Source organism: Xanthomonas sp. LF02-5, assembly GCF_034105325.1.
Classification (GTDB): Bacteria; Pseudomonadota; Gammaproteobacteria; order Xanthomonadales; family Xanthomonadaceae; genus Xanthomonas_A; species Xanthomonas_A sontii.
Map to the genome: position 1 here is coordinate 1 of NZ_JAXGGF010000006.1, position 330,402 is coordinate 330,402.

General features: G+C 68.5%; 305 protein-coding genes, 3 tRNA genes, 2 pseudogenes and 2 riboswitches. Of the genes and pseudogenes, 114 read left to right on the forward strand and 196 right to left on the reverse strand.

All coding sequences use genetic code 11. The features are described from left to right. Positions 1-455: 455 nt before the first annotated feature. From SLW52_RS15530 to SLW52_RS15555, 6 genes are all read right to left on the reverse strand, one after another. Complete coding sequence (locus SLW52_RS15530; protein ID WP_267100571.1) at positions 456-851, reverse strand: hypothetical protein; 396 nt, start codon at positions 849-851, stop codon at positions 456-458. A gap of 44 nt (positions 852-895) precedes the next feature. After that, positions 896-1,663: a LytTR family DNA-binding domain-containing protein gene (locus SLW52_RS15535; RefSeq protein ID WP_017916878.1), complete on the reverse strand. Its 768-nt coding sequence runs from the start codon at positions 1,661-1,663 to the stop codon at positions 896-898. Then, the gene (locus tag SLW52_RS15540) at positions 1,656-2,951 is read right to left on the reverse strand and encodes a histidine kinase (protein WP_267100570.1); all 1,296 of its coding nucleotides are present in this window, start codon (positions 2,949-2,951) and stop codon (positions 1,656-1,658) included. Before SLW52_RS15540 ends, SLW52_RS15535 begins: the two co-directional genes overlap by 8 nt. Positions 2,952-3,119: 168 nt before the next feature. Further along, a complete protein-coding gene (locus tag SLW52_RS15545) occupies positions 3,120-3,338 on the reverse strand; it encodes a hypothetical protein (protein WP_267087372.1) in 219 nt (72 codons plus the stop codon). Next, on the reverse strand, positions 3,319-3,768 hold the full coding sequence (locus tag SLW52_RS15550) for a type II 3-dehydroquinate dehydratase (protein ID WP_152182479.1): 450 nt from the start codon (positions 3,766-3,768) through the stop codon (positions 3,319-3,321). Before SLW52_RS15550 ends, SLW52_RS15545 begins: the two co-directional genes overlap by 20 nt. Positions 3,769-3,778: 10 nt before the next feature. Further along, positions 3,779-4,201: a hypothetical protein gene (locus SLW52_RS15555; protein WP_017913863.1), complete on the reverse strand. Its 423-nt coding sequence runs from the start codon at positions 4,199-4,201 to the stop codon at positions 3,779-3,781. A 248-nt stretch (positions 4,202-4,449) separates the two neighbouring features. On the opposite strand from SLW52_RS15555, the gene SLW52_RS15560 reads away from it, so the two are divergent. Beyond that, positions 4,450-6,042, forward strand: a complete 1,593-nt coding sequence (locus SLW52_RS15560; RefSeq protein ID WP_017908520.1) for an APC family permease — start codon at positions 4,450-4,452, stop codon at positions 6,040-6,042. A 13-nt stretch (positions 6,043-6,055) separates the two neighbouring features. Here the strand turns inward: SLW52_RS15560 and SLW52_RS15565 are convergent, their stop codons facing one another. The 3 genes from SLW52_RS15565 to SLW52_RS15575 all read right to left on the reverse strand — a co-directional run bounded on the left by SLW52_RS15565 (position 6,056) and on the right by SLW52_RS15575 (position 9,058). Further along, positions 6,056-6,604, reverse strand: a complete 549-nt coding sequence (locus tag SLW52_RS15565; protein ID WP_244149931.1) for a hypothetical protein — start codon at positions 6,602-6,604, stop codon at positions 6,056-6,058. Then, positions 6,601-8,274 carry a M28 family metallopeptidase gene (locus tag SLW52_RS15570; RefSeq protein WP_026143885.1) on the reverse strand — a complete coding sequence of 558 codons (1,674 nt, stop codon included), beginning with the start codon at positions 8,272-8,274 and terminating at the stop codon, positions 6,601-6,603. The genes SLW52_RS15565 and SLW52_RS15570 overlap by 4 nt, the downstream gene beginning before the upstream one ends. A 265-nt stretch (positions 8,275-8,539) precedes the next feature. Then, on the reverse strand, positions 8,540-9,058 hold the full coding sequence (locus SLW52_RS15575; protein ID WP_267114702.1) for a hypothetical protein: 519 nt from the start codon (positions 9,056-9,058) through the stop codon (positions 8,540-8,542). A gap of 479 nt (positions 9,059-9,537) precedes the next feature. On the opposite strand from SLW52_RS15575, the gene SLW52_RS15580 reads away from it, so the two are divergent. The 6 genes from SLW52_RS15580 to treA all read left to right on the forward strand — a co-directional run bounded on the left by SLW52_RS15580 (position 9,538) and on the right by treA (position 19,903). After that, complete coding sequence (locus tag SLW52_RS15580) at positions 9,538-11,007, forward strand: cellulase family glycosylhydrolase (protein ID WP_267112731.1); 1,470 nt, start codon at positions 9,538-9,540, stop codon at positions 11,005-11,007. 254 nt (positions 11,008-11,261) lie between these two features. Then, the gene (locus SLW52_RS15585) at positions 11,262-12,728 is read left to right on the forward strand and encodes a cellulase family glycosylhydrolase (RefSeq protein ID WP_267100567.1); all 1,467 of its coding nucleotides are present in this window, start codon (positions 11,262-11,264) and stop codon (positions 12,726-12,728) included. 164 nt (positions 12,729-12,892) lie between these two features. After that, on the forward strand, positions 12,893-15,778 hold the full coding sequence (locus tag SLW52_RS15590; protein WP_026143887.1) for a pitrilysin family protein: 2,886 nt from the start codon (positions 12,893-12,895) through the stop codon (positions 15,776-15,778). Positions 15,779-16,083: 305 nt separating this feature from the next. Then, a complete protein-coding gene (locus SLW52_RS15595; protein ID WP_295912711.1) occupies positions 16,084-16,860 on the forward strand; it encodes a DUF72 domain-containing protein in 777 nt (258 codons plus the stop codon). Between the two features lie 128 nt (positions 16,861-16,988). Beyond that, a complete protein-coding gene (locus tag SLW52_RS15600) occupies positions 16,989-17,912 on the forward strand; it encodes a GAF domain-containing protein (RefSeq protein WP_320740653.1) in 924 nt (307 codons plus the stop codon). Positions 17,913-18,208: 296 nt separating this feature from the next. Next, the gene (gene treA, locus SLW52_RS15605; protein ID WP_148829875.1) at positions 18,209-19,903 is read left to right on the forward strand and encodes an alpha,alpha-trehalase TreA; all 1,695 of its coding nucleotides are present in this window, start codon (positions 18,209-18,211) and stop codon (positions 19,901-19,903) included. Between the two features lie 72 nt (positions 19,904-19,975). Here treA and SLW52_RS15610 read toward each other — a convergent pair whose 3' ends face one another. Together SLW52_RS15610 and SLW52_RS15615 are read right to left on the reverse strand one after the other, a co-directional pair. Continuing rightward, positions 19,976-20,749 carry a lytic transglycosylase domain-containing protein gene (locus tag SLW52_RS15610; RefSeq protein ID WP_267085684.1) on the reverse strand — a complete coding sequence of 258 codons (774 nt, stop codon included), beginning with the start codon at positions 20,747-20,749 and terminating at the stop codon, positions 19,976-19,978. A gap of 438 nt (positions 20,750-21,187) precedes the next feature. Continuing rightward, a complete protein-coding gene (locus tag SLW52_RS15615) occupies positions 21,188-22,180 on the reverse strand; it encodes a hypothetical protein (protein ID WP_320740654.1) in 993 nt (330 codons plus the stop codon). 270 nt (positions 22,181-22,450) lie between these two features. On the opposite strand from SLW52_RS15615, the gene SLW52_RS15620 reads away from it, so the two are divergent. Beyond that, entirely contained in the window at positions 22,451-23,236 is a 786-nt protein-coding gene (locus tag SLW52_RS15620; protein WP_320740655.1) for a transporter substrate-binding domain-containing protein, read from the forward strand. A gap of 84 nt (positions 23,237-23,320) precedes the next feature. Next, entirely contained in the window at positions 23,321-23,794 is a 474-nt protein-coding gene (locus tag SLW52_RS15625) for a DUF4410 domain-containing protein (RefSeq protein ID WP_043093464.1), read from the forward strand. A 394-nt stretch (positions 23,795-24,188) separates the two neighbouring features. Here SLW52_RS15625 and SLW52_RS15630 read toward each other — a convergent pair whose 3' ends face one another. After that, on the reverse strand, positions 24,189-25,088 hold the full coding sequence (locus SLW52_RS15630) for an AraC family transcriptional regulator (protein WP_017908446.1): 900 nt from the start codon (positions 25,086-25,088) through the stop codon (positions 24,189-24,191). Between the two features lie 302 nt (positions 25,089-25,390). Here SLW52_RS15630 and SLW52_RS15635 point away from each other — a divergent pair, with 302 nt between their 5' ends. Beyond that, the gene (locus tag SLW52_RS15635; protein ID WP_267083810.1) at positions 25,391-25,750 is read left to right on the forward strand and encodes a hypothetical protein; all 360 of its coding nucleotides are present in this window, start codon (positions 25,391-25,393) and stop codon (positions 25,748-25,750) included. Between the two features lie 30 nt (positions 25,751-25,780). Here SLW52_RS15635 and SLW52_RS15640 read toward each other — a convergent pair whose 3' ends face one another. From SLW52_RS15640 to SLW52_RS15655, 4 genes are all read right to left on the reverse strand, one after another. Then, entirely contained in the window at positions 25,781-26,701 is a 921-nt protein-coding gene (locus SLW52_RS15640; RefSeq protein ID WP_152237326.1) for a CorA family divalent cation transporter, read from the reverse strand. A 78-nt stretch (positions 26,702-26,779) separates the two neighbouring features. Next, on the reverse strand, positions 26,780-28,150 hold the full coding sequence (gene cycA / locus SLW52_RS15645) for a D-serine/D-alanine/glycine transporter (RefSeq protein WP_010340292.1): 1,371 nt from the start codon (positions 28,148-28,150) through the stop codon (positions 26,780-26,782). Between the two features lie 139 nt (positions 28,151-28,289). Beyond that, on the reverse strand, positions 28,290-28,646 hold the full coding sequence (locus tag SLW52_RS15650) for a hypothetical protein (protein WP_295927428.1): 357 nt from the start codon (positions 28,644-28,646) through the stop codon (positions 28,290-28,292). Positions 28,647-28,828: 182 nt separating this feature from the next. After that, entirely contained in the window at positions 28,829-29,704 is an 876-nt protein-coding gene (locus tag SLW52_RS15655) for a DMT family transporter (protein ID WP_026143535.1), read from the reverse strand. Between the two features lie 266 nt (positions 29,705-29,970). Between SLW52_RS15655 and SLW52_RS15660 the strand changes: the two genes are divergently transcribed. Further along, entirely contained in the window at positions 29,971-30,807 is an 837-nt protein-coding gene (locus SLW52_RS15660) for an SAM-dependent methyltransferase (protein ID WP_320740656.1), read from the forward strand. Between the two features lie 19 nt (positions 30,808-30,826). Here SLW52_RS15660 and SLW52_RS15665 read toward each other — a convergent pair whose 3' ends face one another. Then, complete coding sequence (locus SLW52_RS15665; protein WP_267083815.1) at positions 30,827-31,720, reverse strand: LysR family transcriptional regulator; 894 nt, start codon at positions 31,718-31,720, stop codon at positions 30,827-30,829. Between the two features lie 84 nt (positions 31,721-31,804). Between SLW52_RS15665 and SLW52_RS15670 the strand changes: the two genes are divergently transcribed. Continuing rightward, positions 31,805-32,638, forward strand: a complete 834-nt coding sequence (locus tag SLW52_RS15670) for an NAD(P)H-dependent oxidoreductase (RefSeq protein ID WP_320740657.1) — start codon at positions 31,805-31,807, stop codon at positions 32,636-32,638. Between the two features lie 63 nt (positions 32,639-32,701). Next, a complete protein-coding gene (locus SLW52_RS15675; protein ID WP_320740658.1) occupies positions 32,702-33,793 on the forward strand; it encodes a DUF1615 domain-containing protein in 1,092 nt (363 codons plus the stop codon). A gap of 27 nt (positions 33,794-33,820) precedes the next feature. Here SLW52_RS15675 and SLW52_RS15680 read toward each other — a convergent pair whose 3' ends face one another. From SLW52_RS15680 to SLW52_RS15690, 3 genes are all read right to left on the reverse strand, one after another. After that, complete coding sequence (locus SLW52_RS15680; protein WP_320740659.1) at positions 33,821-34,153, reverse strand: hypothetical protein; 333 nt, start codon at positions 34,151-34,153, stop codon at positions 33,821-33,823. A 122-nt stretch (positions 34,154-34,275) separates the two neighbouring features. Continuing rightward, positions 34,276-34,596 carry a DUF3817 domain-containing protein gene (locus SLW52_RS15685; RefSeq protein ID WP_017911534.1) on the reverse strand — a complete coding sequence of 107 codons (321 nt, stop codon included), beginning with the start codon at positions 34,594-34,596 and terminating at the stop codon, positions 34,276-34,278. A 219-nt stretch (positions 34,597-34,815) separates the two neighbouring features. Beyond that, on the reverse strand, positions 34,816-36,903 hold the full coding sequence (locus SLW52_RS15690; protein ID WP_267119364.1) for a beta-galactosidase: 2,088 nt from the start codon (positions 36,901-36,903) through the stop codon (positions 34,816-34,818). A gap of 332 nt (positions 36,904-37,235) precedes the next feature. Here SLW52_RS15690 and SLW52_RS15695 point away from each other — a divergent pair, with 332 nt between their 5' ends. Continuing rightward, positions 37,236-38,453, forward strand: coding sequence for a glycoside hydrolase family 30 beta sandwich domain-containing protein (locus SLW52_RS15695; protein ID WP_320740660.1), 1,218 nt, complete (start codon positions 37,236-37,238; stop codon positions 38,451-38,453). Between the two features lie 135 nt (positions 38,454-38,588). On the opposite strand, the gene SLW52_RS15700 is transcribed toward SLW52_RS15695, so the two are convergent. The 35 genes from SLW52_RS15700 to SLW52_RS15870 form a co-directional block, all read right to left on the reverse strand. Further along, positions 38,589-39,413 carry an alpha/beta hydrolase gene (locus SLW52_RS15700; protein WP_320740661.1) on the reverse strand — a complete coding sequence of 275 codons (825 nt, stop codon included), beginning with the start codon at positions 39,411-39,413 and terminating at the stop codon, positions 38,589-38,591. Between the two features lie 566 nt (positions 39,414-39,979). Further along, a complete protein-coding gene (locus tag SLW52_RS15705) occupies positions 39,980-40,615 on the reverse strand; it encodes a DUF2076 family protein (RefSeq protein WP_320740662.1) in 636 nt (211 codons plus the stop codon). A gap of 621 nt (positions 40,616-41,236) precedes the next feature. After that, on the reverse strand, positions 41,237-41,437 hold the full coding sequence (locus SLW52_RS15710) for a hypothetical protein (RefSeq protein ID WP_267123491.1): 201 nt from the start codon (positions 41,435-41,437) through the stop codon (positions 41,237-41,239). Positions 41,438-41,577: 140 nt separating this feature from the next. After that, on the reverse strand, positions 41,578-42,252 hold the full coding sequence (locus tag SLW52_RS15715) for a sigma-70 family RNA polymerase sigma factor (RefSeq protein WP_267123490.1): 675 nt from the start codon (positions 42,250-42,252) through the stop codon (positions 41,578-41,580). Between the two features lie 6 nt (positions 42,253-42,258). Then, positions 42,259-43,017 (reverse strand): flagellar type III secretion system pore protein FliP, encoded by a 759-nt coding sequence (gene fliP / locus SLW52_RS15720; RefSeq protein ID WP_267123489.1) that lies wholly within the window; start codon positions 43,015-43,017, stop codon positions 42,259-42,261. Then, complete coding sequence (locus tag SLW52_RS15725; RefSeq protein ID WP_267123488.1) at positions 43,001-43,345, reverse strand: flagellar biosynthetic protein FliO; 345 nt, start codon at positions 43,343-43,345, stop codon at positions 43,001-43,003. The genes fliP and SLW52_RS15725 overlap by 17 nt, the downstream gene beginning before the upstream one ends. After that, complete coding sequence (locus SLW52_RS15730) at positions 43,342-43,596, reverse strand: FliM/FliN family flagellar motor switch protein (RefSeq protein WP_267123487.1); 255 nt, start codon at positions 43,594-43,596, stop codon at positions 43,342-43,344. Before SLW52_RS15730 ends, SLW52_RS15725 begins: the two co-directional genes overlap by 4 nt. A 17-nt stretch (positions 43,597-43,613) precedes the next feature. After that, positions 43,614-44,360, reverse strand: coding sequence for a FliM/FliN family flagellar motor C-terminal domain-containing protein (locus SLW52_RS15735; protein WP_267123486.1), 747 nt, complete (start codon positions 44,358-44,360; stop codon positions 43,614-43,616). Next, complete coding sequence (gene flgF / locus SLW52_RS15740; RefSeq protein WP_267123485.1) at positions 44,360-45,535, reverse strand: flagellar basal-body rod protein FlgF; 1,176 nt, start codon at positions 45,533-45,535, stop codon at positions 44,360-44,362. The genes SLW52_RS15735 and flgF overlap by 1 nt, the downstream gene beginning before the upstream one ends. A gap of 9 nt (positions 45,536-45,544) precedes the next feature. Then, positions 45,545-46,060, reverse strand: coding sequence for a flagellar hook capping FlgD N-terminal domain-containing protein (locus tag SLW52_RS15745; RefSeq protein WP_319019498.1), 516 nt, complete (start codon positions 46,058-46,060; stop codon positions 45,545-45,547). Then, positions 45,972-46,694, reverse strand: coding sequence for a hypothetical protein (locus tag SLW52_RS15750; protein WP_267123484.1), 723 nt, complete (start codon positions 46,692-46,694; stop codon positions 45,972-45,974). The genes SLW52_RS15745 and SLW52_RS15750 overlap by 89 nt, the downstream gene beginning before the upstream one ends. Then, positions 46,691-47,113: a hypothetical protein gene (locus SLW52_RS15755; RefSeq protein ID WP_267123483.1), complete on the reverse strand. Its 423-nt coding sequence runs from the start codon at positions 47,111-47,113 to the stop codon at positions 46,691-46,693. Before SLW52_RS15755 ends, SLW52_RS15750 begins: the two co-directional genes overlap by 4 nt. 13 nt (positions 47,114-47,126) lie before the next feature. Beyond that, on the reverse strand, positions 47,127-48,470 hold the full coding sequence (locus SLW52_RS15760; protein ID WP_320740665.1) for a FliI/YscN family ATPase: 1,344 nt from the start codon (positions 48,468-48,470) through the stop codon (positions 47,127-47,129). After that, complete coding sequence (locus SLW52_RS15765; protein ID WP_320740666.1) at positions 48,467-49,126, reverse strand: hypothetical protein; 660 nt, start codon at positions 49,124-49,126, stop codon at positions 48,467-48,469. The genes SLW52_RS15760 and SLW52_RS15765 overlap by 4 nt, the downstream gene beginning before the upstream one ends. Next, a complete protein-coding gene (locus SLW52_RS15770) occupies positions 49,123-49,572 on the reverse strand; it encodes a hypothetical protein (RefSeq protein ID WP_320740667.1) in 450 nt (149 codons plus the stop codon). The genes SLW52_RS15765 and SLW52_RS15770 overlap by 4 nt, the downstream gene beginning before the upstream one ends. Beyond that, positions 49,569-50,924: a flagellar basal-body MS-ring/collar protein FliF gene (gene fliF, locus SLW52_RS15775; RefSeq protein WP_320740668.1), complete on the reverse strand. Its 1,356-nt coding sequence runs from the start codon at positions 50,922-50,924 to the stop codon at positions 49,569-49,571. The genes SLW52_RS15770 and fliF overlap by 4 nt, the downstream gene beginning before the upstream one ends. 12 nt (positions 50,925-50,936) lie before the next feature. Then, a complete protein-coding gene (locus tag SLW52_RS15780; RefSeq protein WP_320740669.1) occupies positions 50,937-51,242 on the reverse strand; it encodes a flagellar hook-basal body complex protein FliE in 306 nt (101 codons plus the stop codon). Continuing rightward, positions 51,239-51,619: a flagellar basal body rod C-terminal domain-containing protein gene (locus SLW52_RS15785; protein WP_267123477.1), complete on the reverse strand. Its 381-nt coding sequence runs from the start codon at positions 51,617-51,619 to the stop codon at positions 51,239-51,241. Before SLW52_RS15785 ends, SLW52_RS15780 begins: the two co-directional genes overlap by 4 nt. A gap of 1 nt (position 51,620) precedes the next feature. After that, positions 51,621-51,992, reverse strand: a complete 372-nt coding sequence (locus SLW52_RS15790; RefSeq protein ID WP_320740670.1) for a hypothetical protein — start codon at positions 51,990-51,992, stop codon at positions 51,621-51,623. A gap of 8 nt (positions 51,993-52,000) precedes the next feature. Next, on the reverse strand, positions 52,001-53,119 hold the full coding sequence (locus SLW52_RS15795; protein ID WP_320740671.1) for a flagellar basal body P-ring protein FlgI: 1,119 nt from the start codon (positions 53,117-53,119) through the stop codon (positions 52,001-52,003). Continuing rightward, complete coding sequence (locus SLW52_RS15800; protein WP_295946598.1) at positions 53,116-53,706, reverse strand: flagellar basal body L-ring protein FlgH; 591 nt, start codon at positions 53,704-53,706, stop codon at positions 53,116-53,118. Before SLW52_RS15800 ends, SLW52_RS15795 begins: the two co-directional genes overlap by 4 nt. Then, the gene (locus SLW52_RS15805; protein ID WP_320740672.1) at positions 53,696-54,406 is read right to left on the reverse strand and encodes a flagella basal body P-ring formation protein FlgA; all 711 of its coding nucleotides are present in this window, start codon (positions 54,404-54,406) and stop codon (positions 53,696-53,698) included. The genes SLW52_RS15800 and SLW52_RS15805 overlap by 11 nt, the downstream gene beginning before the upstream one ends. After that, on the reverse strand, positions 54,403-55,170 hold the full coding sequence (locus tag SLW52_RS15810) for a flagellar hook-basal body complex protein (protein WP_295946593.1): 768 nt from the start codon (positions 55,168-55,170) through the stop codon (positions 54,403-54,405). Before SLW52_RS15810 ends, SLW52_RS15805 begins: the two co-directional genes overlap by 4 nt. 12 nt (positions 55,171-55,182) lie before the next feature. Continuing rightward, positions 55,183-55,851 (reverse strand): flagellar hook basal-body protein, encoded by a 669-nt coding sequence (locus SLW52_RS15815; RefSeq protein ID WP_267126384.1) that lies wholly within the window; start codon positions 55,849-55,851, stop codon positions 55,183-55,185. Beyond that, positions 55,848-57,830 carry a flagellar biosynthesis protein FlhA gene (locus SLW52_RS15820; protein ID WP_320740673.1) on the reverse strand — a complete coding sequence of 661 codons (1,983 nt, stop codon included), beginning with the start codon at positions 57,828-57,830 and terminating at the stop codon, positions 55,848-55,850. Before SLW52_RS15820 ends, SLW52_RS15815 begins: the two co-directional genes overlap by 4 nt. A 71-nt stretch (positions 57,831-57,901) precedes the next feature. Next, entirely contained in the window at positions 57,902-58,969 is a 1,068-nt protein-coding gene (locus tag SLW52_RS15825) for an EscU/YscU/HrcU family type III secretion system export apparatus switch protein (RefSeq protein ID WP_320740674.1), read from the reverse strand. Then, positions 58,969-59,739 (reverse strand): flagellar biosynthetic protein FliR, encoded by a 771-nt coding sequence (locus tag SLW52_RS15830; RefSeq protein WP_267123469.1) that lies wholly within the window; start codon positions 59,737-59,739, stop codon positions 58,969-58,971. The genes SLW52_RS15825 and SLW52_RS15830 overlap by 1 nt, the downstream gene beginning before the upstream one ends. Positions 59,740-59,741: 2 nt before the next feature. Then, the gene (locus tag SLW52_RS15835) at positions 59,742-60,005 is read right to left on the reverse strand and encodes a flagellar biosynthetic protein FliQ (protein ID WP_267123468.1); all 264 of its coding nucleotides are present in this window, start codon (positions 60,003-60,005) and stop codon (positions 59,742-59,744) included. A 9-nt stretch (positions 60,006-60,014) separates the two neighbouring features. Then, positions 60,015-61,166: a tetratricopeptide repeat protein gene (locus SLW52_RS15840; protein ID WP_320740675.1), complete on the reverse strand. Its 1,152-nt coding sequence runs from the start codon at positions 61,164-61,166 to the stop codon at positions 60,015-60,017. Positions 61,167-61,890: 724 nt separating this feature from the next. Beyond that, a complete protein-coding gene (locus SLW52_RS15845) occupies positions 61,891-62,292 on the reverse strand; it encodes a hypothetical protein (RefSeq protein WP_320740677.1) in 402 nt (133 codons plus the stop codon). Continuing rightward, complete coding sequence (locus SLW52_RS15850; RefSeq protein ID WP_320740678.1) at positions 62,285-74,977, reverse strand: DUF6531 domain-containing protein; 12,693 nt, start codon at positions 74,975-74,977, stop codon at positions 62,285-62,287. Before SLW52_RS15850 ends, SLW52_RS15845 begins: the two co-directional genes overlap by 8 nt. Positions 74,978-75,242: 265 nt before the next feature. Continuing rightward, complete coding sequence (locus SLW52_RS15855) at positions 75,243-75,647, reverse strand: hypothetical protein (RefSeq protein ID WP_320740679.1); 405 nt, start codon at positions 75,645-75,647, stop codon at positions 75,243-75,245. Positions 75,648-75,652: 5 nt separating this feature from the next. Next, on the reverse strand, positions 75,653-76,219 hold the full coding sequence (locus SLW52_RS15860; RefSeq protein WP_320740680.1) for a hypothetical protein: 567 nt from the start codon (positions 76,217-76,219) through the stop codon (positions 75,653-75,655). A gap of 201 nt (positions 76,220-76,420) precedes the next feature. Further along, positions 76,421-77,389 (reverse strand): polysaccharide deacetylase family protein, encoded by a 969-nt coding sequence (locus SLW52_RS15865; protein ID WP_320740681.1) that lies wholly within the window; start codon positions 77,387-77,389, stop codon positions 76,421-76,423. Between the two features lie 124 nt (positions 77,390-77,513). Continuing rightward, positions 77,514-78,323, reverse strand: coding sequence for a hypothetical protein (locus SLW52_RS15870; protein WP_320740682.1), 810 nt, complete (start codon positions 78,321-78,323; stop codon positions 77,514-77,516). A gap of 222 nt (positions 78,324-78,545) precedes the next feature. On the opposite strand from SLW52_RS15870, the gene SLW52_RS15875 reads away from it, so the two are divergent. Further along, positions 78,546-79,514, forward strand: coding sequence for an alpha/beta hydrolase-fold protein (locus SLW52_RS15875; protein WP_320740683.1), 969 nt, complete (start codon positions 78,546-78,548; stop codon positions 79,512-79,514). Positions 79,515-79,688: 174 nt separating this feature from the next. On the opposite strand, the gene SLW52_RS15880 is transcribed toward SLW52_RS15875, so the two are convergent. The 5 genes from SLW52_RS15880 to SLW52_RS15900 all read right to left on the reverse strand — a co-directional run bounded on the left by SLW52_RS15880 (position 79,689) and on the right by SLW52_RS15900 (position 84,533). After that, positions 79,689-80,588 (reverse strand): hypothetical protein, encoded by a 900-nt coding sequence (locus SLW52_RS15880; protein ID WP_320740684.1) that lies wholly within the window; start codon positions 80,586-80,588, stop codon positions 79,689-79,691. Between the two features lie 169 nt (positions 80,589-80,757). Then, complete coding sequence (locus SLW52_RS15885) at positions 80,758-81,537, reverse strand: SPFH domain-containing protein (protein ID WP_320740801.1); 780 nt, start codon at positions 81,535-81,537, stop codon at positions 80,758-80,760. Between the two features lie 144 nt (positions 81,538-81,681). After that, a complete protein-coding gene (locus SLW52_RS15890; protein ID WP_320740686.1) occupies positions 81,682-83,325 on the reverse strand; it encodes an XVIPCD domain-containing protein in 1,644 nt (547 codons plus the stop codon). Then, the gene (locus SLW52_RS15895) at positions 83,322-83,810 is read right to left on the reverse strand and encodes a hypothetical protein (RefSeq protein WP_320740806.1); all 489 of its coding nucleotides are present in this window, start codon (positions 83,808-83,810) and stop codon (positions 83,322-83,324) included. The genes SLW52_RS15890 and SLW52_RS15895 overlap by 4 nt, the downstream gene beginning before the upstream one ends. 123 nt (positions 83,811-83,933) lie before the next feature. Continuing rightward, positions 83,934-84,533: a hypothetical protein gene (locus SLW52_RS15900; RefSeq protein ID WP_320740687.1), complete on the reverse strand. Its 600-nt coding sequence runs from the start codon at positions 84,531-84,533 to the stop codon at positions 83,934-83,936. Positions 84,534-84,930: 397 nt separating this feature from the next. Between SLW52_RS15900 and SLW52_RS15905 the strand changes: the two genes are divergently transcribed. Continuing rightward, on the forward strand, positions 84,931-86,652 hold the full coding sequence (locus SLW52_RS15905; RefSeq protein ID WP_320740688.1) for an Eco57I restriction-modification methylase domain-containing protein: 1,722 nt from the start codon (positions 84,931-84,933) through the stop codon (positions 86,650-86,652). A gap of 8 nt (positions 86,653-86,660) precedes the next feature. Beyond that, positions 86,661-87,392, forward strand: a complete 732-nt coding sequence (locus SLW52_RS15910) for a PaeR7I family type II restriction endonuclease (protein ID WP_320740689.1) — start codon at positions 86,661-86,663, stop codon at positions 87,390-87,392. Positions 87,393-87,457: 65 nt separating this feature from the next. Here the strand turns inward: SLW52_RS15910 and SLW52_RS15915 are convergent, their stop codons facing one another. Then, positions 87,458-89,194 carry an AIPR family protein gene (locus SLW52_RS15915; RefSeq protein WP_320740690.1) on the reverse strand — a complete coding sequence of 579 codons (1,737 nt, stop codon included), beginning with the start codon at positions 89,192-89,194 and terminating at the stop codon, positions 87,458-87,460. 121 nt (positions 89,195-89,315) lie between these two features. Further along, positions 89,316-92,006 carry a pyruvate dehydrogenase (acetyl-transferring), homodimeric type gene (aceE, locus tag SLW52_RS15920; protein WP_320740691.1) on the reverse strand — a complete coding sequence of 897 codons (2,691 nt, stop codon included), beginning with the start codon at positions 92,004-92,006 and terminating at the stop codon, positions 89,316-89,318. 216 nt (positions 92,007-92,222) lie between these two features. Between aceE and SLW52_RS15925 the strand changes: the two genes are divergently transcribed. The 5 genes from SLW52_RS15925 (at position 92,223) to SLW52_RS15945 (ending at position 96,997) form a co-directional block, all read left to right on the forward strand. Continuing rightward, a complete protein-coding gene (locus tag SLW52_RS15925; RefSeq protein ID WP_320740802.1) occupies positions 92,223-94,199 on the forward strand; it encodes a SpoIIE family protein phosphatase in 1,977 nt (658 codons plus the stop codon). After that, positions 94,196-94,636: an ATP-binding protein gene (locus tag SLW52_RS15930; protein ID WP_267121489.1), complete on the forward strand. Its 441-nt coding sequence runs from the start codon at positions 94,196-94,198 to the stop codon at positions 94,634-94,636. The genes SLW52_RS15925 and SLW52_RS15930 overlap by 4 nt, the downstream gene beginning before the upstream one ends. Beyond that, positions 94,633-95,025, forward strand: coding sequence for an STAS domain-containing protein (locus SLW52_RS15935; RefSeq protein ID WP_267098737.1), 393 nt, complete (start codon positions 94,633-94,635; stop codon positions 95,023-95,025). The genes SLW52_RS15930 and SLW52_RS15935 overlap by 4 nt, the downstream gene beginning before the upstream one ends. Before the next feature lie 546 nt (positions 95,026-95,571). After that, entirely contained in the window at positions 95,572-96,117 is a 546-nt protein-coding gene (locus tag SLW52_RS15940; protein WP_320740693.1) for a PadR family transcriptional regulator, read from the forward strand. Positions 96,118-96,202: 85 nt separating this feature from the next. Beyond that, positions 96,203-96,997, forward strand: coding sequence for a siderophore-interacting protein (locus SLW52_RS15945; RefSeq protein ID WP_320740694.1), 795 nt, complete (start codon positions 96,203-96,205; stop codon positions 96,995-96,997). A gap of 331 nt (positions 96,998-97,328) precedes the next feature. Here the strand turns inward: SLW52_RS15945 and SLW52_RS15950 are convergent, their stop codons facing one another. Then, on the reverse strand, positions 97,329-97,967 hold the full coding sequence (locus SLW52_RS15950) for a YceI family protein (protein WP_017910034.1): 639 nt from the start codon (positions 97,965-97,967) through the stop codon (positions 97,329-97,331). An 83-nt stretch (positions 97,968-98,050) separates the two neighbouring features. Continuing rightward, entirely contained in the window at positions 98,051-98,641 is a 591-nt protein-coding gene (locus tag SLW52_RS15955) for a malonic semialdehyde reductase (protein WP_010343089.1), read from the reverse strand. A 126-nt stretch (positions 98,642-98,767) separates the two neighbouring features. Between SLW52_RS15955 and SLW52_RS15960 the strand changes: the two genes are divergently transcribed. After that, positions 98,768-99,739, forward strand: coding sequence for a mitochondrial fission ELM1 family protein (locus tag SLW52_RS15960; RefSeq protein ID WP_320740695.1), 972 nt, complete (start codon positions 98,768-98,770; stop codon positions 99,737-99,739). Between the two features lie 73 nt (positions 99,740-99,812). Here the strand turns inward: SLW52_RS15960 and SLW52_RS15965 are convergent, their stop codons facing one another. Continuing rightward, entirely contained in the window at positions 99,813-101,687 is a 1,875-nt protein-coding gene (locus SLW52_RS15965) for a S53 family peptidase (RefSeq protein ID WP_320740696.1), read from the reverse strand. Between the two features lie 1,147 nt (positions 101,688-102,834). On the opposite strand from SLW52_RS15965, the gene SLW52_RS15970 reads away from it, so the two are divergent. The 4 genes from SLW52_RS15970 (at position 102,835) to SLW52_RS15985 (ending at position 108,141) form a co-directional block, all read left to right on the forward strand. Then, complete coding sequence (locus SLW52_RS15970; protein ID WP_267112700.1) at positions 102,835-105,132, forward strand: TonB-dependent receptor; 2,298 nt, start codon at positions 102,835-102,837, stop codon at positions 105,130-105,132. 80 nt (positions 105,133-105,212) lie between these two features. Beyond that, positions 105,213-106,286, forward strand: coding sequence for a glycerophosphodiester phosphodiesterase (locus SLW52_RS15975; RefSeq protein WP_320740803.1), 1,074 nt, complete (start codon positions 105,213-105,215; stop codon positions 106,284-106,286). Between the two features lie 657 nt (positions 106,287-106,943). Next, the gene (locus SLW52_RS15980; RefSeq protein WP_010343084.1) at positions 106,944-107,501 is read left to right on the forward strand and encodes a queuosine precursor transporter; all 558 of its coding nucleotides are present in this window, start codon (positions 106,944-106,946) and stop codon (positions 107,499-107,501) included. A 112-nt stretch (positions 107,502-107,613) separates the two neighbouring features. Continuing rightward, the gene (locus tag SLW52_RS15985; protein WP_267098742.1) at positions 107,614-108,141 is read left to right on the forward strand and encodes a hypothetical protein; all 528 of its coding nucleotides are present in this window, start codon (positions 107,614-107,616) and stop codon (positions 108,139-108,141) included. A gap of 224 nt (positions 108,142-108,365) precedes the next feature. Here the strand turns inward: SLW52_RS15985 and glnE are convergent, their stop codons facing one another. After that, positions 108,366-111,206: a bifunctional [glutamate--ammonia ligase]-adenylyl-L-tyrosine phosphorylase/[glutamate--ammonia-ligase] adenylyltransferase gene (gene glnE, locus SLW52_RS15990; RefSeq protein ID WP_320740697.1), complete on the reverse strand. Its 2,841-nt coding sequence runs from the start codon at positions 111,204-111,206 to the stop codon at positions 108,366-108,368. A gap of 657 nt (positions 111,207-111,863) precedes the next feature. On the opposite strand from glnE, the gene proP reads away from it, so the two are divergent. Next, positions 111,864-113,345 carry a glycine betaine/L-proline transporter ProP gene (proP, locus tag SLW52_RS15995; protein WP_267102865.1) on the forward strand — a complete coding sequence of 494 codons (1,482 nt, stop codon included), beginning with the start codon at positions 111,864-111,866 and terminating at the stop codon, positions 113,343-113,345. Positions 113,346-113,545: 200 nt separating this feature from the next. Here the strand turns inward: proP and SLW52_RS16000 are convergent, their stop codons facing one another. Continuing rightward, entirely contained in the window at positions 113,546-115,090 is a 1,545-nt protein-coding gene (locus SLW52_RS16000; RefSeq protein WP_320740698.1) for an MFS transporter, read from the reverse strand. 164 nt (positions 115,091-115,254) lie between these two features. On the opposite strand from SLW52_RS16000, the gene SLW52_RS16005 reads away from it, so the two are divergent. Continuing rightward, the gene (locus SLW52_RS16005) at positions 115,255-116,133 is read left to right on the forward strand and encodes a LysR substrate-binding domain-containing protein (RefSeq protein ID WP_267093011.1); all 879 of its coding nucleotides are present in this window, start codon (positions 115,255-115,257) and stop codon (positions 116,131-116,133) included. Positions 116,134-116,411: 278 nt separating this feature from the next. On the opposite strand, the gene SLW52_RS16010 is transcribed toward SLW52_RS16005, so the two are convergent. Further along, positions 116,412-118,625, reverse strand: coding sequence for a hypothetical protein (locus SLW52_RS16010; protein ID WP_320740699.1), 2,214 nt, complete (start codon positions 118,623-118,625; stop codon positions 116,412-116,414). Between the two features lie 330 nt (positions 118,626-118,955). On the opposite strand from SLW52_RS16010, the gene SLW52_RS16015 reads away from it, so the two are divergent. After that, positions 118,956-120,476, forward strand: a complete 1,521-nt coding sequence (locus tag SLW52_RS16015) for an acetyl-CoA hydrolase/transferase family protein (RefSeq protein WP_152236712.1) — start codon at positions 118,956-118,958, stop codon at positions 120,474-120,476. Positions 120,477-120,801: 325 nt separating this feature from the next. On the opposite strand, the gene SLW52_RS16020 is transcribed toward SLW52_RS16015, so the two are convergent. The 6 genes and pseudogenes from SLW52_RS16020 to SLW52_RS16045 form a co-directional block, all read right to left on the reverse strand. Then, the gene (locus tag SLW52_RS16020) at positions 120,802-121,116 is read right to left on the reverse strand and encodes a GIY-YIG nuclease family protein (protein ID WP_295946691.1); all 315 of its coding nucleotides are present in this window, start codon (positions 121,114-121,116) and stop codon (positions 120,802-120,804) included. 92 nt (positions 121,117-121,208) lie between these two features. Further along, positions 121,209-121,316 (reverse strand): annotated as a pseudogene (locus SLW52_RS16025) (LysR family transcriptional regulator); the annotation flags it as partial. Positions 121,317-121,635: 319 nt separating this feature from the next. Further along, positions 121,636-122,709 carry a 3-deoxy-7-phosphoheptulonate synthase gene (locus tag SLW52_RS16030; protein ID WP_150409731.1) on the reverse strand — a complete coding sequence of 358 codons (1,074 nt, stop codon included), beginning with the start codon at positions 122,707-122,709 and terminating at the stop codon, positions 121,636-121,638. A 602-nt stretch (positions 122,710-123,311) separates the two neighbouring features. Beyond that, entirely contained in the window at positions 123,312-126,224 is a 2,913-nt protein-coding gene (locus SLW52_RS16035; protein ID WP_320740804.1) for a TonB-dependent receptor, read from the reverse strand. 870 nt (positions 126,225-127,094) lie between these two features. Further along, the gene (groL, locus tag SLW52_RS16040) at positions 127,095-128,741 is read right to left on the reverse strand and encodes a chaperonin GroEL (RefSeq protein ID WP_010340980.1); all 1,647 of its coding nucleotides are present in this window, start codon (positions 128,739-128,741) and stop codon (positions 127,095-127,097) included. Positions 128,742-128,870: 129 nt separating this feature from the next. Next, positions 128,871-129,158, reverse strand: a complete 288-nt coding sequence (locus tag SLW52_RS16045; protein WP_010340979.1) for a co-chaperone GroES — start codon at positions 129,156-129,158, stop codon at positions 128,871-128,873. 280 nt (positions 129,159-129,438) lie between these two features. Between SLW52_RS16045 and SLW52_RS16050 the strand changes: the two genes are divergently transcribed. From SLW52_RS16050 to SLW52_RS16065, 4 genes are all read left to right on the forward strand, one after another. After that, positions 129,439-131,217, forward strand: coding sequence for an endonuclease (locus SLW52_RS16050; RefSeq protein ID WP_320740700.1), 1,779 nt, complete (start codon positions 129,439-129,441; stop codon positions 131,215-131,217). 122 nt (positions 131,218-131,339) lie between these two features. After that, positions 131,340-131,672 (forward strand): divalent-cation tolerance protein CutA, encoded by a 333-nt coding sequence (gene cutA, locus SLW52_RS16055; protein WP_320740701.1) that lies wholly within the window; start codon positions 131,340-131,342, stop codon positions 131,670-131,672. Positions 131,673-131,676: 4 nt separating this feature from the next. Next, positions 131,677-133,974: a protein-disulfide reductase DsbD gene (locus SLW52_RS16060; RefSeq protein WP_320740702.1), complete on the forward strand. Its 2,298-nt coding sequence runs from the start codon at positions 131,677-131,679 to the stop codon at positions 133,972-133,974. After that, on the forward strand, positions 133,971-134,564 hold the full coding sequence (locus SLW52_RS16065) for a TlpA disulfide reductase family protein (protein ID WP_320740704.1): 594 nt from the start codon (positions 133,971-133,973) through the stop codon (positions 134,562-134,564). Before SLW52_RS16060 ends, SLW52_RS16065 begins: the two co-directional genes overlap by 4 nt. A gap of 234 nt (positions 134,565-134,798) precedes the next feature. Here the strand turns inward: SLW52_RS16065 and SLW52_RS16070 are convergent, their stop codons facing one another. Together SLW52_RS16070 and SLW52_RS16075 are read right to left on the reverse strand one after the other, a co-directional pair. Next, on the reverse strand, positions 134,799-136,196 hold the full coding sequence (locus tag SLW52_RS16070; protein ID WP_320740705.1) for an FAD/NAD(P)-binding protein: 1,398 nt from the start codon (positions 136,194-136,196) through the stop codon (positions 134,799-134,801). 421 nt (positions 136,197-136,617) lie between these two features. Beyond that, positions 136,618-138,573: a beta-N-acetylglucosaminidase domain-containing protein gene (locus SLW52_RS16075; RefSeq protein ID WP_320740706.1), complete on the reverse strand. Its 1,956-nt coding sequence runs from the start codon at positions 138,571-138,573 to the stop codon at positions 136,618-136,620. Positions 138,574-138,884: 311 nt separating this feature from the next. Between SLW52_RS16075 and aroQ the strand changes: the two genes are divergently transcribed. The 3 genes from aroQ to accC all read left to right on the forward strand — a co-directional run bounded on the left by aroQ (position 138,885) and on the right by accC (position 141,411). Continuing rightward, positions 138,885-139,331 carry a type II 3-dehydroquinate dehydratase gene (aroQ, locus tag SLW52_RS16080; RefSeq protein WP_019801847.1) on the forward strand — a complete coding sequence of 149 codons (447 nt, stop codon included), beginning with the start codon at positions 138,885-138,887 and terminating at the stop codon, positions 139,329-139,331. A gap of 92 nt (positions 139,332-139,423) precedes the next feature. Continuing rightward, positions 139,424-139,906 (forward strand): acetyl-CoA carboxylase biotin carboxyl carrier protein, encoded by a 483-nt coding sequence (accB, locus tag SLW52_RS16085; RefSeq protein ID WP_148827977.1) that lies wholly within the window; start codon positions 139,424-139,426, stop codon positions 139,904-139,906. Positions 139,907-140,043: 137 nt separating this feature from the next. After that, on the forward strand, positions 140,044-141,411 hold the full coding sequence (gene accC / locus SLW52_RS16090) for an acetyl-CoA carboxylase biotin carboxylase subunit (RefSeq protein WP_017911501.1): 1,368 nt from the start codon (positions 140,044-140,046) through the stop codon (positions 141,409-141,411). A gap of 258 nt (positions 141,412-141,669) precedes the next feature. Here accC and SLW52_RS16095 read toward each other — a convergent pair whose 3' ends face one another. Both SLW52_RS16095 and SLW52_RS16100 read right to left on the reverse strand, forming a co-directional pair. Continuing rightward, positions 141,670-142,026, reverse strand: coding sequence for a hypothetical protein (locus SLW52_RS16095; RefSeq protein WP_017911500.1), 357 nt, complete (start codon positions 142,024-142,026; stop codon positions 141,670-141,672). Then, positions 142,023-142,949 carry a hypothetical protein gene (locus SLW52_RS16100; protein ID WP_295940059.1) on the reverse strand — a complete coding sequence of 309 codons (927 nt, stop codon included), beginning with the start codon at positions 142,947-142,949 and terminating at the stop codon, positions 142,023-142,025. Before SLW52_RS16100 ends, SLW52_RS16095 begins: the two co-directional genes overlap by 4 nt. Before the next feature lie 126 nt (positions 142,950-143,075). On the opposite strand from SLW52_RS16100, the gene SLW52_RS16105 reads away from it, so the two are divergent. From SLW52_RS16105 to fis, 5 genes are all read left to right on the forward strand, one after another. Continuing rightward, entirely contained in the window at positions 143,076-143,201 is a 126-nt protein-coding gene (locus SLW52_RS16105) for a hypothetical protein (RefSeq protein ID WP_320744252.1), read from the forward strand. A 165-nt stretch (positions 143,202-143,366) separates the two neighbouring features. Then, positions 143,367-144,287, forward strand: coding sequence for a 50S ribosomal protein L11 methyltransferase (prmA, locus tag SLW52_RS16110; protein ID WP_295940061.1), 921 nt, complete (start codon positions 143,367-143,369; stop codon positions 144,285-144,287). Positions 144,288-144,371: 84 nt separating this feature from the next. Continuing rightward, complete coding sequence (locus SLW52_RS16115; protein ID WP_153752431.1) at positions 144,372-144,818, forward strand: helix-turn-helix domain-containing protein; 447 nt, start codon at positions 144,372-144,374, stop codon at positions 144,816-144,818. Between the two features lie 462 nt (positions 144,819-145,280). Beyond that, the gene (locus SLW52_RS16120; protein WP_226978552.1) at positions 145,281-145,805 is read left to right on the forward strand and encodes a DUF3426 domain-containing protein; all 525 of its coding nucleotides are present in this window, start codon (positions 145,281-145,283) and stop codon (positions 145,803-145,805) included. Positions 145,806-145,921: 116 nt separating this feature from the next. Then, positions 145,922-146,194, forward strand: a complete 273-nt coding sequence (gene fis, locus SLW52_RS16125; protein WP_010343856.1) for a DNA-binding transcriptional regulator Fis — start codon at positions 145,922-145,924, stop codon at positions 146,192-146,194. A gap of 457 nt (positions 146,195-146,651) precedes the next feature. On the opposite strand, the gene SLW52_RS16130 is transcribed toward fis, so the two are convergent. The 8 genes from SLW52_RS16130 to SLW52_RS16165 form a co-directional block, all read right to left on the reverse strand. After that, positions 146,652-147,626, reverse strand: a complete 975-nt coding sequence (locus SLW52_RS16130; protein ID WP_295959840.1) for a phosphatidate cytidylyltransferase — start codon at positions 147,624-147,626, stop codon at positions 146,652-146,654. Next, entirely contained in the window at positions 147,623-148,255 is a 633-nt protein-coding gene (locus SLW52_RS16135) for a lysophospholipid acyltransferase family protein (RefSeq protein ID WP_017909397.1), read from the reverse strand. The genes SLW52_RS16130 and SLW52_RS16135 overlap by 4 nt, the downstream gene beginning before the upstream one ends. Then, positions 148,252-148,905 (reverse strand): CDP-alcohol phosphatidyltransferase family protein, encoded by a 654-nt coding sequence (locus SLW52_RS16140; RefSeq protein ID WP_320740709.1) that lies wholly within the window; start codon positions 148,903-148,905, stop codon positions 148,252-148,254. Before SLW52_RS16140 ends, SLW52_RS16135 begins: the two co-directional genes overlap by 4 nt. Continuing rightward, complete coding sequence (locus SLW52_RS16145) at positions 148,905-150,374, reverse strand: TIGR04222 domain-containing membrane protein (protein WP_320740710.1); 1,470 nt, start codon at positions 150,372-150,374, stop codon at positions 148,905-148,907. Before SLW52_RS16145 ends, SLW52_RS16140 begins: the two co-directional genes overlap by 1 nt. Before the next feature lie 13 nt (positions 150,375-150,387). Continuing rightward, entirely contained in the window at positions 150,388-150,822 is a 435-nt protein-coding gene (locus SLW52_RS16150) for a hypothetical protein (RefSeq protein ID WP_267098758.1), read from the reverse strand. Further along, a complete protein-coding gene (locus SLW52_RS16155) occupies positions 150,819-152,156 on the reverse strand; it encodes a phosphatase PAP2/dual specificity phosphatase family protein (RefSeq protein WP_267098759.1) in 1,338 nt (445 codons plus the stop codon). The genes SLW52_RS16150 and SLW52_RS16155 overlap by 4 nt, the downstream gene beginning before the upstream one ends. After that, positions 152,153-153,907, reverse strand: a complete 1,755-nt coding sequence (locus tag SLW52_RS16160) for a bifunctional alpha/beta hydrolase/class I SAM-dependent methyltransferase (RefSeq protein ID WP_320740712.1) — start codon at positions 153,905-153,907, stop codon at positions 152,153-152,155. Before SLW52_RS16160 ends, SLW52_RS16155 begins: the two co-directional genes overlap by 4 nt. A gap of 62 nt (positions 153,908-153,969) precedes the next feature. Next, a complete protein-coding gene (locus tag SLW52_RS16165) occupies positions 153,970-154,584 on the reverse strand; it encodes a CDP-alcohol phosphatidyltransferase family protein (protein ID WP_017911013.1) in 615 nt (204 codons plus the stop codon). Positions 154,585-154,840: 256 nt separating this feature from the next. Between SLW52_RS16165 and purH the strand changes: the two genes are divergently transcribed. The 5 genes from purH to yccS all read left to right on the forward strand — a co-directional run bounded on the left by purH (position 154,841) and on the right by yccS (position 161,854). Then, positions 154,841-156,424: a bifunctional phosphoribosylaminoimidazolecarboxamide formyltransferase/IMP cyclohydrolase gene (purH, locus tag SLW52_RS16170; protein WP_320740713.1), complete on the forward strand. Its 1,584-nt coding sequence runs from the start codon at positions 154,841-154,843 to the stop codon at positions 156,422-156,424. 11 nt (positions 156,425-156,435) lie between these two features. Continuing rightward, positions 156,436-157,299 carry a hypothetical protein gene (locus SLW52_RS16175; protein WP_267124656.1) on the forward strand — a complete coding sequence of 288 codons (864 nt, stop codon included), beginning with the start codon at positions 156,436-156,438 and terminating at the stop codon, positions 157,297-157,299. 55 nt (positions 157,300-157,354) lie between these two features. After that, on the forward strand, positions 157,355-158,644 hold the full coding sequence (gene purD, locus SLW52_RS16180; protein WP_267104187.1) for a phosphoribosylamine--glycine ligase: 1,290 nt from the start codon (positions 157,355-157,357) through the stop codon (positions 158,642-158,644). Positions 158,645-158,895: 251 nt separating this feature from the next. After that, positions 158,896-159,573: a uracil-DNA glycosylase family protein gene (locus tag SLW52_RS16185; protein WP_267104070.1), complete on the forward strand. Its 678-nt coding sequence runs from the start codon at positions 158,896-158,898 to the stop codon at positions 159,571-159,573. 52 nt (positions 159,574-159,625) lie between these two features. Then, the gene (yccS, locus tag SLW52_RS16190) at positions 159,626-161,854 is read left to right on the forward strand and encodes a YccS family putative transporter (RefSeq protein WP_267083872.1); all 2,229 of its coding nucleotides are present in this window, start codon (positions 159,626-159,628) and stop codon (positions 161,852-161,854) included. Here yccS and SLW52_RS16195 read toward each other — a convergent pair. Continuing rightward, the gene (locus SLW52_RS16195; protein WP_148829495.1) at positions 161,793-163,010 is read right to left on the reverse strand and encodes an MFS transporter; all 1,218 of its coding nucleotides are present in this window, start codon (positions 163,008-163,010) and stop codon (positions 161,793-161,795) included. The genes yccS and SLW52_RS16195 overlap by 62 nt on opposite strands. A gap of 214 nt (positions 163,011-163,224) precedes the next feature. Between SLW52_RS16195 and SLW52_RS16200 the strand changes: the two genes are divergently transcribed. The 8 genes from SLW52_RS16200 to SLW52_RS16235 all read left to right on the forward strand — a co-directional run bounded on the left by SLW52_RS16200 (position 163,225) and on the right by SLW52_RS16235 (position 169,150). Further along, a complete protein-coding gene (locus SLW52_RS16200) occupies positions 163,225-164,151 on the forward strand; it encodes a hypothetical protein (protein WP_267083873.1) in 927 nt (308 codons plus the stop codon). 88 nt (positions 164,152-164,239) lie between these two features. Further along, complete coding sequence (locus tag SLW52_RS16205) at positions 164,240-165,184, forward strand: LysR family transcriptional regulator (protein WP_152244009.1); 945 nt, start codon at positions 164,240-164,242, stop codon at positions 165,182-165,184. 27 nt (positions 165,185-165,211) lie between these two features. Then, entirely contained in the window at positions 165,212-167,134 is a 1,923-nt protein-coding gene (locus SLW52_RS16210; RefSeq protein WP_320740715.1) for an MFS transporter, read from the forward strand. Between the two features lie 153 nt (positions 167,135-167,287). Continuing rightward, on the forward strand, positions 167,288-167,515 hold the full coding sequence (locus SLW52_RS16215) for a CD225/dispanin family protein (RefSeq protein ID WP_017915514.1): 228 nt from the start codon (positions 167,288-167,290) through the stop codon (positions 167,513-167,515). 46 nt (positions 167,516-167,561) lie between these two features. Next, a complete protein-coding gene (locus SLW52_RS16220; protein ID WP_148829499.1) occupies positions 167,562-167,843 on the forward strand; it encodes a CD225/dispanin family protein in 282 nt (93 codons plus the stop codon). Between the two features lie 56 nt (positions 167,844-167,899). After that, a complete protein-coding gene (locus SLW52_RS16225; RefSeq protein ID WP_017908845.1) occupies positions 167,900-168,322 on the forward strand; it encodes a DUF2752 domain-containing protein in 423 nt (140 codons plus the stop codon). Positions 168,323-168,398: 76 nt separating this feature from the next. Beyond that, complete coding sequence (locus SLW52_RS16230; protein WP_026144348.1) at positions 168,399-168,737, forward strand: CD225/dispanin family protein; 339 nt, start codon at positions 168,399-168,401, stop codon at positions 168,735-168,737. A 5-nt stretch (positions 168,738-168,742) separates the two neighbouring features. After that, positions 168,743-169,150 (forward strand): DUF2752 domain-containing protein, encoded by a 408-nt coding sequence (locus SLW52_RS16235; RefSeq protein WP_017908847.1) that lies wholly within the window; start codon positions 168,743-168,745, stop codon positions 169,148-169,150. 73 nt (positions 169,151-169,223) lie between these two features. Here the strand turns inward: SLW52_RS16235 and SLW52_RS16240 are convergent, their stop codons facing one another. From SLW52_RS16240 to SLW52_RS16260, 5 genes are read right to left on the reverse strand one after another with little or no spacing between them, the layout of a single operon-like run. Next, on the reverse strand, positions 169,224-170,120 hold the full coding sequence (locus tag SLW52_RS16240) for a membrane protein (RefSeq protein ID WP_017909100.1): 897 nt from the start codon (positions 170,118-170,120) through the stop codon (positions 169,224-169,226). 52 nt (positions 170,121-170,172) lie between these two features. Further along, positions 170,173-171,102, reverse strand: coding sequence for an NAD(+) diphosphatase (gene nudC / locus SLW52_RS16245; protein ID WP_295948192.1), 930 nt, complete (start codon positions 171,100-171,102; stop codon positions 170,173-170,175). A gap of 48 nt (positions 171,103-171,150) precedes the next feature. Further along, the gene (gene erpA / locus SLW52_RS16250; RefSeq protein WP_017908990.1) at positions 171,151-171,537 is read right to left on the reverse strand and encodes an iron-sulfur cluster insertion protein ErpA; all 387 of its coding nucleotides are present in this window, start codon (positions 171,535-171,537) and stop codon (positions 171,151-171,153) included. A gap of 31 nt (positions 171,538-171,568) precedes the next feature. Next, a complete protein-coding gene (locus SLW52_RS16255; RefSeq protein WP_017908989.1) occupies positions 171,569-172,018 on the reverse strand; it encodes a polymer-forming cytoskeletal protein in 450 nt (149 codons plus the stop codon). Between the two features lie 7 nt (positions 172,019-172,025). After that, entirely contained in the window at positions 172,026-172,760 is a 735-nt protein-coding gene (locus tag SLW52_RS16260) for a DUF6776 family protein (RefSeq protein WP_017912460.1), read from the reverse strand. A 185-nt stretch (positions 172,761-172,945) separates the two neighbouring features. On the opposite strand from SLW52_RS16260, the gene SLW52_RS16265 reads away from it, so the two are divergent. Genes SLW52_RS16265 through SLW52_RS16275 form a run of 3 tightly spaced genes read left to right on the forward strand, consistent with a single transcriptional unit; the run spans position 172,946 to position 178,238 of the window. After that, the gene (locus tag SLW52_RS16265; RefSeq protein WP_267098768.1) at positions 172,946-173,575 is read left to right on the forward strand and encodes a DUF4126 domain-containing protein; all 630 of its coding nucleotides are present in this window, start codon (positions 172,946-172,948) and stop codon (positions 173,573-173,575) included. Between the two features lie 41 nt (positions 173,576-173,616). Continuing rightward, positions 173,617-175,551: an EAL domain-containing protein gene (locus SLW52_RS16270; protein WP_320740720.1), complete on the forward strand. Its 1,935-nt coding sequence runs from the start codon at positions 173,617-173,619 to the stop codon at positions 175,549-175,551. A 2-nt stretch (positions 175,552-175,553) separates the two neighbouring features. Continuing rightward, positions 175,554-178,238 (forward strand): ATP-binding protein, encoded by a 2,685-nt coding sequence (locus SLW52_RS16275; RefSeq protein ID WP_295940104.1) that lies wholly within the window; start codon positions 175,554-175,556, stop codon positions 178,236-178,238. Between the two features lie 243 nt (positions 178,239-178,481). Here SLW52_RS16275 and SLW52_RS16280 read toward each other — a convergent pair whose 3' ends face one another. The 4 genes from SLW52_RS16280 to SLW52_RS16295 form a co-directional block, all read right to left on the reverse strand. Further along, on the reverse strand, positions 178,482-178,817 hold the full coding sequence (locus SLW52_RS16280; protein WP_295940107.1) for a hypothetical protein: 336 nt from the start codon (positions 178,815-178,817) through the stop codon (positions 178,482-178,484). Between the two features lie 197 nt (positions 178,818-179,014). Then, a complete protein-coding gene (gene bfr, locus SLW52_RS16285; RefSeq protein WP_017910327.1) occupies positions 179,015-179,485 on the reverse strand; it encodes a bacterioferritin in 471 nt (156 codons plus the stop codon). A gap of 103 nt (positions 179,486-179,588) precedes the next feature. Next, positions 179,589-179,798, reverse strand: coding sequence for a (2Fe-2S)-binding protein (locus SLW52_RS16290; RefSeq protein ID WP_017912292.1), 210 nt, complete (start codon positions 179,796-179,798; stop codon positions 179,589-179,591). 80 nt (positions 179,799-179,878) lie between these two features. Beyond that, positions 179,879-180,490 (reverse strand): RNA pyrophosphohydrolase, encoded by a 612-nt coding sequence (locus SLW52_RS16295; RefSeq protein ID WP_010341422.1) that lies wholly within the window; start codon positions 180,488-180,490, stop codon positions 179,879-179,881. Between the two features lie 120 nt (positions 180,491-180,610). Between SLW52_RS16295 and SLW52_RS16300 the strand changes: the two genes are divergently transcribed. Both SLW52_RS16300 and SLW52_RS16305 read left to right on the forward strand, forming a co-directional pair. Beyond that, a tRNA-Met gene (locus SLW52_RS16300) sits at positions 180,611-180,687 on the forward strand. A 41-nt stretch (positions 180,688-180,728) separates the two neighbouring features. After that, a tRNA-Gln gene (locus tag SLW52_RS16305) sits at positions 180,729-180,803 on the forward strand. A gap of 479 nt (positions 180,804-181,282) precedes the next feature. On the opposite strand, the gene rpsI is transcribed toward SLW52_RS16305, so the two are convergent. Continuing rightward, a complete protein-coding gene (rpsI, locus tag SLW52_RS16310) occupies positions 181,283-181,675 on the reverse strand; it encodes a 30S ribosomal protein S9 (RefSeq protein ID WP_010341421.1) in 393 nt (130 codons plus the stop codon). Positions 181,676-181,677: 2 nt separating this feature from the next. Next, entirely contained in the window at positions 181,678-182,106 is a 429-nt protein-coding gene (gene rplM, locus SLW52_RS16315) for a 50S ribosomal protein L13 (RefSeq protein WP_010341420.1), read from the reverse strand. Positions 182,107-182,319: 213 nt separating this feature from the next. Between rplM and coq7 the strand changes: the two genes are divergently transcribed. Together coq7 and SLW52_RS16325 are read left to right on the forward strand one after the other, a co-directional pair. Then, positions 182,320-182,964: a 2-polyprenyl-3-methyl-6-methoxy-1,4-benzoquinone monooxygenase gene (gene coq7 / locus SLW52_RS16320; RefSeq protein ID WP_017913963.1), complete on the forward strand. Its 645-nt coding sequence runs from the start codon at positions 182,320-182,322 to the stop codon at positions 182,962-182,964. A 228-nt stretch (positions 182,965-183,192) separates the two neighbouring features. Next, on the forward strand, positions 183,193-183,657 hold the full coding sequence (locus SLW52_RS16325) for a hypothetical protein (protein WP_017910330.1): 465 nt from the start codon (positions 183,193-183,195) through the stop codon (positions 183,655-183,657). Between the two features lie 24 nt (positions 183,658-183,681). On the opposite strand, the gene SLW52_RS16330 is transcribed toward SLW52_RS16325, so the two are convergent. Both SLW52_RS16330 and speD read right to left on the reverse strand, forming a co-directional pair. After that, positions 183,682-183,999 (reverse strand): multidrug efflux SMR transporter, encoded by a 318-nt coding sequence (locus tag SLW52_RS16330; RefSeq protein WP_017910331.1) that lies wholly within the window; start codon positions 183,997-183,999, stop codon positions 183,682-183,684. A gap of 116 nt (positions 184,000-184,115) precedes the next feature. After that, positions 184,116-184,910, reverse strand: a complete 795-nt coding sequence (speD, locus tag SLW52_RS16335) for an adenosylmethionine decarboxylase (RefSeq protein ID WP_017910332.1) — start codon at positions 184,908-184,910, stop codon at positions 184,116-184,118. A gap of 147 nt (positions 184,911-185,057) precedes the next feature. Here speD and crp point away from each other — a divergent pair, with 147 nt between their 5' ends. The 3 genes from crp to SLW52_RS16350 all read left to right on the forward strand — a co-directional run bounded on the left by crp (position 185,058) and on the right by SLW52_RS16350 (position 187,746). After that, on the forward strand, positions 185,058-185,747 hold the full coding sequence (crp, locus tag SLW52_RS16340; protein ID WP_010341415.1) for a cAMP-activated global transcriptional regulator CRP: 690 nt from the start codon (positions 185,058-185,060) through the stop codon (positions 185,745-185,747). A 27-nt stretch (positions 185,748-185,774) separates the two neighbouring features. After that, positions 185,775-186,533 (forward strand): sulfite exporter TauE/SafE family protein, encoded by a 759-nt coding sequence (locus SLW52_RS16345; protein ID WP_017913961.1) that lies wholly within the window; start codon positions 185,775-185,777, stop codon positions 186,531-186,533. Between the two features lie 193 nt (positions 186,534-186,726). Then, positions 186,727-187,746: a glycoside hydrolase family 5 protein gene (locus tag SLW52_RS16350; RefSeq protein ID WP_320740722.1), complete on the forward strand. Its 1,020-nt coding sequence runs from the start codon at positions 186,727-186,729 to the stop codon at positions 187,744-187,746. 27 nt (positions 187,747-187,773) lie between these two features. Here the strand turns inward: SLW52_RS16350 and SLW52_RS16355 are convergent, their stop codons facing one another. From SLW52_RS16355 to SLW52_RS16415, 13 genes are all read right to left on the reverse strand, one after another. Next, positions 187,774-188,511, reverse strand: a complete 738-nt coding sequence (locus SLW52_RS16355; RefSeq protein ID WP_295931159.1) for a haloacid dehalogenase-like hydrolase — start codon at positions 188,509-188,511, stop codon at positions 187,774-187,776. After that, positions 188,508-189,305, reverse strand: coding sequence for an indole-3-glycerol phosphate synthase TrpC (gene trpC, locus SLW52_RS16360; protein WP_295931161.1), 798 nt, complete (start codon positions 189,303-189,305; stop codon positions 188,508-188,510). Before trpC ends, SLW52_RS16355 begins: the two co-directional genes overlap by 4 nt. Positions 189,306-189,465: 160 nt before the next feature. Beyond that, complete coding sequence (gene trpD / locus SLW52_RS16365) at positions 189,466-190,524, reverse strand: anthranilate phosphoribosyltransferase (RefSeq protein WP_295931165.1); 1,059 nt, start codon at positions 190,522-190,524, stop codon at positions 189,466-189,468. Beyond that, complete coding sequence (locus tag SLW52_RS16370) at positions 190,521-191,039, reverse strand: DUF3304 domain-containing protein (RefSeq protein WP_152246495.1); 519 nt, start codon at positions 191,037-191,039, stop codon at positions 190,521-190,523. The genes trpD and SLW52_RS16370 overlap by 4 nt, the downstream gene beginning before the upstream one ends. A 9-nt stretch (positions 191,040-191,048) precedes the next feature. Continuing rightward, positions 191,049-191,687, reverse strand: a complete 639-nt coding sequence (locus SLW52_RS16375) for a flavin reductase family protein (protein WP_295931167.1) — start codon at positions 191,685-191,687, stop codon at positions 191,049-191,051. Between the two features lie 49 nt (positions 191,688-191,736). After that, positions 191,737-192,315: an aminodeoxychorismate/anthranilate synthase component II gene (locus tag SLW52_RS16380; protein ID WP_295931169.1), complete on the reverse strand. Its 579-nt coding sequence runs from the start codon at positions 192,313-192,315 to the stop codon at positions 191,737-191,739. A 10-nt stretch (positions 192,316-192,325) separates the two neighbouring features. Then, complete coding sequence (locus tag SLW52_RS16385; RefSeq protein ID WP_318526839.1) at positions 192,326-193,099, reverse strand: SIMPL domain-containing protein; 774 nt, start codon at positions 193,097-193,099, stop codon at positions 192,326-192,328. A 27-nt stretch (positions 193,100-193,126) separates the two neighbouring features. Continuing rightward, positions 193,127-194,197 carry an aminotransferase class I/II-fold pyridoxal phosphate-dependent enzyme gene (locus SLW52_RS16390; RefSeq protein ID WP_320740727.1) on the reverse strand — a complete coding sequence of 357 codons (1,071 nt, stop codon included), beginning with the start codon at positions 194,195-194,197 and terminating at the stop codon, positions 193,127-193,129. Then, complete coding sequence (gene trpE / locus SLW52_RS16395) at positions 194,194-195,669, reverse strand: anthranilate synthase component I (protein WP_150410978.1); 1,476 nt, start codon at positions 195,667-195,669, stop codon at positions 194,194-194,196. The genes SLW52_RS16390 and trpE overlap by 4 nt, the downstream gene beginning before the upstream one ends. A 406-nt stretch (positions 195,670-196,075) precedes the next feature. After that, positions 196,076-197,014, reverse strand: coding sequence for a lipid kinase YegS (yegS, locus tag SLW52_RS16400; protein ID WP_320740728.1), 939 nt, complete (start codon positions 197,012-197,014; stop codon positions 196,076-196,078). Positions 197,015-197,231: 217 nt separating this feature from the next. Next, positions 197,232-197,714: a GNAT family N-acetyltransferase gene (locus SLW52_RS16405; protein ID WP_017913951.1), complete on the reverse strand. Its 483-nt coding sequence runs from the start codon at positions 197,712-197,714 to the stop codon at positions 197,232-197,234. Between the two features lies 1 nt (position 197,715). Then, on the reverse strand, positions 197,716-198,384 hold the full coding sequence (rpe, locus tag SLW52_RS16410) for a ribulose-phosphate 3-epimerase (RefSeq protein WP_017910179.1): 669 nt from the start codon (positions 198,382-198,384) through the stop codon (positions 197,716-197,718). Between the two features lie 9 nt (positions 198,385-198,393). Continuing rightward, positions 198,394-198,726 (reverse strand): DnaJ domain-containing protein, encoded by a 333-nt coding sequence (locus tag SLW52_RS16415; RefSeq protein WP_010341396.1) that lies wholly within the window; start codon positions 198,724-198,726, stop codon positions 198,394-198,396. Positions 198,727-198,868: 142 nt separating this feature from the next. Between SLW52_RS16415 and SLW52_RS16420 the strand changes: the two genes are divergently transcribed. The 5 genes from SLW52_RS16420 to SLW52_RS16440 all read left to right on the forward strand — a co-directional run bounded on the left by SLW52_RS16420 (position 198,869) and on the right by SLW52_RS16440 (position 204,060). Next, on the forward strand, positions 198,869-199,795 hold the full coding sequence (locus tag SLW52_RS16420; protein WP_017910178.1) for a phosphoribosylaminoimidazolesuccinocarboxamide synthase: 927 nt from the start codon (positions 198,869-198,871) through the stop codon (positions 199,793-199,795). A gap of 329 nt (positions 199,796-200,124) precedes the next feature. Then, a complete protein-coding gene (locus SLW52_RS16425; protein WP_150410974.1) occupies positions 200,125-200,592 on the forward strand; it encodes a hypothetical protein in 468 nt (155 codons plus the stop codon). A gap of 112 nt (positions 200,593-200,704) precedes the next feature. Continuing rightward, positions 200,705-201,388 (forward strand): hypothetical protein, encoded by a 684-nt coding sequence (locus tag SLW52_RS16430; protein WP_267093047.1) that lies wholly within the window; start codon positions 200,705-200,707, stop codon positions 201,386-201,388. Between the two features lie 51 nt (positions 201,389-201,439). Continuing rightward, a complete protein-coding gene (locus SLW52_RS16435; RefSeq protein WP_191091471.1) occupies positions 201,440-203,317 on the forward strand; it encodes a peptidoglycan-binding protein in 1,878 nt (625 codons plus the stop codon). A gap of 260 nt (positions 203,318-203,577) precedes the next feature. Next, on the forward strand, positions 203,578-204,060 hold the full coding sequence (locus SLW52_RS16440; RefSeq protein WP_152236627.1) for an Mpo1-like protein: 483 nt from the start codon (positions 203,578-203,580) through the stop codon (positions 204,058-204,060). A 93-nt stretch (positions 204,061-204,153) separates the two neighbouring features. Here the strand turns inward: SLW52_RS16440 and SLW52_RS16445 are convergent, their stop codons facing one another. After that, positions 204,154-205,089: an NAD-dependent epimerase/dehydratase family protein gene (locus SLW52_RS16445; RefSeq protein WP_279362234.1), complete on the reverse strand. Its 936-nt coding sequence runs from the start codon at positions 205,087-205,089 to the stop codon at positions 204,154-204,156. A gap of 445 nt (positions 205,090-205,534) precedes the next feature. Here SLW52_RS16445 and SLW52_RS16450 point away from each other — a divergent pair, with 445 nt between their 5' ends. Genes SLW52_RS16450 through SLW52_RS16475 form a run of 6 tightly spaced genes read left to right on the forward strand, consistent with a single transcriptional unit; the run spans position 205,535 to position 211,444 of the window. Beyond that, the gene (locus SLW52_RS16450) at positions 205,535-208,366 is read left to right on the forward strand and encodes a monovalent cation/H+ antiporter subunit A (protein WP_320740729.1); all 2,832 of its coding nucleotides are present in this window, start codon (positions 205,535-205,537) and stop codon (positions 208,364-208,366) included. Next, complete coding sequence (locus tag SLW52_RS16455) at positions 208,366-208,731, forward strand: Na+/H+ antiporter subunit C (protein ID WP_152236631.1); 366 nt, start codon at positions 208,366-208,368, stop codon at positions 208,729-208,731. The genes SLW52_RS16450 and SLW52_RS16455 overlap by 1 nt, the downstream gene beginning before the upstream one ends. Further along, positions 208,728-210,290, forward strand: a complete 1,563-nt coding sequence (locus SLW52_RS16460) for a monovalent cation/H+ antiporter subunit D (RefSeq protein ID WP_267086111.1) — start codon at positions 208,728-208,730, stop codon at positions 210,288-210,290. Before SLW52_RS16455 ends, SLW52_RS16460 begins: the two co-directional genes overlap by 4 nt. A 1-nt stretch (position 210,291) precedes the next feature. Then, complete coding sequence (locus SLW52_RS16465) at positions 210,292-210,795, forward strand: Na+/H+ antiporter subunit E (RefSeq protein ID WP_010341382.1); 504 nt, start codon at positions 210,292-210,294, stop codon at positions 210,793-210,795. After that, complete coding sequence (locus tag SLW52_RS16470; protein WP_017908201.1) at positions 210,792-211,076, forward strand: K+/H+ antiporter subunit F; 285 nt, start codon at positions 210,792-210,794, stop codon at positions 211,074-211,076. Before SLW52_RS16465 ends, SLW52_RS16470 begins: the two co-directional genes overlap by 4 nt. Continuing rightward, positions 211,073-211,444, forward strand: a complete 372-nt coding sequence (locus SLW52_RS16475; protein WP_017908202.1) for a Na+/H+ antiporter subunit G — start codon at positions 211,073-211,075, stop codon at positions 211,442-211,444. The genes SLW52_RS16470 and SLW52_RS16475 overlap by 4 nt, the downstream gene beginning before the upstream one ends. Positions 211,445-211,501: 57 nt before the next feature. On the opposite strand, the gene SLW52_RS16480 is transcribed toward SLW52_RS16475, so the two are convergent. Further along, positions 211,502-212,452 carry a calcium/sodium antiporter gene (locus SLW52_RS16480; RefSeq protein WP_320740730.1) on the reverse strand — a complete coding sequence of 317 codons (951 nt, stop codon included), beginning with the start codon at positions 212,450-212,452 and terminating at the stop codon, positions 211,502-211,504. 208 nt (positions 212,453-212,660) lie between these two features. Here SLW52_RS16480 and SLW52_RS16485 point away from each other — a divergent pair, with 208 nt between their 5' ends. The 3 genes from SLW52_RS16485 to fhuE all read left to right on the forward strand — a co-directional run bounded on the left by SLW52_RS16485 (position 212,661) and on the right by fhuE (position 216,871). After that, positions 212,661-213,758 (forward strand): catalase family peroxidase, encoded by a 1,098-nt coding sequence (locus tag SLW52_RS16485; protein WP_320740731.1) that lies wholly within the window; start codon positions 212,661-212,663, stop codon positions 213,756-213,758. Then, on the forward strand, positions 213,755-214,324 hold the full coding sequence (locus SLW52_RS16490; protein WP_320740732.1) for a cytochrome b: 570 nt from the start codon (positions 213,755-213,757) through the stop codon (positions 214,322-214,324). Before SLW52_RS16485 ends, SLW52_RS16490 begins: the two co-directional genes overlap by 4 nt. Positions 214,325-214,705: 381 nt before the next feature. Further along, on the forward strand, positions 214,706-216,871 hold the full coding sequence (fhuE, locus tag SLW52_RS16495) for a ferric-rhodotorulic acid/ferric-coprogen receptor FhuE (protein WP_320740733.1): 2,166 nt from the start codon (positions 214,706-214,708) through the stop codon (positions 216,869-216,871). 88 nt (positions 216,872-216,959) lie between these two features. Here fhuE and SLW52_RS16500 read toward each other — a convergent pair whose 3' ends face one another. From SLW52_RS16500 to SLW52_RS16520, 5 genes are all read right to left on the reverse strand, one after another. Further along, positions 216,960-218,651 carry a diguanylate cyclase gene (locus SLW52_RS16500; RefSeq protein ID WP_320740734.1) on the reverse strand — a complete coding sequence of 564 codons (1,692 nt, stop codon included), beginning with the start codon at positions 218,649-218,651 and terminating at the stop codon, positions 216,960-216,962. A 103-nt stretch (positions 218,652-218,754) separates the two neighbouring features. Continuing rightward, positions 218,755-219,357, reverse strand: coding sequence for a response regulator transcription factor (locus SLW52_RS16505; RefSeq protein ID WP_026143841.1), 603 nt, complete (start codon positions 219,355-219,357; stop codon positions 218,755-218,757). 52 nt (positions 219,358-219,409) lie between these two features. Further along, positions 219,410-220,609, reverse strand: a complete 1,200-nt coding sequence (locus SLW52_RS16510; protein WP_295910031.1) for a sensor histidine kinase — start codon at positions 220,607-220,609, stop codon at positions 219,410-219,412. 100 nt (positions 220,610-220,709) lie between these two features. Continuing rightward, positions 220,710-221,495, reverse strand: coding sequence for an ABC transporter permease (locus tag SLW52_RS16515; protein ID WP_295910028.1), 786 nt, complete (start codon positions 221,493-221,495; stop codon positions 220,710-220,712). Next, positions 221,492-222,394 (reverse strand): ABC transporter ATP-binding protein, encoded by a 903-nt coding sequence (locus SLW52_RS16520; RefSeq protein ID WP_267098789.1) that lies wholly within the window; start codon positions 222,392-222,394, stop codon positions 221,492-221,494. Before SLW52_RS16520 ends, SLW52_RS16515 begins: the two co-directional genes overlap by 4 nt. A gap of 250 nt (positions 222,395-222,644) precedes the next feature. Between SLW52_RS16520 and SLW52_RS16525 the strand changes: the two genes are divergently transcribed. The 6 genes from SLW52_RS16525 (at position 222,645) to SLW52_RS16550 (ending at position 229,357) form a co-directional block, all read left to right on the forward strand. After that, the gene (locus tag SLW52_RS16525; protein WP_320740735.1) at positions 222,645-223,892 is read left to right on the forward strand and encodes an efflux RND transporter periplasmic adaptor subunit; all 1,248 of its coding nucleotides are present in this window, start codon (positions 222,645-222,647) and stop codon (positions 223,890-223,892) included. 704 nt (positions 223,893-224,596) lie between these two features. Further along, entirely contained in the window at positions 224,597-224,767 is a 171-nt protein-coding gene (locus SLW52_RS16530; protein ID WP_153752516.1) for a hypothetical protein, read from the forward strand. 61 nt (positions 224,768-224,828) lie between these two features. Further along, positions 224,829-225,518, forward strand: coding sequence for an ABC transporter ATP-binding protein (locus tag SLW52_RS16535; RefSeq protein ID WP_017908954.1), 690 nt, complete (start codon positions 224,829-224,831; stop codon positions 225,516-225,518). Positions 225,519-225,531: 13 nt separating this feature from the next. Beyond that, the gene (locus SLW52_RS16540; RefSeq protein WP_152246529.1) at positions 225,532-226,689 is read left to right on the forward strand and encodes an FtsX-like permease family protein; all 1,158 of its coding nucleotides are present in this window, start codon (positions 225,532-225,534) and stop codon (positions 226,687-226,689) included. A gap of 64 nt (positions 226,690-226,753) precedes the next feature. Beyond that, entirely contained in the window at positions 226,754-228,064 is a 1,311-nt protein-coding gene (locus SLW52_RS16545) for an ABC transporter permease (RefSeq protein ID WP_320740736.1), read from the forward strand. A gap of 150 nt (positions 228,065-228,214) precedes the next feature. Further along, a complete protein-coding gene (locus SLW52_RS16550; protein ID WP_320740737.1) occupies positions 228,215-229,357 on the forward strand; it encodes an alpha/beta fold hydrolase in 1,143 nt (380 codons plus the stop codon). Between the two features lie 99 nt (positions 229,358-229,456). On the opposite strand, the gene rarD is transcribed toward SLW52_RS16550, so the two are convergent. Next, a complete protein-coding gene (rarD, locus tag SLW52_RS16555; RefSeq protein WP_320740738.1) occupies positions 229,457-230,374 on the reverse strand; it encodes an EamA family transporter RarD in 918 nt (305 codons plus the stop codon). Next, entirely contained in the window at positions 230,371-231,267 is an 897-nt protein-coding gene (yedA, locus tag SLW52_RS16560; RefSeq protein WP_148829938.1) for a drug/metabolite exporter YedA, read from the reverse strand. Before yedA ends, rarD begins: the two co-directional genes overlap by 4 nt. A gap of 122 nt (positions 231,268-231,389) precedes the next feature. Between yedA and SLW52_RS16565 the strand changes: the two genes are divergently transcribed. Next, the gene (locus SLW52_RS16565; RefSeq protein ID WP_267083913.1) at positions 231,390-231,803 is read left to right on the forward strand and encodes a Rap1a/Tai family immunity protein; all 414 of its coding nucleotides are present in this window, start codon (positions 231,390-231,392) and stop codon (positions 231,801-231,803) included. 472 nt (positions 231,804-232,275) lie between these two features. Further along, positions 232,276-232,857, forward strand: a complete 582-nt coding sequence (locus SLW52_RS16570; protein ID WP_267083914.1) for a hypothetical protein — start codon at positions 232,276-232,278, stop codon at positions 232,855-232,857. A gap of 381 nt (positions 232,858-233,238) precedes the next feature. On the opposite strand, the pseudogene SLW52_RS16575 reads toward SLW52_RS16570, so the two are convergent. The 3 genes and pseudogenes from SLW52_RS16575 to SLW52_RS16585 all read right to left on the reverse strand — a co-directional run. Continuing rightward, positions 233,239-233,349, reverse strand: a pseudogene (locus tag SLW52_RS16575) (peptidase); the annotation flags it as partial. A 107-nt stretch (positions 233,350-233,456) separates the two neighbouring features. Then, entirely contained in the window at positions 233,457-234,389 is a 933-nt protein-coding gene (locus SLW52_RS16580; protein WP_267083915.1) for an MBL fold metallo-hydrolase, read from the reverse strand. A gap of 426 nt (positions 234,390-234,815) precedes the next feature. Further along, the gene (locus SLW52_RS16585; RefSeq protein ID WP_267083916.1) at positions 234,816-236,108 is read right to left on the reverse strand and encodes a tryptophan--tRNA ligase; all 1,293 of its coding nucleotides are present in this window, start codon (positions 236,106-236,108) and stop codon (positions 234,816-234,818) included. A gap of 156 nt (positions 236,109-236,264) precedes the next feature. Between SLW52_RS16585 and SLW52_RS16590 the strand changes: the two genes are divergently transcribed. Next, entirely contained in the window at positions 236,265-237,179 is a 915-nt protein-coding gene (locus SLW52_RS16590; RefSeq protein ID WP_267083917.1) for a hypothetical protein, read from the forward strand. A gap of 70 nt (positions 237,180-237,249) precedes the next feature. Here SLW52_RS16590 and SLW52_RS16595 read toward each other — a convergent pair whose 3' ends face one another. The 5 genes from SLW52_RS16595 to SLW52_RS16615 all read right to left on the reverse strand — a co-directional run bounded on the left by SLW52_RS16595 (position 237,250) and on the right by SLW52_RS16615 (position 239,913). Next, the gene (locus SLW52_RS16595) at positions 237,250-237,465 is read right to left on the reverse strand and encodes a CsbD family protein (protein WP_010341025.1); all 216 of its coding nucleotides are present in this window, start codon (positions 237,463-237,465) and stop codon (positions 237,250-237,252) included. 185 nt (positions 237,466-237,650) lie between these two features. Next, positions 237,651-237,785 (reverse strand): entericidin A/B family lipoprotein, encoded by a 135-nt coding sequence (locus SLW52_RS16600; protein ID WP_026143575.1) that lies wholly within the window; start codon positions 237,783-237,785, stop codon positions 237,651-237,653. 55 nt (positions 237,786-237,840) lie between these two features. Next, positions 237,841-237,993 (reverse strand): entericidin A/B family lipoprotein, encoded by a 153-nt coding sequence (locus SLW52_RS16605; protein ID WP_017908941.1) that lies wholly within the window; start codon positions 237,991-237,993, stop codon positions 237,841-237,843. 142 nt (positions 237,994-238,135) lie between these two features. After that, positions 238,136-239,059 carry an arginase gene (gene rocF, locus SLW52_RS16610; protein WP_026144365.1) on the reverse strand — a complete coding sequence of 308 codons (924 nt, stop codon included), beginning with the start codon at positions 239,057-239,059 and terminating at the stop codon, positions 238,136-238,138. A 311-nt stretch (positions 239,060-239,370) separates the two neighbouring features. Further along, on the reverse strand, positions 239,371-239,913 hold the full coding sequence (locus SLW52_RS16615) for a DUF6680 family protein (RefSeq protein ID WP_267083918.1): 543 nt from the start codon (positions 239,911-239,913) through the stop codon (positions 239,371-239,373). Positions 239,914-240,451: 538 nt separating this feature from the next. On the opposite strand from SLW52_RS16615, the gene SLW52_RS16620 reads away from it, so the two are divergent. Beyond that, a complete protein-coding gene (locus SLW52_RS16620; RefSeq protein WP_320740739.1) occupies positions 240,452-240,658 on the forward strand; it encodes a DUF4224 domain-containing protein in 207 nt (68 codons plus the stop codon). 50 nt (positions 240,659-240,708) lie between these two features. Here the strand turns inward: SLW52_RS16620 and SLW52_RS16625 are convergent, their stop codons facing one another. Beyond that, positions 240,709-241,533, reverse strand: a complete 825-nt coding sequence (locus SLW52_RS16625) for a hypothetical protein (RefSeq protein ID WP_320740740.1) — start codon at positions 241,531-241,533, stop codon at positions 240,709-240,711. 726 nt (positions 241,534-242,259) lie between these two features. On the opposite strand from SLW52_RS16625, the gene SLW52_RS16630 reads away from it, so the two are divergent. Then, positions 242,260-242,670 (forward strand): hypothetical protein, encoded by a 411-nt coding sequence (locus SLW52_RS16630; protein WP_320740741.1) that lies wholly within the window; start codon positions 242,260-242,262, stop codon positions 242,668-242,670. Positions 242,671-242,674: 4 nt separating this feature from the next. Here the strand turns inward: SLW52_RS16630 and SLW52_RS16635 are convergent, their stop codons facing one another. From SLW52_RS16635 to SLW52_RS16795, 33 genes are all read right to left on the reverse strand, one after another. Beyond that, positions 242,675-243,247, reverse strand: a complete 573-nt coding sequence (locus tag SLW52_RS16635; RefSeq protein ID WP_320740742.1) for a hypothetical protein — start codon at positions 243,245-243,247, stop codon at positions 242,675-242,677. Next, complete coding sequence (locus SLW52_RS16640) at positions 243,244-244,227, reverse strand: hypothetical protein (RefSeq protein WP_320740743.1); 984 nt, start codon at positions 244,225-244,227, stop codon at positions 243,244-243,246. The genes SLW52_RS16635 and SLW52_RS16640 overlap by 4 nt, the downstream gene beginning before the upstream one ends. Next, the gene (locus SLW52_RS16645; RefSeq protein ID WP_320740744.1) at positions 244,224-245,468 is read right to left on the reverse strand and encodes a hypothetical protein; all 1,245 of its coding nucleotides are present in this window, start codon (positions 245,466-245,468) and stop codon (positions 244,224-244,226) included. The genes SLW52_RS16640 and SLW52_RS16645 overlap by 4 nt, the downstream gene beginning before the upstream one ends. Beyond that, positions 245,468-247,006, reverse strand: a complete 1,539-nt coding sequence (locus SLW52_RS16650; RefSeq protein WP_320740745.1) for a hypothetical protein — start codon at positions 247,004-247,006, stop codon at positions 245,468-245,470. The genes SLW52_RS16645 and SLW52_RS16650 overlap by 1 nt, the downstream gene beginning before the upstream one ends. A gap of 58 nt (positions 247,007-247,064) precedes the next feature. Next, positions 247,065-254,018 (reverse strand): zeta toxin family protein, encoded by a 6,954-nt coding sequence (locus SLW52_RS16655; protein ID WP_320740746.1) that lies wholly within the window; start codon positions 254,016-254,018, stop codon positions 247,065-247,067. Then, positions 254,015-256,228, reverse strand: coding sequence for a transglycosylase SLT domain-containing protein (locus SLW52_RS16660; protein ID WP_320740747.1), 2,214 nt, complete (start codon positions 256,226-256,228; stop codon positions 254,015-254,017). Before SLW52_RS16660 ends, SLW52_RS16655 begins: the two co-directional genes overlap by 4 nt. After that, complete coding sequence (locus SLW52_RS16665) at positions 256,228-256,806, reverse strand: hypothetical protein (RefSeq protein WP_320740748.1); 579 nt, start codon at positions 256,804-256,806, stop codon at positions 256,228-256,230. Before SLW52_RS16665 ends, SLW52_RS16660 begins: the two co-directional genes overlap by 1 nt. Beyond that, positions 256,799-257,278: a hypothetical protein gene (locus tag SLW52_RS16670; RefSeq protein WP_320740749.1), complete on the reverse strand. Its 480-nt coding sequence runs from the start codon at positions 257,276-257,278 to the stop codon at positions 256,799-256,801. Before SLW52_RS16670 ends, SLW52_RS16665 begins: the two co-directional genes overlap by 8 nt. Continuing rightward, complete coding sequence (locus tag SLW52_RS16675) at positions 257,278-258,924, reverse strand: hypothetical protein (RefSeq protein WP_320740750.1); 1,647 nt, start codon at positions 258,922-258,924, stop codon at positions 257,278-257,280. Before SLW52_RS16675 ends, SLW52_RS16670 begins: the two co-directional genes overlap by 1 nt. Next, positions 258,924-260,087: a hypothetical protein gene (locus SLW52_RS16680; RefSeq protein WP_320740751.1), complete on the reverse strand. Its 1,164-nt coding sequence runs from the start codon at positions 260,085-260,087 to the stop codon at positions 258,924-258,926. Before SLW52_RS16680 ends, SLW52_RS16675 begins: the two co-directional genes overlap by 1 nt. 2 nt (positions 260,088-260,089) lie before the next feature. Beyond that, entirely contained in the window at positions 260,090-260,731 is a 642-nt protein-coding gene (locus tag SLW52_RS16685) for a hypothetical protein (RefSeq protein WP_320740752.1), read from the reverse strand. A 3-nt stretch (positions 260,732-260,734) separates the two neighbouring features. Further along, positions 260,735-261,064, reverse strand: coding sequence for a capsid staple protein (gene gp10 / locus SLW52_RS16690; RefSeq protein ID WP_320740753.1), 330 nt, complete (start codon positions 261,062-261,064; stop codon positions 260,735-260,737). Between the two features lie 68 nt (positions 261,065-261,132). Continuing rightward, on the reverse strand, positions 261,133-261,453 hold the full coding sequence (locus tag SLW52_RS16695; protein ID WP_320740754.1) for a hypothetical protein: 321 nt from the start codon (positions 261,451-261,453) through the stop codon (positions 261,133-261,135). A gap of 14 nt (positions 261,454-261,467) precedes the next feature. Continuing rightward, positions 261,468-261,890: a Bbp16 family capsid cement protein gene (locus SLW52_RS16700; protein WP_320740755.1), complete on the reverse strand. Its 423-nt coding sequence runs from the start codon at positions 261,888-261,890 to the stop codon at positions 261,468-261,470. Between the two features lie 71 nt (positions 261,891-261,961). Further along, on the reverse strand, positions 261,962-262,960 hold the full coding sequence (locus SLW52_RS16705; RefSeq protein WP_320740756.1) for a major capsid protein: 999 nt from the start codon (positions 262,958-262,960) through the stop codon (positions 261,962-261,964). Positions 262,961-263,021: 61 nt separating this feature from the next. Then, positions 263,022-263,702, reverse strand: a complete 681-nt coding sequence (locus tag SLW52_RS16710; protein WP_320740757.1) for a hypothetical protein — start codon at positions 263,700-263,702, stop codon at positions 263,022-263,024. Further along, positions 263,692-264,045 (reverse strand): hypothetical protein, encoded by a 354-nt coding sequence (locus tag SLW52_RS16715; RefSeq protein ID WP_320740758.1) that lies wholly within the window; start codon positions 264,043-264,045, stop codon positions 263,692-263,694. Before SLW52_RS16715 ends, SLW52_RS16710 begins: the two co-directional genes overlap by 11 nt. After that, positions 264,042-265,757 carry a portal protein gene (locus SLW52_RS16720; RefSeq protein ID WP_320740759.1) on the reverse strand — a complete coding sequence of 572 codons (1,716 nt, stop codon included), beginning with the start codon at positions 265,755-265,757 and terminating at the stop codon, positions 264,042-264,044. The genes SLW52_RS16715 and SLW52_RS16720 overlap by 4 nt, the downstream gene beginning before the upstream one ends. Further along, entirely contained in the window at positions 265,757-266,050 is a 294-nt protein-coding gene (locus SLW52_RS16725) for a hypothetical protein (RefSeq protein WP_320740760.1), read from the reverse strand. Before SLW52_RS16725 ends, SLW52_RS16720 begins: the two co-directional genes overlap by 1 nt. A gap of 45 nt (positions 266,051-266,095) precedes the next feature. Continuing rightward, positions 266,096-267,397, reverse strand: coding sequence for an SGNH/GDSL hydrolase family protein (locus tag SLW52_RS16730; protein ID WP_320740761.1), 1,302 nt, complete (start codon positions 267,395-267,397; stop codon positions 266,096-266,098). Between the two features lie 49 nt (positions 267,398-267,446). After that, positions 267,447-267,650: a hypothetical protein gene (locus SLW52_RS16735; RefSeq protein ID WP_320740762.1), complete on the reverse strand. Its 204-nt coding sequence runs from the start codon at positions 267,648-267,650 to the stop codon at positions 267,447-267,449. A gap of 7 nt (positions 267,651-267,657) precedes the next feature. After that, on the reverse strand, positions 267,658-269,166 hold the full coding sequence (locus tag SLW52_RS16740; protein WP_320740763.1) for a terminase: 1,509 nt from the start codon (positions 269,164-269,166) through the stop codon (positions 267,658-267,660). Beyond that, a complete protein-coding gene (locus SLW52_RS16745; RefSeq protein WP_320740764.1) occupies positions 269,144-269,704 on the reverse strand; it encodes a hypothetical protein in 561 nt (186 codons plus the stop codon). Before SLW52_RS16745 ends, SLW52_RS16740 begins: the two co-directional genes overlap by 23 nt. Then, positions 269,704-270,183, reverse strand: a complete 480-nt coding sequence (locus SLW52_RS16750) for a hypothetical protein (RefSeq protein ID WP_320740765.1) — start codon at positions 270,181-270,183, stop codon at positions 269,704-269,706. Before SLW52_RS16750 ends, SLW52_RS16745 begins: the two co-directional genes overlap by 1 nt. Positions 270,184-270,204: 21 nt before the next feature. Beyond that, positions 270,205-270,522 (reverse strand): hypothetical protein, encoded by a 318-nt coding sequence (locus SLW52_RS16755; protein ID WP_320740766.1) that lies wholly within the window; start codon positions 270,520-270,522, stop codon positions 270,205-270,207. After that, a complete protein-coding gene (locus tag SLW52_RS16760; protein WP_320740767.1) occupies positions 270,506-270,964 on the reverse strand; it encodes a hypothetical protein in 459 nt (152 codons plus the stop codon). Before SLW52_RS16760 ends, SLW52_RS16755 begins: the two co-directional genes overlap by 17 nt. Positions 270,965-270,980: 16 nt before the next feature. Beyond that, the gene (locus tag SLW52_RS16765) at positions 270,981-271,481 is read right to left on the reverse strand and encodes a hypothetical protein (RefSeq protein WP_320740768.1); all 501 of its coding nucleotides are present in this window, start codon (positions 271,479-271,481) and stop codon (positions 270,981-270,983) included. Positions 271,482-271,995: 514 nt separating this feature from the next. Further along, on the reverse strand, positions 271,996-272,517 hold the full coding sequence (locus SLW52_RS16770; protein ID WP_320740769.1) for a hypothetical protein: 522 nt from the start codon (positions 272,515-272,517) through the stop codon (positions 271,996-271,998). Next, positions 272,510-272,764, reverse strand: coding sequence for a hypothetical protein (locus SLW52_RS16775; RefSeq protein ID WP_320740770.1), 255 nt, complete (start codon positions 272,762-272,764; stop codon positions 272,510-272,512). Before SLW52_RS16775 ends, SLW52_RS16770 begins: the two co-directional genes overlap by 8 nt. Then, the gene (locus tag SLW52_RS16780) at positions 272,754-274,250 is read right to left on the reverse strand and encodes a DnaB-like helicase C-terminal domain-containing protein (RefSeq protein WP_320740771.1); all 1,497 of its coding nucleotides are present in this window, start codon (positions 274,248-274,250) and stop codon (positions 272,754-272,756) included. Before SLW52_RS16780 ends, SLW52_RS16775 begins: the two co-directional genes overlap by 11 nt. Next, entirely contained in the window at positions 274,247-275,230 is a 984-nt protein-coding gene (locus SLW52_RS16785) for a hypothetical protein (RefSeq protein ID WP_320740772.1), read from the reverse strand. Before SLW52_RS16785 ends, SLW52_RS16780 begins: the two co-directional genes overlap by 4 nt. Further along, positions 275,223-275,477, reverse strand: coding sequence for a hypothetical protein (locus SLW52_RS16790; RefSeq protein ID WP_320740773.1), 255 nt, complete (start codon positions 275,475-275,477; stop codon positions 275,223-275,225). Before SLW52_RS16790 ends, SLW52_RS16785 begins: the two co-directional genes overlap by 8 nt. A gap of 192 nt (positions 275,478-275,669) precedes the next feature. Continuing rightward, positions 275,670-275,966, reverse strand: a complete 297-nt coding sequence (locus tag SLW52_RS16795; RefSeq protein ID WP_320740774.1) for a YdaS family helix-turn-helix protein — start codon at positions 275,964-275,966, stop codon at positions 275,670-275,672. 91 nt (positions 275,967-276,057) lie between these two features. Here SLW52_RS16795 and SLW52_RS16800 point away from each other — a divergent pair, with 91 nt between their 5' ends. Together SLW52_RS16800 and SLW52_RS16805 are read left to right on the forward strand one after the other, a co-directional pair. Beyond that, a complete protein-coding gene (locus SLW52_RS16800; RefSeq protein WP_320740775.1) occupies positions 276,058-276,780 on the forward strand; it encodes a S24 family peptidase in 723 nt (240 codons plus the stop codon). Positions 276,781-276,887: 107 nt separating this feature from the next. After that, complete coding sequence (locus SLW52_RS16805) at positions 276,888-277,130, forward strand: hypothetical protein (protein WP_320740776.1); 243 nt, start codon at positions 276,888-276,890, stop codon at positions 277,128-277,130. Between the two features lie 98 nt (positions 277,131-277,228). On the opposite strand, the gene SLW52_RS16810 is transcribed toward SLW52_RS16805, so the two are convergent. After that, complete coding sequence (locus SLW52_RS16810; protein WP_320740777.1) at positions 277,229-277,720, reverse strand: Arc family DNA-binding protein; 492 nt, start codon at positions 277,718-277,720, stop codon at positions 277,229-277,231. 90 nt (positions 277,721-277,810) lie between these two features. On the opposite strand from SLW52_RS16810, the gene SLW52_RS16815 reads away from it, so the two are divergent. The 8 genes from SLW52_RS16815 (at position 277,811) to SLW52_RS16850 (ending at position 280,775) form a co-directional block, all read left to right on the forward strand. Beyond that, the gene (locus SLW52_RS16815) at positions 277,811-278,050 is read left to right on the forward strand and encodes a hypothetical protein (RefSeq protein ID WP_320740778.1); all 240 of its coding nucleotides are present in this window, start codon (positions 277,811-277,813) and stop codon (positions 278,048-278,050) included. Then, positions 278,047-278,706: a Rha family transcriptional regulator gene (locus SLW52_RS16820; protein ID WP_320740779.1), complete on the forward strand. Its 660-nt coding sequence runs from the start codon at positions 278,047-278,049 to the stop codon at positions 278,704-278,706. Before SLW52_RS16815 ends, SLW52_RS16820 begins: the two co-directional genes overlap by 4 nt. A gap of 244 nt (positions 278,707-278,950) precedes the next feature. Then, positions 278,951-279,121, forward strand: coding sequence for a hypothetical protein (locus tag SLW52_RS16825; RefSeq protein ID WP_320740780.1), 171 nt, complete (start codon positions 278,951-278,953; stop codon positions 279,119-279,121). A gap of 32 nt (positions 279,122-279,153) precedes the next feature. Then, positions 279,154-279,393, forward strand: coding sequence for a hypothetical protein (locus SLW52_RS16830; protein ID WP_320740781.1), 240 nt, complete (start codon positions 279,154-279,156; stop codon positions 279,391-279,393). Beyond that, positions 279,390-280,076 (forward strand): hypothetical protein, encoded by a 687-nt coding sequence (locus tag SLW52_RS16835; RefSeq protein WP_320740782.1) that lies wholly within the window; start codon positions 279,390-279,392, stop codon positions 280,074-280,076. Before SLW52_RS16830 ends, SLW52_RS16835 begins: the two co-directional genes overlap by 4 nt. Beyond that, positions 280,076-280,342 (forward strand): hypothetical protein, encoded by a 267-nt coding sequence (locus SLW52_RS16840; protein ID WP_320740783.1) that lies wholly within the window; start codon positions 280,076-280,078, stop codon positions 280,340-280,342. Before SLW52_RS16835 ends, SLW52_RS16840 begins: the two co-directional genes overlap by 1 nt. Beyond that, positions 280,342-280,518 carry a hypothetical protein gene (locus tag SLW52_RS16845; RefSeq protein WP_320740784.1) on the forward strand — a complete coding sequence of 59 codons (177 nt, stop codon included), beginning with the start codon at positions 280,342-280,344 and terminating at the stop codon, positions 280,516-280,518. Before SLW52_RS16840 ends, SLW52_RS16845 begins: the two co-directional genes overlap by 1 nt. After that, on the forward strand, positions 280,515-280,775 hold the full coding sequence (locus tag SLW52_RS16850; protein WP_320740785.1) for a hypothetical protein: 261 nt from the start codon (positions 280,515-280,517) through the stop codon (positions 280,773-280,775). Before SLW52_RS16845 ends, SLW52_RS16850 begins: the two co-directional genes overlap by 4 nt. Here the strand turns inward: SLW52_RS16850 and SLW52_RS16855 are convergent. The 5 genes from SLW52_RS16855 to birA form a co-directional block, all read right to left on the reverse strand. Further along, on the reverse strand, positions 280,759-281,736 hold the full coding sequence (locus SLW52_RS16855) for a site-specific integrase (RefSeq protein WP_320740786.1): 978 nt from the start codon (positions 281,734-281,736) through the stop codon (positions 280,759-280,761). The two genes, SLW52_RS16850 and SLW52_RS16855, sit on opposite strands and share 17 nt — an antisense overlap. A gap of 151 nt (positions 281,737-281,887) precedes the next feature. Further along, positions 281,888-281,963 (reverse strand) — tRNA-Thr (locus tag SLW52_RS16860). Between the two features lie 98 nt (positions 281,964-282,061). After that, positions 282,062-282,910: an SPOR domain-containing protein gene (locus tag SLW52_RS16865; RefSeq protein WP_267083932.1), complete on the reverse strand. Its 849-nt coding sequence runs from the start codon at positions 282,908-282,910 to the stop codon at positions 282,062-282,064. A 122-nt stretch (positions 282,911-283,032) separates the two neighbouring features. Beyond that, positions 283,033-283,776, reverse strand: a complete 744-nt coding sequence (locus tag SLW52_RS16870) for a type III pantothenate kinase (RefSeq protein ID WP_152236652.1) — start codon at positions 283,774-283,776, stop codon at positions 283,033-283,035. Beyond that, positions 283,773-284,738, reverse strand: coding sequence for a bifunctional biotin--[acetyl-CoA-carboxylase] ligase/biotin operon repressor BirA (gene birA / locus SLW52_RS16875; RefSeq protein WP_267084042.1), 966 nt, complete (start codon positions 284,736-284,738; stop codon positions 283,773-283,775). Before birA ends, SLW52_RS16870 begins: the two co-directional genes overlap by 4 nt. A 155-nt stretch (positions 284,739-284,893) precedes the next feature. Here birA and SLW52_RS16880 point away from each other — a divergent pair, with 155 nt between their 5' ends. Both SLW52_RS16880 and SLW52_RS16885 read left to right on the forward strand, forming a co-directional pair. Next, positions 284,894-285,178 carry a hypothetical protein gene (locus SLW52_RS16880; protein ID WP_017917075.1) on the forward strand — a complete coding sequence of 95 codons (285 nt, stop codon included), beginning with the start codon at positions 284,894-284,896 and terminating at the stop codon, positions 285,176-285,178. Beyond that, positions 285,145-285,933 carry a M90 family metallopeptidase gene (locus SLW52_RS16885; protein WP_320740787.1) on the forward strand — a complete coding sequence of 263 codons (789 nt, stop codon included), beginning with the start codon at positions 285,145-285,147 and terminating at the stop codon, positions 285,931-285,933. Before SLW52_RS16880 ends, SLW52_RS16885 begins: the two co-directional genes overlap by 34 nt. A 181-nt stretch (positions 285,934-286,114) precedes the next feature. Here SLW52_RS16885 and SLW52_RS16890 read toward each other — a convergent pair whose 3' ends face one another. From SLW52_RS16890 to SLW52_RS16920, 7 genes are all read right to left on the reverse strand, one after another. Further along, positions 286,115-287,305, reverse strand: a complete 1,191-nt coding sequence (locus SLW52_RS16890) for a DUF1501 domain-containing protein (protein WP_152247146.1) — start codon at positions 287,303-287,305, stop codon at positions 286,115-286,117. Positions 287,306-287,334: 29 nt separating this feature from the next. Continuing rightward, positions 287,335-288,918 (reverse strand): DUF1800 domain-containing protein, encoded by a 1,584-nt coding sequence (locus SLW52_RS16895; protein ID WP_267121541.1) that lies wholly within the window; start codon positions 288,916-288,918, stop codon positions 287,335-287,337. 215 nt (positions 288,919-289,133) lie between these two features. Continuing rightward, positions 289,134-290,504, reverse strand: coding sequence for a sensor histidine kinase (locus SLW52_RS16900; protein WP_320740805.1), 1,371 nt, complete (start codon positions 290,502-290,504; stop codon positions 289,134-289,136). Positions 290,505-290,586: 82 nt separating this feature from the next. After that, positions 290,587-291,270, reverse strand: coding sequence for a response regulator transcription factor (locus SLW52_RS16905; protein WP_003469280.1), 684 nt, complete (start codon positions 291,268-291,270; stop codon positions 290,587-290,589). A gap of 73 nt (positions 291,271-291,343) precedes the next feature. Continuing rightward, positions 291,344-291,727: a hypothetical protein gene (locus SLW52_RS16910; RefSeq protein WP_039726258.1), complete on the reverse strand. Its 384-nt coding sequence runs from the start codon at positions 291,725-291,727 to the stop codon at positions 291,344-291,346. Between the two features lie 415 nt (positions 291,728-292,142). Then, on the reverse strand, positions 292,143-293,177 hold the full coding sequence (gene dusA / locus SLW52_RS16915) for a tRNA dihydrouridine(20/20a) synthase DusA (RefSeq protein WP_295935383.1): 1,035 nt from the start codon (positions 293,175-293,177) through the stop codon (positions 292,143-292,145). Positions 293,178-293,320: 143 nt separating this feature from the next. Further along, on the reverse strand, positions 293,321-293,815 hold the full coding sequence (locus SLW52_RS16920) for a hypothetical protein (protein WP_320740788.1): 495 nt from the start codon (positions 293,813-293,815) through the stop codon (positions 293,321-293,323). Positions 293,816-293,999: 184 nt separating this feature from the next. Continuing rightward, a riboswitch (cobalamin riboswitch) is annotated at positions 294,000-294,253 on the forward strand. A gap of 210 nt (positions 294,254-294,463) precedes the next feature. Between SLW52_RS16920 and metE the strand changes: the two genes are divergently transcribed. Together metE and SLW52_RS16930 are read left to right on the forward strand one after the other, a co-directional pair. Continuing rightward, positions 294,464-296,755, forward strand: coding sequence for a 5-methyltetrahydropteroyltriglutamate--homocysteine S-methyltransferase (gene metE, locus SLW52_RS16925; protein ID WP_267093073.1), 2,292 nt, complete (start codon positions 294,464-294,466; stop codon positions 296,753-296,755). Between the two features lie 238 nt (positions 296,756-296,993). Further along, positions 296,994-298,991 (forward strand): choice-of-anchor X domain-containing protein, encoded by a 1,998-nt coding sequence (locus tag SLW52_RS16930; protein WP_320740789.1) that lies wholly within the window; start codon positions 296,994-296,996, stop codon positions 298,989-298,991. Between the two features lie 261 nt (positions 298,992-299,252). Here the strand turns inward: SLW52_RS16930 and purU are convergent, their stop codons facing one another. The 5 genes from purU to SLW52_RS16955 all read right to left on the reverse strand — a co-directional run bounded on the left by purU (position 299,253) and on the right by SLW52_RS16955 (position 304,134). Further along, positions 299,253-300,104: a formyltetrahydrofolate deformylase gene (purU, locus tag SLW52_RS16935; protein ID WP_152236662.1), complete on the reverse strand. Its 852-nt coding sequence runs from the start codon at positions 300,102-300,104 to the stop codon at positions 299,253-299,255. A gap of 464 nt (positions 300,105-300,568) precedes the next feature. Then, positions 300,569-301,009: an XVIPCD domain-containing protein gene (locus SLW52_RS16940; protein ID WP_017908683.1), complete on the reverse strand. Its 441-nt coding sequence runs from the start codon at positions 301,007-301,009 to the stop codon at positions 300,569-300,571. Between the two features lie 121 nt (positions 301,010-301,130). Then, positions 301,131-302,009 (reverse strand): NAD(P)-dependent oxidoreductase, encoded by an 879-nt coding sequence (locus tag SLW52_RS16945; RefSeq protein ID WP_081613553.1) that lies wholly within the window; start codon positions 302,007-302,009, stop codon positions 301,131-301,133. Positions 302,010-302,067: 58 nt separating this feature from the next. Further along, positions 302,068-303,225, reverse strand: coding sequence for an NADH:flavin oxidoreductase/NADH oxidase (locus tag SLW52_RS16950; protein ID WP_320740790.1), 1,158 nt, complete (start codon positions 303,223-303,225; stop codon positions 302,068-302,070). 27 nt (positions 303,226-303,252) lie between these two features. Further along, positions 303,253-304,134: an NAD-dependent protein deacetylase gene (locus SLW52_RS16955; protein WP_267098808.1), complete on the reverse strand. Its 882-nt coding sequence runs from the start codon at positions 304,132-304,134 to the stop codon at positions 303,253-303,255. Between the two features lie 243 nt (positions 304,135-304,377). On the opposite strand from SLW52_RS16955, the gene SLW52_RS16960 reads away from it, so the two are divergent. Further along, on the forward strand, positions 304,378-305,118 hold the full coding sequence (locus SLW52_RS16960; protein WP_152236666.1) for a response regulator transcription factor: 741 nt from the start codon (positions 304,378-304,380) through the stop codon (positions 305,116-305,118). On the opposite strand, the gene SLW52_RS16965 is transcribed toward SLW52_RS16960, so the two are convergent. Beyond that, positions 305,099-306,499: an ATP-binding protein gene (locus tag SLW52_RS16965; protein ID WP_053069678.1), complete on the reverse strand. Its 1,401-nt coding sequence runs from the start codon at positions 306,497-306,499 to the stop codon at positions 305,099-305,101. The two genes, SLW52_RS16960 and SLW52_RS16965, sit on opposite strands and share 20 nt — an antisense overlap. A 135-nt stretch (positions 306,500-306,634) precedes the next feature. On the opposite strand from SLW52_RS16965, the gene SLW52_RS16970 reads away from it, so the two are divergent. Next, positions 306,635-308,989 (forward strand): YadA-like family protein, encoded by a 2,355-nt coding sequence (locus SLW52_RS16970; RefSeq protein ID WP_267093079.1) that lies wholly within the window; start codon positions 306,635-306,637, stop codon positions 308,987-308,989. A gap of 65 nt (positions 308,990-309,054) precedes the next feature. Beyond that, on the forward strand, positions 309,055-311,010 hold the full coding sequence (locus SLW52_RS16975; RefSeq protein ID WP_267103875.1) for a S8 family peptidase: 1,956 nt from the start codon (positions 309,055-309,057) through the stop codon (positions 311,008-311,010). Positions 311,011-311,047: 37 nt separating this feature from the next. Here the strand turns inward: SLW52_RS16975 and SLW52_RS16980 are convergent, their stop codons facing one another. Beyond that, positions 311,048-311,428 carry a VOC family protein gene (locus tag SLW52_RS16980; protein WP_048489193.1) on the reverse strand — a complete coding sequence of 127 codons (381 nt, stop codon included), beginning with the start codon at positions 311,426-311,428 and terminating at the stop codon, positions 311,048-311,050. A 25-nt stretch (positions 311,429-311,453) separates the two neighbouring features. Then, positions 311,454-312,707, reverse strand: a complete 1,254-nt coding sequence (locus SLW52_RS16985) for an MFS transporter (RefSeq protein ID WP_320740791.1) — start codon at positions 312,705-312,707, stop codon at positions 311,454-311,456. 99 nt (positions 312,708-312,806) lie between these two features. On the opposite strand from SLW52_RS16985, the gene SLW52_RS16990 reads away from it, so the two are divergent. Beyond that, entirely contained in the window at positions 312,807-313,712 is a 906-nt protein-coding gene (locus tag SLW52_RS16990; protein WP_320740792.1) for a LysR family transcriptional regulator, read from the forward strand. A 106-nt stretch (positions 313,713-313,818) separates the two neighbouring features. On the opposite strand, the gene SLW52_RS16995 is transcribed toward SLW52_RS16990, so the two are convergent. The 5 genes from SLW52_RS16995 to SLW52_RS17015 all read right to left on the reverse strand — a co-directional run bounded on the left by SLW52_RS16995 (position 313,819) and on the right by SLW52_RS17015 (position 319,606). Continuing rightward, positions 313,819-314,151: a thioredoxin family protein gene (locus SLW52_RS16995; RefSeq protein ID WP_148827238.1), complete on the reverse strand. Its 333-nt coding sequence runs from the start codon at positions 314,149-314,151 to the stop codon at positions 313,819-313,821. Between the two features lie 88 nt (positions 314,152-314,239). Then, complete coding sequence (locus SLW52_RS17000; protein WP_152236672.1) at positions 314,240-314,800, reverse strand: flavodoxin; 561 nt, start codon at positions 314,798-314,800, stop codon at positions 314,240-314,242. Positions 314,801-314,927: 127 nt separating this feature from the next. Continuing rightward, entirely contained in the window at positions 314,928-315,968 is a 1,041-nt protein-coding gene (locus SLW52_RS17005; RefSeq protein ID WP_010340146.1) for a ribonucleotide-diphosphate reductase subunit beta, read from the reverse strand. A gap of 108 nt (positions 315,969-316,076) precedes the next feature. Then, the gene (locus tag SLW52_RS17010) at positions 316,077-318,491 is read right to left on the reverse strand and encodes a ribonucleoside-diphosphate reductase subunit alpha (protein WP_017911177.1); all 2,415 of its coding nucleotides are present in this window, start codon (positions 318,489-318,491) and stop codon (positions 316,077-316,079) included. A 180-nt stretch (positions 318,492-318,671) separates the two neighbouring features. Continuing rightward, a riboswitch (cobalamin riboswitch) is annotated at positions 318,672-318,891 on the reverse strand. Positions 318,892-319,078: 187 nt separating this feature from the next. After that, the gene (locus SLW52_RS17015; protein WP_320740793.1) at positions 319,079-319,606 is read right to left on the reverse strand and encodes a hypothetical protein; all 528 of its coding nucleotides are present in this window, start codon (positions 319,604-319,606) and stop codon (positions 319,079-319,081) included. A 178-nt stretch (positions 319,607-319,784) separates the two neighbouring features. On the opposite strand from SLW52_RS17015, the gene ompR reads away from it, so the two are divergent. From ompR to SLW52_RS17030, 3 genes are all read left to right on the forward strand, one after another. Beyond that, positions 319,785-320,513 (forward strand): two-component system response regulator OmpR, encoded by a 729-nt coding sequence (gene ompR / locus SLW52_RS17020; protein ID WP_267124979.1) that lies wholly within the window; start codon positions 319,785-319,787, stop codon positions 320,511-320,513. After that, a complete protein-coding gene (locus SLW52_RS17025) occupies positions 320,510-321,778 on the forward strand; it encodes an ATP-binding protein (RefSeq protein WP_320740794.1) in 1,269 nt (422 codons plus the stop codon). Before ompR ends, SLW52_RS17025 begins: the two co-directional genes overlap by 4 nt. A gap of 77 nt (positions 321,779-321,855) precedes the next feature. After that, positions 321,856-322,776 (forward strand): alpha/beta hydrolase, encoded by a 921-nt coding sequence (locus SLW52_RS17030; protein ID WP_320740795.1) that lies wholly within the window; start codon positions 321,856-321,858, stop codon positions 322,774-322,776. An 18-nt stretch (positions 322,777-322,794) separates the two neighbouring features. Here the strand turns inward: SLW52_RS17030 and SLW52_RS17035 are convergent, their stop codons facing one another. From SLW52_RS17035 to SLW52_RS17045, 3 genes are all read right to left on the reverse strand, one after another. Then, positions 322,795-323,565, reverse strand: a complete 771-nt coding sequence (locus tag SLW52_RS17035) for an NAD-dependent deacylase (protein ID WP_010342072.1) — start codon at positions 323,563-323,565, stop codon at positions 322,795-322,797. Positions 323,566-323,730: 165 nt separating this feature from the next. Then, positions 323,731-324,162, reverse strand: a complete 432-nt coding sequence (locus SLW52_RS17040; RefSeq protein WP_010342071.1) for an organic hydroperoxide resistance protein — start codon at positions 324,160-324,162, stop codon at positions 323,731-323,733. A gap of 84 nt (positions 324,163-324,246) precedes the next feature. Next, on the reverse strand, positions 324,247-324,705 hold the full coding sequence (locus SLW52_RS17045; protein ID WP_320740796.1) for a MarR family transcriptional regulator: 459 nt from the start codon (positions 324,703-324,705) through the stop codon (positions 324,247-324,249). Between the two features lie 141 nt (positions 324,706-324,846). On the opposite strand from SLW52_RS17045, the gene SLW52_RS17050 reads away from it, so the two are divergent. Beyond that, positions 324,847-325,245, forward strand: coding sequence for a hypothetical protein (locus SLW52_RS17050; RefSeq protein ID WP_320740797.1), 399 nt, complete (start codon positions 324,847-324,849; stop codon positions 325,243-325,245). 22 nt (positions 325,246-325,267) lie between these two features. Here SLW52_RS17050 and zapE read toward each other — a convergent pair whose 3' ends face one another. Both zapE and SLW52_RS17060 read right to left on the reverse strand, forming a co-directional pair. Beyond that, positions 325,268-326,365 (reverse strand): cell division protein ZapE, encoded by a 1,098-nt coding sequence (gene zapE / locus SLW52_RS17055; RefSeq protein WP_029561968.1) that lies wholly within the window; start codon positions 326,363-326,365, stop codon positions 325,268-325,270. Then, the gene (locus tag SLW52_RS17060) at positions 326,362-327,027 is read right to left on the reverse strand and encodes an alpha/beta family hydrolase (RefSeq protein WP_320740798.1); all 666 of its coding nucleotides are present in this window, start codon (positions 327,025-327,027) and stop codon (positions 326,362-326,364) included. The genes zapE and SLW52_RS17060 overlap by 4 nt, the downstream gene beginning before the upstream one ends. Before the next feature lie 85 nt (positions 327,028-327,112). Between SLW52_RS17060 and SLW52_RS17065 the strand changes: the two genes are divergently transcribed. Then, complete coding sequence (locus SLW52_RS17065; protein WP_320740799.1) at positions 327,113-327,976, forward strand: EamA/RhaT family transporter; 864 nt, start codon at positions 327,113-327,115, stop codon at positions 327,974-327,976. A 61-nt stretch (positions 327,977-328,037) separates the two neighbouring features. On the opposite strand, the gene SLW52_RS17070 is transcribed toward SLW52_RS17065, so the two are convergent. Next, complete coding sequence (locus tag SLW52_RS17070; protein WP_320740800.1) at positions 328,038-329,363, reverse strand: GTP-binding protein; 1,326 nt, start codon at positions 329,361-329,363, stop codon at positions 328,038-328,040. Between the two features lie 75 nt (positions 329,364-329,438). On the opposite strand from SLW52_RS17070, the gene SLW52_RS17075 reads away from it, so the two are divergent. Continuing rightward, entirely contained in the window at positions 329,439-329,822 is a 384-nt protein-coding gene (locus SLW52_RS17075) for a MerC domain-containing protein (protein WP_017911918.1), read from the forward strand. Positions 329,823-330,402: the final 580 nt, after the last annotated feature.

Sequence of the window (330,402 nt, forward strand, 5' to 3'; positions counted from 1 at the left end):
CGAGAGGCTATCCGGCGGCTCCGTTGCAGAGGCGTCGGGACTGAAGTCCCTCCCACAACGGCAGCGATCCGATTGCGACAGTCGGATGCAAGGCGGATACGGCGACGAGATGCGTCGGTCGACCTCGCATCCGGGTCGCGGCTGAAGCCGCTCCGACGGTGCCGATCTTCGGACCGCAACGAGGCATCGCGCAAGAACGGCTTCAGCCGCGACGCATGACGTCGTCCGACGGCTCTGCGGCAGTGCCTCTCAACGGCTTCAGCCGCGACGCGCGACGTCCGACAGCTCCGCGGTAATGCCCGCGTGGGGGCGACTTCGGTCGCGACGCAAGACGCCATCCGGCAGCTCCATTGCAGACGCGTCGGGACTGAAGTCCCTCCCACAACAGCCGCGGCCATCGTGACATCGCTGGATGTCTCGAAAGATCGTATCGACCAGCCGTTCGCTATCGCCTCTCACTCGCGCCCGCAGGCCGACGCCGGTGCATCCGACACCACGCACTGGCGGAAGTCGCGTGGCAGCCCGGCGATCTCGCGGCGCTGACCGATCGCCAGATCGAAGGCCTGCAGCACGCGCGGATTGCAGGCAGCGCCATCGCCGCCGCTGGCCTGCGGCGATGCCGTGCAGGCGGCGTAGACCCGGTAGTGGCAGCGCCCGCTGCGGCTGTCGATGCAACGGAACGTGGCCAGGCCACCGCGATACGTGGTGCGGCTGAAGAGCAGCGGCACGCCGCGTTCGCTGGCCTGCACCACGGTCTCGCGGCGGGCGCCCATGGACAGGTCGAGATCGGCATGTCCCTGGCAGCCGAACAGGCCGAGCAGGCACGACCACAGCACGGAGAGCAGACGCATGGCGGAGATTCCTTGTTCCAGTGCGAAGCGGGGGTAATGCGCGGCTACATGCCGCGGAACAGGCTCATGTACGGCTGGCTGACGGTCAGGACCTCGTCGCGGTGGCGCAGCTTCAGCCGGCCCTTGCCGGTGTCGTCGCGCACCACCGAGGCCACCGCCTTGAGGTTGACGATGGTGGAGCGGTGAATCTGCCGGAACGCCGCCGGATCGAGCACGTCCAGCAGCTCGCGCAAGGAGGTGCGCAGCACCGCCTCGCCATCCCGGGTGAGCACCGTGGTGTACTTGCTGTCGGCCTGGAAATACAGCACGTCGTCGAGCAGGATCAGCCGCGTCTCGCGGCCGCTGCTGGCGGTGACCCAGGCCAGCGGTGGCGGCGCCGACGGCGCGGCCGGGCGCTGCTGCAGACGCTGCAGCAGCGCGTCGAGCACCGCCGGATCCGGCCCCTGCGCCGCCCGTGCCTGCAGCCGCTGCACCGTGGCCTGCAGGCGCTCGCGCACGATCGGCTTGAGCAGGTAGTCCACCGCGCCATGCTCGAACGCGTCGATGGCGTACTGGTCGTAGGCAGTGACGAACACCACCTGCGTGTGCGGGCTCAGTTCGCCCAGCGCACGCGCCACCTCGATGCCGCTCAGCCCGGGCATGCGGATGTCCAGGAACGCCACCTGCGGGCGCAGCTCGGCCAGCCGTTCCAGCGCGCTGGCGCCGTCCTCGCACTCGGCGACGATGCGCAACTCCGGCCACACCTCGCCCAGCAGCGCGACCAGCGCATCGCGCAACAGGGTTTCGTCCTCGGCGACGATCGCGTCAGTCATGGTGCGCTCCCGTGTGCATCGCCACCGGTGGCGGCGGTGGCGGCGTCGTCCCCGCCGGCCACGGCAGGGTGATGGTGGCGGCCACGCCGCTGGGGAAGTTGGAGACGATGGCGAAGCTCGCCGCGCCGGCATAGGTGAGGCGCAAGCGCTCGCGCAGATTCTTCAGACCGATGCCGGTGCCGCTGGACTGGGTGTTGAAGCCCAGGCCGTCGTCGGCCACGGTCAGGGTGACGTGGTCGTCGACCGCGCGCGCAAGGATCCAGATGGTGCCGCCGCCGGGCTTGGGTTCCAGACCGTGCTTGATCGCGTTCTCCACCAGCGTCTGCAGCATCATCGACGGCAGCGGCAGCGTCTTCATCGTCTCCGGCACCTGCACCTGCAGTTGCAGGCGCGCGCCCATACGGATGCGCAGGATTTCCAGGTAGGCCTGGGTCCGCTCGAGTTCGTCGCCGAGCGAGCTCATCGCGTCCTCGGTGCTGGGCAGCGAACGCCGCAGGTACTGGATCAGATAGCCCAGCATCAGGTCGGCGCGCGGCGGATCGGTCCGCGCCAGCACCTGTGCGCTGGCCAGCGTGTTGTAGAGAAAATGCGGCTCGACCTGCGCGTGCAGCAGGTTCAGCCGCGCCACGGTCAGCTCCTGCTCGGTGGCGGCCTGTGTGGCGGCGGCCTGCTCGTCGCGGCGCAGCTCGGCCACGCGCCGCGCCAGCGCACGACCCAGGGCTTCGGCGTTCTCGTAGTTGCTGCCCTCGTCGACCGCGAACAGGTCGATCCAGGCGCTGGCATCCGGCTCCAGCAGCAGGGTCAGGCTGCTGGTGCCGGTGCCCGGGGTCACCGTCGCCACCACCTGGTTGCGCTTGACCGCGAAGCGCGCGGCCAGGTTCCAGCGCGACGGCGGGCGGCCGTTGTAGGGATCGATGCGGCGCACCTTGGCGCGCACCTGCAGGCTGTCCAGCGTGCTTTCCACCTCCTCCACCCGCGGCAGCTCGCGCACCGCCGCATCCAGCAGTGCGAACGCCTCATGGGTGTCCAGCGGGATCTCGATCTGGCGCCGCTGGCGGCTGGCCAGGGTGCCCCAGTCCAGGCGCCCGGCGATCAGCCAGACCTTGCGCAGGTGGGTGATGCCGGCGATCAGCGCCGACAGCATCAGCAGCATCGCCATCAGGCCGAACAGCCAGCCCGGCCCGGAATTCATGCCGTAGAACAAGCCGGCCCAGACGAAGGCGGCGACAACCACCGCCACTGCCCAGGCGCACAACAGGCGAACGAGGAAGAACAGGCTGGCGAGCATGGCGGCCGGGGACTGGGAAGTTCCGGCGAGGATAGCCGCGGCGTCGCACGGCGCCAGCGGCGTGCGACGAAACCGCCGCTGGCGAGGATGGGACCGGGCCTTGGCAGGACGAAACCGCAGCCCAGCCGCACGCCGAGGCGGCGGCGCCATTCCAGGCGACAGCGCGCCCTACAGCCGGCTCACGCTGCGGATGCGGATCTCCGCGCTGTCCACGCCATGACGTTGCGCCGCCTGCGCGCGCAGGCGGCACAGCAGCCGCTCCGGATCCAGCGGCGCGGGCTCGGCCCAGGTGTGCGCCAGGGTGCCCCAGGCCACGCGCTGGCCGAAGCTGTAGGCCTCGTAGTCGGCCAGATAGTGGCGCGCGCGCTCAGGTGCCGACGTGGACATCGCCTTCGTAGCCGTTGCAGCCAAGATGTTCGAGCGCGATCGACAGCGCCAGTGCGTAGCCCTGCGCGCAGTAGCCGCCGACCTGGCCCAGGCGCTGCCCCGACGCCGCACACAGGCAGGCTTCGCGGCGATCGCTGGCATCGTCGTGCACTTCCACGTAGGGCCGGCGCAGGTGCGCGACCGCGTCGGCGGTGATGGCGCTGTCCGAGCACGCGCCCGGATCCAGCAGCAGCATCTCCACCCCGGCCTGATCGGCCTGGGCCAGCGCCTGCAGCAGTTCGCGCTCGCTGGCACAGCCGCGTACTGCCAGGGTCTTGCCGGCGCGGCCGGCATGGGCCAGCAATTGCCGCATCACCGGTGGGGCGATGCGGGCCGGGCGGCCGCGATGGCCGGCCACGCAGTCCGGGCCACGGAGCAACAGGATCGACATGGCGGCGCCCTCAGTTGGCCAGCGCCGCGCGCGCGCCGAGCCGGCGCTGCGCCACGCCCAGGGCGATCGCGTAGCTGTCGGCGAGCGCACCGTTGGCGATCACCGTCAGCAACGGCATGTGCCGCGGATGCAGCAGCGGTTCCAGCGCCTGCGCGCTGGCATCGTGCACCTCGATGTACGGATGGCCCAGCGCATCCAGCGCCGCGCACAACTGCGCGCCATGGTCGGCCAGCTCTGATGCCGGCAACTCGCCGGAATCCAGCAGCACCAGCTCGGTGTCGTCGCACGCGCCCTGCCGCAGCCGCGCCACGATCTGCGCGGCATCGGCACAGGCCACCGGCACCACCTGCGCGGCATGGGAAGCGGCCAGACACTGCGCCGCGGCGATGGCCGACGCATCGCGATGCGGGCCCTGGATCAGCAGAATCGACATGGAACACATCCAACGGAAAGGACGTGGCGCAGTCTGCGCGCGCGCCGCGTAAGCGTTCCATGCCGATGGAGGGCGTGGGGCGTAAAGCTTGCGTAAGCCGGGAATCGGGATTGGAGAATGGAGAATCGTTGAGCGCAAGCCGGGAACGTTCAGCCAACGACATGCCGCTTTTCCGATTCCCCATTCCCCAATCCCCATTCCCGGCTTTATGCGATCATCCCCCGCTTCCCGCCGCCGCCGGACCCGCCATGACCCAAACCGCCCTGCGCCGCGATGTCGGCCCGTTCGCCCTGATGCTGACCGGCCTCGGTTCGATCATCGGTTCCGGTTGGCTGTTCGGCGCCTGGCGCGCCGCCGGGCTGGCCGGCCCCGGTGCGATCTGGGCCTGGGTGCTGGGCGCGGCGATCGTCACCACCATCGCCCTGGCCTATGCCGAACTCGGCGCGATGTTCCCCGAGTCCGGCGGCATGGTCCGCTACAGTCACTATTCGCACGGTTCGCTGGTTGGCTTCATCGCCGGCTGGGCCAACTGGATCGCGATCGTGTCGGTGATCCCGGTGGAGGCCGAGGCCTCGGTGCAGTACATGGCCTCCTGGCCCTGGCAGTGGGCGCAGGATCTGTACGTGCAGCAGCCCGGCGGCGCCGGCGAGCTGTCGGTGCCCGGCCTGTGCATCGCCGCGGTGCTGGTGCTGGTGTATTTCCTGCTGAACTTCTGGAGCGTCAAGCTGTTCGCGCGCTCCAACAGCCTGATCACCGTGTTCAAGCTGGTGGTGCCGGCGCTGACCGGCGTGGCGTTGATCGCCAGCGGCTTCCACAGCGAGAACTTCAGCGTCGGCCTGCACGGCGGCAGCCACACCATCGACTTCGCCGCGGTGCTCACCGCGGTGGCCACCGCCGGCATCGTGTTCAGCTTCAACGGCTTCCAGAGCCCGGTGAACCTGGCCGGCGAGGCGCGCAATCCCGGGCGCAGCATCCCGTTCGCCGTGCTCGGCTCGATCGCGCTGGCCACGGTGGTCTACGTGCTGCTGCAGGTCGCCTATCTGGGCGCGGTGCCGCCGGACCTGCTGGCCAAGGCCGGCTGGCACGGCATCGACTTCCGCTCGCCGTTCGCGCAGCTGGCGATCATCGTCAACCTGCACTGGCTGGCGATGCTGCTGTACGTGGACGCCTTCGTCAGCCCCAGCGGCACCGGCATCACCTACACCGCCACCACCGCGCGGATGATCTACGGCATGGAGCGCAATGGCACCATGCCCAAGGTGCTGGGCCGGATCCATCCGACCTGGGGCGTGCCGCGCCCGGCGATGTTCTTCAACCTGCTGGTGTCCTACCTGTTCCTGTTCTTCTTCCGCGGCTGGGGCACGCTGGCGGCGGTGATCTCGGTGGCGACGATCATTTCCTATCTGACCGGCCCGATCAGCGCGATGGCGCTGCGCAAGCACGCGCCGGAGATGCACCGCCCGCTGCGCATCGCCGGCCTGCCGGTGCTGGCCGCCGCCGCCTTCGTGCTGGCCACCGAACTGCTGTACTGGGCGCGCTGGCCGCTGACCGGCGAGATCATCCTGCTGATGTTGGTGGCCCTGCCGGTGTACGCCTACTACCAGCAGCGCGACGGCTGGAAGGATTTCCGCCGGCACCTGCGCGGCGCCAGCTGGCTGATCGCCTATCTGCCGACCATCGCCCTGCTATCGTGGGCCGGCAGCACCACCTTCGGCGGCCACGGTTACCTGTCCTACGGGCCGGACCTGGTGGTGGTCGGCGTGGTCGCGCTGGGCTTCTACTTCTGGGGCGTGCGCGCCGGCTGGCGCACGCCGTCGCTGCAGCAGGCCAGCGGCGGCTGAGCCGCGGCGGCGCTCAGCCGCCGCGCAAAGTTTGCAGCGCGCGCGACAGCAACGTGGCGCCGCTGAAGCCGGCCAGCGCGCACAGCCCTGCCGCGGCGGCCAGCGCACCGATCTCGGCGTGATCGCCGAACAGCGCGATCGCCGAGCCGATGCACGCTGCCGAGAACCCGGCGCCGACCAGACCGATGCGCAGATGCGCGCGCCAGCCGCGCAGATGCGGCCAGGCGCGTACTGCGACCAGGCCGGTCAGCAAGGCCGGCAAGACGCCGAACAGGTAGGAATACAGCGCGATCCCCAGCAGCATCAGCAGCCCGCCGCCGATGTCACCGAGGTGAGCGCCGCCCCAGAGCCACGCGACCGCCATCATCGGCAGCAAGACCGCCGCAGTCCCCAGCGGCGGCCCTACCAATGGGAACGCCATGGCCACGCCGAGGTAGACCAGCCAGCGCGGCAGCGGATCGCTCCCCGCGTCGGCGCCCATCGGATCGGCGCCTTCCGCGCGCGCGCCCGGCGGCGGATCCGCAGCCGCCTGCGGCGCAGGCGGCACTGGGGCGTGACTCACTTGGCGGGCGCGGCTTGGCGCTGTGCGGCGCTGGCGTCGCGGGTGGCGCGGAACTCGGAGTCGCGGCTCCAATTCGGCCACTGCGTCGAATTGGCCAGTTCCTCGCCCAGCGTGTACAGCACCTGCATGTCGCGCGCGGCGCCGGCGAAGGTCCAGTTCGGCTGCCATTCGTCGCCGGGCTGGTGGTAGCGCTTGGCGGTGTAGTCGTCCGAGGCGGCCTTGCCGGCCGCCACGCCGCCGTCCACCCAGTCCTGGCCGGCGGCGAAGGACAGCGCCGGCACGCCGCGCTTGGCGAAGGAGAAGTGATCCGAGCGGAAGAAGTAGCCGGCTTCCGGCTTCGGATCGGGCGTGTAGCGCAGGTCCCAGCCCTTGGCCACGCGCTTGAGGTCGTCGAGCAGTTCCAGCTTGGCGGTGCCGTAGATGCCGAAATCGCGCGAGGGCCCGAACGGGCTCATGCCGTCCATGTTGATCACCGCCACCGTGCGCGCCAGCGGATACAGCGGCTTGGAGGCGTAGTACTCCGAGCCGAGCAGGCCCTTTTCCTCGGCGGTGACCGCCATGAACACCACCGAGCGCTGCGGCGCCGGGCCCTTGGCGAAGGCGCGGGCCAGTTCCAGCAGCGCGGCGACGCCGCTGGCGTTGTCCAGCGCGCCGTTGAAGATGCGATCGCCCTTGGCGTCGGGCGCGCCCACGCCCAGGTGATCCCAGTGCGCGGTGTAGATGAGGGTGTCGTCCGGCCGGGTCTTGCCGGGCAGGCGCGCGACCACGTTGTGCGAGGTGATCACCTCCGACTTCACCGCGTAGTCGGCGTACAGGCGCTCGCCCTTCAGCTCCACCGGCTTGAAGTCGCGCGATTGCGCCTGCTTCTTCAGCGCATCGAAATCCAGCCCGGCGCGCTTGAACAGGTCCACCGCCAGGTCGCGCTGGATCCAGCCCTCCAGCTCCGGGTGCACCGACTTGGGATCGTCGCGGACCACGTCGAACATGCTGTTGGTATTGGAGTTGGCGACGGTGGCCCAGCCGTAGGACGCCGGTGCGGTCTCGTGCACGATCAGCACGCCGGCCGCGCCCTGCCGCGCGCCTTCCTCGAACTTGTAGGTCCAGCGGCCGTAGTAGGTCATGCCCTTGCCGTCGAACGCGCCCTTGCCGGTCTCGAAATCGGGGTCGTTGATCAGCACCACCGCGATCTTGCCCTTCAGGTCCACGCCCTTGAAGTCGTCCCAGCCGCGCTCGGGCGCCTTGACGCCGTAGCCGACGAACACCAGCGGCGCGCCGTCCAGGGTCACCTGGCTGCTGCCGTCGAGCGCGGCGCGCACGGCGATCTGCTGGCCCTGGGTCAGGGCCTGGCGCTGGTCGCCGCTGGCGATGGCCAGCTGCGGCGTACCGACGATGTCGGCGCGGCGCAGCGGCACCGCCTGGGTCCACAGGCGCTTGCCGTCGCGCAGGTCGCCGCCGGGCTGCAGGCCGGCCGCCTGGAACTGCGCGCTCAGATAGGCCACGGTCTTCTCCTCGCCCGCCGAGCCCGGGGCGCGGCCCTCGTAGGCATCGGAGGCCAGTGTCTTGACGTCGGCGGACAAGCGCTTGGTGTCGAAGGTCGGTGCGGGCGGCGGTGCCGCCAGGCTGGCGCCGGACAGCGCAAGCGCCAGCAGGCTCACGATCGGTCGTTTCACGGAGTTCCCTCGGCAGACACAAAGAACCTTGAGTGTAGCGGCGCGGCCAGGCGATCGGCAGGGGCCGGGGTCCTTCGGGCGCGCGGTCCTTCGAGCACTGATGTCCTGGGACGCACCATCATCCGCGCGCACGCCGCCTGCGGCTGCGCGTGCGGCAGGGACGCGCGGGGAAATGGACGCTCGCCCGGGACTTCCGTGGCTGGAGCCCGCGGACCGGCTGGCGCCCTGCGGCCGCAGGCCAGCACCGGCCGGGCCGCGGCAGCGCTCAGCGTCCGCGCAGCCGATCCAGCGCCAGCGAGAGCAGCATGGCGCCGACGCCCCCGGCAAGCACGCAAGATCCCAGCCAGCTGCCGGGCTCGCGGAACGCGTCGCGATGGCTGTTGATCCAGGCGATGAGCGCACCGACGCAGACGGCCGACATGGCGGCACCGATCACCCCCACCAGCAGATGCGCGCGCCAGCCACGCAGGCGGGGCCAGGCATAGGCGGCGAACAGGCCGGTCAACAGCCCCGGCAACGCGCCGAAGATGCAGGACACCAACGCCATGAGCAGGAGAAGCGGCAGCGCATCGCCGAAGCCGCCGGGCTGCCCCCACGTCCAGGAAAACGCCAACGGCAGACCGACGACCAGCGTGCCCAGGAGCGGCCCGACGATCGCGAACGCCAGCACCACGCCGCTGCGGACCAGCCAGCGCGGCGCCCCATTGCCCGGGGGCACGCCATCGGGCTGTGCGCGCGCAGCGGCCGCGGTGTCCGCCGGGGCGACCGCCGCAGCTTCGCCCATCCGTGCCGCCGCGGCCCCGGCGGCAACCGCCGGGGCAGGCGCCGGCGCTGCGGACGGCGGTAGCGGATCCCGACTCACGCGCGCCGCACTGCGCCGGCGCCGCGGCGCGCGCGGATGGCGGAATCGGGGCGCCAATGCGGCCACTGCACCGCGAAGGACAGGTTTGGACGTTGCACGAAGATCCCTCTCGGCAGGCATGAGCGGACGAGTGTAGCGAGGCGGCCGCGGGACCGGCGAGGGCCGGGCACCCGCCAGACGTGCGCTGTCGCAAAAATTTATTGTGATAAACCGCTCAAATACGAACCTGAACATGCTCTAATGCCGCGCTCGCGCATCACGGGGCCGCGCCGATCCGGTGGCCACGCCGATCCGCGTGCCCCTCCCGGCTTCCACCCGAGCCGGGCGCGGCGTCCGTTGCCCCTACCCTCACCTGGGCCGCTCCGACTGCGGGGCCGGCCCGCTTCCGGAGACCTGCAGAGATGTCGATGTCCCCTCTCACCCGCATCACCCGTTGCGTGCTGGCCGCCGCGCTGCTGGCCGCCAGCGGTTCGGCCTGGAGTTACGCCGTCAGCAAAGGCACGGTGGTGGACGACCGCGGCAACGCGGTGCAGCTGCGTGGCGTCAACTGGTTCGGCTTCGAAGGCAGCGCGCACACCGTGCATGGCCTGTGGGCGCGCAACTGGAAGGACATGATCACGCAGATGCAGGGCCTGGGCTTCAACGCCGTGCGCCTGCCGTTCTGCCCGCAGACCCTGCGCGGCGTCGCGCCGACCAGCATCGACTACGGCCGCAACCCGGACCTGCAGGGCCTGAATTCGCTGCAGGTGCTGGACAAGGTGGTCAACGAGTTGAGCAGCCGCGGCATGTACGTGCTGCTGGACCACCACTCGCCCGATTGCCAGGGCATCTCCGAGCTCTGGTACACCGACTCCTACAGCGAGCAGCAGTGGCTCAGCGATCTGACGTTCGTGGCCAAGCGCTACGCGTCGGTGCCGGGCGTGATCGGCATCGACCTGAAGAACGAGCCGAACGGCCGCAACACCTGGGGCACCGGCAACCTCAAGACCGACTGGAACAAGGCGGTCGAGCGCGCCTCGGCGGCGGTGCTGAAGGTGGCGCCGAAGTGGCTGATCGTGGTCGAGGGCATCACCGACAACCCGACCTGCTCCAGCAGCTACGGCTACTGGTGGGGCGGCAACCTGGAACCGCTGACCTGCACCAAGCTCAACGTGCCGGCCAACCGCCTGCTGCTGTCGCCGCACGTGTATGGCCCGGACGTGAACTGGCAGCCCTACTTCGGCGACAGCAGCTTCCCGGCCAACATGCCGGCGATCTGGGAGCGCCAGTTCGGCCAGCTGACCCAGCTCGGTTACACCATGATGATCGGTGAGTTCGGCGGCAACGAAGGCCGCAACCAGGCGCAGGACCCGATCCTGCAGAAGGCGCTGATCGACTACCTGATCAAGAAGAACATCCGCAGCGGCTTCTACTGGGCCTGGAACCCGAACAGCCGCGACACCGGCGGCGTGCTCGACGACGACTGGACCACCGTGCGCACCGAGAAGATGACCGGGCTCAAGCGGCTGTGGGGCGACACCAGCGGCACCACGCCGACACCCACTCCGACGCCCACGCCCACCCCGGAGCCGACCCCGACCCCGACGCCGACCCCCACGCCGACCCCGGCCCCGGGCAGCGCCAGCTTCAGCACCAAGGTCATCGTCGACAGCGACTGGAACGCCGGCTACTGCGAACGCGTGCAGGTGACCAACAGCGGCAGCGCCACCGGCAACTGGGCGGTCACCCTGTCCATCAGCGGCACCGTCAACAACCTGTGGAACGCCACCTGGAAGCAGTCGGGCACCACCCTCAGCGCCAGCGGCGTGGACTGGAACAAGACCCTGGCCCCCGGCGCCACCGCCGAGTTCGGGTTCTGCGCCGCCCGCTGAAGACGGCGCCATCGCCCCGCGCAGCGCGCGGGGCGCAACCTCAACGGCAGCGTCCCACGACGCTGCCGTTGGCGTTTTCACCACGCGACGGCGCGGCCGTGGACATCACCACAGCACCTGCGCGCAATCCGTGGACAAGCCCGTCTTCTGCAACGGTAGTCACGGCCGCCATGGCGAACACTGCCGATCATCGCCGCCAAGTATCCGCCCCCTTGGCCGGCGCACTCCGCACCGGCCACCCTCGGAGCATCGCGATGAACCGATCCCTGCATTCCCGCATTACCCGCTGCCTGCTGGCCGCGGCGCTCGTGGTCGCCAGCGGCTCGGCCTGGAGCTATGCCATCAACCAGGGCAAGGTGGTGGACGACGCCGGCAACGCCGTGCAATTGCGCGGCGTCAACTGGTTCGGTTTCGAGACCTCGCAGCACACCGTGCACGGCCTGTGGGCGCGCAACTGGAAGGACATGATCACGCAGATGCAGGGCCTGGGCTTCAACGCCGTGCGCCTGCCGTTCTGCCCGCAGACGCTGCAGGCGGTCTCGCCCGGCAGCATCGACTACAGCCGCAATCCGGACCTGCAGGGCCTGAACTCGCTGCAGCTGCTCGACAAGGTGATCAACGAACTCAGCAGCCGCGGCATGTACGTGCTGCTCGACCACCACACCCCGGACTGCAACGCGATCTCCGAACTCTGGTACACCGGCAGCTACAGCGAGCAGCAATGGCTGAATGATCTGAGCTTCGTCGCCAAGCGCTACGCGTCGGTGCCGGGGGTGATCGGCCTGGATCTGAAGAACGAGCCGCACGGCGCCGCCACCTGGGGCAGCGGCAATGCCGCCACCGACTGGAACAAGGCCGCCGAACGCGCGTCGGCGGTGGTGCTGAACGCGGCGCCGAACTGGCTGATCGTGGTCGAAGGCATTTCCAACACGTCCACCTGCTCCAGCGACACCGCGCACTTCTGGGGCGAGAACCTGGAACCGCTGGCCTGCACCCCGCTGGCCATCCCGGCCAACCGCCTGCTGCTCGCCCCGCACGTGTACGGACCGGACGTCTACATGCAGCCGTACTTCAGCGCGTCCAACTTCCCGGCCAACATGCCGGCGATCTGGGAGCAACACTTCGGCCAGTTCGCCCAGGCCGGCCACGCGCTGCTGCTGGGCGAGTTCGGCGGCAAGTACGGCCAGGGCAATCCGCTGGACATGCAGTGGCAGAACGCGCTGGTCGACTACCTGATCGGCAAGGGCATCCACAGCGGCTTCTACTGGTCGTGGAACCCGAACAGCGGCGACACCGGCGGCATCCTCAACGACGACTGGAGCACGGTGCGCACCGACAAGGTGACCCTGCTGAAGAAGCTGTGGGACAGTGACGGCAGCAGCACGGGCGGTGGCGGTGGTGGCAACGGTGGCGGTGGCAACGGTGGTGGCAATGGCGGCGGCACCACGCCCACGCCGCCGCCGTCCGGCAGCAGCTTCAGCACCAAGGTGCTGGTCGACAGCGACTGGAACGCCGGCTACTGCAACCGCGTGCAGGTGACCAACACCGGCGGCAGCAGCGGCGACTGGAGCGTCACCCTGTCGATCAGCGGCACCGTCAACAACCTGTGGAACGCCAGTTGGACGCAGTCGGGCACCACGCTCAGCGCCAGCGGCGTGGACTGGAACAAGACCCTGGCCCCCGGCGCCACTGCCGAGTTCGGCTTCTGCGCCGCACGCTGAGCGCGCCGCTGCGTCCCTGACGCCACCCGCACGGCCCTTCTCCCGCGCGGGCCGTGCGCGAGGCGGGCCGCCCACGCGGCGCCGCGCGGTGTGCCATCAGTCACGTTCCCGCGGCCGCCGCCGGCCCTCTATGCTGGCGCACTGTCCACACTCAGGCCCGGCCCATGCTCCGTCCCTTGTCGCTGTTGATCTCCAGCATCCTCACCCTCGGCACCGGCGCCGCCCTGGTGGCCGCGCCGTCGGCCCTGGCCGCGGCCACGCCGGGCCAGGCGACCGCGCCGGAGATCGCCTACACCCGCTTCACCCTGCCCAACGGCCTGACCGTGGTGGTGCACGAGGACCACAAGGCGCCGGTGGTGGCGGTGAGCATCTGGTACCACATCGGCTCGGGCGACGAGCCGGCCGGCAAGACCGGCTTCGCGCACCTGTTCGAGCACCTGATGTTCTCCGGCTCGGAGAACCACAAGGGCACCTACTTCCAGCCGTTCGAGAAGGTCGGCGCCACCGACATGAACGGCACCACCTGGTTCGACCGCACCAACTACTTCGAGACCGTGCCGACCACCGCGCTGGACACCGCGCTGTGGATGGAATCGGACCGCATGGGCCACCTGCTCGGCGCGATCGGCCAGAAGGAACTGGACACCCAGCGCGGCGTGGTCCAGAACGAGAAGCGCCAGGGCCAGAACCGCCCCTACGGCCGCGTCGACGAGAACATCCTGGCCAACATCTTCCCGGCCAACCATCCGTACCAGCACGACACCATCGGCTCGATGGCCGACCTCGACGCGGCCTCGCTGGACGACGTCAAACAGTGGTTCCACGACAACTACGGCGCCGCCAACACCACCCTGGTGCTGGCCGGCGACATCACCGTGGCGCAGGCCAAGGCCAAGGCCGAGCAGTACTTCGGCGACATCCCCGCCGGCCGCCCGGTGCCGCGCCAGCAGCCGTGGATCACCCCGCTGGCCAAGCAGACCCGCGGCGTGCAGCACGACCACGTCGCGCAGCCGCGCATCTACCGAACCTGGGTGGCGCCGCAACTGGGCACCGACGACGCGGTGCTGCTGGACCTGGCCACCACCGTGCTCGGCGGCGGCAAGACCAGCCGCCTGTACCAGCGCCTGGTCTACCGCGACAAGCTGGCCGACGACGTCTCCGCCGGCCTGCAGTCGTTCGCGCTGGCCAGCCAGCTGCAGATCACCGCCGACGTGAAGGAAGGCGTGGACCCGGCCAAGGTCGAGGCCGCCATCGCCGACGAACTGCAGAAGTTCCTGGCCGAAGGCCCCACCGCCGACGAACTGCAGCGCGCGCAGGTCGGCTACCGCGCCGGCTTCGTGCGCGGCCTGGAGAAGGTCGGCGGCTTCGGCGGCAAGGCCACGGTGCTGGCCGAGGGCCAGGTCTACCGCAACGATCCGGGCGCCTACAAGAAGGACCTGCAGCGCGCACAGGACGCCACCGTCGCCAGCGTGCGCAAGGCCGCCGACACCTGGTTCGGCAAGGGCGACTACCTGCTGACCGTGCTGCCGGCGCCGGAAGGCTTCGATCCGGCGGCCGAGGACAAGGCGGTCAAGCCGCTGCCGGCGGCCCCGGGCAAGCCCGCGCCGAAGGTGCCGGCCAAGGGCAACTACAGCGTCGGCAAGTCGCAGGTGGACCGCGCGGCCGGCGTGCCGGAGACCAGCCAGTTCCCGAGCCTGAGCTTCCCGCAGCTGCAGCGCGGCAAGCTCAAGAACGGCATCGAGGTGGTGCTGGCCGAGCGCCACACCATCCCGGTCACGCAGATCCAGATGCTGTTCGATGCCGGTTACGCGACCGACCGCGGCAGCAAGCTCGGCACCGCCAACTTCACCGCGGCGCTGATGAACGAGAGCACCCGCAACCTGGATTCGGTGGACGTGGCGCAGCGCCGCCAGCGCCTGGGCGCGATGACCAGCGTGTCCTGCGAACTGGACAGCTGCGACGCCTCGCTCAACGCACTCAACGACCAGTTGGCGCCGTCGCTGGAGCTGTTCGCCGACATCGTGCGCAACCCGGCGTTCAAGGCCGACGACATCGAGCGCATCCGCGGCCAGTGGCTGGCCTCGATCGCGCAGGAGAAGACCCAGCCGCAGGGCCTGGCGCTGCGCACCCTGCCGCCGCTGCTGTACGGCCCCACCCATCCGTACGGCGTGCCGCTCACCGGCACCGGCACCGAGGCGGCGATCAAGAGCCTGACCGCGGGCGATCTGAGCGCGTTCCAGAACAACTGGCTGCGTCCGGACAACGTGCGCATCCTGGTCGCCGGCGACACCACCCTGGCCAAGATCATCCCGCAGCTGGATGCCGCGTTCGGCGACTGGCAGGCCCCGGCCGGCAAGCGCCCGACCAAGAGCCTGCCGCAGGTGGCCGCGCAGCCCAAGCCGCGCGTGTTCCTGATCAACCGCGACGACGCCCCGCAGTCGCTGATCCTGGCCGGCCTGCTGGCGCCCTCGACCAAGGCGCCGAACAACCTGGCGATCGGCGTGGCCAACGGCGCCTTCGGCGGCACCTTCACCTCGCGACTGAACATGAACCTGCGCGAGGACAAGCGCTGGGCCTACGGCGCCAACAGCTTCATGATCGACGCGATCGGCCAGCGCCCGTTCCTGTTCTTCGCCCCGGTGCAGACCGACAAGACCGCCGAATCGGCCGCCGAGATCCTCAAGGAAGCCAAGGCCGTGGTCGGCGACAAGCCGCTGACCGCCGCCGAGATCGCCAAGATCAAGGAACAGCGCGTGCGCGCCCTGCCGGGCAGCTTCGAGACCACCGGTGCGGTGCTCGGCGCGATGGAAGGCATCGTCCAGTACGGCCGCCCGGACGACTACGTGCAGACGCTGAAGACGCGCCTGGAAGCGGTCGACCAGCCGGCGGCGGAAGCGGCGATCAAGGAGATCGTGGCGCCGCAGGCGATGACCTGGGTGATCGTCGGCGACCTCAAGCAGATCGAAGCGCCGGTGCGTGCGCTGAAGCTGGGCGAGGTGCAGGTGCTGGACAGCGACGGCCAGCCGGTCAAGGCGAAGGCCAAGCCGTAACGCCGCACACGCATGGCGGGGCTGCCCCGCCATGCGCCACGCGCCGGCGCCAGCATGGGCGCCGGCGCCAACGCAACGCAACGCATCGCCATCGCCATCGCCATCGCCATCGCGACATGCGACATGCGACATGCGACGACAGTGAACGCGCAGGCTGCGCTCCGGCGCAGCCTGCAGGCATCGATCTTCCCTCGCATGCGTGGGTCGCGGATGGGTCGCCAAGGCGGCGCGCCGTGCCTGTCCTTCACGGCGCCTGGCCGCAACGCTTGGTATCCGCAAGGCCCTGTCCTGGCCTGCCACCGCCGATGCCGACCGCTTCTCCCCGCTGCGTCGTCGCTCCCCGCATCCGCGTCGGCTGCGCCGGCTGGTCGATCGCCAGCACGCAACGCGCCCTGGTCGGTGACGGCGCAAGCCAGTTGGCGCGCTATGCCACCCGCTTCGACGCGGTCGAGATCAACTCCACGTTCTACCGCGCCCACCGCGCCAGCACCTACCAGCGCTGGGCCGACAGCGTGCCGGCGGGGTTCCGCTTTTCGGCCAAACTGCCACGCACCATCACCCACGACGCGCGCCTGTCCCGCGTCGGGCCGCTGCTGCAGACCTTCCTCGACGAGGTCGGCCATCTCGGCGACAGGCTCGGCTGCCTGCTGGTGCAGCTGCCGCCGAGCCTGGCCTTCGATGCACGCACCGCCGCCACCTTCTTCGCCATGCTGCGGCGCCGCTGGCACGGCGGCATCGCCTGCGAACCGCGCCACGTCAGCTGGTTCAGCGCGCGCGCCGAAGCGCTGTGGCAGCGCCACCGCATCGCGCGCGTGGCCGCCGACCCGGCCCTGACTGCCGCCGCCGCGCAGCCAGCAGGGGCGGCGCCGGCCTACTGGCGCTGGCACGGCGCGCCGCGCCTCTACTACAGCGCCTACGCCGACGACACGCTGCGTGGCCTGGCCGAGCGCGTCGTCGCCGCCACGCCACGCACGGGCGAAGCCTGGGTGATCTTCGACAACACCGCGCTCGGCCACGCCCTCGACAACGCCGCCACGCTGCAGACGCAGCTGCGCGCGCTCGGCGTCGGCGCTGCGGGCTGATCGCCAACGTACGGCAATCGGGCACTTGGCGTGCACCACGTCACGCTTGTGCGCTTGTCCACGCGACGTCGCCACGCCCTGCGGTATGGTGCTGCGCCTCGCGATCCGCGCCAGACACGACGCCGCCCATGACCGATGAAGCCCAGCGCCAGCGTGTCCTCGACAGCTACCACATCGTCGACAGCCTGCCCGAGGACGCCTACCAGGACATCGTGCAGATCGCCGCCGCCCTGTGCGACACCCCGATCGCGCTGCTGTCGCTGGTGGATCGCGACCGGCAATGGTTCAAGGCACGGATGGGCCTGGAGGTGCCGCAGACCGAGCGCAGCCAGGCGGTGTGCGACCACGCGATCCGTGAGCCCAAGCAACTGATGGAAGTGCCCGACCTCGCCGACGACCCGCGGTTCGCCGACATCTCCGTGGTCCGCGGCGACATCGGCGCGCGCTTCTATGCCGGCATGCCGCTGGTGACCGACGAGGGCATCGCCTTGGGCACCGTGTGCGTGCTGGACACCACGCCGCGCGAACTCAAGGACACACAGCGCGACGGCCTGCGCGCGCTGGCGCGCACGGCCATGCGCCTGCTCGACGCGCGCCGGGATGCGCTGCAGCGTCAACGCGAGGCGCTCCTGCAAGCGCACCCGGTTGGCGACAACACGGACTCCGGCACCGGCGGCCGCTACCGTGTGGTGATCCTGGAAGTGCAGGAACTGGCCGCGCTGGCCGAGCGGCAGAGCGAACGCCTGCTGGGCAGCAGCCTGCAGCAACTCGACCGCACCCTGGCCAGCTACGTGCAGGACGACGGCGCCGCCGACAGTGTGGACCGGGCGACCGACAGCGCGGAATTCATCGTCATGCTGCACGGCGCCGACGCCGAGCAGAAGCTGCGCGGCCTGCGCGAGATCGCCGCGCGGCAGCAGGCGCTCGGGCTGACCGTGCTGGTCGGCGACGCCCAGGCCACGCGGGCGGACGAGCCGATCGGGCAGGTGTTCCTGCGCGCCGAAGCCGCGCTCAGCGCCGAGAAGGACCGCAAGCGGCCGCAGACGCCCTGACCTGCGCGCTGCGTGCCGCCGCGCGCTGGACGGCAGCTCCCCCGCCCTGACACGGGTGGGCGCCGAGTCGGCCCCAAGGCGGGCAGTCCCCAATCTGCCCCGCCGACTGGGAACCAAGCCCGACAGCGGCCCCGTTCTTGCATGCCCCCAGGCGTTGCGGTCCCTCACCGGTACGAGCCGGGCGGCGCGCGGCCGCCAGGGCAGGATCGGGTGGGCCACGCACCGGATCCGGCCGCGCGCCCCCGTCTCCGCTTCGGTCGTTTACCATGCCGCACGCATCCTGCTCTGGACCCGACATGAGCCATGCCGCTCCTCCCTGTTGCACCCCGCTGCTGAGCCTGTCGCTCGGCCTGTTGCTGGGCACCGCCGACACCGCCATGGCGGAGGCCGCGCCCGCGACCACGCTGACCGCGCCGGCACCGCCGCCGCAGACGCCCGACCTGGCCTACCCGGAACTGTTCCAGGCGGTGCAGCAGCAGGAGTTGTTCGACGACCAGAAGCACTTCGTCGACGCGTTGCCGCTGCGCGACCCGGCGCTGATCAACGCCGACTATCTGGCGCAGCGCCAGCAGCCGGGCTTCGACCTGCGCCGTTTCGTCGCCGCCAACTTCGAGGAATCCGGCCCGGTGCAGACCGAGGCGATCCGTCAGGACACCGGCCTGCGCGAGCACATCGACGCGCTGTGGCCACTGCTGGTGCGCCGCCAGGTCGACGTGCCGCCCTACAGCAGCCTGCTGTCGCTGCCGCACCCCTACGTGGTGCCGGGCGGGCGCTTCCGCGAGGTCTACTACTGGGATTCCTACTTCACCATGCTCGGCCTGGTGGAGAGCGGCGAGCACGAACGCAGCCGGCAGATGCTGGACAACTTCGCCTACCTGATCGACACCTACGGGCACATCCCCAACGGCAACCGCACCTACTACCTTAGCCGCTCGCAGCCGCCGTTCTTCTCGCACATGGTGCAGTTGCAGGCCAAGGTGGAGGGCGATGCCGCCTACGCGCGCTACCTGCCGCAGTTGCAGAAGGAATACGCGTACTGGATGGAAGGCGCGCAGACCCTGGCCCCGGGCAGCGCGCATGCGCACGTGGTGCGGCTGGCCGACGGCAGCCTGCTCAACCGCTATTGGGACGCCCGCGACACGCCGCGCCCGGAAGCCTGGCTACACGACGTGCGCACCGCCGCCGAGGCCAAGGACCGCCCCGCCGCCGAGGTCTACCGCGACCTGCGCGCCGGCGCCGAGAGCGGCTGGGACTATTCCAGCCGCTGGCTCGGCGACCGCAAGACCCTGGCCAGCATCCGTACCACCGCCATCGTCCCGGTCGACCTGAACAGCCTGCTCTACCACCTGGAGAGCACCCTGGCCCTGGCCTGCGCCAAGAACCCCGGCGCGGCCGGCTGCGATACCGACTACGCGGCCCTGGCCAGCGCGCGCAAGACCGCGATCGACAAGCACCTGTGGAGCGATGCCGGCTACTACGCCGACTACGACTGGCAGCAGCGCCGGCTGCGCGACCAGGTCACCGCCGCGGCGCTTTACCCGCTGTTCGTCGGGGTCGCCTCGCCGGCACGGGCCAAGCGCAGCGCCGACACCGTGCAGGCGCAGTTGCTGCGCCCCGGCGGCGTGGCGACCACGCGCCTGCACACCGGCCAGCAGTGGGACGAACCCAACGGCTGGGCGCCGCTGCAGTGGATCGCCGTGGACGGCCTGCGCCGCTACGGCCAGGACGCGCTGGCGCAGCGCATCGGCAGCCGCTTCCTGGCGCGGGTGCAGGCGCTGTTCGCGCAGCAGCACAAGCTGGTGGAGAAGTACGGCGTGGACGCGCAGGCCAAGGGCGGCGGCGGCGGCGAGTACGCGCTGCAGGACGGCTTCGGCTGGACCAATGGCGTGACCCTGTTGCTGCTGGATCTGTACGCGGCGCCGGCGGCGGCGCCGACAGCGCCGCACGCGCAAGCGACGACCGAAGCCGAGGCGGAGGCCGTCGCGCTCTGAGCCGCCGCGGGCGGCACCGCGGCCACGCCGCGTCCGCCTGCCCCCCGTCGACGCCGGCGATGGGCGCCGCCGCTATTGCGCGGGCGTCTCCACGGCCATCCCCATCGCGAGGCGGTAGCGCTGGTACAGCGCCATCACCTTGTCGATGTACGCGCGGGTCTCCGCGTACGGCGGCACGCCGCCGTAGCGCGCCACCGCGCCGATGCCGGCGTTGTAGGCCGCCGCGGCCAGCACCCGATCGCCGGCGTAGCGGCGCAGCAACGCGCGCATGTAGCGGGCGCCGCCGTCGATGGACTGGTCGGCCGCGAACGGATCGCGCACGCCGTACTCCCTGGCGACCTCGGGCAACAGTTGCATCACCCCCTGCGCGCCCTTGGGCGAGACCGCGGCGGCGTCGAAGCCGCTCTCGGCATGCGCGATCGCGCGCAGCCACGGCTCGTCGACCCCGGTGGCGCGCGCCGCGGCGCGGAACTGTTTGGCATGCGCCTGCAGTTGCGGCGCCCCGAGCTTGCCCAGTCCGGGATGCGCCACCTCTCCCGGCGGCGTGACCGCAGTGAAGCGCAGATACGGCCGCGAGCCCGGCAGATTGCGCGTGGAGTAGACCAGTTGCCCGTCCTGCTCGCGCTCGTACAGGGTGCCGCTGAACACGCCGAGGTTGCCCCACAGATTGGGCGTGGCGATCGCCGCATCGTCCAGTTCCCTGGGGGTGCAGCGCGAACCCGGTTCCGGCGCGGTAGCCAGGCTGACCGTGCCGTCGCGCACGCAGCGGTACACCGTGCGTGCTGCCGCGTCGGCGACGACGCCACAGCACAGCAGCAGGCACAGCACGGCACGGGCAAGCGGCATCGGCGACACGCTCGGATGGGGCGGGCGCGCATCATCGCGCAGCGCGCGTGGACGCAGGTGACGGCCTGTCGCCCGGCGCTGTTTCCGACACGGGTCTCAGTAGGAGCTGCTTCAGCCGCGACCAGGCTCCTGCACACCACGATGGCACCAGACTCCACGCGTCGGGACTGAAGTCCCTGCCACAGGGGCATGCGGTACGCTGGCTGGAACATCGTGGGCGGGTCGTTGGTCCCGATTGCTTCAGCGGCCGGATAGCGCACCGCCTTCGCTCGTCGCGCCTGAAGCCGTTCCTACAAGAACGTGCAGCACACGGCCTGGGCGCACTGTGGGAGGGACTTCAGTCCCGACTGCTGCCAAGGTCGAATCGCTCGCGGCCTCCGCTCTTCGCGCTTCAAGCAGCGACGACCATTGCATGCGTCCTCCGACCTGCACGCCCGCCTACGGCGCACACGCCGCCAGCTTCTGATCGGCGTACCACAGCGCGCGCCGCGCCAGGTCGTAGGCGCTGTCGGCCTCGCGCGGCAGCAGTTGCTGCGCGCGGATCGGGTCGGCGCCCTTGGCCATGGCGGTTTCCACCTGCAGCAGCGCATCCAGGTGCTGCTGCACCGGCGCCAGCAGGCGCGCGCGCTGCGCCGCCGGGCAGGCGCCGCGGCGTTGCTGCAGGTCGGCCAGGGCCTGGCGAATCCGCCGACTGGCTTCGCCATCCAACCCGGGCGCCTTTTCGAAGGCGATCGGCGCGGCCTTGTAGGCATCGCCGGTGGCCTCGCTGCCGAGGTCGCTGGCGCGCTCGTGCAGCGCCGGATTGAACCGCACGTCCGGCGGCGGCCGCGCCACCGCCGACTGATGGGTGTTCTTGGGCAACAGCTGCTTGATCGCCCGGTCGATGCCCTGCACAGCGACGTCGCCGAGGGTGCCGTCGCTGGCCCAGTCCTTGTCGAAACGGGTCGACCGGTAGTCGATCGGGTTGGGCCGTTCGAGCAGGCGCCTGGACTTGGCCACGTCGCGCGGATTGAGCGTCCCCGGCGGCGTGCCCTGCGCCTGCGCGAACGGGTCCACCGCCACCCCGTCCGGCAGGCGCGGATGGCCATCGCCGGTATAGAGCGTCGCCGCCATGCCGGTCGCGGCCGCGGCGGGCGCGCTCGGCGTCTGCGAGGGCGAAGACGGCGGCGCGGCGGCGCCGCGCGGCGGCCGTGCCCCGGCCGGCATGCGCGCGTCCACGGCCGGCGCGCGCGCGGACACCCGCGGCGGGTCCGGAACGCGCTGCGCGGGCTGCCGCGGCAGGAACACCAGGCGCAGCGCATCCTCGGCCACGGCACGCGGCGGGACCGACGGCGTGCCCCACAGCAGGCGTCCCAGCAAGGCCAGAATCATCGCCGTCGCCAGTGCCGCCCACAGCTGCAGCCATCGGTCTTGCGCAGGAAGGGGGGTCACGACGGTCGAGGATCCATGGGCAAGCGGCGAGGACGAATGTGGGGGACGGACCGGTACAGCGTGCCGCGAGTTCCGTTGCCGGCGCGTGCCGCCGCGCGCGGCAAGCGGCAACATGGCGTCACCGGCGCCCGCCCGGTGCACGCAAGGCCTTGTCGCGTCAGGGATTGCGTCGGCGCATGCGCAAAACGGCTAAGGTGACGCGCACCGTCGGCGCGACAGCCGGCGTACAGCCAACGGGCACCGACGCCCACCCTGCTGCAGGAGAACCGCATGATCCGACGCCTGGCCGCCGGCCTGCTCGGCGCCGCGCTGGCGCTGCCCGCACACGCCGCGCCCTCGCACCTGGACAGCGTCCTTCGCGATGGCGTGCTGCGCGTGTGCACCACCGGCGACTACGCGCCCTACAGCCGCCTGCGCCGCGACGGCACCTACGACGGCATCGACATCGCCCTGGCGCAATCGCTGGCCGAGAGCCTGGAAGTCAAGCTGCAATGGGTGCCCACGCGCTGGCCGACCCTGCTGCCGGACCTGCGCGCCGACCGCTGCGACATCGCCGTCGGCGGCATCTCGGTATCGCTGCCGCGGCAGCGCCAGGCCTGGTTCAGTGCCGTGCTGGAGGTCGACGGCAAGATCCCGCTGGTGCGCTGCGCCGACCGCACGCGCTACCGCACCATCGCCCAGATCGACCGGCCCGAAGTGCGGGTGATCGAACCGCGCGGCGGCACCAACGAGGCGTTCGCCCGCCGCGAACTGCCGCATGCGCAACTGATCCTGTCCGACGACAACCCCACCATCTTCCGCGACCTGCGCGAGGGCCGCGCCGACGTCATGATCACCGATGCCTCCGAAGCGCGCTTCCAGCAGCGCCAGGTACCCGGCCTGTGCGCGGTGGCGCCGGAGCGGCCGCTGCAGTACAGCGAGAAAGCGTTCCTGCTGCCGCGCGACGACATGGTCTGGAAGGCCTACGTCGACCAGTGGCTGCACCTGAGCAAGGCCAGCGGCGCCTATGCGCGGATCGTGGCCGCGTGGCTGGGCGATCCGGAGACAACGCGCTAGGCCTCCCGCCTGCCCGCGCGCAGCCGCTATGCTGCCGCGGCCGGCGGCGTTCGCCCCGGCATGGGGATTCAACAAGGAGAGAGCATGAAACTGCAATGGAAAACGCTCGCGCTGGTGAGCGTGATGTTGCTGGCCACCGGCTGCGCGACCAACAGCGTGGTGCACCAGAGCTACAAGGCGACCACCGCCGAAACCTACTGGTATCAACTCACCGGCAACGACGACACCGACGCCGAGAGCCTGGCCATGTTCCGCCGCCAGCTCGACACGCAACTGGACGCGGCGCACCTGCACGGCACGCAGGGCCAGGCCAATGCACGCAAGATGACCATCGTCATCGATCACTACTACATGCGCAGCAACGGTGCGCGCTTCTGGGCCGGCATCATGGCCGGGCGCGACAAGATCAAGAGCCGCGTCACCGTCGCCGATGCCAACGGCAAGACCGCCGCGCAGTTCGACGTGGAATCGACCAACAGCACCGCCTGGGGCACCTCCGAAGGCCTGATCGAGCGCCACGCGCAGGAGATCGTCGCGCGGCTCAAGCAATTGCAGTAGTGCGTGCCGCCCGTGCAGGACCGCAGCGGTCCTGCACGGGCGCCGAAGCACACCGACGCGCTGCCTGCAGCACCTCGAATCGCTCGATCCGGCGACACACAAGCCGGATGCGGCTTGCTCTGTAGGAGTCAGCTGTCATGCAGCCGCGACGCGCGATGTGGTGTGCGTTCCGATGGCGCAATGCGTCGGGACTGAAGTCCCTCCCACAGTGCACCCGGCGGGCTCGCCGCAAGCCCCTGTGGGAGCGACTTCGGTCGGGACGAAGCTTTCCCGGTAACGCGCGTCGCGGCTGACGCCGCCCCTACGGGACGTGCCTCGGAGTGATGAGAGAGGCCCTTGGTCGATCAAGCAGCACGTCAAATGCGCAAGAGGACCCGCGCAGTGCCGGTACCGCTCAGCCGGCCAGGCCCAGCTGCTCGGCCAGGTCGCTGCGCGGCGACCGCCCGTACAGCCGGCTGTATTCGCGACTGAACTGCGACGGGCTCTGGTAGCCGACGCGGTAGCCGGCCGCGCCCACGTCCATGCGTTCGACCACCATCAGCCGCCGCGCCTCGCGCAGGCGCAATTGCTTCTGGTACTGCAGCGGCGTCATTGCCGCGACCGCGCTGAAATGGTGGTGCAGCGAGGACACGCTCATGTTGACCTGGCGCGCCAGATCCTCGATCCGCAGCGGTTCGGCGTAGTGCTGGCGCAGCCAGGCGATGGCCTTGGCGATGCGGTTGCTGGGGCTGTCCTCCTGGGCGATGCGCAGCAGATTCGGCCCGCACGGCCCGACCAGCAGGCGATACAGGATCTCCTGCTCGATCAGCGGCGCCATCGCCGCGATGTCGGCCGGGCGTTCCAGCAACCGCAGCATGCGCAGCGTCGCGTCCAGCAGGTCCGGGCAGGCGGTGTTGACCGAGACCCCGCGCGGGCGCTCGGCGCCCACCTGCGGCGGCAACGGAATGCGCTCGAGCAGTTCGCGCAGCCGGTCCGGCCGGATCGACATGCCCACGCCCAGCAGCGGCTGTTCCGGGCTGGCCTGGGTGATGCGCGAGACCACCGGCAGATCCAGCGTCACCAGCAGAAAGGTGCCCACGCCGTAGTGGTACTCCTCGTTGCCCAGGGTCAGGCATTTCTCGCCCTGCAGCACCAGCGCGAAGACCGGCCATTGCGCGGTATGCGTCTTCGGCGACGGCGCGGAGCGGTAGGAACAGAAGAAGCCGTCGATGGCGGTGTCGTGGTCGCCATCGGGGACGGCCAATCGGGCAACCAGGGCGGCCATTTCCTGGTAACGGTGAGCGAGCGCGGTCATCGGCAAGGGCGCCGTAGCGTGCGGAGGAGGAAGGCAAGCTTGCACGATGCTGCGCCGGCACGGACCACGGCGCGACGCGGCTTGCAGGATCGTACAAGAATTCCGTTGGATCGCGCTAACGCGCCCGCGGCGCGGGCCAGCATCCTGTGTCGGCCGGTTCCCGCACCGGCGCCGTCCCGGAACGCCCGCCCCCGCCCGCCTGTTCCGGCCGTTCGGCCCTGTCCCTTCCCCCATGCCCCTCGTCGCGCTGCCGCGTCGCCGCCAGCGTGCCATGCGGGCGATGCAGACCGCAGGAGAGACCGATGCATCCCCATACCGAAGCCCTGGAAATCGCCACGTTCCGCCTGCTGGACTGCACCTGGCGCACCTTCCTGCGCGCCAATGCCGAGGTCGATGCCTGGCTGCAGCGCCAGCCCGGCTTCCGCTCGCGGCGCATCGCCCGCCGCCGCGACGGCAGCGTGGTCGACATGGTGCTGTGGGACAGCGTCGCGCACGGCACCGCCTCGGCACGACGGCTGATGCGCGAACTGCAGGGCGCGGCGATCCACGCCCTGATCGATCCGGACACGGTGTCGTGGGACATCGCCGCGGTACAGCACGTCAGCGGCGAGGAAAGCGACACCGCGGAAGACGCCGCCGAGGCCGACAGCCTGGCGGCGTGACCTGCGCGGCCGGCGCCGCGCGCGGCTGGCTCAGACCCAGCCGCGCCGGCGGAACCAGGCCAGCGGCAACAGCATGCTCAGCGCGATCACGCCCAGCGCCCAGTAGTAGGCGTCGTGCCATTTCAGCTCGGGCATGTGCGCGAAGTTCATGCCCCAGATGCCGACCAGCACCGTCGGCGGGATGCCCACCACCGAGGCCACCGCCATCACCTTCATCACGTTGTTCTGGTCGACGTTGATCATGCCCAGCACGCTGTCGAGCAGGAACTCGATGCGGTCGTTCAACTGCTGCTCGAACTCGCTCAGCGTGACCAGGTCCTTGTGCAGCAGGCCGATGCGCTTGGCCGCGTCCTCGCCGAACCAGTCCGGCGCGGCATCGTCCAGATAGGTGGCCAGGCGCAGCAGGCCGTGGCCGGCGTTGTGCATGCCGCCCAGGCGCCGGCCCATGTCGCCGACGTCGTGCAGCATCCGCTCCAGGTGCCGCGACTTGTGCCGCGCATGCGGCCGGTCGAACGCCACCCGCGTGGTCTCGGTGATCTGCGCCTCCAGCGCTTCCAGGCGGTCGGCCAGGCGCCCGACCAGTTCGTCGAGCAGGCGCAGCAGCAGGTCGTCGCTGCTGCGGCAGGGGCTGTGCTGCAGCTGCGCGGCCACCGCATCCAGCGAGGCCATCGGCTGCTCGCGCTGGGTCACCAGCACCCGCGGCGACACCGCGAAACCGAGCGGCGCGGTCGGACCGTCCTCGTCCTGGAAGCGCGGCACGTTGAGGAACAGCACATCGCCTTCCACCCGCACCCGGCTGCTGAACTCGATCTCGCCGATGGCCGCGCGCGTCGGCACCGCGAAACCGACCTTCTCGTCGACCTCGGCCAGCTCCGCCTCGCTCGGCCGGCACAGGTCCACCCAGCACACCGGCGTGTCGGAGGTGCCGCCGAGGCGGTGGATGGTGATCATCGGGACTGGCTCGCGCAGGAAAGGCCGCGAGCATCCGTCAGCGCGCGCGGAGCGTCAACGCCCGCCGCGCGCACCGGTTCAGGCGCTGCGGCGCTTCAACGCATAGCCCACGCCCAGCAGCAGGAACCATACCGGGCTGGCGAACAGCGCCTGGCGGGTGTCGGCCTGCAGAGTCAGCAGCGCCAGCACGAAGGCGAAGAACGCCAGGCACACATAGCACATGACCACCCCGCCGGGCATCTTGAACGCGGAGGCCGCGTGCAGTTGCGGGCGCTTGCGCCGGTAGGCGATGTAGGCGCACAGGATCAGCGACCAGACGAACATGAACAGCACCGCGGCCAGCGTGGTGACCAGGGTGAAGGCGGTGACCAGGTTCGGAATCAGGTACATCAGCACGGTGCCGCCGAGCAGGCAGGCGCAGGAGAACAGCAGCCCGCGCGCCGGCACCGCCGCGCGCGAGAGCCGGGCGAAGCCGCGCGGCGCGTGGCGCTCCTCGGCCAGGCCGTAGAGCATGCGGCTGGTGGAGAAGATGCCGCTGTTGGCCGAGGACGTGGCCGAGGTCAGCACCACGAAGTTGATCAGGCTGGCCGCGGCCGGCACGCCGGCCAGCACGAACAGCTCCACGAACGGGCTCTTGCCCGGCACCACCTCGCGCCACGGCGTCACCGCCATGATCGCCACCAGCGCCAGCACGTAGAACACCAGGATGCGCACCGGAATCGAGTTGATCGCCTTGGGCAGGTTGCGGCGCGGGTCGGCGGTCTCGGCGGCGGTGGTGCCGACCAGTTCAATGCCCACGAAGGCGAACACCGCGATCTGGAAGCCGGCGAAGAACCCGCCCAGCCCCATCGGGAACATGCCGCCGTCGTTCCACAGGTTGGCCAGCGAGGCCACGTGCCCGGACGGCGACTGGAAGCCCCAGGCGACCAGCCCGGCGCCGGTGAGGATCAGCGCGCAGATCGCCACGATCTTGATCAGCGCGAACCAGAATTCCATCTCGCCGAACAGCTTCACCGTCACCAGGTTCAGCCCCAGCAGCAACAGCACGCACAGCATCGCCGGGATCCACGGCGCCAGCGTCGGGAACCAGAACTGCGCGTAGGCGGCGATCGCGATCACGTCGGCGATGGCGGTGATGATCCAGCAGAACCAGTAGGTCCAGCCGCAGAAGAACCCGGCCCAGGGCCCCAGCAGGTCGGTGGAGAAGTCGATGAACGACTTGTACTCCAGGTTCGACAGCAGCAGCTCGCCCATCGCGCGCATCACGAAGAACAGCATCACGCCGATGATCAGGTACACGAACAGGATCGACGGCCCAGCCAGGCTGATGGTCTTGCCCGAGCCCATGAACAGGCCGGTGCCGATCGCTCCGCCGATCGCGATCAACTGCAGGTGGCGGTTGGACAGGCTGCGCTGCAGGTGGTCGGGCTGGGCGGACGGATCGGTCATGGGCGCAGGCCATCGCGAGGGATTAGCCTGCAAACATAGAAGATGGCGGCAGCGCGCGCCAGCCGCGCGTGCGCCGGGTGGCGCCCGCGGCGGCACGGACGGCGCCGCATGCCGTCCGCGCCGCCGCGGGTGCCGTCGCTCAGGCCAGCGCGCCGCCCTGCCCGATCGCGACGAAGCTGAAATCGCGGTCGGACTGGTTGCCGCCGCCGTCGCCGGTCTTCAGCAGCACCTGGCCCGCGTCCAGGCGGATGATCACCGCGTTGTCGCAGGTACTGCCGTCGCCCGGATAGATCTGGGTGACCGAGACGCCATCCAGCGCCTGGAACGGCGGCTGGAAGCTCACCAGGTAATGCCCGGTGCTGACGTGCGCCACCGCGTACCCCGCGCCGTTGCGAACCGCACCGTCCGCGCCGACCACGCCTGCCACCACCCGCACACCCGCCGCGCCCGTATGGGCGGCGGCGTCGAGCAACTGCCCCATCGCATTGTTCGTCATGCCGTTCTCCGATCTTGATAAGGAAAGTCCGATGGCGCGGCGACCGCAGCATCCTCGCGGCCACGGCGCCTGCATTGCCTCGTCCGTGAACGGGCAGCATCGCCGCGCTGCGTGCGCGGCCGTATCGGCGATTTCCTGATCGGCGCCGGTGCGGCGACCGAGATCGGCTCAGGCGGCCGCGCTCACACCAGCTTGGTGCGCCGCCACCACCGCGTGACCTTCTCCTCGCGCACCAGGGTGAACAGCCCGGCGCCCAGGATCAGCGCGATGCCCACCGCCATCGGCCAGTCCAGGTGATCGTGGAACAGCCAGTAGCCGAAGCCGATCGCCCACAGCATCTGGCTGTACTGGGTCGGCGCCACCGCGCTGATCGGCGCCGACCGCGAGGCGTACATCATGAAGATCGCGGCCAGGCCGGCGAGCAGGCCGTAGCCGGCCAGCAGGATCCATTGCTGCCAGGTGGGCCAGACGAAGGTCGGCAGCATCAACAGGCCGCCCATCAGCAGCGGTCCGAGCACGCCGGCGCCGTACAGGGTCAGGCGCTTCTCGCCGGGCCCGGCCATGCGCAGGCTGATCACCGACACCGCGCCCACCAGGCCGCAGACGATCGCCGCGACATGGCCCTGGCCAAGGTGCCGGAAGCCCGGCCGCAGCACCACCAGCACCCCGATGAAGCCGACGATCACCGCCAACCAGCGCCGCCAGCGCACCTCCTCCTTGAGCAGCAGCACCGACAGCACGGTGACGAAGATCGGCATCAGAAAGATCAGCGCGAACGCCTCGGCCATCGGCAACAGGGTGAAGGCGGTGACCGCGGACAGATTGCCGGCTGCGCCGGTGAACGCGCGCAGCAGCCAGATGCTGGGCCGCTGCGCCACCACCACTTCGCGCCAGCGATCGCCCGGTTTCTTCAGGAACGGCAGCGCGGCGAGCATCAGCAGCGCCCCGAAGAACACCACCTCGTAGGCCGGCAGCGACCCCTCCAGCCCCTTCACAAAGGCGTCGCTGATCGAATAGGCGGCGTAACAGGCGAAACCGAGCAGCACACCCTTGAGCATGGACGATCCTGGCCGGCAGCGGCGCTGCGACGGCGTACGTGGGGGGGATGGTCAGTATCCCTCTTTTGTCGTGGCGCTGCCGCCGCGCTGGCAATGAAAATGACGAACTTTCGATCGCTGCAGCTTGCCGCCACGCGGCACGTACTTTCCTTCGGGAACAGGCACGCGGCAATGCGCGCCGGCGATGCGGGTGCATGGAGCCATCGGTTACGATGCGCTCCCGCATCCGAGCCCCGTGCCGCGCCGTGGCGCCGGCAGATCCCCCCGTGACCCGCTATTCCGGCCCCCTGCTCACCCGTCCGCTCGCCGTCGCGCTGCTCGCCGCGCGCGATGCCGGCGCCACCACCTGGTCCGGCTCGCTCGACCTGGAGCGCAGTCGGAGCCAGGCCCTGCTTGGCACCGAACGCTGGCAGTGGCAGGGACACGACTATCCCTATCCGGGCAAGCTCAAGGACCGCACGCTGTACTACTGGGACGGCGACGAGTTCGCCGCGGTGTCGCGCTTCGGCGGTGCGTTGATCAAGCTGGTGCCGACCGAGTGGGGCGCGCCGACCTTCGAGATCGACGGCATCAAGATGCTGCCCAGCGCGCAGCTGTCGCCGTTCGAGGACGCGCGGCGCAAGGTGGCGCTGGTGGAACCGCGCGGCAAGCAGGTGCTGGATACCTGCGGCGGCCTGGGCTATTTCGCCGCGTGCGCACTGGAAGCCGGCGTGGCGCAGTTGCACTCGTTCGAGAAGAACGCCGACGTGCTGTGGCTGCGCACGCTCAATCCGTGGTCGCCGGATCCGGCCGCCAGCGACGGCCGCCTGCAGCTGACCCATGGCGATGTCGGCGCCGCCATCGGCGGCATCGCCGACGCATCGATGGACGCGATCCTGCACGACCCGCCGCGCTTCGGCATCGCCGGCGAACTCTACGCGCAAACCTTCTACGACCAACTCGCACGGGTGCTGCGCCGCGGCGGCCGGCTGTTCCACTACACCGGCAGTCCGAACAAGCTCACCAGCGGCCGCGACGTGCCGCGCGAGGTGGCCAAACGCCTGGAGAAGGCCGGCTTCACCACGCAGCTGGCCCTGGACGGGGTACTGGGCACGCGCCGCTGAGGCGATCGCCTCCGCCGCGTCAGATCGACGCGAGAATGTGCTCGCGCAACCAGCGATGCGCCGGATCGCGGTGAACGCGCTCGTGCCAGAGCATGGCCATTTCGTAGCCGGGCAGCTCCAGCGGTGGCGCGCACACCCGTAGACCGGGCTGGTCGCGCACCAGGCGCTCGGGCAGCATCGCCACCAGGTCGCTGCGCTGTAGCGCGGCAACGACGAACTGGAAGTGCGGCACCGACAGCACCACCCGGCGCTGCAGGCCGCGCGTCCGCAACGCCGCATCGGTAGCGCCGCTGAAGCCGCCGCCGTCGGGCGAGACGATGACATGCTCGAGCGCGCAGAACTGCGCCAGGCTCGGTCGACGTCGCAACCGCGGATGGCCGGCCCGACCGACCAGCACGTAGTGTTCGGCGAACAGCGTGCGCCGGCGCAGGCCCGGCGGCGCGTCGGCGACGGTGTGCAGGGCCATGTCGATCTGGCCCTGTTCGGCCTGCTGCGCGATCGTCGGCGGCGCCAACTGCAGCACCGCCAACGTTGTACCCGGCGCCACCCGGCGCAAGGCGTCGATCGCCGGCAGCAGCACGGTGGAAGCACCGTAGTCGCTGGCCGCCACCCGCCACAGCGTCTGCGCGCGCGCCGGATCGAACGGCGCATCCGGCGCCACCGCCTGCTGCAGCGCCTGCAGGGCCTCGCGCAACGGGGCGCGCAGCGCTTCGGCGCGTGCGGTGGGGCGCATGCCGCGCGGCCCCGGCAGCAGCAACGGATCGCCCAGCGCCTCGCGCAGCTTGGCCAGGTGCACGCTGACCGACGGCTGCGACAGATGCAGCCGCGCCGCCGCGCGGGTCACGTTGTGCGTGTCGAGCAGCGTGTCCAGGGTCAGCAGCAGATTGAGATCCAGGCGGCGCAGATCAACCATGGCAATAGCGACTATCAAGGCAATTCATTTCCACTATAGCGAAGCGCGGCCTAGCGTGGAGGCCTTCCCTCACCGAGAACCCGCATGAACGTGCTGCTGGTCTATGCCCATCCCGAACCCGCCTCGCTCAATGGCGCCCTCAAGCAGGTCGCGGTCCAACGCCTGCAGGCCGCCGGCCATCGCGTGCAGGTGTCGGACCTGTATGCAATGGACTGGAAAACCACCGTCGACGCGCAGGACAGCCTGGATGGCGCGGCAGACGCGCGCTTCGATCCCTCGCGCGACTCGCAGCGCGCCTTCGCCAGCGGCCGTCAGTGCGCGGACATCGCCACCGAGCAGGACAAGCTGCGCTGGGCCGATGCGCTGCTGCTGCAGTTCCCGCTGTGGTGGTTCTCGATGCCGGCCATCCTCAAGGGCTGGGTGGACCGGGTGTATGCCTGCGGCTTCGCCTACGGCGTCGGCGAACACTCCGACACGCACTGGGGCGACCGCTACGGCGAAGGCACGCTGGCCGGCAAGCGCGCGATGCTGATCGTCACCGCCGGCGGCTGGGAATCGCACTACGCGCCGCGCGGTACCAATGGGCCGATCGACGACCTGCTGTTCCCGATCCAGCACGGCATCCTGCATTACCCCGGCTTCGAGGTGCTGCCGCCGTTCGTGGTGTACCGCAGCGGACGCATGGATGCGGCGCGTTTCGCACAGACCAGCGCGGCGCTGGGCGAACGGCTGGACACGCTGTTCAGTACCGCGCCGATCGCGTTCCGCAAGCAGAATGCAGGCGACTACGCGATTCCGGCGCTGACCCTGCGAGATGAGTTCGCACCCGGCCGCAGCGGCTTCGGCATCCATGTGCTCGACGCGGACACGCAAGCGGCGGCGACCTCCGACCGCACAGCGTCGACGCCGACGACGTAGGCGCGGTGCCGACAGCGCACCTGTAGGATGCAGCGACGCTATCCCGTTGGAGCCGCCGCGCCGATGTCCACCGCCGTCTTCGTCCGCCTGCTCGCCGTGTGCAGCGCCGCCTTGCTCGGCGCCTGCGCCACGCAGGCGCCACGCATGCCCGAGCGCACGCCCAGCGAGGTCAAGGCCGACATCGCCCGGCGTATCCCGGCCACGGTACCCGATCGCCGCGGCTGGGCCGACGACGTCTACGTAGCCCTGGCCTCGCAGAGTCTGGGCACCAATGCCGAGAACATCTGTGCGGTCCTGGCGGTGATCGAACAGGAATCGACCTACCAGACCAATCCGCCGGTGCCGGGGCTGGGCGAGATCGCGCGGGCGGAACTGCAACGGCGCGCGGCGGCGGTGCATGTGCCGGCGTTCGCGCTGGATGCGGCGCTCAAACTGCGCGGGCCCGATGGGCGCAGCTATGCCGAGCGTCTGGCCGCCGCGCGCACCGAGCAGGATCTCAGCAGCATCTTCGAGGACATCGCCGGCAGTGTGCCGCTGGGCCAGCGCCTGTTCGGCGACCTCAACCCGGTGCACACCGCCGGGCCGATGCAGGTGAGCATCGCCTTCGCACAGGCGCACACCGACGGCTATCCGTATCCGCTGAGCGACGGCGTGCGCCACGCGGTGTTCACTCGCCGAGGCGGCATCTGGTTCGGCACCCGCCACCTGCTCGGCTACCCGAACGCGGCGGCGATGCTGTACCGCTTCGCCGACTTCAATGCCGGCTGGTACGCCAGCCGCAATGCCGCATTCCAGGCCGCGCTGGCGCGGGCCAGCGGCATTGCCCTGGCACTGGACGGCGATCTGCTGACGCCCGGCGCCGAGCTCGACGCCCCCGGCGCCACCGAGCGCGCCGCACGCAGCCTGGGCACGCAACTGGGCATGGACGCGCGCACCATCCGCCGCGCACTGCAGCGCGGCAGCGAGGCGGATTTCGCCGACAGCGCGCTGTATCGCCAGGTGTTCGCCCTGGCCGACCGCGATGCCGGCAAGCCGCTGCCACGCGCGGTACTGCCGGGCATCGCCCTGGAAAGCCCGAAGATCACCCGCAAGCTCACCACCGCCTGGTTCGCGCAGCGCGTGGCCGAGCGCTGGCAGCGTTGCCTGGCCAAGTGATCGCCGCGACACGCCGATGGCAGCGCGCTACTTCGGCTTGCGCAACGCCATCAGCGCCCAGCCCGTGGCGATGGCCAGCGCAAGCAACACGAGGCAGAGCACGCCGTCCCACGCGATCGAGAACCAATAGTGGCCTGGATCGGTCGCCAGCAGATAGATCCGCTTCGGCCCGGCTCTCGGTACACCGATGTACACGCCGCTCTGCAGCGCTTTCGCCAGCAGGTACAGCTTCATCGCGGCGCACGCCACCATGACCGCGGCCATCAGCATCAACACCGGCCGTTCCAGACGCGCGACCAGCCGTTGCAGGCGCGTGGGTGTCGGCATTGGCAGGGGCGGTCGTCGTTTGCGTTTGCCCATGGCCTCCTCGCCTGCACTGGGGACAGCATTCTAGAGCGCTGCCGGAGAATGCAGTCACAACGCACTACCGATGCAGCGCATCGCACAGGTCAAGATGTCTCGCCTGCGCCGCAGCGCCTGCACTATTCCACGGCACGCTGCCCTGGCGCGCCGAGCAGGCCGATCCGGCGGAACCACAGTTCCAGCGGCACCGTGACCAGCGGCGGCAGCGCCGCCAGCAGGCTCAGCGCCCACGCCCACCAGGGCCAGCGCAACCGCAGCGCGGCGAGCAGGCTGGCGACCACGTACAGCAGGAATGCAGCCCCATGCAGACGGCCGAACAGCCACACGCCCAGCTCGGTGGTCTGGGTGCCGTACTTGAGCAGCATGCCGAGCAACAGGCCGGCCCAGGTCAGGCCTTCGAACACGGCGGCAGCGGCGAACAGCCGGCCCACCGGCGACAACGGACGGGAAGAAGACAAGGACACACGCAACTCCAGTGAGGAAACGAGGCCGCGACGCGATGGCGGCGGCGACGCCCGCTGGCACCTGCATTGTAGAGCGTGTCCTTGCGCGTGGCGCACGGACGCGACGCGGCCACGGCAAGCGCGGCACAGCTGCACCCACCGCACCGATCCGTCATCGCGTGGCCGGCAATGCGCCGTAGCGCACCGCGACAGTCCTCAGCGACGCTGTTCCAGCACCGCCACGTCGTCGGGCGCCAGCTGCACTGTGTCGCCGCTCGGCGTCGGCCCCAGCAGCGCGCGCATCGACGCCGGCAGCCGCACGGTGTGCGCGGTGGCGCCATGGTTGATCAACACCACGATGCGCCGCGCGCCATCGCTGCGCACACCCACTTCCACATCTTCCGGCACGTCGGCCAGCGGCCCCTGCACCCCGGCGTCGCGCAACCAGTCACCGGTGAGGCGATCCAGCGTGGCGTCGTCGAACCAGCCACCGACATAGCTGATGCGGCCCTTGCCGACGCGCCGGGTCAGCAGCGCCGGTGCGCCATCCAGCCAGCCGTTGGCCGCGCCGTAGCGCAGCGGCACGGTGGTGTCGGCGGCAGTGGCCTGCAACTGTTCGGCCCAGATTTTGGCGCTGCCGTCGGCGCCCGCACCGACCAGCGAGATCGGCTTGTCCAGCGCATAGAACTGCTCCACGCGTCCACCGAGCAACGCCGCCAGCGGACCCGGCTGGCGCTGCGGATGCAGGCCGTTGTCGATGTTCTTCATGCCGCTGCGCGGCCCCAGCACCAGATGCCCGCCGTGTTCGACATAGGCCTTCAGCCGCTGCGCCTGCGCCTCGGTCAGCACGTTCAGCGCCGGCGCCACCACCAGCTTGTAGCGCTCCAGTGGCGCCATCGCCGAGATCACGTCGACCACCTGCGCCTGCTGCCGCAGCGGCCGGTAAAAGCTCTTCATCTGCACGACCGGATCGAAGTCGGCCGCATGCTTCTGGAAGCCGATCGCCCAGCGGCTGTCGAAGTCGTTGATCAGCGCCACCTGCGCCTGCGGCGTGGTGCCGGCCAGGGCCGGACCGGCCTTGGCGAACTCCGCGCCGACCTGCTGGATCTCCGCGTAGACCGGCACCGGCGTGCCGTCGGCGCCGACCAGGGTGCCGTGGTATTCCTCCTGCCCGTTGGGCGCGGCGCGCCACTGCCAGTACGAGACCGCATCGGCGCCATGCGCCACTGCCTGCCACGCCATCGCCCGCACCTGGCCCTTGCGCAGCGCCACGTTGGTCGCGCGCCAGTTGACGAAGCCCGGCTGGGTTTCCATCACCCAGTAGTTGCGCTGCTTGTAGCCGCGGGTCAGATCGTGGCGGGCGGCGTTGTCGACCCAGTCGTAGCGCTCGCCGGCGACGTAGTCGTCCCAGGCGGCGATGTCGAGCACGTCGTGCACGGTGTAGGCGTCGAAACCAGCGAACCAGCCCATGGTGTTGGTGGTGATGAACTGGCGCGGATCGGCATGCGGGCGGATCGCGTCGATCTGGTTGCGCGAATAGTCGGCCCAGGTGTCGCTGACGAAGCGCTTCCACTCCAGCAACAGCGCCGGATTTTCCTCGTCCTCGCGCACCGGGATCTGCGCGAAGTCGTTGTAGGTCTGGCTCCAGTAGGCGGTGGCCCAACGCTGGTTGAGCGCGTCGATGCTGCCGTACTTGCGCTGCAGCCAGGCGTGGAACTGCGCCTTGGCCTCGGGATCGAACGAGGACTGCGCGTACTCGTTGTCCAGTTGCCAGCCGACCACGTGCGGGTTGTGCCCGTAGCGCTGCGCCATCTGCTCGGCGATGGCATGCGCGAAGCGCCGGTAGCGTGTACTGGCGAAGGAGAACTGCTGGCGGTTGCCGTGCTCGTCGCGCACGCCGTCCTGGCTGACCCGCAAGGTGTCCGGATAGGTCTGGGTCAACCAGGCCGGTGGCGCCGCGGTCGGCGTGCCCAGCACCACCACCATGCCGTGCCGCGCGGCCGCGGCGATGGCGCGGTCCATCCAGTCGAAGTCGTACTGCCCCTCGCGCGGCTCCATCCGGCTCCAGGCGAACTCGCCGATCCGCACCACGCGCACGTGCGCCGCCTGCATCAGCGCCAGGTCGCGCTCCCATTGCGCCTCCGGCCACTGCTCCGGATACCAGGCCACGCCCAGCAACAGCGGCGCGACGTCGCGATAACGGGTGGCCTGCGCCTGCGCCAGCATCGGCAGGCAGAGCAGGATCGACAGCATCGCAGCGAACAGGGCAACGCCGCAGCGTTGCGGAACACGGAACAATGGCATGCGCAACACCTTCGCAAGAGGAAACGCCAGCACGCCCCCTGCGCTGTGCCAGCGCCTGCATTGTGCGCAGTTTTGCCATGCGCGCACTTGTGCATCTTGCGGCGTTTGCGCGCGCAACTGCGCACAATCCGCATGCGTCTCCTCGCTGCACAGCAACGCAAGCACCCACGCTGCATCGCGCCATCCAGCGCGGCATCCGCGCCATGCGGACTGAGGACACGGTTGCGCTCGCCTTGCGCCTCCGGTCTCACTTGCCCGCTTTGGACGACCGCGACATTGAAATGGTCATCTGCGCTGGCTAGCGTCACGCCTCCCCCACTGCTGGACAAGCCATGAAGACCCCTCGTTTGCTCGGCACCTTGCTCGCCGCAGCCGCCACGTTGTTCTCAGCCGGCACCGCCCTGGCACAGACCGTCACCGTGACCCCGAGCGAGGTCCACCAGACCATCCAGGGCTTCGGCGGCATGAACGGCGCCGGCTGGGTCGCCGACCTCACCCCGGCCCAGGTCGACCTGGCGTTCGGCAGCGACACCGGGCAGATCGGCCTGTCGATCATGCGCATGCGCATCGATCCGTCCAGCTCCGGCTGGAGCCAGCAGGTGCCGTCGGCGGTGCGGGCCCGCGCGCACGGCGCAGTGCTGCTGGCCACGCCGTGGTCGGCGCCGGCCTACATGAAGTCCAACAACAGCCTTAACAACGGCGGCAAGCTGCTGCCGCAGTACTACGACGCGTACGCCAAGCACCTGCTGGATTCCACCGCCTACATGGACAGCAAAGGCGCGCCGATCTACGCCCTGTCGCTGCAGAACGAGCCAGACTGGCATCCGGACTACGAGTCGGGCGACTGGAACGGCACCGACTTCCTCAACTTCATCAGCGCGCAGGGCGCGAAGTTCGGCAAGTTCAAGCTGCTCGCCGCCGAGTCGCTGGGCTTCAACCCCGCGCTGACCGACCCGGTGCTCAACAGCAGCGCCGCCCAGTACCTGTCCATCGTCGGCGGGCACCTGTATGGCGTGCAGCCCAAGGACTACCCGCTGGCGCGCAGCAAGGGCAAGCAGCTGTGGATGACCGAGCACTACACCGACAACACCGACGGCAACGCCTGGCCGTCCGCGCTCGGCGTGGGCAGCGAACTGCACAACAGCATGCTGGCCAACTACAGCGGCTACATCTGGTGGTACATCCGCCGCAGCTACGGGCTGATTGCCGAGAACGGCACGGTGAGCAAGCGCGGCTACGTGATGTCGCAATACGCACGCTTCGTGCGTCCGGGGTCCGTGCGCATCGGCGCCACCGCCGCGCCGTATAACGACGTCGCCGTCAGCGCTTACAAGACCCCGAGCGGCAAACTGGTCCTGGTGGCGGTCAACACCGGCACCCAGCATCGGCAGATCACCGTGCGCGTGCCCGCCGGCAGCGCCACCGCGTTCACCAAGTACAGCACCTCGTCCAGCCTCAACGTCGGCTACGGCGGCAAGTACAGCGTCGCCTCGGGCCAGACCGTGGTCTATGTCGACCCGCAGAGCGTGGCGACGCTGGTCGGCGAGTGATCTGCGCGATGGCTTGAGTCGGCCGGATCGACCCGCGGCAGCCAAGCGCTGTCGCGGGTTGGTTTCTACCTGCTGCCTAGTCGCGTCGTCGCGGTGCCACGCCGTGAGCGTCGGCACCGAGACACGCGCCAGCGATCAGCCCAGCTTGGCCAGGAACCCCAGCAGCGCCTGATTGAACTCCTCGGCATGACTGGTGTTGCAGCCATGCGGCGCATCCCTCAGCAACACCACGTCGCTGCCGGCGATGGCGCGATGGGTGCGCTGGCCCGAGCCCTCGTACGGCACCGTGGCGTCGGCATCGCCGTGCAGCACCAGGGTCGGCACGTCGACCTTCTTGATGTCCTCGCGGAAATCGGTGGTGCCGAACGCCTGCATGCAGCCCAGCGCCGCGGTCTGGTCGCTCTGCAGGCACAGCGCGATCGCTTCCTGGCGCTGCGCCTCGCTGACCTTCAGCGTGCCGTGGGCGCTGAAGAAGCCGCGGGTGAAGTCGTCGAAGAAGGTCTCGCGCGAGGCCTTCAGCCCCTGCTCCATCTCCTGCGCCTGTTCCTTGCTCAGCGGCCCTTCCGGGTTGTCCTCGGTCTTGAGCATGTACGGCGGCACCGCGGAGGCGAACACCACGCCGGCGAGCTTCCCGGTGCCATGCCGCGCCACGTAGCGCGCCACCTCGCCACCGCCCATCGAGAAGCCGACCAGCACCGCGTCGCGCAGCTGCTTGTCCTCGATGATGCCGGCCAGGTCGTCGGCCAGGGTGTCGTACTCGTAGCCGTCGGCCGGCTTCTCCGAACGGCCGAAGCCGCGGCGGTCGTAGGCGATGACCCGGTAGCCCGCCTGCTGCAGCGGCCCGACCTGGTCCTTCCACGCCTCGGCCGACAGCGGCCAGCCATGGATCAGGATCACCGGACGACCGGCACCGCCGGTATCTTCGACATGCAGACGGACACGTGTGCTTGTGGCAGCCATGGGCAGGACCTCGTGGTGGGGAGTCACGGCAGCTTCTCCCGCTCCATGTCCTGCCCGCGTGAGCGCCGTGTGTCGGGTCGTTTAACGCGGTGCGAAAGCGCTCAACCGATCCGCGGCAGGGCGCGGATCAACTTCGCCAGCGCGCCCCGCGCAATGCTGTGGAATGCCGCGGACACATGCACGTCCTCGATGACTCGCTCCCAGAACGCGGCCATACCGGCCATTGCGTGGCAACTACGGCGCGAACAGTCACCAGTCAATGCACCAGGCCGCATCCACCCCGGAACACGACACCGAGCGGCGCCAACGCATATGTCGGGCGTCGCGCATACCTGCGATCGAATAGATGCATGAATAGATAATCGAATGGCGCACGGCGAGGTCTCGCCTGTTTTTCTGGGTCTTTTTGCATCCATGCGCCAATCCAGAGCGCCATCCGTGAATAGATTGACGAATAGATACTCGCGCCGACCGATCGCTTCGATGCCTCCAAGCGACCGGTCGCGAGCGCCGGCTGACGCTCGCTCGATCAATCGATCAGCGCGGTAACGCAAGCGCGCCGGACATCACGTCCAGTTGTCGTTGCCGAAGTCGCCGTCGTCCTGGAAGTCCTGGCCCATGTCCTGCTGCGGCGTGTCGTCGTAGTAGTTGTTGGTGATGTTCTCGACCACCGTCTCCTGCGGCGCGCCGCCGCCGAACAGGCCGCCGCCGTGGTGGCCGCCCAGCAGGCTTTCCACGCCCTCGAACAGGAACATGCCGCCGGCCACGCCGGCCGCGGTGGTGGCCGCGGTGCTCAGGAAGCTGGGGCCACGCGTAGCGGCCGGTGCCGGCGTCGGCTCCGCGGCCGCAGCCCCACCACCGAACCAGCGCTCGCGCCAGCCGGGCGCACCGGCCCCCGCGACGCCTGCGGCGGCGGGCGCCGGGGGCAACGGCGGCGGCGCCGCATTGAAGCCCTGGCCCAGGAAGCTGGCCGGCGGCGGCGGGGGCGTGGCCGCCTGCTGCAACTGCGCGATCTGCGCCTTGGCGGCTTCCAGCGCGTGCTCCAGCAGCAAGGTGCGCTGCACCAGCAGATACGCGGCATCGGGTTGATCGGCCAGGCGCGCGTGGATCAGCGCGTCGGCCTGCGGATCTTTGGCCACCCCGCCGGCGCTGCGCAGGCGCGCCAGGAAGTCTTCGAGAAGCTGCTGTTCTTGCGGAGTCATACCCGTACCTGGATGCGATGACCGGCCCAGTGCCGGCACGGCACGGTATGGGCATGACCGGGGCGGCGCCAAGGGCATGCGCTGTGCACCAGTGCGCCCGCGTTCATCCGTCGGCGGCGCAACATGGACTTCAACGCGGTGGTGGCGGGCAGCACGGTGTACCTGCCGGTGCAGCAGCCCGGTGCATTACTTGTACTTGGGCGATGGCCATGCGACCCAGGGCGATGACGAGACCACCAATTGGGCGCTGGAAACCTCGCTGGACCTCGAGTTCGGCGTCGAACCGGTGAAGCGCCATCCGATCGCGATGCCACGCGTGGAATCGCCCGAGCAGGTCGCGGTGCTGGGCCAGGGGCGGTTCCAGCGACGACGCACTGCGCCTGGTCACCTCCGGTCTGCTGCGCTGGCTACAGCAGGACTACGGCCTGTCGCTCGGCAGGCCAAGCAAGTACTGGGTCGCTGCCCGCTACCGCGTGGCCAACCTGGCCGGACACAGCGTCGGCTTGGCCGCCAGCATCGAGAAGGCGGTGCTGCGTACCCTACAGCCGCCCGCGCCTCCAGCGTCAGACAAGGTCGAACAGCTGCCGGCGAGGCAGCGCCGAACGCGCACGCCGATCCACACTACTTCGACTTCGCCGCGTCGGCTCCCGATGCATCGCGCGGCAGGCGCGCCGCCCACATGTTGTCGACCAGGTTCGGATAGGTGCGACCGTTCTCCTCGGCGCGCTGTTTCGCCGCTTCCTTCTGCGACGGCGACAGCGGCTGGCTGCGCTGGCCGCGCGGATTCGGCTTCTTCCACGGAGGCGTCTTGGACGAGGGCATGGGCGTCAGGATGAGCGGAGAGGCGCCATCGTGATCCTGTTGCGCGTGCGTGCGCAGTGAAGGCCACCCGGCTCGCCGAACAGCGGCAACGCCACCCCACTCGGCCGCTTTTATGGCATCTCGAGCTTTCATGGCATCCGCTAGATGAAATCGCTCTTCGCGTATCCGTGATCGGCAAGGTAAGACTTGAACATCCCGAGACCTTTCGAATGCAGCTGCGATATCCGGCCTTTGCTCAAGCACAGATCCTCCGCAATCCTGACGAAAGGCTGATGCAGGTAATAGTGCGAAACGAAGATCGCCCGAATATTATCCGGCATGCCGAGCAGCACGTTCTTGATGAGTTTTCCATTCTGCGCCTGCTGCAACGACTCGCCTTCGCAGCGGGCATCGGCTGCCTGTTCGACCATCTCATCGAGTGCGATCCCGACGACTGCGGAAATGAACTCGGAAAAGGCGTCCTCTTCGTCGCGATCTGCAACCTCGAGCAGCACCAGATCCTTCGGGTAGCGCTGTGACTTGGCGCTCGCGCGGATGCCGTTGAAGACAGCGCCGCGCACTCTAGCTTTGGCATACAGCTGGAACGGAACGCCTTTCTGTGGCTGGTAGCGATTCATCGCCTCGAGCAAACCCAAATGCCCGTTCTGCATGTGATCGGACCAGTCCAGATCGCGGCTGCCGGCTCTGCGCAAGACCGTCATCACCACGGAGGCGACCCATGGCGAGTATTCGGTGAGCAGGTAATCGCGCGCGACGAGATCGTTGTCGACCTTGAACCGCCTCCACAGCTCGACTTCAATCTCCAGGGAATCCATGCGGAGCTACGTCCACAGGCTGCCCAGCAGGGTCTTCGACACCAGCACCCACCCATCGATCAGAATGAACAGCAGGATCTTGAGCGGCAAGCTGACCGTCGAAGGCGGCAGCATGATCATGCCCAGGGCCATCAGCACCGCCGAGACCACCAGATCGATCATTAAGAACGGCAAGAAAATAACGAACCCCATCTGGAATGCCGTCTTAAGCTCGCTGAGCATGAAGGCGGCAGCCAAATGGGTGAAGCGAATGTCCTCCACCTTCTTCGGTGGTGCGACGCGCGCCATCTCCGTGACCGCAAGAAGATCCGATTCGCGCGTCTGCCTGATCATGAAATCCCGCAGAACCGGCGTAGCCCGCGACACCGCTTCTTCTGCGCCGATCCGGTCCTGAAGGTAGGGAGTGATCGCCTGGGTGTTCATCCGGTCCAGGACCGGCCCCATGGAAAACAACGTCAACAGCATCGCCAGGGCGATCAGAACGCTGTTCGGAGGCGTTTGCGGAATCCCCAACGCATGCCGCAACAATGCCAGGACCACGATGATCCGGGTGAACGACGTCATTCCGATCACGATCACCGGGATGAACGAAAGCACCGTCATCAGCACCGCGATGCGCAGTGTCGAGGTGAACTCGGGAGATCCGGTGCTCTTGAGCGCATCGCCGAGCGTGTCGGCATGCGCCTGGAACCCGAGCAGCAGCAGGCCGATGCCCAGCGCCACTGCACCCACGTTGGCGATCGATGGATTAGAGATTCGGATCATGCGATTCCACGGCGTCCGAGGGCAGCATGCGGATATGCGACTTCGACTCGACCACGACCAGGCGACGCCCAGTCACCTCGATAAGGTGGACCACCGTGCCGCGGCTCAGGCGCGTCTGTGCGATGCGCCTGATGGCAGGCGCCTGATCCGCTGTCGCGGACTCGCCCAACCATCGTCCCAGCCATCCCTTGCGCTTGAGAGCGACCAGTGCCACCACGGCGATGGCAAGCAACAGCAACGTACACAGGATCACCTGACCCACATCGGACATGGCGACGACACCTGTGCGGCGATAGGGAATCGCAGCGAATGTGACGGCGAGGCTCATAGGATCTCGACGATGCGCACGCCCAAGGTATCGCCGACGGCCAGCAATTCTCCGCGCGCCAACGCCTTTCCGTTGAGAAGCAGGGTCACGATCGCCTCGCTCGGCTCATTCAGCGCAACGATGTTGTCGGTCTTCAGCGACAGCACCTCGTCGATCGTCATTTCCGCCTTCCCGACCTCGGCCACCAAGGTGACTTTCACGTGGCCGAACATCTCATAGTCGCGCGCGACCGGATTACTCTCAGCAACCATCTCGAAATTTCCCACGTCTAGACAATGGACACGGAACGGGTTCCGTGCTCGTCGCGCAGCACACCCTGCGCAAGCATCCGGCCATCGGTCACCAGCCTCACAGCGGCTTCAAGCGAGGCATCACCCACAAGCACCTCACCCACGCGTAGGCCGTTGACTTCGCCCAGCGCGATCTCGCCGAGATCCAATTCGGCACGCACCGTCACGCGCTGCGCGCCCAGCAACGAGGCGCGCGGGCTCAAGCCAGGACGATGTGCGGACACTGCACGCGCCTTGGCATTCGCATCGCACCATGCGCGGTCCGCCCAGAACCATAGCGGTACCGGAAGTCCGGCTACCGTACCGGCCAATCCACCCGCCCTGCCGATGTCCTGCCATGGTGGGATTCCGTCGGCGTCCTGCACGACCTCGCCTGGCAGCGCACCGAGTTCGCCCGTCAGCGCGGACAGCGCCGACAGGGCGACGTCCACCGCCAGCATGGGCGCTGCCTGATGCGGCAACTGCAGCACCGCGGCGCCGAGGACGCTTAATGCGGGCCTTTGCAAGCCCAACACGAACCGCCGCGACCCGGCAGCACCGAGCGACAACCAATGCAGCGAGCGGTCACGCATCGCGGCCGCATCTCCGGCACATGGTACGATTGCACAGGACGAAACTGTCTGCGGAAGCCACGCGGTCTGCCAGCGGGTCAATCGCTCCGCCAGCGCTCCATTCAATTCGGCAAGCGTAGCAGCCGCTTGCCAACCAATACGGTACGTTTCCATCAGCCGCCGCGTGTACTGTTGTAGAGCTGCTCGATCATCTCGTTGCTGACCGTCATCACCCTGGAACTCGCCTGGTAGCCACGCTGGATGATCAGCATGTCGGCGAATTCGCGGGTCAGATCGATGTTCGACATCTCCAGGCTGCCACCCTGAATCTTGCCGAAGACGCTGGTGCCCGCACGACCCAGCTCGCTGCGCTGACTTTCCGCGTCGGACAGCAGCCGTCCACTGGAAAGCTTAAGCGTGCTCTCGCTCTTGAAGGCCGCAAGTGCCAGCTGCTGACCCTGCTGCTTCTCGGTCGAGCTGTAGGTGATCTGCAGCACTCCCTTCTCGTCAAAAGCCAGTGCCGTGATGCCCAGCACCGGTCTGCCATCGTCGACCGTGGCGCTGACGTTATCGGTCAATCCCGAAAGACTGGTGGTGCCCTGGAAGGTGCCAGGCGTCCCGAAGTTGAAGGTGATCTTCTGGTTCCCACCCGGCAGCGCGAGCGTGGCGTCCACGGTGCCATATCCGGCCTCAAGCGAGCCGGCGGTGCTGAATCGCAGTTCGCCACTGCCGACCTGCGCACCGGATTCATCGGTGATGGTGACGGTAAATCGGCGCGAACTGCCCGTGTTCGTTCCCGTGCCGCCGTTGGCAACGGCAAACGCTGCCTTTAGCGTGTGCGTGGCGCCGGCGGCATCGTAGACCGAGATGTTCTTGACTTCGCTGCCGCTGGAGGTAGGCGACAAATTGCCGCTCAGTGTCACGCCAGTCGTCGGCTTGGCGGCCAGCGTCCGGTGCCCTTCTAGCGTCACCGGGGACAAGCGCCCATCCGTGTCGATTGCCATGACCTCGAATTTGCTGATGCCGTCGATCAGGATGCCACGGTCATCGAAAGCGAACTGTCCGGCACGCGTGTAATGCAGCGCACCAGCACTATCGCGCAGGACGAAGTAGCCCGCGCCCTCCACGGCGACATCGGTCGCATTGCCGGTCTGCCTGAGATCGCCTGCCGTGGTACGCAACCCCTGACCGGCGATACGCGTCCCGTGCTCGCCGCTCAGGTTTTCCAGAAATGCATCGCTGCCGCGAAAGCCAGGAGTGTTCATGTTGGCAACATTGTTGCTCACGGTGTCCAGGCTCTTGGAAAAACTGAAGAGACCGGAAAGGCTGTTGTACAACGCCTGAAACATGACGGCTCCTTAGGGTCGCACGAGGGAGATTTGTGGCAGGCGGATGCCGGTCAGGACAGCGCCGGTCGTCTGGACGGTCAACTCCGGACCAGATGCAGTGAATTGCACGGCCTTGATCGACCCCGTCGCCGTGGTGCCGTCCGCCTTGGAGACTTCCACCGCATGATTCAACAAGCTCAAGGCCTGACTGGAGGACGTCATGGTCAGCATGCTTTCCATGTTCAGGCTCAGCTGGCGCGATTGCTCCAGGTTGCTGAACTGCGCCAGCTGCGCCAGGAATTCGCGGTTGTCGACGGGCTCCAGCGGATCCTGGAACTGCAACTGCGACAGGAACAGCTTGATGAAGCCCTCCTGGTCGATGGTCTTGCTGGTCTGCGCACTGGCGCTGCCATTGTTGACAACGCCACCGATTGCATCAATTGCCATTGCCGTCTCCCTATCGCGTCGTGGGGCGGCGCCAGATTTCGGCGCCATTGAACATGATCCGTTGGGCCGCGCTGTTCGCGGTGTCGGACAGCAAGGCATCGACAAGGACGCCGGTATCGCTGCCGCTCATGCGGTAGTCGCGTACCCAAATCGTCATCGTCCCCTCGGTATCCAGCACGCGCTTGACGGAGCGATCGCTCCAGCGTTCGGTTGCCGAGGCCACGGCCGCACGATCAGCCGACGCGGAAACCGGTGAAGCGTCTGCCGGATGCGCGGCACGCACCGGGCACGCTCCAACCACGGCTGCCGAAAGCGCAGCCGCTTCCCGCAGCGCGCCGGCCGCTGCGGGCAATGATTCTGGCGTGCGGAATGGTGTCAATTCAGCCCGCGCGGCAATCTGTTGTGCTGCCTGCAGTGACACAGGCATCGGGGCAAGTCCCCGCAGCCGAGACAACTGGGACAATGCGTAACCAGGATTGGCCTGCCATTCGTAGAGCACACTGATTTCCACCGCGTGGTCGGCGACTGCACGAAATGGGGCATATGCCGCGGGCGCCTTCAGCGTTTCCTCCACTTGCGGATGGACCAGCTTGGGATCCGGCAGATGGACATCCTTTTCCACCCAATCGCGAAAATCCTTCCGGTCCTGGTCGCCATGCGCGCGCGCCCGCGCAGGCGTCCGTTCCGCGTCCTGCGGCGTGCGGGCGGCAGGCAGTACGTCGTGGACGCTCATGCGATCCCTCTTGCGCTCAACCAGAGGGCAACGCTTTCCTCGTGCGCGGCCCGCTCGCGCGCAAGCAACGCACTTCGCCGTGCGGCATCGACGCGACGCTGCACGGCTTCATGCGCAGCTGCCGCACGCTGGTACTTCTGCTGACCAAGCGTCATCTCCGATTGCGCAGCCAGCAACGCCTCCGCTGCCGCGTCGCAATGTGACTGGGCAAGCGATTCGGCCACGATGGCCTCCGCATACAAAGCCAAGTGCAATGCGCCCGCTGCGTCAGTCTTCCGCTTCCACTCGGCGATGGACGCGATGGAGTTCTCTGCATCGACTTTTCGCAAGCGCGCACCATGCTCGTTCGCAGCAGCCAAACGCAAGGCGTCCGCCTGCTTCCGCTTGCCCAGCGCCTGCAGCCTGGCGAGCGATTGCAAGGACCGCAACCGTCTATCTTGCATGACCGGCCTCCGCGCGCGAGGATGCGGGACGCAGCGCAGCAGCGAAATGCTCAAGAGCCTCCGGACGCGACGATACCGTCTGTGCCGGCTGCCGCAGCACGCGCTCGAGCATGGCCCAGACATCCACGGCTTGATCGAGCTCGGCATTGACCCCGCGCTGGTGCGCCCCGAGCTCGATCATGTCGCGCGACGCTTCATAGAGAGCAAGCGAGCGCCGGACCTGGGCAGCCAGAGAGAGTTCGTCCTCGGACGCCAGTCGACCGATCAGGCGACTGACGCTGCCGAGCACGTTGATGGCGGGGTAGTGCCCACGCGCGGCCAGCTCGCGGTCCAGCACGATGTGCCCATCAAGGATCGCGCGCATATGGTCGGTCACCGGCTCGTTGAAGTCGTCGCCTTCCACCAGCACGCTGTAGATCGCGGTGATCGAGCCGCGGCCGTGGTTGCCGCAGCGTTCGGCGATCTTGGGCAGCCAGGAAAAAACCGACGGCGTATAGCCGCGGAACGTCGGAGGCTCACCGACCGCAAGTCCGATTTCCCGCTGCGCCATCGCAAAGCGCGTGATCGAATCCACGACGAGCAACACCGACTTGCCCTGATCGCGGAAGAACTCGGCGATCGCGTGCGCGGCATGGACGGCATGGGTGCGTACCAACGCCGGCTGATCGGCGGTGGCCGCAACCACCACGCTGCGCTTGAGTCCCTCTGCGCCCAGCGATTGCCGCACGAAGTCACCAACCTCGCGACCACGCTCGCCGATCAGTGCCAAGACGACGACGTCGGCCTGCACATTACGCGCCAACATGCCGAGCAAGGAGCTCTTGCCGACACCGCTTCCGGCAAAGATGCCGATGCGTTGCCCCCGGCCCAGGGTCAGCAGCGCATCGACCACGCGCACACCGGTTTCCAGGACATGGTCGATCTCCTGCCTGTGCAGAGGATTCGGCGCAGCGGCGTGCAATGGATAGCGCACGTCTTCACGGATTGCGCCCAGCCCGTCCAGGGGCTGACAAAAGGCATCCACCACGCGCCCAAGCATCTCCACACCCACCGGCACATCAAGCGTGCGGCCCGTCGCGCGAACTTCGTCGCCCACCGACAGACCCACCACGCCATCGTAGGGCAGCAACAGCGTGCGTCCGTTTTTCAGCCCGACCACCTGCGCGCGCACGTGCTCATGGAGGCGGCCGCTGACGATTTCGCACACCTCGCCAACTCCGGCGTCGGGACCGTCGGCCTCGATCACCAGGCCATTGAAAGCTGAGACCCGCCCGCGACGCAGCACGTAGGGCTGCCGCTCGACCTCCGCCAACAGGTGCGCCAACAGGCTCACGATGCGCCCCGCTCCGCCACATGGGCGGCGAAGCCGGCAAGCAACGCCACCTTCAACGCCTCCAGACGGACGTCGAGCCCGAGCTGGTAGTGCCCCGCGGCCGTCTCGATCACGCACTGCCCGGCTGACAACATCGAATCGGCAATCACATCTACCGACAGGCCAGCCAGATCCAGCGCCGCGTCTTGTGGAGCGAGGCGAACTGCAGCGACACGATGCTTTGTGGTCTGTACCGCCTGCTGACAAATCGCCTGCATGAGAGTTCGGTTGGCGTACTGCTGGCCCAGCACCTTCGCGACCGCCGCATAGCTGACTTCCACCGCAACTTCCTGCGCGCTATTGGCCTGCGCGTCGATGGCCTGTGTCAGGCCGGCGAAGAGCGCCTCCAACTGATGCCGCGTCTGGGTCAGCCGTTCACGCTCTTCGTCAGCGCTGGCACGCAGCTGTTCGGTGGCAGCGGCGATCTCGCGCTGAATTTCGTCGGCGGCATCCTGCTGTGCGGCAGCCCAGCCTTCCCGATAGCCGCGATCGCTCGCCGCGGCGAACGCCTCCTGCAGCAATGCCTCCGCGGACGGACTCGGCGGCGCATCCATTGCTGCTGCACGTACGGCGTGCCAGGGTTGATGCACCCCTTCCTGCCAGGTCGAGCGCTTCATTGCGGCGCTCCTTCTGCCAGGCGATGATGCGCTGCGGCTACGACCGCTTCGCGAACCGCTGGCGCCAGGGTGGGGCATTCGCGCATGTCACGGCGCACCCGCTCCGCAAAGCGCGCGTCGATCAACGAGAACAGGAAATCCGACGCATCCATGCCGAGCGCGACAACCAGGCGGCTGTACGAACCGCTGTCCAGCGTCCGCGACAGCGTCACCAATCGATCCAGATCCATCTCACCACGGCGATCAGGCGCTTGGCGCGCTTGCCCGCCACAGATCGTCGCGACCAACGATCCAATATCCCACCGCCGCTTGCGTACGACCGCAGCTTCCGCCTCGATGCGCCCAGCCACGTCCAACGGCAACGACGCGATCAATGCGCGCCTGGTGCGCGGCTGCATCACACTCGCCAGCAATGCGGCCATTTTGACCCGGTCAGATGCGATCATTTCGGCGCCACCGCCAGCCAGGCGCGGATCTGCGTCGCGGCAGCCTCGCTCTCGCGGGGACTCAGGTAACGGGTACGGCGGGCCATCAGCCAACCCGCAAGGAGGCCGACAAGGAGGCCGGCCGAGCCGATCAGGACAGCAACCAATATCGGAATGCCCCCCGCCTGCAGCGGCGACGACCGCACGGCAGACCGGGATACAGGCACAGGCGCGGTTCCGGATGCGGACCTCCGCGCAGGTGTAGGCAGCACTCCGATTTCCACGACATCGCCGCGCGTAGGATCGACGCCGACCGCCGCCGCGACCAGGCGCTGCAGATGTTGTTGCTGCACGGCGTCGACTGGCGCAGCCAACACGACTGCGACGGAGATGCGCTCGATCCTGCCCGTCGCCTTCGTCACCTCTTCCTTGTCTGTTCCGTGCGCATACTCGACCTGCTCGCTGAGCAGCCCACTGCCGGCACCCTCCGCCGCCTTGTCCGAACTTGCGCTCCGGCGTACGACGGCGCCAGCCCCTTGGCCTGGCGCATCGACCACCCGTTCGCTGGTCTTGCGCACCTTGTCGAAGTTCATCTGGACGTTGACGGAGACGGCAGCGTTCTCGCCGCCGGGCGCGTTGGCCAGCAGCTTGCGAATGTCGCTCTCGTATTGTGCAGCGAGCGTACGTGCGGCGCCGCCACGCTCGCCGGCAGCATCTGCACCTTCGGCCTCCCCGCCGCTGAGCTGCAACCCGGAGGGACCAACGACGATGACCGAATCTGCCTTCAGGCCATCCACCGCCGCGGCGACCAGGTTGCGGATGCCAGCCACCTGCCGCGCATCCAGCCGTGCGCCGGGTGCAAGCGCAACGGCAACGGATGCCTTGGACTCGCCATCCTCGGCCAGGAACATGCCCGGGCGGCGGATCGACAGATGCACGCGTACGTTCTGAACACCGGGAATGGTCGCGATCGTTCGTTCGATCTCGCCCTGCAGCGCGCGTTGATAGCTGATGCGCTGGGCGAACTCGGTCACACCCAACTCGCTGTGATCGAACAGCTCGAAACCGACATGTCCGCCCTTGGGAATGCCGGCCGATACCAGGCGCATCCGCAACGGATGCACCTGGGACTGCTCGACCAGGATGCCGTTGCCGTCATCGGTGTAGCTATGCGGCACCTTCCACTCGTCCAGGGCCGCAGAGACCTCCGCGGCATCGGATTCCTTCAGGTCCCCGAACAACAGCGCCTGGCGAGAGGACAGCACCCACCACAGCGCGCCGGCGGTGACCAGCACGATCGCCAGCGCGCCAAGCAGCAGGCCTCGGCGGCGGGTCGGGCTCAGGGCGGAATAGGTATTGGTCAGAAGCGCCACGTGTCTGGGTCCTTACAGCTGCATCCTGGAAAGCTCTTGATAGCCTTCCACCAGTCGATTGCGCACCTCCGAGAACAACATCAGGTGCATGCGCGCCTCTTCCAGGGAGATCATCAGGTCGTGCGGCGCGATGTCGTGGCCGGCGGCCAACTCGCGCACGTTCTGATCCGCTGCGCCCAGCGCCTGATCGACCTTGGCCATGCCTTGCTCGACGATGCGGCCGAAATCGGCAGGCTGCAGCGCCGATGTCGCCACGGACGCTTCCGGTCCGGCATGGGCCAGCAGCGATGTCACCGCTTCTATCGCCGACATGGTCATTTGCCTCCGATTTCCAGTGCGCGCAGTACCATGCTGCGCAACACGTTGAACGACCGGACATTAGCCTCGTAGCCGCGGCTGGCGGTCATCAGCGTGGTCATTTCGCCGACCATGTCCACCGCGGGGTAATGCACCATGCCCTTCGCGTCGGCCATCGGATGCTTCGGATCCAACACCGTCCGCGTCCCGAGCTCGCGTGCCGCGGACACACCCTCGTCCTGTCCCACCAGCGTTGCGAACGATGGTCCGGCCTTGGTCAGTTGGTTCGGGTCGAGGGCGCGGTTGGCCACTGCAATGTGACGGCCCGCCTCATCCATCCGCAGCCGTTCGTTCTGCATGCCTGCACGGCTTGCTTCCAGGATTGCATCGATGCCCATCTCAGCTCCTTCCGGTGATTGCCAGGCGCATCAGACCGAAATGCCGGCTCAGCGATTCGGTCAGCGCCTGGTAGTTGAGGCCCGCCGACACGGAGTCGGCGACGAGTTCGTCCAGCGAGGCCTGCGGCAGATCGTTGCGCTCGTTCACCACGGCCAGGGGCCCCTTGGCCGGGTCGTGCAGCATCCCGGCAACGTCTTGCGGCGTTGCACCTGCCGCGGCTTCCAGCAGGCGGCTAGCCTCGGTATCGTCGACGACGAAGCGGGTCGCGTTGGCGGAGGACGCATTGACGATGTTCCAGCCTGCGACTTCCGCTTTCAGTTTGCTCACACCCAATGCCGTACGTACGGCATCGACGGTCAGATCGTGCGCCATGACATGTCCTATTGAATGACCAGTTCGCCGTCGAGCGCGCCCGCCGACTTGATGGACTGAAGTACCGCGATCACGTCGCGGGTGGAGAGCTTCACCGCCCGTAGCGCCGAGATCAGTTCGGCAACCGTGGCACCTTCGGCGATCTTCACCACCGGCGCGACGCCCTCCTCTGTCTTGATCTCGCTTTCGGGCACCAGCACGCTGCGAATGCCCGGACTCGGGCGGACCAGCAGGCCGTCCGGCTGGGAGACGCTGTAGTGCGTCGCGATTTCCACGCGCAGGTCGCCATGCGAGATGCTGACCTGCCCCACCCGGATATCGCCTCCCGCCACGACGGTGCCGGTGCGCTCGTTGATGACCACGCGTGCCGGGCGCTCCCGCGCCACGCGGACGTTCTCGACCTGCGCGATCCGCGCGACGCGATTGCCGTCATCACGGAAGCGGACGACCACCTTGCCCGCGTGTTCCGCCGTGGCGGTCGCTCCCGGCACCGTGCGCGTGATCGCTTCGGCGATGTGGTTGGCGGTAGTGAAATCGGCTTCTTCCAGCAGCACGCTGAGCGTGCCGGGCTGACCGGCCACGTCCAGCGGCGCCGCGCGTTCGACGGTCGCGCCCGAGGGAATCCAGCCCACGGTCGGATGGTTCTTCTGCACCGAAGCGGTGACAGCCTCGAACTGGTAGCCGCCGACGGAAATCGCGCCCTGCGCGATCGCATAGACCTTGCCGTCCGGGCCCGACAGCGGCGCCAGCATGAGCGTGCCGCCGGTCAGGCTGCGCGCATCCCCTGCAGAGGACACCTGCACATCCAGCGGCTGGCCAGGCTCCGCGAATGCCGGCAATTTCGCCGTCACCAGCACCGCCGCCACATTGCGGCTGGATAGATCGTTCAGTTCGACCGCCACCCCGAAGTTGCGCAGGGTATTGGCGACCGACTGCACCGTCGCGCGGTTGCGCGGCGAGTCCCCGGAGCCGGACAGTCCGAACACCAGCCCATAGCCGGTCAGCGGATTTTCTCGCACCCCGGCGATACGCGCCACGTCCTTGACTTTGACCTCATGGCTTTCGGTCGCCGAGGCGGCACCGGCGAAAAGACCGACAAGCAACACGAGCGGATGCAGGAATTTCATAGCACCCTCAGCCATTTCAACACCCGATACACCATGCTCTGCCGCTGCGATTCCGCCACCGCGCCCTTTCCGTCGAACTGCACATGCGCGTTGGCCAGGCGATGCGACCAGACCGTATTGTCCGAAAGGATATCGTCGGGTCGCACGATACCGCTCAGCACGATGTGCTGATCTTCCTTGTTGATGGTCAGCGACTGCTCGCCCTCGACCGCCAGCGACCCATCGGGAAGCACCGCGGTGACGCGCACCGACAGCTGGGTCCGCAGTTCGCCGACGCGGGAGGTTTCGCCGCTGCCCTTGGTGCCGCCGGCCAGGCTCGCATCGAATGCGCCACGATAGGCGTTGTTGCCCGCCGTACCGCTCACCCGCACGTCCGATCCGGCATCGGTCGCGGCGCTGGAGCGCGCACGCGCGGCTTCCAGCACATTGACCGTCAGGATGTCACCCACCCGGTAGGCACGCCGGTCCGACGCGATGCCGCGGTAGGTATCGGGATTGATCAGGCTTTCCTGGGCGATGGCGGCATGCGCCATACCGAACGCCAGCAGCAGCGGCAATGCCCGGGACCACACACGATCAGCGTTCAATCGCCACCTCCCCTCGCGCCACGACGCGCGCCTTGACGGAGGCGTGCGCCCCCTCCGGCACCACGGCGATCAATTCGCCGGTTTGTCCGCCATCGATAGCCAGTGCTGGCATGCGCACCACCACCGCCCCCTGGGTCAGCCGCAACATCACGCGCTCGCGCTGCTCCACCGTGCGCGGCTGCTGGAAATCCGATGCCAGCAGCACGTCGCCCGCGCGCACTTCGCGGCGCAGACGCAACTGGGCCACGAGTGCCTCGTCTGTCACGGCCGGGCCACGCTCGGTCAGACCTGCGACATTCACGCGAGCGGATCGGGTTGTCAGCGATGCATAGTCGGTGCCCTTGGCGTAGCGGTCCGCATAGACCGGCACCTGCGCCCACCATTTCGCCGAGAACCACACCATCCTGGTCTGCTGCGTCTTACCTTCGACCAGGATCCGCACCGGAACGCCGACCCGAGCCCGCGGCCACGCGCCTGCGATCGTGCCGGCCTCAAGAGTGACGGCGGCAGGATCGGCGTCGAGATGCGATTCGGCAGGCGGGGTCGGTTCCAGTTCCAACTGCCCGGCCACCGACGACGGCAACCCTTGCAGATAGGCGCTGGCGCACGCGACCAGGCGCTCCGGCGCCAGGGTCGTCGTCGCAGCGATCGCCCACATCGGGCACGCCGCCAACAGCAGGAACGCGAAACGGATCATCATCGGCGCAGGTTGTTGATGGTTTCCAGCACCTGGTCGGATGCCTGCAGCACGCGTGCGTTCAACTGGTACGCGCGTTGCGCCAGCACCAGCCCGGTCATTTCGTCGATCATGTCGACGTTCGCGGACTCCAGGTAGCCCTGCTGCAGCTTGCCGGCGCCGTCCACGCCGGCCGTGGCGACGATCGGCTCCCCGGAACGGCTGCTGGCCTGGAACACGTTGTCGCCGTAGGCGCTCAAGCCTTCGGTGGAGGCGAAGGTCACCAGATCGATGGTACCCAGCACGCTGCGCTCCTGGGCTCCCTCCAGCGTTGCACTCACCTCGCCCGCGCTGGAGATCAGCAGATCGGACGCGCCGCTGGGGACCTGGATGCCGGGCGCCAGCCGCATGCCGTTGACCGCCGTCAGATAGCCTTGTGCGTCCAGCCGGAATTGGCCGGAGCGGGTGTAGAAACGTTCGCCATTGGCATTCTCGAGTTCGAAGAAGCCGCTTCCGTCGATGGCCACGTCCAGGGTGTTGCGGGTGGGCTGCATCGCGCCCGCGCCAAACTCCATGGTCGTGGACATGACCCGCGTCCCGCCGCCATGCAACATGGCCGCCTGGTCGATGCTGTCGCCGGCCATCGGCACATTCGCGATTTCGGCGAAGTTCACCCGCCCGCGCTTGAAGCCAGGCGTCTGCATGTTGGCGACATTGTTGGAAATGACGTCGATCTGCTGCTGCTGGCTGCGCAGACCACTGGAGGAGATATAAAGCGCATCGATCATGAGAGTGCCCTGTTAGTTGTCGCCGACGCGGTTGATGCCCACGTCGAGCACCTTGTCGTAGAGAGAGATGACGCGTTGCACGGATTCGGCATGGCGCGTCAGTTCGATCAGCTGCAATGTCTGCTCCGCGGCATCGACGTTCGACTGCTCGACCGCACCCTGCTCGACGCTGCCGTTCCAGTCCTGCAACGCCCCGTCGTAACGGTAGCCACCGGCCGCGGGCACCAGCCGGCCGGCATCGGCGACGTCCACGAGCAGCAGGCGGCCGAGCGACTGGTCACCGCTCCAGACCGCGCCGTCGCGCTCCACGCGGATGTCGCCCTGCGGCAACGTCAACGGGCCGCTGTCGGTGAGCACCGGCATGCCGTCGCGCGTCACCAGCATGCCGTCCGCCGAACGCACGAACGAGCCCGACCGCGTCAGCACCCGCTGCTCTCCGTCCTGCACCACGAAGAAGCCATTGCCGCGCAAGGCCAGATCGAGGCCGCGCTGGGTCTCCTTCAATGGCCCGTCGCTCAGTTGCAGCGCACCGCGCACCCCGGAAACGGTAGCGAAATCCGGAACGCCGCGAACCGACTGGTAGCCGGGCGTGTTGATGTTGGCCACGTTGCGACTGATGGCATTGAGGCCTTCGACATCCGCATTCAGGCTGCGGCTGATGGCATTGATCGCGTCGCTCATGCGGCGGCCTGCAAGGAAGTCCCCACGGCCGCGAACGAGCGGACCATGGTGGTGGAGGGAATTTCGTTCAGTCCGAGCACCGCCACGTGCGGCAATGAGCGCTGGATCAAGGCGCGCAACGGACGCCGCAGCGGCGACGGGCACAGCAGCACCGGCTGCAGGCTCCGTCCCATCATCGCTTCGGCCGAACGCGAGAGCTGGCGCACGAAGCCGTCCAGCTCCGCCATGTCGTTGAACAGAGAAGCACGCCCCTCCGTCGCCCGCTGGTTGCCCATCAAGGCCCGCTCGATGCCCGGCTCCAGGGTCAGTACATTCAGTTCGCCACGCGGATCCACGTAGCGCTGGCAGATGGTCGCACCCAGTCGCTCGCGCACGCGCTCAGCCAGTTCGGCCGGTGCTTTCATGGTGCGGCCGCAATCGAGCAGCACTTCGATGATCGCTTCGAGGTTGCGAATGCTGACCTGCTCGCGCAGCAGCATCTGCAGGGTCTTCTGGATATCCGAGTAGGTGAGTACGGCGGGCACCAGTTCGTTGAGCATCGCCGTGCCGCGTTCGCCCATCCGCGCCATCAGGCGCTCGGTTTCGGTGCGGCTGAGCAGCTCCGGACTATGCGTCTTCACCAACTCGTTGAGATGGGTGATCAGCACGGTGTCCGGCTCCACCAGCGTGTAGCCTGCGGCGCGCGCGCTCTGCCGCTGTTCGGGCTGGATCCAAAGGGCAGGAAGACCATAGGCCGGGTCGCGCGTTTCCAGCCCGTCCAGCTTGGTCTTGATGCCGCCGGGATTGATCGCCAGCACCCGCTCCGGATACAGGACGCCATGCGCTACCCGGTTGCCTTCGAGATGGAACTCGTAACCGCCGGCATCCAGCTCCGGGCGCAGGCTCGTCTGCACCTTCGGCAACACGAACCCGAGGTCCATCGCCACCTGCTTGCGCAGATTGGCGATGCGCTCGGCGAAGTCGCCGGCCGGTCCCAACAGCATGTCATGCACCGCACCGCCCAGCCTGATCTCGACCGGCTCGACCCGCATCGCCTGCTGCAGATCATCATGCGTGGCAGGGGCCGCTTCTTCTTCGGGTTCGGTCGCCGCCGTGGGTTCCTTGTTGCGGCTGAACCTTATCAGTACCGCGATGCCGGCCAGCACCAGAAGCACCGGCCACTTGGGAAAGCCCGGCAGCAGGAGGACCAGCAGCAACGCCGCCCCGACCACAAGCAAGGCCTTCGGGTTGGACAGAACCTGACGCGGGATCTCAGCGCCCAGCCGCGCGTCGGCAGCGGCGCGGGTGATGATGATGCCGGTCGCCACCGCGATGACAAGCGAGGGAATCTGCGTGACGATGCCGTCGCCGACGGTCAGCAGGGTGAAACGCTGCACCGCCTCCGTCCAGGGCATCCCCATCTGCGCAATGCCGATCGCCAGGCCGCCGACGATATTGATCAGCACGATGACGATGCCGGCGATGGCGTCGCCTTTCACGAACTTGGTCGCGCCGTCCATCGCGCCGTAGAAATTGGCTTCCTTCTCGATCTGTTTGCGGCGGCGACGCGCCTCGTGCTCGTCGATGAGCCCCATGTTCATGTCGGCGTCGATGCTCATCTGCTTGCCGGGCATGCTGTCCAGGGTGAAGCGCGCTGCCACCTCGGCGACTCGCTGCGCGCCTGTGGTGACCACGACGTACTGCACGACCACCAGGATCAGGAACACGACGATGCCGACGACATAGTTGCCGCGGATCACGAACGAACCGATCGCGGCGATGACGCGGCCCGCATCGGCGCCATCGAGGATCAGGCGCGTCGCCGACACATTCAGCGCCAGGCGGAACATGGTCGCCAGCAGCAACAAGGTCGGGAACGTGGAGAAGTTGAGCGGCGACTCGGTAAAGAAGGTCACCAACAGGATCAGCAGCGCCAGGCTGATGTTGATGATCAACAGCAGGTCCAGCACCACCGAGGGTACCGGCACGAACAGCACCATGAGCACGCCCACGACTAGGCCCACCAGGGCCAGGTCGCGCTTGTCCTGCAGCAGCGGTGCCAGCAGCTCCTTCATGCCGCCGTCCCCAGCCCTTGCGCGTACAGCTGCCGATAGATCGGCGCCAACTGCCCGTAGAGATCCTCGGGGACCGGCGTATCGATGTCGCAGGTGCGGTACAGCGCGCGCGCCAGCGCCGGAACGCGGATGACCGGCACGCCTGCCCGCGCGCCGACCCCGCGGACACGCGCCGCCATGAAGCCGCGGCCCTTGGCCAGTACCACCGGCGCACGCATGCTGCGCGGAAGGTACTTGACCGCGACGGCGTAATGGGTGGGATTGGTCAGGATCACGTCGGCATCAGCCGCACGCGGCAGCGCGCGCACCTTCTTCAACAGCTCGCGGATCTGCCGGCGCTGCCGCGACTTGACCTCCGGGTCGCCGTCGCGGCGCTTGGCATCGTCGCGGACTTCGCGGCGGCTCATCCGCATGCGCTTGCCATGGTCCTTGCGCACGAACATCAGATCGGCGAACGCCACCACCAGCAGCGCCGACAACAGATAGAGCGAGGTCGTCCAGAAGCCGTCCTTCAGCCGCTGCGGCAGGTCGGCGACCGGACTCAATGCGATACGGCCGACGAAGCCAGCCGCCGACTTCACCGCCGCATAGGCGATCAACGCCAGCAGCAGCAACTTCACCACGAGCTTGCCCAGTTCCCACAGGCTGCGCATCGAGAACAGCCGCTTCAACGCCGTCGCCGGATTCAGCCGCTGGGCGCTGGGCTTCAGTGGGAAGGCCGTGAGGATCGGCCCGGTCTGCACGAGGTTGGCGACCACGCCGACCACCAGCAGGGCCAGCACCATCGGCATGACCGCCTGCAGCAGGCCGAAGTAGGTTCCCTCCAGCCAACGGAACAGTCCCGACCCGATGATCGGGCGGGTACCGGCCAACAGCAGGGTGCGCTCGGTTGCCTGCGTCAGCGCAGCCGCGATCGAACGCACGGTCAGCATCAGGGTCAGCGCAAAGGCGATCAGCCCTACCATGCCGACCATGTCGCTGCTTTTCGCCACCTCGCCCTTGTTGCGCGCTTCCTCCAGGCGATGCTGGGTCGGCTGCTCGGTCTTGTCCTGGTCGCCGGCCATCACGGCGCTCCCAGCACGGGCGGTACCGCATCGATGGCCTGTGCGAACAACCGCCCGATCAACGCCGGCGCGTACGCCAGGGTCAACGCCAGCAGGCCCATCGCCACCGCGACCTTGAGCGGCAGCGCCAGGAAATAGATGTTGGCCTGCGGCATCGACCTGGAGGCATACCCCACCGCCACATCAACGCAAAACAGGCCGAGCACTACCGGCGCCACGACGGCCAGCCCGCCCACGAAGCTGCTCCCCAGCATGGCCAGCAGCGCATCCGGGTTCAGCGGCCGGGCCGCGCGTCCCAGTGGGATCAGCTGCACGCTCGACGCCACCGCCTTGAACAACACCAGATGCAGATTGAGTGCGAAGAACAGCACGGTCGCCGCGAGCATCAGGGCATGACCCAGCAAGGATTCCTGGGTATCGCCCGATCCGGGATTGAGCAGGGCACCAGCACTGAGGCCGGCCTGCATGTCCAGCAACCACCCGCTCTTGTGCAGGGCGGCATTGGGAAGCAGGAACGCCAAGCCGAAGACGCCCCCCAGCAACAACTCGCCCAGCGCCGCGAGCAGGAGCAGCAAGGGTTGATGCAGCGACGGCAACACCTGTCCATCGGGCAACGACAACACCGTCAGCCACGCGAATGCCAGCATCACCACGATCCGCACCAGCAGCGGCGCCCAGGACAGCGGAGACAACCCGGGGAGCACCGTCAGCGGCAGATAGCGCAGCGAGGCGAATCCGAACAACACGGCCAGGGCGGCGATCGCATCCATGCTCACATGCTCGCTGCGATGTCGAACATGCGCTTGGCCAGCTCGACCGAGGTCAGGATCATCCAGCTTCCCAACATCACGACCACCACGCCGACGGCGATCAGCTTCGGGATGAAGGTGAGGGTCATCTCCTGCACCTGCGTCACCACCTGCAGGATCGAGATCAACAGCCCCACCACCAGCGTCACCAGCAGGATCGGCGCGGACACCTTGGCCGCCGCGAGCATCGTCTCGGCCAGCAGTTGCATGGCGGTATCGGCGTCCATCCGTCTCTCTCAGCCAGCGTGGCGCGGCGCCGACAGACGGGCGCGCAGGCGCATGGCCATTTGCGCCGGATCGGCATCTGTTACCTCGATCGCGCCCGCCAGCGCACCTTCGGCGACCAAGGCAGCGAACTCGGCCGCCGCGGTCGCCGCGTCGCCGCGGTCCTGCAGCCACAGCGTCCGCGCATAGCGACCGCTGATGCTGCGCGGATCCAGCCGCAGCGCGATTCGCATCGCGGCCTCGCCCTCGGCGCGCCCTTCCAACAAGGCCACCACTGCCAGACCACCGTGGGATTCGGCGAAGTTGCGGTCCAGCGCATGCGCCTGGCGGTAGCTGCGCTCGGCCTGTTGGCGCTCTCCGCGCAACAGCTGCAGCCAGCCCAATGCATGCCAGGTCCCGATGTGATCCGGCATGGCCTGCGCGGCAGCCTCCAGCAACGCGCGGGCGCGGTCCAGATCGCCACGCAGCATGCAGGCCTGGCCCAGTCCGGACAGCGCCCGGCCGGAATGCGGGAATCGTGCAAGCGCCCGTTCGAAGTCGGCAGACGCTCGGTCGGCATCCTGACGGTAGAGACGCACACTGCCGGTCGTCAGCAGTGCCTCGTGTTGATCAGGGTGCGTAGCCAGGCATGCCACCGCGGTGTCCCATGCCTGCTGCGGACGGTCTGCGTCCAGGTGCGCCAACGCGCGCAGGCCCAATGCCGTGGCATGGCCGGAATCGAGCTGCAACGCTTCGTCCAGCGCAGCATCGGCAGCGGCCTCGTCGTGCTGCATCAACGCAACGCGCGCGGCCAGCACCGCGAAATCGGCCGAGGGCGCGTGATGCTGTCTCGCCTCGGCCAAGGTGGCGGTCGCACCGGCAAGATCGCGCTGGCAGAGCTGCGCAAAGGCGATGTCATGCGCGATGGCGGGCGCAGGCGTGTGCTGCATCAGCGTCCGCAGGGTCGCTTCGGCGGACGCATAGCGCCCGCTCAGCAGATCGACCCGTGCGCGGCGAAACGCGACGCCGGGATCGTCCCGGCTGATGTCCGGCAGCTGCGCCAGCACCCGATCCGCAGCCGCTACCTGCCCGGCCGCGATCAGCGCATCGCACAGCTGGCACGCGAGCAGTGGATTGGCGGGGTCCTGTGCCAGAAACGCGCCAAGTCGATCGATCGACGACATTTGCTACATCCATGCGACAAACAGCTGCGCCCGCCCCATGGACGTCGCGACAACTGGCAATTCCCGAAACGCCAAGACCCGCAAGCACATTGATGCCATCACGCGTAACGCCCTTACGGACGGTGCGTGCCATCGATGAGGTCTTCGGCGTGTCCCCCTGACCACGCCGCAACTTTACAGCCCTTACCGGGATAGCTGTCAAGCAAATGTGAAGGAAATCTTGACTAACGGCCACGCTGGTATGGCGGATCCGCACTCGCCATCAGCTATGGTCGAGCTTTTGCTCAGAGGGTGCAAAGTGTCAGGGTGTGCAGTACTTGACGCGGGTGGCTCAGGGTCTTGGCGTGGCGCGTTGATGCTATCGGCGTCTCCCCCCCTCTTTGGCCGTACCCACCCAGTTAATCTGGCGCTGTTGCCTGTGTTGAACTTGCTGTTGCCACTTTTCGCTGCCGCAGATAGCCATCGCTCTCAGGTAGACCGCGGATGGAGTGCTCGTCGTAAGAAACATCGCGGCCGTTCTCATTGTGCAGCGGCGTTTACGTGGCTGCACAGCGACCAGTTATATCGCAACCGATCATCCATACCCAGCAGCATTCGACTAAGCGCAATACTTTCCAATACCCACGCACCTTTTCCCATTAATATGGGTTGAGGCATATTGGAGCACCGCTTTGTTCTGCCAGGGCAGCGCCCTGGCTTTACCTTGGTTATGAAATAATAAAAACTAATCAACATCCGCCCGAGGCTGATCACGCTGAAATCTAGCATATAGATCTGCATCATACCAATCATCGTCAAACGACATTATGATTTTGCGCAAAACATGTCGAACTCTTTCACTTTTTTCGGATTGCAGCCAAGAAGAAAGACTGATCTTTATATCATCCCATCTCAGAGCATGCATGCAATACTGGATCAATTCCGGCGGGCCTAAGCTTGGATCACGAGCCAACCGCATAAAAGCACCTGCAAATTCATCTCTACACTCCGGATGCGCAATCACAAATGACAAGACTGCGTCAAAGGCCGGCTCCAGAGGCTCTTCCATACATTCAGAATCAATACGCTCAGCCTCCAAAGCAAGTTCGAAAAACTTTTCTACAACGGAAGAAGAGGTGCTAGTCATTGAACGATCTCTCAATATATTTTCCTTCGACGTCGAAACCAATTCTACGGAAGGCATCCTCAGCAGCACGCTGAGCATCAATTCCTGAAGGTCTATAATGACCGGAATTGTTATCTATGTACTTCAGCCGCCCAGCATGAATACTTAATTCGCCCGCCGCCAACACAGGATCACCACCTGCCAAATCAATATGGCCTTGAAATTGGTTGTTCCTTCCTACGATAAGGGTCCCATCTTCCTTTACGACATAAGCCAAATTTCTCTGGCTAATCTTGGGAAGCATTTCATTTGGAATGACATTCGGCGCTCTAGGAACATCCTCAGGGAATCGGTTATTGAAAGTCCTAGTAGGCGCAGCCGGTCTTACTCTAACCGATGCAGACCGTGTAGTGGCCCGCTGCCTGCCAGTGTTCAACTGCACCATCGCCACACCAGCAAGATCCCAGATCGGCTGCGTGTAATCCGCCGTTCTCAGGGCCGCTTCGTTTGCTTGATCCTGATCGGCGCCCAATCTACGTGCAGTCACCATCGCGATGGCAGAGCTGGGGTTCTGACGACTTGCATCGATAGCGGCCCAGCCCTGCGCCTGCCGAGCGGCCTCACGCATCGCCGGCCCGGAATCGCTCATGGCCGGCATCGCAGTGCCATGCTGACGGAAGTAGTCTAACTCGTACTGCGTCGGTGCTTTGACCCATGCCGTCGCTGCACCTGCGTAGTCGGGAACGCCGCCATGGCTACCTTGCGCGACCTGCGAGATGAACGAGCTAACTGCGTCGTAAGAGGCTGCTTGCTGGCGCCACAATTCTGCTGTGTCAGCAAAGTCTGGGCGCACCTGTACGGTTTCTAGGGTTGTGATGTTGTCGTTCGTGGTCGCAACAGTTGTGGCATTACCTGCATAGGTCCGCTGCTGGTATTCATCAAGCAACTCCCATGCTTTAGACATATCCTCGCCTCTGGACTCTCGCGCACGGATGTCCTGAGCCATGGCTTCAATACCAGTATCCGGCTCAATCCGCGTTCCGGCATCGCCGTCGCCGGTGATGCGCGCCCGAAGATCTTCGGGATACGGTGAACCCGGGCCACCACCGCCACCGGCGAACAGGTTGCGATCGTCTGTGCCGGCTCCAACATAGGCGGTTCTTGTCCCCAACACGCTGCCTGCTTCCGCGGCCCGCTGCGCGTACTCCCCGGACAACGCCTCGCCCAACACATTGCCGAACGCATCGGCCAGGACGTTCTGGTAGTCGACATCGCCGCCGATCAGTTCCTTGCGTACATGCGCGCTCACGATGCCGCCGGCAATGCCGCGGATCAGGCCGGCCTGGAACTGTGCCGCCGAACTGGTCGGGTCGAGGAAGCCGGTCAGACTCGGCGCCAGCTTGGCGGTGATGCCCGCGCTGACGACGCTGGCCGCCACGCTGCGCCAGCTGAACCCGACATCGTTGCCGACCAGTTGGTTGGCTGCATAAGTGCTGAGGTTGCCCACTGCTCCGGTCGCCATCGCCTGTACCACCGGGTTGGACAGCGCCGCAGCTCCGCTGGTCGCCGCGCCAAACCCGGCCGTCACCGCGCCTGCCACCGTGCTGGCCGCCACATCGCGCCAGCTGAAACTAGTCGCGCCCATCGCGCTGCCTACGCCCTGGCTCGCCACGCTGCCGGCAAACGCACCTGCTGCGCCGCCGACGATCGCGGCCGTGGTGCCGTAGGTGCCGCCCAATACACCGATGCCTGTGGTCAGCGTGGCGCCTGCCGTCATGCCCCCCACAGTTCCAACGCCTGCAGCCGTTGCCGCAGTCGTGCCACCTGCCGACGCCAGGCTACCCAACGCCGCCCCCGCCGCACCGGCCGTATACACCGTCACCACCACCGCCACGGCGACCATGATGATCGTGGCTAGCGAGCCGCAGCCGTGGCGGCTCGGCGGTTGGATGTACGGCAGCGCCGGGCTGGTCGAGCCCACCGCCTCGCTGGTATTGAACGGCTTGAAGGTGTGCGCGTCGTTGGCCGCGCTGGTCACATCCGGTACGGTCAGCGTCGCACCGGCCACCAGCCCGCTGTCGTCTTCCAGCGCATTGGCGTCGGCCAGCACGTACCACAGGTTGGCATTGCCATACAGGCGCTGCGCCAGGCTGCGCAAGGTATCGCCCGCCTGCACCGTGGCCTTGGTCGTGCCGGTCTCGTTGACGTCGTAGGCCGTGGTCCGGCCCAGCACGTCCACCTTGCCGTCGTAGCGCCCGGACGCCACGTTCTGCCCGTTGACGTAGGCGTAGACCTGCGTGCGCAGCACCGCCGCGTCGTCCTGGGTGAACACGCCGTTCTTGATGGTGCCCTCGGTGCGGCGCAGGATGTTGCCGTCCTGGTCCAGCCCGAAGTAGCGCACCCGGTCGTCGATCTTGCTGCCCGGGGTCTGCTCGCGCACCGCCAGCAACCGGCCCCAGTCGTCGTAGCTGCTGGTGCTGTTGCTGGTCTTGAACTTGCTGTTGCTGCTGCTGCCGTTGACCACCTGCTGCAGATAGCTGTCGCGCCCCAGGTAGCTGTTGCGGTAGGTGTGGGTGTAGCCCTCGTCGGAGGACACGCCGCTGCCCTTCTCGTTGTGCAGCAGCGTGTAGCGGTAGCCGCGCAGCCGGCCGGCCGTGTCATAGCCGATGCTGTCGTCGCCCTGCTGCTGGTAGGTCACCGTGCTCAGCAGGGTCAGGCCTTCGTAGCCGTCGGCCGGAGCCGAGCCATTGCCCGAGTCGTTGAGCGGACGGCCGTAGGCCTGCTGCGCGATCAGGCGGCCATCGCCGTCGTACTGGCTGACGTCGATGTGCTTGGGCGCGCCGGTGTCGTCGTACGTACGCCGTTCCAGCACCCGCCCGTTGCCGTCGTAGCTGCTGGTCTCCAACACCCGCCAGACGTTGTCCGGCATCTGCTGCAGCACCTGGGTCAGGTGCCCGCGCGCGTCGTAGATCATCTGCTGGCGCTTGAGCGTGCCGTTGTCGTAGAAGCTGCGCGTGGCCACGTTGCCGGCGGCATCGTAGTTCTGGGCGAAGCTCACGTCCTCGGTCGACGCGACGATCTGCCCGTTCACCAGCGCGCCATTGCTCACCGTCACCCGGTTCTCGGCGTCGTAGTCGTACCAGTAGGTCTGGGTGGGCAGCGTGCTGGCGGTGCTATCGGACGTCAGGCCCCAGGTGAAGTCGTCCACGTTCAGCGCAGCGCCCGGATTCTTCTTGGCGCTCGCCCCGATGCCCATGTACGCCGCGCCAGGCGGCACCTTCACCGTCACCGACGACTTCTTCCATTCGCCGTTGGAGCCGCTGTCGACCAGGTTGCCGCCCGACCACGACTTGTCCTCGCCGCCGGGCAGCATGTTGCCGTCGCCGTCGTACCAGATGATCAGCACGCGCGCGGCGGCGTCGCCGGCGGACGAGCCGCCCTGTTGCACCTGCACGCTGGCCGTCGCGGTCTGCCCGGGCAGGACCGCGATGCGCTTCTTGTTGGTGATGCTCTGCGGCCCGTTCCTGGTGCCGTCGAAGCGCGCACCCCAGGTGCCGGTGTGGGCCTGGCCGCCATCGGTGACCTGGCGGATGCTCCAACTCTCGCCCAGGATCCAGTTGCGATCGCCGTCCTCGAAGCTGGCGTTGAGCGGCTGCTCGCCCGCGGGATTGTAGAAACTGCCCACCTCGATGCGGCGGCGGTTGCCGACTGCGTCGTAGCTGTAACGCGTATCCAGCATCCGCCGGCCATCGGCCATGTCGTCCTGCACGATGCCCTCGATGCGGTTGTGCGCATCGTAGGTGATGATGGTGCGCAGGTGCAGCGTGCGACCGCTGGCGTCGGTGGCCTGGGTCTCTTCCAGAGTCCGGTTGCCGTTTTCGTCGTAGTCGTAGCGGGTCCGGTTGATCGTGCCCGACGAGGTCTGCTCGGACACTTCCAGCAGCAGGCCATTGGCCGCGTACTTGTAGTTGCGCGTGCCCTGGCTGCTGACCGTGGTCGGCGGGGCGGATGGCTCGTCGTCCTGCCCGTCGGAACCACTGGCGCTTTGCGTGGTGGCGGTTTGCGTGGCCTGGCCTTGCCCATTGTCGACCGACTGCGACAGCAACTGCCCGCTCACCGGGTCGTAGACATAGTTGTAGTCGTAGCCACTCAGATCGTTGTGGTCGACCAACCGGTTGAAGTCGTCGTAATCCCAGGTCTGCTCGTTGAGCCGCACCTGCTCGCCGTCGCGGTCGGTGATCAATGCCGAACCGCCGCTGCCGCCGGCAAGGCTGTAGTCGGCCAGGGCATTGGTCTCGCGGATCTTGTTGCCGTGAACGTCGTACGCATAGGCCATGGCCACGCCCTCGGCGGACCGTGTCCGCAGCAGGCGCCCCTTGCTGTCGTAGTCGTTGGTAACGGTCTTGCCCTGGGCGTCGGTCACCGTGAGCCGGTTGCCGTTCTGGTCCAGGGTGTAGCGTTCCAGCGGCGCCCACGTGTGGCTGGTACCGCCGGCCGTAGTGTCGCTGAACGCAACGACCTGCCCGGCGCCGTTGTAGTCGCGCCGGGTGATGCGCCCCATCGGATCCTGCGCCAGGATCTGCCGCCCCAGTGCATCGTAGGCGAACTTGATGACGCTGCCGGTGCCATCGATCTGCCGCTTGAGCAGGCCGTTCTCGTACTCATAGCGGCGCAGATTGCCATTGGCATCGCGAGTGGCGATGAGGCGGCCGGAGGCGTCGTAGTACCAGGATGTCTGCGGCCACCGCATGGTCTCTTCGCCGCTGGCGCTGACGACCTTAACCCCAGGGCGGGCCTCGAAGACGACCTGATTGAGCTCGTTGTAATCGTAGTAGGTCGTTGCGCCGCGTGCATCCGTGCTGGACACAACATTGCCCGAGCGATCGTAACTCTGGCCAGTGCTGACGGTGGTACCTGCTTCAAGTCCCGGCCGATCCTGGCGAATCATGCGCCCGAGATTGTCGAAGGTGTTGACGGTCGTAACCACGATGGCTGCGGCGCCGGAAGCGGGCGTGACTGCATGTTGCTCGCTGATCTGCCTACCGGCCGCATCGTACGCGTAGGTCCGCATCACACCATCGCCGGCATTGGAGCTCAGCAGGCGCCCATAGGCATCGTAGGTGTAGTGCTCGGCATAGTCAGCGGCCTGGTTCGACGCGCCAATCGCCGAGCGCTTGTGTGCGATCTCGCCGAAGGAGTTGTACTGGACCTGCTCACTGGCATCGATCTGCACGCCGACAGCCGCTCCGCCAACGAAGTTCTGGCGTGCCGTCTGCGTGGTCAGCTGGCGGCCCACCGCATCATAGGTAAAGGACGTGGCGATGTCGGCCCAGCGACCGTCGTTGCCGTCCAGGCGATAGGTTTCCGACAGGACATGGTCCGCGGCATCGAACGTGCGTGTCTTCACTGCACCGGAGGCGGTGCGCTCCCAAACGTTACGCCCTTGCCGGTCGTAGCCGAAGCTGCTCACGGCATCGGCGTTGGATTCCTGCGGCGTGGTCTCGCCAGTGCGCAAGCCAAGCGCATACGCGCGCGACTGCACCATGTTGCCGAAGGCGTCGTACCACATCCGCGTGTACGGCGACGCGGACTGATACAGCGCGACATCGTCGAGATCGGCGAAATTGCCGCTCGCCAGTACTGAGCCGGCTCCGGTCGCCACGACAGCGCGGACGCCTTCCTTGGTCGACGTCACCTTGCCGAAGGCATCGTAGGTCATGTTGACCGTCGCGCCGTTCACGGTGGACTGCTGCAGGTGCCCCTCGGCATCGTAGGCGAAGGTACTAAGAGAAGACGGCGCCTGCGTCGCGCCGATGTCCGCTGGCGAGCCCTGAGGCAGGTAGCGATCGACCGACTCGCTGATCTTGCGGCCAGCCGCGTCGTAGCTCCAGGTGGTACGCCGGTTCCAAACCGTCATCCCTTCTGCCGGCGTGGCCGGCGCTGGGGGCTGTGCCAGCGATATTTCGTCCTGGACCGGCTGCGTGTACTCGACCTGCTCGATCAGCTCGCCTTTTGCCGAATAGGCGTAGGTGGTGAGGTAGCGCTCCGCGTCGACCGACGCGATCTTGCGGTTGTCTCCGTCGTAATAGTTGTAGCTGGTCGCCCAAATGCCGCGTCCGAGCTCCTCATCGTAGGCATCCATATCCTGCCTCAGCAGCACGGACTGCTTCACTACATTGCCGAAGACGTCGTACTTGTAGATAGTTCGCTCAACGGCAATCGTAGAGTCATAATTGAACAGCCCGTTATCTGCGATCGGCGGGCGCCCCCCAGCAGGAAGCATAAAGACATTGGCCTTGTGCCCTCCCATGTTGTACTCGGTGTAGACCGTGCGATCCAGGTCGGCCGAAACAGTGATGCGGCTGGCGATATCGAAGCTGCGGGCCACCTGCCCGACGGGCAGCGCGATCGTGTTTGCAAAGCGTGTGAGAGTGACCTGATTGCCCAGGGCGTCATAGCCGTAGGCGGTCACGCCCCCATTCTGATCGACATCGTAGACGAGCAGCCCGCGCTCGTCGTAGGCCTTGTAGGTGTAGTTACCGCGTACATCCTTCTGCATGACCGCGCGCCCCATGGCATCGTAGGTCACTTCTACGGTCGGATGGATGCCGGATGGCGCGATCGTGCCGTCGGCCTGCAGGACGCCGGCATCGGGGAAGATGGTCCGGATCTGATGCCCGCGGTTGTCGTACTCGTAGCGCGTGATGCGCGGCGAGCCACTGTCGGCATCCTCGTAGCGGGCAATGACATTGCCCTGCGCGTCATAGACCGTACGCGTGACGATCGTGCGACGGACCGTGGACACGCTACCGTCCTTCGAGACAGACGCCACATCCGTGGGTGGCGCGATTTCGGCGATGCGTCGACCCGCCGCATCGTACTGGTAGGTCCAGACGTTGCCGTTGCGGTCCTGCCGGCGCGTCACCAAGCCGGCACCGTCGTAGGTCAGCAGTTCGGAGTGATTGAGTCCGTCGGTCTTGGCGACGGCCCTGCCTGCGGCATCGTATTGGATCTTGTTCGTGACGAAGTCGACGCCCTGCAGCGCCGTGGACAGCGCTTCCAGGGTTCCTGGTGCTGCGTCGTTCTTCTTGGAGAACGTACGGATCTCTACGACGTCGCCAGCGCTGTTGTAGATGGATTGGTCGATGCGACCGCCTGCATCGATCGTATAGACCTTGCGCCCTGCCGCGTCGAACAACGCGTAGGTGTGCCGGTCCGGCGAGGCGGGCAGATCATTCCAGTTGCTTCCAGTGATGCTGCTGGATATCTGCCCATTGTCCCACTCCGCAAATGTAGGCATTCCCCAGCTAGCCAGGATCTTCCCATACTCGATTTTGTCAACGACGTTGCCGACGCCGTCGTAAACATACTCAACTGCACCACCACCACCATCGGAACCGGCACCAACCTTGTCGACCTCATACTTAATTCGGCCAGCGCCATCGTAGTGATAGGTCGACTCCTTGAAGCGCCCCTCCCAGAGATACCGCTGCCAGTCGACGAACTTGTCCAGCGTTGCGACATCTGCTTTACCGGAATCGAAGAAATCCCTATAGCTTGCGTATTGCGCTCCGCTTTCAGTCGATCCATCCAGCGCCTTGTCTGGGGAGAATCTGTTATCGAACTGGCGGAACGCCTTCACCCTACCCGCAGTGTCATAGAGGTACTGCGAGAACGCCCCCGTACCGTCAAACGTATAGGCCAAACGGCCATTGCCGTCGTAGACGCTCCAGGTGATCTTGTCCTTGGCATCGTTCTCGGCCAGTCCGAGGGCCGATGCATCGGCCACGCCAGACTGCAGTTTCGTTCGCAAGTCGTCGGACAGAGAAATAGCAGTCGCCAGATCACGCGTTTTGAACAGGCGACCAGCCGTGTCGTATTTGAAGGAGCGAACGGCACCCACGCCATCGACCGTGTAGTTCAGATAGCCGTCTTTGCCGAAGACATTGAACGTCTGGATATCCCTGGCATCGTTGCGCTGCACCTTGCCATCGACATAGGCGAAGCTGACAGCGAGCGTAGCGTCCGATAGATCGATCGCCTGCGCATACCGCCGCGACGCGACCACGCGCCCGGCGGCATCGTAGTAATTGCGGACGACGCCACCGGCGGCATCCACGGCGAATACCACACGGTTCGCTTCATCGTAGACGAAGCGCTGAACATGGCCCGCCGGATCGGTCTTGGCGACGACATTGCCATTGCTGTCGTAGCTGTAGGTGGTCACCAGGTCGAGGCTTCCGGGCGCGACGGTCTCGCTGACCCGGCGTCCGGCCGCGTCGTAGGCGTAGGCCGTGGTCCGCGCGTCTGACGTGCCCGCACCCTGCGTCACCGACAGCTGACGCCCCAAGGCATCCCAGGTGTAGGTGGTCCGCAGCGCCAGCCCGTCCGGATCCTGGATCGTCTCCAGGAGATTGCCGGCGGCGTCGTACTGCATCGCCGTCACGCGACCGGAGGCATCGACGGTCCTGACGTTCCTGCCCAGCGCGTCGTAGCTGTAGGAGGTGGTCAGCGCCAGATGGTCCGAACCGCCGGATGCGTCGGCGGGATCGATCGTCGTCTTCGTCAAGCGGCCCAGGTCGTCATAGGTGTAGGCGACGGTCTTGCCGCGCCCTTGCTGCTGCATGAGCCGACCGCGGCCATCGTAGGTATAGGTGATCTCCCCGAGCTTGGGATCGTTGTCCGAGATGACACGCCCGTCCTGGTCATAGGTGTAGGAGTGGTTGTCCACGCCTGTGATGCTGACGATACGCCCCTGGGAATCGCGACGCGTCTCGGTGACGCGCCCTTCGGCCGATGTCGCCTTGACCGAATTGATGGTGTCGTCGTACACGTAGGTGGTGACGTTTCCCATCGGATCCGTCTGACGGGTAATGCGCGACAAACCGTCATAGGCGATGGTGGTGGTCGCACCGACCCCGTTGACGACGCGCGTGGTCGCAACTTCGCGTCCCAGGCGGTCGTAACGGTGGGACGCCGTGTTCCCGCGCGGATCGACCTCGGCGACCACGCGGCCGAAGGCGTCGTACTGGAAGGCCTTGGTGAGGTTCAACTTGCCGGTGCCGGCATCTTCGACCTGGCTGGTCAGCAACCCACGCTTGTCGTAAGTCGTGTGGGTCGTGGTCTCCAGCGCCGTACCAGAGGCCTTCTGGGTATCCACCAGCTCGCCGAACTGGTTGTACTGGTAGCGCGTGAGCGTACCCAGCGCGTCGACCTGCGCCAACACCTTGCCGGCCTTGCTGTAGGACCAGGTCTGCTTGACGTCCCGGGAGGCGACGTAGCTCAGTACGCCGAGCGCCTGCGAGGCGCTATCGCGGCTTCCCGGGGTCTGCAGGGTCACCCGCTGCCCATAGGCGATCTTCTCGCTGACATCGCCGAACGCGTCGTAGCGCAGTTCGACGACTTCGCCCTGCGCATTCGCCACGCCCGCGGCATCGGCGATACCACTCACCGTATAGCGCAGGCGCCCGTTGGCATCGCGGAAATACCAGGTCTTGGCACCGCCCGGGGCGGTGGTTTCGATCAGCCGGCCGGCGGCATCGTACTTGTTCGTCGTTCCAAGGTAGTCGATGACCATCTGCATCGACTCTGGACTCGAGTCAGTCTGCAGCCAGGATGCGCCACGTGCGTCAAGTTCGACGATCACATTCCCGAACGCATCGTATTGCTTCAACCATAGCCTAGACTCGCCAACATTGTCCTGGAACCCAATCGATTTTAGACGACCAGCGTCATCGTAAATATAATTCTCTTTGACTCGCCTAGGAAGTTGATTCGTATTATTTCTTTCAACTGAAGTCAGCTGACCCAGTTGATTACGATATTCTTTAAAAAGAGTGATTTTTCTATTGGTCGGGACAGGAGAATCGAGGACAGCAGCCCATGTATCGGAAAAACTTGACTCCCGGTATATCTCATCGATTGGAACCCTGGATATCTGCGTGTACACCGAATTGGAGTAAGGCGCCTCGGTGATCCGCTTTACGTACCCTTCGCTATCCATGACACCAACCAAAATGTCACGACCCGCATAGAAATACGTGGTCTTCTGGTCCGCAGAAGAAGATTGCGGGACCAGTTCGCTCATCAACTCCTTTTCGCGCAGCGCAGGATCGACCTTGGTGGCATGTCGGATCTCATGGATCGTCTGGCCATAGTAGGTGTTGATGCGTCGGACAAGATAGCCCTCCGCATCAAGGGTTCCTTCCAGATTCCCGAGTGCATCGTAAAAATAGCGCGTCACCCGCGCATCATCGCCTGCGCCCTGGGTCATCCTGATCAGGTTGCGTTTGCCATCGTACTGATAGCTCAGCACCTTGCCATCCCCGTCGATTTGGTTGATCAGCAGGCCGCTGTCATCGTAGCTGGAGTGTGTGGTGCGGTCGCTTTCAGCGTCCGCAACGATCCCGATTTGGTCCAGGTGTTGCGGCACCACCTTGCCGTCGCTCAGCCATTGAGAAGTGTCTACCCGGTTGGCATAGGCAGTGGACGAGGTGCGCTGGTCTGCACCGTCGTAACCGTTGACGGTGACAGCGCCGGTCGCGTCCACCGTCGCCGCCAAGCGCCCCTTGGCATCGTAGAAAAAGTATTGCCTTGCGCCGGTGGGGTCTTGTGTCGCTCGCAGCCGTCCTAGCGCATCGAAGAAGTTCTGGGTGACGTGCGTTTCCACAACGCCATTACTCAGCCCCGCTTCACTGCTCGAGATCACCTGCCCCTGATCATCACGGGTCGTGGTGGTAACCAGGCCCGCATCGGAGGTGACCCGGGTCTGATGCGCCGAGTCGGCATAGAAGTACGTCGTCTGCAACGTCATCGCGTCATAAGCCGCGGGATCGCTCTTGGCCAAATCAGCGGTCGCAGCAGAACCACGCCGCAGCGTACTCAACAGGCGTCCCATGCCGTCATAGACGTAGTCGGTGATCTCGGCGGCCGCGCCGATTGGTGTCTCCGGATCGGCAGTCATATTTGAGCTGTGCACGACCACCTGCTGACGAAGCAACCCTTGGGCGTCGTAGGTGTAGCGCGTGATCCTGGTGAAGGGATCAAGTACGGCACTTCCCGAGGTATCTACATTTTGGTACTGCAACGTCTGCACCAACTGCCCGCGCGCGTCGTAGGCGTAGGTGGTCGCATTGCCGATCGCCTTGTGGTCCTGCACCCACTGAGCCAGATCCGCCACGGTCGGCGACGCCAGCGAACCGGTGTACTGAGCGAAGCCGTTTCCGCCGTTATAGGTGATGACCGCACTTTTCTGCCCGATGCCGTTGCCGGAGGTGGCGTACTGGATCTCGGTCACGCCACCGTAGGAGGTAACGATGAAGCGGACGCGGTCGCGCTCGTCATAGATATAGGTGTTCTTGGTATTGACGAAGTTCTCTTGCACCCCTGTCCTGCCGACATCGGCATGGGTGTAGGTGGTTTCGCTCAATACCTGGTTGGTGGCGCTGTAGACCCGCAGCGTGCCACGCCCCTCGCCATCCCACTGCCACAGGCGGTTGCCGCGGTCGTCGTAGAGATTGTCCACCCGCGCCAGCACTTCGCCGCCACGCGTCTGCTTGCTCTGCAGTAGGTTGCCCGCCGCGTCGTAGCTGTAGGTGGTCAGATCGCGCAGCCCATCGACCGCCGGGCCTGCCTGCTGCACCAGGCGGCCGGCGCTGTCGTACTGATAGCTCCAGGACTGGCCATTGCCGTCGGTCACCTGCGTGGTCAGCGTGGAGGCGTCGTAGGAGAAGCTGGTCTTCTGCGCCTGGTCGCCTGCGCCATAGACGACGCTCTTGACCTTGCCGTCGGCGTAGTAATCGTAGCTGACCAGGAATCCATCGCTCTGGCGCACGCTGGCGATGCGCAGGCTGTCGCCCGCGTAGGTGTATTCGGTGCGGAAGCGCAGGCCATCGTTGCTGGCGAGGTTGGTCGCATCCCACGTATTGTCCGTGGCATCGCCCGGTGTCAGATCGGCGACCACCGCGGTCAACCGGCCCAATGCATCGTATTCGTACGCTGCCTGGGTCAGGACCACGCCGCTCTCGCGCGTGGACAGGCCGGTCAGCCGGCCTTGCGCATCGTAGGCGAAGAGCATGGCGTCGCCGGTCTGCGTGCCGTTGGCGGCCCGCACTTCGGTCACATGCCCGGCGCTGTCGTAGACGAGGTCGAACTCCGCCGGAGCCGCCGCGTCGGTGGTCGAGGACACGATCTTCAGCAGACGCCCGCGCAGTTGACCGTCGGCGTGGTCCGCGTACACCTCCTGCTGGCGCGTGCTGCCTTCGGTGTACGTCCAGGTCTTGGCGCTGGCGTCCCAGGCGATGGTGTCCTTGGCGCCGCTGCCCGCCGTGGTCTGGTAGGTCTGGCTGTCGGCATCGTAGAGGAACTCGACGGACTGTCCATCGCCCATCTGCAGCCGCACCTTGCTGTCGCTGGCGCCCAGCGTCCCGACGAGTTCCACGCGCCGCTCGAAGCCGGTCACCCAGCCGTCGTTGCCCGTGTCCGACACCTGGCCGAAGCTGTTGTAGGTGCGCACCATCGAGATGGGCAGGCCCCGGAAATTCAGGAACTCGTCGCGCCCCTGCAGCACCAGGTTGCCGTTGGCCACATTGATGAACTGCCGATCCTGTCCACGCCCCAGGCCCGCCGCCCCGCCGTTCGCGGCGCCCAGCTTGGACAGCGAGCTGTCGAACAGTCCCAGGCCATTTCCCGTGAAGACAGCCACCATGTGAATCGCTCCTTGGTTGATCGGAAGGGGGCGCTTCTTGCCCCTACTCCTCTATCAATCCCAGGAAGCGAAAATAAGTTTAGCGGCCCGCCCGGCATCTGCCGGGGCAACGTTGGCGGCCCTCAGGCTTCGACTCAAGCCAATGATTTAAAAGGGGAAGCGCGTATGGGACATGCAAGCACGCCCGCCTTAGCACGCGATAGACCGGGGCGCGCGCTTTCCAATGACTGGGCCGGACGCTGTCGTGCCAGCAGGCGCCTGGTGCCTACGGTTGACCCGATCCCTTCTGCAGGTCGCGCACCAAGGCGCTGAGCGACTGCATGGACGGGTCGCGTCGATCGAGCTCCTGCTCGATCCGCTCCATCAGTTGTTGCCATTGCGGGCGCTCGCGCAACTGTGGGCCGAACTGCCACAGCAGCACGGTCCGGATCAGGGCAGGGCGCACCCGTTTGACGGCGGCCGGATCCTCGGCCGCGACCGAGGCGACCAACTCCGACAGCTGGCCGCGGAGTTGGGCCACCGACGGGCGCTCGCCTCGGCCTTGCTGCTCTGCCGCCGCCGTGTGCGCCTTGCTCGCGGCGCCCGGCTTGCCCACACCACCACGCTTGATGGCTTCGCCACGGATGGCGGCGATCAGCGCTGCGGTCGGAGAGAGCCGGTCGATCGCCATGGAACTCAGTTGTAACGCCGATAGTTGGACAGATACAGCGAGGCGCCATGCACGGGCGAGGCCTCCTCGGTCGCAATGCCTTCCGCAGTGCCGGCCGCGATGGCGGTCAGGCGCCCATGCAACTGCACCATGTCCTGCTTGAGCGCGTCGAACTGCTGCGGCTCGGCCAGACCCTGACGCAACAGCGCAATGGCCCCCTCGATGTCTGCCGCCGCCCAGCAACTGATTGCCGCGGCATACGCCGCCAAGGCGCCTTCCCCCGCTTGCGCCAGCGGCGCCAACACCTCGATGGTCTCCGCCGGCCGGCCAGCCAGCGCCAGCAACTGGCCGAGCTGGAACCGCGCCATCGACTGCTGTGGCGACAAGCGCAACACATGACGAAAGCCGGCCTCGGCCGCGGCCATGTCGCCCAACTGCGCGTACTGGGCGGCAAGCAGGTAGTGCGCCTCGGCGAAATCGGGCTCGGCCGCCGCCAGCGCCCTCAGCAAGGTCATGGCCTCGTCGTCGCGCGCGCCCTGCATGGCGCTCAGCGCCAGCGCCAGCGCATCATTCCTGTCGATCTGCACGCTCACTTCGTTCTCCCGTTGCTGGATGACGCTGCCAGGCACGCGTCGTAGGCGAGGCTTGCCCTTGAACGTACTATCCCCGTCTACGGCAAGAAGTTTAGCCGCTCGCCCCAGGTCCAGCCCACCTGGGGGACAAGGACCTGCCCGACGGCCGGATCGGCAAGCGCAGGCGCCAGCCAAGATCCCTGCAGGCGGCGCGTCCGCATGCTACTCGGAATCCACCCCAGCCAGCGCGAACACCCAACGGGGCACCACAGGTTCGCCGGCATAGAAGTCCTTGGGCTTGTCCTCGGCCATCGCCCAGCGGTGCAGCCAGCTGATCCCGCCAGGACCGGTGTACCCCTCGGCGTGGGTGTAGGCGGGATCGCGCAATGCCTCCTCCAGGCCGATGAAGGCGTAGCCGCGACGGCGCGTGGCCGCGATCAGATCCGGGAATGCGGCAGCGTTGAGCGCGTTGGCGTGCATCAGCCAGACCTGTGGGATGCGGCGGCCGAACAGGGCCTGCGATTCGCGCTCGAAGAAATCCAGCTTGTTGAGCATGTATGGCACGTAGCCCTTGCGCAGGCGCAGCAGCATGGCGTCGCGCGCCGGGCCTGCCGGCTCGTCCAGCACATGCGCGTAGGCGAATGCCCATACCCACTCGCCGCTGTCCACCGTAACCGGCGCGATGCGGTAGCCATGCGCGGCCAGGAAGCCGTTGACCGCCTCACGGTCGGCGACGCTGCGGCCGGTGGCCAGATACGGATGACGGAACCACTGCAACGACTGGCCACGCTCGGCCAGCAACGGCCGCAACGTGCGCTCGCCACGCACGATCGCGTCTTCGTACGCCGGCACGCCGACCTGATGCAGGTTCACGTGGCCGTAGGTGTGGTTGCCCAGCGCATAGCCGGCATCCAGCCAGTCGCGCAGCATCGCCACGCGTTGCGGCTGCACCTGTCCATCCTGCTCCAGCTTGTCCTCGTTGACGAAGCCGATGATGGGCACCTGCGCCTGCCGCAGCGAGGCCATCAACTGCGCATGCAGCGCCGGCAACTGGGCCGGCGGCGTCTGCTCGATGCGCTGCCACGGCAGGTCGTCGATGGTTACCGCGATGCGGCGCGTGTCGTCCTGGGCCTGGGCGAATGCGGCGAAGCACAGCAGGGCCGGCAGCAACAGGCAGCGAAGTACTCTCATCGGACGCCCCCAGTATGGAGTTGCCAGTCTATACGCACACATGCGTACGACACCAAGGAGCACCTGTCAGCCGGTTGCGCGCCCTGCCTGGCCGACTCACCTGCAAGAGCCAGGCACCGAAGATTCAACTCCCTGCGTGCGCGTTGCCACGATCCTGCGAGCAGGATAAAGGAGAGCGGCGCTCCAGGTTCCGAGCCAATACCCTCACCAGTTGCTCGCGCGCCAAGCGCTTTCGTGCAGGCGACAGGGCCGGCAGGATCTCCACAAGCGCATCGGTGAGCTGCAGCGACCAGGTCGCCTTTGGGCCATCCATCTCCTCATCTTTTCGGCCACCGGGCATGCCGCGGATCCACGCCAGCATGAACGGCTTCTGCGACTGCGAATGGAACACCAGTGGCGCCCCACGTTCGGGCACGATGCGGACCGTCATGGACGGGCTATCGTCGGTCCATGGAATAGTTTCGCCATAGAGCCGCTCGAGCGCGTCTCTCACGCCATCTCCATTCACTTGCGCGGCACGCAGTTGGCGCTGTTGTAGGGGTGGGCAATTCCGATCGACAAACAGCGCATTGCGGATTCTGGCGATGGTCGCTGGCGCCATCGCCCGCTGCTGCAACACGTCCAGCCCGGTAGCACGGTCGATGCGAGGCGCGCGTGCCGCCGCGAACAGCGCCATCACCTTGTCCGTAGCGACCACCTGCTCGGCGTGCCTCGCCCCATCCTGATCCGTCCAGCGCATGACAAACCCCATGCCGTTGCGCGCCGGAACCAATTGGAAACGTTCATCGACGTACCCCCACCCCATGTACGTGTATTGGATCGAGACCGAGGCGACCCTGACCGGGGCTTGCCGCCCGGCCTGCGCCGTAGTACGTCCTGCAGCAAGCAACCAGAGCGATGCCACGGCAACGACGATGACCAACGCGATACGCATGCGACTCCCCCCAAGTGCAGGCAACCTAATCGACCTTTCATGCAGAGGGAAGCCGCCAGCGCCAGAATCTCCTTTTCGCACGTCCAATCGACATAGACCGCGGGCGCCGCGGCGCGGGTGCGCGCGCGATGCAGAACACGCGAGGCGCAGGCACTCGCGCCGCCATGGCACCATGCAGATGCGCCGACTGGCGCGCGGACCCGAACAAACGGAAACGACGGAATGAGGAAAGCGCTTTGGCTGGTCTGGACGTGCCTTCTGCTCGCCGGGTGCACGAACACGGCGCAGGCGCCTGCGGCAGCGTCGGCAACGAAGGAGGCCACCACGCAACCGGTGCCACCTCCCGCACGCACGGTAGCGGCGCAGCTCGGTGGTCAGCGCGGCAGCGGTGCGCCGTACGAACTGGCCGGGACCGAAGTGTGGGATGTCCCCGATCGCTTGTCCGGCCGCACCTACCAGGTGTTCGTGGCGTTGCCTGCCGGCTATGTGGATCACCCCGAGCGGCGCTACCCGGTGCTGTACGCCACCGATGCCGACTACGCGTTTCCTGTGGCGCGGCAGATCGCGCGGCGCCTGAACGGCGAAGGTCCGGCTATCGAGGACTTCATCCTGGTCGGCTTGTCATATGCACTCGGCGATGAGCCGATGCCGAGCCGGCGCCGCGACTACACGCCCACCACCGAGGACGGCGATGTTGCGGCCGCCGGTGCCACTCACGGGGGTTCCAGCACCTACATTGCGTACTTGCGCGACCAAGTGCTCCCTTTCGTTGCGCAGCACTATCGCACCGATGAAGCGCGGCGCCTGTTCCTTGGCCATTCCTACGGCGGCCTGCTCGGTACGCAGATCCTGCTGAGCACACCCGAGCTGTTTTCCGGCTACATCCTGGGCAGTCCATCGGACTGGTTCGGCGAACATGCCATGCGCGCCGAGGAAGCGCGCTTCGCCTCCAGTCACCGCGATCTGCCGGCACAGGTCTACATGTATGTCGGCGAGTACGAACAGCGCCGCTACGGCAAGCGCTACGACATGGTGACCGACGCGCAGCAGATGGTGCAGACCTTGCGCGGACGGCACTATCCGTCGCTGCGCCTGCAGTTGGACGTGCTGGACGACGAGGATCACCTGAGCGTTGCGCCGCGCGGGCTCACCCATGGCTTGAAGTTTCTGCTGGGTGTTCCGCGGCAGTGAGGCGCGGCGCGCACGCCGCCGGTCGGGCGGATGCTGCATCTCCACGGATGGCGTTGTCGCGGCTGAAGCCGCTCCTACAGGTGCACGCCGGCCGCCGCTAAAGGTCTTCTAAAGCAACGCCATTTACCGGCACGTGTTCCCAGAGGTTTACATAAGGCACCGCACAAAAGCCGGTCAGTACTTCAGCGCATCCGCCGTCGGCGCCAATGGCGCGAAGCGTGCGCCGCTGAAATCGTGCAGCAACCGGAATACCTGGGCACCCCGCTGCGCCACTTCGCGGAAGTCGCTCTTGCGCAGACGATAGAGCCTGCCCTCGCGCGCGAACACCAGGTCGCCGCCATCCCAGTCGGCCCAGTCGCTGCCCGGCAGGTCGACCAGCACGGCGCCGTCGCGATCCAGCACCCGGTGATCCTGGCCATACCAGGCATGGTTTTCCTGGCCGACCGCATGCAGCAGCGACTGCAGGCGGCGGCCATTGGCGCCGAGCTTCTCGCGCACGCGCGGGCGGCTGAAGCGGAACAATGCGCCGCTGCGCAGCCCGCCACGTTCGCCCTCGCCGTCATCGCGCAACTGCCAGCCATCGCGTTCGCGCAACACGCCGTCGATCGGCTCGTCCTCGCCGCCGCCCGAATGCGTGCCGAACGGCCGCACCTGCAGATGGTGCGGCAACTGGAAGCCGGTCGGCATCGGAAAAGGATCCCGCCCCTCGCGTGGCCGGTGGTTCAACAACAAGGTCCGCTCGTCCTCGAACATCCCGCCGCCGCCCCAGCAGTCGCCCTTCGGCCACAGCGCCAGCGCAGTGAAGAACGGCGGCCGCGACAGCGCGGTCCAGGTGCCGAAGTCGCCGCGCTGCTTGGAGGCGATGTACACCAGCAGCCGCCCCGACGGCGACAGATCGCAGCGTCGCTCGTAGATGCGGCCCTTGAACCACTGGCCGTGCACGAACGTGTCGTCGCGCAGATCCCAGTGGATCAACTGCACCTGCTTGCTCGGCCCGCGGCGGAAGATCACGCCGGTGCGGGCGTCGCGTGCCAGCAGGGCGAACAGGCGGGTCGCCGGCGGGCGCTGCGACATTAAGGATTGTGCGGGCTCCATCTGCGGTTCTCCTCGCAGGACAGGGCTGTCACAGTGGCAGACCCGCGGCACGGCGACAACCGCTGCCGGCGCGCCGCATCGGCGACGCGCATGGCACAACCCATGTCCGCAAACGGCGGGCCACTCGAACCCGCCTGTACGCGTCGGGCTACTTGGCGATCACCGACGTCCCCGACGGCACCATGTAGCAGGCCTGCGCCTTGGCACAGGCCTCGGCGTTGATCTCGGCGATCTGGCTGGCCAGGTACTGCTCCGGGGTCAGGCCCATGCGGTTGCGGTAGGCGTTGTCCGCATCGGCCTTCGCCACCTGCTCCTGCTCGCGCTGGCGCTCGGCGGTGGTGGCTTCCACCAGGGTCTTGACCCGCTGCTGCTGCGCCGCGGTGAGGTTCATCTGCTGCAGCACGTCGGGATTGGGACGGGCGCGGCCGAGGGTGATGTTCTGGATCTGAATCGGCAGGCCCTGCTCCTTGACCAGGGCGCGCACGTTCTCGGTGACCGAGTCATCGATCTTCCGTGCCGTGTCCGGGTCGCTCATCATCCGCGTCATGTCGTAGCGCTTGACCTGGTCGCGCACGATCGCCGCGTACTGGCTGGCGACGTTGTTCTTGAACCAGTCCTGGCCGAAGCCGGACAGCAGCCGCGCCGGCGCGGTGATGCGGTATTGGATCTGCGTGGAGAAGTCCAACAGGATGTTGTCGCTGGACGAGAAGTCGTCGAAGGCCACCTGCACCGTCTGCGGCGTGGTGTCCACGTACACCGCCGACGTCGTCATCCACGTGTAGGTGCGGCCGGGATCGCGCACGTCGTCCAGGCGGATGCCGCCCTTGCCGAACAGCAGCGGCTTGTCCACCAGCACCGCCTGCTGCCCCGGATCGGGCGAGACCACGGTACAGCCGCACAAAAAGGCCGCCACGGCGGTGGCCAGCATGGAATGTTTCATCGATGTCCCCCTGAAGAGACGGCGCCGCGCGCCATCGTGTGCGGGGGATGCTAGCGCATCGTGATGGACTGTTCGACCCTGGAGGAGCAGGCCTGCGCACTATCCGTTACGAGCGACGCCTCCTTCATCAGATCAACCGAGGGTTTGGCCTTGATTTCTGGACACCTCGCGCTGCTGTGTCATCGCTTGCTCCTGAGCAATGACCTGGTTCGCCGCCATCAGCTTGGCATCTGACTGCTCGACCGGAGTCTGCATCGCCTGCTGCACTGGCACATGCGCGCGCAGGTGGGCAGGATCGTTCAATTCTCCTTGAACAGCGATAAGGCGTTCAGGCCCGGCGACAACATGATCCACCCTTGTCAGTGCATTGCCGGAGAGCGATGCACTGGAAACATTCGGATACTGATCTCCGTTGTCCTTGCAGGCTGCGAGAAGGCTCCTGCACACACGCTCACTGTTCTCATCGAATGGCACGCCAGCCTGACTCCCGAGCCGCTGCACTCCGTCTCTGATTTGCAGGAGCATTGCGTGATCAGGGTGCGCAGGATTGTCGGGGCCGGTCCGGCCACCATGCTGTTGCGGAGCAGGCCGGAGTTCGGGTGCATGAGGATCCACATGCAGCAGCCGTTGCGTCTGGCCTCCCTGCTGCAGGTTGAGATCGGTGGTGCCATCGTGGTTTCGGGCGCGTGTCAGATTCTCGCGCGCGACAGAACTCCACTCACCGTTCAAGAACGCATGGCCCTGTCCATGCTTGTTCCAGTTGACCAGATCATTGCCTGCGGCATAGAAGCCTGGCCCATTGAAGCGCTCCGGATGCGCGCGGTCGGTAGGGCCATACTGATGCGCCCCGCCTCTATCCAGGGCACCGATGAACTGCCCTGCGCGATCGTCATGGATGAACAAGTTCTTGATGACGGGGTACTCGTGCGGCAAGTTCTGATGCGCCCTATCTGCATTGAGGGCGGTTGGATTGACGAGTGGATCCGCCAGGACACTTGCCCACGCAGTCGAGAGTGGGCTTTCTCGATTCGCGTTGCGCAGCAAGTTGACGACCGCCGCACCCCTCAAGGCGTCGTCACGGCCCAGCTCAAAATAGTCTTTCTGACCTGAGCGCTTGGGGAGAAAACCGTCAATGGCAGCACTGACGTCTGCCACAGAGTCATACTGGTTCCCCTCAAGCTTACGAATCATTGTTGCGGCACGTACTTCGTTTTGGTTGTATGCCTTGCCAACCATGGCCGCCAGTTTCACTTGGTCGTCGAGTGACGCGTTCTGATACAGGTTGCTTCGCTGCAGCGGCGCGATGGCGCGATCCATCAACTTATCGATCTGAGCGACATCGCGGTCGTGCACCCACGTGATACCGGCATCCGAGGCCAAGAACGTATCCAACCGCGATTTGACATCCGCATCCAGCGGGCGTCCATGGTCGTTTCTGATCGCATCTCCATCACGGCCAAGATCCGCGATCGCTCTTGCCGCCTGATCGTCGGTCAACACCGACTGCGGCTGATGCGCCCTCGCCCAGTCCTGGTATGCATTGATCAGGTCCCTCGGAACGTTCTCGCCGTTAGGATCATTGGGCTGGTAGTGCTGCCCCAGGTCCGTCTGGATGGTACCGATCGAGTAACCACTGCTGTCCGCTGGTTCGAGCGTTGGCGTTGAGGCCTTGTCGCCTGCGACAAACAGTCGATATGCATCGTATCGACTCTCGGAGGTGACACCCACAGCGAAGTACAGGGTTGCACGCAACTCCTTGTCTGTGAGCGTACTCATTGTGCGTCCTCCGGATCCGAACAATCCTTGTCATAAGGCACGTCTTTACCTGCGACATCCGGATAAAGCGCGACAGTGCGACGATAGCTGGAACCATACTTCTCATATCGAATGAGTTGTCCATTTTCCAGCTTGAACTGATCCTCTCGCTCGGAGAACGCCGGGCAGGCGGAGTAGCTCTTTCCTCCGTCGTCGCTGCAGTAGCGGACATACAACGTGTCTCCACGCACCTCTCCCTGCAACTGCCCATCATTGCCGCGAACGTTGGTCCCCTCGCTCCAATCTCCCGTCACGCGATCGCCATGTTGCTGCAGATGCAGGCTCAGATAGTGGCCCAAGTCGCATTTCTTGGCATACGCCCACTCCCCAGAGAACGACGGAGATTTGCTCGCGGAAGCGGTGGTAGCACACGAGGTGATCAACGTCATCACCATCACTAGCGCGGCCACTGGAAAACTCGGGCTTGATCGCTCTTGCTCAGCCATCGGTCACTCCTTGGACGTGGGTTGCGGCTCGTATGTGCGGAAGATAGCAACTAGGCCCGGGACGTTCCACAGGTCACCAAGCGCCTTAATTTGCTGAATGTTCTTGCCTCAACCGAGCTAGGATCAATGCAGCCACCCGCTTTCTCCAGGCGGCGCCTCAGAGTCCAGCGCATAGACAGCCCGCTCTTCTCGTACGCGGTTGGACGCCGGTTCGCGCAGCGGCTGTTGTGCGATCTGCAGCAGCAGTTCACGCACGTCGTTCGCTGCGGCGCAGAGCGTGCTGCCCACTTCCGGCAAAGCCTGCCCCGCACGCTCGGCCGCATCGCCGGCCGCCACTATCCGGGCATTGGCGGAGACGGTCTCGGCCAGTTGCGTGAGCCTGTCGATCTGCTCCTGCGTGATCCAGAACGTGCCGCTGCCAGCGTCCGTTGCTGCTTGGATAGCGGCATCAGACCAGGCGCCGCGCGTCGTGTCGGGCCGCTGGGCGGGATAGGACAGCGCGCCCAGCACCAGGTCCACTTGCTCGGCCAGCAGTTCCAGACAGAGCGCCAGTTCGCCCATGCGCACCTTGGGTTCGGCGGCGCGCTCCTCGGCCTGCGTGCGTGGCTGCGCCAGCCGGACCAGGAAGCGCACGTGGTCGCGCAGCTTCGCCAGGCGGAACTGGCTGTCCTCCGGCAGGAAATAGCCGGGCATGTCTTCGTCGTCCAAACGGTCGTGCGCCATCGTTGCCTCCTCGTTCCATGAAGGGGTCCGGCCGCCACGCATGGCGGACGGGAAGTCGGGAGGTTCGAAACCGCACGTAGACGGCGGGCGTATTTCCCCAAAGGGTGTTGTATTAGCCGCCCTCCCGACGCAGGCATCGCGTCGGCTTGCGCCCGAAGATCGGACACAAAAAACCCACCGGTTTGTCGGAGGTGGGTACCGCTACGTGAGGAGTTTCGACGCTCCTTGCCACCAAGGCTGCCATCCGTAGTGCGCGGTGTCAACGGCAGAAAAACCAGCCTTCAAACTGAACCTTGTTCTCTTATACACAGCCACTTGAGGCCGAACTACCGCTAGTCGCAGCTTGTGCGAACCGGTACTGTTTACCTTCGTTTCTGACTTTTTGAGAGCTTTCCGCGTGAACCTTGATCAAGCCGGGCTACCCCACCCGGCACTCGACGAACTGAACGACCATGCACACCGTCCTGCCTCCGCGTACGTCGAGGAGCGTGGTGCCATCTTCACTCGGCGTGAAGTGGTTGACTTCATTTTGGACCTCGTGGGGTACACCGAAGATCAAGCACTTGCATCCGCGAAGCTCTTGGAGCCAGCGGCTGGGCACGCGGACTTTCTTCTGCCAGTGATTGGGCGCTTGGTCCGTTCCTTTCGCGCTCATGGCGGAGATCTATCTAGTGCTGTAGAGACTTTGTCACCCGCGATCCTCGCTTTCGAAGTACATGGGGCTAGCTTAGACACTGCCAGAAAGGTTGTTGTCGCTGAACTCATGAGGCTTGGGATCAAGAAGCCTGCGGCTCAAGCGCTGGCCCGCCACTGGCTTGTATGTGCTGACTTCCTTCTGGCACCGCTGCCGGATAAGTTCGACTTCGTAGTGGGAAATCCTCCTTATGTACGACAGGAACTGATCCCTTCAGCACTGCTCTCAAAGTATCGAGCACGCTTCCATACACTGTACGACAGGGCTGATCTCTATATACCCTTCTTCGAACGCTGCCTTGATGCCTTAAGCCCTGGCGGACGGCTGGGTTTCATTTGCACAGATCGTTGGACAAAGAATAAGTATGGCGCCGCCCTTCGGGCGATGATTTCAGAGCGTTTTGCGCTCACTCATTTCATAGATCTTGTCGGAAAGTCAGCCTTTCTGACCGACGTCATGACTTATCCAGCGATCACTGTACTTGAGAACGCTAGACCTGAGGCAAAAGCCCGTCCAACACGCATTGCATATCGACCTGAGATTGAGGCTTCAACGCTCACTGCCTTGGCAAAAGCCATGACATCTCGTAGGCCTCCCGGGGATAGCGGCGTCTCTGAGATGGCGGATGTGACGAATGGCTCTGAACCATGGATTCTGCATCAACCTGACCAGCTCGCGCTGGTACGTCGCTTGGAACGGGACTTCCCAACTCTTGAAGAAGTTGGTTGCAAAGTCGGCATTGGTGTCGCAACTGGCAACGACAGTGTTTACATCGCGGACTTCGACAAACTGGACGTGGAACCATCTCGCAAACTTCCGCTAGTGCGAACGCAAGACATATGGGACGGCACAGTTAAATGGCAGGGCATGGGCGTACTCAACCCATTCGAAGACGATGGCAAGCTCGTTGACCTTGCGCGCTATCCGCGGTTCGCGGCCTATCTCGGCAATCACGCGCCTAAAATCAAGGCCCGGAACGTCGCAAAGCGCAACCCCGAGCGTTGGTTCCGCACTATAGATCGTATTTATCCAGCCTTAGCAAGCGCACCGAAGCTACTGGTACCCGACATTAAAGGCAGTGCGCACTTTGTTTACGAAGACGGGCGGCTATACCCGCACCACAACCTTTACTTCATTACAGCCGCAGAGTGGGACCTCCGGGCACTCCAAGCTGTACTGATGTCGGGATTGGCCCAACTTTTCGTAGCCACTTACTCCACTAAAATGCGCGGCGGCTCTTTGCGCTTTCAAGCTCAGTATCTGCGACGTATTCGTATTCCACACTGGGCAGATGTCGCTCCGCACATTCGGAAAGCACTTCGGAAAGCCGCCACATCAGCCAATTTAAAAGAGGCTAGCCAAGCCACTTTCAATCTCTTTGAACTGAGTGAAAGAGAGCGCACAATCATCGCGTCGATCTATTAGGAGCACACATGACATTGGACTTATCCGACTACGACCGCTTGACGCGTTTAGGCGTCGCACAGTTTTGGACAGGGCGCAGTAGTGCGCTCGAAAACGACGAGGAGCGCAGTCAGGGCGGCGAGCGTGCTGGCGTTTTAGGCGGCCGCAACATGGATGGCTTTCTAGCGATGATCGAGGGATTAGTCCGCAAGAATGGGCTGCCTGACGCGGACATATGGGTATCCGGTCGCCCTAACCTTACGTTGCCTGGTTTCTATCGACCGACCAAGCTATGGGACGTGCTAGTTTTTAGCAATAAAAAACTCGTTGCTGCAATCGAATTAAAGAGTCATGTCGGCCCCTCCTTCGGCAACAACTTTAATAATCGTGCTGAGGAGGCTATCGGCACAGCCCACGACCTGGCCACCGCCATACGGGAAGGGGCCCTTGGTGATCAGCATCCACCCTTCACTGGCTGGTTGATTCTTGTCGAAGACTGCGAAAAATCCAATCGTCCCGTGCGAGATAGATCCCCTCATTTTCCCGTTTCATTTGAGTTCCAGGGCGCCTCTTATTTAACTAGATACGAGGTACTCTGCCGACGATTGATGCGGGAAGGCCTCTACTCGCAGGCAACGATAATTGCCTCCCCTAGGGCTGCACGCCTGGACGGTAGCTACCGAGACTTATCTCAATCCACCGGGCTACGCGCCTTCGCCGTAAGGCTCGCCGCCCACATCGCAGGGTGGGCTAACTTATAGACTCCTAAATCCCGGTAGCCTTGGACCCAAAAACTAGGGTCAGAGTAACTCCGACCCTTGTCTTCCTATCCCCCAAGTTCTTGACGGATGTAGTCCGCCAAATCCTGAGAGAATCTGCCGCGCTTCAGCGAGTCTGTAGTTGGAAAGCCGACGTTGTCGATCGCTTTCTGACATTTCTCAAAGATGGGGATATATGCACGATCGTCAGACTGAAGAACGTCTATCATCTTCGTGGCGTACGCATCCGCTTTCTTCGAGTTTGGCTCAGGAACAACAACCTTTCCGTGAGCAAACCATTTGAAAGCCTGAATAACGTGCCATCTCAACTTCAGATAATTCTGCGCACCGTTTTTCCTGCCATTGATAAGTGTCTGATACTTGTAAAGAGCGAGAGTCGAACAGTAGTAATATGACTCATGATCATCCTCACGAAACAAGTTATCCCCACTGGCTGAAAATATTGCTCGAACGTAACGCGCAGAGTTATGAGGCTGGTTAAGAAACATCGCCGCATAACAACGCGCCACTTCCTTGACGTCGAAAACCCTGGACACCTGCAACCCCACTCCTCTGAACTCCCCCTGTCTTCTCTCGAAGTATATTTTACCCTCTGCGGGGACCCGCTGGTTTCGCGCATCGAAATACTTCTGAACGAGCTTGGCCTTGCCCCGCAAGCCATAAAATGCCTCTTTCGGAATATCCGACTGACTATTTGTCGCTGCAATTATGTCGCCAGATGACTCATTGTCGGGGGACTCGATGAATTTTATTACAACATTCACCCCATCCGTAAGCTTATCCAAGTTAGCGTGAAGGGTACTACTCGTCTGACACCCATTAATAACCTGGTAATTCGTAAGATGAATCTCCCTTGTATTTGGGGTCAGCGTCAACTCAGGCGCAACCACGGTTATACCGTTATTCAAGACAGAGAATAGCTTGCGTTTCTCATCGCTTTGCAAGGTCCGCTGGATTGCCCCATTTACATCATTATCTGACCCGAGGAAGGACCTCACATTTTCCTCAAATACTGACTGCTTGAGCTCCCCATCGGAATCACACAGCAACGACTTCACATATTTACTAGCGGAGACAACCCCAACATACGACTGAGGTATTCCAGGCATGGCTGGCATACCAAAGTAGTCAATGAGAGTAAGTTTTGCTTCATTCTTGTCGCTCAGATCGGCGAAGAATTTCAGCAATTCGCCCCGACCAGCCGGCGTAACGGATACATTAAAAAACAGCTCTGTGTCTCGAATGTAATTCTCGATCAGCTCAAATGCGGCCTTGATTTCTCGCTCAGCCTTGTAGGTGCCAGAAGTGCAATAGTAGACGTGCACATTTGGCCTCCTATTTCTGACTTTTTTTAGGTTTGCAAGAACTATCTTGATTATTTCGATAGATTCTTCATTTAGCTTGCCATTTGGCAGCTTCGGATCGAGGCTCAGAAAATCTTCCAGACCCATCTTAAAGTTGGCGATATCCGCCTTGTGAAATGCCTCCCCACTTTTCGCTTGCAAAAAGACGATGTCGACCAACAAATTTGTCTTGTGTGTTTTGAACACTTCATCAGCATCTTCTATCGTCGTGATCAGATCCCCATCAATCACAATGGCTATACCATCGATGGCTGCATCATCCTCGTCCGTGGTCACATCAATTGGATCAAATCTACCCAGAAAGTGTTTAGAAACTACGCAGTAGTTGCAAAACGCCTCGAAAAGTTTTGACTCATCCAGACCTTGATAGCCGAAGTCATCACGGAGCTCGTTGACGTGATTCGCCAAAATTATATGCATATTATTTCCAGACTCCCGTATAGATTTTCAGATGCGAATACCAACTTCTGGATTGCAGCGACGCAGCATTAAAAAAGGCGACCCAGGGCCGCCTTTCTTTAGAGCTAAGATCGTGAACCGTTCAAACCCCAACCGGATTAGCCTTCTCAGGATCAATCTTGTACTGCTTGATCGCCCTGGCCACATCCTTGCCGGTCATTTTCCCATCCTTCGCCAACGCCGCAATGGCGGCATGCGCGATGTAGTACCGATCGACCTCGAAGAACCGGCGCAGGTTGGCACGCGTATCCGAGCGGCCGAAGCCATCGGTGCCCAGCACGGTGTAGTGCATCGGCACGAAGGCGCGGATCTGGTCGGCGAAGGCGCGCACGTAATCCGTGGCGGCGATGGCCGGGCCCTGGCGGCCTTCCAGCAGCTGGGTGACGAACGGCTTGCGCTGTTCGCCTTCCGGGTGCAGGCGGTTCCAGCGCTCGGCGTCGAAACCGTCGCGGCGCAGTTCGTTGAAGCTGGGGCAGGACCAGATGTCGGCGGTGACGCCGAAGTCCTTGTCCAGCAGTTCCGCCGCGGCGATGGCTTCGCGCAGGATGGTGCCCGAGCCGAGCAGCTGCACGCGCAGTTCGCCCTTCTTGGGCTTGCCGGCGTCCTTGAGCAGGTACATGCCCTTGATGATGCCGTCTTCCGCGCCCGCCGGCATTTCCGGGTGGGCGTAGTTCTCGTTCATCAGGGTGATGTAGTAATACTCGTCCACCTGCTCCTGCATCATCCGCTGGATGCCGTACTGCATGACCACGGTGACTTCGTAGCCGAAGGTGGGATCGTAGCTGCGCACGTTGGGGATGGAGCCGGCGATGACCTGGCTGAAGCCGTCTTCGTGCTGCAGGCCTTCGCCGTTGAGCGTGGTGCGGCCGGCGGTGCCGCCGAGCAGGAAGCCGCGGGTGCGCATGTCCGCCGCCTGCCAGGCGATGTCGCCCACGCGCTGGAAGCCGAACATGGAGTAGTAGATGTAGAACGGCAGCATCGGCACGTTGCTGACCGAGTAGCTGGTGCCGGCGGCCATCCACGAGGAGATGGCGCCCGGCTCGCTGATGCCCTGCTGCAGCACCTGGCCGGACTGGTCTTCGCGGTAGAACATCAGCTGGTCGGCGTCCACCGGCTTGTACTTCTGGCCGAACGGGGCATAGATGCCGATCTGCCGGAACATGCCTTCCATGCCGAAGGTACGCGCTTCGTCGGCCACGATCGGCACGATGCGCGGGCCCAGTTCCTTGTCGCGCAGGGCGATGTTGAGGCTCTGCACGAAGGCCATGGTGGTGGAGTAGGTGCGCTCGCCGCTGTCCTTGAGCAGGCGCTCGAACTTGTCCAGGCCCGGGGCGGGGATGGACAGGTCGGCCTTGCGGCGGCGCTGCGGCAGGTAGCCGCCCATCGCGGCACGGCGCTCCTTCAGGTACTGCACTTCCGGCGAGTCCGGGCCGGGGTGGTAGAACGGCACCTGCTCGGCGTCGGCCAGCTGCTTGTCGCTGAGCGGGATGTTGAAGCGGTCGCGGAACGCGCGCACGGCGTCGTCGTCCAGCTTCTTGGTCTGGTGGGTGGGGTTCAGCGCTTCGCCGGCCGAGCCCATGCCGTAGCCCTTGACGGTCTTGGCCAGGATCACGGTGGGCATGCCCTTGGTGTTCACCGCCTGGTGGTAGGCGGCGTAGACCTTGTGCGGATCGTGGCCGCCGCGGTTCAGGCGCCAGATGTCGTCGTCGGACAGGCCGGCGACCATGGCCGCGGTCTCCGGGTACTTGCCGAAGAAGTTGGCGCGGGTATAGGCGCCGCCGAAGGCCTTGCAGTTCTGGTACTCGCCGTCCACGGTTTCCATCATCAGCTTCTTGAGGACGCCGTTGGTGTCCTTGGCCAGCAGGGCGTCCCAGTAGCCGCCCCACAGCAGCTTGATGACGTTCCAGCCGCCGCCGCGGAACACGCCTTCCAGCTCCTGGATGATCTTGCCGTTGCCGCGCACCGGGCCGTCCAGGCGCTGCAGGTTGCAGTTGACCACGAAGATGAGGTTGTCCAGGCCTTCGCGGCCGGCCAGGGCGATGGCGCCCAGGGTCTCGGGTTCGTCGCTCTCGCCGTCGCCGATGAAGCACCACACCTTGCGGTCGGACTTCTCGATCAGGCCACGGTGCTCGAGGTACTTCATGAACTGCGCCTGGTAGATGGCGCTGAGCGGGCCCAGGCCCATCGACACGGTGGGGGTCTGCCAGAAGTCCGGCATCAGCCACGGGTGCGGATAGGAGGAGATGCCCTGCCCGTCCACTTCCATGCGGAAGTTGTTGAGCTGGTCTTCGCTGATGCGGCCTTCCAGGAAGGCGCGGGCGTAGATGCCGGGAGAGCTGTGGCCCTGGATGTACAGCAGGTCGCCGGGGTGCTTGTCCGAAGGCGCGCGCCAGAAGTGGTTGAAGCCCACGTCGTACAGGGTGGCGCTGGAGGCGAAGGAGGCGATGTGGCCGCCCAGGTCGCCCGGCTTGCGGTTGGCGCGGACCACGGTGGCCATGGCGTTCCAGCGGATGATCGAGCGGATCTTCCACTCGATGGCCGCGTCGCCCGGGCTCTTGGCCTCGTTGGCGGGGGCGATGGTGTTGACGTACTCGGTGGTCGGCGAGAACGGCAGGTAGGCGCCGGAACGACGGGTCAGCTCGACCATGTCCTCCAGCAGCTGATGCGCGCGCTCGGGGCCTGCGACATCGATGACGGCCTTGAGCGATTCGATCCACTCCTGGGTCTCAGTGGGATTCGGATCGTTCTGCAGCACCTCGTTCAACCAGTTCATAACGCTCCCGTAGGTCGCACGCACGCGCGCGATGGCATGTGTTTTCTCGAAGCCTGCAAGTGTAGCGCAACCGCTTCCAAGGACCTCGTACGCCAGCGTATGGAACGGACTGTCACATTGGCCCGGGACACCCCGCGGGACAGCCACCGACGCAGCCGCGCCGGGCGGCCGCGGCTGCGCTTATGATCGGGCTCCAGGCCCCCGTGGAGCGCCGCCATCGCCGTCGCCTCGTCAGCGCAGGAGCCTTCCGCGGTCGCCTGGCGGCACAGCCTGCGCACGCGGCTGCTGTTGTGGGGCAGCCTGCTGCAGGTGGCGCTGCTGCTGGGCCTGGCCCTGCTGTTCTACCTGGGCGCGCGCGAAGTGATGGTGCGCAACGCGCGCGAGGAGGTGGCCGGGCTGACCCAGCAGACCGCGCGCAGCCTGGACGCCACGCTGGGCTCGGTGCAGGTGAGCGGGCGCACCCTGGCCGCCGCCGCAGCGGGGCTGGGCCGGCAACCGTTCAACCTGCGCAACCTGCTGCAGGCCACGCTGCAGGGCGACCCGGACATCGCCGGGGCCTTGCTGGTGATCGAGCCGGGCGCGCTGAAGGGCGACGACCGCGGTTTCGCCTGGCACCTGCGGCGCACCGCCACCGGGGTACTGGAACAGCCGGCGGAGGCGCTGGGCTTCGATGCGCGCAGCATGCCCTGGTACCGGCGCACGCTCATCGCGCCGGCGCCGTGGTGGTCCGAGCCGTACAGCGACGCCAGCACCGGCGGCGCGTTCCTGACCACCTACAACCTGCCGCTGCGCCTGCCCGGCGACGGGCCGCAGGCGCCGGCGATCGGCATGGTGAGCGTGGACGTGCCGCTGCAGCGGCTGCAGGCCATCGTCGCCGAATTGCCGGCCAACAGCGGGCTGCAGCCGATGCTGCTGTCGCCGGACGGGCTGTTCGTGCTGCATCCGGACCCGGCGCTGCGCTTCCGCCGCACCCTGGAGGCGCACGTGGCGCGGGCGCGGCCGGACCTGTCGCCGCTGGCACAGGCGGCCGACACCCACACCGCGGTGCGCTTCGAGCACACCGCGCCGGACGGCACCCGCTACCTCACCCAGAGCGCGGCGGTGGGCGACACCGGCTGGACCTTCGCGCTGAGCGTGTCGGAGGACTACATCCTGGCCGGGCTGGACCGCATCGTGCTGTGGGGCGCGCTGGCCGGAGCCGCCGCGCTGGCGGTTTGGTTGTGGCTGCTGCACCGCTACACGGTGCGGCTGGTGCGGCCGATCGAGGACCTGACCGACTCGGCGCTGCACTTCAGCCAGGGCGCGTTCGACTACCCGCTGCGGCATGTGCAGCGCGCGGACGAAGTGGGGGTGATGGCGCGCGCCTTCGACAGCGCGCGCGGCTCGATCAAGCGCCAACTGGACGAGATCGCCACGCTGGCGCAGGCGCGGCAGCGCATGCAGAGCGAGCTGTCGATCGCGCGCGACATCCAGCAGGCGATGCTGCCGGGCGGGCGCACCTTCGACAGCGCCCACAAGCATCTGGAAACCCATGCGCTGCTGGAACCGGCGGAGATGGTGGGCGGAGATTTCTACCAGTTCTTCGAGACCGAGCCGGGGCTGCTGTGGTTCGTGGTCGGCGATGTGTCGGACAAGGGCGTACCGGCGGCGCTGTTCATGGCGCGGGCGATGACCGTGCTGGAGATCGCCGCGCGCCGGCACACGCGCCCGGACGCGATCCTGATCGCGGCCTCGCAACGGTTGGTGGAAGGCAACGAGCCGTGCATGTTCGCCACCGTGCTGTGCGGGCTGATCGACGTGCACAGCGGCGACTACTGGCTGTCCAGCGCCGGCCACGAGCCGCCGTTGCTGCTCGGCGCCGATGGCAGTGCGCACCTGCTGCCGCTGGAATCGGGCCCGCCGCTGGGGCTGGAGCCGCAATCGCGCTATCCGGTGGTGCATGGGCGCCTGGCCGCCGGCGCCACCCTGCTCAGCTACACCGACGGCATCACCGAGGCGATGGACGCGCAGGAGCGGCCCTACGGCGAGGCGCGGCTGCTGGCGGCGCTGCAGCCGGGCGCCGACGCGCAGGCGCAGTGCGCCGCGGTGCTGGCCGACGTGCAGGCGTTCACCGCACCGGCACCGCAGTCCGACGACATTACGCTCCTGGCGATCCGGCTGCGCCAGGATCCGGCACGGGAGGCGACGCGATGATGCTGCGATGGCAGATGGAACCGGCAATCGACGCACTGGCGAAATTGAGCGACAGCGTGGAGGCGGCGCTGCGGCGCCACGGCGTGAGCGGCGAGCAAGTCAGCCGCACCCGGCTGATCGTCGAGGAACTGGCGTGCAATACCCTCGAACACGGCCACCTGCGCCGTGAGCCGCTGCCGGTGGACGTGATCCTGCATCTGCTGCACGACGCGCTGGTGCTGGAGTTCCACGACAGCGGCCCGGCCTTCGACCCGCGCGACGCGCCGGTGCCGGACCTGGACGCGGACATCGCCGAACGCCCGATCGGTGGCCTCGGCCTGCACCTGGTGCAGCAACTGGCCGATCGCCTCGAGTATCGCCACGACGGCGGCCGCAACGTCGTGCGCATCGTCCTGCTGCAGCCCGCCGATCCACCCCTTCAGGAGTCGCCCGCATGACCACGTTGAGCCTGCAGATCGATCCGGCGCAGGACAAGCGCCAACGCCTCACCCTGAGCGGGCGCCTGGACACGCATACCTACCAGGCCCTGGACGAGGCGCTGGCGCCGCTGCTGGCCACGCCGATCACCACCCTGGTGCTGGACCTGTCGCATCTGGACTACATCAGCAGCGCGGGCATCCGCTCGATCTTCAAGGCGCGCAAGGTGCTGGCCGCGCGCGACGGCCGGGTGCTGGTGGTGAACCCGCAACCGCAGATCCGCAAGGTGTTCGACGTGGTCAAGGCGGTGCCGTTGAACGAGATCTTTACCTCGGTGCAGGAACTGGACGAGTACCTGGACGAGATGCAGCGGCGGGTGCTTGCCGATGGCGCAACGCGTCGGGACTGAAGTCCCTCCCACAGTGCACCCGGCGAGCCCGCTGCAAGGCTCTCTTTTGACGCACGTCGACTGGCATGCGGCCGCGATGCGCGAAGCGGCGCGCGTTCCGATGGCGCAATGCGTCGGGACTGAAGTCCCTCCCACAGTGCACCCGGCGAGCGCGCCGCAAGACCCTCTGTCGACACAAGCGGCCCAGGCCGCGACCGGAGTTGCCGTACAGCGCGTCATGGCTAAGCCACTTCCACAGGGATGGACTGGGCATCTCTTGTGGGAGGGACTTCAGTCCCGACGAGGGAGGGTGTCAGTCGGCTTCCGGCTTCCCTTTTCGCGACTGCATGACCACCTGACTCTCAAAAGGGCCACGGCTGGCCGATGCAACTTGGACAGCTCATCCCCGCAGAACTCCCAAGCACACCGAATGCACGCGCAGGACGCAAACGCGCGCTGCCGTCCTGACTGAACCAATCCCACCGCGCTCCAGCGCCCGCTCTGCCAGGCGCTTGCCGACCACACTACTTCGATATATCGTTTCCGCACCAGATTCGACATATCGAAATGCCACGACCCCATGTCCCCGGCCCGCACCCCGCGCACCGCCTGTTCGATGAAGACCGGGCCGGCCGCGGCCGTGGCGCGCGCGGCCCCCGTCCGTTGGGCCACGGCGACCTGCGGCTGTTGCTGCTGGCGATGATCGAGACCCAGCCGCGCCACGGCTACGAGTTGATCCGCGCGGTCGCCGAGCTGTTCCATGGCCTGTACACGCCCAGCGCCGGCACGGTCTACCCCACCCTGGCGCAGTTGGAAGCGCAGGGCCTGGTACAGGCCGATGCCGACGCCACGCGCAAACGCTATGCCATCACCGAGGCCGGCCAGGCCTTCGTGCGCACCGAGCGCGCGCAGGTGGACGCGGCGCTGCAGCGCACCCAGCACAGCGCGCGTGCGCTGGTGCGCGCCAACGTGCCGGCGCCGGTGCGCGAGGCGATGCGCCGCATCAAGCACGGCCTGCTGGCGCGGCACGGGCGCTGGGACCCGGACGAGATCGAGCGCGTCGCCGCGCTGTTGCATGCCGCCGCCGACGGCATGGATGGCAACACACCCTGATTCCCCTTCCAGCCAGCACGCGGACATTAGCGCTTTCGGCATCCGCGTCGCCCGCCAACCCTCTCCCCCACTTCCGAGGATTCCCATGGCGACCCACGAACACCGCCTGCTGCGCCACCCGCTGCGCCTGCGTCATCTGCAGGTGCTGCGCACGCAACCGCTGACCCCGCACATGCGCCGCATCGTCGTCGGCGGCCCCGAACTGGACGGCTTCGTCAGCGCCGGGCCGGACGACCACGTCAAGCTGTTCTTCCCCAACCCCGAAGGCGCGTTCGTGCTGCCGACGATGACCGAGCACGGCCCGGTGTATCCGGCCGACGCGCTGCCCTCTCCCGCCCGCGACTACACCCCGCGCCACTACGATGCCGACGCGCAGGAACTGACCCTGGACTTCGTGTTGCACGGCGACGGCCCGGCCTGCCGCTGGGCGGCGCAGGCCGACCCGGGCGATGCGCTGGTCGTCGGCGGGCCGCGTGGCTCGTTCGTCGCCGCCGACGATTTCGATGCCTACGTGCTGATCGGCGACGAGACCGCGCTGCCGGCGATCGGCCGCTGGCTGGAAACCCTGCCGGCCAACGCGGAGGTGGACGCGCTGATCGAGATTCCCGGCTACGCCGACCGGCAAGCGCTGGAGTGCGACGCCGCGCTGCGCATCACCTGGCTGGAGCGCAACGGCGTGGACGCACGCAGCAGCCAGTTGCTGGAAGGCGCGCTGCGCGACTTCGACCCGCCCGACGGCGACGCGTTCTACTGGATCGCCTGCGAATCGGCCCGCGCGCGGATGATGCGCAAGTTCGTCGAAGGCCACCTGGGCGTGCCCAAGGAGTGGATCCGCGCGACGGGGTATTGGAAGGCGGGCGGGGACGCGGCCGAAGACTGAAAGCCGCGTCGAAAAAAGCAAAAAGCACGCGCAGGACGGCAGGCACCGAACACACCGCAACCCGGCGCAACAGCCCCTCTCCCACCGGGAGAGGGGTTGGGGTGAGGGTAAGGACGTGCCTGGCGCTTCAGGCGCATGCGAGGCTTCGCCAAGAACCATCGCGGTAAGGCCATCGCGGCTGAAGCCGCCCCTACGGTGCGTCTTTCGCGCGCAGTTTCATTGCACTGCACACAGCGAGATCCCGAACATACAAACGCCCGCCGAGTGGCGGGCGTTTGCGTTACGACAGGCGGCAGCGCGCGAAGCGCCGCTGCCGCGACCACAGGCGGCCTTACTTGGCCGCTGCCTGCAGCGCTTCGGTGGTGATGCGGATCTTCACTTCGTCGCTGACGTTCGGCACGTAGGCGCCCAGGCCGAAGTCGCTGCGCTTGACCGTGGTGGTGGCGTCGAAGCCCAGCGCCGGCACCTTCTTCATCGGGTGCGGACCGGCACCGTTGAGGGTCACCGCCAGCACCACCGGCTTGGTCGTGCCCTTGATGGTCAGGTCGCCAGCGACGGTCAGCTTGTTGCCGCCGGCCGAGGTCACCTTGGTGCTCTTGAAGGTGGCGGTCGGGAACTTGGCGGCGTCGAAGAAGTCGGCGCTCTTCAGGTGCTCGTCGAACTTGGCGGTGAAGCTGTTGAGGCCGGACAGCGGCAGGGTCACGTTGACGCTGGACTTGCTCACGTCCTGGGCGTTGTAGACCAGGGTGCCGTCGACGTCGCCGAAGTGCGCGGACGGGTTGGAGAAGCCGAAGTGGCTCCACTGCACCAGCACGTCGGTGTGGGCCGGGTCGAGCGTGTAGGTGCCGGAGACGCCCTTGGCGGCGGCAGCGGCGGCGGCCGGCGCGGCGAAGGCGCTGGTGGCCGGCTGGGCGACGACGACGGCCAGGGCCATGGCGAGCGGGAGCAGCAGTTTGCGGGTCTTGGTCATGGTGGAACTCCTTGGAGGGGTGATGGGACGAAACTGCGGCAGGCGCGGGCCTGCGGTGGGACACGAAAGCGGAAAGCGCGCGCTCACTCGATGCGCGCGGCCTCGTCGAAACTCAGCCGCGGCAGGCGCGGGAACAGGCCACTGGGATCGCCGTAGCCGAGGTTGACCAGGAAGTTGGATTTGATCGCAGTGCCTGCGAAGAACGCGGCATCGACCTTGGCGTTGTCGAAGCCGGACATGGGACCGGCATCCAGGCCCAGCGCACGCGCGGCCAGGATCAGGTAGGCGCCCTGCAGCGAGCCGTTGCGGAACGCGCCTTCGCTGCGGCCTTCGCGCGGGCCGTCGAACCAGCTCTTGGCATCGGTGTGCGGGAACAGGTACGGCAGCTTCTCGTGGAAGTCTTCGTCGTGGGCGACGATCACCGTGACCGGCGCGGCCAGGGTCTTGGCCAGGTTGCCTTCGGACAGCGCCGGCTTGAGCTTTTCCTTGGCCTGCGGCGAGGTGACGAAGACGAAGCGTGCCGGGCTGCCGTTGGCCGCGGTCGGGCCCCACTTCACCAGGTCGTACAGGGCACGCAGGGTGGCTTCGTCGACCGGCTTGTCCAGGAACGCGTTCTGGGTGCGGGCGGTGCGGAACAACTGGTCGAGGGCGGCGTCGTGCAAGGCGTCGGACATGGAGGAAGTTCCTTGATCGAGGGAAGCGCCAGGAGGCCGGTGGGGCCGTCCCGATGCGAGGCGGCCAGTGTAGAGTGGCACGATTGTCGCAACACCCGGCCGCGATGCAACGGATTACTACCAAACGTGAAACGATCGGACGCGACCTGGGCGATTAGCGATGGCCGCGCCGGCAACGCCCGCCAGGCCGAGGCGCTGGCCGCCGCGTTGGCGCTTCCGGCCGCGGCACCGATCCAGGCGCAGGTGTTGCAGCCGCACATGCCGTGGCGCTGGTTGGCGCCACGCTGGCTGCCCGGCGCGCAGCATGCGTACGGCGCGTCATTCGCCGCAGCATTGCAGCAGCCGCCGCCGCTCGCCGTGGGCTGCGGCCGCCAGGCGGCGCTGGCGACGCGGCTGCTGCGCGCACGCGGCAGCCAGGTGGCGCAGATCCTGGATCCGCGGCTGGACCCGCGCCACTGGGACATCGTGGTGGTGCCGGAACACGATCGGCTGCGCGGCCCCAATGTGCTGACCCTGCTCGGCAGCCTGCATCCGATCGACGATGCCTGGCTGGCGGCCGGGCGCACGGCGTTTCCTGCGTTGGGCGCATTGCCCTCGCCGCGCATCGGTCTGCTGGTGGGCGGCCCCTCCGGGCTGGCGCCGTGGAGCGAAGCACAGGCACAGGCCGCCTTCGCCGACATCGCCGCACAGTTGCGCATGCACGGGGGCAGCATTCTCGCCAGCGCATCGCGGCGCACGCCGCCTGCGGTGGCCGCGGCCTTGCGCCGCACGTTCGCCGACGTGCCGGGCATGGTGTGGTGCGGCGCGGACGACGGCGCCAATCCCTATGCCGGCCTGCTCGGCTGGGCCGAGCGTCTCGTGTGCACGCCGGATTCGGTGAACCTGCTGTCGGAAGCCTGCGCCACGCGCGTGCCGGTGCAAGTGCTGATGCCGGAAACGGCGCGTGGCCGCGCCCTGGATTTCCATCGTGCTTTGCAGGCGCGTGGACGCCTACTTCCGGCGCAAGATGCCGGCGACGCGTACGCCGCCGGCATCGCACCGCTACGCGAAACCGCGCGGGTGGCCGCGCTGATCCGCGACCGCTTGACGCTGGCCTGATCGGCCGCCGTGCCGGCGTCGCTGCCACGACGCCGACACGGCAACCGGGCCCAACGCGTCACATCACGCTATGTCAGGGGTTGCTCGGCGAACGCGGCACGCCGGCCGGCGCCGCATCCAGCGCACCGATCAGCAGTCGCACCACCGGCGTGCCCACGCCGACCGTGTAGTTGTACTTGCCCTTGATCGGCTGATTGTTGTCGACCACGCCGTTGTAGCCGGGGATGCCGCGATGCAGCGCCTCCGGCCCATTGGCAGCCAGGCGGTACAGGTAATCGTTGAGATTGCCCTGGCGGCCCTGCTTCTCCACCAGCAGCGCGACCGCGCTGGCGAATTCCGGCGCGGCGACGCTGGTGCCGATCACCGCCGAGATGCCGCCCTTGAAGTAGGTGGCCACTGAGCTGTCGCCCTCACGGCACGGCTGCGTCGCAATCCCCGGGCAGCCGCCCACCAGCATGCCGATGTCCGGCAGCGCGCGCATGGACGTGCGCGTCCCGCCGAGCGCACGCAACTGGTAGGCCGGACGCTGGAACAGGGTGCTGACGCCGCCGCCGGCGCCCCAGTAGCCGCCGGCCAGGTTCGCGCCGACGCCGTAGTAGTCGGCGGTCTCCAGCGGATCGCCGTAGGCGCTTTCGCTCTTGTAGCCGGATTCCAGGCTGCCCTTCTTGTACGCAGTGAGCAGGTTGCCGCCGCCGACCGCGGTCACGTGCGGGCTGGCTGCGGGGTGTTCGACGCCGGCGACGAAGCGGCCGTCCTTGTGGTCGACCGCGTACTGCGTATCCGCGCAGTCCAGGCCGGCGTTGTCGCCACTGGAGGCGACGAAGGTGATGCCCTGCGCGTTGCCCTGCTTGAACACCGCATCGTAGGGACGCAGCAGCGAGGTGAAATCCTTGCCGCCGTTGTAGGCCGCGGTGTAGTACAGCTCGCAGACGCCGAACGAGGAACTGACCACGTCGGCCTGGTTGTCCTGCACGATCTGCCGGTAGCCGGCCAGCACCGAGGCGTCGCTCAGGTCCGGGATCACGTACAGCAGCACATGCGCACCCGGCGCGCCGCCGAGCGCCATCTGCACGTCGAGCGCGGCCTCGCCGCCTGCGGCGTCGTTGCCGTCCTGCAGGCCCGGCTTGGCGCCGGCTACGTAGTGGCGCGCGTACAGGGTCGGGTCGGCGTGGTTGGCGGCGTAGCGGCTGAAGTTTTCGTGGTCGAACATCGCCTTGATGTCCGAATCCAGCACGTCGCTGCTGATCAGGATGGCGATGGTGCTGCCGGTGCCGTCGAGCCGGCGCTGCTGCCCGGCCGCGCCAGTGGTGGCCTGGTAGGACGGGTAGCCGTAGGCCTGCTTGAGATCGTTGTACCAGTAGGTGGTACCGCCGGCGCCGTAGCGGTTGGCGGGATTCTTGGTGGCCGCGCGCTGCCAGTTGACGTGCATCGGCGGCGCACCACGGGTCAGGCCGGTCACGGTCGCACCGCTGTCGCGCAGCACGGCGGGCAACTGCAAGGGACCGGCGGCGGCGAGGTGGGCCTGGCTGCCCTGCTGGACCTCGGCGGTCAGCGGCACCGCGAACAAGCGCTCGACGTTGTTCGCGCTCGCACTGACATGCAGGGTGTTGCCCTGCTCGGTGACGTTCATGTGCGCGGCCTGCAGCGCGGCACGCACCTGCGCGACCTGCGCCGGCGCCGGTGCGAAGCGGCGCTGGAATTCGGTCGGCGTCAGCCAATGGTGATACTGCGGGGAGACCGGATCCTGGATATCGGCCAGCAACGCGTCCAGGCCGGCCTGATCGCGCAACGGCAAGTGCACGTCGAAGTTGACCGGCGCGGCGCGCAGCGTTGCGGTCATCGCCGCGATGGAGGCGTCGGGCACGGCATTGGCGGTGCCGAGCGCGCACAGCAGGGAAGCGGACAACACGGCAGCCAGCAAGGGCCGACGGCGGATGCGATCAAGCATGGGCGTCTCTCCGGGGGTAGAGCGAGTGGACGAGGCCGTGGCGGCCTCGCGGTGGGAAATCGATGGCCCCTCTTCCCTCGGGAGAGAGGTTGGAGTGAGGGTGCGAAGCGGGAAGTGCGCGCGTGGTTCGTTGCGACGAGGCTGCGCCCGTACCCTCATCCGCCCCTGCGGGGCACCTTCTCCCGGGGGGAGAAGGGAGAAGCCTGAGCCCCTCTCCCACCGGGAGAGGGGTTGGGGTGAGGGTGCGGCGCGCGAAGTGCGTGCGTGGTTCGTTGCTGCGAGGCTGCGCTCGTACCCTCATCCGCCCCTGCGGGGCACCTTCTCCCGAGGGGAGAAGGGAAGCGCCTGGCCCCTCTCCCACCGGGAGAGGGGTTGGGGTGAGGGTACGGCGCGCGAAGTGCGCGCATGGTTCGTTGCTGCGAGGCTGCGCCCGTACTCTCATCCGCCCCTGCGGGGCACCTTCTCCCGGGGGGAGAAGGGAGACGCTGAGCCCCTCTCCCACCGGGAGAGGGGTTGGGGTGAGGGTACGGCGCGCGCAGCGCGTGCGTGGTTCGTTGCTGCGAGGCTGCGCCCGCACTCTCATCCGCCCCTGCGGGGCACCTTCTCCCGATGGGAGAAGGAAGACGCTGAGCCCCTCTCCCATCGGGAGAGGGGTTGGGGTGAGGGTACGGCGCGCGCAGACCTGTCGAGGCGAGGACCCAACAGCGCACGCAAACGACGCTCCGAGCGACGCGAGGGCACTGTGCTTCCTGCTCATGTCTGCACGCATCGGCACGTCGTCGGGCTTGGGCGAGGCGTGATCATTGAGGAGGAGCGCACTACAAAACTTTGACGGACGACGCCGCTTTCGACTTTGGAAACAGCATGTTTCGCCGGGTTTCCGACACACACGCCTACATGTGTTCACCACTCGTCATGCATGGCAATCGGCGACACTCTGTATCGCATTGATGTCGACACGCGCGCGCCACGCCGCTTCTTCCGCGATGTCGCACGATGGCGCGCCTGCAGTCATCGTCCTCCCGGCGGCGGCGACACGAAGGCCATGCCGCAGGACCGCTGCATGACAACCGCAACGCCGATGACGCCAACCTGCAACGTCGCTGTCGCATCGTGTGCGCACTTCCTTTACGAATCCCCCTTGCGCATGCCTCTCCATTCCCTGCTGAGCACGGCGATCCTCGCCGCCCTGTTGTCGCCCTTCGCCGCCACCGCTGCGGAGCCCGCCGCCGATGGTGCCGCGGCCGACGTGCAGCAACTCGATGCGGTGTCGGTGATCGGCCAGGGCGAGACCCGCCAGGTGCAGCGCATCACCACCCAGGACGTGGCGGTGCTGCCGCCGGGCACCAGCATCCAGAAGCTGCTCAACCGCATTCCCGGCGTCAACGTGCAGTCCAACGACGCCTTCGGCGCCAACGAGGAATCGCAGACCATCAGCCTGCGCGGCTTCAACGGCGTGCGCCTGGGCTACACCCTCGACGGCCTGCCGCTGGGCGACAACGCCTACGGCAACTACAACGGCCTGAACATCAGCCGCGCGCTGATCGCCGAGAATTTCGGCGGCGTGGAACTGGCCTCGGGCATCGGCAGCCTGGGCACGGCCTCCACCAGCAACCTCGGCGGCACGGTGCAGTACTACTCCGACGATCCGTCCACCGAGGTCGGCGTGCGCCTGGCGCAGACCGTGGGCTCGGACAGCAACCGCCGCACCTACCTGCGCCTGGATACCGGCGAGCACAACGGCTTCTCCGCCTACCTGTCCGGTATCTACGCCGACGCCGACATGTGGGCCCCGCCGGGCTCGCCGACCCACACCGCGCAGTTCAACGGCAAGGGCGTGTACCAGTTCGAGGGCGGCAAGATCACTGCGTTCGTCGACACCTCGCGCACCTCGCAGGCCGACTACGCGTACCTGTCCAAGAGCGGCCTGCACCGCGGCCTGGGTTGGGACTGGAACCTGTATGCGCCGGACTGGCAGCGTGCGCTGGCCGCGGCCTATTGCGCGCCGGCCACGCGCAACCCCAGCCGCTGCGGCTACAGCGGCGGTGTGGACAACATCGACGACGCCTACTACCAGAGCCGCGCGCTGCGCAACGACGACCTGTACTACCTGGCCGGCGACTTCCAGCCGTCCGATGCGGTGAGCGTGCACACCCAGGTCTACCATCACGAGAACGAAGGCCAGGGCCACTGGTGGTCGCCGGGCCAGCCGTCCTACCCGGGCACCCCGCAGGCGCTGCCGATCTCGATCCGCAGCACCAACTACACCATCAACCGCACCGGCGGCATCGCTTCGCTGGGCTGGGACATCGGCCCGCACCACCTGGAAGCGGGCGTGTGGTACGAGCGCAACAAGCACCACGTGGAGCGCAACTTCTACTGGATCGACGGCCCGATCGACGACGACATCTTCCTGAGCAACCCGAACCGCCGGCTGTTCTCGCAGGACTACGTCATCACCACCAAGCAGGCCTATGTGCAGGGCACCTTCAAGCTGCTCGACGAGCGCCTGACCCTGGACATCGGCGCCAAGAGCCCGCACACCACCATGACCGCGCGCGAGACGCCGGGGATCGCGGTGGAGTCGCCGGTGGCCAACGGCGAACTGAAGGCCAGCAAGGCGCTGCTGCCGCAGGCCGGCCTGAGCTACCGCCTGGCCGAGGGCCAGGAAGTGTTCGCCTCCTACGCCGAGAACATCGCCGCGTTCCAGGGCGGCGGCGCCGGCGGCCCGCTGCTGGTGACGCAGGCTTCGTTCGACGCCAGCGTCGGCGCGCTGCAGCCGGAGAAGTCCAAGACCTTCGAAGCCGGCTACCGCCTGGTGCGCGACCAGTTCGAGGCCTCGCTGGTCGGCTACGACGTCACCTTCGACAACCGCCTGCTGTCGCTCAACCCGTGCCCGAGCATCCAGCAGGGCACCAGCCCGGCGTGCACCACGCGCTTCTTCAACGTGGGCTCGGTGAGCAGCCGCGGCGGCGAGCTGACCTTCATCTGGAAGCCGACCGCTCACCTGCAGTGGTACAACTCGGCCTCGATCAACCGCTCCACCTACGACGACAACTACGTGCAGAACGGCGCGGTCATCCCCACCGCCGGCAAGTCCACCGTGGACACGCCCAAGCGCATGTTCGCCAGCGAACTCAGCTGGACCTGGAACGGCTGGAACGCCAACCTGCGCGGCAAGTACACCGGCCAGCGCTACTACACCTACACCAACGACCAGGGCTTCGGCGGCTACACCTCCTTCGATGCCGGCGCCGGCTACGATTTCGGGGCGGTGTCGTTCCTGCGGGACCTGAAGCTGTCGTTGAACGTCACCAACCTCACCGACAAGCGCTACGCCTCCAACCTCACCGCCTTCAGCAACAGCGACCCGAACGGCCGCTCGCTGGCCTTCCACGCCAGCGCGCCGCGGCAGGCGTTCCTGACCCTGGACGCGCGCTTCTGAGCGCGTCCATCCTGTCCGTCCGCCCCCGAACCGGAACGCATGCGATGATCCGATCCACCTCCTGGTTGTTGGGATGCGCGATGGCCGTGTTGGCGACCACCGCGGCGGCCGTACCGGCCGCCGCCCCGGGCGAGCACAAGCCGCTGGTGATCGGCCACCGCGGCGCCAGCGCGCTGCGCCCCGAACACACCCTGGCGTCCTACGCCAAGGCCATCGCCGACGGCGCCGACTTCATCGAGCCGGACCTGGTCTCGACCAAGGACGGCGTGCTGGTGGCGCGCCACGAGAACGAGATCGGCGGTACCACCGACGTGGCCGCGCATCCGGAGTTCGCCGCGCGCAAGACCGTCAAGCAGATCGACGGGCAGCGCGTGGAAGGCTGGTTCACCGAAGACTTCACCCTGACCGAGCTGAAGACCCTGCGCGCGCGCGAGCGCCTGCCGCAACTGCGCGGCACCGCCTTCGACGGGCAGTTCCAGGTGCCGACCATGGACGAGATCATCGACTTCACCGCGGCCGAGTCGGCCACGCGCGGGCGGCCGATCGGGCTGATTCCCGAGATCAAGCACGGCACCTACTTCCGCGGGCTCGGCCTGGCGATGGAGGACAAGCTGGTGGCCACGCTCGATGCGCATGCCTACACGCGCAAGGCGCCGGTGGTGATCCAGTCGTTCGAGATCGGCAACCTGGAATACCTGCACGGCAAGTTGGGCAGCACCCATCCGAACGTACGCCTGGTGCAGTTGCTGGGCGATCCCAAGGAGCGCCCGGGCGACCAGTTGCGCAATGGCCCGACCTACGCGCAGATGGGCAGTGCACAGGGCCTGCGCGCGATCGCCAAGTACGCGCAGCTGGTCAGCCCCAACCTGCGCGCGATCGTGCCGGTGAGTGCCGACGGCGCCCTGGCTCCGCCCACCTCGTTCGTGGCCGATGCGCATGCGGCCGGCCTGCAGGTGATTCCGTACACCTTCCGGCCGGAAAACTATTTCCTGCCCAAGCAGTTGCAGGACGCGCGCGGCCCGGCTGCGGTGAATGCCGCCGGCAGCATGAAGGAAATGCGCGCGCTGATCGACGCCGGCATCGATGGCTTCTTCACCGACGACCCGGCCGTGGGCCGCGCGGCGGTGGATGGAACGGCGCCGCCGGCGCGGTGAGGCTGGGAATGGGGATTGGGGAATTGCAAAAGCGGTTCCCGGCGCGGAGTTCCATTTGTAGGAACGGCTTCAGCCGCGGTAGAGCCGGGAATAGGGAATGGGGAATCGCAACAGCGTTCCCCAGCGCGGAGTTCCATTTGTAGGAGCGGGTTCAGCCGCAACGCGTGGAGATCGGGGCGCACTGTGCGCAGCGGATGCGCCATCGGGTCGGGACTGAAGTCCCTCCCACAGTGCAGCCTCCCGGCAGTGCCGGTGCGGTGAAGCTGGGATTGGGGATTGGGGAATTACAAAAGCGTTCCCCAGCGCGGAGTTCCATTTGCAGGAGCGGCTTCAGCCGCGACGCGTGGAGATCGGGGCGCACTGTGCGCAGCGGATGCGCCATCGGGTCGGGACTGAAGTCCCTCCCACAGTGCAGCCTCCCGGCAGTGCCGGTGCGGCGAAGTTGGAATTGGAGAATCGCAATAGCGGTTCCCATCGTGGGGGTTGCCACGATAGGAGCGGCTTCAGCCGCGACCACGCGAGATCGGGATACGCCCTGTCGCGGCTGAAGCCACTCCTACGCCGCACGGGGGCGTTGAGATCGTCCACATGCCCGGCATTGGTGATCGCACGTCCGGGCCGCGATAATGCGCGCCCGCCGCCCCTGCCCCGATCGCCGTGCCGTCCGTTGCCGCTCCCTCGCCCACTTTCGCCGCGCTGACCCCGCGCGCGCTGCTGCTGTCCGTGCTGGCGATGGGCGCGGTGGTGTTGCTGTCGAACGTACTGGTGCAGTTCCCGATCAACGACTGGTTGACCTGGGGCGCCTTCAGCTATCCGCTGGCGTTCCTGGTCAGCAACCTGATCAACCGCCGCTTCGGCCCGCGCGCGGCGCGGCGGGTGGCCTGGTGCGGGTTCGCACTGGCGGTGCTGCTGTCGATCTGGATCGCCACCCCGCGCATCGCCGCGGCCTCGTGCCTGGCCTTCATCGCCGCGCAGTTGCTGGACATCACCGTGTTCGACCGATTGCGCCGCGGGCGCTGGTGGCGCGCGCCGATCGTCGCTACCACCTGCAGCGCGACGCTGGACACCACGATCTTCTGGTCGATCGCCTTCGCCGGCTCGACGCTGCCCTGGCTGAGCTGGGCCGCCGGCGACCTGGCGGTGAAGCTGGGCATCGGCGTGTGCCTGCTGGCGCCGTTCCGCGCGCTGCTGTGGCGGATGGCGCCGACGCGCTGACAGCTGCGCCGCGCTTCGCGCAAGCGCGGCTTCACAAGCGGCCACGGCAGACGTTGAACAGGCCATCGGCGGCGCACGTCCCGTGCGCCGCGCCTGCGACGAGACCACGCCCATGCCGCACGACGTCACCCCCGCCCTCGCGCTGAGCGCGCTCAACGCCACCCTGGCGCAACTGCAGCCGGCCGGCACAGCGCTGGCCACGCTGACCAGTCCCGCCGTTTCCAACCCAGCGTGGTCGTGCAATACCTTCGCCCCACTGATGCTGGAAATGGTGCTGCTGCGCCGCGACCGGCCCTTGCGCACCACGCCGTACCTGGCGGATGCGGCGCTGCCGACCTTCGCCGATGGCGACTTCGTCAACATCGTGCTGCTGGGCGATCCGTCGCAGTTGATCCACAACGTCAACATCCTGGTGGCCGGCGAGCGGGTTTACCTGTTCCAGGCCTACCTCGAGCAGGTCGTGGACGTGGTGCGGGTGTTCGAGTCAGTGACCTTCCATGCGCTGTGGCACGACCTGTGCGCCGGCCGCGCCGGCCTGTGGAAGCGCGCCTACCAGGCGCTGTTCGGCGTGGATCCCGACCAGGTGGCGGACACCGATCCCGACGCGGTCTGGTTCCAGTCTCAATACGTCAGCGTGTAGCAATCGCGCCACCGCGGCGCGGAACGGCATGCCGACGCCGATCGCCGCGACCAAGGCGGCGTGTTTGCGGTGGCATCACGACGGCGAGCCCAGGCCCTCCGGCCGATCGCAGCCAGCGCCGACGGCGCGCTTTCCGCCGCGACTCGGCAAGACGCGGCGTTGCCGGAGAAGCATGTCGCCACCGACACCATGCGTGCGCGCATGCGCTGCCAACAAGAATCGCGCTAGCGCGCCGCGTCGCCGTCCGCTCGGCCATCGACGAACACCAGGTCCAGGGCGGCCGCGGCAGCGCGAATCGCCGCACGCGCCGCGGCGATCTCGACCGTGGGCGCGGTCAGGCGCGGACGCCGGTCCAGCGTGCAGGCCAGGCCGGCCTCCACCAGGGTGGCGTGGGCGGCATGCAGGCTGGCAGCGATGGATGGCGACAGCCAGCCGCTGTGCACCAGCGCATCGAGCAGCGCCGGCGTGTCGCGCGGCGCCAACAGTGCCGGCTGCTGCGCGGCGCCGAGCAGCACGCCGGCCTGCATCAGGAATTCCAGGTCGACCAGGCCGCCGGCACCCTGCTTGAGATCGAAGCGCGCCGCATCGCTGCGGTCCAGTTCGGCGCGCATGCGCGCACGCATCCTGCGCACTTCCTCGCGCAGCACTGCGGGCTCGCGCGGGCGTGCCAGGGTCTGCGCGCGCACCTGCTCGAACTGCTGCAGCAGCGGCGCGTCGCCGGCCACGCCGCGCGCGCGCACCAAGGCCTGGTGCTCCCAGGTCCAGGCGCGCTCGCGCTGATACTCGCGGTAGCTGGCCAGCGACGACACCAGCGCGCCCTTTCCGCCGTCCGGGCGCAGGCGCACGTCGATGTCGTACAGGCGGCCGCCACCGGTGACCGCGCCGAGCAACGCGATCACCTTCTGCGCCAGCCGCGCGAACCAGCGCCCGCTCTCCAGCGGCCGCGGCCCGGCCGACGCTTCGACGCCCGGCGGATGGTCGTACAGGAACACCAGGTCCAGGTCCGAGCCGATGCCCAGTTCCACACCACCGAGGCTGCCGTAACCGACGATGGCGAAACTGCCGCCAGGCACCTCGCCATGCGCGGCGACCAGATCGGCGCGGGCCAGGCGCAGCACGGTCACGACCACCGCCTCGGCCAGCTGCGCCAACTGGCGAGCGCTGTCGAGCGCGGGCTGGCGCCGGTCCAGCGTGGCCAGGGCGATGCGGAAACTCAGCGCCTGGCGCGCTTCGTTGAGGCCGCGCAGGGCCGCTTCCGGATCGTCGCCGGCGGTGGCGACCGCTGCATCGCACAGCCGCTGCATCGCCGCCTCATCGGGCATCGGGCCATCGACGCGGCTGTCGAGCAGTTCGTCCAGCAGCAGCGGATGCGCGGCCAGCCGTTCGGACAGGAAGGCGCTGCGCGCCAGCACGTCGACCAGCCGCGCCAGCGCGCTGGGTTGTTCGTCGAGCAGGGCCAGGTAGCTGGCCCGGCGCAGGATCGCCTGCAGCAGGCCGAGCACGCGGTGCAGGGCGGCATCGGCCTGCGCCGAGCGCGCCGCGGCATGCAGCAGCGCCGGCAGCACCCGGTCCAGGCGCGCACGCGCGGCATCGGAGAGCGTGCGCACGCCCAGCGACTGCACGAAACCGCGCAAGGCCTGGTCGGCGCCGTCAGGGTCTGCAAAACCAGCCTCGCGCAGCACCTGCACCTGGCCAGCGTCGGGCAGGCCGCGCCAGTAGTCGGCCAGCGCATCGGGCGCCAGCGCGCGCTCGCGCGGCGCCAGCAGTTCGGCGAACTCGGCGGCGACCCGGTCGCGCTGCACCTGCAGCGCTGCGTGCAGCGCGGCCCAGTCGGCATGGCCAAGGCCGAAGGCGATGCGCGCGCGGTCCAGCGGATCCTCCGGCAGCGCGTGGGTCTGCGCATCGCGCAGCATCTGCAGGCGGTTCTCCACCTGGCGCAGGACGCGATACGCCTGCGCCAGCGCGGCGCCGTCCTCGGCGGCGACCTGGCCGGCGGCAACCAACGCCTGCAGCGCCGGCAACAGGCGGCGCTCGCGGAGCGCAGGTTCGCGACCGCCGCGGATCAACTGCAGCGACTGCACCAGGAACTCGATCTCGCGGATGCCGCCGGCGCCGCGCTTGATGTCGTCCAGGCGGTCGTGGCGCGCCACTTCGGCGGTGATCGCCGCCTTCATCTCGCGCAGGCCGTCCAGCGCGGTGTAGTCGAGATAGCGCCGGTACACGAACGGGCGCAGCGCCTGCAGCCATTCCTCGCCGGCGGCGATGTCGCCGGCCACCGCGCGCGCCTTCAGCCAGGCGTAGCGCTCCCAGTCGCGGCCTTCGCGCTGGAAATACTGGTCCATGCCGGCGAACGACAGCGCCACCCGGCCCGCCGTGCCGAACGGACGCAGGCGCAGATCCACGCGGTGCGCGAAGCCGTCGGCGGTGGTCTCGTCGAGCAGCCGCGCCAGGCGCTGGCCGAGCCGCGCGAAGTATTCCTCGGCGGCCAGCGCCCGCGCGCCGTCGGACTCGCCGCCCTGCGGATAGGCGTAGACCAGATCCACGTCGGAGGAGAAATTCAGTTCGCCGCCGCCGAGCTTGCCCAGGCCGAATACCACCAGCCGCTGCACGCTGCCGTCGGCGGCACGCACCACCCCGTGGCGCGCGGCGAACTCGCCCTCCAGCGCCTGCAGCGCCAGCGCCAGGCAGTCCTCGGCCAACTGCGTGCTGCCGGCCAGCGTCGCATCGACCTCGTCCAGGCCCAGCACGTCGCGCCACACCAGCCGCGCCGAGGCGGCCGCACGGTAGCGGCGCAACTGCGCCGGCCATGCGGCGGGCTGCGCCGGATCCAGTTGCGGCAGCGGCAAGGACGGCGGGTCCGGCTGCGCCAGGTGCGCGAGCAGCGACGGCTGCCGGCACAGCGTGTCGAGCAGGAAATCGCTGGCCAGCAGCGCGCGCGCCAGCGCGTCCTCGAAACCGGGATGAGACGGCCACGGCTGCGCGGCGACGGCGTGGCGCAGGCGCGCCAGGCTGCGTTCGAGCGTGGGTTGCAGGACGTCGGGAACGGCGAAGGGAGCAGAAGCCATCGGCCGATGATGGCATCCCGCGGCGACCGCGGACAGGACCGCGGCGTGGATGCAATCAAACGCGCGCCGTCGGACACGGCGAGCGCAAGGGAAGCGTCGTGATTGCAGCATCGGCCCCAGCCAGGGCGGAACTGTCTGCGCTGCATACGAGGAACTTCATTCCGACGTGTCCGACGCTTGCTGGATCTCCCACCACCGCGCGTCGCGGCTGAAGCCGCTCCCACAGGTGGAGCACCCACATTCTCGGGAACCCCATTGTGCAGCACTGCACTGTGGGAGGGACTTCAGTCCCGACCCGACGGCGCATCCGACGCCGCAAGGCTGCTCCACCGTCGCGCGTCGCGGCTGGGGCCATTCCCGCACGGACCGAAAAATCCACACAGAACGCAGATTTTCGGCGCTTTTCACGCCGTTTCGCAGACCTTGTCGCCAGCCCCTTCACGACGATGGTGTATCATGAACCCCTCGACGGAGCCCCTGTGCGCCCTGCGCCGCCCGCTCCGTTCTTCGATCCTGCAGCGCCGTGGTGTTGACGCGGCCGTCCGGGATCGCCCCCGCAGACCAGTGCGGCGCCGTTGCGCCATGTCGTTCCGTCTTGCTTGCCTGACGCGTGCGGGCCGGGGGTCATCACCTCACCGTTCCAGGACAGGAGAAGACATGTCGGAGTTCCACGCCCATTTCGGATGGTTCAAGCGCCGCCGCCAACTGCAGGTGGAAGAAGTCACCGTCGTCGACAAACCCATGCTCAAGCGGGCCGTCGGCGCGGCGGCGCTGGGCAACGCGATGGAGTGGTTCGACTTCGGCGTGTACGGCTACCTGGCCGTGACCCTGGGCCACGTGTTCTTCCCCAGCACCAACCCCACCGCGCAGCTGATCGCCACGTTCGCGACCTTCACCGTGGCGTTCCTGGTGCGCCCGCTGGGCGGGCTGGTGTTCGGCCCGCTGGGCGACCGCTACGGCCGGCAGAAGGTGCTGGCCGCGACCATGATCCTGATGGCGCTGGGCACGTTCTCGATCGGCCTCATCCCCTCCTACGAGCGCATCGGCATCTGGGCGCCGATCCTGTTGCTGGTGGCGCGGCTGGTGCAGGGATTTTCCACCGGCGGCGAATACGGCGGCGCGGCGACCTTCATCGCCGAGTACTCCACCGACCGCAACCGCGGCTTCATGAGCAGCTGGCTGGAGTTCGGCACGTTGGGCGGCTACATCGCCGGCGCCGCCACGGTGACCGCGCTGCACTTCACGCTGAGCGATGCGCAGCTGCACGACTGGGGCTGGCGCGTGCCGTTCCTGATCGCCGGCCCGCTGGGCCTGCTCGGCCTGTACATGCGCATGAAACTGGAGGAAACCCCGGCGTTCCAGGCCTATGCCGAAGAGGCGGAAAAGCGCGAGCACGATGCGCCGGGCCTGGGCGCGCTGTTCCGCGTCCACTGGCCGCAGTTGCTCAAGTGCGTGGGCCTGGTGCTGGTGTTCAACGTCACCGACTACATGCTGCTGACCTACATGCCCAGCTACCTCAGCGTCACCATGGGCTATGCCGAGAGCAAGGGCCTGCTGCTGATCATCATCGTGATGCTGGTGATGATGCCGCTCAACGTGCTCGGCGGGTTGTTCAGCGATCGCCTGGGCCGCAAGCCGATGGTGATCGGCGCCTGCATCGCGCTGCTGGTGCTGGCGGTGCCGTGCCTGCGGCTGGTCGGCACCGGCAACGACTGGCTGATCTTCCTCGGCCTGATGCTGCTCGGCGTGGCGCTGGTGTGCTTCACCAGCTCGATGCCGTCGACCTTGCCGGCGCTGTTCTACACCCCGGTGCGCTACAGCGCGCTGTCGATCGCCTTCAACGTGTCGGTGTCGCTGTTCGGCGGCACCACGCCGCTGGTCACCGCGTGGCTGGTCGAGCGCACCGGCGATCCGCTGGTGCCGGCGTACTACCTGATGGGCGCGGCGGTGGTCGGCATCGCGACCATGGCCTTCGTGCGCGAAACCGCCGGCCTGCCGCTGCGCGGCTCGCCGCCGGCGGTGGCCAGCGAAGCCGAGGCGCATGCGCTACTGCGCAGCGACGAGCCGCTGACCGTGGATCCGACCCGGCCGGAACTGCCACCGTCGCCGGAACCGCCGTCGCAGGCCATGCCGACCTGACGCACACGCAACCGGCGCCGCGCACCCCGCTTCGACGACGGTTCGCGGCAGTCGAGGCGCAGCGGCGCCGCCGGCGGCGCATGTGCACGCGCCGTCGCGGACAATCCACGTCCCCGCGCCCGGGCTTCGGGCGCAGCGCACGATGCGGCGCTTCCGTCATGGGCAACCGGCCGAGCGCCTTCGCCTCGGTCGCGCGTCCATCAGGCGACCTCTTTCGACACGGCAGACCGATGTTCGGCGCCACGCCTGCCGAACACGATCACGCTGCAGAGCGCGAAGGTCCAGACACTGATGCCGCCATACAACATCACCCATTGCATGCCGTGGATCATGGCTGCCGCCGCGACGTCGGGCGGAACCGTCGGCGTGGAGAGGCCCTGCCCCGCCGCGTGTGCGGTTCCGCCGGAAAGCCGCTCAGCCAGCCCCCGCAGCAACGTGGCGTCGGCCGTCGGCAGCGTCCGGCGGAGAAAGGACAACACGCCCTCCACCAGGATGAATCCCATGACCGCGATATTGATCGCAAGGCTGATCAGGCGCGCACTGGTGTCCATGCCGGAGGCCATGCCGGTACGCGCGACGCAGACCGACGCGGTGATGGTATTGGTCACCGGGGTGTTGACGATCCCCAACCCGGTACCGGCCAGCAGGCACCCGGGGAGCATCGTCAACCAACTGGCCCGCACCGTGCCGCTGCCCCACGCCATCAGCAAGAAGCCGGCTCCGATCGCAAACAGACCGGCAGGAATCACGGTATGCGCGCGGTAGCGCAGCGCCAGCCGCTCGCCCAACGGCGGCAGCACCAGGGTCGGCAAGGTGTAAGCCAGCAGCGAAAGTCCGGTGGCCACGTTGCCGTAGCCCAGCCCATGCTGGAACAGCAGCGGCAGATAGATCATGAGCGGCCAGAAGCTGAAGTTCATGCCCATCGAGCCCAACAGGGCGCCGGAAAAGTCGCGGATGCGGAACACCGAGAAGTCGAACATGGGCGCGTCGGCGCGGCGCTCCGCCACAACGAACGCGACGCAGCTGCCGCTGGCGATGATCAGACTCGCCAGCGACGAAACGCTGCCAAAGCCGGCTACCGGCCCTTGCGTGATGAACCACGCCAAGGCGAGCACCGCGACCGACAGCGAGACGATCCCGGCGACGTCCAAACGGCGCCGCTGCGGATCGCGCGACTCCTCGACACCGACAAGCGCCAGTCCCAGGGCGATCGCGGAAATGGGAACGTGCACAAGGAAAACCCATTCCCAACTCCACAACGCGACGATGCCGGCACCGATGATCGGGCCGAAACCCAGGCCGATGCCGAAGACGATCCCCCAGATCCCAAACGCCTTGGCACGGGCCGTCGCGTCTGCGAATTGCTGCGAGAGCACGGCGAACTGGCACACCAGCATGGCGCCCCCGGCCATCCCCTGAAGGAAGCGACCAGCGATCAGCAGCGCCGTGCTCCCTGCCAGGCCGCATACCAAGGAGGTCACGCCGAACAGGAACACGCAGATCAGGAAGATCCGCTTACGCCCGTAGCGGTCGGCCAGCGTGCCCGTCGCCATCAGCACGGTGGTGCAGGCGATGGTGTAGGCATTCATGATCCACTGCAGATCGCGGAAGCTGCCATGCAGCGCCGCTTCGAGGAGGGGAAGGATCACCGGCACGCTGGAGATCTCCAGACCGAACATCAGCGAAGCCAGGCAGGCGGCCGCCAGCGTGAGGGTGTTCCTGCGCGCGGAAGGAAGGTGCGTCATGGGCTTTTCCTAGAGGGACATCCGCCCGCGGCGCCGAGCGGACCGACCGGTGCACGGCGGGTCGATTCGGGCTTGGGAGCGGCTGACTTCCAGTCTGGGAGCACACAATGGATGATGGAAATGATTTAATTTTCTTGAATTAATTAAACAATGGACTGAATCGCATGGACTACGATCCGGATCTGTTACGCACTTTCGTTGCGGTGAACGAGACTGGCGGCTTCACGCGCGCAGGCGAACGGCTGCACCTCACCCAGTCGGCCATCAGCCATCACATTCGCAAACTGGAAGCGCAGGCCGGCACGGCACTGCTGAATCGCACAACCCGCCGGGTGAGCCTGACCGAAGACGGCGAAGACTTTCTTCGCCATGCGACGCAGGTGCTGCAGGCGCATGACGCGCTCGCACGGCGTTTCCGGCGTTCTCCGGTGTCCGGCACGGTGCGTTTCGGTGCCCCCGAAAGCTACGTCGGCGATCGCCTTCCGCCGATGCTGGCGCGGTTCGCACGGATGTTTCCGGCGGTGCGGCTGGACGTGACGGTGGATACCTATGCCGCGCTGCACGAGCAGATCGTTGCGGGCTCCCTCGACCTGGCGGTGACACTCGCACTGGAGGACGACCCGACAACGCCCCTGCTGCGCCGGACCCGCTTCGTGTGGGCGGCCGCGCCAGCGTTCGCGCCGGCCGCGAATGCGCCAGTCCCGCTCGCTTTTGCACCCAAGCCCTGCCTGCACCGGCAGGTGGGAACCGCTGCACTGGAGCGCGCCGATCTCGCCTGGCGAGTGGCATTCACCTCGCCAAGTCAGCAGGGACTGCGTGCCGCCGTGAAGGCCGGCCTGGCCATCACCGCCCTGCCCCAGGAAGATCTGGAAGCGGGAATGGTCGCCGTGGACGAGCGCTTTGGATTGCCGCCGTTGCCGCACGCCAGCTTCCGGCTGCTGTGGAGCGAGGCCAACCGAACGCCGGCGGCGGAGGCGCTAGCGCAACAACTGTCGCAATCACCCGAGGCACTTTCCGACAGCGACGCGATGCCCGCCGACTGAAATAAAAAAGCCCGCTTGCAGCGAACTGCCAGCGGGCTTTGCTCCCTCCCCCACGTCGGGATGCAGGGCGATCTTGGGCGCTTTTTTTGGACATTGCACGCTGCACTGCAAAACGATACCGGGCAGTACATTCTGCGTGGGCGGGAATGGGGAAACGGGAATGGGGAACAGATAAGCGGGGGATACGCGCGTTGCGTGCTTTCGCGTGCCGGCATGGCGAGGCGCACAGCGCATCCACCCGCAGCCAGCGAAGCACGCCCAACGCGATCTCTGTCGCGCTAAGGCGATGCCGCCGGTGCCGGGGCCTCCGGCAGCCAGGCCGGCTGCTTGTCGTACCACTCGCGCGCGCCGAGCAGATGCCATTGCCGCTGTTCGCCGCGCAGCGCCACGCCCACGCCGAGCACGCCCCAGCGCGCATACAGATCGCCCTGCGTGCCGGCATCGCCGACGCGCAGGCGCGCGCGCAAGGCCACGCGTTCGTTTTCTGCAGCGACCCGATCCAGCCACAGTGCATCCTTGCGCCAGCGCAGTTGTCCGCTGGCCTGCAGTTGCCCGGCGTCGGCCAGCTTCAGCAACCACGCCGGCGCATCGCTGTGCTGCGCGAACACCGCCAGCACCGGGCCGGCGTCGCGCATCTGCATCTGCACCTGCGCATCGGCCTGCACCGGCGCCGCCGCAGCGATGCGGCCCTGCGGAATGCGCAGCGTCGCCCACCAGTCGCCCTGCCTGGGCTGGGTGCCGTAGCGCACGCCCTGCAGGCGCAGCGTGCTGCCGCTCAGATCGAAGCGCTTGTCCTGCAGCTCGGCGCGGCGCAGCCGCGCGTCCAGGTCGAGATCGCCGGCCAGTTCCAGGCCCGCGGTCTGCAGCCGCGCCTGGCGGCCGAGCACACGCACGGTGCCCTGCCCGACCTGGCCGGACGCGTCCAGCTGCAGGTCGCCGCTGAGCCGGCCATCGCCACCGAGCACGCGCACCTGCGCCGCCGGCAAGTAGCGGTTGTAGGCGCGCAGGTCCGGCACGCGCGCGTCGGCAAAGCGCAGCCGCGCCTGCAAGGAATCGCGCAAGGTGGCCAGCGCGCCGTCGCCCTGCAGGTCCAGTTGCAGGTTCTCGCCTTCGACGAAGCTGGCCTTGGGCGCGTCCAGCGGCGCCAGCGCGAAGCGGCGCATGCGCACGTCCAGTTGCGTGCGCGGCTGTTCGGCGCTGCCGACGATGCGGCCGACCGCCTGCGCCTTGCCGCTCAGGCGCACGCGCATGATCTCCGCCACCGCCTGCACGTCGGGCACGTCGAGGCGGCTGCCCGGCTGCAACGCGCCCTGCCGCAACTGCAGATCGGCGGCGACGTCGCCGCCGCCATCGAGCTGGAACCATGGCTTGCGCACCAGCAGGTCGCTGATCCAGTTCAACGATTCGAAATGCCAGCGTCCCTGCACGCGGCCGGAGGTACGCGGCAGCAGCGCCGCCGGGTCGTCGAACGGCACCTGGCGCCCGGCGATGCGCAGGTCGGCATCGAGCATGCTGCCCGGATCGACCTGGCCGGGCAGGCGCGCGCGGGCGCGGATGTTGTCGCCTTCCACATCCAGCAGCAGCGCCAGCACGCCGCGATCGGTGGCGCCGACGCCGGCATGCATCGGCACCCGCCAGTTGAGCGTGCTGCCGGGCTGCAGTGCGCCGCGCAGCAGGTGCAGATCGGCCTGTATGTGACCCAGCCCTGGCTCGGTGCTCAGCTTGGTGGTGTCGCCAGCGGTGTCGATGCGCAGGGCCACGCTGCGCCCGTGCACGCGCAGCGCCAGGTCGGTGATGCCCAGCTTGCGCAACCCCGGCGCCTGCGCGCGGTAGTGGCGCGGGAACGAGAAGCGCGCATCCAGCGTGGCCTGGTCGGCGATCTGGCGCTTGCCGTAGCGCACGCTGGCGTCCTCGAACACGATCTGCGAGCGGAACAGTTCCGAGGGGCCGCCACGCAACTGCTTGAGGAAGCCGACGGTGCCGTGGCCCTTGCCCTCGATCGCAAAATCGCCGAAGCGGGCGCGGCGCAGCGTGCCGCTGTGGATCGCGTCGAAGCGCAGGGTCCAGCCCTGGTCGCTGGGCGGTGGTGGCGGGATCATCTCCTCGACGCGGTCCATCTCGCCGATCACGTTCACCGCCTCCATCCACGGCAGGCGCACTTCGCGATGCAGCAGCGGCAGCAACGCGATGCGCGCGCTGGCGCGGTCGGCGCGCACCTGCCAGACGTTGCGCTGCACGTGGCCGCGCATGCGCACGTTCCAGGCGGTGATGAAGCCGGGCAGCACGGTGACGGCCGGCCCGGTGTGCATGCGGAACTTCTCCGGCTTGCGGTTGGTGGCCAGGTCGAACAGCGGCGTGTTGAGGAACACGTTGCCGGCCAGCAGATACAGCAGGTAGGCGATCAGCAGGCCGCGCAGGAGCAGGCGCCAGCCGCGCGGCAGACGCCGGTAGCGAGCATGGACGGCGGTCAGTGGGCGGGCGGAGAGCGGCACCGCCGCACTATCGCCGCGGTGCGGCGTGGAACGCGTGAAAGCGACGGTGGCACGTACACGGCACTGCATGCGCGCTGCGTCCTGTCATCACAAGGCAGACCCACCAGGAGAAGGGAGAAGCCAGAGCCCCTCTCCCACCGGGAGAGGGGTTGGGGTGAGGGTCCGGCGCGCGCAGCGCCACATACATCGCACAGACCGTGGCGCGCGTGCATCGCGTGGCGCCCGCCTGCACCGCCGTGCGACAGGCGCAAAAAGTTGGGACACACCCCAACGCGGGCCTCGGCCCGATCCGCGATAATTGCCCTCCCCTTCCCACGCCATGGTCGCCGCATGTCCGCCGAACGTATCCTCCATCCCCGCCTGCGCGAACGCATCGTCAGCGCCGAGGCCGCGGCGGCGTTGATCCAGCCCGGCGAGACGGTGGCGATGAGCGGCTTCACCGGCTCCGGCTATCCCAAGGCGGTGCCGATGGCGCTGGCGCAGCGTATCGAGGCGGCGCACCTGCAGGGGCAATCGTTCAAGATCCAGCTGATGACCGGCGCCTCCACCGCGCCAGAACTGGACGGTGCCCTGGCCAAGGCCGACGGCATCGCCCTGCGCATGCCGTTCCAGTCCGACCCGGACGCGCGCCAGCGCATCAACGCCGGCAGCCTGGACTACATCGACATCCACCTCAGCCACGTCGCCCAGCACGTGTGGTTCGGTTTCTATGGGCAGATCGACACCGCGGTGGTGGAAGTGGCCGGCATTCGCGAAGACGGCAGCCTGATCCCGTCGACCTCGGTCGGCAACAACAAGACCTGGCTGGACCTGGCGAAGAAGGTGATCGTCGAGGTCAACGACTGGCAGCCGGCCGGCATCGACGGCATGCACGACGTGTACTACGGCACCGCGTTGCCACCACACCGCAAGCCGATCCCGCTGCTGCACGCCGACGACCGCATCGGCGAGCCGTCGCTGCGCTGCGACCCGGACAAGATCGTGGCGGTGGTGCGCACCCACGGCCCCGACCGCAACAGCCCGTTCACGCCCGCAGATGCCACCAGCCAGCGCATCGCCGAGCACCTGATCGCGTTCTTCCAGCACGAGGTCGGCAAGGGTCGGCTGCCGCCGAACCTGCTGCCGCTGCAGTCCGGCGTGGGCAACATTCCCAACGCGGTGCTGGCCGGCCTGGCCAGCAGCGGCTTCCGCGACCTCAGCGCCTTCACCGAAGTGATCCAGGACGGCATGCTCGACCTGTTGCGCAGCGGCGTGCTCAAAGTCGCTTCGTGCACCGGCTTCGCGCTGAGCCCGGAGGCCAACGAGGAGTTCAAGCGCAACATCGACTTCTACCGCGAGCGCATCATCCTGCGCACGCAGGAGATCTCCAACCATCCGGAACTGGTGCGGCGGCTGGGCTGCATCGGCATGAACGGCATGATCGAGGCCGACCTGTACGGCAACGTCAATTCCACCCACGTCATGGGCAGCCGCATCATGAACGGCATCGGCGGCTCCGGCGACTTCGCGCGCAACGGCTTCCTGTCGATCTTCCTCAGTCCCAGCACGGCGAAGCACGGCAGCATCTCCTCGATCGTGCCGATGGTCAGCCACGTCGACCACACCGAACACGACGTCTCGATCATCGTCACCGAGCACGGCCTGGCCGACCTGCGCGGCCTGCCGCCGCGGCAGCGCGCGCAACAGTTGCTCGCGCACTGCGTGGACCCGAGCTACCGCGCGCAACTGCAGGACTATTTCGATCGCGCCCTGCACGCCAGCTATGGCAAGCACACCCCGCACCTGCTGCCCGAGGCGCTGTCCTGGCACCAGCGCTGGCTGGACACAGGGACGATGCACGCGGGCGGCTGAGTCACCGATCGGCAGCGGGGCATGCAGCCCTTCCCACATTGCAGCCCTGCCATCCCGACATCTGCGCGAATGTCCGGCACCCTTGTAGCAGCGGCTTCAGCCGCGACGCGTTTTCCCGAGGTCGCGCTTGAAGGCGCTCCTACGACGGCTGCCGATGATTCTGGAGTGCCGCTGAGCACTGCGGGACCTCGCGTCGGGACTGAAGTCCCTCCCACAGTGCAGCCCTCTCGCATCCAGAATCTGCGCGAATGTGCGGCATCGTCGCGGGAGCGGCTGCAGCCGCGACGGGCGTTACGGGTCACGCCTCTCGCGGCTGAAGCCACTCCTACGACACCGCTGCGGATTCGGCGGTCGCTTGAAGGTTATCGGCGTCAGATGCGGTCTCGGGCGCGGTCAGGAACGCCAGCTTGCGGTCACGCGGCAACTGCTTGAGTGCGTACTCGGCGCGCGAGGCGGCGGCACGGTCGGGGTAGGCGCGACTGGCCAGCAGCCGCACCGGTGGGTTGGCGCGGGTGTACTTGGCACCGGCGCCGCGCAGGTGCGCCTGGAAGCGTGCCTGCAGGTCCGGGGTGATGCCGGCGTAGTAGCTGCCGTTGCGGCATTCGAGCAGGTACAGGAACCAGGGCGAGTCGGCGGCCATGCAGGCATTATCGACACGGTGACCGGTTTCGCCAGCAGCGGCGTCCGCACATGCGCGCATGCGACTCGGGCAGCACCTATCGGTCAGACCCCGATGTCGGCCAACGCGGCGCTGGCGGCATCGGCCAGTTGCCGATCTTCGGCGGTCAGCTTGACCCCACGCGCATGGCGCTGGAACAGCGTCGCGCCGAGCAGGACCTGGTGCGTCCGGCAGGCGATCGCCGCTATGCCCCCGGCCCATCAATGCGCGGCTTGTACATCCCATCGCGCCACTTCCACGCCGCCGCGCTGAACCGGCGACAACCGGTCTTAACGCCTCGCCAACACCTTGCCAGCCGCTGCCACACACCGGCATACCGTGGTCACCGGATGGGCGGATAACGTCATCACCGGCACGCAGCCGTCGATACCGAAGCTCTCTCCCTTCGCATTCGGCGGCGCGTCCGGCCCCTCTTCAGGGCCTCCCCCGCCCCCACGCACGCAGCCGGTCAGGCTGCGTGCGTTTCTCCCAGCAGCGCCCTCAGGCCGCCTGCGCCACGCGCGCCTGGCGCCGTGCGCGTACCGCCTGCGCCAGCCGCTCGAGCACCTGCACCGAGGTATCCCAGTCGATGCAGCCGTCGGTGATGCTCTGGCCGTAGACCAGCGGCTGGCCCGCGACCAGGTCCTGGCGGCCGCCGCGCAGGTGGCTCTCGACCATGGCGCCGACGATGCGGGTCTGCCCGGCCTCGAGCTGGCGGGCGATGTCCTCGATCACCTTGGGCTGGTTGTCCGGGTTTTTGCCGCTGTTGGCGTGGCTGGCGTCGACCATCAGTCGCGCCGGCAGGCCGGCCTTCTCCAGCACCTGCGCCGCTGCGGCCACGCTGTCGGCGTCGTAGTTGGGCTGGGTGCCGCCGCGCAGGATCACGTGGCAGTCCGGGTTGCCGGCGGTGGCCGCCACCGCGGTCTGCCCGTCCTTGGTCACCGCCAGGAAATGATGCGGATGCGAGGCCGCGCCGACCGCATCGACCGCGATCTTGACGTCGCCGCTGGTGCCGTTCTTGAAGCCCACCGGGCACGACAGACCCGAGGCCATCTCGCGGTGCACCTGGCTTTCGGTGGTGCGCGCGCCGATCGCGCCCCAGGCCACCAGGTCGGCGATGTACTGCGGCGAGATGATGTCGAGGAACTCCACGCCGGCCGGCAGACCCAGGCGGTTGATGTCGCGCAGCAGGCCGCGCGCCAGGCGCAGGCCCTTGTTGATGTCGAAGCTGCCATCGAGGTTGGGATCGTTGATCAGGCCCTTCCAGCCGACCGTGGTGCGCGGCTTCTCGAAGTACACCCGCATCACGATCTCCAGCGCATCGCCGTAGGTCTCGCGCAGCGGGCGCAGGCGCTGCGCGTACTCCATCGCCGCGACCGGGTCGTGGATCGAGCAGGGGCCGATCACCACCGCCAGGCGGTCGTCGCGGCCGTGCAGGATCTCGTGCAGCGCCGCGCGCGCGGCGGCGACGGTCTGCGAGGCCTCCTCGTCGCAGGGCAGCAGCGCCTGCAGTTGGGAGGGTGGGGTCAGCGGTTCGATCTTGCGGATGCGCAGATCGTCGGTGTGCGGGGCCATGTGCGTGTCTCGTCGGGGGGCTGGGTGGGGGCCAGATCCGGCGGCATGAAAAAAGCCGCCAGGTTCGCTGGCGGCTTTCGGGATTGCGGCTGAAGTGTCCTTCAGGGTGAACGCGATCCTTCCTCCGCCAGCGGCATCGGAAAACCGTAATACCAAAAGTAAAAGCTGCGGCAGGAAGCGTTCATGGGACGTAGTGATAGCACAGGGTTTGCGGCAGCGCCACAGTTGCTGATGCAACGAATGCGGGGATTGGGGAGTGGGGATTCGAAAAAGCGGTTCGATGTGGTGGGAAGGCTATGCGGTCGCCGTCGTCGAACAGGAGCGGTTGATGCTTGCGTTCTTGCGTGGCGCTGCGCGCCCCGGACCCTCACCCCAACCCCTCTCCCGATGGGAGAGGGGCTACTGCGCTTCCCTTCTCCCATCGGGAGAAGGTGCCCCGCAGGGGCGGATGAGGGTGCGGCAGCAAGCGATCCAATCTCCGTAAGCACACGCCCATGCGTTCCTGCGTGGCGCTGCGTGCTCCGGACCCTCACCCCAACCCCTCTCCCGGAGGGAGAGGGGCTAGAGCGCATCCCGAATCCCCACTCCCGAATCCCGGCCTCTCAGAAATCCAGCACATATTCCATCGCCACCTCGCGGCCGATCGCGTCGTACAGGGTGGTGTTGTAGAACTGGTAGCCGTAGTAGCGCTCCTTGTTGTCGTAGCCGACGGTATCGAGCACGTTGTTGATGTACAGGTTGACCTTCATCTTCGGGGCGATGCGGTAGCCGGCGGTGAGGTTCCAGTACAGCGCCGGGCCGACGCGACCGAAGTAACGCGTGGTGCTCTCGCCGAAGTGGCGGTTGCCGCTGTCGGTGACGCGGCAGGCGTCGGAGGGGCTGGGCTGGTAGCCGTCGTCGAAGCGGGTGCAGGTGCCCCAGTTCACCGCCTGGGTGGAGCCGAAGCGCTTGGCATAGAGAGTGAGATCCAGCGGACCGCCGTTCTCCCAGTGCACGCTGCCGCGCAGCTTGCTGCGGATCTTCTGGTCGCGCAGGTTCTTGTCGTCGTCGGTGCGATAGGTCTGCTCGTGGTAGCCGATCAGGTTGTTGTAATCCAGGGCGAAGCTGAAGTTGCCCCAGCGCGCGGTGTTGAGGCGGTACTTCAGCGAGGCATCGACGCCGGACACGTGCATCTGCGCGATGTTGATCGGCCCCTGCTCGATGCCGGTGACGCGGCCGGCGGCATCGCGCGCCACGCGCGAAAGGATGCGCGCGCAGTACTCGGCGCCGCCGGGATTGACCCACACGCCGCCGGCGGTGGTCAGGCCGGTGCGGCAGCCGGCTTCGGCGCTGAGCACCTCGTCGCGATTGAGGTCCTTGATCATGTCCTGCAAGCGAATCCGGTAGTAGTCCGCGGTCAGCGACAGGCCCTCGGCGATGTCCCAGACGAAGCCGGCGGTGACCGAGCGGCCATGCTCCGATTCCAGGTCCGGGGTGCCGCGGCGATTGACCTGCATCAGGTAGAACACGTCGCTGTTCTCGGCACTGCAGCCGCCGGTGAGGTAATAGCCCTTCTGGATGCAGCGGTACTGGTCGATCACGGTCTGCTGGGTGGAACTGGGTTCGCCGAGCACGTAGTGCATGTCCGGGGCGCGGAAACTGCTGGCGACGCTGCCGCGCAGCAGCAGCGTGCTCAGCGGCCGCCACTCCAGGCCGGCGCTCCAGGTGGTGTCGCGCTGGGTGCCGATCGCCGCGCCGAGGTCGCTGCCGTAGGCGCGATAGTCGCCGTAGCGGTCGTGGCGCGCCGCCAGGCTGGCGTTGAGCTTGGACAACAGCGGCACGTCGAACTCGATGCCGCCGGAGTAGCGCAGGCGCTCGCCGCCGCCGTAGTCGACCACGTCCAGCGGATAGCAGGTGTTGGCGCAGGGATCGGGCGACAGCCGGTAGCCCTGCTTGGCCACTTCGCCGACCGCGGCGAACTTGATCGGCCCGGCCCAGCCCTGCAGCAGCTCGCCGGTGATGTTGGCGCTGGCCTGGTTGACCCAGGAATCGGCGCGGCTGTGCGCCTTCACCGCCAGGTCGTTGTATTGCGCGCCGGTCAGCGGCTGGTACCAGCGTTCCTCGTTGAGATCGTAGATCGGCGTGCCGTCGGCGGTGCTGCCCAGTTGCGGGCCGAGGAAGTAGGCGGTGGCCTTCTGCGTGTCCACGGTGCGCACGTATTCGTCGACGGTGTAGCGCGCGCGGCCCACCGCCACTTCCCAGTCGAAGCGATCGGCGAGGCGGCCCTTGAGGCCGGCGCTCAGGTCCCAGGACAGTTCCCTGGTGGTGTTGGCCAGGTTCTTCCAGCCGCCGGATTCGAAGCGGGTGAGCTGGCGGATCGCGTACAGGTCGCGGTCGCTGCCGGTGTCGTGGAACGGGCCGAGGTAGACGTAGGGCGGGTCGTAGGTCCAGTAGCCGACGCTCTTGGTCGTGGACAGCGTGCTCCAGGCCTGCACGCCGTTGTCGAAGTCGAAGGTGCCGTACAGATACGCCGAGCCGCTGTCGCCGCCACTGGCGGCCAGCCAGTCGGCGTAGTCGTGGGCCATGCCGCAGTAGCCACCGAGGTTGCGCACGGTATCGCTGTTGTAGTCGTAGCTCAGCCGCTGCGCGTCGACGAACTGGCCGCCGAAGCGCGCACAGGTACCGCTGGGCGGCGCCAGGCGCGTGTTGTTGCCGGCGTCGACCAGGCTCAGGCCGGTGAATGGATTGAAGCCGTACTTGCGCGCCTGCGCGGTCCAGTTGCTGTAGGACTCGTCGTCCTGGTCGTCCATCTCCGGCCGCTCGCCGACCGACAGCGGATCGCGCCGGGTCCACTGCAGCGCGTAGGTCAGGTTCCACTTGTCGCCGCTGCGCCCGCCGACCCAGGACAGGTCGACCACGTCGCGCCCGCCGGCGGTGGCGGTGCCGCCGCGCATGCGCACCTGGTTGCCTTCGTAGCCCTGCTTGAGGATCACGTTGATGACGCCGGCGACCGCGTCCGAGCCGTAGATGGCCGAGGCGCCGCCGGTGAGGATCTCGATGCGCTCCACCGCCGCGGACGGGATGTTGGCGTAGTTGGCGAAGTTGCTCTCGCCGGCGTAGGGCTGCGGGTAGTCGGCGACGCGGTGGCCATTGACCAGCAGCAGCGTGCGCCCGGGCCCGAGGTCGCGCAGGCTTACCGGCGAGGCGTTGGGCGTGTGCGAGCCGTACTTGGTGTCGGCCTCGACGCTGCCCTGCTGGTTGAGCGTGCTGAGCACGTCGTAGACGGTGAGGAAACCTTCCTGCTGGATCTGCTGCGCGCTGATCGTCAGCACCGGCTCGGCGCCCTCCACCTCCGAGCGTTTGATCCGCGAGCCGGTGACCACGACCTGGCCCAGGTCTGTGGTGGCGGCGGCCTTGGGGGCGGCGGTGTCGGCGTCCTGCGCGCGCGCGTCGCTGGCGCCGTACAGCGCCAGCACGATACCGAACGCGAGGGTGGTGGATGAGCGAAGTGGCATGCGGTGTCCCCGGCAGCGGATGGAAGCAGCGCCGTGCGAACACGACCTGCGGCGCCCTCTTCGCTGCGCCGCGCCCACGACCGTGCTGCGCATGCCGCAGGCACGCGCCACCCTGCGCCGGCCGCGGCGCACAGAAGAAGACGAACATGCGGGCGTGCAGATCCCCCTGGACGCCCGTGCGTCCTAACCTGCATGGCGCTGAAAACGCTGTCAACACGCGGCTACAGCGCACTTGTAGACGATTGCGCGTTGTGCGCGATTCGCCGCGCAGCGCGTCGATTCTCGCCGTATCGCCACCGCAGGCCGTGCCAGCCGCACCTCTGGCGGAGACGCTGCTGGGCAACGATGGACTGCATGCGCATCGCGATCGCGTGCCCCTCTCACGTTGGGAGAGGGGTTGGGGCGAGGGTCCGGCGCGCAGCGTCTCGTGGTGTTTGAGGTGCATGGAGCGAAGCCTGCATTCGCATCCGTCCGGTTGGGTCACTGCCGCCTGGCACGCCTGTGCCGCGCCTCGGTCGGGAAGATCGCACAAGCCCGGCACAGGCAGCTTCCATGACCCGCTTCGCTGCTTACCGCAGCTCGGCGAGAAACGCCGTTGTCCTCGCGGGAGCGGCTTCAGCCGCGACAGGCATTCCCGGTAGCGCCTCGTCGCGGCTGAAGCCGTTCCTGCAACATGGCTCCGCCGTCTTTACCAAAGTGCCCTACAGACGCTCGGTAAAGCAGGTTCTGCCGCGGCGCGATGCGTGGATGCGCCGCGGCGTTGGCCAGGGTGCACGAACGCGCAGACAAACGCATCGGCATGCCGCCATGTCGACAGCACAAAAAAAGAGCCCCGCATCGCTGCGGGGCTCCTTTCGACTGCGTGGAACGGGTCGGCCGAGGCCGGCTGGATCAGAAATCCATGCCGCCCATGCCGCCCATGCCGCCGCCCATGCCGCCCGGAGCGGCCGGCTCTTCCTTCTTCGGGGCCTCGGCCACCATCGCTTCGGTGGTGATCATCAGGCCGGCGATCGAGGCGGCGTTCTGCAGCGCCGAACGGGTCACCTTGGTCGGATCCAGGATGCCGAACTCGACCATGTCGCCGAACTCGCCGTTGGCGGCGTTGTAGCCGAAGTTGCCGCTGCCTTCCTTGACCTTGTTGAGGATCACGGACGGCTCTTCGCCGGCGTTGGTGACGATCTCGCGCAGCGGCGCTTCCATCGCGCGCAGCGCGATCTGGATGCCGTGGGTCTGATCTTCATTGGCGCCCTTCAGCTCGCCGATCGCGCTCAGCGCGCGCACCAGCGCCACGCCGCCGCCCGGGACCACGCCTTCTTCCACCGCCGCACGGGTCGCGTGCAGGGCGTCTTCGACGCGCGCCTTCTTTTCCTTCATCTCGATCTCGGTCGAGGCACCGACCTTGATCACCGCCACGCCGCCGGCCAGCTTGGCCACGCGCTCCTGCAGCTTCTCGCGGTCGTAGTCCGAAGAGGTCTCTTCGATCTGCGCCTTGATCTGCTTGATGCGCGACTCGATCGCCGAGGTGTCGCCGGCGCCGTCGATGATGGTGGTGTTCTCCTTGGAGACCTGCACCTTCTTGGCGCGGCCCAGGTCCTTGATGGTCGCCTTCTCCAGCGCCAGGCCCACTTCCTCGGAGATCACGGTGCCGCCGGTCAGCACGGCCATGTCTTCCAGCATCGCCTTGCGACGGTCGCCGAAGCCCGGGGCCTTGACCGCCACGACCTTGACGATGCCGCGGATGGTGTTGACCACCAGGGTCGCCAGCGCCTCGCCTTCCACTTCCTCGGCGACGATCAGCAGCGGCTTGCCGGCCTTGGCCACGCCTTCCAGCACCGGCAGCAGGTCACGCACGTTGGAGATCTTCTTGTCGTGCAGCAGCACGAACGGGTCGTCCAGGTCGGCCTGCTGGCTCTGCTGGTTGTTGATGAAGTACGGCGACAGGTAGCCGCGGTCGAACTGCATGCCCTCGACCACGTCCAGCTCGTTCTCCAGGCCCGAGCCTTCCTCGACCGTGATCACGCCTTCCTTGCCGACCTTCTTCATTGCGTCGGCGATGATGTTGCCGATCGACTCGTCGGAGTTGGCGGAGATGGTGCCGACCTGGGCGATGGCCTTGTCGTCGGCGGTGGGCTTGCTGATCTTCTTCAGCTCGGCCACGGCGGCCACGACGGCCTTGTCGATGCCGCGCTTGAGGTCCATCGGGTTCATGCCGGCGGCGACCGCCTTGGAACCTTCGCGGATCAGCGCCTGCGCCAGCACGGTGGCGGTGGTGGTGCCGTCGCCGGCGTTGTCGGAGGTCTTGGAGGCGACTTCCTTCACCATCTGCGCGCCCATGTTCTCGAACTTGTCGGCCAGTTCGATTTCCTTGGCGACGGAGACGCCGTCCTTGGTGATGGTCGGCGCGCCGAAGCTCTTCTCGAGCACGACGTTGCGGCCCTTCGGGCCCAGGGTGGCCTTGACGGCATTGGCGAGGATGTTGACGCCGCGCACCATGCGCGAACGGGCGTCTTCACCGAAACGGATATCTTTGGCAGCCATGTGTGTTGCTCCGGGATTCGTGATTGGGGATTAGGGATTCGCTAAAGCGGAATTCGGGCGGAGATGTCGGGTCGCGCGGCGCCTGGCGCCTTTGCCAATCCCGAATCCCGATTCCCGCGATCGGGGGCTTTAGCCCACGATCGCCAGAACGTCGTCTTCGCGCAGCACCTTGTACTCGACGCCTTCGGCCTTGTAGCTGGAACCGGCGTACTGGCCGTAGATGACCTTGTCGCCGACCTTCAGCGCCGGAGCGCGCACGCTGCCGTTGTCCAGCGGCTTGCCGGCGCCGACGGCCACGACTTCACCCTTGGTGGACTTTTCCTTGGCCGAATCCGGGATCACGATGCCGCCGGCGGAGATTTCGTCGGCTTCGATCGGCTTGACTACGACGCGGTCGTGAAGCGGCTTGATGCTCATTGAGTGAGACCTCTTAAGTGATTGATTGGTCTAGGAAAGGCCGGCGATGTTAGCACTCGCCCATGACGACTGCCAGCAACGCTCGCGAAAAAACCCGGTAGCGCCGGGATGCGCCTGATGTAGTGCCGCGGCCGGGGCTTTCAAGGGCGGGAGGCAAAAAATTTTTGCCAGGAACGTGCATTCGGTGGCAAGCAGTGACCGAATCCCGTCACTGTGTCACAGAGGCAGGCTAGGCTGGCCGCGGACCCAGGGGGGGATCCATCACCAAAAGGAGTTGTCGATGAAGCCATCCGCCGTTGCGCTGCCGCTGGCCTGCCTGCTCGCCCTTGCCGGGCCGGCCCAGGCCGCCGTGTTCATCAACGAATTGCATTACGACGATGCCACCGCCGCCGGCGACACCGGCGAAGGCGTGGAGATCGTCGCCACCGCCGGGGAGAGCCTGAGCGGCTACCGCGTCTACCTGTACAACGGCAGCACCCCCGGCTCGGCCACCGTCTACGCCAACAGCGCGGTGCCGGCCGGCAACCTGGTCAGCTGCGGCGGGCAGGTGCGCATCGCCACCGTCAGCTATGCCAGCAACGGCATCCAGAACGGGCCCAACGACGGCCTGGCGCTGGTCGACGGCAACGGCAAGGTGGTGCAGTTCCTCAGCTACGAGGGCGCCATCACCGGCGGCGGCGGCCCCGCCGCGGGCATGACCAGCCAGAACCTGCCGGTCAGCGAGAGCAACAGCACCCCGGCCGGCACCTCGCTGCAGCTGCGCGGCAACGGCAGCGCCGCGGCCGACTTCAGCTGGAGCGACAGCGCCACCAGCACCTTCGGCGCCTGCAACAACGGCCAGACCTTCGCCGGCGGCGGCGGCAGCAACGCCGCGCCGACCGTGACCGCCACCACCCCGACCCAGGGCGCCACCGACTTCCCCGCCGCCGGCGACCTGGCGGTGACCTTCAGCGAGGCGGTGAGCCTGGCCAGCGGCGCGTTCGGCCTGAGCTGCCAGCAGTCCGGCAGCGTGGCGCTGACCTACCCCAGCAGCGGCACCCAGTTCGCGCTGTCCACCAACACCGCGCTGAAGGCCGGCGAGAGCTGCACCCTGAGCATCGTCGCCGCACGCGTGAGCGATGCCGACGGCGCGCATCCGGCGCAGGATCGCAGCGTCGCCTTCAACGTCGCCAGCAGCTCGGGCGGCGGCGGCAACGGCGCCGGCAGCTACTACTCGCGGGTTAACACCTCCAGCCCCAGCCAGCTGCGCTGCTCGCTGCACGAGACGATCAAGGGCCACACCGTCTATCCGTACAGCAGCAGCTCCGGCACCGACACCTGGGCCATCCTGGAGATCGCCGACGAGGATCCGAACAACAGCCAGCGCGTCCTCGACGCCTACCGCAACCGCAGCTATGCCAAGGGCACCGACCGTGCCGGCAGCGGCAGCGGCCTGAAGTACAACCGCGAGCACAGCTGGCCGAACTCGCTGGGCTTCGGCACCGCCACCGGCAACAAGGGCCTGCCCTACGCGCCGTACACCGACACCCACATGCTGTACCTGACCGACGCCACCTGGAACGCCGACCGCGGCAACAAGCCCTACGCCAAGTGCGACAGCAACTGCGGCGAGCGCGCCACCGAGGCCAACGCCGGCTTCGGCGGCGGCAGCGGCCGCTACCCGGGCAATTCCAACTGGGTGCGCACCCCGGACGGCAACAGCGGCACCTTCGAGGTGTGGGACCACCGCAAGGGCGACATGGCGCGTGCGGTGATGTACATGGCGATCCGCTATGAGGGTGGCGTGGATGCCAAGACCGGGCAGTCCGAGCCGGACCTGGAGCTGACCGACGACCGCAGCAAGATCGTCAAGACCTCGTCCTCTCCGGCCTACATGGGCCTGCTGTCGACCCTGATCGCGTGGAGCCAGCAGGATCCGCCGGACGACGCCGAGCGCGCCCGCAACGAGGTGATCTACAGCTTCCAGGGCAACCGCAACCCGTTCATCGACCACCCGGAGTGGGCGACCTCGTCGCTGTTCACTTCCGCCAAGCCGGCCAGTTGCCAGTTGCTCAACTGAGCCATTGCCTCGCCCGCTGCATTTGCAGCGGGCGGGGATCCGGGATTGGGGATTCAGAGCGGCGCCGGCTTTCCTCGCGGGCGCCGCCAAAGCGCGGCCGGCATCCCTATACTGTCGGCCGCATGTCCGCGCCCGCCCTCCGCTTGCTGCTCAGCACCTGCCCCGATCCGGCCAGCGCCGCGCGGGTCGCCCAGGCGCTGGTCAACGAACGCCTGGCCGCCTGCGTCAGCCGCCTGCCCGGCGTGCAGTCCACCTATCGCTGGCAAGGCGAGGTGGAACAGGGCGAGGAGGTGCTGCTGCTGATCAAGACCGCCGCCGACCGCCTGCCCGCGTTGCGGCAGCGGCTGTGCGCGTTGCACCCGTACGAGGTCCCCGAACTGGTCGAACTCGAGGTCGCCGGCGGCCTGCCGGCCTACCTGCAGTGGGTGCATGCCGAAACCCGTGAGGAACCGTAAGCCGATGACCCTGCTGCACCGCCTCGCCGCCCTGTGCCTGCTGGCCGTGGCCGCCTTCCCCGCCCTGGCGATCAGCGAAAAGGACCTGCTGCCGGTGGACCAGGCCTTCGCGCTCAGCGCACAGGCACCCGAACGCGGCCGCATCGCGCTGCACTGGGACATCGCCAAGGGCTACTACCTGTACCGGCACCGCATCGCGGTGAAGGTGATCGGCGGTTTCAAGCCCAACCCGACCCTGCAGTTGCCGGCCGGCCACAAGAAGACCGACCCGTACTTCGGCGAGGTGGAGACCTACCGCGACGAACTGAACGCGGTGCAGAGCGGCGTCGCCGATCCCGGCACCAGCCGCGTGCAGTTGGAGGTGCGCTACCAGGGCTGCGCCGATGCAGGCGTGTGCTATCCGCCGCAGAAGCGCCTGCTCGAGGTGACCCTGCCGGCCGCCTCGGCCGCCACCGATCCCGCACCGGGACTGTCGCCGCCGGCCGCAACGGGCGGGCTACCGGGCAGCGGCCCGGGCGCCGGCAACGGGGCCAAGCCGCTGTTCGGTCCCGGCCCCGGCACCGCGGCGGTGCAGGGCCTGCCGCTGCCCTCGGACCAGGCGTTCCAGTTCGAAGCCATCGTCGGCGACGGCAATACCCTGCTGCTGCGCTTCACCCCGGCGCCCGGCTATTACCTGTATCGCGACCGCACCGCGCTGGCGCTGGAGGGCGCGCCCGGCATCCGCACCGGCATGCCGCGCTGGCCCAAGGGCAGCTCGCACCAGGACGAACACTTCGGCAACGTGGTGGTGTACTTCGACCAGACCGAGGTCACCGTGCCGCTGCAGCGCCAGCGCGCCGACGCCACCGCCGCGACCCTGGTGGCCACCTTCCAGGGCTGCCAGACCGACGGCATCTGCTACCCGCCGATGACCCGGCGGGTGAAGCTGGCGCTACCCAAAGGCACCGTCACCCCGGCCGACCAGGCCGAGGTCAGCCCGCTGCTGGTGACGCCGCTGGACAGCCGCCAGGCCGACGCCAACGACGCGGCCGCGGCCACGGCCGCCGATGCCCTGCCGGCGACGCCGGACGCCTCGGCGCACAACGCCGCGCGCAGCGCCGCACCGCCGCCGGCCACGCAGAACCTGCTGTGGATCCTGCTGCTGGCGCTCGGTGGCGGCCTGCTGCTGAACCTGCTGCCGTGCGTGCTGCCGATCCTGTCGCTGAAGGTGCTGGGCCTGGCGCAGAGCGGCGAGAGCCGCGGCCGCGCCCGCAGCCATGCGCTGTGGTACACGCTGGGCGTGCTCGCCTCCTTCGCCGTGGTCGGCGGCATCGCCGTGGCCGCGCGGCTGCTGTGGGGCTTCCAGCTGCAGCGCCCGGGCTTCGTCGCGGTGCTGGTGTACCTGATGTTCGTGGTCGGGCTGAGCCTGTCGGGGGTGTTCACCCTCAGCGCCAACCTCGGCGGCGTCGGCCAGTCGCTGTCCACGCGCAGCGGCCCGGTCGGCGATTTCTTCACCGGCGTGCTGGCCTGCGTGGTGTCCAGCGCCTGCATCGGCCCGTTCATGGGCCCGGCGCTGGGCTATGCGCTGACCGCGCCGCCGGCGATGGCGATGCTGGTGTTCCTGACCCTGGGCCTGGGCCTGGCGCTGCCGTTCCTGCTGATCGGCTTCGTGCCCTCGCTGGCCAGGCGCCTGCCCAAGCCCGGCGCCTGGATGGAAACGCTCAAGCAGGTGCTGGCGTTCCCGATGTACCTGAGCGCGATCTGGCTGCTGTGGGTGCTGGGCAAGCAGCGCGGCGTGGACGCGGTGGCGCTGCTGCTGATCGGCGCCACCCTGCTGGCGCTGGGCCTGTGGTGGTTCGAGCGCGCGCGCTGGCGCGACCACAAGACCGGCATGCGCCTGGCCGCCGTGCTGCTGCTGGCCGCGCTGGTGCCGGCCTGGGGCGTGACCCGGCTGCCGCCGCCCAGCGCCAGCGTCGAGCGCAACACCGTGGCCTATTCGCCGCAGATGCTCGACCGCCTGCGCACCGACAACCGCGTGGTGTTCGTCAACATGACCGCCGACTGGTGCGTCACCTGCAAGGCCAACGAACGCAACGTGTTCGACAGCGACGCGTTCCGCGACACCATCAAGCGGGTGGACGCGGTGTACATGAAGGGCGACTGGACCAACGAGGATCCGCGCATCAGCGCCTTCCTCGCCGAGCACAAGGCAGTGGGCGTGCCGCTGTACGTGGTCTACGGCCCCGGCGCGCCGCCGACGGTACTGCCGCCGGTGCTGAGCCAGGCGGTGGTCGAGGACGCCCTGCTGCGCGCGGCGCGATGACTCCCGCCAGCGCGCGCCTGCTGGCGGTCGCCGCGGTGGCGGCGATGCTCGGCGTGGCGGCGGCGCACTGGTGGGAACGGCGGACGCCGGCGCTGGCCCCGGCAACGTCCGCCACGGCCAGCGGCCATGCGGCCGCGCCGCCGGTCGCCGCGGCGCGCCCGGGCGATCCTGCCCCGGCGCTGCGCCTGCCCACGCTCGACGGCGGCCACCTGACCCTGGCCCAGTTCCGCGGCCGGCCGCTGCTGGTCAACGTGTGGGCGAGCTGGTGCGAACCCTGCGTGCGCGAGATGCCGGAACTGGACCGGCTGGCGCGCGCGCAACCGAGCGACGGCCTGCAGGTGCTGGGCATCGCCCTGGACCGTGCCGAAGACGTGCGCGACTTCCTGCAACGGGTGCCGATCGGCTACCCGATCGCGCTGGAGACCCCGGGCCCGGCCGACGCCAGCGTGCGCCTGGGCGACACCCAGGGCCTGCTGCCGTACAGCGTGCTGATCGACGCCGACGGCCGCATCGTCAGGCAGAAGCTCGGCCCGTTCGCGCCGGGCGAAGTGGAGGGCTGGGTGGGCGGCGGCGCGCAGCCGACGCAGTAGCCGGCGAGCCAGCCGCCGATGCGCGCCCTTGTGGGAGCGACGTCCGCGTCGGCGACGCATTGCCGATGGCGCTGTCGCGACTCACCTCGCGCCTCCCAAGCGGCTTGCGGCGAACCTGCCGGGTGCACTGTGGGAGGGACGTCAGTCCCGACGCATTGCATTATCGGGAAAGCGCACTGCGGCGTCGTGAGAGTTGCCTCCCACGCCACGTCCACGCCGCACCGGATCAGTCCGCTAGAACGCCTGCAGCTGGCGTGCTTCGCCAACACTGCCATTCCCGGTCCGCACCTGCGCCAGCATCGCCAGCTCCTCGGCCAGGCGCTGCGCAGCGGTGCGCAGTTCCGGCACCGCGGTGATCTCCCACAGCACGCCACGCAGCAGCGGCCCGATGCAGTACAGCCCGGCGACCGGATGGCCGCTGCCGTCGCGCACCCGCAGGCGCTCGTCCACCTGCAGCCCCAGGCCCAGTGGATCGGCCTGCAGCAGGCCGGCGTCGCGCATCGTGGCGACCAGCGGATGGCTGGTGCGGGCGACGTCGGTGTCCAGCCCGGTGGCACGGATCAGCACATCGAAGTCCTCGGTGCGCGCGTTGCTGCTGGCGCGATCGCGGATCACCGCTTCCACCGCGGTTTCGCCCAGCCGCGCGCGCAGCAGGCGCCCGGCGCGGATGCGCAGCTGGCCCTGCGCCTGCAGTTGCGCCAGCGCGGCCGCCGCGGCCGGCGCCAGCCGATGCCGCGCCGCTTCCCAGTACCGCCGCAGGTGGCGCAGGAAGCGGGCGCGCGCCGCCGGCGCCAAGTCTTGCCAGAACGGCTGCAGGTGCGGACGCAGCGCATCCACCACGCAGCGCCAGTCCTCCACCACCGTGGTCAGTTGGCGCAGGCTGCGCACCAGGCCGCGCAGGTCGTGGCTGCGCAGCGCCTGCACGACGCTGGGCGGCAGGCTCACCGGCGCGCCCGGCACCGCCAGGTGCGCCTGTGGCGCCAGGCCGCGCCGCGACAGCGCGGTGATCGGGCCGCGGTGTCCGCGTCGGCGCAGGGTCAGGGCCACATCGGCCATGGTCAGGCCGGTGCCGACCAGCAACAGCCGCGCCTGCGGCGGCACCTCGTCCAGCACACCGTCCTGCCACGGCCAACCGATGTAGCGGCGATGCACCGCCAGGCGCGGGCCGATGCCCGGCAGCGCCGCCGGCGGCAGCGCGCCGATCGCCAGCACCACCACGTCGGCGACCACGGCCTCGCCATTGGCCAGGAACAGGCGGAAGCCGTCCGGATCGCGCTCCACCGCCACCGCCTCCTCGCTCACTCGCGCCACCTCGACCGGCGACGCCGCCAGCGCATCGTCCAGGTGCTGCTGCAGGTAGCGGCCGTACAGCAGCCGCGGCAGGAACTGCAGGCGTTGCGCGGCATCCAGCTGCAGGGCGTCGGCGAAGCCGCCCGGCTCCTGCGGATCCACGCCCAGGTCCTTGGCGCGCACGTTCAACACGTGTTCCGGCCGCGCCGCACCGTAGGCGATGCCGCGGCCGTAGGTGTCGGCCACGCCGACCAGGGTGATGTGGCGGGCGGCGCCCTGCCTGGCCAGCGTCGCGGCCAGCACGTTGCCGCAGAATCCTGCGCCGATGATCGCAATTCGCATGGCTCGCACCTTGGCCGGTCGGGCGTTCTTTGTGCCCGGGATGTCCGCCGGAGGTGTAAACCCTCGGTTAATGCGTGCGCAGATCGCCATGGCAATGCGGCATCAGCACATGGGCGATGTCCATGAGTCAGGCTGCACGGCGATCGGCAAGGCCGAGCCGAAGGCCGCTGACGCCGCGGCAGACACAGAAACGCTGGGCCGGCACGTACCAACGGCACCACCCTCGCCGCTGCGGCCTCCTCGCGCGGCGTCGCCGCGGGGCCGATCAAGCTCCGCGCGTTCTCGCCGGCAACGACGCCGCCCGCCGCCTCGTGTCGGACACTGCGCGGGCCGCATCGGCAAGGTGCCGCGCCGGACCGGGCGTGTGCCACGCAACAGGTGAGCCGTCGGCAAGGAGCGCCGTGGTGCGCCGATCCGGGCCCTACCGCGCCGGCGGACGCTGCACCAGGCCCGGCGCATCGGCGATGAAGGTATCCAGCACGCCGTCGGCGACCTTGACCGGGCCGCCGAAACGGGTCGCGCCGGGAATGGAGGGAATCGCCGCGGCCTGCGCGGCGAGTTGCCCGGCGGTGGCGAAGGCCTGCTCGGCCGCCGGATCGCCGGCCAGCGCCTGGTTCAGCCCGTCCACGCTCAGGCGCAGCGCGCGGCCCCATAGCGCGGTCGCGTCCAGCCATGGAGCTGCCTCGGCCACGAACGCGCCGGTGGTGGTGCCGGCACGGATGCGCTGCGGTGCCGCCACCAGGTCGTCGGCGGCGCGGCCCAGCGCGGCCAGCGCCGCGCTGCGGGCGGCCGGATCGCCGTCGGCCAGCGCGTCGCGTGTCGCATCGATCAGCGCCTTGAGCCGCGGCGCCTGCGGCTGCCAGGGCAGATGGCCGAAGGTCGGTGCCAGGTGCTGGGTGTCGAAGAAGGTCAGCAGCGCGTCGGCCACCTGCGCATCGCCGCCGGCCAGGTCGCGCGCGGCCGCGCGCCAGGTGCGCGGCGCGTCGTAGCCGCGGTCGTTCCAGGCGAAGGAAAGCAACCCGGCTACCGCCGGCCGGCTGGCCACTTCCTGGTTCATCGGATTGGACACGATGCCGCTCAATTCCGCCGACAGTCCGGCCTGGCGACGGTCGTACGGCGCCAGCAGCAGGCGCCCGGCGGTCTCGGCGAAGTCGTTGACCGGGTAGTTGTCCCACAGCAGGGTCTTGCGCCCGAACGCCTTGGTGGCGTTCTTCGCGTCGCTCACCGAGATCGACGCCGGAACCACGTCGGTTCCGGTCCACTGCACCACCACGCGCGGATCCAGCGCCTTGCGCAGCGTCGCCTTGTACGGCGACTCGGTGACGTTGAAGTACTCGGTCGGCACCATGATCAGCGCGCCGTGGCCGGCCGCGGCGATGTCCGCCTGCACCGCGTTGAGCAACCGCGCCTGCGCGGTAGCCGCGGCCTGCTCGCCGGCCGGGCCGAATGCGGTGGCGTCGCCGGGGCAGTTCCACTTGGTGTATTCGATGTCGTCGAAGGCGATGTAGAAGCTGCGCACGCCGCGCGCGCGCAGCGCGGCGAACTTGCGCCGGATCGCCTGCAGGTCGGCCGCATCGCTGTAGCAGATCGACGGCCCCGGCGAGAGCGCGTAGACGAAGTTGATGTGCTCGCGGTTGGCGACCGCGGCCAGCTTGCCCAGCGCCGCCAGCGTGGCCGCCGGGTAAGGCGCGCGCCAGCGGTCGCGCGCGAACACGTCGTCCTTGGGGCTGTAGATGTAGGTGTTGGCCTTGAACCGCGCCAGGAACGCCAGGTGCGCGGCGCGTTCGGCCATGCTCCAGGGCTTGCCGTAGAAACCCTCGATCGTGCCGCGCACCGGCATCGCCGGCGCGTCGGTCACCGCCACCGAGGCGATGCGCCCGGGCGCGACCAGTTGCCGGAAGGTCTGCGCCGCGTGGTACAGGCCGGCGTCGTCGCGGCCGGCCAGCACGATCAGCGTGCCGCGACCGCGGGCCATGCTGCCCAGCGCATAGCCTTCCGCGCGTTCCGGCACGTCCAGGTCGACGGCGGCCAGCGCATCGCGCACCGGCGCCGCGTCGACGGTGCCGAGCACCACCGACACCGCCTGCGGGTCGTGCGGCAGTGTGCCGGCGCGACGGATGCGGGAGACCCCGGCCTCGCGCAACACCGTGCGCACCAGCGCCTCGCTGGCCGGATCGGGCGTGCCGGCCTGCACCAGCACCACCGACGGCCCCAGCGGCAGCTCCGGCCCGAGCAGGCGCAGCGCGGTCGGCGTCGGGTACACCGCCGGCAGGGTGGCCGGCCCCGCCGCCAGCGCGGGCGCGGTCGCCCCGGCCAGCAGCGCGAACGCCAGGATGTGGCGGCCAAGGCCGCAACGGCCAATACGCTCGGTTCGCATGCGCCTACCCTCGACTGGTATTTCAGTGATTTTGAAATGGTATATACCACTTCCGCCGGCGCGTCGACGCGCAGCGGCGATGGCGCTGCAATGTGGCCGTCCCATGCTGCAGCGACACTTGCATGGTCCGCGCAAGATGCGACATAACCGCAGGCAGTGGCGCGGCCCGTCGTCGGCCCGCCATGCCTGCGCTGACGCGACGCAGACCGGCGAAAAATCAAACATTTGTTTAAAACACCCGCAACTTCGCCGAACTGGACAGCAATGCCGGCTTCGCGCAGACTGCCGCCCTTTCCGCTGCTTTGTTCCCGATGGCGCGACTGCTGCTGCTGCATGGCCCCAACCTCAACCTGCTCGGCACCCGCGAGCCGGGCGTGTACGGCCATGCCACCCTGGCGCAGATCGATGCCGCGCTGCTGGCCCAGGCCAGCGCCGCCGGTCACGCGCTGGAGAGCCTGCAGTCCAACGCCGAGCACGTGCTGGTGGACCGGGTGCAGGCCGCGCGCGGCGACGGCACCGCCTTCATCCTGATCAACCCAGCCGCGTTCACCCATACCTCGGTGGCGCTGCGCGACGCGCTGGCGGCGGTGGCGATCCCGTTCATCGAGATCCACCTGTCCAACCCGCACAGCCGCGAGCCGTTCCGCCACCACAGCTATTTCAGCGACCACGCGGTCGGCGTGGTCTGCGGCTTCGGCGCCGACAGCTACCGCTACGCGATGGACGCGGCGCTGACCCGGCTGGGAGCGGCCGCATGAGCCGCGCCCACACCCAACCGGCACCGCACACCCCCGTCTGAGTCCCCGGGCCGCGCGCCCGGTCTTTTTCAAAGTCACCTCACGAGGCCGTTATGGATCTCCGCAAAATCAAGAAACTGATCGACCTGCTGGAAGAATCGAATCTCGCCGAGATCGAGATCAAGGAAGGCGAGGAAAGCGTGCGCCTGGCGCGCACCCCCAAGGGCATGACCGCCAGCGCGCCGCAGTACGTGGCCGCCGCCCCCGCGGCCGCGCCGGCCGCCGCCGCGCCGATGCCGATGAGCTCGCCCACCGAGGCCTCCACCGGCGGCAGCGCCAAGCCCGGCAACGCCCTGCCCGAGGGCCACGTGCTGCGCGCGCCGATGGTCGGCACCTTCTACACCTCGCCGGCCCCGGACAAGCCGGCCTTCGTCAGCGTCGGCCAGGCGGTCAAGGCCGGCGAGACCCTGGCGATCATCGAGGCGATGAAGATGTTCAACCCGATCGAAGCCGACGTCTCCGGCACCATCGTCGCGATCCTGGGCGAAAGCGGCCAGCCGGTGGAGTTTGACCAGCCCTTGTTTGTCATCGGCTGAAGAAGCCGGGACCCGGGACCCGGGACCGGTGACCCGGAACAGCAAGAGCGCCGGATTCGGCTTTGGCTCCTGCTCTTCCGGGTCCCCGGTCCCGGGTCCCGGGTCCCGAACACCTCCCGCGTTCGGAATCCCTTCCCATGCTCGATAAAGTCGTCATCGCCAATCGCGGCGAAATTGCGCTGCGCATCCTGCGCGCGTGCCATACGCTCGGCATCCGCACGGTCGCGGTGCATTCCACCGTGGACCGCAACCTCAAGCACGTGGCCATGGCCGACGAGTCGGTGTGCATCGGCCCGGCGCCCTCCTCGGAGAGCTACCTCAACATCCCGGCGCTGATCGCCGCGGCCGAGGTCACCGACGCCCAGGCCATCCACCCCGGCTACGGCTTCCTGTCGGAGAACGCCGACTTCGCCGAGCGCGTGGAGCAGTCCGGCTTCATCTTCATCGGGCCCAAGGCCGACACCATCCGCCTGATGGGCGACAAGGTCGAGGCGATCCGCGCGATGAAGGCCGCCGGCGTGCCGTGCGTGCCCGGCTCCGGCGGCCCGCTGGGCGAGGACATCGTCGCCAACACCAAGATCGCCCGCGAGATCGGCTACCCGGTGATCATCAAGGCCGCCGGCGGCGGCGGCGGCCGCGGCATGCGCGTGGTGCATTCGGAGGCCGCGCTGAAGGCCGCCATCGAAACCACCAAGTCCGAGGCCAAGGCCGCCTTCAGCAACGACCAGGTGTACATGGAGAAGTTCCTGGAGAACCCGCGCCACGTGGAGATCCAGGTGCTGGCCGACGGCCAGGGCGGCGCCATCCACCTGGGCGAGCGCGACTGCTCGATGCAGCGCCGCCACCAGAAGGTGGTGGAGGAAGCGCCGGCGCCGGGCATCACCGAGGAACTGCGCAACGAGATCGGCAAGGTCTGCGTGGACGCCTGCATCCGCATCGGCTACCGCGGCGCCGGCACCTTCGAGTTCCTGTTCGAGAACGGGCGCTTCTACTTCATCGAAATGAACACGCGCATCCAGGTGGAGCACCCGGTCACCGAGCGCATCACCGGCATCGACCTGGTCTGCGAGCAGCTGCGCATCGCCGCCGGGCACAAGCTCAGCATCAAGCAGAAGGACATCGTCCTGCGCGGCCATGCGATCGAGTGCCGCATCAACGCCGAGGACCCGGAAACCTTCATGCCCAACCCGGGCCTGATCACCGGCTTCCACCCGCCCGGCGGTCCCGGCGTGCGCGTGGACACGCACATCTACAGCGGCTACAAGGTGCCGCCGAACTACGACTCGATGATCGGCAAGCTGATCGTGCACGGCCCCGACCGCGAGACCGCGATCGCGCGCATGCGCGTGGCGCTGAGCGAGATGGTGGTGGACGGCATCAAGACCAACATCCCGCTGCAGCAGCGGATCATGCGCGACAAGGGCTTCCAGGCCGGCGGCCAGAACATCCACTACCTGGAAAAGCGTCTGGCCGAGCGCAAGAACAAGTCGATTGCGTTGGTTTGACAGCCGGGAATGGAGAAACGGGAATCGGGAATCGGCAGTGCCGGCTCCCGAGTTTCGGCGGTGAAGGCCGCGACCTCGCTAGCGCGCTCGCATAAGCACCACGGGATCGGGGCGGAACGAATAGGCCCCGGGAGCGAATGGCCTCGACGTAGCGCGTCGGCGCCCGTCGCCGACATCGTTGCGACAACCACCGCGCAGTGCAATGAGGGGCCGGGAACCCGCTCTTGCGATTCCCCATTCCCGGTTCCCCACTCCCGGCTACTTCCCCTGCTGGGTTCCCGCCACCGGCTCCACGCCCAGGCTCGAGGTCGGGCTGACGATCATCACCGTCTCGGTGGAGCCGTCCGGCCAGACGATCTGGAAGGTGCTGCCCGGGGCCAGGGTGGAGAAGGGCATGCCGCTGTTGGCGCGGTAGATCGCCGCCACCTGCGCGGCGCCGGCGCGGCGCACGTCCGGCGCGGCGTGCGCGGTGGTCAGTTCGACCTTGGACAGGCCGCGGTAGCGCTGCTCGGCGGTGTCGATCAGCAACAGGCCCGCCGCCGCCGCCGAATAGGCGACGAAGGCCAGGACCCAGAACCAGAATTTGGCGCCGTGCAGCCATCGCCGGTAATTCATGAGCCTGCTCCCTTGCTGTCCACCAGTCGATTGACCATGTCGTTCATCGTGTCCGTGCCTTGCCGCGGCACCGCGGCGTCGTAAACAAAACTGCTGAAGTCCTGCGTGGGGTCGCGCGAGCAGATCCCGCCGTTGGCGCAATAGCGGGTCATCAGCTCGCTGTCCGGGCCGCAATCCAATCCCAGCCTGCAGGCGGCCAACTGCCAGGCCAATTCGGAAAACTGGGTGCCGGCCACGCGCCCGTCCAGGCTGTCGTCGCCGCTGGCGGCCAGGCCCATCGCCGGCGACAGCGCCACGTAGGCATCGGGATCGCCGGAGGCGCGCACCCGCGCGACCAGATCGCGCTTGTACTCGGCGCCGGCATGCAACGGCTGGCCCAGCGCCAGCAGCGCCGCTTCGGCGGCCAGGTTGCCGCCGCGCGCGGCCTGCACGCGCTGGGCGACGATTGCCTGGCGGGTCAGGCCGTCGCCGGGCGCGAAGCCGGCGCAGCGGCGGCCGACGCGGGCGCGCGCCTGCACCATCTGCGCCGAGGTCGGCAGGCGCGCGTCGGCGATGGCGCGGGTATCGGCCCCGTAGCCGACCGGGTCCATCGCATAGCCGGCGCAGTAGTCGTAGATGCGGCTGAGCCGCCAGGACGCCTCGGGGTCGCCGTGCGCGGCGGCGATCGACAGTTGCTGCGCGGCGCGGTAGAGGTCGGCGCCGCGCTCGCCCTCGTTCTCCTCACGCGGGCGCGCAGGCGTCGACGCCTGGCGCGACGCCGTGGCCGGCGTGGCGGACGCGGGGTAGGCGTCGGCCGCCACCACGCTCGCCGGCACGGACGCCGCCGGTGCAGCCGGCAGCGACAGCGCGCGATAGGCGACCACGCCCAGCAACAGCGCGGCGGGCGCCAGCAACAGCCAGGTTGGACGGGACACGACGGGCATGCGCGAAAGAGCCGGACCACGGGCAGAAGCGCAGCCGGACCCCCTGTCGCCCGGCCGCTGCGAGCCGGCAGTCTACCCCAGGCCACGGGCGCGGCATGCGCCAAATGCATGCCGCGATCCCGGCGCATGGACGTGCGGACCGGCGGCACGGACGAACGGCACGACGCCACGGGCGGCGCGGTGCAGATCGCAGTGCCGGTGCTGGCCCGGCAGCGTCCGGACGCATTGCTGGGCCCGGCGCGGCCAGCGTGACGCCGCGTACCGCCGGCACGTGTCGCATTCCGAACGGCACCAGCTGGACGTGGTTCGCAACCGGCCGAAATGCGTGCCGTACCCCGCTCCGCCGCAAGACAGTCTCCAGCGCGAAGCCCGCCGCCCGTCTAAGATGCGCGCTTCCCCTGATTGCCCCATCGACCGATGCCGTTCCTCGAACTGACCCTGCGCTGCACCGACGCCACCCAGCCCCGCTACGAGACCGCGCTGGAGGATGTCGGCGCGCTGGCGGTGACCCTGCTCGATGCCGACGCCGACACCAGCAACGAACGCGCGATCCTGGAACCGGGCGTGGGCGAAACCCCGCTGTGGGGCACGCTGGTGCTCACCGCGCTGTTCCCCGAGGAGCAGGATGCGCTGGTGCTGCTGGCTGCGCTGGAGGCCTTCGACCCCGGGCTGGACTGGACCCAGGCCACCTTCCGCAAGGTCGACGACCAGGACTGGGAACGGGCGTGGCTGGACCAGTTCCAGCCGATGCGCTTCGGCGCGCGCACCTTCATCGTGCCGTGGAACCATGAGCTGCCCGAAGACGCCAGCGGCGCCGATGCCGCCGTGGTGCGCCTGGACCCGGGCCTGGCGTTCGGCTCCGGCACCCACCCGACCACCGCGCTGTGCCTGCGCTGGCTGGATGCGCTGGCCACCGACGGCGTCCTGGCGCAGGCGCGCGTGCTCGATTTCGGCTGCGGCTCGGGAATCCTGGCGCTGGCCGCGCTGAAGCTGGGCGCCGCCGCCGCAGTGGGGGTGGACAACGACCCGCAGGCGCTGCTGGCCAGCCACGACAACGCCGAGCGCAACGCGGTGGGCGAGCGCCTGGCCGTGTACCTGCCTGCCGACGAACCGACGGCCACCTATCCGGTGGTGGTGGCCAACATCCTCGCCTCGGCACTGGATGCGCTGGCGCCGACCCTGGCCGCGCGCGTGGCGCCGGGCGGGCGCATCGCCCTGTCCGGGATCCTGCATGGTCAGGAACAGGAGCTGCTGCAGCGCTACGCCCCGTGGTTCACCCAGCTGCGCACCGAACAGGACGGCGACTGGATGCGCATCGACGGCGTGCGCCGGGACTGAACCGGGGCACGGCCACGCCGGGGCGCGGCCCCGCAAGGCCAGCCGGCCCATAGCGCAGAAGACAGTATCGCTAACATTTCACTGATGGACAGCGCCGCGAACCAAGCGCAGTGGCCGGCGCGGCTATATCTCGCCTCCCCTGCGGAGGTGCGTGTGAACAGCAAGCTGTACGAACGGGTGCGCGAAGCGCGCAAGCTCACCGGCCTCACCCAGGAGGCCCTGGCGCTGGACCTGGGCGTGACCCGCAGCGCCGTGGCGCAGTGGGAAATGGCCGAAGGCACCGCGCCAGCGCTGGAGCACCTGATCGCCCTGGCCCGCCGCAGCGGGCTGCACTTCGAGTACCTGGCCACCGGCCGTGGCGAGCGCGTGTTCGGCGAACCGATGGCGGTGGACGCCGCGGCCATCGGCGAGCTGCCCAACCACTACCAGTTCACCGACCAGCAACTGCGCCTGCTGGAGCGCTTCGACAGCCTGAGCCCGCGTCAGCGCGCCGGCTTGCTCGACCTGCTCGACACCCGCAAGTCGCGCTGAGTACGCCGCGGGCCCCTCGCTCCGTAGAGCGTCCAGCGCTGAGAAAGGCCGCGATCCGCCGGCAGCGCACTGCAGATCCCGCCGGCGCGTGCTTGAATACGGCTCTCGCCGTCGTCGCCCGCGCGCATGCCCGATCGCACTCCGCCCCGCCCCAGCCTCGCCACCTTGCTGCGTCAGCCCGATCCGTCCGCCACACAGGGCGACACCCCGGTCGCGCCGGCGGCGGGCGGTGACACGTCGGCACCCGCGACGCCGCTGACCGACACTGCAGCGCCGCCCGTGGCGTCGAGCGTCTCACCAGCGCCTGCGAACGTGAAGCCGGCCGAGGAAGAGACCGCCGCACGCGACGCAGCACCTGACGCGGGCGACCTGGAAGCGCTGCCGCCAGCGCCCGCGTCGGCGAGGGATCCGGCACCGGCACCGGCCACGGTCGCGACTCCCGCGATAGCCCCCACCTCGCCAGTGTCCGCCGCCGCGCCCAGCTTCCTGCATGGCCCGCGCGAACGCCGCCCGGTGCTGCGTGCCGCGCCCTGGCAGTGGATCGCACTGGCCGGGCTGGGCCTGCTGCTGGCGCTGCAGATCCTGATCGCCGATCGCCAGCGCCTGGGCGCCGACCCGCGCTGGCGGCCGTGGGTGGCCGGGGTCTGCCAGGTCCTGCGCTGCAGCGTGCCGGCCTGGCGCGAGCCGGCCGCCTTCACCATGCTCAGCCGCGAGGTGCGGCCGCTGCCCGGCCATGCCGGCACCCTGCAGGTGCAGGCGACCTTCCGCAACGACGCGCGCTGGGCGCAGGCCTGGCCGCTGCTGCAACTGTCGCTGGCCGACGCCGACGGCCGCACCATCGGCAGCCGCGTGCTGCGCCCGCAGGAGTACCTGGGGCGCGCACGGCCGGACAGCGCCACACTGGCGCCGGGACAGAGCGCACAGATCGCGTTCCAGGTGCGCGAACCGGCCGCCGAGACGGCGGCATTCAGTTTCGATTTCCACTGAGAACGCTGCGTTCGGGCACTGCGCCATGGCAGCGGCGCAGGCCACGCGCTAGACTCGTCCCCCCGCGCCGGCCCTCCTGCCGTCCGGTGCCGCTGTCATCCGGGGATCCGTCGAACTTGAACGCCGCCACCACTCGTCCTGACTCCAGTCGCGGCGCGCCGAAGCCGCCGCTGCGCGAACACGTGGCGCAATCGGTCCGCCGCTACCTGCGCGACCTCGACGGCTGCGACGCCGACGACGTGTACGAGATCGTGCTGCGCGAGATGGAGATCCCGTTGTTCGTGGAAGTGCTCAACCATTGCGAAGGCAACCAGAGCCGCGCCGCCGCGCTGCTGGGAATCCACCGCGCCACCTTGCGCAAGAAGCTCAAGGAATACGGGTTGGCCTGAGAGAGGCCGGGATTGGGGATTCGGGATTGGGGATGACCAGCCTGCGGCTGGTGAAAAGTCGGGAATCGGGAATCCAGCGTGCTGTCCTGCATGACTTGACTGTCAAGCGATCCGACACACATCGCGACCCAGCGTGTAGCGCCTGCACATCGCCCTCATAGGTGCGGCTTCAGCCGCGACGCCTGAAATTCACCAGGCGACCAAGCGCATTATCGCGGCGAAGAGAACACCGAACGCCGAACGCGACGCCTCGCCATTGTGGGAGGGGCTTCAGCCCCGACGCGACAGCGTCTGAAGATGCTGGTGCGGAAGCCATGCTGTGCTCCTGCGCGATCAGCCGCGATGCGCTCTCGGTAAAGCATCGCGGCTGAAGCCACTCCTACGCCCGCATAGATGCACACGCACAGCGCGCGACGCTCCAACCAATCCCCAATCCCACCATCCCCACTCCCCGCCCTCACACCCACCCATAGCGGATCAGGTGGAAGAACACCGGCGCCGCGAAGCACACCGAGTCCAATCGGTCGAGCACGCCGCCGTGGCCTTCGATCATGTGGCCCCAGTCCTTGATGCCGCGGTCGCGCTTGATCGCCGACATCACCAGGCCGCCGAAGAAGCCCATCAGGTTGGCGACCAGCGCCAGCGCAAACGCCTGCAGCGGCGAGAACGGGGTGATCCACCACAGCGCCGCGCCGAGCAGGCTGGCCGAGAGGATGCCGCCGACGAAACCTTCCACGGTCTTGGACGGCGACAGCCTGGGCGCGATCAGGTGCCGGCCCAGCAGCTTGCCCCACACGTACTGCAGCACGTCGGAGGACTGCACCACGATCACCAGGAACGCGAACAGCAGCAGGTTGCGGTCCTCGTAGCCGGGAATGCGCAGGTTCAGCAGCGCCGGCACGTGCGAGATGCAGAACACGCTGATCATCAGCCCCCACTGCACCTTGGCGGTGCGCTCCAGGTAGCGCGTGGTGTCGCCGCCGATGGTGGACAGGATCGGCAGCACCAGGAACGCGTAGACCGGGATCAGCAGCGTGTACAGGCCGTACCAGTCGCTCCACACCAGCCAGTACTGCCACGGCAGCACCACGTAGAACGCGGCCACCAGCGCGTAATAGTCGCCGCGCCGGGTGGGGGTGAGGGTGATGAACTCGCGCAGCGCGAACAGCGACACCAGCGCGAACAGCACGATCACGCCGAGCCGCCCGAAGGCGAACGCCAGCGCCACCACCGTCGCCATCACCCACCAGGCGCGGATCCGCGCCACCAGGTTGTCCAGCACCGCACTGGGCCGTTCGCGCGCCCGCCAGCGCAGGGTCTCGGCGATCAGCGTGGCGACCACCAGCACCGTGGCGATGCCCAGGAACAGCCATACCGTCTGTTGCCGCAGCGAGGATTGCTGCAGGTGTTCGCTCAGCGCGATCGGATTCATCGGGCGGCCTCCGCCTGCTCCGGCGCCAACGCCAACAAGGCCGCGCGCGCGCGATCGAGGAAGGCCTGCTTGTCCTCGCCGGCGCCCAGCCGCAGCGGTTCGCCGAAGGTGGTGGTGCACAGCAACGGCAACGGCAGCCACTTGCCCTTGGGCATCACCCGCTTGAGGTTGTCGATCCACACCGGCACGAACTCCAGTTCCGGACGCTGCCGCGCCAGGTGATAGAGACCGCTCTTGAACGGCAGCAGCCCCTCCTCGGTATTGCGCGTGCCTTCCGGAAACAGGATCAGCGAGCCGCCGCCGTCGACCGCCTCGCACAGGCAGGCGATCGGATCGCGCTGGCGCTGCTGCGGATCGCGCTCGATCAACACGCCGTTGAACACCGCGTGGATCAGGTAGCGGCGCAACGCGTCGCGCTGCCAGTAGTCGGCCGCCGCCACCGGCCGCACCTCGCGTCGCAGCGCTGCCGGCAACGACGACCAGATCAGCACGAAATCGCCGTGGCTGGCGTGGTTGCCGTAGTACACGCGGCGCTCGCTGGACGGCATGCAGCCGCGCCACAGTGCACGTGCGCCGGTGAGCAGACGGATCGCGGCACTGCAGCCGCGGGCGATCAGACGGGCGATCATTTCCACTCCAGTTCGCGCACGATGGCGCGCACGCGAATCACGATGGTCAGGGCGGCGGCGGCGATCAGCAGCGCCAGCGCCACGGCAAGCAGCATGTAGGCCAGTGTGGCGTGCTGCAGCAGCAATGCAGCGGCGGCGGCCAACGCGGCCAGGGACAGCCAATGCATGCGCTGCACGCGCGCCATCGGCCCCTGCAACGGTTCGCGCACCGCGCAGGCCAGGCCGAGCATGCGCACGTAGGCGGTGCCCACGCACACCAGCGCAGCGGCCCAACCCAGTTCCGCGCCGACGCCCAGCACCGGCTGCAGGCCATAGCCCACGCCCAGGCACACCGCCACGTCCGACAACCGGTCCGGCGCTTCGTTGTACACCGCACCGGCACGGCCGATCATCTGCGCCTGCTGCGCCAGCAGCCCCTCCAGGCGGTTGCACAGCAGCCGCGCCTGCAGCGCCAGCGCCGCCAGCACCAGCAGCGCGGCGGCATTGGCCGGCGGCTCGCGCCAGGCCAGGGCGAACATCAGCGCCGCCAGCACCGCGCACGCCAGTCCGGTCCAGGACACGCCATTCGGCGTGGCCCCACGCGCGCGCAACGCCAGCGCCAGCCGCGCACGCCACTGCGCGCGCCGCGCCTGCAAGGTCGAAGCGGCCATCAGTCGCCGCCTCCACAGCCGCCGCAGCCACCACCGCCGCAACTGCTGCCGCCCCCATCGCTGCTGCCGCCACCGCCACCGCAACTGCTGGTCGAAGCGCTACAGCCAGCACCGTTGGGCAGCGGCGAACGCAAGGCGTGGTAATCGGCCCAGGGCGTGGTCATCAGCACGCTGGTCCCGGCCAGGGCCAGCGGCAGCGCCAGATGCGAACCCGGCGCCAGCGAGGGCGCGGCGACGCCATCGCGCCAGGCCGCATCGCGCTCGGCCAACAGCGCGTCGCCGGCGACGCTGCGCCGCGGCGGCGTGAGCAGAAAGCCGAGCGCAACGACCGCGACCACCACCATCGCCGCCACCAGAAAGCCGATCGGGCGCTGCAACTGCAGGCCGATGCGCAGCTTCAGCAGACCCACCATCCACAGCGCCAGCAACGGCGCGGCGCCGAACAGGCGGGCGCACAGCGCCTGCCCGTGGCCCAGCCACAGCCCCTTGGCGACCAGCGACCGACGCAGCGGCGCGGCGTCGCGCCGCAATGCGGCGAGCGCCTGCTGGAGCTGCGGCTGCGCACGCACGGTCGCCAGCGCACGCTGCAGCGCCGGCGGTGCGGCGACGCGGGTGTGCTCCAGCCGCGCGTGGCGGCGCACATTCGGATCGGGCTGCAGGCGCAATGCGCCGGCCGCCAGCAGCAGGGCCAGTTGCTGATCGGCAACGCGCTCGCTGCCACCGGCCAGATACGCCAGTTCGGCCGGGTCCAGCAGCGCCTGGGTGTCAGCGCCGCGCAGTCCGCGCACGGCCAGGCGCAGGCGCGCGCCCAGGCTCCAGGCCAGGCCGATGCCGGCCAGGAACAGCAGCAGGAACGGCGGTCCGGGCCAGTGCAGCGGCGAGCGTGGGCCGTTGCCCTGCCATAGCACCGCGAACAGCAGCGCCACGCCCAGCATCCAGCCCCACAGGGCGCCGCCGCCGCGCGCGCGGACGACGCGGCGCGTACCGGCCTGGCGCGGTGCCGGCGCATTCGGCGCGCCGGCTGGCGCCGGCCAGCACGCCAAGGGCGGCTCGCCGAAGTGATGCCAGTAGTACCCCAGCGTGGCCTTGTACTGCGCCTGGAAGCGCTCGGCGTCGGCCGGGTCGCCGCGCCCGGGTTGATGATGCAGGGTGATCCGCAACACCTGCGGGCAGAACCGTTGCCAGTACTCGCGGGTATCGGTGAGGTGGGTGTGCCAGACCTGGTCAACCAGGGCGCTGGGCGTCACCTCCTCGCCGGCCACGCAGGCCAGGAAGCAGAAGCGCCGGTATTCCTCGACCGCGTGCGCGGCCAGCGCCTGCGACACGTTGGCTTCCTTGGCCACGCGGCGCACGAACGCCGGCAACGCCGCTTCGCCCTCGCCGAAGCGGTAGGCCTGCAGGCGCTGCCACAGCGCGTGCCGCGCCGCATCCACGTCGGAGCGCAAGGTCGCTGCGGGTTCGTCGGTCATGACGCCTGCGTCCTCATGCAAACTGCGCCGTGCATAGCGCCAGCAGCAATGCCAGCCACTGCGCCGCGAGCGCGATCAACTGCCGCCGCAACAGGCGGCGCATGCCCTGCCAGCGCGCCAGCCAATCGCGCGGCGGCGGCAGCGTGCGCAGCAGGCCCAATCTGTGCAGGACCGCATCCAGGTCGGCACCGGCGCGCGCTGGTTCCGCTTCGGCTAGCACCGCCTCGAGCAGGTCCACATCCAACCCGACCCGTGCCGCCCAGTAGCGCTGCAGCAGGCCGGCCAGCGCCGAGCCTGCGCACAGCGCCGCGGCGAGCACGGCGCCGGTGCCGGCATACCAGGCGACCAGCAGCAGGGCCGTGGCCAGCAACATCAGTGACAACCGGTCCAGCGGCGCACCCTGGCGCAACACCGCCGCCATCGTGCGCAGTTCCAGCGGCGTGCTCATGCCGGCACCTCCTGCGCCTGCAGCGGCGCCGGCGGCGCGGTGCAGGCGGCGGCGATGGCGGCACGCTGCGCCGGTCCCAGCACGATGCGTGGCGCGCGCGCCCGCAACAGGGCCAGCGCGTCGTCCAGCGTGGCGGCACGGCCGCTGCGCAGCAGCCAGGTGGCCACCGCGGCCGCACTGCGCGAATAGCCCAGCGCGCAGCAGGCCAGCACCGCGCCGTGCGTGCGCGCCGCCGCGATCGCGTCGGCGGCCGCGCGCAAGGCCGCGGCCGGCGGCGCCACCAGGTCCAGCATCGGCACCACACGGTCGTGCGCCTGCGCCTCGCGCAACGACAGTTCGGCACTGACATCGACCACCGCGGCGAAGCGCGTGCGCTCGCCGCGGCCGGGCAGGCGCCCGAGCCAGACGCCGTCGGCGATCTCGCGCGGCGCAGGATCGCGCCAGGTCCAGGCACGCGAGTTGAGCCAGGCGGCGGCCAGGTACGGCGCGTACAGCCAGCGCGCGGCCAGGCTCAGGCGGCCGTCGTCACGTTTCTGCATGCCCGGCGGGCCGAGCAGCGCGTAACTGAGCGCCACCAGCAGCAGCGACAGCGCCGGCCACAGCAGCCACCAGCCGGCGCCGCCGAGCGCGCGTGCGGCGGCCACGCAGGCCGCGCTGCCGAGCAGGTACAGCGCGGCCAGGCGCCAGCGCCGCGGATCGCGCGCCGGTGCCGCGGCGCGCCACGGCGCGGCGATGCGCTCCGGCCACAGCCACACGCACAGCCAGCCGGCGGCCAGGCCGGTGGGCACGTCGAGGAAATGATGCTGGTAGGTGGTCAGCACCGACAGGCCGATCAGCGCGAACCAACCGTGCAGGGCCAGCCGCGCCAGCCCGTGCAGGTGCTGCGCATAGCGCACCCACAGCACCACCAGCAGCACGATGTGCAGCGACGGCGCCTGGTTGAACGGCTTGTCGAAGCCGAGCAGCACCGCGAACAGCCAGCCGAACACGCCCTCGGTCGGCGGCCGCTCGAAACTGAAGCGCAACGGCCACAGCAGGAAGCAGCCCACCGCCAGCAGTTGCGCGGTGAGCAGACGCCGCGCATGCGTGCCCAGTTCGACACGTGTGCGGCAGACGAAGAACGAGATCACGTAGAACAGGTCGATCGACCAGTACGGGACGATGGTCCACGGCCAGAACGGGATGTGGGGTTCCCAGGCGAACGGCAGCGACGGCACGGCGGCGCGACGCGCGGCCAGCGTGTTGGCCAGGCCGTAGCTGAGGAAGAAGAACGGCCCCAGCAGCGCCAGCCAGGCCAGCGCCCGCCGCCACGGCCGCGCGGCCGCGGCGCTCATGGCGCGATCCGCTGCGCCAGCGACACGGTGAAGATGCCCCACTCGTCGATGCGCTGCTCCAGCTTGCGGAAGCCGGCCGTGCGCACCAGTTCGTCCATCTCCTGCTGGGTGCGGCGGCGCATCACCCAGGCCGCGCCGCCGCGGTGGCTGGTCAGCGCGCGGGCGATGAACTCCAGCTGCGGATGCCAGGGCTGGCCGGTGTAGGCCAGGTAGCCGCCCGGTTCCACCGCCGCGGCCACGCCCTGCAGCGAGCGCAGCACCTGGTCGTTGTCCGGGAACAGTTCGTACAGGCCCGACACCACCGCCAGCGTCGGCCGCGGCTGCAGCGCGGCCAGCGCATCGCGGTCGAAGGCATCGCCCTGCTCGAAGCGGGCGATGTCGGTGGCGCCGAGCGTGGCGATCAGCGCACGGCCCTGCTCTACGTTCAACGGGCTGAAATCGCGCAACAGGATCGCGTCGGCGCGCTGGCTGCCGCCGGCCAGCGCTTCGAGCACGTAGCGGCCGTGGCCGGCGGCGATGTCCAGCGCGCGCACCGGCAGGCCGGCGGCGCGCAGCCGCTGCATCGCCAGGCCCAGCAGTTCATGCAGGTGCTGGCGGCGCACGCGGATGCCGCGCCAGCCGATCGCATCCAGGTAGTTGCGGTCGATCATCCGCCCCAGCGGGCCGCGCCCGGCCGCCTGGTCGCGGTAGATGTAGTCCAGCGTGCTGCCGGAATCGAAACCGGTCTGCAGGCCGAGGGCGATGCCTTCGGAGAGCTGTCCGCCCACGCGCAGGCCGGCGCGCACGCCGCGCCAGCGCAGGTCCTGCAGGCTGTAGCGCTGCGGCGGCCAGGCCAGGCGCTCGGCCTCCTCGAAGGTCGGCCCGCGGCGGTGCGCCTGGCGCAGGCTGGGCAATGCCGGTTCATCGGCGAAGCGCTCGCGCACGAAGCGGCGGATCTGCGCCACCGCCGGCGCGCGGTCGCGCTCGCCCAGCGTGTCGTGGAAGAAACCGGGCAGCAGGTGGCGCTCCTTCACCGGCGAGGACAAGCGCTCGTAGAAGCGGTCCTGCGGGCCGCGGTGCACCACGAAATCGCTGCCGGACACCAGCAGCTGCACCGGCACGGTGATCGCCTGCGCATCGCCGACCACGCGATCCGCCGCCGCGTACAGGCCCAGCAGCACGCGCACCGAGATCGGCCGGGTGATCAGCGGATCGTTGCGATAGCTCTCGACCCGCGCCGGGTCGTGGGTCAGCCACTGCGGCCTGACGTAGCTGTTGACGAAGAAGTTGCCGCGCAGCGCCTGCATCAGGGCCAGCCCGGGCCGCGCGAACGGCACGTACAGCTTGACCTTGAACGCGGGCGAGGCCAGCACCAGCGCGCGCAGCGGCGGCGCGTAGTCGTGCACCCAGGTGCTGGCGACCACCGCGCCCACGCTCTGCGCCACCACCACGATGTCCTGCACGGCGATGCCGTGGACCTCGCCGATGTGCGCGACGAAGCGGTCCAGGTCGCGCACCAGCGCCGGGAAACCGGGCGCGTCGCCGCGCGCGCCGGGCGAGCGGCCGTTGCCGCGCGCATCCCAGGCGAACAGCGCGCACTCGTCCAGGCCCAGTTCCTCGGCCAGGTGCATGACCCGCCCGGAATGCTCGTGGCCACGGTGCAGCAGCACCACCGCCCGCGGCGGCGCCGCCGGCGTCGTGGCCGGCCAGTGCCGGTAGAACAGCCGTGTGCCATCGAAACTGGCGAATTCGCTTTCGTTGACCTGCCGCATCCGTTGCCGATTCCTTGTCTGTCTTGAATCCCTGTTCGCCGCGGCCACGCCGGCCGCCCCGCTCACGCGCGTGCCGCCGCCTCGCGCAATCCCGCCGCGACCCGGCGCAGCACGGTCGCCGCGCACAACAGCGCCACCGCCATGGCGACGGCCGTGACCGTCGCCGCGCCGATCCAGGCGCCGGCCAGCAGCAGCCCCAGCACGCCGATGACGAAGGCACGGTCGCTCTTGCCCATCGGCCCATCGTAGCGGCGGCTGGCGCCGACCATCAGCCCGAGCACGCCGGCATATTCGGTCAACGCCGCGGTCAGCGCCATCAGCCACAGCCAGCCGGCACCGACGCCGGGCACGCCGAGCAGGCTCAGGTACAGCGCCGCATCGGCGACCACGTCGCACAGTTCGTTGAGGTAGGCGCCGAGTCGCGACTGCTGGCCGAACTCGCGCGCCAGCATGCCGTCCACCGCGTTCAAGGCCATCCGCAGCAGCATCCACAGCGGCAGCAGCGCATACCACAGCGGTTGCGCCGCGCCTTGCGTGTAGACCACCGCGGCGACCAGCAGCGACAGCAGCGCCGCGGCCGCCGTCACCTGGTTGGCGGTGACGCCGAGCCGGTACAGCACGCGCACGCCGGGCCGCAGCAGGTCCTGGAAACGTCCTTTGAGGGCATAGATCGACACGCGCGTGGTCCTGACGGCGAGGGCGGGGCGGCGACAGCCTAATGCATCGCAGCGGCTGCGCGCGCGGCCGAAGCCACGGCGCAGGTGTTCTGCACGGTCCGCACGCACCGCGCGCGCGGCTCCACGGCGAGGCGCACGCACCGTGTGCCGGCGCCGCCGCGCACGCGATCCGCAGGCCCGTTGGCCCGCCCGGCCGGGCGTCGGCGGGCCTCAGCGCCTACAATGGCGGCCCGTTCCGCTGCCCCCGCCCTGCCCCATGTCCTCCGATTTCCTGCCCCTGCGCCGGGCGCTGCTGTCCGTTTCCGACAAGACCGGCCTGATCGACCTGGCCCGCGCGCTGGCCGCGCGCAACGTCGAACTGCTGTCCACCGGCGGCACCGCCAAGGCGCTGCGCGAGGCCGGGCTGGCGGTGAAGGACGTGTCCGAACTGACCGGCTTCCCGGAAATGATGGACGGCCGGGTCAAGACCCTGCACCCGCTGGTGCACGGCGGCCTGCTCGGCCGCGCCGGCACCGACGATGCGGTGATGGCCGAGCACGGCATCGCCGCGATCGACCTGCTGGTGCTCAACCTGTATCCGTTCGAGGCGGTCACCGCCAAGGCCGACTGCACGCTCGCCGACGCGGTGGAGAACATCGACATCGGCGGTCCGGCGATGCTGCGCTCGGCGGCCAAGAACTTCGCCCGCGTGGCGGTGGCCACCGATCCGGCGCAGTACGCCGAACTGCTGGCCGAGCTGGAGGCCAACGACGGCCGGCTGTCGGCGGCCAAGCGCTTCGCCCTGTCGGTGGCCGCGTTCAACCGCGTCGCCCAGTACGACGCGGCGATCAGCAACTACCTGTCCGCGGTCACCGCCAGCGATGCCGCGGTGCCGACGCGCAGCGCGTTCCCGGCGCAGATGAACTCCAGCTTCGTCAAGGTGATGGAACTGCGCTACGGCGAGAATCCGCACCAGCAGGCCGCGTTCTACCGCGACCTCTTCCCCACGCCCGGCACCCTGGCCACCTTCACCCAGCTGCAGGGCAAGGAGCTGTCCTACAACAACATTGCCGACAGCGATGCGGCCTGGGAATGCGTGCGCCAGTTCGACGCGCCGGCCTGCGTCATCGTCAAGCACGCCAACCCGTGCGGCGTGGCGGTCGGCGCCGGCTGCGGCGACGCCTACGAACTGGCCTACGCCACCGACCCGACCAGCGCCTTCGGCGGCATCATCGCCTTCAACCGGCGCCTGGATGCGGCTACCGCACAGGCGATCCTGGACCGCCAGTTCGTCGAAGTGCTGATCGCCCCCGACTACGACGACGCCGCGCTGGAGTACGCCAAGAAGAAGGCCAACGTGCGCGTGCTGCGCATCCCCGCCGGCGACGGCGCCTACGGCATCGACAGCAAGCGCGTCGGCTCCGGCATCCTGCTGCAGACCAGCGACGCGCACGTGGTGCCGCGCGATGCGCTGAAGGTGGTGACCCGGCTGGCGCCGACCGAGGCGCAGTTCGCCGACCTGCTGTTCGCGTGGAAGGTGGCCAAGTACGTCAAGTCCAACGCCATCGTCTACGCCAAGGACCACCGCACCATCGGCGTCGGCGCCGGGCAGATGAGCCGGGTGTACTCGGCGCGCATCGCCGGCATCAAGGCCACCGATGCCGGCCTGGCCGTGGAGGGCTCGGTGATGGCCTCCGATGCGTTCTTCCCGTTCCGCGACGGCATCGACGCCGCCGCCGCGGCCGGCATCAAGGCGGTGATCCAGCCGGGCGGTTCGATGCGCGACGCCGAGGTCATCGCCGCGGCCGACGAGCACGGCATCGCCATGGTGTTCACCGGCGTGCGCCACTTCCGCCACTGAGGTCTGCAGCGATGCGCCTGTCCGCTGTCGTGCCGCGTCCGTTCGCCGTGCTGGCCCTGGCCGGCGCCCTCGTGCTGGGCGGCTGCAAGCCGGCCGCGACGCCCGCACCCAGCGCGGCACCTGCGTCGGCCCACGCCAGCGCGGCGGCCCAGCCCCACGTCAGCCGCACCGCGCGGCTGCAGGCGTTCCTGCAGCAACGCTACGGCAGCGCCGCGACGCTGGTCGGGCATTGGCCGGGGCAATGGACCCAGGGGGGCGAGAGTCATGCGGTGGACTGGCAGGTCTGCGCCGAACAGCCGGTGGTCACCGGCGACGGCTGGCAGCAGTTGCTGGCGGTGTGCGGCGCGCTGCGCGATGCCGGCCATCCCGAACCTGGCACCATCGACTTCTACGTGCTGCGCCCCGAGGGCCAGGGCTTCGCCGTCGCCGCCGAGCGCACCGGCGGCACCTACGGCAGCCAGGGCCAACCCGGCGAGGTCGGCATCGTCCGCGCCGGCAGCGATTTCTACGGGTTCCGCGTCGAGGACGGCTGGTTCGGCCAGGGCTATGCGCTGCAATCGCAGACCCTGATCCTGCCCGGCCCCAAGGGCCTGGTCGATGCCGGCAGCGTGCGCAGCCACATCGACAACAGCGCCGCCGCCGACTGCGATGCCGCCGATGCGGCCGCGGACTGCAAGGCTGGCCAGTTCGCCATCGACTTCGCCCTGCGCTTCGACGACCGCGACCACGCCGCCCGCGTCTGGCCGCTGCTGATCGAGGAAACCGGCACGGAGTGCGGCCAGCGGCCGGTGCAGCGCAGCCACCGCTTCGCCCTGGACGCGAAGACCTGGACCTACCATTTCCCCGAGGCGCTGCAGCGCGAAGGCTGCACGTGAGGCGCGCGCGCCCGGCGCAGCCGTTCCCCTTTTCCCTGCAATCTGGAATTCCGCGATGAAACTGCTCGTCATCGGCTCCGGCGGCCGCGAACACGCCCTGGCCTGGAAGCTGGCCCAGTCCCCCCGTGTCGACGAAGTGCTGGTGGCGCCCGGCAATGCCGGCACCGCCGGCGAGGCCAAGTGCCGCAACGTGCAGGTCAAGGTCAACGACCTCGACGGACTGCTCGCGCTGGCCCGGGACGAAGGCGTGGCACTGACCGTGGTCGGCCCGGAAGTGCCGCTGGTGCTGGGCGTGGTCGACCGCTTCCGCGCCGCCGGGCTGCGCATCTTCGGCCCCAGCGCCGCCGCCGCGCAGCTGGAAGGCAGCAAGGCCTACGCCAAGGACTTCCTGCAGCGCCACGGCATTCCCACCGCGTTCTACGCCGTGCACACCGAGGTCGAGGCAGCGCTGGCCTATGTCCGCGACAAGGGCGCGCCGATCGTGATCAAGGCCGACGGCCTGGCCGCCGGCAAGGGCGTGATCGTGGCGATGTCGCTGGACGAGGCCGAGGCCGCGGTGCGCGACATGCTGTCCGGCAACGCCTTCGGCGACGCCGGTGCGCGTGTGGTGATCGAGGAATTCCTCGACGGCGAGGAAGCCAGCTTCATTTCCATGGTCGACGGCCACACCGCGCTGCCGATGGCCACCAGCCAGGACCACAAGCGCGTCGGCGACGGCGACACCGGCCCCAACACCGGCGGCATGGGCGCGTACTCGCCGGCGCCGGTGGTGACGCCCGAGGTGCACGCGCGGGTGATGCGCGAAGTGGTCGAGCCGACCGTGCGCGGCATGCGCGACGACGGCGTGCCGTTCACCGGCTTCCTCTACGCCGGGCTGATGATCGACGCCAGCGGCGCGCCCAAGGTGATCGAGTTCAACGTGCGCTTCGGCGACCCGGAAACGCAGCCGGTGATGCTGCGTCTGCAGTCGGACCTGCTCGACCTGCTCGAGGCCGCGCTCGACGAACGCCTGCACGCCACCGAGGCGCAGTGGGATCCGCGCCCGTCGCTGGGCGTGGTGCTGGCGGCGGCGCCGTATCCGGAAACCCCGGTCACCGGCGAAGCGATCACCGGCCTGGACGCGGTGCCGGGCAACGCCAAGGTGTTCCATGCCGGCACCACGCTGGATGCGCAGGGCCGCGTGCTCAGCGCCGGCGGCCGCGTGCTGTGCGTGGCGGCGCTGGGCGACAGCGTGGCCGAGGCGCAGCGGCATGCCTACGCCGGCGTGGCGCAGATTCACTGGGCCAGCGAATTCCACCGCCACGACATCGGCTGGCGCGCGATCGCGCGCGAGCAGGGGGCGTAACACGTCGCCACGGGCAGGAGCGGCTTCAGCCGCGACGAGCGAAGCCCGAAGCACGGCTGACACCCTCGCTCGTCGGGACTGAAGTCCCTCCCACAAGGCACCCGGACATCGCACCCGTAGGAGCGGCTTCAGCCGCGACAGGGGCATGACCGGGAACGCCGGTCGCGGCTGAAGCCGCTCCTGCGAATGCGCCCACGCACTCTCCATCGGGCCTGCGCTAGCCTGGATCCTCTACCGCTTCGCGCATGCCCATGGCCCTCTCCCCCACCCTCCGCACCCGCTTCCGCGCGCTCGCCGCGCAGACCGATGGCATCGACACCGCGGCCTACGCCGCCTGCGGCAAGGATCCGCTCGACCCCATCATCGGCCTGGGCCGCCGCGATGCGAAGGTGTGCATCCTCGGCCGCGACCCGGGCCGCAGCGAGGTCGAGCACGGCGCGCCCTTTGTCGGCAGCGGCGGCCAACTGGTGCGCAAGGCGCTGTACCGGCACCTGCACCTCGGCGAGGAGATGCCCGACTTCGCGGCCGGGCTCGAGGCCGGCCGCGTCGCCTTCTGGCTCAACACCGTGCCGTACAAGCCGGTGGGCAACAAGGCGTGGTCGATGGCGGTGAAGCGGCGCTTCCACCCGCTGATGCGGCGCCTGCTGCTTGAGCAGTGGCGCGGCGATGCCATCCTCACCCTCGGGCGCGAAGCCTTCCTGTGGTTCGGCATCGACCAGCCGCGCGAGGTGCGCGCGGCGCTGGAGGCGTTCTGGGCGCGTGAGGACCGCTTCCAGGCGCAGACCGAGGTGGAGCTGCGCAGCGAGGACGGCCGCCGCAGCCGCCGCGTGACGCTGTACCCGCTGCCGCATCCCTCGCCGCTCAACCAGACCTGGTACAAACGCTTCCCGGCGCTGCTGGACGCACGCCTGCGACAACTCGCGGTCTGAGCCGGCCTCTAAAAGGGGATCGCATACAGCGACGGTGCGCTATCGTGTTGCCGTGCCGACCCCCTCGATCGAAACCCGCCTCAGCCGCCTGTGGGCCCACGAAAAGGCCAGCTACGGGCTGCGCGTCTTCATCGCGCTGGCGGTGGCGATGGGCGTGTGCTGGCACCTGCAGCAACTGGAGGCGGTGCCGGCGATTTTCCTGGGCACCATCGCCAGCGCCATCGCCGAAACCGACGACAACTGGCTGGGCCGGATCAAGTCGGTGCTGCTGTCGCTGCTGTGTTTCGCCGCCGCCGCGGCCGCGGTGGTGCTGTTGTTCCCGTATCCGTGGCCGTTCGCGGCCGGCCTGGCGCTGTCCACCTTCGCCCTGACCCTGCTCGGCGCGCTCGGCGAACGCTACGCCTCCATCGCCCAGGCCACGGTGGCGCTGGCGATCTACGCGATGATCGGCCTGGACCACGGCACCCAGAACGGCCACGTCGGCGGCAACGCCTGGCACGGCGTGGCCTTGCTGCTGCTCGGCGCCGGCTGGTACGCGGTGCTGTCGGTGCTGTGGACGGTGCTGTTCGCCAACCGGCCGGTGCGCGAGCGGTTGTCGCGGCTGTACCTGGAGCTGGGCCGCTACCTGCGGCTCAAGGCGGCCCTGTTCGAGCCGGTGCGGCAGAGCGACCTGCACGCGCGGCGGCTGGCGCTGGCCGAGCAGAACGCGCAGGTGGTGGCCGCACTCAACGCGGCCAAGACCGCGATCATCAGCCGCTTCGGCCGCTCCGGCCGGCCCGGCGTGCAGTCGGGCCTGTATTTCCGCCTGTACTACATGGCGCAGGACTTCCACGAGCGCGCCAGTTCCTCGCACTACCCGTACGAGGCGCTGACCGACGCGTTCTTCCACAGCGACGTGCTGTACCGCTGCCAGCGCCTGCTGGCCCTGCAGGGCAAGGCCTGCGCGGCGCTGGGCGAGGCGATCCGGCTGCGCCAGCCGTTCGACTACGGCGAGCAGACCCAGCAGGCCACCACCGACCTGCGCCAGTCGCTGGATTTCCTGCACGCCCGTGGCGACCCACGGCAGGCGCGGCTGCTCGGCTCGCTGGAATTGCTGGTGACCAACCTGCACAGCATCGAGCGGCGCCTGGCCGAGGCCGCGCAATCGGACACCACCAGCGACACCCTCGACACCCGCCTGCGCGACTCGTCGCCGCACACCCTGCGCGAGATGCTGCGGCGCCTGGGCCAGCAGCTCACGCCCGGCTCGGTGCTGTTCCGGCACGGCCTGCGCATGGCGATTGCGCTGGTGGTGGGCTACGCCATCATGCAGTCGATCCACGCCAGCAACGGCTACTGGATCCTGCTGACCACCGCCTTCGTGTGCCGGCCCAACTACGGCGCCACCCGCCTGCGCCTGGCCCAGCGCATCGCCGGCACCCTGATCGGCCTGGGCGCGGCGTGGGCGCTGATGCAACTGTTCCCGGGCACCGAGCTGCAGTTGCTGTTCGCCCTGCTCGGCACGCTGGTGTTCTTCGTCACCCGCACCGACCGCTACATGCTCGCCACCGCGGCGATCACGGTGATGGCGCTGTTTTGCTTCAACCTGATCGGCGACGGCTTCATGCTGATCTGGCCGCGCCTGCTCGACACCCTGATCGGTTGCGCGATCGCCGCCGCCGCCTCGTTCCTGATCCTGCCGGACTGGCAGGGCCGTCGCCTCAACCAGGTGCTGGCGACGGTGCTGTCCAGCAGCGCGCGCTACCTGGCGCAGGTGCTGGAGCAGTACCGCAGCGGCATGCGCGACGACCTGCCCTACCGCATCGCCCGCCGCGACATGCACAACGCCGACGCCGCGCTGTCGGTGGCGCTGTCGAACATGCTGCGCGAGCCCGGCCGCTACCGCCGCAACCTGGATGCCGGCTTCCGCTTCCTGGCTTTGTCCAACACCTTGCTCGGCTATCTGTCGGCGCTGGGCGCGCATCGGGCGGCGCTGGCCGGCGAGACTGATCCGGACATCGCCCGCGCCGGCGACTACCTGCCGCAGGCGCTGGGCGCGCTGGCCGACGCGCTTGCGGAACGACGTGCGCTGCCGGCCGCCGACGAGCCGGCCGAGATCGCACTGGCCGAGGCGCTGGAGCGCGAGGACGGCATCGACGAGGCCAAGCGCCGGCTGGTGCGCAACCAGCTCGCGCTGACCCTGCGCCTGCTGCCCAAGCTGCGCGACGCCGCGCAGGCGGTCACTGCCGCGACGGTGCCGCCGGCGCCGGCGCCGGCGCTTGCCGCCCCGGCCGCACGCTGAGGCCCATCCACAGCAGCGCCACCACCGCCAGCGCCGCACCGCCGAGCGCCACCCCGCGCCAGCCGGCGTAGGCATAGGCCGCGGTGCCGAGGCTGGACCCGATCGCACCGCCGATGAAATAGCAGGTGACGTAGGCCGAGGTGATGCGGTTGCGCGCGGCCGGATCCAGTTGGTAGATCACGCTCTGGTTGCCGATGTGCACGCCCTGCACCGCCACGTCCAGCAGCACCACGCCGGCGATCAGCAGCCACAGCGAGTGCGGCGCGCCGAGCAACAGCAACCACGACAGCAGCAGCATGACCAGGCCGCCCCAGCCGACCAGATGGCCGGCGCCGCGGTCGGACAGCTTGCCGGACAGGTTGGCGGCGAACGCGCCGGCCGCGCCGATCAGCCCGAACAGGCCGATGGTGGCGGTGCCGTAGCGGTAGTCCGGGCCGGACAGCAGGAACGCCAGGGTGGTCCAGAACATGCTGAAGCCGGCGAACAGCAGCCCGCCCAGCACCGAGCGCGCGCGCAGCACCGGCTCGTCGCGCAGCAGCGCCAGCACCGAACCGATCAGGTGCGGATAGGACAGGTGCGGGTTGCCCGGGTGCCGTGGCAGGCCGCGCCACAGCAGCCCCGAGGCCACCAGGATCAGCGCCGCCGCGACCCAGTACACGGTGTGCCAGCCGCCGATCCCGGCCAGCAGGCCGGAGGCCGTGCGCGCCAGCAGGATGCCCAGCAGCAAGCCGCTCATCACCGTGCCGATGACTCGGCCGCGCTCGTGCGGCGCGGCCAGGGTCGCGGCGAACGGCACCAGGATCTGCGCCGCCACCGAACTCAGGCCGGTGATCAGCGTACCCAGCAGCAGCAGCGCGAAGCTGTGCGCCATCGCGCTGACCAGCAGGCCGACCGCGCTGAGCGCGTACAGGCCGACGATCAGGCTGCGGCGCTCGAAACGATCGCCCAGCGGTACCAGGAACAGCAGGCCGGCGGCGTAGGCCAACTGCGCGGTGGTGACCACCGCACCGGCGCGGCGCACGTCGATGGCGAAGGTCTGCGCCAGCACCTCCAGCAGCGGCTGCGCGTAGTAGTTGCTGGCCACCGCCAGGCCGGTGGCGGTGGCCATCAGCAGCACCAGGCCGCGGCGCATCGGCGGATGCGAAGTCGTTTCCATGGACGGACACCGGATCGTGGGGAGGGGCGCAGTCTGTGGCGGTGGCAGCGATCTTTCAAACGCATTTTTTTCACCACTGCCATCTGTTTTCGAGATAGTGTGATTCCCGCGCCGACAGGCCGGCCGGTTCCCCGGGGCCGCCGCTTCGAACGCAGGCGGCGTCCGGACTGGAGCGCCGCCCCACCACCGCCCCCGCGCCGAAGGAACCCGCACCATGCCCAGCACCGACATCGCCGAGGCGCTGCAGCAGCACGGGTATGCGGTGGTCCGCGGCTTCCTGGGCGACGGCGACATTCCCGACAGCCTGCTGCGCTTCCTGGAAGGCGCCGAGAAGTTCCACGACGGCGTGATCGGCGACCTGCCGGCGGCGGACATGCAGCGCATCCAGGCCCGCATCGCCGCCACCGTGCCGGCGGTGGCCGCGGCCATGGGCCTGGCGATCGCCGTCGACCGCTTCGGCTACTGCGCCATCCGCATCCGCGAAAGCCATGCCGCGCCAAGCCTGCGTCTGCCGTTCGACCAGCACCGCGATCCGAAGGCCGCGCCGGGCGGCGCGCTCAACTGGCACCTGGACCACTTCAGCTATTTCCTGCATGGCGACCACCGCAACTACCTGATCTGCTACATGCCGGTGCGCAAGCCCGATGCCGGCCTGGCCAACGTGGCCATCGTCGCCGACGACGTGGTCGCGCGGCTGGATCCGCAGCTGCACCAGCGCATCCAGGGCCGCGGCGCGCTGCGCTTCCGCTGCGTGGAGGCCGACACGCTGGACTGGTTCCGGCTGCGCTTTCCTGGCGAGGCCCTGGCCATCGGCGACTGGTACGCGATCGAGGATCTGTACGACGCCAGCCCCGGCTGGAAGATCGGCTTCGACCTGGAAGCGCACAAGGTGGTGCCGCACCTCGCGGTCGGCGACCTGCTGATCATGCGTGCCGACGTCATCCACCGCACCCACGACGCCGGCTGTGACCGCATCTCGGTGCGCTGCGACGCCCTGCCCGCGCAGGCGCCGCGGCTGGACACGCTGCGCGGCCTGCTCGGCATCACCCTGCGCTACCCGTTCATGAGCCGCAAGCGCCGCTACAACATCCGCCTGTGGCTGCGTCAGCAATGGCGCAAGCGGCTCGGGCGCACAGCATGAGGCGTGCACTGCGACAGACGCCGCGTGGCGCATGCAGCCCCGGCGCGGATCGGCTGCGGCATTGCCACCGTGCGCGCCAGGCAGCGCCATGCTGACCCTGCGCCAGCTCGAATTCGCCGTCGCCGTCGCCGAGGAAGGCAGCTTCACCGCGGCCGCGCGCCGCTGCCACACCGTGCAGTCGGCGCTGAGCCACCAGATCGCCAAGATCGAGCAGGCGCTGGGCGCGCGCCTGTTCGAACGCGGGGCGCGCCACGTGCGCGCCACCGCCGCCGGCGAGGTGTTCCTGCACAACGCGCGCGCCACCCTGCGCGCCGCCGAACGCCTGCACGAGGAAATGGCGCAGACCCTGGGCACGGTGCGCGGCCGCCTGCAGATCGGGCAGATCTCCTCGTTGAACGCGGTGCAGGTGCCGGCGGTGCTGCGCCGCTTCCGCGAGGCACACAGCGCGGTGGACGTGCACCTGCGCACCGGCATGAGCGATGCGCTGCTGCTGGAACTGGGCGAAGGCCGGCTCGACGTGGCCCTGGTCGGGGTCGGCCCGCACGTGGCGCTGCCGCCGCAACACCTGCTGCTGCACGAGGAACCGCTGGCGCTGATCGCCGCACCCGGCAACCGCTTCGCCGCGCGCCGCCAGGTCTCCCTGCGCGACCTGGAAGACGCGCCGATGGCCGGGCTGATCCCCGGCGCCGGCGTGCGCGGCATCATCGACCGCGCCTTCGCCGCCGCCGGCCTGCGCCAGCGCCTGCAGTACGAGGTCACCCACGCCGACCTGCAGCGGCAACTGGTGGCCGAGGACCTGGGCCTGGCGGTGGTGCCGCAGACCATGGCCACCGGCATGCACGGTGTGGCCACGGTGGCATTGCGCGAGCGCTTCCGCTTCCTCACCTACGCCGTGTGGCGGCCGGATCCGACCCCCGCCGCACGCGCCTTCATCGCCCTGCTGCGCGCCCAGCGCGACGCCCTGCAGGCCGCAGCCGACAGCGCCAGCACCGGTCGCCGCGCGCCGCGCCTGCGCGCGCGGCGAACCTGCTAGGCTGCGCGCGTTCGCAAAGGAGCCTGCATGTCCGCCCACAGCCAGTTCGCCCTGTTGCGGCAACGCCGCTTTCTGCCGTTCTTCGTGGTCCAGTCGCTGGGCGCGTTCAACGACAACGTGTACCGGCAGGCGATCATCGGCCTGCTGTTCTACCTGGGCGTGACCCCGGAGCAGCGCACGCTGTACACCAACCTGGCGCCGGCATTGTTCATCCTGCCGTACTTCCTGTTCTCCTCGCTGGCCGGGCAGATCGCCGAGAAGCTGGAAAAGTCGCGGCTGGTGGTCATCACCACCACGATGGAGATCGGCATCATGTCGCTGGCCGCGGTCGGCTTCCTGACCGAGAACATGGCGGTGCTGCTGGTGGCGCTGTTCTGCACCGGCCTGCAGTCGACCCTGTTCGGCCCGGTGAAGTACTCGATCCTGCCCTCGGTGCTCAAACCGGAAGAACTGACCGGCGGCAACGGCCTGGTCGAGATGGGCACCTCGATCTCGATCCTGTGCGGCATGATCCTGGGTGGGCTGATCTTCCAGATCGCCGGCAGCCACGGGCCGGTGGCCGCCGCCACCGCGGTGGTCGCGCTGGCGGTCACCGGCAACCTGATGGCGCGCTGCATCCCCAAGGTCGACGCCGGCGCACCCGAGCTGAAGATCAACTGGAACCCGCTGCCGGAATCGCTGGCGATCATGCGCCTGACCCGGCGCCAGCTGGCGGTGCGCAACGCCGTGCTCGGCGTGTCCTGGTTCTGGTTCGTCGGCACCGTGCTCACCGCGCAGTTGCCGACCTACGCCGAACTCAACCTGGGCGGCGCGCAGGACCTGTACATCTTCGCCCTGGCGCTGTTCTCGATCGGCACCGGCACCGGCTCGTTGCTGTGCGAGAAGCTGTCCGGGCGCACCGTCGAGATCGGCCTGGTGCCGCTGGGCGCGTTCGGCATCAGCGCCTTCATGCTCGACCTGTACTTCGCCCGCTCTGGCGCCGCGCTGCAGACCGGCCTGGGCATCGGCCAGTTCGTCCACCAGGCCGGCAGCTGGCGGATCATGCTCGACCTGGTCGGCATCGGCCTGTGCACCGGCCTGTTCGTGGTGCCGCTGTTCGCGCTGATCCAGAGCCGCACGCCGAAGGCAGAACTGTCGCGCGTCATCGCCGGGCTCAACATCCAGAACTCGCTGTTCATCGTGCTGGCCGCGATGATCGGCATCGCCCTGCAGATGCAGCAGTTGCACCTGTTCGGCGTGCGCATCCCGATGCCCGGGCTGAGCATCCCGCAGGTGTTCCTGGCGCTGGCCATCGCCAACGCGGTGGTGGCGATCTGGATCTTCAGCATCGTGCCCGAGTTCCTGATGCGCTTCCTCAGCTGGGTGATGGTGCGCACCCTGTACCGGCTGCGCCTGCACGGCGTCGAACGCCACGTGCCGGACGAGGGCGCGGCGCTGATCGTGTGCAACCACGTCAGCTACATGGACGCGCTGGTGCTGGCCGCGGCGATCCCGCGACCGGTGCGCTTCGTCATGTACTACCGCATCTTCAACATTCCGGTGATGCGCTGGATCTTCCGCACCGCCAAGGCGATTCCGATCGCCGGGGCGCGCGAGGATCCCGAGCTGATGCAGCGCGCGTTCGACGCCATCGACGCCGCGCTGGCCGAGGGCGAGCTGGTGTGCATCTTCCCCGAAGGCGCGCTGACCAAGGACGGCGAGATCGCCGCGTTCAAGTCCGGCGTGGAGAAGATCCTGGCCCGGCGCGCGGTGCCGGTGGTACCGATGGCGCTGCGCAACATGTGGACCAGCATGTGGAGCAAGCGCGATTCGCGGCTGCGGCGCATGCGCGTGCCACGGCGCTTCCGCGCCCACATCGAGGTGATCGCCGATGCGCCGGTAGCCGGGGGCCAGGCCACCGCCGAGACGTTGGAGGCGCAGGTGAGAAGGCTGCGTGGCGATGCCGCCTGAGTGCGGCGCAGGTGCCCTGGGCACGCGCTTCGGGTAAATTAACCGCAGGGGAGACGCCACAGGCCGTGGCGTCCAATGCGAAGGACCGAGCGGACAGTGAACCAGCCCGAACCACCAGCAGCGCCCAACGCGGGCGTCTACGTGCCCAACAACATGGTCTGGGCGATCCTGTCCACGCTGTTCTGCTGCCTGCCGCTGGGCATCGTGTCCATCGTCTACGCCGCGCAGGTGGATGGCCGCCGCGCTGCCGGCGACATCGAGGGCGCGCGCGCCGCCGCACGCAAGGCCGGCTGGTGGGCACTCGCGTCGCCGATCCTGGTCGTCGTGTGGATCTTCGTGGCCATCCTGCTGGAGGCGATCGGCAGCCTGGCCGGCAACTGACCCCCACCGTTTCCCGTTCCACCACCCAACCACCGGAGTAACACGGATGAATACCACCGCACCGCAAGTGTCCAACAACCTCGTCTGGGCGATCCTGACCACGCTGTTCTGCTGTCTGCCGCTGGGCATCGTGTCCATCGTCTACGCCTCGCAGGTCAACACCAAGCTCGCCGCGGGCGATGTGGCCGGTGCGCGCGATTCGTCGGACAAGGCCAAGAAGTGGGCGATCTACTCGGCGATCACCTCGGTGGTGCTGATCGTGCTGTACATGATCTTCCTCTTCGCCCTGGGCGGCCTGGGCATGATGCAGCAGTCGTCCATGTCCTGAGGACTGCGGCCGCCGTCGCCTGCGACGGCGGCCGGCCACGCGATCGTCCGCCTGCCATGTCCCTTCAGCGCCTGCAGTCCCTGCCCCGCTGGCTGCCGCTGGCCGCACTGAGCGGCGCCGCAGCGGTCGCCACCGTGGTGCTGCGCCGGGTCGATCCCAATGTCCCCGGCAATCCACTACCGGGTTGCCCGTTCCGCGCCCTCACCGGCCTGTATTGCCCCGGCTGCGGCAGTACCCGCTGCCTGCACGCGCTGGTGCACCTGGACCTGGCCCATGCCTGGACCAGCAATCCCCTGCTGGTGGTGGCACTGCCGCTGCTGGCGATCATGGCGCTCAACGCCGCCGGCCTGCGCCTGCGCCCGCTCGCGCCGCTGCTGAAGATCCTCGCCGACCCGCGATTATGGCTATGGGTGCTGCTCGGCTATGCGCTGCTGCGCAATCTGCCCTGGTATCCCTTCACGCTGCTCGCGCCGCACTGACGGCCCGCCACCTCCGCACCGCAGCGACTCGTCTAGACTCACCGACTGCCGTGCGCCACCCCTCGAGGAGATCCACATGAGCACCGTCAGCCCTGTCACGCCGCCGCCGCCCGCTCCCGGCCCGGTCCCCAACCATCTGGCCTGGGCGATCATCTCGACGGTGCTTGGCTTCTGCTTTTGCTGCCCGTCGTTGATCACCGGCATCGTCGCCATCGTGTTCTCCAGCAAGGTCAACGGCCTGCTCAACCAGGGCGACCTGGAGGGTGCGCGTCGCGCCTCCAACACCGCCAAGACCTGGTGCTGGGTGACCACCGCGCTGGCCATCATCGGCATACTCTTCACCACCTACAAACTCTCTACCGGCGGCATGCAGGGCTACATGGAGTTCATGCAGCAGATGCAGCACGCGAGCTGATCGGCATGCGCGCCTGGCAACAACGGGCGTGCCTGGGCGCCGCCGCCGCGTTCGCGGCCGGCGGCGCCACGCTGCTGTACCGCTTCGATCCCAATGCCGCGAACAACCCGTTCGCGCCGTGCATGTTCCATGCGCTCACCGGCTATTACTGCCCGGGCTGCGGCATGACCCGCGCCCTGCATGCGCTGGTGCACCTGGACCCGGTCGGCGCGTTCGCGATGAATCCCGGCGCAATGCTGGGCCTGGCCCTGTTGCCGGGCCTGATCGCCTGGAAGGCCGGCTGGCGCGCGGCCTGGTTTGCGCCAGTCGTGAGCGTGGTCTCGCGGCCGAATTTCTGGCTGGTCGCCCTGCCGGGCTACTGGATCGCGCGCAACCTGCCGTGGTTTCCGTTCACCCTGCTGGCGCCGCACTAGCCGGACGCAACACCTTGCGATTCGCACCGGGCGCGAGCAAGCGCCTGCGCGTAGGCGATTCTCGGCGCCTGGCTCAGCTGACCCAACCGGCGATCACCAGCAGCGCCAGCAGCACCAGCCACAGCAGCAGCACCCGCCACACCTGGCTCATCGCATCGCGCAGTTCGGGCAGGCGCCGCAGCGCCGGCACCACCATGCCCGCGTCGCTGTAGTCGTGCGCCTCGGCATCGAGTTCGCCGCGCACGCTGGCGCAGGCCACCGGCCCGAGAAAGCCGGTGTCCAGTTGCCACCGCTTGCCGCCAGCGGCGCGCCAGGCGCCGAACACCGCTTCGAAATTGCCGACCAGGGCCAGCGAGAAGGTCATCAGGTGCGCCACCGGCCATTCCAGCGCCGCCAGCAATGCGCGCGCGCCGGCGGCGGTCGCCGGCGGCAGCCGCGCGGCATAGGGGCCGACCGCGGCCAGCGCCAGCAGCCGATAACCCAGCGCGCCGAACGGCCCCAGCAACAGGAACCAGAACAGCACCGCGAACCAGCGGCGCAGCGCGCTGACCGCCACCGCCTCGACCAGCCCGGCCGGATCCTCACGCAGCGGCCCGCCATCGGCCTGCAGGTGCGCCACAGCCAGGCGTCGCGCGCTGGCGTCATCGGCGTCGATGATCGCCTCGACGTCGGTGTCCAGGTCGCGCGGGCCCCAGCTGAAGGCCAGCACCACGATCCCGAACAGCAGGGTCAGCAGGCCCAGGTGCGGCGCCGCCAGCAGCCATTGCAGCAGGCCGACCAGCAGCAGCGGCGGCAGCAGCGCCAGCGCGATGCCGTAGCGGCCGCGCCAGGCGCTGCCCTCGCCGGCATGCGTATCCAGCCAGCTCAGCCAGTCGCCGAAGGCGTCGAAGCGGCGCAACGAGGCCACCATGCCGGGCGCGACATGGCCCAGCACCAGGGCGACGATCACAGCGACGAGGGTCGTGAACATGCAGGTCCTCCGGGACCGTTCTGAAGCGGGTGCGCGGAACGTGCCGGCGCGGTCAGGCCGGCGCGCCGTGCCGGTACCAATCCTCGATCAGCGCGCGGGCGATGGAGATGCGTGGCGGCAGACGCAGGCCGTGCCCATCGTCGGCACTGTCGCCCTGCGCCGCCAGGCGCGCCAGCGCGGCGCCGACCTCCTCGCGCTCGAACCAGCGCGCGTCTTCCAGTTCGCCGTCGACCTGCGGCGTGTCCGCCTCCGCCTGCGCACTGAAGCCCAGCATCAGCGCGCCGGGAAACGGCCACGGCTGCGCGCCGTAGTAACGGCAGCTGCCAGGCCGCACCCGCACCTGGGTCTCTTCGGCCACCTCGCGCGCCACCGTCTGTTCCAGCGATTCGCCGGGCTCGACGAAGCCGGCGATCACCGAGTAGCGCCGCGCCGGCCAGCTCGCCTGGCGCCCCAGCAGCAGGCGCCGGCCATCACTGACCGCGACGATCACCGCCGGATCCACCCGCGGATAGTGTTCGCTGGCGCACTGCGTGCAGACGCCGAGGAAGCCGCCGCGCTGCAACGCGATGGTGCCGCCGCACACGCCGCAGAAGCGGGTGCGCGATTGCCAGTGCAGCATCGCGCGGGCGTAGGCGAACAGGCCCGCCTCCGGCGCCGGCCACTCGGCCGCGGCGCGGCGCAGGTCGATGCGCTGCGGCGGCGCCAGCGCCTGCGGCAGCGCGTCGGCGGCCAGCGCGAACCAGGCCTGATCCTGGTCCAGGCCAAGGAAGATGGCCTGCTCTGCCAGCGCGCCCAGGGCGGCGGCGCTGGCGATCAGCGGGCGTCCGTCGGCATCGGCATGCGCCTGGCCATCGGCTTCCAGCACCAGCACCCTGGCCTGTTCCCAGGCCTGGCGCAGCGCGGCCGGGTCGTTGCGTACGGCATCGGCACGGTCGATCGCAGGACCGGCGAAGGCGAAAGAGACAGGCGTCGGATCGGACATGCGCCGCAGGGTGCAGGCAAACCGTGCGTCCCGCAAGCCGCAGCGTGTCTACACGCTGAAGCTGCTGCCGCACCCGCAGGTGGTCTTGGCGTTGGGATTGCGGATCACGAACTGCGCTCCGTGCAGGCCTTCGCTGTAATCCACTTCCGCCCCCATCAGGTATTGCAGGCTGAGCGGGTCGACCAGCAGGGTGACCTGGTCGGTCTGCACCGCCAGGTCGTCCTCGGCGCGGTTCTCGTCGAACTCGAAGCCGTACTGGAAGCCGGAACAGCCGCCGCCCTGGATGTAGACGCGCAGCGCCAGCGCGTCGTTGCCTTCCTCGCGGATCAGCTCGCGCACCTTGGCCGCGGCGGCCGCGGTGAAGTTCAACGGCCGGTCCAGGGACTGGTAGTCGGGCGTGGGCGCGGCGCCGGGCAGGGAGACGAGAGTGCTCATGGCGGGAGAATGGGGACGGCGGACGGCCGAATCAAGCCTCGGCGGTGAGCGCGCGCGGCGGCTCGGCGTCGCCGGCGGCCTCGCGGTGCGCTTCCGGCGGCGCCAGGGCGGCCAGGCTGCCGGCGTGGATCAGGCGCCCGGTCAGCTGCGCGCCTGCGTTCATCTCCACCACTTGGTAGTGCACGTTGCCCTGCACCCGCGCCTTGGACGCCAGTTCCACGCGCTCGGCGGCATGCACGTCGCCGATCAGCTGGCCGTTGATGATCACCACCGGTGCGCGCACCTCGCCCTCGATACTGCCGTGCTCGGACAGGGTCAACGTGGCCGGCGCGCCGTCTTCGGCGACGACCTTGCCGAGGATGCGCCCTTCCACGTAGAGGCCGCCGCTGAACACCAGGTCGCCGCGGATCACCACCTGCGCGCCGATCAGCGTATCGACCACGGTCTGGCCGCTGTTGCGGCTGTTCTTGTTCCCAAACATAGGCTGATTATTCCCCTTTGCCGTTACCGGCCAATGTCCAATCGAAGGTCTGGCTGACCGGCGCCCCCCCGCCGCTCAATGCCACCCGCACCCGCTGCGGGGTGAAGCCCTTGGGCAGGATCACGCTGCCGTCCAGTTGCTGGAAGTAGCGGAACGAGTAGTCCTGCCCGGGCACACCGGTCTTCTGGTGCAGTTCGTCCCAGCCGACGCTGGTCAGTTTGCCGCCGCGCACGCCTTCCACGGTCAGCCGCAGCTGCCCCTGGCTGATCGCGCCGCGGTTGAGGTTCTGGGTCAGCACCACGTTGTAGCGCCAGGTGCCGCCGGCCTCGGCGGAGAACTCCACCGAATGCACGCTCAGGCCCTTGCGCTGGCTGGTCGCGCCGACCAGGCGCTCGTAGAACGCCACGTCGGCACGCAGCCCGGCGATCTCCTCGTCGCGCTCTGCCAGCGAACTCTGCACCTCGTTGTTGGCGGCGCGGCTGATCTGGTCGGAACGGGCCAGGGTCGCCTGGCGCTGGTTGAGCGTCTCGATCTGCCGCTGCTGCGCCTGCAGGTTGCGTTCGGCCTCGCGCAACTGCGCGCTGACCGCACCGAGCCGCGGCGCGGCCTGGCGGCTGGCCAGCCACCAGGTCAGCGCCAGCGACAGCAGCCACAGCCCGGCGAGCAACAACCACAGCCCGCGGCCGCGGCGGGGCGCGGCGCCATTGGGCACGATCTGGAAACGGGGAACGGGTCGGTTCATGCGCGCTGCCGCGCCACCGAGGCGGCGCCGGCGTCGATCCTCGCGGGTCGGCCTGCTGGGCCACCTAGTGTAAGCCACCCTCCTGAGCAGCGCCGGACTGCGCGGCCGGCCCGCGCCACGGGCTGGCCTTCGTGGCGGGCTTGGCCGATAGTGGCCGGCATCCGTGCTTTGCAGGAGCGCCTGCCATGACCGACGCCCATCTCTTCGTAATCGGCATCCTGCTGGCCTGGCTGGCCGGCATCCGCGTCTACCTGACCGTGTTCGGCATCGGCCTGGCCGGCCTGCTCGGCTGGCTGGAGCTGCCGCCGGCACTGCAGGCGACGCAGTCGTGGTGGGTGCTCGGCACCTCCGGCGCGCTGGCGCTGGCCGAGTTCTTCGCCGACAAGATCCCCGGCGTGGATTCGGTGTGGGACCTGCTGCAGACCCTGACCCGGATTCCGGCCGGCGCCTTCCTAGCCGCGGCCACGCTTTCGCCCGACGGCCAGCTGAGCGCCGGCGCGTTGGCCACCGGCGCGGGCGTGGCGCTGACCAGCCACGCGCTCAAGGCCGGCACCCGCGCCCTGCTCAACACCTCGCCGGAACCGGCCAGCAACTGGATCGCCTCGCTGGCCGAGGATTCGGTGGTGATCGCCGCGCTGGCCCTGGCCCTCGCGCACCCGTGGCTGGCACTGACCGTCGTGCTGGCGGCGAGCGCGCTCGGCGCGTTGCTGGTGTGGTGGACATGGCGCCTGCTGTGGCGGGGCATGCGCCGCCTGCTGGCCTCGCCGACGGCACCGACCGGCAACCCCTCGCAGCCCGGCGCACAGCCATCGTGAACTTCGTCGCATAATTGGACGCGCCCCAGGAACCAGACGCGATGCCCGCCAACGACACCGCTCCGCTTTCCCCTCGCGAGGACGCGCGCGCGCGCCATGTCCGCGCCGAGACCCCGCCGCCGCACTACTGGCGGCGCTGGGTCGGCGATGCGGAGCGCGCGGCGCCCGCCGACCCTGTCGCCGGTGACGGCCTGGCCGCTCCGGTGCCCACCGAACTGGCGGCAGCCGCCACGCCGCTGGCCGCCAGCGAGCACGACGACGGCACCGCCGACGCCAACGCGACCGCCTTCGTCGTCGCCGACGCCGCCTCCGATCCCGCCGCACCGGCCGCGGCCGCGCCGTACCGCGTGCTGATCGTCGAGGACGACCGCGCGCAGGCGCTGTTCGCGCAGAGCGTGCTGCATGGCGCCGGCATGCATGCGCAGGTGCAGATGCAGGCCGAAGGCGTGCAGCAGGCCATCGTCGACTACCGGCCGGACCTGATCCTGATGGATCTGCACATGCCGGGACTGGACGGCATGCGCCTGACCGCGCTGATCCGCCAGCAGCCGCAGCACCAGCTGCTGCCGATCGTGTTCCTGTCCGGCGACGCCGATCCGGAACTGGAATACGAAGTGCTCGACAGCGGCGCCGACGACTTCCTGACCAAGCCGATCCGGCCGCGGCACCTGATCGCCGCGGTCTCCAACCGCATCCGCCGCGCCCGCCAGCAGGCCCAGCAAGGTCACGCCGAGGCGGTGCCGCTGAACAATCCCGAGACCGGCCTGCCGACCCGCGCCCACGTGCTGCAGTTGCTGGACACGACGCTGCGCGCGCGCCGCCCCGGCAGCCTGTACTTCATCGAGATCGCCAGCGCGCTCGGCCTGCGCGAACGCTATGGCTACGCTGCGTTCGAGCGGCTGATGGTGCAGGCCGGGCGCCGCCTGGCCGGCATCACCGCGCCGCAGCCGCTGGCGCGGCTCAACGACAACAGCTTCCTGCTGCTGGCCGACGACGCCGATGCCGACGCGCAGCGGCAACGCGCGCAGAGCCTGCGCGACACCCTGTCCGGCCACGCCTTCCCATTGCGCGAGGACGAGGCGCTGCACCTGCGCTGCGCGATCGGCTACGCCGACTTCGGCCATGGCTTCGAGGACGCCGGCAGCGCGCTCGAAGCGGTCGAACGCACCGCACTGCAGGCGCGGCTGCATCCGCAGAGCATCGCCGCCTACGTGCCGCCGCGCACAGACGAGGACCTGCAGCGCATCGGGATGCTGGAGGGACAACTGGAACCGGCCTACCAGCCGATCGTCGCCGTCGCCGGCGGCGACATCGCCCAGTACCAGGTCCTGCTGCGCCTGCGCCAGCGCGACGGCAGCCTGCTCTCGGCCGGCCAGGTGCTGCCGGCCGCCGAGGCCGGCGGACGCCTCGCCGACCTCGACCAGCAGGTGCTGGACCACGCGCTGGGCCTGCTGCATCTGTACCAGCACGCCACCCCGCCGCTGCGCCTGTTCGTCTCGCAGTCCACGCGCACGCTGGCGCGCACCGCCTTCGCCGAATGGCTGATCGACACCATCGGCCGGCGCGGCGTCACCGGCACCTCGCTGGTGATCGACCTGCGCCTGGACGATGCGCTGGTCCACACCGCCACGCTGCAGCAGTTCTGCGCACGGCTGATGCCGCTGGGCGTGCAGTTCTGCATCAGCCAGTTCGAACCGGGCGCCGAGGCCGAAGCGCTACTGGCGCATCTGCCGCTGGGTTATCTGCGCCTGTCGGCACGCTTCGCCGGCGCGCATGCCGATGCCGAACTGCGCGACCAGCTGCGCGCCACCATCGACCTGGCACACCGCGCCGGCCTGCTGATCATCGGCCAGCAGATCGAACAGGCGCAGGCCGCGGCCGCGATGTGGATGGGCGGGGTCGACTTCATCCAGGGCAACCTGGTGCAGTCGGTCGGCGACCAGCTGAACTTCGACTTCCAGAACGCGGTGCTCTAGCCATGTCCGTCCGCAGACGTCGGCCCGTCCCGCGGCCGGCGACCTTCGCCGCGGCGCTCGCCGTCGCCGGCACCTTGCTGGCACTGCCGCCGCTGGCGCTGCCGTTGCCGCCGCTGTGGCATTGGCTGGCGCCGCTGTGCATGGCCGCCGCCGCGGCGCTGGCCACCCTGGCTGGCTGCCGCGCGCGCCAGCAGATCGAACGCCTGGATGCGGCGCTGGCGCGTGCCGCGCTGGCCGAGTCCGAGCGCAACGCCCTGCAGCACGACGTGCACGTGCGCGAGCGGCTGGAACAGGAACTGCTGCAGGCCAAGCAGGCCGCCGAGGCCGCCGTGCTGGCCAAGGGCGAGTTCCTGGCGACGATGAGCCACGAGATCCGCACCCCGCTGAACGGCATCATCCCGATGCTGGAACTGATCGGGCGCGGCCCGCTCGGCCTGGACCAGCGCGAGATGCTGCGCGCGGCCAACACCTCCTCGCTGCAACTGCTGCGCATCGTCGACGACATCCTGGACTACTCCAAGCTGGAAGCGAACCGGCTGGAGCTGGAGATCACCACCTTCAACCTGCGCGAACTGCTCGACGGCGTGCTGGAGCTGATGCAGCGCGCGGCCGAGGCCAAGGGCCTGCGCATGGCGCTGCAACTGGACCCGGCGGTGCGCCTGCCGGTGCGAGGCGATCCGGTGCGCCTGCGCCAGGTGCTGAGCAACCTGCTCGGCAACGCGGTCAAGTTCACCGCGCGCGGCGGCATCGACCTGAGCGTGCGCCGGCTCGGCGAGACCCCGGCACAGCACCTGCTGCGCTTCGAGGTACGCGACACCGGCATCGGCATCAGCGCCGAGCGCCAGGAGCACCTGTTCCAGGCCTTCACCCAGGCCGACGCCTCCACCACCCGCCTGTACGGCGGCACCGGGCTGGGCCTGACCATCTGCAAGCGCATCGTCGAACTGATGGGCGGGCGCATCGGCGTGGCGTCGCGGCAGGGCCAGGGCGCCACGTTCTGGTTCGAGATCCCGCTGCTGAAGGTGATCGGCGACCTGCCGCAGAATCCGGGCGGCCTGCCGCGGCTGCATGCGCTGCTGGTCGGCGCCGACCAGCGCCTGCAGCAGCGCCTGAGCGTGCTGCTGCCGAACTGGGGCGTGCAGGTGAGCAAGGTCGATTCGACCCAGGAGGCGCTGGAGCGGCTGCGCGGCAACGGCAGTGGCGGTAGCGTGCGCCCGACCTACGATCTGGTGATCGGCGACCTGGACGGGCTGCGGCAGAGCGCGCGCGCCTTGCAACGGGCGGTGGCGCGCCTGCCGGCGCCGCAGACCGCGCGGCTGATCTGGCTGTACGGCGAGGCCGACATTCCCGAGGAAATCCGCGCGCACGGCGCGCTGCTGTCGCGTCAGGCCGCCGACATCGACCTGCGCAGCATGCTGGCGCTGGCCCCGGCGACGCCGAGCCTGGCCAGCGAGACCGCTGGCGAAGGCACCGACACCGCCGACGCGTTCTACCACGATGCCTTCGCGACGGACGTCATGGACGCCCCCGCACCGGCCCGCACCGCGGAACCGACGACCGTCGCGGCCGACGCGCCGCCGCCGCGCAGCGGCTACCGCCTGCTGCTGGTCGAGGACAATCCGGTCAACCTGATGGTGGCGCGGCGGCTGCTGGAATCGCTCGGCCACCACGCCGACAGCGTCGAGGACGGCGCCGCCGCATTGGCGCAGTTGTCGCGGCAGCCGTACGACCTGGTGATGATGGACTGCCAGATGCCGGTGCTGGACGGCTACGCCGCTACCCGGCAGTGGCGCCAGCGCGAGGCCGATGCGTCGCGCCCGCGCCTGCCGATCGTGGCGATGACCGCCAATGCGATGGCCGGCGACCGCCAGCGCTGCCTCGATGCCGGCATGGACGATTACCTGTCCAAGCCGCTCGACCGCGCGCGGCTGGAGGACTGCCTGCAGCGCTGGCTGCCGCTGCAGCCGGCGGTCGCGCCGGCCGGCGCGGCGTTCGCGCCGGAGGCGGATGCAGCCGCGGACGGGTCCGCGGCGATCGCCAGCGGGCCAGCGGCGGATGCGCTCGCCGAGGCGGTGCACGTCGAACCGCAGGACACCCGCCACACCACCCTGCACACGACGGACGCCGCCACGGTATCCAGCCCCACCACCACGTCGACCGCCTCGCTGCCATCGCCCGATCACGCCACGCTCGACGCCCCCCCGGCAGCGCCTGCGCTGGAACAGGACCTGGCATCGCGCGTCGCCACCGCAACGTCGACGCCACCGCTCGCCGCGCCGGAGGCAGACGATCCGGAACCGCCATCAGCGGTACCGGCGCCGGTGCTGGAGATCGCCGTGCTCGACGAGTTGCGCGAGGTCATCGGCTCGGCCAGCGTGGCGCAGATCGTCGAGCTGTTCCTGGCCGATGCGCCGCTGCTGATCCAGCGCCTGGAGCAGGCTGCGGCGACGGCGCAGAGCGACGCGCTGCGCGAGGCCGCACACACGCTGAAGTCCTCGGCCGCCAACCTCGGCGCACTGGCGCTGTCGGCGGCGGCGCTGCGCATCGAGTCGGGCGTGCGCACCGGCACGCTGGATCGCCCGGTGGTCGCGGTCGCCCTGGTGATCGCCGAGTTCGCGCGCGCGCGCCTGGCGCTGAGCGGCTACCGCGCCAGCGTCCGCGATGCCGCCGAGCCCGCCGAACCCTAGCGCGGTATCGCGCTACGGCGCGTCTGCAGGCGACACGATCGCCCGCAAGACCCGGCCACAGTGCATCGAAGACATCGACGCACGGCCTACTGCCTTTCTTGTAGCAGCGCTTCAGCGCGACAAGGTGCTACCGGTAACGCCATCGCGGCTGAAGCCGCTCTTGCAGGAACAGTGGCGCTGTGCATGCATGGCTGTCGTGGTGCACCTGCATGACCTTCGCCAAGCCGCATGCTCCACCCGCGATCACGCGCAGAGGACGCCGCGAGATTCAGCAGCGACGTGTTGCGGTGGTCCGTACAGGAAGGTCTCGCTGCGCTTGCGCCGTACCGCCGCAGTCGCCGCCTGCCCGGTGCGTGCAGAAACGGCTTCAACCGCGACGATCACCATCAACGCGTCGCGGCTGAAGCCGCTCCCACAGGAGAGCGAGGTGGTGCGATGCCGATGCCATGTCGGCCGCATGGATTCGCGCAGGAGCGGCACGTGCCGCTGTTCGGGATCAGCGGCGACTTTCGGCCTGCAACGCGTCGCGGCGGAAGCCGTTCCAACAGAAAGGGCAACGCCGCACGATGCGGGTGCCATGTCGTCACCATGGATTCGCGCAGAAGCAGCGTGTGCCGCTGCGCTGGATCAGCGGCGTCCTTGCGCCAGCCACGCGTCGCGGCTGCATGACAGTTGACTCCTGCATGTGCATGTCAGCGCCATCCCGGAGCGCAGAGCGAACAACATCCTGCGCGGCGCCGACACAGGCCAGCGCCGCGGCGTGATGCGCCGACGATTCAGTCGTCGAGCTTGGTCAGCAGGTAGTTCGGCTCGCCGATCCGGTCGATCAGGTCGAGCTGGGTTTCCAGCCAGTCGATATGCTCTTCTTCCGATTCCAGAATGTCGGCCAGGAGCTGGCGGCTGACGTAGTCCTGGATCGATTCGGCGTAGGCGATGCCTTCGCGCAGGGTGACCGTGCCGTCCTGCTCCAGCGCCAGGTCGCACTCGAGGATTTCCTTGGGGTTCTCGCCGATGCGCAGCTTGCCCAGCGCCTGGAAGTTGGGGAGCCCCTCGAGGAACAGGATGCGGTCCGCCAGCTTGTCGGCGTGCTTCATCTCGTCGATGGATTCCTTGTACTCGTGCTCGGCCAGTTCCTTTAGACCCCAGTTCTTCAGCATCTTGGCGTGCAGGAAGTACTGGTTGATCGCGGTCAGCTCGTTGTAGAGGACCTTGTTGAGGAACTCGATGACTTTGCTGTCGCCCTTCATTGCATCGCTCGCGTAAGCCGGAAAGCGCAGACTCTAGCGAATCGCGCTGCGGCGTGAAGGAACGCGAATCGTGATCATCCCGCGCTGCAGCGCGGCGACGGCCTCAGGCGGCGCGGGCCAGGCCGCCAAGCACCGGCAACGGCAGCTCGCGGCTCAGCGCGCGCTCCAGCAGGTCGCCCGCCATGTCCAGGCAGGAGCCGCAGGTGGCCCCGCAGCCCGTGCGCATGGTCAGTTCGGACACGCTGCGGCAGCCGGCTTCGGCGGCTTCGCGGATCTGGCGATCGGTGACCCCATTGCAGATGCAGACGTACACGGCGGGCTTGGCGGCGGACGGCGCGGACTGCGCCTGGCGCCCATTCAAACCAAAGTGAGAATGGTTGTCAATTCCGCCCGTTAATCGTTATTAATCCGCGCCGCCCACGGTCCGCCGCGCTTGCGTGGACGCTTGCGCGGCCGCTCGTGGCCCGCCGTATTGCCCGGCAGCCAGGCCTCCTGGGCCAGGGTCGGCATGGCGCGGATGCCGGCGCCGGCGATGGTCTGCGCCAGCGGCGCCAGGTGGCGCAGCGCCCGCGCATAGACCCCGCGCTTGAACAGCACCACGTGCTCCACCGGGTACCAGAAATCGACCCAGCGCCAGTGGTCGAACTCCGGCGTCTCGGTCAGTTCCAGATTCAGCTGGCTCTCGTCGCACTGCATCCGCAGCAGGAACCAGACCTGCTTCTGGCCGATGCAGACCTGGCGCTCGTTGCGGCGGATAGCCCGGCTGGGCAGGCGATAGCGCAGCCAACCGGGGGTGGCGCCGAGCACTTCCACATGCTCGGGCAACAGCCCGGTTTCTTCGCGCAACTCGCGGTACATGGCCTCCACCGGGGTCTCGTCGGTGTTCATGCCGCCTTGCGGGAACTGCCAGCCGTCCCGGCGCACACGGCGTGCCCAGAACACCTGACCATCCGGCCGCATCAGCACGATGCCTACGTTCGGTCGATAGCCGTCCGGATCGATCACGATGCGGACTCCTGAAAAATCTACTGGCTCCGACTCTGCCATGGCTGCGGCCGGGCCACAAGCAGCGCAGAAACCCGTTGACAGCCGCCCGCTTCTCCATAAGAATTGGCGGTTCACCAGGGCTATGTAGCTCAGCCGGTTAGAGCACAGCACTCATAATGCTGGGGTCGGTGGTTCGAGTCCACCCATAGCCACCATGGTGTGTACGCCCAAGGCGTGCGATACTTGCAGTCCACATTGCCCCGTCGCCAAGCGGTAAGGCACCTGACTCTGACTCAGGCATTCGGTGGTTCGAATCCATCCGGGGCAGCCAAACACACAAAAAAGGCCGATCGAAAGATCGGCCTTTTTTGTGTGTTTGGCTGCGGGTTCGCGCAGGCGCAAAGCGCCTGCGCCCCACACCTTGCTGCGCAAGGTGCGGGCCCCGGCCTTCCGCTTCCACATCCCCGCGCCTGTCGGCGCGCCCCCTTGGACTCCAAGGGGGCTACTCCACCAGATGGAATGCGGATCGTTGGAAGCAGGCGCGAGCCTATGAACTTCATCGGAAGCATTTCGGCAGCGGGGCGCACGACCTCGAGCGTGAGGCAGGAAACCTCCCAGCGACCCCGGACCTCCAATCAGGCCGGCGACCGCCCAAGCCCGTGAGTAGATCCAACGAGGCAGAGCCTCGACGACCACCACTGCACTTGCCAGCACAAACCACAACCCTAGAACGACAAAAGCCCGGCCGAAGCCGGGCTCTTGCTTGGTCCCCAGCAGGCTCCCGAGGGAGCCCACGCCAGGCGCGATGGATCAGCGCTTGGAGAACTGGGTGGCGCGACGGGCCTTGTGCAGACCGACCTTCTTACGCTCGACTTCGCGGGCGTCGCGGGTCATGAAGCCGGCCTTGCGCAGCTCGGTCTTCAGGGTTTCGTCGTACTCCACCAGCGCACGGGCGATGCCCAGGCGGATCGCACCGGCCTGGCCGGTGGTGCCGCCGCCGGTGGCGGTGACCAGGATGTCGAAGCTTTCGGTGTTCTTGGTCAGCTCCAGCGGCTGGCGCACGATCATGCGCGCAGTCTCGCGGCCGAAGAACTCATCCAGCGGACGGCCGTTGACGGAGATGTTGCCGGTGCCCTTGCGCAGGAACACGCGGGCGGTGGAGGACTTGCGGCGGCCAGTGCCGTAGTTTTGCGAAATCGCCATGATTAGATATCCAGAACCTGCGGCTGCTGAGCGGCGTGCGGATGCTCCGCACCGGAATAGACCTTGAGCTTGCGGTACATCGCGCGGCCCAGCGGGCCCTTGGGCAGCATGCCCTTGACCGCGATTTCGATCACGCGCTCCGGGTGGCGCTCCAGCGCCTGCTCCAGGCTCTCGGTCTTCAGGTTGCCGATGTAGCCGGTGAAGCGGTGGTACTTCTTGTCCTTGAGCTTGTTGCCGGTGACGACGATCTTCTCGGCGTTGATCACCACCAGGTAATCGCCGGTATCGACGTGCGGGGTGTAGACCGGCTTGTGCTTGCCGCGCAGGCGGCGGGCCAGTTCGGTGGAAAGCCGGCCCAGCGTTTTGCCGGCGGCGTCGACGAGATACCAGTCGCGCTGGACGGTCTCGGACTTAGCAGTGAAGGTGCTCATGATCAGACTCGGTTGGTCGGGCGGATTCCTGCAGCGAACGGCCGGAACTTTGCCACGCGTTGTGAATTGCAAAAACGCAAGAGGCGGAATTCTACGTGGCCCGGCCGCCGCGCGCAAGTGCGCCCTAGACCTGCGGTGCCAGGGTCGGTGGCGCGCTTGGCAGCACACCGGCCGGCGGCGAAAATCGAGGACCCACCGCTTCCGGGCTTCCCCATGACCGCCAGCCGCCAGCATTCCCCGCTCGATCGCGCCCTGGTCGAGGCCCAGCGCGCGCTGGAGACCGTATTCGGCGACCCGCCGGCGCAGCGCCCCTACCCGGCCGCGGCCACCGCCGATGTGGTGCTGGCGCCGGACGAGCGCCGCCATGCCGCCGGCCTGATGCGCATCAACCACGTCGGCGAGGTCTGCGCGCAGGGCCTGTATTTCGGCCAGGCCGCGGTCGCGCGCGATCCGGCCACCCGTGCGCACCTGCTGGAGGCGGCGCAGGAAGAGACCGACCACCTGGCCTGGTGCGCGGCGCGGCTGCGCGAACTGGATAGCCGCCCCAGCCTGTTCAATCCGCTGTGGTACGCCGGCAGCTACGCGATCGGCACCCTGGCCGGGCTGCGCGGCGACGGCTGGAACCTGGGCTTTGTGGTCGAGACCGAGCGCCAGGTCGAGGCGCACCTGGACGAGCACCTGCAGACCCTGCCGCCGGCCGACCTGCGCAGCCGCGACGTGCTGACAGTGATGAAGGCCGACGAGGCCCGCCACGCCGAGCATGCCGAACAGGCCGGGGCACGACGCCTGCCGCCGCCGATCCCCACGGTCATGGCCGCCGCCTCGCGACTGATGAAGGCCGTCGCCTATCGGCTGTAGCCGCCCGCCGGTCGGGCCGATGCCACCCCGGCTGGCATTGCCGGGCCGATCGCGTTAAAGTGAACGAACGCTGACTGATTCCACGTCGGCGCACGCCGTTCCGGCTGCGGTATCGCCATGTGCCGCAGCCACCGATGTACCCGTGCCGAGCCGCGCCCGTGTGCGCTCCGCCTGCAGACTGTCATGCCCGCATCCTCGCCCCATCTGCCATCGCCCCGGACCCGCTGGTTGTCGCGCCTGCTGTTCGCGACCCTGTTCGCGATCGGCGGCGGCGCCCTGCTGCATCACCTGCTCGGCGACTACCGCCAGGCCAGCGCGATCCTGCGCGACCATTCCGTCGCCACCGTCCCGGTGATCGCCGACGGCGCCTTCGGCGTGCAGACCGAGCCACTGGTGCGCTACCGCTTCCACTATGTGTTCGAGAGCAAGGGCCGCCTGCACAGCGGCGCCTTCGAGGCCAGCGGCGCGGAGGCCGCGCCGTTGCTGCTGGACGGCGCCACGGTCGAGATCGCCTACGCCAATGCCGATCCCGCACGCTTCGGGCGCCTGGACCAGCTGCAGCACGCCGGCAACCTCGGCAGCGTGTTCACCCGCGCGCTGATCGCACTGTCGATCGCCGCCCTGCTGGCGGTGGTCGCGCACCGGCTGCTGATCGGGCGGGTGCTGACCCGGCGCCGCATCGCCGCCGCCTGAGGCCCACGCGCGCGCGGGCTGCGCTCAGTGCCCGACCAGCTTCAGGCCGATCACCCCGACCACGATCAGGCCGATGCAGGCCAACCGCGCCGGCGAAGCGCTGTCGCCGAACAGGGCGATGCCGAGCACCGCCGTGCCCAGCGCACCGATCCCGGTCCAGATCGCATAGGCGGTGCCCAGCGGGATGTGCTTGAGCGCCTGGGTCAGCAGCCACAGGCTCAGGCCCGCACCGGCCAGGGTGGCCACGGTCGGCCACGGCCGGGTGAAGCCTTCGCTGTACTTCAGGCCGAGGGCGAAGCCGATCTCGAACAGACCGGCGAGCAGCAGGTAGATCCAGGGCATTGTCTTTCTCCGTAGACAAATGAAAACGAAAACGGCCCGATGTCTGCACATCGGGCCGCCGTCGGCAGGGGTCGCAGCGCGTGCTGCGGGCGGGCCGTCCCGCCGGTGTGGAGCGCTTACTCGGACAGGTTGCGCCCGTGGAACAGCTCCTCGATCTCGCGCTTGAGCAGCGCCTCGATGCGCATGCGCTCCTTGAACGAGAGATTCTTGGCCTTTTCCTCGAACAGGTACTGGTCCAGGTCGAAGTCCTTCAGGTGCATCTTGGTGTGGAAGATGTTCTCCTGATAGACGTTGACGTCGAACATTTCGTAGCGCGACTTGACGTTCTTGGCCAGGAAGTTCTGGATCGAGTTGATCTTGTGGTCGATGTAGTGCTTCTTGCCCTTCACGTCGCGGGTGAAGCCGCGCACGCGGTAATCCATGATCACGATGTCCGATTCCAGGCTCTCGATCAGGTAATTGAGGGCCTTCAGCGGCGAAATCACGCCGCAGGTGGCGACATCGATGTCGGCGCGGAACGTGGCGATACCGTGCTGCGGATGGGTTTCCGGGTAGGTATGGACGGTGATGTGGCTCTTGTCCATGTGCGCGACCACGGCATCGGAAATGATCTCCTTGCCCGCCGCCTTCTTGTCGATGACCGGCTCCTCGGAGATCAGGATCGTCACCGAGGCGCCCTGCGGATCGTAGTCCTGGCGCGCGATGTTGAGGATGTTGGCGCCGATGATCTCGGCCACATCGGTGAGGATCTGGGTCAGGCGATCGGCGTCGTACTGCTCGTCGATGTACTCGATGTAGCGCTGGCGCTCCTCTTCGGAGATCGCGTAGCAGACGTCGTAGATGTTGAAGCTCAACGCCTTGGTGAGGTTGTTGAAACCTTGCAGCCTCAGGCGAGGCAACGGCTTGACCACGGCGTGGATCCTCTGGAAGTGGGTCGGGGGGAAAGCCAATCAATTATGAGCCAAATGGCCGCGCTGCGAAACGTGGCGTCCGTCTCTTGTTTGCCGCCGCGAACGCGTCCCGTTAAGCTTCGGGAATTACGCCGTAGCGAAGCCGCCATGAGCCCCGGAAACACATCCACTGCAGCACCTGTGCGCATCGCTCCAAGTCCTTTGACGTTGGACACCGCCACCATCGACCGCTTCCTGGCCCACAGCCACCGTCGCCGCTATCCGGCGCGGACGGACGTGTTCAGGCCAGGCGATCCGGCCGGCACCCTGTACTACGTGGTCAGCGGCTCGGTCAGCATCATCGCCGAGGAAGATGACGACCGCGAGTTGGTGCTGGGCTATTTCGGCAGCGGCGAGTTCGTCGGCGAGATGGGCCTGTTCATCGAGTCCGACCAGCGCGAGGTGATCCTGCGCACCCGCACGCCCTGCGAACTGGCCGAGATCAGCTACGAGCGCCTGCACCAGCTGTTCCTGGGCTCGCTGTCGTCCGATGCGCCACGGGTGCTGTACGCGATCGGCGTGCAGCTGTCCAAGCGCCTGCTGGACACCTCGCGCAAGGCCAGCCGCCTGGCGTTCCTGGACGTGACCGACCGCATCGTGCGCACCCTGCACGACCTGGCCCAGGAGCCGGAGGCGATGAGCCACCCGCAGGGCATGCAGTTGCGCGTGTCGCGGCAGGAACTGGCGCGACTGGTCGGCTGCTCGCGCGAGATGGCCGGCCGCGTGCTGAAGAAGCTGCAGGTCGACGGCATCCTGCACGCCCGCGGCAAGACCGTGGTGCTGTACGGCGCGCGCTGACCGCCATGGGTCGATAGGCCCGGCACGATGGTGCTGAGCGAGACCTTCTACTGGTTCGTGCTGGTCGGCCTGGCCGCCCAGCTGGTGGACGGCGCGCTGGGCATGGCTTTCGGCCTGGTTTCGTCCTCGGTCCTGCTGAGCCTGGGCCTGCCGCCGGCGGTGGTCAGCGCCAGCGTGCACAGCGCCGAGGTGTTCACCACCGGCGCCTCGGGCCTGTCGCACCTGGCCCTGGGCAACGTCGACAAGCGGCTGTTCCTGCGCCTGGCGCTGCCGGGCATGGTCGGCGGGGTCGCCGGCGCCTACGTGCTGACCCAGTTGCCGGGCGAGCTGATCCGCCCCTTCGTCTATCTGTATCTGCTGGCCCTGGCGGTGCTGATCCTGCTGCGCGCGGCCGGCCGTGCGCTGCCGCGCCGCGAGGTGCGGCGGGTGCCGCTGCTGGGTTTCGTCGCCGGCCTGCTGGACGCCAGCGGCGGTGGCGGCTGGGGCCCGGTGGCGACCTCGACCCTGCTCGCCCACGGCGGCCAGGCCCGCACCACCATCGGCACGGTCAACGCCGCCGAGTTCCTGGTGACGCTGTCGATCTCGCTGACCTTTCTGCTGACCATGGGCGTGCAGCACCTGGACATCGTGCTCGGCCTGCTGGTCGGCGGCATGCTCGCCGCGCCGCTGGCGGCGCTGCTGGTCAAGCGCGTGCGCGAGCGCTGGGTGCTGGTGGCGGTGGGCCTGCTGGTGCTGGGCATCAGCCTGTATCAGGTGGGCGGGGCGTTGTATCGGTGGTTGGGGTGAGGCCCGGGATTTGGGAGTCGGGATTGGGGATTCGCAAAGGCGGTCTCCGCGGCGCTGAAGCCGTTGCGCTGGTGACCCGATCTGCGGTCAGGCCGCGTTCGCTTTTGCCGGGGTGGGCCGCGCGATGATCGCGGCCGGGACGCCGCCGCCGATGGCCGCGCGTCTCGCCTCTCCCCTGCCCCGCGAAACCGCCATGCGCCGTGCCCTTCCGCTCTTCCTGGCCTTGCTGTGCCTGGTGCTGCCGGCGCCGCGCGCGCAGGCCGACGACGCTTTCGCCCGGCTCGGGCGCGGGGTCAACATCCTCGGCTACGACCCGCTGTGGAACGACCCGGCGAAGGCGCGTTTCCGCCCGCCGCTGTACCGCACGATCCGCGACGGCGGCTTCCGCACGGTGCGGGTCAACCTGCAGGCGTTCGCACACATGGACGCGGACAACCGGCTCGACCCGACCTGGCTGAAGACGCTGGACACGGTGGTCGACCAGGCCACCGCGGCCGGCCTGAACGTGATCCTGGACGAACACGACTTCCACCCCTGCGCCGCCGATGCCGCGCTGTGCCGGACCAAGTTGCTGGCGTTCTGGAGCCAGGTCGCCCCGCGCTACCGCCATGCGCCGCCGTCGGTGCTGTTCGAGATCCTCAACGAGCCCAACGGCCAGATGACCAGCGCGGTGTGGAACGACCTGCTGCACGATGCGCTGCAGATCATCCGCCGCGACAACCCGACCCGCACGGTGGTGGTGGGCCCGGGCAACAGCAATTCCTTCACCGCGCTCGACAGCCTGCGCCTGCCCGAGGACGATGCGCACCTGCTGGTCACCGTGCACTACTACAATCCGTTCCGCTTCACCCACCAGGGCGCGCCGTGGGCCCCGGCGGACATCCGCGACCGCACCGGCGTGAGCTGGGGCAGCGCAGCCGACCGGACCAAGCTCTACGGCGAGTTCGACCGCATCGCGGCCTGGGCCAAGGCGCATCACCGGCAGGTACTGCTGGGCGAGTTCGGTGCCTACGAGCAGGCGCCGCCGGCCGATCGCCTGGCCTGGACGGTGGCGGTGGTCAACGCCGCCGAGAAACGCCATTTCGCCTGGGCGTATTGGGAGTTCGAGGGCAGCTTCGGCGCCTACGACATCGACCGCGGGCAATGGGTCGCGCCGCTGCACCATGCGCTTGTGGGCAGCGACAGCGCTTACCGCGGGTCTGCCGGCGGCTGACGCCGGCCTTCCCCGCCGCGGCGCGCCCTAGAGGGAACCGCCAGCGTCGCCGGCGCGGTCGCGGCAGCCCCAGTTGAGGATCGGCGTGCCGGACGGCAGCAGCCGGCGGAACACCGCCACCGCGCCGTGCTTGGGATTGACCACCACCGGCGCGGCCGCGGCCTGCAACAGCGGCAGATCGGCGGTGCTGTCGGAATAGGCCATGGCGATCTCGCCGTAGCCCAGTTCGCGCAGCATGCGCATCTTTTCCTCGTTGTGGCAGTGGCGCGTGGCGGTGACCGCGCCCAGGCGCGGGCCGATCAGGCTGCCGACCACCGGCACGTCCTGGTGCGCGACGAAGCCGAGGATGGCGCGGGCCAGTTCCGGCGGCGCGCCGGTGGCGACCACCACGCGATCGCCGGCGGCGCGGTGCCGGGCGAACACCTCCAGCGCCTGCGGCAACAGCCGCTGGCGGATCTGCGCCTGATGCTGCAGCACGTACTGGTCGATGATGCGGTTGAACTCGCGGGCGCGGCGCAGGCCGAAGCTGGCGATCCAGACGTAGCCGGAAATGCCGGTGCGGCGGGTCGGCAGCATCGCCACCAGCGGCCCCAGCAACGGGGTGGCCAGCACCGCGGCGGCCAGGCGCAGCGGATTGCGCTTGATCAGCCAGGCGAACAGGTGGCTGCCGGAATCGCCGTCGTACAGGGTGTGGTCGAAATCGAATACCACCAGCGGCGCATCGGCGCGCGGCAGCGGATACGGGCTGGCGTCCTGCCCGCTCATGCCGCGAAGAACAGCTGGCGCAGCGCCTCGCCCGGTTCCTCGGCGCGCATGAACGCCTCGCCGACCAGGAACGCGTGCACGCCGGCGCCGCGCATCAGCGCCACATCGTCCGGGCCGAGGATGCCGCTTTCGGTGACCAGCAGGCGGTCGCGCGGCACCGCGTTCTGCATCGACAGGGTGGTCTGCAGCGACACCTCGAAGGTGCGCAGGTTGCGGTTGTTGATGCCGATCAGCGGCGCCGGCACCTGCAGCGCGCGTTCCAGTTCGTCGATGTCGTGCACTTCCACCAACACGTCCATGCCCAGCTGCAGGGCCAGCGACGACAGCTCGGCCAGTTGCAGGTCGTCCAGCGCGGCCACGATCAGCAGGATGCAGTCGGCGCCGAGCGTGCGCGCCTCGTACACCTGGTACGGATCGATGGTGAAGTCCTTGCGCAGCACTGGCAGGGTGCAGGCGTCGCGCGCCTGCTGCAGATAGCGGTCGTGGCCCTGGAAGAAATCCTCGTCGGTCAGCACCGACAGGCAGGCCGCGCCGCCGAACTCGTAGCTGACCGCGATGTCGGCCGGGTGGAAGTCCGGGCGGATCACGCCCTTGGACGGGCTGGCCTTCTTGACCTCGGCAATCACCGCCGGGTCGCCGTTGGCGATGGCCGCCTGCAACGCGCGGGCGAAGCCGCGGGTGGGCGGCATGACCTCCGCGCGGGCGACCAGCTCGGCCAGCGGCACGCGCGCGCTGCGCTCGGCGATCTCGTCGGCCTTGCGCGCGAGGATGGTGCGGAGAATGTCGCTGCTCATGCGGTGGGAATCCTGGGGGATGGCCGGATTATCGGCGATGTGGGGTAAAGAAGGGACCCGGGACCCGGGACCCGCAACAGCCTGGGCCGCCATGCAAGTAGTGCAACCGACGACATGCCCGAGTCGAGACGAGGGGCCGCAGATCGGCGACGCCCTGCGCTTAGCGGGTCCCGGGTCCCGGGTCCCGGGCCCCGACCAGACCCTGCGTACACGCCACATACGCCTCCAGCTTGGCCCGCGCACGCCCATCGGCGATGGCCGCACGCGCCAGGGCGATGCCGGCACCGATGTCCTCGGCCAGGCCGGCCACGTACAGCGCCGCGCCGGCGTTGAAGGCGACGATGTCCAGGGCCGGGCCGGGCACGTTGTCGAGCACGGCGCGCAGCATCGCCATCGATTCGGCGGCGTCGGCGACCTTGAGGTTGCGGCTGGCCGACATGGCGATGCCGAAATCCTCCGGGTGCACCTCGTACTCGCGGACCTGGCCGTCGCGCAGTTCGCCGACCAGGGTGCCGGCGCCGAGCGAGAGTTCGTCCATGTCGTCGCGGCCCCACACCACCAGCGCGCGTTCGGCGCCCAGTTCCTGCAGCACGCGCGCCTGGATGCCGACCAGGTCGGAGTGGAACACGCCCATCAGGATGTTCGGCGCGCCGGCCGGGTTGGTCAGCGGGCCGAGGATGTTGAAGATGGTGCGCACGCCCATCTCGCGCCGCACCGGCGCCACCACCTTCATCGCCGGGTGGTGCACCGGGGCGTACATGAAGCCGATGCCGGTCGCCGCCAACGCCTGCGCCACCTGCTCGGGCTGTAGTTCGATCGCCGCGCCCAGCGCCTCCAGCGCATCGGCGCTGCCGGACTTGGAGGAGACGCTGCGGTTGCCGTGCTTGGCGACCTTGGCGCCGGCCGCCGCGGCCACGAACATCGCGCAGGTGGAGATGTTGAAGGTATGCGAGCCATCGCCGCCGGTGCCGACGATGTCGACCATGTGGGTACGGTCGACGACCGGCACGGTGCGCGAGAACTCGCGCATCACCACCGCCGCACCGGCGATCTCGCCGACCGTTTCCTTCTTGACCCGCAGCCCGGTGAGGATGGCCGCGGTCATCATCGGCGACACCTCCCCGCGCATGATCTGCCGCATCAGCCCCACCATCTCGTCGTGGAAGATCTCGCGGTGCTCGATGGTGCGTTGCAGGGCTTGCTGGGGGGTGATGGTCATGGGAGAGGAGCTGCTCGTAGCTGGGGAAGAAGTAGATCTTTTCGGGTTTCCCAGGGGCGTTTATCTTCTTCGCTCATGGGGTAAAGAGGATGTCCAATGCCATATTCCGAAATGACTACCTTGACTTTATGGCCTGGATAAAAATGCACTTGAATATCCCCGCCTTGGCTTGGATATTGGGGTAGATCAACAATTGCTTCTTGCGGCGATGGGGGCTGCGGGCCATTTTGCGTGGTGTCATAGGCCCATTGGATCTTGACCTTCATTCCCGGATGCCAATGCCTTGGAATGGACGCACAACATGACCCCCCACCACCCCCTTCCTCAGGCGAAAGGTTGGGTCCACTTGCGCCGTCGACTGTAAATCTCTCGATGCTCCAATCGCTCATGTGATTGTAGCCAGTCACAGATGCGGGCAAGCGATCATTGCCGCAACCACTTAATGAGATGCAGGCGACAAGCATGGACAATGAATTCCAGTACTGGATGCGTTTTTTTGTTTTTCTGTTTTGCATGTGATGGGCTCAGCGCGCCTGCGTCGGCCGCGACATGCGCAGGCGCCCTTGCGCCAGCACCTCGAAGTAGTCGGCCGGGCCACCGGCGCGCAGCAGGGTGGCGACCGCGGCCGGGTCGTAGATGCCGTCCTGCAGGGCGTGCTCGGCGATGTGCACGCCGACCACCTCGCCCAGCACCAGCCAGGTCTGGATCGGCTCGCCGCGTGCGCTTTGCAGCGGCAGCAGCTGGCTGAGCCGGCATTCGAAGCTGACCGGGCTGGCGGCCACCCGCGGCGCACCGATCAGGCGCGAGGGCGCGGCGGTCAGGCCGGCCAGCGCGAACTCGTCGACCTCCGGTGCCACCGCGGCGGAACTGGCGTTCATCGCCTCGGCCAGCGGCCGCGTGGCCAGGTTCCAGGTGAACTCGCCCGTGGCCTCGATGTTACGCACGCTGTCCTTCCAGCCGATGCTGGCGAAGCCGACGATCGGCGGGACGTAGTTGAAGGCGTTGAAGAAGCTGTAGGGCGCCAGGTTGGCGATGCCGTCGGCGCCGCGCGAACCGATCCATCCGATCGGCCGCGGCCCCACAATCGCGTTGAACGGGTCGTGCGGCAAGCCGTGGCCGTTGGCCGGTTCGTAGAAATGGAAGGCGTCGGTGCGCTCGTGCATCGGCAGGGTCCGGCAGTGACGGGAAGCGGGCGAGGCCCGCGCGGCGCGCTCAGCGCTCCAGGAAGTTCTTCAGCAAGGCGTGGCCATGCTCGGTGAGGATGGACTCGGGATGGAACTGCACGCCCTCGACCGGGAACTGGCGATGGCGCAGGCCCATGATCTCCTCCACCGAGCCGTCGTCGTGTTCGGTCCAGGCCGTCACTTCCAGGCAGTCGGGCAGCGTGGTCTTCTCCACCACCAGCGAGTGGTAGCGGGTGGCCTCGTAGCGGTCCGGCAGGCCGGCGAACACGCCGCGGCCTTCGTGACGGATGCGCGAAGTCTTGCCGTGCATGATGGTGCCGGCACGCACCACCTGCCCACCGTAGACCTGGCCGATGCTCTGGTGGCCCAGGCACACGCCCAGGATCGGGATGCGCTGGCCCAGCCGCTCGATCAGTTGCAGCGACACACCCGCCTCGTTCGGCGTGCACGGTCCTGGCGAGATGACGATGCGCTCGGGCGCCAGGCGCTCGATCTCGTCCACGCTGAGCGCATCGTTGCGCACCACCTTGACCTCGGCGCCGAGCGCCTGCAGGTACTGCACGAGGTTGTAGGTAAAGCTGTCGTAGTTATCCAGCATCAGCAGCATGGCGAAGGACTCATTGCGCGATCAGGAAGACCGCATAGACGTTTTCGGAGAGGGTGAGGGTGCCGGCTTCGAGGGATTCGGCCAATGGCGCTGCGGCAGCGCGGTTGCCCGTCACCTGGATGGCATCCAGGCTGTAGCCAAAGCCACCACCAGCCTGGCTTCGTCCTCCTTGCCAGGTGCCTGCCTGAATTCCGTAGGCGAAGTTGGGGGCGACCGTGGAAATCGTGTACAGCCCGCCTAGCGCTACCCCGTAAGCGCGTGCCAGTTCTTGCGCCGAGACGCGCGTCTGCTCGACTGCCTGGCGCTTGAGTTCGGCGCGCACCTCCGCTTCCTTGCTGTAGGCGGGAGTGATCGCGGAGACCTGCAGAGACTGGCTGGTCTTCAACCCTGCCAAAAACTGGCGCACATCGTCGAGTGCGGAAAAGTCGGCGGACAACGTGCGTTGCACCTTGGTTCCCTTGAACACCTGGCGGTCGTTCTCGTAGCGCCGTTCCGGCGAGATCGACAAGGTGGACGCCTGTACGCTGTTGCTCAGAGCATGGTGTTGCTTGAAGGCCGAAAGAACACTGGTCGCATCCTCCTGCACCCGCGCGCGTGCCACTTCCGGCGCAACGTCGACGGCTTCCAACGTCAATTTGATATTGAACCGATCAGGAATCACTTCGCGCTGCGCCTCGCCCTTCACCAACAAATGCGGCTGCGACGGCAGGCTGTTGACCTGCGCGCTGGCGACGGCCGGCAAGACCAGCACCGCGGCAAAGGCCCAGGCGACAAGCGTACGGATTTTCATCTTCCTCTCCTTGGCGGAATGTCAGCCGGCCGCACGCGGCGTGCCGGAGTGGATCAGCGCGGCGAAATCCGCGATCAACGTGTCGATCGCATCGGCCTGCGTCGCCCACGACGTCACGAAGCGGATCACCCAACGGCCGTCGCCCAGCACCTGCCAGCGCTCGAAGTCGTAGCGCTGTGCCAGCGTCTCGACCGCGGCGGCAGGCAGGATCACGAACAGTTGGTTGGTCGGCGAGTCCGAGGCGAACTCCGCGCCGGCCGCGGCCAGTCCCTCGCGCAGCCGCGCGGCCATGCGGTTGGCATGCGCGGACAGTTCGTAGAACAGCCCGTCCTCGAACAGCGCGGCGAACTGCGTGCCCAGCACCATGCCCTTGGCCAGCAGCGCGCCGCGCTGCTTGAGCAGGTAGCGGAAATCCGCTTTCAACACCGGGTTGAGGATCACCAGCGCCTCGCCCAGCAAGGCACCATTCTTGGTGCCGCCGATGTAGAACGCGTCGGTCAGCGCGGCGACGTCGGCCATGCGCAGATCGTTGCCCTGGGCGGTGAGCGCGCTGCCGATGCGCGCGCCGTCCAGGAACAGCAGCAGGCCATGCGCGTCGCAGAACGCGCGCAAGGCCTGCAGTTCGTGCTTGCGGTAAATCGTGCCGACCTCGGTGGTGTTGGACACGTAGACCAGCCGCGGCTGCACCACGTGCTCGTTGCCGTGCTCGGCCAGCAGCGGCGCGATCCGCTCCGGCGTGAGCCGGCCGTCGGCCGCGCCCACGGTGAGCACCTTGTGGCCGGTGGCCTCGATCGCGCCGGTCTCGTGGGTGGCGATGTGGCCGCAGGCCGCGGCGATCACCGCCTGGTGCGGGCGCAGGAACGCGGCGATGGCGGTGAGGTTGGTCTGGGTGCCGCCCACCAGCAGGTGCACGTCGGCGTCGGCGCAGCCGATCTCGGCACGGAGCAGCTGCGCGGCGCGCGCGCTGTGCCGGTCCAGGCCATAGCCGGCGTTCTGCTCGGCGCTGGCGGTGGCCAGCGCGGCCAGCACGCGCGGATGCGCGCCTTCGCTGTAGTCGTTGCGGAAGCCGATCCGCGGCGTGGCGGCGCTCACAACCCCTTCGCCGCTTCGGCGACCGCACGGAACAGCGCGCGGCCCTTGTTCATCGTCTCGTCCCACTCGGTCTGCGGATCGGAGTCGTAGACGATGCCGGCGCCGGCCTGCACGTGCAGGCGGCCGTGCTTGATCACCGCGGTGCGGATGGCGATGGCGGTATCGGCGTCGCCGTGCCAGCCGAGGTAGCCGATGCTACCGGCGTAGACGTTGCGCTTGATCGGCTCCAGCTCGCGAATGACTTCCAGCGCGCGGATCTTCGGCGCGCCGCTGACGGTGCCGGCAGGGAAGGTGGCGCGCAGCACGTCGGCGTAGCTGAGGCCGGGCAGCAGGCGGCCGGTGACTTCGCTGACGATGTGCATGACGTGGCTGTAGCGTTCGATCACGAAGCGCTCGCCGACGGCGACGCTGCCGGCCTGCGAGACCCGGCCGGCATCGTTGCGGCCCAGGTCGATCAGCATCAGGTGCTCGGCGCGCTCCTTCGGATCGGCGAGCAGTTCCGCCTCCAGTGCCTGGTCCTCTTCCGGGGTCTTGCCGCGCGGCCGGGTGCCGGCGATCGGACGCACGGTGACCTGGCCGTTCTCCAGCCGCACCAGGATCTCCGGCGAGGAGCCGACCACCTGGGTGTCGCCGACATCGAGGAAATACATGTAGGGCGACGGGTTCAGCGCACGCAGCGCGCGGTACACGTCCACCGGGCGCGCGGTGAACGGCACGCTCAGGCGCTGGCTCAGCACCACCTGGAAGATGTCGCCGGCGCGGATGTAGTCCTTGGACTTCTCCACCGCGGCGACGAAGCCCTCGCGGGTGAACCCGGAGACGAAGTCGCTCTCGTCCAGCACGTCGCGCGCCAGCGGCGCGGGGTAGCCGGCGCCGGGCTGGCGCAACGTCGTGGTGAGCGCATCCAGGCGTGCCTGCGCGCGCTCCCAGGCGTCGGCTTCGGCCGGGTCGGCATGCACGATCAGGTACAGGCGGCCCTTGAGGTTGTCGAAGACCGCCACTTCCTCGGACAGCATCAGCAGGATGTCCGGGGTGTCCAGTTCGTCGCGTGCCACAGCACCGGCCAGGCGCGGCTCGATATAACCGATGCATTCGAAGCCGAACCAGCCGACCAGGCCGCCGGTGAAGCCGGGCACGCCCGCCAGCTTGGGCACCACATGCTGGGCGCGCAGCGCCTCGACCTCGGCGAAGGGATCGGCGACCTCGCGGCGCTCGATCAGCTCGCCATGGTCGCGCACCTCCAGGGTGTGCCCGCGGAAGGTGTACACGCGGCGCACCGGCAGGCCGATGATCGAGTAGCGCCCGAAGCGTTCGCCGCCTTCGACCGATTCGAACAGGTAGGTATGCGGGGCGTCGGCGAGCTTGAGATAGACCGACAGCGGCGTGTCCAGGTCGGACAGCACTTCGCGGACGACGGGGATGCGGGTGTGACCTTCAGCGGCGTAGCGCTGGAACTGCTCGCGGGTAATCAAGACGGCTTTCCTTCCGGGACTCGGTGACAGGGCGGACGACGGCTGCAGGCCACCATCGCCACGCACGGCGAGCGGAAGTGAAGGAACGCGGGGTCGTCAGACTGGACACGGCGGCTACTTTACCGCAACTGCGGCGACTGGCAACGGTTGCAGACGCGACCGATCGAGTGCGGTGCGGAGGTGGTCGGCGAGGGCGTCGCGTCGGGACTGAAGTCCCTCCCGCAGGAGGGCGGCGCATGACATCGGGCGCGCTGTTCGGCGCGCATCGCACCCATCCGTGATCCGTCGTGTTCGTCCTGCCACGGCGCGACCGAGCGCGGTGTTGCGGAGATCGGTAAGGACAGCGCGTCGGGACTGAAGTCCCTCCCACATGTGCGCCGGCCTTCGGGCTGGCCCCGACCTGCGGTTAGCGCTCTGGCGCCTGCAGCAGCGGCGAGTCCGGCGGCAGATGCATGCGCAGGCGCCCGGGCACGCAGTCGATGCGGAAGTGGCGCGAGGTTTCCGGCTCGCCGTCCAGATTCAGGGTCAGCGGCTGCGCCGCTTCGATCCGCAGCCACGGCAGGCGCGCGCGCACCGCCACCCGCTCCAGCGCGGCCTGCTTGCCGGACGTGACCAGGGTGCCCAGGGTCGCGGCGACCTCGCCGGTCAGCTCGGGCACCAGGGTCAGGTCGAGCAGGCCGTCGTCGAGCAGCGCCTCCGGGCACAGCACCTGGCCACCGCCGGCCTGGCGGCCGTTGCCCAGGCCGAGCGCGATGAAATCGCCTTCCCAGGCAAACTCCGGCCCCTCGAAGCGGGCCCGGATCGGATCGATCCGGCCCAGCCGGCTCATGCCGGTGACCAGGTAGGCCAGCCCGCCCAGCATCTTCTTCAGGCCTTCGTCGGTCTCCACCGTGACCTGGGTGCCGAAGCCGCCGCTGGCGACATTGGCGCACCAGTGCGGGCCGTGCTCGGCCTCGATGCGCAACAGGTCGATCGGCTGCGCCGGCGTGCGGGCGATCAGTTCCAGTGCTTCCAGCGGCGGCAGCGGGATACCGGTCGCGGTGGCGAAATCATTGGCCGTGCCCAGCGCCACCAGCCCCAGGGCCGGCAGCGCGTCGCCCGGTTCCTGGCGATGCGCCAGCGCCGTGGCGACCTCGCTGAGGGTGCCGTCGCCGCCGGCGGCGACGATGCACGCAGCACCATCGGCCACCGCTTCGGCCACGTAGCGCTCGGCATCGCCCTGCTCCCAGGTCACCCGCACCTGCAGGGCCACGCCGCGCGCACGCATGGCCATGACCGCCTCGCGCAACGCCTCGTCGCCGGCCGATTTGCCGTTGAGGATCAGACGCCAATGCGCTGCAGCCATGCGAACCATCCCGGGGTGAGGCGCCCAGGCTAACGGGCGCGGCATGCGCGATGCGTGAATCCAGGCGGGTGCGCTGTCATACGCACGTCACCGTGCGTCCGGAACATGGAAGGCCATAGCAAGGAAGACGGATGGAGGCAGGATCAGCCTCCGATTTCTCTCCCAGGGGCCGCACCGGCGACGGTGCGGTTCTTTTCTTTTGGCGGTCCGACGCCGCTCAGCCGGCCGCGAACCTGGCCAGCGCCTCGCCCTGCAGGCGATAGACGGTCCACTCGTCCTGCGCGCGGGCGCCGACCGCTTCGTAGAAGTCGATCGCCGGCTGGTTCCAGTCCAGCACCGACCATTCGAAGCGGCCGCAGCCCTCGGCCACCGCCTGCCGCGCCAGGTGCTGCAGCAGCGCCTTGCCGGCGCCCACGCCGCGGTGCGCCGGGTCCACGTACAGGTCTTCCAGGTACAGGCCGTTGCGGCCGAGCCAGGTGGAGTAGTTGTAGAAGTACACCGCGTAGCCGATCGGCTGGCCGTCGGCCTCGCAGATCAGTGCCTGCGCGCGGGCATCGGCGCCGAACAGCGTCGCGCGCAGGCCGGCCTCGTCGGTCTGCACCGCGTCCTCGGCGCGCTCGTAGCGGGCCAGGTCGCGGATCAGGCGCAGGATCAGCGCCGCATCGTCGGCCACCGCCGGGCGGATGTGCAGCGCCGCCATCTCAGCGCCCCGCCACCGCGGCGCGCATCTGCGTGATCACCTCGGCGTAGTCCGGCGCATTGAAGATGGCCGAGCCGGCGACGAAGGTGTCGGCGCCAGCGGCGGCGATCGCGGCGATGTTGTCCGGCTTGACCCCGCCGTCGATCTCCAGCCGGATCGGCTTGCCGCTGGCGTCGATGCGGGCGCGGATCGCGCGCAGCTTGTCCAGCGCCGAGGGAATGAAGGCCTGGCCGCCGAAGCCCGGGTTGACCGACATCACCAGCACCAGGTCCAGGTCGTCCAGCACCCAGTCGAGGATGTCCACCGGGGTGGCCGGGTTGAGCACCAGGCCGGCCTTGCAGCCGTGCGACTTGATCAGCTGGATGCTGCGGTGCACGTGGCGGCTGGCCTCGGGATGGAAGCTGATGATGCTGGCGCCGGCCTCGGCGAAATCCGGGATCAGCCGGTCCACCGGCTCCACCATCAGGTGCACGTCGATCGGCGCGGTGACGCCGTGCTTGCGCAGCGCCTGGCAGACCATCGGGCCGATGGTGAGGTTCGGCACGTAATGGTTGTCCATCACGTCGAAGTGGATCCAGTCGGCGCCGGCGCGCAGCACGGCATCCACTTCCTCGCCGAGGCGGGCGAAATCGGCGGACAGGATGGACGGGGAGATGATGCAGTCGGACATGGCGGGATCTCAGCGCTTGCGCAGGGTGCGGATACGGTCGTAGGCGGTGTTGAGCTGGCTGGCCTTCTTCTCGGCGCGGGCGCGCAGCTCGGGGCTGGCGCTGGCGACCTTGTCGGGGTGGTACTGGGACATCAGCCGGCGATAGGCCAGTTCGATCTCGGCGTCGGTGGCGTCGCGGGTCAGGCCGAGTTCCCGGTAGGGATCCTCGCGCTGGGACAGCTTGAACCAGTCGGCGTCGAAGGCGTGCCCGATCAGCAGCCCGATCAACGCGCCCAGCACCGGCGTGGGCCGCAGCAGCAGGGCCCCGGCGATGGCGCCGAGCAGTTTTCCGTACCAGGGCATGGGGCAAGGGCGGGCGCGGCGTCAGGGCCGGCCATTTTACGGCACAGCGGGGCATTCCGGCCGTACACTACGCGGCCCGCCGTCCGCCGCGGGCCCGCCGGGTCCCGGGACGGTCGCCATTGCGAAGTCCGTAGGAGTGCCTGTGTCCACCACGCTGTTGCAATCCGATCTGCCCGGCCTGCCCTTGCGCCACCGCGGCAAAGTCCGCGACGTGTTCGATATTCCCCGCGAGCGCCTGCCGGCCGATGCGCCGCCCGGCGACTACCTGCTGATGGTGGCCACCGACCGCCTCTCCGCCTTCGACGTGGTGCTGCCCGACCCGATCCCGGGCAAGGGCGAGATGCTGTGCCAGGTCTCCAACTTCTGGTTCAAGAAGACCGAGCACCTGATGCCCAACCACCTCACCGGCATCGACGTGGCCGCGGTGCTGCCCGAGGGCGTGGACAAGGCCCTGTACGCCAAGCGCGCGGTGGTGACCCGCAAGCTCAAGCCGGTGCCGGTGGAAGCCATCGCCCGTGGCTACCTGATCGGCAGCGGCTGGAAGGACTACCAGCGCACCGGCAAGGTCAGCGGCATCGAACTGCCCGACGGCCTGCGCCAGGCCGAGAAGCTGGCCGAACCGATCTTCACCCCGTCGACCAAGGCCGCGGTGGGCGATCACGACGAGAACATCGACTTCGACGCCATGGTCAAGACCGTGGGCGCCGAACTGGCCGAGCGCGTGCGCGACGCCACCCTGCGCATCTACCGCTTCGCCGCCGACTTCGCCGCCGAGCGCGGCATCCTGCTGGCCGACACCAAGTTCGAGTTCGGCACCGACGCCGACGGCCGCCTGTACATCATGGACGAGATGCTGACCCCGGACTCCTCGCGCTACTGGCCGGCCGACCAGTACGAGGTCGGGACCAGCCCGCCGAGCTACGACAAGCAGTTCGTGCGCGACTACCTGGAGACGCTGGACTGGGGCAAGACCGCGCCCGGCCCGCGCCTGCCGCAGGACGTGATCGACCGCACCCGCGCCAAGTACGCCGAAGCGCTGCAGCGGCTGGCGGGGATTTCGGTCGACTGAGTGGATCGTGCGCCGGGCGCCGGCGCGTGAGGGTGGTCGCGGAAGGCGGCCGCCTTGCGGCCCGTGAGATAATCGCTCCCGCTTCACGAGCAGATGGTCATGGATGTTCCTCGCGAACCAGCTGTGATCCGTCGCGATGTGCTGGTGTTTGATAGCGGGTTGCTCGGGCTACTTTCCGCCCTTGCATTGTCAGTTGTAGCGATGGCGGCAATGCCCCGCCCCGACTTCACGACATGATGATCCTGGTGAACTAAACTCATCCGCCCGCGGGGCGATTGCCCGCCCGACCCGATCAGGAAGATCCGTTGGCTACCGCACGCCCCATTCTGATGTCCCTGGCATTGGCCGCGGCCCTGGTTGCGTGCAAGGCGCAACCGGCTGGCTCCACGGTCACTGCGGCGGCTGGCGCGCCCGCGCAGACCGCACCCGCCGCAGCCGCCGCAGCCGCCCCGCGTTGCCAGGACGCCGATTTCGATGCCTTCCTCAAGCGCTTCAGCGCCGACATCGCGGTCCAGGAGAAGGCGACCGCCAACCCGTTGACGATGATCCACATCGACCCGGACGCGCAGCCGGAACCGGCGCCGGTGACCCGCAACGTGCCCCTGGCCGAGGTCGAATGGCCGGTGATCCCGAACCTGGAGGCAGCCCGCAAGGGCGGGCGCGAGGTCGTGGTGACGCAGAACGCCGAGGGCCGGCAGGTCCTGGTGCGCACGCCCGATACCAGCGACCAGCAGGTCTACCAGTTCGCGCAGAAGCCGTGCTGGACGCTGGTTCGCGTAGACGATCAGGCCGTGTAACCGACGCGCTCTGGCCGCATGGCGCGGGCACTCCCTCAGCCCTCATTTCCTTCACCAAGCTGTATCCCTCCAGCGTTACATTTCCGCGATCCTGCTCGCACGTGAGGTAAAGATGCGTTCGTCCCGTCCTTCCCGCCGCCTCAGCAATCGCGTTGTGTGGCCTGCCGTTTCGGTGTTGCTACTCGCGCTGAGCGCATGCAGCAACGGCCAATCCGCTGCCCCTGCCGCCGTGGCCGCAACCGACCCCGCGCCCGCCAAAGCTCCTCCCGCCGCAGCCCCAGTTGCGGACGCCACGTCGAACGACGAAGTACAGCAACTGCTGCAGTCGAGCGGCGTGCAATGCGAAGACAGCAAGACGGCACGGAACTGCACGGCAGGCAATCTGGACGCGGGCGACTACTACGACGTCGAACTGACCGCAGACTGTGGCGCGCAGGGATTCTTCGCAGGCGTTGCCAACGCCAAGGGCACGCCTGCGCTGAATGTCGTGCCGACCACGGGGAGCCATGCCGCACCGAGGGCCACTTTCTCGCAAGGGCAACTCGTTTGTGTCCAAGGCATCGCCCGCGCCGGCCAAAATCCTATGTACTACTACGTCGTCGCGATTCCGGCAGACAGCGTGGCGCAATGCAAGGGCAATGCGCTATGCCAGCAGTATGGGGACCGCCCGATCCAGTGGTCCTCCCGTGCAAGCGGCGATGCCTGCCATGTCGCCGCGCCGGGTCGCTATGCTGGCAACTGCGCGCAAGGCTGGGTCAGCGCCAGCGCGCTGGACGTGTTTTCAAACGGAATGTAGCAACCGTCCCCACAAGCACGCGTGCTTGTCCATTCGCAAGGAGAGCAAGGTATGTCGGACCCCAAAATCACTCGACTCGTCAGCAGCGTCGGCACCACGCGCACGGTAGAGATGGACGATGGAAGTACCGTCAGCCGATCAGGTGGATCGGTGTCGTGGCGTAACAACAACCCCGGCAACCTCAAGTTCGAGTTCGCTGGCAGCGCAGACAAAACAGCCAACAGCCAGCGTACACGCGAGGAGGCATTGCAGTCAGCGCAGAGCACCTATCGCGGCGTCGTGGGTCTCGACCAATGGGGCAATGCTGTTTTTGAAAGCTACGAGGCGGGCCGTGCTGCCAAGATACAACTGCTGGAGCGACGCTTCGGCAACGACACGGTCGAACAGATGCTGCCGCGCTACTCGAAGGCCGATTACAGCGGCACCACGCATCATCGCGAACAGGCCGCCACCATTTTCACGGAGGGCGACCGCCAAGGCGTGGACCTGCGTAATAAAACGGTTGCGCAGATGAGCGAGCGCGAGCGCGAAGCGCTGGCCGACGGCATCAGGCGCTTTGAGGGTTGGCGAGCGGGCGAGGTCACAGTCCAAACACCCGCTCAGACCACGGCACAGACCGTGGCGCAACCGACGTCCCCAGCTACGCCCGCTGCATCGAGTCCTGCCCCCGCGACATCCGATAGACCCAGCGCGGCGGTCTACAACGAGGCGTACCAGCACTTCTTCAACGAAGGCCGGCACTACGAATACGGTCGTCCGGACCATCCCAGGCCCGGGCGCGACAGCAGCCGCCTGGAGCGCGATGGCGATGGCGACGGTCGCCTTGGCGTGGATTGTTCGGCCTTCGTGTGGCGCGGACTCAAGAACGCCGGCTACGACGTACCGGGCGAGAATGCCGCAGGATTCACCACCGCCAAGCTCTTCAATGGCTCGCAGGTCACACCGTATGCGCGCGAGCATTTCGATGTCACCTCCGCGGCGGAAGCACGCAAACCCAATGGCTCATTGCACCAGGGCGATCTGCTGCTGTTTTCTTCGCCGAAGGGGCAACACATCGGCATCTTCAAGGGGTACGACGAGGCGGGAAACATCCAGTTCATCGGCTCGCAAGGCAGGACCGGACCGGCGGAGGTCACGATTAGCCCAGGCGGCTACTGGGATGGAGGCGGCACCCGCATCGTGGGCGCGTTGACCCCCAAGCCGGAGTTCCAGGTTCGTGCACCATTGCATGGCAATGGCGAAGTTCCTGCACGGCAAGCATCCGCCGCACCTGCAGAAACCCACGGCGCCAAGAGTGTCGCCATGGCCGATGGTCTGCTCAAGCAGGGCGAGCGCGGCAATGAAGTGGAAGCGTTGCAGCGTCAGCTCAACCGCATGGGCGTGCGAGACGCGCAAGGCAAGGCGTTGGCCGAGGATGGACGCTTTGGCGAGCACACCCGCGAGGCGGTCATCGCCTTCCAGAAACAGCGCGGCCTCACCCAGGACGGCATCGTCGGCCGCGACACCCGGGCCGGGCTGGCCGCCGCCGAGCAGGCCCAGGCCAAGCCGGCGAAAGGCCTGCAGCTGGGCGAGCCGGGGCATCCGGATACGCCGCTGTACGACAAGATGCGCACGGAAGCCGATCGCGGTGCCGAGAAGGCCAATCCGCCGCACGCCAAGCTCTCGAACGAGGCGGTGGCCAACCTCACGCTGCAGGCCAAGCAGGCCGGGATCGACAGTCCCGACAAGCTGAAGGAGGTCAATGTAGCCAACGACAAGGCCTTCGTCGCCGGGACCACGCCGGGCTTCCGTGCGGTGGTGGACCTGCAGCAGCCGGCACCGCCGCTGGAGCAGACCAGCGCGCAGCTGGCCCGCCAGTCCGCGCAGCAGCAGGAAACGGTGCAGCGCGAGCAGCAGCAGGAGACGAACAGGAGCATGGCGCGCGCCTGAGTGCAGGCGTGATGGAGCGATCGCGCCGGTGTGGCGCGATCGCTCTTTTCCCCGGCACTGCGTTCCCCAGCATTGCGGCATCTCGCCGCCCTCTGCGCAGCGAGGACGCCAGCCGCAGGCACCGCCAAACGCCATCGCAGGTCGCCGCCGGAGCGCGTGGCCGGCAACCGCACCGCACGACGTCCCTCGCCCCACGCACGCCGGTGTCTCCGCATCGCGCCGGCGATGGCGCTATGCTGGAGCGGTTCCTGGGAGGGAAGATGGATACCACCGCCTACGCGCGCCCGATCGACCGCTATTTCGCCAGCTATTCCGACGATCACCGCAATGCCGCCAACCAGCGCATCCACGTGGTCGCAGTGCCGGCGATCCTGTGGTCGGTGGTGGCCCTGCTGTGGTGCATCCCGGTCGGCGGCACCTGGTTCCAGAGCGGGCTGTGGGCGGCGCTGGGCATGTTCGCGGCATGGATGTACTACAACCGCCTGTCGCGCCCGCTGGGCTACGGCATGCTGGCGGCGTTCTTCTTCTGCGGCTGCCTGTGCCGGCTGCTGGAGGCGCACCTGGGCCTGCAGGGGCTGCTGTGGCTGGCGATCGGCGTGTTCGTGGTGGCCTGGATCGCGCAGTTCATCGGACATGCGCTGGAAGGCCACCGACCCAGCTTCCTCACCGATCTGACCTACCTGCTGATCGGCCCGGCCTGGGTGCTGGCCAAGCTGTACCGGCGCATGCACTGGCGCTACTGAGCGCGGCTGAGACCCCTACCGCGCTTTTTTCCGCACCCATCGCGGTCGCTTCGCGCCGCACGCAGCAGGCTTGACCGTGCGCGCAACACGACATCAGCCCTGCTTCGCCGTCTCCCCGGCCTCCAGGCCCAACATCGCCGCATCCGGCGCGAAGGCGCGCGGCGCGTAGCCGAAATCCTGCTGCGCCGGTTGCAGGTCGAATGCCAGGTCCTCGCGCATGCGCTGCAGCGCGGCGCGGTTCATGCCCTGCAGGCGGCCGCAGGCGTGGGCCAGCGTCAGCGCCAACGCGAACGCCGCATGTGGCAGCGATAGCAGCCGCGCCGGCGGCCGCAGCGCGGCCAGCACCCGCCGCACCATCTCACGGTAGCTGAGCGTCTCGCCGCCACCGAGGGCGTAGCTGCGCCCGTGCGTGGCCGGGTGCGCCAGCACCGCCAGCGCCGCGTCGGCCAGGTCCTGCACGTGCACCGGCTGGCGCAGGCCGCTGGCGCTGCGCGGCAGCACGAACCAGCCGGTGCGCCGCGCCAGTGCCGCGATCGCGCTGAGGGTGCGGTCGCGGCCGGCGCCGTAGACCAGGGTCGGCCGCAACACCGTCGCCGCCGCGCCGCGTTCGGCGGCCACCGCGAACACGATGGCTTCGGCCTCGCGCAGGCGCCGGGCGACGTCGCGTTCGGCGGCGTCCAGCGAGTCGCGCTTGACCTCCAGGCTGGTGGAGCCGAAGGCGACCACGCGCGAAGCGGCGACGGGGGCGCGCCGATACCAGTCGGCGAAAGCGTCCAGCGGCCCGCAACTGAACACCACCTCCGCCGCCACCGGTGGCGCCTGCAGCGCACTGAGTTCGCCGGCATGCCAGTGCAGGCCGGGATGCGCCGCGCGCGCCTGCCGGGAGTAGGCGTGCACCTCCCACCCGTCGGCCAGCAGGCGGTGCAGCAGGCGCTCACCGATCTGGCCGCTGCCGCCGAACACCAGTGCGATGCGCGGTGGCGCGACGGTCGTCGGAGAAGCGGAGGCAGCGGCGAGCGAATCGGTCATCGGCACAGGATAGTGCGTACGCCGCCGTTTGCGGCTGGGATCACGCGGCATCCGCACGCTGCACGGCATGCGACGGCCGGTGGAAGCGGACAAGGCGACACGTGGCGCGGACACACGCAGCCGCCAACGATCGCCAAGCGCACCGGCGACCTGGTACGGCCGCACGCACCAGCACCCGGATGGAGAGCGACGCGCGACGCGCTGGAGAACCCGCTCACCCACGGCGATGCTTGCGCCACACGCGAGCGCGCGCCGCGCATGGCGTGTGGCGCATCGCGCAGCGCCAGCGTTCGATCACTCCCCTCCCACCCGCACTCGCAAGCGCATCACCTGCGCACCGCTACGCTGTCGGCATGACCGTGCACGCCTTCCGTTCCCGCGCCGGCCACCGCCGTGACGCGCCTGTTACACTCGGGCTCCTGCTCGCGAATCTCGTATTCCCTGCATGATCCCAGCCCTCGACCTCCTGCTGGCCTTGCCGTTTCTGATGGCGGCGGCCGTCGTCGCCCTGCGCCACCGCTCACGCGCCACCCTGGCCTGGGCCGCGGCGCTGGCGCCGTTGGCGGGCCTGGCGGTGCTCGGCGCGCTGACGCCCACGGTGCTCGAAGGCGGCATCGTCCGTGCCGACCACGCCTGGCTGCCGCAGATCGGCCTGCAGTTCTCGCTGCGCCTGGACGGCCTGGCCTGGATGTTCGCCGGCCTGGTGCTGGCGATCGGCGCGCTGGTGGTGATGTACGCGCACTACTACCTGAGCCCGCGCGAGAACGCCGCGCGCTTCTACGCCTACCTGCTGCTGTTCATGGGCGCGATGCTGGGCATGGTGATCGCCGGCAACCTGTTGCTGCTGATGGTGTTCTGGGAACTGACCAGCATCAGTTCGTTCCTGCTGATCGGCTTCTGGTCGCACCGCCAGGATGCGCGCGACGGCGCGCGCATGGCCCTGGTGATCACCGGCGGCGGCGGCCTGGCGCTGCTCGGCGGCGTGTTGCTGCTCGGGCGCATCGTCGGCAGCTACCAACTCGACGCGGTGCTCGCCGCCGGCGATGCGATCCGCGCCAGCGCGCTGTATCCGTGGGCGCTGGGGCTGATCCTGCTCGGCATCTTCACCAAGAGCGCGCAGTTCCCGTTCCATTTCTGGCTGCCGCACGCGATGGCCGCGCCCACCCCGGTATCGGCGTATCTGCACTCGGCGACGATGGTCAAGGCCGGGGTGTTCCTGCTGGCGCGGCTGCATCCGGCGCTGGCCGGCAGCGACCTGTTCTTCTACACGGTCAGCGGCATCGGCGCGGTGACCCTACTCACCGGCGCCTGGTTCGCGATCTTCCAGCACGACCTCAAGGGCCTGCTAGCGTATTCGACGATCTCGCACCTGGGCCTGATCACCATGCTGTTCGGGCTGTCCACGCCGATGGCGGTGGTGGCCGGCGTGTTCCACATCCTCAACCATGCGGTGTTCAAGGCCTCGCTGTTCATGGCCGCCGGCATCATCGACCACGAGACCCACACCCGCGACATGCGCCGGCTCGGCAACCTGCGCCGCTGGATGCCGATCACCAGCGCGCTGGCGATCACCGCCTCGCTGTCGATGGCCGGCATCCCGCTGCTCAACGGCTTCCTGTCCAAGGAGATGTTCTTCGCCGAGGCGCTGGGCGCCGAGGGCCCGGCGGCGATGCGCGTGTTCACCGCCACCTCGGCGCTGCTGGCCGGCGTGTTCGGCGTGGCCTACAGCCTGCGCTTCGTCTATGAGACCTTCTTCGGCCATGGCCCGCGTCGGCTGGAGACGATGCCGCACGAGCCGCCGCGCTGGATGAAGATTCCGGTGGAGATCTTGGTGCTGGTGTGCGTGGCGGTCGGCATCGTGCCGGCGCTGACCGTGGCGCCGGTGCTGCGCGCCGCCGCCGGCGCGATCCTCGGCGATGCCCTGCCCGACTACAGCCTGGCGGTGTGGCATGGCTGGAACGCGCCGCTGGCGATGAGCATCGCCGGCGTGGTCGGCGGCGTGGCGCTGTATTTCGGCCTGCGCCGGCTGACCGCGCTGTATACCGAAGTGCGCCGTTCGCTGGGCAAGCGCGTGTTCCACTGGCACGTGCAGACCCTGTTCGGCCTGGCCGCGCGCTTCACCCGCGTACTCGCCAACGGCCGCCTGCAACGCAGCCTGCGCTGGCTGGTGCTGGCCGCGGTGGTGGTAGTGGCCGCACCGCTGCTGCGGGCGCCGCCGCTGTGGCAGCAGTGGCCGGCGCCGCAGGGCATGCCGCTGTTGGGCTGGGGGCTGTGGCTGCTGATCCTGAGTTGCGCACTGTCCACGCTATTCCTGTACCGGCAGCGGCTGCTGGCGGTGCTGGTGCTGGGCGGCAGCGGGCTGGGCGTGAGCCTGGTGTTCGTGTTCCTGTCGGCGCCGGACCTGGCGCTGACCCAGTTGCTGGTGGAGATGGTGACCCTGGTGCTGATGCTGCTGGGCATGAACTACCTGCCCAAGGCCTCGCCGCCGGAGCCGCGGCGCTGGCGCCGCTGGCGCGATGCGGCCCTGGCCATTGTCGCCGGCGGCGGCATGGCGCTGCTGGCGTATTCGGTGATGACCCGGCCGGCGACGACCATGGCCGGCGAGCTGCTGCAGCGCGCGCTGCCCGAAGCCTACGGCCGCAACGTGGTCAATGTGATCCTGGTGGACTTCCGCGGCTTCGATACCTTCGGCGAGATCACCGTGTTCGGCATCGCCGCGCTGGTGGTGCACGCGCTGCTGCGGCGCGCGCGGATGGCGCCGGAGAAGGTGATGCCGGGGCCGCCGATCAAGCTGCCGGTGCCGGCCGATCTGGCGCAGCTGATGTTCCCGCTGACCCTGACCGTGTCGATCTTCCTGTTCCTGCGCGGCCACAACGCGCCCGGCGGCGGCTTCATCGCCGGGCTGGTGCTGGCGGTGCCGCTGCTGATGCAGTACGTGATCCAGGGCGCGGCCTCGGTGGAGTCGCGCTTCGGCTTCGACTACATCCGCTGCATCGGCCTGGGCCTGCTGCTGGCCACGTTCGGCGGCATGGCCTCGATGCTGTTCGGGGTGCCGTTCCTGACCAGCGGCCATCTGGATCTGCAGTTGCCGCTGATCGGCAGCGTCCCGCTGGCCAGTGCGCTGGTCTTCGATACCGGCGTGTACCTGGTGGTGTTCGGCGGGACCATGCTGACCCTGTCGATGATGGGCACGATCAAGCCCTCGCGCACCCGCGACTCGCAGCGCGGGCAGATCGATCCGGCGCGCCGCTCGGCCATCACCGGGGAGATGCACTGATGGAATTGGCACTGGCGAGCGCGATCGGGGTGCTGACCGCGGTGGGCGTGTACCTGCTGCTGCGCGCGCGCAGCTTCGACGTGATCCTGGGCATGACCGTGCTGTCCTACGCCACCAACCTGCTGATCTTCGCCGGCGGCCGGCTGGTGCAGGGCAAGGCGCCGGTGCTGCGCGACGGCATCGCCCCGACCCTGGCCGAGCACGCCGATCCGCTGCCGCAGGCGCTGGTGCTGACCGCGATCGTGATCGCCTTCGCGATGACCGCGGTGAGCATCGTGCTGGCGATGCGCAGCCGCGGCGACAACCACAGCGACCACGTCGATGCGCGCCCGGACCCCGACCCCACCGACGGGGAGGCGCCATGACCCATCTGCTGATCCTGCCGATCCTGATCCCCTTGCTCGGCGCGGCGCTGTCGCTGTTCGCCGAGCACCGCCGCTACGGCCGCAAGGTGCGCCGCGCGGTGGCGTGGACCGCGATGACGGCGCTGGCCGCGGCGGTGCTGGCGCTGTGCGTGCAGGTGAGCGACGGCCAGGTCCATGCCTACCTGCTCGGCGACTGGCCCTCGCGGCTGGGCATCGTGCTGATGGCCGACCGCCTGTCAGCATGGATGCTGGCGACCACCACCCTGCTCGCCGGCGCCTGCCTGCTGCACGCCTGCGCCGGCTGGGACCGGCGCGCGCCGCATTTCCATGCGCTGTTCCAGTTCCAGCTGGTCGGTCTCAACGGCGCGTTCCTGACCGGCGACGTGTTCAACCTGTTCGTGTTCTTCGAGGTGATGCTGATCGCCTCCTACGGCCTGCTGCTCAGCGGCGGGCGTGGCCTGCGCCTGCGCGTGGGCTTCCACTACGTGGTGTTCAACGTCACCTCCTCCACCGTGTTCCTGATTGCGCTGGGCCTGCTGTACGCGCTGCTCGGTTCGTTGAACATGGCCGAGCTGTCGCAGCGCGTGGCGCAGGCGCCGCCGCAGAACGTGGCGCTGATCAAGGCCGCGTTCGGCCTGTTGCTGCTGGTGTTCTGCGCCAAGGCCGCGCTGCTGCCGCTGTACCTGTGGCTGCCGGAAACCTATGCGCGCGCGCCGGCGGCGGTGGCGGCGCTGTTCGTGATCATGACCAAGGTCGGCCTGTACGCGGTGCTGCGGGTGAGCACGCTGATCCTCGGCAGCCAGGCGCAGGCGCTGGACGGCTATGGCCGCGACTGGCTGCTGTGGCTGGGCCTGGCGACGCTGCTGCTGGCCGCGCTGGGGGTGCTGGCGGCGGTGCGCCTGCGGGTGCTGATCGGCTACCTGGTGATCGTGTCGGCGGCGACGCTGTTCGTGGCCTTCGCGCTGGACTCAGCCGGCACGCTCGGCGCCGGGCTGTATTACCTGGCGCACAGCAGCTTCGTCGCCGCGGCGCTGTTCATGATCGCCGACCTGATCCGGCGTCGCCGCGGCGGCGCCAGCGACCGCAAGGAGATCATCGCGCCGCTGCCGGGCAAGACCGTGCCCGGCGTGCTGTTCCTGATCGCGGCGATCTCGGTGGCCGGGCTGCCGCCGCTGTCCGGCTTCCTGGCCAAGGTGGCGATCCTGAGCGCGACGCCGGGCGGGCTGACCGCGCCGGTGTGGGCCGCGGTGCTGCTCAGCAGCCTGATGGTGATCATGGGCCTGACCCGCGGCGGCGTGCGCCTGTTCTGGCGCGTGCCCGGCGACCAGGACACGGCCGAGGACGGCACCGTGGAATTGCCGCGCCCGGCGCCGCGCAAGGCGCCGGCGCGGCCGCTGGAAACCGCCGCCACCGTGCTGCTGCTCGGCTACGGCGTGGCGATGACCGTGGCCGCCGGGCCGCTGCTGCGCTACAGCGAGGCCGCCGCCGCACAACTGCTGCGCCCCGCCGACTACACCACCCAGCTGCGCGGCACCGCGCCGATCCTGCGGGAGCCCTGACATGTCCGCCCGTCCCTGGTCGCGCCGTCTGTTCCCGTCCTGGCCGCTGAGCCTGACAGTCACCGCGTTCTGGCTGCTGATGAGCGACAGCTTCAGCCTCGGCCAGGTGCTGCTGGGCGCGGTGCTGGGCGTGGCGGTGCCGCTGTTCGCCGCGCGCCTGGACCGCGAGTTCGCGCGCATCGGCTCGCTGCGCCCGGTGCCGAAGATGCTGTGCGTGGCGGCCTGGGACATCGTGCGCTCCAACGTGGTGGTGGCGCTGCAGGTGCTCGGTCCGGAGAAACGCATCCACCCCGGCTTCATCTGGGTGCCGCTGGACATCGCCAACATCCACGGCATCGCCGCGCTGACCAGCATGATCACCCTGACCCCGGGCACGGTGTCGGCGGCGCTGTCGGACGACCGCAAGTACCTGCTGGTGCACGTGCTGCACCTGGACGATGCCGAGACCGTGATCCGGCAGATCAAGACGCGCTACGAAGCGCCGCTGATGGAGATCTTCCCATGACCAGCCACATGTTCATCGAGACCACGATCGTCGTGTGCATGCACGTGGTGGCGCTGGCGATGCTGCTGGCGCTGTGGCGGCTGCTGCGCGGGCCGACCGTGCCCGATCGCATCCTGGCGCTGGACACGCTGTCGGTGACCGCGATCGCCGAGCTGATGCTGTTCGGCATGTACCTGGATTCGCCGGTGTATTTCGAGGCGGCGCTGATCATCGCCATGCTCGGCTTCGGCAGCACCGTGGTGCTGAGCAAGTTCGTGCTGCGCCGGGACATCGTCGAATGATCGGCGTGCTGCAGGTCGGGCTGTCGCTGCTGCTGATCGTCGGCTGCTTCTTCATCCTGGTCGGGGCGCTGGGGCTGGTGAAGCTGTCGGACTTCTTCAAGCGCCTGCACGCACCGACCAAGGCCAGCACCCTGGGCGTGGGCTGCGTGCTGCTCGCCTCGGTCGGCTACCACCTGTTCCTGGGCCAGGATCCGCAGCCGCGCGAGTTGCTGATCACCGCGTTCCTGTTCATCACCGCGCCGATCAGCGCGCACATGATGGCCAAGGCCGCGCTGTCGCTGATGCTGGAACAGCGCCCGCAGGTGCCAGGCAGCGACCACGCCGAGCAGGAAGGGCTGCCGCCGCCGGAGCAGCCGGAGGAGCGCTGAGCGCGCGGGTCTGCGTAGGAGCGGCTTTTCCGATTCCCGATTCCCCACTCTCGGTAATCAAGCCACCAACGCCAGCTCCAGCCCCACCCACGCCAGGAACGCCACCAGCAGCACCGCCCCCTCGCCGCGGCTCAGGCGCATGTCGCCGCGCAGCATCGGGTACAGCACCACCGCCAGCGCGATCGCCGCCGGCAGTTCCAGGCGCACGAACGAGGCCGGCAACGGCAGCGGCCGCAGCGCCGCCATGCCGCCGATCACCACCAGCAGGTTGAACAGGCTCGAGCCCAGCACGTGGCCGACCACCATGTCGCCCTGGCCACGGCGCGCGGCGGCCACCGCGGCGGCCGCTTCCGGCAGCGCGGTGCCGATCGCCACCGGCAGCAGGCCGACCAGCAGCGGCGACAGACCCCAGGCCGCACCCAGCCGCGGCGCGTGTTCCACCACCAGGTTGGCGCCGGCGTTCAACAGCACGAGGGCGATCAGCAGGCGCAGCAGATTCAGCACCAGCCCGGTGCGGGTCACCGCGTAGCCGGACACGCCGAGCTGGCGCGCGGCCGGTTCATGCCGCGCGCGCAGCAGCAGGAAGGCGACCACGCCGACGAAGGCCAGCAGCAGCGCCACGCCCTCAGCGCGCAAGATCGCGCCATCCAGGCCGAAGCCGATCAGCGCCAGCGTCGCCAGGGTCAGCAGCACCAGCAGTGGCGGCAGCAGGCGCGTGCGCAGCAGCAGCGGCGCCGCCAGCGCGGCCAGGCCCAGGGTCAGGCCGAGATTGGCCAGGTTGCTGCCGATCGCGTTGCCCAACGCCAGGTCCTGCGCGCCGGCGGCGTAGGCGCGCGCGTTGACCGCCAGTTCCGGCAGCGAGGTACCGAAGGCCACCAGCAGCAAGCCGGCCACGAACGGCGAGGCACCAAAGCGCTGTGCCAGGCCGGAGGCCGCCTTCACGATCGAGTCCCCGCCCAGCGCCAGGAACGCCAGCCCCAACAGCACCAATCCGATCGCACCGGCCATCGCCGACTCCCAACCCTCAAGAAGCGGCGATTCTATGCGCAGCGCCGATGATGCCGCCGTGGTCGCGTCCGCCAGGGCCGCAGGCTGCGGCGACGGGCCGCGTGCAGGCCGCCATCACTGCACCGCGTTCATGCCCGACCGTGTCTGCTAGCGCCTGCACCGCGCCCGACCGCGTTCCTCCCCTCGCCGCCGCCACAGGAGCCGCCCCATGTCCCGTCCCGATCCCACGCCGCCGCGCCGGCGGCCCTGGCTGGCGCTGGCCGGCATCGCCGCGATCGCCGCCGTGCTCGCCACCGCCTTCGCCTGGAGCGCCGGCTGGCTCGGCGGCACGCAAAGGCTGACCGCGCAGCGCATGACCGACGCCATCGAAGCCGGCGGCCCGCCGCATCCGGGCTTCCGCCGTGCGCACAGCAAGGGCGTGTGCGTCAGCGGCCATTTCGAAGGCAACGGCCAGGGCAGCGCGCTATCCTCGGCGCGGGTGTTCGCGCAATCCTCGGTGCCGGTGCTGGGCCGCCTGTCGATCGGCGGCGGCGACCCGCATGGCGCCGACGGCGCCGCCCGCGTGCGCAGCATGGCGCTGCAGTTGCGCAGCGACGACGGCCAGGAATGGCGCACGGCGATGAACAGCTTCCCGTTCTTCGTGGTCGCCAGCACCGAGGGCTTCATGGCGCAGACGCTGGCCGCGCGGCCGGATCCGGCCACCGGCAAGCCGGACCCGGCGAAGATGGCGGCGTTCCTGCAGCGCTATCCGGAAGCGAAGAAGTTCCAGGAGTGGGCCAAGACCGCACCATGGTCCAACAGCTGGGCCAACACCCAGTACAACGGCGTCAACGCGTTCCGCTTCACCGCCGCCGACGGCAGCACGCATGCGGTGCGCTGGTCGATGCGCCCGCAGACCCCGTTCGCGCCGCTGTCGGCCGAGCAACGCGCCAAGGCCGACGCCGACTTCCTCAGCGAAGACCTGCAGGCGCGGCTGGCGCGCGGTCCGCTGCGCTGGGATCTGGTACTGACCGTGGCCGCGCCCGGCGACCCGGTCGACGATCCGTCGCAGCCGTGGCCGCAGGACCGCCAGCAGGTGGTCGCCGGCACCCTGGTGCTGGACCATGCCGAGCCGCAGGCCACCGGGCCGTGCCGCGACCTCAACTACGATCCGCTGATCCTGCCGCACGGCATCGCCGGCTCCGACGATCCGATCCTGGCCGCGCGCTCGGCGGTGTATTCGCAGTCCTTCAACCGCCGCGAGCGCGAGATCGCCCGCGGCCAAGCGCCCGACGCCACCGGTAAGCCGCACGGAGGTGCGCAATGAACCGCGACGACCGCTCCACCCACTTCAACCTGCTCGCGCGCGTGCTGCACTGGCTGATGGCGGCGATGATCCTGACCATGCTGTTCGTCGGCGTGGGCATGGTCGCCTCGGTGTCGCAGCGGCCCTGGCTGCTGAACCTGCATCGCCCGCTGGGCATCGCCATCCTGTTGCTGGTGCTGGTACGCCTGGGCAACCGCCTGCGGCACCGGCCGCCGCCGCTGCCGGCCGACCTGCCGCGCTGGCAGAAGGCCGCCGCCCACGCCTCGCACTGGCTGCTGTACGCGCTGATGCTGGCGATGCCGCTGCTCGGCTGGTCGATGCTCTCGGCCGGCGGCTACCCGATCGTACTGTGGCCGGGCGTGCAACTGCCGCCGATCGCCCCACACAGCCCGGCACTGTATGCCTGGCTGCGCAGCGCGCATGGCTGGCTGGCCTACCTGCTGTTCGCCACGGTGCTGGCGCACCTGTGCGCGGCGCTGTTCCATGCCTGGGTACGCCGCGATGGCGTGTTCTCGAGCATGGCGCGCGGCGCGGCGACGCCTGCAGCGCCACGCGACAAGGCGTAGTCCACCCGACGACGCGACACGCGGGGCGCAACGCGTGCGTCCCGCGCTGCGCACGCTAGCGCCGTCACGCGCACGTCGATCGGCCAGTGTGTGCGGCCTGTCTCCCGGGCGACGCTACGCGTTTTTGTCGCCCCCGACATGGTCCCGGCCCCGGGCCGCCGTTACACTTGTCGGCGGACGGGCGCGCTCGTCCGCCCCTGTTCTTCCCGCGCACCGGTCGTTCCTCTGGGAATCCGGCGCCGCGGCCGCGCCAGCCAATGCCGATGTTCCGTAGCCGCCTGCCGGCCTGCGGGCCCACGCGCCAAGCCAGCTCACCCTCGATCGTCGTCCGGCGCCGCATCCGCGCCGGCGATGGCCCTGCCTGCTGCCTTGGAGTCCGCGATGTCCCGTGTTGCCCCCATCCGTCGTTTTCCGCGCCGTTCGGCCCTGGCCGTGGCCTGCCTGCTGGCTGCCATGCCGGCCTTCGCGGCGACACCGGCCGCGTCTGCTGCCGACAGCGCCGAGGACACCGAACGCGACGTCACCACCCTCGACAAGATCAGCGTCAAGGGCGAGCGCGCCGAGGGCTACAGCGTGCGCAAGACCAGCGCCGGCACCCGCTTCGAACTGGCGCCGCGGGAGATCCCGCAGTCGGTGAGCATCATCAGCCACCAGCGCATCGAGGATCAGGGCCTGGACGACATCATCGACGTGCTGGAGAACACCACCGGCGTGTCCAGCACGCGCTCGGACAGCGAACGCTTCGAGTTCTACGCGCGCGGCTTCTACATCGACAACTACCAGTTCGATGGCATCCCGACCACGATGGTGCAGAACTGGAGCTACGGCGATTCGGCGCTGGACCTGGCCCTGTACGACCGCGTGGAAGTGGTGCGCGGCGCCACCGGCCTGCTCACCGGCGCCGGCAACCCCTCGGCCTCGGTCAACCTGATCCGCAAGCACGCCGACAGCGCCGAACTCACCGGCAGCGTCACCGTCAGCGCCGGCAGCTGGGGCCGCACGCGCTCCACGGTCGACGTCACCACCCCGCTCAACGCCAGCGGCACGGTGCGCGCGCGGGTGATCGGCAGCTACCTGGACACCGATTCGTACGTGCAGCGCTACAGCCAGCGCAAGTCGCTGGGCTATGCGGTGATCGATGCCGACCTGACCCCGGACACGCAGCTGAGCGTGGGCTACGACTACCAGAACAAGCAGTCCGACGGCGTCACCTGGGGCGGCTTCCCGCTGTGGTACGCCGACGGCAGCCGCACCGACTATCCGCGCTGGTTCAACCCGGCCGCGGACTGGACGTTCTGGGACACCACCAGCAAGCGCGCCTTCGCCACCCTGCAGCACGCCTTCTGCAACGGCTGGCAGCTCAAGCTCAACGCCACCCACGACCAGACCAACGTCACCGACAAGCTGTTCTACCCGTACTACACGATCTATGGCTTCGACCGGCAGACCGGCGCCGGCGTGGTGCCGTACTCGGGCTACTACATCACCGGGCGCAAGGTCGACGGCCTGGACGCCTACGCCGAAGGCCCGTTCCAGCTGGCCGGGCGCGAACACGCACTGATGGCCGGGCTCAGCTACAACCGCCGCCGCTACGTGAACACCGGTGCCTTCGACTTCCCCGGGCCGCTGCCGAGCTACCTGGGCTGGACCGGCGCCTATCCGGAACCGGCCTGGTCGCCGCTCAGCGAGTTCAGCCGCGGCACCGTCACCCAGAAGGCCGGCTATGCGGCGGCGCGGCTGTCGCTGGCCGATCCGCTGAAGCTGATCCTGGGCGCGCGCTACACCGACTGGAAGGTGGACGGTGCCGAGAGCGGGGTGGGTTACGTGCTGCACCAGAAAAAGACCACGCCCTATGCCGGCCTGGTGTACACGCTCGACGACGTCTGGTCGGTCTACGCCAGCTACACCGACATCTTCCAGCCGCAGACCGCGCGCACCGCCAGCGGCGCCTACCTGGACCCGGTGATCGGCAAGAGCTACGAGGTCGGGGTCAAGGGCGCCTGGTTCGACGACCGCCTCAACGCCGCGCTGTCGGTGTTCCGCATCGACCAGGACAACGTCGCCCAGGCCACCAGCGGGTTCGTGCAGGGCACCACCGAAACCGCCTATGTCGCCGCGCAGGGCACGGTCAGCCGCGGTTTCGAACTGGAACTCAACGGCGAGCTGGCGCCGGGCTGGAACGCCACCTTCGGCGCCTCGCGCTACGTGGCCAAGGACGTCGCCGGCGCCGACATCAACAGCCAGTTGCCGCAGACCACGCTCAAGCTCTACAGCAGCTACACCCCGCGCAGCCTGAGCGAACTGACCGTCGGCGGCGGCGTCAACTGGCAGAACCGCATCTACTACGTCGATGCCACCTACGGCCGCTTCGCGCAGAGCGGCTACGCGCTGGTCAGCGCTTTCGCGCGCTACCGCCTGTCGCCGGCCTTCTCAGTGCAGCTCAACCTCAACAACCTGCTGGACAAGCGTTACTACGCGCAGATCTACGGCTACGGCGCCTGGGGCGAACCGCGCAACGGCACGCTGAGCTTCAGCTGGTCGTTCTGAGCCGGCAGGCCGCGCGCGGGTGCTGACGCTGGCACGGCCGCGGCGCAGGCGCGCGACCGCGGCACTGCATGCACGGGATGGAGGCGGCCTAGGCCTCGGCGATGCGCAGCGGTGCGTCGCCAGCGGCAGCGACCCGGTTGCGGCCGCTGCGCTTGCCGCGGTACAGCGCCGCATCCGCGCAGCGCAGCAGCTCCTCGGTGCTGCGGCCGTGGTCCGGATAGGCGGCCACGCCGATCGACACGGTCACCGGCGGCAGCGCCTGACCCTGGTGCTGCACCTGCAGGTTCGCCACCGCGGCGCGGATCTGCTCGGCGCGGCGCTGCGCCACGTCGGCGGCGGCGCCCGGCAGGATCACCGTAAACTCCTCGCCGCCGTAGCGGCAGGCGATGTCCTCCGGCCGCACCAGCCCGGCCAGCAACTGACCGAACGCGGCCAGCAAGGCATCGCCGCCAGCGTGGCCGAGGCGGTCGTTGAGCGCCTTGAAGTGGTCCAGGTCCAGCATCATCAGTGCCAGCGGCTGGTCGCGCCGCTCGCAGCGCGCCAGTTCGCGCAACAGCGACTCTTCCAGGTAGCGGCGGTTGTACAGCCCGGTCAGCGGATCGCGGATCGACTGCAGGCGCAGACGCTGGCGCAGCTGCAGGTTGTGCAGCGCCATCGCCAGTTGTTCCGCCACCACCTCGACCAGGGGCAGGCGCTCGAGCAGGGTCGGATCGCGGCTGGACAGATGGATCAGCCCCAGCGGCTCGCCCTGCACCATCATCGGCACGCAGGTGCCATGGCGTGCCACGCCGGCGGCGTGCGCGCAGGCCGGCGCGGCACCGGGCCGCTGGATCTGGGTGGCGCGGCTGCGCAGGCCTTCGCAGCCGCTCAGCGACAGCGACGGCGCGCACACCGCATCCTCGCCCCAGTGCGCGACGCAGACCGCCTGCTCGCCCGCCGCGTCGGTGCAGTACACGCTGCAGCCGGCGTCGCCGAGCAGGCGCTCCAGCGCCTGCCGCGCGACCTCCACCGCCTCGTCCTGCTGCACGCAGCTCTGCAGTCCGCGGCTGCAGCGGTTGAGCGTGCGCAGATCCTGTTCGGTGCGCTGCATCTGCTGCACGGTGCCCACCAGCAGCGCATTGGCATGGTGACCGCGCTGCTCGGCCTGACTGCGGCGGCCGATCTCGCGGCGCAGCAGCAGGTACAGGCCCAGGGTCAGCGCACACACCGTGGGGATGCCGATCACCGCCAGCCGGCGCAGCAGGTCGGCGTTGGCGGCGGTGGAGCGGGCGCTGCTGGCCAGCGCCGCGCGCTCGCTGCGCACCAGGCTGTCGGTGTTGCGCCGGATCGCCTGCGACATCAGACGGCCCTGGCGGGCGCGCTCCGGGTCCGGCTTGCGCATGCCTGCCGCCCTGCCCTGGAAGCGGGCCACGGCGAGCGCGCTGTCGCGTATGCGCGCCTCGATCTGCGCCTGGACCTCCTGCAGCCGCTGCTGCTGCGCGGGGTTGCCCTGCAGCAGCGTGGCCAGTTGCTGCAGCCGCGGCGGCAGCGCGCGCTGGCACGCCCGGAAATCGGCCAGGTGTTCGCGGCTGTCCAGCAGCAGGAAGCCGCGCAGCGAGGCATCGCAGTCGGCGAGGTTCAGCTGCAGGCCGTTGATCTCGGCAATGACCCGGTGGCTGCGCTGCACCGCGGCCGCATCGGCGAGAAAGCGCTCGCTGCCCACCAGCACGCCGCCACTGATGCCCAACAGCAGCAGCAGGGCCAGCGGCACGCCATAGCGGTTGATCGTGGTGGAGGGCATGGCGTCGGCCAATGGGAGGAAGGAAGGCCGCGCGCGCCCTGCACTGCGCTGCGCAGTCAAGCGCAGGGAGCCATGCAAGTTTCAGGCCGAACCGCGCGCCGCGTCACAGCCAGCCCTTCTGCCGGGCCAGCCGCGCCGCCTCGATGCGGTTGCCGACCCCGAGCTTGCCGATCGCCTCGGACAGGTAGTTGCGCACCGTGCCCGACGACAGCCCCAACTGCGTGGCGATGTCGCCTGCCGAGGCGCCCTCGCCGGCCAGACGCAGCACCTGGCGCTCGCGGTCGTTGAGCGGGTCGGCCTCGGACCAGGCTTCCAGCGCCAGTTCCGGGTCGATCGCGCGGCCGCCGCGGTGCACCTGGCGGATCGCCTCGATCAGCCGCTGCGGCGGCGCATCCTTGAGCAGGTAGCCGCCGACCCCGGCGTCCAGGGCGCGGCGCAGGAAGCCGGGGCGGGCGAAAGTGGTGACGATGATGACGCGCACCGGCAGTTGCTGGCGCTGGATGCGCTGGGCCAGCTCCAGGCCGCTGAGGCCGGGCATCTCGATGTCGGTGACCAGCAGGTCCGGCGCATGCGCCTGCAGCGCGCGCCAGGCGGCTTCGCCGTCGGCCGCGCTGGCGACCAGGTCGAGATCCGCTTCCAGGCCCAGCAGTGCGCCCAGCGCACCGCGCACCATTGCCTGGTCCTCCGCCAGCACTAAACGAATCACGGCACCCCCCGGTCCTTGTCGGCCCATTGTAGTGCCCGGGCCGGGCCGGCGCTCAGCCGAGCGCGGCGTCCTGGTCCACCGGGGACTGCATCCGCGCCGCCGGCGCGGCATCCGGCATCGCCGCCTCGACCCGCGGCAACGGCGCGGCGGCGACCAGGCAGGTGCCCAGGCCGCGCTCGGAGGCGATGCGCAGGCTGCCGCCCACCGCCTCCAGCCGCTCCCGCATGCTGCTCAGCCCGGTGCCCGGCTGCAGCGCGCCACCACGGCCGTCGTCGCGCAGTTCCAGCAGGGCCTGGCCGCGCTCGCACCACAGCCGCAACTGCGCGTGGCTGGCACGCGCGTGGCGCTGGATGTTGGTGGCGGCCTCGCGCAGCACCAGCGCGAACACCGTCTCCAGCTGTGGGCACGGCGGCAAGGCCTCGACTTGGTAGCGGAAGCTCACCCCCGACGACTCCAGCAGCAGCTTGGCCGAGGCGATCTCCGCCGCCAGCTGCGCCGCGCGGATGCCGCTGACCGCACGCCGCACCTGGCTCAGCGCCTCGCGTGCCACCTGGCCCACTTCCTCCATCTCGCGCTGCGCCGCGGCGGCGTCGTGCGCGAGCAGGCGCGTGGCCAGGTCCGACTTCAGCGCCACCAGCGACAACGTGTGGCCGAGCAGGTCGTGCAGGTCGCGACCGATGCGCTCGCGCTCGGCCACCGCCGCCAGGCGCCGCACTTCCTCGTGGCTCAGGCGCAGCTGCGCCTCGCCGCGCGCACGGCGCTCGAAGCTGATGTTCATCAGCCCCACCGACAGGCCGACCACCATCGCGCTGACCATGTACAGCGGCGACCAGCCGCGCATCGTCCAGGCCAATGCGAACGAGGCCAGCACCAGCAGCATCGCCGCCACCGCCCGCTTCGGCTCGAAGCAGAACGCCAGGAAGGCGCAGGCATAGATGATGTAGCACTGCGCGCCGGGGTTGTACGGCAGCACCACGAACGCCAGCGCCGCCATGCCGGCCACGCACCAGGGCAGGTAGCGCCGGTGGCGGTAGTAGGCCACGTAGTACAGGGCCAGGAACATCAGATAGCTGGCCAGCGTCGGCGGGAACCAGTTGCGGAAGTAGTACGGTTCGTAGAGCGGAGTGACGAACAGCCAGATCGACCACACCAGCGACAGCCACACGAACCAGTGGGTGCTGGACTTGGCCGAGCTCCAGCCGATGCGGCGGGCGATCAGCGAGTCGGGCGATGCGTGCAGCAAGGCGATCACGTCGGGCTCCCAGGGCGGCACGGCCGCCGCAGCGCATAGCTTAGCGAAGGCGCAGGCGCGCGAAACCGCGCGGCGACGCCGGAATCGGCACGGCGCACCATCAGCCGCGACGCAGGCGCCGCTGCGCCAGTGCGTAGAACACCACCGTCACCGCCAGCAGCGCGATGACATGGCCGGCACTGCCGTGGCCGTCGCCCTGCCCGACCACGCGCAGCGCCAGCTGGCCCAGGTGATACGACGGCCACAGCGGCGCCAGCGTGGTCAGCCACGCCGGCAGCAGTTGCAGCGGGATCCACAGCCCCGACAGGAACGCCATCGGCAGGTAGATCAGGTTGACCAACGCCGGTGCGCCGCTGCCGCCGGCATAGGCGCCCAGCGCCAGCCCGATCGCGCAGAACGGCAGCGTGCCCAGCACGTCCACCAGCAGCAGCCCGATCCGCTGCGCCGGCGTCAGCATCACCCCGCCGAGCAGCGCGGCCAGCGCCTGCAGCAATATGCCGATCGCCAGCGCGAACGCCATCGCCAGCGCGGTGCGCGCCAGCAGCAGGGCCAGCGGCGGCACCGGCATCGCCCGCTTCAGCGCGAGCAGGCCGCGCTCGCGGTCCAGGGCCAGGCCGACGCCGAACCCGAACAGGGCCGGCGCCATCACCCCGAACACGCTGTAGCTGGCCATCAGGTACACCGCCGCGTCGTGGCGCCCATGATTGAGCAGCACGCCGAACAGCAGGTAGAACAACGGCGGGAACAGCAGCGTGGGCAAGGCGAACGACGGCGTGCGCAGCCAGCGCAGCACCTCGTAGCGGATCTCGCGCAGCAGCAGCACGCTCTGGTCGCGCAACGACCAGGCGGCCGCCGGGGAAGCAACGGACAGATCGATCGGATTCATGCGGCCTCCGCACGGGTGATGGCGAGAAAGGCGTCGGCGAGGCCGGCACGGCGCACTTCCAGCGCCGTCAGCGCCGGATCGCCGGCGAGCAGCCGCGCCACCACCGGCTCGGCCGGCTCGGCGACCACCTCCAGCACCCCGTCGCGGCTCTCGGCGCGACGCACCTGCGGCCACTGCGCCACCTGCGCCGCCGGCAGCGCGCTGCGGCAGCGGATGGTGCATTGTTCGAAGCGCGCACGCAGTTCGGCGACGCTGCCCTCGGCGATCAGCGTGCCGCGCTGCAGCACCGCCACCCGGTCGGCCAGCGCCTCGGCCTCTTCCAGATAGTGCGTGGTCAGCAGCACCGCGCAGCCATCGGCGACCAGCTCGCGGATCGCCCGCCACAGGCCCTGCCGCGCCTCGATGTCCAGGCCGGTGCTGGGCTCGTCCAGGAACAGCACCCGCGGCCGCCCGCAGATCGCCATCGCGAATTGCACGCGGCGCTGCTGGCCGCCGGACAGTTGGCCGTAGCGGCGTGCCATCAACCCGTCCAACCCGGCCAGCGCCACGCAGTCGGCGACGCTGCGCGGCTGCGGGTAATAACCGCGCGCCTGCAGCAGCAGTTCGCCCACGCGCAGGGTGTCCGGCAGCCCGGCGGTCTGCAGCATCGCCCCGGCCTGGCGGCGTGCGGCCAGCGCCCGCGGATCCTGCCCGCACAGGCGCACGCTGCCGGCGTCGGGCGTCTGCAGCCCGAGCAGCAGGCTCACCGCGGTGCTCTTGCCGGCGCCATTGGCGCCCAGCAGCGCCAGCAACTGGCCGGGCCGCAGCTGCAGGTCGACGCCGTCGAGCGCGACCAGCGTCCCGTAGCGCTTGTGGACGCCGCTGAGCTGCGCCAGCGGCAACGCATCGTGATCGGGCATGGGACACTCCGGTGCTGGCAGGGAGTGCCTAGGCTGCGCCGCGGCGGCGTCGCCGCCCAGTGCGGCGCGTCAGCTGCAGTGGATGACATCTGTCACTGGCAGCCCCCGCACGATTGCCGCATGCTGCGATCCACGCCGAGGGGCGGCGTTCTCCCGCTACAGCGCATCGCAGAAAGTGACTTCCGGCCATGCCCACGGCGGCCGGTGGCTCGCACACTGCAGCGCGCCGACCGTTTCGTTCAAGGACACGATGAGTACTTCCTCCGACCTGCTCAAGGAACTCCGTATCGACCGCAAGGCGCCGCCGAGCGAGCCGCCGTCGCGGCGCGGGCTGTGGATCACCGTGGTGCTGCTGGTGGTGCTGCTCGCCCTGGGCGCCGGCGGCTGGTGGCTGTTCGGCCGCAGCAAGCCGCTGGAGGTGCGCACCGCCGCGGTGGTGGCGATCGCCCCCGGCAGCAGCAGCGCCTCGGTGCTGGACGCCAGCGGCTACGTGGTGGCGCGGCGCATGGCCACGGTCTCGGCCAAGATCACCGGCAAGGTCCGCGAGGTGCGCATCGAGGAAGGCATGCGCGTGGAGGAAGGCCAGGTGATGGCGACGCTGGATCCGATCGACGCCAACGCGCAACGGGTGCTGTCGGCCTCGCAGCTGGACGCGGCGCGCAGCCTGGTCGCCAACATGCAGGCGCAGGTGCGCCAGGCCGATGCCGACGCGCAGCGGCTGCAGACCCTGGCCGGCCAGCAACTGGTCTCGCGCTCGCAGTACGAACAGGCGGTGGCGCAGCGCGATGCCCTGCGTGCGCAGTTGCAGAACGCGCAACGCAACGTGGCGGTGGCCGGCAACCAGTTGTCGATCTCCGATCTCAACGTGGACAACACCATCGTGCGTGCGCCGTTCTCCGGCGTGGTCACCGCCAAGGCGGCGCAGCCGGGCGAGATCGTCTCGCCGCTGTCGGCCGGCGGCGGCTTCACCCGCACCGGCATCGGCACCATCGTCGACATGGATTCGCTGGAGATCGAGGTCGAGGTGGGCGAGTCCTACATCGGCCGGGTCAAGCCGGGCATGCCGGTGGAGGCCACGCTCAACGCGTATCCGGACTGGAAGATCCCGGCCGAGGTGATCGCGATCATCCCCTCCGCCGACCGCGGCAAGGCGACGGTGAAGGTGCGCGTGGCGCTGAAGCAGAAGGACGCGCGGATCGTGCCGGAGATGGGCGTGCGGGTCAGTTTCCTGGAGGCGCCGCAGCCGCAGGCGCAGCACACGCCGCAGGGCGTGCGGGTGCCGGGCGCGGCGATCGTCAAGCGCGCCGGCCAGGACGTGGCGTTCGCGGTCAAGGAGGACAACACGGTCGAGCAGCGCGCGCTGAAGACCGGCATCGCCCTGGGCGACGACCGCCAGGTGCTGTCCGGCCTGGCCGCGGGCGACACGGTGGTGCTGGATCCGCCAGAGGCCTTGCGTGCCGGCATGCAGGTGAAGACGGCGGAGGCCGCTGCGCAGTAGCGCACACCGGTGTGCCACACATTGCGCAAGCGCCCGATGTCGCACTTGATGTAGTCGCTTTTCAACTGCACCCAGCGCCGTCACACCGCTCTTGCTCTGCTGTTGCTGTTGCTTGGCTTCGGCTCTTGATTTACCGGGTTCCCTTCCGCAGCGGCGGATGGACCGGGGAAAAACCCGAAGGGCGGCGCACATGGATGTGCGCCGTTCGCGGCAGGGGCAGGATGCCCCTTCCGCGAATCCCCGGTGCATCCGCGGACCCGGAGCGCGCAGCGCGGAGGGCGCAGCGCGGAGGGCGCAGCGCGGAGGGCGCAAGGCAGGGCGCGCTTTCTTTTGGTTACCTTTTCTTTGCGCGAGCAAAGAAAAGTAACTCGCCCGCAAGGGCGAAAGCCTTTGCTGTTGCTTGAAGTTTGCGTGTCAGGTGAGAAGGTCTGTAGGAGCGGCTTCAGCCGCGACCAACGCAATCGGTCATGCATGTCGCGGCGTAAGCCGCTCCTACAATCCAGCGGCCGCCGCAGTAGCAGCAAATGCAAGAGCAAAGCTTTCGCCTTGCGGCGAGTTACTTTTCTTTGCTTGTGCAAAGAAAAGTAACCAAAAGAAAGCACACCCTGCCTACGCGCCCTCCGCGCTAACGCGCTCCGGGTCCGCGTCCAGCCCGGGGATCCGCGGAAGGGGCATCCTGCCCCTGCCGCGGACGGCGTACATCCATGTACGCCGCCCCTTCGGGGTTTTTCCCCGCGCTGGCCGCCGCTTCGGAAGGGAACCCGGCAAGTCAAAAGCAAGAACAACGGCAACGGCAGAAGCAACAGCAAAAGCAACAACCGCTGCAGCTGCACTTGCAACAGCAACAGAAAAATCAAAAGCAAAAGCAACGGTAATTACATCGCCGCCATCGGCGACCGCATCGCCTCCACCTCGTCCACCGCCAGGAACACCACCATGTCCACCCTCGTCACCCTGCGCAACGTCACCAAGACCTACCAGCGCGGCCCCGAGAAAGTCCAGGTCCTGCACGGCATCGACCTGGATATCGCCCGTGGCGACTTCGTCGCCCTGATGGGTCCGTCCGGCTCCGGCAAGACCACCCTGCTCAACCTGATCGGCGGGCTGGATTCGCCCAGCGGCGGCGAGATCGAGATCGAAGGCCAGCGCATCGACCGCATGAGCGGCGGCCAGCTCGCCACCTGGCGCAGCCACCACGTCGGCTTCGTGTTCCAGTTCTACAACCTGATGCCGATGCTCACCGCGCAGAAGAACGTCGAACTGCCGCTGCTGCTGACCTCGCTCAGCGCCGCCCAGCGCAAGCGCAATGCCGAGATCGCGCTGACCCTGGTCGGCCTGGCCGAGCGCCGCAACCACAAGCCCAGCGAACTGTCCGGCGGCCAGCAGCAGCGCGTGGCCATCGCCCGCGCCATCGTCTCCGACCCCACCTTCCTGATCTGCGACGAACCCACCGGCGACCTCGACCGGCGTTCGGCCGAGGACGTGCTGGGCCTGCTGCAGGAACTCAACCGCAGCCACGGCAAGACCATCGTCATGGTCACCCACGATCCCAAGGCCGCCGAGTACGCCACCCACACCGTGCACCTGGACAAGGGCGAGCTGGCCGACGCGCCGGCCGCGCACTGAGCGAGGCGATGCCATGAAGTATTTTTCGTTGATCTGGGCACAACTGTTCCGCAGCAAGACGCGAACAGTGCTGACCCTGTTCTCGGTGATCGTCGCGTTCCTGCTGTTCGGCCTGCTCGACTCGGTGCGCGTCGCGTTCACCGCCGGCGGCTCGGTGGAAGGCGTCAACCGCCTGGTCGTGGCCTCGCGCCTGTCGATCACCCAGTCGCTGCCGGTGCGCCTGGAAGCGCAGATCCGCAGCGTGCCGGGCGTACGCGACGTGACCTATGCGATGTGGTTCGGCGGCATCTACAAGGATCCCAAGGACTTCTTCCCCAACTTCTCGGTGGCGCCGAACTTCTTCGACGTGTACAGCGAGTACGAGATGCCGCCGGAGCAGCTCAAGGCGTTCCGCGACACCCGCACCGGTGCGGCGGTGGGCGAGGCGCTGGCGAAGAAGAACGGCTGGAAGGTCGGCGACGTGATCCCGCTGCAGGCCACCATCTTCCCGCGCGGCGGCAGCAACGACTGGCCGCTGGAACTGAAGGCGATCTTCCGCGCCAAGGACCGCGCCAACGTGCAGGCGGAGAACCAGTTGATGATGAACTGGAAGTACTTCGACGAGAGCAACGACTACATCAAGGGCCGGGTCAGCTGGTACACGGTGCGGCTGGACAACCCCGAGCACGCCTCGCGCGTGGCGCAGGCGATCGATGCGCTGTCGGCCAACTCCGACCACGAGACCAAGTCGCAGACCGAGTCGGCATTCCAGCAGGCCTTCGTCAAGCAGTTCGCCGACATCGGCCTGATCGTCACCTCGATCATGGGCGCGGTGTTCTTCACCCTGGTGCTGCTGACCGGCAACACCATGGCGCAGGCGGTGCGCGAACGCATCCCGGAACTAGCGACGCTCAAGACCCTGGGCTTCCAGGACCGCACCGTGCTGACCCTGGTGATCGTCGAGTCGGTGCTGCTGATCGTGCTCGGCGGCCTGCTCGGCATGGCGCTGGCGGCGGCGGCGATCCCGGTGCTGGCCAGCGCCAGCCGCGGCGCGCTGCCGGTGCACGCGGTGCCGCTGCAGACCTGGCTGATCGGCGCGGCGCTGATGCTGGTCATCGGCGTGGTGGTCGGCCTGCTGCCGGCGCTGCGCGCGCAGCGGCTGAAGATCGTCGACGCCCTGGCCGGGCGCTGAGCCCGCCCCTTCTCTCCAGCACAGCGATGCCACGGACGGCGACGCAGACCCGAGGAACAACGCAATGAAGATGCAATGGTTATGGAATGTCCTGGCGATCGCGGCGCTGGCGCTCGGCCTGGGAATCTGGATCGCCCTGCCCTGGTTCCTGGTGCTGGCGCTGGTGGCGGTGCTCGCCGTGCTGCTGCTGGTCACCCGCAGCGGCCGGCTGTCGCTCGCCGCCGCGCGCATCGGCATCGCCAGCCTGCCGCAGCGCTGGGGCGCCAGTTCGGTGATCGTGGTCGGCATCGCCGGCGTGGTCGGCGTGCTGGTGGCGATGCTGGCGATGGGCCAGGGCTTCCAGGCCACCCTGGACAGCACCGGCGACGACACTACCGCCATCGTCCTGCGCGGCGGCTCGCAGGCCGAGACCAACTCGGTCATCACCCGCGACCAGGTGCCCTTGATCGCCAGCCTGGCCGGCGTGGCGCGCGGCGCCGAGAACCGCCCGCTGGTCTCGCCGGAGTTGTCGCAGGTGGTGAACCTGCAGTCGAAGTCCGACGGCACCGACGTCAACGCGCAGTTCCGCGGCGTCGGCGAGCAGGGCTGGGCGGTGCACGACAAGGTCAAGCTCCTGCAGGGCCGTCGCTTCCAACCGGGCCTGCGCGAGATCGTGGTCGGCAAGGGCGCGCAATCGCAGTTCCGCGGCCTGCAGCTCGGCCAGACCCTGACCCTGGGCAACCAGGCCTGGACCGTGGTCGGCGTGTTCGCCAGCGGCGACGCGCACGACTCGGAGCTGTGGACCGACACCCAGACCCTGGCCACCACCTACAACCGCAGCGCCTACCAGTCGATCAGCGTGCGCACCCAGGGCCAGGACGGCTTCCGCCAGTTCAAGGCGGCGATGGACGCCGACCCGCGGCTGAAGCTGGACGTGTTCACCACCCGCGAGTACTACCGCAAGCAGGGCGGCAACCTCAGCAAGGTGCTGGAGGTCCTGGGCACCTTCATCGGCACCATCATGGCGATCGGCGCGGTGTTCGGCGCGCTCAACACCATGTACGCGGCGGTCGCCACCCGCGCCCGCGAGATCGCCACCATGCGCGCGCTGGGCTTCCGCGGGCTGCCGGTGGTGGTGGCGGTGATGCTGGAGACCATGCTGCTGGCGCTGCTCGGCGGCGTGCTGGGCGGGCTGATCGCCTGGGCGATCTTCAACGGCTACAGCGTCTCCACCCTGGGCAGCAACTTCAGCCAGGTGGTGTTCCAGTTCAAGGTGTCCCCGCCGCTGCTGTGGACCGGGCTGAAGTGGGCGCTGGGCATCGGCCTGGTCGGCGGCCTGTTCCCGGCGCTGCGCGCGGCGCGGCTGCCGATCACCACCGCCCTGCGCGCGCTGTAGCGCCAGGGCTGAACGCGCCGGGCCGGGACCGCTGTCCCGGCCCGGCCCAATGGCGGCTGACGCGTCATCGTTCCGTCATCGAAACGCGGTAGAACGGCCGCCGCCGAGGCGCTAGCCTGCGCGGCCATTTGGTTCCACGCCGCCACGCCCATGTCCTCGCGCCTGCGCCTGCTGCTCGTCCTCTGCGCCAGCCTGTGGCTGAGCGCCTGCTCCTCCACCTCGCTCAGCGACCGCCTGGTCGCGCCGGGCGGCGTGTCGCCGTTGATGGACGAGGAGCGCATCCAGAGCCTGCTGGCGACCCTGCCCAACCGCAGCGGCCACGTGGTGGTGCCGGGCGGCATCCCGATCTTCTGGCGCGCCATCGACCCGGGCGACTACCACATGCGCTACCGCTACGAGCATGCCGGCCGCGACGCCAGCGGCCACGAGCATGCCGACTTCGCCATGGACGTGGGCACCTCGGCGCCCGCCTCGCACATGGCCCCGCGCGGCACCGTGGTGCTGCTGCACGGCTGGATGATGGACGGCGACTCGCTGCTGCCGTGGTCGCTGGACCTGGCCCAGGCCGGCTACCGCAGCATCAGCATCGACCTGCGCAACCACGGCCGCTCCGGCGGCGGCCCGGCCGGCTACGGCACCCGCGAGTCCGACGACGTGGTCGCGGTGATCCGCGCCCTGCGCGCCAGCGGCGAGGTGCAGGGTCCGGTGTACCTGTTCGGCGTGTCCTACGGCGCGGCCACCGCGCTGTTCGCCGCGCAGAAGCTCGGCGATCAGGTCGACGGCGTGGTCGCGATGGAATCCTTCGCCAACGCCGGCCGCGGCATCCGCGACATGATCCCGCACATGCTCGCCAGCCGCCCGCGCGGCTGGATGGCCAGCGCGGCGATGGACCTGGCGCGCTGGCGCTACGGCGGGCAGAACCTGGATGCGGTGATCGCCAACGCCAATCAGCGCCTGGCGCTCAACCTGGACCAGGTCGACGTCACCGCCGCCGCGCGCGCCGCGCCGGCCTGCGTGCTGCTGCTACACGGCAGCGCCGACCAGCACATCCCGGTGGCGCACGGCCGCCTGCTGGCGCTGGACGCCCCGCGCGCGCACTACCTGGAGATGCCCGGCGAGAACCACCTGAGCCTGCCGATGCGGCTGGATCTGCTGGCGCCGACCGTGGAGGACTGGTTCGCCGACTTGCAGTCGCCGAGCCACGGCGGCCGCTGCCCGCAGCCGCTGCCGCCGCGTGCGGACCCCGAGCTGCAGCTGACGGGTGGGCCGGCGGCGAGCGATAGCCGCGGCTGAGCGGCGGGATGACCAGCCATTCGGCTGTGGAAAGCAGGGATTCGGGATTGGGGATTCGTAACAGCAGGCTGTGTTGCTGCTTTTGCCAATCCCGAATCCCTAATCCCGACTCCCCGCTCGCCGCCACACGCCCGACCGCCACAGACTCTCGCCGGCGAACAACAGCAACCCGATCCAAATGGCGGCAAAGCCGATCGCCTTGCCCGCGTCGAACGGCTCGCGGAAGAACCACACGCCCAGCAGCAGTTGCAGGCTCGGTGCGATGTACTGCAGCAGCCCCACCAGCGACAGCGGGATACGTCGCACGCCGTAGGCGAAACCGATCAGCGGCACCGCGGTCACCACGCCGCCGAATGCCAGCAGCAGGTCGTTGCGCCAGCCCCACGCGCCGGCGAAGCCACCGCCGTGGCCGGCCTCGCCCCACAGCACGAAGCCCAGCGCCGGCAGGAACAGGTACAGGCTCTCCACGCCCAGCCCGGCCACCGCATCCACCTGCACCAGCTTGCGCAACAGGCCGTACAGCCCGAACGAGCCGGCCAGGCCCAGCGCGATCCATGGCAACGTACCGGCGTCGACCGTCAGCCAGGCCACGCCCAGCGCGGCACAGGCCACCGCCAGCCACTGCAACGGGCGCAGCCGCTCATGCAGTACCAGCACGCCGAGCAGCACGTTGACCAGCGGATTGATGAAGTAGCCCAGGCTGGTCTCGATCACGTGGCCGGCATTGACCGCCCAGATGTACAGGCCCCAGTTGAAGGCGATCGCCAGGCTGCTCAGCGCCAGCGTGGCCAGCGCGCGCGGCTGCGCGGCGATGCGCCGCCACCACTGCAGACGTGCGCTGTACACCAGCCAGGCCACCACCAGCAGCGTGCTCCAGACGATGCGGTGGGCGATGATGTGCGGCGACGGCACCGCCTGCAGCAGGTGCCAGTACACCGGCACCACGCCCCACAGCGCGAAGGTCGCCGCGGTGATCCACAGGCCGCGCCGGGCCTCCTGCGCGGCGACCGCGGTCATCGGCGGGTCCTCGCCACGGTGATCACCACCACGCCGGCCAGGATCACCGCCATCGCACCGAAATCGCTGGCGCTGAAGCGTTCGCTGCCGAGCCAACTGCCCAGCGCCACCGCGATCACCGGATTGACGTAGGCATAGCTGCCGGCCAGCGCCGGGCGTACGTTCTGCAGCAGCCACACGTAGGCGGTGAAGGCGACGATCGAGCCGAACACGCACAGGTAGGCCACCGCCAGCATGCCCTGCGTACTTGGCAGCGTGTGCAGGCGTTCGCCGCTGAGCAGGCCGATCGCCACCAGCATCACCCCGCCGCACAGCATCTGCCCGGCGGCGGCCATGAACGGCATCGGCAGATCGCGTCCGCGTGACCACACCGAGCCGAACGCCCAGCCGACCGGCGCGATCAACAGCAGCACCAGGCCCAGCGGGCTGGCATTGAGGCTGCTGCCGGCGTTGAGCCACACCACGCCGGCGAAGCCGACCACGATCCCCAACCATTCGCCGCGGCTGGCGTGATGGCCGCGCAACGTGCCGAACAGCGCCATCCACAGCGGCACCGAGGCCACCGCCACCGCCGCCAGCCCCGAGGACACCTGACGCTCGGCCAGCACCACCAGGCCATTGCCGCAGACCAGCATCAGCGCGCCGAGCATGGCCAGCGGCCGCCACTGCGCGCGCGTGGGCGCGGGCACCCCGCGCCAGCGCAGCACCGCGTACAGCACGCTGCCGGCGATCACGAAGCGCGTGCCGGAGACCACGCTCAACGGCGGCGCGCCGCCTTCCAGGGCGAAGCGGATCGCCAGATAGGTCGAGCCCCAGACGACATAGACCAGGAACAGGGCGAGAACGACGAAGCCGCCGCGCGCAGGCGCAGCGGCGACAGGAGCAGAAGGCATCGGACGGCGCCAGAGACAGCGGGGGCGCTATTCTAGAGCACCTGGTCTGCGCGCAAGCCGTCTCGCCCGCGCGCGGCGCGCTGCCGCGGCGTACAGATCGTTCGTCGAGAAAGGAGTCGTGGATGACATCACACCGCACCTGGCTCGCGCTGCCCCTGCTGGCGGCGCTCAGCAGCAACAGCGCGGCACGCCCGCCTGCCGGACCCTGGGACTTGAACGGACATCAGTTGCTGGAAGCCCCGCTGGACGGCTCGCTGGCAGACGACCTGGGTCCGCAGCAACCGCAGGAACTGCGGGTCATGGTGTCCTCGCGCACGGCGGCCGCCTACATGCTCGGCATCGCGGCCGGCAGCGAGGGCGCGCAATGGTGCCGACCGGCCGGCCAGTCCGGTCCACCGGATGTCCAGGCCCTGGTCGCCGATCTCGGCGCGCTGCCCGACGCGCGCCTGGACGAGCGCGCCAGCGACCTGGTCGCGCAGGCCCTGGCCAAACGGTATCCCTGCAAACCTGCCAAGCCACGCCGCCCATCGCACTGAGGGCGCCGCCTGCCTCGAGGGCGCGTCGGCGCACGAGGCAGTGATGAAGCCGCTGGCGCGACTACGCGTCGGGCGCCGCACGAGCATCCACACCGGCACCGCAGCCACCGCCAGCGGCACCGGCGCTCCACCGTGATCACCAGGCCGCGGCGCTGCAGGTCCGCATGGGCGCGTCGACAACCAGACCAGCAGCGCGCCGGAGATGAAGGATCTCAACCACGTCGCGTCAGCTGCCGCCACTGTGCATGGCCGACCCGCGCCGCGCTCTGGCCGAAGAAACGAGATCGGCCTCGCGCGAGGAATGTGCCGCTCCATGCAGTTCTGACCATTGAAGTTTCCACCGATCAGCCGACGTCCATGACAGCGCAACTGCAGCCCGCTCCGGCGCTCCGCAGCCCCCGAAAAACCTAAGAGACGGTTCAGCCGCACGGGCGTATCTGTACGCACACACACCTGCTCGCTGTGCACTGCCATGGCCATCGATACCGCACTGTCGCCGCTCGGCACCGTCACGCCTTATGGCACGTCGCCCTATGGCTTTTCCGCAGCGAGTGCCTCCAGCGGTTCGGCTCAAGCTGGCAACCCGATCGTGGCCAGCAACGATCCGGCCGCGGTGCAGCAGGCGGTGGAATTGTCCGGCGAGGCCTCGGTGATCTTCAGCCTCGGCGGCCTCGCGGGAACCACCCCGGCCGACACGGGCCTGACCTACAACGCGGCCGGGCTGTTCAACAGCATCGTCAGCGCCGGCCCGAGCGATGTGGCCTCGTCTGCCGGCACTTCCACCTCGACCGCCGGCGCGTCGACCTCGACCGGCACCGCGCCCTACCCCACCCTCGATCAGGCCACGCAGACATACGACCAGGGCCTGCTCGGCACCATCACCGCGCCGCCGTCGACCCCGGGCCTGTACAACGCCTCCGGCGTCTTCAGCAGCCAGGGCCTGACCCCGCAGCTGTCGTCGCTGCTGCAGTCCGATCCCAGCCTCAGCGGCACGGTCACCGGCGACCTGCTCAACCAGGGCATCGTCGGCGGGTTGATCGACACCACTGCCTGAGCAGTGCGGCATGGTCGCTTGCGGCACCCGCACGCACCTGGCACGGTAGAAACGGCTTCAGGCCACTTCTAGCGCGCGCTTTTCGCAGCCTTGCCGAACACCGCGCTGATCTCTCGCAAGAGCGGCTTCAACCGCGACAGGCATTGCCGGTCACGCCCCGTCGCGGCTGAAGCCGCTTCTACGCGTGGCCTTGCGCCACCCGCGAAGATCTCCTTCTACCGCATACCCAGCGCAACGCACGTATCGCCGGCCATGGCCAACGGCTCCGGCACCGCCCAGCCAACGTGCTGTGACGGCACTCGTATGTCGCTCGACCGGCGTCGCTCAGCCCGGCATCGCCGGACCACAGGCCTCGGCCGGATCGCTGTTCGCCGGCAAGGCATGCCGCTCCAAGGCATCGGCGTCGCCGCCCGCATCGCCGGCCAGCGCATCGTTGGCCGCCTGTGCCGCACCTCCCATGAACAGGGAAGCGGACAGCAGCAACATGCGCATCGGGTTCACGGTCACGACCTGGCAACAAGCGGGCCGCACAGTGTAGAGAATGGCGTCGTGCGGAGACAGCACGGCGACGCATTCGTGTGCGCGAAACCGGCCGCCGTTCAGCGCGCGGGACGATCCAGCCAGCAGGCCAGGCCCTGCGCATTGAGTTCGATGTCCATGTGCAGCACGCGCTCCACGCCGGCATCGTCCAGCGGACAGCCATGCAGCCGCGCCCGCTCCAGATACAGCGCGGTCAGCGCCGCGACCAGGCAGCGATGGCGGTCGGAACGGCCGTCGCAGCCACGCGCGATCGCCACCATCGCCTCCAGTTGCTCCAGCAGTTCCGCCGCCAGCGTCTCGGCGCCCTCCACCGGACCGTAGTGGGTGAGATACAGCGTCTGCGGCGCATAGCCGAGCATGCGCTGGATCGAGGCCTGCATCGCTTCCGGCTCGAACTGCACCGGCGACGAGGTCGGGATCGCGAACGCACCGCGCGTGCTGTCCAGTTCGCGGTAGGACAGGCCGAAGGTGTCGCCACTGAACCAGCTGCGGCTGCGTGCGTCCCACACGCACAGGTGATGGCGGGCGTGCCCGGGGGTGTCGATGCACAACAGCTCGCGCCCGGCCAGCGACAGGCGATGGCCGTCCTCGGCCACCACCACGCGCTCCGCCGGTACCGGCACGATGCTGCCGTAGCTGCGCGCCATCTCCGCCTCGCCGTACACCGCGGTGGCGCCGGCGATCAGCCGCGCCGGATCGATAATGTGCGGCGCACCGCGCGGATGCACCAGCAGACGCGCGTTCGGCAGGTGCTGCAGCAGCGCACCCGCACCGCCGGCATGGTCCAGGTGCACGTGGGTGAGGCTCAGCCAGTCCACGTCGGCCGGCGCCAGACCGGCCTGCGCCAGGGCGTCCAGCAGCAGCGGCACGGCATGGCTGGTGCCGCAGTCGACGAAGGCGCCGCGCCCGTTCTCCACGATCAGGTAAGCGGCATCGAACTGCGCGCGCTGGAAGCCGGTATCGACGAGATGGATGCTGGGATCGCGTGGCATGGCGCAGAAGCGTGGCTGGGCGAGACTCCATTCTAGGCGGTATGGAGGATGCTGCCAGTGCCGTGCGGCAAGGGCCGGATGAGGACGAATAACGGAAACGCTGGAGACCCGACAGCCCATTGCGGGAGGGACTTCAGTCCCGACTGCATGCGGCCGGCAAACACACGCGCTTCGGATGTCGCGATGGAACGCGTCTCTTGTCTGTAGGAGTCGACCGTCATGCAGCCGCGACAAGCGAAGCCGAACGCCGCCTGACACCCTCCGTCGTCGGGACTGAAGTCCCTCCCACAATGCAATCCTTCGACAAGGCTAGTGCCGCCCTGTCCGAGCCGCTTCAGCCGCGACAGGCATTCCTAGGCGACAAGCATTCCTAGGAATGCCTGTCGCGGCTGAAGCCGCTTCTACGATGGACCGCCGCGCGAGCGCTCAGCCCGCCTCGCGCAGCCGCGCCAGCGCCGCCAGCACCGTCTCGGCCGCTGCTTCCAGGGTCACCGGCGCCGCCTGCAGCGCCTCGGCCTGTGCGGCCTGCTTGAGCGCGGCGATGGTCTGCCCGGCGTCGCGCGGCGAGGCGAAGCCGCCGCTCTGCAACAGCAGCACGCCCTCGCCATCGAGCAGCTTGAAGTAGAACTGGCCGTCGGCCTCGCGGTACTGCTTGAAGCTCGGCAGCGCCTGCTTGGCCGCCGCCGCTGCGGTGGCGCCATCGGCCTGCGCCGACAGGTCGCGCAGGCCCACCGCGTGCCGCAACTCGGCCAGGAACGGGATCGCATAGCGTTCGCGCAGGCGCTGCGCGTTGTCGCGCAGGATCGCCTCGATGTCCTGCGGGCGCGCCATCAGCGCCTCGTAGCGCACGCGCATCGGCGCGATCTCGGCATCGATGCGCTCGAACAGCTGCTGCTTGGCCTCGCCCCAGCCGATGCCGGCGGCGAACGCCTGCGCGAACGCGGCCGTCTCCTCGGCGCTGGCGAAGGCCTGGTACAGCTGGAACAGCGCGGAGCCCTCGGTCTCCTTCGGCTCGCCGGGCGCGCGCGAATCGGTGACGATGGCGAACACCCGCTTCTTCAGCTCCTCGCGCGGGGCGAACAGCGGAATGGTGTTGTCGTAGCTCTTGCTCATCTTGCGCCCATCCAGCCCGGGCAGCGTCGCCACCTGCTCGTCGATCAGCGCATCGGGCAGCACGAAGTGCTCGCGGCCGTAGACGTGATTGAAGCGCTGCGCGAAATCGCGCGCCATCTCGATGTGCTGGATCTGGTCGCGGCCCACCGGCACCTGCTGCGCCTTGAACAGCAGGATGTCGGCGGCCATCAGCACCGGATACATGAACAGGCCGGCGGTGACCCCGGCATCGTCGTCCTCGCCGTCGGCGCGGTTCTTGTCCACCGCCGCCTTGTAGGCGTGCGCGCGGTTGAGGATGCCCTTGCCGGCGACGCAGGTCAGGAACCAGGTCAGCTCGTTGGTCTCCGGCACGTCCGACTGGCGGTAGAACCACACCTGCGCCGGATCCAGGCCCGCCGCCAGCCAGGTCGCCGCGATCTCCAGGGTCGAACGCTGGGTCCGCGCCGGGTCCTGCGCCTTGATCAGGCTGTGCAGATCGGCCAGGAAGAAGAAGCTCTCGATGCCGGGACGCCGGCTGGCCTGCAGCGCGGGGCGGATGGCGCCGACGTAGTTGCCAAGGTGCGGCGTGCCGGAGGTGGTGATGCCGGTGAGAACGCGGGTGGTCATGCGGAATGGACGGTCAGGGGGAAACCCGGCGAGTTTACCCGCTGCGCGACAACCCCGTTCCGGCGCGTGGTGCGTTCAATCCGGCGTCCCCGTCCTGGAGTCGCCGCGATGCACGTTCCTGCTCCTTCCCTGCCCCGCCGTTCCCGTTCCCTCGCCGTGCTCGCCTTCGCGCTGCTGTGCATCGGCGGGCTGTGCGGCTTTCGTCCATGGCCGTCGCCACCGGCCTCGGCGCCGGCGGTGCAGCTGCAGGTGATCGATCGCGATGCCGGCGACGATCCGCTGCCCGCGCATGCCTGGCGCGGCGAGCGCTGGATCGCCGCCACGCCCGGCCACCGCTACGCGTTGCGCCTGACCAACCTGACCGGCGCGCGGGTGCTGGTGGTGCTGTCGGTGGACGGCGTCAACGCGGTCAGTGGCCAGACCGCGGCCAGCGACCAGCGCGGCTATGTGCTGGCGCCGTGGCAACAAACCGAGATCGCCGGGTGGCGCAAATCGTCCGAGGACGTGGCGCAGTTCGTGTTCACCGACCTGGAGGACAGCTATGCGGCACGCACCGGACGTCCGCGCAACGTGGGCGTGATCGGCATGGCGGTGTTCGACGAAACGCGGGCATGGCCCGATACCGTCCCGGGGGACGCAGGCGTCGACGCCGAGAGAGCTGCCAACGCAGCAGCGCGCGCGGCAACGCCCGGCGTCCCGGCGCCGGACGCGCTGCCTGCACCGGCAGCGGCCGCCGGCGTCCCGCAACGCAGTGCGGCCGCGCCCCTCGCGGCGGCACCGTCCGCGGACGCACGCGCGTATGCACGCGCGTATGCACGCGAAGGCACTTCCGCTGCCCGCGTACAGCAGCGCCTAGGCACCGGCCACGGCGCGCGCGAGTGGTCGCCCTCGCGCGTCACCGAATTCGAGCGCGCCAGCGACGTGCCGATGCAACGGACCGAGCTGCGCTACGACAGCCGCGCACGGCTGATCGCACGCGGCGTGCTGCCGCGGAACCTGCCGCCGCGGCGCGTGGCGGTTGCGCCAAGCGCGTTTCCCGGCGACTACGTGCCCGATCCGCCGGAGCGCTGAACTTCCCGCGCATGCAAAAAGCACGGGCCGCAATGCGGCCCGTGTCGACGACGCTGCGGCGGTGTGCGCCTCAGTCGTGGTATTCCTTGCCCAGGCTGTCGCGGAACGCGTGCACTTCCTTCTCGGCGCGATCGCGCGCCCAGCCGTAGCGCTCCTGCAGCTTGCCGGCCAGGTACTGGGTGTTGCCTTCGGCAACGTCGAAGTCGTCGTCGGTGAGGTCGCCCCACTGCGCCTTGATCTTGCCCTTGAGCTGGGTCCACTTGCCGGCAATGATGTCTTTGTTCATGGCATCTCTCGTGATGTGTAAGCGGCGCCGTACGCCGCCCACGCAGCATTGCGCGGCCTGCGTCGCGAACCGATCAACGCAGCGTCAGCGATGCATGAGCATCGTGAACCGTTACGTGGTGGTCGGCAGCCGCGCAAAAAAAACGGGCCGGCAAGCCGGCCCGTTTCTGGTCACCGAGACGAGGCTCAGTTCTTGGCGGCGTCTTGGACCTTCTCGCCCGCCTTCTGCACGTCCTTGCCGGCACCGGCAACGGTGTTGCAACCGGCCAGCAGGCCCACCGAGAACATCGCCAGCAGCATCCACGCAAACGTACGCTTCATAGGTTCACTCCTTGCTTACTTGGTCATGGGACGCGGCACGCAGGCCGCGCGAAACTCAGCACTTGCCCGCGCTGCAATCCTTGGCGGTGTCTTCCACCTTCTCGCCCGCCTTCTGCATGTCCTTGCCGGCGCCGGCAACGGTGTTGCAGCCGGTCAGCACACCAGCGCAAAACAGGGTCAGCATCAACAGGGTGGTCAGTCGCTTCATCGGGTCGTCCTCGGCAATCGCAGGTGGTCGGGGTGGGCGGCGATAGGCGTCGCCGCGCTACCGTCTGGGGGTGAATCTGCCGTCACGACTGTGGATTTCACGTGAATGAACCGGCGCCCCATTCAGGGTGAGCCCGCGTCGCTCAGTCCCGCATCAGGGTCGATTTGCCGAACAGGCTCTCCACCAGGTCCACGGCCAGCTCCGCGGTCAGGTTGCGGTGGTCCAGCACCGGATTCAGCTCCACGATGTCCAGCGAGGCCATGCGCCCGCTGTCGGCGATCATCTCCATCACCAGCTGCGCCTCGCGGTAGTTGGGGCCGCCGGGCACGGTGGTGCCGACACCCGGGGCGATGCTGGGGTCGAGGAAATCCACGTCGAAGCTGACGTGCAGATGGGTGTCGGCGTCCAGCCCGTCCAGCGCCGCCTCCATGGTCCGCTTCATGCCCATCTCGTCGATGTAGCGCATGTCGTACACGTCGACGCGGTGCTGCTTGATCAGCCGCTTCTCGTCCGGGTCGACCGAGCGGATGCCGATCTGCCGCACCTGCTCCGGGCGCAGCGCCGGCGCGCTGCCGCCGAGCTCGGTCAGCGCCTGCGGGCCCAGCCCGCACAGGCAGGCCACCGGCATGCCGTGCACGTTGCCCGACGGCGTGACCTCGCTGGTATTGAAGTCCGAATGCGCGTCCAGCCACAGCACCCGCAGCTTGCGGCCCTGCTCGCGGCAGTACCGCGCCACCGCGGTGATCGAACCGATGCCCAGGCAATGGTCGCCGCCGAGCACGATCGGCATGCGCCCGGCGCGCAGCTCGGCGTAGCTGGCCTCCATCAGCGCGCGGTTCCAGGCCACCACCTCGTCCAGGTGGCGGTAGCCGTCGACCGGGGCCTGCCAGGGATTGCGCGGGCCATCGATGTTGCCGATGTCGCGCACCTCCACGCCACGATTGGCCAGCGCCTCGTGCAGGCCGGCGATGCGCAGTGCCTCCGGCCCCATGCGCGCACCGCGATGGCCGGCCCCGATGTCGGTAGGCACGCCGATCAGGGACACCGGCAGAAAGGACGACTTCATGCGCATACGCTCCAGCCAAAAAAGTGACCCAGTCTAGCGGGACCGGCATGTCACGACTCGCCGCGTCGCAGCAGGCGGGGCGGTGCTAGACAGCATCAGTGCCTGCGAGACTTACCCAATGCAGGGCCGGAGTTTGTGCTGACGTAGAACCAAGAGTTCAGCGGTGCATTGCAGTAAGGCAACCTTGGCAACAGGCATGTGTGCTCCACCTCAAGCGGCGCGAATTGGAGTAGTCACTGTCCACTTCGGACCATGCTGGCATGATGCACTCAACCAATAAGCAACTCTTTTCGTTGGGTAGAGATGAGCTATTAGCTCGGCTGCTGCCCGCCGACGTAGATCTGAATAGCTTGATCGCCTCTCAGAACTCTGAGAGCGTTCTCCATCACCGCGCTTCCCATTTCCGTATTATCCACGACGGCCTGCGGGTGATAAGCACCGTTTGCAATTTCGACGCGATCGAACTCAAACCCACGTTCCGCTGCCATGGATTCAAGAAGATTTGTAAAGAGCTCGACAAGCTGGGTGTTGTGCCGGATTAGCTCATCGCGATCACCCCCAAGCCTAATGTTCAGATGGGCGATGTACTCTCGCCATCTGTCCAGAACCAATTGGCACTTCCTGGAGCGTAGCCTCCTACCACTGTCATTGAAAGCGATCGTGATCGAATTCAGCGCTTCAATGTGAGGCGCAGTCAGTCGATTAGCGCGCGTCGTCATCAATGTTGTAAATATCCAGGAGCGCATGTCGGAAACGCGGCGCTTCCGCTCCACCCATTTTTGAGCCTGCACAGCGAGAATGGGGCCAAGCACTGTCGCCAAGATAATAAGCCAATCGCTAATTGTTACCTTCACTGTAATTTCCCCGTAGCTACATTATGGCAAGCCAGAGCTTAGCGCTGTCCGGCACAATCTTAGGAAGAATCATGCAGGAGTGCCAATTTAGCGACGCCTCACTGATTAATACTGCTCCGCGGCGCGCACTGCGGATCAAGTGGGAAACCGCGCTTACGGAGTGCACGCACTACTTTTTTACCTAAATCAATGGTGCCGCTTATCTTAACAGAGCGGATAACCTACTGTTTGCAAGGACCGCGGCGACCGCGAACGCTACGAACAAGTAGGCACTGAGTAGGCACGAAGCCGGCGAACAAGCAGGGACGGCGAAGGCTTGCACGATGCAAACCTTTGTTTTACAGGGGATTAGATGGTGCCGCTTATCGGACACGAATCCCCTTGCGCCACAAGGGCTGGAGGGGTGCCGTGTGCCTTTCGTGAGCCCGGCCATGCCTGATCGCGTAGTCCGGATCGACCAAGTGGCGGCGCTCAGGAAGAGCAAGATCGGCTGAATGAGTGGCACTCTTGGCACTGCGGACACGATCAAGGAGTAACGATGCCTCAGCTTTGCCTATCTCGCGACGAAATAGCCGAGCTTTGCCGCTCGCCCCAGCGTGCCCGGCAGGCTAGGTTCCTTCAGCAGAATGGGATACGGCACTACCTAGACGCATATGGTTGGCCAGTGGTTTTGCGCTCTGCGGTTGAGCCGACAGAGAAGCAGAAGCCCGCCATTCCCGAGTGGAAGTCGAACAAGGCTCCATAGCGCTCTGCACCCCTAAGGCAAACCCCGCCGGAGCGGGGTTGTGGCTGCATCTAAGAAAGCAAATTACTGATAAACAAAGTATCTATCTCGCCATCCTTCATTAGAGCCTTTCCGCTCACCTTGATCAGCGCAGCGCTTGCTAAAGCTGCGGCGTAAGGGTTAGGAATAGCAGCTCCAGCAGGATCAGTAATCTTCGCTTTTATGCGCTTGGAGTCGTCATCTGTCAATCTAACTTTGGCGGTGCCATTCTCTGTATCGTATTCGGAGATGGAAAGCTCCCACATGCGCTCAGGACCCACTTCCATCTCAGCGTCCTCACGTATGGCTCTTGCAGTCGGCTCGTCAATTACATATCGGCCTGCGACAGTCATAGTGGTGCACGTTCTACCTACAGGAGCAACAGCTTGCCTAACCGCCGGGCGCAGCGAATCCGCCATCTTTTCGAGCGTGGCGTGAAGCTTGTCCTGATTACTGCTCTGCATCGCCAGGACTTTGTCCAAGGCATCTTTGAGCATTTTCATTTCTTCTCTCTTCCCGCTTGCACGGCTGAACACCCAGGCTAGAAGTGCTCCTATTGCTGGACCGGCGACACCGCTGAACAGTTGCTGCTGCTGTGCGAACTGAATTACTGCTTCCATTGTATAGCAGTTGGCTCTCGGCTCGTTGACCAAGACCCTGACGTTCATAGCCTGGTACTGCTTTGCATACTCGCCAGTCACGACGAAATTGCTGGTGACGGCCAAGATCCTGGCCATGCCCTGCAAGGACTCTCCTAAGACGTTGAGTTCAATGCTGTGCTGGGCGGCATCCCCGCCGTCATAGCGGATTGGGACTAGGGCAATCTCCCTATCATAGTCTCCCTGTGTCTCTTCCATCGCTCCATCCCATAAGCGCCACCTTTGGCCGCCCGAGCATAGCAACAGCCTGAACGACGTGCGGAGACAGATGCGGTGCCGGCCTACCTGCGGCTGGCAGGGGCAAGTCCTGCAGGGACTGGCGAAGCAGTTTTAGCCCCGCAACGCCCTTTCCAACCTCTTCTCCTCGCGCGTAGGCTGCATCACCCCGGCAGGTTGGAGACCCGCCTGAAGCTCTTGCCGTAGCCGTGTAGCGTGGGCGCAGGCCCAGCGCTCTATCGAACGCATTGCGGCCTCTCGGCTGCGGAAATAGGCGTGCGGATATGAGATGCCCGAATCATCATGCCTGTTCACACAAGCAATCCAGGTTCCATAAATGGCTGTCTGGCTGACTCCGGCCACGATCCGCGTCCCGCACCGAAGCCAATCCTGCCCCCATCGGTTGGTAGGTTCCCACTCGAAGTCAGGAGGCAGTTCGTAGCGCATGCCAGCGATGCTATACGCGGCCGTCGCATAGCCCGAGACGCCAGCCTTAAGCGCTCAGGATGCCGGGATTGACGCTGCTCAGGCGTCGCGCGGGTTGAGCGGCCTCACTGGCGCCCGCGTCCGGCATGGTCAGGATCTCGCCGGCGCCGGACTGGCGCTATCGGACGGTGCCGCGGCGAGGTGTAGGAAATGTCTGGTCCTCGCGCCAGGCGCGGCCGTGTGGTATCCATCGCTTCCCACCGGCCACGAAGGACCAGAGCCATGCAGCAAGCTGCCCAAGTGATTGCCGCGTCTGGCAGCCTGGCCGTGCTGCTGCCGGCGATGCACTTCGTGGTGGCTATCCACCTGTGGGAGGCCACCGTCGCCGCCGCGGTGCATCCGTTCCCTACGTCCTCCTGGTTCCGCCGATGGGCCGGCTACGTCTACCTCGGCCTGGCCTGGGCTGGAATCGTGCTGGTGGCCGCGCTCGGCGCAGCGGACATGCTGGCATGGGCGCCCGGCTCGTGGGGCCGTGTGGACGAGGACGGCGCCTACACCTCGTTCGGCGCGTTGGCGGGATACCTGGCTGGCCTAGCGCTGGGAACGATGGTCTTCCTCTCCCTCCTGCGCCGCGCTGAGGCGAGCCCAAGCGGCCTACGCCGGATCCGCGAGGCCGAGCTGCGGCAAGAGTAGCGCGCTAGTTTGGGAACAGCTGGAACTGCAGACGATTGCCGCGGTTCATCCCCACCGCCACCAGCGTCCCGCCCACTGCGGTCTTCAAAACGTGCTCGGTCTGGAATCGTTCGCGCTGCGCTCTGAAGCACAGGTTGTTCCCGCTCACGTAGGCAAGGATCACGTCGCTGTTGTTCGACTCCACCAGGCGCTTTTCATCGTTGGCCAGGCGCGGCGTCACCATGCCGGGGAAGGACGAAAACACCATGGCGTTCACCGCGGTGTCGAACCAGTAGAGCCAGGCCACGCCGGATTGCACGAAGGCGATGTAAGCCACCATGTTCTGGTCGAAAGCCAGCGCCACTTCGCTGATGTTCGGGCGACTGAAGTACACGAACGGGGCGACCGTCTCGGCCGAGAGCCACACATCGTTCCCGATAACTTCCACGGTCCACAGCTGCACGTCTATGCCCGCGCTGCCGTCCTGTAGAGCGCGCCCACCACGCTCGTAATCTTTCAGCGGGACCGTGCGCCGGCTGACCGGCTCCACGAAGCTGGACTGGATCGGCTGCGTAGACAGCCTGTTCTGTGGGATCACGAGTAGCGCCCCCAGGAGACGCGCACGTTGATGCTCATGGTCTTGGTGTTGTCCTTCGGGATCACCGGGGTGACGCTCATCTGGAACGAGCCCATGATCGACATGAAACGGAACGATCCGATTCCCCCAGGCGCATTGCCGCGCGTCACGTCCCAGATCACGGTGTGGTCGCGGTAATAGTTGCCGTTGACATACGCGCTGGCGCTGCCGGTCTGTGCCGGGAAACCGGTGCCGGCGGGACTGCCAGTGATATCGCCAAGGGTCTGCGTCGAGTAGGCCTGGCAATAGCCATTGCCGGCGGGCGTATTGACCATGACGCCAAAACTACCTGACCCAATCCATGCGCCAGGCGCCCACAGGCCGGTGTAACTGTTGTCCGTCACGCTCTGGGCGCGGACGATGCCGCTGTAAGAAACGCCGGAGATAGTTGCCGACCACGGAACGTCGGCAGTGGGCGGGTAATTCCGGCACTCGTAGGTGACATCCAGGATCTCGTCCGGCAGCACGGTGATCGTGGTGGGGTTTCCGCTACCGTCCAGGATGAGCGCGCGCGACCAGCAAACGCCCGCAGATGCGTCGGTGAAGATGCCAACTTCCGCCAAGTTGCCCGCCGCGACGCCCGCGTCGAAGCGGTAGGTGATTCGGCGCCATCCGAAGTAGGGCGCAGCGCCCTGTGCGCCGTTGGTATCCGACTGCTTGGTAGAACTGCGCGCCACCTGGCTGACCAGCGCCGTGTCGGTGAATGCAGGGGTCGTGCTGCCGGAGCCGACGCCGCAGGCAAAGAAAATCTGCCCGCTGCTGAGGCCACCCCAGTTTGCCGTTGCGCCCAGTTCGTTCAGGCCAGCGTTGGTGATGAGATTGGAAAACCAGTCGGCGGCCACCCGGCGACTACCGGCAATCTCGTTTCCATCGGCATCTGCGCGGAACGCTTCCACCTTGAAGCGGCCGGCCAGTTTCATTTCCAAATCTACGTTGATCATGCGAGTGTTCCTCCAGTGATGGTTGCCGCAGGCGTGATGCTTTCCAGCGGGATGGTGTACTGCACAAGGATGGCGCGAATTTCGCCGCCAGTGATCGCCATGGCCGGTGTCACGCTTTCCGGCGGGATGGTGTAGGACTTCAAAATCTGCCGGATTTCGCCGGTCAGAATGGTCATGGAGGTGCTTACGGCTTCCGGCGGCCACGCGGTATAGGCCCGGACCAGCGGCCGAAGCTCGCCTCCCAGAATGGTTAAGGACGCATTGCCCAACGAATCCATGAATTGGTAGGTAGGCGGAACACGGACAACACCGCCAGTGATGCCAGTACCTGCCTGCAGGCCATCCGCAGGCATGACGATGGGATACAGCTGCGTGGTGTAGTAGAGGGCCTGTTCGCCGATGTACCCGGCCCAGAGTGCTTCGCGTCCAGCGGAATCTCGTACCCGCAACTGAATGTAGAACTGCCGATCTTCGTTCAGCCCTATTATGGTTGGAAGGTTCCACATCGCATTATCGAAGCGAACACCACCGCTGTAGTTGGCCGTCGTCCACACCGCGAAGCGAACCTGTGACGCACCCACCGGCGCCGCCGCGCTTACCCGTGATTCCTGGTATCGGCTATTGTTCCCTCGGATCAAGTTGCCCTGACTGGTGCGCAGCACGTTGCCGTCGGCGTCCTGCCAGATGAGCCGCACGTTGCCGCGGTTCTGGGACTTGTCGGTGTCGTCCAGCGCGATCATCGCGCTCGCCACGACAACCTGGGTCGGGTAGCAACGCCCGATCGTGGTGTTCGTCCACAGCGCCTCGATGCCACCGGCGTGCCCGACCCCGGTTTCGCCAAGGTAGTAGGCACTGTATTGCCCAGCGAAAGGTCGGGCGGTTGACACCTCGATCGCCTTGGGCGACGCCGACTGCTGGCCGCTCAGGGTGATGTTCCAGCCTCCCAGGTTGCCGTTCTCCAGGCCTGGATTGAACAGCGGCGTCACGTTGGCGCTGTAAGCCGGCCAGGCCACCACCACTTCGCTCGTGGCGTTGTCGACAAAAACCATCGCGCCCGGCGGCAGCTGATCGCCTCCGATCTGCAGCACGCTGCACGGGCCGATCGCGTTCTGGATCTGCAGCCGCCCCTCGTATGGCATCAGCAGCCGGTAGCCGGGAAGCATGCCGACCACGCGGAGCGGGAGAACGCCGAGCGTCTGGTCCAGGTCCGGTCGATCGTACAGAAGGTTTCCGACGCTCATCAGAGCACCCTCTTGCCCACCAGATAGACCCGCAGGCCCTTGGCGCCGGCCGTGCCGATCTGGTCCACGTCGACCGTCACCTCGTCGCCGACGAACAGCACAGCACTGCCCGACGCATACACGGGTGGCGTTGCAGCCAGGCGGGTCGTCCGCTCGTTGTTGTCGAAGGTCAGCTTGGTGGAGAGGATGCTCGTCCCGTTGCGATTGACGTCAACGGTCAGCGGGACCCCGGCGGTCTGCGCCACGACCACCGACGCGTAGATTCCACCCTCAGCGACGGGCAGCAGCTCGAAGCCGTAGGGCATGACGAACGATGCCTTGCCAGTGCCTGCGTCGATGTTGGTTCCGATCAGCGCCGTGGCGTCGGGCAGATCGAAGCACTGCACGTCGCCCGAGACGGCCGGCCGCAAGAGGTCGCCGGAAACCGCCCATCTGCCGCCGCTTGCCTGCATGCAGGTTGCGCTAATGATGCTGCCCAGCCCGCGCGTCTCGGCGACGAAACCCGGCGACGGCAGCAGCGTCCCAGGCGCCTGCACGGCCAGCTTCACCTTGCCCACGCCGAGCTGCAGCACGCTGAAGTATTCGCCATCCCTCCAGTCGTTCGCCGCGCCTGTGTTCGCACGCACGGTCAGCACCACATCGACGGATGTGTCAATGATGATGAGCGAGTTCTGGAACGATCCGTCGACGATAGTGTCACCCTCGATACCCGTGATGATCCTTGGCGCCGTGGTGGTGATCGGCGATGGCCCGGTGTAGGGCCGCGCGTAGCCGCGCAGGACCGTGAAGCCGTGCAGTCCAGCGGCCGGTGCCACCGCGAATCGCAAGATCGATTCGGTGGTGTCCGCGCCGACCACGACGGTGAAATCCTCCTCGGGCCGCAACACGCGGTAGTCGGCGGCGCCGGCTGTCCGCTCCATCGCTGAATCGTAGAACAGCGAGTTCCCGACATCCGCACCGGGGATCGGGAAGTCGACGGTGGTGCCGTCTCCTAGCCAGGACCAGCTGCGCGGCGCGACGCCGACAGATCCGCCGCCGTTTTGGATCTGCTCGACGTAGGTGTAGAGCGTGCGCATGTTCACGGCGTCCTGCTCCGCGATGCCGTCGCCCACGCGCACGATGCGCATGCCCTTCGCATCCCACACGAACTGGCCGGAATCCGGGTCCAGCACCAGCACCAGCGATCCGTCGGCCAGCTGCTGGATCTGCATCACGCGGTAGTCGAATGCGCCCTCGTGCAGCTCCGGCAGGAACCTGCCCTGATTGGTGATGTCGGTAGGCTGGTCGTAGGGCACCAGCCGCAGGATCAAGATGTCCGCGTTCGCCGCCGGTGCGGTGTTGAACTTGATGACGGTCTGCGACGAGGCCACGCCTACGCCCGTCACTGTGTACTGGGAGCTGGGGATGAGCGCGTAGTTCGGATCGGTGCCGACGAACACCTGCAGGTGGCTGGCGGAGAAAGCTCGCGGGCCGGTGAAATCGGTCGCGACGCCGTTGCCCTGGTAGGCCTTGCGGCGATCGTTTGCGGTGATGGTCATGGATGCTCCAAAGCAGAAGGCCCGCACTTGGCGGACCTGGGTGGTGGCGGCAGGTCGGTTACTGTTTGTCGCGCGGGCGGCGATACATGAGGTAGGCCGCAGCTTCGGCGGGGTTGTCCGGCGTGTACTGGCCGGTCCCCACGTCATAGAGGTATTCGCCGGTGGTGAGCATCTGGTTGCTGGGCAAGCCGGTCACCGGACCCGCGGCGCGCACGCCGGTCTTGATCAGCTTCTCGGCATCGACCTCGTCGTCCTCTGCGAACCAGTCGTGCCCCTCCTTCCATGCGGCCTGGCCGAACTTCGCGAGCGCCACGCCGGCGTCGACTATCGGATTGGGTCGGCTCGATTGCTGCTTGCCCTCCATCGCCGCGTCTACCGCCGAGGCAACGTCGCGCAGCAGCGGGAACGTCTGGAACGGGAACAGCAGCGATTTGCGCGCGAGCCACGCTGCCCAGTCCGCGGCGTCAGCATCGTCGTCGTCGTCGCCGCCGCCAGGGCCGCGGCCCATCATCAACTCGAACACCGCGTTCGACAGAACCGCGGCCGACAGCCACGTGCCCAGCGCGCGCGCCGGCGACTGCACGCGGCCCAGGTACAGCCCGCGCATGCCAGATTCCTGCAGCCGGTTGTTCATGATCACCATCGGACCGATGAACATGCGCACCCACTTGTAGCGCGGGTCGCGCTCGGCGGCCGACAGATCCTTGGGTGCGCCGGCCTGCTGCGTCTGGCGAATCGACTTGTCCGCCAGCAGCACCGCGTCGGCCGGGCCGGCGCCTTCGGCCAGGGCCTGCTGGTAGCGGCCCAGCCAGATGGCTCGCTCCGAGATCGGCACCACCCAGCGGTGCACTTCCATCGCCATCTTCATCGCGGCGGCGCGCATGCCCTTCTTGCCCGTCAGCTTGCCGAGCACCTGCTGGTAGGTGGAATCCAGCGAGTCGGCGCGCTCGAGCATGAAGGGCGACAGGTCGTGGATGGCGCGCGTCGCCGCGGCCGGGTTGCGGTAGTAGGCGGTGTAGCCGGTCGCCAGGTACTTCGGATCGACACGCGCCGCCGCCTGGATCGGAGCCACCACGGCGTTGGCCATCACCAGCGGGATGCGGAAGCCGAGCGCGGCCACGGCGGTGTTGGTGAGCACGCCGTCGGCCAGCTTCTCCGCCATCTTCGACCCGGGCTCAGCGATGGATGCGCCGGCAACCGAGTTCTTCACGCTGCCGTAGAGCGAGTGGTAGGCGCCCTCGGACAGCCGCTCGATGATCAGGCCCTTCAGCTCGCCGTCTTCGAGCACGCGCAGCGCCTGCTTCACGTACCCGCGGTGGGACAGGTCGGTGATCACGTCGTTGAGGTGGCGCGACAGCACCGCGTGGTAGTCCAGCAGCATCGGCGCGGCGTAGTCGGTGCGCTCCTTCGTGTGGCCCTTGCTGGTCATCGCGCGGCTGAACGTCCCGCCCATCACGCGCTCCTCGGCTGCCCGCGCCTGCTGCGTGCCGCCGCGCGAGGCGCGGGGGTCGTAGACCGCCGGATAGTAGCCGCCGCGCAGGCTGATCTGCGCGCCGCCGGCGCCGGTGAAGATGAGCGGCGTCGGCTCGATGCGCTCCGGCGCGACGCCAGACAGGCGTTTCTGCTGCGCCTCGATGTCCGGCCACAGCGAATCCACAGCGTCCCAGATGCGCTGGATCATCTGGCCGTCGGCCGGCGTCAGGTGCCCCAGCATCTCGGCGACGGTCGCCGGTGTGAACTGGATGGTGCGGCCGTCTGCCAGGTAGCCGCCGCGCATGAGCTTGTCGCGATTGCCGGCGTTGCCCATGTTCAGTGCCAGCGCCACGATCGTGTTGCGGGACACCGAGCGGCCCAGGCCCTGGATGTACACCTTCCGCTGCAAGTCGGCGCGCTGCGCGCTGGTCATGGCGGCAGCCATGTCGGTGAGCATGCCCCCGACCTTGTTGCGGTAGTCGATGCGCAGCTGCTGCGCGGCCTCGGCCTGGTTCCACAGGTAGTCGTGCCAGGGGCCGGTCTCGCCGCCGTCCAGCCACTCGACCACGGTTTCCGGTCGCACTACCCAGTCCAGCAAGCCCTCGTAGGCAGCGCCCACGCTCTGCATCACCGTGCGATCGGCATCCGAGAACGGGACCGGCGCGCGCTCCGCCAGGGCGCTCCGGATCGCGCCGGCCATCTCGGCCTGCGCTTCCTTCCACTCCCGTTTGTCCTTGCCCTTCAGCAGCTCATTCTTGAGCCTGGCCAGGTGCGCGATGTTCGTCACCGCGTCGTGCAGCTCCCGCAACTCGGCCAGCGTCATGTCCTGGTAGTTGGTGACGCGCTCGGCCTCCACGCGCGCCAGCAGCGCGTCGGTGATGGCGGTCAGGTCATCGTCGGCCTGCCGCGCCTCCACCCACGTGCGAAGCGACTGCCGGCGCGACACCTCGCGGGCAGACACCGGGCGGAACTCGAATGCTTCGGTGAGGGCGTCCATGGCCTCCAGGTAGTCGGCCCCGGCCAGGCCCAGGCGCTCGCGCGCCCTGCCTTCGCTCTGCTTGCGGATGTCGCTGGCCTTGCTGGCGATCTCGTCCTTGGCGCGGCGCGCAGCGGCGTAGAGCGCAGCGTTCAGCGCCTGCCGGCGCTTGGCCAGCAGGGCGGCGCCATAGTCGGCCCCAGCCGCGGCGCGGGCCGAATCCGCAGCGGCGCGGCGCTCCGCGACCAGGTAGTCGTTCGGCCGGATCTGTCGGTCGGTCTTGCGGGCCACCACGTCCTCGGCGACAGCGCGCAGCTCGCGGCGGCTCGGCCGCGGCTCACCGGCCAACTGCGCCAGCACCGCCAGCTCGCGATCAAGCACCTGCGCGCGCTTGGAGTTGTGCACCGCCTCCAGCGCCAGCGCCGGCAGCGTCCCGTCGGTCATCGGGTTACCGTGCCGCTCGTGCATGCGTCGGCGCACTTCATCCGGGATCGTCGCCAGCACCTGGTCCACGCCCCATAGCCCTTGCACCAGCTCGTCGCCACTGCTGAACCCCAGCAGCGCCGCGGCCTCGTCTGGATGAATGCCGCCCTCGCGCGCGTAGACTCTGCCCAGCTTCTTCAGGTGGCTGGCGCCGTAGTCCGCCACCAGCGCCGCACGGTCCAGCTTCATGCCCTGCAGCGCGGCCGGCACAGGCTCGCCGGCCGCTTCGGCCGCACCGGACAGGATGCGCCGCGCGCGCACCGCCGGCTGCGCTTCGATCTCGGCCTGCACCTCCTCGCGGACCTTCTCGGCCTCGTCCTTCCACCAGCGCTCGCGCTCGCGGCGGTGCGCCTGCTCCAGCTTCTGCTGCACCTCGGCCCGGGCCTCTTCGGCCGCAGCGGCGAGCATGCGCTGGTAGTCGCTGAACTGCTTTTCGGTGAGGCCGAGCTGCGCCGCTTCGCTGGCGGTGCGCGCGAGCGGCTGCGCGCCGGACCTGGCCTGCGCGACCTCGATCTCCGCCTCGCTGGCCAGCATGCGGTCGAACACGCCGCGCACCTCATCGGTGAGTTGCACGTTGAGGCGGGTCAGGGTGCGATAGACGCCCAGCAGCCAGGCCCGGAACTGCGAGAACACGGATTGCAGCTCAGGCGACGGCGCACGCCCCTCGGCCAGATACGCCTCGAAGCCGCGTGCGAACTGTTCGTGCTGATCGACGCCGATCTTGTCCGGCGACTCGACACCCAGCCAGGCCGTCAGCGCTTCGAAGTCGGCGCGCAGCTGCGGCGTGGCGTTCTCGGCCGCGGCGGCGTCGCGGTAGACCTCCAGGAAGAAGTGCCCGGACTCATGCAGGAACGTGGACAGGTCGGCGTTCTGGAACAGGCTGATCGCCATGCGCTGGTCCGGGTAGACGTCGATCCGGCCGCGGTTCTCTCCAGAAGCAGAAACCCCGCCGGCGGCGGGGTTCTGGTCATCAGCTACGGCGTTTCGACGCCGCTGGTTGCGCCCCGGTTGAGGGCGTCCACGAAGTCCTGCGCTCGCTGGTCCGCCTGATCCAGCTCCCGCGGCGTCGCCGTCCACTCGCCCTTCTGCTGCTGCTCCTGCAGGCGCTGCTGCCTCAGGGCCTCCCCCGAAGGCAGCGTAGAGTTCGGGGCCGACGCGGCCGGAACTGCGGGCGTCGTCAAGGGCTGCTCGGAACGTGCGTTCTGCACTGCGTTGGTCGACATCGGGTATCTCCTCGATGGGGATCTCGAATGCGGTCCCCATGGGGCCGTCGTTGTTGATCGCGGTGATCGAAACCCGGCCGTCACCAGTGTACTCCTCGGCCAGCGCCCGGACCACCTTCGGGGCATTGGCATGTGCTTCGGCCAGGACAGAAACCGGGACAGGTCGCCCAGTTCGGATTGCACGCCCGATAGCGCCCTCGACCGAATTCTGGGGCGACCGGTAGACGTAGCGAATCTCTACAGTCCGGCCGGACGCCAGGGCGGCGGCCACGTCGCTGCGCGCGCGCTCTAGGTTGGACAGCGTGCCGTCCAGGGTGACGTCGGCGTTGCTGCTGCCCATCACCGCCTTGATCGCCGTGGACTTACCAGATCCGCCGCCGCCGGCAGTGAACACGACGACGGGCTCTCGCCCTTCCGCGACCGGGCCGGCCAGTGCCTGCGCAAACAGGCGGCGCGTCAACGTGCTCGCCGCGCGGTGAATCCGTGGCGACAGGCTGCGGTCGGCCCGGTACTCGGGCGACAGCTCACGCACCATGTCGGTGTCGATGACCCGGCCTCCCTCGGTGCCTGGCAGCGCCGCGTACTCGCCGGCCAGTTGCTCGTCGGTCCGATCACCGAAATCCAGTTCGGGGGCATTCGGACCTGCCGGGCTCTGGTAGAGCGACACGATGTCGCCACTCAGCGCCTCACGCGCGGCGGTGTCCGGTAGGGCGACGCTCCAGGTCTGCCGCTGGCCTTCGATCGGGTCGTCGTGCACCACCTCGCCGCCGGCAGCCTCGGCCGCGGCCTGTGCCTGGTTCAGCGTCAGAAAGTCGCGGGGCTGCCCCTGTTCGTCGGCCAGCAGCCACTTCCCCGCACGCTGTGCGTAGGCGTTGCCGTCGCGAACGATCGTCTGCTGGCCACGGGCATCCTGCGTCACGCGAGGACGCCCAAGCAGTCCGCGCAGCGCGTCGATGCCCCGCTGCATGAACGTCCTCGTCGGCGCCGCCGCTGTGTCCGTACCGGTGCCGACCCCTGCCATTCGCTGCTTGTACAGCGCCAGCGGATCCTGCCCGGTCATCTGGCCGATGCGCCCAAACGCGGCGCCCCACAGCTTGGCTTGCGCCTCGGCCTGCGCCGGCGTGTAGCGCTGCGTCGCCAGCAGCTGGGCGTATACGTCGGCCTGCACCTTGGCCGCCGACTCCGACGCGGCCCGTGCGGCGTCCGTGGATTCGCTGCCGACGCCCAGCTCCTGCGCCAGGCCCTCGGGGCTGAACTTCTCCAGCTCCACCTCGCTCAGGCCATCGGCGGACAGGCGCGCGTGCCGGCGGATCTCGTCGGCGTTTGGCATGCGCGACACCACGCTCACCCACTTGGCCATCGGGATCGTGACGTCGCCGGTGGCCATCTGCTCGGCCAGCGCCTCCGGGCCGCCAACGGCTTCCTCAAGCACCCCCGGCGACGACTGGAACAGCGTTGCGACCGCATCGGCTGGCAGGTAGACCCGCGCATCGCCGGCGCCGGACGCGTCCACCAGCGCCTCAGCGTCCGCGGGCGAGCGCTCGACCAGCTTGGTGGCAGCCGCCGCCTCAGTGATGTCCTTCAACTGCGCGGCCTGGTCGGCCGAAGCCACGGTCTGCTGCAGCTGCTCGCCGAATGCACGCTGCTGGGCGTGCGACGGCCCGCCGCCGCCAGCCGCTTCGATGAGCCCCATCGGACCGCCAACGATCATCGCGTCCAGCACCTGCGCCAGCTTCTCGCTGGTCGGCGTCTGCTTGCCCTGCAGCAGATCCTCGGCGTCCACCTGCGCGGCCTGGGTGACGCCCTCGCTCAGCGCCTCGGATAGGGGCGTGGTGATGAACCGGCGCGCGCCGCCGCCGAAGGCATGTGACAGCGGGATCACCGAGCCGACCGCTTCCAGACCGCCCTGGGCCGCGCCCTCGCGCAACGCCTGCAGGTCGCTCGCACCCTCGTTGACCCGGTCCGCGTAGGTCTGCATGCCCGTGGTGGCGCCCATCGCAGCAGCGCCAGCCTCCGGGTTGCGCGTGGCCATCGCGAACAGCATCGCCGGCACCGAGTCGGCCAGCATGCCGCCGTAGTAGCGCAGCGAGTTGCCGGGGGCGTCGATCGCCGCGCGCACGCTCGCCGGCCGCGCCGATTGGCTGCCGAGTGCCTGCTGCTGCGCGGTCAAATCCTTGGTGAAGTCCTGCGCACCGCTGGCGAAGCGCTCCGCGCCGGTGGGATCACGGTAGGTCGCCGCGGCGCGCGCCAGCGCATCCTGCCGATCGGTGTCTCCGCGCGCCGCCGCTGCATCTGCCTCTCGCTGGTACAGGTCGGCGGTGACTCGGTTGGCCGTATTGGCGAAGGACAGCACCCGACCGAGCGACTGCGCCGCGGTCGAGAAAACCTTGGCGTCTGCGACCTGGAACCGCGCGCCCATGTAGTCAAGCGTGGCGCCCACGGTGCTGTTGTAGGCGCTGTCGCTGATCGGCAGCAGGTTGCGGATCGTGCGATGGAAGAATCCCATGTCCTCCGGCTCGCGGGTGCCAGCGAGGCTGCCGGACAGGCGCTCCAGGCCCGGAGCCTCGTCGCCGGCCAGGGCCATGCGCCGCGGGTCCGCCAAGAACTGGCCGACGACCGGGGCGCGCTGCCCGACCGCATCCAGGCCGTCGAGCCGATCCTGCTCATGGAAGTCCTGCAGGTTGTCCGCCACGACGCCGAACGGCAGGCCGCGGCGCGCGGCGATGTCGTTGGCGCGGGCGGCGTCGTCGGGACGCTGGCCGCCGGTGGAGACCGCTACGGCACGCAGGCGCTGCTTCCGCTGATCCTCGATCTGGTCGGCGAGGTCGTCGAATCCGTCCAGCAGGTTGTCGGTCACTTCGTGGCGCCTCGCTTCGTGGTGATGTACTGGGTGATCCACGCATCGGTGGGGTTGCTGCCGTACTTGGCACGGTAGGCATCGCGCACCGCGGCGCGGTCCGCTTCGCTGATCTGCAGCTGGTACTGCTCGCCGGTCGAATAGATCGACGTGCCCCCGGGCGAGATGCGCGCCGTCAGGCCGTCCGCGCTCCAATCGGCCACGCCGCCGGATGCCTTCCGCTCGGCGAATCGCTTGGCCACGGTGCGCAGCAGCACGTCGGACTGTTCCGGCGACAGCTTCTTGCCGCCGCTCTCCTGGATGGCGGTGGCCACGGCGTTGTTGTAGGCGATGCGGAACTGCCCGCGCTCCTGCTCGCGCGGCAGGTTCTTCTTCTGCGAGTCCTTGCCGACTGCGTCGCCCTCCTTGCCGATGCCGACCATGCGGAACCCGGACGCCAGGCGCTCGTCCTCGGTGAGCCAGTCGGCGCGTTTGGCCGCGTTGCTTGCCTGCTGCTGATCGTCGGCCAGCTTCTTCATGGTGGCGCCGCTGAGCTTGTCCGCGTATTCGGCCAGCTTCGTCCGGGCGAACGCGCCGGGGTCAGTCGCCTGCAGCCTGTACAGACGGTCGACGGTCACCGGATCGTCCTGCACGATCGTGCCGCTGGCCTGCAGCTTGCGGAATCGGTCGATCGATTCGTTGAGGCTGGCCGTGCGCCCCACCAGCGCCATCTCGTCAGGGGATAGGATCTGCGACAGCGGCGTGGTGGCGCTGGCCTGGGTCACCTTCTGGTAGACCGATAGCCCGATGGTCTTGTCGGCGTCCTCGCGCTGCAGCTTCGCCACCTCCCAGCGGTCTTTCAGCCGGCGCTCGGCCGCCACGCGCCGGCGCGGGTCCGCGATGCTGTCGATGCGCGCCAGCGCGTCGCCCTTCGTCGCCGCCGGCCCAGCCGGGACGATTGCACCGCCATCACCGCCGGCGGCCCGCCAGCGTGCTGCGCGGCCGCTGACCTCGCGCACGTACAGCGCCGTCTTCGGGTTCTCGTCCACGCGGCCGCGGTTGACCACCGCATCAGCGCCACCGTCGCCGGCGAAGTGCGCGGCGATGGCATAGCTCGGGCCGCTTTTGTCCATGCGCTCCTTGAACTGGCGCGCCGCGGCATCGGCGGATGCGCGCGCATCGGAGCGGTCGAAGTCGCCGAGCTGCGCCGACGTCGTGCGGCGGTACTGCAGCAGCCCCTCGGCATGGTCGCCGTCGTCCAACGGCTGCGGGTTCTTCGCCTTGGGGTTGAACCCGGATTCCTGCTCGGCCAGGGCGTACAGGTATTCGCGCGGCACGCCGTGCTTGGCCGCCGCCTCGTCCAGCACCGCGGCGACCTCCGGCGTGGGCTTCCCGCGCGGCGCCGGCACGTGGTCCGGATCGGCGCCACCCTGTTCCGCCCACGTCGCATCGGCGTCGGCCTGGCGGTCCTCGACGTAGGGCAGCAGCGTGCGCTCGGTGACGGCCCGATCCTCCGGGGTCATCTGGTCCGCGAAGCGCTGGTAGTACGACTCGGCCGCGAACGGGTCGCGCGTCATCATGCCGACCACCGTCTGCCGGCGCACGGACGACACGATGCCGCGCTCGCTGGCCTTGATCGCTTCCTCGCCGTAGCCCTGGGTCTGGTAGGCCGCGCGGGCGATGCCCAGCACCTCCTGCATGCGCGTCTCGGCCAGGCCATAGTCGCCCGAGACCGCAGCGCTGACGGCGTCCTGGGAGACGTTCTCCATGGTCGCCTTGCGCTCTGCGGCTTCGTACCCGGCGTATTCGCGATCGGCGTAGTTGGCGACGCGGCTCTGGACGGTGTCCCGGAAGCTGTAGGCCACCTGGTCGAACTTCGCCTGTTGGTCACGCGTGAGCCCGGCGCGGATGTCGGCGACATGCTTGTCCAGGTCCGGCAGCAGCGCGTTGGCGGCGTTGAGCGATTCCTTGCCCTGGTACTTGGCGATGCCATCCGGGTTGTCGGGCCGGAAGGTGTTGCCCTCCCAGTCGGACAGCTGGCGCCGCGCGGCCATCACCGCGGTGAGGTCCGCTTTCTGCTTCTCGCGCTCGGCGTACTGCGCGACAGCACCGCCCAGGATCTCACCGGTCCGGATCGCCGGCGAGAAGTCCAGTTGCGCGGTGTTGCGCACGTTCGGCGCGGCCTGCACCTGCACCTGCGGGCCAGGGCTGCGGGGAATGATCGTTGCCATCATGCGCTCCAGGCTCCGGCGTAGACATTGGACCGGCCGTAGGTGCTGCCGCCGAGGTTCGCGCTGCCGCTCACGCGAGCCGCGGAGCGCGCGGAGCTGGCGCCACCGTAGATCGATGCCGAAGAGGCAAGCGAGCCGAGAATCGTTCCGGTCGCCTGGGCCCTACCGGACCACCGCGAGATCGAACCCTGGTTCCGGAAGTTCGTCGCCTGGGCGCTGTAGCCCCATGCCTGCCGCGCGGCGTTCTGCCGGATCGTCTGCTGGTCGACCTCGCCGAACATGGCCGTCTCGCCCAGGATCTCGGATGGAGTGCCGAGCGTCGGGTCGATGTTGTTGGCGGCGATGGCGGCGCGCTGTTGCCCGATAAGCGCGCGCGTGCGCCACGCGGCTTGCTCGGACTCGCGCGTCCCCTGCGCGTTTGCGTTGTCGGCCTCGTTCTGCGCAAGCCGCTCGTTGTTCGCGGCGATCTCGGCCTCAGCCTGCCCCTGCTTGTTCTGCTGGTCGGCCGTGTACAGGCCGGTGCCGACGGTCGCGCCGATGGCAAGCCACGCCGCGGTGGCGGTGGTGATTTCACACATTGGGGTGGCTCCGGTAGAACGGACGGAAAGGCAACGCGTCGGGGCCGAAGGTGATCGGCGCAATCAGGGTGAAGCCCAGCCAGCGCAGCCAGCGCTTCGCGGCCGCGTTGCGGTCGTCCACGAGGTTGAACAGCATCGCTGGGAACTGGTCTTGCAGAAACGCCACCGCCGGCCGCGATAGCCGCACCAGTTCGCGCTGCGCGGTCAGCGAATCGAGCGCGGTGGACCCGATCATCCACACAGTCGCGGTGCCGCCAAGTAGCGAGTACGGTGCGGCGCCGAACATGCACACCGGCGAGCCGCGGAGCACTGCCGTGTAGGCATGCCGCGATGCCGCTAGGCATGCGTGCATGGCCTCAGCCGGCCCCCTGCGGGCCTCAGCCCAAAGCTCGGCTACGTCGGCGGGCCTGGGGCTGGCTGCGATCACGTCGATGTGGGCGGCGGTGGCCGGGACGATCTGCGCGTGCAGCATCAATCGGACACCGCATAGGACGGCACCAGCGCCAGGATCTCCATCGGCAGCGGATCATCGGAGACGATGTGGAAGTGCCCAGCGTCCTGGTCCCACTTGCACGTCATCGTCTTGGTGACGACGCCGGTAAACGGCTGAGTCGGCACGTCGTAGTCCTCGAACTCGCGCTGTGCCACCGGGTCCAGCAGCTCCAGCGAGGATCCGATGTAGATCCCGCGCGTCTCCAGCAGTTGCACGTCCACCCTGAAGGGCAGCTTCTTGGACGCGCGCATCGACTCGCCGCCGGGGTTGTTGGCCTCCAGGGTCTCGATGTGCGCGGTGTACTTGAGCCCGACCTGCGCCACGCCAGCGGGCTCCTGTAGGGTGATCGAGCCGCCGGCGACGGTGCGCGGAGCGTGCACGTTGCCATCGACCAGCGGCACCACCTCCAGCCCCTCCAGATGATCCAGCCCGCTGATCGTGTTCCGCTGGAAGGTCCACGACTGCAGCGGCACGCCGCGCATCGGCGCAGGCAGCGTGCCGATGGAGTAGGCCCGCACCTGCGTGGCGCTCACGTACTCGGCGATACGCAGCCGCGCGCGCGCCGCGCCGGCGAAGACCTCGAACCCGTCCTCCACGTCGCTGGTGCCGACGAACAACGCCGAGCTCGCCGTGATCGTCAGCACCGCCGTCTCGGTCCAATCCCCGCCGCTGGTGATGGTGATCGTGGTGTCGCTGGTGTTGCGCCCGTCGTAGGTGAGGCAGCTGTCGCGGTACTTGTAATCGGCCTGGTCGGCGTAGCGCGTTGGCGCCATCTGCTCGATGTACTGCTTGGACACGCCGTTGACCACCCGCCGCACCAGCACGTAGGTCTCGGTCTCGTCGGCGCTGGGCAGGCAGCACACGTCCAGGATCTCGCCCTGCGTGTCGTGCCGATGCCAACCGATCACCTCCTGCTCGGGCACATAGGTGCAGCCGATCAACACGCCGTCATCGCGCGGGAACCAGAGCACGGACCATGGCGCCGGAGCGGACTCGATGCCGCGGAACGTGTGCCCCTTGATGAGGTGATCGGCCCAGATGCTGATCTCGCTTCCGGTGAACCCGTCCTTCTCGAACTTGTAGGCCAGGTCGCGGATCTTCTGCCCGGCCTCCTCGATGAAGATGGCCGACTCGCCCAGCACCCTGGCCTGCACCTTGCTGGTGCCGTAGTAGGACTGCGGCTTGACCCCGACGGTCGATGGCGTCACCACGTCATCCTGCCCGGTGGTCATCTTGCAGACACTGCCGCTGGTCAGGATCAGCAGATTGTCCAGCGGCACCAGGTCGCGGATCGCGTTCACCTGGCGCAGGTTGATCGTGAAAGAAACGGCATCGCTGTCCACGATCGGCGAGCTGCGCCCGAAGTTGTTGTAGTCGCCGATGTTCGATGCCCACGCGGTCTGCGGGTCGGTCGGCGAACCAGCGAACCACAACCGGTCGGCGTAGAACTCCACCTCGCCGGGGTAGCCATAGCGGTAGGACCAGGCACCAGCCGCCCACACGTCCGTTCCGCCGACGGCGCCGCGCGCGTACTCGGTGACCACCACATTGCCGGTGCCAACCGGTGGCGGCTCGAAGAAATTGATCTTGTCCGCCGTCGCGTCGATCGTCCAACCCTGTGCCATCACGCCACCTCGCTGGAGCTGCGGCCGATCCCGCCGGTGCTGGTGCCACCGGTGCCGCTGCCGCCTGGGTAATAGGGATTCGACTGGACGGGCACGCCGTCGATGGTGACCGTGTAGTCGAGGTATGAAGCGCTGGACGCGCCGGGGATGCTGAACTGCAGCGTGGTGCCATCGCCGTCGAAGGTCCACGGGCCTGCCGCCGGCGGCGGTACGGTGCCGACGATGCCGTCCGGGATGCGTTCGATGACGGTGCCGGTGACGGTGTACTGGTCGGTGTAGGCGGTGATCTGCACCAGACCGAAGCCACCGTGGACATACTCCCATTCGACGCCGACCGCATAGCTGTTCACGCCATCGTCCTTGATGTCCTGCGGGCCGTCGAACGCGCGACCCACGTCGTGGACTGGGCGCACGCCGCCGCAAACGTAGTACCGATCGCTTCCTTTCGTGCCCAGGTTGGTCGGGACGCTGACGCACCGATAGACCTTGCTGTCGGAGCGGCGCAGTGCGCCGACCGGCACGTTCTTCTCGGCAGCCACCCAAGGCTTCACCGAGCGCAGCTCCTTCTCCTCCAGGTAAAGCAGCGACCCGATCATGTCCACGGTGAAGGCCGGGACGTTGGCGGTAACCGTCACCACACCCTGCACCGCAGACACCGCCATCTTCGCGGCCTCGTCGGTGTTGAACGGGCGGAAGGGACCACGGCGGAACGCGTAATCGCGCATCTCGAACGACGTGGCCGACAGCCGGCGCAGTTCCTTCGGCGGGATCTGAGGGTGCACCAGGTACAACACGTCGGCCGACTGCGTGAACCGGACGTCGTAGATCAGCGTCCCGGTGTACGGGGTGGTCACTTCCACGATGTTGCCGCTGCTGTCGCGCAGTAGCGCGCCGTTGACCCAGAACCGCATGTACCCGTCGCCCATCTCGATCAGGTACTTGACCAACGTGGAATAGACGAACGCGATGATGCGGGTGTCGCGGTCGCTGTGCTTGACCTCACCGCGGAACAAGAGTCCCGGCCGCTTGGCGACGCCGCCGGTCGGCTTGGTGATGACGTTGCGGCAGGTCTTCAGGCTCGTGGCATAGCGCACGAGGTCGGTGCGGCCATGCAGGCCCGGTGATAGCTCGCCGCCGGACATCGTTGGTTGCAGGAAGCGCATGATCAGATCCTCGACGCCTGCAAGGCGCTCATCGGCTCAGCGTCTTGGTTCGATTCGTTGAAGTCGTGCGCGGCGGCGGTGGACAGCGCCAGCTGATAGAGCTGCTTCAGCCCGGTCTTTGCGTTCAGCCCCTTGTCGCCGATCAGCGACGGCGCGGCCTCCTCCGCGAGCTTGCAGGCCAGCGCGTCCACGAACTTCGCCGGGTAGCGCTGCGGATCCTCCACGCGCGAGACGTACACCAGCCAGGCCTGCGGCAGGTCCGACAGCAGGCACGTCCCCTGCTCGCCGCCGCACTGCTCGAAGTCGTGCATGTAAGCGGCCACGTTCTCCCGGTGGCACCAGCGCGACAGGCGGCGCACCGTGCGCAGGCCGTTGTCATCGGTCACCGCGATGGCGGTGATGCAGTCGGCAGGCCGCGCATAGCGGTAGGTCCAGCCGGGTAGCGGAGCCTCGGCGTCCGGCGCCAGACGCAGCGCTTTGATGGCCCACGGCCAGTTCCGCTCGGCGAGCACCAGATCGCGCATCGGCTCCCACAGCCGAGCGAAGGCGCGAGCCTCCTTGGAACGATCAGTGGGCGCGGCGATCGACACGTCGTTGCCGAGCTTTCCGAGCGCCAAATTGAAGATGGATACCTGCGAGGGCATCGGTCAGTCCCCACGCGGGCCGTACAGGCGATCAGCCATCGATCGGCGATCCGGCGGACTGCAGCCCAAGTCGGTGATTTGCAGCTCCAGGCAGCGCTTCGGCTTGCCCTCCACCTGCTCCTCGGACACCGAGATGACCTTGGCCAGCGCCTGCACGTCCATCGGCGCGCCGACCGGCGGCATGCTGGCGATGCCCAGCGCTTCCAGCTGCGCATCCTCCAGGCGGATGCGCAGGCCCCAGGGGTAGTCGGGTTCCTTGAAGTCGCCGCAGCACTCGCTCGCGTCGTCCTTCTTCTCTTCCTCGTCGGTACTCTTCATCGAGGCCAATTTCATTGCGCTCTCCCGGAAATGCAGAGGGCGCCCGAAGGCGCCCCCTGTCTCTGCTACGGTGGTGGTGTGGCTTACGCTTCGGCGGAGCGCGCAGCGGTCTCGGTGTCGATGGCTTCCAGCACGCCCTTGCGCGCCTTGCCCTTCGACTCCGCGTCGCGGTAGCTGACCAGCTGCTCGGGCGTGAGCGACGCCAGATCGCCGGTGATGTCCGCCACGGTGCGATCCAGGAACGGATCGGCTTCCGGCTCGGCCGGCGTGCCGCCGTCGACCACCTCCATCCACTTGCCCAGCTCGTCCTCGCTGGCGATCTCGAACTCCGCATTCGCTGCGCCCGGGGTGCGCAGCACGTTGCCGTAGTAGCCCTCGGCGATGGCCATGACCTTGATGCCCATGTGTCAGCCCTCCTTTAGGCCACGTAGTTGCGCGGGTACGCCTTCCAGCGCTGCGCGTCGAGGGACAGGCCGGCGGTCACGGTGCCGGCGCTGACGGTGCCGCCGGCGGTGTAGCTCAGCCGCAGGTACTTCTCGGCGCCGCTCGGCAGCGGGATCACGATCGGCCCCTTGGCGAAGTCGGCCGGCGTCAGGGCGGCGCTGGTGAACAGCGTGGCTGCCGAAGAGAACGCCGCGTTGTCGTCGGTCTGCAGCGCGACGGTGAGGGTCGGCGAGCTGCCGGCCATGGCGGTCGGGGTGGTCAGCACCAGGTAGACCGGCTGGCCCACGCCGACGTCGCGCGCGGCGGCCTTCAGCGGGGTCAGATCGATCACGTTGGTGGAGTTGGCGGTCGCGATGGTCTGCGCCGTCGAGAACTCGTTTTTTGCGTCGAGGAACATTGTGTGATTCTCCTAAGAATCGAGAGAACCCCGGCGTGGCCGGGGCTGTGTGCGTGGCGTTGGGGAGCCGCTTAGACGACGCGGGCCTCGGTGTTCAGCAGGCCGTCGACGCGGCGGAACGGCACTTCGTCCAGCATCATCACGCGGCGGCCGGAAACGTCGCCCCAGGCCAGGGTGGACTGGGCGATCTTGTTCGAGATCTGCCGGCGGAAGAACGACGACAGGGTGCGGTTGCCGTAGAAGCGCGGGGTGACGCCGGTCAGGCTATGGATCTTCTCCACCGCCTGCGCGACCAGGTCCACCAGGTCGGCGCCGGCCGACGCGTTCTTGGTCAGCGCGGTGGTGTCGATGTTGGCCACGCGCACGACGAAGCGCCAATCCTTCATCACCAGACCGTTCTGCCACTTGTAGTCGTCGATGTAGGCGCGGAAGCGGTTGCCGTTCGCGTCGAACGCCCAGTCGTCGCCAGCGCCCTTGTTGAACTGGATGCCCGCCTTGGAACCCTTCGGGAAGCCGCCCCAGACGGTGTGATCCGACCAGCCGATCAGCCACAGCGAGGTGTTGTTCGAGCCGGTGCCGCCGGCGTCGATGATGTTCACGCCATTGTCCGCGCCGGTGATGCTGCTGAAGCGCGGGGCCAGGCCCAGGATCTCCTCGCCGTTCGCGGCGATGTTGCCGTAGAACAGCTTCTGGCAGAAGGTCTGGTTCATCGCCTCGATGAAGGCGCGCGCTTCGCTCAGGCGGAACGCGGCGGTGTTGCCGTTGAGGTCGGCGACCGACTTGTCGATCTCGCACAGCGCGGTCAGCTCGCCGAACGCCTCGTCGATCTGCACGGTGGTGCTCTTGGACTTCGGGATACCCGCGTTCATCTTGCGGTAGTACGCGGCCGGCAGGCCCGAGCGCTGGGTCACGCGGTGACCCGTGGGCAAATTGCCCTCGTACCACGGGATATCCTGCAGGATCTCGTTGTTCTGCGTCAGCAGCTCCGCGATGTCCGCGGTGTTGCCGTCCGGATCCAGACGCTTCGCGACGTCCAGCAGGGTTACTGCATCGCCACCGATGGTAGCCATAGTGCTTTCTCCATAAAAAAAGCCCCTTTCGGGGCCGTGTGGTCAGGGTGTGGTGTGGGTACTACTTGCCGTCGCCGAACAACCGAGTGGCGAGATCGCCGGACCTGCTGGGCGCGGTGCTGCCACCCAGGCCATCCATGCTGCTGTCGCGTGCGAGGCTGCCGAAGAACGAGAACGCCTTGATCAGCGCCGGGTGGTTGCCCCACCCCAGTTCCTCGAACGCGGCAGTGAGGGCCGGATCGTTGACGGCCTTCACCGCGGTGCGCGCCAGACCGACGTGCTCGTCGTACTTGTCGCCGAACTGGGTCTTCGCCTGCGCGCCCCAGTCCTCCATCTGCTGGTGGCGCTGGGCGGCGAGTGCCGCCTGGATCGCTTGCGCGTCCTCGCCGGTCATGCGGGTGTACAGGTCGATGGCTTCCTGAGCCTGCTCCTGCGTCCACCCCTTGCCCCTGAAGAACTCGGTTGCGGTCTTCAGCCGCTCGCCTTCCAGCGCGAAGCCATCCGGCACCTTGAACTGCGCGTATTGCTCCGGTGCGCCGGCGGGCTTGTCGCCGCCGTCCTGCTTGCCGCTCTCGGGGCCATCGCCCTTCTGCGGTTCCTGCTTTCCACCTTCGTTGCCCTGACCCTCGGCGGACCCCGGCGCGGTGGCCTGGTCTGCCTGCTGCTTCGCGGCGTCGTTGGTGCTCTGCTGGCCTTCCCCGGGATTTTGATTGCCGGTGTCGGCTGCGTTTTCAGTCGTCATGGTCGCTTTCCTCTGCTGCGTTGAGCTGCTGCTGCAGCTGCTTCTGGGCCTTGTTGGCCTCGGTGCGCATCTGCGGCTCGCGCTCCGGGCAGTTGTCGCGGATGGCGTGCAGCCACCACTGCGCCGCCTCCTGTCGTCCAATGGCGCGCGCCTGCGCCATGGCGTTCGTGTTGAAGGGCGATGCGTCGACGCCCATGGCTTGGACGAATGCCCAGACCAGGCGGCGGCCGGCCGGCAGATCGAACACCGCGCGTATGTCGTCCTGCAGTTGCCGGAACTGGGTCTCTTCGATCAGCGCGGCCGCGCGCTGCGCGGCGTTGCTGCGGGTCAGGGGGTGCGTCACTGGGCAGCCCCCGCCAGCGCGGAACCGAGCGTCTGCGCGATCGACCCATCCTGCGGCACTGCGTCACTGGCCGCCTTGGCCGCCTGGGCGCCATCCTTGAGCGCTGGCGCCATCTGGGCGATCTGCGCCATGCGCTGCTGCTGCGCGCGCGCCTCGCGGATGCTGGCGACCGCATCGTCGGAGCGGATCATCGAGGCCGGCACGTCGATGCCGCGGGTGTACACGTCCACCGTCTGGTCGGCGTCCAGCTTGTCCAGCACGTCGGGGCTGCCCGTGGCCTGGGCCAGGCCGCCGATGAACTGCACCGCACGCTCGATCGTGCCGCTGCTGTTCGCGCGCTGTGCCTGCGCCAGGATCGAGGTGTACTCGATCTTGAGCGGTACGCTGTCCAGCGCCTCCGGCGCCTCGGGGATGCGGCCGGCACGCTCCAGCAGTCGGTAGACGCGCACCACGACCGGGTCCAGCACTTCGTCGGTCAGCGACTCCAGCGTCGGGCCGAGCACTGCGGCCTTCTCTTCGCGGCGCTGCGCGATCTCGTATGCGGTGCGGCCGGTCTGGTCGCCGAGCTGCTGGAGCATCAGGAACAGGTTGTAGAAGAACGAGTTCTCGATGCGGTTCTCGATCGTGCGGATCTCCTCGCGCACCTGCTGCAGCGCCGCGTAGTTCGGCTGGTAGATCACCTCGGCCTTCGCGCCCTGCTGGTCATCGGGCAGATAGGTCTTCGCGCCGGGTGCCAGGCTGGCCCCGCCCTTGTTGCGCATCGATTCCGGCAGCGCCAGCGGCGGCTGGGACAGGAGATCGATCAGGCGCAGCTTCTCGCCCTCAAGATACTGCAGCTGCTTGATGTCGCCCAGGCAGTCCAGCGCCGGCGATGCCGAATAGATGTCCTCGGCAACCGGGTTCCACCGCGCCACCACGAACGGCGCCTCGTAGTGGCCGCCAATGTCCAGGATCCCGTGCCCGTCGGCCTGCTGGCCCTCGATCCACACCACCTCGCGATATGGCCGGTACTTCGGAGCCTGCAGGCCCAGGGGCCCCATGCCAGGCCGCGCATCGGGGTTCTTCTCGACCAGCGACTCAACCGTGAACTTCTGGTCGCCGTTCTGCTGCAGCGCCTGGCGCACGGTGACCGGCAGCTTCTCCTCGCCGTACCGGTCTTTCAGCTGGCGCGCCGTCTTCTTGTAGCAGCGCCAGATGCTATCCACGCGCCCCTGATCGTCCAGGCCCACAGCGTAGGTGCCGGCGGTGAGCGAGTAGAACCGGACCACCTCGTCGTTGTCCTGCAGCACCAGCATGGGCGCGACGCCGAACATGCCGTCTTCGGTGTAGACGACGGGCATGGCTTTGTAGAAGTTCGACTTTGCCAGCGTGTCGCGGATCAGCTGCGCCACGTCGTCGAGCCACACGCGCACGCCGAACTGCTCGGACAGCTGGGCATCCGGGGTGGCCAGCTTGAACCACGGCTGTGCCTTGCTGGTCATGTGCGCCGTCATGCCGGCGGTCATCACGCGCAGCACTTCCGTGGCCTTGCTGTTGATGATCTTCGCCCGGTTGCGCTTGTACGGCTTGTCGTTCTTGTCGTTGAAGCGACCGCGCGCCGGGTCGATGTATTCCGAGATCTGGCGCCAGTCGGGCAGCCAGTCGTTCAGCTCTTCGCGCATCGCCGTCTTGCGGCGCTGGCAGTGCTGCCGCAGGTCGGTGAGTTCGCTCATCACTCGTCCTTGAACACGCCGACGGCGGTGCCGCCCGTGGTGGTCAGGCGGACGCGCACGCCGGCACCAGTCGCGGGGCCGGGAACCAGCATCGTCGGCTCGCCCTTGTGCAGCGTGCCGATGATCAGGTCGGAACCGGGCGTGCCCATCACGACCTCGGCGCGCACGTTGTCCGGCAGCGCGCCGCTCGCGACGTACAGGCCGATCTTGGACATCGACCCGGCTGCAGGCGTGACCGCCGTGCTGGTGCTGGGCGTGGTGGTGGTCGGATCGAGGATCGAGGTCTGCGTCATTGGAGTACCGCCTTGGGTGGGTCTGGTGGCTGGGGCCGGGCTGCGCTACAGCGCGGCCATCTGCGTGCGCACGTCGCCGGCCATCAGGCCGTAGGTCGCGGTGGTGGGGTGGGTGCCATCGGTCGTCGCGTAGTTCGCCGCGCCCGTCACGATGAACTTCAGGTCATCGGTGCCGCGGATGGACGGCCAGTGCTGGTAGCCGTTGATCGCCGCCCCGACCTGCGAGGTCAGCCACGCATTGAGCTGAGCCGGGATGCCGGTGCTGTCCCAGCCGCCGGTGCCGCCGGAATAAGCCTGGTTCGCCTCGGTGGCCCAGCTGTCCGTCGACGTGGTCCGCGGCAGCAGGTGGCCGGCCAAGATCTTCTGGATACCGTTTGCCCGCAGGAGCGCATAGACCGCGTTCAAGCGCTGCTGCATCGTCGCCAATGTCGCACCGGTGCCGGCATTGCCGATGTCGTTGGTCCCATACATGGCCACCGCGTGGGTCGCGTACTTGGCCAGCGCGGCGTAGCGAGCATCAGCGACCGGCAGCGTGCTGGCGCTCCCGTGCACGGCCAGGCTCATGTAGGCAACCTGGCTGGCATCGGTGTCGTTCGCGTCGCGCATCGCGCGGGACATCCAGCCCAGGCCAGGCACGCGGTTGGTGCTGCCGGCGTCGCCAGTACCCTGCGAGATCGAGTCACCCACGCCCAGCCAGACCTTCGCGTTCGCCGTGGCGTGCCGACCCACCAGCTTGGGCACGTAGCCGTTGCTGCGAGTGGTGACCGCGGTCCCGGTCGCCGTCCACTGCCCGGCGGCGTACACGTCGCTGCTCGTCGTCACGGCCGGGTCGAACCATGCAACCCGGGCACCCGACTGCGACATGTTGCGCGCCGAGCTGTTGCAGAGCGTCGAGGCGCTGGCCGAGTCGAACATCACCAGCAGCTTGATGTAGACGGTCGTGCCGCGCGCGAACTTGGCCAGGGAGAAGTCCGCAGGCCGAAGCGGGTCGCTCAGCACGTCGTTCGCGCCGTCCGCCAGGGTGATGCCCTGGGCGCCGCTGAACGTCCACGGCCGGCAGACGTTGCCGATCTCCAGCGATGCGCCCTGGATCGGAAGCGTGTTGCCGGCGTTGACGATCGAGTTGGTCGAGTAGGCCGCGCGCCAGTTGTCCAGCAGCAGGCGCAGCTCGGTCAGGTCATCCGATCCCAGGATGTACGGCCAGCGGATCTGCACGCCGCGCTTGTTCTGGGTCTCGCCGCCGTTGTGGATCACGTTGCCCGAGCTGGCATAGCGGAGCGGGATCTGCGCGATCGGGCCACCGCCACCCCAGTATCCGCCGCCACCGCGCTGCAGCGGCGAGCGCATCACGGGGCGCGTGACGCGCTGCAGCGGGCGGTAGGAAACCCGAGACACGCTACTGTCCCAGGGCCGTTTTGGCAGCGCCGGTGGGCATAGCATTGCTGGTGTCGCCGGCGAGGATCGTGGAGCGCGCGCCGTAGCGTTGGCGCTGGCGCTGGCGCTCTCGGTCACGCTCTGCCACCGCCGCATCGTCGATCGACTCGGGACCGACCACCGGGGCGCTCGCCACCGGCTTGACCTTGGGCTTGCTGCTGCACATGTGTGGTCTACCTCATCGGGTTGTAGGGGCCGTCGGCCTTGCGGTCGGCGTAGTTGTCCTGGTCGCGGCTGGCCATCGGTGTCCCATCCGGGAAGCGCTGGCGGGCCTGCACCGGATAGGCGAACGAAAGCACCAGCGCGTCGGCGCGGTTCGGCGACGGCTGGCCGCGCTTCTTCATGTCCTTCTTCGACTCGATCTGGATCTTTCCGTCCACCCGCGCGACCGTCTCGGGCGCCGTCAGCTCAGCCAGAAGCTGCGGATCCTCTTCGATGGCGCCGCCATCCTTGAGCCAGTCCCGCGTCAGCTTCCACATTTCGGCGCGCTTGTTGAGGCAGCCGCGATCGCCGGCCTCTGCTGCGAACCAGACCAGGCGCCAGTCGCGTCCCCAGGTCGTGCCGACCGACTTCACGCCCGTGCCGTAGCCGGCGTCGATGAACACTGCATCGGCTTTGTGCTCGTCCTCCAGCTGCGCCAGGATCGTGGCCACGAGCACGTCGTTGTCGTTCTTCGACATCGTGCGCAGGACGCGGAACATCAGCCCTTGGCGCAGGCCGAACACCAGCTCGTCGTCGCCCTCCCAGGCCGGGTCTAGGGTCAGGATCTTGGGCGCCCAGTTGTACTGCTCCGGCCGCAGGTGCCGCCCGTAGGCCGCATCGGCGTCCTTCTGCGAGATGAACTGCTTGGCCGACATCGACGGGAACAGGCCGCGGATACGAACCTTGACCCGGTCCGAGTCCTCGCCGTGCGCGTCGACCATCTTCTGCAGCTCGACCAGGTTCGTGCCCTCAACCGTCCGGCTGTCGATCTGCTCGCAGTCCCAGCGCCGGGCGTGCTTGCGGAAGCACTCGCGGAACTCGCCGGTGTTACGCGTGGCGTTGCCGAACACGGCCCACAGGATCTCGGTCCCCTGGTCGGTCAGTGCGCCCTCGGCCACTTCCCACACCTTGTCGGCGATGGCGGACGCCTCGTCGAAGATCAGCAGCAGCCGTTTGCCCTCGTTGTGCAGGCCGGCGAACGCCTCAGTGTTCCCCTCCGACCACGGCACCGCGTCGATGCGCCAGGTCTTGTCGTGGCCCGGGGCGGAGCTGATCAGCGCCGTGGCCGTGAGCGTGGCCCAGTGCTTGGTCAGGCTCATCTCGTGCCACTTCGACACCTCGGCCCAGGTCTTCGTCCTGAGCTGGTTGTCGGTGTTGGCCGTGACGACGCCGCGGGTGTCCTCGAACGTGTCGAACGCCCACTTGATCAGCATCGCCACCAAGGCGGACTTGCCGATGCCGTGGCCGGACGCCCGGGCCATGCGGATCACCTCGCCAGCATCGGCAGCGCCGGCGCGCAGCTTCTCGCCTACCCGGACCAGGAACTTGCGCTGCCAGGTCCGCAGCGCCTTGCCTTCCAGGGCCGTGCCCTTCTCCCCCCAGGGGAAAACGTACAGCACGTAGCGCAGCGGGTCGTGCTGGAAGGAGGCCACCGCCTCGATCAGCTCCTGCTCGGGATCAGCCGCCCGCTGCGCGCTCACGTGCCGCCTTCATCCGATCCGCGAGGTTGCCGACGACGTCGTGATCCACCGCCAGGCGCTCGCCGTACCGCTTCGGATCCCATTTCGCCAGCAGCTTCAGCCGGGTTTCGATCTGCAGCTTACGGTGGCCGAGCATGTCCTCGGTCCGCTCTTCGGTGACCACCAGCTCAGCGCCAGGCAGCACCAGGTCGCGATCCACGCCGTTCTCGTCCTTGCGCGTCAGCACGCCCAGCAGCTCGCGCTTCTCGGTCTTGCCGATGACCGGCGTGTCGGCGATGCGCAGGCAGTCCGCGGCGATCGTGTCGAATCCTTCCTCGCGTGCGCGCGCGATGGCTGCGGAAACCTCGCGGCGGTTGTCCATCCAGTCCTTCACCGTCCGGTAGGCGGGCATGCCCTCGTCGCGGCAGATGACGGCGAGCGGTTCGCCCAGGCTCAGGCGAGCGGCAATGGCTTCCACCAGCTCCTCGGTGTACAGGCTCGGCCGGCCACCCTGGGACTGGGTGGCGCCTGGCTTGGCCCTGGTCTTCCTTGCCGCCATCAGTGGGTCGCCTGCTCCGCCCGATCCGCCCCGATCACGGCTTGGGCTGCCCGGACTTGGTCGTCGGCGTCGCGGACGATTTGAACAGCAGCTCCCGCAACCTCTGCTCGTAGCTGGGCGGGCGCATCACGTTCGACGGCGCCGGCGGCGGCTTCGGACAGACGCTGGGTTTCGCAGGTGGCGAGGTCGTCGCGCAGCTGGAGACTGCCAGAGCGCAGCTCAGCAACAACAGCAGCAGGGACGGCCTGGGCCGCGGTGCGGTCTTCTTCATGCTTCGCTCCGATGTCGGCCATCGCTTGGCCCTGGGTGTGCTCGACCTGGCGAGCGTCGGCCTGCGCCTTGGCCTCGCCCTTCGCATCGCCGGCATCGCGCGTTGCGGTTGCACCCTCCGCGCGGTCGCCACGCCAGGACCAGCCGGCGCCGAACATGGCTGCCGACCACAGCAGGAAGGCGGCGAGGACGAGCAGGATGCGATTCACGGTCGTTGCTCCTTCTGCCGGCTACTTGCCGGCCGCCAGTTCGTGGATCCGATTCATCGCCCACGTGTAGGCCCACTGGTCGGTGATCGAGATCCGGGTGATCTTCTTGCCGTTCCGCGTGGCCTGGATGACCTCGGTGCTTTCCACCAGCATCGCCACGGCCAACAGGGCGCTGCGCGTGGTGGGGTCCGGCTCCTTCAGAATCTCGACCGCGTCGGACACCATCGAGCGCAGAGAGTCCAGCAGGCCGGCTGTGGGCCGGGCGTTGCGGGTGTCGATCAGCGCCAGCGCCTGCTGCAGGCCCTTGATCGCTTCCTTGTGGCTACGCGTGCGGGCCATCGCTGCCTCCCTGCTCCTGGCCATCAGCCGGGTTGGGCTTCAGCGACTCGGGCCGTGCGCACGGCCAGATCCGGTAGATCCAGCCAGCGGCCGTGGTCCAGAGCCCCATGGCGGCAAAGCCGCAGATGAGGGCGTACCACATACCCCGCGGCGTCGGGACGCGCGCCCAGCAGATGACGACCGCGAGCGCGCAGCTCCAGAACCTGATCCGTGCCTTGGTCTTATCCGCCGACCAGACCGCCCGCATGCCGATCTGCTGCGGCAAATGCGGCAGCACGAGGCCGATGCTGACGCTGATCACCAGGCTTTGCCACATGGCCTCGGCCAGCGGCGTTGTCATGTACTCGCCGACGTCCACCAGGAACAGCTTCACCGCCGGCCAGTTGTCGGCCATGGCCACGACACCGGCAACGACAGGCACCGCCGCGGCCAGCTGCGCCATCGTGGGGCGCTGCACGTCAGCCACCCCGGACGGCTTTCACCGCCTCCGGATACACCTGGGCCCAGCGATCCCGGTGCGGCTTCCCCGGGCGCCACGCTTCGATGTACTGCTCCCACGCAGCCTGCTCGTCGCCGATCACCGGCAACGGCACAGGCAACGTCCACAGCAGCAGCCGCGCGAAGCCAGCCGCCAGCACGTCGTCGTGCTCCAGCGCGTCGAAGACTGCGGCGATGGTCGGCGCGATGCCGTGGCGCTCGCACAGCGCCCGCGCGCGGCGCTGGCTGGCCGAGTGGGTCAGCACACCCTTCACACCGCCGCCGGCCTCGAACTGCCACAGGCCATGCGCCGGGCCGCCGATCTGGTGCCGCGTCTTCAAGCCAGATTCCTGCAGGGCCATGACCAGTAGCTGCACGCGCGCCGGCGGCGAGTCCATCCCGTCGCCCAGTTCCGCAAGCGCGGGCACGATGATCTGCGACAGCGCCACCGCGGGCGCAATCGGCAAGGGCAGCAGGGCCATCGGAATCTCCGGAAACGAAAAAGCCCCGCCGGATGGCAGGGCTTTATGCAAAAGTGAGGCCCCCGCTTAGTGCGAGGGTTGTTGCTTCAAGTTCTAATGTCTATCGCTTCAGCGATGCGGCACGCTCTTGCTCATCCAATTGGCTCCAGTGCAGATACTCGCCTGGTACGGGAGGAATCTGAACCAAACTAGGCGGCTTATGCTGGTCTCCCTGCTGGTGCCCGAAAGCACCAATCAAGCCAACCACCGCCCCATCAGGCTGCAAGCCCCAGGCGGCTAATCGCCAAACTGTCGGCCCAGCTGTCTTTGGCACACCATCGTGGACAAAGAACCAATCAGAAACTGGAGTGATCGAAACGTACTTTGCTGATTCCGCCATGATTACCTCCGAGAGATACACCCCTCGAAAGTAGTCGCACACCGATATAAACGCAATCGGCCCGCTGGTGGGCGGGCCGCTTTTGATCGGTACTCTCGGATGATGCCCAAATTCTGCATATCCGGATCCCACCCGTCAACCTGTTCTAGCAAGGTCGCACCTGACCCATCCGCGCGCCTCGGCCAATCTTTCTCGGTATGCCTTGCGCTCCATGCCGAACGTCTTGGCCTTCTCGGACTGCCGGCCAAAGGTGCAGTATTCGGCTCGGATCACGCGGGCTAGGCTCGGGGATTCGCGGTGCAACTGCAGCACCGCCCTCTCTACCTTGGCTGCCTGTTCTGGTATGCCATCGCTAGAACTAAGAATCTTCGCGTGCGCCGTGCGCGTCTCAGCGAACCGCACTGGCTCAGCGGCCCAGGTCGGCAGTAGCCGCGCTTGGCCATTGGCAGCGACCATGCCGGCAGCGCGCCCCATTGCTCGGCGACGATCAAGGCCGCCGCGGTCCATGTTCACCTGTTGGCGGATCAGGCTTGGCCTGCCCAGGCCGGCAAGGGTGCATGCGCCATACATGCCAGCCCCTGCCTCCTGCGCCTCACGGGCCGGACCATAGGCGTAACCCCAGGCCCGGAGAAAGCCATCGAAAACGTCATCATTCATGCTGCTGTGCCTCTCCAAGTTGATTGGGGTTTTGTTCGGCCATGCGCTCGTAGCGATGTGCCTTTTGTCGGGCCAGTGACGCGGCCATGCGGTAGGTCTCTGCGGCCGTAGAGCGCTCGCCGCGGTCGCGCCACAGCAGCAGGTCAAACCGGATGGCCTGGGCCTCTAGCTCGTCAGCGAATGCGCGCAGCGTCTGTGCTGGCGTCGGCATGAGCGAGGAAGGCCGGCGCATTGCATCAGTCGTCATGGCGACCTCCGCGCGGATAGCTCTGGCCGCTGCGTGGCTGCCACTTGGCCGGCGTTGCTCCAAACCCGGTGGATCTGCGCTGCGGCTTTTCTTCCGCCATGTCCGCCAGCGCTTCCGGCACGGCGCCGTCCCAGTCCTCTGCGCGCTGGTACTCGAAACGGTTGCGCAGGTTGACCACGGTTCCGGTCTTGACGTTGCGACCCTTGCCCACGATGACCTGCACAACCCCCGGGCGGTCGCCTGGCTTGTAAACCTCCGGCCGGTGGATAAACAGGATCAGGTCCGCCACTTCCTCGATGCCGCCGGAACCGCGGATGTCCTTGATCTCGGGCGGCCGCCCCTCTGCGCCGCCACGGTTGAGCTGGGCCAGCACCAGCACCGGCACGCCCAGGTTCTTCGCCAGCGCCTTGAGATCGCGCAAGGCTTGTCCGCGCTCGATCACTTCGCCCTGCTTCCCCGGCAGCGCCATTTCGTGCAGGTGATCCACAACCACCAGCGTTAGCGCCTTCTGCCGGTGTGCGCGCTTGGCCCGGGCGACGATCTGGACAGCCGACAACTGCGGGTCATCGTCAATGACGATTTCCGCATCGCGCAGCTTGCGCATCGCCTCGGTGCTGCGCGTCCAATGGATCTCCCCGTCCCCGTCGATGTCCTGGCCCATCAGCCACTGCAGCGGGATGTCCCCCATAGCGGCCACGTCGCGGGCCGCAACGTCCACGTCGTTCATTTCCATGGAGAACAGGGCGACTCGCTGCCCATCGCGCAGGCCGGTGAACCGAGACTGCTGGAATGCCAGTGTGGATTTGCCTTGGTTAGACCTAGCTGCCAGCACGATGACCTCGCCGGGGCGTAGGCCGCCGATCGCCTGGTTTACCTCCTTCCACGGCGTTGGCTGCCCTATCGACCGGCCGCTGTAATGGCGTTCGTGCAGGACATCCCCCAGCTTTTTCAGCACGTCACGGTAGGGCCGCAAGCCGACCGCCTTGGCTGGCGTGATGCGTGCCAGGTCAGATGCTGACCGGGCAGCAACATCGGCCGCGGTCAGGTTGCCGGGGCTTCCGGCGGCCGCGATCAACTGCCGGCCAATCTCCTGCAACTGGCGCAGCCGCGACCGCTCGGTGACGATTTCGGCGTATGCGACCACGTTGGCGGACGTGAACGCAGCGCTCGCAAGGTGCAACGCATGGCTGCCGTAGTCGTTCGCCTGCTCTGTACCCTGTGCCTCGAACCACTCGGCCACCGTAACCGCATCGGCCGGCTTGCCCTTGTCCAGAAGCGCCAGGATGGCGGCATAGATGGCCCGGTGCGCCGGCACGTAGAAGTCTTCTTCCCGAAGCCAATCCTGCACGTCGGTAACGCGTCCGTTGTCCAGCATCAGGCCCGACAGCACAGCCTGCTCGGCCTCGGCGTTGAACTGAGCGACCGGCTGGGCATCGGCATCGCCATACAGCGCAGCCATGCGCTCGGTTTCGTCGTGGACGTTCATGCCCGGCCACCGTTTTCGTACTTGCCTTCGATAACCTTCGCGAAATTCCTAGGCGCGATCAGCCATTCAAGATCCGCAGAGAAGTCGTTTTTCCGACCCATGAGGAAATCGCTTTTCGCCACGTAGTCAAAAAACCGACCCCACCAGTCCAGGCTCTGCCGTTCGGCGTCTTCACGCCATCGCGCCTGCAGGTGCTTGGCCCGCGTATCGGTCCACGACTGCACCGAACGGAGCGCAGGGAGCTTTTCGTGGTACAGCGCGATGATCTCGTTGTGCGGGCATGGCGGCATGGCCTTGCGCGGCGGCTTGTCCTGCTGCTGGTCGCCCAGCAGGTCGCCAGTGCCGTGATCGGCTCCCGCCTTGTCGTCCTCGGCGCCTGCTGCCGGGTCCGCATCGACGGCAGCGCCGGACGATGTGGACGAATCCGCGTCAGCGGATTGCTTTTGCTCTAGTGGAGACGGAGACGGAGACGGAGACGGGGGACTGCCGTTTTCTGCCAGTGGCGTGCTACCGGCACCATCTAGCACTGCTGGTGGCACGCCGTTAGCGCAATCGTGCTCTGCGTCTTGCATGCGCTCGGCATACTCTGGCATCAGCTTGGCAGCCTCTTTGCGTCCCCGCTGCTTGCACAGCGCAGCCCATCGGGCTTTTTCAGAACGAGCCTCCGCACCAGCCGCCCAGGGGTTGTGATCGGCCCAAGCGTGGATGATGCGCGATCCTTCCGCGCCGTCCAGAAACCCGACATCGGCCATTGCCCGGACGAACTCACCATCCTGCCCGGCCCAGTCAACAGCCAATTCAATGTCCTCATCGGACATGCCCGCGAGATCGCCATCGCTACGGTTGGCGGCGGCCCAAAGGAATAGGTAGATGCAGCCGAGCGGGCCACTCGGCCCTAGCTTTCTGGCGAGCTTCTTGGTCTTGGGGTGGCCGGGGAAACCCGTCGAAATACGGGCGTCCGATACCTTCGCATCAGCCATGTGCAGACGCCTCGCCGAACTCTGCCAGCATCAACGCCTTGAACTGCTCCAGATGCGCGTCAGTGATCCACGACTTGCTCGCAACGTGGCGGGCGATTTCCAGCGCCTGGCGCGCGCTTCGGATGCTCGGGTCGTACTCGAAACCCGGACGCGCCGGGTCGGTGAAGATGGCGAACACCACGCCGTTGATCCGCTCGACTCGGACAAGTTGCGGGATGGTGTTGCTGCTGCTGCTTTTCGGTGGCATAGTGGCCTCGGTCTCAACGAAGCCTCCGCACATGTCTGGCCGACAGCGGGGGCTTCGTCGTATCTGGACGAATGGTTTTGACCGCCGAAGCGGTCCCCTTTCGCGCCAGACACCGATGCACCCACTACCTGCACCGGGTGGTCGCCGTCCCTGCACCCATCGCGCCCCCGTCCTTGGGGCGAGTTGTTCAACTCAGGCCGCCGCCTGCTGCGTAGACTTGTCGCCGTCTGCCTGCGGTAGCAGAACGGTGTAGCCAATCACCCGGCCGCGCTTGCGTATCCAATGAAGGTCCGGGCGTAGTTCCTCGCAGCGCACACCCGTGGCCTTTTCGGCAGCAGGACACCGCTCCGGGCTAAGCCCACGCTTGAAGTACGGGGCGACCGCTTGAGGACTGACGCCGATTGCGGCGGCAAAGCGAGATTGCCCGCCTGCCGCCTGCACCGCCCGACCGATCGCCTGCACAGCTTGTTCAAGGGATGAGTTCTGCATGCCACCATTCAACCATTGGTTAATCCGATGGTCAAGTATTGATTGATAGTGATTTATTGCGGCGCATCAATCATTGCTTTAGGATGAGAGCATGAACACAAACAAAGAACTGAGAGATAGGCTCATCTTCCAAATGAGGGAGAAGGGCGTGCGCGCCTCAGAGGTGGCAGAGTGGTGCGGCGTCAGCCAACAGGCGGTGTTCAACTGGCGAAAGAATGGCCGAATTGATCGGCGTCACTTCATCGCCCTTACAAACCGGTTCAACGTCCCTCTTGAGTACTGGCTAGGTGCTGAGGAACCGCAGGAGCAACCTCGGCCCGGAAAAGCCTCTCCTCACACCTATGGCGTTCGCAACGACGAAGCCAATGGGACGGGTCCGGTTCTGGAGGTGACGTTCCCTGTTTACGACATTGACGTCTCTGGCGGCCCAAGCGCCGCTACCCCCGAACTGATCGAGACTCGCTATCGTGTTTGCTACCAGATGGACTGGCTCGACCGCTGGGACGCCAAGGCCGATGACATCCTCATTGCTAGGGTGCGCGGCTCGTCCATGGAGCCAGTCCTATACGACGGGGACAAGGCTGTGATACACCGCGGCCGCACGCGCGTGCGGAACGACACCGTCTATTCGCTGATCTACGGCGGAGACGCCAGGGTCAAGCGCCTTTTCACCCTTGCGGACGGCGGGTTGCGCATTGTCAGCGACAACCCAGACAAGGCTAGGTATCCGGACGAGATCGTGCCCCCGGACGAGTTGTCGCAGGTATACGTCATCGGACAGGTGATTGAGAAGATGGGAAGTGGCGGGCTATAGAAAGAAAATCATCGATTGAGATGTTCAATCAATCTATGCTTGAGTTCAATCAACCATAGGTTTACTGTTTGCCCATAGCGCCGGCTGTTCGGCCGCTGGGGAAGCAGATGCGCAATACCGCGACTACCACCATTCGTCAGGCGTTTGACCTGATCGAGCGCCACCGGGAAGCCGGCTGGATCACCCAAGAGGCCGCCGGGCGCGCGCAGCGCGCGATCAGGGAACGTCTCTACTACGGGAACCCCATGACCACTGCCCACCGCGCCAGGATGCTGGCGTTGCGGTTCGGGATAGTGGCCACCGCGTCCACCGTGCGAACGCTGCCGCAGCGCGCAGGGGGTGCCGAGTGATCTGCAACGACTTCCGCAACTGCTGCGGCGCGCCGGTGCCAGACGAAGACGCGTTCGAAGCGAGCGGCGGCTACTGCGCCGATGGCCAACCCTGGGCGTCAGCGCTTCCGCTTGGGCTTGCTTTTTTCCATGTCTGCATCAGCCCTGTAGTTGCGGATAGCCCCATGATCCGCCCCGAGCTTGAGAACGATATTGAAGCTCTCACTGACGGTATCCGCCAGTTTGGCGAGCAACGCTCGCTCCTCATGCAGACGTGCAAGCCGCTCCTGCAGGAGTTGGACATGCCGCGCATCCTCTGCCAAATCGCTACTGGCGAGTTCGTGTGCAAATGCCTGCATCTTGTTCATTTCATTGAGGATTTCATCCCGCTTTTGCATCAACGCTTCGTACTCGTTGATGCGGCTTTCAAGCAGCCAAGGGAAGTCCTTTCGCGAAAAGCTCAACTCAAGCCGCTCCGCAATTTCGGCGTTCAAGGAACGGCCCGCCTCGTTCGCAGCGGCCTCCAGGCGCTCCCTAAGTTCGGGTTGCATGCGCAATCCGAAGGGGTTGATGGCCGCCGTAGAGGGCCTGGTTTCGGTCTTCTTTGTCATGGCTACATGATGAAGCCATACACCGCTTGACGCCATAAGCACACGGTGTAACTATAGCTACACCGTGTAACCATCCGACACGGAGACAACATGCAAGACCGCAAGCCCAAAACCAGTGAAACCAACCCTTTCGGCCTCCGCATGGCCCCCGATTTGCGGAGGGCTGCCCAAGCTAAAGCCGACGAGTTGGAGCGCAGTTTGAACTGGACGATCAATCACCTGCTGAAACAGGCGCTCGGCCTCAAGGGGCAACCCAAACGCCAGTTGCACCAGCCCACACCCCGTAGCGCTCAGATAGCGGCGTCAACTAATCAGGAACCCACCCCGTGACAGACCTCATTCCCACCAGCGACAACGCCGCCACCATCACCAGTCGGGAGATTGCCGAACTGGTGGATTCCCGGCACGACAGCGTTAAGAGGACGATCGAAAGGCTGGCCACTGCCGGCGTGATCGCTTCTCCACCGGCGGTGGAGAAGCCCACCGCAGGCCGTCCCGTAGCCGAATACGTGTTCTCCGGCGAACAAGGCAAGCGGGACAGCATCGTCGTGGTGGCCCAGCTATCGCCGGAGTTCACGGCGAGGCTTGTGGACCGCTGGCGAGAGCTGGAGGAACGAGTAGCCAGCGCCAAGCTGCCAGCCATCAAAGATCCGCGCATTGCCGCGCTGGTTGAGGTGCTGGTCCGACAGGACTGCATCGAGCAAGAACAAGCGCGTCAGGCAACGGAAGTCGCCCGCCTGCAGGAGGACTTGGCTGTAGTCGAGGCGCGTACCCAGCCCGAGAACAAGCACTTCACCGTGATGGGCTACGCCAACCTGATTGGCGCGTCGGTGGACATCAAGGCCGCCTCAACCCTTGGGCGCCGGTGCGCAGCGTTGTCGAGGGAAAAGGGCTTCGCTATCGGCGACATTCGCGATCCGAGATTCGGCCGCGTCCACACCTATCACGAAACTATTCTGCAAGCCGTGCTGCAGGAATCGGCATGACCCGCCGGATGCGAGCCTCCCTGGTGCTTGGTCGCCGCGATCGCGGCCCCGATTGAGGCCCTGGGAAATTTTCGCGGCGCACCGCACCATCCCCTCACTCGCCTGCGCCCGGCGACGGCGACACCTCTCCCCACCTTCGCATTTTCACCCGTGAACACGAACCAAGGAAACCGGATTTATGAGTAGGGAAATTCCTACGCGGACGCGCAAGCCGGTTGTGATGTCAGCGACAGCGGGGACCACCGTGTCCATCGGCAACGACATCACGGTGGAAGTCCACTCCGCCTACCGCGGCCGCGCAGTGCTGCATGTACGTGCGCCCAGCAACCTGGCGATCGACCGCGAGCGCAATTTCGCTGCACCCCAAAACGATGACGGCCCGAGCGCGCCAACGCCCGAGCCGTCTACCAAGTGACCCCGTAATCGACCAAGACTCAGGAGACCCACATGGCGACCGATAGCGTACCCCAAAAGCATGCTTTCAGCATGACAGTCCGGCAATGTGATGAGCTGCAGGCGAAAATGAAGTTGATGCGCGCGGTTTGCGATGCCTTCACCACCGGCACCGCCGACGACATGCAGCCCGACAGTGTCACCACCCTGGCAATGCTCGGCTTTGAGGCAGGCGTGCAAGCAGAAAAGCTGCTGAAGGCAATTGGCGAACAGCGTCTGGGAGTAGTCGCATGAGCGCCATCGACCCGATCGACAAGCTGGCGGCCTCTGGCATCAGCGTTCGCACGCTGGTTTCCTTCCAACTCGACCATATCGAATGGCTGGCGCAGCACCAGGGCGACACGTTCCGACTCTGCTACCACGACGAAGCCGGAGTGCTGGTAGTGGAGACGATCAAGGGAGATCCGGCCGCGCTTCTGCAGCGCGCGCAAGACCTTGGTTGGCAGCCCGAACCCGACCAGCCCTATGAGGGTGGGGAACCGTGGATTTTCCAGGCTCCCTTCTACCACCTGCGCCGCGGTGTTCACTGGTACTCGACCGCAGTGGATGAAGATGCCGACAACCTTCCCATGGGCTTTCCTCCCAAGGAGTTGGCCTCTGCTCGGCGCCGTATGGATGCCTATTACAGTGACGCCGCGGTAGAGAAGCGCAGGCAGAAGGAGGAAGCGCGAATCAGGCGCGAGAAGGCGGCTCAGGAAAGACAACGCACAGCGAAGTATCGCGACAACCACCGCGCAGCCGTCGCGTTGCATGCCGAAACCTACATGGATGCCGCAAAGATCATCGGCAAGCCCATCAGCAAGGCAAATGCGGTATCCAGGGCGCGCAAGTTTCTGCGCGAGTGCAACGACGGCGATTACAACATGTGGCTGACGCGCGCGGCGCGCACGCTCGCGGCTAACGGGAGTGCCAAGTGATGAGCAACCAAGAAGCTACCCACGTCCGCCTGCCCATCGAAGCCGTGCCGGATCTGCGCAAGGCGCTGACCAATGGCCTCTACGCCATGGTCGAAGCCATCCGCATCAAGGACGAAATGGAAGCGCTGCGGGGGCTGAAGCGCCCCTTCCCGGACGAGGCGATACCTATCCTGCCGGGCGATGGCTCCGCAGATAGCCTGGCGCCGATCGCGGGTGCTCTACTGTGGCTGGAAGCAATCGAAGAACTGCCCAAAGGAGGCGCGTGATGGAAAGCAACCTGCAGCCACTGCGCGCCCTTGGCGTGCTGGATGCCATCGCCGAGAACCTGTTCGATCGCGTGCGGAGGGGTGTACTGACGCCTGCGCAAGCTGCGGCCAAGTTGCGCCGCCACACCGCGGAACTGCGAGATATGCTGACGGAAGATAGCGGGGCGCAGCCATGAATGACGAAGCTTCGATTAACGTGGAAACCATCGCCGCGATGGCGCGGGATGCGGAATGGCTGAATGCCGATGCGTGCGCCTTCCTGCTCGGTCTGACAACGCGCAAGGGAACAGTAAACCGGCGCGCTTTCCTTGAGCGTGTCGCGGTGCGCCCAAGCTTCCCTAAGCCCATGAGCATAGGCACGAAGAAACTGTGGAAGCGTGCGGACGTGGTGCTGTGGGCCGACGACGAATCCCGGATCAGGCGAGCTTCTTAGCCAGTTCCGCGGCAGTGGCGCGGTAGTAGATCAGGAGGCTAGATAGGTTGCGATGCCCGATCACCCGGGCCAGCTCCAGGATGTCCAGCTTCTTCGATAGGCGCCAGATTGCCTCGGCGCGAGTGTCGTGGAAATGCAGGTTCTTGATGCTGGCAACACTGTCGCGGACCTTGCGGAACAGGCCGTCGCGCTTCGCCGCGTCCAGTCCGAACACCGGAGCAAATCCCAGCGGCAGCGCGCGCAGGATCTGCGCCGCTCGGGTCGTCAGCGGAACGTCGCGACTGTCGCCGTTCTTGCTGTCTCGCACCGTGACGTAGCGCTCTTCCAGATGCACGTCCGTCCACCGCAACGCGCAGATTTCTCCTGAGCGCATCGCGGTCTCTAGGGCGAACAGGAAAGCAAGACCGATGCGGTTGCGCTTGGTCTCGATCTTGAGCGAGTCCCACACGTCGAACGCTCTTGCCAGCGCTTCGACTTCTTCAGCCGAGATCCGGCGCGCACGCCCCTTTGGCTTCTTAGGCTGGCGCACGTCGCGCATCGGGCTTTCCTTGAGCCAGCCCCATTCCCGTCTGGCCACTTCCAGCACGGCGGCGATCAGATTCATCTCGCGTGCCACCGTGCTCGGCGCAACCTGTTTCAACCGCGAGTCGCGCCACTCGGCCAGGTCGTTTGCAGACAGGCCCAGTAGCCGCCGCTTTGCGATCTTGTCCTCGCGCTTGAACCGAGCGATGCGGACGCGATCCCAGCGCCCGCCCCGCTTGTTCGGGGTCACCTCGTCGGCGTACTTCGTGAATGCCTCTTCGAGCGTCTTGTCGGGCAGCTCCTTACCACTGAGCAATCCCTCCTGCTCCTGTGCCCAGGCGAGCGCCGCGCGCTTCGTATCGAACACCTTGGTTGCGCGGCGGCCGTCCACCTTGACGAACGCGCGGTATCGATTGCCCTGGGGTCGGATGGATGCCATGGCCCCATTCTGTGCCTTTCCGTGTGCCCGTGTGCCTTTCGACACGGGGCAAGGCGGGCCAGAACGGGAATTGCTCAAGCTCGCAAGCCACTGATTTAGTGTGACTTTGTGCCAATACAGGGAAGTTCGGTAGCTGCCGAAAAGGTGGGTTTGGTGCCGCTTATCCGAATCGAACGGATGACCTACTGTTTACAAGACAGTTGCTCTACCGACTGAGCTAAAGCGGCAAGATGGACGACGCCCGCGGGCGGGCCCGGGGCAGTCTACCTGCTGGCGCGGGCCTCGACACGCCCTATGGCGCGGCGCCGTGCACAGGCGCCGCATTCTAGCGCAGCGTGGCGCAGTCCACGGTGCGCTGCCGCGCGGCGCCGAGCTGGCGGCGCAGGGTCGCGGCCTGCACCGCGGAGTCGGCGCGCAGGTCCAGCCACCAGCGCAACTGGCCGCTGCCGCCGCTGGGGATCAGGTCGGCGTTGAAGCCGGCACGGGCCAGTTCCTGGCGGCGGCGCTCGGCCCCCTCGCGGCTGCGGTACTGGCCCAGGGCGATGGCGTTGCCGGCATCGCCCTGGCGCAATGGGTAATAGTCGCGGATGCCGGCGGCGACGATGCGCTCGGTGGCCTGCCTGAGGCCGTCCTCGCCGCCGATGGTCGGCAAGATCACGCGGAAGCTGGTGGCGTCGCTGTCGGCGGCCTCGCGCAGGCGCGGACGCGGCGCTCCCGGGGCCAGCGCGGCGACGGCCGCCTGCGCCGCATCGCGGTCCGGGTACGGTCCTATGCTCAGGCACACCGCCGCGTCGGCGGCGGGCTTCGCCGCAGGCTCGACCTGGGCCTGGGTTGGAGCGGGCGCAGGCACGGCAGCGGGCGGCGCGGGCGCATTGGAGGGTGCAGCGGTGGTCGGAGCCACCGGCGCGTCAGCCTGCGCCGGAACCGCTCCGACAATATCGGCGGCGACGGCGGTGTCCGCTTGCGCATCGGCTGGCGCGGCGACAGGCGCAGACGCCGGCGGAGTTGGCGCAGCAGCCGGCGCCGGCGCTTCATTGACCAGTTGCAGCGTCGCCACCCCGGCCGGCACGGCCGGCATCGGCACCGGGGGCGGCGTCGGCGGCTGCATCGCCCACCACACCGCGACGCCGAGGTTGAGGATGGTCAGGACGACGAGCAGGGCGCGAACGAGCATGGCCGGATTCTAGAGCGTGCGATGCACCTTGGGAGAGACAGTGGCGTTTGCGTGGGACGTTGCGACTTCGGCGCAACGTCCGCCTTCGCCGCGCCGCATCGCGGCCGCCTGCGCCGGCCCGCTCAGGCGGCACCGGCCCCAGCCACGGCGTGCGCCTGCGCCCACAGCGCCAGCCCATCCAGGACCAGCGCCGGTCGCTGCTCGGCTGGCGGCAACGCATGCAACAGCGGTGGCACGCCGCCGCCATGCAGCAACAGCCGCGGCCGTCGCCCCAGCAAGGCCTCGCCCTGCTGCAGGCTGCGTTCGATCAGCGCCACCGCCGCGCCGTCGCAGCCGGAGGCCAAGGCGTCGGCGGTGTCGGCGGCGAACTCGTGGTAGTCGCCGCCCTCGGCCGGCAGCTGCGCCGCCTTCTGCTGCAGCGCCTGGCGCATCACCGTGGGCGACGGCGCGATGCGGCCGCCACGGTGCAGGCCATCGCGGTCGAGCAGGTCCACGGTCAGCGCCGTTCCCACCCCCACCACCAGCACGTCGCCGCCGCCATGCGCGGCGAGCAGGGCCAGGAACCGGTCCACGCCGAAGGCCTGCGGTCGCGCGTACGCAATCCGCACCCCGGCACAGGCAGCCTCGGTGCGCGCCACCTGCACCTGCGCGAAACGGCTGCGCAGCGCCTCCAGCACGGTGGCGGTCAGGGCCGGCGCGGCGACGCTGGCAACGTAGGCGGTGCCACCCTGCGGCAGCGCCGCGACCGCCGCCGCGTCCATCGCCTCGGCACCATGCGGCCAGGCCTGCACCGCGCCCACCTGCCCGTGTTCCAGCGCGGCGAACTTGAAGCGCGAGTTGCCCAGGTCGAACAGCCAGTCGCTCATGCCGGCCTCACGCTGACGTCGCCCGCATGCACCAGCTGCTCGCCGTCGGCGAAGGCCACCCGCAGCGCGCCGTCCTCGACCAGCCCCAGGGCCGTGCCTTCGCGCACCTGGCCGCCATCGTCGATGCGCACGGCGCGTCCGGCCAGCAGATCCAGCGCGGCGTAGCGCGGCAGGAACGGCGCCAGTCCCTCCGCGTCGAACAGCGCCAGCGCCGGCAGCAGCTGCGACAGCACCGCCGCGGCGATCGCGTTGCGCGACACCGCGCCGCTGGCCAGCCGCGTCAGGTCGGTCCACGGCTGGTCGATGTCCGCGGCAGCGGCCGCCGGCATCGCCACGTTCAGGCCCAGGCCGATCACGGCCCGCGCCGGCCCGGCGAACTCGCCACCGCCTTCCACCAGCAGACCGCCCAGCTTGCGCCCGTCGGCCAGCAGGTCGTTCGGCCACTTCAGCCCGACCGTGGCGAATCCGGCCGCACGCAGGGCTGCGGCCACGGCCACGCCGGCCGCCAGGCTCAAGCCGCCCAGCCGGCCCAGCCCGCCCTGGAAGCTGCGCGCCACCGACAGATACAGATGCGCCGCCAGCGGCGAGGCCCAGACCCGGCCACGGCGGCCACGGCCGCCGGTCTGGCGCTCGGCCAGCAGGACCTCGCTGCCCTGCGCCGGCGCCGGCCGCTGCAGCAGGGTGGTATTGCTGGAGACCAGGCTCCAGGCGATCTCCAGCCCGGCCAGCTCGGCGCTCGCCGGTCCGCTCAGTCCGGCCCGGATCGCCGCGGCGTCGAGCAGTTCCAGCGGCCGTGCCAGGCCATAGCCCTCGCCGGCCCGGCCCTCGATCTCCACCCCGGCCGCGCGCAGCGCCTGAATGCGCTTCCACACCGCCGCCCGGGTCAGCCCGCAGGCGCGCGCCAGGGCATCGCCGGACAGGGGCCCCTTGCTGAGCCTGGTCAACAGTTCGCGCTCGTCCAACGCCGGTTCCATCGCCTCGTTTCGCCCCCGGGCGCGCAGTCGCGCGACCTCGTAAACCGAAAAGTATGCGGCAACGCCCCCCGGGCGCCCAGGGCCGGGGTCCTGCAGCGGGTGAAAACCGCGTTAGAATCGGGATTCACCGCCGCTCGCCCTGGATGCCGACGATGCGCCGTTCCCTGCCCTGCCTGCTCCTGTTGCTGCTGCCACTCGCCGCCGCCCACGCGTCCAACGTGCTGGCGGAGAAGCCGCACACCGACTGCACCTACGGCGACGCGGCCGATGCCGACAGCACGCCGACGCGCCCGCCCGCGGCGCTGCATGCGCCCGCCTCCACCGGCAAGCCGGCTTCGACCACCACTGGCGGCGGCAGCGACAGCGACCTGGTGCCGCGCATGCGCATGCCGAAGTGGCACAGCTTCCTGCCGGGGATGTTCCGCTGATTCCACGCTGGCTGCGCGGGCTGTGGTCGAAACCCGCCGCCATCGATGACCCTACCTGGCAGGCCGTGCGCCGCGACTGCGCCTGGGTCGCCGCCCTGGATGCGCCGCGCGAACAGCGCCTGCATACGCTGGCCAGCGAATTCCTGCATCGCAAGACCATCTCGCCGCTGGGCGGCCTGCAGTTGGATGCCCGGCAGTGCGGCCTGCTCGCCGCACTGTGCTGTCTGCCGCTGCTGGAGTACGGCAGCGAGGGCATGCGCGGCTGGTCGCAATTGCTGGTCTACCCGGACGCGTTCCGCGTGCAGCGCAGCCATGTCGACGCGGCCGGCGTGCTGCACGAGTGGGAAGACGAACTGATCGGCGAATCCTGGGACAGCGGCCCGTTGATCCTGTCCTGGGCCGACGTGCAGGCCGACCTGGACGATCCACGTGCCGGCTACTGCGTGGCGGTGCACGAAATGGCGCACAAGCTCGACGTGCTCGATGGCGCCCTGGACGGCACGCCGCTGCTGCCGCGCGCCTGGCAGCGGCAATGGGCCGCCGATTTCCAGCGCAGCTACGATACCTTCTGCGCGCGCGTGGACCGCGGCCGCGCCAGCGAGATCGACGCCTACGCCGCCGAAGCGCCGGAAGAGTTCTTCGCGGTGGTCAGCGAATATCACTTTTCCGCGCCAGAGCGGCTGCAACGCGAGATGCCGGAAGTGGCGGCGCATCTGGCGCGGTTCTATGGTCGCTCTCCGTTTGCCGCGGACTGAGCGGCCATCGCGTCTTGAGGCATCGCTTCAAGACGTCGCCGCGATGAACGCGATAAAGCATGCGTTACGGGGAGTCGAGCGCGTCACGCGTCGGGACTGAAGTCCCTCCCACAGTGCACCCGTCGCGGCTGAAGCCGCCCCTACAGGACATTTCCCGAATCCCTCCATCGCGGAAAACGCATCACACCAACTTCAAATCCCGCGCATGCGCCTGCGGAAACACCTTCTGCAGTTGCGTCGGCGACAGGCTCCACATGCGGCCGAGCAGGCCGGCGAACATGTCGCGGTAGTTGGTCAGCACCGGGTAGTCGCGGTCCTGGAACAGCTTGTCCTTGCTCACCGCCACCTGCTCGCCGGCGATGCGGCCGCCGTTGACCCCGCCGCCCAGCACCCAGTACGTGGTGCCGTGGCCGTGGTCGGTGCCCTTGTCGCCATTCTCGCGGAAGGTGCGGCCGAACTCGGACAGCACCACCACCACCGTATTGCGCCACTCCGGCCCCAGCGCCTCGGCATAGGCCGACAGCCCCTCGGACAGGTTGGCCAGGTTGTTGGCCAGCGCGCCGTCGGTGCTGCCCTGGTTGACGTGCGTGTCCCAGCCGCCGACATCGACGAAGCCGAGCCGGTAGCGCTCGCGCATCAGCGTGGCGATGCGGCGGGTCTCATCGGCGAAGGTGCGTGCGCTGGCGGCGCCGCGGTTGGCCTGCTGCATCTCGTCGCGCAGGGCCTGCGAGACCTGCTGGCGCAGCGCCAGGCCGTCGTGCGCGGCACTGGCCAACTGGGTGCCGTGGTACATGCCGGCGAGGATGTCGGCCTGGCGCTGGTCGAAGGCCGGGGTCGGATTGCGCTTGAGCGAGAGATTGGGAATGTCGCCGCCGCCCTGGAAACTCAGCGGCAGCGAATCGGTGAAGGCGATCGACGGCGTGCCGGTGGCCACCTGCGACAGCCGCGCCAGGAAGCCGGTGCGGTAGTCGCTGCGCTGCCCGGCCGGTTGCCCGGCCTCGATGCTGTCCTGGGTCTCGAAGTGGCTGCGCGACAGGTCGTCGGTGCCGGCGAAAGGCACAAAGGCCAGCTGCTTGTCGTTCCACAGCGGCATCAGCGTGTCGCGCAGCCGTGGGTTCAGGCCCCACTGCGTGTCCAGCGCGATGGCGCTGTTGGGATTGGCCGGATCCGGCCTGGCGATGGCCAGGCTCGGCCGCGAGGCGTAGTAGAAATCGCTCGCGTACGGCACCAGCAGATTGTTGCAGTCGTAGCCGCCGCGCAGGAACACCACCAACAGGCGCGGCGACGGTGCCGGTGCGGCGAACAGGCGCCCGGCGAACGGCAGGCTGGCCGCAGCGGCGGCGGACGCGAGCAGGAAGCGGCGACGGTGCATGGCGGGTCTCCGTGCGGCGAAGGCCGCGGTCAGCGGTAATTGAAATCGGGCGAGGCCAGCAGGTAGCCGTTCCACTCCTGCTGCGAGCGCGCCTGCGCCAGCGCCTGGCGCGTGGCATCACTCAGTTGCGGCTCGATCGCGTGGTAGTACAGCGGCGTGCTCAGTTGCGGGAAGCCGCCGCGCTGCTGCCCATCGACGGTGAACAGCTGGGTGTTGCCGTTGCCGATCGCACGCGCGATCTCGAAGCGCTGCGCCATTTGCCCGGAACTGTTCCAGGCACTGGACTGCAGCGACCAGCCATCGGGCGTGATCCGTCCGAAGCTCGGCTCGCCCATCTGGTTCAACCAGCCCAGCAACGGCTGCGGATTGACGATGGTCTGCCCGTCGTAGGCCAGGCGCAGCGCCGAGACCAGGAACCGGTACGGATCCTTGAACTTGTGTGGCGCGCCGGCCGCCATCTCCGGCGCGGTGAACATCACCTGCAGCACTGCCGCGATGTCGCCGTCGCTGCGCTGGAACGTGCGCGCCATCTTCTCCACCAGCGCCGGCGGCGGATCGTCGGCGACGAAGTACTCGGCCAACTGCCGCGAGATGAAGTGCGCGCATGCCGGCTGGCGCACGATCAGTTGCACCGCGCGCTCGACCTCGTCGAAGCCGCCGCCGGCGATGCGCTGGCCGAGCAAGGTCTTGTCGCCGGGTTCGTGCCGCGCCGGATTGAACTCGAACGCGCCACGGCGCACATACTGCGCCTGCAGCGCCGGCGGCAACTTCGGCGGACCGTCGCGGTCGACCGGCGCGATGCCGACGCCGGTGAGGATCAGCGCCAGTTGCTGCACGTCCTTCTGCGTGTAGCCGGCATCGACGCCGAGGGTATGCAGTTCCATCAACTCGCGCGCGTAGTTCTCGTTGACCTTGCCTTTGGCGTTCTGCGCGTTGTCCAGGTACTCCAGCATCGCCGGACTCTCCAGCGTCGCCATCACCAGGTCGGAGAACTTGCCCAGCGCGTGCGGGCGGATCGCGTTGTCGGCGTAGTCGGCCACGGTCCAGTGCAGGCGGCCCTTGTCGGCGAACACGCTGAAATGGTTGAGCCAGAACCACACCATCTGCTCGCGCAGCTGATCCGGCGCGTAGATGGAACGCAGCAGCTGCGCCTGGCGTGCCTGGTTCAGCAGCAGATCGCCGCGCTGCTGCGCGGCCTTCTTCGCCGCGACCTTGGCATCGCCATCCGGCATCGCCTTGATCGCCTGCTGCGCGGCGGCCTGCTGCTTGAGCAGTTCCTGGACCGGCGTGTGCAGCGCGGCGTAGCCGTCCAGTTGCGCGCGCACCGGCGCCGGCAGGGCGGCATCGCCACCGTCGGCCTGCAATTGCTCGCGCAGGAAGCGCTTGCGGCCATCGCGCTCGAACTGCGCCACGCTGGCGCTGTCCAGGCCGGTGGTCATCGACTGCAGCCAGCGCGCATCGTCGCGCTTGAGCACCTTGTCGGTGGCAGCGATGGCGCCGACGGTGAACAGCACCAGCAGCAACGACAGCAGCAATCGCTGGGTATTGCGCAGCGCGCGCCGGCCGCGCACGCGCAGACGCGTTGCTGCAGGACGATGCCGGGATGCGGACATGCGGGGCTCCTGGACGAAAAGCGGCGTGAAGACCGGCGCAGTATCGCCAGCTGCGCGCCGGTCGCGTTAAGCCTCTGTCGGAAACCTCCCGGTCATTTGCACGGGATTCACCTGCTGCTGCACTGCAGCGCCGCGCGCGGCCGCTCGATTGGCGCGGGCAGTCGCTGCGCAGCGGGATGCCGGTCCCAGACCAGCACAGGAACGCTCTGTCGGGCTTACAACCCCGGCGGCAGGGTGACCAGGAAGCGCGCCCCGCCCAGTTCCTCGGAGCGGCTGACCTGCAGCTCGCCGCGGTAGCCCTTGACCAGGTCCTGCACGATCGCCAGACCGATGCCGTGGCCATGCACGCGCTCGTCGCCGCGCACGCCGCGCTGCAGGATGTGGGCGACCTCTTCCGGCGCGATGCCGGGGCCGTCGTCCTCCACCGCGATGATCAGGCCGGCGCGGCGGCTGCCGGCGGCCGGCTCCGGTCGCACGCTCAGCAACACCCGCCGGCGGGCCCACTTGAAGGCGTTCTCGAGCAGATTGCCGAGCAGTTCCTGCAGGTCGCCGGGCTCGCCGTGGAAGCGCGCGCTCGGCTCGATGTCGAACTCGCACAGCACGCCCTTGGCGGCATAGACCTTCTCCAGGCCGCGCACGATCTCCTCGGCGTTGGGTTCGATCGGCAATGGCGCGGCGAACAGCTTGTGGCCGCTGGAGGCGGCGCGCGCCAGCTGGTAGGACACCAGGTTGTTCATGCGCCGTAGCTGCACGTCCAACTCTTCGCGCAGCTCCGGCCCCTGCGCGCCGCTGTCGAGCTGGGTGCGCAATACCGCCAGCGGCGTCTTCAGGCTGTGCGCCAGGTCGGCCAGGGTGTTGCGCTGACGGTCCAGGTTCTCGCGCTCGCTCTCGATGAAGGCGTTGATGCTGTCGGTCAGCGGTTCCAGTTCGCGCGGATGGCGATCGCCCATGCGCATCGCTTCGCCGCGCTGCACCTTGGTCAGTTCGTTGATCACCCGGCGCAGCGGGCGCAAGCTCCATTGCAGGATGAAGGCCTGCAGCACCAGCAGGATCAGGCCGGCGCCGCCGAGGTTGAACCACACCCGGCCGCGGAACACGCGCAGCTGCGCGCCCAGCGCGCGGGTGTCCTCCATGATGTAGATGGTGACCGGGGTTTCCTTGTCGCGGCGCACGTAGGCCAGGCCGATGCCGTAGCGGTAGACCTCGCCTTCGCTGCCGTCGATCTGGGTCATCGACCAGGGCCCGTCGAAGGTTTCCTGGCGCGGTTCGAGCATGCCCCCGCGCGGTGGCAGCGGGCCTTCGCTGGACATCGAGATCCAGCGCTCGTTGGGCATCACGATCTGCGCGTACAGGCCGCTGCCGGGCCGGTCGAAATGCGGGTCCGGCGGCGGCTTGTCGTTGTTGATGTACAGCGAACCGTCGCGGGCGACGTCGATGTTGTTGGCGTACGCGGTGGCGTAGCTCTTCAGGCGCTCGCGCAGGTTGCTCAGCGCGGTATCGGCGAACGCCTGGTCCAGCGCGTAACCTGCCGCGGCAAGGAACGCCAGCAGGCTGAGGCTGGCGGCGAGCAGCTGGCGCGCCTGCAGCGAACGCGGGCGCCAGCGCTTGTACCACCTGGGTCGTGCCGCCACGCGGTCGCTTCCTCGGTGTGCTCGCCGGCGCCTGCGATCAGCCTTCGGTACGCGGAATCGCGAACCGGTAGCCGCGGCCGCGCACGGTCTCGATCGGCTTCAACTCGCCGTCCGGGTCCAGCTTCTTGCGCAGGCGGCCGATGAAGACTTCCAGCACATTGGAGTCGCGGTCGAAATCCTGCTGATAGATGTGCTCGGTCAGGTCGGCCTTGGAGACCAGTTCGCCGGCATGCATCATCAGGTACTCGAGCACCTTGTACTCGTAGCTGGTCAGGTCGACGTTGCTGCCGCTGACGCTGACGGTCTGTGCCGCCAGGTCCAGCGCGACCGGACCGCATTCCAGGGTCGGCTTGCTCCAGCCGGCGGCGCGGCGCAGCAGTGCATTGACGCGCGCCAGCAGCTCTTCGACGTGGAACGGCTTGACCAGGTAGTCGTCGGCGCCCTGCTTGAGGCCTTCGACCTTGTCCTGCCAGCTGGAACGCGCGGTGAGGATCAGCACCGGGAACTTCTTGCCTTCGTCGCGCAGCGCCTTGATCAGCTCCATGCCCGACATCTTCGGCAGGCCCAGATCGATGATGCCCACGTCGAAGGGCACTTCGCGGCCCATGTACAGGCCTTCCTCGCCGTCCTGCGCCGCATCCACCGCAAAGCCTTCGCGCTTCAGGCGAGCGGCCAGGGTCTCTCGCAGCGGAGCTTCGTCTTCGACCAGAAGGATACGCATGAACTCTCCCTAGTAACTTACAGGTGGCCGGTGGCCGGGGCGGTGTGTGGAACCTGAACCGAACTATCCGGACTCACGGGTGATCGTCGCGTGGTGGCTCGGGAGGCTCGCCCGACCGCGGCGCCCGCGGCGGCGCCGCACGGCCAGGCTGCGGATCGTCCATGTAGCGTACCCGCCCACGGCCGTCCATGTACTTGACGCGGTTGATGTCGCGGCCATCGAACGGCACGCGCTCGGCGCCGAGGATCTGCCCGCCGGTGGAGCGCTGCACCCGGCGCACCGCGTCGGACAGCGAACTGCCGCCATAGTCCCGATTGCGGCCCGCATCGCGCTCCGGCGGCGCCATCACACCCGGCATGGGCGGCTGCTGCGCACGGCCGTGCCCAGCCGCGACCGACGCCAGCGCGAGCGCGAAGACAGCGGCAAAGCGGTAGTGGCGGGAAGCGGAAGAAGTCACGACGGGCATCCTAACGGACTGATCGGAAACGTTCAAAACTTGTGAAGCGCGACACCTCGCGGGAACGAAGACGACCTCGAGAAATCGAGGCAAATTCTTGATTTTTCGGGGTGAATCCGGTCTGAACTTTTCCGGACGCCCCCGGTAGCATTCAGTCAAATGAACCTGCCGAAGGCCGATGCAAGGGCCGCGCCAGGGGTCTGGAGAGGCCCTTCGGCGGGTGCTTTGGCGGCGTCTCCGCAGGACCAGAGACTAGCTGCAGGAACCTGAACGAGATCCCTGAACGAAGTGCGGAAGACGGCGGCGTGACAGTCGTCGATCGAGACGCCGCATGGGTCGGCGACCGCTTGGCGATGAGAGCGATCAGGTCATCGATGCGAAAGGTGCCCCGCACCACGCGGCTGCGCCCGTCGGATCACGCCGCCGCGCGTGCCGCCCCGTCGGTGACCGCCAGCGCCCGCTCCAGCAGCGCCCAGTCCGCGCCCGGCCGGTGCGCACCTTCGCTGAGCACCTGACGGAAGGCGCGGCCACCGGGCTGGCCGTGGAACAGTCCGAGCAGGTGCCGGGTGATGTGCTTGAGCGCCAGACCCTCGGCCAGACGCGCCTCGACGTAGGGGCGCAGCGCACGCAGCAACTCCGCGCGCGGGCGCAGTGCGGCGCCGGTCAGGGCCGCGTCCAGCCGGTGCAGGACGTAGGGATCGTGGTAGGCGGCGCGGCCCAGCATCACCCCGTCCACCGCCTGCAACTGCGCCTGCGCCGTCTCCACCGCGGCCAGGCCGCCGTTGAGCACCACCTGCAGTTGCGGCCGCTCGCGCTTGAGCCGGTGCGCCCAGTCGTAGCGCAGCGGCGGCACCTCGCGGTTCTCCTTCGGCGACAGGCCCTGCAGCCAGGCATTGCGCGCGTGCACCACGAACAGCCCGCAGCCGGCCGCGGCGACCTGGTCGACGAAGGCCAGGAACACCGCGTAGTCGTCGTCCTGGTCCACGCCCAGCCGGCACTTCACGGTCACCGGGATGTCCACCGCCGCGACCATCGCAGCCACGCAGTCGGCGACCAGCGCCGGCTCGCGCATCAGGCAGGCACCGAAGCGCCCGGCCTGGACCCGGTCGGACGGGCAGCCGCAATTGAGGTTGATCTCGTCGTAGCCCCAGTCCTGGCCGATCCGCGCCGCCTGCGCCAGCAGCGCCGGCTCGCTGCCGCCGAGCTGCAGCGCCAGCGGATGCTCGGACGCATCGAAATCCAGCAACCGCGCGCGATCGCCCAGCACCACCGCGTTGGCGTGCACCATCTCGGTGTACAGCCGCGCCGACGGCGCCAGCAACCGGTGGAAGACCCGGCAATGGCGGTCAGTCCAGTCCATCATCGGGGCGACGGACAGGCGCAGCGAGGCGGCGTAGCGCTGGTGCTCGGCGCTATTCGACTGATCCGCGCTGCTTTTTGGGGTTTCCATTGTCTGCAATTTTAGCGCGGTACACCGTTCGCTGCTGAGGGGGCCGCGTGCGCTTTTTTGAGTCTGCGGCTAGGCATCTACCAAGACACGGTCGTCCGCGTCCCGCACGGACCCGCGCGCCGCAGCGCGCGGGCGGGAGCGCTTCAGCCGATCTGAGCCAGGTTGTTGATGCCGAACTGCGGCACGATCAGATTGGGGATTTCGACGATGTTGTTGGCGGGAATGCCCGACGCGCCGATGGTGCCGATCGAGGCCAGATAGCCGGGATCGGACGCCCCGGGATGGGCGAAGATCACCAGCACGCTGGCCGGCGGCGGCCCGCCGAGGCTGGCCAGCGCGGCGGCCACATCGGCTGCGGAAACGTGGCCTGCATTGGAATGGTTGACCCAGGCCGCAGGCACGGCATTCGGGTCGGTGGAGACGTAGATGACCGCGGCGCAGGTGATCAGGCCGAAGGCGCGGGTGATGCCGGGCACCGGGCCGATGGCCTGGGCCGCCGATGCGTTGACGCCCAAGTCGTTGCCGGCTCCGGCCAGATAGGGCAAGGGACCGGCCACGACGCCGTTCTGCACGTCCGTGACGAAGCGGCTGATGTTCACTGGATGACCGAAAGTGCCGTTGTGGTTGTAGATGGGCATGACGATGTCCTTGGCTGATGGGAGTGGGATCGGCGCTGACGCACTACGCCGCCGCGCCACGCCGCGGCGCAATCAGGCGTATCCGTATTTGCCGATGCCAGTGACCAGGAACGCAGGCGCACCCTTGATGTGAAACGCACCGCGGCGCATTGCGAGGGCCCTTGACCGCCCGCCGCTTCCAGCCTATCGTGCGCTCGCCGAAGGTATTCATCGCTTCATTCGGATGAAGGGATGAATTTAAACGGGAATCCGGTGACGGCCGGCGCCGCAAGCGCCTGCCCATTCCGGAGCTGCCCCGCAGCGGTGAATGGAAACGACCTCCGTCAATGGCACTGGGCCGGCGCATGCCGGCCTGGGAAGCGACGGACAGTAGGTGCGCAGCCGGCACGGTGCGCGTGTCCATCAGCCCGAATACCGGCCCCGGCCGGAGGACCGTGCGTCCTCCGATTCGACCTGGCGCCTCCGCGGGGAGGCGGCCGGACCGCGACCCGGCCTTGCGCCGCGCCGCGCCGTCCGCCTGCCCGCGCGGTACCGGTTCGCCCGCGGGGGCGAAGGTCGCTGGCGTGGCGGGCGGTCCGTGCGAACGGGACGCGCGGCGCGCGGTTCCTTCGTTCCTCAATGCCCTTGAACGCAATGAGGAAACGCAACATGACGATCGTGACCAACCTGGGCTTCCCGCGCATCGGTGCGCGGCGCGAGCTCAAGCAGGCGCTGGAACGCTACTGGCGCCGCGACATCGACGGCGCGCAACTGCAGGACACCGCACGCGAGCTGCGCCTGCGCCACTGGCAACTGCAACGCGAGGCCGGGGTGGACGTGCCGCCCAGCAACGACTTCAGCCTGTACGACGCGATGCTCGACACCGCGTTCCTGTTCGATGCGATCCCGCAACGCTACCGCGCGCTGGCCGATGCCGACCCGCTGGCCGGCTACTTCGCGATGGCCCGCGGCACGCAGGAACACGGCCTGGACCTGCACGCGCTGGAAATGACCAAGTGGTTCGACACCAACTACCACTACCTGGTGCCGGAGCTGGCGCGGCGCCAGCACTTCCGCCTGCGCGGCGACAAGCCGGTGGTGGAGTTCCTGGAAGCCAAGGCGCAGGGCATCCAGACCCGGCCGGTGCTGATCGGGCCGGTGACCTTCCTGGCGCTGTCCAAGACCGTGGACGGCAGCGACCGCTGGGCGCTGCTGGACAGCCTGCTGCCGGTGTACGCCGAACTGCTGCAACGCCTGCATGCGGCCGGCGCCGGCTGGGTGCAACTCGACGAACCGGCGCTGGTGCTGGACCTGGACGACGCCGCGCGCGCCGCCTATGAGCGTGCCTACGCCTTCCTGGCGCAAGCGCCGCGGCCGAAACTGCTGCTGACCAGCTACTTCGGCGAACTGGGCGACAACCTGGAACTGGCGATGGCGTTGCCGGTGGACGGCATCCACGTGGACCTGGTGCGTGGCGTGGCGCAGTTGGACGCGGTGCTGCAGGCGCTGCCGGCCGGCCGCGTGCTCTCCGCTGGCCTGGTCAACGGCCGCAACGTGTGGCGCACGCCGCTGGACAACGCGCTGACCCTGGCCCGCTATGCCGCCGGCCATGTCGGCCGCGAGCGGCTGTGGCTGGCGCCCTCGTGCTCGCTGCTGCACGTGCCGGTGGATCTGCAGCAGGAGACCAGGCTGGACCGCGAACTGGTCGGCTGGCTGGCCTTCGCCAGGCAGAAGCTGCAGGAACTGCGCACCCTCGCCGATGCGCTGGACGACCAGCCGCAGGCGCAGGCGGGGCTGGACGCGGCGCGCGATGCGTTGGCCAGCCGTCGCGCCTCTGCGCGCGTGCACCGCGCCGAGGTGGCGCGGCGGGTGGACGCGCTGACCGACGACGCCGGCCGTCGGCAATCGCCGTATGCGCAGCGCCGGCAGGCACAGCAGGCGGCGCTGCGGCTGCCGCTGTATCCGACCACCACGATCGGCTCGTTCCCGCAGACCGAGCAGGTGCGGCAGGCGCGTGCGCAGCACAAGGCCGGCAAACTCGACGATGCCGCGTACGACGCGTTCCTGGCCGCCGAGACCGAACGCTGCGTGCGTGCGCAGGAGCAACTGGGCCTGGACGTGCTGGTGCACGGCGAGTTCGAGCGCAACGACATGGTCGAATACTTCGGCGAGCAGCTGGACGGCTTCGCCTTCACCCGTCACGGCTGGGTGCAGAGCTACGGCTCGCGCTGCGTGAAGCCGCCGATCATCTACGGCGACGTGCAGCGCCCGGCGCCGATGACGCTGCGCTGGACCACCTACGCGCAGTCGCTGACCGAGCGGCCGATGAAGGGCATGCTGACCGGGCCGGTGACGGTGCTGCAGTGGTCGTTCGTGCGCGACGACCAGGAGCGCGCGCAGACCTGCCGGCAGATCGCGCTGGCACTGCGCGACGAGGTGCGCGACCTGGAGGCGGCCGGCATCGGCGTGATCCAGATCGACGAGCCAGCGATCCGCGAAGGCCTGCCGCTGCGCCGCGCCGACTGGCAGGCGTACCTGGACTGGGCGGTGCAGTGCTTCCGCATCGCCGCGGCCGGGGTGCGCGACGCCACGCAGATCCATACCCACATGTGCTACTCGGAGTTCAACGACATCATCGAGGCGGTGGCGGCGATGGACGCGGACGTGATCTCGATCGAGACCTCGCGCTCGCGCATGGAACTGCTCGATGCCTTCGTGCGCTTCCGCTACCCGAACGCGATCGGGCCGGGCGTGTACGACATCCACTCGCCACGCGTGCCGAGCACGCAGGAGATGGTGGCGTTGCTGGAGAAGGCGCGTGCGGTGCTGGATCCGCAGCAACTGTGGGTCAATCCGGATTGCGGGCTGAAGACCCGCGGCTGGGCGGAAACCCGCAACGCGCTGCAGGCGATGGTGGCGGCGGCGCAGCAGTTGCGCAGCCAGCACGCGCAGGCGGCGTGACCTGGCGATGCCCGGCGCCACGTGCGCCGGGCATCGCGATGGTTGCAGCATGTCCGGCATCCCAGTTCGGCGTGCATTGCTGCATTGCGTCTTTGTCCGGCAATGTGCGCTGGCTATAACCACAGGCGAACGCGTGGCGAGGGGGCGCTGCGTCCTCGCCGACGTGCTGCCGGCGGCGCACGGCGTCGCGGTTCCGGCATGTGCGTCTGCTTCTCAGCACCGCCAGGGAGAGCGCGTCATGCCGAAGCTGTCGAACCTGTCCGCCGTCTGCGTCCTGTGTCTCGTCGTCCCCGCCGCCGCACTGCACGCGGCCGAACTGATTCCCAAACAACTGGCCGGACCGCCGGAGGAGTTCGCGCAGATGCGCGCGCCCGCCCCGGCGGAAGCGGCGATCCTGTCCAAGAGCGCGTTGCTGCCGGTGGAGTTCTCCGCCGCGCGCAGCGGCAGCCCGGCGCAATGGCACACCACCCTGCCGGTGGAGAACGGCAAGCTGCGCTTCGTGGTGCTGTCCGGCGAACACGATTGGCAACCGCGCCTGAGCGCACCGGCCACGGCCAGCGCACGCATGGGCACCGCCGCCGCCACGCCGCTGCTCGCGCCCAGCGCCAAGGCCACCCAACTTGGCGCCGGCGGCGCCGCGCTGCCGGCCCGCGAGTACCACGTGGACAGCGCCGCCAACGGCGACTGGACCCTGACCCTGCAGGCCGATGGCAGCAACACGGCGCAGCGCGGCTATGTGCTGATGGAAGGCGACCCGCGCACGCAACTGGCGTCCTATCCCAGCGACCGCGCGCAACTGCAGCGCGGCCAGCGCATCGGCCTGACCGCGCTGCTCGGCGGCATCGATGCGCAGGGCGGCGTATCGCTGGCGCGCAGCGCCGGCAGCGGCCGCATCGACACCGCACGGCTGCGCGTGATCGCGCCGGACGGTTCCGTCAGCCAATGGCCGATGGCCGACGACGGCCGCCACGGCGACGGCGCCGCGGGCGATGGCGTGTATGCCGGCGAGTTCCCGGCGACGGCCACCGGCACCTACATCGCACAGGTGGTGGTGCACGGCCACGACGCCGGCGGCCAGGCCTTCGTGCGCACCAGCGAGCACGTGCTGCCGGTGCTGGACACTACCTTGCGCATCAACACCGACGCGGTCGCCGCCAGCGCCCAGCCCGGCACCCGCCTGATCCTGCCGATCCCGGTGCGCATCGGCGGCGGCCAGGCGCCGGCGCACTATCGCGTGCTCGGCGAACTGTGGGGCACCGGCCGCGACGGCAGCGCGGTGCCGGTGGCCTGGCTCGGCGGCATGCTCGCGCCGCAGGACGGACGCCTGCCGCTGAGCGTGGACGAACGCTGGATCGTCCGCGCCGGCGCGCGTGCGCCGTTCGCCCTGCGCAACCTGCGCGTGGAGGATCCGGACAATTTCGTGCCGCTGGCCACGCGGGCGACGCTGCCGCTGACCCTGCCGGCGCTGCGCCGCAGCAGCGTGGCGCGCAGCACCGGCGCGATCGACGAGAGCATGCGCATGGGCGAGCGCCCCGCGCAGCTGAGCACCGCCGCCACCGACATGCAGGCGCAGGCCACCGGCAAGCGCCTGGTGCTGGTGCACGGCTACTGCTCGGGCGGGGTGTGGCCGGTGGCGCAGTTCACCAATGCCTCCGCGTTCCTGGACGTCAACCAGAACCGCAGCAACGACCAGTTCGCGCAGCGCCTGGCGCAGTTCGGCAGCCAGTGGAACTCGTTCGGCACGGTGGCGCACAGCCAGGGCGGCATGGCCGCGCTACACCTGTACGTCTACTACTGGAGCGGCCTGGACAACGCCAGCGGCGGGCGGGTGATGCAGTCGGTGGGCACGCCCTACCAGGGCACCAACCTGGCCGGCATCCTGGCCACGGTGGGCTCGTGGTTCGGTGTGGGCTGCGGCACCAACAACGACCTGACCTACGACGGCGCCAAGGCCTGGCTGGCCGGCATCCCCAACTCGGCGCGGGCGCTGGTGAACTACTACACCACCTCCTTCGCCAAGACCAACTGGTACACCAACGACTACTGCAATGCGGCCTCGGACCTGGTGCTGAGCGACCCGGAGGACGGCACCGTGGAGCAGGTCAACGGCCAGCTGCCCGGCGGCGTCAACCGCGGCCACACCACCGGCCAGTGCCACACCACCGGCATGCGCGATCCGGCGCAGTACCTGGACGCCAGCCGCAACGCGACGATGAACGCCAACGCGGCGCGTTGAGGGCTGGGAATGGGGAATCGGGAATGGGGAATCGGCAGAGCGAACGCCGCGCTGCGGCTGCTGATGGTGCCCTTCCCTATTCCCGACCCCCATTCCCCGCTTCATCGGAAATGCCACGGTGCAGTGACTGGAGAGCGGCGATGATCGTCGATGCAGACGGTCGGCGCCGCGACCATGGATTAGGGCAAGCGGGTGCTTAGCCGCTGTTGCTGTTGCTGTTGCTGCTCCCCATTCCCGATTCCCGAATCCCCACTCCCCGCCTCAGCGAAATACCACCGTGCGATGCCCGTTGAGCAGGATGCGATGCTCGACGTGGCGGCGCACGGCGCGGGCCAGCACCTGCGACTCGGTGTCGCTGCCCAGGCGCACCAGTTCGCGCGGGGTCATGGCGTGGTCCACGCGGGCCACGTCCTGCTCGATGATCGGGCCTTCGTCCAGATCGCCGGTGACGTAGTGCGCGGTGGCACCGATGATCTTGACCCCGCGTGCGTGCGCCTGGTGGTACGGCTGCGCGCCCTTGAAGCTGGGCAGGAAGCTGTGGTGGATGTTGATCGCGCGTCCGGCCAGCGCCGCGCACAGCGTCGGCGACAGGATCTGCATGTAGCGGGCCAGCACCACCAGATCGATGCGTTCGCGTTCGACCAGCGCCAGCAGCTGCGCCTCCTGTTCGGCGCGGTTGGCGGCACTCACCGGCAGGTGGTGGAACGGCACGCCGTAGGACCCGGCCAGCGCGGCGAAGTCGGGATGGTTGGAGGCCACCGCGGCGATGTCCACCCGCAACTGCCGGCTGTGCGCGCGGAACAGCAGGTCGTTGAGGCAGTGACCCTGCTTGCTGACCAGCACCAGCAGGCGCGCACGGCGGCGCGCGTCGTGCAGTTGCCAGTCCATCGCGTAGTCGGCGGCCAGCGGCTCCAATTGCAGCTTCACCGCGGCGACGATGCCGTCGGCGGGTACGTCGAAGTGCACCCGAAGGAAGAAGCGGCCGCTTTCCTCGTCGCCGAACTGCTGCGCATCGAGGATGTTGCAGCCGTGCTCGAACAGCAGGCCGCTGACGCGGAAGACGATGCCGGTACGGTCCGGGCAGGACAGGGTCAGGATGTAGTCGTGGCGCATCTGTCGATGATAGGGGAAAGGCGGGGATTCGGGATTCGGGAATCGGGAATCGGGAATCGGGACAGTCCGCCTCTGGAACGTGGTGAGGCAACTGTCATGCAGCGACGGCGGACGAAGTCCGCTGTGCATCCGATCTTGCACGACGTCGGGACTGAAGTCCCTCCCACAGTGCAGTCCCTGACCGTGCCAGTGCTGCAGTGTGGGCGCGGCCTCAACCAGGACGGTGAGAAGAGGCCACGCCATCCAGCCGCAGCCGGCTTTTCCTTCTCCCTCCGGGAGAAGGTGCCCCGAAGGGGCGGATGAGGGTACGGGCGAAGCTTCGTGCAACTTGAACTCCGCGTGCGCTGCGCGCCCCGTACCCTCACCCCGACCCCTCTCCCGGGGGGAGAGGGGCTTAGGCATCCTTATCCTGAAATCCGGTCGCAGCTGACGTCGCACCCATGACGCTGCTCACTCGCCTGCGCTCACTCCGGGCGCAGGCGCAGCGCCAGGCGGCGGTTGACCTTTTCCAGACGCGCCAGCGAGTCCTCCACCGACATGCCGACCGCTTCGTGGGTGGTGATGTGCGCACGCAGGTGCGCCGGATCGTCCAGGTCGCCGCGCACCAGGAACACGTTCTCGCCATCCTCCACGTCGCCGATCTCGCGGCTGAGCACCACGTGGTCGACCTGGTCGAAACCGTATTCCTTGGCCAGCGGCAGCAGCCGCGCCACCATGCGCTCGCTGATCGCGTCCGGCGCGCGCCCACAGGCGGCGTCCAGCGCATGCACGCCCTCGCGGATCTGCGCGTACAGGAGATGGTCCGGATGCTCCGGGTGATCGGGCCCGGGCACGGGCTCGCGCACAACCGCGCGCGGTGGCTGGATCGGGGCTCTGTCGCCGGGATCGGACGAATTCGGACTCATGGCATCCTCCTGTGATGCGCCAGCAAATCGCCGCACCTTAGCGGCAACCGCGCGCCAGGCTCAAGCGGGCACGCAGTGTGCCGCATGCGCCGCCAAGGTCCGCTGAAGAGCCGTCGGCGCTTCAGGCCTGGCCGGCGCGGCGCGCGGCGACCTTGGCCAGTGCCGCCCAGTCGAGGTCGCCGTCGCCGTGCGCGATCGCCTCGATGAAGGCATCGCGCAGCACCGCCGCCAGCGGCATCGGCACGTGCCGGGTCTCGCCGGCGTTCAGGGCCAGGCGCACGTCCTTCAGGCCCAGCGTGGCCTTGAAGCCGGCCGGGCTGTAGCGCTGTTCGGCGATCATGCCGCCGTAGGTCTGGTAGGCCGGTGCGGCGAACACGGTGCTGGTGAGCATGTCGAGGAAATCGGCCGCTTCCACGCCGTGCCCGCGCACCAGCGCCGATGCTTCGGCCATGGTGCCGATGGCGCTGGCCAGGCACAGGTTGGCGGCGAGCTTCACCGCGTTGGCCTGTTCCGGGGCGGCGCCGAAATACCAGGTCTTGCGTCCGATGACGTCGAGCAACGGCTGCACCCGCGCCAGCGCCGCGGCATCGCCGGCGGCCAGCAGGTTGAGCTGGCCGGCCGCGGCCACCTCCACACGCCCCAGCACCGGCATCGCCAGGTAGGCGACGCCACGCTCGGCATGCAGCGCGTGCAGTTCGCGCGCCAAGGCCACCGAGATGGTGGCCATGTTGACGTGCACGCTGCCGGCGGTGAGCGCGTCCAGCGCGCCGCGATCGAGCAGGGTTTCGCGCACCGCGGTGTCGTCGGCCAGCATCGAGAACAGCACCGGCCCGCGCACCGCATCGGCCGGTTGCGCGGCCTGCTGCGCGCCGGCCTCGAGCAGGGGCTGCGCCGCCGCGGCGCTGCGGTTCCAGACCGTCAACGCATGGCCGGCGCGCAGCAGGTTGAGCGCGATCGGCTGGCCCATCGTGCCCAGGCCGAGAAATCCAATCGTCGTCATTGCAGGCTCCATGAAGGAATCGAAATGGAGGACGCCACCAGCGCGCGCGGCGCGCCGGTCAGGCGTCGAACACGCCGCGCGCCGCATGCGGCTCGCAACGCAGGTATTGCGGCGACGGACGTACCCGCGCGCCCAGCGCGGCGGCCGCGTGCCACGGCCAGCGCGGATCGTAGAGGATGCCGCGGGCCAGCGCGATGGCATCGGCACGGTCCTCGGCGAGGATGGCCTCGGCCTGCTGCGGCTCAGTGATCAGGCCCACCGCGATCACCGGCATGCGCAGCGCGCGGTGCAGCGCCTCGGCCTGCGGCACCTGGTAGCCGGGCGCCACCGGAATGCGCTGACGCCGGTCCAGCCCGCCGCTGGATACGTGCAGATAATCGCAGCCCTGCGCCTGCAATGCCTGCGCCAGCGCCTCGCTCTGCGCCAGATCCCAGCCGCCGTCGACCCAGTCGGTGGCGGAGATGCGCACGCCCACCGCGATGCTTGGCGCCACCGCGGCGCGCACCGCCGCATGCACGCGCAGCAGCAGGCGCATGCGGTTCTCCAGGCTGCCGCCATAGGCATCGCCGCGCTGATTGCTCAGCGGCGACAGGAACTGGTGCAGCAGGTAGCCGTGTGCGGCATGCAATTCGATCAGCTCGAAGCCGAGTCGCTCGGCGCGCCGCGCCGACGCCACGAACGCCTCGGCGATGGCGTCGATGCCGGCCAGGTCCAGCGCCTGCGGCGACGGGCCGTCGTCGGCGAATGCCTGCGCCGACGGCGCCACGGTCTGCCAGCCGTTCGGCTGGTCGGGCGCGATCGCGCCGCCGCCGTCCCAGGGCTTGTGCGTGGACGCCTTGCGCCCGGCATGCGCGAGCTGGATGCCCAACGGCATCGGCGACCAGCGCCGCACGGAGCGCAGCACCGTGGCCAGCGCCGCCTCTGTGGCGTCGTCCCATAGGCCCAGATCGGCGTAGCTGATGCGCCCACGCGGCTCCACCGCGGTCGCCTCCAGGATCAGCAGCCCGGCGCCGGACTGCGCCAGTTGCCCGAGATGCTGGGTGTGCCAGTCGCTGGCACGGCCGTCCTCGGCGGAGTACTGGCACATCGGTGCGATCACGATGCGCTTGGACAACGACAGCGGCCCCAGCGCGAGGGGCGAGAACAAGTGACTCACGATGCGGATCCATGGAGACGCCGCGCGCGGCGCGGCAAGCGACCATTGCACTCCTACCATGCAGCGCGATCAACCACTGCCGATGGATCAGTTCGTGCCGGGATTCGGAACGCGCGCCGCCGCCGGCAGCAGGAAGGACAGCGCCTGCGCGCACGACTGCTCCACTTTCATGCTCAGCAGATCGTCGCCGCGGGTGCGGCCCAGGTTGACCGCGGCGATCGGCAGCCCGGCCTTGGCCGCGGCCTGCACGAAGCGAAAGCCGGAATAGACCATCAGCGACGAGCCCACCACCAGCACCGCGTCGGCGCGCTGCAGATGCGCGAAGGCACTGGCAACGCGCTCGCGCGGCACGTTCTCGCCGAAGAACACCACATCCGGCTTCAGCACGCCGCCGCAGTGCGTGCAGGCCGGCACCACGAAACTGGCGAAATCCTCGCCCTCCAGGTCGGCATCGCCGTCGGGCGCCGGCGCGGCCTGCAACGTCGCCCACTGCGGATTGTGCTGCAGCAGGTGCTGCTGGAACGCCTCGCGCGGCATGCGCCGCTCGCAGCCCATGCAGCGCACCACGTCCAGGCGCCCGTGCAGGTCGATGGTGGCGCGGCTGCCGGCGGCCTGGTGCAGGCCATCCACGTTCTGGGTCAGCAGCAGTTCGACCTGGCCGCGCGCTTCCAGCTGCGCCAGCGCGGCATGGGTGGCATTGGGCCGCGCATGGCCGAAGCGCGGCCAGCCGAGCAGGCTGCGCGCCCAGTAGCGCTGCCGCGTCGCCAGTTCGCCCATGAAGGCCTGGTAGGTCACCGGCTGCGCACGCTTCCAGTCGCCGGCGGCGTCGCGGTAGTCGGGAATGCCCGAGTCGGTACTGCAGCCGGCACCGGTCAGCACGAACAGGCGCCGATGGCGGTCGACGAACGCTTCCAGCGCGGACGCCGCCGGCGGTGCGGACGCGGCGTGATCCTGCAGCAACTGCGACATCGTGAAGGTCCCGGAGGTGGTGGAGGCGCACGCGACGATGGCGTGTCGGCTTCCTATCTAGGGGGTGGGCGGCAGCAACGCAAGCCCTGGCCGCCACGGCCGCTGAAGCGTTGCCGCGCGCATTGAAAGCCCGCTGGAAACTGGCTACTGTCCAGGGCGCGGCAGGATGCTCGGCGTTCACTGCACCCTGCTGGCCGCACGCCGCCTCCGTGAGGAATGCCATCCCTTCGCCGATTCCGTCTCGTGAGCCGCGTTTCCGATCCCACCCCGTCCCCGCTCGCCGCTGCCGCCAACGCCCCACTGCGGGTGGCGTTGCTGGAGGACGACGATGTGCTGCGCGACCGCGTGTTGCTGCCGGGCCTGCAGCGGCACGGCTTCGAGGTCACGCCGCTGCGCACCGCGCAGGCGCTGTGGGCGGCGCTGGAGGCGCAGCGTTTCGATCTGATCGTGCTCGACATCGGCTTGCCCGACAGCGATGGCTTCACCCTGACCCAGCAACTGCAGGAACGCCGCCCCGGCATGGGCATCGTCATCCTCAGCGGCCGCGGCGAGCAGCCGGATCTGGTGCGCGGGCTGGTCCAGGGTGCGGATGCGTACCTGATCAAGCCGGTGCAGATCGAGATCCTCGCCGCCACCTTGTTCAGCGTGGCCCGGCGCATGCTGCGGCCGAGCGCGCCGGCCAGCGAGGAATGGCAACTGCAGGACGACGGCTGGTGCCTGTTCGCGCCGGACGGGCAGGCGGTGCCGTTGACCGCGTCCGAACGCAAGGTGCTGCAGAGCCTGTGGCAGGCGCGCGGGCGCCTGGTCAGCCGCGATGCGTTGGTCGGCATGCTCGGCGGTAATGCCGGGCTGGAGATCGATCCGCACCGGCTGGACGCGTTGTTGCATCGGCTGCGGCAGAAAGTGCAGGAGCGCACCGGCAGCGCGCTGCCATTGCGCGCGGTGCGCGGCGAAGGCTATCTGCTCATGCCGCAGGAGCGCTGAGCCCGGCCAGCGGCAGGCGCAGCACGAAGCAGGTGCCGGCGCCGGGCGCGCTGCGCACCTGCAGGCTGCCATGCGCCTGTTGCGCCATCTCGAACGCCACCGCCAGGCCCAGCCCGGTGCCCTGCCCGGCCGGCTTGGTGGTGAAGAACGGCTCGAAGATCTGCCGTTGCACGGCCTCGCTCATGCCCACGCCAGTATCGGCGATGGCGATGGCGACGGCCTCGCCATCGCGGCGCAGTTGCAGCGAAAAGCAGCCGCCGCCGGGCATCGCATCGCGCGCGTTGGCGGCGAAGTTGAGCAGCGCCAGATCGAAGCGGCTGCGATCCAGGAACACCGGCGCCGCTTCGGTGGCCAGATCCAGACGCACCTGTACCGCGGCACCGAACAGTTGTCGCAGCATCGGCTGCAGGCTGCGCAGCGCTTCGCCGGCATCGAAGCGCTCGGGCACGCTCGCCTCGCGGCGACTGAAGCTGAGCAGCTTGCGGCTGACCGCCACGCCGCGATGCGCGGCCAGGGCCACGCCTTCCAGTGCATCGGCCAGCACCAACGCATCGCGCGGCGGGTGATAGTCCAGTTCGTGCACGCAATGGCGTTGCTCGGTGTAGCCGAGGATCGCACTGAGGATGTTGTTGAAGTCGTGCGACACGCCGCTGGCCAGCTGCTCCACCAGCTCGATCTTCTGCAGATGCAGCAGGCGTTGCTGCGCCAGGGTGCGTTCGCGCATCTCCACGCGCAGGCGCGCGGCGCTGCGCCGCGCACGCCACAGGCTCTCGCGCAGCGCGGCGACGGTGCGATCCAGCACCAGGGTGATCATCAGGTAGCTCAGCGCCAGCGAGGGCAGGTTCTGGAACGGGCTGCGGGTGCCGCGCGGGTCCTGGCCCCAGGGGCTTTCCATGCCCAGCCAGAAGATCAGTGGGATGCACAGGTACACCAGCCACAGCGCGCGGCGCCCGATCACCAGCGCGGCCAGGGTCAGCATCATCATCGGGTACGGATCGAAGGCCTGCAGCTGATAGCCGAACGCCAGGTTGGCGGCGACCGCCGAGCACAGCACCACCGCGATGAACGCGGCGGCGGCCTGTTTGAGCAGGCCGCGGCGGATCATCCAGACCCCGCCCCAGGCCGCGGCGGCGATCGCCGCATCGGTGCCCACATCGACCGCCAGCTGCATCGTGCTCATCTCGATGCGCGGTGCGGTCAGCAGGTGGTAGAGCTTGTTGAGCGGGATCTCGCTGCCCAGGAACACGAACAGCACCTGCAGCGCGGGCGCGTTGCGCCGGTCGAGCGGATCGGCGATCGGCACCCGGCGCAGCCACAGCGAGAGGCGCCGCCACAGCCGCGCGGCAAGCGCGACCGGCGCAGAGTGCGCACCCCATCTCACCCAGGCTCCCATGACGGTGAGTCTACCGTGAGGGAGACGTGAATTTGCGTGCATTGAAGGGGGCTGGGCTTGCGGCCTTAATCGGGCCTGACTCGTTGTCGGGACGACGCTCCCGGCCCCAGCCCGGAATCGACCATGCCTCTTCTGCCCAATGCCCTGCGCGCCGCCGTGCGCCCGCTGTCGTCGTCCTCGTCCATCCTGCCGCAGGCCTCTGACGGTCTGTTGACCGCCGCGTTGCTGCTCGCGCTGAGCCTGCCCTCGAGCGCTTTCGCGGTCACTGCCACGGCACCGACCGCGGCGACCCAGCCGCCATCGCAGGCGCCGCAGGGCAACGCCACCCCCACCGAGACGGACAGCGCCGACGCCGACGCGGCGCCGCAGGACGCCACCACCCAGGACGTGCAGCCCGGCACCCAGAACACCACCCACTACTTCCTGGCCGAAGGCTTGAACGACGGCAGCGACTACGCCAGCGCCGCCGGCCTGCGCGCGGTGGCGATGGGCGCACGCGCAGACGCCTCCGGCGCCTTCGCCATCGCGATCGGCCACCACACCGTCGCCTCCGACAGCGCCGCCATCGCCATGGGCGACGGCGCGGTCGCCAGCGGCACCTCGGCGATCGCGATCGGCGGCAGCTTCTTCGGCAGCACCTACGGCGACTCGGCCGGCGCGCAGAGTACCGGCTTCGGTTCCCTGGCCCTGGGCACGGCCGCCACCGCAACCGCTGACAGTGCCAGCGCGCTGGGCTGGAACACCAGCGCCAGTGGCTCCGGCGCCACCGCAGTGGGTGCCACCGCATCGGCCAGCGCCAAGTACGCCACCGCCAGCGGCTCCTCGTCCAGCGCCAGCGCCGAGCAGGCCAGCGCGTTCGGCTATGCCGCCAATGCCAGCGGCACCGGCGCCGTCGCCAACGGCGGCTACAGCGTCGCCTCCGGCTTCTTCGGCGTGGCGATGGGCTACACCGCCACCGCCAGCGGCGACGGCGGCATCGCGATCGGCGACAGCGCCTCGGCGGCCGGCCAGCAAAGCGTGGCGATCGGCGCCAGCAATGCAGGCGTGCCGGCGCAATCCAACGGACTGGGCGCGGTCACCGTCGGCGCCGGCGCCTGGGCGCTGTCCGACTACGGCACCGCGCTGGGCTTCGACAGCCATGCCGACGCGGACTACAGCATGGCGCTGGGCGCCTCCGCGCTGGCGACCAGCACCAATGCGCTGGCGGTGGGCGCCAGCTCCTTCGCCGACGGGCAGGACGCCAGCGCCTTCGGCGCCATCGCCAGCGCCAATGCCGCCGGCGCCACCGCGCTCGGCAGCGGCGCCTCCGCACTGACCGCGGGCAGCGTCGCGCTGGGCTACAACAGCGCCGCCACCGGCGCCAACAGCGTGGCCATCGGCGCCGGTTCGATGGCCGACCGCGACAATGCGGTCGCCTTCGGCAACGACGGTGCGCTGCGCCAGCTCACCTACATCGCCGCGGGCACCGCCGACACCGACGCGGTCAACGTGCTGCAGTTGCGCAGCATCGCCAGCGCGCTCGGCGCCGGCAGCGCGGTCGGCGGCGATGGCAGCTTCAGCGGCGGCAGCTACCTGATCCAGGGCCGCAGCTACGGCACGGTCGGCTCGGCGCTGTCGGCGCTGGATGGCGCACTGTCGGCGCTGGACACCCGGGTCGGCAGTGGCGCCGGCGGCGTGGCGGTGGGCGGCGGCGGCACTGGCGGCCCCAGCGTCGGCGCCGGCACCAATGCCGTGGCAGTGGGCGCGCAGGCCACCGCCAACGGCCAGAACGGCACGGCAATCGGCTCCAACGCGCTGGCCTACGGCCCCAACGACACGGCGCTGGGCGGCAACGCGCAGGTCAACGCCGACGGCAGTACCGCGGTCGGCGCCAACGCCAGCATCAGCGCCAATGCCACCAACGCGGTGGCGGTCGGCGAAAGCGCCACGGTCACGGCCGCCTCCGGCACCTCCGTCGGCCAGGGCGCGTCGGTCTCGGCGAACAATGCCGTGGCGATCGGCCGCGGCTCCTCCGCCACGCGCGCCAATACCGTCTCGGTCGGCAGCGCCGGCAACGAACGCCAGATCAGCAACGTCGCCGCCGGCAGCGCGGCCACCGATGCGGTCAACGTCGCGCAGATGCAGGCCGGCGACAGCGCCACGCTTAGCAGCGCCAACGCCTACACCGACAGCCGCATGGCCGGCTGGGACGACAACCTGACCAAGCTGCGCACCGACACCGACCAGCGCTTCCAGCACCTGGACCGGCGCATCGACCGGATGGGCGCGGTCAGCGCCGCCTATGCCGGCATGGCGGTGAACACCTCCGGCCTGGCCGGGGCCAACCGCATCGGCGTCGGCGTCGGCTCGCAGGGCGGCGAAAGCGCGCTGGCGGTGGGCTACCAGCGCGCGATCGGCAACCGCGCCAGCGTCTCGCTCGGCGGCGCCTTCTCCGGCAGCGAGAAGAGCGTGTCCGCCGGTGCCGGCTTCAGCTGGTGACACGACCGCAGGTGCCGCCCTTCCTTGATTTCCACGCCTTCGTCGATCTTCGCAGAGACACCGCCATGACCCATGCCACCCCGCTTTCCCGCAACCTGCTCACCCTGTCGCTGGGCCTGGCCCTCGCCGGCACCGCGCAGGCGCAGACCGCCCCGCGCTTCTCGGTCCTGGCCCAGGCCGCGCCCGGGCAATCCACCGTCTACGACGGCCTGATCGTGACCTATCGCGACGGCAGCAGCGCCGTCCGCGACACGCGCGCCGCCAGCGCCACGCTGAACCAGATCATGGCCGCGCGCAGCACCGCCAGCACCTGGACCAGCACCTACCGGCAGACCGCCCCGGCCTTGAACCGGGTGCGTCGCCTCGCCATCGGCGCCGACCTGGTGCGGCCCAGCCGCGCGCTGACGCCATCGCAGTTGCAGACGCTGATCGCCAGCCTGAAGGCCGACCCCGCAATCGCGCACGTGGAGCCCAACCTGGTGCTCAAGCCGGTACGCAGCGCCGCGCAGGCCACGGCCAGCGCGGCAAGCGCACCGAACGATCCCGGCTACGCCGTGCAGTGGCACCTGCGCACGCCCGATGGCCACCTGGAAACGTTGGCGCCGGAGACCACCGGCTATCCCAACCGTGGCGGCATCGATCTGTTGCCGGCCTGGCAGTACGGCACCGGCCAGGGCGTGGTGGTGGCGGTGATCGATACCGGCATCACCGCGCATCCGGACCTGGACACCTCGCTGGCCAGCGCCGGCTACGACTTCATCAGCGATGCGCTGATGTCCGGCCGCGCCAGCAACGGACGCGTCGCGGGCGGCTGGGACACCGGCGACTGGACCACCGACGACAAGTACCTGGTCGCCAACGGCGGCTGTGCGCAACCGCAGGAACAGACCGACAGTTCCTGGCACGGCACCCACGTCGCCGGCACCATCGCCATGCGCACCAACAACGGCATCGGCATGGCCGGGATCGCGCCGGACGCGAAGATCCTGCCGATCCGCGCGCTCGGCCATTGCGGCGGCACCACCGCCGATATCGCCGATGCCATCGTGTGGGCCTCGGGCGGCCACGTCGACGGCGTGCCCGACAATGCCAACCCCGCCGAGGTGATCAACATGAGCCTGGGCGGCGGCGGCGCCTGCGCGCAGGATTCGGTCACCGCCAATGCCATCGCCAGCGCCATCGCGCGCGGCAGCGTGGTGGTGGTGGCCGCAGGCAACGACAACGCCGACGCCGGGGGCTATTCGCCGGCCAGTTGCCCGGGCGTCATCAACGTCGCCGCCACCGGCATCACCGGCGGTCGCGCCTACTATTCCAACTTCGGCAATACCATCACCCTGTCCGCGCCCGGCGGCGGCGTGTACGCCAACGATGCATCCAGCGGTGCGGGATCGGTGCGCACCGGCCTGGTCTGGTCCACCCTCAACAACGGCACCCATGGTCCGGACCAGCCGGCCTACGCCGGCTACGCGGGCACGTCCATGGCCTCTCCGCACGTGGCCGGCGTGGTCGCCCTGGCGATCAGCGCGGCGATCAACGCCGGCCGGCCGGTGCCGACGACCGCGCAGATGCGCGACATCCTGACCCAGACCTCCAACGTGTTCCCGGTGAAGCCGACGCTGCGCATCGGCGCCGGCATCCTCAATGCCGGCAAGGCGGTCGCGCGCGCTGCAGGCGCCAGCGGCGGCGGCGAGGAAGCCACCGCCACGACCATCGCGCGCGGCACGCAGAGCCGGCTGTCCGCCGCTACGGGCCAGGGGCCGCTGTACCGCCTGGATGTCCCGGCCAACGCACGCAACCTGCAACTGCGCACCTTGGGCGGTAGTGGCCAGCTGCGGCTGTACGTACGTGCGGTGCGCGCACCCAGCGCCAACGGCAGCGATGCCGACTACAGCTCGGTGCGCAACGGCACCACGCAGAACGTGCAGATGGCGCTGCCGGCGACCGGCAGCTACTTCTTCCGCCTGGTCGGCGGCAGCGGCGGCTACGCCAACGTGACCCTGTCGGTGAGCTACACGGAGTGACCGAACGCCACGGGCGCCGCCGCGGCGGCGCCCCTGTTCACGACGGGTTGGCGACCTCGATCAGGTTGCCGTCCGGATCGCGGAAGTACAGCGACAGGATCGGTCCGCGGGCGCCGGTGCGTTGCACCGGCCCGTCCTCGATCGGCACGGCGGCAGCGCGCAGTTCCTCGGCCACCTGCGCCAGCGGCGTGGCGGTGAGAAAGCACAGATCGGCCGAGCCCGGCGTAGGCACCCGCGCCTTCGGGTCGAACTCGTGGCCATGCCGATGAAGGTTGATCTTCTGCTCGCCGAACGCCAGCGCCTTGCGGCCTTCGCCGAAGGTCACCACGCGCATGCCCAGCACCCGCGCATAGAACGCGCAGGTCGCCTCGATGTCGGCGACGGTGAGGACCAGATGGTCGAGATGGTCGATCTGCATTGCGGAATGCTCGTTGGAGGGCGGCTCACTCGCCGCGCGGCGGATGCGGCCCGAAGCGGCCGTAGGGGCGGCTGTCGTCGGCGCCGCAGCGCAGCACCTGCGCGGCGACCAGGCCGATGCCCAGCAACACCAGGCAGCAGGCGACCAGTGCGTTCCAGCCGCCGTGCTGCCACGCCGCACCGCTGAGCGAGCCGATCACGCTGGCACCGGCGTAGTACGCCAGCAGGTACAGCGAGGCGGCATGGCCCTTGAACTGCCCGCCCAGGCGCCCGACCCAGGCGCTGGCCGCCGAATGCGCGACGAAGAAGCCGATGGTCAGGAGCACGATGCCGGCGATGACCGGCACCAGCGCATGCGCCAGGGTCAGCGCCACGCCCAGCGCCGCGGTGGCGATGCCGGCCAGCACCACCGGGCCACGACCGAACCGGTCCGAGGCGGCGCCGGCGACCGAGGACGACACGATGCCGAACACGTAGGCGCTGAAGATCATGCCGAGCTGGCTCTGGCTCAGCCCGAATTCCGGCCCGCCCAGGCGGAAGCCGGCGTAGTTGTAGACGCTGACGAACACGCCCATCGCCAGGAACGGGATCGCGAACAGCCACGGCAGGTGGCGATCGCGCAGATGCCCGCCCCAGGCGCGCAGGTGGAAGCGCAGGTTCACTCCCTGGCGGCGCACGAAGTGCCGCGACGGCGGCAGCAGCCACACGAAGCCGACCGCAGCCAGCAGATCCACCGCGCTCAGCGTGGCAAGCGCGGTGCGCCAGTCGAAGTGGTCGGTGAGCATGCTCATGCCGATGCGACCGACCATGCCGCCGAACGCATTGCCGGCCACGTACAGCCCGGTCGCCGCGCCGAGCCGGCTCGCCGGCAGTTCCTCGGCCAGGTACACCATCGCCACCGCCGGCACGCCGCCCAGGGCGATGCCGGACAGCGCGCGCACCACCACCAGCGCGCCCCAGTGCGGCAGGTAGGAGGCGAGCAGGTTGAGCAGCGCCGCCAACGCGATCGACACGAACATCAGCCCGCGCCGGCCCAGCGTTTCCGACACTGCGCCGGCGCAGAAGATCGCGATCGCCAGGCCGCCTGTGGCCAGCGACAGCGGCAGCGAGCTGGCCGCCGCGCTGAGGCCGAACTCGCGGGCGAACTCGGGAAGCAGCGGCTGCACGCTGTACAGCAGCGAGAAGGTGGCGAAGCCGGCCAGGAACAGCGCCAGGCGGATGCGCAACAGCGGCGCATCGTCCACGGCGTGCACCGGCGGGCATTGGCTGGAGGCGTTCACGGTGTGGGTCGCGGCGGGAGACGGATGGTCAGTATTCGCCTGCCGCCACCCGGCGTCCAATATATGATCGACCCACTCTCCATATGCTCTGGATATGACATGGAACTGCGCCACCTGCGCTATTTCCTGGCCGTGGCCGAGGCCGGGCACTTCACCCGCGCCGCCGCGCAGCTGGGCATCCAGCAACCGCCGCTGAGCCAGCAGATCCGCGCACTGGAGGAGGAACTGGACACGCCGTTGTTCGTGCGCACGCCGCGCGGCGCCGAGCTCACCGAGGCCGGCCGCGCCTTCCGCACCGAAGCCCGGCGCGTGCTCGCCGACCTGGAGCGCGCCGGCGATGCCGCGCGCCGCGCCGCACGCGGCGAGAGCGGCGTGCTGCGGCTCGGCTTCACCGCCTCGGCCGCGTTCAACCCGATCGTGCCGACCCTGGTGCGCGGCTTCCGCCGCGGCTGGCCGGCGGTGACCCTGGCGCTGGAGGAGACCAACACCGCCGGCCTGCTCGCCGCGCTGCTGCAGGGGCGGCTGGATGCGGCCTTCATCCGCTACAGCGTGGCCACGCCCCCGGAACTGCAGTTGCTCAAGCTGCCCGACGAGCCGATGAAGATCGCCGTCCCGGCGGCGCATCGCCTGGCCAGGCGCCGCCGCGCGCCGCTGTCCGCGTTGGCCGGCGAACCGTTCATCCTGTTCCCGCGCAGCTTCGGCACCAGCCTCTACGACGAGATCCTCGATGCCTGCCGCCAGGCCGGCTTCGAACTGAAGATCGAACAGGAAGCGCCGCAGATGTCGTCCATCGTCAACCTGGTGGCCGCCGAACTGGGTGTGTCGGTCGTCCCCGCCTCGACCGCGCAGGTACAGTTGCCCGGCGTGCGCTACCTGGACATCGAAGGCCGCGTGCCGATGGCGCGCCTGGCCCTGGCCGCGCTGCCGGCCACCGCACAGGCGATGCCGATTGTGCGCCACCTGTGGCAGTTGGCGCAGGGGCATGCGGCGGGCAGGCGCGGGTAGGGGGCTGCACTCCCCTAGCAGCAATGTAGAAACGGCTTTAGCCCCGAAGGGCTTTACCGATAGAGATTATCGCTGCTAAAGCCACTCCTACGAGGAACGCAAGCGCTCAACCCAGATGCGTGCGCACCGCTTCGTCGATCTTGGCCGGCGGCACGAAGCCGGGCACCCGCGCCACTTCCTCGCCCTGGCGGAACAGCATCAGGGTCGGGGTCTGGCGCAGGCCCTGGGCGCGGAAGAAGTCCTCGCCCACGTCTTCCATCTTCACCTTGAGCAGGGTCACGCCCTGCGCGCTCTCGCCCTCGGCGAAACGCTCCAGCGACTTGTCGAGCATGCGGCAACCAGGGCAGTTGTCCTTGTTGAAATCGGCCAGCACGCGCGGATGCGCGGCGAGGGCATCGGCGAACTGTTCGGCACTGGAAACGGTGATGGTGGTGAGCATGGAACGAAACCTTGTCTGATGTCGGAAGAAGCCCGGCGTGCGATGGGGACGCCGGCGATGCCAGGAAAACAGATGAACGACGACGGCGTCAGCCGCTGCCATGCAACGGCAACACCCTCGCAGCGAAGCCAGCCGCGCCCGCGGGAGCGGACTCGGCAGCGGCCACCGGCACATCGCCTGCCAACGACGCGCGCGCCGCGCACAACGCCAGCACCTGCGCGCACCACGCGTCGATGGCCGCGTTGTCGCGGTCGCCGTGCGGCATCTGCTCGATCTCCAGCAATGGATAAACACTCTCGAAGAACCGCGCGATGCGCTTGACCGCCCCGCAGTAGTACTCCAGCCCCCACTGCGTCTCGCCGGTGCCGAACGCCGCCACTTCGATCGTCTTGCCTGTCGCCTCGACCAACTCGGCGATATAGCGCTTCATCTCCGCCGGCGTGCGCCCGGCGTTGTCGCTCCAACTGCCGAGCAGATGCAGATCGAAGTCCGCCGCGCGCGCTGCATCGCCGAGCGCGCCCTGCAGCGTCTGCAGATCAGTGTGGATCCAGGTGACCGCGTGCCCGGCCGCCTCGCACTGCGCATGCACGCGGCGGGCGACGTCGCGGGTATTGCCGCTGAGCGAAGCGTAGGCGAGCAGGATACGCATGGGGCAGGGATTCGGGAGTGGGGATTCGGGATTCGGGATTCGTCAGAGCAGGATGGCGGTGCTTCACCAATCCCGAATGCCTGGCTTTTCAGCAGCCGAACGGCTGATCATCCCCAATCCCGGCCCTTCAAAGATCGTCGAAGCCGTTGTCCGAGTTGGTCTTCTTGTAGCTGGCGTTGCGCATCTCGAAGAAGTCGGTCTTGGTCTCGGTGAAGTTGTCGGCGTAGGCCTTGATCCACGGCATCACGTTGTCGCTGGCGCCGCTGTACAGCTTCTCGATGCCGAGCATGCCGGACATCTTGTTGGCGCGGTACTTCACGTACTGGATCATCTCGTCCACGTCGATGCCCTCGATGCCGTCGAGCACTTCCGAGGACCACTCGGTCTCCAGGCGGATCGCATGCTCGAAGGCCTGGTGCACGTAGTCGGTCAGTTCGTTGGTCTGCAGCTCGGCGTTCTCGCCGATGATGGCGCGGATCAGCTCGCTGATGAACTTGGTGTGGGCCAGCTCGTCGCGGTTGATGAAGCTGATGATCTTGCCGGTACCGGTCATGCGGTTCTGCCGCACCAGGTTGTAGAAATACGCGAAGCCGGAATAGAAGTTGATGCCTTCCAGGATCGAGGACTGGATCAGCGAGCGCAGCAGGGTCTCTGCGGTCTTCTCGCGCATGAAGTCGTCGTAGGCCTGCATGATCGGCTGGTTGCGCGCGATGATGGTCGGATGCGTGCGGGCGATCTCGAACACGCGGTTCTGGTCGGCCAGGCCGGCGATCGAGGCCAGCACGTACGAGTAGCTCTCGTTGTGGATCACTTCCTGCTGGCCGATGATCGCGGCGTTGGCGTGCGCGGCCGGGTCGGTGATGTATTCGGCGACGTTGTAGATGAAGCGCGTCTGCGGCGAATCCAGCGTGGCCAGCAGGCCGATGATCGAGTCGTAGGCGTTCTTCTCGCGCGCCGACAGCTCCCCGTACTGCTTGGCATCGCCCTTCATGTCCACTTCGTCGGGGATCCAGAAGTTGGTCGACAGCTCCTTGTACGCCCGGTAGAAGGACGGGTACGGGATGTCGTTCCAGTTGAGGATGCCGCTGGTGGTGCCGTTGATGATGCCGGTGGAACGGTTGGGGTGCAGCGGTTCGAGGATCTTGATGCGGTCGAGCGCGATGGCCATGGATGTGCTTCGGTAGTCGGGTGAACGGCGCCGGCGGACGGCGCGGGAATGCGGGACGCGCGCGGCAGGACCGGCCTGCCGCGCGGCGCGGGCGTCAGACGCCGGCGATCAGCTCGAGCACCACTCGCACTCGCTGATGTCGATGTCGTTGGAACGCACGTAGTACGTGGTCTTCAGGCCTTCCTTCCACGCGGTCATGTGCAGGTCCAGCAGGGTGCTGGCGCGGATGCCGCTGGGCACATAGAAGTTGAAACTGATCGACTGGTCGACGTGGCGCTGACGGCGCGCGTTCTGGCGCACGCTGGCGAACTGATCGACCTTGTAGGCGCCCTTCTCGTAGTACGGATAGGTGTCCACGGTCAGCCCCGGCGCCACCACCGGACGGCGGAAGTCCTTCTTCTCCTCGTAGTAGAACGCGCTGTAGATCGGGTCGATCGACGCGGTGGAGCCGGCGATCTGCGCGGTGCTCATGTTCGGCGCCACCGCCACCATCCAGGCGTTGCGCACGCCGTGCACGCTCACCTGCGCGGCCAGTTCCTGCCACTGCGCGCTGTCGTAGCCGCGCTTGGTGAAGTACTCGCCGTTCTGCCAGTCGCTGCCCTTGAACACCTTGTACGCGCCCTTCTCCTTGGCCAGCGCCAGGCTCGCCTGGATGGTCAGGTAGTTGATGCGCTCGTACAGCGAATCGCTGTACGCCTCGGCGTCCGGCGAATTCCAGTCGATGCCCTTCTGCGCCAGCAGGTGGTGCCAGCCGAAGGTGCCCAGGCCGATCGCGCGGTACTTCTGGTTGGTGATGGTGGCCTGCGGCACCGGCAGCTCGTTGAGGTCGATGACGTTGTCGAGCATGCGCACCTGGACGCGGATCAGCCGCTCCAGGATGTCCGGCGACAGCAGGTCCGGCTGCGCGGTGACCGCGCGGCCCAGGTTCACCGAGGACAGGTTGCACACGACGAAGTCGCCGGCCTGCTTGGTGGTGACGATCTGGTCGCCGCTGATCATCTCCTGGATGACCCGCGTCGGGCTCATGTTCTGCAGGATCTCGGTGCACAGGTTGCTGGAATAGACCATGCCCTGGTGCTTGTTCGGGTTCATGCGATTGACTTCGTCGCGATAGAACATGAACGGGTTGCCGGTCTCCAGCTGGCTGACCATGATCCGCTTGAACATGTCGATGGCCTTGACCACCTTGCGGCCGATGCGCTCGTCGGCCACCACTTCCTCGTACTTGGCGCGGAAGCTGCCTTCGCCGCGCTTCTCGTCGAAGAAGTCCTGCAGGTACCAGCCCTTGACCTCCTTCACCTCGTGCGGGTCGAACAGGTACCACTCGCCGCGGCGCTCCACCGCTTCCATGAAGATGTCCGGCACGCACACCGCGGTGAACACGTCGTGCGCGCGCAGGCGCTGGTCGCCGTTGTTCAGGCGCAGGTCCAGGAACGCCTCGATGTCGCGGTGCCAGATGTCCAGGTACACGGCGATGGCGCCCTTGCGCTGGCCGAGCTGGTCCACCGACACGGCGGTGTTGTTGAGCTGCTTGATCCACGGCACCACGCCGCCGCTGGAGTTCTTCACGCCGCGGATCGCCGAACCGGACGAACGCACGTAGCCCAGGTAGGCGCCGACGCCGCCGCCGTGCTTGGACACGCGCGCCACGTCGGTGTTGGAGTCGTAGATGCCCTGCAGGCTGTCGTCGACGGTGTCGATGAAGCAGCTCGACAGCTGCCCGCCGATCTTGCCGGCGTTGGCCAGGGTCGGCGTGGCCACGGTCATGTACAGGTTGGACAGGGCCCAGTAGGCCTCGCCGACCAGCTGCATGCGGCGCTCGCGCGGCTTCTCGTCCTGCATCAGGTACAGGGCGATGGTCAGCCAGCGCTCCTGCGGCAGTTCGTAGACCTTGCGCGAGTTGTCGGTGGCCAGGTAACGCGTGGCCAGCAGGTACAGGCCGTTGTAGGCGAACAGCTTGTCGCGCTCCGGATCGATCATGCGGCCGGCTTCGGCCAGTTCGTCCTTGGAGTAGTTCTTGAGGATGTCGATCGAGTACACGCCGCGGTCGGCCAGACTTTCCTGCAGGCCGACGTAGGAGCCGTACTTCTCGCCGGCATCGTAGAAACGGTTCTTGCTGGCGCGCTTGTACAGGCGGTCCAGGTACAGGCGCGCGGCGAAGTACTCCCACTCCGGCGTGGCGATGTCCACGCGCGACTCGGCCTCGCGGATCAGGTAGTCGACCATGTCGTCGGCCGACAGGCTTTCCTTCTTCTCGATGAAGGCGAAGGCCTTGCGCTCGTAGTCGCTCACGTCCAGCTGCGGGAACTCGGCGTGGATCCGGTCCAGGGTGCGCTGCAGGCGCGAGCGGTCGAAGGCCATGCGGCGGTTGCCGCCGTCCTTGACGATCCAGGTCACGGCGCGCTGGTCGTTGCTCGGCTCGCTGCTGGCCGTCGGCTCCGGCTGGGCAGTGGCGGCAGCGGTCGTGGGGTCGACGGCGGCGTCGACGGACGCGGTGGCCGGCAGGCTGTGGGTCTGGCTCATGAAGGTCTCCAAGCGTGGTGCACGCGGCCGCCCGACCCTCGCAGGCAGCGGTCCGACCGGGTTCGCAGGTGGGCAGGCGGTGTCGCGAAGACTGCAAACGGCGCAGGCACCGGGCCTGCGGGCGGTCAACGCTGCACCGACCCTCTCCCCCCGGAGAGCGCGCGATCGGCGCCGCGCGGTGTGCTTCGCGCGGCTGTCGGCAGGTCTTCGGGCTGATGGGCAACGGCCGTGGCCGGTTCCTAGCCCGTCGCTTCCCAAGGCGGGCGCCTCAGTGCGGATGACGGGTTCGTTCCCAATTACCGCTGCGGGGCAGCGCCGGAGTTGGCGTTGGCACGCCGCACCGGCTTCCCTTTTGATCCCGCGGCTTGGGGCCGCCGGAACCGACCACCCCAAGATAGTGGGGTCGGTCGGCGACGTCAACGCTAAATATGGGTGAAATTACGAAAACCTAAGCCTGGCAACGGTTTGCCGTCGACGGCCGATTCCGGTCCCGCCGCGGCGGCCGTTCGCGGCCGTGACGGGGTCGTGAAGCCGGCCGCAAACACGGGCGTTGGCGCCCCCGGACGACCCCGACACCGCCGCCTCGCTTAGGGCCGGCACGGCACCACCGCGCCGCTGGCGTCGGTGCAGGTGCCGGTGTGGACGACACTGCCGCCCTGCACGCTGGTGCTGCCCTGGTAGCTGCCCTGCGTGCCATCGACGCTGCTCTGGCGGCTGCCGCTGAGCGTGCCGTCGGCGGCGCGGGCCAGGCTGCCACTGCTGCTCGCGCTGGCGCCGTCGGCGCGCTGGACGCTGGCACTGCCCTGGCGGCTGGCGCTGCCGTCGGCGTTGCGCTCGGCGCTGCCTTGGCGCGTGGCGCTGCCGCCGGCGGCGGTCGTGCGGGTAGCGGCGCTGCGCGCGCTGGCGTTGCCCTGGCCGTCGGCCTGCCATTGGCGGGCGCGCTGCACGCTGCCGTGCGCGCCGCTGGCGCTGGCCTGCACGGCGGCGTGGCGGACGCCGTCGGTGCCGCCGGCGGTGCGCGTGCGGGTGTGTTCGCGTGCCGGTGCACTGGGCGCGACCAGGACGCCGGCGGCCAGCGCCAGCAGCAAGGGCGTGATGCGACGGGACAGCGACATGGCGTTCTCCGGTGACGGCAGCGGCGTGCTGCCGAGCGTCACCGTAGCCATGGCGCCGGCGCCGCGGGCGCCGCATCGGCCAGCAAATGTTGCCGAACGCCGCGGCGGAAACATCCGCTTACAGTTGCGCCGCGGCGGCCGTTGCCGCGGGCCCGCGGCGCAACCGATAGTGGCGTCCATGGACGATGCCGCGCCCGCTCCCCGCCTGCTGCTGGTCGACGACGACGACCGCCTGCGCGCCCTGCTGTGCCGCTACCTGGAGAGCCAGGGCTTCGCGGTCAAGGCGGTGGCCGACGGCGTGCAGCTGCAGCAGGCGCTGGCGCGCGGCCACTACGACCTGGTGGTGCTGGACCTGATGCTGCCCGGCGAGAACGGCCTGGAGATCTGCCGGCGCCTGCGCGGCCAGGGCGACGCCACCCCGATCGTGATGCTGACCGCCAAGGGCGACGAGATCGACCGCATCGTCGGCCTGGAGATCGGCGCCGACGACTACCTGCCCAAACCGGTCAACCCGCGCGAGCTGCTGGCGCGGATCCGTGCGGTGCTGCGCCGTACCCGCCCGGGCGGGGCCGGCGCGCCGCAGCCGGACGGCGGCGAGATCGGCTTCGGCCGCTTCCGCCTGCACCTGGGGCGGCGCGAGCTGCGCCGCGACGGCGAACCGCTGAAGCTGACCACCGCCGAGTTCGCGGTGCTGTCGGTGCTGCTGCGGCACCCGCAGCAGCCGCTGAGCCGCGACCGCCTGTCCAGCCTGGCGCACGGCCGCGAACACGAGCCGTTGGGGCGCAGCATCGACGTGATCGTCGCGCGGCTGCGCAAGCTGCTGGAGGACGACGTGCGCACGCCGCGGCTGATCCAGACCGTGTGGGGCGTGGGCTATGTGTACGTGCCGCCGGAGCCGCAGGCGTGAGCGCGCCGGCTTCCCGCGTCGCCGGCTGGCCGCGCAGCCTGTTCGGGCAACTGGCGCTGGTGATCGCGCTGGTGCTGGCCGGCGCCGGCCTGCTGGCGCTGCTGCTCGGCCGCGAACTGGCAGTACGGCCGGCAGCGCAGCAGCAACTGCGCATGCTGCACGGCTTCGCCAATGTCGCCGAGGCGCTGCAGCGCTCGCCGGCCGCTGCGGCGCTGACGCCGGCGTTGCGCGAGGCCGGGCTGCAACTGCGCAGCGCGCCGCCCACCGCCAGCGCCGCCGGCCCGCTGGCCGACGCGATGCAGCGCCGCGCGGCCGATCAGCTCGGCCCCGGGCGCGCGCTGCGCCGCGATGCCGACGGCACCCTGTGGCTGCAACTGGCCACGCCGACCCCGCTGTGGGTGGCGTTCTCCAGCCAGCCGCGCGAGCACGGCCTGCGCCGGTTCTCGGTGGCGATGCTGGCCGGTTGCGCGCTGCTGGTCTGGCTGGCCGCTGCGCTGGTCGCGCGGCGCCTGGTGCGGCCGCTGCGGCAACTGGCGCAGGCCGCGCCGCACCTGGTCCGCGGCGAACAGGCCGCACCGATCGCCACCGGCGGTCCGCGCGAGGTCGCCGCGCTGGCGCAGGCGCTCACGGCGGCCAGCGCCGACGTGCGCCACGCCGCGGCCGAGCGTGCGCTGCTGCTGGCCGGCATCTCCCACGACCTGCGCACCCCGCTGACCCGGCTGCAGTACGCGCTGGCGCTGCTGCCGCAGGTGGAGCCGGAACTGCGCGAGGGCATGGAGCGCGACATCGGCGAGATCGACGCGATCCTGGCGCAGTTCATCGCCTACGCCCGCGACGGCCGCGACGAACCGGCCGTCGCCCTGGACCTGGTCGACCTCTGCCGGCAGGCGCTGGGCGCGGCGCAACCCGGCTGGGAGGCCGTCCTGCCCGCGCAGGCGCCGCTGCACGGGCGGCCGCTGGCGCTGCAGCGCGCGCTCGGCAACCTCATCGGCAATGCCGAACGGCATGGCGCGGCGCCGTTCCAGCTGCGCCTGCACGGCGACGGCGGCGATGGCTGGCGCATCGAGGTACGCGACCACGGCCCCGGCCTGGACCCGGCGCTGGCCGCACGCGCGCCGCAGCCATTCGTGCACGGCGGCCATGGCGGCAGCGGACTGGGCCTGGCGATCGTCGAGCGCGTCGCCCGCCAGCATCGCGGCGCGTTGCTGCTGCAGCCCATCGCCCCACACGGCCTGTGCGCCATCCTGCATCTGCGCCCGGCCTGAACCCGGCGCGCGCCGACGCCCGCACGCGTCGGCCGCGCCACGCCCCTCCTCGCCGTCCTCCATGGAGTGATCCGCCCATGCGCCTGTCCCGCCCCTCGCCCACCCACGGCCTGCTCGCCCTGATGTTGCTGCTGCCGTTGCTCGCCGCTCCCGTCCACGCCCAGGACGGGCGCCTGCGCGCCCGCCTGCTGCAGCGCCTGCAGGGCGATCGCGCCGACACCGCGCGTGCGCCACTGCCCGCTGGCGCGCAGGTGCTGCGCGACGTCGCCTACGGCCCGGACCCGGCGCAGCGCATGGACGTGTACCTGCCGGTCGGCGCGCGCCAGGCGCCGCTGCTGGTGATGGTGCACGGCGGCGGCTGGGCCGACGGCGACAAGGACAACCCCGGCGTGGCCGCCAACAAGGTCGCGCACTGGCTGCCGCAGGGCCATGTGCTGGTGTCGCTGAATTACCGCTTGCTGCCGCAGGCCACGCCGCTGCAGCAGGCGCAGGACGTGGCGCGCGCGGTCGCACGGATCCAGCAACTGGCGCCGCAGTGGGGCGCCGACCCGGCGCGGCTGGTGCTGATGGGCCACTCGGCCGGCGCGCACCTGGTGAGCCTGCTGGACCTGTCGCCGGACCTGCTGGCGCAGGCCGGGGCGCGCCGACCGTTGGGCACGGTGGCGCTGGACAGTGCGGCGATGGACGTGGAGCAGGTGATGCAGCAACGGCATCTGCCGCTGTACGACCGCGCCTTCGGCAGCGTGCGCAGCGACTGGATCGCCGCCTCGCCGTACCACGTCATGGGCGCCAGCGCGCCGCCGCTGCTGGCGGTGTGCTCCAGCCGCCGTGCCGATGCCTGCGCGCAGGCGCACCACCTGGCCGCCAAGGCCAACGGCCGCGGCATCCGCGTCGAGGTGCTGCCGCAGGATGCCAGCCATGCCGAACTCAACCGCGACCTCGGCCTGCCCTCGGCCTACACCGCGGCGGTGGACGCGTTCCTGCACACCCTGCGCTGAGCGCCGCGGGTGGTTCGCTCAGGCCACCATGCACTGCTGCAGCAGCAACGGCAGCGCCACCGCGGCGCTGTCGCGCCAGTGCAGATCCGCACGGGCCGACAACGCACTGGGTTCGGGATTGATCTCGACCACGCAGGCGCCGCGCTCCTTGGCCTGCAGCGGCAGGCTGGCCGCCGGATAGACCAGGCCGGAACTGCCGATCACCAGCACCAGGTCGGCGTTGTCGGCGGCGGTCTGCGCGCGCGCCCACTCCGCCGCCGGCAACGCTTCGCCGAACCACACCACGCCCGGGCGCACCGTGCCGCCGCAGGCCGCGCACACCGGCGGCGCCAGGCGCTGGCTGGGCGTGTGCACGTCGATCGGCGGCAGCAGGCCGCGCCAGGGCTGGCCGCAGTCGCTGCAGCGCAGCGCCGACAGGCGGCCGTGCACGTGCGCGGCGACCTCGCTGCCGGCGCGCTGGTGCAGGTCGTCCACGTTCTGGGTCACCAGGGTGGTGTGGCGGACCTCGGCCAGGCGCGCCAGCGCCAGGTGCCCGGCGTGCGGCTGCGCCTGCGCCACGATCGCCATGCGCCAGCGGTACCAGCCCCAGACCAGGGCCGGGTCGGCACGCCAGGCGTCCTCGGTGGCCAGTTGCTCGGGATCGAAGCGCGACCACAGGCTGTCGTCCTGGCCACGGAAGGTCGGCACCCCGCTCTCGGCGGACATGCCGGCACCGGTCAGCACCAGCAGACGGCGCGCGCCCTGGATGAAGGCGGCGACGGTCTCGGCGTTGTAGGCGGAACTGAGCATGGCGCGCTCGATTTGACCAAGCGCACACTATTGCATCGCCACAGGGCGGCCTCAATGTGCACGGCAGCACGCGCAGGCGCCCGCAACGCGAACGGGCGGCCAGTGGCCGCCCGTTCGCGCGTGGTCATGGACCGGCACAGACGCCGGCCCGGACCTCCGGCTGGCTCAGTCGAGCACGACCAGCTTGACGTCGATGTTGCCGCGGGTGGCGTTGGAGTACGGGCACACCTGATGCGCCTTCTCCACCAGCGATTCCAGCGTCGCACGCTCCAGGCCCGGCACGGCGATGCGCAGTTCCACGGCGATGCCGAAGCCGCCCGGGATCTGGCCGATGCCGACATGGCCTTCGATGCTCGGCTCGGCCGGCAGCTTCACCTTCTCCTGGCCGGCGACGAACTTCAGCGCGCCGATGAAGCAGGCCGAGTAGCCGGCAGCGAACAGCTGCTCCGGGTTGGTGCCGTCGCCGCCGGCGCCGCCCAGCTCGCGCGGGGTCGACAGCTTGACGTCGAGCGCCTTGTCCGGGGTGGCGGCGCGGCCGTCGCGGCCCCCGGTGGCGGTGGCGGTGGCGGTGTAGGCGATGGTGGTCGGTGAAGCCATGGTGGTTCTCCTTGGAGGGCGGCGCCGCGGCGCCATGGGGTAGAGGGGCGGGTTAGAGGGGACTGCGATCGGGTCGGGAACCGCTCAGGCGGCGGCCTGCAACTTGCCGCGGACCTCTTCCAGATCGTGCTTGAGCCGGGTCAGTTGCTGCAGATCGCAGGCGACCGCGCACAGCACGCCTTCCGGCACCGCCTGCGCGCGCGTGCGCAGCGCCTGGCCGTCGGCGGTCAACGCGATCAGCACGCGGCGCTCGTCGGCGGCGGCGCGGCTGCGGGTCAGCAGGCCGATCGCCTCCAGGCGCTTGAGCAACGGGGTCAGCGTGGCCGAATCCAGGAACAGCTTCTCGCCGATCTCCGACACGCTGCGCTGGTCCTGCTCCCACAGCACCAGCATCACCAGGTACTGCGGATAGGTCAGGCCGAGGTCGCGCAGCAGCCCGCGGTAGAGCTTGTGCATGGCCAGGTTGGCCGAATACAGCGCGAAGCACAGCTGGGTATCCAGCTTCAGCAGGGCGGTGGCGTCGGGGGCAGAGGTGCGGTCCATGGGCACTACATTACATAGCGCGCTATTTAATAGCAAGCGATATTTTTGCCCCGCCGACTCCTCGCTGAAGCGGGCGCCGCCCTCCCCTCGTGCCGCCAGTGGCGCAGGGCTACGCTGCGCGCAACGTCAAGGAGCTTCCGCATGCGCGCATCGTTCCTGCTGCTGGCCGCGCTCGGCGCTGCCCCCGTGATGTCCAAGGCCGTGCCCAACACCCTGCCCGATGGCCCGGTGCTGGTCGGTGCCGGCGCCGACGCGCTGGCCCGCGAAACCCGTCGCCAGTGCCCCGGCGTGCCGACCGACCGGCTCACCCCGGCCGATCTGCTCGATGCCGAGGAGACCTTTCGCGATGGATTGTCGGCAGCGCAGCGCCAGGCCATGGACCGGCAGTTGCCGCAGGACGGCGCGTCCGGGCCGGCGCGCTGCGCGCGCAGCGCAGGCGGCGCCAGTTGCCCGGCAGTTGCCTATCTGGAAGAGATCGCCGGCGCGGGCCTGATGCCGCGCTTCGTCGCCGGGCTGTGTGCGCCCGGCGCGGTGCGCTGAGCGTCCGCAGACGCTCCTGCGCTCAGACCCGGTGCGCCGCCGCCAGGTACTCGGCGCTCTGCATTTCGATCAGCCGCGAGGCGGTGCGCTCGAACGCACCGGCCAGGCGCTCGCCGGTGTACAGCAGCGGCGGCGGATCCTGCGCGGTGCAGACCAGGTTGACGTGGCGGTCGTACAGCTCGTCGATCAGGTTGACGAAGCGCCGCGCCGCATCCTCGTTCATGCGGTCGAAGTGCGGGATGCCGCCGAGCAGCACGGTGGTGAACTCGTGCGCGATCTCGATGTAGTCGCTGGGACCGCGCGGGCCTTCGCACAAGGCGACGAAATCGAACCAGACGATGCTCTTGCCGCGCGCGCGCACCGGGATCTTGCGCCCTTCCAGTTCGATGTTGCCGCGGCGCGCCTCGGCATTGCCGGTCAGCGCGCCCCAGCGCTCGCCCAGCCAGGCGTCGCTGTCTTCGGCCAGCGGCGCGCGGTACACCGGCGAGCGGGTCAGCGCGCGCATGCGGTAGTCCTCGGTGCCCTCGGCGTACAGCTCCACGCAATAGGTCTGCAGCAAGCCGATCGCCGGCAGGAAGCTCTCGCGCTGCAGGCCGTTGAGGTACAGGTTCTGCGGCGCGGTGTTGGAGGTGGTGACCAGGGTCACGCCCTCGGCGAACAGGCGCTCGAGCAGGCGCGACAGCAGCATCGCATCGCCGATGTCGGTGACGAAGAACTCGTCCAGCACCAGCACGCGCAGCCGGCTGCGCCACTCCTGCGCGATCTTCGCCAGCGGATCGCTCTGCCCGGCGTGTTCGCGCAGGCGCTCGTGCACGCCGCGCATGAAGCGGTGGAAATGCGTGCGGTACTTCCGCGCGATCGGCAGGCCGTCGTAGAACAGATCGACCAGGAAGGTCTTGCCGCGGCCGACCCCGCCCCAGAAATACAGTCCACGCACTGGCTCGGGCTTCTTCCAGAACGCCGACAGCCGGTCCAGCCAGCCCTCCTGGTCGCCGTCCACGATCGCGACGTGGATGCGGTCCAGTTCGGCCAGCGCCGCATGCTGGGCCGGATCGTCGCGCCAGTCGCCGCGCGCCACGCCCTCGGCGTAGCGCTGCGACGGCAATGCCGCCGCGCTCACGCCTGTGCCGCCGGCAGCCAGGCCTTGACCGCGTGCTGCAACGCGCCGCGCAGGTCGATCAGCTTGCGATGGAAGAAATGGCTGGTGTCGGGCATGCGCACCAGTTGCGGTTGCGCCTCCAAGGTCTCCAGCCAGTCGTACACGGCCTGCGGGTCGACGATCTCGTCGGCCTCGCCCTGGATCACCAGCCACTGCGGCGGCGGCGCCATGTCGGAAAAATCCCAGCGCCCGGCCGGCGGCGCGATCGAGATCAACACCTGCGGCTGCAGCGCGGCGCTGGCGCGCAGCGAGACGTAGGCGCCGAAGCTGAAACCGGCCAGCCACAGCGCGTCGTGCGGACGCTGATCGCGTACCCAGGCGGCCACCGCGGCCAGGTCCTGCTGCTCGCCGTCGCCGTGGTCGAAGCTGCCGGCGGAAGCGCCGACGCTGCGGAAGTTGAAGCGCACCACGCGCACGCCCAGTTCGCGCAGCGCGCGCGCGACCATGGTCACCACCTTGTTGTGCATGCTGCCGCCCTCGGTGGACAACGGATGGCAGACGATGGCGGTGACCGGCAGCGCGGCGACGTCGGCGTCGGGCAGATCGACCGCGGCCTCGATCGGGCCGGCGGGGCCTTGCAGCGTCAGCGCGCCGGAAGCGCTGGGGAAAGCGGGAGAGGTCATGCGGTCATAATACCGGGGCTGGGTGCCGGCCACATGCGAAGGCCGCACACGCAGCGTTCCTTTTTCCTCCCGATCCGGATCCCGCGTGGCGTTCGTCCTGCTGAGTGTGGTGTGCAGCGTGCTGGTCTCGGCGCTGCTGAAGCTGTCGCCGCAACGGCGCATCGACCTGGCCCAGGCGGTGACCTGGAACTACCTGGCGGCGCTGCTGCTGTGCGCCGCGCTGCTGCACCCGCCGCTGGCCGCGCTGGGCGACGCGCAGACGCCGTGGGTGGCGCTGCTGGGCCTGGGCGTGCTGCTGCCGGGCATTTTCCTGGTGCTGGGCCGCGCGGTGGCCAGCGCCGGCATCGTGCGCACCGACGCGGCGCAGCGTCTGTCGCTGCTGCTGTCGCTGGCCGCGGCCTTCCTGTGGTTCGGCGAACACGCCAACGCCGCCAAGCTGGCCGGCCTGGCGCTGGGCCTGCTGGCGATCGCCGGCATCGTGCAGCGGCCGGACACGACGTCGCACCGCGCCGCAGGCACCGCGCCATGGCTGCTGCTGGTGTGGGTCGGCTTCGCCGCGATCGACGTGCTGCTCAAGCGCATCGCCCAGGCCGGCACCCCGTTCGCCGCTTCGCTGCTGGTGGCCTTCGCGCTGGCCTTCGTGTTGCTGCTGGGCGTGCAGCTGTGGCGCCATCTGCGCGGCACCGCCCCGCTGGCCTGGCGCAACCTCGGCGCCGGCCTGCTGCTGGGCGCGCTCAACTTCGGCAACATCCTGTTCTACGTGCGCGCGCACCAGGCCCTGCCGGACAGCCCGGCCAGCGTGTTCGCAGCGATGAACCTGGGCGTGATCGGCCTGGGCACCCTGCTCGGCATCGCCGTGTTCGGCGAACGCACCACCCGCTGGAACCGCCTCGGCCTGCTGCTGGCGGTGCCGGCGATCGTGCTGATCGCGCTGGGCGCAGGCAGCTAACCATCAGCACCCGCACCCCGCTCTTACGATTCCCCACTCCCGATTCCCCATTCCCGGCCCTTCAGCGCCTCCACACCGGAAACGGATCTTCCAAGCCCTGCCACACCACCGGCCCCTGCCGCAGTTCGGCATCGTCGAGCAGGCAGGCATCGAGTTCGGCACGCACCCGCGCCGTGTCCAGGCCGACGCCGATCACCGCCAGTTCCTGGCGGCGATCGCCCCACAGCGGATGCCACATCGCCCGCAGCGCCGCGTACTCGCGCGCATCGCCGACCTCCTCGGCCTGCGGCGGCGGCGCGTTCCAGCACGCAGTCTGCTGGCGCTGCCAGCCGAGCTCGGTGTACGGCAGCGGCGATGGCGGCAGCGCCAGCGGCGTGTCCAGCAGGCCGCGGTCCACGCGCTCGCGTGCCGCGTACCAGAAGCCGGCCGCCTGGGTCTGGGTGGCCGCGCCGACGATGGACAGTTCGCCGACCCAGTCCATGCGGCTGGCCAGCCAGAAGAAGCCCTTACTGCGGATCACGTCGCGCAGGCCGCGTTGCGCCAGCCGCGCGAAGCGCAGCGGATGGAACGGCCGGCGCGCGCGATAGACGAAGCTTTCGATGCCGAACTGTTCGGTCTCCGGCGCGTGCTCGCCGCGCAGCGCCTGCATCCAGCCCGGCGCCAGTTGCGCGCGCACGAAATCGAAGCGGCCGGTGTCCAGCACCAGCTCCAGCGGCATATCGCCACGGCTGGCCTCGACGATGCGCGCATCGCGGTTGAGCGCGCGCAGCACCGCGCGGGTGCGGTCGAGCGTGACCGTATCGGCCAGGTCGGCCTTGCTGATGACGATCACGTCGGCGAACTCGATCTGCTCCACCAGCAGGTTGACCAGCCCGCGCTCGTCGTCGTCCCCGGCCTGCAGGCCGCGGTCGGCCAGGCGCTCGGCCGAGCCGAAGTCGCGCAGGAAGCTGACCCCGTCGACCACGGTGAGCATGGTGTCCAGGCGCGCGAGGTCGGCCAGGCCGCGGCCGTCGGCGTCGCGCACGGCGAAGGTCGCCGCCACCGGCATCGGCTCGGAGATGCCGGTGGATTCGATCAGCAGGTAATCGTAGCGCCCGCTCTCGGCCAGGCGCTGCACCTCCTGGCGCAGGTCGTCGCGCAACGTGCAGCAGATGCAGCCGTTGCTGAACTCGACCAGGGTCTCTTCGGTGCGACTGAGCGCGGCGCCGCCGTCGCGGATCAGCGCCGCGTCGATGTTGACCTCGCTCATGTCGTTGACGATCACCGCCACCCGGCGCCCATCGCGGTTGTGCAGCACGCGGTTGAGCAGGGTGGTCTTGCCGGCACCCAGGAAGCCGGACAGGACGGTGACGGGAAGGCGGGAATCGGAAACGGCGGACGTGGACATGGCGGGCATCGGCGCGGAGGCGTGGCGGGCTGGAAATGTTACTATATAACACTTGAAGCATTGGAGTGGACGTCCATGAAATCCCTGCCGCAATCCTTCTTCGACGCCTCGGCGATGGTGTTGTCCGGGCTGTGTCTGCTGCACTGCCTGGCGTTGCCGTTGCTGGCCGCGGCGCTGCCGTTGTTCGGCGTCTGGGCCGAGGCCGAGTGGGTGCACGTGGTGTTCGTGGCGATCGCCGCGCCGTTGGCGGGGCTGGCGCTGTGGCGCGGGCACCGGCGCGACGCGCTGCCCTGGCCGCTGTGGACGCTGGCGGCACTGGGCCTGCTCGGCCTGTTGGCCGGCGCCTTTGGGATTCCCGACGAGGCCAGCGAGACCGCGATGACGGTGAGCGGCAGTCTGGCGCTGGCCAGTGCGCATCTGTGGAACTGGCGCCGGCATCGGCGGCGTTGCCGGCATTGAGCATGGGGCGCGCTGTGTAGCGCGCTTCGCTCGAGGCGATCAGGGGCGCGATGCAGCGTGGCTTTCGCTGTTGTTTTTGCTGTTGTTTTTGCCGTTGTTTTTGCCGTTGCTCTGGCTTTTGACTTGTCGGGTTCCCTTCCGAAGCGGCGGCCAGCGCGGGGAAAAACCCCGAAGGGGCGGCGTACATGGATGTACGCCGTCCGCGGCAGGGGCAGGATGCCCCTTCCGCGGATCCCCGGGATGGACGCGGACCCGGAGCGCGTTAGCGCGGAGGGCGCGAGGCAGGGTGTGCTTTCTTTTGGTTACTTTTCTTTGCACAAGCAAAGAAAAGTAACTCGCCGCAAGGCGAAAGCTTTTGCTCTTGCATTTGCTGCTACTGCGGCGGCCGCTGGATTGTAGGAGCGGCTTACGCCGCGACATGCATGACCGATTACGCTGGTCGCGGCTGACGCCGCTCCTACGATTCTTCTTGTTCGACACTCAAGCTCGAAGCAACAGCAAAGGCTTTCGCCCTTTCGGGCGAGTTACTTTTCTTTGCTCGCGCAAAGAAAAGGTAACCAAAAGAAAGCGCGCCCTGCCT

Bases quoted from the DNA above. Each gene is read 5' to 3' on its own strand.
- SLW52_RS15530 (WP_267100571.1), bottom strand. From the start codon at position 851: ATGCGTCTGCTCTCCGTGCTGTGGTCGTGCCTGCTCGGCCTGTTCGGC.
- SLW52_RS15535 (WP_017916878.1), bottom strand. From the start codon at position 1,663: ATGACTGACGCGATCGTCGCCGAGGACGAAACCCTGTTGCGCGATGCG.
- SLW52_RS15540 (WP_267100570.1), bottom strand. From the start codon at position 2,951: ATGCTCGCCAGCCTGTTCTTCCTCGTTCGCCTGTTGTGCGCCTGGGCA.
- SLW52_RS15545 (WP_267087372.1), bottom strand. From the start codon at position 3,338: ATGTCCACGTCGGCACCTGAGCGCGCGCGCCACTATCTGGCCGACTAC.
- SLW52_RS15550 (WP_152182479.1), bottom strand. From the start codon at position 3,768: ATGTCGATCCTGTTGCTCCGTGGCCCGGACTGCGTGGCCGGCCATCGC.
- SLW52_RS15555 (WP_017913863.1), bottom strand. From the start codon at position 4,201: ATGTCGATTCTGCTGATCCAGGGCCCGCATCGCGATGCGTCGGCCATC.
- SLW52_RS15560 (WP_017908520.1), top strand. From the start codon at position 4,450: ATGACCCAAACCGCCCTGCGCCGCGATGTCGGCCCGTTCGCCCTGATG.
- SLW52_RS15575 (WP_267114702.1), bottom strand. From the start codon at position 9,058: ATGGGCGAAGCTGCGGCGGTCGCCCCGGCGGACACCGCGGCCGCTGCG.
- SLW52_RS15580 (WP_267112731.1), top strand. From the start codon at position 9,538: ATGTCGATGTCCCCTCTCACCCGCATCACCCGTTGCGTGCTGGCCGCC.
- SLW52_RS15585 (WP_267100567.1), top strand. From the start codon at position 11,262: ATGAACCGATCCCTGCATTCCCGCATTACCCGCTGCCTGCTGGCCGCG.
- SLW52_RS15590 (WP_026143887.1), top strand. From the start codon at position 12,893: ATGCTCCGTCCCTTGTCGCTGTTGATCTCCAGCATCCTCACCCTCGGC.
- SLW52_RS15595 (WP_295912711.1), top strand. From the start codon at position 16,084: ATGCCGACCGCTTCTCCCCGCTGCGTCGTCGCTCCCCGCATCCGCGTC.
- SLW52_RS15600 (WP_320740653.1), top strand. From the start codon at position 16,989: ATGACCGATGAAGCCCAGCGCCAGCGTGTCCTCGACAGCTACCACATC.
- treA (WP_148829875.1), top strand. From the start codon at position 18,209: ATGAGCCATGCCGCTCCTCCCTGTTGCACCCCGCTGCTGAGCCTGTCG.
- SLW52_RS15610 (WP_267085684.1), bottom strand. From the start codon at position 20,749: ATGCCGCTTGCCCGTGCCGTGCTGTGCCTGCTGCTGTGCTGTGGCGTC.
- SLW52_RS15620 (WP_320740655.1), top strand. From the start codon at position 22,451: ATGATCCGACGCCTGGCCGCCGGCCTGCTCGGCGCCGCGCTGGCGCTG.
- SLW52_RS15625 (WP_043093464.1), top strand. From the start codon at position 23,321: ATGAAACTGCAATGGAAAACGCTCGCGCTGGTGAGCGTGATGTTGCTG.
- SLW52_RS15630 (WP_017908446.1), bottom strand. From the start codon at position 25,088: ATGACCGCGCTCGCTCACCGTTACCAGGAAATGGCCGCCCTGGTTGCC.
- SLW52_RS15635 (WP_267083810.1), top strand. From the start codon at position 25,391: ATGCATCCCCATACCGAAGCCCTGGAAATCGCCACGTTCCGCCTGCTG.
- SLW52_RS15640 (WP_152237326.1), bottom strand. From the start codon at position 26,701: ATGATCACCATCCACCGCCTCGGCGGCACCTCCGACACGCCGGTGTGC.
- cycA (WP_010340292.1), bottom strand. From the start codon at position 28,150: ATGACCGATCCGTCCGCCCAGCCCGACCACCTGCAGCGCAGCCTGTCC.
- SLW52_RS15650 (WP_295927428.1), bottom strand. From the start codon at position 28,646: ATGACGAACAATGCGATGGGGCAGTTGCTCGACGCCGCCGCCCATACG.
- SLW52_RS15655 (WP_026143535.1), bottom strand. From the start codon at position 29,704: ATGCTCAAGGGTGTGCTGCTCGGTTTCGCCTGTTACGCCGCCTATTCG.
- SLW52_RS15665 (WP_267083815.1), bottom strand. From the start codon at position 31,720: ATGGTTGATCTGCGCCGCCTGGATCTCAATCTGCTGCTGACCCTGGAC.
- SLW52_RS15670 (WP_320740657.1), top strand. From the start codon at position 31,805: ATGAACGTGCTGCTGGTCTATGCCCATCCCGAACCCGCCTCGCTCAAT.
- SLW52_RS15675 (WP_320740658.1), top strand. From the start codon at position 32,702: ATGTCCACCGCCGTCTTCGTCCGCCTGCTCGCCGTGTGCAGCGCCGCC.
- SLW52_RS15680 (WP_320740659.1), bottom strand. From the start codon at position 34,153: ATGGGCAAACGCAAACGACGACCGCCCCTGCCAATGCCGACACCCACG.
- SLW52_RS15690 (WP_267119364.1), bottom strand. From the start codon at position 36,903: ATGCCATTGTTCCGTGTTCCGCAACGCTGCGGCGTTGCCCTGTTCGCT.
- SLW52_RS15695 (WP_320740660.1), top strand. From the start codon at position 37,236: ATGAAGACCCCTCGTTTGCTCGGCACCTTGCTCGCCGCAGCCGCCACG.
- SLW52_RS15700 (WP_320740661.1), bottom strand. From the start codon at position 39,413: ATGGCTGCCACAAGCACACGTGTCCGTCTGCATGTCGAAGATACCGGC.
- SLW52_RS15705 (WP_320740662.1), bottom strand. From the start codon at position 40,615: ATGACTCCGCAAGAACAGCAGCTTCTCGAAGACTTCCTGGCGCGCCTG.
- SLW52_RS15710 (WP_267123491.1), bottom strand. From the start codon at position 41,437: ATGCCCTCGTCCAAGACGCCTCCGTGGAAGAAGCCGAATCCGCGCGGC.
- SLW52_RS15715 (WP_267123490.1), bottom strand. From the start codon at position 42,252: ATGGATTCCCTGGAGATTGAAGTCGAGCTGTGGAGGCGGTTCAAGGTC.
- fliP (WP_267123489.1), bottom strand. From the start codon at position 43,017: ATGATCCGAATCTCTAATCCATCGATCGCCAACGTGGGTGCAGTGGCG.
- SLW52_RS15725 (WP_267123488.1), bottom strand. From the start codon at position 43,345: ATGAGCCTCGCCGTCACATTCGCTGCGATTCCCTATCGCCGCACAGGT.
- SLW52_RS15730 (WP_267123487.1), bottom strand. From the start codon at position 43,596: ATGGTTGCTGAGAGTAATCCGGTCGCGCGCGACTATGAGATGTTCGGC.
- SLW52_RS15735 (WP_267123486.1), bottom strand. From the start codon at position 44,360: ATGGAAACGTACCGTATTGGTTGGCAAGCGGCTGCTACGCTTGCCGAA.
- flgF (WP_267123485.1), bottom strand. From the start codon at position 45,535: ATGTTTCAGGCGTTGTACAACAGCCTTTCCGGTCTCTTCAGTTTTTCC.
- SLW52_RS15745 (WP_319019498.1), bottom strand. From the start codon at position 46,060: ATGCCTTGCTGTCCGACACCGCGAACAGCGCGGCCCAACGGATCATGT.
- SLW52_RS15750 (WP_267123484.1), bottom strand. From the start codon at position 46,694: ATGAGCGTCCACGACGTACTGCCTGCCGCCCGCACGCCGCAGGACGCG.
- SLW52_RS15765 (WP_320740666.1), bottom strand. From the start codon at position 49,126: ATGAAGCGCTCGACCTGGCAGGAAGGGGTGCATCAACCCTGGCACGCC.
- SLW52_RS15770 (WP_320740667.1), bottom strand. From the start codon at position 49,572: ATGATCGCATCTGACCGGGTCAAAATGGCCGCATTGCTGGCGAGTGTG.
- SLW52_RS15780 (WP_320740669.1), bottom strand. From the start codon at position 51,242: ATGACCATGTCGGCGATAGAAGCGGTGACATCGCTGCTGGCCCATGCC.
- SLW52_RS15785 (WP_267123477.1), bottom strand. From the start codon at position 51,619: ATGGGCATCGATGCAATCCTGGAAGCAAGCCGTGCAGGCATGCAGAAC.
- SLW52_RS15790 (WP_320740670.1), bottom strand. From the start codon at position 51,992: ATGGCGCACGATCTGACCGTCGATGCCGTACGTACGGCATTGGGTGTG.
- SLW52_RS15795 (WP_320740671.1), bottom strand. From the start codon at position 53,119: ATGAAATTCCTGCATCCGCTCGTGTTGCTTGTCGGTCTTTTCGCCGGT.
- SLW52_RS15805 (WP_320740672.1), bottom strand. From the start codon at position 54,406: ATGATGATCCGTTTCGCGTTCCTGCTGTTGGCGGCGTGCCCGATGTGG.
- SLW52_RS15810 (WP_295946593.1), bottom strand. From the start codon at position 55,170: ATGATCGATGCGCTTTATATCTCCTCCAGTGGTCTGCGCAGCCAGCAG.
- SLW52_RS15815 (WP_267126384.1), bottom strand. From the start codon at position 55,851: ATGAGCGACGCGATCAATGCCATCAGCCGCAGCCTGAATGCGGATGTC.
- SLW52_RS15820 (WP_320740673.1), bottom strand. From the start codon at position 57,830: ATGGTGCTGTTCGTGCCGGTACCCTCGGTGGTGCTGGACCTGCTGTTG.
- SLW52_RS15825 (WP_320740674.1), bottom strand. From the start codon at position 58,969: ATGGCCGGCGACCAGGACAAGACCGAGCAGCCGACCCAGCATCGCCTG.
- SLW52_RS15830 (WP_267123469.1), bottom strand. From the start codon at position 59,739: ATGGATGCGATCGCCGCCCTGGCCGTGTTGTTCGGATTCGCCTCGCTG.
- SLW52_RS15835 (WP_267123468.1), bottom strand. From the start codon at position 60,005: ATGGACGCCGATACCGCCATGCAACTGCTGGCCGAGACGATGCTCGCG.
- SLW52_RS15840 (WP_320740675.1), bottom strand. From the start codon at position 61,166: ATGTCGTCGATCGATCGACTTGGCGCGTTTCTGGCACAGGACCCCGCC.
- SLW52_RS15845 (WP_320740677.1), bottom strand. From the start codon at position 62,292: ATGACTAGCACCTCTTCTTCCGTTGTAGAAAAGTTTTTCGAACTTGCT.
- SLW52_RS15850 (WP_320740678.1), bottom strand. From the start codon at position 74,977: ATGGTGGCTGTCTTCACGGGAAATGGCCTGGGACTGTTCGACAGCTCG.
- SLW52_RS15855 (WP_320740679.1), bottom strand. From the start codon at position 75,647: ATGGCGATCGACCGGCTCTCTCCGACCGCAGCGCTGATCGCCGCCATC.
- SLW52_RS15865 (WP_320740681.1), bottom strand. From the start codon at position 77,389: ATGAGAGTACTTCGCTGCCTGTTGCTGCCGGCCCTGCTGTGCTTCGCC.
- SLW52_RS15870 (WP_320740682.1), bottom strand. From the start codon at position 78,323: ATGCGTATCGCGTTGGTCATCGTCGTTGCCGTGGCATCGCTCTGGTTG.
- SLW52_RS15875 (WP_320740683.1), top strand. From the start codon at position 78,546: ATGAGGAAAGCGCTTTGGCTGGTCTGGACGTGCCTTCTGCTCGCCGGG.
- SLW52_RS15880 (WP_320740684.1), bottom strand. From the start codon at position 80,588: ATGTCGCAGCGCCCGCCGGCGACCCGCCTGTTCGCCCTGCTGGCACGC.
- SLW52_RS15885 (WP_320740801.1), bottom strand. From the start codon at position 81,537: ATGCTGGCCACCGCCGTGGCGGCCTTTTTGTGCGGCTGTACCGTGGTC.
- SLW52_RS15890 (WP_320740686.1), bottom strand. From the start codon at position 83,325: ATGAGTACGCTCACAGACAAGGAGTTGCGTGCAACCCTGTACTTCGCT.
- SLW52_RS15895 (WP_320740806.1), bottom strand. From the start codon at position 83,810: ATGGCTGAGCAAGAGCGATCAAGCCCGAGTTTTCCAGTGGCCGCGCTA.
- SLW52_RS15900 (WP_320740687.1), bottom strand. From the start codon at position 84,533: ATGGCGCACGACCGTTTGGACGACGAAGACATGCCCGGCTATTTCCTG.
- SLW52_RS15910 (WP_320740689.1), top strand. From the start codon at position 86,661: ATGACATTGGACTTATCCGACTACGACCGCTTGACGCGTTTAGGCGTC.
- SLW52_RS15915 (WP_320740690.1), bottom strand. From the start codon at position 89,194: ATGCATATAATTTTGGCGAATCACGTCAACGAGCTCCGTGATGACTTC.
- aceE (WP_320740691.1), bottom strand. From the start codon at position 92,006: ATGAACTGGTTGAACGAGGTGCTGCAGAACGATCCGAATCCCACTGAG.
- SLW52_RS15930 (WP_267121489.1), top strand. From the start codon at position 94,196: ATGATGCTGCGATGGCAGATGGAACCGGCAATCGACGCACTGGCGAAA.
- SLW52_RS15935 (WP_267098737.1), top strand. From the start codon at position 94,633: ATGACCACGTTGAGCCTGCAGATCGATCCGGCGCAGGACAAGCGCCAA.
- SLW52_RS15940 (WP_320740693.1), top strand. From the start codon at position 95,572: ATGCCACGACCCCATGTCCCCGGCCCGCACCCCGCGCACCGCCTGTTC.
- SLW52_RS15945 (WP_320740694.1), top strand. From the start codon at position 96,203: ATGGCGACCCACGAACACCGCCTGCTGCGCCACCCGCTGCGCCTGCGT.
- SLW52_RS15950 (WP_017910034.1), bottom strand. From the start codon at position 97,967: ATGACCAAGACCCGCAAACTGCTGCTCCCGCTCGCCATGGCCCTGGCC.
- SLW52_RS15955 (WP_010343089.1), bottom strand. From the start codon at position 98,641: ATGTCCGACGCCTTGCACGACGCCGCCCTCGACCAGTTGTTCCGCACC.
- SLW52_RS15965 (WP_320740696.1), bottom strand. From the start codon at position 101,687: ATGCTTGATCGCATCCGCCGTCGGCCCTTGCTGGCTGCCGTGTTGTCC.
- SLW52_RS15970 (WP_267112700.1), top strand. From the start codon at position 102,835: ATGCCTCTCCATTCCCTGCTGAGCACGGCGATCCTCGCCGCCCTGTTG.
- SLW52_RS15975 (WP_320740803.1), top strand. From the start codon at position 105,213: ATGGCCGTGTTGGCGACCACCGCGGCGGCCGTACCGGCCGCCGCCCCG.
- SLW52_RS15985 (WP_267098742.1), top strand. From the start codon at position 107,614: ATGCCGCACGACGTCACCCCCGCCCTCGCGCTGAGCGCGCTCAACGCC.
- glnE (WP_320740697.1), bottom strand. From the start codon at position 111,206: ATGGCTTCTGCTCCCTTCGCCGTTCCCGACGTCCTGCAACCCACGCTC.
- proP (WP_267102865.1), top strand. From the start codon at position 111,864: ATGTCGGAGTTCCACGCCCATTTCGGATGGTTCAAGCGCCGCCGCCAA.
- SLW52_RS16000 (WP_320740698.1), bottom strand. From the start codon at position 115,090: ATGACGCACCTTCCTTCCGCGCGCAGGAACACCCTCACGCTGGCGGCC.
- SLW52_RS16005 (WP_267093011.1), top strand. From the start codon at position 115,255: ATGGACTACGATCCGGATCTGTTACGCACTTTCGTTGCGGTGAACGAG.
- SLW52_RS16015 (WP_152236712.1), top strand. From the start codon at position 118,956: ATGTCCGCCGAACGTATCCTCCATCCCCGCCTGCGCGAACGCATCGTC.
- SLW52_RS16020 (WP_295946691.1), bottom strand. From the start codon at position 121,116: ATGGCCGCCGACTCGCCCTGGTTCCTGTACCTGCTCGAATGCCGCAAC.
- SLW52_RS16030 (WP_150409731.1), bottom strand. From the start codon at position 122,709: ATGGCCCCGCACACCGACGATCTGCGCATCCGCAAGATCGAACCGCTG.
- groL (WP_010340980.1), bottom strand. From the start codon at position 128,741: ATGGCTGCCAAAGATATCCGTTTCGGTGAAGACGCCCGTTCGCGCATG.
- SLW52_RS16045 (WP_010340979.1), bottom strand. From the start codon at position 129,158: ATGAGCATCAAGCCGCTTCACGACCGCGTCGTAGTCAAGCCGATCGAA.
- SLW52_RS16050 (WP_320740700.1), top strand. From the start codon at position 129,439: ATGAAGCCATCCGCCGTTGCGCTGCCGCTGGCCTGCCTGCTCGCCCTT.
- cutA (WP_320740701.1), top strand. From the start codon at position 131,340: ATGTCCGCGCCCGCCCTCCGCTTGCTGCTCAGCACCTGCCCCGATCCG.
- SLW52_RS16060 (WP_320740702.1), top strand. From the start codon at position 131,677: ATGACCCTGCTGCACCGCCTCGCCGCCCTGTGCCTGCTGGCCGTGGCC.
- SLW52_RS16065 (WP_320740704.1), top strand. From the start codon at position 133,971: ATGACTCCCGCCAGCGCGCGCCTGCTGGCGGTCGCCGCGGTGGCGGCG.
- SLW52_RS16070 (WP_320740705.1), bottom strand. From the start codon at position 136,196: ATGCGAATTGCGATCATCGGCGCAGGATTCTGCGGCAACGTGCTGGCC.
- SLW52_RS16075 (WP_320740706.1), bottom strand. From the start codon at position 138,573: ATGCGAACCGAGCGTATTGGCCGTTGCGGCCTTGGCCGCCACATCCTG.
- aroQ (WP_019801847.1), top strand. From the start codon at position 138,885: ATGGCGCGACTGCTGCTGCTGCATGGCCCCAACCTCAACCTGCTCGGC.
- accB (WP_148827977.1), top strand. From the start codon at position 139,424: ATGGATCTCCGCAAAATCAAGAAACTGATCGACCTGCTGGAAGAATCG.
- accC (WP_017911501.1), top strand. From the start codon at position 140,044: ATGCTCGATAAAGTCGTCATCGCCAATCGCGGCGAAATTGCGCTGCGC.
- SLW52_RS16095 (WP_017911500.1), bottom strand. From the start codon at position 142,026: ATGAATTACCGGCGATGGCTGCACGGCGCCAAATTCTGGTTCTGGGTC.
- SLW52_RS16100 (WP_295940059.1), bottom strand. From the start codon at position 142,949: ATGCCCGTCGTGTCCCGTCCAACCTGGCTGTTGCTGGCGCCCGCCGCG.
- SLW52_RS16105 (WP_320744252.1), top strand. From the start codon at position 143,076: ATGGACGTGCGGACCGGCGGCACGGACGAACGGCACGACGCCACGGGC.
- prmA (WP_295940061.1), top strand. From the start codon at position 143,367: ATGCCGTTCCTCGAACTGACCCTGCGCTGCACCGACGCCACCCAGCCC.
- SLW52_RS16115 (WP_153752431.1), top strand. From the start codon at position 144,372: ATGGACAGCGCCGCGAACCAAGCGCAGTGGCCGGCGCGGCTATATCTC.
- SLW52_RS16130 (WP_295959840.1), bottom strand. From the start codon at position 147,626: ATGAATCCGATCGCGCTGAGCGAACACCTGCAGCAATCCTCGCTGCGG.
- SLW52_RS16135 (WP_017909397.1), bottom strand. From the start codon at position 148,255: ATGATCGCCCGTCTGATCGCCCGCGGCTGCAGTGCCGCGATCCGTCTG.
- SLW52_RS16140 (WP_320740709.1), bottom strand. From the start codon at position 148,905: ATGGCCGCTTCGACCTTGCAGGCGCGGCGCGCGCAGTGGCGTGCGCGG.
- SLW52_RS16145 (WP_320740710.1), bottom strand. From the start codon at position 150,374: ATGACCGACGAACCCGCAGCGACCTTGCGCTCCGACGTGGATGCGGCG.
- SLW52_RS16150 (WP_267098758.1), bottom strand. From the start codon at position 150,822: ATGAGCACGCCGCTGGAACTGCGCACGATGGCGGCGGTGTTGCGCCAG.
- SLW52_RS16155 (WP_267098759.1), bottom strand. From the start codon at position 152,156: ATGAGCGCCGCGGCCGCGCGGCCGTGGCGGCGGGCGCTGGCCTGGCTG.
- SLW52_RS16160 (WP_320740712.1), bottom strand. From the start codon at position 153,907: ATGCGGCAGGTCAACGAAAGCGAATTCGCCAGTTTCGATGGCACACGG.
- purH (WP_320740713.1), top strand. From the start codon at position 154,841: ATGTCCTCCGATTTCCTGCCCCTGCGCCGGGCGCTGCTGTCCGTTTCC.
- SLW52_RS16175 (WP_267124656.1), top strand. From the start codon at position 156,436: ATGCGCCTGTCCGCTGTCGTGCCGCGTCCGTTCGCCGTGCTGGCCCTG.
- purD (WP_267104187.1), top strand. From the start codon at position 157,355: ATGAAACTGCTCGTCATCGGCTCCGGCGGCCGCGAACACGCCCTGGCC.
- SLW52_RS16185 (WP_267104070.1), top strand. From the start codon at position 158,896: ATGGCCCTCTCCCCCACCCTCCGCACCCGCTTCCGCGCGCTCGCCGCG.
- SLW52_RS16195 (WP_148829495.1), bottom strand. From the start codon at position 163,010: ATGGAAACGACTTCGCATCCGCCGATGCGCCGCGGCCTGGTGCTGCTG.
- SLW52_RS16200 (WP_267083873.1), top strand. From the start codon at position 163,225: ATGCCCAGCACCGACATCGCCGAGGCGCTGCAGCAGCACGGGTATGCG.
- SLW52_RS16205 (WP_152244009.1), top strand. From the start codon at position 164,240: ATGCTGACCCTGCGCCAGCTCGAATTCGCCGTCGCCGTCGCCGAGGAA.
- SLW52_RS16210 (WP_320740715.1), top strand. From the start codon at position 165,212: ATGTCCGCCCACAGCCAGTTCGCCCTGTTGCGGCAACGCCGCTTTCTG.
- SLW52_RS16215 (WP_017915514.1), top strand. From the start codon at position 167,288: ATGGTCTGGGCGATCCTGTCCACGCTGTTCTGCTGCCTGCCGCTGGGC.
- SLW52_RS16220 (WP_148829499.1), top strand. From the start codon at position 167,562: ATGAATACCACCGCACCGCAAGTGTCCAACAACCTCGTCTGGGCGATC.
- SLW52_RS16225 (WP_017908845.1), top strand. From the start codon at position 167,900: ATGTCCCTTCAGCGCCTGCAGTCCCTGCCCCGCTGGCTGCCGCTGGCC.
- SLW52_RS16230 (WP_026144348.1), top strand. From the start codon at position 168,399: ATGAGCACCGTCAGCCCTGTCACGCCGCCGCCGCCCGCTCCCGGCCCG.
- SLW52_RS16235 (WP_017908847.1), top strand. From the start codon at position 168,743: ATGCGCGCCTGGCAACAACGGGCGTGCCTGGGCGCCGCCGCCGCGTTC.
- SLW52_RS16240 (WP_017909100.1), bottom strand. From the start codon at position 170,120: ATGTTCACGACCCTCGTCGCTGTGATCGTCGCCCTGGTGCTGGGCCAT.
- nudC (WP_295948192.1), bottom strand. From the start codon at position 171,102: ATGTCCGATCCGACGCCTGTCTCTTTCGCCTTCGCCGGTCCTGCGATC.
- erpA (WP_017908990.1), bottom strand. From the start codon at position 171,537: ATGAGCACTCTCGTCTCCCTGCCCGGCGCCGCGCCCACGCCCGACTAC.
- SLW52_RS16255 (WP_017908989.1), bottom strand. From the start codon at position 172,018: ATGTTTGGGAACAAGAACAGCCGCAACAGCGGCCAGACCGTGGTCGAT.
- SLW52_RS16260 (WP_017912460.1), bottom strand. From the start codon at position 172,760: ATGAACCGACCCGTTCCCCGTTTCCAGATCGTGCCCAATGGCGCCGCG.
- SLW52_RS16265 (WP_267098768.1), top strand. From the start codon at position 172,946: ATGACCGACGCCCATCTCTTCGTAATCGGCATCCTGCTGGCCTGGCTG.
- SLW52_RS16270 (WP_320740720.1), top strand. From the start codon at position 173,617: ATGCCCGCCAACGACACCGCTCCGCTTTCCCCTCGCGAGGACGCGCGC.
- SLW52_RS16275 (WP_295940104.1), top strand. From the start codon at position 175,554: ATGTCCGTCCGCAGACGTCGGCCCGTCCCGCGGCCGGCGACCTTCGCC.
- SLW52_RS16280 (WP_295940107.1), bottom strand. From the start codon at position 178,817: ATGGCACCCGCATCGTGCGGCGTTGCCCTTTCTGTTGGAACGGCTTCC.
- bfr (WP_017910327.1), bottom strand. From the start codon at position 179,485: ATGAAGGGCGACAGCAAAGTCATCGAGTTCCTCAACAAGGTCCTCTAC.
- rpsI (WP_010341421.1), bottom strand. From the start codon at position 181,675: ATGGCGATTTCGCAAAACTACGGCACTGGCCGCCGCAAGTCCTCCACC.
- rplM (WP_010341420.1), bottom strand. From the start codon at position 182,106: ATGAGCACCTTCACTGCTAAGTCCGAGACCGTCCAGCGCGACTGGTAT.
- coq7 (WP_017913963.1), top strand. From the start codon at position 182,320: ATGACCGCCAGCCGCCAGCATTCCCCGCTCGATCGCGCCCTGGTCGAG.
- SLW52_RS16330 (WP_017910331.1), bottom strand. From the start codon at position 183,999: ATGCCCTGGATCTACCTGCTGCTCGCCGGTCTGTTCGAGATCGGCTTC.
- crp (WP_010341415.1), top strand. From the start codon at position 185,058: ATGAGCCCCGGAAACACATCCACTGCAGCACCTGTGCGCATCGCTCCA.
- SLW52_RS16345 (WP_017913961.1), top strand. From the start codon at position 185,775: ATGGTGCTGAGCGAGACCTTCTACTGGTTCGTGCTGGTCGGCCTGGCC.
- SLW52_RS16350 (WP_320740722.1), top strand. From the start codon at position 186,727: ATGCGCCGTGCCCTTCCGCTCTTCCTGGCCTTGCTGTGCCTGGTGCTG.
- SLW52_RS16355 (WP_295931159.1), bottom strand. From the start codon at position 188,511: ATGAGCGGGCAGGACGCCAGCCCGTATCCGCTGCCGCGCGCCGATGCG.
- trpC (WP_295931161.1), bottom strand. From the start codon at position 189,305: ATGAGCAGCGACATTCTCCGCACCATCCTCGCGCGCAAGGCCGACGAG.
- trpD (WP_295931165.1), bottom strand. From the start codon at position 190,524: ATGACCATCACCCCCCAGCAAGCCCTGCAACGCACCATCGAGCACCGC.
- SLW52_RS16370 (WP_152246495.1), bottom strand. From the start codon at position 191,039: ATGCAAAACAGAAAAACAAAAAAACGCATCCAGTACTGGAATTCATTG.
- SLW52_RS16375 (WP_295931167.1), bottom strand. From the start codon at position 191,687: ATGCACGAGCGCACCGACGCCTTCCATTTCTACGAACCGGCCAACGGC.
- SLW52_RS16380 (WP_295931169.1), bottom strand. From the start codon at position 192,315: ATGCTGCTGATGCTGGATAACTACGACAGCTTTACCTACAACCTCGTG.
- yegS (WP_320740728.1), bottom strand. From the start codon at position 197,014: ATGGCTGCAGCGCATTGGCGTCTGATCCTCAACGGCAAATCGGCCGGC.
- SLW52_RS16405 (WP_017913951.1), bottom strand. From the start codon at position 197,714: ATGGCGGCGCTGCACATCCGCCCGGCGGTGGCCGACGATGCGGCGCTG.
- rpe (WP_017910179.1), bottom strand. From the start codon at position 198,384: ATGTCCGACTGCATCATCTCCCCGTCCATCCTGTCCGCCGATTTCGCC.
- SLW52_RS16415 (WP_010341396.1), bottom strand. From the start codon at position 198,726: ATGCCCTGGTACGGAAAACTGCTCGGCGCCATCGCCGGGGCCCTGCTG.
- SLW52_RS16425 (WP_150410974.1), top strand. From the start codon at position 200,125: ATGTCCCTGGCATTGGCCGCGGCCCTGGTTGCGTGCAAGGCGCAACCG.
- SLW52_RS16430 (WP_267093047.1), top strand. From the start codon at position 200,705: ATGCGTTCGTCCCGTCCTTCCCGCCGCCTCAGCAATCGCGTTGTGTGG.
- SLW52_RS16435 (WP_191091471.1), top strand. From the start codon at position 201,440: ATGTCGGACCCCAAAATCACTCGACTCGTCAGCAGCGTCGGCACCACG.
- SLW52_RS16440 (WP_152236627.1), top strand. From the start codon at position 203,578: ATGGATACCACCGCCTACGCGCGCCCGATCGACCGCTATTTCGCCAGC.
- SLW52_RS16445 (WP_279362234.1), bottom strand. From the start codon at position 205,089: ATGACCGATTCGCTCGCCGCTGCCTCCGCTTCTCCGACGACCGTCGCG.
- SLW52_RS16450 (WP_320740729.1), top strand. From the start codon at position 205,535: ATGATCCCAGCCCTCGACCTCCTGCTGGCCTTGCCGTTTCTGATGGCG.
- SLW52_RS16455 (WP_152236631.1), top strand. From the start codon at position 208,366: ATGGAATTGGCACTGGCGAGCGCGATCGGGGTGCTGACCGCGGTGGGC.
- SLW52_RS16460 (WP_267086111.1), top strand. From the start codon at position 208,728: ATGACCCATCTGCTGATCCTGCCGATCCTGATCCCCTTGCTCGGCGCG.
- SLW52_RS16465 (WP_010341382.1), top strand. From the start codon at position 210,292: ATGTCCGCCCGTCCCTGGTCGCGCCGTCTGTTCCCGTCCTGGCCGCTG.
- SLW52_RS16470 (WP_017908201.1), top strand. From the start codon at position 210,792: ATGACCAGCCACATGTTCATCGAGACCACGATCGTCGTGTGCATGCAC.
- SLW52_RS16475 (WP_017908202.1), top strand. From the start codon at position 211,073: ATGATCGGCGTGCTGCAGGTCGGGCTGTCGCTGCTGCTGATCGTCGGC.
- SLW52_RS16480 (WP_320740730.1), bottom strand. From the start codon at position 212,452: ATGGCCGGTGCGATCGGATTGGTGCTGTTGGGGCTGGCGTTCCTGGCG.
- SLW52_RS16485 (WP_320740731.1), top strand. From the start codon at position 212,661: ATGTCCCGTCCCGATCCCACGCCGCCGCGCCGGCGGCCCTGGCTGGCG.
- SLW52_RS16490 (WP_320740732.1), top strand. From the start codon at position 213,755: ATGAACCGCGACGACCGCTCCACCCACTTCAACCTGCTCGCGCGCGTG.
- fhuE (WP_320740733.1), top strand. From the start codon at position 214,706: ATGTCCCGTGTTGCCCCCATCCGTCGTTTTCCGCGCCGTTCGGCCCTG.
- SLW52_RS16500 (WP_320740734.1), bottom strand. From the start codon at position 218,651: ATGCCCTCCACCACGATCAACCGCTATGGCGTGCCGCTGGCCCTGCTG.
- SLW52_RS16515 (WP_295910028.1), bottom strand. From the start codon at position 221,495: ATGAATCCGATCGATCTGTCCGTTGCTTCCCCGGCGGCCGCCTGGTCG.
- SLW52_RS16520 (WP_267098789.1), bottom strand. From the start codon at position 222,394: ATGCCCGATCACGATGCGTTGCCGCTGGCGCAGCTCAGCGGCGTCCAC.
- SLW52_RS16525 (WP_320740735.1), top strand. From the start codon at position 222,645: ATGAGTACTTCCTCCGACCTGCTCAAGGAACTCCGTATCGACCGCAAG.
- SLW52_RS16530 (WP_153752516.1), top strand. From the start codon at position 224,597: ATGTACGCCGCCCCTTCGGGGTTTTTCCCCGCGCTGGCCGCCGCTTCG.
- SLW52_RS16535 (WP_017908954.1), top strand. From the start codon at position 224,829: ATGTCCACCCTCGTCACCCTGCGCAACGTCACCAAGACCTACCAGCGC.
- SLW52_RS16540 (WP_152246529.1), top strand. From the start codon at position 225,532: ATGAAGTATTTTTCGTTGATCTGGGCACAACTGTTCCGCAGCAAGACG.
- SLW52_RS16545 (WP_320740736.1), top strand. From the start codon at position 226,754: ATGAAGATGCAATGGTTATGGAATGTCCTGGCGATCGCGGCGCTGGCG.
- SLW52_RS16550 (WP_320740737.1), top strand. From the start codon at position 228,215: ATGTCCTCGCGCCTGCGCCTGCTGCTCGTCCTCTGCGCCAGCCTGTGG.
- rarD (WP_320740738.1), bottom strand. From the start codon at position 230,374: ATGACCGCGGTCGCCGCGCAGGAGGCCCGGCGCGGCCTGTGGATCACC.
- yedA (WP_148829938.1), bottom strand. From the start codon at position 231,267: ATGCCTTCTGCTCCTGTCGCCGCTGCGCCTGCGCGCGGCGGCTTCGTC.
- SLW52_RS16565 (WP_267083913.1), top strand. From the start codon at position 231,390: ATGACATCACACCGCACCTGGCTCGCGCTGCCCCTGCTGGCGGCGCTC.
- SLW52_RS16570 (WP_267083914.1), top strand. From the start codon at position 232,276: ATGGCCATCGATACCGCACTGTCGCCGCTCGGCACCGTCACGCCTTAT.
- SLW52_RS16580 (WP_267083915.1), bottom strand. From the start codon at position 234,389: ATGCCACGCGATCCCAGCATCCATCTCGTCGATACCGGCTTCCAGCGC.
- SLW52_RS16585 (WP_267083916.1), bottom strand. From the start codon at position 236,108: ATGACCACCCGCGTTCTCACCGGCATCACCACCTCCGGCACGCCGCAC.
- SLW52_RS16595 (WP_010341025.1), bottom strand. From the start codon at position 237,465: ATGAACAAAGACATCATTGCCGGCAAGTGGACCCAGCTCAAGGGCAAG.
- SLW52_RS16600 (WP_026143575.1), bottom strand. From the start codon at position 237,785: ATGAAGCGTACGTTTGCGTGGATGCTGCTGGCGATGTTCTCGGTGGGC.
- SLW52_RS16605 (WP_017908941.1), bottom strand. From the start codon at position 237,993: ATGAAGCGACTGACCACCCTGTTGATGCTGACCCTGTTTTGCGCTGGT.
- rocF (WP_026144365.1), bottom strand. From the start codon at position 239,059: ATGAAGTCGTCCTTTCTGCCGGTGTCCCTGATCGGCGTGCCTACCGAC.
- SLW52_RS16620 (WP_320740739.1), top strand. From the start codon at position 240,452: ATGCCTCAGCTTTGCCTATCTCGCGACGAAATAGCCGAGCTTTGCCGC.
- SLW52_RS16625 (WP_320740740.1), bottom strand. From the start codon at position 241,533: ATGGAAGAGACACAGGGAGACTATGATAGGGAGATTGCCCTAGTCCCA.
- SLW52_RS16630 (WP_320740741.1), top strand. From the start codon at position 242,260: ATGCAGCAAGCTGCCCAAGTGATTGCCGCGTCTGGCAGCCTGGCCGTG.
- SLW52_RS16640 (WP_320740743.1), bottom strand. From the start codon at position 244,227: ATGATCAACGTAGATTTGGAAATGAAACTGGCCGGCCGCTTCAAGGTG.
- SLW52_RS16645 (WP_320740744.1), bottom strand. From the start codon at position 245,468: ATGAGCGTCGGAAACCTTCTGTACGATCGACCGGACCTGGACCAGACG.
- SLW52_RS16650 (WP_320740745.1), bottom strand. From the start codon at position 247,006: ATGACCATCACCGCAAACGATCGCCGCAAGGCCTACCAGGGCAACGGC.
- SLW52_RS16660 (WP_320740747.1), bottom strand. From the start codon at position 256,228: ATGGCAACGATCATTCCCCGCAGCCCTGGCCCGCAGGTGCAGGTGCAG.
- SLW52_RS16665 (WP_320740748.1), bottom strand. From the start codon at position 256,806: ATGTGTGAAATCACCACCGCCACCGCGGCGTGGCTTGCCATCGGCGCG.
- SLW52_RS16670 (WP_320740749.1), bottom strand. From the start codon at position 257,278: ATGCTGCACGCGCAGATCGTCCCGGCCACCGCCGCCCACATCGACGTG.
- SLW52_RS16675 (WP_320740750.1), bottom strand. From the start codon at position 258,924: ATGGCACAGGGTTGGACGATCGACGCGACGGCGGACAAGATCAATTTC.
- SLW52_RS16680 (WP_320740751.1), bottom strand. From the start codon at position 260,087: ATGCGCTTCCTGCAACCAACGATGTCCGGCGGCGAGCTATCACCGGGC.
- SLW52_RS16685 (WP_320740752.1), bottom strand. From the start codon at position 260,731: ATGCCCTCGCAGGTATCCATCTTCAATTTGGCGCTCGGAAAGCTCGGC.
- gp10 (WP_320740753.1), bottom strand. From the start codon at position 261,064: ATGAAATTGGCCTCGATGAAGAGTACCGACGAGGAAGAGAAGAAGGAC.
- SLW52_RS16695 (WP_320740754.1), bottom strand. From the start codon at position 261,453: ATGGGCATCAAGGTCATGGCCATCGCCGAGGGCTACTACGGCAACGTG.
- SLW52_RS16700 (WP_320740755.1), bottom strand. From the start codon at position 261,890: ATGTTCCTCGACGCAAAAAACGAGTTCTCGACGGCGCAGACCATCGCG.
- SLW52_RS16705 (WP_320740756.1), bottom strand. From the start codon at position 262,960: ATGGCTACCATCGGTGGCGATGCAGTAACCCTGCTGGACGTCGCGAAG.
- SLW52_RS16710 (WP_320740757.1), bottom strand. From the start codon at position 263,702: ATGACGACTGAAAACGCAGCCGACACCGGCAATCAAAATCCCGGGGAA.
- SLW52_RS16720 (WP_320740759.1), bottom strand. From the start codon at position 265,757: ATGAGCGAACTCACCGACCTGCGGCAGCACTGCCAGCGCCGCAAGACG.
- SLW52_RS16725 (WP_320740760.1), bottom strand. From the start codon at position 266,050: ATGACGCAGACCTCGATCCTCGATCCGACCACCACCACGCCCAGCACC.
- SLW52_RS16730 (WP_320740761.1), bottom strand. From the start codon at position 267,397: ATGCGCTCGCCGCTGCAGCGCGGTGGCGGCGGATACTGGGGTGGCGGT.
- SLW52_RS16735 (WP_320740762.1), bottom strand. From the start codon at position 267,650: ATGTGCAGCAGCAAGCCCAAGGTCAAGCCGGTGGCGAGCGCCCCGGTG.
- SLW52_RS16745 (WP_320740764.1), bottom strand. From the start codon at position 269,704: ATGGCGGCAAGGAAGACCAGGGCCAAGCCAGGCGCCACCCAGTCCCAG.
- SLW52_RS16755 (WP_320740766.1), bottom strand. From the start codon at position 270,522: ATGGCCCGCACGCGTAGCCACAAGGAAGCGATCAAGGGCCTGCAGCAG.
- SLW52_RS16760 (WP_320740767.1), bottom strand. From the start codon at position 270,964: ATGGCGCAGCTGGCCGCGGCGGTGCCTGTCGTTGCCGGTGTCGTGGCC.
- SLW52_RS16765 (WP_320740768.1), bottom strand. From the start codon at position 271,481: ATGGCCCTGCTGCCCTTGCCGATTGCGCCCGCGGTGGCGCTGTCGCAG.
- SLW52_RS16770 (WP_320740769.1), bottom strand. From the start codon at position 272,517: ATGAATGATGACGTTTTCGATGGCTTTCTCCGGGCCTGGGGTTACGCC.
- SLW52_RS16775 (WP_320740770.1), bottom strand. From the start codon at position 272,764: ATGACGACTGATGCAATGCGCCGGCCTTCCTCGCTCATGCCGACGCCA.
- SLW52_RS16780 (WP_320740771.1), bottom strand. From the start codon at position 274,250: ATGAACGTCCACGACGAAACCGAGCGCATGGCTGCGCTGTATGGCGAT.
- SLW52_RS16785 (WP_320740772.1), bottom strand. From the start codon at position 275,230: ATGGCTGATGCGAAGGTATCGGACGCCCGTATTTCGACGGGTTTCCCC.
- SLW52_RS16790 (WP_320740773.1), bottom strand. From the start codon at position 275,477: ATGCCACCGAAAAGCAGCAGCAGCAACACCATCCCGCAACTTGTCCGA.
- SLW52_RS16795 (WP_320740774.1), bottom strand. From the start codon at position 275,966: ATGCAGAACTCATCCCTTGAACAAGCTGTGCAGGCGATCGGTCGGGCG.
- SLW52_RS16800 (WP_320740775.1), top strand. From the start codon at position 276,058: ATGAACACAAACAAAGAACTGAGAGATAGGCTCATCTTCCAAATGAGG.
- SLW52_RS16805 (WP_320740776.1), top strand. From the start codon at position 276,888: ATGCGCAATACCGCGACTACCACCATTCGTCAGGCGTTTGACCTGATC.
- SLW52_RS16810 (WP_320740777.1), bottom strand. From the start codon at position 277,720: ATGACAAAGAAGACCGAAACCAGGCCCTCTACGGCGGCCATCAACCCC.
- SLW52_RS16815 (WP_320740778.1), top strand. From the start codon at position 277,811: ATGCAAGACCGCAAGCCCAAAACCAGTGAAACCAACCCTTTCGGCCTC.
- SLW52_RS16830 (WP_320740781.1), top strand. From the start codon at position 279,154: ATGGCGACCGATAGCGTACCCCAAAAGCATGCTTTCAGCATGACAGTC.
- SLW52_RS16835 (WP_320740782.1), top strand. From the start codon at position 279,390: ATGAGCGCCATCGACCCGATCGACAAGCTGGCGGCCTCTGGCATCAGC.
- SLW52_RS16840 (WP_320740783.1), top strand. From the start codon at position 280,076: ATGAGCAACCAAGAAGCTACCCACGTCCGCCTGCCCATCGAAGCCGTG.
- SLW52_RS16845 (WP_320740784.1), top strand. From the start codon at position 280,342: ATGGAAAGCAACCTGCAGCCACTGCGCGCCCTTGGCGTGCTGGATGCC.
- SLW52_RS16850 (WP_320740785.1), top strand. From the start codon at position 280,515: ATGAATGACGAAGCTTCGATTAACGTGGAAACCATCGCCGCGATGGCG.
- SLW52_RS16855 (WP_320740786.1), bottom strand. From the start codon at position 281,736: ATGGCATCCATCCGACCCCAGGGCAATCGATACCGCGCGTTCGTCAAG.
- SLW52_RS16865 (WP_267083932.1), bottom strand. From the start codon at position 282,910: ATGCTCGTTCGCGCCCTGCTCGTCGTCCTGACCATCCTCAACCTCGGC.
- SLW52_RS16870 (WP_152236652.1), bottom strand. From the start codon at position 283,776: ATGAGCGACTGGCTGTTCGACCTGGGCAACTCGCGCTTCAAGTTCGCC.
- SLW52_RS16880 (WP_017917075.1), top strand. From the start codon at position 284,894: ATGCCGACGATGCGCCGTTCCCTGCCCTGCCTGCTCCTGTTGCTGCTG.
- SLW52_RS16890 (WP_152247146.1), bottom strand. From the start codon at position 287,305: ATGCACCGTCGCCGCTTCCTGCTCGCGTCCGCCGCCGCTGCGGCCAGC.
- SLW52_RS16895 (WP_267121541.1), bottom strand. From the start codon at position 288,918: ATGTCCGCATCCCGGCATCGTCCTGCAGCAACGCGTCTGCGCGTGCGC.
- SLW52_RS16905 (WP_003469280.1), bottom strand. From the start codon at position 291,270: ATGCGTATCCTTCTGGTCGAAGACGAAGCTCCGCTGCGAGAGACCCTG.
- dusA (WP_295935383.1), bottom strand. From the start codon at position 293,177: ATGGAAACCCCAAAAAGCAGCGCGGATCAGTCGAATAGCGCCGAGCAC.
- SLW52_RS16920 (WP_320740788.1), bottom strand. From the start codon at position 293,815: ATGCCCATCTACAACCACAACGGCACTTTCGGTCATCCAGTGAACATC.
- metE (WP_267093073.1), top strand. From the start codon at position 294,464: ATGACGATCGTGACCAACCTGGGCTTCCCGCGCATCGGTGCGCGGCGC.
- SLW52_RS16930 (WP_320740789.1), top strand. From the start codon at position 296,994: ATGCCGAAGCTGTCGAACCTGTCCGCCGTCTGCGTCCTGTGTCTCGTC.
- purU (WP_152236662.1), bottom strand. From the start codon at position 300,104: ATGCGCCACGACTACATCCTGACCCTGTCCTGCCCGGACCGTACCGGC.
- SLW52_RS16940 (WP_017908683.1), bottom strand. From the start codon at position 301,009: ATGAGTCCGAATTCGTCCGATCCCGGCGACAGAGCCCCGATCCAGCCA.
- SLW52_RS16945 (WP_081613553.1), bottom strand. From the start codon at position 302,009: ATGACGACGATTGGATTTCTCGGCCTGGGCACGATGGGCCAGCCGATC.
- SLW52_RS16950 (WP_320740790.1), bottom strand. From the start codon at position 303,225: ATGGTAGGAGTGCAATGGTCGCTTGCCGCGCCGCGCGCGGCGTCTCCA.
- SLW52_RS16955 (WP_267098808.1), bottom strand. From the start codon at position 304,134: ATGTCGCAGTTGCTGCAGGATCACGCCGCGTCCGCACCGCCGGCGGCG.
- SLW52_RS16970 (WP_267093079.1), top strand. From the start codon at position 306,635: ATGCCTCTTCTGCCCAATGCCCTGCGCGCCGCCGTGCGCCCGCTGTCG.
- SLW52_RS16975 (WP_267103875.1), top strand. From the start codon at position 309,055: ATGACCCATGCCACCCCGCTTTCCCGCAACCTGCTCACCCTGTCGCTG.
- SLW52_RS16980 (WP_048489193.1), bottom strand. From the start codon at position 311,428: ATGCAGATCGACCATCTCGACCATCTGGTCCTCACCGTCGCCGACATC.
- SLW52_RS16990 (WP_320740792.1), top strand. From the start codon at position 312,807: ATGGAACTGCGCCACCTGCGCTATTTCCTGGCCGTGGCCGAGGCCGGG.
- SLW52_RS16995 (WP_148827238.1), bottom strand. From the start codon at position 314,151: ATGCTCACCACCATCACCGTTTCCAGTGCCGAACAGTTCGCCGATGCC.
- SLW52_RS17000 (WP_152236672.1), bottom strand. From the start codon at position 314,800: ATGCGTATCCTGCTCGCCTACGCTTCGCTCAGCGGCAATACCCGCGAC.
- SLW52_RS17005 (WP_010340146.1), bottom strand. From the start codon at position 315,968: ATGGCCATCGCGCTCGACCGCATCAAGATCCTCGAACCGCTGCACCCC.
- SLW52_RS17010 (WP_017911177.1), bottom strand. From the start codon at position 318,491: ATGAGCCAGACCCACAGCCTGCCGGCCACCGCGTCCGTCGACGCCGCC.
- SLW52_RS17015 (WP_320740793.1), bottom strand. From the start codon at position 319,606: ATGTCGCTGTCCCGTCGCATCACGCCCTTGCTGCTGGCGCTGGCCGCC.
- ompR (WP_267124979.1), top strand. From the start codon at position 319,785: ATGGACGATGCCGCGCCCGCTCCCCGCCTGCTGCTGGTCGACGACGAC.
- SLW52_RS17030 (WP_320740795.1), top strand. From the start codon at position 321,856: ATGCGCCTGTCCCGCCCCTCGCCCACCCACGGCCTGCTCGCCCTGATG.
- SLW52_RS17035 (WP_010342072.1), bottom strand. From the start codon at position 323,565: ATGCTCAGTTCCGCCTACAACGCCGAGACCGTCGCCGCCTTCATCCAG.
- SLW52_RS17040 (WP_010342071.1), bottom strand. From the start codon at position 324,162: ATGGCTTCACCGACCACCATCGCCTACACCGCCACCGCCACCGCCACC.
- SLW52_RS17045 (WP_320740796.1), bottom strand. From the start codon at position 324,705: ATGGACCGCACCTCTGCCCCCGACGCCACCGCCCTGCTGAAGCTGGAT.
- SLW52_RS17050 (WP_320740797.1), top strand. From the start codon at position 324,847: ATGCGCGCATCGTTCCTGCTGCTGGCCGCGCTCGGCGCTGCCCCCGTG.
- SLW52_RS17060 (WP_320740798.1), bottom strand. From the start codon at position 327,027: ATGACCTCTCCCGCTTTCCCCAGCGCTTCCGGCGCGCTGACGCTGCAA.
- SLW52_RS17070 (WP_320740800.1), bottom strand. From the start codon at position 329,363: ATGTCCACGTCCGCCGTTTCCGATTCCCGCCTTCCCGTCACCGTCCTG.
- SLW52_RS17075 (WP_017911918.1), top strand. From the start codon at position 329,439: ATGAAATCCCTGCCGCAATCCTTCTTCGACGCCTCGGCGATGGTGTTG.